Source organism: Ramlibacter sp., from assembly GCA_019635435.1.
GTDB lineage: Bacteria > Pseudomonadota > Gammaproteobacteria > Burkholderiales > Burkholderiaceae_C > JAHBZM01.
In genome coordinates this window covers 393354-844322 of record JAHBZM010000001.1, presented here as the reverse complement: position 1 = coordinate 844322, position 450969 = coordinate 393354, and the positions used below count along the sequence as shown (strand labels likewise).

The following is a 450969-nucleotide window of genomic DNA, read 5'->3' as shown; positions in this document are numbered from 1 at the left end:
AAAAGGAACTGGGCAAGCACCACACCCCCACCCTGACCGGGCGGACCGAAATGGCGATGGCCAGCGCCATCGGCCTCGTGATCGGCTTTTACGACGGCTTCTTCGGGCCGGGCACCGGCAGCTTCTTTGTATTTTTGTTCGTGCGGCTTTTGGGCTACGACTTCCTCAATGCCTCGGCATCGGCCAAGCTGCTCAATACCGCCACCAATCTCGCGGCGCTGATCCTGTTCGCGCTCAAGGGCCATGTGTGGTGGCATTTCGCACTGGCCCTGGCCGTGGCCAATGTGCTGGGCAGCGTGATCGGCACCCACATGGCACTCAAGCACGGCACGGGCTTTGTGCGGGTGGTGTTCATTGGGGTGGTGAGCGCCCTGATCCTGAAAACCGGCTACGACGCGTTCCTGCGTTAAGGTAGCCCCATGGATGACATCGTCCGCCAGGCCATCGCGAAATGGCCCAATGTGCCCGACTGCTATGGCTGGCTGGGCCTGGACGCGCGCGGCAACTGGCACATGCGCGATGACCGGACCCAGGCCGCCGGGCCATTCTCGCGCGACGACGGCGGCTCGCCTTCAAGCCGGGGCTCGCTGCTCAGGCACGACAAGCTGGTCGAGTTCATCCAGCGCAACTACGAAGGCGACGCGCAGGGCCGCTGGTTCTTCCAGAACGGTCCACAGCGGGTGTACGTGGAGCTGGAGGCAACACCGCTGATCTGGCGCATCAGCCCGGATTTGTCCGTGACGGCGCACACGGGGGCGGCGGCGCGCCCCCGGCGCTGCATCCTGGACGAACAGGGCCGCGTCTACCTGGACACCGACCTGGGCTTTGGCCTGGTCCACACCCAGGACGTCATGCATGCGGCCGACGCGGTGGAACAGGGTGTCTGGACGCCCGAGGAACAGCCAGCAGCGGAACTGCCCCAGCTGTTTGGCTATGAACGCAGCCCCATGAAAAAAGCCGGTCAGTGACCGGCTCGGGGCTTGAATGCAGGGGGCCTTACTTCTTGGCCATGGGCGCATCGGCGGCCGCCGGCGCGGATGCCGCCGCGGCGGGCCGCTGCGGCTCGGCGAACTTGGCACCGCCGGCATTGGCCATGTAGACCACGGCACGCGCCACTTCCAGATCGTCGAAGTCGCCGCCGCCCTGCGGACCCATGGCGCCCTTGCCCTTGAGCGCGGAGTGCAGCAGCGCATCCAGGCCGGTCTTGATGCGCGGGCCCCAGGCAGCGGCATCGCCGAACTTGGGCGCGCCGGCGACACCAGCGGTGTGGCAGGCCGTGCATTGCGCCTTGAAGACTTCCTCGCCGGTCTTGAGCGGGCGGTTCGCGTCGCGAATCTCGACCATGCCGATTTTCTGCAGGCGGGCGGCCACGCCCCTGGCATGGTCGTCGGCGGAGATACCGCTCAGCGACAGGCTTTCGGTGGCCGTCTGCCCCGCCGGCTTGGCCGCCGACACCACGAAGTACACGAGGCCAATGATGGCAAACACGGGAACGACGAATGAGAAAAACACCGCCAGGAGCAGTTGCTTGGGGTTCTTGATCGGGCCCGTGTGGGCTTCTTCGTGGGTGTTGTCGCTCATGGCGTCCTCAAAAAACGGGGCTTTGAAATCAACCCTCGATTATAACGACGGCCTTGCGGGGAAACCCGCAGGCCGTGCGATCAGGGCGCCGCATCCTTCCAGCCCCCCCCCAGGGACTTGTAGAGCGCCACCTGGTTCTGCAGCTGCAGCAACCGGGTCTGCACCACCGCCTGGCGCGCGGTGAACAACGCGCGCTGGGCGTCCAGCAGGTCCAGGTAGCTGGCCACGCCGTTCTGGTAGCGCAGATCAGACAGCTTGAACCGCGTGGCCTCCGCCTGCGCCTGGGCCTGCTGGGCCCGCAATTGCTCGCCCAGCGTGGCCCGCCCGGCCAATGCATCCGCCACCTCGCGGAAGGCTGTCTGGATGGCTTTTTCATACTGGGCCACGGCCATGTCGCGGCCGGCCCTGGCAGATGCCAGACCCGCCTGGTTGCGGCCCGCGTCAAAGATCGGAAGCAGGGCCTGCGGCGCCAGCGTCCAGCCCCAAGACCCGCCGCTGAAGAGGCCGGACAGGTGGTTGCTGGCGGTGCCGGCCCCCGCGGTGAGTGCGATGCGGGGGAAGAACGCCGCACGCGCGGCGCCGATGTTGGCATTGGCCGCCAGCAGTTGCTGCTCGGCCTGGCGGATGTCCGGGCGGCGCGTCAGCAGATCAGAGGGCAGACCCGCCGGGACCGGCTGCAGGCGGACTGCTTCCGTGGAGCCTGAGACCGCAAAGTCGCCCGGCAGGGGCTGGCCCAGGAGGAGCACCAGGGCATTCTCGTCCAATGCGCGCTGGCGCTGCAGCTGGGCCAGGGCCACCCGGGCCCCTTCGGTCAGGGACTCCGCCTGCCGGAAGTCCAGTTCGGAGGCGGCGCCGTTGTCAAAGCGCAGCCTGGAAAGTTTGAGCGAATCCTCGCGCGTGGCCAGCGTCTGCCGCGTGAGTGCCAGCAGTTCGTCGTCCGCGAGCAGGTTCAGGTAGCTGCCGGCCACGGCGGCGACCAGCGCGATCTGCACGCCCTTGCGGCCTTCCTCGGTGGCCAGGTACTGGGCGCGGGCCGCCTCCTTGAGGCTGGCGAGGCGGCCAAAAAAGTCGATCTCCCAGGCCGACACCGAGAGGCCCGCGGTGTAGGCGCTGGCAATGCCGCCGGTGCTGGTGGGCGTGCGCGAGCCGGTCGCCGCGAGGTTGAGGGTCGGGTAACGGTCGGCACCGCGAATCTGGTACTGGGCCCGGGCCTGCTCGATGTTGAGCACCGCCACGCGCAGGTCGCGGTTGCCCTGCAGCGCCAGGCCGATCAGGCGCTTGAGCTGCGGGTCCTGAAAGTAGGTCTGCCATTCGATGTCGGCCGCGGCCTCGCCGGCGGGCTCGGCCCCCTGCGCGCCCGGCCAGCGGGGCGCCACAGGCGCGTCTGGCCTCTGGTAGGCCGGAATCATCGTGCAACCGCCGAGGACGGCCAGTGCGGCGGCCGACAGGGCCGCGGATCTGAGAAAAGCGCAAGTCATGCCTGCTCCCCCTTGGTGGCGGCCGTGTCGCCCCCGTTGAGTTCGTGGGCGTACATGCGGCGCTGCCGCTCGCTGCCCTTGAAGATGCGGCGCACCACCACGAAGAAGATGGGCACGAAGAACACCGCCAGCGCGGTGGCCGTGATCATGCCGCCCATCACCCCGGTGCCAATGGCGCGCTGGCTCGCCGAGCCAGCACCGCTGGCCACGACCAGCGGCAACACCCCCAGGATGAACGCCAGCGAGGTCATGATGATGGGGCGAAAGCGCAGATGGCAGGCCTGGAGCACGGCTTCGACCACGCCCTTGCCCTGGGCGTGCAGGTCCTTCGCGTACTCGATGATCAGCACCGCGTTCTTGGCCGACAGGCCGATGATGGTGATGAGGCCGACCTTGAAATACACGTCGTTGGAAAACCCGCGCAGGTTGGCGCCCAGCAAGGCGCCCAGGATGCCCAGCGGCACTACGAGGATCACCGACAGCGGGATCGACCAGCTCTCGTACAGGGCGGCAAGGCAAAGGAACACCGCCAGCAGCGAAAAGCCCAGCAGGATGAAGGCCTGGGCGCCCGAGAGCTTTTCTTCGCGCGACTGCCCGGTCCACTCAAACGCGAAGCCCGGAGGCAATTGCCCGGCAAGCCGTTCCATCTCGTCCATGGCCTCGCCGGTGCTGCGGCCCGGGGCGGCATCGCCCGAAATGCGCATGGCGGGGTAACCGTTGTAGCGGATGGTCTGCATCGGGCCGTTGATCCAGCGGGTGCTCGCAAAAGCCGACAGCGGGACGGCCCCGCCCCGGCTGTTGATGGCATTGAGCTTCAGCAGGTCCTCGGGCTGCATGCGGTCCTTGGCATCGGCCTGCACAATGACCCTTTGCAGGCGGCCACGGTTGGGAAAGTCGTTGACGTAGCTGGAACCCAGCGAGGTGGACAGCGCCGCATTGATGGCGTCGAAACCCACGCCCAGTGCCTGGGCCTTGTCGCGGTCGATGTCCAGTTGCAGTTGGGGCGCGTCTTCCAGTCCGTCCGGACGGACGCCCGCGAGGATCTTGCTTTTGGAGGCCGCGCCCAGCAACTGGTTGCGCGCGGCGAGCAATGCCGCGTGGCCGTTGCCTCCGCGGTCCTGCAGGCGGAAGTTGAATCCCGAGGCGGTCCCGAGTTCGGGAATGGCTGGCGGGCTGAGCGCAAAGATGAACGCGTCACGCACGCCCGAGAGCGCACCGAACGCGCGCCCCGCGATGGCCTGCGCGGTGTGCTGTGCGCCCTTGCGCTCGGACCAGTCCTTGAGCGTGACAAAGGCCAGCGCGGCATTCTGTCCCTGCCCCGAGAAGCTGAACCCCAGAACGCCCACCATGCTCTGGACCTCGGGCTGCTTGAGGATGAAGTCCTCGACCTGCTCCATGACGCGGGTGGTCCGCGTGATGGTCGCGCCGGGAGGAAGCTGGACGTTGACCAGCATGTAGCCCTGGTCTTCGGCCGGCAGGAAGGACGAGGGCAACCGCGCGCCCAGCAGCACGACGGCGCCGATGATGGCGGCATAGACCAGCAGGTAGCGCGCGGCGCGCCGCAGCAGGCGGGCCACAAAACCCTCGTAGCTCTTGGCGGTGCGTGAGAACCCCCGGTTGAACCAGCCGAAGAAGCCCCGCTTCTCGTGGTGATGCCCGGCCTCGACGGGCTTGAGCAAGGTGGCGCACAGGGCCGGCGTCAACGACAGCGCCATAAAGGCGGAAAACAGGATGGACGCAAGCATCACCGCGGAGAACTGCCGGTAGATGTTGCCCACCGCTCCGCCGAAGAACGCCAGTGGCACAAAAACCGAGACCAGCACCACGGTCACGCCAATGATGGCCCCCGAGATCTGGCCCATGGCCTTGCGCGTTGCCTCGCGGGGAGGCAGGCCCTCCTCGCTCATGATCCGTTCCACGTTCTCGACCACGACAATCGCATCGTCCACCACGATGCCGATCACCAGCACCATGCCAAACATCGTCAGCACATTGATCGAGAAGCCCAGCGCAAGCAGTACGGCGAACGTGCCCAGCAGGGACACCGGGACCACGATGGTGGGGATGATGGTGTAGCGCAGGTTCTGCAGGAACAGGTACATGACCAGGAAGACCAGGATCATGGCCTCGATCAGCGTCTCCACGACCTGGGAGATGGAGATGTTGACGAAGCGCGAGCTGTCGTAGGGGATGTCCCATTTGACGCCCGGGGGAAAGAACTTCGACAGCTCCTCCATGCGCTTGCGGATGGCCTTGGCCGTGGCCAGCGCGTTGCCGGTGGTCGACAGCTGGACACCGATGCCGGTGGATGGCTTGCCGTTCAGGCGGGCCGAGGTGGCGTAGGTCTGCGCGCCCAGTTCGAGGCGCGCCACATCCTTGAGGCGGACGGTGGAGCCGTCGGTGTTGGCGCGCAGCACGATGTCGCCGAACTGCTCCCTGGAGCTGAGCTGGCCATTGACGACCACCGTGGCCGCAATGCCCTGCCCCGCAACGTTGGGCAGGTCGCCGATGGTGCCCGACGAGACCTGCGCGTTCTGGGCGCGAATGGCGGCCGTGATTTCAGCGGCCGACAGGTTGAAGCTGGCCACCTTGGCCGGATCGAGCCAGACCCGCATGGCCCGCTCGGTGCCAAACAGCTGGGCTTGGCCCACGCCGGGAATTCGCTGGATCTCGGGCAGCACGGTGCGCGAGGCGTAGTCGCCCAGCGCCACCGGATCGTAGGCCGGGTTGTCGGAGGACAGGATGGTGAACAGCAGGAAGTTCGATCTCGCCTTGTCCACCCGGACCCCCTGCTGGGTGACCGCCGCCGGAAGCCGCGGCGAAGCGCGCGCCAGCCGGTTCTGCACATCCACCTGGGCCAGGTCGGCGTTGGTGCCGGACTCGAAGCTCAGGGTGATCTGCCCGCCCCCGTTGGCCTGGGTGACCGACTCCATGTAGATCAGGCCAGGCGAGCCGTTCATTTCCTGCTCGATCACGCTGATCACGCTGTCTTCGAGTGTTTGGGCCGACGCGCCAGGGTAGGTGGCGGAGACCACAATCGAAGGCGGTGCGACGGAGGGGTACTGCGCGACCGGCAGCTTGGTGATGGCAACGCCGCCCAGCACGAGGATGAACAGCGCGATCACCCAGGCAAAGATCGGCCTGTCGATGAAAAATTTGGCCATGTGCGATGGCTCCTATCAGGACTTGGCCGCGGAAGCGGCGGCCGCCGGCTTGGCCTTGGCGCCCCCTGGCTGCCACGGAACTGCCTTGACCGTGGCGTTGGGTCGCAATTTCTGGAACCCATCGACCATGACCTGGTCACCGGCCTTCAGGCCATCCAGCACCACCCATTGACCCGCCTGCGCTCCGCTGACCTTGACGGGCCTTGGCTTCACACTCCCGTCCGCCTCCACCACCATCACGGTGTCGCCCTGGCCCGACCGGGTCACGGCCTGCTGGGGGAGCAGGATGGCATTGCCCGCAGTGGCCTGCTCCAGGCGAACCCTCACATACAGGCCAGGAAGCAGAGTGCCCCCCGGATTGGGGACCTCTGCGCGCAAGGTGATTTGCCCGCTGGTCGGGTCCACGGTGAGGTCCGAGAACAGCAGCCTGCCCGGCTTCTTGTATTCCGTGCCGTCTTCAAGCACCAGCCGGACGCTGGCGGCCTCGTTGCCGTTGGCCCGCTTGAACTGGCCGCTCTCCAGCGCGCGCCTGAGGTTGAGAACCTCGGCGGCGGACTGGGTGAAGTTCACGTACATCGGGTCGATCTGCTGGATGACGGCGAGCTGGGTCGCTTCGCCCTGCCCCACCAGGGCACCTTCGGTCACCAGCGCTCGGCCAATGCGCCCCGAGATGGGCGCCGTGACCGCAGCGTAGTCGAGGTTGATTTTGGCGGTCTGGACGGCGGCCTTGCTCATGGCCAGGTCGGCCTCCGCCTGTTTCTGCGCAGTCAGCGCATTGGCGTAGTCCTGCTTGCTGATGGCATTGGCTTCGACCAGGGGCTTGTAACGCTCGACCAGGCCGGTGGCCTGGGCCAGGTTGGCCTCACCCTTGGCCATCGCCGCCCGGGCACTTTCATAGGCCGCCGCATAGGGCGCCGCGTCGATGCGGAACAGGGGCTGCCCGGCCCGCACATCGCTGCCTTCCCGGAACAGGCGCTGCTGCAGGATGCCAGCCGCCCGGGCGCGCACCTGCGCCACCCGCGAAGCCTCAAGACGGCCCGGCAGCTCAGTGATCAGTCCGACATCGGCAGGCGCCACGGTGATGACGCCCACTTCGGCCGGCGGCATCGCCGGCGCGGATGGACCGCCGCCGCCGTCGGTCTTGCCGCACGCCGACAAAATCGCCGCCGCAGCCACCGCTGCGAACAGGAGGGAATTGCGCGAACGGACCATGGGAGTCACAGGCTTGATGTTGCTCAAGGCAGGCATAGCATTCCTTAGGGAGGTGAGGCAGCCGGGCCGGTGGCGGCCAGCTGTCGACGGGCAGGCCGCCAGTATAAACATACACGAATGAATGTATATTGCGTGGCGGGCCCCATGCTGACGGCCCCTGACAGGAGACAAACGAAAGCACATGGCACGCAGAACCAAGGAAGAAGCCCTGGCGACCCGCAACCGCCTGCTGGATGGCGCTGAATTGCTTTTTCAGGACCGGGGCGTGTCCCGCACCTCCCTGCACGACATTGCCCAGGCCGCCGGCACTTCACGCGGCGCCATCTACTGGCATTTCAGGGACAAGGCCGACTTGTTCAATGCCATGATGGAGCGCGTCACCCTGCCCATGGAGAACGCGCTGTTGCGCGATGATCCTGACGGCCAGGTCGATCCCCTGGTCCACATGCGGCAGGCCCTGCTGCATGCCCTGGGCAGGATTGCGGGCGACGCGCAGACGCGGCGCGTCTTCGAGGTGGTCACGCACAAAGTCGAGTATGTGGACGAACTCAGCGCGGTGCGCGAACGGCACCTGAACGTGCGCGGCGAATGCCTGACCCGGATGCAGCAGGACCTGCGCCTCGCGGCCAGGGCGCGAGGAGTCCGGTTGACGTCCCCGGCGCTGGCCGCGCGTGGACTGCACGCACTGATCGACGGGTTGATCCAGAACTGGTTGCTGGATCCGGAAGCATTTGACCTCGTCGCCACGGGCCGGCAGTCCATGGATCTGTTTCTCGCCGGGCTGGGCCTGTCGGCCAAAACAGGCACCCGGCGCGATAGGCGATAATGATGGGCTGGCCTGATTCAGGCCAATGCGGCTGTAGCTCAGTGGATAGAGTATTGGCCTCCGAAGCCAAGGGTCGTGGGTTCGATCCCCGCCAGCCGCACCAGATTCGGGCCGTCTGCCATCGCCGCGGGCTCTCGCAACGCCTGAGCTGGCTAGTCCCTGGGCAGATTCAGCCCGAGCAGGGAGAAGTACCGGTTCAGGTCACCTTCTTCTCGCACGATTTCCTGCATCAGATCGGCCAGGGACATTTGGCCCCATGTGACCGCGCGCTTCACCAGATACGGAGTCGGGCTGTGGGGCTCGGTACGCTGCAGGTACTCCGCCGCCATTTCAAGCAGCCGGTAGGCCTCGGCCCGGCTCGAAATGGGTCCTGATGGCAAAACGCCTGGCTCCTGCAGCGGGGCACCGGCGAAAGAATCCTCGGCGGGCATCATGGGCTCCTCGGGCAAAACATCGGGCACGTCGGCCATGGCGGCGGCGGACGCCGGTGCCACAACGGCCGACTGGGGGCTGCGGCCATCCATGAGGCTCACGCAGGCACGCTGCATCTTCCGCAGCACATCGCTGACCTTTCCGAGACTGGGCGCATCAAGCGCCAGCTTCTCGTCCAGTTTCCGTGCCAGCGCATCCCACTGGGGAATGGCCACTTCAAGGCGCGACCGAAGATCGTCAAGCCACTGAACGCCCTTGCCGTCAGCCGCCGCGATCAGCGATTCACGGGTGAGGGGCTGATCAGACTCCTGCGTCTCCTTGGGAGGGGCTCCCGCCACAATCTCCTCCCATTCGGCCAGGCTCAACTGGGGCGGGCGCCTGTCCGGGAGCATCAGCAGCGGGACACGCAGCTTCAGCACCATCGACAGGTTGTCATTCATCCACACGAACGGGGCGACCCGGGGGTCGGCATCGCCGTCTTCGATGAGCGGATAGACCTCGTCCCAGTATTGATCGGTCAATCCGTTCAGAACTTCGACGCCGGCAACGAAGCCGTCGATCCCGTGCTGGTGGGTCCATGCCTCGCACAACCAGGCCGCCAGCTGGACATCCTTGCTTCGGGACGCCAGGAGCGCAGCGCATTGATTGGCGATCGCGCGCCAGTCGGCCTTTTTGAGTGGCCGCTCCCATTCGCCCATGGGCAAGCTCGGGTCATCCTCCTCCCGTGCCTGGCGCAACTGGAGGAACACAGGGTCGTAGCGCAAGGACACGCCGCAGGGTGCGTTGGCGGCAATGGCCACCAGCAAAGGCGTCGTTTCGGGGACGAACCGCTCACGTTCCATCGTATTTTCCCCGGCGCTACGGCCGGGTCCATTCGGGCGCCCGGACGGGGAAAAGTCCAGGCCAGGCCACCGGAGTTTTCTTGCCCACCGCCGACAAGGTCAATCGCAGATAGACCCTGGAGCGTGCCTCGATGCCCTGCGCACGCAGGTCATTGCCCGACACATTCACCAGCGGGAAATCCATCCGCAATAGCTGTGATCGGGTATCGGCGCGCAGCGAACCATCGGGCTCCCGCTGACGCTGGATCATCGTTATCAGTGCCCAGGGATCCGTGTAGCGAAAAACCACCGCCTTGCCATCGGCAAGCAATGCAGGCTGCTGGGGATCGGGAACAGGAACCACGGGCGAATCCTTGGCCAGGCGCAGGGTCAGCGTCACAGGAGTCCCCGGCTCCCACTTGAGAACCTTCGGGCCATCACGTAGCCGAAGGACCTGCCCGCCGATTTCCAGCGTCCAGTCGATGACCTTGTTTCCGTCGATTTCCGCTTGCTGGTTGGCCCGGAATTCAACGGCGACGTCATAACCCGATGCAGCACCGTCTTCAGTCGGGTACAGAGGCAGCAGGAAGGCCTTCGCCCGTTCAAACTGATCCACAAAGCGCTTGGCAGCAAGCGCTTGCTGGCTACTGCGTACCCCGACATCGGCGGTGATGTCCTTCAGCGTGCGTGCGGCCCGGTCAAAAGACTTGATGAGCTGGCCCACCTCGTCAAAATCGGCCGGCGCAACGTCCCGGGACACGGACTGGCTGAACGGCAGCCGCCCTGCCGCAGCCCGGTTGAAGTTGCCGGCGAAGCTCGCCCATTGTTCCTGCTGGTCGCGTGCGCGCAACTCACCACACCGCGCCACAAGGCTCGTGTAGATATGCTGATAGCGCTCTGCGAAATAGTCCGCCGCCCGACTGCCAGGCCCCTTCCCCGCGAGCTTTTCGGTGCAGTTGGAACGGTCGAGCTCGGGGCCCAGAGTCAGCAAGAACTGCTCGAGAAGCACCAGGCTGCTGTTGGGATTCTTGAGCCGGTAGCGTTCGAGGTCGCGGTGAATGGCCTGCCACCGCAGCGTGATCGGCCCAGGCGCGGGCAGGTCGAGCGAGGCGATATAGCTTTCTGCCTGTTTGTCCAGGGTGTCCGCGCGGTTGAACTGCTGGGCAAGGTACTGCTGCATGCCCGCCACGTCCTGCACGCCAAACGCCTGCAGCAGCGGCCCTTTCTCGCCGTTCCAGCTCTTGAAATCCCTTCCCCGGATCGAGTAAAGCTCGGAACGGCTCAGGCTTTCATCCACGTAGCGCAAGCGGGCGATCGCATCGCGCGAAATCAGCCCCCGAAGATCGTCGGCCTTGCCACGGGCCCCCAGCTCGCCCAGCAGGGCCTGGATCTTGATCAGGCGGGACCGCGAGGCATCAAATGACGCGACATCCGCCGCGGCGCCAGGCTCAGGCCTGGCAGTCACCGAGAGGGCCTCATTGACCTGGTCACTCACCAGGCGGGCGAACTGTGCGTTTACAAAGGCTTCCACGCTGGCTCGCACCGCCGGGGGGAATTTCGGCAACCCCTCGGTCATGTACCGCTTGCGCACATCACCCAATGCCAGGGCCTGGTCAAGGCGCTGCGTATCCCAGACGATGGAGGCTTGCGAGGTCGCCACATCGGGAAGTTCGCGGTCACGGGGATTGGTCATGAACGGCTGGTTCAGCAAACCGACAAGGGCATCACGCAGTGCCAGCCTGTCACTGGACAAGGTGAAGCGCGCCTCCTTGTCCAGCCAGATGACGCCCCCTTGCGCATCACCCCCCAGGCGGGCGGAGAAGTCGGCGCTGAACCTCTGGAATGCCAGGGCAGTTTGCAGGCGCGACTGATCGGCCACGTCAGGCCCCATCAACCGGACCTGGGCAATGCGCACCATCAAACGATCGTAGGCGGCGCCAAGATTCAATGAAAGCTGCCGCATCCAGCCGCCCTTGCCGGAGGCCAGGAGCACTTCCTGCTCCTTGATGGCCGCCAAAACGTCTCGGTAGGCGTCAACGGTCTGCGCAAAACCTGTCGGGGCGCCGTCGGCCACAAACAACCTGACAGCCAGTTTGCTGAGGCGCTGTTCCGAAACCAGGAGGTCATTGTTGACAAAAAGGCGCGTTTCCAGGGCACTCATCCCCTTGCCCAGGGTGCACCTGACCGCTTGCTGGATGGGGGTCAGACTGAGGGTGGCCGGACCGCCCCGAAAGAACATGATGCTCCGGGAAATATTGCCGGGCAACTCGGCTCCCAACGCGTACTTGACGAGGAGCCGCAGGTCATTGGCTTCATTCTGGCTCGGTTTCTGGAGTCGCAGCATGGCCTGGATCGCATGGTCCAGTTGCTCCACCGACGACAGGTACTGCAGCATGGCGGAAAACTCGGGCAGATCCTCGACCGCCAGGGTCGCCCTTCGCGGGGCTCCGGCAATGGCCGCAATGCCGGAGGGCACAGCACATTCACCGCCAATAATCAGCTCCGCTGTGCTGCTGTCCTGGCTGACTCCCGTGAGATCAGCCGCGCGCGCATACAACTCCCGCCTCAAGGTATTGATGGCGATCTCACCAAACTCCCGCTCAATGCGCTCCGCGGCACGCTCCTCGAGATCGTCGAACATGCGCCACGAGCCGGGCATGAATACCGTCCAGGGTGTGTCGACGCCGAGCTTCTCGATCGCAGCCAACAGGGCCAGCGCCTTGCGGCGGTACCAGTCGGTAGGAATGACCTCGCCGCGCTCCGCCGCTTTGGCACGGAAATTTGCATCCGCCTGGAGCTGTTCAATGGCCTTGGCGAGCTCGGTATGGCGGGTGTCCAGCTGGACCGTGGCCACAACCAACCCGATGCTCCAGGTTCCCAATATGGCGATGGCAGCCCAGCGCATCGCCCGACTCAGGACGGGCCGGCTCAATTGCTGGCGCGAAGGTCTTGCCAGTCCATATTCAAGAAATATCTTTTTCTCGAAAAGATCCCTCAGGAATGCGGGCTCCCGCATGAGCTGCGACACCAGGTCTGCGCCTGATTCAGGGGGAGCCCCGCCGGCAACCGCGCCAGACTCCATCGACAGCGCTTTTTGAGCGGATTCGCTGCTGTCACCCGTAAGGTAGATTCCGCGGAAGAAGAAGGGCTCGTGATAGGCGCTGGGCCGCATCAACTCGTCCACATACAGCTGCAGTTGCGACTTGATCTTGTCAATGCGGGAGGGCAACAGGAAGAATTTGCCGGCGTCCTCTGCCGCTGTGTTGAGTGCAAACAGTTCCGCGCTGGTATCCGATACGGTGCGAACGACCGCATCGACGCCGTCACGTACCCAGGCCGATTGATACGTCGTGGACAGGTCAAAGGGAGAGGACCAGCCAAGCATGCTGGCACGCACGGCTTCCGGGACAGCGCGGGCAAACTGCACAAATCCTTCGATCTCCTCGCACTCGGACACCACCACATAAACTGCGAAGCGCATCGCGAACCGGTTTTGGGCAAGCCACAGCCGCCGATGGGCGAGCTTGGCCAGCTTCCCCAGTTCGAGCCGGGCGTCGGGGTTGTCGTCCAGCAGGAGACCAGCCGGGACCGTGATGACCACCGAATCGAAGGGGCGCTGGGGGCGGTATTTGCGGCACAACCCCAGGAATTCGTCCCACGGCTTTTCGGCTGCATCCTCGTCATCGGGCGACCCAAGGTACGCGCCCTGAATGTCAATCACGACGCCCCGGTCAAAGAAGTGCCAGGACAGGCCCTGCGCGGTTGCGGCCATGGCCGCCTCCGTGCTGAGCGCGCTGGCCACACCCGACTGCTCAATGGGCAACTGGTGCTGACTCGCCCCCTCGTTGAGGACCATCACCCAGGGGATGCTGTAGCGCTCCGATCGTGAGGCAATGTTCTGCTCGATCAGCTCGACCGCCTGCCGGAAAGAGCTGCGCAGGGAATCGAACCGTAGCCGGGCAATTTTGGGGTCGCTTGAAGCCTTGGTGGCCGAGCGTCGGACCGCGAAGTACAGCACCAGGCCCAGCACCACCAGGACCAGTGCAATGAGGACCCCGAGGGAGGCCAAGAACAGGTTATCCCGCAGCATGACGCCCTCTCCACGATCCGATGCGAATCGCCGTCATCTGGATCGCTCCGTCACGCCGGTCTGCCCGGTTTGCAACACCTGACGAACAGGCCAGGACTGCCAAAGCCAAAGCATCTCCGAGATCGCCAGCAATGCCAGCAGCCCGAGAAAAAACCCCACGGTCCAGCGACTCAGGGTAGGTAATTTTCGGGGAGCAATATGGGAAAGCGTGCTGGCATAGGCACGGTCAGACAGCACCCGGTCCCGCCCAGACAACTCGGGGGGCCGCTGGTAGACAAACTGGAACAGTTCCTCGCGATATCCGGCAAACCGCGCTGACTCACTTGCCCCGCGATACTTGCCCTGAAAGCCCAAGGCAAGCGCGAACAGATAGAGCCTGGCAATGTCGCGCCGGGAAGGCTCCCGGTTTGAAAGCACTTCCTCGATCCGCTCGAAAATTCTTTCCCCGGCAACGCTGGTCCGGAAAAGCGATGCCTCCAGCAGATGGGTGGTCCAGCTTTCTCGGCCCACCCACGCGGTGTTCAAAAGTATTTCATCAGCAAGGGCGGCCTTGAGATACCTGGCGTCAGCGATGCTTTCCAGCTCAAACCGGCTACCTTCGCGCTTGGACTCCAGTGTCTGCAATTCAATCAGGTTCTCCAGATGCCGGCTCAGGGCCTGGGCTGCGGCGTCAGGATCCGCCTCCCGCGCCTCCATGGCCCGCAACTGGGCCTTGGAGACCTCGTCAAAGAACGAACGAAACTGCTGAACCAGATGATCGTCGTCCGCCCTTTCCGATGTCTGTCGTGCCATGGTGCTTGCTGTGTCTTTCCGGCTCTCAGCCCTTGACGAACAGGACCAATTCCTGAGGTCGCTGCGCGGCAGCACTTTCCGCCGAGTTACTGATGATCAAAGGCTGCGATGGGACGGTCAGCCCCGCGCTGACCTGGATTGCAAATAGCGTGTAACCCGAACTCGCCCTGACTCCCAGTTCCTCGGCGACATCAATTCGGGAACGGGGCGCGCCGAGCACACGCCGCTCGCGCAACGAAGCGTACGCGGATTGCGAGCCGACGATGGCGCCTTCAATCCAGGCCGCGAGGTCTTTTTCGGGTTGTCCGCGCAAGCCAACCACGAGCCGCTTGTCGATCCACTCGGGAAGCAGCACAAGTTCGTAGGCGCCATGCTTGAACTCGAACTTGACCTCGCGATATTCCTGGCTGACCTCCTGCAGCGCATCCTGCAGAGCAGTGATCAGGGGCGTCATGGTCGCCAATGGATCAGCATGGTCATACGCCGGCGGAACCGGTGGCAGGGCGCCAGGCTTCAACATGCTCAAGGGGCCCAGCAGGGCACACAGGGAAACATAGAGCGCATAGGGATGCAATCCCGGCGTTCTGAGCACCGCTTCAACTTGTGGCAATCCCGTCAGGAGATTACGCAGACGTTCCTTTTGCTCGAGATAGGCCAGCCGATCCTCCGCCTTGGAGGACGGAACAGCCGTCTGCTTGGCCACAAAAGCCGCCTTGGCGCGCAGCTGACCCGCGAATTCAGCCACGCGCTCCCAGAGCTGGCCATCCTTGGGGACCTCAAGCAACGGGGGCAATGCAGCCCCCATCTTGATCAGCTCGTTGTCCTTGAAGACCGTTCCCAATCGAAAATGCACATGAAGCCCGGAGGGGACGTCACCGGCGCACAAGCTGAGATTCGGCACCAGCCGGGGGAGATCCGCGGCCATTGCCTCCGAGACCTCGTCCTCAACCGGCGGGCTGGCCACTGAGCGGAATCTGGAAGGCGCGGCACGATCACGGCTGCTGCGCATGACAGGTAGCGTGACGTAGACGTTGAGCGGGCCCAGCTCCAACTGGGGCATGAATTCGGCCAGGTCCAACTCCAGGCTTCCGTGCAAGGAGTCCTCGGACGAGAAACTGATCGCCGTGCCGTCAGGCATGATCGCGTCCAGATGGCGAACGCGAAGCAGCCCCGCTGGCAACAGTGCCGAGTCGAAAGTCAGTTTGCGGACACCCCAACCGAAAGGAGAGACGGCGAGCGTGTGCCACGCCACCAGCTCGTCAAGACGCGCTGAGGTCTGCTGGAAGTGCTGGGGCGCGAGAAGCATGCCCTCGTGCCACTCAATCCTTAACGGCACTGTGGGCAGTCTAATCATTCCCGCTCTCCGCGAGACGCAGATGAGATAGCTTCAAACGGCCTCCATCATTCGACTTTGTAAGGCGACACCGAGAACCCCAGCGGCGCCAGCGCAATCATTATCCCGTTTTGCAGGTCATCCACCCTTATTCTGTGCTCACCAGGCGCCAGGTAGTCAGCAAAAACAAACACCGTGAGAACACTGGGTGACCCAAAAGTCGCGCCCGGCAACCGCAGGGTTTGACCCGGCGTGACCTCCCAGCTCTGGAAGGAAAACTCGCCGGGAAAGGTTTTCAGCAAATCCGTGCGACTGGCGAACCACCGGGAGGCCGAAAGCGCTGACAGCTTCTCAATGGCCCCCTGCTCCATCACCAGCACGATATCGACGGCCACAGGGGTGTTCTGGTTGGCCCCTTGTGTCGCGGATATCACAACCTCCTTCCATGCCAGCCTCGTTCCTTTGAATCCCACCAGATTCATCATTTTGCCAACAACGCCGCAACCGCCCAGTGCGCCAAGGGCCACCGAGGCAAGTCCCATCCTGAGAAAAAGTGCTCGCTTCATCACCTAGTTTCGATTTGTACGGGGGCACCTGAACCACCCACCATGGAACCGCGGCTTGTGGAGTCATCACCGCGCCGCATGCCTATCCCAATGCCCAGGACGACAATCAGCAGCATCACCGCCACGGAACACACAGCGGCGATCATAAGATCGCCGCGGGTGAACACAAAGCGGATGGGCTGCGGCCCTTGTGACGGACCCGCCTCGCCGGCCGCCGCACGCTCAGAGGGCAACCCCCGGGACACCAGTGCCATCAGCAGGCAGCTGAACATCAATGTCAGCAGATTGCGAGGGGCCTCACAGATCAAGTCTATCGCCACAAATAACGCAAGCGCGGCCTCAATCGGCAATTGCAGCATTGAGAGCACCATACCGGCAAATCCGACATTGGCAAAACTGTTGTTCCCGGCTGAGGCAAAGGACGCGATACAGGCCCCCAGGCAAATGGTCATCAATTGGTCCGGCGTCAGGGCGCGCCCGTACAGGTTGGCGACAAACACGGCCAGCAAGGCATAGTAAAGCGCCGAGCCACACCGCAGGAAAACCGAAGATATGGGCGTGACCAGTTCCACGATGCCCCGGCTGAAGCCCAGCTTCGTGCTCATGGCCTCGATGGTGTCGGGGATACTGGCTGTTGTACTTGACGATGTCAGGCTGATCAACGCCGGGGCCTTCAATGCAGCGAGGACCTGCAAGCCGGACAGCCCGGCCCGCTGTCCAATGACAAGCGCGGCAAGACCGGACATGGCCAGCGACAACGGAACAAAGCAAAGCAGAAAACTTTGCATGGCGACGACTGTGCTCGATTCCGTTTCTGCCGAAAAGTAGGCTGCAGTGCCGAAGACCAGCACGGGGATGAACAGGTTGACCTTGGAAATGATGATCTCCAGCGCCCGGTAGATCGCCTCGAAGATGCCTGTCAATGCACTGTTCTGACTCTTGCTCAAGACCGCGAATGCCAGACCAAAAAGGATGGCACACAAGAGGATCCCCAGTGAACGCCCATCAACCAGAACTCGAAAGAAATTGTCCGGAAATATTGTCCTGAACCACTGCTCGGGCGACTCGGCGACAGTCGCCTCCGTGCCAATCAGGAAAATCTCCGAGTTCTCGGCCTCCCCGCCTGACGCCTGAACCATGGACCCCAGATAGGCGCGCGTTTCCTGGGGCAAATTCTGACCGGGCATGACGATTGCCCCGGCAACGGTTCCGGCAAGGGCGCAGATGGCCACAAGCGCCACGGCCCACGCCAGAATCATGACGACGCGCCCTCCCGGCTGCGGCAGACTCAGGGTCTGGCGCAGCCCGAAAAACGTGGCCACGAGCAGTAACGGCAACGCCGCCATGCTGACAATGCCAAGGTACACCTGACTCAGCGTCGTGGCATACGTGGACAACCCCGGATAGAAACGTCCCACCATGGCGCCCGCGATCAAGCACGCAAGAAGCGCCGCCGGACTGCTTGCAAAGGTCTTCAGGAATCCCATCCCACCCTGTTCCAGCCTCGTTCGAGCGCATAGTTGACGCTCGCCCGGGCAAGCTCGAGTGAGCTATCAATGAGTTGAAGAGGAGACGGCCCCGCGTATCGCGCAGCGATGGGAATTTCGGTGCATCCCATGATCACGGCGGTTGCCCCCTGATCTGCCGCCATCTGAAGGGCCCGCCGGAGACTTTTGCCTCCGGCCTCCATTTCTCCCCCCTTGATTTCCCTGATGCAGTCATCGACGCAGGGTTGCGCGATCTGCGGATCAGGGGTCAGAAATTCAATATCTCGGGCCTTGAGCGCGCGCTGATAAAAGCCGGAAGCCAGCGCACCACGAGTCGCTAGAACCGCAACTCGCGCGGTTGCCGCACCAGAATCGGGAAGGGCCGCCACGCAGGCTTCGGCAATATGAAGGATGGGTACCCGACTTCGCGCACTCATCTGCTCATACCAATGGTGGGACGAATTGCAGGGAATGGCGATCACGCCCACCGCGGAATCATTGAGGAAATCAATCCCCAACAGTAGCTGAGGAAGAGGATCGGGACCTAACCCTAGAATTGAACGGGATCGATCGTGGATATGGGGCAGGCACGCCACAATGGTCGGGATATGTTCCTGGTCACGGGCCGCCGGAGTGAGCCTGACCAACTTGTCCAGAAAGTCCACCGTCGCCGACGGCCCCATGCCACCAAAGACGCCAATGCGGGACATGGTCAACCCTCCATGCAATGTGGATGAGATGCCACGACGCCGGACAAGGTCTGCATCAGATCTTGAGTGGCTTGGGGCAGATCAGGGAGACCGCGGCGGTATTTCCGATCACCAGAACCAAGGTGCGTAGCATGTCGCAAATAGGGTCTACAGCGAGGAACAGGATAAAGGCAGCCTCGAACGGCAGGCCGAGGTAGGTGCACGTCATGCCGACGAGTGACACGGTCACCAACCCGGTCATGCCTGCCGAGGCAAATCCGGCGAGGACCGAGGCCGCCATGACAATCCCTACGTCGGATGGGCTTAAAGCCCGTCCATACAGCTGCGCGATAAAGAGTGTGGCGCAGACATAGTAAATCACAGGTCCCACCCGCAGTAGCGACACCGTGAGGGGGACCAGCAACTCTACTCTGGACCGGGCAAAGCCCAGGCGGTCTGCCAGACTCTCGATCATGATGGGCATGCATGTTGCGCTGCTTCGGGTGGCCAGAGCCAGGGCAAACGGCCCCCTCAAGGCATTCAAGGTCTGGCCGAAGGAGTTGTTGGAACGGCGCCAGATGATGACAGCGGCGATAACCAGAACAATCGCGGATGCAACGAAGAACGCCACAACAAACTGGATCATCGCCTGCAGCGGGCCCACACCTGTTTTCCCCAACTGCGCCGCACTCATGCAGAAAAGGATTAGTGGGAGCGGATAGTTCAACCAGCGCACCAGAGTCTGGCACGAGTGATAAATGGTCTCAAGCGAATGAGTCAATCCGTCTGAAATGCGGGAAGGGACATGCCCGACGGCAAGTCCGAAGAGCATGGCAAACACCAGCGCCTTGAGTGTGTCCCCATTCGCAAGTGCCGAAAAGATATTCGTGGGCACCAGGCTCAATAGCACCTCCGTGAACCCAATGGATTTCTTTACCGCATCTGTTCCCTGAAGGCTCATGACCGTGTCACTTGAGTTGAGATCATTCCCGACGATCTGCCCAAAGGTCTGCATGGTCGCGCTGGACAGGTTCTCTCCTGGACGCATGATCAACAGGGTAAGAGCGCCCAGGATGGCCACCGCGACGGAAAACGCCATGAACACCGCCAGGACGCGCCACAACAGCTTTCCCGTTCCCCCCTCGCGGAAAAGGCGCTGGAGACTGAAGATGACCGCCGAAACCATGAATGGCAGCGTGATCATTTTCAGCAGGTCTACGTAGATGTCTCCCAGAAATCCCAATTTGATTCCAACTTCGGGGGCCAGCGTCCCAAGCGCGAATCCCGCCGTGAGGCTCCCCATGACAACCCAGGGATTGAGCGCAAGCGCGTACAGCTTTTTGGAGTCCATTTGTTGATCCTCGCTCTTTATTTTTCGACGGCCGCCAGGACCTTGTTGATATTCAGCTTGTCTGTTCTTTGCACAAGGAACTCATTGATGAACGCTAGCAGGACCTGGTCGTGGATGCCAACGGCAATTCCCAGGGTATCTTCCAGGTCTTTGAAGGTCACCGTGCGAAGAACCAGCGAGGCCGTCGGATCAATCTTCAACAGCCGCTTCACCTCGAATTCGTCACGATAGGCTCCGATCACATCCCCACGCTCCAGCGCCTTCAGCACGTCATCCCAGCTCGGATATTCCATGACTTTGGCATTGGGAAAGTTCCGTTTTGCATAGTACGAGAATGAGGATTTGGCAATGACACCAATGCTACCGGTGAATCCCCGGATCACCTGAGGTAGCGCGCGGTCACGGGCAAACTGGGCGAACTTGACCCGGTTAAGGATCAAGGCGTGGTTGAGCGTCAGATACGGCTGGCTGAAGCTGATGACTTGCGCGCGAGCGAGCGTCCGGGAGAGCTTGCTCACTGCGATGTCGGCTTCTCCTCGCGCAATGATGTCCACAACCGCGTTGAAGGTCTTGGCCTCGCGGTTGAATCTCACCTTGACACCCAGCTCCTCGGCAATCAGTTTCGCCAGATCCACCTCAAGGCCAACCCACTCACCATTTTTCTCATAGAAAAAGGGAGGGGTGTTGGCACCCAGCATCGCCACAACCAATTCGCCCCGGGTGACGATTCGGGCGATATCTGGGGCCAGCAATCGGCCATCGGGCACCTTGACAAGACCAGGGGCAGGCGACATGGACAGCGCGGCTTGAACGGCCTGCGCCGCAGGCGCAGAGGCTGGTGCGAGCGGTGCGGCTGCAGGCGCCACTATCTTCGTCGAGGGAGCTTGCGCGTAGGACTGGGTGCCGCCAATAGCGATGCCCAACGTCAATAAAACCCCGCCGAGCCAAGCGAAGATTCGGCGACGGAAATCTGTCTGGAAGTAATTTGAAGGCATTGAAGATCCCAAGTTCTTTATGGTTTGACAGAAACAGGCGCCAGATCGGGCGATTGAACCGGCGGGGCGTGCACTGCCGGCACCGCCGGCGCGCTTGGCACAGCAGGCTCCGCGATGGCGGGCAGGGTTGGTCTTGGCACTCCCCATCGTTTGCCAATTTCGACGCCCAGCAAAAAAAGCAGGATGCACAAGAGGAAGAGGCAGAGCGCTGCCAGGGCCAGCATGCGAGTAGTCATTGACACGGTGTATTGCATCGAAAGCTCCAGCGTTCAAGGCACCATCACGGTGAACTGACCGGGCACAAGCATCTGAATCACCCCGCCCCAATTGCACATCAACTTGCACGAATTCTGTAACGCGGGCATGTTGCCAATCAGCACGGTCGGAGCACCCGGCACCCAAGGAGCCACGGTAACCGGAATACACGGCATGGGCGTCAGAACACCGAGCGCAGCAGCCGTGGCGGCGGCAACCATGGGATTCGAAGGAGACGTACACATGCCAAACGGCGCGACGTTCACCATCGGCTTGTTGTCCATGATGTTTCCTCCCGGTGGACCACCTGTCATGACGCGATTGAGCGGCAACACCGACAATGCTCCCGGCGCAACGCCGAAACTGCATTGCAGCATCGCCCCTGCCGCCGCCTGAATTGCCATCCTCAACCCCTCACAAGTTTCTCTAGGCGCTGCATCAGGCTCTGCTGCGCGGCCTCGTCATTCTGCTCTGCCCCCTTGCTATTGAATCTCCGCGGCTTGCTGGTGGGCTTACCCTGACGGTATTGCTGTTCCTCCATCACCTGGCCGTTTGGCCAGTACCTGCGCACCCATCCGTTCAGCAGGTTGGCCGAGTATTCCGCACTCTGAATCTTTGTCTCGTCACGATCGTAGTCGATCGTCTCCCCGTCAAGAAGCCCACGCCTGTAATTGGCTCGGCGAACAATCAATCCTTCATGGAAAAAAAGGGCTTCTCCCTCGATTTCACCGAGGACGTACTGCATTTTGCAGACAGGGAATCCCGCCTCTGCGTAAGAGGAAGTCGGTCCATGCAGAAGGCCATTCGCGAAAACCTGCTCCGACAGCAGGCGTCCTCCAGCAAAAACCCGGGTCAAGCCATGCTGCAAGCCATTGCGGTAGTTTGCCTCCTGAACCAGTTGCCCCTTGTCATCCCAGGAGCGTGAACATCCATTCAGGACGCCCCGTTGATATGTCGCTTGCATCGTCGGTCGCTGATCTGCTCCAAAGCAGGTCATTTCGCCTTCGGGCACCCCATTCATGAACTGGGTACGACTGACCAAGTTGCCATCCTCGCCACGTTGCTCAAGCACAACAATCTCGGCAACCACGGGTTGCGCAGGCACGCCTTCGCCGGCGTTGGCCGTTCGAAGGGAGTCAGATGAAACGTCCGCACTCATATCAATTGATCTTCACCAGCCCGCCTTTGAGGGTCAACATCCCGCCACCATCAACCGTCTGCATTGCAGATGCCTTGTTCGTCACCATCGCACCTTCGTTGTCAAGTGTTGTCCCGGCTTTGTTCTTGAGCCCCGTGCCGGCCTGGTTGGTCAGGTCAAGCCCCGCTTTATTGGTCAACGCCGTGCCCGCCTGGTTGGTGAGTGCCGTGCCGGCCTTGTTGGTCAATGCCGTGCCAGCCTCGGCCTGCAGAGTGGTGCCTGCTTTGATGGAGATATCTTTCGCGGATTTGATGGTGACGGAGCCCGTGACATCAATGACAAGGTTGCCAGTCACCTTGAGCTCATAGTTTCCCGTGACCTTGTGCGTGTAGTCCGCCTTGTCGGTGTGCGTCTCGTTGCCCGTCACAGTAACTTCGCGGGTTCCCTTGACGTTGTGCGTTTCCTTGCCAGTCTGCACGTCAACCGTCCGATCGCCTTTCTCGAGCGTGTGCACCTCCGCGCCAGCCTTGACTGTGGTCGTCAGCGCATTCTCAACCTCCACTTTCATATCCTTCTGCGCATGAAAGTAGAACTCCTCCGAGTCCTTCTTGTCTTCAAACCGGATTTCATTGCCTGCGCTTCCCTGCTTGGATGACCGCGACTTGATGGTGCTTTGGGTCTGCATGGAAGGCAAGGTCACAGGCGGTGTCTTCTCGGCGTTGTAGACGCTGCCCGTGATAAGCGGTCGGTCAGGATCTCCATCCACGTAACTGATGATGACCTCCTGTCCGATACGCGGCAGGAACAAGGCGCCCCATCCCTGTCCTGCCCATGTTTGGGATACGCGGACCCAACAAGAGCTGTTCTCGTCCTTCTTTCCGACGCGATCCCAAGGGAACTGGACTTTGATCCGCCCGTGCTTGTCCGTCCAGATTTCCTCTCCGCTGGGACCCACAACGGTTGCAATTTGGCTTCCGGTGACGCGGGGGCGCGGCGTCGTACGGGCGGGACGGAAAGGCACGGTGGCGACAAACGCCTCGAAAGAGTTGCTGTACCTCTGGTCGCTGGCGGAATGGGTCACAACGCGCAGAACATGCGCCACATTGAGGGAGGTGCGCGAATGCCCCGCCAAAGTGAATTTCGTACCCGCGCAGAGGGAGTAGCAGTAACTTTGGCCCCGGAGTATGGCGCTCTGCACCTGTTCGGCCTGAACGCGAACCTTGGCGCGCTGCGTTCCGTCCGCAAGAACGACATGCCCTCCTGGGTATTCGAATCGCGCGCCCTTGCCGGATGTACCAGTCTGATCTGCCAGCAGGGACGTCGTCGGCTTGAGGTAGTCGTAGTCGTTCGAGGTGTATTGCTGAGTAACAAGCCTGCTCTCAAATTCCAGCCTGTTAATCACATCCACCATTTCGCGCCCCCCTCCTGTGAGAGGCTGGTAGCGCAAGGTGCTCACGTTCGGACAGGCCATGTGAGCACTGGACGCATCGCCGAGTACCATCGTGTGCACGCCATCCGCGAATGTGAAGAAGTAGAAAATCCCCTCTTCCTCCATCAAGCGAGAGATGAACTCCAAGGCTGTTTCGTCATGCTGGACGCAATACTCCCTTGTGGGATAGGTCCCGGTGAGCTTGGCGTCAAACGTCACCCCGAATTCGCCCAGAACCGCTTTGATGATGTCTGCTGCGGTCTTGTTTTGGTAAATGACTCGATTGCGGCTCAGCGTCAACAGCCAGAGTTTTGGCACCAACTCAGCCGAATAAGCAGAAAATTCGCGATCTCCACCGGCATGCACAAATCTGGAGACGATCCCGTTGAAGTACCGAACGGGCCCATTCGCAAGAGCCAATTTCACGGTGGCAGCAGCCCCCACAATGGCGCTGGCATCCAGCCCCGCGTTCGCGGAACGCATCGCAAGGGAAAACCGGAATGGCTGGGAAATGACTTCGGTTCCGTCGAATGCATCCAGAAGCAAGGCGTCCGCACCCATAGGGGTCGTTACCGACAAAAACGCACCCGATTGAGTAAAGCCGGATCTCATGCTGAACTATCCGAGCCGGGACGGACCGAACTGGAAACAGAACATGCCGTCAGGGCTCATGCTCATGTGAACGCTGTCAAATGGATCGGCCATGGATATCCGCTCCAGCACCAGGCGCGACAATTCCGGCAAAACTGCCTGGGTCAGGATGTGATCCACATTCCGAGCACCACTGTCCACTTCAGTACATCGCGCCCCGATGGCCCCCGAAACCTCGGCATCCCACGTAAAAGTTGCTTTGTGATTCCTTAAGAAACGTTGGGCAAGCTTGCCCAACTTGAGGTTCACAATTGACTGGATTTGCTCATCCCCCAGGGGGTAGTAGGGCACCAGAACCATCCGGCCGAGGAATGCGGGCGAGAACTGGCGAAGCAAGGCTGGACGCAGGCGGTCTGCAAGATCCTGCAAATCCGGACGTCGGCCTCCTTCGCAGGCGTCGGTGATCACATCTTGGGCCGCATTGGAGGTCAGCAGGATCAAGGTGTTTTTGAAGTCAATCGATAGACCTTCGCCGTCTTCCATCGTGCCCTTGTCGAATACCTGAAAGAAGAGCTCCAGAACGTCAGGGTGCGCCTTTTCCATTTCGTCAAGCAACACCACGCTGTACGGGCGCCTGCGCACCGCCTCGGTCAGCACCCCGCCACGGCCATATCCGACATACCCGGGAGGGGCTCCCTTGAGACTGGAGACCGTGTGCGCCTCCTGGAATTCGGACATGTTGACCGTCACCATGTTGCGCTCGCCGCCATACAGAACATCTGCCAACGCAAATGCGGTCTCCGTCTTGCCCACTCCGCTTGGCCCGACCAAAAGGAAAACACCGACGGGCTTGCCAGGGTCGTCGAGATCAGCTCGAAAGGTTCGTACCCGCCGGGCAATGGCGTCGAGAGCCTGATCCTGACCCACCACACGCTCGCGCAGCCTTTCTTTGAGATTCAGAACAGTGTGCAACTCGTCCGCCAACATGCGCCCGACGGGAATGCCAGTCCAGCCCGAGATAACCTGCGCAACCACGCTTGCATCCACACAAACCGGAACCATGGGTTCGTCGCTCTGCACTGCTTCAAGGCCCTTCTCAAGCCGCTGGAGACTGGCCTTCATCCATTCATACTCGTCAGGACCATCGCCCGATTCCGGAGAACCCAGGTTATCGGCGATGCGTTTGCGTAGCGCCACGATTTCCGCAACGGCGCCTTTCTCTTCACTCAATTTGTCATGCAGGCGCTTGTATCTCTGCCGGAGTCCGTCCAAGTCCCTCGTCAGTACCTCTTGAGCGCCTTCGGACTCCCTTCCGGTGGCGGCCTCGTGGCGCAGGATTCGGAGCTTGTTTTCCGCCGTGGATATGTCACGCGCGACGTCCTGTATCTCAAGTGGTAACCCATTTTGACCAATGGCCACTCGGGCACACGCCGTGTCGAGAACGCTGATCGCCTTGTCTGGGAGTTGCCGTCCCGAAATATAGCGATGTGAAAGCTTGACGGCCTCTCTTACCGCCTCGTCCAGGATCTCAACAGCATGATGGGTCTGAAGCGTCGCAACCATGCCTCTGAGCATGTCGATTGCAACCTCCTCGGAAGGCTCCTCCACTTTCACGACCTGGAACCGGCGGGCAAGTGCGGGATCACGTTCCACATACTTCTTGTACTCTGCCCATGTGGTAGCGGCAATAGTGCGAAGTTCACCGCGCGCCAAGGCGGGCTTGAGTAAATTGGCGGCATCCCCTTGTCCTTCAGTGCCCCCGGCGCCAATGAGCTGATGGGCTTCATCGATAAACAGAATAACTGGAACAGGGGAAGCTTTCACCTCAGAGATAACGGACTTCAGCCGATTCTCGAATTCGCCTTTGACGCCCGCGCCAGCCTGGAGCAGGCCCAAATCCAACATCCTGACGGATACCTTTTGCAGAGTTGGAGGCACATCCCCCATGACGACCCTCTGCGCAAACCCCTCAACCACAGCGGTTTTTCCCACGCCCGCTTCGCCGGTAAGGATGGGATTATTTTGTCTCCGTCGAAGCAATACATCGACTATCTGCCGAATCTCGGCGTCACGCCCCCGGATGGGGTCAATTTTTCCGTCGCGTGCCAGTTGGGTCATGTCAACGGTGTACTGGTCAAGCGACGGCGTATTTCCAGATCCGCGGCGAACACTTGGCATCTGAATGGCTGAGGCTTGCACAGCTGGAGTGGACGCGTTCGGCAATGGCGGTATGGCTTGTGTTGCGCGGGTAGCGCCGCCGGCATCCTCGTTTGACGTGACCAGAAGATCGGCCAGGTCTTTCCTAAGCGTATCGCGCGGTATCTGGAGAAGACCGGGAGCGGATTCAAGCAGCAGGCCCCGCAAACTGTCGACTTCCAGCAAGGCAAGCAGTAGCGTTCCCGATCGCACCTGCTGCTCCCCAAGCAGCATGGAGCTGAGCAACCAGGCCTCCTGAAACAGCGGCGCAAGGTTGGGAGAAAATGACGGGGTTCGACCATTTCCGCGCTTGAAGCGATCCATCGCATCCTGAAGCTGCCCTTGAATGGCATCCAGCTTGAGTTCGTAGACTGGGAACAGCAAGGCGATATCCGGGGCCGGCGCGTCCAGCAATTTGAAGAGCAGATGCTCTATATCAACGTTGTAATGAGTTTGCTGGACACACAACTCGGCCGCCCGTTCCAGCGCGCGCTTGCACTCGGGATTAAGACGGCTTAGCAAGGTCCGGATGTCAATTTCCATTTTTCTCTACTTCATCAGGCATGAACGGATCGCTGGCGATCCAGGCGCAAGCGCGCAGGTGGCAATCCTTCTCCCGATCTGCCCTGTTTGCTGACCAGCCAACTAGTCCAACCAAGCAACACCGCCCCTGGACCTTCGGAATCTTTCTTCGAGTTGCCCAGGCGCAGAGGCTGGATTTGCGCAGCGTCAACATTCAGAGAAATGCTGACACCCATTTCCTGCTGAACGTATCGAGCGATCAACCATTTCAGTAACTCGTGTTCTTTCCCGCCGGGAAGCAGATGGCGGAGCCGAGGCAGGCTCAGCGACGCGACCGCCAGCGAAATACCGGCTCCCTGGTCCCAGACACGCCGCCCCAACACGGTGGACCGGCCCAGGCTCAGCGCTGAACCTGTGCGGACATTCCCCAAGCGCGATACGTCGCCCAGTTCAAGTTGGCGCCAATCGCCACAAAATTGCGTCCCACGAACTTTAACCCCAAGGCGATCCGCCAACAGCGCGAGCAGCCCTGCCATGGATCTTGGCGCACCGCCGAGAAGGCCAGAGTGGCGCAGCCATGGAGCAGCCCCTCCCGGACCCCGGATCCCAGCACGCAACCCCAGAGAACTTAACGCATCAAGGACGCCGGCCAGAGAAGACTCTTCAGGGGACCGCCAGTTCAGGCCCATGTGATGCTTCTTGCGGCTCCGGTAAAGAAAGCCCAGAAAGCGATTGTTGAAGATGTCCAGAAAGTCGGCAGTAGCATGGTCCCGAGCAGCCTTGCGCTCCAGGAGCAGTTCTGTAAATGGCAGTGGCAAGGGCCCTTGCGCCCCCGCCAATGACATAACAGGCGACAAAAGCGTGAACCTTTCGCCGGAAGCGGCTCCCTCCTTGACAACACTGACATCACTGGGCTGGAATCCCAGCGATACGACCGCGTTCAGGCGAACCGCTTCCGGCTCCCCATGCCCGCGCCCCACCGCAGGCATGTCACGTGCCGCTCTCTCCAGGAGGCTGATCGCCTGGAAGAGGTTGTATCCTTGAGGTCTCGCCAGCAGGCGGTTCGTCAAAGGACGATTTGTCGACCGCTCATTGGTTCCCATTGCTTCCAGACTTCATCGCCACGCCGGACAGCGAGGCGGACAAAAGAGTTGACCGAGGTGTACATTGCAAAAAATCTGGCGAGTACTGCGGACATCAGCAATGGGGAACCCCCAACAAACGCCTCCTCGTCATATTCCAGGAGAACCTCCGTTCCTCGGCAATAGCCACGCCAGGCATCGTTGCCTATCCTCGCGGTAATGCTTCGTGCTTCGAGGCCCCGGATACCGCGAATTTGTTCATGGTCTCGCATGGTGTCAGAGGCGAAAAGCATGAGCATCTCGCGCAACTGATTCGCTCCCGTCGTGCCATCGACCAAGGACTGGTGATTCAAAGTCAGAAGCGAAACGAGGCGCCAAAGAGTTTCACTTCCAAGAGGAGGGTCTCGCTGAGCCGTAGGCTCATAAAGACAGCGCACTTTCGTGCTCTGGGATGCCCCTTCAATCACCATTCGTGCCCCGATGGGTACCTGTTCCGCCAATCGCCGATTTGTACAGAGCAGATTCGCGTATACGACGGGCTCGGACGGAGTGTCGATAACATTGTCTTTGTCGACAAAGGTCAGGAAGACGTCGGTACCGGAAATGCTTTCCCTTAAGCTCAGTTCCCGCCTGGCAGACCAGAAGATCGCGTCCTCTGTGGACTTAATGTGGCTCATCGCCGCGAAATTCGGAACGATGACCGGGCGATCAGCATTGGGATCGGACGCCGTGACTGATAGGATGGAATGAACTTCCGTCGTCGATCCACGGTGGCGGTCGGCGGATAACAAGTACTCGTAGTGCCGATGATCAACGACGATTGGCTCGCTGGTACGCTGGAAAAGATTCACGAGGGGGACGCAGCCAAGCAGAAAGTTCTCCTCTGTGATGGCCTGGAGTCCCCTTTGAGGGCGATTCAGTGCAATTGATATGTCACATGATGTGCCCGAACCAAGTTTGCCGCGTAGATTTTTAAGTTCAAAGAAGTGGAACTTGCGCGGGAACGCAAAATATTCCTGCATCATTCCATAGGCGGGCTGCGTGTGTGGACGAAGCGGGAGGACTTCCTCATCCTCGCCATAGCCCACCTCCCGCCAGGACTCCCCGCCAAGATGGTGTGTGACGCCGTCTTCGGTTCGTATTCGGATGGCCCCAACGCCAGAAACCAGGAGATCGTATAACGGCATTGCCGTCATCCAGTCTCCTTGCAAATGAAATCGCAAAGTGTCGATCTCAAGCTCAGAGAAGTCGGCCCCGGCATCACATTGGAGTGTGATTCCAAGTGTGGAATCACCTGGCAATTGGGCGGCGCTGACGCACACAGGCCAGAGCGTGGTCTCCCAAGCTGTACGGAACCTGCATTGCTCTCCCCCGGGAGTCGCAGCATAGAGAACCGTGTGCTTTGGGATGGAGTAACCTGCCGTGACTTTACCCTGTGACGGATCCAACCTGAATTCGGCAATCGTCATGGATGGCACTGGTTGGATCAAGGACGGGCTGAGATTGTCCAATAGTGCCGCCGCAATTTGCGGGAAGTCACGATCGAGGTCCCTGTGCACACGTGCCGCCAAAAATGCGACTGACTCGATCAGTCGCTCGGTGTGCGGATCGATCGACTCAGACCCATGCAAGGCGAGCCTGGACGCGACCTTTGGATATCGGCGAGAAAAGTCCGCGCCCTGCGCGCGGAGGTATGAAAGCTCGCGCTTGTAGTATTCGAGCAGATCGTTGTGCGGGGTCTCAGTCACTGGTCAGCCAGCCTTCATTGTGAGTTCGACGATGCGTCGATCTGTAGTTCGAAAGTGACCCGTTGGGCCTTGAGCCCAATGGTGACTTCTCCTTCAATCTGCGCAACCGCCGAGCTCGCTCGATGCGGAATCGGGAAAATCTTTACCGACGCCTTCTGAAGTCGAGGCTCAAAAAAAGTGATTGCCTGAGTCAAGGCGGCCTCGAGCAGCACGACGTCGTCCGCGCGACGCGTTGACAACGCTGAAAAATCGGGAATCCCGTAATCCAGCACTGTCCCGGTTCCGTGCATGAATTCGGACGGGGGCAACCTGGCCCTCGTGTTAAAGAGCCTGGCTAACTCCCGGCCAATTGATTCCTGTAACTGTTCAGGGAGCAAGAGCCAAGAAGCCGAAGTTGACTCCGCCTCGGCACCCAGCCGGTCAAAAAGTGGGGCCGACGCACCTCGAATTAGGTCCGACAAGGCCTATACCCCTTGGTTTGGGGCAAGGCGCGCTCGAACTTCAACAGAGCCCCCGCCCCGCGCGGTTCAAGCGGCCTTGTTGGTCGCGAGATCCCACCCAAACGAGGCTGTGCCCTTCTTGGTCGAATCAGCATTCTGCTGAGTGAATTCTGATTTGATTTTGGTGAAGTTCAGCGAAAACGAGTCAGAAGGGACCCCGCCGCCGCCAGAGGTATTGATATTGGAAACCATGGCATTTGTGAGGACGTACTTCATGAGTGACATGAATTTTCCGCCTTCATTACGGCCAATGTGAATGGTCGCATCCCCCAGCTTTTTCCCTTCCGTACAGGCGGTATACAGTGCAGGTGTCGACTGGTCGGTCATCTTCGAAAAGTTCATTTCCGAAAACATCGGGCGCCCCGCTGTGCGCTCAGTGTTGGCCACGTCGGTGCTCAATGGCAACGCAACGCTATGGCTGAACGAATTGAGAATGATTTGATCGGCATGCCCATCAATGGTGCAATTGCCTTTCATATCCTTGATTTCCAGGATGATCACGTCCATGACTTGTTACTCCTTATTCGATGTTGATGTGGCAAATCAGGCAGCGGCAGGGGGAAGCTCAGCCACGAGACGGATGGAAGCTGTCAATTCTTCCATTTGAAAATGCGGGCGCAGGAAGCAGGTCGCCTGGTATGCGCCCGGCTTTCCCGGAACTTCGGTGACGTCAACCCTGGCTTGGCCCAATGGAAACCTCGCCTTGGTCGCTTGCGGAGCGGTGTCATTGATCAGCACATAGTCCGCGATCCAGTTGTTCAGGTAGGTCTCCACCTCTCCGCGAGTCTGGAAGCTACCGATCTTGTCGCGCATGATGACTTTGATGTAGTGCGCAAACCTTGAAGCCGCCAAAACATACGGCAACCGAGCGGAAAGTTGCGCGTTGGCGTTGGCCGCATCTTTGTTGTAAAGCTTCGGTTTGTTGACTGTTTGCCCGCCAAAGAAGGCCGCGAAATTCGACCCTTTGGAGTTGACGATGGCAATGAACCCGAGGTCGTTCAGTTCCTTTTCACGCCTGTCGGTGATGGTGATTTCGGTCGGGCACTTGAGAACCACATCTCCTTCATCCGTCTTATAGGCATGGGCCGTCATTCCGTCCACCTTGCCACCGCCTTCGACACCACGAATGGCCGTTGACCAACCGTATTTGGCAAACGCATCCGTGATGCGGAGTCCGAGTTGATAGCAGGAGTTCGCCCAGAGGTACTTGGAGTGATCCTTCCCATCGACGTCTTCCTCGAAATTGAAGTTATCGACAGGGATGGTTTTCGCACCATATGGCAGGCGCGCCGCATAACTCGGCAACACCAAGGACACATACCTGGAGTCTTCGGACTCCCTAAAACCGCGCCAGGTAGCGAGTTCAGCACTTTCGAAAATCTTGGACATGTCGCGCGGAACGCCAAGGTCCGTGAACGACTTCATGTCGAACAACGCGGGCGCGGCCGCCGCAATAAACGGCGCGTGAGCGGCCGCGGCGACTTTGGAAAGGCGCTCGAGCAAGGCCATATCTTGCGGGTGCCGCCCGAAGTAATAATCGCCGATCAGAAGTGAATAAGGATTCCCGCCGAAGGTTCCATATTCTTCCTCGTACACCTTCTTGAACAGGACGCTCATGTCATGGTCAACCGCCGACTCAAGATCCTTCAACAACTCCTTCTTGGTGACATTCAGCAACCGAAGCTTGAGCCGCGTGCTGGTTTCGGTTCCGAAAACCATGTCATGCAACCCGCGCCATGACGCCTCAAGCGCCTGGAAGCTCGAGTCATGCATGATTGCGTTCAGTTGATCAGTCAGGAGCTTGTCAATCTCAGCGACACGCTCGTTGATCATGGCAACCACCCCCTTGTCGGGAGCCGCCTTCATGCCTTCATCCAAAATCTGGGACGCAAATTGCCCGATCAGTTTCTTGGCATAAGGCCCTTGGGAGGGCTCAACAGCCATATTTCCCTCGTGAACGATCTTGTCCAAGAGTGTCATTTCACTGGTCGCGCTTGCGGCACCGCCTTCTGCGCTTGCTTGAGTTTCAGCCATTTCGATTCACCGTTCCAATTTGTTGAGATGCACCAACTTCAGCGCACCAGAATGGGTTATCAGGCGGCAGGAGCCGCTTCGTCGGACGGCGCTTCCGCACCAGCATTCGCTTCGGTTTGCAGCGCCTTGAGCTCTTCGGTGTTCGCGACGATGTTCTCGAGGAGTCCATCCAGTTCGTCGTTGCCATCAAGCTTGGCCAGCAAGTCACGAAGTTCCTGACGGGCCTGGAGCAACTTGGCCAAGCGAGGCACCTGCTTGACAATTGCCTCCGGATGAAAATCATCAAACTCTTTGAAATTGAGTTCAATCTTCAAATTGCCCTCACCCTTCATGGTGTCAGGCACCGAAATGTCCAATCGAGGACTGATCTTGCCCATGATTTCATTGAAGTTATCGCGGTCGATCTCAACCAAGCGGCGATCCTTCAGTTTAGGCAACGGCGTAGCGGGCTGGCCAGACAGGTCCGCCAGCAACCCCACAACCATTGGCAACTCCTTCTTCTCCACGGCGTCGCCAATTTCAACGTCGTACGTGATCTGGACTCGAGGCGGCCGATTCCGGCCTACCCATTTTTGCAGACTATCCGCCATGGTATTCCCCTACATTAAAACGAATGGACAAAGAAGAATCCCAATGACTGTTGGCGAAAACAGTCATGGGTGTGATTTCATTCTATGAAGCTTTCATATGTTGCGGCTAAATAGTAACCCTTACCTTTTCGCAGCAATTTTCACGCCGAGCTTGGCAGCATTCCGTGACAGAAGCATGGCAGCTTAGCCCGGGCACTCCGACGTGTCCAAAGGCCAACTTCACACCGAACCGGTGATGTATGCACACACAGAGACGACTCACAAACAAGGGAGGCAAAAACGAAAACGCCCACTTGTAAGTGGGCGTTTGCTATTAGCGAGAACCGCTAACTGATTGGTTGCGCGAGCAAGATTTGAACTTGCGACCTTTGGGTTATGAGCCCAACGAGCTACCAGGCTGCTCCATCGCGCGGCAATTGAAATTATAACTCAGTCTTGAGCCGCAGAAGCTCCGTCAGCATCCGAAATTTCCGGACGATCCACCAACTCGACCAGCGCCATGGGCGCATTGTCCCCCACGCGGAAACCCATTTTCAATATCCGCGTGTACCCACCCGGGCGAGCCTTGAATCGGGGGCCAAGATCCGCAAAGAGCTTCGTCACGCTGTCCCGACTGCGAAGCCGATCAAACGCCAGGCGCTTGTTGGCGAGCGTCGGCTCCTTGGCAAGGGTGATCATCGGCTCGACCACGCGGCGAAGTTCCTTCGCCTTGGGAACGGTCGTCTTGATGACTTCGTGCTCGATGAGCGAGTTCATCATGTTGCGGAGCATGGCAAGGCGGTGCTCGCTCGTGCGATTCAATTTACGAAGGCCGTGGCCGTGACGCATGGTGCTTTCCTTTACTTTATTAATCTCATGGCCGGATCAGGTACCACAAGTCCAAGACTGCTCTTCAGTCCTGTTTTCACCGTTGACTTAACGCTTGTCCAACCCGGCCGGCGGCCAGCTCTCAAGCTTCATTCCCAAGGTCAGGCCGCGTGACGCGAGCACTTCCTTGATTTCATTCAGGGATTTGCGTCCCAGATTCGGCGTTTTGAGCAGCTCGTTTTCAGTGCGCTGAATCAGATCGCCGATGTAGTAGATGTTTTCAGCCTTCAGGCAGTTGGCCGACCGCACGGTCAGCTCCAGCTCATCAACCGGACGCAGCAGAATCGGGTCGAACTGCTGGTTGGTGCGCTGCACCGGCGCATCAAACGCCGCCAACTCACTGCCTTCAAGTTGAGCAAAAACGGCCAACTGCTCGACCAGGATCTTGGCGGAAGCGCGTACGGCGTCTTCTGCCGTAATGGCCCCGTTGGTTTCGATCTCAACGACGAGCTTGTCCAGATCGGTCCGTTGCTCAACCCGTGCGCTTTCCACGGTGTAACTCACCCGCTTGACAGGGGAGAACGATGCGTCGAGAACAATCCTGCCAATGGATTTTGTGGGCTCGTCGGCATACCGGCGCATGGTACCGGGAACATAGCCACGGCCTTTTTCGACCTTGATCTGCATGTCGATCTTGCCGCCCTGAGAAAGATTGGCGATCACATGGTCTGGATTGATGATTTCAACATCATGCGGCGTCTGAATGTCCGCCGCCGTCACGATGCCATCGCCGTCCTTGCGCAGACTGAGGGTTACCTCGTCGCGGTTGTGCAGTTTGAACACCACGCCCTTCAAATTCAACAGAATGCTGACTACATCCTCCTGAACCCCGTCAATGGAGGAGTATTCGTGAAGCACGCCAGCAATCGTGACTTCGGTCGCTGCGTAACCCACCATGGACGACAGCAGTACCCGGCGCAGGGCGTTGCCCAGCGTGTGCCCATAGCCGCGCTCAAACGGTTCAAGCGTCACCTTCGCGCGGTTGGCGCCAAGGTGATCCACGTTAATGGTTTTGGGTTTCAGCAAATTGGTTTGCATTCAGACTTCCTCTCAATACCCCCGGCTCGTTACACCGGTAAGGCTGGTGAAGCGCCCAGACCGCGAAGCTTCGCGGGTGGGAACAAAAAAACAGTTCGAATCAGCGTGAGTACAGTTCGACAATCAGCGATTCATTGACATCGGCCGCGAATTCATCACGGTCAGGAACCTTCTTGAAGGTTCCTTCGGCCTTGTCGGCGTTGACTTCAACCCAGGCCGGCAAGCCAACTTGTTGAGCCAGCTGCAGCGCTTCAGCGATCCGGTTCTGCTTTTTCGATTTTTCACGAACAGCAACCACATCACCGGTCTTGACCAGATACGACGGAATATTGACCGGCTGGCCATTCACGGTGATGGCCTTGTGCGAGACCAGCTGACGTGCCTCAGCACGCGTGGAACCGAAGCCCATGCGATAGACCACATTGTCCAGACGAGACTCGAGAATGAACAAAAGATTGGCGCCCGTGTTGCCCTTGCGACGATCTGCTTCTTCGAAGTAGCGGCGGAACTGGCGCTCCAGCACGCCGTACATGCGCTTGACCTTCTGCTTTTCGCGAAGCTGCAAACCGAAATCCGAGGTGCGCTGGCCGGACGTACGGCCATGCTGGCCTGGCTTGGAGTCGAATTTCGCCTTGTCACTGATCGAGCGGCGAGCGCTCTTCAGGAAAAGATCCGTGCCTTCACGACGGGAGAGTTTGGCCTTGGGGCCGAGATAACGTGCCACTTTGTTTCCTTTACATCATCTTCCGCAACCTGATGCTGCGGGAGCCGGGAGTCTTGGTGCTTCCGGCGGTGGGCTTGAATGAAATTTAGATTCGACGACGCTTTTGGGGGCGGCAACCGTTGTGCGGCACCGGAGTCACGTCAGCGATGGAATTGATACGGATACCCAGAGCTGCGAGTGCCCGCACCGAGGATTCGCGGCCTGGTCCCGGGCCCTTGATCTCGACATCAAGGTTCTTGATACCTTGCTCAATGGCAGCACGACCTGCAACTTCGGACGCAACCTGCGCAGCGAAAGGCGTAGATTTGCGCGAGCCCTTGAAGCCTTGGCCACCCGAAGAGGCCCAGGACAATGCATTGCCCTGGCGATCAGTGATGGTGATGATCGTGTTGTTGAAGGACGCATGAACGTGCGCGACACCGTCGGACACGTTCTTGCGGACCTTCTTGCGCACACGTTGCGCAGCGTTGTTGGCGGGAGATTTTGCCATGACGTTTCTCTTTCCCGGTTATTTCTTCAGAGCCTGAGCGGCCTTGCGCGGCCCCTTGCGGGTGCGAGCGTTGGTACGCGTACGCTGACCCCGCATCGGAAGACCACGGCGATGACGGAAACCGCGGTAGCACCCGATGTCCATCAAGCGCTTGATGTTCATCGTGGTCTCGCGGCGCAAATCGCCTTCAATCGTGAATTGAGCGATCGCATCGCGGATTTTTTCAAGGTCCCCGTCCGTCAGGTCCTTGACCTTCTTGGAGTAGGCGATGCCCGTTGCTTCGCAAATCTTGCGAGCGCGAGTGCGACCAATGCCAAAAATGGCGGTCAGGCCGATTTCTGCATGTTGATGCGGCGGAATATTGATGCCAGCGATACGTGCCATGTTGATCCTCTAAAACTCTTGCAATCAGCCTTGACGCTGCTTGTGGCGCGGATCGGTACAGATCACGCGAACCACGCCCTTGCGGCGGATGATTTTGCAGTTGCGGCAAATTTTCTTGACCGAAGCCGAAACTCTCATAACTGTTCTCCTAAAACTCGCGCTTACTTGGCGCGGAACACAATACGTGCCCGCGACAAGTCGTAGGGCGTCAACTCAACGGTGACTTTGTCACCCGGAAGAATGCGGATGTAATGCATCCGCATCTTTCCTGAAATATGTCCGAGCACCACGTGCCCATTTTCAAGCTTCACGCGGAAAGTCGCGTTTGGCAGGTTTTCAACAACCTCACCCTGCATCTGGATGACATCGTCCTTGGCCATGCCGCCTCAACCACCGAGTGATGTCTTGAAATTGGCCTTCTTCAGAAGCGACTCATATTGCTGGGACATCATGTAGTTCTGCACCTGTGCCATGAAATCCATGGTCACCACCACAATGATCAGCAACGAAGTTCCACCAAAGTAGAACGGGACGTTGTATTTCAGAATCAGGAACTCCGGCAGCAAACAGACGAAGGTGATGTACACCGCGCCCGCCAAAGTCAGTCGAACCAGAATCTTGTCGATATAACGGGCGGTTTGCTCACCCGGCCTAATACCCGGAATGAAAGCGCCACTCTTTTTAAGGTTATCGGCCGTTTCACGGCTGTTGAACACCAGGGCCGTATAGAAAAAGCAGAAGAACACAATGGCACTGGCATACAGAAGAACATAGATCGGCTGGCCCGGTGTCAGCATACCCGCAAAGTCCTTGAGCCACCGCATGGCATCACCCGTGGAGAACCAGTTCACCACGGTCGCCGGCAACAAGATGATCGACGAAGCGAAGATCGGCGGAATCACACCGGCCATGTTCAGCTTCAGCGGAAGATGAGACGACTGCCCGCCATAGACCTTGTTTCCAACCTGGCGTCGGGCGTAATTGACCAGAATCTTGCGCTGCCCACGCTCCACAAACACGACGAAGTAGGTCACCAGCATCACAACCGCAACGATGAATACCGCGACGAGAATGCTCATCGCACCCGTGCGAACCAGTTCCAGCAGCCCGCCTATCGCGTTCGGCAATCCCGCGGCGATACCGGCAAAAATCAGGATGGAGATTCCATTTCCCAGCCCGCGCTCGGTGATCTGCTCCCCCAGCCACATGAGAAACATGGTCCCAGCCGTCAAGCTGACGGCCGCCGTCATCCGAAATCCAAAGCCGGGATTCAGCACAAGCCCCGCCGAACTCTCAAGTGCAACGGCAATGCTGAGGGACTGAAAAATCGCCAAGCCCAAGGTTCCGTAACGCGTGTATTGCGTGATCTTCCGGCGACCGGCTTCGCCTTCCTTTTTCAGTTGCTCAAACGTCGGAACGACATAGGTGAGCAACTGCATGATGATCGACGCCGAAATGTACGGCATGATGCCCAGCGCGAACACGGTAAAACGCGACAACGCCCCGCCCGAGAACATGTTGAACAGGCTCAGGATGCCGCCCTGCTGGCCTTTGAAAAGCTGCTGCAGCTGACCCGGGTCAATGCCAGGTACAGGAATGTGCGCGCCAACGCGGTAAACCACGAGCGCAAGCAGCAGGAAAACCAGCCGGCGACGCAGGTCGCCGAACTTGCCGGTTTTTGCCATGGAAGCGGGGCTAGTTGCCACTCGTACTGTCCTCTAATTCCTGGAGTCTCAAGCCACCGAGCCGCCAGCGGCTTCAATGGCCGCCTTGGCACCAGCCGTCGCACCAATCCCGACCAGTTTCACGGCGGTCTTGATTTCACCAGCCTTGATGACCTTGACCACCCTGGCAATCTCGCCCACCAGCCCTGCTTGCTTCAGCGCAAGCAGGTCGACTTCGGCCAGACCCAACTTGTCGAGCGCCGTCAGTGTCACCTCGGCATTGAACTTGAGCAGATGGGATTTGAAACCCCGCTTCGGCAGGCGGCGCTGCAGCGGCATTTGCCCGCCTTCGAAGCCAACCTTGTGAAAGCCGCCGGAACGGGATTTCTGACCCTTGTGGCCACGCCCGGCAGTCTTGCCCAGGCCAGACCCAATGCCGCGACCGACGCGACGCTTGGCGTGCTTGGCGCCGTCAGCCGGCTTGATAGTGTTGAGTTCCATGGGAAGCCTTTAGAGCACTTTGACCAGATAGCTGATCTTGTTGATCATGCCGCGCACGGCGGGCGTGTCCTGCAATTCGCTCACGCTGTTGAGCTTGCGCAGACCCAGGCCACGGACGGTGGCGCGGTGCGATTCCTTGGTCCCGATCGGGCTGCGAACCAGCTGGACCTTGACAGTTTGTTGGGTAGTCATCTTCGATCTCCAGTTCAGGCGAAGATTTCTTCGAGCTGCTTGCCACGCTTGGCCGCCACGTCCGAGGGAGTCGTGGAATTGCGCAGCGCGTCAAAGGTGGCGCGAACCATGTTGTAAGGATTGGACGACCCATGGCTCTTCGCCACGATGTCGGTAATGCCCATCACCTCGAAAACCGCCCGCATCGGGCCGCCCGCAATGATGCCCGTGCCCTTGGGGGCCGGCGCCATCATCACAAATGCCGCACCATGATGACCCGTCACATTGTGGTGGATCGTGCCGTTCTTCAGCGACACCTTGGTCATGTTTCGGCGAGCCTCTTCCATGGCCTTCTGCACCGCAGCCGGCACTTCCTTGGACTTGCCCTTGCCCATGCCCACGCGGCCATCACCGTCGCCAACCACGGTCAGCGCAGCGAAGCCGAGGATACGGCCACCCTTCACCACCTTGGTCACGCGGTTCACCGCGATCATTTTCTCGCGCATCCCGTCTTCGGGACCGTCACCTTGGGTTTTTGCCTGAACTCTTGCCATGATGTGTTTCCGTGTTCGTTAGAACTGCAGGCCCGCTTCGCGCGCCGCATCCGCCAGCGCCTTGACGCGGCCGTGGTACGCAAAACCTGCGCGGTCAAATGCAACCTTCTCGACGCCAGCCGCCTTGGCCTTTTCGGCAATGCGCTTGCCGATTGCCTGCGCTGCAGCCGTGTTGCCACCCTTGCCGGCGCCGCCCAGCGACTTGCGCACATCGACCTCTGCGGTCGAGGCACTGGCCAGCACCTTGGTGCCGTCGCCAGAAATCACGCTGGCATAAATATGCAGATTGGTGCGATTCACCGTCAGGCGCGCAACGCCTTGCGTGGCGATGCGGATGCGGGTCTGACGGGACCGGCGAAGACGCTGCTCTTTTTTGGTCAACATTTTGCAGCTCCTTACTTCTTCTTGGTCTCTTTGATCGTGATCTTCTCATCCGCATAGCGGATACCCTTGCCCTTGTAGGGCTCGGGCGGTCGGATCGCACGAATTTCAGCGGCCACCTGGCCCACGCGCTGACGGTCAGCACCCTTGATCACGACTTCCGTCGGAGTCGGCGTTGCCACGGTGATACCAGCCGGCATGTCCTTGTTCACGGGGTGCGAGTAGCCCACCGTGAGGTTGAGCTTGGCGCCCTGGGCCTGGGCCTTGTAACCCACGCCGATCAGGCTCAGCTTCTTCTCGAAGCCCTTGGTCACGCCCACCACCATGTTGTTGACCAGCTGGCGCATGGTGCCACTCATGGCGTTGGCTTCACGGGACTCGTTGGCCGGCTCAAAACTGAGCTTGCCATCCTTGTTCACGACCTTGACCAGTGCATTCTGGGCCAGCATCAATGTGCCACCCGAACCCTTGACACTGATCTGGTCTTCCTTGATCGACACATCCACGCCTTGCGGGACGGCGACTGGCATTTTTCCTACTCGGGACATTTTCTGCTCCTTCCCTTAGGCGACGTAGCAAAGCACTTCGCCACCGACACCGGTAGCGCGCGCCTTGCGATCAGTCATGACCCCCTTGGGGGTGGTCACGATCGCCACGCCGAGGCCATTCATGACCTGGGGAATGGCGTCATGGCCCTTGTACACGCGCAGACCGGGGCGGCTGACGCGCTCAATGCGCTCAATGACCGGACGACCAGCGTAGTACTTGAGGGCAATTTCGAGTTCGGACTTGCCGGATTCGGTCTTGACCTGAAAACCGTCGATGTAACCCTCGTCCTTCAGGACCTGGGCAATAGCCACCTTCACTTTGGAAGACGGAACCGACACCGTGGGCTTGGCCACCATCTGCGCGTTGCGGATGCGGGTCAGCAGGTCGGCAATGGGATCACTCATGCTCATGTTGTATCTCTCCTGCCTGGCTTACCAGCTGGCCTTGACGACCCCGGGGATATCCCCGGTGAAAGCCATTTCACGGATCTTGGCGCGCGCAAGGCCGAACTGACGGAAGGTGCCGCGCGGACGGCCAGTGATTTCGCAACGGTTACGCTGACGCGTGGGGTTCGCGTTGCGCGGGAGCTTTTGCAGACCCAGCCGGGCCGCAGCGCGCTCTTCGTCGCTCTTTTTCGGATCACGGGCAATCGCCTTCAGTTCCGCATGCTTCTGCGCGTACTTGGCGACCAGCTTGTCCCGCTTGAGTTCGCGCTCGATCAGAGCCATTTTTGCCATGGTTCGCCTCAGTTCTTGAACGGGAAGCGGAAACCAGCGAGGAGCGCCTTGCACTCTTCGTCGTTTTTCGCCGTGGTGGTGATGCTGATGTTCAGGCCGCGCAACGCGTCGACCTTGTCGTACTCGATCTCGGGAAAGATGATTTGCTCTTTCACGCCAACGTTGTAGTTGCCCCGACCATCAAACGCACGACCGGAAATGCCGCGGAAGTCACGAACACGCGGCAACGCCACGGTCACGAAGCGGTCCAGGAATTCGTACATCTGCACGCCACGCAGCGTGACCATGCAGCCAATGGCCTGGCCTTCACGGATCTTGAACCCGGCGATTGCCTTCTTGGCCTTGGTCACCACCGGCTTTTGCCCGGCGATCTTGGTCAGATCGGCCACCGCGTTGTCCATGACCTTCTTGTCGGCAACCGCTTCGGACACACCCATGTTCAGGGTGATCTTGGTCAGACGGGGCACTTCCATCGGAGACTTGTAGCCAAATTTGGCGGTCAGCTCGGGAGCCACCTTCTCGCGGTAATGTTGTTGCAGTCGTGCCATGGTCATGCCACCTTGATTTCTTCGCCGCTGGACTTGAAAACGCGAACGCGCTTGTCACCATCGACCTTGATGCCCACGCGGTCAGCCTTGCCGGTCGACGCGTTATAGATCGCCACGTTGGACTGGTGAATCGGCATGGCCTTTTCAACGATGCCGCCGGTGGTGCCCTTGAGGGGGTTGGGCTTGGTGTGTTTCTTCACCAGATTGATACCCTCGACCAGCACGTGGGAGTCGTCCTTGCGCAACGTGACCTTGCCACGCTTGCCCTTGTCACGGCCCGCGAGCACGATGACTTCGTCGCCTTTGCGAATCTTGTTCATGACGCGTCCTTACAGAACTTCAGGAGCCAGGGACACGATCTTCATGAACTTCTCGGTGCGCAGTTCACGCGTCACCGGGCCGAAGATGCGGGTGCCAATGGGCTCCAGCTTGTTATTGAGCAGCACGGCGGCATTGCCGTCGAACTTGACCAGCGAGCCATCGCCACGGCGGATGCCCTTGGCGGTGCGGACCACCACTGCGCTGTAGACCTCGCCCTTTTTGACGCGGCCACGCGGAGCGGCTTCCTTGATGCTCACCTTGATGATGTCGCCCACGCTGGCGTAGCGACGCTTGGAACCGCCGAGCACCTTGATGCAAAGAACGGACTTTGCACCGGTGTTGTCGGCGACTTCGAGCCGGGATTCAGTCTGGATCATTTTTCAATATTCCCAACTTGCACCAGGGGTCTTTGGCGGGCCACGAGGCCACCGCACACCACCGGTCAGTCTTGGGCCCGTCGTCCACGCCACAAACCATTCATGGCGCTTCCGCTGGGCGGAGCTGGAAGTTCAATTGAACTTTCCCCGCGCTTTTTGAGCGCAGCCCGCGATTATGGCAAACCCTGAATTGCTTGTCAAATGCCTTCAGCCTGGCAACTGTAGATAGTGCTGCGCCAGGGCGACGAAGGCTTGCGTCTGGGGATCAAGGCCGGTTTCCTCCTGCAACAGGCGCCCCACTTCTGGCGCCAGGGAGGCGGCAAGACGGGCGTCGAGAAACAGAAGGCGGGACCGCCTGGCCAGAATATCTTCTACAGTGAGCGCATACTCATACTGGGCGGCAAAGCGAACCATGGCCTCCGTCAGGCCTCCTCCCAGCGAATGGCCGCTGCCGGGCAATGCAATCACCCGCGACGATTCCGATCCGTAGGAATGCAAACCGGGCTCGTCGCAGATGCGGGGACCACCCGCCGAGGGAACCTCGGCACCGATCAGGGTCAAGTTGGTGGTCACTCCCGCCGCAGAGGCCTTGATCAGGCCCTTGTCCAGACATTTCTGCAGAACATCTTCAGCCATGGCCCGGTAAGTGGTCCATTTGCCCCCTGTGACGGTCACCAGCCCACTGCGGCTGACCAGCACCGTGTGCTCCCGGCTCAGGCCCTTGGTGTTTTCACCGTCATCATCGGGCGGCTTCACCAGCGGACGCAACCCCACCCAGACACTTCTGACGTCCTGCCGGCGCGGCGCGCGCGCCAGGTACCGCGCCGACTCCCCCAGTATGAAATCAACCTCCTCGCGAAAAGGCGAAGGCTCCCGCGCCAGATCATGCCGGGGGGTGTCGGTGGTGCCCAGGATGACCTTGCCCAGCCAGGGCACACCGAACAACACCCTGCCGTCAGCCGTTTTGGGCACCATCAGCGCGTGATCGCCCGGCAGGAACTCGCGGTCCACCACGAGGTGCACCCCCTGGCTTGGCGCCACGATGGGGCGGGCGGCGCGGCCGGTGGCGTCGCCATCCTTGCCGCGAATCTCGTCCACCCAGACGCCGGTCGCATTGACCACACACCCCGCCTGGAGATTGAAGGACTGCCCGCTGGCGCGGTCCTCGCAAACCAGCCCGGCCACCTTGCCGTCCTGGTGGATCAGCCCCGTGGCGGCACAGTAGTTCACCAGCAACGCCCCGTGCAAGGCGGCCGTGCGCGCCAGCGCCAGCGCCAGGCGCGCATCATTGAACTGGCCATCCCAGTACTTCACGCCGCCCTTGAGGCCGTCCGCCTGGGCATTGGGCAGCAGCGCCAGCGTCTTTTCGCGACCCAGGAATTCTGTCGCCCCCAGTCCGGCGGAGCCTGCCAGGGCGTCGTACATCTTGAGGCCCACCCCATAAAAGGGCGTTTCCCACAGCTTGTAGGACGGCATCACGAACGGCAGGCGTTGCGCCAGGTGAGGCGCGTTGCGCAGCAAGGTGGTGCGCTCGTGCAGGGCCTCGCGCACCAGCGCGATGTTGCCCTGGGCGAGGTAGCGCACCCCGCCGTGCACCAGCTTGGTCGCACGCGACGATGTGCCCTTGGCAAAGTCATGGGACTCGACCAGAACCACGCTCAGTCCCCGCGTGGCCGCGTCCAGCGCCACACCCAGGCCGGTGGCGCCTCCACCGATGATGGCCATGTCGTAGCGGACCGGCGCCGCCAGCCGCGCCATCAGATCCCGCCTGCTGGTGGGCCGGGGAGATGAGTCAATCGACATCAATGAGGTACTTCGACGTTAGCGACGCCGCGGCCCGTGCCCAGCGCCTGTTGCTTCGAGAATTGATGGCCGTGTGCGGGACTCGCGCACACGGCCAGGCATGAAACACGAGGTTTCATGCTCCTGCCTCAACGCACCTTGCCAGCTTTCCACGCATTCAGCAGGGTATCGTAAGCGATGGTCTCGCCCTTGGGCTTTTCGTTCGCCAACTTGGCCCACGGCGCGCCCTTGTCGCTCAACCACTTCTTGGGGTCTTCCTTCTTGTTGAGCTTGGGAGCGCACCGCGCCATGCCCGCGCGCTCAAGCCGTGCCATCACCTGGTCCATCTCCTCGGCCAGGTTGTCCATGGCAGCCTGCGGGGTCTTTTCACCCGTCACGGCAACCGCCACGTTCTTCCACCACAGTTGCGCCAGTTTCGGGTAGTCCGGCACATTGGTGCCGGTCGGCGTCCAGGCCACGCGCGCGGGGCTGCGGTAGAACTCGATCAGGCCGCCGAATTTCTTGGCGTTCTGCGTGAAGTAGTCGTGCTGGATGTCGCTTTCGCGGATGAAAGTCAGACCCACGGCCGACTTCTTGGCCGACACGGTCTTGCTGGTGACGAACTGAGCGTAGAGCCAGGCCGCGGCGGTCTTGTTGGCATCGTGGTCCTTGAAGAAGGTCCACGAGCCCACGTCCTGGTAGCCGTTTTGCATGCCCTGCTTCCAGTAGGGGCCGTTCGGACCCGGGGCCATGCGCCATTTCGGCGTGCCATCGGCGTTGACCACGGGCAGCCCCGGCTTGACCATGTCGGCTGTGAATGCGGTGTACCAGAAGATCTGCTGCGCAATCTGCCCCTGGGCGGGCACCGGGCCAGCCTCGCCAAAGGTCATGCCACTGGCTTCCTTGGGCGCGTACTTCTTCATCCAGTCCACATACTTGGTCAGCGCATACACAGCGGCCGGAGAATTGGTTGCACCACCGCGTGACACCGACGCCCCGACTGGCGTGCACTTGTCAGCGGCGACGCGAATGCCCCATTCATCCACCGGCATGCCGTTGGGGATGCCGATGTCGGCGGTTCCCGCCATGGACAGCCAGGCGTCGGTGAAGCGCCAACCCAGCGAGGGATCCTTCTTGCCGTAGTCCATGTGGCCATAGATCGGCTTGCCGTCGATGTTCTTCACGTCTTCACTGAAGAACGCGGCGATGTCCTCGTAGGCACTCCAGTTGAGCGGCACGCCAAGGTCATAGCCATACTTGGCCTTGAATTTGTCCTTGAGGTCCTGTCGCGCAAACAGGTCGGCGCGAAACCAGTACAGGTTGGCAAATTGCTGGTCGGGCAGCTGGTAGAGCTTGCCGTCCGGGGCGGTGGTGAAGCTGGTGCCAATGAAGTCCTTGACGTCCAGGCCGGGGTTGGTGAACTCCTTGCCCGCTCCCGTCATGTAGTCGGACAGGGCCATGATCTTGCCGTAGCGGTAGTGGGTCCCGATCAGGTCGGAGTCGCTGATCCAGCCGTCATAGATCGACTTGCCCGACTGCATGGAGGTCTGCAGCTTCTCCACCACGTCACCTTCCTGGATGATGTCGTGCTTGACCTTGATGCCCGTGATCTCCTCAAACGCCTTGGCCAGCGTCTTGCTCTCGTACTCATGCGTGGTGATGGTTTCTGAAACCACCGAAATTTCCTTCACGCCCTTGGCCTGCAGCTTCTTCGCCGCGTCGATGAACCATTTCATCTCGGCCATCTGCTTGTCCTTGGACAGGGTCGAGGGCTGGAATTCCGCATCGATCCACTTCTTGGCTTCCGGTTCGCCCGCCCAGGCGCCGTGTCCGGCAACCATTGCCGCGGCCAACGCCAGCGCCGTGTAACGCATCTTCATGTCTTGTCTCCTAAATGATCTCCTCCCCGGGGATACTGCAAGATTCCTCCAGCCCGGGGGAAGCAACGGGCTGGATACTCAAATCACCGCGCCTACCCTTTGCGCATGATCCAGACCAACAGCCCCATCGAGGCCACGAAGCTGATCCATACCGAGGGGTCGGTCTCCAGCCCCAGCCACTGCGCCAGCCAGCCGCTCACCCCCACAAACGCGAGATTGAGGTAGGCCGCCGCGAGCAGGCCAATGAAAAGCCGGTCGCCGCGCGTCGTCTCCAGCGGCAGGAAGCCGCGGCGCAGCGTGGTCGGCGACTTGATCTCCCAGACCGTCATCCCGACCAGCATCAGCACAATGCAGGTGAAAAACACGGCGACCGGCGTGGTCCATGCCATCCAGGTAAACATCTCAACCGCTCCTCAGACGCGACCCATCGCGAAACCCTTCGCGATGTAATGCCGCACAAACCAGATCACGATGGCGCCAGGCACGATGGTCAACACGCCCGCCGCGGCCAGCGTCGCCCAGTCCATCCCCGACGCCGACACGGTGCGCGTCATGGTGGCCACGATCGGCTTGGCATTGACGCTGGTCAGCGTGCGCGCCAGCAGCAGTTCCACCCAGCTGAACATGAAGCAGAAAAAGGCCGCCACACCCACCCCTGCCTTGATCAGGGGCAGGAAGATGGTGATGAAGAAGCGGGGGAACGAATAGCCATCGATGTAGGCCGTCTCGTCGATCTCGCGCGGGATGCCGCTCATGAAGCCTTCCAGGATCCAGACCGCCAGCGGCACGTTGAACAGCAGATGGGCCAGCGCCACGGCGATGTGCGTGTCCATCAGCCCCACCGTGGTGTAGAGCTGGAAGAAGGGCAGCAGGAACACCGCGGGCGGCGTCATCCGGTTGGTCAGCAGCCAGAAGAACACATGCTTGTCGCCCAGGAAGCTGTAGCGCGAGAACGCATAGGCCGCGGGCAACGCCACCGTGATGGAGATGACCGAGTTGATGGCCACATAAATCAGCGAGTTGATGTAGCCCGAATACCAGGATGGGTCGGTGAAGATCGTCTGGTAGTTGGCCCAGGTGAAGTGCTGGGGAAAAAACGAGAAGTGGGAAAGAATCTCCTCGTTGGTCTTGAAACTCATGTTGACCATCCAGTAGATGGGCAGCACGGCAAACAACAGGTACACGAACAGGAACAGGGTCCGCTTCTGGAAACGACGCTCATTCATGGCCCACGCCCTCCTTGCTGGCGGTGCCGACGCGCTGCATCCAGTTGTAGAGGATGAAGCACAGCAGCAGGATGATGAGGAAATAGATCAGCGAGAACGCGGCCGCCGGCCCGAGGTCGAACTGGCCCACCGCCTTCTGCGTGAGGTACTGGCTGAGAAAGGTGGTCGAATTGCCCGGACCGCCCCCGGTCAGCACGAAGGGTTCGGTGTAAATCATGAAGCTGTCCATGAACCGCAGCAGCACCGCGATCATCAGCACGCCGCGCATCTTGGGCAGCTGGATGTAGCGAAAGATCGCCAGCTTGGACGCGCCATCGATGCGGGCCGCCTGGTAATAGGCATCGGGAATGGAACGCAGGCCGGCAAAGCACAGTAGCGCGACCAGGGGCGTCCAGTGCCACACATCCATCACCAGCACCGTGACCCAGGCATGGGTGGCATTGCCGGTATAGCTGTAGTCAAACCCCATCTTCTGCAGCATCCCGCCGCCCAGACCAATGTCGGCCCGGCCAAATATCTGCCAGATGGTGCCAATCACGTTCCAGGGAATCAGCAGCGACAGCGCGACCACCACCAGCACGGCCGACGACTTCCAGCCCTGCGCCGGCATGGACAGCGCCAGCATGATGCCCAGAGGGATTTCGACCAGCAGCACCGCCAGCGAGAACGTGAGCTGGCGCAACAGGGCCGAATGGAGCTCCTCGTCGCGCATCACGGCGGCAAACCATTCGGTGCCGACAAACACGCGCCGTTCGGGCGAAATGATGTCCTGCACCGAGTAGTTCACCACGGTCATGAGCGGCAGGATGGCCGAGAACGCCACGCAGATGATGACCGGCAGGATCAGCCACCAGGCCTTCTGGTTGACCGGTTTGGTGGTGGTGCTCATGGCAGCAGCTCCTCATTCCTGTAAAAGCAGGTGTGTTCGCCCACCACCTGCAGCCAGGTGGCGGCGCCGGCGCGCGGCACTTCGGCCTCGGGCGCCAGGCGCGCCTTGAGGGTCTGACCATCAGCATTGGCGGTGAGCATGAAATGCGTCCCCACGTCCTGCACCTGCGTGACCGTCACCGGCAGCGCGCCGGGTTCCCCCTCGAGCGCCAGGGCCACGTACTCGGGCCGCACGCCGAGTTTCAGGTCGCCCTCGGGCAACGCCTTGCCCGGCAGCGTCAGCGTTTGCCCGCCTACTTCAACGCGGCCGCCGCCGACCGCCCGCGCCGCCAGGAAATTCATCCCGGGCGAGCCAATGAAGTGCCCCACAAAGGTGTGCTGGGGCCGCTCGAACAGGGCGTCGGCACTGCCCACCTGGACGGTGCGCCCCCGGGTCATCACCAGAACTTCGTCGGCAAAAGTCAGCGCCTCCACCTGGTCATGGGTCACGTAGATCAGCGTCAGCTTGAGTTCGTGGTGAATCTGCTTGAGCTTGCGCCGCAGCTGCCACTTGAGATGGGGGTCGATCACGGTCAGCGGCTCGTCGAACAGGACGGCCGAGACATCCGGGCGCACCAGGCCGCGGCCAAGCGAAATCTTCTGCTTGGCATCGGCCGCGAGCCCGGCCGCCCGCTGGTCCAGCTGGTCGCTCATTTCCAGCATCTCGGCAATTTCACCGACCCGCTTGCGGATCTGGTCCTCCGGCACGCGGCGGTTGCGTAGCGGAAACGCCAGGTTTTCGGCCACGGTCATGGTGTCGTAGATCACCGGGAACTGGAACACCTGCGCGATGTTGCGCTGCTGCGGTGTCTTGCGGGTCACCTCCTGCCCATCAAACAGCACGCGACCCTGCGAGGGCGCCAGCAGGCCCGAGATGATGTTGAGCATGGTGGTCTTGCCACAGCCGGACGGACCCAGCAGCGCGTAGGCGCCCCCGTCCTCGAAGGTCATGTGCAGCGGCAGCAGCGCGTAGTCGGCGTCCACCTGGGGAAGCGGTTTGTAGGAGTGGGCGAGGTCCAGTTCAATGCGCGCCATCTCAGGTCCTCCTCGGCCGCACGGGGGCCATCAGCAAGTCGCCCGCCGCGTCAAACACGTACACATGCGAGGGGTGCACATGCAGCGTGATGTCCGCCCCGATGTCGTAGTAGCGCACGCCGGTCAGCTGCGCCACCAGTTCGCCCGCGGCGGTCGCCACGTGCAGGAAGGTGTCGGATCCCGATATTTCGGCCAGTTCCACCTTGCCGGCCAGGGCGACATCGCCCTCGCGCGGGATGGCCCGCAGCGCGCTGGCCCGGATGCCCAGCGTCAGCTGCGGACTGGACACTGGCGGCAGGTCCAGGCGCAGAGCCGGACCGGCATTCATGCGCACCCCTTGAGGCGCCGCCACCGCGCCCACCAGGTTCATGGGCGGGTCGCTGAAGGCACGCGCCACGCGCAGCGAACGCGGTGAATGGAACACCTCGGCCGTGGGCCCGTACTGGAGCAGCTCTCCGGCATCGAGCACGGCGGTGTAGCCTCCGAGCAGCAAGGCCTCGCCAGGCTCGGTCGTCGCGTAAATCACGGTGGAGTCGCCCGTGGCAAACAGGGAGCCCAGTTCCTCCCGGAGCTCTTCACGCAGTTTGTAGTCGAGGTTGACCAGTGGCTCGTCCAGCAGCATCAGCGGCGCTCCCTTGGCCAGCGCGCGGGCCAGGGCCACCCGCTGCTGCTGGCCACCCGACAGCTCGGACGGATAGCGGTCAAGAAACATCTCGATGTGCAGCTTCTCGGCCAGTGCCACGGTGCGTTGCGCCGCGTCGGGCTCGCCGCGAAGCTTCATGGGCGACGCGATGTTGTCGCGCACCCGCATCGAGGGGTAGTTGATGAACTGCTGGTAGACCATGGCCACATTGCGTTCGCGCACCGGCACCCCGACCACATCAACGCCGTCGACGCGCACCGCGCCCCGGCTGGGCACGTCCAGCCCCGCCATGATGCGCATCAGGCTGGTCTTGCCCGCCTGGGTCGCACCCAGCAGCACGGTGACCGCGCCGGGCTGCGGCGCGAGGCTCATTTCGTAGAGCCAGTTCTGGGAACCCACCCGTTTGCTGATCCCCTCCAGGGTCAACTGCATCTCACACCCTCCGGTCCATCAAGAGTACTCACAGGAACACATGTAACTTTCGATTACGCTCGATTTTTGTTCGTTTGTGATTTTTTTTCGCCCGTAATTACCCTAAGAATGTTCTTTTTGTTTCGATTTAAAGTCGGTCACCGTCTCAAAAGTGACATCCGTGAACTCCAACCCCCGTCAACTCACCTTGCTGGACATGGTCCGCGCGCAGAACTCGGTTTCTGTTGAACAACTGGCCGACCAGCTGGGCGTCACCTTGCAAACCGTGCGGCGCGACGTGCAGCGCCTGGCCGATGCGGGGCTGCTAACCCGGTTCCATGGCGGCGTGCGGGTGCCCAGCTCGACCATCGAGAACATCGGCTACCAGCAGCGCGAATCCCTGAACCACGATGGCAAGGTGCGCATCGCGCGGGCCATCGCGGCCCGGATTCCCAACGACTGCTCGCTGATCCTGAACATCGGCACCACCATTGAAGCGGTGGCCCGCGAGCTGATGCGCCACAAGGGCCTGCACGTGATCACCAACAACCTGAACGTGGCGGCCATCCTCAGTGGCAACACCACCTGCGAGGTCATCGTGGTTGGCGGCGTCGTGCGCTCACGCGACCGCGGCATCGTGGGCGAAGCGGCGGTGGACTTCATCCGCCAGTTCAAGGTGGACATCGGCCTGATCGGCATTTCCGGCATCGAGGCCGATGGGTCCCTGCGCGACTTCGACTACCGCGAGGTCAAGGTGGCCGAAGCCATCATTGCCCACTCGCGCGAGGTCTGGCTGGCCGCCGACCACAGCAAGTTCAACCGCCCGGCGATGGTGGAACTGGCCACCCTGTCCCAGATCGACCGGTTTTTCACCGACGCGGCCCCGCCCGAGCCTTTTTCGACCTTGCTCGCCGAAGCCCAGGTCGAGTGCCAGGTGGCCTGAGGCCTGCAACCGCTCCCGACCTTTTGCCAGAATCACCGCCATGACCTACCTCCTCGCGCTTGACCAGGGTACCTCCAGCTCCCGCAGCATCGTGTTCGATGCCGGCGGGCACATCGTCGCGGTGGCCCAGCAGGAATTGCCACAGATCTACCCCCAGCCCGGGTGGGTGGAGCACGACCCCCTGGCCATCTGGCAGACCCAGCTCGCCACCGCCCGCGACGCGCTGGCCAAGGCGGGCCTGCAAGCGCGCGACATCCGCGCGATCGGCATCACCAACCAGCGCGAGACCACGGTGGTCTGGCACCGCAAGACCGGCAAGCCGGTGCACCACGCCATCGTCTGGCAGGACCGGCGCGCCGAGCCCACCTGCGCGGCGCTGCGCGAGCGCGGGCTGGCCGATACCATCCAGGCCAAGACCGGCCTGCTGATCGACGCCTACTTCTCGGGCACCAAGCTCAAATGGATTCTTGACAACGTGCCCGGCGTGCGCCAGCAGGCCGAAGCCGGCGAGCTGGCCTTTGGCACCGTGGACAGCTGGCTGATCTGGCAGCTGACCGACGGCGCCGTGCATGTCACCGACGTGAGCAACGCCTCACGCACCATGCTGTTCAACGTCCACCACAACGACTGGGACGCCGATCTGCTGCAGGCGCTGGACATTCCGGCCGCCCTGCTGCCCCGGGTCCAGGCGTCGAGTTCCCACTTCGGCGATGTGAAGGCCAGCCTGCTCGGCCACGCGATCCCGATTGGCGGCGTGGCCGGCGACCAGCAAAGCGCGCTGTTCGGCCAGGCCTGCTTTCGCGAGGGCATGGCCAAGAACACCTATGGCACCGGCTGCTTCATGCTGATGCACACCGGCAACCGGTTCCAGACCTCGCAGAACGGACTCATCACCACCTCGGCGGCCCAGACCACGGCCCGCACCGAGTTCGCGCTGGAAGGCAGCGTGTTTGTGGGGGGCGCCGTGGTGCAGTGGCTGCGCGACGGACTGCATGCGATCCAGAGCAGCGCGCAGGTACAGGCCCTGGCCGAAAGCGTGCCCGACTCGGGCGGCGTGATGATGGTCCCGGCCTTCACCGGCCTGGGCGCGCCTTACTGGATGCCCGATGCACGCGGCACCATCACCGGCCTGACCCGCGGCACCACGGTGGCCCATATCGCGCGCGCCGCGCTTGAAAGCATTGCCTACCAGAGCGCCGCGCTGCTGCAGGCCATGAGCCGCGACGCGGTGGCGGCCGGCGCTGCGCCGGTCGGCGAGCTGCGGGTCGATGGTGGCGCCTGCGTCAACGACCTGCTGATGCAGTTCCAGGCCGACCTGCTGGGCATCCCGGTGATCCGTCCCGCCGTGGTCGAAACCACGGCGCTGGGCGCGGCCTACCTGGCCGGACTGGCCACGGGCGTCTATGCCAGCACCGCCGAGCTGTCGGACCTGTGGCGTGCCGAGCGCCGCTTCTTGCCCACGCTGGACAAATCACGCGCCGGCGAATTGATGGCCACCTGGGAGCACGCGGTGCGGCAGGCCGCGCTGCCCTGAGGCGCCAGACCGGCCCCGGTCACAGCGTGGACCGGCTCGGGCGACAATACCGGCATGCGGCGCGCTGGCCGGGCCCGGCCGCCTCCTCCAACTCACCACATCGACCCAGCAGCATGGCAGACACTCATCCCCCCATCGCCTTCATCGGCGGCGGCAACATGGCCAGCGCCATCATCGGCGGCCTCATCAAGCAGGGCATGCCTGCCGCGCAGATCAAGGTGGTCGAGCCCTTTGCGCCCACCCGCGAGAAACTGCAGGCGCAGTTTGGCATTGCCGCCGAGCCAAGCCCTGGCCCGGCACTGGCGCGGACCCAGCTCGTGGTCTGGGCCGTCAAGCCCCAGACCTTCAGCGAGGCGGCTTCGCAGGCGCGCGCCCACACCGCAGGCGCCCTGCACCTGAGCGTGGCGGCCGGCATCCGCAGCGACAGCATTGCCCACTGGCTGGGCACGGGCCGCATCGTGCGGTCCATGCCCAACACCCCCGCGCTGGTGGGCAAGGGCATGACCGCGCTCTATCCGCGGCCCGATGTGACGGCCGCCGACAAGGCCCTGGTCGAGCGCGTGATCGCCACCACCGGGGAGCACCTCTGGGTCCAGGCCGAGGAGCAGCTGGACGCCGTCACCGCCCTGTCGGGCTCGGGCCCGGCCTATGTGTTTTTCTTTCTGGAGTCCATGACTGCCGCCGGCGTGGAAATGGGCCTGTCGCGCGAGCAGGCCCACCGGCTGGCCGTGGGCACGTTTGTGGGAGCCTCCGAACTGGCACGCGCCTCGGACGACCCGCCGCAATTGCTGCGCGAGCGTGTCACCTCCAAGGGCGGCACCACCTACGCCGCCATCACCTCCCTGCAGCAGGACGGCGTGGATGCCCTGTTCCGCAAGGCCATGCACGCGGCCTGCGTGCGCGCGGGCGAGCTTGGCAACGAGTTTGGCGCGGCCTGACCGCAGCGGGCAAGGCACCCTCCGCCGTCAACGCCCGGGCGGTGCAGCACGTTTCATGAACACCGGCGCCCCCAACGCCTTCCCCCCCGACCGCGAGAAACGCACCATGAAAAAACTCGTCAGCGCCCTCATCACCGCCGCCTTGCTGGCCAGCCCCCTGGTGCTGGTGCCCGCGGCGGCCTCGGCCAAATCCACGGCGCAGTCGGCGGCCCCCGCATCGCCCGCCAAGACAGCCAAGGCGAGCAAGAAGCCCGGCAAAACCCGGCACGCCAAGGCAACGGCCGGCAAGAGCAAGAAGGGCAAGGCCACCGCCAGCAAGCGCAAGGTCCACAAAACCAAGGTGGCCAAAAAAGGCAAGGCCGGCAAGACCTCGCCCGCCGCCCGGAAAAAGGCGTCGGCCAAGGCGGCCTGAACCCCGTTGCCCGAGCCGCCGCAAGGCGGCTTTTTTATCGCGCCAGGTAGTCGAGCGCGATGCCCGCGAACACCGTGAAACCGACCCAGTGGTTGAGCCGGAAGGCCTTGAAGCAGCCCTCGCGCGTGCGCTCGCGAATCAGGGTCCAGTGCCACAGAGCCTGCGCCGCGGCCACCCCAATTGCTACATAAAATATAGCGCTCAGTGGCCGCCCAGCAAGGACTACAGCCCATATTGACAGATAAACCCCATAAAAACCCATGATCGCGGGCACGTCGAGGCGGCCCAGCGTGATGGCCGAGGTTTTCATGCCGATGCGCAGGTCGTCATCGCGGTCGACCATGGCGTATTCGGTGTCGTAGGCCAGCACCCAGAACAGGTTGCCCAGCAGCAGCAGCCAGGCCAGCGCCGGCACCCGCGACTGCACCGCGGCAAAGGCCATGGGAATGCCGAAGCTGAACGCAACCCCCAGCACCGCCTGGGGCATGGCGACGAAACGCTTGGCATAGGGATAGACCAGCGCCACCGCCAGCGCGGCGAACGACCAGCCGACCGTCACCGCGTTGGTGGTCAGCACCAGGCCGAACGCCAGCAACGCGAGCACCGCGCCCAGGGCCAGCGCCTCCTTGACCGACACCTTGCCGGACGTGACCGGACGCTCGGCCGTGCGCTTGACATGCCGGTCGAACTCGCGGTCGGCCACGTCATTGATGCAGCAGCCCGCGCTGCGCATGAGGATGGTGCCCAGCGTGAACACCGCCACCAGATGCCAGCCCGGCCAGCCATGGGCGGCCACCCACAGCGCGCTCAGCGTGGGCCACAGCAGCAGCAACCACCCGGCGGGCCGGTTCCAGCGGATCAGGTCCAGGTACAGCGCGAAGCGCCCGCGCAAGTCCGGCGCCGTCACAGCCCCACGGCCCTCAGGTCCAGTTGCCCATCGCGCACCGGTGGGCACCACAGGTAGGCCCCGTTGACGGGCTGCGAAAAGCCGAACAGTGCATCGGTGATGCCGTCGTCGTGCCCGGCCATGCGCCGCATCTGGGCCTCGAACGCATCGAGCGAGCCACCAAAGGCCACGAACATCAGGCCGGCCTTGCCGCCGGCGGACCAGGGCATGGACCGGCGCAGCACGAAGGCCTCGGGCTCAAAGCTCTCCTGCGCCGTGCGTTTGACGTGGGCCGATTCGGGGGCGTCCTCAAGCTCCTCGTTGTCGGCACGGCGGCGGCCCACGGCGTTGTCCTGCGCCGCGGGCGGCAGGCGCTCGAATGCCGCGAAGTCGTGCAGCCATTGCTGCACGGCCACATAGCTCGAGCCGTCCAGGCCCTCGCCGGCTCCCTGCACCAGCGCGGCCGCCACCGCGGCCTCACCCTCAGGGTTCTCGGTGCCATCCTCGTAGCCGGTGAGGTCACGGCCATGGCCGTTGGGGCCTTCGCCATGGCGAAAGGCATCCACCACCAGCCCCGGCTGAAAGGCCGGCGCCAGCGCCAAATCCAGCCGGTGCGTCAGCAGCACCAGATCGCCGCGGTCGCTGCCGCGCAGCCAGCACCACAGCGCCACCGGCCAGGTCGGCACGGTCACGCCATGGCCCGACAGGTCGGGCATCTCGCGCAGGCCCGGCACATGGCGCCCAAGCGCCGCCACGGTGGCGGGCCCCAGGCCCACGACCACCCCGCCGTCGCCCGCTCCGGCCAGGGGCGCGAGCCGCTGAAGGGCCCCGGCCAGCGCCGATGGTTGCGAGAGCGAATAAAACAGGTACCGGCCTTCGGGCGGCACGGCTTGCAGGATGCCGGGTTGGGCGCTCTTCATCGGCAGGCAGACTCCGTGAACGATCGGAAATTGGCGGGATGGATCAGTTGGGGACCGGCGGCGGCGGACCCATGCCCGCGGCGCCCAGCATGGACGCCAGCATGGTCGGCTGGCGGCCCACCAGGATCTGGGTGCCGGCCATGGTGGCGGGCAGGCCCGAGGCATGCGTCATGGCAAAGGCCTCACGGGCCAGCCCGCTGCTGGAGACGTCCATGACTTCCACGTTGACGGCTGTCACGGCCCGCGCGTCCTGCACCGCCGCGAGGCAGTCCGGGCAATTGCTGGAGACAAACACCACCACCGACAGTCTGGCCAGAGGCAGGTTGTCGACCCGGTTCATGACATAGGGCTCAGCCACGCGCTGGCCCAGCAAGCCGGGCACCACGGCGTTGATCCGTTGCCCCGCGCTCTTGAGGCGTGCAATGAACTCGCCAAAGGCGTCTTCCACCGGACCGGCCTGCGCGGCGCTGGCCATCATCCCGAGCGCCGTAACCAGCGCCAGAAGGGGTTTGCGATTCATGGGGAACTCCGTTTCATCTCTTGGCGCCAGGCGCCGGTTTCAGGACAGCCGGGTCACGCCGGGCAGCTCGCAGGCATAAATGGCGTTGCGCAGCGCGGCAATGGCTTCGTAGCGCGTGAAGCTGCGCCGCCAGGCCAGCACCACGCGGCGCGTGGGTGGCCCGCCGCCCTGCTCGTCGTCGATGGTCAGGTACTTGACATGGGCGTCTTCGTCCTTCTTGCGCTTCTTCGGGTCCAGCGCTTCTTTGGGCACCGACAGGCGCGGCACCAGGGTCACGCCCATGCCGGCTGCCACCATGTGCTTGATGGTTTCCAGCGAAGAGCCCTCAAAGCTCTTGCGGATGCCCTCGGCGTCGCTGGAAAAGCGCGCGAACTCGGGGCAGACCTCAAGCACATGGTCGCGAAAGCAATGGCCGTTGCCCAGCAGCAGCATGGTTTCCTTCTTGAGTCCTTCGGCCGTCACGCTCTTGCGCGCGGCCAGCGGGTGGGTGCTGGGCACGGCCGCCATGAACGGCTCGTCGTACAGGGCGGCGGTGGCCAGCCCGGTATCGGGAAAGGGTTCGGCCATGATGGCGCAGTCGATCTCGCCGGTGCGCAGCATCTCCAGCAGCTTGACGGTGAAGTTCTCCTGCAGCATCAGCGGCATCTGCGGCGTGCGCGCAATCGCCTGGCGCACCAGGTCGGGCAGCAGGTAGGGGCCAATGGTGTAGATGATGCCCAGGCGCAGCGGGCCGGCCAGCGGGTCCTTGCCCCGCTTGGCGATTTCCTTGATGTTGGCGGCCTGCTCCAGCACGCTCTGGGCCTGGCGCACGATCTCCTCGCCCAGCGGCGTGACCGTGACCTCGTTGGCACTGCGCTCGAACAGCTTGACTTCGAGCTCGTCCTCGAGCTTCTTGATCGCCACCGAGAGCGTGGGCTGCGAGACAAAGCAGGCTTCGGCCGCCTTGCCAAAGTGCTTCTCGCGGGCCACGGCCACGATGTATTTGAGTTCGGTCAACGTCATGGATCAGGCTTTCAGATACTCCGATTTTCCCCCCAACCACCGGGCCACGTGTTGCCTGGCCTTTTCGGCATGCCGGTCGAGCATCTCGGGGGCCAGTGCGCGGGCCCATTCGAGCAGGTCGGTGTCGGTGGCCAGATCGGCAAAGCGCAGCAGCGGCGCGCCCGACTGGCGGGCCCCCAGAAACTCGCCCGGGCCACGGATTTCCAGGTCGCGCCGCGCGATCTCGAAGCCGTCGGGGGTCTCGGCCATGGCCTTCAGCCGGGCCCGCGCGGTCTCGCCCAGGCGCGGACTGTCGCCAGTCGAATACAGCAGCACACAGGCCGAGGCCGCCGCGCCCCGGCCCACGCGGCCGCGCAGCTGGTGCAACTGGCTCAGGCCAAAGCGCTCGGCATGTTCGATCACCATGAGCGAGGCGTTGGGCACGTCCACCCCGACTTCAATCACCGTGGTGCTGACCAGCACGCCCATCTGCCCGCCGGTGAACAGCGACATGACGGCTTTTTTCTCGGCCGCGGGCATGCGCGAATGCAACAGGCCCACCATCACCGGCGCCACGCCGTCCTGCAGCGCCGCGCTGAGGTCCGCGTGGGTCTGGGTGGCATTGGTCAGGTCCAGCGCCTCGCTTTCCTCGATCAGGGGGCAGACCCAGTACACCTGCCGGCCCTGGGCCAGCTGGGCACGGATGCGCGCGATCACCTCGTCGCGGCGGTGGTCGGAGATCACCTTGGTCACGATGGGTGTGCGGCCCGGCGGCAGCTCGTCCAGTGTCGACACGTCAAGGTCGGCGTAATAGCTCATGGCCAGGGTGCGCGGGATCGGGGTGGCGCTCATCATCAGCAGATGGGGCTCCTGGCCTTGTTCGCGCATCTTGCCGCGCAGCGCCAGGCGCTGCGCCACGCCAAAGCGGTGCTGCTCGTCGATGATGGCCAGGGCGAGGTTTTTAAACCGCACCTGGTCCTGAATGACCGCGTGCGTGCCAATCACCAGCGCGGCCTCGCCGCTTTCGACCAGCGCCAGCATGGCCGCGCGCTCCTTCTTCTTCTGGCTGCCCGTGAGCCAGGCCACCCGCAGGCCGCGCGGCGCCAGCAGGGGCTCCAGCCAGCCAATGAGCTTTCGAAAGTGCTGCTCGGCCAGGATTTCGGTGGGGGCCATCAGCGCGCACTGCCAGCCCGCGTCAATGGCAATGGCCGCGGCCAGCGCCGCCACCACGGTCTTGCCCGAGCCCACATCGCCTTGCAGCAGGCGGTGCATGGGCACCGGACGGCCCAGGTCCCGGGCGATTTCCTCGCCCACGCGGCGCTGCGCGGTGGTGAGCTGGAACGGCAGGGCCGCGAGCAACTGCTCATGCAATCCGGCCGCCCCCGCCGTCAGGGCCGGCGCCCGCAACAACGCGCGCTCGCGCTTGCTCTGCAGTTGCGACAGCTGCTGGGCCAGCAGCTCTTCGGCCTTGAGCCGTTGCCAGGCCGGGTGGCTGCGGTCCTCCAGCGTGGCGAGCGACACATCGGGCGCCGGGTGGTGCAAAAAAGAGAGCGCTTCATGCAGGCCCCACAAGGGCTGCGGGGCACTTTGGCTTGCGCCTGCGGGCAGCAGCTCGGTCAGGTCGGCCCGGGCCAGACCGCCCAGCACGGCCTTGCGCAGGTAGGCCTGCGGCAACCCGGCCACGGTGGGGTAGACCGGCGTGAGCGCGGTGGCCAGTTCACCTCCAGCGGGCCTGAACGACGGGTGCATCATGGTCCAGCCCAGAAAGCCGCCCTTGAGTTCACCGCGCACGCGCAGCCGCGTGCCCACGGCCAGCGCCTTTTGCTGCGAAGGGTAGAAGCTGAAGAAGCGCAGCACGCAGGTGTCACTGCCGTCGTCCACCGTCACCAGCAACTGGCGGCGCGGGCGAAACGCAATCTCGCTGTGGGTCACCGTCGCCTCGATCTGCACGGTGTCGCCCTCGCGCGCGTCGCGCAGCCGGACGATGCGGGTTTCGTCCTCGTAGCGCAGCGGCAGGTGCAGGGCCAGGTCAATGTCGCGCGCCAGACCCAGCTTGAGCAGGGCCTTCTGCGGGGCGGACAGTTCCTGCTTTTCGGGCATGGGACAATTCTGCCCTGTCTCCTCCCTCTCTTCTTTCACTTGGCACGGGTTCAGTCCAGCCCTCAAGCAGCATGCGCCATTTCACGCTCAGCGATTTCGACTTTCACCTGCCCGAAGACCTCGTGGCCCAGCACCCGGCCGCCGAACGCAGCGCCTCACGCCTGCTCGATGGAACGGGAAGCACCCCGGCAGACCGCATCTTCCGCGAACTCCCCACCTTGCTGAACCCCGGCGACCTGCTGGTGTTCAACGACACCCAGGTCATCAAGGCCCGGCTGTTCGGCGAAAAGCCCACCGGCGGCAAGGTGGAACTGCTGGTGGAGCGGGTGCTGCCAGGCCACGAAGTGGTGGCGCACATGAAGACCAGCAAGAAGCCCCCCGTGGGCACCGTGCTGCGCATGGGCGGGGGCCGGGCCGGCGAGTCGGGCTTTCGCGCCACGCTGCTCGGCCGCTGGCCCGATGAAGACGGTGCGCTGTTCAGGCTGGCGTTCAGCGACGAGCCGCATCAGCTGATGCAGCGGCACGGGCATGTGCCGCTGCCGCCCTACATTACCCATGCCGACTCGGCCGAGGACGAGCGCCGCTACCAGACCGTCTTTGCGCGCCACCCCGGCGCCGTGGCCGCGCCCACGGCGGCGCTGCACTTCGATGAAGCCCTGCTCGCGGCCCTGGACGCTCGCGGGGTGCAGCGCGCCAGCGTGACCCTGCACGTGGGCGCCGGCACCTTCCAGCCCGTGAAAACCGAAGACCTCGGCGCCCACCGCATGCACAGCGAGTGGTACAACCTGCCGGACGCCACGGCCACCGCGCTGGCCGCCTGCCGCGCGCGTGGCGGCAAGGTCGTGGCCGTGGGCACCACCACCGTGCGCACACTGGAGTCATGGGCCCGCAGCGGGCAGGCCACTGGCGACACCAGCATCTTCATCACGCCCGGATTCGGGTTTGCCGTGGTGGACCGGCTGATCACCAACTTCCACCTGCCCAAGTCGACCCTCATGATGCTGGTCAGTGCCCTGGCGGGCCATGAGCGGGTGATGGACCTGTACCGCCACGCCATCGCCCAGCGCTACCGCTTCTTCAGCTATGGCGACGCCATGCTGCTGGACCGCGCCGCACCGCCGGCCTGAGCCGGTGCCGCGCTCACCCCTTCTGGGACAATCCCCGCCATGCTGAAGTTCGACCTGCTCAAGACCGAGGGCCTGGCCCGCCGCGGCACGCTCACCCTCAACCACGGCGTGGTGCAAACGCCCATCTTCATGCCTGTGGGTACCTATGGCACGGTCAAGGGCGTGATGCCGCGCAGCCTGGAAGAGATGGGTGCGCAGATCATTCTGGGCAACACCTTTCACCTGTGGATGCGCCCCGGGCTGGACGTGATGGCGCAGTTCGGCGGGCTGCATGCGTTTGAAAAATGGAGCAAGCCCATCCTCACGGACAGCGGCGGCTTCCAGGTGTGGAGCCTGGGCGAGATGCGCAAGATCTCGGAGGAAGGGGTGAAGTTCGCCAGCCCCGTGAACGGTGACAAGCTGTTCCTCACGCCCGAGATCAGCATGCAGATCCAGACCACGCTGAACAGTGACATCGTCATGCAGTTTGACGAATGCACGCCTTACGAGGTCAAGGGCCACATCACCACCGAGCGCGAGGCCCGCAGTTCCATGGAACTGAGCCTGCGCTGGGCCCGGCGCTGCCAGGCTGAATTTGCGCGACTGGAGAACCCCAATGCGCTGTTCGGCATCGTGCAGGGCGGCATGTTCGAGAACCTGCGCGAAGAGTCGCTGGCCCGGCTGGTGGAGATGGACTTCCCTGGCTACGCCGTGGGCGGCGTCAGCGTGGGCGAGCCCAAGGACGAGATGCTGCGCATCATGGCTCACACACCGCACCGCCTGCCGGCCCACAAGCCACGCTACCTGATGGGTGTGGGTACCCCCGAAGACCTGGTGGCCGGGGTGGAAGCCGGCGTGGACATGTTTGACTGCGTGATGCCCACGCGCAACGCGCGCAACGGCACGCTGTTCACCCGCTACGGCGACCTGAAGATCCGCAACGCGCGCCACAAGAGCGACCCGCAGCCACTGGACCCGAGCTGCACCTGCCACGCCTGCGCAGGCACCGCCGCCCTGGCGTGGAACGATGGCGGCCGCGAAGGCTTCAGCCGCGCCTACCTGCACCACCTGGACCGCTGCGGCGAGATGCTGGGCCCCATGCTGGCCACCATCCACAACCTGCACTACTACCTGAACCTGATGCGCGAGATCCGCGAGGCGCTGGATGCGGGTACGTTTACCGCATTCGCCCACCAGTTCCGCCAGGACCGCGCGCGCGGCATCTGATCTTCCGGATGGGGCGGCTGCCCTGAAGCAAGCTTTGAACTCCCTGCTGCGCAAACTGCTGTGGCCTTTGAAATGGCTGCTGGCCCTGCTGCTCCTGTTTGAGGAGTGGGGTTGGGAGCCGCTGCAGCGCGCACTGGCGCGTCTGGGTCAATGGCCCGGTTTCCGGCAGGCCGAGGCCTGGATCGCAGCGCTGCCGCCGTATGGGGCCCTGGCCCTGTTCGCCCTGCCCAGCCTCTCGCTGATTCCGGTCAAGCTTGTTGCACTCTGGCTGATCGGCCAGGGGCATGCGGTGTGGGGCACGCTGGTGATTCTGGCGGCCAAGGTGGTGGGTACCGCCATCGTGGCCCGGCTGTTCACCCTGACCCGTCCGGCCCTCATGCAACTGGCCTGGTTCGCCCGGCTGCACGACCGCTGGGTGGCCTGGAAGGACGCCCTCATGGCCCAGGTGCGGGCGTCATGGCCCTGGCGCGTGGCCCGGGTGATCGAGCGGCGCTGGCGCGGGCGGTGACGCGCCCCGGCGCCGGGCCGCTCTGCGACTTGACTACACTGCCGCATCCACAAGACCCCGGGGGAGACCGATGAACCGCTTGCTCGCTCAAATTGCTGTCTGCTGCGCCGCCGCATCCCTGGCAGGCTGCGCAACCGACCTGAACACCGGAGCAACGCCGGGCAAGCCCGTGCTGGGCATCCAGGACAAGGCGCTCAACCCGGCCAATGGCGGGCAACTTGTGCAGGCAGCCGACCTGCGGCAGGGCGACATCATCCTCACGGCCGACAACGGCGTCAATTCAATGGGCATCCGACTGCTGACCCTGTCCCCCGTCAGCCACGCGGCCCTTTATCTGGGCGATGCCTCGGTGGTGGAAGCAGTCGGAGCAGGCATCCGCCGCCGCAAGCTCACGGATCTGGTGGCCGAGGAGGCCACCGTCGTCGCGTTCAGGCATCCCGCGGTCACCGAGGCGCACGCGGATCGGATGGAAGCCTTTGTGGCAGAGCACATCGGCCGCAAATACAACTACGTGGGCGTGATGTTGCAGGCGCCTTTCGCGGTCGAGCGCCGCGTGTGCGAGCTGCCGCTGGTGCCGGGGCTGGTGCGGGACTTCTGCATCCGGGGCATTGCGGCCGTCCAGCTGGGGCTGGGCCGCAATGACCAGTTCTTCTGTTCGCAACTGGTGCTCGAGGCCTTTCGCAACGCGGGGCTGCCCTTGACCGATGCGGACCCCCGCCTCATCACCCCGGATGACCTGCTGCACATGCGCGAGGGCGACGTGCCCTCGATCCGGATTCACCAGACACTGCAGTACGTCGGGCACCTGAAGGCGCCCCCGGTGGTGGTTGCCGCCACCGCGGCCGGAAGCTGAGCGGCAACCGCCCCGATTCAGCCACCCACGTGCATGGTGAACTGCGCGCCGTTGGACAGTCGGCATGAGCCCATTCCCAGCGTGGCGGAGTTCATCTGGTAGCGGCAGTTGATATAGCTGCCGCGGTTGCCCGAGCCGTTGGCCACGCCCTCGCGCGAGGAGCCCACGACGCGCGTGGCCTCTCCGGTGAAGCTTTCGCCGTTGATGCTGGTGCTGAAGGTGCCGCGCCCGTTCAGGTCATTGGTGACCACGGCACTGACCATGCCGTAAGCCGCCGCCGCGTCGTTGGCCGGGTACAGGCGCGCGGCAAAGGTGACCGGAGCCGGTGGCGCCGCCGGCACATGGGCCACAGGCGGGTAGCCAGGCGCGGGGTAGGTGGGCACCACATAACAGCCGGCCAACCCGGCAGTCACAGCCACCAGGGCGCCGACCCCTGCCATCTTGCGAAATGCCACGAAACGGGAAAAGTGAAATGTCATTTGATTTCCGATAACCCAAGCACATGCTTGTGGGCGCAGTGTGTCTGCGCGGTCTTCGAAAGTGGCAAATTACACCTCAAATATCAAATTCTTAGACCAATAGTCTCACCATAAGATACCAAACCTATCTCCAACACCAACTCACCCGTTGAAAAAATTCACCACCTGGGTGATGGCGCGCTGGTTGCGCGGGTGGATTTGGGCATACAGCGCCCACGCGCCGTTGGTGCGCACGCCCACGATGGTGACGTCGCTGGCGCCGGGGTTGTAGCCCAGGTTGCCGCCAAACGCGGTCAGCGAGCCGACGGCCCCGCCATTGGCCAGGGCGCCATTGGCAATGACATTGGCCTCCAGCAGGGCGGCCGTGGTGCCAGTGGGCTGCACATGGGCCATCAGCACATCATTCACCCGGGCTTCGCAGGCAAAGGTGCAGCCATTGAGCAGCGTGGTGACCATGATGTCCGGGCCGCCGACGCGGCTGACCTGCAACGACGGGATGGCAGCCACGTTGATGGCCGCGGCGCCCACCACGTCCACGTGCCACACCATGGCCGGCGCCGTCACGCCCACCACAGCCCCCTGGTTGCGCGCGAACTTGAAGTTCTTGGAGTTGTGCATGCGCCAGGTGCCCAGGATGGACCCGGGCCGGGGGGTGCGGTCAAAGACCGTCTGCCCCTGCAGGTTGACGTAGCCCAGAGCCCCCAGCCAGTACTGCGTGGGCCCGGACTGGTGCATGGCCCGTTCATTGATCAGGAAGTAATTGGCCAGAAAGCTGGCCGGGTCGTTGCGAAGCTTGGCGAGTGCGCCGGCGGCTGTGGTCACGCCTGGACTCCTTCCGTTGCAGAGGTGGATGGGGGTGGCACCAGGGCCTCGCCGGCGCTGCTGCCGCAGGCGTGGCAAAACCGCGAAAAGGCATTTTTGCGCGTGCCGCAATGGCCGCAATGGTCATGCAGGCCAATGCCGCAGTGCGGACAGAAATCGATGGCCTCGTTCTTGAGGTCCACAGGCCGCTCGCAGCCCGGGCATACGCCCTTGGCCAGCCGGGCCAGCGCCACGTCGTAGCTCAGCTCCTCGCGGCGCTGGGCATCGGGCAGCAGTTCGGCCTGCTTTTGCCGCTCCAGGTAGCGGTTGAGCGCCAGGATGGCATAGCGCCCCACCAGCGCCGTCACGCCAATGCCCACGATGTAGCGCACATAGCCGCCATAGCTGGGCAGGTAGGGCACCAGTTCCACAAAGAACGCAAACAGCGCGAAGAAGATGAAGCCCCACACAAACGGCCAGTAAGTGCCCTTGCGCTTCTTCACGAACAGCCAGCCCGCCACCGCCAGCAGCGGCAGCGTGAGCGCAAGGCGGTACAGGAACACCCGCAGCTCGGTCTTGCGCGCCTCGGCGTTGAGCCGCTGCTGCGCGTCGCGTTCCAGCTCGCCCAGGGTGCGCCGGGCCCTGGCCTCGGCCTGGCGCGCATCCAGCGCGCGCTGCTCCTGCTGCTCCACGGCCGACTGGGCCGTTCGCTCGGCCTGCTTGAGGCCGTCGAGCGCGCGGGTGCGCTCGATCAGCTCCGGGTCCTGCGCGGCCAGCTGGGTCGCGCGCCGCGTGGCCAGCCAGTTGTTGAAGGTCTCGCGGGCCGCCGCCGAATCGGAACGGGCCACCTGCAGCTTCAGCCGCGCCTGCTCCAGCGCGGAGCGCGCCTCCTCGTTGGCGCGGTTGGCGGCCTTGATGTCGGCGCGCAACTGGCTGGCCGCAGGTTGGTCGATGAAGTCATCGAGCAGCAGGCGTTTCTCGACCTTGGGCAGGTCCCCCACCACGGTGCCGCCCAGCCCGATCAGGAAACCGGCAAACACCAGCGCCACCAGCCAGAGGCCGCGGCGGAACCATTTTTCAGACAGACGCAGGGATTTGCTCAATGACTTCTCCTCAAGTTCGCTATTGATTTTGTAGCAGCTGGTGCAGGGTAGTCGCGGGCCGGGAGCATAAACAGTATACAAAACACCTACTGGACGGCCAAACGGGCCGGAACCCCTGCCAGACCCGCGCGCGGCAACCAGGCAAACACCGAGTCCACGGTCACGGTCTCGATGCGGTCGCTGAAGCGCTTGGCCGGCGGGTGGTCGTCAAACGCCACATTGGCGGCGCCCAGCCGCCCGCCCAGCCGCGTGAGCGGCCCCAGCCTGAGCGGGGTGGGCTGGTAGCCCTTGAACTTCAGCCAGGCCTGGGCGGCGTCGCGCGTGCTGATGGTCGGATCCATCGCGGCGGCCAGCGTCTCGATGGCCCACTGATTGGACTGCTGGTAACGCTGGCCCCACGCATAGCTCACGATGCTGTAAGGCTTGCGATGTAGGCGCAGCGCGCGCGGCTCATCCAGCAGCAGCGGCAGCAGCCGCGCCTGCACCGGCGGCGCGGGCACCACCCAGGCGGCCTCGTAGCGCCACAGATCATCCAGAAAGAATTCGCCCAGCCCCTGGCGGTAGATCGCGGACTCGGCCGTGCCGCACTGGTTGAGCTTGTGCAGCACACGCCACGCGCCCTCGGGCGTCCTGTAGGCAAAGCCCAGGTGTGACCAGTGCAGGCCATACTTGCCGAGGTCTTGGCCAGCCCGGGCCAGCACCACCACTTGGGTACCCGAGCGTGCGTATTCGGCGTCCAGCGCCTTCAGCGTGCGTTCGGCCAGCGTCAGGCCCTGCACGATGGTCTGCGCCGTGGGCTTTCCCGCCTCGCAGGGGCGGCCCGCGTGCGCAGCCCCCGCGAGCATCAGGGCCGCGAGCCACACCGCCACCCGTTGGATGAGCTTCATCGCCAGCCCCTCAGTCGGTCAGCCGCTCGTTGTGCAGCAGCGCGCGGCCCAGGGCATTGGGGATGAAGGCAATGGCCTCGCCAGCGGCACTGAGCACCAGGCCCGCGCCGATCACACTCACCGCAACGCCCGTGCCCACGGCCAGCGAAGCCGCAGCAACTCCACGCCCCAGCACCTCCACACTCACCCGGGCGCCATCGGACGCGCGCTCAAGCACATAGACCGTGCCGCGGGCCGACAACTCCACCGCCTTGACGGTGAACACCGCGCCCGCCGCGCTCAGCACCACGGGCGCCGCGCTGACCGCGCCCACGCCCGCCGCCGCGACCGAGGCCCCGCCCACCACCGAGGCCACAGGCAACATCGACAGCGCCACCGACGCCTCGCTCTGCGCCCGCGCCGGGCCACCCCACACCATGCTGGCAACCAGCGCCAGCACTGCGATCTGATTTTTCATCATGCTCTCCTTGATGAGTGCGTCGGTCATTCCGCGTCGGCAACGGCGCGGCTGGCACGGGACTGCAGACGGGCTTCGTTCAGGTCGGCCTCATGCCGGTCGCGCAGGGTCTTGGCCAGCGTGAAGGTGCAGGTGATCAGGTAGAGCCAGCTCACGCCGAGGAAGGCCTTGTAGGTCTCATTGACCTCCATGCGCAGCAGGCCCCAACCCGTCAGCCCCATGGCCAGGAAGAAGCCACCCCACACCACAAACTTGAACATCGGCGTGTCGGCCATGCTGCGCTCTGCGCGCGCCTTTTCGTTGTCGCGCACAAACTTGGCCAGCACAAACGCGGCAGAAAGGCAGAAGAAGTAACCCATCACCATGAAGGCGCGATCCAGGTCCTTGCCGGGCAGCCAGGCCAGCCCCACGCCGCACAGGAAGGCGGCGATGGCAAAAGACACCCACACCTGCAGTTGCCAGGCCTTGGAGTCGCGTTGAATCAGGGTTTGCATGTTGTCCTCTTGGAGGTGGTTGAACATGCGGCGGAGTGTGAGTGAGTGGACCTGAAAAAAGGGCTTCTCACTACCTATGATCCAGAATTCACCACCCAGAGTCTCATCTGGCGATACTCCAAGCCCCTTCCACCTTCGCCTTCGCGCTTTTTATCGGCACCTACATTTCAACGAAGCCGGTCATTACTAGGAAGCGCGCCCGTGGGGCGTTATGGGTGATCAGTAAGGTCAAACTTCTTCCAGTCTGGCACGTGTCCTAGAACAACGATAGCTCTGACGACCTGTGCTGCTATGCCAATACAACGAGTGGCAAGATCTTCAACAGTCAACGTGGTGTCCGAATTTATTCGTTGCTGCTTCTCCTCAATTCTTCCGGAGTGCACCATTTTGCTTCGCACCCCATAGAATTTCTTGAGCAAACTAAACGTTGCAAGCCGTTGACTCGCTGTTCCACCAAGCAGCCGCGCGGCACGAACGCTTATCTTGTGACTGAGTTCGTTGTTCTCACCATCCCCAAGTAACGCCTCTAGCGCTATGAAGACCTCGACCGCCTTATCTCCTGCGGATCGACGAGACTGTGCCTGCCTCAGACGGTTTAGACCGACATTCACACGCAATTGAACATCCAACTCCAGATCAAGGTACGCAGCGCAGATGGGTGCTGCTTCAGAAGAGATAAGCACCTTTTCCCCAATGTATGTCAATGGGGCAATCTCGAGAGCTTTCCAAGAGCGACTCCAATCATTAGATGAGGCGACTTGCAAATCGGGATCATCAAATACAAACCAAGACTCCACGATAAGCGGAAGGCTAGGCCCAAGGATCGTGAGCACTCGCGCGACGTCCTCGTGCAGTTGGTCAACCCGCAAGTAGTCTTTCCTGTTATTGGCTGGCCCGGGACCTATCGGATTCCCATCAACACCGAGGGTCCAGATGAAGGGGTCAATTGTCCTGTTTGTAAGAAGTGCCGCCTTCGGAGGGTTCCAACTCTCGAAAGACTTGTGGTCCATGAGAGCCGAATGCAGAAACCGCTCAAGTTGACGGCTATTCGGGACTTTCTCCAAAGGAGCCAAGCGCACCCCAGGGGCCACCTCAAATTCATCTTCGACGGAAACGCCGTAAAGAATAGAAACGGTGCATCCCGTAGCGCGCTCAGTTTTCAGAACTTTAGACAACCACTCCGTGGTGCTCTGGACACTTCTGCTTCTGGCGAGCTGATTCAGAACTACGTTCCTGACACTTGCCGGGTAAAAGGACATGGAACCATTGTCCGAGCACACCATGAGTCGGCCACGATCACCGAATCGCGCGTCGGAAACCAGCAACTCATCCAACCCCTTGATCAGCAGCGGAATACGACCGGCAAAAGGAAAGAAATCAGGTCTTGGCACAAGAATGACGTCAGCCAGCGACAGGCAAACCACCTGATCATTCAACTCATCAAGAATCTCTTCCAATCTTGCATCAAGCGTCGCATTTGGCAATTGGATCTCCGGTGCGGGGATTTGAGAGTCAGGCATTCGACCTCCGCGTTTCAAGAGTTCAGCTCAGGGATTCTTTCTACTAAGATTCCTCGAGGCAATGGGTCCGTCTAACCTATATCGATCTCATTGAACATGACTGGCAGTGGCTAGACTCGCCACCCGCCCCCGCAGCCCCTCCATCTCCACCTTTTCAGCCGCCACCGCCTCCCCCACATTCAGCCCCACGCGGCTGAACACGCCGCGGCGAAACGGCCGCACCATGGCATTGCCCTGTTCCACGCGGCTGAAGTAGCTGCCCCACAGGTTGGTCAGCGCCATGGGGACGACGGGTGCGCTCACGCCGTCGGCCTGGGCGCGCTCCAGGATCTTCAGCAGGCCGGCCTTGAAGGGCTGCAACTGCCCGTCCCTGGTGATGCCGCCTTCGGGGAAGATGGCCAGCAGGTCGCCGTCGCGCAGCACCTGGGCCGCGCGGTCAAAGGCGGCCTGGTACACCGCCGGGTCTTCCTTTTGCGATGCCACGGGGATGGCCTTGGCCAGCCTGAACAGCCAGCCCAGCACCGGCAGCTTGAAGATGCGGTGGTCCATCACAAAGTAGATGGGCCGGGGGCTGGCGGCCATGAGCAGCACGGCGTCGACAAAGCTCACATGGTTGCAGGCCAGGATGGCCGCGCCCTCGAGCGGGATGTGCTCATCGCCCCGCACCTTGAAGCGGTAGACAAAGCGCGACGCGACCCAGGCCACAAAGCGCAGCAGGTACTCGGGCACCAGCATGAAGATATAGAAGGCCACCACGGCATTGGCCAGGCCCACCAGCAAAAAGATCTGCGGAATGCTCAGGCCCGCGCCCAGCAGCGCCCCGGCGATCAGGCTGCTGCCAATCATGAACAGCGCGTTGAGGATGTTGTTGGCCGCGATGATGCGCGCGCGGTGCGTGGGCTGGGCGCGCAGCTGGATCAAGGCGTACATGGGCACGCTGTACAGGCCCGCAAACAGGCTCAGCAGGGCCAGGTCGGCCATCACGCGCCAGTGCCCGGGCACGGCCACGAACTGGCTCAGCGTGAAGATGGCCTGCGGCGCGGCCAGCCCGCGCGAGGCAAAGTACAGGTCGATCGCAAACACGCTCATGCCGATGGCACCCAGCGGCACCAGGCCGATTTCCACATGGCGGCGGCTCAGCACCTCGCACAGCAGCGAGCCCGTGCCAATGCCGATCGAGAACACCACCAGCAGCAGCGAGGCCACCTGCTCGTTGCCGTGCAACACCTCTTTGGCAAAGCTGGGGAACTGGCTCAGAAACACGGCGCCAAAAAACCACATCCAGCTGATGCCCAGCAGCGAGCGGAACACCACGATGTTCTGGTGCGCGAGCTTGAGGTTGCGCCAGGTTTCGGTGAACGGGTTCCAGTTGATCTTCAGGCCCGGGTCGGTCGCCGGTGACGCCGGAATGTAGTGCGACACCACGCGCCCCAGCACGGCCAGCCCCACGCAGGCAAAGCCCACGTGGTGCGCGCCGATCTCGGGCACGGCAATGATCAGCCCGCCCGCGACGTTGCCCAGCAGGATGGCCACGAAGGTGCCCATCTCGACCATGCCGTTGCCGCCGGTGAGCTCGCGCTCGCCCAGGTGGTGCGGCAGGTAGGCAAACTTGACCGGGCCAAACAGCGTGGAGTGCACGCCCATCAGGAAGGTGCAGCCCAGCAGCAGGGGCACGCTGGCGCTGAAGAAGCCAAACGCCGCCAGCGCCATGATCACGATCTCCAGCCGCTTCACAAACACGATGAGCATGCGCTTGTCGTACTTGTCAGCCAGCTGGCCGCTGGTGGCGCTGAACAGCAAAAAGGGCAGGATGAACAGCGCGCCGATCACCAGTCCCGCCATGGCCGGCGGCAGCCAGCTGATCTGCAGCTGGTAGGTCACCATCACCGTGAACGCGAACTTGAACAGGTTGTCGTTGGCCGCGCCCGAGAACTGCGTCCAGAAAAACGGCGCAAAGCGGCGTTGCCTGAGCAGGGCGAACTGGTTGGGGTGCTCGTCGCCGTGCGCCTGGGCGGTCATGTCCGTCATGGGTTGTTCCTCTTTGATTTGTTGTGTGATGCAGGTCAGGCCAGCTCCACCTGCTTCCCGCCCGTGCCGTGCCTGCCAGCGGGATTCTGCCTTGACTTGGTGACGCGCCCCAAGGCGCCGATCACGGGCAGCGCCGCCAGGCTGGCCACGAGGTGCTTGAGGCTATGGCCCGCCACCCAGCCGCCGCTGAGCTCCAGCACGGCGGGGTCGGCCAGCTCCAGCAGCTTGGCCAGCGCATACAGCGCGATCACCACGCCCCAGCACACCACCAGCGCGCCCGGCAACGGCCGCCGCGTGGCCAGCCACAGCATCAGGCCCATGCCGCCGAACTGCACCGCGGCCCAGGGCAGCACATTGCCCGAAGCGGCCCAGGCCCACACACTCAGCGGCCCGAACCCCAGCACGGCCAGCGCCATCAGCGCGCCGGCGCGCCCCGAGACCCGGCCGGCCACGGCCAGCCCCAGCAAGCCCGCAAACGGCAGCACCATGCCCAGCCGGTCCAGCACCAGGCCCGCGTCGTCGGGCTGCCAGTGGTAAACCGCAGAGCCCACGGCTGTGACCGTCAGGCCGGCAAAGAACAGCGCCGCGCAGGCCAGCTCGGTACGGCGGATGCGCGGCCGCGTCAGCAGCGCACCCAGGCCGGCCAGACCCAGCAGGGCAAAGGGCAGGTTGCTCAGCACATCCAGCGCATGCGGGATGCCCCACAGCGCACGCTGGTCGGCAAAGTGGTGGTAGCCGGCGGGCTGGGCCAGCGCCGGGCCGAGGCAGGCCAGCAGAAACAGGGCGCCGCAGGCGGCGAGCAGGGTCCATTCAGCGGGTTGGGGTCGGGTCGGCATGAGGGTCCTCCGGTTGAGTCCCCGCAGTGTCGTGAGGGCGTTTGGTGGAGCGCGCATATTCCAATACAGTTCAGCTTTTCAAGACAAAAAGTATCTCCACGGAATACTCCACACCATGAGCACCACGGCCGACCTCGTCACCACCCTCAAGAAGGAACTCAAGGCCGCACAGATGACCTATGCCGACCTGGCGCAGGCGCTGGGCATGGCCGAGAGCAGCGTCAAGCGCATGCTGGCCAAGGGCGACATGTCGCTGGCGCGGGTGGACGCCATCTGCCGCGCCCTCAAGCTGGACTTTGCCGAGCTGGCCCGCCGCGTGGCCGACGCCCAGCCGCTGCTCAAGGAGCTCACGGCCGAGCAGGAAAAAGCCGTGGTGGCCGACAAGAAGCTGCTGCTGTGCGCCATCTGCGTGCTCAGCCAGTGGACGCTGGAGCAGATCGCCACCGCCTACCGCCTGAGCGAGGCCGAGTGCATCAAGTACTTTGCCCAGCTCGATCGCATCGGCATCATCGAGCTGCGCCCGCTCAACCGCTACCGGCTCAAGCTGGCCAAGACCTTCCGCTGGCGCCCGCATGGCGCGGTGATGAATTACTTCCGCGAGAACGCCCTGCTCGACTATTTCTCGGGCGGGTTTGATGGCGCCGGCGAAGGCGTGCTGCTGGTACATGGCTCGGTCAGCCGCGCGCTGGCGCCGAGTTTTCTGGAGCGCATGCAGCGCGTGGCGCAGGACTTTGCCCAGCAGCACCAGGCCGACCAGAAGCTGGCCGAGAAGGACCGCGAGGGCTACACCCTGCTGCTGGCCATGCGCAGCTGGGAGTTCGAGGCGTTCGCGGCGCTGCGCCGGTAGGTAGAATCGGGCCCAGGCAGGAGAGCGGGCGGCGCCAGCCGCCCCACCGAAGGCGCAAACTCCCATGCACGCTCAGGTTTCGTACTGCCCTCATTGAAAAGCCGTCTGGAGAGCAGCCCGGTCACGCCGGGCTCACCGAAGGAGCAAACACACCGGGGAGCCGGGCGTGTGAATCTCTCAGGTACCAAGGACAGGGGGAGCGGCAAACCGGTCACGGCACCTGGCTCACTATCTTTTTGATAGCTGACAATGCCCGCCCGGTCTGGACTACAGCCCCAAAAGGTTCTCAACATGCGAGTTCTTGTTCTTGGCGCCGGCCTGCTCGGCGTCACCTCGGCCTATTACCTCCAGCAACTCGGCCACGAGGTCACCGTGGTCGACCGGCAGGCCACGCCGGCCGCCGAAACCAGCTTTGCCAACGGCGGGCAGATCTCGGTCAGCCACGCCGAGCCCTGGGCCAACCCCGGCGCCCCGCTCAAGGTGCTGCAGTGGCTGGGCCAGGAAGATGCGCCCCTGCTGTTCCGCGTGCGGGCCGACCTGCGCCAGTGGCTCTGGGGCCTGCAGTTCCTGCGCGAATGCACGCCCGCGCGCACGCGCCACAACATCCAGCAGATCGTGCGGCTGGGCACCTACAGCCGCGACATGCTGCAGCAGCTGCGCCGCGACACCGGCCTGGCCTATGCGCAGCGCACCCAGGGCATCCTGCACTTCTACACCTCGGCCAGGGAGTTTGACGCCGCGCTCAAGCCGGCCGAGCAGATGCGCGAGCTGGGCTGCGAGCGCCGCGTGATCTCGGCCGACGAGGCCGTGCAGATCGAACCCGCGCTGCGCGCGATGCGGCCGCGGCTGGCCGGCGCCACCTTCACGGCCGAGGACGAGTCGGGCGACGCCAACCGCTTTGCGCGCGAGCTGGTGCGGCTGTGCGAGGCCGCCGGCGTGCGCTTCCTGATGAGCCACACCATCACCGCGCTGCGCGAAGCCGGTGGCAGCATCGAGCATGTGGAGGCCACCGACCCGGAGGGCCGCTTCCAGCGCCTGCGCGCGGATGCCTATGTGCTAGCCATGGGCTCGGTCAGCCCGCTGCTGGCCGCGCCGCTGGGAGTGCGCCTGCCCATCTACCCGGCCAAGGGCTATTCGGTCACCATGCCGGTCAAGGACCCGGCCATGGCCCACCAGGTGAGCCTGACCGATGACGAATACAAGCTGGTGTTCTCGCGCCTGACGGCCGTGGACGCCCCCGGGGCCGCGGGCACCGACCGGCTGCGCATTGCAGGCACGGCCGAGCTCAACGGCTACGACCGCGACCTGAACCGCGTGCGCTGCGAGGCCATCGTGCGGCGCGTGGAAGATATTTTTCCCGGGGCGGGTGACACCACGCAGGCCCAGTTCTGGACCGGCCTGCGCCCGGCCACGCCCAGCAATGTGCCCATCATCGGGCGCAGCAAGCTGCCCAACCTGTTCCTCAACACCGGGCACGGCACACTGGGCTGGACCCATGCCTGCGGCTCGGGCAAGTCGATCGCGCGCATCGTGAGCGGCATGGCGCCCGAGGTGGACTTTGCGTTTGCCGGCTAGGGCCTGTTAACGCTATTTCTACAAGATGCGTTGCGAGTCAAAAAGGTCATGCGCAAGGCGCGAAATGCAGCCGGACTCCATGTCCGGCAAGGCTTCGCAACGCGGCGCATGGCCTTTTTGATCCGCAACCCGGAGGGAAGGTGGTTAAAAAAGCGCCACTCGTCGTTGCACTCCTGGGCAAGGCATCAGCCTTGCCGTCGTCGCGCGCCTGGATTGGCGCTGTTTTAACCACCTTCGCACTTGCAGAAATAGCGTTAACAGGCCCTAGAAAAGGCCGACCGGCGCGGAATCGAGCACGCTGGAATTCTCGTCACCCTGCTGGCGCGTGTCGTAGCCGGTAAAGCGGCCGCCCTGAAGGGTGTTGCCCTCGTTCCTGCGGGCGTGGGGGTCAGGCACCTGCAGCACATTGCGAAACTCGGCGCGCAACTGGGTACTGGTGCGCAACCAGTAGTCGGCGCGCTTGATCTGGCGTTCCCGTTTTTCCGGTGAACGCGCCGTGGCGGCCAGCCGGTCGTCGGAGTGCTGAGGCAGCACCATCCATCCCATCGGCCCGAACTGTGCGTCAAAGTGATCCCACAGCACGGTGTAGCTCTCGGCCACGCGCCGCGCAATCTCGCGGTGACGTTTGCTCAACATGTAGTCCCAGCTCTGCGCCGGGTGCCACACCGGGTCCAGGCCGATCAGGTGCAGTTCCCAGAACGTGGCCAGTTCCTGCATCACACGCAACATCAGCACGGGCGCGGTCCAGCCATGCAGCAATTGCGAGAGTTCGACCTGGCTCATCCGGATCACCGGATGGCGCTGGCCCCGCACGCCGCCGATCGCCAGGCAGGACCGGCCGTCCACCCGGAACACGCTGAAGGCCACGGTGGACACATCCAGCGGCTGCATCACCTGCACCCTTTCGTCGCGCTGCAGCGACAGGCTGAGCAACAACTCGCCTTCAGGGCTGTGGCTGGCGGCACGTCGCATCTGGATGCGCATGCACGAATAGCCGCGCGGCGGAGTCAGGTTGACCAGAACGACCGGCTTGCCCGACACGAGCTGGCGCAGCGCCACAGGCTGCAAGGCCGTCTCCTGCCAGTCCACATGGTCGATGAGCTGCACGGCGCGGTCCTGCACTGTCAGGCCCCGGTGCACATAGGGCCGCACCGCACGCAGAAACAGCGCCGGCAGGTCGTCCGCGAGCCCGCGCGAGTGCTGCTCGTAAGCCACCGCCATCCAGCGCTTGAGGACCCGGTGATAGCGCAACCAGGCCCAGGCCATGCGCATGAACAGCCTTCGCCGTGAGGTGCCGCCAGCGGGCCGGGCGGACAGCGCCCAGACCAGCCCGCGCCACACGCCGGGAACCTGGTTGGGGGAGATGGACGCCATGACGATCCGGCCCTCAGGCGGCGAACACGGTGAGCACACCGGTGTAGCCATACACATGGTGGCGAGCGATCTCGCCGCCGGCGAAGAAGCCCACCAGCGGCACGTCGCCCAGCGCGCGCCGCACGATCTGCAGCTCGGCGCTGGGCCCGCCAAAATGCGGCCCGCCGCGCCCGGCGCAGCTCACGTAGATGGCGCCGGCAATGCGCCGCGCCGGGTGCGGCAGGGCCTGCGGCTCGGGCGCGGCCAGCGCGGCGGCCACGGGCAGGCTCATTTCCTCGGGCTCGAGCTCCTCGCGGATCTCGGCGCAGATGCGGGTGAGGTCGGCGCGCGCGGCCTGCACATTGCGCTGGCAGAACGCCATGCGCATGCCGGGCTCGACCACCTCGGCCACCGCCACGCCGCGGCGCGCCGGGTCCAGCCCGATGATGTGGCGCACCCGGGTGTCGGTGCCGAAATTGCCGGTGCGCGAAACCATGTCGCTGCCCGCCAGGTCGCCCGCGTGGGTCAGGCCCACCAGCGTGGCACGCACGGCGGCCAGCGCGGCCTCGGGTTCGTCCAGCGAGATATTCAGGTCGGCCAGCAGCGCATCCAGCGCGGGCTTGCCGTCCAGCTCGTGGATGACGTTGCGCTCGGCCGCGGTGATCTCGCGCACCGCGCCCACCGGCAGGCAGCCCTGGGTCACGCGCGAGACCAGGGTCACGCCCTCGCCAAAGGCCACGCCGCTCAGGCCGCCGCGGAACACGCCGCTGGCCGCGCCCTGGCCCTTGATGTTGCCGTTGCCGCCCACGGCGAACTGCACCGCTTCGCCGCGGCTGGAGGCCAGGCCGCCAAACAGGTAGCCCGTGGTGGTGCGGGCGGCCAGCTCGGCCACCAGCTCGGCCACCTCCGGCGTGTTGCCGTCGGCGTGGATCAGCGCGGTGTGCGGCTCAAAGCCCATGCCGGGCCCGGCGCCCAGCGGCGCCACGCCCGAGAACACGCGGTACTGGTCCGCCGGCAGCGCGCACAGCATCACGGTGAGCGCGGGCTCGTCAAAATATTCGACATTGCTGGCCGCGATGCCCACGCCCACGGTGCCCGACCAGTCGGTGACCTCGGGCAGCTCGGCGCTCAGATGCTCGAGGATGTCCTGCGCCATGGGCGCGTAGTGGTCGGTGATGTAGACCAGGCCCAGCGTGGGCGCGCCCGCGTAGTCGCGCAGCGCCATCTGCGCCTTCAGCTGGGCCAGCACCAGCCCGGCCGCCATGGGCCATTGGGGGTGGGTGGCGTGCCCGCAGGGAAACAGCTTCATCGCGGCCTGGCCCTCAACGACTGCCGCGCGTCGTCTTTTTCGTGGCCTTTTTGGCTGGAGTCCCCGCCGGGCGGGCACGAGCCGCTACGCTTTTGCCAGCAGACTTGGCCACGCCGGTGGCCGTCTTGAAGGCCTCCCGGGCCAGCCCCGTGGCCATGTTGCGGGTGGTGTCGCGGGCGGTCTGGCGCGCCGCGTCCTTCATGGCGCTGGTGGCGATCTGCTGGAACTGCTGGGTCAGGGAGCCCCACCACTGCAGCGGGTCCACCACGCCGGCGGCGGCGGCGGACGCGCCCTTGCCCTTGCCGCCCGTCTTGCGCGCCGCGCGGGTGCGCGCGGCGGCCTGCGCCGCGCCCGACACGGCGCCCGCGGCGCTGCCCGCGGTTTCAGCGGCCTTCTGCACGCCGGAGACCACGCTGTCGGCAGCCTTGAGCTTGAGCGCGTTGGCCACGTCGCCCATGTTGAAGTTCATGCCCTTGAGGGTGGCCAGCGTCATCTTCTGCACTTCAAGCGCCTGCACGGTGGCGCCCAGCGCCTTGGAGTTCTGGTCGAGCCAGAAGTGCACGGCCTTGAGTTCCTCGATGCGCTTGTCCAGTTCTTCCACGTTGAGCGTGGGGGCCACCCAGTTGGCAAGGTTGGGCATCTGGGGGATGTTCTGCGAAGCCCCCTTGGCGAGGTTCTGCAGAAAGTCGAAGCCGGGGACGAATTTGCCAAAGCCGAAGTTGGTGTTGTCGCTCATGGACACTCCCAAGTGTGAATGCTGCAATTCAGCAGCTTACCCCATCGGGACCCGCGCGGCCAAAGGGTTTACGCCCGTTGGTCGGGCCTGGCCCACCGGACGGCGGGCCGGCCCGGGGCGGATGGGCGCTCAGTGCTTGTGCGCGTCCATCATCGCGGCGGCGCCCTGCGGGCCGGGCGCGCTCACGCCCACGGGCAGCTGCAGTTCCAGCCGGCTTTCCACGCCCCTGGCGTTCTTGAAGGTCAGGGTCAGCGGCACGCTGCTGCCCTTGGCCAGCGGCGCCTTCAGGTCCATCAGCATCACGTGGTAGCCGCCGGGCGTGAGGGCCACCGGCTTGCCGGCGGGCAGGTCCAGGCCCGGCAGGGCGCGCATCTTCATCACGTCGCCCTCCATCTTCATCTCGTGGACCTCGGCCACGCCGGCCACCGGGGTGCTCACGCCGACCAGCCGGGTGGCCTCTTGCGCGGTCAGGGTCATGAAGGCGCCGCTGCCGCGCTGGCCCTGCACGCTGGCGCGGGCCCAGGCGCCCTCGACCTTGATGGCCGGGGCCGCGGTCTGGGCCAGCGCGGGGGCGGCCAGCAGCGCCGTGCAAAGGGTGGCGGCCGCAAGGCGGCGCAGGGGGTTGAGTGCATTCATGGTGAGAGTCCTTTCAGGGTTGCATGATCAGTGTTGATGGGCGGCGGCGCCAGCGGCGGGCAGGATGTCCAGCTGGGCGGCAGGGGTCTTCAGGTCCGACAGCGCCTGGCCCGGCTGCGGCACCTCGGTCCAGTCGATGCGGCCTTCGGCGCAGAGCTGGCGCACCGGCCAGTAGACCGGGCCGGCCTGGGCAGGCGTCTGCGCCACCAGCACGAACTCGTCGTAGTGGGCGCTGTCCAGCATGTCGGCCGGCGTTTGGGCGGTCCAGCTGATGCGCTGCACGTCTTCGGTGATGGTGCGGCCGTGGCTCACATGGGGCTGGGCCAGTGCGCCGCGCTCGATGGCCAGCGTCCAGCCGGGCTTGGGCATGGGCCGCGCGCCGCGCATGCCGGCGGGGATGTCCACCACGACCTGCCGCGTGGGCGAGGCGCCGCAGCCATGGCCGACCTTGAACGTGGCCTTGTAGCTGCTGGCCGCGGGCGCGACCTGGTATTCGAGCACCACATGGGCGTTTGCGATGCCAAAAATGGCTGTAGTCCAGGCCCACAGGGCATGTTTAGCTACGGTTTTGATAGCGGATGGAGTCATGGTCGTCTTTCCTTGAATCAAAGGTCCACCTTCAGCTCGGCCAGGTAGGTGCGCTGCGGGTAGGGGTGGAAGTTCCAGAATTTGTAGTTATTCAGGTTGTCAATGCCCACGGCCGCGCTGAGCTGCCTGCTGATCTGATAGCGCATGCGCAGGTCGGTGGTGAAGTATTGGCTGGCGCCCTGGTAGGCAAAGCCATTGGGGTCGCTGTTGTCCAGCGTGCTGAACTGGCGGCCGCTGTAGCGCGCGGCCAGCGTGTACGACCACCGGGCGTCCGGCCGGTACGTGGCCACGGCGGTGGCGCGCCACCGCGGGATGCGCGGCTGCCACATGCCCACGCTGGCCGGGAACTTGTCGTTCTTCGTGATCTTCGAGTCGGTCCAGGTCAGGCTGCTGCCCAGCTCCAGCCCGCGCAGGCCCGCGTCGGCGGCCTGCCAGGCCAGCTCCAGCCCGCGGGTGCGGATGCGGTCCACGTTCTGCACATTGGTGACGTTGGGCGTGACCGTGACATTGGTCTGCGAGTACAGCGCGTCACGGGTGTTCTCGAAGAACGCGGTGAGGCGCAGCAGGCCGTGGCCCATGTCGCGCTCGGCCGTGAGCTCGGTGGTCCAGGATTTTTCGGGCCGCAGGCCGGGGTCGTTGTTGACCAGCGTGCCGCTGCCGTTGATGCCGCCCTGGTACAGCTCGCTGACCGTGGGCATGCGCACCGCGCGGCCAGTCGAGGCCTTGAGCACCCACTGGTCGGTGGCCTGGAAGGCAATGGCGGCCTTGGGCGAGACAAAGCTCTCGTTGCGGTTCACATGGTTGACCGTGGTGGTGGCGTTGGCGGTCTGGCCATTGCGCGCGCGCCAGTTCTCGAGCCGCGCGCCCAGCACGGCCTTCCAGCGCGGCGCGAACTTCCAGCTGTCCTGCGCCCACAGGCCCAGCAGCTGCGCGTCGCCACGGAAGGCCTGGGTGCGCGCGCCGGCGCTGCCGTTGAGCCAGTCGGCGGTGGCGTTCTCGGTGCTGCGCAGCTGGTAGCTGTCGCGTTGCAGGCCGACATCGACGATGTGCGCGCCACGCAGGCCCTGCGGGCGCCAGGTGCCCTTGAAGGCCAGCGTGTTCCAGCCCGTGCCCTTCATGTCCACGATGCGGCCCGCGCCGCCGTTGAGCGCGCCCGGCAGGGCCGTGCTGGCGGCGCGCAGCGTGTCCTGCCGGTAGTCGTAGAGGCTGGCGGCCACCTCCCAGTCCCACTCGCCCTGCGTGTGGCTCTTGACCGAGAAGCCGTGCATCAGGTGCGTGAGGTCTTCGTTGGACAGGTTGAAGCTGGTGGCGCCCAGCGTGTAGCTGCGGCCATCGATGTTGACGGTGCCGCTGTAGACCGGGTTGCCCGCCGCGTCACGCAGGTAGCTGGCGGGCCGGCCCTGCGAGGTGTTGTGCCACCAGCCCAGGGTGTAGCTGGCGCGCAGCGTGGGCGTGAGGTCGTAGGCCAGCCTGGCCTTGATGTGGTCCTGCGTGGTGCGGTACTGCGTGGCCGTGCCCAGCAGCAACCAGTCCTGGTTGCTGCGGTTGGGCGCGAGCATCGCGCCGGTCACGGGGGTGCCCGCCGTGCCAGGCACGCCAGCCGAAACCAGCGCCGTGGGAAAGGTCAGCGGCTGGCCCTCGCTGTCGTTGCGGTTGACGTTGAGGAACCACGACCAGTCGCCGCTCCTGTTGCCCACCGAGGCGCTGGCCTGCTGGCCGGTATAGCTCGCGTGGGTGTTGTACAGGTCAAACGGCTGGTGGGCGATGCCCACCTTGCCATGGGCCTCGAACCGGGTGGGCATGCGCGTCACATAGTCCACCACCGCGCCCACCGAGTTGCCGGCGTAGGCGGCCGAGAACGGGCCATACAGCACATCGACGCGCTCGATTTCCTCGGGCGTGACCAGCATCCAGCGCGGCGCATTGGTGGGGCCGTTGCCCAGGTAGTTGCTCAGCAGGATGCCATCGGCAAACACCATGGAGCGCGCCGGGTTGCCGGTGCCCGAGGCGCGGGTGGACAGCACGGCGTGGTTGTAGTCGCCGATGTAGCGCTTGCGCACCAGCAGGCTGGGCAGGTATTTGAGCGCGTCCTCGCTGTCGGTGGCGTTGATGGAATGCTCGATCTGCTCGCGCGTCACGCCCTCGATGGTGGTGGGAATCTGCGTGGGCAGCGAGGTGGGCTGGCCGCCCGTGATGGTGACCACGCCGAGGTTGCGGCTGGGGGCATCGGCGGTCTGCGCGTGCGCCGTCCATGCCAGGGGAAAGGCCAGGGTCAAGCCCAGGGCCAGGCGGGTTTGCCGCATGAAAATCTCCTGAATACAAGCCAGATCGGCCTGGAGTCCACGGCTGGCGGACTTCAGGCGCTATGAAAACGCTAGCGGATCAGGAGAAGAGCGGAGGCCCGCGCGCGGGCAGGGGCGCGGCCGTGAGCCACGCAATGTGGGCGGCCGCCACCGGCTGCAGCACATGGGCCAGCGGTTGGACCGGTTCAAAGGCAATGCGCGGAAAGGTCGACAGCGTCCCCACGCTCGCGCACAGCGGGCAGTCGAGCGTATGCGAGGAGACTTCCTTGACGCCATCAGCGGTCTTGACCAGCACCTTCATGGCGCCGGTGCCGGTGCAGATGAGCTCCATCTCCTGCGGATGCACCATGGGCGACGCAATGGCCACGCCGATGGACAGCGCAAACCACACCAGCACGAGGCGGGCAAGGTGGCGGGCGGTGCGCAGGCGATGCATGGGTGGGGATTATCGCCGGGCTTTTAAAAGACGGCACATGCCTGCGCTGACTCGGGATCAGGCGGGCAGGGCACTCTGCTGCGCTCGTGTCCTCCGGGCCGGCTACGCCGGCCCTCCCCCTTAACCTCGCTGCGCAGAGCGCCCTGCCCGCCTGATCCTGCCAACCATTTTTGCGCGCCAGGTTTTCAAGCTCTGCGCGCTACAGCGGTAGCGGGTTGGCGGCAGCGGGTGCCTGCCGCAGCGAGGTTAAGGGGGAGACAACGGCGCAGCCGTTGGCGGAGGACACGAGCGGAGGCAGGCACCCGCTGCTGACAACCCGCGGGGCCAACGCAATCAGCGCCAAAACCTAAAACTTGGGCGCCCGCCGCTCGCGCAAAGACGCCACGCCTTCATGCACATCGGGCCCGCCAAAGCCCATGAACTCGAGCGCCAGCGAGGTGTCGAACGAAGGCCCCGCCTGGCGCAGCCAGTTGTTCAGCGAGTACTTGGTCCAGCGGATGGCCGTCTGGCTGCCGCTGGCCAGCCGGTCGGCCACCTCATAGGCCTTGGGCAACAACTGGTCGTCGTCCACCGCGAGCGACACCAGCCCGATGCGCTCGGCCTCCTCGCCGCTGACCGGCTCGCACAGCATCAGGTAATACTTGGCTTTGGCCATGCCACACAGCAGGGGCCACACGATGGCGGCATGGTCGCCCGCCGCGACCCCCAGGCGCGTGTGCCCGTCCACGATCTTCGCGCTCCGGGCTGCAATCGAGATGTCGGCCAACAGGCCGGCCACCAGGCCCGCGCCCACGGCCGGGCCGTGCATGGCGCTCACGATGGGCTTGTCGCAGTTGATCACGTTGTAGACCAGGTCGCGCGCTTCCTTCCAGACCCGGGTGCGCACCGCGAAATCGCTGGCCATGTCCTGCACCAGGGCCAGGTCACCGCCGCCGGAGAACCCCAGGCCCTCGCCGCGCAGCACCGCGCAGCGCACCGACTCGTCGGCGCTCACGTCACGCCAGATTTCGCACAGATCCCAGTGGCCGTCGTGCCCGGCCGTCGGCAGCTTGCCGTTCTGCGCTTTCATCTGGATGTCGAGCACCGAGCCGTCGGGGCCGCGGCGGCTCAGGTTGAAGGTCTTGTAGCGTGAATAGTCCATGGCCTGATTGTGGCAGGCCGCGGCCTCAGCGCAGCTTGTCGAACTCGGCCTTGAGCGCCGGCGACAGCGGCAGGTTCAGGCCCTTGGGCGCGCCCGCATGCGGCTTGACGAACCACTGGGCGTACAGCGCCTCGGCCTGGCCGCTGCGCACCATCAAGGCCATGGTCTGGTCCGCCACGCGCTGCAGGCCGGCGTCACCACGCGGCAGCGCGATGGCAATGGTTTCGGTGGAAATGCTTTCGGGCAGCAGCTCCAGCGACTCCGGGTTGGCCAGCCCGGCGCGCTGGTTGAGCAGCAGGACCTCGTCACGCGCGAAGGCGGCAGCCTGGCCCAGCTGCAGCTGGCTCAGCGCCGCCTCGGGGCTGACCACGCGCGCCACCTTGATGGCCACGCCGGTGCGCTCGGCATAGGCCTTGACGGCCGACTCGGCCGTGGTGCGGCCCAGCACGGCCACGGTCTTGCCGGCCAGTTGCGCGGCGGTGGTGAGCCTGGCCTTGGCGGGCACCATGAACTTCACGCTGGAAATGAAGACCGGCTGCGAGAACGCCATGCGCTCGCGCCGTGCGGCGGTGTCGGAGGTGCCCGCGCACATCAGGTCCACGCCGCCGCTGGCCACCACGCGCTCCAGCTGGTCGGCGGCCACCGGGATCAGCTTGATGCGCAGGTTGGGCTTGCCGGTTTCCAGCCGGATGCGCTCGGCCATGGCCCGGCAGAAGTCCAGGCTGTAGCCCACGGGCTGGCGCTTGGCATCGAGGAACGAGAACGGCGGCGCGTCCTCGCGGTAGCCCAGGTTGATCTGGTCGCGCTGGGCCACGCGCTTGAACGCGTCCTGGGCCCAGCCCGCGGCCGGCAAGGCAGCGGCGGCCAGCGCCAGCAGCCAACCGAAACGAAACCCCGATGAGACTGTGGTGGCCATGTCCGGATCCTCCTGATTTGACTGCACTGCCTGCGCATTCTTGGGGATGCGGGCCCATTGCGCAAGCCTGCCGCTGCGCCGTTGTTACCGTCGGTTGCGCACTGCGTAGGGCTCCTTCAGGGGGCAAAAGCCACCGGGACCACGGTGAACCCCGCGTCGCGCAGGTGGCTGACCACGCTGGACGGGCCCACCATGTGGAGTGCGCCGATGGCGGCGAACACGCGCTGGCCCCCCGCATGCAGCGCGGCAATGCGCCGCGCCAGAGGCAGGTTGCGGTCGTCCAGCAGGCGCGCCATGCTTCGTCGTTGCGCCGGCGTGTCCATGCAGGCACACCACTGCGGGTAGCCCGCCAGGGTGGCCAGGTCACCCCGCGCCCAGATGTCTGCCACCTTGCGCAACTGTTCACGGGCATGGCCGGTGGTCAGCTCCGCCAGTTGCTCCTTGAGGGTTTCACGTTGCTCTTCCACGGTCTCCCCCAGGCTTTCCAGCAGGGCCCGCTGGGCTTGCGCCGACTCCAGCCCGAGCACAGGTATCTTGCGGGCCTCGGCCCAGCCGCGCAACACCAGGTCAATGGCCAGTTCGGGATAGAAGCCATCGGCCCGCCCGGCCAGCACCGTCAGGCTGGCGAGCTGCATCATCGGGCTTTGGCCCGCCAGCGCCGCCAGGGGCAGGCACTGCGCGCGCGCCAGATCGGCCACCTGCTGTTGCTGGTCGGCCGTCAGCACTGCGCGGCCGGCCAGTTCCTGCTCGGTGGGCGGCGCCATGAGCTCGCTCAGCGTCTGGGGATCGAGCAGGTCCAGCTCAAGGGCCAGCACGTCGCTGTTGTTCAGGGCCTGGCGCACGCGGGGGCCGGGCACCACCCACTCCGCGCGCGCCACGTGCAGGGTGCCGTACAGCCACGACCTGCGCCCGTCGCGTTCAAGCCTCCACAGAAAACCCCGGTCGGGGGCGCTGCGCAGGCCCTCGGCCACCTGCGCGGGGCCCAACGGCTGCGCCGGGGCCGGGCAGTTGTCGGGCGCGGCGGTTTGGGCGCCCAGCGGCGACAGCCCCAGGCCAGACAGGCAGAGAGCCACCAGTGCGCGCCGCACGCGCCAAGGACAGGGTATGAGCATGCCCCGCATTGTGCCCAGACGGTGAGCGGGTTTTGCCCGCACTTTATAGTCTGCGGATGACCACGCCCCGCCCCCGCAGCCTGTTCCATCTGGCCTTCAACGTGACCGACCTCGACGAGGCGCGCCGCTTCTATGGCGGCGTGCTGGGCTGCGCCGAAGGCCGCAGCACCGACACCTGGGTGGACTTTGACTTTTTCAGCCACCAGATTTCGCTGCACCTGGGCGAACCCTTCAAGACCGCGCGCACCGGCCATGTGGGCGACGTGCTGGTGCCCATGCCGCACTTTGGCCTGGTGCTGGCGCTGCCCGACTGGCAGGCCATGGCCAGGCGCCTTGAAGCGGCGGGCACCGACTTCGTGCTCAAGCCCCAGGTGCGCTACCCCGGGGAGCCCGGCGAGCAATGGACCATGTTCTTCCTGGACCCGTTTGGCAACCCGATCGAGGTCAAGGGCTTCGAGTCGCTCAACGGCCTGTACGCCACCTGAGCGCGCCGGGCCTGTAGGCTGGCGCCTACAAACGCCGGCGCCAGCGGCGTCTTGTGCAGCGCACACCGGGGCTGGTATGGTCGGGCAGATGAATTTTGTCGATCTGCTGTGCCCCTCGTGCGCGCTGTTTCTGGACTTTGACGGTTCGCTGGTGGACTTGGCGGACCGGCCCGAATCGGTGGTGGTGCCGGGCGGCCTGGGCGCCACGCTGCAGGCCCTGTCGGGCTACCTGGGCGGCGCGCTGGCCGTGGTGTCGGGCCGGCCCATCGAACAGATCGACGGGTTTCTGGCGCCATTGCAGTTGCCGGTGGCGGGAGTCCACGGCGCCGAGCGGCGCCGTGCCGACGGCTCGCTGACCTTCCTGCCGACCTTCGCGCTGGAGGTGGTGGAGCAGGCGGCGCAGGTGCTGGCGCAACAGCACCCGGGCCTGCGCGTGGAACTCAAGCGCGGCTCCGTGGCGCTGCACTACCGGCTGGCGCCCGAGCTCGCCGACACCTGCCTGGCCACGATGCAGGCAGCCGTGGAGCAGTCCCCCGGATTGACCTTGCTGCACGGCAAGATGGTGCTGGAAGCCAAGCCCGGCGGCGTGGGCAAGGGCCACGCCATCGATGCGTTCCTGATGGAGCCGCCGTTCGAGGGCCGCCAGCCGCTGTTCGTGGGCGACGATGTCACCGACGAAGTGGGCTTCAGCGCCGTGCAGGCCCGCGGCGGTCTGGGGGTGAAGGTCGGCCCGGGGCCGAGTGTGGCGTGGCACCGGCTCGACAGCCCCGAGGCCCTGCGCCGCGAGCTGGCGCAGGCCGTGGCCCTGAAGCAAAAGGTATCCGCATGAGCAACCTGAATCTCGGCATGATCGGCAATTGCGCCTACAGTGCGCTCGTGGATGCGCACGCGCGCATCGTCTGGTGCTGCCTGCCCCGTTTTGACGGCGACCCGGTCTTCAATGCGCTGCTGAACCCGGAGGAGGACGGCAGTTTCTGGGCCTTCGAGATCGAGAACTTCGCGCGCGCTGAGCAGAACTACGAAACCAACACGGCGATCCTGCGCACCCGGCTGTACGACACCGCGGGGCATGCCGTGGAGATCACCGACTTCGCGCCGCGCTTCCTCAGCCGCGACCGCACCTTCCGCCCGATCACGCTGGTGCGCCGCGTCAAGGTGCTGGCCGGCACGCCCCGCTTGCGCGTGCTGCTGCGCCCGCGCTTCGACTGGGGCCGCCAGCAGCCCACGCTGACCCAGGGCAGCCACCACATCCGGTATGTGAGCCCGTCGCAGACGCTGCGCCTGACCTGCGATGTGCCGCTGAACTACGTGCTGTCCGAAACCTTCTTCGTGGCCGACCGGCCCATGAACTTCATCCTCGGGCCCGACGAGACGCTGACCGGCGGGATCAGCGACACCGCGCAGAATTTCGAGAAGGAGACCGTGGGCTACTGGCACACCTGGTCGCGCCGGCTGGCCATTCCGCTGGAGTGGCAGGACGCGGTGATCCGCGCCGCCATCACGCTCAAGCTCTCGCTGTTCGAGGACACGGGCGCCATCGTCGCGGCCATGACCACCAGCATTCCCGAGGCGCCGTTCAGCGGGCGCAACTGGGACTACCGCTACTGCTGGCTGCGCGACGCCTTCTTCGTGGTGCGCGCGCTCAACAGCCTGTCGGAAGTGGGCACCATGGAGGACTACCTGCGCTGGCTGTCCAACGTGATCGTGCGCTCGCGCGGCGGCCACATCCAGCCGCTGTATGGCATTGGCCAGGAAGAGCAGCTGCCCGAGGCTTTCGTGGAGCACCTGCCGGGCTACCGCGGCCAGGGGCCGGTGCGCGTGGGCAACCAGGCCCAGGAGCATTTCCAGCATGACGTGTACGGCAACATCGTGCTTGGCGCGGCCCAGTCGTTCCATGACCAGCGGCTGTTCCGGCGCGCCGGGCGCGCCGAATTCGTCCACCTGGAGGCCGTGGGCGAGCAGGCTTTCCGGGTCTATGACCAGCCCGACGCCGGCATGTGGGAGCTGCGCACGCGCGCGCGCGTGCACACCTCGTCGGCGCTCATGAGCTGGGCCGCCTGCGACCGGCTGGCCAAGGTCGCGGTCACGCTGGGCCTGCCCGAGCGCATCCGCCACTGGCGCGAACGGGCCGACGTGATCCGCGAGCGCATCCTGCGCGAATCCTGGAGCGACGAGCGCCAGTCGTTCGCCGAGAGCTTTGGCGGGCGCGACCTGGACGCCAGCGCGCTGCTGATGGCCGAGGTCGGCTTCATCGACCCGCATGACCCGCGCTTCCTGGCCACGGTGGATGCGCTGGAGGCCTCGCTGTGCGACGGCCCCTACATGCGCCGCTACGAGGCGCCCGACGACTTCGGCAAGCCCGAGACCGCCTTCAACATCTGCACCTTCTGGCGCATTGACGCACTGGCGCGCATCGGCCGCAAGGCCCAGGCGCGCGAGATCTTCGAGACCATGCTGGCACGACGCAACCCGCTGGGGCTGCTGTCCGAGGACACCCACCCCGAAACCGGCGAGATGTGGGGCAACTTCCCGCAGACGTACTCCATGGTCGGCATCATCAACGCAGCCACCCGGCTGTCAGCCCCCTGGGATACCGTGATATGACAAAAAAAGAAAAGGCAGGGCGGCTCGTCGTCGTCTCCAACCGCGTCGCCGATCCGCGCAAGACCGCTGCGGGCGGCCTGGCCGTGGCTCTGGGCGAGGTGCTCAACAACACCGGCGGCGTCTGGTTCGGCTGGAGCGGCAAGATCGTTGAAACCGCCGACGGCGTCACGCCGCCCGAAAGCGCGGTGCACACCCAGCAGGCCGGCCCGGTGACCCTGGCCACGGTGGACCTGTCGCGCGAGGACCATGACGCCTACTACCTGGGTTATGCCAATGGCGTGCTGTGGCCCGTGATGCACTACCGGCTTGACCTGGCGGACTTCGACGCCGGCTACATCTCGGGCTACCGGCGCGTCAACCAGATGTTCGCGCGCAAGCTGGCGCCCATGCTGCAGCCCGACGACATCATCTGGATCCACGACTACCACCTGATCCCGCTGGCCGCCGAGCTGCGGGCCATGGGCTGTGGCCAGCGCATCGGGTTTTTCCTCCACATCCCGCTGCCGCCGCCGCTGATCATGGCCGCCATTCCGGCGCATGACTGGCTGATGCGCGCCCTGTTTGCCTACGACCTGGTGGGCTTCCAGAGCCAGGCGGACCTGCTGCACTTTGACCGCTACGTGCAGGCCGAGGCCCATGCCGAACAGCTGGGCAACGGGCGCTACCGCGCCTTCAGCCGCACGCTGGTGGCGGGCGCCTTCCCCATCGGCATCGACGTGGAGGAGTTCATCGCCCTGGGCAGGAACCCGGAAAGCGTGGAAATGTATGACCGCATGCGCCACGACTACGCCAAGCGCAAGCTGCTCATCGGCGTGGACCGGCTCGACTACTCCAAGGGCCTGCCGCACCGCATGCGCGCCTTTCGGCACCTGCTGCAGCAGTACCCCGAGAACCGCAACCTCACCACCCTGATCCAGATCGCCTCGCCCAGCCGTGAAACGGTGCTGGCCTACGGCGGCATCCTGCGCGAGCTCGAAAGCCTGTGCGGCTCCATCAATGGCGACTTTGGCGACCTGGACTGGATGCCCGTGCGCTACATGCACCGCACCGTGGCGCGCAAGCGCCTGCCCGGCCTGTACCGGGCCGGCCATGTGGCGCTGGTGACGCCGCTGCGCGACGGCATGAACCTGGTGGCCAAGGAGTTCATTGCGGCGCAGGACCCGGCCGACCCCGGCGTGCTGGTGCTGTCCCGGTTCGCCGGCGCGGCCGAGCAGCTCAAGGAAGCGATCATGGTCAACCCCTACGACACCGAGGCCACGGCCCAGGCCATCCAGCTGGCGCTGCAGATGCCGCTCAAGGAGCGGCGCAAGCGGCACGCCGCGCTGCTGGAAACCATCCGCCGCGAGGACGTGCACTGGTGGTGCCAGAACTTCCTCACGGCGCTGTCGCAAACCGAGGCGGCCGCCACCGGCGCGCCCTGGTTGCGGCTTTAGCCTTTACCCGGCGCGGGACGGCCGCCAGGCGCCACGATCTTCTGGTCGATCGCGCCGAAGATGCTCTGGCCGTCCCGGCCCTTGATCTCGATGCGGATGGTGTCGCCGTACTTCATGAACTCGGTGCTGGGCTTGCCGTCCTGGATGGTTTCGATCGCGCGCTTCTCGGCAATGCAGCTGTAGCCCTTGGGCCAGTCGGTCTTGCCGTTGGCATCGGTCACGCCCTTGTTGCTCACGGTGCCGCTGCCCACGATGCTGCCTGCGCGCACATTGCGGGTCTTGCAGATGTGGGCGATCAGCTGGCCGAAGTGGAAGGTCATTTCCGGGCCGGCCTCGCACATGCCGACCTTGCGGCCGTTCCAGGTGCTCTGGATGGTCAGGTTCAACCGGCCCTTGTCCCAGGCGCTTTCGCCGTTGACCACCACTTCGTCAAGCGTGACGGCCACCGGGCTGAAGGCCGTGGCCGGCTTGCTCTGGAAGAAGCCGAAGCCCTTGGCCAGTTCGGCCGGGATCAGGTTGCGCAGGCTCACGTCGTTGGCCAGCATCAGCAGGCGGATGCCGTCCAGCGCCTGCTCGGGCGAGCTGCTCATGGGCACGTCGCCGGTGATGACCGCGATCTCGGCTTCAAAGTCGATGCCGAAGGCCTCGCTGGGGCAGACCACGTCGTCGCAGGGGCCGATGAAGTCGTCGCTGCCACCCTGGTACATCAGCGGGTCGGTGTAGAAGCTCTCGGGCACCTCGGAGTTGCGCGCGGCCCGCACCAGCTCCACATGGTTGATGTAGGCCGAGCCGTCAGCCCATTGATAGGCGCGCGGCAGCGGGGCCATGCACTGGGCCGGGTCAAACGGGAACGCATGGCGCGCCTTGCCGTGGTTGAGCGTGGTGTACAGGTCCTGCAACTGGGGGCTGATGAAGTTCCAGTCGTCCAGCGCCTGCTGCAGCGTCTGCGCAATGCCGGTCGCATAATGCGCCGAGCTCAGGTCGCGGGAGACCACAACGAGCTGGCCATCGCGCGAGCCGTCTTTGTAGGTAGCGAGTTTCATGGTGTTTGTCCCCGGAGGATGAATGCGCTACAGTCTGCAGACATTACGCATTGTTAAATGAATTTACCTAAACGTAATTGTATAAGAATTCGTCCAAACCATGAAAGAGCGCGCAGGCATCCAGTCGGTTGAAGTCGGTTTTGCGCTGCTGGGCGTGCTGGGCCAGGCCGCGGGCCCGCTGATGCTGCGCGACCTGGCGGCGGCCGCGGGCATGAGCGCGGCCAAGGCCCACCGTTACCTTGTGAGCTTCCAGCGGCTGCAGCTGGTGGTGCAGGACAGCGCCACCACGCGCTACGACCTGGGCCCGGCCGCGCTCAAGCTGGGCCTGTCGGCGCTTGAGCGGCTGGACGCGGTGAAGCTGGCGCGTGAACGCGTGGGCGCGCTCATGGAACAGGTGGGCCACACCATTGCGCTGGCGGTCTGGGGCAACCACGGGCCCACCATCGTGCACTGGGAGGAGTCGCCCCAGTCGGTCACGGTCAACCTGCGCCTGGGCGACGTGATGCCCCTGCTGTCGTCGGCCACGGGGCGCTGCTTTGCGGCGCACGTGGCGCTGGATGCGATCACCCCGATGCTGCGCGACGAGCTGGCGCGCGCGCAGAAGTCGGGCCGCACCGACGTGCCCGCCAGCCTGGCCGAGGTCAAGCTGCTGCTCGAGGAAGTGCGCCAGCGCGGCGCGGCCCGGGTGGTGGACACCCTGCTGCCGGGCATCGTGGGCTTCTGCGTGCCGGTGTTCGACGCCGACGGCCACATGGTGCTGGGCATGGTGACGCTGGGCTCGGTCGCCACCTTCGACCCGGCCTGGGACGGCGCGGTGCTGCGGCCGCTGCGGGCCGCGGCAGCCCAGCTCTCCAGCGACCTGGGGCACCGCGGATGACCCTGGCGCCCGGGCACCGTCTGCCCTCGCGGACGCTGGCCGGCCTCACGGCCGCGGTGCTCGCCGCCCACCTGCTGGTGCTGCAAAGCCCGCCCGGACTGCTGTCGGTCCGCGCGCCGGCGCCCCTGGGCGCGCTGGCGACACGGCCGCTGATCACACGGGCCATAACCCCCGCCCCGCCGGCGCCTGCGGCGGCAGCAACCCCTCCCGGCCCCAGCCCGGCCCTGGTTCAATCGGGCGAGGCGGCTCGGCACCCGGTGCCTGCAACCGCACCTCACCCAACGCCGGCCCCAGCGCGGGTTTCTGAACCCAAAGTGCCGGGAGTCCAGGACCCTCGGCCACTGGATGCTCCTGAAACCATAGCAAAACAGCCTCCCTCACCCACCGGGGCAGCGGCCGCCCCGGCCCCGCTGGCGGGCGTGCCCCCCACCCTGCCCGCCGCATTCGCGATCCCGGGCTCGGCCCGCCTGCGTTACGAGGTGCGCGGCGAGGCCCGCCACCAGCCTTACCGCGCCGACGCTGTGCTGCACTGGCGTCATGACGGGTCGGACTACCAGGCCCGGCTGGAGATCAGCGCCTTCCTGGTGGGCAGCCGCCAGCAGACCAGCATGGGCCAGGTCACCGCGGACGGCCTGGCGCCCACGCGCTTCGCCGACAAGTCGCGCAGCGAGCAGGCGGCCCATTTCGAGCGCGACAAGGCACGCATCAGCTTCAGCAGCAACGCGCCGGCCGTGCCGCTGCAGGCCGGGGCACAGGACCGCCTGAGCGTGCTGATCCAGCTGGGCGCGATGGTGGCCGCCAACCCGGCCCATTTCCGTCCGGGCACCACCGTCAGCGTCCAGACCGCGAGCACCCGCGACGCCGACGTCTGGCAGTTCAGCTTTGTCGGCCCCGAGACCCTGGCCTTGCCCGGCGGTGAGCGCCACACGCTCAAGTTCATCCGCCACCCCCGGCACGAGTTCGACCAAAAACTAGAACTTTGGATTTCACCCGAGATGGACTACCTGCCCGCGCGGCTCAAGCTGACACAGGCCAACGGCGATTGGGCCGACCAGCAATGGCTGGCGACCGACAGGGGCTGAGCCCCGCCCCCGCCTATCCTTGGTTCAAGGCCGGTACTTTTTGGGGGAAACCCCGTCCGCCTTGAAACTGGCTCAAACGTTGCTACGTAACAAGGGCAGCAGTAAAGGAAACGCAATGCAAATGCTTTACGACTCTGATTCGTTCGTGGTGGTCCACATGCAGGCCAACGAGCCCGCCGAGGGTGAGCCCCAGTCCAACGCGCCTCAGTTGGCAAGGCACGGCTTCGAAATCGTGGACAAGCGCTCCAACAAGGAGGTCTACCTGGACGGATCCTGGGCCGAACTGTTCCAGCAGCAGATCAACGCCTGGCAGCTCAACACGCCCACCCAGGAAGAGGTCGAAACCACGCTGGACGGCTACGCGGGCCTCGCGCAGAACCCGCTGGTCATGCATTGAGAAGTGAGTCCAGGCCGGCAGGGCCTGGCGGCGTTGCTCCGAGCTCCCATAGACGAGGCCATGGGTACCTATACGCTGCGCCGATTGAATGAACCCACTCGGTCTTGCCATTGAGCAGCGAGAGGCAAGCGAGGGTCCGCGCGCCAGCGGGCATTCCCCCCACCGACCCACGCGACGAGGCCATGCCGGCCTGACCGGCTGGCACACGCAGCTCAGGACATGTCGGACGGCAGGCTCAACTGGGCGCCCAGACCGCCGCCTTCACGCGGCTGCAAGTCCAGCGTGGCGCCCAGTGCGTCGGCCAACTGGTCCGCAATGGCCAGGCCCAGCCCGCTGCCACCGGTGTCGCGGTTGCGCGAACCCTCCAGACGGTAAAACGGCAGGCGTACGGCCTGCAATTCAGCCGGCGGTATGCCCGGACCACGGTCCAGCACCCGCAGCACGACCTGCCCTGTCCTGTCGCGCTCGGCGCCGACCTCGGCCGCACCGGCAAATTTCAGCGCGTTGTCCACCAGATTGCAAAGCACACGCCGAAGGGCCTGCGGCCGCGTGCTGGAGACGCCGACCGCGCCGGGCAGCAAGGTCACGGCACGCCCGCTTTCTGCGTAGTCCTGCACAATGGTGTCCAGCAGCGCGTCCAGGTCCACGCGCCGCACGGGCTCCTGACCGGCCTGGGCAGTCCGCGCGTAAGCCAAGCCTTCCTCCACCAGCGATTGCATCTGCCCCAGATCCGACTGCAGCCTTTCGCGCAGCGTCAGGTCTTCCATCAGCTCGGTGCGCAGCCGCAGCCGCGTGATTGGCGTCTGCAGGTCATGCGAAACCGCCGCCAGAATCCGCATGCGCTCGTCCAGATGCAGCTGGATGCGCCGGCTCATGGCGTTGAACGCCGACGCGGCCTGAGCAATTTCCGCCGGCCCCTGCTCGTCCAGCACCGCTGGCGGTTGTGCGGCGCGAGTCGGGTCGAGCGCGTGCGCAGCCTGCGTCAGCCGCGCCAGCGGCCGCGTCGCCTGACGCAGCGCCCAGATCGCTGCGGCCAGCACCACAAGCAGTTGCAGCACCCAGGCCGCCGCCGCCCATGGTGACACGCGCAGGCCCGGTATCCGCACCTGCACCTGCAGGGGCGCACCGTCCGCCAGCGTCGTGGCCAGGGTGAACTCCATCGCCCCCGGCCCTCGCAATGTCTGCAGCGGCCTGCCCGGGCCGAGCGTCTGCGCCACGGCCTTAGCCATGGCGCGCGACAGCGCCGTGTCGCTGGACGGCGCAGGCGGCGCAGGTGTCAGCACGAAGCGGTAGTTGGCCTTGTCCAGCCGCGCCAGCCAGGCCGGTCGCTCTGGCGCGGGCAGCCGCTCCAGCACGGCCACGGCCGTAGCCACGTCGTCACCCAGGTAGCCGGCCATCATGCCGCGCATGGCCAGACTCCTTTCCACCAGCACGAAGACGGCGGACAGCAACTGGCCCAGCAGCATCCCCGCGGACAACACCAGAACGGTCCGCGCAACCAGGGTGTCCGGCCACAGCCTGCGATACCAGTTGTTCATGCGCTGTCCACGGCGGCGCAGAACACGTAGCCCTCATTGCGCACCGTCTTGATGTAGCGGGCGTCACGCACGCCGTCGCCCAGCCGCTGGCGCAGGCGACTGACCAGCAGGTCGACGGAACGGTCAAACACATCGGCGTCGCGCCCCTGCGTCAGACTCAGGAGCTGGTCACGCGAGAGCACGCGCTGCGGGTGGCCCAGCAGCACGCGCAGCAGGCGGTATTCGGCGGCGGACAGGGACACGGCCACGCCTGACTCGTCCAGCAGGTGCCGCTGTACCGTGTCCAGCCGCCATTGGCCAAAACGCAGCAAGCGGTCGGGTTCGGCGCGTGCCATGTTGGGGGGCAACATGCGCGCGCGCCGCAACACGGCGCGGATGCGGGCGAGCAGCTCACGGGCGGCAAAGGGCTTGGCCAGGTAGTCGTCAGCGCCCAGCTCCAGACCCAGGATGCGGTCGGCTTCGTCGCTGCGCGCCGTGAGCATCACGATAGGCAGGTAGGGGGTAGCCGGGGCGCGCAGGGCCCGGCACAGGGCAATGCCGTCCTCGCCGGGCAGCATCAGGTCCAGCACCAGCAGGTCCACGCGGTGCGTGGCCAGGTGTTCGCGCATGCGCGCGCCGTCGGGCACCGCCACCGCCGCCAGTCCCTGGCGTTGCAGGTACTGACACAGCAGCTCACGGATGCCCGCATCGTCGTCCACGATCAGCACATGGTCCACAGAGTCCATGGCCTGTTTTGTAACCGATCGCCGCCTGGGGCTTTCCCGATCTTTTGTATCCCAACTTGTCTGGCGTCCGCTTTGACATGCAGCGCGACAAAAAAGGGGGCGGCCCGACAAGCCCCGGATACATGCGCTGCTTTCAATGACAGCTTTCCACAAACCAAGGAAGCCATCATGAAACTGAAACTGCCGGCCCTGCTGGCCGCCACGGCGCTCACCACGAGCCTGGCCACGGCCCAGCCCCACCCCGCGTCCAGCGATCCGACGGGTCGCTGGATCACCGAAAGCGGCAACCTGGAGGTTGAGCTGGCCCCCTGCGGCGCCGTCCTGTGCGGCACCGTGGTGCGTGTGCTGGGCAACCGGTCCATGAGCGGCTCGGGCCAGCAGCCCATGGTCGCCGCCGACCCTCGCCCTGCGTTGGGCATGGTCATCCTGTCCAACCTCAAGGACGAAGGCGCGGGCGAGTACTTCGGCACCATCTACAACCGCGAGAACGCCAAGACTTACAAGGTCCGCGTGAACCTGGGCGCCCCGGACCGCCTGGTGGTGCATCCCTACATCGGGCTGCCGCTGTTCGGTCAGACCCAGCAATGGCGCCGCGCCGACCCGGCCCGCGCGGTGGTGCCATGAGCTCGCCCTTCCTGGCGCTGGGCGCCGGCATGCTGACCGTCGCCTCGCCCTGCGTGCTGCCCATGCTGCCGCTGGTGCTGGGCGCGTCGGTCGGCCAGCGGCACCCGCTGCGCCCGCTGTGCATTTCCGCAGGTTTTGCCATCGGGTTTTCATCGCTGGCCCTGTTGTTTGCCGGTGCCACTCGCGTGCTGGGCCTGTCCCACGAAAGCCTGCGGCTGACTGCCATCGCGCTGTTGCTCACCTTCGGCCTGCTGTCGATCTGGCCGGCCCCCTTTCACTGGCTGGCCGCACGTGCCGCGCCGCTGCTGGGCCGGCTGGCCGCGGGCGGCGACCGCGCGGGCGACGGCCCGCTGGGCGGGCTGCTGGTGGGTCTGTCGCTGGGCGCGGTGTGGACCCCGTGCGCCGGCCCTGTGCTGGGTTCGGTGCTGACGCTGATCGCGACCGAGCCCGCCACTGGCGACGCCGCGCTACTGCTGGGCAGCTATGCCCTGGGCGCGGCGCTGCCCATGCTGCTGATCGCGCACGGCGGCCAATACGTCACCACCCGGGTGCGGCGCTTTGCCCAGTACACACACCGGCTGCAGCAGGGCTTTGGCGTGCTGATCGTGGCCTTGGCGCTGGCGCTGTGGCTGGACCTGGACACGCAACTGGTGCTGTGGCTGACCAGCGGCACCCACCCTACTTTCACAGGAGCCTGACCCCATGAACAAACTCAACCCACCGGCGCTGCGGCGCCGCGAGCTGCTGGCCCTGGGCGCCGCGTCACTGCTGGCGCCGCTGCACGCGAGCCCCACCTCACCCGCGTTCTCGCTGTACGACGAGGGCCCCGCGCCGGAGTTCACCGGGATCGACCGGTGGTTCAACTCGCAGGCACTGTCCATGGCCTCGCTGCGCGGCAAGGTCGTGCTGGTGGATTTCTGGACGTTCTCGTGCGTCAACTGCATCCGCACGCTGCCTTATGTGAACCGCTGGGCGGCCGAACATGCGGCGGCCGGCCTGGTCACCGTGGGGGTGCACACGCCAGAGTTCGCGCACGAAAGATCGGCCGACCGCCTGCAGACCGCCATGCAGCGCCTGGGCGTCAAACACCCCGTGGCCCAGGACAACCGCTACGCGACCTGGAAGGCCTGGCGCAACCAGTACTGGCCCGCCAAGTACCTCGTGGACCGGCGCGGGCGCGTGCAGTTCCGCCACGTGGGTGAAGGCGACTACGAACGCATTGAAGCCACGCTGCGCCTGTTGCTGAGCCAGCCGTCCTGATCTTCCCCCGATCACCCGATCCCCCCAAACCCAAGGAGACCTCCCCATGTACCGCTCGTCGCGCCTTCCACGCCTTTCCCGCCTGGCCGCCCTGATGCTGGCCGCCCCGCTGCTGGCTGCGGCCCAGACCCTGCCCCCGCCTGCCGCTACCGACCCGGTGACGCTGGGCATGATGCAGGGCTTCCCTCCGCCCGCGGACCGCCAGGTGCGCCTGGGCACCATCCTCAAGTACCCCAACCTGCGCTGGGCCTACCACCACATGCGCGAACTGGGTCCCACGGCCCCGGTCTGGCGCGGTACCGGCCAGGCGTCCGTGCTGGACGCCGCGCCGCGCGACCTGGACAGCCTGGCCTTTGAAAACCACAAGGGCGAACGCACCACGCTGGCCGACTGGCAGCGCAACACCTACACCGACGCCCTGCTGGTGATGCACCAGGGCAAGGTGGTGTACGAGCGCTACCACGCCGGCATGACCCCGGCCAGCACCCACATGCTCGCGTCCATGAGCAAATCGCTCACGGGGCTGCTGGCCACCGAGCTGATCCAGCAGGGCCTGATCAACCCTGAGGCCACCGTGTCGAGCTACCTGCCAGAACTGAAGAACAGCGCCTGGGCCGATGCCACGGTGCAACAGACCCTGGACATGACCACCGGCGTCCAGTACAGCGAGAACTTCGCCGATCCCAAGGCCGGTGTGTTCCAGTACCTGATGGCCGCCGGGCTGGTGCCTGCGCCGGCGGCGTATGCCGGTCCGCGCACGATGACGGACTACCTGCCTACCGTGCGCAAGCAGGGCGAGCATGGCGCAGCCTTCGAGTACAAGTCGGTGGATACCGAGGTAATCGGCTGGCTGATCCAGCGCGTCACGGGGCAGCGCTACTCCGAACTGCTGTCGCAGCGGCTGTGGACGCCTTTGGGTATGCAGGAAGACGGCTATGTCTGGGTGGACCCGCAGGGCGGCCAGACCACCAGTGTCGGCGTGAGCGCGACCCTGCGCGACCTCGGGCGGCTGGGTGAAATGCTGCGCCAGCAGGGCCGCTACAACGGCCGCCAGGTGATCTCGGCCGCCAGCGTGGCGCAGATCCGCGGCGGCGCAGACCCGCAGAAGTTCCGTGCTGCCGGCATGACCATGCGTGACGGGTACTCGTACCACAACCACTGGTGGATCCCGCATGACCGCGACGGCAGCTTCGAGGCCAAGGGTCTGAACGGCCAGCACCTGCACATCAATCCGGCTGCCGGCCTGGTCGTGGTAAAGCTGTCGTCGCATCCTGTGCCCAACACCGCCTTCACCCACAACCTGGACCGCCGCGCGTTTGCCGCGCTGGCCCAGGCCCTGGCCCACTGAGGGAGGCACCGATGATCAGCTTCCCCCACCCCGGGCGGCCCCTGGCCAGTGCGTACGCGGGCAGCCGCTTTGCTGACTGGGTCAGCGTACCGAATGTTTTTGAAGCCCTGGCCTATGTGGCCACCCAGCAGCCCGCCCACATCGCGGTGAGCGCACTGGCCGGCGGTGCGGCGGGCGCGCCCCGGCGGGACGTAACCTATCCGCAGCTGCGCGATGGTGTGGCCCGCGCGGCCAATGCGTTGCGCCGCCTGGGCGTGGAGCGCGGCGATGTCGTGGCCTACCTGCTGCCCTCGCTGCTGGAGACCCAATACGTCCTGTGGGGCGCCGAAACCGCGGGCATCGCCTTTCCGGTCAATCCGCTTTTGAACGCGGAAGAGATTGCCGCGCTGGCCCGGGCTGCCGGCGTGAAAGTGCTGGTGGCCCCCGGACCCGGTCTACCCGGCGGCCTGTGGGGCAAGGCGCAACAGGTGCGGGCCCTGGCGCCGGGCATCACCACGCTGGCCGCGCTGGGGGGGTGTGGCGATGCAGCCGGCCCGGGTGAAGTGGATTTCCTGGCGGCCTGGCAAGCCGCGCCGGACCGGCTGGAATTTGATGACCGCGCGGGCCTGGACACACCGGCAGCGATCTTTCACACCGGCGGCACCACCGGCATGCCCAAGCTGGTGGTCCACACGCACGGCAACCAGCTGGCGGCGGCGTATGGCGGGGCGGCCGCCATTGAGGCGGGTCCGGCGGACACCATGGCCAACGGCCTGCCGATGTTCCATGTGGCCGCGACGATTTTTGCGGGGCTGTCCATGCTGATGGCGGGCGCGCGCGTGCTGCTGCTGGCTCCGTCGGGCTTTCGCGACCCGGAACTCGTTCAACGTTTCTGGCAGATCGTTGAGGACGAAGGCGCCACCATCGTGGGCGGCGTGCCCACGGCGCTGGCGGCCGTGGTGGCTCTGCCCCCCGGGCCGGACTGCGACCTGTCGCGTATCCGGGTCAATGTGAGCGGCGCCTCCTCCACCCCGCGCGCCGTCGCCCAGGATATGGAGCGCCTGACCTCCAGGCCCCTGCACGAGATCTACGGCATGACCGAATGCGCGGGTGTGATCTGCGTGGACCCGGCATCGGGGCCGCGCGTGCTGGGCAGCGCCGGGCTGCCCATCCCGTTTTGCGAAGTGCAGGTGCGCGCGCTGGACGCCCAGGGCCGGCCCGATGCCGTCTGCCCCCGGGGAATGCCGGGCGTGCTGGTGGTCAGGGGGCCGAACGTGTCGCCCGGCTACCGCAACCCCGCCCACAACACGGACCTGTTCACGCCTGACGGCTGGCTGGTGACCGGCGACCTGGGGTATGTGGACACGGACGGTCGGGTCTTCATCCGCGGGCGAGCCAAGGACCTGATCATTCGGGGCGGCCACAACATTGATCCGGCCGTGATCGAGGAGTGCCTCGCGCGTCACCCGGTCGTCACCGCGGCGGCGGCAGTTGGCATGCCCGACACCTATGCGGGTGAAGTCCCGGTGGCCTATGTGACCCTGCGCGCCGACGCGGGCTTGTCAGTCCCCGGCGAGGCCGAGCTGCTGGATTTCGCGGCACAGCACATTGGCGAGCCGCCCGCGGCGCCGCGCCGGGTCTTCATCACCAGGGAATTGCCCCTGACGGCGGTGGGCAAGGTGCACAAGCCCACCCTGCGCAACGACGCCGCGCGCCGCCATTTTCTGGAGGTGCTGCAAGGCACGCCGCTGGCCCGGCTGGAGGTGGACGACCATGCACAACAGGGCCGGACGGTGCGCATGGCGCTTGAATCGTGCCTGGACGAGCCCCTGCGCGTGCGCAGCGCCGTGCATGAGTCGCTGCGCGGCTACGACATCACCATCGCCTGGGAGGAGGACGCCGGGGCGCCGCCTGTCGCCCTCTAGCAGCGTTGCTCATCGCGCTGTCTGGGTGGGCACCCTCGGCATCAGTTCCACGGCATGCCCCGGAAACCTTCACAGCTAGCCCGCCCGCCGGTACAGCCACACAACCACCGGCTCCACGAGCACCAGCACGGCCACCAGCCGGCAGACCTGAAACGCCGTCACCACCGGCACCCCCAATTGCAGCACCTTGGCCGTGATGGCCATCTCGGCAATGCCGCCGGGCGAGGTGCCCAGGATCATGGTGGCCGGGTGAATCCCCGTGCCCCAGGCCAGCAGCGCGGCAAAGCCCGCGCACAGGCCCAGCATGGCCGTGGTGCCCAGTGCCACCGACGCCAGCCAGCGCGGCGCGGTGTGCAGAAAATCCGCCGTGAAGCGCACCCCCAGGCTCACCCCGATGAACAGCTGCGCCGCGTTGCTCAGCCACTGCGGAATGGCCGACAGGTGGATGCTGGCCATGGTGAAGCCCATGGCCACCACCAGCGAGCCCATGAACCACGGGTTGGCCCGGCCCAGGCGCTGCATGAGCCAGGCGCCCGCGCCCGTGGCCAGCGCCAGCAGGGCAAAGCCGGGCCAATGCGCCTCGCGCGGGCCCGGTGGCGTGAGGTCGATGCCGTGCAGTCCGCTGAAGGTGAAGGCAAAGGGCAGCACCAGCGTGACCACCAGCAGGCGCAGGCTGTGGGCGGCGGCCACCAGGTCGGTGCGCGCGCCTTCGCGCTCGGCCAGCAGCGTCATTTCGGAGGCGCCGCCAATGGCCCCGGCAAAGTAGCTGGTGGCGCGCTGCTGCTGCGGCGTGCCGCCAAAACGCGAGGCGTGGCCACGGTGCAGCCAGTGCCCGAACGCGCCGCCCAGCGCCAGGGCCCAGGCAATGCCCAGCACGATGGCCCACCACAGGCTGCCCACCAGCGCCGTGACCTGCGGCGTGAAGTACAGCCCCAGCGCCGCGCCAATCGTCCACTGGCCCGCGTTGCGCAGCGGCGTCCAGCTGGCTGTCGGCGCGCCCAGGATGGAGGCGATGGCGGTGGCCAGCAAGGGGCCAATCATCCAGGGAATGGGGGTGCGCAGCGCCACGCAGGTTTCGGCCGCGGCCAGGGCCAGCACCAGGGTCAGCGCCACGCGGGCAGGGGTTTTCAGGGGCACGAAGAGCAGGGACAACGGGCGGGAGAGCAGGCGCTAGTATCGATCCATGCGCCACCTGATCGCCCCCCTGCTTCTGCTTTTTCTGGCCGGTTGCTCATCGCCATCGGCGGGCCCCGGCATCGTCGCGCGCGTGGACTCGCTGCTGCCGGCCGACGCGGTGCTGCTGGGCGAGCAGCACGATGCGCCGGGCCACCAGCAGGCCCATCGCGACATGGTGCGCTCGCTCGCGCAGCGCGGCCTGCTGGCCGCCGTGGTGGTGGAGATGGCCGAGCAGGGCGCCAGCACCGCGGGCCTGCCCCGCGATGCAGAGGAGGCCACCGTTCAAACGGCCCTGCAGTGGAACGACAAGGCCTGGCCCTGGACGGCCTATGGCCCGGCGGTGATGGCCGCGGTGCAAGCCGGTGTGCCGGTGCTGGGCGGCAACCTGCCGCGCGCCGGGATGCGCGCGGCCATGGCCGATGCCCGGCTGGACCAGCAACTGCCCGGCCCCGCGCTCAAGGCCCAGCAGCAGGCCATCCGGCTCGGCCACTGCGGCGCGCTGCCGGAAAGCCAGATCGGCCCTATGACCCGTGTTCAGGTGGCGCGCGACCAGGCCATGGCCCGGACCGTGGCAGGCGCCGCGCGCCCGGGCCGGACCGTGCTGCTGATCGCGGGGGCCGGCCATGTCGCGCCCGACCTGGGGGTGCCGCAGCACCTGCCTTCGGGCTTCAAGTCAGTCCCGGTGGTGCTGCCACCCGTGGCCACGGGCAAGGACTACTGCAAGGACTTCAGGCGTGCTTCCTGATGCTGTCGGCCAGCGTGTTCACCAGCTGGGCTATGTGCTCTTTTTCCACGATGAAGGGCGGCGCAATCACCAGCACGTCGCCCGCCGGGCGGATCAGCGCGCCCTTGTGGAAGCAGTCCAGGAAGATGTCATAGGCGCGCTTGCCCGGTGAGCCGGCGATGGGCGCCAGTTCCACCGCCGCGGCCAGCCCGAGGCTGCGGATGCCGATCACGTTGGGCAGGCCCTTGAAGGTGCTGTGGAACGCGTCGCCGAGCACCGGGCCCATCTGGCCCGCGCGCTCGAACAGGTTTTCCTGCTTGAAAAGCTGAAGCGTGGCAATGGCGGCGGCGCAGGCCACGGGGTGGCCCGAGTAGGTGTAGCCATGGAAGAACTCCACCACATGCTCGGGCGAGCCGGTGTTCATCATGGCGTCGTAGAGCTTGTCGCGGCAGATCACGCCGCCCAGCGGGATCACGCCATTGGTGACCGCCTTGGCAAAGTTGAGCATGTCGGGCACCACGCCGTAAAAGTCCGAGCCAAAGTTGGTGCCCAGGCGGCCAAAACCGGTGATGACCTCGTCAAAAATCAGCAGGATGCCGTGCTTGTCGCAGATCTCGCGCAGGCGCTTGAGGTAGCCTTGCGGCGGCAGGTACCAGCCCGCGCTGCCCGACACCGGCTCCACGATGATGGCCGCCACATTGGACGGGTCGTGCAGCGGCAGGATGCGGTTTTCCAGCTCCAGCAGCAGGTCTTCCTGCCAGACCGGCTCCTGGTTGTGGATGTAGGCGTGGTTGACCGGATCGTGGATGAAGCGCATGTGGTCCACGCGCGGCAGCAGCGCCGTGCCGAACACCTTGCGGTTGGCCGGGATGCCGCCCACGCTCATGCCGCCAAAGCCCACGCCGTGGTAGCCCTTTTCGCGGCCGATGAACACGTTGCGGTGGCCTTCGCCCCGGGCCCGGTGGTAGGCCAGCGCCACCTTGAGCGAGGTGTCGGCCGCCTCGGAGCCCGAGTTGCAGAACAGCACCTTGTTGAGGTCGCCCGGCGCCATGGCGGCAATCATTTCGGCCGCCTTGAAAGCTTTGTCATTACTGGCCTGGAAGGCCGTGGCGTAATCCAGCGTGTCCAGCTGCGTCTTGATCGCCTCGTTGATGGGCTTGCGGTTGTGGCCCGCCCCCACGCACCAGAGGCTGGAGATGCCGTCGATGACCTTCTTGCCATCGTGCGTGGTGAAGTGCATGCCGTCGGCGCCGACGAAAACCCGGGGGTCCTTGCGGAAGCCGCGGTTGGGGGTGAAGGGCAACCAGTGGTTGTCCATGCTGAAATCGTTGTAGGCCATGGCGGTCTCCTGCGGGTCTTGGCAAGCGACGATTTTGGCACCGAACCCCGCTGGCGTGCTGGCCACCGCGGCGTCCTGCGACAATTCAGCCCGTATGAATCACGCTTATATCCTGACCCTTTCGTGCCCCGACCGGCAGGGCATCGTGCACGCGGTCTCGGGCTTTCTGCTCGAGCGCGGCGGCAACATTGAAGAGGCCGCGCAGTACAACGACCACGACACCGGCCTGTTCTTCATGCGGGTGCAGTTCGCCTGCGACCAGCACACCTTTGAGGACCTGAAACTGCAGCTGGGCCTGTTTGCCGACGCCTACCAGATGAGCTGGAAGCTGCACGCCACCACCCAGCCCATGAAGACGGTGATCATGGTCAGCAAGGAGGGGCATTGCCTGAACGACCTGCTGTTCCGCTGGAAATCGGGCCTGCTGCCGGTGCAGATCGCCGCCATCATCAGCAACCACCGCGAGTTCTACCAGCTGGCCGCGAGCTACAACGTGCCCTTCCACCACATCCCGGTGACGGCCGCCACCAAGCCGCAGGCCGAGGCCAGGCAGTTCGAGATCATCGAGGCCGAGGGCGCCGAGCTGGTGGTGCTGGCGCGCTACATGCAGGTGCTCAGCGACGACCTGTGCCGCAAGCTGGCCGGCCGCGCGATCAACATCCACCACAGCTTCCTGCCCAGCTTCAAGGGCGCCAAGCCCTACTACCAGGCGCATGACCGCGGCGTGAAGCTGATTGGCGCCACCGCCCACTACGTGACGGCCGACCTCGATGAAGGCCCGATCATCGAGCAGGACGTGGCCCGCGCCGACCACAGCAAGACCGTGGAAGACCTGACCGCCATGGGCCGCGACACCGAAAGCCAGGTGCTGGCCCGCGCCGTCAAGTGGCACAGCGAGCACCGCGTGCTGCTGAACGGGCACAAGACGGTGATCTTCAAGTAGGACTGAGCAGGGCAGCGACGTCGCTCGCGGCCCTGCTGACACGAGGAGACCGAAATAGATCTTTCTCAAGATCTTTATCGCGTACACTGCGCTGTATGACTAGAAGCCCACTCCGTCCAGAGCAAACGCCGTCACCCCTGCCCCGCATCGTCGGCGGATTTTCGACGGTGCTTGCAGATCCGCCCTGGCGATTTGCAAACCGCACGGGTAAGGTTGCGCCGGAGCATCGGCGTCTGGATCGATATTCGACCATGCCGCTTGACGCCATCAAGGCGCTACCCGTCAGTCAGGTCCTTGCGACCAACGCGCATCTGTACCTATGGGTTCCAAATGCGTTGCTGCCAGACGGACTGGATGTCATGACCGCGTGGGGCTTTCGGTACGTGAGCAACATTGTCTGGGCCAAACGACGAATCGATGGCGGACCGGATGGACGTGGAGTAGGTTTTTATTTCCGAAATGTCACGGAGCTGCTGCTGTTTGGGGTGCGGGGATCGATGCGGACTCTTGCGCCGGGACGCTCGCAAGTCAACATGATCGAAACGCGCAAGCGCGAGCACTCACGCAAGCCTGATGAGCAATATGAACTGATCGAATCCTGCTCGCCCGGGGCATATTTGGAAATGTTTGCGCGCCACAAACGCGCGGGTTGGACAGTTTGGGGAGACGAATCCTCGGATGAGATCGTGCCGCGCGGTGCCGTCCACAAGGGCTACGCCGGCGGGCCGATCTTGCCCCCGCTCCTTCCCAATGAGCACGTCGATGCAACGCGCGCCGAAGCCCTGGGAGAAAGGCTCCGCGCCATGTATCACGCGGGCAGCAGTGTACGCGAATTGGCAGACGAGACCGGTTATTCGATTCAACGCGTCCGGGCTTTGCTGCAGGCAGCCTCCACCAGCATGCGGCCACGCGGACGCGCCTCAAATGCGCATGTGCCGCAGCCCGAACTCTTTCAGGCGACTGAATAGGGGGCACCGTCCCACGTAGCCCGAGTAGCGGCAACGATCAGGAGTGGACAAGTGCCCATCACCCCGCGTCTCACCCTAAGCGCAGCTTTCTCTAGATTCGTTGTCGTAGAGGTGCTAAGGTCAATAGGCAACCGCGCAGTTCGGCTCTCTGGTGGTAGCGTCTGCAAATGACGCGCCCACAACTCTTCGGCAAGTGCCTTCATCGATAGTCGATCCTGCGTGATGAGAACAGCCGCGGAAATCACGCCGGCTTCATGCCAAGCTCGATAGGCCGATAAATCGCGATCCAGATTACCGTCCTTGGCATTCCATTCCACGTCGAGCGCGACGCGCCCTTTGAAGTTGTCAACCAAATAGCCCTCTTGGCGAACGACCGGCAGTTCTTGAAGCACTTCCTGTCTGCTCGAAAGAAGGATGCCCCGAGTCTCCAGGTCCACTCGTGTCTCGAGCCATCCCCGAGCACTAAACATCTCATCGATCTCTTTGGCGATATCTCCGCGATTACCGCCTGCCTTGAGCCACCGAGATGGGTGAAGAGCAAACGTTCTCAGAACATCGGTGATGTCACGCCATTCCTCTTGACATACTGAACGCAGGACAGCCGCAGCGGAACTCGTCTCCATAAACGTCCAGCGCTGCCTGATCGCGGGGTCAAGAACGACAGGATCATCAAAAGTGTGCGTTTCAAACATGGAGCGAAGTGTAGGACCAATTGCAACATCCCCTCCCGCGGGCAACAGGTTGCATGGAACAGCGGTGGCAAGATGTGCCAGTATTGCGAATTGACCATACCGCCCCATGACCGCGCGCATTCCGCCCATCCAGTGCCTGCTGACCTTTGAGGCGCTGGCGCGCCTGCGCAGCGTGACGCAGACGGCGGACGAGCTCAACGTCACGCCCAGCGCGGTCAGCCACCGCGTGAAGCAGCTGGAGCAGATCATCGGCACCAAGCTGTTCGGCCGGGCCGACTTTTCACTGACCACCGAGGGCAGCGAGTACCTGGCCCATGTGCGCGAGGGCCTGCAGGTGCTGGGCCGCTTTCCGGGGCGCGATGGCGGGCCGGGCAAGCGCAAGCTGCGCGTGGCCGTGACGCCCACGTTCTCGCGCTCGATCCTGATGCCGCGGCTGCGCGGCTTCATCGAGGCCTACCCCGAGATCGACCTCACGCTGCAGGTCAGCATTCCGCTGCTGGACGTGGTGGCCGAGGACGCCGACCTGATGATCCGCTTCGGCACCGGCCGCTACGCCGACGTGGAGCATGTCTGCCTGATGACCGACGAGGTCACGCCGCTGGCCTCGCCGCTGTACCTGCGCGAGAACGGGCCGTTTGACACGGTGGAGGAGCTGCTGGCGGCCAAGCTCATCAAGAGCCCGCTGGAACCCTGGCGCACCTGGTTCCTCGCGCACGGGGTGGACGCGGGCGAGCCCGGCGAGGGCTCGAGCTTCAACGACATCGGCCTGATGTGCGACGCCGCCGCGCAGGGCCTGGGCATTGCGCTGGTGCGCCTGAAGCTGGGCGCGCCCTGGCTGGACAACGGCACGCTGGAGCGCATTTCGCAGCGCAACGTGCCCAGCCCCCACGCGCACTACCTGTGCTGGCGGGCGGGCGCCATGGAGCGCTGGGAGTGCGCGGCCTTCGCCGAATGGCTCAAAAAGAGCATGGTTTGACCGGTTTTTGGATAAAACAGGGCTGGAGTCCAGGCGGGGCGGCCACTGTTCGCTATTGAATTCATAGCAATCGCGGGATTTCAGCGAAGCCTGAAAATTCCTCACGGCAGCCGCCGCGGGCTTGCCCTACAGTGAGAAGCCATGAAGATCGCCTCTTTCAGCATCCGCTGCGTCAGCGTCCCGCTGGCGCAGCCGCACCGCACGGCCTCGGGCGTGGTGGCCGCCTCGCCGCTGGTCCTGCTCACGGTCACCGCCGACAACGGGGTGCAGGGTCACAGCATCACCTTCACCTACACGCCCGCCGCGCTCAAGCCCACGGCCGACCTGATGCAGGCGATGGAACCGCTGGTGGCCGGGCAGGCCCTGGCGCCGGCGGCGGTGGGAGAGCAGCTGCAGGCGCGCTTTCGACTGCTGGGCACACAGGGGCTGGTGGGCATGGCGCTGGCGGGCATCGACATGGCGCTGTGGGACGCCCTGGCGCGTGCCCATGGCCTGCCCCTGCACGCCTTGCTGGGCGGCGCGCCCAAGCCGCTGCGGGCCTATGGCGCCATCGGCTTTGATGGCGCCGAGGGCGCGGCCAGAACAGCCGAGGACTGGGCGAAAAAGGGCTTCCCCGGCGTCAAGGCCAAGATTGGCTACCCCTCGCTGGCCGAGGACCTCGCGGTGATCCGCGCGATCCGTGCCGCCACCGGGCCGGCCATGTGCATCATGGTCGACTACAACCAGTCCCTGAGCCCCATCCAGGCCGAGATGCGCCTGCGCCACCTGGACGACGAGGGCCTGACCTGGATCGAGGAGCCGGTGCTGGCCCACGACTTCAGCGGCTTTGCCGCGCTGGCCAGCAAGACCACCACGGCACTGCAGGCCGGCGAGAACTGGTGGGGGCCGATGGACTTCCGCCACGCGTTCAATGCCGGCGTGCGCGAACTGGTCATGCCCGACGTGATGAAGTGCGGCGGCGTGACCGGCTGGCAACGCGTGGCGGCCATGGCCCAGGTGTATGGCACGCCCGTTTCGAGCCACCTGTGGCCCGAGGTGAGCGCGCAGTTGCTGCACGCCACGCCCACGGCGGGCATGGCCGGCTCCTGGCTGGAGTACGCCGACTGGTGGAACCCGATCCTGCAGGAGCCGCTGGTGGTGAACGCCGGCGTGCCCGATGTCAGCGGCGTCATCGGCAGCGGCGTGATGTTCAATGAATCTGCCGTCCAGAGGACCCTTGCATGAACGCTCCCATCGACCCCCAGCTGCTCGACCGGGCCGGCCGCCAGGCCGGGATCGTGCAGGCACTGTCCGCCGTGCTGCCCGCCCATGCCCTGCTGTGGCACGGCGAAGACACGGTGCCCTACGAATGCGATGGCCTGACCGCCTACCGCCAGCGCCCGCTGGTGGTGGCACTGCCCGAGACCGAGGGCGAGGTGCAGGCCGTGCTCAAGGCCTGCCACGCGGTGGGCGTGCCGGTGGTGGCGCGCGGCGCGGGCACGGGCCTGAGCGGCGGCGCCATGCCACATGCGCTGGGCGTCACGTTGTCGCTGGCCAAGTTCAACCGGATTCTCAAGCTCGACAAATTCAGCCGCACGGCCGTGGTCCAGTGCGGTGTGCGCAACCTCGCGATCAGTGAGGCCGCCGCGCCGCTGGGCCTGTACTACGCGCCCGACCCGTCGAGCCAGATCGCCTGCACCATTGGCGGCAATGTGGCCGAGAACTCGGGCGGCGTGCATTGCCTGAAGTACGGCATGACGCTGCACAACGTGCTCAAGGTCCGCGGCTTCACCATGGAAGGCGAGCCCGTCGAGTTCGGCGGCGACGCGCCGGATGCCCCGGGCCTGGACCTGCTGCCTCTGGTGATCGGCAGCGAGGGCATGCTGGCGGTCACCACGGAAGTCACGGTCAAGCTGGTGCCCAAGCCCCTGCTGGCGCGCTGCATCATGGCCAGCTTTGACGACGTGCGCAAGGCGGGCGACGCGGTGGCGGCCGTGATCGCGGCCGGCATCATCCCGGCCGGCCTGGAGATGATGGACAAGCCCATGACCGCCGCGGTGGAAGACTTCGTGCACGCGGGCTACGACCTCACGGCCGAGGCCATCCTGCTGTGCGAGAGCGACGGCACGCCCGAAGAGGTGGAGGAGGAAATCGGCCGCATGAGCGCCGTGCTGCGCAGCGCCGGCGCCACCGCCATTGCCGTGAGCCGCGACGAGGCCGAGCGCCTGCGCTTCTGGAGCGGCCGCAAGAACGCGTTTCCGGCCAGCGGGCGCATCAGCCCCGACTACATGTGCATGGACTCCACCATCCCGCGCAAGCGGCTGGCCGACATCCTGCTGGCGATCCAGCAGATGGAGAAAAAGTACCAGCTGCGCTGCGCCAACGTGTTCCACGCGGGCGACGGCAACCTGCACCCGCTGATCCTGTTCGATGCCAACGACGCCGACCAGCTGCACCGCTGCGAGCAGTTCGGCGCCGAGATCCTGGAGACCAGCGTGGCCATGGGCGGCACCGTGACCGGTGAGCACGGCGTGGGCATTGAGAAGCTCAACAGCATGTGCGTGCAGTTCAGCGCCGACGAGAACGAGCAGATGTTCGGCATCAAGCGCGCGTTCGATCCGAAGGGCCTGCTCAACCCGGGCAAGGTCATCCCCACGCTGAACCGCTGCGCCGAATACGGCCGCATGCTGGTGCGCGCGGGGCAGATCAAGCACCCGGACCTGCCGCGCTTCTGAGCCATGCAGGGACTGCGCGGCCTGGCCTGGCTGCTGGCCTTCCAGTCAGCCGGTGAACTGCTGTCACGCGGACTGGCGCTGCCGTTTCCGGGGCCGGTGGTGGGCATGATCCTGCTGCTGGCGGCCCTGTACTGGCCCGCGGTGCGCGAGCCGGTCGCGGCCTGCGCCGACTTCCTGCTCGCGCACCTGTCGCTGCTGTTCGTGCCGGTGGGCGTGGGCGTGATGACCCATCTGGCGCTGGTCAGCCAGTACGGCCTGCGCATGCTGCTGGTCATCGTGGTGTCCACCTGGATCGGCCTGGGGGTAGCGGCCGTCGCGCTTCACCTCAGCCGCGCAAAGCCCGATGCCGAAATTCGTTGAACTCTGGGTCTACCTGTCGGCGACCCCGCTGTTCGGGCTCACGGCCACGCTGGTGGTCTATGTGCTGGCCCAGGCCTTCTACAGCCGCATGCGCCAGGCGCCCTGGGCCAACCCGGTGCTGTGGACCGTGGTGGTGCTGGCCGCCGTGCTGCTGGCCACCGGTGTGCCGTACCCGACGTATTTTGCCGGGGCCCAGTTCATCCACTTCCTGCTCGGTCCGGCGGTGGTGGCGCTGGGCTGGCCCCTGTGGCAGCGGCGCGCCGAATTGCGCCGCCGCTGGGGCCGGCTGCTGCTGGCCGCCCTGCTGGGCGGCGCGGCCGCCAGTGGCAGCGCGTTCGCGCTGGGCTGGGCCGTGGGCCTGCCACACGACGTGGTGCTGACGCTGGTGCCCAAGTCGGTCACGGCCCCCGTGGCGATGGGGGTGGCTGAAAAGATCGGCGGCATACCGGCGCTGGCAGCGGTGTTTGCCGTGGTGACCGGCCTGGTGGGCGCACTCAGCGGCAAGTACCTGTTTGGCGCGCTGCGCGTTCCGCTCGACGGCGAGGGCTGGACGGCCCGCGGGTTTGCACTTGGCACGGCGTCTCACGGCATTGGCGCCGCCCGCGCCCTGCAGGTCAATGCCGACGCCGGCGCCTACGCCGGCCTGGCGCTGGGCCTGCAGGTGGTGCTGGCGTCCTTGCTGATGCCGCTGGTGGTGCGCTGGCTTCAGGCCTGAGCGGCCCTACTTGCACTGCTCCGGGTCCACCAGACCGATCGTCTCGCCTTCCTTCCGGGCCTTTTCGTCGGCCTGGCGGGATTCCTCGGTGACCAGCAGCGAGACAAAACGCGTCAGGGTGTTGTCGATCTCGTTGACGATGTTCTGGACTTCGGCGCGCGAGGTGTCGTTGCGCAACACCTCCACGATGCGGTCGACCACGGTCCCGGCCACAGGCGCAGGCGCCGGTGGTGGTGGTGGTGGAGGCGGCTCCGGTGCGGGCGGTGGCGGCGGCGCCGGTGGCGGCGGAGGGGGTGGAGGCTCGGGCGCCGGCGGTGGTGGCGCTGGCGGCGGTGGCGGTGGCGGCTCGGGCGCCGGTGGTGGCGGCGGCGGCGGTGGTGGTGCCGGTGGAGGGGGCGCCGGTGGCGGTGGTGCCACGGGCACCGGTGCCCCGGCCGCCTGCAGGACGCCGGCAAATCCGGCCGGCGTGAACAGCGTGGCAAAGCTGCCGGTCGGCGCAATGGCGCCCGGCAGGATGTTGAACGTGCCCGCGTTGGGTGGGGTGGGGCCGTAAGCCACGATGGACAGCACCCCGCCCAGCGCGGTGGTCCCCGCCACGTTCAACTGGTCGTATTCAGTGCCCGGGTTGGTGCCGCCAACTTCGATCTCCAGCGTTCCGCTCGCGGTCTGCGTGAAATTGGAGCCAAAGGACAGCAGCCCGGGTGAATTGCCGGGGCCAATCGTGCCGGAATTGATCAGCATGCCGGGGGTGGCCCCCTCGCCCTGGGTCAAGGACAGGAAACCATTGCCCTGGATGATGGCGCCGGGCTGGTTGGTGAGCACGGTTTCGGCGCGCTCGATGCTCAGAGTGCCATTGACCACCATGAGCCCGTAGTTGTCGGTCAGTGAATTCGCATAGACCGTCGAGCCCGCCGCCATCTTCAGGATCCCCTGGTTGGCGGCCAATCCGGACAGGCTGAGCTGGCCATCGTCGACCTGCACCAGGCCGGCGTTGTGGGAGAAAAAGTAGATTTCCTGGTAGCTGGTATTGCCGGCCGGCTTGATGACGGTCCCGTAATTCTCGAAGCCCCCACTGACATTGATCGGGTAGGAGTCACCGGCCAGCAGTTTCATCACGCCGCTGGCCTGGTTGGTGACCAGCGCCGTGCCGCCCAGGCTGCCTCCGGACGCGCCGCCGATCTCGACCAGACCGGAATTGTCCCAGCGCGCGCCATCGAGCCAGAGGGACTCCTCGATGCGCACCGCGCTGGCAGGCGCCGCGCCAATGGTGAACACGCCGCCCGTGCCGTGGCCGGGCGCCGGCGCCGCCGGTGGCCCGGGTGACGCCACGGCCGTGGGGCTGCATTCGCTGCAGGTCTCGCCGGGGTAGCCACCGCCGGCATAGAGCACGCCACCCAGGTTCAAATGGCCGCCCGTCGCCATCACGCTGACATTGCCCCCGTTGCCGCCTGCACTGTCGGCCGACGCGTCGGAATTTTTGCCGCCACCGTCGCCGCCATAGGCATGCACGTTCACACTGGACAGCCAGATATCGCCGCCCACCCCGGTCAGCGTGACGTTGCCGCCATTGCCCCCGCGACGGCTGGCGCCGGCCTGGACCGTATCGCCATAGCCGCCGGAACCGCCGCTGCTGTAGAGGTTGCCCAGGTAACTGGAGTTGCCAAAGCTCAGGTTGATCGCGCCGCCGTTGCCGCCATCGCCGCCGGCCCCTGTGTTGCTGTCGCCGCCCCAGCCGCCCGTGGTAAACACGCTGTTGCTGATGTTCAGGGCGCCACTGGTCTGCAGGGTCACATTGCCCCCCTGGCCGCCCTTGCCGCCGGGGCCGCTGCCCTCGTCGTAGCCGCCACCACCGCCACCCGCGTCAATCATGGTCACCGAAATCGCTCCGGCCCCCGACCCGATGCTCACTGCGCCGCCCGCGCCGCCCATCCCATTGCCGTAGCCCCCGTTGGCGCCGTAGGTGCTGATGTAGTTGATGGCGACGGACCCGCCTTCGGTGGACACGTTCACTGCCCCGCCGTTGAAGCCGTTGCTGGTGGATTCGTCCGAGCCCTGGCCGCTGGTGTCGATGCTGGCCAGGCTGATGGTGCCCGTGCCGCGCGCGCGCAGGGTCACGGTGCCGCTGTTCGAGGTGTAGGAGCCGGTGCAGATCAGCCCCGACCCCAGGATGCTGCCGCTGCCAACCGAGGAGCCGTCGTTGGCGCTGATCGAGACACCGCCGCCATCGCTGGCCGACAGCTGCGTGCCGGAACCCAGGTCGACGTTGCCGCCGGCCTTGATGTCGATGCCGCCCGCGCCGGCCGAAATGTAGTTGGACGACATGGCCACGTTCTGCAGCGCACTCGCCAGAACCGACATGCCGCTGGCACTGCCATTGCTGGTGAAGACGAGATCACCGGCCGCCTGGAGCTTCACCTCGGCAGAAGGCGCGCTCAGCGCGGCATCCACCGTGAGGTTGCCGCCGGAATGCACGGCCATGGCCCCGTCACTGGTCACGCCACTGACCACCTCGCCGGACAGCGGGTCGTAAATCGAGCCCACGGTCAGCGGGCCTGCGCTCTTGAAGCTGAAGCCGCCGCCATAGGCATACCCCGCGAGGGTGTTCACCAGGTTGCCGGTGCTGTTCATCACGACATTGCCGGCCTCGGCCCGGACCGTGAGCTGGTCCACGGTGATGACGCTTCCCGGGTCCTGGACGATGGCGCCACCATAGGCGCGCAGCACCAGACCCCCGTTGGGCGTGCCAAGGCTGCCCGAGGTGGCCGTGATGTTGGCGTTGATGGCAATGCCGTTGTCTGCTTCGAGCGACAGGATGTTCCCGGACGACCAGGCCACCGGATCGGCCACGGTGATCAGGCCCCCACCGGCACCCACGCTGGGGCTGGTCGCGGTGCTGATGCGCACATTGCCCGAGCCCAGCTGGGCCTGCAGGTCGCTCACGGTGAGCACGGCGTCGGCCGTGCCCGCGCTGAAATCGTAGGTGCCGGGGGGCGACGAAGGAACCGCCGGGTCCGTCGTGCCGGGGCCGCTGTTCTGGATGGTGATGTTGGCGGGATCGAGCAGCAAGGTCCCGGCGCTCCCGTGCGGTGCCCGCAGGTCGGTCCGGCCGGTGTAGCCGAGGTACTGCTTGCCAGAGACCTCGGCAAACCCGCCATTGCCGCCCGCATCGCCACCGCGCGCGAAAATCCGGCCCGCCATCCGCGTGGCCTCGTCGGACCAGACAATGACGCGCCCGCCATCGCCGGACTGGCCGGCATCGGCGCGGATGGAAACATCGCCGCCCACAAAGGTCCGGCTCGCATTGGGAACCGCTGCATTGGCACCCCGGTAGTCGCCGCCGATGCGGACCTGCCCGCCGCCCTGCGCGCCCGAGACATCGACCGACGCCGCGCCGAACAAGGCCACGCGGTCGCCAAGCACATCCACGGCGCCGCCACGGGCCCCCGAGGTGGCGACCACCTTGCCATCGACCAGCGCATCGCCTGCGGCCTTGAGGACGACCTTGCCGCCTTCGACCACCGCGGAGCTGGCCTGGATGACGCCGCTGTGGCGCAACTGGCCCGCGAAGATGGCCACGGAGTCGCCCTTGAGCGTGCCCAGGTTGAGCGCGCGGTCGTCCGGCGCCTGCAGCTCCAGGTGAATGCCTTCGAGGCCGCGGCCGGTCAGCTCCACCTTTTTGCCCGCGGCCAGGAGGGTGTCGCCGCCAACAGACTGAACCACCGCGCCACTGCCCACCTCGACCTGCGGCGCGATCAGCACCACGTCGCCACCGCGCGCCACCACCTGGCCCTGAACCGACAGCGCGCCCGCACCCTGGGCGTCACCAAAGCGCAGCCGGCCCGCCACGGCATCGGCGTCGCTCATGCGCAAGGTTGACGCGGTGAAGCCTGCCGTGTCCACCACGGCGCCCGCGCCGACGGCGATGCCAGCCGGATTGACCAGCACCAGTTTGCCGTTGGAGCCCAGCGTGCCGAAGATGGCGGAAGGGTTGTTGCCCAGCACCCGGTTGATCGAGGTGCTGGCCGCGTCGGGCTGGGCAAAATAGGTGGTGCTGCCACCGGGGATGTTGAAGCTCTGCCAGTTGATGGCCGAATGCGAGGTGCCGGCGCCGTTCTGCGTGGTCACCGTGAGCACCGCGCCATTCTGGCTGAGCACGGCACTGCCATGGATCGCTTGCGCGCCCACGGGCTGGGCACGCGCTGGCAGGCTCGCCGCGAAGCAGGCGGCCAGCGCCAGCACGAGGCCCAGGGGCCGGTGGCCGTCCACGGCGGGACTGGGCGCCGCACGCCGGCGCGACACCGGGCTTGGGGATCGGGCAGTCAGGGACATGATGCGTTCCCTTTCTTGGTCTGACGTCGGGTCACGGGAGCAGGGCTGTGTACAGGCGGACTACCCTGCATTTTGCCCCAGCCTCAGGTCGACCGGCACTGCCCGTCGGCAATGATGGGGTCTTTGGGTCGCTTCTCACCCTCTTCCTGTGACTTCTCTTCCTGAATCAACAGCTTCACGAAGCGCGTGATCTGGTTGTCCTGCTCGCTCAGCGCATCCAGCACCGCCTGCCGCGTGTCTGAATTGCGCAGCAGCGCCACGACCCGGTCAACCGGGCTGGCCGCCGGTGCAGGCGGCGGCGGACTCGGCGGCGCCGGTGGAGTGGGTGCCGGCGGCGGGGGAGGAGGGGGGGGCACGGGCTGCGGCGCCGGCGCAGGGGGTGGCGACGGCGGCGGTGCAGGCTGAGGCGCCGGTGCGGGGGGCGGCGGAGAGGGTGGCGTGGGCGCCGGTGGCGGCGCGGGCACCGGACTGGGCGCGGGGACTGGCGTGGTGGCCACGAGCCGAAGCGCGGAGCTCGGACTCGAGGCGATGGCGCTCGTGAAACCGGCCGCCGAAGGCAGCGTGCCACTGACCGACCCGGGCGACGCGCGGACCAGGTCGAAGGCATCACCCGCCACGAAGGCCGGTGACAGCGGGTTGACCATCACGCTGGCGCCGCTGGCCAGCGTCACATTGCCGCTGACCATGACCACGTCGTAGGTGCTGGTGTTGGTCACGTCGGCATACAGCACCGCCGTGCCCTGCTGGTTCAGGTCGCCCACGATGGACAGCGTGCCGATGGCGCCCAGCCCACCGGGCTTGAGCGCATTCTGGTTGTCCAGCGCGCCTGTGCCCACGTTCAGTGCGCCCGAGCCCGACACGATGCCGGTGTTGGTCAGGCTGGTGTTGGAGGTGTCGAGCGTGGCGCCAGGCGCAATGTCGATCGTGCCCGAATTGCTGGTGAACATGCCGCTGCTGAACTGCAGCGTGCCGCTGCCCGCCCGCACGGTGCCAGTGGGCGAATTGGTCAGGCTGACATTGTTGAGCAGGCTGGTGCCGGTGCCCGCGCTCTTGCGGAAGATGCCATCGTTGGCAATCGTGCCCACACCGCCAAAGCCACCATCCACCTGAATGTCCACGATGCCGCTGGCCGCATTGGAGATGGACGCCCCCACCCCCATGGTGACCTGCGCCGATCCGGACAGCGCCAGCGTGCCCGAGTTGCTGATCTGGCGCGACAGGTTCACCGGCCCGGAGATATTGGCCATCGCGCCGGCTGGCAGCACCAGTTGGCCCGGCCCGGTCAGCGATCCCGAGAGCCAGTCGAAACTGGTCGCCACCGTCAGGTTGTCGCCGCTGAGGGTGCCCCCCGCCAGCGCCACCTTGGATGCGCTGCGGTTGCCGCTCACGTCCAGCGTGCCGCCCAGCACCTTGACGATGGCGGAGCCGGTCACATCCGTGGCCAGCGTCGTGGTGCCCGAATTCTGCCGCGCGTAGCCACCACCGGCGGTGATGGCGGTCGCGCCCCCGCCATTGAGGCTCATGCCGCCGGCCGAGGCAAACAGCACGTCGCGCCCCGCGTCCAGCGTGATCACGCCGGCGCCCGCGTTCAGGCTGGCCCCCAGCGAGACATCGCTGCTGCCCCCGAACGCCTTGAGCGTGATGCCCTGACCGCTCAGGGAGGCCGGCGCCGCCGTGCTGAGGCTGCCACCACTGGTGCGGATGTCGATGGCGCCCGTGCCGGCGGTGATGGCGCCGCCCACCGCGAGGCCCAGGCTGCTGTCCACCACCGTGATTCCACCCGAGGGTGAGGCCAGCGTGCCGATGCTGCCGAAGGCGTTGCCCGAATTGCCCAGCGTGATGGCGCCCGCCGAGGTCGCCGCCGTGAGAACGCCGGCGTCGATGCTGGTGCCGGCCTGCTGGCTGATCGCCCCGCTCATGCCGTTCAGGCTCAGCGCCGTGGGCGCAGTGAGGTTGCCCAGGGTGACGGCATTCGCATTGGTCATCGACACCGAGCCCGTCGTGGTGACAGCGCCCGCGCCCAGCGCCAGCGCCGCGCCCATGCCGTCGAACGCGACGACATTCCCCGAGACGGTCTTGCCCGAGGCCAGCGTGACACCGGGCGCCGTGAACGACAGGACGCCACCGGGCGACGAGACGTTTTCGTTGAGGCTGAGCGCGCCGCCGGCCTGCAGGGTGAGCGTTCCGCCCGAGGTTCCGGTGATGCCGGAAATGATGTCCACACTGCCCACGGTCAGGGCACCGGCGTTGTTGAATACGAAGCTGCCTCCGCTGCCGTATTTGCCGGCCAGCGTGCCCACGTTGTTGGCATCGCTGAGGTCAACGCTGCCCATGCTGTCCACATTGAGCTTGCTGGTGGAGATGGTCTCGGTGCTTGCGTGTCCGATGTTGCCGTCATTGATCAGGCTCACCTGGGAGACCGACGGCAGGTTGATGTTGGTGGTCAGCTGGATGCCACCGGTGTAGCCGGAACCGCCGATCTTCAGGATGCCGGCGGTCACGGTGTTGAGTTCGGCATCGGACAGTTCCAGCCGGCCGGCGGCCACGTCGGTGGCCGAACCCAGGTCGATCACCGTGCCGTTGTTCCAGGGCTTGAGCGTGACGTTGGCGCTGCCGGCATTGGTCGCGGCCGACAGCAGCATGCGGTCCGAGGTGTAGTTCACGTCGACATTGCCGGTCGTGACGGGCGCGTTGATTTCCAGGATGCCCTGCGTGGACACCAGGGTGACGCTGCCGCCGCCGACCCCCTGCGAGATGCCGTCCCCCGCGCCGATGGCGGCCACCGTGACCCCGTTGACGCGCGTGCTCTGCACGTTGATGCTGCCCGCGCCCGAGTTGTGCAATTGCACCCGCGCCGCATTGACCGTCATGGCGCCGCTGCCGCCATCCCCCATGCCGCTGCCCGTGGACACCTTGAGGTCGTTGGCAAAAATCGTCTTGCCCGATTGCACGCCCAGCATGCTCCCGGCCATCAGCGTGACGTTGCCGGCCGTGCCGGCGCCCGTGGGGCCGGCGTCGATGTTGCCGCCGCCCAGGGTCATGAAGCCCGCGCTGTTCAGGGTGATTGCGCCGCCGTTGCCCGGTGCCGGCGGCTTGGTCACGATCTCGCGCACCACCATGTTGCCGCCCGCGCCCCCGGCCGTCAGCGCGACCGCGCCGCCACCGCTCTTGATGCCGCCGATGTTGATCTGTCCGTTGACGGTGCTGAACACCACGTCGCCGCCATTGATCTGGAAGCGGTCGTTCACGTCGGCGGTGCCGATGATGTCGCGCCCGGCGTTGATGGCAAACGTGCTGCCACCGGTCACCAGGCTCATGTTGAGCAGGTCGTCCGCGAGATTGCCCAGGATCACGTCGCGCGTGGCGCTCAGGGTCACGTTGCCCGACAGTCCTTCCAGGGTCTGCTCGGAAATGGTCACGTTCGATGTGGTGTCGGGCTCGCCCGCGCCAATCACGTTGTCGGCCAGCAGCCCGTCGTCGGTGCCGCCGGTGCCGTTGACGATGGTGATGTCCAGCGGGTCCAGCAGCAGGCTGCCCGCCCGGCCGTGCGGCGCCGAGGTGTCCACGGTGGCACGGAAAACGAGCTGGCCCTTGCCCGAGGTTTCCACCCGGCCGCCGTTGCCGCCCTGGGCGCCACCGCGGGCCTGGATATGGCTGCCCACGCGCGTGACGTCGTCCGACCACAGCACCACGGTCCCGCCATCGCCATGGTCCGTGGCGTCCGCGCGGAGGGTGCTGCCCGTCTCGGCCGTGGTCTGGCTCGCATTGGCCACGCGCGCATCCTGGCCCTGCCAGCCCCCGCCGATCAGCACCTCGCCGCCCCCGTGGGCGCCGCTGGCGTCGATCACCGCGCCGCTCCTGAGCATCACCTTGCTGGCGCTGGCCTGCACCTGCCCGCCCAGCGCGCCCTTGCTGGCCACGATCTGGCCGCTGATCTCGGCCTCCTGGCGGCCCTTGAGGATGACCTTGCCGCCCTCGGCGCTGACCGCGTTCGCGCTGATGTAGCCGCTGTGCTTCAGGGTGCCGGCGAACACGCCCACGGCGTCGCCCTTGAGGGTGCCCAGGTTCAGGGCCTGGTCTTCGGGGGCCTGCAACTCAAGCCGGATGCCTTCCAGCCCGCGCCCGGTGAGCTCGGCCTTCTGCCCGGCGGCCAGCACGGTGGCGCCGTTGGGCGATTCGACCAGGGCCTGGATGCCGGTGTTCACGCGCGGGGCGATCAGCACGATGTCGCCGCTGCGCGCCAGGATGCGGCCGTTGACGCTGAGCTCGCCGTTGGCGATGCCGTCGCCGCCAAAGACCAGTTGCCCGGCCAGCGCGTGGGCATCGCTCAGGCGCAGGGTGGAGGCGGTGAAGCCGGCGGTGTCCACGATGGCGCCGGCGCCCACGGCAATGCCCGCGGGGTTGACCAGCACCAGCTTGCCGTTGGAGCTGAGGGTGCCGAAGATGGCGCTGGGGTTGTTGCCCAGCACGCGGTTGATGCTGGTGCTGTCGGCGCCGGGCTGCAGGAAGCGGGTGGTGCTGCCCGCGGGGATGTTGAAGCTTTGCCAGTCCAGCGCGCTGTGGCTGGTGCCCGCGCCGTTGTGGGTGGTGATCAGGGTCTGGTGGCCCTGGGTGACCACGCTGGCGCTGCCGTGGATGGCTTGCAGGCCCACGGGCTGGGCCTGGGCCGCGCCGATGAAGGCCCCGGCAATCGCCAGCGCCGCCCCTGCCGGCCTGAAGCCCGCGACGGCGGGGCTGCTCGCGGTCGGGCGGGCCTCTCGCCCCGCCACCGGGCCCGCTGATCGGGCACTGGCCGGTGCATGGACAGGGTGAGCTGGTTGGCGCAAGGTGTTCTCCGCAAAACGCTTCGGGCTGGGACGTTTACACCTCAGGACCCGACACAGGCTCCGAGGCGAAAATGCTTACTTTCGAAGGTAGCACAGGGTTACACCCCCGACAACCGCGCAGCCCCCCTGAACGGGGGGCCGGGAAGACGCAAATGCGCTTATGCGTCAAATATCACAAAACAATTCCACACTCGGCGCCGACCCGTTTTTCAGGCGCCACGCAACAGTTCCCTGGCCAGGCACAGGTCCGCCCAGGCCTTGGCCTTGTCGGGCAGGTTGCGCAGGAGGTAGGCGGGGTGGTAGGTCACGACCAGGGGCACGCCCTGGTACTGGTGGGCGCGGCCACGCAGCCTGCCGATGGGTTCGGTGGTCTGCAGCAGCGACTGCACGGCAAAGCGGCCCATCGCCAGGATGATCCGCGGCTGCAGCAGCTCGACCTGACGCTGCAGGAAGGGCTGGCACTGGGCCACCTCGGCCGGGTCGGGGTTGCGGTTGCCCGGTGGCCGGCACTTGAGCACATTGGCAATGAACACCTTGTCCTGCCGGTCCAGCCCCAGGGCCTTGAGCATGTTGTCCAGCAGCTTGCCGGCCTGCCCGACAAAGGGTTCGCCCTGCAGATCCTCGTTTTCGCCCGGGGCCTCACCCACGATCAGCCAGTCGGCCCGCTCGTCGCCGGTGCCGAAGACCGTGTTGCGCCGGCCTTCACACAGGCCGCAGGCCTGGCAGCCAGCCACCGCCTCGCGCAGGGCCGCCCAGTCCATGGACGCGATGCCCTCGGGTCGGGGCAGGCGCGCCAGCGGTGCGGCCCGCGCCACGACGGGCGCAGGCACGACGACCCGGGGCGGTGCCCCCGCGGTCGAGGTGGCCGCAGGCGCCGCCAGACTCGGGCGCGCCGGAGCCGGCGCGGCATCTGGCAAGGCGGCGCTGGCCACGGCTTCGGTTTCGGCACCCAAGGGCGCCCAGGTCCGGACGCCCATTTCGGCCAGCATGGCGCGCTGGCGATCATCGAGCTCAAGACTCATAGCCGCAAGCTCATGACCACGGCATCTTCGCGCCGGCCCTGCGACGCGGGGTAATAGCCCTTGCGTTCGCCGACCCGGCGGTAGCCATGGTGCTCGTAGATGCGCAGGGCGCGCAGGTTGCTGACACGCACCTCCAGCCACAGCCACTGGGCCCCCTGGCCGCGCGACCAGATGGCCAGCGCATCCAGCATCACGCGGCCCCAGCCCTGTGCCTGGTGGGGTGGCGCGACGGTGATGTTGAGCAGGTGTACTTCGTCCACGCCCTTCATGGCCACGAAATAGCCCAGCAGGGCCCCGTCGGCCACCAGCACCTGGGCCTGGTAGCCCGAACGCAGCGAGTCGCTGAAGTTGCCGCGTGACCAGGGTTGCGGGTAGGCCGCCTGTTCGATGCGCACGACGTCGTCGAGCCACGCCTCGGTCAGCGGCTCGAACTGGGCTTCAAGGGTCTTGAATACAGCGCTCATGCAAGGGGTGAGGGCGCGGCGGCGGCAGCCCGCTCGTCCGCGCGTTCCTGGGTGGTTTTGGCGACTTTATCGCGAATGTAGCGGGGCAGGGCCTGACCCGGGGGCACGGCCTGACCGGCGGCCAGCAGCGCCGGCGCCAGCCGCAGCAGCGCCGAGGCCGTGGGCAGCACCTCGATGCGCGGCGCGCCCGCCGGCAGCCGTGGGCCATAGGCCACAAACGCGTTGCCCGCGAGCACCTGGCCCGCGGCCACCCGGACCTGCTCGGGGCGCGAGAGGCGGAAGTCGCCGCCCTGCTGCCAGCGCCCGGCGCTGAATTCGTAGCCGGCTGAATAGACCTCGTCCATGCGTGCGTCAAGCAGCGCCTGGATGCTGTGGGCGCCGCTGTGGTGGCGGGCCTCCTCGGCCACCGCGAGCAGCGTGTCCACCGGCAGCACGGGCACGCCGGCGCCATAGGCCAGCCCCTGGGCCACGGAACAGGCGGTGCGCAGCCCCGTGAACGAACCCGGCCCGCAGCCAAACACCACGGCGTCCAGGTCGCGCAGGGACAGGCCGGCCTGCGCCAGCAGCGCCAGGGCCTGCGGAATCAGCGTGGCCGAGGCCTGGGCACCGCCCGGGCCGGCATGGGTCCACGCCATGGCCTGGCCATCCACCGTGCGGCCCACGGCGAGCGACAGGGTTTCGGTGCTGGTGTCAAAGGCAAGCAGCTTCATGGTGAGATTTTCAAGGCAAATCAGCCTGTAGTCCTGGCCCCTCGGGCACTGTCAGCTATCAAATCAGTAGCAACCACGGGCCGCGCGGCACGCACGCCGAACAGGATGCCCGCCGTGACCAGCCCCAGCCCGGCGAGCAGGTTCCAGTACAGCGGCTCGCCCAGGAAAGCCACCGCGCCCAGCGCGGAAAGCCCCGGCACCAGCGCCGTGATCATGGTGGAGCGGACCGGGCCGAAGTGCCGGATCATGGTGGTAAAGGTAATGCCCGAGATCACTACCGAGCCCACGCCCTGGAACACCACCTGGAACAGCAGCTCGCTCCAGGGCGCCTCGCCCAGCCGGCTTGCCACGCTGCCGGTGGCCGCCAGCAGTGCGTAGGCCGGCACATAGGCCAGGAAGGCAAAGACGGTGATGGCAATGGTGGCCTGCACCGCGCCCAGGCCATGGCGGCGCGCCAGCACGCCGTAGACCGACCAGCACAGCGCGGCGCTCATGAACAGCAGGTCACCCTTCCAGACGTCGCCGCCCTCGAACGCGTGCAGCAGGCTGGCGCCCCCCACCAGCAGGTCGCCCGCGACGATCAGGCCCAGGCCGGCCGCGCGCAGCGGCGTGATGCGGTCGTGCAGGATCAGCGCCGCCAGCAGCGTGGTCCACAGCGGCAGGCTGCCGGGCATCAGGACCGAGGCATGGGCCGCGGGGGCGTAGAAGAAGCCGGCGTAGGCCAGCAGCGCATACAGCAGGCCGCCAAACAGGCCCATCAGCGCGGTGAGCCTGAACGGCAACGGGGACAAGCCCAGCCAGCCCGGCAGCTTGCCGCTGCGCACCAGCCACCAGCCCCAGGGCAGCAGCACGACGCTGGCGCCCAGGATGCGTGCAAAGGCAAGGTCGAACGGCCCCAGCGTGCGCTGGGCCGAGGCCCGCGCAATGACGATGAAGGAAGTCCAGATGGTGACGGTGATGACCGCGGCGGCCAGGCCCACCGCTCTGGGGGACAGGCCCGGAATGGAACGCATCGCCCGATTATCGAGGGGCCGGATAATCGCCGCATGCGACTGACCCATTGCCTTGCCGCGGCGCTGGCCATCCTGGCCACCGCGCCCGTGCAGGCCAAAGGCCTGCCGCCCGGTGTGGAGGCCGCGCTGGCCCGCGCCAAAATTCCCGCCGACGCCGTGACCCTGCTGGTGGCTGACGCCGACGGCAAGGCCCCGCCACGGCTGAGTCACCGCACCGAGGTGGCATTCAACCCCGCCTCGGTCATGAAACTGGTGACCACCTACGCGGCGCTGGACCAATTGGGCCCCGCCTTTGCCTGGCACACGCCGGTCTATGTGGATGGCCCGGTGCGCGACGGCGTGCTCACGGGCAACCTGTATGTGCGCGGCCAGGGCGACCCCACGCTGGTGGTGGAGCGGCTGTGGCTGTTGCTGCGCCGCGTCCAGGGTCTGGGCATCCGGCAGATTGCGGGTGACATCGTGCTGGACCACGGCGCGTTTGACGTGGCACCACAGGACCCGGGTCGCTTTGACGGCGAGCCGCTGCGCCCGTACAACGCCGCCCCCGACGCACTGCTGCTCAACTACAAGTCGGTGGTCATGACCTTTGTGCCCGACCGCGGCAACGCCAGCGCCGCCGTCCACGTCGAGCCACCGCTGTCGGGCGTGCAGTTCCCGCCGAGCGTGGCCACGGCGCCGGGCGAGTGCGCGGACTGGCGCGGCGCACTCAAAGCCGACTTTGCCAACCCGTCGCGCGTGCGGTTCGCGGGCGCCTACCCGGCCGCCTGCGGCGAGCGGGTCTGGCCCCTGGCCTTTGCCGACCCGGCCAGCTACGCGGCCCGCGCGGTGGCCGGCCTGTGGACCCAGCTGGGCGGCACGCTGACCGGCCAGGTCCGTGATGGCCGCGTGCCGGTCGGCTTGGCGCCGGCTTTTGAGGCGGTCTCGCCGCCGCTGGCCGAGGTGGTGCGCGACATCAACAAATACAGCAACAACGTGATGGCCCAGCAGCTGTACCTCACGCTGAGCCTGCAGCAAAAGGGGCTGGGCACGCTGGCCGGCTCGCAGGAGGTGCTGGCGCAGTGGTGGCGCGAGCGCCTGGGCGGGGCCGAACCGCCGGTGATGGACAACGGCTCCGGGCTCTCGCGCGATGCGCGGATCACGGCCCGCTCGCTGGGGCGCCTGCTGCAGCGGGCCTGGGCCTCGCCGCTGATGCCCGAGCTGGTCTCGTCGCTGCCCATCAGCGGGGTCGACGGGACCCTGCGGCGCAGCAAAAGCGCAGCCACGGCCCACCTGAAGACCGGCAGCCTGCGCGACGTGGCCGGCGTGGCCGGCTATGTGCTGGGGGCCAGTGGCAAGCGCCACGTGCTGGTGGCGCTGGTCAACCACCCCAATGCGGCGCAGGCACGGCCCGTGTTCGATGCGCTGGTGGACTGGGCTGCCAGCGATCTTTGACCCACCGGCGCCGAGCGCGCGCCGTCACAGCCGGCAAGCCTCCACGGCGCGCTGCGTCACCTTGGAGACTGCGAGGCGCGGCGGCCTCGCGTTTACCCGGTGCATCCCCCGGCGGGGCCCTCCTAGCATTCGGAAAAAAGGACACCCGTCTTTTTTCACCCAAGGAGACAAGCATGAAAAAGATTCACGCCCTGACCGCGGTCGCGGCAGCCAGCCTGTTGGTCGCCTGCGGCGGCAGCAGCGACGACGAGCGCGGCGCGCTCAAGGAAACGCCCGCCACCATGGCCTCGCTGACCGCGGCGCAGATTGACGCCGGCACCGCGAGCAGCGGCCTGCAGGCCCTGAGCGGCAAGGCCAAATGCGATGTGAAGGTGGTGCAGCTCAACTACGCCACCGTTGGCGCGGTCGGCGAAACCACCAACGCCTCGGCCGCGCTGCTGGTGCCTGGCGGCGCCTGCGCCGGGCCGTTCCCGCTCGTGGCGTACGCCAAGGGCACCGACGTGCAAAAGCCGCGCACGCTGGCCAACCCGGCCGATGGCGAAACCGCGCTGCTCGCGGCCATGTACGCGGCCCAGGGCTATGCGGTGGTGGCCACCGACTACCTGGGCTTCGCCAAATCGAGCTATGCCTATCACCCTTACCTGCATGCCGACTCGGAAGCCACCTCGGTGATCGACTCCATCCGCGCCGCGCGCGCGGCCGCCGTGATCCAGGGCTTCAGCCTGTCGGGCAAGGTCATGCTCACGGGCTACTCGCAGGGTGGCCACTCGTCCATGGCGGCCCACCGCGCGATCGAGCGCGACATCCCCAACGAGATCAACGTGGTCGCTGGCGCCCACCTGGCGGGGCCGTACAACCTGTCGGGGTCGCTCAAGGTGCCGACCGCCATTGCCGGTGTGCAGTTTTTCGTGCCCTATCTCGTGACGGCCTGGCAGAAGGTCTATGGCGGCATCTACAGCAACGTGACGCAGGCCTTCAAGCTGCCGTATTCGAACTACATCGAAACCCTGCTGCCCAGCCCGACCCTGACCTACACCACCCTGGTCACCACGGGCGCGCTGCCCGGCGCCAACGGCGAAACCCCGACCCAGGCCCGTGACGCGGTGTTCCAGTCCGCCTTCATCACCGACAGCCAGACCAGCAACACCAACGCGCTGTACCTGGCGGCCAAGAAGAACGACCTGCTCGGCTGGAATCCGAAGGCACGCACCCTGCTGTGCGGCGGCGCCGGTGACCCGACCGTTCCCCCCGCCGTGCACATGGCCGTGGCCCAGGCCGACTTCAGCAGCCGCAACCTGACCAACGTGACCTCGGTGGATGTGGACGCCCTGGTGCAGGCCACCTATGGCCCGGGCGGCAAGGCCCCGACGGACCCGGCCTCGGCGGCGTTCGCCACCTACTACGGCAGCTACCATGGCACCTACGAGCCGCCGTTCTGCCACCTGCAGGCCCGCACGGTGTTCGATTCGGTCAAGTAAGGCCCGCAGCCCTTCCCCGGGGCGGCCCGCCCAAGGAAAAAGCGCCCCGAGGGGCGCTTTTTTGATGGCCTGAAGCGGGCCTCAGAACATCATGCCGACGCCGAAGCTGATCACGCTGGGGTTGAGCTTGGTGTCGATGGTCTGCCCCGTGGACAGGGTGGTCGTGGTCTTGAGGAAGGTCTTGGCATAAGACACATCGGCAAACCACTTGTCGTTGATGCGGAAGGTCGCGCCCAGGCCGGGCGTGAGCGCAAACTTGGACTTCACGTCCAACTGCGTGCTGCCGCCCGGCGGGTTGGCCGGGTTCAGGCCGTTCAGCGTGGCGCTGCCGCGCTCGCCATAGAAGTAGGCGTAGGTCGCGCCCAGCATCACGTAGGGCCGCACCTTGGCCGCGGCCTCGCCAAAGCGGTACTGGAAGAACAGCGTCATGGGCAAGGCCCGGGTCTCGCCGATCTGGCCCGCGCCGGCAATCGCGCCAGCGCCGTACAGCTTGTGCTTGAAGGCCGGCGCCAGCGGCAGCTCCAGCGACATGTTGTCAGTGAGGCTGTAGGTGATCGCGATGCTGGGCTGGGTGTTGCTGCCCACATCGGTCTGGGTGCCGGCCGGCGACGGGGCCGACAGGTTGCCGCTGGACACATGGGGCGAGATGCGGGTGGCGCCGGCGCGCACCATCCAGGTCCCGGCCGACTGGGCGAAGGCGCTGGTGCCGAGCAAGCTGGCAATGGCCGCAACCATCAGGGTCTTTTTCATGGGGTTTCTCCTTGCGTGTTGCGTGGGATCAGAGCCAGCCGGCACGGGCCAGCGCACGGTTCACCGAGGCGGCGAGCAGCTGGTGGCCGTAGGGCGTGGGGTGGAAGCTGTCCGAGAACGCGTAGGTGTTGAACCAGTTGGTTCCGCTCACGCCGGTGGGCGGCGCAGCGTTGAGGGCGTTGGAGGTGCAGGTCTGGAAGGTGTAGGTGGGCAGGCCGCTCGAATCCACGCCCGTGGCGGGACAGGCCGGCGTCTTGGCATTGGCCAGGCCGTAGGAGGCGGGATTCTTCACCTCGTCGGTGAAGTCGGTATAGAAGTCCACCAGCGCGACGCGGCTGTCGGCACCGATATTGGCCTTGAGCTTGGCGTTGAAGGCGCTGATCCATTGCTGGATCGCGCCCTGCAGCTGGGCCGCCGCGGTGGCGCCGGCGGTGCCGCCGCCGGAGGCCGCCGCCACGCCGGTCAGCACCGCCTGGAAGCGTGGCGTGAGCGTGATGTCAGGCATGTTCAGCACGGCCACGCGGTTGGCGCCCTTGTCCAGGCTGTTGGCCTTGATGCTGGCGTAGAAGGTGTCGGCCAGCTTCTGCATGTAGGCGCCCGCGGCAATGGCGGCGCCATTGGGCTGGGTCAGCGCGCCGCCAATGGTGGCGGCATCCAGCTGCTGGGCCAAGAAGGCCTGGTAGGCGGCCACGCCGGCCGCGCCGGAGGCCGCGCCCAGGTAGGCGCCCACCAGGTCGGCGGCGTCATTGCCGCCGCCATCGATCAGCAGCAGCTCGCCTTCCACATAGTTGCCGGCCGCGGCGCGGGTCGCCAGCTGCGTGCCCACGGTTTGCGGATTGGTCGCGCCACCCTGGGCAGCCGGCGTGACGATGCGCCCGCCGCCGATGGCGTAGTTGGTGCAGCCGGCCGTGGGGTTGGCCACAAAGGTGGTGCCGTTGTACAGGAAGAAATTGCACTGCGCGCTGCCGTTCACGCCGATGGTGTTGGCCACAAGCTGCGGCCAGATCGGGAAGCCCTTGGGATTGCTGGAATCCTGGACGGTGAACTTGAAGCCGAAGGTGCCCACGTCGGCCAGGCTGTCGCCCATGACGTAGACCTTGCTGATGGACGCCTTGGGAGCGATTTCGCCCCCACCGCCGCACGCGGCGACCAAGAGGGCCGCACCCATGGCGGCCCAGGTTCTTCTGGACAGTTTCATTGTTTCTCCTGATGGCTGGATGAATGACAAAAAAAGAACGACCGTTCTTTTTTGTATCCAGATATTACGCCGGCAAGCGCGGCTTGCCCACAGGGGTTTCACCCGAGGGACAGGGTCAGGAGGAGGTCAGCGGGAATCCCGCCGGCCCGGGGCGGCCGGCGGGTCGGGGCATTGGCCTACCAGCGCGCGCGCACGCGGTTGTAGGCGTATTCACCAAACAGCTGGTGGGCCCGGGGGGTGGGGTAGATGCCGTCGGCAAAGGTGTAGAGCCCGTAGTTCAGGCCGGTGCCGATGGTGCCTGCATTGCACAGCGCCGAATTGACCTTGCCGTTGCCGGTGCCGATGCCCGGCCCCGGGTCGACCGAGGTGCAGACCACCGTGGTGGCATCGTTCAGGCTGTAGTTGGCCGGGGTCGAGGTCACCAGGTTGTAATGGAACGCCGCGTCCACATAGAGCACGTTGGCGCCCAGGTCGACGATGGACACCAGCAGTTCCTCATTGAAGCGGCTGCTGGCCTCCAGCGCCAGGTCACCCTGGCCGATCGCGGCCGCCCAGGGGGAGCGGCCCAGGTTGTAGGTGCCCGCCACCACCACGTACTTGCCACCGGCCTGCACCAGACGGCGCACCTGCGCGCCCAGATCACGGCCGGCCTGCTTGACGTTGGCGATCATCTGCGCCCCGGTCTGGGTGCCCGCGGTGACGGCGGCCATCTGGGCGACGATGTCGCTGATACCACCGTTGATGACGACCACGTCATTGGCACCCAGGGTGTTGGATGCCAGGAAGCTGTCCACCTGCTCGGTCACCGTCAGCGTGGCGGTGTTGCCCGCGGCATCGGGCTTGGCCGTGATGCGCGCGTTGCCCCGGGCATACGACAGGCCACCGGCCGAGGCGGTGGTCAGCGTCTGGCCATACAGCGATGCCATGTAGGCCGTCCAGACATTGACGGTGCCGTCGTTCACGGTGTAGCGCGAGCCGTTCTGGCCCAGGTCACTGAATCCATCACCGAAAGTGATGAAGCGCGCCGGACTCAGCGCCGATTCGATGCTGCTCGACCCGCAGGAGGCCAGCAGGCCCGCCGAGGCACACGCCAGTGCCAGCACGGCACGGCGCAACCAGTTTCTTGCCATTGAAATCTCCAAAGTACTGCGGGGTAGTTTAACGACAGAGGGTAAACAGCCGGGGCCGGGCTCAATGGCCGCCGGGCGGCCCCAAGGCCATTGCGGCCCCCTCGGGGGGCGGCGACCCACGCCCCAGTGGAGGAGCATGGGGGCCCGTCAGGCGGCGGCCGCGCGCTGCAGCCGGTCGCGCACGCCTTCCCAGTCGGGTGTGTCAGGGGGTGTTTCGACCCAGATCAGCGAGACGCCCGCCGCGTCGAATTCGCGCAGCGTGGCAAACAGCTGCTGCGCGGTGGCCACGGCATCGTCGGGCATGCGCCGGCGCAGCACCTGGCTGGAGGGGGTCCGCACGATGATCCGTGAATACACGGCGATCCGGGCCGCGTCGGCGCCCAGCAGGTCCAGCGCCGTCTGCAGCGCCCGGGCGTCCATGAGGCGCACCCGCGCCTGCGGGGCGTAGTGGGCTTCCAGCGTGCCCGGCGCGCGCGGCGCCTGCGGGGCGGCCTCTTCGGCCAGCCACTCGGCCTGGGAGCGCAGCCGCTGGCCGCACACGGCCTCGATCCGGGCCCGGGTCAGCACCCCGGGGCGCAGCAGCACGGGCACGCCGCGCGTGCAGTCCACGATGGTGGACTCGATGCCCACCTCGCAGGCCCCGCCGTCGAGCACGGGCACCGCGTCGCCAAACTCCGACTGCACGTGGCTGGCGGCGGTGGGGCTGACGCGGCCAAAGCGGTTGGCGCTGGGGCCGGCCAGGCCCCGCACCGCGGGCTGCGTGCCAGCGCAGGCGCGCAGCAGCGCCAGCGCCACGGGATGCGAGGGGCAGCGCAGCCCGATCGAGTCCTGCCCGCCCGCGGCCGCCGTGGCCACGCCGGCGCGGCGCGGCAGGATCAGCGTCAACGGGCCGGGCCAGAAGGCCTGGATCAGGGCCTGCGCAAAGCCGGGCACCGCCGAGGCAAAGTGCGTGACAGCAGCGGCGTCGGCCACATGAACGATCAGCGGGTGGTCGCTGGGCCGGCCCTTGGCGGCAAAGATGCCGGCCACGGCGGCGTCGTTGCCGGCGTCGGCGCCCAGGCCATAGACGGTTTCGGTCGGGAAGGCCACCAGGGCGCCGCGCGCCAGCAGCTGGGCCGCCTGGTCGACGTCGTGGGCGCTGCGGCCGTCCAGCAGCATCTAGAACGCCTCGATGCCCAGCAAGGCGGCGGCCTGCAGCGCCACGCGGCGCACGGCAGCGGCGTCGGGGCCGGTCACGTTGAGGTGGCCCATCTTGCGGCCACGCCGGGCCTCGGTCTTGCCGTACAGGTGCAGGTGGGTGCCGGGCAGCGCCAGCACCTGGGCCCAGGGCGGCGTGAGCGGCACCGTGGCCCCGGGCGCGAACCACAAATCACCGAGCAGGTTGAGCATGATGGCCGGGCTGTGCTGGCGCGGCGCCACCAGCGGCAGGCCGGTCATGGCGCGCACCTGCAGATCGAACTGCGACACATCGCAGGCATCCATGCTGTAGTGGCCGCTGTTGTGCGGGCGCGGCGCCATCTCGTTGACCACCAGCGACCCATCGGCCAGCACGAAGAACTCGACGCACAGCACACCCACGTAGGCCAGCCCGTTTGCTATGGATTCCGTAGCAGATACTGCCCGCGCCATCTGGACTCCAGGCATGTTTGACGCATGAACCTCGGTCACGGCGAGGATGCCGTCGCGGTGCAGGTTGAGCTGGGGCGGCAGGTGAACCATTTGCCCGCCCTGCCCGCGCGCCACGATCACCGAGATCTCGGCGGCCAGCGGCAGCATCTTTTCAAGCACGCAGGGCACCTCGCCCAGCTGCTGCCAGGCGGCGGCCAGTGCCTCGCGCGTGGCCACGCGGACCTGGCCCTTGCCGTCGTACCCCAGGCGGGCCGTCTTGAGAATCCCGGGCAGCAGGTCGTCGGCCACGGCCGCCAGTTGCGTGGCGGTCTCGATCACGGCCCAGGGCGCGCAGGCCACACCGCAGCGCGTGAAATGCGCTTTTTCAAGCGCCCGGTCCTGCGCGATGGCCACGGCATCGCCACCCGGCGCCACGGGCCGTGTGGCGGCCAGGGTGCGCAGGGCCTGAGCGGGCACGTTCTCGAATTCGGTGGTGATGGCGGCGCTGAGCTGCGCCAACCGGGCCAGCCCGGCCGCGTCTTCGTAGCCGGCCTGGATGTGGTGGTGGCTGACCCGCCCCGCCGGGCTGTCCGGGTCCGGGTCGAGCACGGCCGTGAAGTAGCCCATCTGCTGGGCCGCGTGGGCAAACATGCGCCCGAGCTGGCCACCCCCCATCACGCCCAGCGTGGCGCCCGGAAGAATCGTGCTCATGAGGATTTGGGCGTGGCGTCCACGGGCGGCAGCGTCATGGCGCGGGCGGCCTCGGTCTGCCTGGCGCGAAAGGCCTCCAGCCGGGTGCGCAACGCGGCGTCATGGCTGGCCAGCAGCGCCACCGCGAACAGCGCCGCGTTGGCGGCTCCGGCCGCGCCAATGGCAAAGGTGGCCACCGGAATGCCCTTGGGCATCTGCACGATGCTGTGCAGCGAATCCACGCCCTGCAGGTGGCGGCTGGCCACCGGCACGCCCAGCACCGGCACCACCGTCTTGGCCGCCAGCATGCCCGGCAGGTGGGCCGCGCCACCCGCCCCGGCGATGATGGCCTGCAGCCCGCGCGTGGCCGCGGACTCGGCGTAGGCGAACATGTCATCGGGCATGCGATGGGCCGAAACCACCCGGGCTTCATGGGCGATACCGAATTCCTGGAGAATCTGGACTGCGTGTTGCAGGGTGTCCCAGTCTGAACTGGACCCCATGACGACACCGATGAGGGGGGTCATTGGCTGGCTCCTAAAGATTGAATTTTACTTTTTGGCCCCGAGCTGCCCGCCATGATCGACGTCACCATTGAAAATTTCGAAGCCGAGGTCATCGCCGCCTCCATGCAAACCCCCGTGCTGGTGGACTTCTGGGCCCCCTGGTGCGGCCCCTGCAAGGTCATTGGCCCAATGCTCGAAAAGCTCGAGATCGAGTACGGCGGGCGCTTCAAGCTCGTGAAGATCGACTCCGACCAGGAGCAGCAGCTGGCCGGCGCCTTTGGCATCAAGAGCATCCCCACCTGCATCCTGCTCAAGGGCGGCCAGCCCGTGGACGGCTTCATGGGCGCCGTGCCCGAAGGCCAGCTCAAGGCCTTCCTGGACAAGCACGTGCCAGCCGCCGAGGCTCTGGAAGCCGAGGCCGCGGAGGCTGAAGCGCTGGACGCGCTGGCCGCCGGCAACACCGACGCCGCGCTGGAGATGCTGCAGCACGCCGTGGCCACCGACCCGTCCAACGACGACGCGCGCTTTGACTACGTCAAGCTGCTGCTGCAGCTGGGCCGCAGCGACGACGCCAAGGTCGCGTTCGCGCCGGTGATTGCCAAGGTCGCCCTCGAGCGCCGGTTCGAAGCCCTGCAGCACTGGATGGATGCTATGGATTCCGTAGCACCTGATGCCGATCTGGCAAGGACTACAGCCGCATTTGACGGAAAAATCGGGGCCAACAAGCGCGATTTTGACGCCCGCTTCGGCAAGGCCCAGGCCCTGATGGCCGGCCAGCAGTGGACCGACGCCATGGACGAGCTGCTGGAGATCCTGATGCGCGACAAGACCTGGCAGAACGAACTGGCCCGCAAGGTGTTTGTGTCCATCCTGGAGCTGATGACCCCGCCCAAGCCCAAGGCGGCCGCTGCGGCCGACACCAAGACCGCCAGCGGCATCGAGCTGGCCGGCAAGTCGGCCGCGCCGCTGGACCCGCAGGCCGAGCTGGTGTCGCGCTACCGGCGCCGGCTCAGCATGACGCTGAACTGAACCGCAGGGCCGCCGGCTCAGGCGGTCAGGCGCTCCATGGCCTCGCGGTACTTGGCCGCCGTTTTCTCCACCACCTCGCGCGGCAGGCGCGGCGCGGGCGGCGTCTTGTCCCAGGGCTTGCCATTGACGCGGGCCTGCTCCAGCCAGTCGCGCAAAAACTGCTTGTCGTAGCTGGGCGGGTTGGTGCCGGCGTCCAGGCTCTGCTGGTACGTCTCGGCGGGCCAGTAGCGCGACGAGTCGGGCGTGAGCACCTCGTCCATCAGCACCAGGGTGCCGCCCTGGTCCAGGCCGAACTCGAACTTGGTGTCGGCAATGATGATGCCCTTGGTGGCCGCGAACTCGCTGGCGGCCTTGTAGATCGCGATGCTGATGTCGCGGATGCGGCCCGCCAGCTCGGCGCCGACGATCTCCACCGTTTTCTCGAAGGTGATGTTCTCGTCATGCTCGCCGGCCTCGGCCTTGGCCGCGGGCGTGTAAATGGGCTCAGGCAGCTTGCTGGCGTTCTTCAGGCCCGCCGGCAGTGGCACGCCGCACACGGCCTGCCCTTGCTGGTACTCCTTCCAGCCGCTGCCGGCCAGGTAGCCGCGCACCACGGCCTCCACCGGGATCGGCTTGAGCCGCTTGACCAGCATGGCCCGGCCCTTGATCTGGGCGGCCTCGGCCGGCGACACCACGCCCAGCGGGTCCTCGCCCGTGAGGTGATGCGGGCACACATTGAGCCCGCGCGGGCCCAGGCGCTCGAACCAGAACAGCGCCATCTGCGTCAGCAGCTCGCCCTTGCCGGGGATCGGTTCGCCCATGATCACGTCGAACGCGCTGATGCGGTCGCTCGCCACCATGAGGATGCGGTCGTCGCCCACGGCATAGTTGTCGCGCACCTTGCCGCGGGCCAGCAGGGGCAGGGAGGTGAGGGCGGAGGTGTGCAGTGCAGAAGTCATGGGGGTCAGAAAGCAAAAAGGCCCGTTGAACAGTCAACGGGCCATGAACCATTCGGGCCGATTATCTCAGGCTCAGTGCACCACCTGGGCCAGCTCGCCACGCGCGTATTTGGCGGCGACCACCTGCAGGCTGTCGCCCTTGATCTTGCCGGCCTGGCCTTCGCAGCCAAACTCGATGTAGCGTGCCTTGCAGATGGCCTTGGCGGCCTCGCGCGCGGGCTTGAGCCACTCGCGGGCATCGAACTTTTCGGGGTTTTCGGCCAGGAACTTGCGCACCGCGCCGGTCATGGCCAGGCGGATGTCGGTGTCGATGTTGATCTTGCGCACGCCGAACTTGATGGCGTGCTGGATCTCTTCCACCGGCACGCCATAGGTTTCCTTCATGTTGCCGCCGTACTGGCGGATGATGGCCAGCAGTTCCTGCGGCACGCTGCTGGAGCCATGCATCACCAGGTGGGTGTTGGGAATGCGGCGGTGGATTTCCTTGATGCGGTCGATCGCCAGGATGTCGCCCGTGGGCTTGCGCGTGAACTTGTAGGCGCCGTGGCTGGTGCCAATGGCAATGGCCAGCGCGTCGAGCTGGGTGCGCTTGACGAAGTCGGCCGCCTGCTCCGGGTCGGTCAGCAGCTGCTCGCGGGTCATGGTGGCGTCGGTGCCGTGGCCGTCTTCCTTGTCGCCCTTCATGGTCTCCAGGCTGCCCAGGCAACCCAGCTCGCCCTCGACCGTGACGCCCGTGGCATGGGCCATGTCCACCACCTTGCGGGTCACCTCGACGTTGTAGTCGTAGCTGGCAATGGTCTTGCCGTCGGCCTCCAGGCTGCCGTCCATCATGACCGAGCTGAAGCCCAGGTTGATCGCGCCCTGGCACACATCGGGGTTTTGCCCGTGGTCCTGGTGCATCACCAGCGGAATCGTGGGGTACTGCTCGATGGCGGCCTGGATCAGGTGCTTGATGAAGGCCTCGCCCGCGTACTTGCGCGCGCCGGCGCTGGCCTGCAGGATCACGGGCGCGCCGGTTTCCTTGGCCGCCTCCATGACGGCCTGGACCTGTTCCAGGTTGTTGACGTTGAACGCTGGAATGCCGTAGCCGTTGGCGGCGGCGTGATCCAGCAGCTCGCGCATTGAGACGAGTGCCATGGTGAGTTTCCCGGGGAAGTTGCTGTAACTGGTTGGTAACCAGCGGCAATTTTACTTGCTTGCACGCATCTCGCGGGCAAATGCCCACTCGCCGGTGTTCATTCCACCGGCAGCTTCAGAAAGCCCAGCACCTGGGCGCGCACCGGCGCCAGGAAGCGCAGGGGCTTGCCCATGGCCCCGATGATGCTGGCGTGGCTCAGCTTGTCGAATACCTTCACGGTCACGTCCGCGCCCGCCGCCACGAGCCTCTGCCCCAAACCCACCGTGTTGCGCTGGGGATCCACCAGTGAGTCCCTGGCGCCCGCCAGCAACAGGGTGCGTGGCGCCTTGTTGCCTGCATGGAACACCGGCTGCGACGTGACGGGCGTGCGAGGCCAGTTGAAGGCCCGCTGGGTGTCCGGGTTGACGATGGGAAGGAAATCGTAGGGGCCGGCAATGCCGATAAAGCCTTTCAGCCGCTCCCGCCGCGCGCCCAGCCAGCGCGGATCCAGCGCAAGCATGGCCGCGTTGTAGGCGCCGGCGCTGTGGCCCATGACGTAGATGTTGTCGGGGTCGCCGCCCAGTTGCGGAATGTTGTCAAACACCCAGGCCATGGCACGGGCGTTGTCCTCCAGAAATTCCGGGTAGTGCACGGCCGGAACCAGCCGGTAGTCAGGAATGACAACCACGGCCCCACCAGAAGCGAGCGCTTCGCCCACAAAGCGATAGTCGCCGCGGTCGCCCGAACGCCAGTTGCCGCCATAGAAAAAGACCACCAGCGGCGGCATCCTGCCCGGCACCGGATTCAGGGGCTGGTACAGGTCGAGGCGGTCTCGCGCTCCGGGGCCGAAGGCGATGGCCTCGCGGCCCCGGTAGGTTTTTTCGGGCACCAGGGCGTTGATGACATCGGTCGCCGAGCAACCCGTGAGCAGCGCCCCCATCGCGGCAAACAGGCCCGTTCGTCGGGCCATGCCGGCGCTCCCTGGTGAAAGTTTCAAAGGCCTCATGTTCACATCCATACGGCGCGGGCTTGCTTGCGGATTCAGCGGCGCGCGGAACCAAGGCCTGAAAGACCGCGGGCGATCACCGGGCCCGCGGCTGGGCCATGATCACGCCGCCACGCAGATCTTGAGCATGTTGGTGCCGCCGGGTGCGCCCATGGGCTCGCCGCAGGTGATGGCATAGATGTCGCCGCTGGACACAATGCCGCGCTTCTTGAGGTGCGCCTCGGCCTCGGCCAGCGCGGTGTCGCGCTCCACGCTCTGGTCCATCAGCAGCGGGCGCACATTGCGGTACAGCGCCATCTTGCGCTGGGTCACCAGCTTGGGCGTGAGCGCGTAGATGGGGATGTGGATGCGGTGGCGGCTCATCCACAGCGCGGTGGAGCCCGAGTCGGTGAGCGCCACGATGGCCTTGCAGCCCAGGTGGTGCGCGGTGAACAGCGCGCCCATGGCGATGGACTGGTCAATGCGGCTGAAGGTCATGCCGGTGAAGTCGGCGTCAAGCTTGACGTCTTCGGCCTTCTCGGCTTCCGAGCAGATGTTGGCCATCTCGACGATGGTTTCCAGCGGGTACTTGCCGGCCGCGGTTTCGGCGCTGAGCATCACGGCGTCGGTGCCGTCAAGCACGGCGTTGGCCACATCGCTGACCTCGGCGCGCGTGGGCACCGGGTTGGTGATCATGCTTTCCATCATCTGGGTGGCGGTGATCACCACTTTGTCGTACTCGCGGGCCAGGCGGATCATGCGTTTTTGCAGCGCGGGCACCGTGGCGTTGCCAACCTCCACGGCCAGGTCGCCGCGCGCCACCATGATGCCGTCGCTGGCCTTGAGAATGGCTTCCAGGTGCGGTATGGCCTCGGCCCGCTCGATCTTGGCGATCAGCCCCGGCTTGTGGCGGAATTCGGCGCCCGCCACATTGCACAGCTGGCGCGCCATTTCCATGTCGGTGGCGTTCTTGGGGAAGCTCACGGCCACGTAGTCGGCCTGGAAGCTCATCGCGGTGCGGATGTCTTCCATGTCCTTGGCGGTCAGGGCCGGGGCCGTCAGGCCGCCACCCTTCTTGTTGATGCCCTTGTTGTTGGACAGCTCGCCGCCCAGCTTGACGGTGGTGTGCACCTGCTCGCCGCGCACGGCGTCCACCGTCAGCACGATCAGGCCGTCATTGAGCAGCAGCAGGTCGCCGGCCTTCACATCACGCGGCAGCTCCTTGTAGTCCAGGCCCACGCCCTGCAGGTCGCCGGGCTCGGTGCGCGAGGCATCGAGCACAAACTTCATGCCCGGTTCGAGCATGACCTTGCCATCGGCGAACTTGCCCACGCGGATCTTGGGGCCCTGCAGGTCAGCCATGATGGCCACCTCGCGGCCCGCGCGCTGGGCCGCTGCCCGCACCAGGGTGGCGCGATCGATATGGTCCTGGGCCTTGCCGTGGCTGAAATTCAGGCGCACCACATTGACCCCGGCGCGGATCATCTGCTCCAGCAAGGCAGGGTCGCTGGAGGCCGGACCGAGGGTGGCCACGATCTTGGTGGAACGGCGGGGGGTGGTTTTGTCTCTGGGCATGGCAGCTCGGCGCTTGTAATTAAGTTCCCATTCTCACATGAAACCGGTTACCGATTGGTTACCAAATCCATGCGGCTTGGGTGCTACATCGTCGGCGCCCCAGCGGGTGCGTGCTGCGGCGTGCCTCGCCGCGAACGTTACCCAGATACAGGCCCGGAAGCCGGGCCGGACGGGATTTCGTCATTTTCAGCTCAAATAATGAAAATTAGACGCAATAGTCTCGCAGTTGCGTCGGGATGAATTCGGCAATTACATTTGTTCAATTGCAAATGCGTTACAATGGCTGGTCCCTCACAACAGTCCGAGGAGACAGCCCATGTGTGGAATTGCCGGAGAAATCCGCTTCGACACCCAGGAAGCCGACGCGTCTGCCGTCGGCCGAATGGCCGAAACCCTGCGCCCGCGCGGCCCCGATGCCGGGGGCGCCTTTCAGCAAAGCCGCGTGGCCCTGGCCCACCGCCGGCTCAAGATCATCGACCTGAGCGAACGCGCCCAGCAGCCCATGGTGGCCGCCGATCTGGGCCTGACGCTGGTGTTCAACGGCTGCATCTACAACTACCGCGAACTGCGCGCCGAGCTGGAGCAGGCCGGCGCACGATTTTTTTCCGACGGCGACACCGAGGTGCTGCTGCGCGCCTACCGCCACTGGGGACCCGACTGCGTATCGCGCCTGCACGGGATGTTTGCGTTCGCGATCTGGGAGCGCGACACCGGCCGCGTGGTCATGGCGCGCGACCGGTTTGGCATCAAGCCGCTGTACCTGAGCGAATCGGCCGATGGAAAGCGCCTGCGCTTTGCCTCCAGCCTGCCGGCCTTGCTGGCCGCGGGCGACGTGGACACCCGCATTGACCCGATCGCGCTGGAACACTACCTGATGTGGCACGCGGTGGTGCCGCCGCCGCACACGCTGCTGCGCGGCGTGCGCAAGCTGCCGCCGGCCACGATTGCCGTGTTCGAGCCCGACGGCCGGCGCACCGACACCTGCTACTGGAACCCGCCCTTCACCACCGACCCGGCCCTGGCCCGCGCGCCCTACGAGGAGCGCGAGCGCCTGGTCCAGGCCGCGCTGGAAAAGGCCGTGGCGCGCCGCATGGTGGCGGACGTGCCGGTGGGCGTCCTGCTCTCGGGCGGCGTGGATTCGAGCCTGATCGTGGCGCTGCTGGCCCAGGCGGGCCAGCAGGACCTGAACACCTTCTCGATCGGCTTTGAGGCCGCCAACGGCGAACAGGGCGACGAGTTCAGGTATTCGGACCTGATCGCCCGGGAGTTCAGCACCCGCCACCACAAGATCCAGATCGATGGCGCGACCATGCTGTCACACCTGCCGGACACCATCCAGGCCATGCCCGAGCCCATGGTGAGCTACGACAACATCGGCTTCTACCTGCTGTCGCGCGAGGTATCGAAGCATGTCAAGGTCGTGCAAAGCGGCCAGGGCGCCGACGAGGTGTTTGCCGGCTACCACTGGTATCCGCCGCTGGCCCAGTCCCAGGACGCGGTGGCCGACTACGCCCGGGTTTTCTTTGACCGCGACCCGCAGGACTACCTGCGCACGGTGACTGACGGCGTGGCCGTTCCCGGCGCCAGCCTGGGTTTCATCACGCGCCACTTTGACCGCCCCGGCGCCGCCACCCCGCTGGACAAGGCGCTGCGGCTGGATGCCACGGTGATGCTGGTGGACGACCCGGTCAAGCGCGTGGACGCCATGACCATGGCCTGGGGCCTGGAGGCACGCGTGCCCTTCCTGGACCACGAACTGGTGGAACTGGCGGGCCGCCTGCCCGAGCAGGACAAGCTGTCCGACGGTGGCAAGGGCATTCTCAAGGCCATTGCGCGGCGCATGCTGCCGCGCGAGGTGATCGACCGGCCCAAGGGCTACTTCCCGGTGCCCGCGCTCAAGTATCTGTCGGGGCCCACGCTGGACTGGGTCAAGACCGCGCTGCACAGCCCGGCGGCCCGGGCCCGGGGCCTGTTCCGCGAAGACTATGTGGACGCCCTGCTCGCGGCGCCCGACCAGCACATCACGCCGCTGCGCGGCTCCAAGCTGTGGCAGATCGCGCTGCTGGAGCTGTGGCTGCAGTCGCACGGCCTCTGACGGGAGATTGCCATGACAAACACCGGAGAACGCAACCCGCTGGACCCCCGGCAGATGATGTCGCTGCGCCACTGGGAAGACCCCTCGGGCCACCCCGACCTGCTGGCCATGGACAGCGAAGCCATTGTGGACTGCGGCTGGGGCCGGCTGATCTTTGGCCAGACCTTTGCCGACCCGCGCGCACTGGCGTCGGTGGTGCGCAACGAGCGGCCCAACAAGCGTGACATCGCCCTGTACCTGCGCGACCCGCATGTGGTGGTGGCGCTTGCGCCGCAGGACCTGTTCATCGACCCGTCGCACACCTACCGGCTGGCCCTGGCCAGCCCCGAGGCGCCCGACGCCCCCAACCCGGAGGGCTGGGTGATCCGGCCGGCCCGGGCCCGCGACGCCGAGGCCGTGCGGCGCATCTACCAGACCCGCCGAATGGTGCCCCCGCCCAAATCGTTTTTTGCCACGCTGGCCCAGCGCGACGAGATCGAGGTGCTGGTGGCGCAGGACGCGGGCAGCGACACGATCCTGGGCGTGGTGACCGGGGTGGACCATGTGCGCGCCTTCAATGACACTGACGGCGGCTCAAGCCTGTGGGCGCTCGCGGTGGACCCGCAGGGCAGCCACCCGGGCATCGGCGAGGGCCTGACGCGCGCGCTGGCGGCGCTGTTCCGTGATCGGGGCCGCAGCTTCCTGGACCTGTCGGTGCTGCACGACAACCCCCAGGCCATCGCGCTGTACGAAAAGCTGGGCTTTGTGCGCGTGCCGGTCTACTGCGTGAAGAACAAGAACCCGATCAACGAGCCGCTGTTCCTGGGGCCCGACCCGGCGGCCGACCTCAACATCTATGCCGGCATCATCGTGCGCGAGGCGCGCCGTCGCGGCATCAGCATCGAGGTGCTGGATGCCGAGCATGGCTACTTCCGCCTGAGCCTGGGCGGCCGCTCGATCACCTGCCGCGAATCGCTGTCGGAGATGACCTCGGCCATTGCGATGAGCCGCTGTGACGACAAACGGCTGACCCTGCGGGTGCTGGCCCACGCCGGCATCCACGTGCCGGCCCAGATCGACGCCGACGACCTGGACGCGGTGGCCGCCTTTCTTCAGCGCTACCAGCGGGTCGTGGTGAAGCCCGCGCGTGGCGAGCAGGGCCACGGCGTGCGCGTGGACCTGACCCGATTTGATGAAGTGAGCACCGCCATCGACGCGGCACGCCACTATTGCGACCATGTGATCGTCGAGCAGATGATGCCCGGCAGCGACCTGCGCATCGTCGTGATCGACCACCAGGTGGTGGCCGCCGCCTCGCGCCGGCCGGCCACGGTGACCGGCGACGGCGTCACGGCCCTGCGCACCCTGATCGACAAGCAAAGCCGCCGCCGGCAGCTGGCCACCGCGGGCGAAAGCCGCATCCCGGTGGACGACGAGACCCTGCGCTGCCTCGCCTCCCAGGGCCACGACCTGGACACCGTGCTGGCCGCGGGCGAGCAGATCGAGGTGCGCAAGACCGCCAACCTGCACACCGGCGGAACCATCCATGACATGACCGGGGCCCTGCACCCCACGCTGCGCGAGGCCGCCGAACGCGCCTCGATGGCGCTGGAGATCCCGCTGGTCGGGTTCGACTTCATGGTGACGGCACCCGACCAGCCCGACTACGTGGTGATTGAAGCCAACGAACGGCCAGGCCTCGCCAATCATGAACCCCAGCCCACGGCGGAGCGCTTCATCGACATGCTGTTTCCGCAGACGCGCAGCACCGGGCGCGAACTCACAGAAAGGCCACCCCATGAAGCCTGACCGCAACTACCTGCAGGATGTCCTCAACCGGCTCCTGAACACGCCCAGCCCCTCGGGCATGACCGACGCCATCGTGCGGCTGCTGTGCACCGAGCTTGAGGACCTGCGCATCGCCTACGAACTCACGCGGCGCGGCGCGATCCGCGCCCGCATCCAGGGGCGCGAGCGCACCCCGGCGCGCGCCATCGTGTCGCACCTGGACACGCTGGGCGCGATGGTCAAGGGCTACAAGCGCAACGGCCGGCTGCAGGTCGTGCCCATTGGGTTCTGGTCGTCGCGCTTTGCCGAGGGCGCGCGCGTGACCGTCTACTCCGACAACGGCGTGATGCACCGCGGCACCATCCTGCCCAACAAGGCGTCGGGCCACACCTTCAACAAGGAAATCGACACCCAGCCCGTGAGCTGGGACAACGTGGAGCTGCGGCTGGATGCCCGCACCACCAATGAGGCCGAGACCCGCGCGCTGGGCATCCACGTGGGCGACACCATTGCCGTGCCCTCCAACCCCGAGTTCGGCCCCGAAGGCTTCATCAACGCACGCCACCTCGATGACAAGGCCGGCGTAGCCGCGGTGTTGACCGCGCTGCGCGCGATCCGCGAGTCGGGCCGCAAGCTGCCCGTGGACTGCTTTCCTCTGTTCACCATTTCGGAGGAAGTCGGCGTGGGTGCCTCGCATGTGCTGCACGGCGACGTGGCCGAGCTGATCTCGATTGACAACGGCACGGTGGCCGAAGGCCAGTATTCCAGCGAATACGGCGTGACCATCTCGATGCAGGACTCCAGCGGCCCGTTCGACTGGCACCTGACGCGGCGCCTGCTGGAGCTGTGCGCGAGCAAGGGCATCGAGCACACGCGCGACGTGTTCCGCTTCTACCGCAGCGACGCCGCAGCCGCGCTGGAGGCGGGCAACGACATCCGCACGGCGCTGGTCTGCTTTGGCCTGGACGCCTCGCACGGCCACGAGCGGGTGCACATGGATTCACTGGACGCGCTGTCGCGCCTGCTGATTGCCTACATGACCAGCCCGCCCCTGTTCCAGCGCGACGCCACACCCCTGGGGCCGCTGGATGACTTCCCGCCGGCCGAAGTCCAGACCCCTGACTGGCAGGACCACCTGCCTGACACCCCCAGCGAGTAAGCATGTACCGAGAACTGATTGCCCACAACACCCCCGAGGACTGGGCCTTTGCCCTGGTGGCCGCGGTCGCGGTCATCGCGCTGTTCCTCACGGTCCGCAAGATCGCGCTGTTCCGGCTGGAGCGGTTGGCCAAGAGCACGGTCAACCTGTTCGACGACTTCATCGTGGAACTGCTGTCGGTCACCCGCATCCTGCTGGCCGCCGCCATCGGCTTGTATGCGGGAGTTCACTTCCTGGAGCTGCCCGCCGCGCTGCAGAAGTTCAGTGACCGGACCTTCATTGGCCTGCTGCTGCTGCAGTGCGGCTTCTGGGCCAATTGCGGCCTGAGGTTCTGGCTCAGCAAGAAGTTCTCCAACGGCCTGCCCGAGGAAGAAGGGTCGCGCGCCATGACCCGCTCGCTGCTGTCGTTCCTGGGCCGCGTGGCGGTGTGGACGCTGGTGCTGCTGCTGGTGCTGGACAACCTGGGGCTCAATGTGACCGCGCTGGTCGCCAGCCTGGGGATTGGCGGCATCGCCGTCGCGCTGGCCGCGCAGAACATCCTGGGCGACCTGTTCGGCTCGCTGTCCATCGCCATCGACAAGCCCTTCGTGATTGGCGACTTCATCATCGTCGATGACCTCGCGGGCACCGTGGAGCATGTGGGGCTGAAGACCACGCGGGTGCGCAGCCTGGGCGGCGAGCAGCTGATTTTCTCCAACAACGACCTGCTCAAGAGCCGCATCCGCAACTACAAGCGCATGCAGGAGCGGCGGGCCGTGTTCGCAATCGGCGTGACCTACGACACGCCGGCCGAGCAACTGGAGGCGATACCCGGCATCATCCGCCGCGCCATCGAGTCGCAGGAGCAGGCGCGCTTTGACCGCGCGCATTTCAAGAGTTTCGGGGCCTCGTCACTGGACTTCGAGGCGGTCTACAACGTGCTGCAGCCTGGCTACCAGGTCTACATGGATGTGCAGCAGGCGGTGAACCTGCAGCTGGTGCGCGAGTTTGGCCAGCGCGGCATCGAGTTCGCCTTCCCGACGCAGACACTGCATGTGCAGGGCGGCCTGCAACTGGCCCGTCCCGCGCCGGCGAATGCCGCCGCGGGCGAGTCACCGCCGGCCTGAGCCTCAGCCCGCGGCGCGTTTTTCCAGAATCTCGAAGGCGGGCAGGGTCTTGCCCTCCAGCACTTCCAGAAAAGCCCCGCCGCCGGTGGAGATGTAGCCCACCTGCTGCTCGATGCCGTACTTGGCAATGGCGGCCAGTGTGTCGCCACCGCCCGCGATGCTGAACGCGGCTGACTGGGCAATGGCGCGCGCGATGGTCTCGGTGCCCTGCGCGAAGGCGTCGAACTCAAACACCCCGACCGGCCCGTTCCAGACGATGGTGCCGGCCGCCGCAAGCTGGGTGGCGAGCCGGGCAGCGGTCTTCGGCCCGATGTCGAGGATGAGGTCGTCGTCCGCCACATCGCTGGCGGACTTCACCGTGGCCGGGGCGTCGGCGGCGAAGGTCTTGGCCGTCACCACGTCGGTCGGGATGGGCACCTCGGCGCCGCGGGCCTTCATGGCCTCGATCACGGCGCGGGCGTCGGCCAGCAGGTCGGGCTCGGCCAGCGACTTGCCGATCTTCAGGCCCGCCGCCAGCATGAAGGTGTTGGCAATGCCGCCGCCCACGATGAGCTGGTCGACCTTGGCCGCGAGCGCCTGCAGGATGGTGAGCTTGGAAGACACCTTGGAGCCGCCCACAATGGCCACCAGCGGCCGTTTGGGGCTGGCCAGCGCCTGGCTGATGGCGTCGATTTCAGCCGCCAGCAAGGGGCCGGCACAGGCAATGGGCGCGTACTGGGCAATGCCGTAGGTGGAGGCTTCGGCGCGGTGGGCAGTGCCAAACGCGTCGTGCACGAAGATGTCGCACAGCGCGGCCATCTTCTTGGCGAGTTCGGGGTTGTTCTTTTTCTCGCCACGGTTGACGCGGCAGTTTTCCAGCAGCACCACGTCGCCCGGAGCCACGCTGACGCCATCCACCCAGCCGGCCACCAGCGGCACCTCGCGCCCCAGCAGCTCACCCAGCCGGCGCGCCACGGGCGCAAGGGAGTCGGCGGGTTTGAATTCGCCTTCAACGGGACGGCCCAGGTGCGAGGTGACCATGACGGCGGCACCCGCGTCCAGCGCCATGCGGATGCAGGGCACCGAGGCGCGGATGCGCGTGTCCTCAGTGATGCGGCCATCGGCGTCCTGGGGCACGTTGAGGTCGGCCCGGATGAAAACCCGTTGCCCCCGGGCTTCGCCACGGGCACAGAGATCGGAAAAGCGCAGAACGTTCATGGCGTGCAGTTCAATCAATGGACAGAACCCACGATTCTAGAAGGCAGGCCTGGCGGGGAGTTACCAACCCAGAACGATGTGCAGCGGCAGGTAAACGGCCATGCCGGCCACGATGGTGACCAGCACGTCGCGGCGCCAGAAGTAGGCGGCCGCGCCGGCGGCGGCCGAGAACAGGCGCGCGTCCTGCCAGGTGGCCACCAGGTGGCCCTGGGTCATCACCACCTCGGGCACCACCACGGCCGACAGCGCCGCGATGGGCGCGTACTGCAGGCCACGCTGGGCCCAGCGCGGCAGCGCCCAGTCCTTGCTGGAGATGAAAAAGAAGCTGCGCGCCAGCACGGTCACGCAGGCCAGGCCCAGGATCACGGCGAGCGTCCACAGGTCGGTCATGAGGCGGCTTCCTGCGCGCCGGGCGGCTGGGGTCGCTCCAGCGTCAGGCACAGGATCACGGCGACGCCGATGGCCACCACGATGTTGAGCTTCAGCGGCAGGGTCCAGGCAGCGACCGCGGCCGCACCCGCCACGGCGGCCGACACCATGCGCAGCCGCGTGCTGGCCAGCGAACAGAGGATGCCCACCAGGCACAGGATGCCGGCAAAGCCCAGGCCCCAGTGGGTGGGGATGAAGTTGGCCAGCGCAATCCCGACCACGCTGGCACCCACCCAGCTGGCCCAGTTGATGAAGCAGTTGCCGGCCAGGTAGGACTCCTGCGCCAGCCGCGCGGCCGGCTCGGCCGCCGGCTGGGGATAGCGCCGCGTGAACAGCACATAGCTCAGGTCGGCGGTGAGGTAGCCGTGCGTCAGGCGCTGCCACAGCGGCAGGTGCATGAGGTAGGGGCGCAGGTGCAGGCTGAACACCACAAAGCGCAGGTTCACGCAAAAACCGGTCGCCAGGATCACCCACAGCGGCGCGCCCGCGACGATCAGCGGGATCGAGGCCAGCTGCGAACTGCCAGCGAACACCAGCAGCGCCATCAGCAGGGACTCGAACACGCTCATGCCGGACTTGACCATGGCCACGCCGGTCATCAGGCCCCAGGCGGCGATGCCCGGCGCCTGGGGCCACATGTCGCGCGCGCCCTCGCGGAACGCGGGGTGGGTGTAATGGGTCCGCAGGAAGAACACGTCAGGAAAACGCCATGCCGGGCTTGAGATCAAAGCCGCGCAAAAAATCGGCCACGGCCAGCCGCTTGCCGCCCGCGCGCTGCAGCTCGGTCAGGCGCAGCACGCCAGCGCCGCAGGCGACCTCGATGCCATCAGGGGTTGCAGACAAAATTGTGCCAGAGTCCACGCCAGCCGGGCACTCTTTGCTCTCAATTTGGGAGCAAAACAGCTTGAAGGTCTCACCCTCCAGCTCGGTGAAGGCGCCAGGGAACGGGTTGAAGGCACGAACCCGCCGGTCAATCACGGCGGCCGGCTGCGACCAGTCGACCCGGGCCTGGGCCTTCTCGACCTTGTGTGCATAGGTCACGCCCTGATCAGGCTGCTTCACGGGAGTGAATCCGCCGCAGGCGGCCATCTCCAGCGCTTCCACCACCAGGCGGCCGCCCAGCGTGGCGAGCTTGTCGTGCAGGGAACCCGTGGTCTCATCGGGTGCCAGCGCGAGCTTTTCCACCAGCAGCATGTCGCCGGTGTCCAGCCCCGCGTCCATCTGCATGATGGTGATGCCGGTTTGCGCATCGCCCGCCTCGACGGCGCGGTGGATCGGCGCGGCGCCGCGCCAGCGCGGCAAGAGCGAGGCGTGGATGTTCAGGCAACCCAGCGGCGGGGTGTCCAGCACCCACTGCGGCAGGATCAGGCCATAGGCCGCCACCACCATCACGTCGGCCCGCGCGGCTTCAATCGCCGCTTTGGCCGCGGCGGCGTCTTCGGGGTATTTGCCGTCCAGCCGCAGGCTGCGCGGCTGGGCCAGGGAAATGTGCTGTTGCTGCGCCAGTTGCTTGACCGGCGAGGCCTGCAGCTTCAGGCCGCGGCCGGCGGGGCGGTCGGGCTGGGTCAGCACCAGCGGCACCTGGAAGCCGGCCGCCAGCAGCCGCTGCAGCGCCTCGCGCGCAAACTCGGGCGTGCCCGCGAAGATGACGCGCATCAGCCCCTACTCCCGGTCCGGTGCATTGACGAATTCCATTCCCTGCTGGGTGCGCTGGACCACGTCACGCGGGTCAAGGTAGACCCAGAAAAACATGTCGCTGCCATCGCTCCAGCGGTAGGTCAGGATGTCGCCGCGCCAGTTGCCAATGTGGTCAACGCGGGCCGACGGGCCGAACTCGCGCTCGACATCGGCGCGGCGCCACTGGCCTTCCACAATGCGGGCAAAGTCAGCCGGCGTGAGCACCTGGCGCGAAGCCACGACCTTGCCCGCGGCGTCCAGGTCCACCATGTAGGCGGCCTGCCCTGCGGGCTGCAGCGAGTACTGCAGGCGTTCGCCCGTGGCCAGGGGCACACTGCGCGTGGGCGCCCCGAGCCGGGCCAGCACGGCCTCGCGGGAGGTTCCGGGCGCCACGCCGTAGCCGGTCACGGGCGTAACGGCGCAGCCGCAGGCCAGCCAGGCCGCGCCCAGCAGGGCCGGCGCCAGGCGCCGCCGCGGCAAAGTCATCAGGAACGACAACATGGCGCTGCCCGGCGCGTCAGGCGCGCTCTGCCTCGCGCCGCGCCTTGAGCATCTTGTTCTTGATGCGGTTGCGCTTGAGCGGTGACAGGTACTCCACAAACACCTTGCCCAGCAGGTGGTCCATCTCATGCTGGATGCAGACCGCCAGCAGGCCCTCGGCCTCCAGCGTGCGCGACACGCCCTGGCCATCCAGCGCGGTGACCTTGATGGCCGAGGCACGCGCCACGCCGTCATAGATGCCGGGCACCGAGAGACAGCCCTCGTCGTTGATCTGCTTGTCGGGGCTGGCCCAGATGATGTCGGGGTTGATCAGCACCAGGGGCTCGTTGCGCCCTTCCGACACATCGATCACGATCAGGCGTTCATGCACGTCGATCTGCGTGGCCGCCAGGCCGATGCCGTTGGCGTCGTACATGGTGTCCAGCATGTCGGCGATCAGCGCCTTGATGCGGTCGTCCACCGCCTGCACGGGCTTGGCCACCGTGTGCAGCCTGGGGTCTGGGTAACAAAGAATGGGAAGAAGGGCCATGAAATCTCGCGGTCAATGTCGCTATTTTCGCTACTTTTGGCTTTCCTGGCATCGGCAAAAGGCTATAAACGTTGCCCAATCAAGGGCTTGAGCGCAAAATCGCCAGTGATTTATGAAGACTTCTGACCGACCCGCGCCTGAACAAGGCGGGCCGGTTCCCCGGGGGCATGGAATGCAGCAAGACAGGAAAAAACAGATGATGGCGCAAACCTCGGGGGCAGGATCTGCCCTGCGGCGTCTGGGCGGCTGGGCCGTGCTGGGCGCCCTGGCGGCGATCACCCCGGCCCAGGCCCAGAATTTCCCGATCACGCCCGGCCAGAAAGCCACGGCCCAGCAAGTGGCCCAGGCCGGCGTCCCGCTGAGCGAGCTGGCCGCCAACGCCCCCGACAGCTACACGGTCAAGTCCGGCGACACGCTGTGGGCCATCTCGGGCCTGTTCCTCAAAAGCCCCTGGCGCTGGCCCGAGCTGTGGGGCATGAACCTGCAGGAAATCCGCAACCCCCACCTCATCTTCCCGGGCCAACAGCTGTTCCTGGACAAGGCCAACGGGCTGGCCCGCCTGCGCATGGGGCAGGCCGGCAGCGGCTCGACCGACGGCGTGCCCCCCACCGAAACGGTGCGGGTGTCGCCGCGCACCCGCTACGAAACCCTGGCCGACAGCGCCATCCCGACCCTGCAGACCCACCTGATCGAGCCCTTCCTGGCGGAGCCGGTGATCGTCAACGAGGGCGTGCTGGAAGCCGCGCCGCGGATCGTTGCAACGCAGGAAGGCCGCGTGCTCCTGAGCCGCGGCGATCGCGCCTATGCCCGGGGCAACGCCGAGACCCCGATGATGCTGGGCAAGGGCAAGGCCAATGATTTCCGCGTGTTCCGCAACGCCACCGCGCTACGCGACCCCGTCACCAAGGCCGTGCTGGGCTACGAGGCCCAATACGTCGGCAAGGCGGTGCTGGTGCGCAGCGAAAGCACCCGCAGCGTGACCGACACGGAAGGCAAGACCCAGAGCACAGCCGTGCCCGCGACGATCGACATCGTGTCGTCCAAGGAAGAAATGCGCACCGGCGACCGGCTGCTGCCCGAGCCGCCGCGCGAGCTGGTGAGCTATGTGCCGCGCGCGCCCGAGAACAAGGTCGAGGGCGCGATCGTGTCGATGTATGGCACGGCCGTGGCCAATGCCGCGCAGAACCAGATCGTCGTGATCAACCGCGGCACCGCCGACGGCATCGAGAGCGGCCATGTGCTGGCAATCCTCAAGGACGGCCAGAGCCTGGTCGACCGGACCCAGCCCGGCAAGCCCACCGCGATCAAGCTGCCCGACGAGCGCAATGGCCTGCTGATGGTGTTCCGCCCCTTCGAGAAGCTGTCCTATGCGCTGATTCTCGAAATCTCCGATGGCGTGAAAATCGGCGACCGCGTCGCCAACCCCCGCTAAAACCCTGCATTCCTGGCTCCCGTGGACCGCGACGAACTCGCAGCCTGGCTGCGGCTGACGCTGACCGACGGGGTCGGCAACGGCAGCGCCCGCAAGCTGCTCGCCGCTTTCGGTCTGCCGGAAAGCATCTTTGACCAGCCCGCGCCGGCGCTGCGCCAGGTGGTCAGTGCGGCCCAGGCCCAGGCGCTTCAGGCCGAGCCGGAGGGCCTGACCGCCCTGCTGGACACCACGCTGGACTGGCTGCGCTCGAGCGAGGACGGCGTGCGCCGCCGCATCGCCGTGCTCGGCAGCCCCGAGTACCCCGAGCCCCTGCTGGCCCTGGAAGACCCACCGCTGGTGCTCTACCTGATGGGCGTGGACCTGGCGCCCCAGGCCGTGGCCCAGGGCATCGCCGTGGTGGGCAGCCGCAACCCCACGCCCCAGGGCGAGACCAATGCACGCCAGTTTGCCCAGGCGCTGGCCGGATCCGGCCTCACCGTGGTGTCGGGCCTCGCGCTCGGGGTGGACGGCGCCGCCCACCAGGGCGCGCTGGACGGCGCGACACCCGGCCAGCTTGCCACCATCGCCGTGGTGGGCACGGGACTGGACCGCGTCTACCCCAAGCGGCACCTGGCGCTGGCCCGGGCCATTGCGCGCCAGGGGCTGCTGCTCAGCGAGTACCCGCTGGGAACACCCCCTCTGGCGCCCAATTTTCCCAAGCGCAACCGCCTGATCTCGGGCCTGAGCCGGGGCACCCTGGTGGTGGAGGCCGCGCTGCAGTCGGGATCGCTGATCACGGCGCGGCAGGCGCTGGAGCAGGGCAAGGACGTGTTTGCCATTCCCGGCTCCATCCATTCCCCCCAGTCCCGCGGCTGCCACTCGCTGATCAAGCAGGGGGCCAAGCTGGTGGAATCGGCACAGGACATCCTGGAAGAACTGGGACCCGGCTTTGCTCCTGCTTTGATAGCAGACAGTGGCCGGCTGGCGGGGACCAGCAGCCCCAATGACCCGGAATCCCCGCTGCTGCTGGCGCTGGGCTTCGACCCTGTCAGCATCGATGCCCTGGTGGCCCGCACCGGCACAGACGCCGCCACCCTGCAGGCCCAGCTGCTGGAACTGGAACTTGACGGGGTGGTCGCGCGGCTGCCCGGCGGCCTGTTCCAGCGCATGGCCTCGGTCTGATCCCCGGGCCCCGGGCCGGGCCCGGCGGTTTCTGTGCTAGATTGGGGCCATGTTTGAAGTGCTGGTGTTCGTCTACGAAAACTACTGGCGAGGCGATGCGTGTCCCGAGCCGGAACAACTGGGACGCAAGCTGAGCGCGGTCGGGTTCGACGCCGATGAAATCCAGCAGGCCCTGACCTGGCTCAATGGCCTTCACATTGCCGCCCAGGGCACGCAGCTGCAGCCCCCCGCGACCGATGACCCCCTCGGCTACGGGCAATCGCCCGACAGCATGCGCATCTACTCCGTCGCGGAGCAGGACCACCTGGGTGCCGAGGCCCTGAGTTTTGTGACTTTTCTGGAAAGCGCCGGGGTGCTGCCCGCGCCCATGCGCGAAATCGTCATTGACCGTGCCATGGCCGCCCCGGGTGACCCGATCTCGCTGGACGACCTCAAGATCATCATCCTGATGGTTTACTGGAGTTTCGGCGAGGAGCCCGACGCGCTGGTTCTCGACGAACTCTGCGACGACACCGAGCTGCGCATCGCCCACTGAGCGCGGCTGCCACCCGGCTTTACACGGGAACCCCCTCAAACGAGGGATAGGTTTCCGCCTGAAAGCTGCCTAACCTAGGCCCAACGTCTTTGTTGTACTTTGGAGCCTGACATGACCTCTTCTTCCCGCCAACGCTTGGTTGTCCTTTTCTCCTGCGTCGCTGCCATGGGCCTGTCGGCCTGCGGCGGCAGCAGTGACAGCACGGTCGCCGCCACGCCCACGCCGTCGCCTTCTCCCTCCCCGTCGCCCTCGCCCGCGCCGGCCGCCACCGTGGTATCGGGTGCTGCGGTCAAGGGGCCGGTCGCCAATGCCACGGTCACCATCAAGAACGCCACGACGGGCGCCACGCTGGCAACCGGCGGCACCAGCGCAGACGGGACCTACAGCCTCAGCGTGCCGGCGGCATCGGGTGACGTCATCATCGAGATCACCGGCGGCAGCTATGTGGACGAGGCGACGGGTCTCACCACCTCCCTCACCACGCCGCTGCGCAACGTGGTCACCGTCAACGGGGGCACCGTGCAGGGCTATGTCACGCCGCTGACCACGCTGGCCTACACCTACGCTTTCGGCAACGTCACCACCGGGGTCACGGCCAGCGCCTACGGCGTCAAGGCGACCAGCATCGCCGCCCAGTTCCAGGTGCCCAACCTCAACACGCTGCCGGTGGTGACCGGCTCGACCAACACCTACGGCCAGGTGTTGCGCGGCCTGTCCCAATACCTGGCGACCAATGCCATCACGCTGCAGACCTTCACCAGCACCACGTTCACCGCGCAGCAGTGGACCAGCTTCACCTCCCTGTTCAACGCGGCCTACAAGACCTCCAATCCCGCCGGCACGCTCACCTTCAACTTTGACGGTTCGGGCCTGGCGGTGGGCGGCACGGGCGCGGGCGGAGGCTCGGGAACCTGCGGCGTGGCAGTCAGCGGAACCGTGGCGGCGGGCGGCATCAGCGTGCCTCTGAACCTCAACTTCTGCATTTCGGGCATCGCGGCAGGGTCCTGCACCAGTGGCAACGCAAGCCTGAGCCAGGCCATTGCGGGCCAGGGTGGCATCGCCGGCGCGGCAAACCTGCAGTACACCTACTCGCCCACCTGTGCCGCCGGCGCAACCACGGTGACTCTGCAATAAGCAAGCCCGAAGGCCTCTGGCCAACAAAAAAAGCCGCAGGACCTGCGGCTTTTTTTTGCTTCGCGTTCCGAATTCAGCTGAGCAGGCGCTCCGGGTTGGCATCGAGCTTGGCCAGCGCGTCGCGGGTGGCGCGCACGGTCAGGCCCTCTTCCTCGGCCGGCACCAGCAGGCCGGCCTGCAGGTAGGCCGCGAGCCGCCGCGCCTGGATGAGGAAGCTGCGCCCGTCGGTCGAGGCAAACAGGTGCAACTGCTTGCGGTCGCTGCACCAGGCGTACTGCACCTGGTTGGTCTTGCCGTTGTGGTCCAGCGTGAACCAGGTTCCGGTCTGCAGCTCCTGGGCCCAGCCCAGCATGGCGGCGCTGGGCTTGGAGCCGCCGTCGGCCACCACCTCGATGGTCGACGCATCGATGCCCAGCATCAACTCGATGCTCTCCGCATCCAGCGGCAAATCCCCTGACTGGTCGTCGGTGACGAAGTCCTCGAGGTTCGCGAGCCGCTTGGCCATGGCTTCGATGCGCGCCTGCGGGATCGCCTCGGTCTTGGACAGGAAGGCATCGGCCAGCGTGTCGCCGATGATCTTGATGTGGGCTTCCTGAGCGGACCCCTGCACGCCCAGCAGGGTCATGCCCTGGCGCAGGCGCTGCAGCAGCTTGGGCAGGTCCTGGATCACGCGCGCGCGGTCATTGCGGTTGGGCTTGGCGCTCGCGGCCCAGACCAGGTCGGAGGCCGATTTCTTGAGCGCGATCGTGTCTTCATGCTGGGGGCCGCTCTTGACCGCGGCCACCGCCAGCACCTCGGCCCAGACCTTGAACAGGAACTCGCGGATTTCCTCGCGCACCGGGATGTCGTTGAGCATGTTGCGCATCTCGATGGTGTACTGCACCGCCATCGTTTCCTTCTGCTCAACCTGCTGGGCCACGCTCACCAGCCGCTGCGTTGCCTCTTTCCCCGTGAGGAATTTGGAAAGGAATTTCTGGAACTCGTCATAGACGAGCTGAAAGACGCGGCGGCCGGTCTCGGGGTATTGCTCGATCACCTGGACCACGCGCTTGATCTCGGTCTCCAGCGCACTGCCACCAATGGCGCTGGCGTCAAAGCCCATGACGCAGGAGCCCATCCGGTCGATCAGCTGCCGGGCCGGGTGCTGCAGGGTGCCGAAGAACTCGGGCTCCGACAGCGCGACGCGCAGCACGGGCATCTGAAGCCGCGCAAACCAGACCCGCACCGCGGGCGGAATCCGTTCCTCGGCCAGGATGCTCTGGAACATCAGGGCCACAATTTCGATGGTCGCCTTCTCGGTCGAGGTGGCGGCCTTTTTCTTGAGCTCGCCGGTGCGCTGGCGCAGTGCGGTGGCGACCTGTTCAACGCCCACGTCATCGTAGACCATCACCTCATGGACGGTCCCGTCGGCCACCTGGGTCGCGGCTTCGTGGCTCATGGCCTCGGCCAGCGCCGGCGATGGCCGCGTCGCGTGGCCGGCATCGAAGCCCGCGACGCGCTCGGTCAGCAACCGCTTGAGCTGTCCCACCACGCCCGAGGCCCGCATGCGGGCTCGCGCCAGCGGGGTGCTGGCGGTCAGCATGCGGGTTTCATCGGCGGGGCCCTGCCTGCTTTGCGCGTAGGCGCTGGCGCCATAGCCGCCCGCGGAACCATTCCCGCCACCGCCAGCGAAAGCACCGGCGCTTCCACCCGATCCGCCCCCCTGGGCCCCGGCGCCCGAAGCGCCCGCGCCCTCCCGGCCAGAACCCATCGCGCCACCGCCACCATAGCCGGAGTAGCCGCCGCCCGAGGCTCCGGGATGGCCCGGCGCACCAACGTTGCCGCCCCCTGGGCCGCCATTGGCGCCTGACCCGCCACCCGCTCCACCGCCATAGCCGCCACCGGGCCCGGTGCCGGAGAACCCGGTGGTGCCTGCCCCGGTATCTCCGGGTTGCCCCTGTCCGGCCGCGGGGCGCTGGGACGCAGGCGCATTGGCACGCTTGACCCGTGCGGCCAGCTCGATATCCGGGAGAACGCCTTTGTCGACGAGGAATTCGTTGGTCAGCCGGTAAGCCTCGACCAGGCGCTCGACCATGTGTTTCTGGATCTCGTCCTTGGCCAGGCCCCAGGTGTCGCGCGACAGCCCGGCCGAACTCCACTGCTCCACGAGCAGTTGGGAGATCACTTCGGGGCGCAGCACATCGTGGGACGCGAGGTCGTCGCCGCCCTCGAGGTGCTGGATCCGCAGGCGCAGGTCATTGAGTTCCCAGGACACCTTGTCCAGCACCGACAGCGCGAGCCGCGACGCCAGGATCTTCTTCTCGACCACCTCGTCGCCAATCAGTTCGAGATTGGCCGCTTCCAGACGAACGCGCGCCGTGGCGGTGGGCGGGATCAGCGCGCGGCGCCAGGCCTTGGGCGCCCCCTCGATCCAGGCCTTGCACAGGCGGTCAAAATCCAGCATCGCATCCCTGCGGTCCTGCATTTCACGCGTGCTGGCACTTTGGTCAACCGACTCGATCAGCCGCGCCCGGATGGCTTCCGACATCGGCCCCATGACCGGTTCCGCGTAGGCAATGAACCGCTCCCGCGCCTGACGCGCAACTGCCGAATTGGCAAGAGAGGGCGGTGTGGCGGCCAAGAACTTTTCCTTCAGACCGTCGCACCTGCATTCGGATCGTTGGGGTCGCCTTCTTTCCTGACGGGCGCCTTGACCATGTCCTCGCGCTTGATGCCCAGCCACATGGCGATGGCGGCGGCCACGAACACCGAGGAATAGATGCCAAAGCAGATGCCAATGGTGAGCGCCAGGGCGAAATAGAACAGCGTGGGACCGCCAAACAGCAGCATTGACAACACCATGATCTGGGTGGAACCGTGGGTGATGATGGTACGGCTGATGGTGGAAGTGATGGCGTTGTCAATCACCTGGACCGTGTCCATCTTCCGGTAACGGCGGAAGTTTTCACGAATCCGGTCAAAAATGACAACAGACTCGTTGACCGAGTATCCCAGCACCGCCAGAACCGCGGCCAGCACGGCCAGCGAAAACTCCCACTGGAAGAATGCAAAAAAGCCCAGGATGATCACCACGTCGTGCAGGTTGGCGATGATGGCCGCCACGGCGAACTTCCACTCGAAGCGGAACGCCAGGTAGATCATGATGCCGACCACCACCATGCCCAGGGCCTTGAGGCCATCGGTGGCGAGTTCATCGCCCACCTGCGGGCCGACGAATTCGGTGCGGCGCAGCGTGACACCGGGGTCGGCGGCCTTGAGCGCGGCGATGACTTTGTCGCTCTGTTGCGCGGAACTCACGCCTTTTTGTGCCGGCAGCCGGATCATCACGTCACGGGCCGTCCCGAAGTTCTGGACCTGGACATCGGTGTACCCCAGTCCGGCGACCGTGCCGCGCACCTTTTCAATCTCGGCCGACTGCGCGTAGTTGACCTCCATGACCGTGCCGCCCGTGAACTCCACGGAGAGGTTCAGCCCGCGCGTGACCAGAAAGAAAACCGCGGCGGCAAAGGTCACGAAGGAGATCACGTTGAAGATCAACGCGTTCTTCATGAACGGAATGTCGCGGCGTATTTTGAAGAATTCCATTGTTTTTCTCCCCTCACTCGGCCTTGGTTATAGCGCCATTGGCCGAAGGCCGCCAGACAGTCCCGATGGACACGGTCTTGAGCTTCTTTTGCCGCCCGTACCAGAAGTTGACCAGCCCGCGCGAAAAGAAGACCGCCGAGAACATCGAGGTCAGGATGCCGATGCAGTGAACCACCGCAAAGCCGCGCACCGGCCCCGAGCCAAACGCCAGCAGGGCCAGGCCGGCGATCAGGGTGGTGATGTTGGAGTCGAGAATGGTCGCCCAGGCGCGGTCGTAGCCGGAATTGATGGCCGCCTGAGGCGAAGCGCCATTGCGCAGTTCCTCGCGCACCCGCTCATTGATCAGCACGTTGGAGTCAATGGCCATGCCCAGGGCGAGCGCCATGGCCGCCATGCCAGGCAAGGTCAGGGTGGCCTGCAGCATGGACAGCACGGCCACCAGCAACAGCAGGTTGACGGCCAGCGCCACCCCCGAGAACAGCCCGAAGAGCATGTAATAGACCGCCATGAAGGCGACGATCACGGCAAAGCCCCAGGCCACGCTGTGAAAGCCCTTGGCGATGTTCTCGGCCCCCAGGCTGGGGCCGATGGTGCGCTCCTCGATGATTTCCATCGGGGCCGCCAGCGAGCCCGCCCGCAACAGCAGGGCCAGGTCATTGGCTTCGTTCACGCTCATCGAGCCGGAAATCTGGAAGCGGTTGCCAAGTTCGCTCTGGATCACGGGCGCTGTCAGCACCTCGCCCTTGCCTTTTTCGAACAACAGGATCGCCATGCGCTTCTTGAGGTTCTCGCGGCTGGTGTCGCGCATGATGCGCCCGCCCTTGGCGTCCACCGTCAGGTCCACCTTGGGCTGCTGGCTCTGCGAGTCAAAGCCGGGTTGCGCGTCGGTCAGGCTGTCACCGCTGAGGATGACCTGCTTCTTGACGATCACGGCGCGGCCGTCGCGCTCCAGGTAACGCTCGGAGCCGAAAGGCACCGGTGCCGTGCCCTGTTCTGCCGCGCGGGCCTCGGAGCTTTCATCCACCAGGCGCATTTCCAGGGTGGCGGTGCGCCCCAGGATGTCCTTGGCCTTGGCGGTGTCCTGCACGCCCGGCAACTGCACCACGATGCGGTCCAGGCCTTGCTGCTGGATCACCGGCTCGGCCACGCCCAGCTCATTGATCCGGTTGTGCAGGGTCACCATGTTCTGCTTGAGGGCCTGCTCCTGGACACGCCGGGCCGCCTCGGGCCGGATGGTGGAGGTCAGCTTGTACTCGGTGCCATCGGGCGCATCGACGGACTGGAGGTCGGGGAACTGGTCGGCCAGCAGGCGCTTGGCGGCTTCCAGGGTCTGTGCGTCCCGGAACCGGATTTCGATGGCCTGCCCATTGCGCGCGATGCCGCCGTGCCGCACATTCTTCTCGCGCAACCCGAACCGGATGTCGCCCGCAAAGGCTTCCGCCTTCTTGGTCAGCGCAGCCTGCATGTCGACCTGGAGCATGAAATGAACGCCGCCGCGCAGGTCCAGCCCCAGGTACATCGGCGAGGCATGCAGAGCCGACAGCCAGGCCGGTGACCTAGACAGCAGGTTCAGCGCCACCACATAGCCGGGATCGGCGGGGTCCGGGATCAGGGCTTTCTGGATCGCGTCCTTGGCCTTGAGCTGGACGTCGGTGGAGTTGAACCGCACCTTGATCGAGTTGCCGTCATACGTCAGCGCATCGGGAACAATGCCTGCGGCCTTGAGGGCTTCCTCGACCCGGGTCTGGGTCGTGCTGTCCACCTTGATGAACGACTTGCCGGCGGACACTTGCACGGCAGGCGCCTCGCCAAAGAAATTGGGCAGGGTGTAAATGGCCCCCACCAGCATCGCGATCACGATGATCGCGTACTTCCAGACCGGATAACGGTTCATCTGTTTTAACCTGGTGTGCGCGCGTTCAGGCCGCGCGTCTTGTCTTACTTGATCGTGCCCTTGGGCAGCACCTGGACAACGGCGCTGCGCTGCAGCTGGACCACCACACCGGAAGCCACTTCAATGCTCAGATAGCCTTCGCTGAGCTGGGTCACCTTGCCCAGCATGCCCCCTGCCGTGGCCACCTCGTCGCCCTTGGCCAGCGCTTCGATCATGGCGCGGTGTTCCTTCTGGCGCTTCATCTGGGGGCGGATCATCACAAAGTAAAGCACCACAAACATCAGCACCAGCGGCAACATGCTGGTGAGTGACGACATCATGTCGCCGCCACCGGCGGCGGGGGCTGTCTGGGCAAAGGCGGAAGAAATGAACACGGCGACTCCAACGGGTGATCAACACAAAAAGCCCGCAAACACGCCAGCGCACCAAGGCGCGGACGGACGGGAGAGCCGCTGATTGTATTCGGCCCGGCAGCAGTAAAAAGATGTAACCAGGCCCTTGTCAGGGGGGATTTCAGGCTGCTTGCCGCGCCAGTTCGGGGTCAGCCCACTGCTGCATGAGCCCCGCCCATTTCTGGCGCACCGCCACCAGGTTGCGCTCCTTGACGTGGCCAAACCCCTTGATCTGCTCGGGCAGGCGGGCAATCTCCAGTGCCAGCCCATGATTTCCAGCGTCCAGCCCCGCGAGAACCTGCTCCACGCTGTCACGGTAGTCACTGATCAGCGCCCTTTCGGTGCGGCGCTCCTCGGTCCGGCCAAAGATGTCGAACGCGGTGCCCCGCAAGCCCTTGAGCGCAGCCAGTACCCGGAACGCGGTCAGCATGGCCGGACCAAACTTCTGCTTCTGCAGCTCACCCTTCGCATTCTTCTTCGCGATGATCGGGGGCGCCAGGTGGTAGTTGAGCTTGAAGTCGCCTTCAAACATGCCGTTGACGCGCTCCAGGAAGGCCTTGTCGGTGTGCAGGCGCGCCACTTCGTACTCGTCCTTGTAGGCCATGAGCTTGAACAGGGAGCGCGCCACCGCCTCGGTCAGCGTGGTCTTGCCCAGCGGGGCCTCCGCCAGCTGCACCTTGTCGACAAATGCGCGGTAGGTCGCTGCATAGTCCGCGTTCTGGTAATCAGTCAGGAACTCGACCCGGCGCGTCACCAGATGCGCCACGGTTTCGCGCTTCTTGAATTCGATCACCTGGGCCGGCGCCATCTGCTTTTCCACGGCCGCCCAGTCATGGGCCGCCTGCCGGCCCCAGGCAAACGCCACCTTGTTCTGCTCGACCGCGACGGCGTTGAGCTCGATGGCGCGCATCAGTGATTCGTGGCCCAGGGGGATCCAGCCCTTCTGCCAGGCATAGCCCAGCATCATCGGGTTCGTGAAGATGCTGTCGCCCATCAGGCGGGTGGCGGCGGCATCGGCGTCGAACACGGCGACGCCCTGCGCCCCCACGGCGCGCGCCACATCGGCCACGCAGGCCTGCGCCGGGTTCTGCCAGCCGGCATCCTTCACAAAGGCCGCCGTGGGCGTGCTGTGCGAGTTGAGCGCGACATGGGTGCGGCCCTCGCGCATGCGCATCACGGTTTCCTTGCCGGCCGTGACGATGGGATCGCAGCCAATGATCAGGTCGGCCCCCGCCATGCTCACGCGCGTGGTGCGGATGTCGTCGGCATGGTTGCCAATCAGCACATGGCTCCAGGTGGCGCCGCCCTTCTGGGCCAGGCCACCGGCGTCCTGCGTGACGATGCCCTTGCCTTCGATGTGCCCCGCCACGCCAAGCAGCTGGCCGATGGTGATGACGCCCGTGCCGCCCACGCCGGCGACCACGATGCCGTAGGCGCCGTGAATGGCGGGCAGGCTGGGCTCGGGCAGCTGGCCCATGGCAAACGGCGACGCCATCTGGCCCTTGGCCTTCTTCTTGAGCTGGCCACCCTCCACCGTCACAAAGCTCGGGCAGAAGCCGTTGAGGCAGCTCATGTCCTTGTTGCAGGTGCTCTGGTTGATGGTGCGCTTGCGGCCAAACTCCGTCTCCAGCGGTTCCACGCTGAGGCAGTTGGACTGCACGCCGCAGTCCCCGCAGCCTTCGCAGACCAGCTCGTTGATGACCACGCGCTTGGCCGGGTCCACCATGCTGCCGCGCTTGCGGCGGCGGCGCTTCTCGGTGGCGCAGGTCTGGTCATAGATGATGACGGTCGTGCCCTTGATTTCACGGAACTCACGCTGGATCTCGTCCAGCCGGTCGCGGTGCTCGATGGCAATGCCCGCGGGCAGCCCCGTCACGCCCTCGTACTTTTCGGGCTCGTCGGTCACGATGGTGATCCTGACCGTGCCCTCGGCGCGCATGCTCTGGGCAATCTGGACCACGGAATGCCCTTCAGGCCGTTCGCCCACCTGCTGGCCACCCGTCATGGCCACGGCGTCGTTGTAGAGGATCTTGTAGGTGATGTTGACGCCCGCCGCGATGCTCTGGCGCACCGCCAGCAGGCCGCTGTGGAAGTAGGTGCCGTCGCCCAGGTTGGCGAAGATGTGCTGGTCGGTGGTGAACGGCTGCTGCCCCACCCAGGGCACGCCCTCGCCGCCCATCTGGGTGAAGCCCACGGTGCTGCGGTCCATCCAGGTGGCCATGAAGTGGCAGCCGATGCCGGCCATTGCGCGCGAGCCTTCAGGCACCTTGGTGCTGGTGTTGTGCGGGCAGCCCGAGCAGAACCAGGGCTGGCGGTCGGCCCCTTTCACCCCGTTCAGCTCCACCACCTGCATGGCGCGTTCCTTGGCCTCCAGGATGGCCAGCTGGGCGTCGATGCGCGCCGTCATGTCGCCATCCACGCCCATCTTCTTGATGCGCTGGGCAATGGCACGCGCGATCAGCGCGGGCGACAGGTCGGCGTTGGCGCGCAGCAGCTTGTTTTCGTTGGGGTTGGGCATGGACCATTCGCCGCCTGAGTAATCGCCCTCGACCTCGTTGAACTTGCCCAGGACGTTGGGGCGCACATCGGCGCGCCAGTTGTACAGCTCTTCCTTGACCTGGTACTCGATGACCTGGCGCTTTTCCTCGATCACCAGGATTTCGCGCAGGCCGGTGGCGAATTCGCGCGTGCCCTGGGCCTCCAGCGGCCAGACCACGCCGACCTTGTGCAGGCGGATGCCCAGCTGGCGGCAGCTGTCGTCGTCCAGCCCCAGGTCCAGCAGGGCCTGGCGGGTGTCGTTGTAGGCCTTGCCGCTGGCGATCAGGCCAAGCCGGTCGTTCGGGCCTTCGATCACGTTGTAGTTCAGGCGGTTGGCGCGGATGTAGGCCAGCGCGGCATACCATTTGTAGTCGAACAGGCGGGCCTCCTGCTCCAGCGCGTGGTCGGGCCAGCGGATGTGCACGCCGCCCGGCGGCATCTGGAAGTCGGTGGGGATCTTGATCTCCACGCGCTCGGGGTCGATCATGGCGGTGGCGCTGGACTCCACGATTTCCTGGATCGTCTTCATGCCGGCCCACACGCCCGAGAAGCGGCTCATGGCAAAGGCGTGGATGCCGAGGTCAAGAATTTCCTGCACCGTGGCCGGGAAAAACACCGGCAGGCCACAGGCCTTGAAGATGTGGTCGCTCTGGTGCGCGGCGGTCGAGCTCTTGGAGACATGGTCGTCTCCGGCCACGGCAATCACGCCGCCGTATTCCGTGGTGCCCGCCATGTTGGCGTGCTTGAACACGTCCGAGCAGCGGTCCACCCCCGGGCCCTTGCCGTACCAGATGCCGAACACGCCGTCGAACCTGTTGGTGCCCGCGGGCGAGAAGCCCAGTTGCTGGGTGCCCCATAGCGCCGTGGCCGCCAGCTCCTCGTTGACCCCGGGCTGGAACACGATGTTCTGCGCCTTGAGGTATTTGCTGGCTTTCCACAACGCCTGGTCATAGCCGCCCAGCGGCGAACCGCGGTAGCCGCTGATGAAGCCTGCGGTGTTCTTGCCCTGCTGCGCGTCGCGCAGGCGCTGCAGCATGGGCAGCTTGACCAGGGCCTGCACCCCGCTCATGAAGGCCCGCCCGTAATCGAGGGCGTATTTGTCGTCGAGGGTGACGGTTTCCAGCGCTTTGCGGATGTGTTCGGGCAGCGGGGCATTCATGTTCGTGGGTCTCCTGTGGCCTGGGGGTTTGCCTCGTGGGCAATGGCATGGGCAGCCCCCGGGTAGGGCGCCGCCTCTAACTGAATGCAAAGTGTATGCCGAGTGCTCAGATAAGTCTTTGCGTTCTATGCCCAAATAACCTTAATATGAGAAAGAATCTTGCTGATTTTTGCCAATTATGGAAACACTAGACAAGTTTGACATCGCCATCCTGACCGAGTTGCAGGCCGACGCCCGCCTGACCAACGCCGAGCTGGCCCAGCGGGTGGGCCTGTCGGCGGCACCGTGCTGGCGGCGGGTGCGGGCTCTGGAAGAAAGTGGCTTCATCAAGGGCTACCGCGCCGAGATCGACCGCCACCGGATCGGCCTGGGCGTGCTGGCCTTTGTGCGGCTGGACGCCAACCGCAACACGGCGGAGCTGACCCGCGAGATGGAGGAGGCCATCCAGAAGATTCCCGAGGTGGTGTCGTGCCACTACATCAGCGGCGCGGGCACCTTCGAGCTGCAGGTCGTGAGCCGCGACCTGGACTCGTTCTCGCAGTTCGCGCGCACGGTGCTGCTGAACCTGCCCAATGTGAAGGACCTGCACACCAGCTTTTCGCTGGGCGAGGTCAAGGCCAGCAGCAGCCTGCCGCTGGGGCAGCTGTCGCGAACCACCCCGTAGAAAGCAAAAAGCCCGGCCTCCGCGGGAGGCCGGGCAACCGGCTGGACCGGATGGGTTTTGTCGTTATCAGGTCTTCGACAGCTTGGGCGCCGTGGCGTCCGCCGTGATGTAGCCGACCGCCGCGCCGAAGCGGTCCTTGTAGTTGGCCCGGATCAGGGGATCCAGCGTGGGCTTGACGATGTCATGCAGCGGCGACTCCCAGTCACCCGGGTGCTGGAAGTTGCTCATGACGTAGGTCCAGCCATTGACTTCGTCCACCGCGTGCAGGCCGGTGCTTTCCGCGCCCGCGGGGCACGACAGGATGCGCGCCAGCTCCTTGGTGTCCACGTTGTAGGCCCACAGGAAGTTGTTGACGTGCATGCCGCTGTCCTCGCCGATGAACAGCGTGCGCAGCTTCTCGGAGTACTTGAGGTTGTCGGGGTTGGCAATCTTGGCGGCGTTGGCCAGGTTGCCCAGGGCATCCGCCGTAGCCAGATCCTCACCCACCAGCGCGGCGGGCGCGGCCATGTCCACGGGCACCCACTCGCTGTCGATGGCTGCGCCGCTGGTGTCTTTCTGCGCACCCTTGAGGTTGAGCGCGTAGACCGCGCCCGACTGGATGGCCTTGTCCACGGCAATGTCCTTCGACGCCGCATTGCCCTTGACCATGGAGTCGCGGATCGCGGACATGGCGGCGTACATCACCTTGTCCTTGGCATTCACGGTGGTGCCTTCGTTCTTGGTCAGGCCCATGCTGCCGCCCATGAAGGCCGCGTAGCGGTGGGTTTCCAGGAACGCCGCGGCCTTCTCCATGCCAGGCTTGATCCTGATCCAGTTGAAGGTCTTGTTGAAGTTGATCTTGGTGTAGGTCGCATCGGCCGGATCGCTGGTCTTGATGTCCATGATGTCCGAGGACTTGATCCCCCCATCGATCAGGGCCTTGACCTCGGCGCTGGTGGCGCTGCCCAGCTTGATCCAGGTCAGCGTGGCGGCGCCGGCGCTGGCGCTGCTGGTCTGCGTCCACTTGGCCACGTACAGCGTGCCAGCCGACAGGTCGGCGGCCTTGCTGGCAATGAACATGAACAGGCCGCCGTTGGTGGCATCGTCGCCCATCATCACGGTGCGCTGGTCGGGCATGACCTGCACCAGCTCGTGGGAAATGCGGCCCATGCCGTAGTGCTTCTTGATGGAGCCCGTGCCGTCGGGGTTGACCGTCACTTCGGGCATGTGGCCGTAGTGGTAGGGGTTGGCCCGGGCGGCGTCGCCATACAGCGCCTTGCTGAAACCCTGCAGCTGGGTGTTGGTGGCCAGCGAGGCATCGGGCTCGTACTCTTCGCTGGACAGGTGCGTGTTCCAGGGCGACAGGCTGGCGCCGCAGGTGATCCACAGGCCGTTGACCGACGAGGTGTCCACGTTGTGGTACTTGACCAGGGACAGCTTGCCCGTGGCGGGGTCCTGGTCCAGCGTGAGCACGGCGATGGGGGACGGCAGCTGGCCATAGGCCGACACGCCGGCCTGGTCGCGCGTGGTGTATTCGAACTGCACCACGGCAAACACCGTGTTGCCCTTGACGCCCGAGACGGTGGGCTTGTCCAGCTTGAGCAGCGACATGCCATCGGGCGCGTCCGAGAAGAACTGGCGCTCCTTGCCCGCCACCGACTTGTCGATGATGGGCTGGTTGTTGATGTCGTAGTAGCCGCCCGCCAGCACCTTGCCGCCCTTGCCGTCGGCCACCATGTCGCCGGTGACGAAGAAGGGCTGGTAGGCCAGCTTGTAGGTCTGCGAGGTCGCGTCATTGAAGCTGACGGTCAGGCTCGAGGCCACGCTGGTGGTGGCCATGGCGGCCGGGTTGGCCAGCGTGGGCGCGGCCATGGACGAGAAGCTGGCGGACTTGTAGCTGGTGTCCGAGCTGCCGCCACAGGCGGTCAGCGATGCCACCGACAGCAGGCTGCCCGTGGTCAGGGGCAGCATGGGCACACCGGCGAACATTTTCAGGATGTCGCGGCGGGAGTTTTGAACGGGTTGGGACATGTCGTAGGGTTCCATGGTTATGGGCTCGCCATGGCCAGGCCAGGCGGAGCCGGAGTTCACTGCTTCGCACGGGCCTTGCGGCCTGTGCGACGAGCGCGATCCTACGAACGGTGTGTGACAGTTTCTTGAAGGCCCGCGGCTGCGGGGCGCGTCAGTCGCGCGCGCAGCGCGCCGCCAGCGGCAGCAGCGGGTAGCGCACGATGGCCTCGCGGCCACTGGTGCCCAGGCCAAATTCGGCGCGCATGTGGGTGTTGCTGTAGACGGTCTGACCCGGCGCGAGGCCACCAGCGTCACGGTACAGCACCTCGCGGCCCCGCACGCCATCGAGCACGGCCGAGTCATCGATGAACCTCACGGTGAACTCGATGCCATGCTCGCAGTGGTAGCGCGGCGCGGGCGGCGCCGTGGCCGGGCCGGCGCAGCCGGTCAGCCAGGCGGCGGCGACCAGCCCCAGGCTCATCCGCAGCGGGGGCAGGTGCTTCATTTGGGCCACAGCACCCACAGCTTGAGCGGCTGCTTGAGCCGCCCGGCAAGTTCACCGGCCTCGGGGCCCCAGCCCGCGAAGTAGTCGGCCCGCACGGCGCCGGTGATGGCGCTGCCCGTGTCCTGCGCCAGCACGAGGCGCTGCAGGTTCACCACCGGACCGCTGGATGCCAGCCAGACCGGTGTGCCATAGGGAATGCTCTCGCGGTCCACCGCGATGGAGCGGCCCGGCGTGAGCGCCACCCCCTGGGCCCCGCGCGGGCCAAAGGCGGCCTCGAACTCGGCCAGCGGCTCCTCGCGGAAGAACACCGTGCGCGGGTTGCTCCAGAGCATCTCGTTCACGCGCTGCGGGTTCTGCAGCGTCCAGGCCTTGATGCCCGGCCATGAGGCGTCGCGGATCGCGCCCTGCTGCAGCAGCCAGCCGCCCACGCTGCGGTAAGGCTGCTCGTTGCTCGCCGCAAAGGCCAGGCGGACCAGCCGCTGGGTGCCGTCGGCCTCGGTGATGCGCAACCGGCCCGAGCCCTGGATCTGCAGCACCAGCGCGTCCAGCGGATCGGCCAGCCAGGCGATCTCGCGCCCGCGCAGCGCGGCCCGGGCTTCGGGCAGCGTGTCGATTTCCTGGCGCGTGTACCAGGGCCGGCGCGTCGCCAGGCCGGCGGGCGGGCGGTACAGCGGCACGGTGTGGCCAGCGTCGGGCAGGCGGGTGGCCTCCAGCAGGGGCTCGTAGTAGCCAGTGAGCAGGCCGTCGCTGGTGCCCGACAGCGGGGCCACGCGGTAGGGCTGCAGGTGCGCCATCATCCAGGCCCGCTGGTCGTCGGCGCTGCCGATGCTGAGCTGGCGGATCTGCCCGCACAGCGGGGCAAAGGTCGGGCCGGGGCGCTCACAGCTTTTGAGCCAGGCGTTCCAGGCTTCGTGCAGCGCGTCGTCGGCAAAGCCGGGCAGTTCGGCCCAGCGCACGGGCGTCCAGCGGCTGCGGCCCTGTTGCAGGGGCGGCGGCAGGGGCGAGGTGTCGTCGGCCGGCAAGGCCGTTGGCGGCGCAGCAGACGTTGCCGGTGGGGGCGCCTCGGCGGGCAACGGCGGCGCGCTGCCGCAGGCGGCCAGCGTTCCTACAATCAGCAGCGTTGCAACAAGCCTGGAGAAACCGGTCATGGGTCTGATTTTGCTTGAAGCCCTGCTGGCCATGGTGGTGCTGGTCGCGATTGTGTGGTGGACCATGTTCTCGGGCCGCGACAAAGGCGAGCTGCCGCAGGCCGCTCCACCCGATTCTCCAGAGGATTCAGAGCCAAAATAGGCTGGAGTCCAGGACTGGCGGCCACTGTGCGCTATGTATTTCGTAGCAAATTGGCCAGCTCAACCGCCGACTTGACTTCCATCTTGTCGAACACGCGCGAGCGGTGGACCTCGACCGTGCGCACGCTGATGTCCAGCTGGTCGGCGATCAGTTTGTTGGGCAGGCCCTCCACCACCAGCCGCATCACGTCGCGCTCGCGGTCGGTCAACTCGCCCAGCCGCGACTGGATCTGCCGGCTTTGCCGCTGCTCGGCCAGCACCCGGGCCGACTGCTGGATGGCCTGCTCGATGCGGTCCACCAGCGCGTTGTCGGAGAACGGCTTTTCGCAGAAGTCGAAGGCGCCGCGCTTCACGGCCTCGACCGCGGTGGGCACGTCGGCATGGCCGGTCAGGAAGATCACGGGCATGACCGCGGCCAGGCCGCGTTCGATCAGGGCCTCGAACAGCGCCAGCCCGCTGATGCCGGGCATGCGCACGTCCAGCAGCAGGCAGCAGGGCTCGCGCGGCACAAAGCCGCTGTGCAGCAGGCGCTCGAAGTCCTCGCCCCCCGCGAACGATTCGCTGGGCAGGTGCCGCGAACGCAGCAGCCAGGCCAGCGCGTCGCGCACGCTGGCGTCGTCATCGACGATGTAAACAGTGGCATTCAGGACAGGCTGCATCAGGAGGTGCTGGTTGGGGCGCCCGGATCCACGGGCAGGGTGAACCGGAAAATCGTACCCTGCGGATGGTTGGGTTCGAATGCGAGGAATCCCCCATGCTGCTCCACCACGGTACGGCACAGGCTCAGGCCCAGGCCCATGCCCTCGGCCTTGGTGGTGAAGAACGGGGTGAACAGCTGCTGCCCCACTTCCTCCGAGATGCCCGGCCCCTGGTCGGCCACCGAGAACTCGAGCCAGCCCTTGGCCGCCGCGCCCGCCGCCCCGGTACGACGCACCTGGATGATGAGCTGGCGCTGCGGCACCGCGGCCTCGTCCATGGCCTGCATGGCATTGCGCGCAAGGTTGAGCAGCACCTGCTCCACCATGGTCCGGTCGCACAGCACCCGGGGCAGGTCGGGCGCGAGCCGGGTTTCCACCCACACGCCGAGCTTGCGCGCCTGCAGGCTGACCAGCGGCATGATCGCGTCCAGCAGCTCCTGCGGAACGATGGGCTCACGGGCCTGGTCGCGCCGGCGCACGAAGTCGTGCACGCTGCGGATGACCTTGCCCGCGCGCTCGGCCTGCCCGGCAATGCGGTGCATGGCCATTTCGAGGTCCGCCACGGCGTGCGGCCCATGGCGCAGCAGGTTCAGCGAGCCGCTGGCATAGCTGGCAATGGCGGCCAGCGGCTGGTTGAGCTCGTGGCTGAGCAGCGAGGCCATCTCGCCCACGGTGGCCAGCCGCGCCGTGGCCTGCAGGCGGTCCTGGCTGGCGCGCGACAGTTCCTCGACGCGGCGCTGCTCGCTGATGTCCAGGAATGCGCTCATCCAGCCGGTCTGCACGCCGCTGGCGTTGATCAGCGGCGCCTCGATGATCAGCACCGGGAAACGGGTGCCGTCCTTGCGCATGAAGACCGACTCGAAGCCCTCGCGCGGCGGCGCGTTCTCGCCGGCGCGCCGGGTCGATTGCCGCAGGAAATAGCCGTGTGCCAGCTCCGGCGGCCAGTAGGGCGCCGGGGTCGCATGACCCAGCAGTTCCTCGGGCGGGAAGCCCACCATCTGGCAGAACGCCGGGTTCACGTAGGTGATGCGCCCCTGCAGGTCGCGCGCGCGCAGCCCGGTGACCAGCGAGTCCTCCATGGCCTTGCGAAAGGCCAGTGCCTCCGCAAGATCGTGTTCGGCGCGCAGGCGCCGGCGCATGTCCTTGCCCAGCAGCACCAGCACCGACACCAGCGCGATCGACATGGCCGACACCAGCGCGGTCAGCACATTGGGAAACAGGTCGGGTGCGGCGCGCCAGGCGTCGATGCGCAGCACCAGCGTGTTGCCCGGCAGGTCCACCAGCTGCTGCGCCGTAAAGATGCGGCTGCCCCGCCGCGCCGAGCCGTGCAGCGCCAGCCGGGTGCCATCGGCCTCGGTGAAGGAGACCTCCTGGCTGCGCGTGAGCTGGCGGCTGATCAGGTCGGTCAGGATGGTCTGCAATGCGTAGGTGGCCACGATGTAGCCGGTGAGCTCACCGGCCACCACCTGCGGCATGCACAGCTCCATGACCTCCACGCCCAGCCCGTCCAGCTGGGGCACGAAGTAGCTGGTGGCATAGGCCGGCCCGCTCACGCGCCGCGCATGGGTGCAGGCCAGCGCCACGTCGGCCAGCGCATTCTGGCGGCCCAGCTTGGCAAAGACGGCCGGACGGTAGGGCGTGTCGGCCGCCAGCAGGGTGGCCAGCCGGGCATCGCGCCATTCGACGCGGACCCACTCGCGGTGCTCGCGCAGCAGGCTCGCGGCTTCGGCCTGCCAGCGCGCCGGCTCGCCCACGGCCGCGTGCAGCGCCTGCAGCGTCTGGGCGTTGCGCGACATGGCGTTGCGGATGTCGCTCACCGCGTCGGCCGTGTCACGCTCCAGCTTGGACTGCACCTGGCTGGCCTCATAGCGGCCCGCCAGCCAGACCAGCGTGATCAGCATCGCCACCACCAGCACCACCATCAGGCCCCACAGCGACCAGCGCAGCCGCACCGGGAGGCGGCGCGGGCCCGCCGCGCCGGCGGGGATCGCGGGCACCGCGCTCACAGCACCCGGTGCTCCAGCGCCGGCAGCTGCAGGCGCACCTGCGCCAGCCGGTCGCCGTCGAGCACGCCGGCCACCACGCCCGCGCCCTCGGGCCGCTGGTCGATCACCACGCCCCAGGGATCGACCAGCATCGAATGGCCCCAGGTGCGCCGCCCGTTCTCGTGGCTGCCGCCCTGGGCCGGCGCCAGCACATAGGCCAGATTCTCGATGGCCCGCGCCCGCAGCAGCAGCTCCCAGTGGGCCTGCCCGGTGACATGGGTGAAGGCACTGGGCACCAGCAGCAGGTCGGCCCGCAGGGCCCGGTACAGCTCGGGAAAGCGCAGGTCGTAGCAGACCGACAGGCCCACGCGCCAGGTCTTGCCGTCGCGCGAGGGCAGCTCGAAGCTGACGGGATCGGCGCCGCTCTCGATCACGCGCGACTCGTCGTACTGCTCGCGCCCGTTGCTGAACTTGAAGAGATGGATCTTGTCGTAGCGGGCCACGCACTGGCCGGCCGGCGAAAACACCAGGTTGGTGTTGCGCACATGGGTCTCGCTGACGGTGGCCAGGGGCAGCGTGCCGCCCACGATCCACAGCCCCAGCTCACGCGCGGCGGTGGCCAGGAACTGCTGCACGGTGCCATCGCCCCAGGTTTCGCGCGCGGCCAGCTTGTCGCTGTCCCGGTGGCCCATGAGGCAGAAGTACTCGGGCAGGACGGCCAGCTCGGCGCCATCGCGGGCGGCCTGCGCCAGCAGGACGCGCGCGGTGTGCAGGTTGGCCTCCAGCGAAACGCCCGAGACCATCTGGATGGCGGCTGCCTTCATCACTTTCTCCTTGGATTCACTGTGTGGCGCCGGGTCGCGCCGCATCGGTTGCCTCGGCCTTGCCCTCGGTCAGCGCCTTGCGGTCCACCCGCGTGACACGCGGGTCGGCCCAGGTGCCGTCAATGTGGAACTCCTGCGTCGCGGCCCGGATCAGCGGGTTGCGCAACACCATCTGCGCCAGGAAGGTCCCCAGGCCCACGACCGGGTTGATCACCGTCGCCACCAGCGACGCCGTCCCCGCGTTGATCTCGGGCACCACCACCACCTTGAGGTCCTGCGTCTCCCGGGCTATGTCGGCGCGGCCATCCATGAGCACGGCGGCGTTCACGCCCTTCATCTGCAGGTTGTTGGTCGCGGCGATGCCTTGCTGAATGGTGACGTCGCCGCGCACAAAGTCAAATGCAAAGCCCTCGCTGAACACATCACGGAAATCCAGCGTCAGGCGCCGCGGCAGCGACTGCAGGCTCAACACCCCCAGCAGCTTGGCCAACCCCGGTTCGGCCTTGAGGAACTGGCCGCCTTCCACATTGACATTGAACGCCCCGCTCAGCGAAGGATAGTCCATGGTCAGCGGCGAGCCCAGCCAGGCCACCTGTCCCTCCATGCGGCCCTTGCCGCGCCGGATCACGTCCTTCATGCCGAAGCGGGTCAGCAATTGCCCGGAGTCGGTAATGTCCAGCCGGAAATTCATCACCGTGCGCCGGACTTCGCCCGGCACGCGGGCCGGACGCGGGCCGCCCGGCGCCGTCGGCTGCGCATTCAGCGCCGCCCAGTTGCCGGTGGCGCTGAAATGCGCCTCGGCCATGGCCAGGTTGAGCTTGTTGAGCCGCCACTCACGCACCCCGCCTTCGCGCGCCACCACGCTGCCGCCGCGGTTGACGGCGTCGATCTCGGCCCGCCCGAGCTTCTTGCCGCGCAACTCGAGTTCGTCCACCACCACATCCAGCGCGGGAATGTTGGCTGGCTGCTCGTCAAGCAGCTGCTCGACTTCGCGCGCCGCCGACGCGGCGATGCTCAGCCGCGCCAGCCGGGCATAGACCCGGCCGGCCCCGGCCCCTGAAGGCTGGCGGTATTCGAGGTAGCCATTGAGTTCGTCTGCGTCCGCATTGGCACGCCAGACCAGCCCGTCGCGCGAGCCACCGACCACCACGTTGTGCAGGGTGCGCCCGTCAAACGCCAGCGCTTCGGCGCGAACCGCGAGCACGGTGGGCAGGTAATCCAGCGCGGCCCGGTTCGCCGTGCCGCCCGTTTCGGCCGGGGCCGACAGACTGGCGCCCGAGGCACCGGACAGCACCTTGTCCCAGGCATCGACATCGACGGTGCCCAGGTGGATGTTGGCCATCACGCCCTGTTCGGGCAGCGGGGCCGATTCACCCGCGGCCAGCCCCACCCCGATGGCGCCGCGCCGCACACGGGCCACCGGCTCAGACAGGTCGCGCACATAGGTCAGGGAGGCCACCCGCCCCAGCCCCACCGAGATCTGGTCGGCCAGCCGCGCGCCGGGCGCCAGCGATTCCGCCAGCAGCGCGCTGTCGTAACGCAAGGGCATCAGGGCCTCGGCGCTCTTGTTCATGGGTGGCGGCAGGGTCAGCGCCAGGCCCTGCAGGCTGCTGGCAATCGACAGTTCCGGCACGCCGCGGCGAAAGCCGAGCGCCGCAGTGTAGGTCGCGCTGCCTTGCATGCTTTGCGCCAGCCGCGACACAAAGCCCAGTTCGGTCGCCTGGCGCAGGCCTTCGGCCGTGACCGTGCCCTGGGCCCGGAACTGCACACCGCCCCGCTCGGCGGGACTGGCACCGGCCCGGCTGCCACCTTCCAGCCGCATCTCGCCGCCCAGGGTGCGCGCCTGCGCGCCCGCGAGCGAGAAGCCGCTTTCGCTGAACAGGACGCTGCCGCGCGCCCGCCCCAGCACCGGGCTGTCGGGCGTGATCTGCAGGTCATTGCCCGCCAGCGTGAGGCTGCCCTGAACGCGCGAGCGGTCGATGGTGTTCACCGGCAGGGTCAGGTGCAGCCGCACCTCGGCATTGCCATTGGCCACCGTCTGGTCCAGCGCATGCCCCATCAAGGCCGAGAGCGGCGAGGCATTGACCACCGACAGGGCTTCACTCAAGGGGCCGCGCACCTCGGCGCTGACCACCACCGTGGTCGAATGGGCCAGGTCGGGGATGAGCGCCTGCGCGTTCGTCACCTGCAACCCCGGCCCGCCCGAGAGCCGGCCGCTGGCGCCCTTGACCTGCATGGTGTTGCCGTCAAAAACCAGTTCACCAGACAACTGCGTCAGCGCGGGCCAGGGTGCCGCGCCACGCGGAGCAATGGCACGCGGCACGAAGGCGAACTCGGTGTTCTTCACGTTGGCGCTGATGTGGAACTCGCCCAGCTTGGGGTCCTTGAACGGCAGGTGGAGCAGGTCACCGCGCACGCGAAACTTCACCCCACTGGCGCTGCCCTGGACCACGGCCTCGCGCACATAGCGGCGTGCCGGCTGGGCGATGACCAGCGGCAGGTAGCGGTGCACCCGGGCGCCATCGGCGCGGCTCAGCGTGCCCTGTAGGTCGAGCACGCCCGGGAACCGCGAGTGGTTGGCAGACCGCGCGGGGTCGCTGGTCTGCCAGCTCAGCCGGGCCTGGCCGTCCAGATCGGCGTTGCTGAACTTCAGGTTGTCCAGTGACAACGACAGCTGGCGGTCCTTGATCTGCCAGCGCGCGTCGGCCGACAGTTCATCCAGGGGCAGGGTCGGCTCTTCAAACACCCCGGGCAGGTCCAGCGCGCCCTTGCTCATGCGCAGGCGGGCCGTGCCGCCGGCCTGCGTGAAATCAAAGTCCAGCGCCGCGCCGCGGATGCCCGGACTGCCGGCCGGCGCATGCGTGAGCGTGGAGCCCGCTGGCAGGCTGGCCGCGCGCGAGGCGATCTCCAGCCCCACCACGCGGCCCTTGGCCTGGTAGCTCTGCAGCGCGTCGGGCGGCCCCTGCCACCGGCCCTGGATCGTTTCCACCATGCCGCGCGGCGCGTAGGCAGTCAGCGCGGCATGGGTCACGGTGCCCAGCGGCAACCGGCTGGCCACCTGGCCCAGCGCGGCCAGGTCCAGCCGGTCGGCGCGCAGTTCACCCCGCGCCGGCTGGCCGCCGGTGGCCCCGGTCCATGTCACCGCCACGTTGCCGCCCGGCCAGACCAGGCCTTCGCGGGTCCTGAACCGCAGGTCCTGGGTGGAGAAGTCAAACCCGCCGGCCAGCCTCCGGCCGCCAACGCGCCCCGACAGGTAGGCCAGCGACAGGGGCTGCAAGCCGGGCCCCAATGTGCCGCTGACATCGGTCAGCGCCAGGTCGGCCACGCCACCGGCCAGCTCGCCCTTGCGGACATCGGCCCACAGGCGCACCGCGCCCCGGCCCTCGGTGAGGTCCAGCCCCAGGCCTGGGTAACCGCGCAACTGCGAGACATCGACCTGCGCGAAATCGGCATGAACCTGACCGTCCCACTGCGTCCACTGGCCGGCACGCGCCGACCACAGTGGCTGGCGAAAAACACCGCGCAGCGTGAAGCGCTGCCCCCAGTCGGCGGGCGGCGTGGCGTCCAGCCGCAGCGCGTGACGCCGGGCGCTGTTGCGGGCCACGAAATCCACCGCGGCCAGGGCCAGCGGTGCCTTGCCGCGCAGCTCGTCGGTCCAGCGCACCGTGCCCTGGTGAATCACGAATTCGGTCTGGCTGAAGAACCAGTCGGCGGCCCGCCCGTCGCTGCCGCCACGGGAAAAATCCAGCCCCGCCACAAAGACCCGGCCGTCGGCGGCGCGGCGCACGTCCAGCTCGGGCCGGTCGATGTAAAGCTGCTCGAAACCCAGGTTCCAGAGCGAGCGCGGTGACAGCGCCGCCACCACCCGCGGCAGGCGCAGCGCCTCGCGGCCCTGCGGGTCCAGCAGCACCACGTTGGCCAGCTCGAAGGAGGGGACCAGCCCTTCGGTGCGGGCGGTGATTTCCCCGATGCGAACGGGTATCCCCAACACCCGGGTGGCCTCGATTTCAAGGTCCGGGCGGAACTCCCCGATTCGCGGCACAATCCAGCCATGCAGCGCGCCCCAGGCGAGCGCAAACACCAGCCAGACCGCCAGCAACAACCACAAAAACCAGCGCGCAACGGCGGCATAAGTCTTCAGCAGACGCGAAGGGGACGGCGCGGAGTCGTTCATTGAACAGGTGGATGTGTCAGGAATTATGACCGGCAGCGGTTCGTTGGGTTCGATGCACAAGAGTGAAGTTTTGTTAAACGGCCAGCCCGTGGACGGGACCGGCCAGGCCGGGGGCGAAGCCGCGTCGCTGTCGTCGCATTCGCGCTTCGTGCAGCGCCTGCGCCGGCGCTATGCCGCCGAACTGGCGCTGTTGCCGCAGGGCGCTCCGGTGCATGCCAGCATCGCCGCCACCTATGAAGCGCTGAAGCGCCAGACCCCCGATGCCGGCACCGCCTTGCGCGTCCTGCGCCAGCTCGTGATGGAACGGCTGGTGCGGCTGGACTGCGACGGCCAGGCGCCGCTGGCCACCATCACGCGCGCCGTGACCGAGCTGGCCGAATTCGCCCTGGACATCGCCTGCACCGAGGCGCGCAGCGAACTGGACGCGCGCCATGGCGCGCCGCTCGCGCCCGACGGGCGGCCCGCGCAACTGTGGGTCGTGGGCATGGGCAAGCTCGGCGCGCGCGAGCTCAATGTGTCCAGCGACATCGACCTGATCTATGTCTACGACCATGATGGCGAGACCGCCGGCGATGCCGAAGGCCACCAGCGCATTTCCAACCACGAGTACTTCAGCAAGGCCGTCCGGATCATCTACGGCCTGATCGGCGACACCACCGAGCATGGCTTCGTGTTCCGCGTGGACCTGGCGCTGCGGCCCAACGGCAACTCGGGTCCGGCCGCCGTGTCGCTGGGGGCGCTGGAAGAATACTTCCAGGTCCAGGGCCGCGAATGGGAGCGTTTTGCCTGGCTCAAGAGCCGCGTGATCGCGCCGCGGGCCTGCGTTGAAAGCGGCTCGGCCCAGGAGCTGCGCGGCGCCGTTCTGCCCTTTGTGTTCCGCCGCTACCTGGACTACAACGTGTTTGACTCGCTGCGCGTGCTGCACCGGCAGATCCGCGAACATGCGGCCAAGCGCAGCGCCGGGCGGCCCGAGCGGGCCAATGACGTGAAGCTCTCGCGCGGGGGCATCCGCGAGATCGAGTTCACCGTGCAACTGCTGCAGGTGGTGCGCGGCGGCCAGTTCCCCGAGCTGCGGACCCGGCCGACACTCGCGGCGCTGCAGCGGGTGGCCCGGGCCGGGCTCATGCCACAGGCCACGGCCGACGCCATGGCCCGCGCCTACGAGTTCCTGCGCCGCGTCGAGCACCGCATCCAGTACCTTGACGACCAGCAGACCCATGTGCTGGCCACCCGTGACGACGACCTCGCCTGGATCGCCCAGACCATGGGCTTCGCCAACTGCTGCCCCTTCCTGAGCGAGCTGGACACCCACCGCGAACTGGTGGCCCAGGAGTTCGACAAGCTGCTGGGCGGCGGTGCCAGGGAGTGCAAGGGCAACTGCTCGGGCCCCAAATCCGGGCGCGCCCCGGCGCCCGACCTGGACGAGCTGCTGGCCCAGTTGCCCGAGGCCCTGGGTGAACGGCTGGCCCAGTGGCGGGGCCACCCGCGGGTGCTGGCCCTGCGCGATGACGCGCGCGACCGCCTCGCCCGCCTGATTCAGCGCACGGCCACCTGGCTGCGCGAGGGCCGGGTCACGGCCGAAGCCGCTGTGCGGCTGGCCGACTGGATCGAGCCCCTGCTGCGCCGCGAAAGCTATCTGGCGCTGCTGCTGGAGCGGCCCGCCGTGCACGAACGCCTGCTGCGCCTGCTGGGCGCCGCCCGCTGGCCGGCGCGCTACCTGCTGCAGCACCCCGGCGTGATCGACGAACTCGCCAGCGACGAGATGCTGCAGCAGCGCTTCGTGGCGGACGACTTCGAACGCGAGATGGAGCAGCGCCGCCGCTCGCTCGAGATCACCGGCGAGGACGACGACGAAGCCCTGCTCAACCTGCTGCGGCGGGCCCATCACGCCGAGGTGTTCCGCACGCTGGCGCGGGACATCGAGGGGCGGCTCACGGTCGAGCAGGTGGCCGACGACCTGAGCGCGCTGGCCGACGCCCTGCTGCGGGTGACGGCGCGCTGGTGCTGGCAGCGTCTGAAGGGGCGGCACCGCGAGGAGCCCTGCTTCGCCATCATTGGCTACGGCAAGCTGGGCGGCAAGGAGCTGGGCTACGGCAGCGACCTGGACATCGTGTTCGTCTACGAGGACGACGACGAACGCGCGCCCGAGGTCTACGCCGCCTTTGTGCGCAAGCTGATCAACTGGCTCAGCGTCAAGACCGCCGAGGGCGACCTGTTCGAGATCGATACCGCGCTGCGCCCCAATGGCAACTCCGGCCTGCTGGTGACCCGTTTCGAGGCCTATGCCCGCTACCAGCAGCAGCGCGGCAGCAACACCGCCTGGACCTGGGAGCACCAGGCCATGACACGCGCCCGGTTCGTGCTGGGCATGGGCGACACGCCCGGCCCACAGGCACTCGCGGCGCGCTTTGCCGCCGTGCGCGACGCCGTCATCACCGCGCCGCGCGACATCCCCGCGCTGCGCGACGAGATCATCGGCATGCGGGACAAGGTGCGCGCGGCCCACCCGATCCGCGGCGGCCGCTTTGACGTCAAGCACAGCACGGGCGGCATGGTCGATGTGGAGTTCGCGGTCCAGTTCCTGGTGCTGTCCCAGTCGGCCAGCCACCCGGGCCTGCGGCCCAACCTGGGCAACATCACGCTGCTGCGGCTGGCCGAAGGCGCGGGCCTGCTGCCCGCCGGCGTGGGTGAAGACGCCGCGCGCGCCTACCGCGAACTGCGGCGGGTCCAGCACCAGGCCCGGCTCAACGAAACCCCGACCCAGGTGGACCCCCCCGCCCTGCAGGCCGAGCGCGATGCCGTGCTGGCCCTCTGGGACCACGTTTTCGGCCGCTGAGCCCCCGCTGCAGGTCAGGCGCTGGTCATCTTCCGGGTGCACAATCGCGCCCGCGCCTTTACAAATCGTTTACATTTTCGGGCGCAGTCTTTGGGGATTCCTTTGTCAGACATTCTTGAGCGCCTCAAGCAGCTCATCCACGAGCAGCACCAGCTGGACACTTCGGGCATCACACCGGAAACCGGGTTGGCCGACATCGGCCTGGACTCCCTGGCCGTGGCTGAACTCCTGTTTTCGATCGAGGAAACCTTCGGGGTTGATCTTGGCGACGTGGCCCCTGATGCAGTGCCCGCCACGGTCGGCGAGCTGGTGGCCCTGATCTCGCAGCACACGCCCGCGTCGTGAGCGATACCAGCGTCTGGATCACCGGCGTCGGGGTCGTCGGGCCGCAGGGCCACGGCTGGCAGGCCCTGTGCGCGTCACTGCTGGACCCGGTTGCCTGCTTTTCGCCGCTCCCGGCCGAATGGCTGCGCCACCCGGGCGCCCCGGACGCCTTCATGGCCCCCCTTCACCCGCAGGCCGAACAGGCGGTGCAGGCGCACCAGTCGCTGAGCACCGACCGCGCCTGCGCGCTTGCGCTGTGCGCGTCGGCCGAGGCCTGGGCCCAGGCCGCACCGCAGGTGGATCCCCGGCGCGCGGGGGTGTACTGGGGCACGGGCATGGGCGGGCTGCACACCACCGAGGCCAGCTACCAGCGGCTGCTGGTCGAGCACGCCGCGCTGCGGCCAATGACGGTGGTGCGCATCATGGCCAATTCCTCGGCGGCCCAGCTCGCGATCAAATACGGCCTGAAGGGGCCCAACATGACCTACAGCGTGGCCTGCGCTTCGTCCGCGACGGCGCTGGGCGAGGCGCTGCTGGCCATCCGCGCGGGCCGGATCGACCTCGCGCTGGTCGGCGGCAGCGAGGCCATGCTGGCACCCGGGGTGCTGGCGGCCTGGGGTGCGCTGCGCGTGCTCAGCACCCGGAAGACCGTGAATGATCCGGCGCTGGCCTGCCGGCCATTCTCCAGCGAGCGCAGCGGCCTGACGATCGGCGAGGGCGCCGCGGCGTTTGTGCTGGAGAGCGCGCGCCATGCGCGCGCGCGCGGCGCACGCCCCCTGGGTGAGCTGGCTGGCTATGGCACCAGTTGCGACGCGGCCTCGCTGGTTCAGCCCCAGACCGACGGCCAGATCGAGGCCATCCGCCAGGCCCTGGACGACGCGGGGGTGCTGCCCGGCGACATCGGCGCCGTCAATGCCCATGCGACCGGCACCGATGCCGGCGATGTGGCCGAGGCGCAAGCCCTGGCCGCCGCGCTGGGTCCGGCCCGCCCCCCGGTCAGCGCCACCAAGTCCCAGCACGGCCACCTGCTGGGCGCCGCCGGCGCACTGGAGGCCGCCATCAGCCTGGCCAGCCTGCAGCTGCAACTGGTGCCCGCCACCCTGGGCGCGCTGCCGCTGGACCCGCGCTGCGCGGACCTCGACGTGAGCGACCAGCCCCGTGCCCTGCCGCTTGCGCATGTGCTGTCCAACTCCTTTGCCTTCGGGGGCTCGAATGTGTCGCTGGTATTGCGGCAGACCCCAGTTTCCGGAAAGCCCTGAACCATGCGACTCCTGTTGACCGGTGGCACCGGCTTTGTCGGCGGCGCCGTGATGGCCGAGCTGGCGCAGCGCGGCCTGCTGCGCCAGACCGTGTTCATGGTGCGCGCCGCCAGCGCCGAAGAGGGCTGCGCCCGCCTGCGCGAAACCCTGATCCGCTTTGGCGGCACGCCAGCCGATGCGCTGAGCATCACCGCGCAGCAGGTGCTTTGCGCGGACCTGCTGGGCATTGACGCGGTGGCCGGCTCCCCCCTGCTGGCCGGCCTGACCCACGTGATCCACTGCGCGGCGCTGGCCACGTTCTCCAACAACCCCCGGATCTGGGCCAGCAATGTGGACGGCACGATGGCCCTGGCGCGCGCCGTGCTGGCCCAATCGCGCCTGACCCGCTGGGTCCAGGTCGGCACGGCCATGTGCTGCGGCCCGGACATGACCTCCCCGGTCAGCGAGTCCTGGGAGGCCGGCGTGCGCGACGAAGCGCATCTGGTGCCCTACACCCGGTCCAAGGTCGCGGCGGAACATGCCTTGCGGGCGCTGCCGGGCCTGCCCCTGGTGGTGGCGCGGCCCTCCATCGTGGTCGGGCACAGCCGTCTGGGCTGCGCGCCCTCTCCGAGCATCTTCTGGGTGTTCCGCATGGCGTTCGCGCTCGAGCGTTTCACCTGCGCCCCCGACGAGCGCATCGACATCATCCCGGCCGACTGGTGCGCGCAGGCGCTGGTCGCGCTGACCCTGAAGGACCAGCTGGCCACCGACCTGTACCACCTGTCGGCGGGCCTGGCATCGAGCAACCTGTTCACCGGGATCGATGCCGCCTATGCCGCAGCCGCCGGCACGCCGCCCGTGGCGCCGCGCTACCAGCAGGTGGCGGTGGACGACCTGCGCAGCCTGGTGCCGCTGTTCGAGCAGCGGCTGGGGCGGGTCAACCGCCTGCTGATCCTGCGCGCACTGACCCTGTACGGCGCCTTTGCCGAGCTCAACTACGTGTTCGACAACAGCCGGCTGCTGGCCGAAGGCATGGCCCCGCCGCCGCCGCTGGCCAGCTACATCGGCGAGTGCGTTCGCACCAGCGAAGGCATCCCCATGACGCAGCAGATGGCGCACGACTTCAAATAGCCGGGCGGTTGCCGCCTGACACATTAACTTAATCAAATGATTGATTTAATGTGCTGTAATGGCGCCCATGCCCGCCTCCGCGCTCGACCACCCCCACCGTGCCCGCCTGCCCCGCAGTGACGGCCTGGCGGCGCGCGCGCGCCTGCTGCGAGCGGCGCTGGGCCTGTTCTCGCAGAAAGGCTTCACCAAGACCTCGACCCGCGAGATCGCGCTGGCCGCCGGGGTCAACATCGCGGCCATCAGCTACTACTTTGGCGACAAGGCGGGCCTGTACCGCGTGGTGTTCACCGAGCCCATGGGCAACCCGGCGGATGACATCGCCCTGTTCAACCAGCCGCACTTCAGCCTGCGTGAATCGCTGCAAGGCTACTTCCAGAGCTTCCTGGAGCCCATGAACCAGGGCGACCTGGTCCAGCAGTGCATGCGCCTGCATTTGCGCGAAATGCTGGAGCCCACGGGCCTGTCGGGCGACCTGGACGAGGGCATCAAGGCCTCGCACGCGGCCCTGGTGGCCGTGCTGTGCCGCCACCTGGGCCTGGCGCGGGCCGACGACGAAGTGCACCGCCTGGCCTTCGCGGTCTCCGCGCTGGCCCTGCAGCTGTTCATTGGCCGCCACCTGATCGAGGCGATCCGGCCCCGGCTGCTGTCAGCGCCGCGTGCGGTCGACCAGGCCGCCCAACGCCTGGCCGATTTTGCCGAGGCCATGGTGGCGCACGAGGCCCTTCGCCGCTCGCAAACCCCCTCACCCTCCCGGGCCAAAAGCCCTCTTCAACCCTCCCCGATCCAGGGAAGACCTTCATGACCCCCATGCGAAAAACCTGCGCCTGGCTGGCGCCCCTGCTGCTGGCGGCCTGCGCCAGCCCCACCGCGCCGCCACCGCCCGGCGCGGCCGCCGTGCCCGCGCAGTGGCAGGCCCCGCTGCCGCACCATGGCGACCTGGCCGACCTGGGCCACTGGTGGCAGAAGCTGGGTGACCCGGTGCTGGTGGAACTGGTCGAGGCCGCGCAACAGGCCAGCCCGAGCCTGGCCTCGGCACGTTCCCGCGTGGAGCAGGCCCGCGCGGCCCGCGCCACCGCCCGCGCGGCGCTGGGGCCGACGCTGGACGCCTCGGCCAGCGCCAGCCGGGGCAATGCCGACGACCCCGGCCGCTCGCCCGTGACCTTGACCCAGGTGGGCGCGCAGGCGGGCTGGGAGATCGACCTGTTTGGCGCCAACCGGCAGGCCGCCCAGGCGGCGGACGCGCGGCTGGAAGGCGCCAGCGCACTGTGGCATGACGCGCGCGTGTCGGTGGCCGCCGAAGTGGCCAACCAGTATTTCAGCCGGCGCGCCTGCGAAAGGCTGCTGGCCGTGTCGCAATCTGACAGCGGCTCGCGCCAGCAGACCGCGCGGTTGTCCGAGCTCTCGGCCAACGCCGGCTTCACGGCCCCGGGCACGGCGGCGCTGGCCCGCGCCAGCGCCGCCGAGGCCCGGGCCCGCCTGACGCAGCAGCAGGCCGCCTGCGACCTTGACCTCAAGGCCCTGGTCGCCCTGACCGCCATGGCCGAGCCCGATTTGAGGCAAAAACTGGCTGGAGTCCAGGCCAGCCGGCCACAGGACGCTCTCTTTTCCATAGCAAGCCTGCCGGCGCAGGTGGTGGCCCAGCGGCCCGACGTGTTCAACGCCGAGCGCGAGGTCATGGCCGCGGCCGCCGAGCTGGGCCAGGCCCGGGCGCTGCGCCTGCCCCGGCTGAGCCTGAACGGTTCGATCTCGGCTGGCGCGGTGCGCGTGGGCGGCAACAGCACCGACTTCCAGACCTGGTCGCTCGGGCCGCTGAGCCTGAACCTGCCGCTGTTTGACGGCGGGCGCCGGCGCGCCAATGTGGACGCGGCCCAGGCCCGCTACGAGGAGGCGGTGGCGCTGTACACCGCCCGGGTGCGCCAGGCCGTGCGCGAGGTCGAGGAGGCCCTGGTCACCCTGCAAAGCACGGCCGACCGCAGCAGCGACGCGGCCGTGGCCACCGAAGGCTACCGGGCCTCGTTCAACGCCACCGAATCGCGCTACCAGGCCGGCCTGGCCAGCCTGGTTGAACTCGAGGATGCGCGCCGCACCGCGCTGGCCGCCGAAACCGCCCTGGTGACCCTGCAGCGCGAGCGCGCCATGGCCTGGACCGCGCTGTACCGCGCCGCCGGCGGCGGCTGGACGCCCGACGCGCCAGCGCCCACCCCCGTTGCCTCTGCCCGCCCCTGAATCACGGACCTGACATCATGAAAAAATTCCAGATCAACCCGGCCGCCGCAGCCGCGATGGCCCTGGTGCTCGCCGGCGCCGGTGGCGTGGCGCTGCTGACCTCGCGCAGCCAGGCCGCCGAAGACAAACCCGCCGCCACGGCCAAGCCCGCGCTCACCGTGACCACGGTGCAGCCGCTGCAGGCCCGCCTGCCCGTCAAGCTGGCCGCCAACGGCAACATCACGGCCTGGCAGGAAGCCAGCGTGGGCGCCGAGGCCAATGGCCTGCGCCTGACTGAAGTGCGCGTCAACGTGGGTGACCGGGTCAAGCGCGGCCAGGTGCTGGCGGTGTTTTCAGCCAGCACGGTGAACGCCGAAGCGGCACAGGCCAAAGCCAGCGTGCTCGAAGCCGAGGCCAATGCGGCCGAGGCGGCCGGCAACGCCCAGCGCGCGCGCAGCCTGGAGGCCACGGGCGCGCTCAGCGCCTCGCAGATCAACCAGTACCTGACCGCCGAGCAGACCGCCAGGGCCCGGGCCGAGGCGGCGCGGGCGCTGTACCAGGCGCAGCAGGTCCGGCTGAGCCAGACCCAGGTGCTGGCGCCCGACGACGGCGTGATCTCGGTGCGCACCGCCACCGTGGGTGCGGTGGTGGGCGCCGGCACGGAGCTGTTCCGCATGATCCGCCAGGGCCGCCTGGAGTGGCGTGCCGAGGTCACCTCACTGGAGCTGGGCCGCATCACCACCGGCACGCAGGCGCTGGTCACGGCGGCCAGCGGCGCGCGGCTGGAAGGCCGGGTGCGCATGATCGCGCCCACCGTGGACCCGCAAACCCGCGCGGCGCTGGTCTACGTGGACCTCAAGCCCCTGCCCGGCAACGCGGGCGCGGCCAGGGCCGGCATGTTCGCGCGTGGCGAATTTGACCTCGGCTCCACCCCGACCCTCACCGTGCCGCAGTCGGCACTGGTGGTGCGCGACGGCTTCAGCTATGTCTACCGCGTGGGCGACGACCAGCGCGTGGCCCGGCTCAAGGTGCAGACCGGCCGGCTGGCCGGCGAGCGCGTGGAGGTCACCGAAGGCCTGGCCCCGGGCACGCGCCTGGTCGCCAGCGGCGCGGGCTTCCTCAACGACGGGGATCTGGTCCGCGTTGTGGATTCCGCGGCAAAACAGGCGCCAGCGCAAGCCCGGCCAGCACCTTCTGCTACCAAATAAAGAGCAGCCATGATCAACGTCTCCTCCTGGTCGATCAAGAACCCGATCCCCGCGGTCATGCTGTTCGTGCTGCTGAGCTTTGGCGGCCTGCTGTCCTTCAATGCCATGAAGGTCCAGAACTTCCCCGACATCGACCTGCCCACGATCACGGTCACGGCCTCGCTGCCGGGCGCCGCGCCCGGCCAGCTTGAAAACGACGTGGCCCGCAAGCTCGAGAACGCCGTGGCCACGCTGCAGGGCCTCAAGCACATCTACACCAAGGTTCAGGACGGCGTGGTCACGCTGACCGTGGAGTTCCGCCTCGAGAAGCCGGTGCAGGAGGCCGTGGACGATGTGCGCTCGGCGGTGCAGCGCGTGCGCGCCGACCTGCCGGCCGACCTGCGCGACCCCATCGTGCAGAAAATGGACCTGGCGGGCCAGCCAGTGCTGGCCTTCACCATCCGCTCGTCCCAGATGGACGACGAGGCGCTGAGCTGGTTTGTGGACAACGACGTGTCGCGCAAGCTGCTGGCGGTGCGCGGCGTGGGCGCCGTCAACCGCGTGGGCGGCGTGACGCGCGAGATCCGCGTGGCGCTGGACGCCCAGAAGCTGCAGGCGCTGGGCGCCACGGCGGCTGACATCTCGCGCCAGCTGCGCCAGGTGCAGACCGAAAGCGCCGGCGGCCGCACCGACCTGGGCGGCAGCGAGCAGCCGGTGCGCACGCTGGCCACCGTGAAGACCGCGCAGGAGATCGGCGCGCTCGACATCGCGCTGTCCAACGGCCGCTCGATCAAGCTGGACGACGTGGCCACCGTGAGCGACACCGTGGCCGAGCCGCGCGCCGCGGCCCTGCTCAACGGCAAGCCCGTGGTCGGCTTCGAGGTGGCGCGCAGCCGCGGCGAGAGCGAGGTGACCGTGGGCGCCGCCGTGCAGAAAGCGCTGGAAGAACTCAAGCTGCAGCACCCCGATGTGGAGCTGACCCAGGCCTTCGACTTCGTGACCCCGGTGCAGGAGGAATACGACGGCTCGCTGCACCTGCTGTACGAGGGCGCCATTCTCGCGGTGCTGGTGGTCTGGCTGTTCCTGCGCGACTGGCGCGCGACCTTTGTGTCGGCCGTGGCGCTGCCGATGTCGGTGATCCCGGCCTTCATCGGCATGCACCTGCTGGGCTTCTCGGTCAACGTGGTGACGCTGCTGGCGCTGTCGCTGGTGATCGGCATCCTGGTGGACGACGCGATCGTGGAAGTGGAAAACATCGTGCGCCACCTGCGCATGGGCAAGACGCCCTACCAGGCGGCCATGGAAGCGGCCGACGAGATCGGGCTGGCGGTGATCGCCACCACCTTCACGCTGATCGCGGTGTTTCTGCCCACGGCGTTCATGAGCGGCGTGGCCGGCAAGTTCTTCAAGCAGTTTGGCTGGACCGCCTCGCTCGCGGTGTTTGCCTCGCTGGTGGTGGCGCGCGTGCTCACGCCCATGATGGCGGCGTATCTCCTCAAACCCATCGTCACCGCGCACCAGGACCCGGGCTGGATGCGCGTCTACCTGCGCGCCGTGACCTGGTGCATGAAGCACCGCGTGGCCACCATGGTGATGTCCACCCTGTTCTTCTTCGGTTCGATTGCGCTGATCCCGCTGCTGCCCACGGGCTTCATCCCACCCGATGACAACTCCCAGACGCAGGTGTACCTGGAGCTGCCGCCTGGCTCCACGCTGGCGCAGACCCTGGCCAGCGCCGAGCAGGCGCGCCAGATGATCGCCCGGGTGGACCATGTGAAAAGCGTCTACACCACCATCGGCGCCGGCAGCGCGGGCGGCGACCCGTTCGCCATGACGGGCGCGGCCGAAGTCCGCAAGGCCACGCTGACCATCCTGCTGGCCGAGCGCACCGCAAGGCCGCGCAAGCAGGGCATCGAGAACCAGATCCGCGCGGCGCTGGAGCCCCTGCCCGGCGTGCGCAGCAAAGTGGGCCTGGGCGGGTCGGGTGAAAAGTACATCCTGGTGCTCACCGGCGAAGACCCGCAGGCCCTGCAGGCCGCGGCCATCGCGGTGGAGAAAGACCTGCGCACCATTCCCGGCCTGGGCCAGGTGGCCTCCACCGCCAGCCTGATCCGGCCCGAGATTGCCGTGCGCCCCGACTTTGCCCGCGCCGCCGACCAGGGCGTGACGAGTGCCGCCATGGGCGAGACATTGCGCATTGCCACCCAAGGCGACTACGACGTGTCGCTGGCCAAGCTCAACCTCTCGCAACGCCAGGTGCCCATCGTGGTCAAGCTGGCCGAGGACGCGCGCCAGGACCTGGGCGTGCTGGAACGGCTGGCCGTGCCCGGCACGCGCGGCCCGGTGATGCTGGGCCAGGTCGCCACGCTGGAGCTGACCGGCGGCCCGGCCGTGATCGACCGCTACGACCGCTCGCGCAACATCAATTTTGAAATCGAGCTGTCGGGCCTGCCGCTGGGCGACGTGGCGGCCACGGTGCAGAAACTGCCCTCGGTGGTCAACCTGCCGGCCGGCGTGCGTGTGGTCGAGATTGGCGACGCCGAGGTCATGGGCGAATTGTTTGCCAGCTTCGGGCTGGCCATGCTGACCGGGGTGCTGTGCATCTACATCGTGCTGGTGCTGCTGTTCAAGGACTTCCTGCACCCGGTCACCATCCTGTGCGCGCTGCCACTGGCGCTGGGCGGTGCCTTTGTGGGTTTGCTGATTGCGCAGAAGAGCTTTTCCATGCCCTCGCTGATCGGGCTGATCATGCTCATGGGCATCGCGACCAAGAACTCCATCCTGCTGGTGGAGTACGCCATCGTGGCGCGGCGCGACCACAACATGAGCCGCTGGGCCGCGCTGCTGGACGCCTGCCACAAGCGGGCCCGGCCCATCATCATGACCACCATTGCCATGGGCGCGGGCATGCTGCCCATTGCCATTGGCTTCGGCCAGGCCGATCCGAGCTTCCGCTCACCCATGTCGGTGGCGGTGATCGGTGGCCTGATCACCTCCACGGTGCTGAGCCTGCTGGTGGTGCCCGTGGTGTTCACCTGGCTCGACGACCTGGAACACTGGATCAAGCGCATGGCCGGCAAGCTGCGGCGCAAGCCCCGGCCAGGCACGCCACCGGCAACGCCCGTGGCGTCGCCGGAGGGTGGCTCGCCGCATTGAGCGCGGCAGGCCGGGCAGCCCCGCTCAGGCGGGCGCCAGTGCCTTCTTCGCCACCGGCAGCCGCATGGCCACGCCCAGGCGGTTCCAGGCGTTGATCTGCGCGATGCTGAAGGTGAGCTCGGCAATCTCCTTGTCGCTGAAGTGCGGGCGCAACGCGTCGAAGTGCTCCTGCGGGGCATGGCCTTCGTGCAGCAGGGTCACGCTCTCGGCCCACTGCAGCGCGGCACGCTCGCGCTCGGTGTAGAAGCCCACTTCGCGCCAGGCCGGCAGACTGTTCAGGCGCTGCAGGTCCTCGCCGCTGGCCAGCAGCTCGCGCGCATGCATGTCCAGGCAGTAGGCACAGTGGTTGAGCTGCGAGACGCGCACATGCAGCAGGGCCTGCAGGGCCGTGCCCAGGCTGGATTTGTGCAACACGCCGCTGACGCCGAGCATGGCCTTGAAGGCATCGGGCGCGAGGGTGGTGTGGGGGAGGCGGGGCTGTTCCATGGTGTTTCCTTGTGAAATGGTTGATGAAGTCGGGCTTCATCCACAAGACGTGCCGCTCAGCGGTTTTGTGACGGCGCTTGCTGAAAATGCGCCATCGCGCGCGCGAGCTTGTCGGGGTTGCGCTGGGCATGGATGGACACGATGCGCTCTCCGTTGGTCTCGAACGACTGGATCGATTCCAGCTCGCCGTCGATGAACCGCATCAGGCCGGGCACGCCGTTGACGTCCACCACCTCCATGCGCATCACGGGCGCGTGGCGCCGCGCCACCGCAAAGTACAGCTGGGCCAGCCGCTGGGCGCCGCGCAACACCTGGGTAAAGGCCTTGACCTTGCCGCCGCCATCGCTGACCAGTTCGGCGTCTTCCGCCAGCAGGTCACGCATGCTGGCCAGATCCCCCCGGCCGGCCGCGTCTGCAAAGGCCCGCAGCAGCCTCAGATGGGTTTCGCGGCTCACCGAGAAACGCGGGCGCTGCTCCTTCAGGCGCTCACCGGCGCGGTGCACCAGTTGCCGGCAGGCGGTCTCGCTCTTGCCCAGGGCCTGCGCGAGCTCGGCGTAGTCGGCGTCGAACACCTGGCGCAGCAGGAAGGCGGCGCGCTCTTCGGGCGCCAGCCGCTCCAGCACCATGAGGAACGCCACCGACACGTCGTCGGCCTGCTCGAGCATCTGCTGGGGCGAGTCGGGTGACACCTCCACCAGCGGCTCGGGCAGCCAGAAGCCCTGGTAATGCTCGCGCTCGGTGCGCGCGGCGCGCAGGCGGTCGATCGACAGCCGGGTCACCACGGTGACCAGCCAGGCCTCGGCACTGCGCAGGCTTTCGGTGTCGGATTCATTCCAGCGCAGCCAGGCGTCCTGCAGCACGTCCTCGGCGTCGGTGGCCGAGCCCAGCATGCGCCAGGCGATGCCCATCAGGCGCTTGCGGTGGGACTGGAAAAGGGCGGTACGCTGGTCCATGACGACTAGACGTGCCAGCCCGCCGGTCTGTGACAGACCGCCCTAGGACCGGATGCGCTGCACCAGCGCCGTGGTCGAGTAGCCGGCCACGAACGGGATGGCCTGCGCCCGGCCGCCATAGGCCTGAACCACCCGGGTTTCGGGCAGCGTGGCCATGTCGTAGTCACCGCCCTTGACCAGCACCTGGGGCCGGAGTTCGGTGATCAGTTCCAGCGGTGTGTCCTCGTCAAACCAGGTGACCAGGCTCACGGATTCGAGCGCGGCGAGCATGGTTGCCCGGTCCAGCTCGTTGTTGAGGGGCCGCTCGGGGCCCTTGCCCAGCCGGCGCGCCGAGGCATCGGTGTTCAGGGCCACCACCAGGCTGCCGCCCAGGGCCCGCGCCTGCGCGAGGTACGTGGCATGTCCGCGGTGCAGCACATCAAACACGCCGTTGGTGAACACCACGGGTTGGGGCAGGGCCTGCACGCGGGCGACGGCGTCTTCACGCCGGGTGATCTTGTTGAGGAACTGCAGGCCTTCGACGGGCTCAGGCCGGGCGGAGAACACTGTCAAGCTGAAACGGGGAAGGCGCTCAGGCCGCGGCCGGCGCCGGGCCGGCGCCGCTGCTGGCCAGCAGGGCGGTCACTTCCTTGCGGTAGCGGTTGAGTTCCTGCACGCTCTTGAAGCTGCGGTCCATGAGCAGGCTCATGTTGTGCAGGATGCGCTCCACCACCTTGGTTTCCCAGACGGCGTCAAAGTTGATCTGCTTGTCCAGCCACTGCTCCAGCCATTCGGGGTTGGGCAGGCGGCTCTGGATGGTGTCGCGCGGGAACAGCGCCTTGTTGACGTGCAGGTTGGTCGGGTGCAGGGCCTGCGCGGTGCGCCGGGCGCTGGCCATGAGCACGCCGACCTTGCTGAAGGCGGCCTTGGCCTCGTTGCCAAAGTTGTTGATGGCGCGCTTCATGTAGCGCAGGTAGGCCCCGCCGTGGCGGGCCTCGTCCTGGCTCAGCGTGGTGTAGATGTGCTTGATCACCGGCTCGCTGTGCCACTCGGCGGCGCGGCGGTACCAGTGGTTCAGGCGGATTTCGCCGCAAAAGTGCAGCATCAGCGTCTCCAGCGCGGGGGCCGGCTCGAACTCGAAGCGCACTTCGTGCAGTTCCTTCTCGGTGGGCGCGAGATCCGGACGGAAGCGCTTGAGGTATTCCATGAGCACCAGAGAGTGCTTCTGCTCCTCGAAGAACCAGATCGACATGAAGGCCGAGAAGTCGCTGTCGTCCTTGTTGTCGCGCAGGAACATCTCGGTGGCGGGCAGGGCCGACCACTCGGTGATGGCGTTCATCTTGATGGTCTGGGCCTGCTCGTCGGTGAGCTTGGCAGCGTCAAACGACTGCCAGGGAATGTCCTTGTCCATGTCCCAGCGGACGGACTCCAGTTGCTTGAACAGTTCGGGGTAGAGCATGGCGTTCTTTCGTTACTGCCCGTATTTTAAGCGGGGTATATGAAAAAGCCCTTACAAATCATCGAGATAGCCCCAGAAATACGCGCGATGCGGCGGCCCGGATTCACGCGCCCGGCCACCACTCGGCCACCGCTCGGCCCGCGGCCCTTGAATCCTGATGGCCACGGGCCGCGTACCCCCTCCAAGGAGAAGCCATGATCAAAGCCCTGTCCATTGCCGCGTGCCTCGCCACGCTGGTGCCGCTGCCGGCCCCCGCCGCGGCGCCCCCCGCCTGCCCGCCCCTGCTGCAGCACACGATGGCGCGGCTTCAGGACGAGAAGCCCCAGCCGCTGTGCCAGTACGCCGGGCAGGTGCTGCTGGTCGTGAACACCGCGAGCTTTTGCGGCTTCACGCCGCAGTACCAGGGCCTGGAGGCCCTCGATGCGCGCTACGCCAGCCGCGGCTTCCATGTGCTGGGCTTTCCGTCGAACGACTTTTCGCAGGAAACCGGCGACAACCGCCAGATCGCCGATTTTTGCGAAAGCACTTTCGGCGTGAAGTTTCCGATGTTCACCAAAACCCCGGTGACCGGCGTGGCGGCCCATCCCTTTTACCGGGCCCTGGCGACGCAGGCGGGCCAGGCGCCGCAATGGAATTTCCACAAATACCTGGTGGGCCGGGACGGCAAGGTCGTGGCCAGCTACCCGAGCGCGGTGACCCCCGACAGCCCTGCACTGCTGCGGGAGATCGAAAAACAATTGCTTGCCAAATAAATACCGACCAGTCACAATACGACTAACAAGTTTTTATTTTCAGTCCCCAGCCCGCCATGTTCACAAAAATTTACCTTCGCCAAGCCCCCTGTTTTGGGAACTGTGGCGCGGGCATGCGACTCCATCAGCGGGAAAGGCAGGGACTTTCCTCTATTCAGTTATTGCTGCGAAGCCTCCCGGGTGCAGTTGGCCCGGTTGAAATCCTGGAACGCTTCTTCTCCTCCTCCCTCCCTCCCTCCTTCGTTTCAGGGCGCTTCGCGGCATTTTTATTACGGGCCACCGGCCGATGGGACCTCGCGTGAAGGTCGCCATCGTCGGTTCGGGCATCTCGGGGCTCGCGGTCGCGCACACGCTGCGAGGCCGCGCCGACATCACCCTGTTCGAGGCGGGCGCCTACTTCGGCGGCCACACGCACACGGTCGACATCACCCTGCCCACGCCGCAGGGGCCGGTCACCCACGGGGTGGACACGGGTTTCCTGGTCTTCAACGAGCGCACCTACCCCAACCTGATCAACCTGCTGGGCGAACTGGGCGTGGCCACGGCCCCGTCTGACATGTCGTTTTCAGTGCAGGTGCCGGGCGCCACGGCCCAGGGGGCGCTGGAGTGGAGCGGCGCCAGCCTGAGCACCGTCTTTGCCCAGCGGGGCAACCTGCTGAACTGGCGCTTCCTGAAAATGCTGCGCGACCTGCTGCGCTTCAATGCGCTGGCCACCCGGCTGGCCGAAGCCGGCAAGGAGGCCGAGCTGCGCCAGCCGCTGGGCGAGTTCCTGCGCGCCCACCGCTTCAGCAACGAGTTCCGCGACTGGTATTTCCTGCCGATGATTGGCTGCATCTGGAGCTGCCCGACCGACCAGATGCTGCAGTTCCCGGTCAGCACCATGATCCGGTTCTGCCACAACCACGGCCTGATCCAGGTGACCGACCGGCCCCAGTGGTGGACGGTGCAGGGCGGGGCGCGCCACTATGTGGACCAGATCGTGGCCCATGTGGCCGACCGGCGGCTGAACACCCCGGTGCAGATGATCGAGCGGGGCGCCGACGGCGTGCGCGTCATCACTGACGGCCGGGCCGAGCACTTTGACCGGGTGGTGCTGGCCACCCATTCCGACCAGGCGCTGGCGCTGCTGCGCCACCCGAGCGAGCGCGAGCGCGAGCTGCTGGGCGCCATCCGCTACCACCCCAACCGCGCGGTGCTGCACACCGACGCCTCGGTGCTGCCGCAAAACCGCGCGGCCTGGGCCGCCTGGAACTATGAACGCGCCGCCGGCCACGACCGCGAATCGGCCCAGGTCTGCCTGCATTACCTGATCAACCGGCTGCAGCCGCTGCCCTGGGACCAGCCGGTGGTGGTGTCGCTCAATCCGGTGCGCGAACTGGACCCGGCCAGGGTGCTGGGCGAGTTCGAGTACGCCCACCCGGTGTTCGACCTGGCCGCGCTCAAGGCCCAAGAAGCGATGCATGAACTGCAGGGCCAGCACAACACCTGGTTCTGCGGCGCCTGGATGGGCTACGGTTTCCACGAAGACGGGCTCAAGGCCGGGCTGGGCGTGGCCCGCCAGCTGCTGGTGGAGACCGAGCGCGTGGCGGCACTGGCGGCCGAAGCGGGGTTGCCCGCATGACGCCGGCCGCGACCGCCCTGATCGGCTTTGGCGAGGTGCGCCACGCGCGGCTGCGGCCAGCCCGCCATGCCTTCGCCTACCCGACCTTTTTCCTGATGCTGCCGCTGCGCAGCCTGCACCGCGACGGAGCGGGCGCGCTGGCCCACAACCGGCGCGGCGCCCTGAGCTTCCATGACCGTGACCACGGCGACGGGCGCGACAACGCCGTGCAGTGGCTCGACGAACTGCTGGCTGCCCAGGGCATCACCGACGCCACGGGCGAGGTCTGGCTGCACTGCTACCCGCGCGTGCTGGGCTACACCTTCAAGCCCGTGAGCTTCTGGTACTGCCACCGCCACCCCGACGACGATGGGGGCTCGCTGCGCGCCATCGTGGTGGAGGTCAACAACACCTTTGGCGAACGTCACTGCTACCTGCTGGACGCGCCGCACTACGGCGCCGAACTCACGGCCAGCAAGGTGTTTCATGTCTCGCCGTTCTGCCAGGTCGAGGGAGGTTACCGCTTCCGCTTCATGCGCACGGACAGCGGCACGCCGCGCACCGTGGTGCGCATCGACTATGACGATGCCACCGGCCCGCTGCTGCAAACCAGCGTGAGCGGCGAGCTGCGCCCCCTGACGGCGCACAGCGTCCGGCACGCGCTGTGGAACTACCCCGCCATGACCCTGGGCGTGATCGCCCGCATCCACTGGCAGGCCGCCCGGCTGTGGTTCAAGCGTGTGCGCTTCATCCGCAAGCCGGCCGCGCCTGATGTTTTTGTGTCCCGCTGAACCGAGCCTTCCGCCATGAACACCACCACCGCCACCTCCCTGTCGATCCCGCAAGATGCGCCAGCCGCCGCCCGCACTGCGCTGCGGCTCATGCAGCGGCTGTCGCAGGGCACGCTCACCGTGAAGCTGCCCGACGGTTCGACCCAGTGCTTTGGCAATGGCGAACTGCCGCACGCCGCCATCACGCTGAAGAACTGGAACGCCTGCAGCGCCTCGCTCAAGTCCGGCGACATCGGCTTTGCCGAGAGCTACATCGCTGGCGACTGGACCACCCCCAGCCTCACCGAACTGCTCAAGGTTTTCATCAGCAACCGCAAGAACGTGGAAGACGTGATCTACGGCAGCTGGGCGGGGCGGCTGCTGTACCGTGCCAAGCACCTGCTGAACCGCAACACCAAGGCCAACAGCCAGAAGAACATCCACGCCCACTACGACCTGGGCAACGCGTTCTACGAGCTGTGGCTGGACGACACCATGAATTACTCGTCGGCCTGGTTCGAGGGCGACCCCTCGCGCCCCATGCGCGAGGCCCAGCACGCCAAGGTGCGCCGCGCGCTGCGCATGGCCAACGTGCAGGCCGGCGACCGGGTGCTGGAGATCGGCTGCGGCTGGGGCGCGCTGGCCGAAATGGCGGCCGTGGATTTCCAGGCCTCGGTCACCGGCGTGACGCTGTCCACCGAGCAGCTGGCCTTTGCGCGGCAACGCATGGCTCGCGCCGGGCCGGCCCCCGCCGCTGAACTGCGGCTGCAGGACTACCGCGACATTGCCGATGCGCCGTTTGACGCGATCTGCTCGATCGAAATGGTGGAGGCCGTGGGCCGCGAGTACTGGCCCACCTATTTCCAGAGCGTGAGCCGTCTGCTCAAGCCCGGGGGCCGGGCCTGCGTGCAAAGCATCGTGATCGACGACGCGCTGTTCGACCGCTACATCGCCTCGACCGACTTCATCCAGCAGTACATCTTTCCGGGGGGCTGCCTGCCCTGCCCGCGAGAGTTCAAGGCCCAGGCCCGCGCAGCGGGTCTGACCGTGATCGACGAGTTTGCGTTTGGCGCCGACTATGCCGAAACGCTGCGGCGCTGGCGCGACAGCTTCCTGGCGGCGCGCAGCCGCGTCCTCCAACTGGGTTTTGATGAAAGGTTCATCCGCATATGGGAGTTCTATCTCGCCTACTGCGAGGCGGCCTTCGCCAAGTCGAACATCGACGTGGTGCAGTACACGCTACAAAAACAGTAGCGCTCTGTGGCCTGCTGGTCTGGACTACAGGCACTTTTGAGGCCAAAGCCCAGCCCGCGGCCCTGCCGTCAGCCCAGCTGGCGGGCAGCGCCCGGCTCACGGTGTTCGGCTTTGGCATCTACAACGCCCGCCTCTGGGTGGCGCCCGGGTTCAGTGCGGCCCACTACGCGGACCATGCGTTCAGCCTGGAGCTGGCCTACCTGCGCAGCTTTGACGGCGCCGCCATTGCGCAGCGTTCGCTCAAGGAAATGCAGCGCGTGGCCGGGTTCACCCCCGAGCAGGGCAAGGCCTGGCTGGCCGAGATGACACGGCTGTTTCCCAACGTCAGGGAAGGCGACCGCCTGACCGGCATCTACCAGCCCGGCGCCGGCGTGCGCTTTCTCTTCAACGGCCAGCCGCTGGGCGAGGTGCGCGACCCGGCTTTTGCCAGCACCTTCATGGGCATCTGGCTGTCGCCGCAGACCTCGGAGCCCGCCATGCGCAGCCAGTTGCTGGCCGGAGCCAGCCCGTGACAGCACGCGCCTTCTCCGCGCGCGACGGCCTGGCCTATGGCCTGCTCGGTCTGCCGCTGGCGTTTGTGGCGTTGCCGCTGTATGTGATCCTGCCCAACCACTATGCGCGCGAGTTTGGCGTGCCCCTGGCCACGCTGGGCGCGGTGCTGCTGGGCGCGCGCCTGCTGGACGCCCTGATCGACCCGCTGATCGGCCGCGTCACCGACCGGCTGTTCTCCCATTCCACCCGGGCCGTGCTGGCGCTGGGCGCCATGGCCGCGGTGGCGCTGGCCGCCGGATTTGCGCTGCTGTTCTTCCCGCCCGCGCGCGAACCGCAGGCCCTGCTGCTGTGGGCCAGCCTGATCCTGGTCCTGACCTATGCGGCCTACAGCGTGCTGAGCGTGGCGCACCAGTCCTGGGGCGCGATGCTGGGCGGCGACGAGCTGCAGCGCAGCCGCATCGTCTCGTGGCGCGAGGGGCTGGGGCTGGTGGGCGTGCTGCTGGCCTCGGTGCTGCCCGCGCTGCTGGGGCTGGCCACCACCGCCGTCGCATTCGCCGTGCTGCTGCTGCTGGGCTGGCTGGCCTGGACCCGGGCCCGCCCGCCCGTGCCCCGGCCCGACGCGTCTTCCGCCAGCCTGTGGCTGCCGTTTTCCAGGCCCGCGTTCCGCCGCCTGCTCGCGGTGTTTGTGCTCAACGGCATCGCCAGCGCCGTGCCGGCCACGCTCGTGCTGTTCTTTGTGCAGGACCGCTTGCAGGCGCCGCGCGAGGTGGAGCCGGCCTTTTTGGGCAGCTACTTTCTCTGCGCGGCGCTGTCCATGCCGCTGTGGCTGCGCGCCGTGCGCCGCTTGGGCCTGGCGCGCTGCTGGCTGGCGGGCATGGCCCTGGCCATGGCGGTGTTCATCTGGGCCACGCAACTGGGCGCCGGCGACACCATGCCCTTCCTGGTGGTGTGCGCGCTGTCGGGCGTGGCGCTGGGCACCGACCTGGCGCTGCCCGGCGCCCTGCTGGCCGGCGTGATTGCCGACGCGGGCGACCGCGGCCAGGCCGAAGGCGCCTACTTTGGCTGGTGGAACTTTGCCACCAAGCTCAACCTGGCACTGGCCGCCGGGCTGGCGCTGCCGCTGCTGGGCCTGTTTGGCTACACGCCCGGCAGCCGCAGCGAGGGCGCGCTGCAGGTGCTGGTGCTGGCCTATTGCCTGCTGCCCTGCGCGCTGAAACTGCTGGCCGCCGGCACGCTGTACCTCACCCTGATTCGCCCTGGAGCCATCCCCTCATGAAACGACGTCTGCTGATCGCCGCGGCCGGTGCCGCCGCGCTGGCCGCCACCGGCTGCGCCGGGCCCCAGGTCAACGACTACGCCGCTGAAAAGCCGGTGCTGGACCTTCGCCAGTACTTCAACGGCACGATCGATGCGTGGGGCGTGTTCACCGACCGCTCGGGCAAGGTCGTCAAGCGCTTCACCGTGGTCATGGCCTGCAGCTGGCAGGGCGACCAGGGGGTGCTGGACGAGGACTTCAGCTATTCCGACGGCAGCCGGCAGCGCCGCGTCTGGCGGCTGACCCGGCTGGCCAACGGCCGCTATACCGGCCGCGCCGACGACGTGGTGGGCGAGGCCCGGGGTGAGTCCGCCGGCAACGCCTTCCGCTGGCAGTACACGCTCGCGCTGCCGGTCAACGGCACCACCTACGAGGTGCAGTTTGACGACTGGATGTACCTCATGACCGACCGCGTCCTGCTCAACAAGGCTGTGATGAGCAAGTTCGGGGTCCAGCTCGGGGAAGTGACGCTGTCCTTCAACAAAAGATGATCAAAACCGCCTTTAGTCCACACCAGACAGCCATGTCCAGCTATGAAAACCATAGCAAACGGCGCTGGTTCGCACCCCTGAATCCGCCGCAGCCCCCCTGGCAGGGGCGCTCGGTCTGGCTGGTGGGTGCCTCCACCGGCATCGGCCGCGCCACCGCGTCGGCCCTGCATGCCCAGGGCGCGCGCGTGTACCTGTCAGCGCGCGGCGCCGAGTCGCTCAACAGCTTTGTGGCGGCCCACCCCGGGTCCGTCGCCCTGCCGCTGGACGCCCGCGACCACGGCGCCGTGCGGGCCGCGGCGCACACGATTTTTGCGACCGGTCCGCTGGACTGCGTGGTGTACTGCGCGGGCTACTACCGCGAACAGCGCGCCACCGAGTTCGACCTGGCCGAGATGCTCAAGCACGAACAGATCAACTACGTGGGCGCGCTCAACGTGCTGGACGCGGTGCTGCCGCATTTTGTGCAGCGCCGGGCCGGGCACATCAGCCTGGTCAGCAGCGTGGCCGGCTACCGCGGCCTGCCCAAGAGCCTGGCCTACGGGCCCACCAAGGCAGCACTGATCAATCTGGGCGAGACCCTGTATGTGGACCTGCGCGATATAGGGGTTGGCGTGAGCATCATCAGCCCCGGCTTTGTGGAGACGCCACTGACCGCGCAGAACCAGTTCCGCATGCCCGCGCTGATCACGCCCGAGCAGGCGGCGCAGGAGATACTCGCGGGATGGCGGCGCGGCCGCTTTGAAATCCACTTTCCCAAACGATTCACGCGCTGGATGAAAACCCTGCAGCTGTTGCCCCACCGGCTGTACTTCGCGCTGATCCGCCGCTTCACCGGCCTATGAGGGACGCCGTTGCCCGCATCGAGGCCTTCTTCACGGCACTGACACCCGCCGACGTGGCGCGCATGGGCGACTTCTACACGCCCGACGCGAGCTTCAAGGACCCGTTCAACGAGGTCCGCGGCCTGGCCGGGATCCAGCAGGTCTTCAGCCACATGTATGTGGCGCTGGACCGCCCGCGCTTTGTCATCACCGCGCGCGTGGTGGACGGCCACCAGTGCTTTCTGGTGTGGGAGTTCAGGTTCTTTTTCCGCCGCTTCCGCCGGGGCGTGGAGCAGGTGGTGCGCGGCGGCTCGCACCTGGTGCTGGCGCCGGATGGCCGCATCAGCGCCCACCGCGACTACTGGGACGCGGCGGAAGAGCTCTATGAAAAGCTGCCGGCGGTGGGGAGCCTGATGCGCTGGCTCAGGCGCCGCGCGGCCAGTTAGGCCGGCAGGCTGTCAGCGAAGCTGGGGCGCTGCATGAGCTTTTCATGCAACTTGGCCAGACTGGGATGGGCGGTGCGCCAGTCAATCTCGGGGAACCGGAAATCCAGGTACCCCAGCGCACAGCCGACGGCGATGTCGGCCAGGCTCAGATGGATGCCAGCGCAGTAGGGCTTGTCGCCCAGACCCTTGCTCATGGCCGCCAGGCTGGTGTGAACCTTGGCCACCTGCCGGTCGATCCAGCTGGTGCTGCGCTGGGCCTTGGTGCGCCCGGGCCAGGTGGCTTCGAGGCGGGCCAGGATGAGCGCGTCCAGCACGCCGTCGGCCAGTGCTTCCCAGGTCTTGACCTCGGCACGCTCGCGGCCCATGGCCGGAATCAGCTTGCCCACGGGCGAGAGGGTGTCGAGGTACTCGACGATCACGCGGGAATCAAACAGCGCCTCGCCGCCTTCCATCACCAGGCAGGGCACCTTGCCCAGCGGATTGGACTGGCCAATGGTGGTGTCGGCCGCCCACACGTCCTCGGCGACGAATTGGTAGTCCAGCTTTTTCTCGGCCATGACGATGCGCACTTTGCGCACGTAAGGGCTGGTAACGGCACCGATCAACTTCATGGTGGCTCTCTGACTGTTCGAGTTATCTTAGACGGCCAATTTTAGGTGAAGGGCACCGCGGGCCTGTGGTGCCACGGAGACAACCGGCCGGCGGGGAGGCCCAAATGCCCAGACCTACAATCGCGGATATGACTTTTTCCACGATTTCGGCACTTTCGCCGCTGGACGGCCGCTATGCCGCCAAACTCGCCCAGTTGCGGCCCCTGATGAGCGAGCAGGGCTACATGCACCGGCGCGTGCAGGTCGAGGTCGTCTGGTTCATTGCGCTCAGCGACGCCGGATTCACCCAGTTCAAGCCCCTGAGCCCCGGAGCCCGCACTTACCTGCTCGGCCTGACCAAGAACTTCAGCGAGGCCGATGCCGCCGCCATCAAGGACATCGAAAAGACCACCAACCACGACGTGAAGGCCGTGGAGTACTGGATCAAGTCCAAGTTCGAGGCCCGCCCCGAACTCAAGGCCGCCAGCGAGTTCGTCCATTTCGCCTGCACCAGCGAGGACATCAACAACACCAGCCATGCCCTGCAGCTCAAGGCCGGGCGCGACCTCGTGATCCTGCCGGCGCTGGACGCGGTGATCGGCAAGCTGCGCGAGATGGCCCATGCCCATGCGGCGGTGTCCATGCTCAGCCGCACCCACGGCCAGACGGCCAGCCCCACCACGGTGGGCAAGGAAATCGCCAACGTGGTCATGCGGCTGGCGGCGGCGCGCGAGCGCATCGCCGGCGTGAGCATCATGGGCAAGATGAATGGCGCCGTGGGCAACTACAACGCCCACCTGTCGGCCTGGCCCGACTTTGACTGGGAGGCCTTCAGCCGCAAGGTGATCGAGACGCCCGAGCCGCTGGGCCTGGGCCTGACCTTCCAGCCCTACAGCATCCAGATCGAGCCGCACGACTACATGGCCGAGCTGTTCGACGCCGTGGCGCGCACCAACACCATCCTGGTGGATTTCTCGCGCGACGTCTGGGGCTATGTGAGCCTGGGCTATTTCAAGCAGCGCCTGAAGGCCGGCGAGATCGGCTCGTCGACCATGCCGCACAAGGTCAACCCGATCGACTTCGAAAACGCCGAGGGCAACCTGGGCCTGGCCAACGCGCTGCTGCGCCACCTGAGCGAGAAGCTGCCCATCAGCCGCTGGCAGCGCGACCTGACCGACTCCACCGTGCTGCGCAACATGGGGGTGGCGCTGGGTTACGCGGCGCTGGCCTACCAGTCATTGCTGACCGGCCTGAACAAGCTGGAGCTCAACGAAGAAGCGCTGGCTGACGACCTTGACGCCGCCTGGGAAGTGCTGGCCGAGCCGATCCAGACCGTGATGCGCCGCTACGGCGTGCAGGGCGCCTACGAGAAGCTCAAGGAAGTCACGCGCGGCAAGACCGTGCGGGCCGAAGACCTGCACGGGCTGATCCGCTCGCTGGAGATTCCCCAGGAAGAAAAAGACCGGCTGCTGGCCATGACCCCGGCCAGCTACACCGGCAAGGCGGCCGAGCTGGCCCGCCGCGTCTGAAATGGCCCCCACGGTCGTGCACTGCGTGTCGCTCCCTGCCCCCCGAGGGGGCCGCGTTCCGCCTTGGGGCGGCCCGGCGGCGAAAACGGCCCCCACGGTCGTGCACTGCGTGTCGCTCCCTGCCCCCCGAGGGGGCCGCGTTCCGCCTTGGGGCGGCCCGGCGGCGAAACCTCACTGATCGAACCCATTGGCTCTCAAATCCACCATCTTCAAGGCGAACCTGCAGGTCGCCGACATTGACCACGGCTACTACGCGGACCACACACTGACGCTGGCGCGCCACCCGAGCGAGACCGACGAGCGCATGATGATCCGGCTGGCTGCGCTGGCCATCAATGCCCACCAGCTGCAAACCGTGTGCAACGGCGACGGCACGCTGGGCTTTGGCGCGGGCCTGTCCGACCCGGACGACCCGGATGTGTTTCTACGCGACTTTACGGGGCAGACCCGGCTGTGGATCGAGGTGGGGCAACCCGAGGACAAGCCCGTGATCAAGGCCTGCGGCAAGGCCGACCAGGTGATGGTGTACTGCTTCAACCACGCCGCCGAAATCTGGTGGCGCGGCATCCAGAACAAGCTCACGCGGCCGCAGAACCTGAGCGTGTGGCGGGTGCCCACGGTGGCTTCGCAGGCGCTGGCTGCGCTGGCCCAGCGCAGCATGCAGCTGCAGGCCACGCTGCAGGAAGGGGCGCTGATGCTGGGCGATGGCGCCCGCAGCATCGACATCGAGCCGCTGCGCTGGAAGTAGGCCGGCGGGCCGCGCCGTCAGGGCATGGCGCGCCCGCAGTTCCAGCACTGCTCGAAGCCGCCCTCCACGATTTCGCCGCAGGCGCAGGCCCAGCGGCGCTGCGGCAGGTTCTGCAACGCGTGCAACAGGGCTCGGGCCGCTTCTTCCTGCTCCTCATGGTTGAGCCAGATTTCTGGCAGGCACTGGTCGGGCGGCAGATCGCCCGCGGCACTGCTGAGGAAGTAGCGCTGCAGCGATGCGGCGATGCCGGCTTCACGCAAGGTGTCGACCCAAAGTGTGGCGATCGCGATATTGGGAGCCTGGGTCAGCCGCAGCATGAGGTGTCAGTCGGCCGGCGTTGATGGCGGCGCTGGCGGCAGATCCCGCGACTCCACGGCACGCTCGGCGTACCGGTTGAAGCGCCAGGCCTCGCTTTGCTGGGTGATGCGGCGCCAGACCTGGCGTTTTTCAGCGGGACTCATCTCGGGCCAGCGCTGCACTTCTTCGAAGGTGCGTCCGCAACCCTTGCAGTCGGCATCGCCCTGGCTGGTGGAGCAGATCGCGATGCAGGGCGTGTCGGGCGTCGTGTCATACCAGGCCCGCCAGGCGGCCAGGGCCTCGGGCGGAAAGCCGGTCTCGTCGGCCTCGTCCTCATGGTAGTAAATCATCAGCGCATACACCTCGGCCAGCGCGCGCAGTTCGGGTGCGAGCGTGATGCCATCGGGCGAGGGTTTTTTCCCGCGCCAGAAATTGATGGCGGCTTCAATGTCGGTGATGTGGATTCCGGCCATGGGTGTGTGCAGGGGGAGGGGCATGATAGCGCGTGCCTCGGTTGCGGTGTGCGAAGCCCGCTGGCCGGTGGCCGGCGATGGGCCTTGCGAAATTTCGCTATCTTTTAAATAGCACAAAGTGGCCGCCAGGCAAGGACTACAGCCTCTTTTTCTTTAAATCGCGAAAAGAATTCGTGGGGTCATTGGCTTGCCAGCCGCGAAGCGTACTGCTTTAATACACCCACGAAGGGGAGTAGCTCCCCACTCTCGCTGCACAGGGAGGTGCCCCAGGGCATCGCGGCAAGGGTGATCAACAAAGTCGTCAATACGAAGTACACCTTCCGGCTTGTTGGGCACATATCCGCATGACACCATGCCGAGCAAGACCTTCGACACGGAACCTGAGCCAGGTTCGGTCGAAGCGTGATTGTGATCCACCATCACATCTCCACTGACTGAACGGGTTCCGGTTGTTGATCGGTCCTACCCGGAGTTTTGTCATGGAGTTTCTTTCAGCCCCCTGGTGGTCAGCCCTGCTGGCCATCGTCCTCATCGACCTCGTGCTGGCAGGCGACAACGCGATCGTGATCGCGCTGGCCGCGCGCGGCCTGCCACAGCACCTGCAGAAAAAAGCCATCGTCTGGGGGACGGTGGGCGCCATCGTGGTCCGCTCGGCCATGACCGTGGGCGTGGTCTGGCTGCTCAAGATCCCGGGCCTGATGCTGGTGGGCGGGCTCGCACTGCTGTGGATCGCCTACAAGCTCATCGCCAACCAGGACGGCGACAACGGGCACGGCGGCCCGGTGGTCACCACGTTCTGGGGCGCCATGAAGACCATCGTGGTCGCCGATGCGATCATGGGCATCGACAACGTGCTGGGCGTCGCGGGCGCGGCGCACGGCGCGTTCGACCTCGTGATCATCGGCCTGCTGGTGAGCATCCCCATCGTGGTGTTCGGCAGCACGCTGGTGCTTCGCCTGGTGGAGCGCTTCCCCGCGATCATCTACATCGGCGCGTCGGTGCTCGCCTTCACGGCCGGCAAGATGATCGTCAATGAAAACCTGCTGGCTGCCGTTTTCAAGGGGCCCGAGGCCGCGCACCAGTTCGCGTACTGGTCGGTCTGCGCGCTGGCCATCGTCGGCGTGCTGGCCGCCGGCTGGCTCAGAAACCGCCGGGCCCAACAGGAACCGGGCCACGCGGCCTGACCCTTCCCACTCATTTCACCAGGAGACCCTCATGGAAAAAATCATCGTGTACGTGGACGACGCGGCCCATGCGCAGCAGCAACTGGCCCCCATGCGCGGCAGCGCGCCGCAGGGCGGTCAGGCCACAGCCACCCACTGGGTGTTGGTGGCCTGCGCCCCGCGCATGACCCGGCGCATCAGCAAGTGGGTCAGCCACAGCGCGCGCGAGAACTGGCGCACCAAATGGGCCGACAAGCTGTTTGGAGAACTGGTGCCAGGCTTGCAAGGCCATGGGGATGTCGTGACCCAGGTGCTGGCCAAGGGCCCCCTGCCCGAACTCACGGACCGGCTCAAGGCGGAACACGGCACCCTGCGGGTGCTGGACGCGCGGCGTCCGCGCTTTGGCCAGGACCTGCCACCCGTCACGGCAGACCAGCCCGCCGCTCACGACGGCCGCTGGACCCTGCCCGGCGCGGCGCTCGGCATGGGCGCGATACTGGTGCTGGCGGCGGATTGAGACCGTGGCGGGGCCCGACCGCGCGGGATGACGGTTCGGCGCGCCGGTGCTATGCTCCGCGGCCATGAAACTGATTGTCAAATGGCTGCTCAGTGCCGCCTCGTTGTTGCTGGTGGCCTATGTCTATGCCGGCGTCGAGGTGAAGAGTTTCACCGCGGCGCTGATTGCCGCCTTTGTGATCGGCCTGTTCAACACCGTGGTCCGGCCCGTGCTCGTGGTGTTGACGTTGCCGGTCACGCTGGTCACGCTGGGGCTGTTCCTGTTCGTGATCAACGCGCTGATGTTCTGGGCCGCGGCCGCGGTGCTCGACGGCTTTCACGTGCAGGGCTTCGCGGCCGCGCTGCTGGGCTCGCTGATCTATTCGGTGCTGGGCATCGTGATCGAGTCAGCGCTCGAGCGCCTGTTCCCGAAGCAGTGACTCCACCTGCCGCGTCCGGGTGTCGATGATCGATGCCTCGATGTGGTCCTCGCCCAGCGTCCCCGTGCGCGCCTTCTGGCGCACCAGCTCCTGGGCGGCCTTGAAACGGTCCATGGCCGCCGCGTAGTCCAGGTGCGCGACCTGGGCCTCGGCTTCGGCGCGAATGGCCCGCACCGGTTGCCCCTGGGCCGCGTAAGCGCCGGCCAGCAATTGCCAGGCCGTGGCATCGCGCGGGTGCAGCGCGGTCCAGGTCTGCAGCGCCGATGTGGCCCGCTCGGGGTGCCCGCCGCGCGTCTCGGCCTGAGCCCGCAGCAGCAGGTCGGGCCGCCCCGCCGAGACGGCCGGCAACAGGGCGGCGGCGCCAGCCGCATCGCCCGCGTCCAGCGCGATCTCGGCCACCAGCAAGCGCGCCAGACGGGAAGCCGCCACGTCCTGTTTCACAAGGTCCTGCAGCTGAAGCGCGAACCGGCGCGCCGCCGCCGCATCCCGCAGCTTCAGGCTGGCCAGTGCGGCGGCATACAGGCTGCCAGCCTGCCTGGCCGGACTCAGCGAAGGCCAGCCCGGAACCTGGGCTTCGGTGGCCAGCGCACGCAAGCCATCGACCCCCGGGCTCGACAGCACACGGGCCCGAGCCACCACCATGGCGTGTTGCAGCGTGGGGGGCGTCGGCGTGACGCTGCGCCCGGCCAACTGCTGGCGCGCCTGCATGTCGGCCATGCGCTCGGTGGTCATGGGGTGGGTGCGCAGGTACGGGAAGGAGCCGTTTTCGTTGAGCCGGGAGGCTTGCTGGAGCTTGTCAAACATGGTCACGAAGCCCAGCGGCTCGAAGCCGGCTTGCGTCATCACGCCATAGCCGATGCGGTCGGCCTCGCGCTCCATGTCGCGCGAGAAGTTCAGCTGGTTCTGGATCGCCAGTGCCTGGCCGCCCGCGATGACGGCGTTGCCGGCGTCGGGGTTCTTGCTGGCCGCGATGGCGCCCAGGATCATCGCGCCTATCACCCAGGGCGTCTGCCGGTTCTGCTGGGTCATCAGGCGCGAGATATGGCGCTGGGTCACGTGGCTGAGCTCATGCGCGAGCACCGACGCGAGCTCGTCACGGTTGGCCACCACCGCGACCAGACCCAGCTGCAGGCCCAGGTAGCCGCCGGGCAACGCGAACGCGTTGATGGTCCGGTCCTTGCCCAGCAGGATCTGCCAGGCAAAGCGCTCGTCCAGCTCGGGTGTGACCTCGCCGCGCAGCCGCGCGGCGGCGAGCAAAGGCTCCCAGATGGCCTGCACATACTCAGCCAGGACCGGGTCATCGATGTAATCCGGGTCCCGGTACAACTCCCTGGCGATCTTCTCTCCAAGCCGCCGCTCGGCCCCCGTGGAGAGTTCACTGCCGTCGCCGAGGGTGGGGAGCTGGGCCGAGGCAGGCGCCGGGATTCCCGCAAAGATCGCTCCCAAAACAAGAGCAAGCTGTGCAAGACAGGCGCGGGCTGTGGACTTTTTTGAGGTGTACCGCGGTTTCAAAATGAATCCAGTGGCATGAAGGCCACCACGTCGGCCGTGACGGGGTCGACGAAGGCGGTCCAGAAAGCCTTTCTGCCGGTCATGGGTACGAAGGCCGTCGAGCCGGGGCGCCGGCCAGCCGCCTGGAGCACCGCGTCGATCTCGGCGGCCCGGGCAGGGAAGCGGCTCTCAAGCAAAGTCACAGGCTTGGCAGTCGCAAGCACCGAGGCCTTGGCAGATGCATAGTCTTGCCAAAGATCGGGGCGCGCGCCCAACGCAACACCCTGCAGTGCAGCGAGTGTTGTGTCCAGCTTCTCCTTGTCGTTGCGGAACGGGCGAACGGCCAGCAGCGTGGGGCCCGTCAACGGCAAGGCCCTGATGCCGGGCGGGGTCTTGCCGAGTTCCTCTTCCGGGATGTCCACCGCGTGCACGACCCGGAAACGGTCGATCTCGAAGACCAGGTGCACGGGCCGTGCCAATGCCACAGTCCAAAGCCCATAGCCCAGGCCCGCCAGCTGGATCAGGCCGACGATCGCCAGATCCCGCGTCAACTCGGCCTTGGGCTTGCGCCGATTGAAAATTGCCAGCGTGATCAGTGGCCCAAGGATGACGTCAACCGTGACCACAATGAAGAACAGCTCACGACCACCGGAAATTTCCCGGTAGGGGTAGGGGAACCAGATGCCAAAAACCAGCAGCGCGGCCAATGCCGCAATGGTCAGGCTGATGCAAAGATGAATGCCGGCGGCGCGGAATCGGTCTTTCCAGTGAATCATGATCGTATGATGCGTCAGCAGGATGAAGAGCCTGTAAACGGTTTTTACCACCACTTTTCCGAAACATGAATTCCCTGACGCACTTCGACGCACAAGGCCAGGCCCACATGGTCGACGTGGGCGGCAAAATGCCGAGTCACCGGGTGGCCGTGGCGGGTGGCCGCATTGAAATGCGGGAGGCCACGCTCGCATTGATCCAGTCAGGTACTGCGAGCAAGGGCGACGTGCTGGGAATTGCCAGGATTGCCGGCATCCAGGCGGCCAAGAAGACCAGCGACCTGATTCCCCTCTGCCATCCTCTGTCCCTGACACGCGTCGCACTGACGTTTGAAGCGGATGAGGAGAAGCCCGCCATCAACTGCACGGGTACTGTCGAAACCGTCGGCCCCACGGGCGTGGAGATGGAGGCCCTGACGGCCGTCCAGATCGCCTTGCTGACGATCTACGACATGTGCAAGGCCGTGGACCGGGGCATGACCATCACCGGCGTGAAGTTGCTGGAGAAACACGGCGGGAAATCGGGCAGCTTTACGGCGCCCTAATCCCGGGAAGCGGCGAAGGGCTTGAGTCCGCGTAACGGCGCGTCCAGCTGGCGTACTCCCTGGGGAACGCCGCACGGAATCGCATCATGTGCGCAAGGGCCTCGTCGTCTCGCCTCTGCAGGACCAGGCTTTCGACCAGGATCTCGATCACGCGAGGCTCCGGCGAAAAGTGGAGCAGGTCGAGCGCCAGGCTGCCCAGATGCTCCGCATTGGCGCGCGTTAACGGTGTGGTGGTGAGCTCGGCAAACCGCACCTGACTGCCAAAGAGCAACGAGTCACCAATCTTTTCCAGGGTGTTATCGCGGAAAGCGGCTGATCGCTGCGCCTGTGGCAGGTAGATCTGGCACACGCGGTAGTAGTCCCATGACGCATACGCGACCCCCGCCAGAACAACACCCGCGATGCCCAGCCGCAATGTCGCCGGCATTTGCCAGGGAATTCCGGAGGGTACACGCGCAGACACACGCCAGAGGATGACCATGGCCAGGCCAACAGCCATCTGGAATGGCCCGTACCACAGCGGATACTCGACCAGACTGTGAAACAGGATGAGTGCCAGAACCGCCCACGCCATCTGGCGCATGGGATCCGTTTCCCGCCACGGCGCGCCACGCCAGAGGAGCCAGATGAATGCGCAGCACGCTGCGGCGGCCACCGGGATGCCGAGCTCCACGGCCAGATGCAACGGCAGGTTATGCGCATTGTCGAGAATCTCGCAGAATCGGGGGCCTTGATAGAGGGTGTAGTAATGCGCATAGTCCAGCTCGCCCCAGCCCCATCCCAACCATGGCTTCTCACCAATGAGGTGAAGCACGTTGGACCAGAGAATCATGCGGCTCGAACAACCTGTGCTGGCGGACAACCGCCACCAGACGTGGGCGGCATCGGCATCCGACAACGTCCTCAGAAGCAGCGGAAGCCCAAGGCTGGCCACCACATAGAACCCCCATGCAACAGCGCAAAGGCGCAATGGCTTGGCCGATCGCCACCAGGACAGGCTTAAGAACGTCACGAGCGCCAACTGCAACAAGCCTGTACGAGAGACCGTTGAGGCATTGGCAATCGCCAACACAAGGACAGCGCCGTACAGGCGCCAGCCCGCAAGTCCCTTCGAGGCCCGCCACAACGCGGCGACCAGGCCAATCATCGTCAGCGTGGCCAGCTGATTCCGTTGACGGAGATTGCCAAATGCCAGTCCAGGCTCTGACGCATTCACCAAAGGTGTGAAGTAGTGCGCCCACCCAAAGTACTGCAACAGTGCAATTGCGCTGCTGATCACGGCGGCTGAAAGCCAGGCCGTGGCGATGAGATCACGCCAGCAAGCCCCTGCGAGACTTCCCTGCCCCGGTCTTGCCAGGGCACCAAGCAGCGCGGCGCAGCCGACGCTGACCAGCCACGGAACGACGCCGGGTGAAGGGCCCGGTGCAACGGCGATGAGCCATGGCAACGCCATCAACCCGACGAACGCAAACCTGCCGAAAGCGGCAGATGCGTCACCCGAGCGATTCCCGTTGCTGGGCTGGCGTACCGCTTGGAGTGACACTGGTCGCACGTGTCCTCAGGGCAAGGCCAGGGAACGCAACTCCGGGTAGCGCTCCAGGGACAGTTGCTTGATGTTGTCTTTGATCTGCCCGTAGAGCTTGTCCCCTCGCTGCGACCTCATGACTTTCAGTTGCCGGATGGCTTCGGTCTTGTCGCCATTCAGTGCGAGCGCCAGGGCATACCGGTATTGCGTGGCGCTCCATGGATATCTGAGGGCGAGGTCTCTGAGCCTTTGGATCTCACTGGGTGGCATGCCATTCCGGATTTCGATTCGGGATCCGCTGAGAAGTGCGCCGAGTTGTGTCAGCAAAACGAGGCGCGGCTCGTGATGGCTTGGCGGGGTCGTTCCAATCTTCAGAGCCTCAAACCGGACGATGCGGAAGTCCTCCTCCGCCTCCATGTACTCGACGGCAGTCGCCAGCATGAGCGCACTCAACAGCAACGAAATAGCCAGCGCCACTTTGACATCGAAATTGAAAACGGCCGGGGCACCGGCCGCGCCCTCCAGCACGCCAATTAGCAAGAAGACCGGCACCAGGAAATAGGCATAGGCATACGGATACTCCAGTAGGGAGTGAAGCACCATAGGCAATGCCACCGCAAGGCAGAACCAAGGCGTTGCGCTGGACGCTTCCCGCACCCTGCGATTCAGCCACCAGCACCCCATCGTCACCATACCGATCGCCATAGGCAAACCGAACCACAAGGTGGCATCAAGAATGAAATTGTGGCTGTAGCTATAGGGCTCGCTAACTGTGTACGCGTCCGCTACTGCGTTGTGCGCCCTGGAAACACCCATGGCACCCCAACCTGTCCATGGATGTTGCCATGCGGCCTCAAGCAGTTGAGGCCAAATCTGGAATCTCAGACTTCCGGCTGTAAATCGGTTAGCAATGCTCCCGTCCACAATCTGCAAAAACTCTAGCAGTCGTGGCCAGGCAAAGAACATCCCTGCAAACACTGCTGCACAAGCCGGCCCTGCGAGCACGGGAATGTGCGGAGCAACGGCTTTCCGCTTGATTTGCCACCAGACAAGCAACATCAACATGGATAAAGCACCTGCACGGGATTCGGTCAGCGCCAGCCCTGCCGCGAGAACCATAAACATGAGAGCCGAGGTGAGATGCGAGAGCTTTTCCGTGGCATACAGAAACAACATGCTTGCCATGCCCATGACCAGCAAGGTCGCCAATTGATTGGCCTGCCCGAGGTTGCCCCCTGGGCGACGCAAATCCGGCATCCTGACAATCCAGCCTGCGCTCTCCCATAACTCAAAAACCTGAGCGAACGCGATGACTGCAGACAGCAACGCACCTGCTGCCAAAGTCCACGCCAGCAAATTCTGGAGCGTGACATCTTCGGCGCCCGGACGATGCGACTTTGCAAGATTGGAACCCGCATTGAAACCAATCGTCAAACAGGTGATGCAGAGGGCGATGTAAACGGTGACAACGAGGGCATCTCCCCAGAAAGGGACGATGCCCAACTGCGCTTGAAACTGAACAACGCCGATCAGCGCAACAAGCGGCATCACAAAAGCGGGAATACCTACTGTGAAACTCTTGCGGCGACGCAGCACGACCGCCAACCCGGTCAGGGCAGACAGATATACGGCGACAAAAGCCGCCGCCTCCAGATGCCAACTGACCCAAGGTGGAAAATGCTCCGTGGCAAGCCAACTCACCAGCAAGAGGCTCGGCCCGCCCACAAGCGCAACCAGGGCGCCCAACGAAAAACGCCCCCAAGGGGGCGTTTCCATCACGGGCAAAAAAGCCCGAATCATCAGCTACCGCGGCAGGAACCCGGCAAGACCTTGGCAGGAACCGTCGTCACGGCGGAACCGCCGTTCAGGACTGCGCGGTTGCCACAAATCCACTGCGACAGCGGAGCGGAAGCCGTGATGGCCCCATTACCGGCGGCGGTCGGCACCAAGCTTACCGTCGCATCGTCAATGGCGGTGTCACCAAAACCAGTGGCAGTTACGATGATGCCGCCATTGGCATCAGTATCGACCTTCTTCACATATTTGGACGTGGCAGTGGAGCTCTCGCAGCCCCATTGCCCAGCAGCAGGCAAACTGGTCGCGCTGTTGGTCTGGAACACTTCGGTGATCGACGTGCGGCAAGCCGACGACGCCAGAATCACTTCAGACATCTTGGCGCGCTTGGTGTAGTCCTGGTAAGCAGGCAGGGCCACGGCGGCCAGAATACCGATGATCGCAACCACGATCATCAATTCGATCAGGGTAAAACCCTTTTGCATGGAACGCTTCATTTAAAAACTCCTCAGTGAAAAAAGTTGGGCCAAGGGAAAGAGCAGCTTCTGTGCCAAGACTTCAGCGTGTTGAAACAGGCAACAGCCCGCCGTTTTGCGCCACAGACGTCAATACGTGAAACAAGTTCTGCCATTCCTCGCAGAAAACTGACATTTTTGTGCAGTCACTTGATGCAGACCGACCGCACCTGCTTGAGGTCCGTGATTCCCATCATGATCTTCTCCATGCCGTCCATCTTCAGTGTGCGCATACCACTTTCGACTGCAGCGACAAAAATCTCTGCCACCCGGGCGCGCTCCTGGATCAGTTTCTTGATCGGGTCATCGGCGATCAGCAACTCGTGAAGTCCGATCCGGCCTTTGTAGCCGGATTTGCCGCATTTGTCGCAGCCCACGGGACGATAGAACTGGATTTTTCCACCCTCGCCATAGATTTTGACCCAGCTCTCGTAGAGTTTTCTGGCCTCGCCTGCGTAATCAGCTTTCCAAGCGGGTGTATGGCGCAGGTCTTCAGCGTATTCGGCCACAAAAGTCTTGATCTCCTCGCCATCGGGGGAGTAGCCCTCGCGGCAATCACACAGGCGCTTGGCCAGCCGCTGGGCCAGGATGCCCAGCAGGGCATCGGCAAAATTGAAGGGGTCCATGCCCATGTCCAGCAAGCGGGTGATCGACTCCGGCGCCGAGTTGGTGTGCAAGGTCGAGAAAACCAGGTGCCCCGTGAGCGAGGCCTCAACGCCCATGGACACTGTTTCCTTGTCGCGTGATTCGCCCACCATGATGATGTCCGGATCCGCCCGCAGGAAGGCGCGCATCACGAGCGCGAAGTCAATGCCGGCCTTTTTGTTGACCTGCACCTGCCGCAGCCCTTTTTGCGTGATTTCAACGGGGTCTTCAGCGGTCCATATCTTGGTGTCGGGCGTATTGAGGAATTTGAGAATCGAATGCAGTGTGGTGGTCTTGCCTGAGCCCGTGGGCCCGCACACATAGAACAAGCCGTAGGGCTTGCTGACTGTCTTTTCGACCCGGTCCCGGTTGTGGGGCGTCAAGCCGAGTTTTTCGAGCGGAATCGGCTCGCCCGCGGCCAATATGCGCATGACGATGTCTTCCACGCCGCCGGCTGACGGGATGGTGGCCACGCGCAATTCAATGTCGAGCGGACCAAATTTCTTGAACTTGATCTTGCCGTCCTGCGGTTTGCGCTTTTCCGAGATGTCCAGATCGCACATGATTTTCAGCCGGGTGATCATGGCCTGGCGAAAATGCGCGGGAACTTCAATATAGGGTTGCAAGCTGCCGTCAATGCGCAACCGGATCCCTGTCTTGGCCTTTCCCGGGAGCGGCTCAATATGGATGTCGGAGGCCTTCATGTTGTAGGCATCCACAATGACCTTGTTCACAAACTTGACGAGCTCGTTGTCTGCTGCGGCGGACTCCAGCGAAGAGTCATCGCCGCCGTCGTCATCGGCCGGGGCGCTCAGATCGGCCAACAGCTCGTCAATGCTGCCGCCTTCGACTCCCGCACCGTAGAGCTGGCTCAGGGTCTCCTCGAATTCCGTCTGCGTGGTCACCCGGTAGGCAAACTTGGTCATGCGCTGGAAAACCTGGGGCACGATGCGGGAACCCCGCACAGCCTCGGGGTCCATGCACATGACCACCAACCCCTCTGGTGTTTCCTCCACCGGAATCCAGCCCTGCTCCATCAGGAAGTCGCGCTTCAACGGCCCGTGCAGCATCTCGGAGCGGATACGCCCGCTGTTGAAGCCCTCATACGGGACTCCGAAGAATTTTGCAAGGGACGGGCCGATCTGAGCCGGGCGAATCTGGAACTGCGCCATCAGCATGTGTTCAACCGGCTTGGCTTCTTCGCGGGCGTTCTGGATGCATTGCTGCAACTCGTCGGCCGTCAGCACCCCATCCGCGACCAGTCCGTCGTATTTGGTGGCTTTGCGACGAGTTCCCTCTTCGGCCTTCTGCATTCGCTGGCGGATCGCCGTGGCCAGGGTCTTGCACAGCTGCGACGCGCCTTCGACCTCGAGCTCGCCAAAGGGTTCGTCGCTCTTGTTGTTGATGACCTGCAGGACGCCGTGCAGGTTGTCGCCATCGAGAATGGGCACCACCAGCATCTGTTTGGTGCGGTAGCCGGAGCGCTTGTCGACTTCCTTCAGAAAGCTCAACGTGGGATGAATGCGCTTGAGTGCCTCATCGTCATAGACATCGGCGATGTTCACCGGCTGCTTGGCGTAGGCAACGTAGCCCGCAATGCTTTGCGCGCTGATCGGCAATTTGAGGTCACGACTCGCGTTCAAGCCTGTCTTGACCTTGGAAACAATCGCGGTGCGATCGTCGTTGACCGCATAAAGCGTCAAACGGTCGGCATTGAGCAGTTTGCAGATGTCCTGGCTCGCCTCCAGCATGATCTGGTCAATGTTTTCCGTCTCGTGGATGCGCGTGGTGACCTGCTGCAGCTGACGGAAAAACAGCGCTTCAAACGAGACTCCCCGCTTTTCAGGCGGCAGCATCTGTGAGTCGAAGAAAGCCTGCTCAACATCTTTCTCTCCTCCTGGTGGCTTCAGCACGGCACTCATAGCTCGAACTCCTGTCCCGCGCGCAGCCAGCGGATGTCATGCGTGACATTGGGTCCAAAAGGCTGGGTTTGATCGAAGCGCTGGATTTCCGCCATGATCAGCTCCGTCTCGGCCGGCTTGGTGTGGGTGATGTAGATCGGGAAATGTTTTCCCTTGTCGATGCAATCCAGTTCCTCAGCCAAGGCATGCGGCGACAGATGGAGACTGCGTCGCGCCAAATCCTTTTCCCTGTTGCTGAAGGCGGTTTCAATAATGAGCGCCGCCACGTTCATCTGGTTGATCCTGCGCCAGAACGCGGGGTTGCGCTCGGTGTCGCCAGTGAATACCCAGCAACCGCGCCCGGAGGTAACCGCATAGCCCACGGCAGGCACCGTATGCACCGCAGGCAATACCTCGATGCGTTTGCCCGTGATGTCCAGGGTCTGGCCGACCTGGATCTCGTGAAAGCTGATGAAGGGTGCCTGCGGCGTGGGGATGCGGCTGAAATCCGGCCAGATCACATTGTTGAAGACATGGGCCTTGAGTGCCGCAATGGTGCCAGGCAGCGCATGGATCTGGACTGGTGACGTCCGTTGCGCCGCAATGGCGTCCACCATCAGCGGCAACGCCGCCACGTGATCCAGATGGGAGTGCGTCAACAGCACGTGGTTGATGCGCTTCATCTCGTCCAGCGCCAGATCGCCCACGCCGGTGCCGGCGTCGACCAGGACGTCATCGTCAATCAGAAAAGACGTGGTTCGGCAGTCCTTGGCTATCGCGCCGGAACAACCCAACACCCGCACTTTCATCAGGCCTCCTACTTCGTCTCGAAATTCGTCGCGCCATCCCATTCGGGGTCGAACGGTAGCAACCTCATCGAGGCTACACGCTGCGCGTACAGCTCGTAAAGGTATTTTTTGGCGTTCATCCGTTGCAGGTTCAACAACTGGACATCAGCCTGATCCCAATCCTGGGACCGATAGGCCTTGAGCACGGTGGCCCACGTCTTGAGCTCGTCAGTATGGGCCTTCTCCACACGGTCCGCTGGCGCCAGCGGCCAGAATATCGCGACGGCCTGCTCCTTCCCCTTGACTCTCACCCGGTCAAGCTCCTGCCAGGCGAAATCCGGTGCCAGTTTGCGGGTGGCTTCACTCACCACGATATCGACACCATAGGTCTTGGACAGGCCCTCCAGACGGGAGCCGAGATTCACGGAATCGCCGATCACGGTGTAGCTGCGCCGGATATCCGAACCCATGTCCCCGACACACATGGGGCCGGTGTTCAGGCCAATCCCGATCCCGATCTCGGGTATACCCTTGGCCCGATGCTCCTCGTTGAGCTTTCGTACGGCATTGGCCATCTCCATGGCCGTCTTGACGGCCAGATGTGCGTGGCTCGGCGTGTCCACGGGTGCCCCCCAGAACGCCATGACGCAGTCCCCCATGTACTTGTCGATCGTTCCGCGATTCGCGCGTATCAGGTCGGTCAGGCGGCTGAACACACCGTTCAGCAACTCCTGCAACTGCGTGGGTTCCATTTGTTCCGACATCTTGGTAAAGCCCCGCATGTCGCAGAACATCACCGTCAACTCCTTGCTGGCGGCCTTCATGCTGTAGCTGTCGGGGTCCTTCACCATTTCATCCACCAGCTCGGGGGGCACATAGGTGCCGAACAGGTTGGCCAATTCCCGCTTGGACCGGCTCTCCACAAAATAACCGTAGCTCATGTTCAAGGCAAATGCCGTCAGTGCCATGACCAGCGCAGAAGCCAGCGGAAGCACCAGCCCATAGCCGAGGTAAAGCCAGAAATTCAGCCCCACCAGCACCGCAATGACCGTCACGCTCGCAGCAACGGCCCGGGTCGCAGACAACAGGGGCAAGGCGAACGCCAGCGTCAAGCCGGAGAGCACCAGCACCACGACCTCAAATCCCATCGCATAGTCAGGCTTGACGAATATCTTGCCGTCCAGAAGCCCGGAAATCACATTGGCGTGCGTTTCCACCCCCGGATAGGTCTCCCCGACCGGTGTCACCCGCAAATCCAGCAGGCCGGGCGCCGTCGTGCCCAACAGCACGATCTTGTCCTTGAGCGCCGCAGCGGGAAGTCGCTTGGACAGCAAATCAGCTGCGGAAATGTATTTGAAAGACCCCCCGTTCACCCCACCCGGCCCGCGAAACGGCACCAGCGTCGCCACCCGGTCATCCACAGGCACGGCCAGCGCCTTGCCCCCTTGCTTGAGCAGAATGCTCTCGAGCCCCTGGTAGTTGCGGGCAATGAAACGGTCTTGCGGAAACCCGGGTTCAACCGATGGAAGCCCCACCAGCATCCGGAACATGGCCATGGAGAGCGACTCGTAATACTGGCCCTTGTATTCCGCAATCAGCGGGATGGACCGCACCACGCCATCGGTTTCAGTGATGGAATTGAAGAAGCCCCCCATGGGCGCGGCCTGTGCGATCTGGTCGATGTTGGACCCGTAACCGCTCCAGCTGGTGAATTTGATGGGCCGACCCTGCATTGCGTCCTTGTCCATCACCGGCGCGGGCAACCTCCCGGAGGTCCGCCCATCGCGGTCGCTGGTGAAGTAGTAGCCCATGACCACCGGCCGTTTTTCCAGCGATCTGGCAAACGCGGCGTCATAGTCCAGCGCCCCCTGGAGCTGGCCCAGGCGGTCGGCGAATCCGGGCTGATCCTTGAACTCGTTCTGCGCAAGCTGGCGCAGTCGCTTCAGCCCGGAACTCTCATCGGCCTCCGCAAACACCACATCGAAGCCGAGGAGGGCAATCTTCTGCCGGTCAAACAGGTCATCAACCAGCTCGGCCAGCTTGTTGCGGCCCCAGGGCCACCGCCCCACTTCTGCAAGGCTTTTTTCGTCGATGTCGACAATGACAATCCGGTCGTCGACGGTCTTGGGCATCGTCGCGCGCAAGCGGGCGTCGTAAATGATGTCGTCGAGGCGCTGCAATACACCGATCCGCATGACGCCGCTGGCATGCAGCAAGGCGAAGACCAGCGGAATCAGCGTGACGGCGATCCGGGACCAATGCTTGGAGAGCAATTCCATGAGGCCCCGAACTCTCCGTTAATTCGTTTCGCGCGGAAACCGGCCTCAGGCCTGGACAAACTGCATTTGCGTTCCGGCCAATTCCAGCAAATCCCCGTTTTTGAGCAGCACAGGCTCGCCACCAATCGGCGCGCCGTTCAGCGTCGGCTTGTTGGCGCCTTCCACATGGGCAACCACGAAGCCATTTTGCCGCTTGGTAATCGCCGCCACAGCCACACCGGGTTTGCCGATGGTCGTCACCACCTTGACCAAGGGGACTTCGCGGCCGGCAGCCGCCCCCGACAGGACCTTGATGTTGCCATTGGGCCCCCCACCGTCTGCCACGGCCGCTGCGGGCGCGGATGCAGCCGCGGCCGGCGCGGGCACGGCCAGACCGGCGCCACCGCTCTTGATGATCATGGTCTTTTCGAATCCGGCGCTCGCCGCTTCGTTGACATACTTGATCTTGTACTTGCCGATCTCCACAGTGTCGCCGTTCTGCAACAGCTGCTTCTTCACGGCCTTGCCGTTGACGTACGTCCCGTTGGTGCTGTTGAGGTCTTCGAGGTAGACCTCATTGCCCATCATCTGAAGTACGGCGTGCTCGCCACTGACCGCAAGGTTATCGATCACGATGTCGTTGTACGGCCGCCGACCCAACGTCGTGCGGTCTTTCGTCAACTGAACTTCCTTGATGACAACACCGTCGATCGAAACGATCATTTTCGGCATGGTCGACTCCTGTTTTTAAAACTTGTTTCGGAAAATTAGTACCAAAGACTATTTTCCCAGCAATCTGGAAATCAAGCCGCGCTTTTTGGCCCCACTTTGCGCCTGAGCCAACAAGACCGAGATATTGTCACGGCCCCCGTTGGCATTGGCTAGCTCAATCAGTTGGCCCACCTTCTGGTCCAACGGCGCCTCGGTGGCCAGGATTTGGGCGATGCCGTCGTTATCCACCATATCCGACAATCCATCCGAGCACATCAGGTAGACATCGCCAGGCTCCACGCGGTGTTCGTTGACCTCCAGCAGGACGGCGTCCTCCACACCCAGGGCCCGGGTCACCAGATTCTTGTTGGTCGAGGTGGCGGCCTGTTCGGGCGTGATCAAGCCGGCATCCATCTGCTCCTGCAACAAGGAGTGGTCCTTGGTGATCTGGACAAATTCATCGCCACGCAGACGATAGCAGCGCGAGTCACCGATGTGGCCCAGCATCAGGCGTGAATCCTGGAAAACGCCCAGCACCAGCGTGGTACCCATCCCACTGTACTGGGGGTTGGAGTTGGCGGCATTGAAAATGGAGCGATTGGCATTGTCGACACAGATCTCCATGGCGCGGCGAACTTCCTTGGAGTTCGCATGGCGGCCTGCCTGGGACAACCAGCGGCCCAATTCCGACTTGATGAATGCCGTGGCCATTCCGCTGGCGATTTCGCCTGCGTTGTAACCACCCATGCCATCGGCCAGCACTCCCAGACGGGTCGGCTCGTCAAACGTGACGGAGTCTTCATTGTTCTCGCGAGCGAGACCCGGGTCCGTGCGCGTGCAAAACTCGTAATTCATAGGTGCCTGAGGCTTAGGTCTCCGGATCGGTGGTACCACCGGCCCCTGGTTTCGGGCTCGCAGCGTCTGCCCTGCTGATGACAGCGGTCTTGGCAAAAGGGTCGGCGGCACCGGCGTCCATTTTCTGGGTCGCATCATAGCCGGGTGACGGGCTGGCTGTAACGCTGCCCGCAACGACCGTGGCATCAAAATCACCGCCGGTCTTCGCCGCAAGCACCTGGGTCTTGTCGGCCTGGGCATCGCCAGGCGTCGGTTCCGGGGCCTTGAAAGCCACGGTTTTTTCGGCACCCGCAGCGGCGGACGCGCCGTCCTGCGGGGCGCCCGCCGGTGCCGGCATGGCAGCGGCGACCGCTCCGCCCATCACGCCGCGCAGGTCCGCCGCAAACTGGTCACCATCCTGATAGCGCGCCTCGGGGCGCTTGGCGACCGACAGCGCCACGATTTGCGCCAGACGCTCCGGCAGATCCTTGCGGATGATCCGGATGTCCGGTGCTTCCTCGTTGGCAATCTTGTACATCAGCTCGGCCATCGAATCGCCACGGAACGGCAACACCCCGGCGAGCATCTGGAACAGCATCACCCCCAGGGAATACAGGTCCGAGCGGCCGTCAACCTTCTTGCCCGCAATCTGCTCCGGCGACATGAAGCTCGGGGTGCCGAGGACCAGACCCGTCTTGGTCTTGCTCGAGTCGGTGATCCGGGCAATGCCGAAGTCCGTGACCTTGACCGTGTCGCTCTCCAGCTCGTACATGATGTTGGCTGGCTTGATGTCCCGGTGCACCACGTTCTGCTTGTGCGCGTAGGCCAGAGCCTCGGCCACCCGGGCCACGATGGACAGCACCTTGGGCACCGGCAGCAGATGGCCGTCCCGGCAGAAATCCACCAGGTCCTTGCCCTTGAGGAACTCCATGGCGATGTAGGCCAGGTCATGTTCTTCGCCCGCGTCGAAGATGGTGACGATGTTCTGGTGCTGCAGACGCCCGGCGGTTTCCGCCTCGCGGAAGAAGCGCTCGCGCGCATCGGTGAGTTCTTCGCCTTCGAATTCCTGGCTCAGCGCCATGGTCTTGATGGCCACCACGCGCCCGATCTTGGGGTCCTTGCCGAGGTAAACCACACCCATGGCACCCTTGCCGAGTTCCTTCTCCACCTGGTAGCGCCCGAGCATGGGCTTTTCGACCGCGCCACCGTCCAGCAGCATGGTGCCCCCCGGATGGGCGCCGCCGCCCCCCAGGATCACGGTCTCGGAGAGGTTCTTGGCCCGGTTGAGCTTGGACTGAAGATCCTTGTAGTCCTTGTTCCAGGCCGCCATGTGCTCGTAAACCGCCTGCGCCTTGTTGAACTGGCGCTTGCGCTCGAAGTCCAGCGCCAGGTTGTACATGTTGTCCATGACCGCGTCGCTCATCGGCACGCGGCGGAAGCGGTCAAAGGCCATGTCGAGCTGACCCTGCCCCTGCAGCGCCAGGCCCATCATGCGGTTGGTTTCGGCCGACTCCTCGTCCGACTTGAGCTTGCCGGCCTCGGTCATGAGGAAACGCTTGGTGGTCAGCGCCAGATGCCCAATCACCAGCAGCGTGGCCGGGAACACCAGCTTCAACCAGAGGGAGGATCCCGCCAGCAGGCCAAACTCGGCGCCCATCAGGGTCACAAAGACCACCGCGGTGACGATGGCGGCCTTGCCAGCCGACAGCCGGGGCAGCGCGGCGATCAGGTAGGCCGCCACCAGCAGGAACACGGCAAAAGCCGCCCAGACGCCCCAGCCCGGCTGCACAATGAAATGCTCGCCAAGGATGCTGGACGTGATGTGGGCAATGACCTCGGCAGGGCTCATGCCGGTGGCCGCGGGCGTGGTGAACAGGCTGCCCACGCCATTGGCGGTGGCGCCAATGACCACGATCTTGTCGGCGTACTTGGATGCCGGGATCTTGCCGCTGATCACGTCATAGAACGAATCCACGGCGAACGCGGGTTTGCCGTCCCGCGCCTTGTAGAACTGGGGCAGCATGCGCGCGGACTCGTCGGTCTTGACCCGCAGCTTGCCGATCTGCACCGACTCGCCCACGTTCAGCTTGATGTCGGAAGGCCCCAGGTTCAGACTCTGCGCGGCCGCCAGCAGGGCCATGGAAGGCACGGCCTTGCCGTAGTAGTTGACCAGCAGGGGCTCTTCGCGGATGGCCCCGTCCACGTCGTTGATCTGGTTCAGGTGCCCGATGCCTGACGCCGCGTTCCCGATGATCTCGATCGGTTGCTGGCCCTTGATGGCGGGCACCGAGAATCCGCTGTTCTCATCGACCGCGCTCTTCAGCGCGTAAGGCGGCAGCGGCCGGTCGGGCCGGCCCTGAGGCTCCCCGAGAAAGAAGACCGACGGCACCAGGACGTTGCCGGCCTTGCTCATGCTGGTGGCCAGCTTGGCGTCCGTATCCAGCGCCTGCTCGGCCTCGGCAATCACCTTGCCCAATTGCTCCACCACGCCACCTGCGCCGGCCGCAGGGTCGGCGGCCGGCCCCAGCGCCTCTTTCATCTTGCGGATGAAAACCAGTCCCCGGTCGGTCTGCGGCTCGAAGAAAAAGGCCGTGTGGACGATGGTCTTGGCCTTGGCGGCGGCAAGCATGTCGATCAACTGGGCATGCACGTCGCGCGGCCAGGGCCAGCGCCCGATGTTGGCAATACTCTGGTCATCGATGGCGATGACGGCAATCCGGTCCGAGGGCTGGCGTGAGGTGCTGGTGCTGGCCACGTCGTAGAAGCGGCGCTCCAGGGTGCCAATGAAATCCGTGGCCTGGTGGAGGACAACCACCGCCATCACGACCAGAACGCCGACAAACCAGTCCGTGCGCCAGAACTGACTGCGTTTTGCCGATGAAGATTTGCTCACATCCCGCCCCTTTTCAGTTCGCAGATCACGCCGTCCCTTTTTATGGCGACCTGTCTCCCCGGACCTCAGAGGCCGGAGGCGGAACACCTCGAGTGTCGAAGGTAACAGACGGACCTGTGCCGGACAAGGCACTTTGTCACGGGGGTACTACGTTTTGTTGCAAATATGCGGCATTCAGCGCCCTCCGGACGCCTTCTGCGCGGGCCCCAGCGGCTATGCCTTTTTGCCGCGTTGCTGGAGCGCCTTGCCGATCACGATGACCAGGGCCGCCCCCATGGCAGCGCCTGCATAGTGCACCCAGGGGTTGCCCGCAACGAGGTCCTTGAGCACGTTGTCGCTCACGATGGTTTCGCCGCCCACCCAGCCGATCAGGGCCGCGCCCAGCATGACAATGATCGGGAAGCGCTCCATGAGCTTGATCATCAGCGTGCTGCCAAAGACCACCAGCGGGATGCTGATGGCCAGCCCCAGGATCAGCAACACCATGCTGCCCTTGGCGGCCGCGGCCACCGCGATCACGTTGTCAAGGCTCATGACCAGGTCGGCAATCAGGATGGTGCGAACCGCCGCGAACAGGTTGCCATGCTCCCTGGCATCGCCCTCATCGCCTTCTTCGTCACCCAGCAGCTGCACCCCAATCCACAGCAGCAGCAGGCCACCAACGATCTGCAGATAGGACAGCGCGAGCAGCTTGGCCGCCACCACCGTCAGGATGATCCGCAGCACCACGGCGGCACCGGAGCCGAAGAAGATCGCCTTGCGCTGCTGGTGCGGCGGCAGCGAGCGGGCCGCCAGCGCAATCACCACCGCGTTGTCACCCGACAGGATGATGTTGATCCAGATGATCTTGACGAGGCCGATCCAGAATTCCGCGCCCTGCAGCATGTCCATGGGTTGCTCCGGTGTTATGAATGAAGAGAGCGCCCCCGAACATCCGTTCCGGGGCGCTCTCTCTTTTTATGGAGCCACAGTTTAGTGGGCGCCAGCCGCCCACGCCGTTCGTAGTTCTGCTTACAGCAGGGCCTTGAGCAGCTTGGCCATCTCGGACGGGTTGCGCGTGACCTTGAAGCCGCACTCCTCCATCACCGCCAGCTTGGCGTCGGCCGTGTCGGCGCCGCCGGAAATCAGCGCGCCGGCATGGCCCATGCGCTTGCCCGGAGGGGCCGTCACACCGGCGATGAAACCGACGATGGGCTTTTTCATGTTGGCCTTGCACCAGCGGGCGGCGTCCGCCTCGTCCGGGCCGCCGATTTCGCCGATCATGATCACGGCGTCGGTGTCGGGGTCGTCGTTGAAGGCCTTCATCACGTCGATGTGCTTCAGGCCGTTGATCGGGTCGCCGCCGATGCCCACGGCGCTGGACTGGCCCAGGCCGATTTCGGTGAGCTGGGCCACGGCTTCGTAGGTCAGCGTGCCGGAGCGGCTGACCACGCCGATGCGGCCCTTGCGGTGAATGTGGCCGGGCATGATGCCGATCTTGATTTCATCGGGCGTGATCAGGCCGGGGCAGTTCGGGCCCAGCAGCAGGGTCTTCTTGCCGCCGGCGGCTTCCTTGGCCTTCATCCTGTTGCGCACTTCCAGCATGTCGCGCACGGGGATGCCCTCGGTGATGCAGATCGCCAGGTCCAGGTCGGCTTCGACAGCTTCCCAGATAGCGGCGGCGGCGCCGGCGGGCGGCACGTAGATCACGCTCACGGTGGCACCGGTCTGGCTTGCCGCTTCCTTGACGGACGCGTAGATCGGGATGTTGAAGATCGACTCGCCGGCCTTCTTGGGGTTCACACCGGCCACGAAGCAGTTCTTGCCGTTGGCGTATTCCTGGCACTTTTCCGTGTGGAACTGGCCGGTCTTGCCGGTGATGCCCTGGGTGATGACTTTGGTGTCTTTGTTGATGTAGATCGACATGGCGGTGTTCCTTAGGCGTTCTTGACGGCAGCAACCACTTTTTCAGCCGCTTCGGCCATGGTGTCGGCGCTGATGATGGGCAGGCCGGACTCGGCCAGCATCTTCTTGCCCAGCTCTTCGTTGGTGCCCTTCATGCGCACCACCAGCGGCACGTTGAGGTTGGTGGCCTTGCAGGCCGTGATCACGCCGGTGGCGATGGTGTCGCACTTCATGATGCCGCCGAAGATGTTGACCATGATGGCCTTGACCTTGGGGTTCTTGAGCATGATCTTGAAGGCTTCGGTCACCTTCTCGGGGGTGGCGCCGCCGCCCACGTCCAGGAAGTTGGCCGGCTCGGCGCCGTACAGCTTGATGGTATCCATGGTGGCCATGGCCAGGCCCGCGCCGTTGACCAGGCAGCCGATGTTGCCGTCCAGGCTGATGTAGGCCAGGTCGAACTTGCTGGCCTCGATCTCGGCCGCGTCTTCCTCGTCGAGGTCGCGCAGCGCGACGATGTCGGGGTGGCGGAACAGCGCGTTGCTGTCAAAGTTGAACTTGGCGTCCAGCGCCATCAGCTGGTTTTTGCTGTCGCGGTTCAGCGGGTTGATTTCCACCAGCGACGCGTCGGTGTCCATGTAGCACTTGTAGAGCTTCTGGAAGATGTCCACGGCCTGCGCCGTGGATTCGGCCGGCAGGCCGATGCCGTTGGCGATCTTCTGACCCTGGGCTTCGGTCAGGCCCACCAGCGGGTCGATGAACTCGGTGATGATCTTCTCGGGCGTGCTGTGCGCCACCTCCTCGATGTCCATGCCGCCTTCGCTGGACGCGATGAAGGCCAGCTTCTGCGTGGCGCGGTCGGTCACGATGGAGACGTAATACTCTTTCTGGATGTCGGCGCCGTCTTCGATGTAGAGGCGGCGGACTTTCTGGCCTTCGGGGCCGGTCTGGTGCGTCTTGAGCTGCATGCCCAGGATGTCGCCGGCGAGCTTCTTGACGTCGTCAATGCTCTTGGCCACCTTGACGCCGCCGCCCTTGCCGCGGCCGCCCGCGTGGATCTGGGCCTTGACCACCCACACCGGGCCGCCGAGTTTCTGGGCAGCCTCGACCGCCTCCTGCACCGTGAAAGCCGGAATGCCGCGGGGAACGGGCACCCCAAAATTGCGCAAGATGTCCTTGCCTTGGTACTCGTGAATCTTCATGAGGTCTCTCTCAGGAATGGATGGTTTGGTGCCCGAAAAGAGGGCCTGGGGCCTGCGAAGCAGGCGCTGCACGGAGCAGCCATCAACTGTATCATGCTGCAATGCACCAAACCTGAGCGTGGCCGAAGGCCGCGCCAGACCTTCTGACAGGACAGAAAAATGCCCAAGGTCTTCATCGACGGCGAGGCCGGCACCACCGGCCTGCAGATTCGCGAGCGGCTCGAAAAGATGCCGGCCATCGAACTGGTCAGCATCGCGCCCGACAAGCGCAAGGACCCGGCCGCCAAGCGCGACCTGATGGCGGGCGTGGACCTGGTCATCCTGTGCCTGCATGACGACGCGGCGCGCGAATCGGCGGCCATGGTGGCCGCCCTGCCGGGCCGCCAGCCCAAGCTCATCGATGCGTCCACGGCCCACCGCACGGCGCCCAACTGGGTGTTCGGCTTTCCTGAACTGGCGGCCGGCCAGCGCGACGCCGTGGCCGCGGCGCCGCGGGTGAGCAACCCGGGCTGCTATTCCACGGGCGCCATCGCGCTGATCCGCCCGCTGGTCGATGCCGGGCTGATCCCCAAGGACTTCCCGTTGTCGCTGCCAGCGGTCAGCGGTTACTCCGGCGGCGGACGCACCATGATCGAGGCCCACGAGAAGGGCGAGGCCCCGGCCTATGAAACCTATGCGCTGGGCCTGACCCACAAGCATCTGCCTGAAATCGTCAAGTACACCGGCCTGACCCGGCGGCCGATCTTCATTCCCGCCGTGGGCAGCTTCAGGCAGGGCATGCTGGTGCAACTGCCCCTGCACCTGGACCTGCTGCCCGGCCAGCCCAAGGCCGCCGCGCTGCGCGATGCGCTGGCCGCGCACTACGCGGGCAGCGAATGGGTGAGCGTGGAACCCGCCACCGACAACGGCAAGATCGAGCCCGAGGCACTCAACGACACCAACAAGATGGAACTGCGGGTGTTCGCCAACGAGGACTTCCGCCAGGCGGTTCTGGTGGCGCGGCTGGACAACCTGGGCAAGGGTGCCAGCGGCGCCGCGGTGCAAAACCTCAGGCTGATGCTGGGGCTGTGACGGCAGCGCCTTCCATTTGCTACATTTTCAGTAGCAAAGAGTGGCCGCCCCGCCTGGACTACAGGCCATTTTGATCTGAAAAACCGGACGGAACACCGCACTCATCGGGTTCGGCGCCGCCCGAGACCACGCGGTGAATGACTTCGGCGCTGAAGCCGCGCGACGCCAGAAACCGCATCTGCTTGCCCCGCTGCGCGGCGTCACGCGCAGGTTCGCCAAACTTCTTGTGCCAGACGCCGGCGGCGCGGGCCAGTTCGGTGCCGCGCAAATCGTCCAGCGCCTGCTGAACCAGTTCGGGCGCCAGCCCCTTGCCCTGCAGCTCGTGGCGGATGCGCGCGGCGCCGACCCGGGCAGCCCGCCGGTTGACCACCGACTCGACCACGCGCTGCTCGCTGATGAAGCCCTTGGCCTGCAGTTCGTCGAGCGCCCGGGCCAGCTGGCCGGGCGTTTCCTCAAAGGCGGCCAGCTTGCGTTCGAGCTCGGCGCGCGAGTGTTCACGGGCACTGAGCAGGCGCAGGGCGCGGCCCTTGAGCGAGACCTGGAACGACAGCGGCCCGCCCGACGCCATGCGGCTTACTCCGCGGCGCCGGCAACTTCGGCCGCCAGCAGCGGGATGCCCAGCGACTCGCGCACCTTGTTCTCGATCTCGACGGCCAGCGTCGGGTTTTCGCGCAGGAACTCGCGCGAGTTGTCGCGGCCCTGGCCGATTTTCTCGCCGCCGTAGGCATACCAGGCGCCCGACTTCTCGATGATGCGGGCGTTCACCCCCATGTCGATGATCTCGCCCAGCCGGCTGATGCCCTCGCCGAACAGGATGTCGAACTCGGCCGTCTTGAACGGCGGCGCCACCTTGTTCTTGACCACCTTGACCTTGGTCTCGTTGCCAATGGCTTCCTCGCCCTTCTTGATGGTGCCGGTGCGGCGGATGTCCAGGCGCACCGAGGCGTAGAACTTCAGCGCATTGCCGCCGGTGGTGGTTTCGGGCGAGCCGAACATCACGCCGATCTTCATGCGGATCTGGTTGATGAAGATCACCATGCAGTTGGTCTTCTTGATGGTGGCGGTGAGCTTGCGCAGCGCCTGGCTCATCAGGCGGGCCTGCAGGCCGGGCAGCGAGTCGCCCATTTCGCCCTCGATTTCAGCCTTGGGCGTGAGCGCGGCCACCGAGTCGATCACGATCAGGTCCACCGCGCCGGAGCGCACCAGGCTGTCCACGATCTCCAGCGCCTGCTCGCCGGTGTCGGGCTGGCTGATCAGCAGGTCGGGCAGGTTCACGCCCAGCTTCTGGGCGTATTGCACGTCCAGCGCGTGCTCGGCATCGACAAAGGCGCAGGTGCCGCCCTGCTTCTGCATTTCGGCGATGACCTGCAGGGTCAGCGTGGTCTTGCCCGAGGACTCCGGGCCGTAGATCTCGACCACCCGGCCGCGCGGCAGGCCGCCCACGCCCAGCGCCACGTCCAGCCCCAGCGAGCCCGTGGACACCACCTGGATGTCTTCAATGGCCTCGCCCTCGCCCAGACGCATGATGGTGCCCTTGCCGAACTGCTTTTCGATCTGGGCCAGCGCGGCCTGCAAGGCCTTGGCTTTTTCGCTGTCGGGTGCGTTGATGCGTGTGCCTTTGACTTGAGCGTCCATGAAAATCTCCTTGTGAATCAACAGGTTGAGTGGCCTCATCCAGTGTTTTTATTCACAGGCTGGATGCTTGACCAGTACTCTAACGCAGCCAGTCGCCAGAAGTAAACTGGATTTTTGGTCAGTTTGCCTTACCATTTCCGAATGACCGATGCCGCCGCCCCCGCGCTGCCCGACGACCGCTGGCGCCAGACCCATCTGGGCCGGCTGCTGGGCCATGCCATGCGCCGCTTCGACACGCGGGTGCTGGCCCTGATGGCCCGCGATGTGGAGGTGCCACTGGCCCTGTCCAACCTGGCCGCGCGCGACCAGGTCAGCGCGGCCCATGTCCACATCACGCGCCACCTCGCGCTCGAGGGCTCGCGGCTGACCGAGCTGGCGCAGCAGGCCGGCATGAGCAAGCAGGCCATGGGCGACCTGGTGGACCAGTGCGAGGCCTGGGGCCTGGTGACCCGCGAGGCCGACCCGCAGGATGCGCGGGCGCGCAAGGTCTGCTTCACGCCCACCGGGCTGGCCTGGCTGGCCGCGTTCCGGCGCGCGGTGGCCGCGGCCGAGGCCGAGTTCCGGGCCGAGATCGGCGCCGAGGTCGCCGCGGTGGCGATGATCGGGCTGGAAGCCTATGCGGGTCCCGCCGCCTGAGGCCGCCAGCGCCCTCCCGGGGGCATCAGGGCCTGGTAAGGCGGGCAGGCCTAGAATTTCAGCACCCCGCGGCCCCGGCCCGGCCGGCCGGGCCCACGACAACAGGAGACAGCCATGCGGATACTGATTGCCGAAGACGACCAGGTACTGGCCGACGGCCTGCTGCGCACGCTGCGCGCCTCGGGCGCGGCGGTGGACCACGTGGCCAGCGGCACCGAGGCTGACGCGGCGCTCATGACCAACAACGAGTTCGACCTGCTGATCCTCGACCTGGGGCTGCCCCGGCTGCACGGGCTGGAGGTGCTGCGCAAGCTGCGCAGCCGCGGCTCCGCGCTGCCGGTGCTGATCCTCACGGCGGCCGACAGCGTGGAAGAGCGCGTCAAGGGCCTGGACTACGGCGCCGACGACTACATGGCCAAGCCCTTCAGCCTGCAGGAGCTGGAAGCGCGCGTGCGGGCCCTGGCCCGGCGCGGCATGGGCACCCCCAGCAGCACCATCAAGCACGGCCCGCTGATCTACGACCAGGCCGGCCGCGTGGCCACCATCGACGGCAAGATGGTCGAGCTGTCGGCGCGCGAGCTGGGCCTGCTGGAAGTGCTGCTGCAGCGCGCCGGGCGCCTGGTCAGCAAGGACCAGCTGGTCGAGCGGCTGTGCGAGTGGGGCGAGGAGGTGAGCAACAACGCCATCGAGGTCTACATCCACCGCCTGCGCAAGAAAATCGAGAAGGGGCCGATCCGCATCGCCACCGTGCGCGGGCTCGGGTATTGCCTTGAGAAAATCCCCGGATGAAGGCCGCAAACGCTATGCATTTCATAGCGAATGATGGCCGCCAGTCCTGGACTCCAGCCTGATTTGACTCCAAACCGCGGCTGCGCAGCATGAAAATCTTCCAGCGTGAGCAGCGTTCGCTGTTTGGCGAGATCCTGGACTGGATGCTCACGCCGCTGATGCTGCTGCTGCCCGTGGCGCTGGCGCTGACCTGGCTGGTGGCGCAGAACATCGCCGGCAAGCCCTTTGACCGGGCGCTGGAGTACAACGTGCGGGTGCTGGCCCAGCTGATCGGCGTGCAGGGCGAGCGCGTGCAGTTCAACCTGCCGCAGCCCGCGCGCGAGATCCTGCGGGCCGACGACTCCGACCTGATCTACTACCAGGTGCTCGGGCCGCGCGGCGAGCTGCTCAGCGGCGAGCGCGAATTCCCGGCGCCCCCGCGCTACGAATCCCCGCCGCCGCTGGACCCGCAGCTGCGCGACGTGCACCTGCGCGACGCCGAGCTGCGCGGGCTGGACGTGCGGGTGGCCTACCTCTGGGTCCACCTGGACCTGCCGGGCGACCCCATGGCCCTGGTGCAGGTGGCCGAGACCCGCGAGAAGCGCTCGGTGCTGGCCACCGAAATCATCAAGGGCGTGCTGCTGCCGCAACTGGTGCTGCTGCCGCTGGCGGTGCTGCTGGTCTGGCTGGCGCTGGTGCGCGGCATCAAGCCGCTGTCGCAGCTGGAGGAGCGCATCCGCGCGCGCAAGCCCGACGACCTGAGCCCGCTGGACGACCACGCCGTGCCGCTGGAGGTCGCTCCGCTGGTGTCGTCGGTGAACGACCTGCTGACCCGGCTCAAGGACTCGATCGCCACGCAAAAGCGCTTCCTGGCCGACGCCGCGCACCAGCTCAAGACGCCGCTGGCGGGGCTGCGCATGCAGGCCGACCTGGCGCAGCGCGAGGGCGGCAGCGCCGACGAGCTCAAGCAGTCGCTGCAGCAGATCGGCCGCTCCAGCATCCGCGCCACCCACACGGTCAACCAGCTGCTGGCGCTGGCGCGCGCCGAAAGCAGCGGCGCCACGATCGCGCGCGAGCCCTGCGACCTGGCCCAGATCACCATCGACGCGGTGCATGACTCGCTGCCGCGCGCGCTGGAGGGGCACATCGACCTGGGCTACGACGGCGCCCAGCCCGGCGCGCCCGGGGTCACCATTGGCGGCAACCCGACCCTGCTCAAGGAAATGATCCGCAACCTGCTGGACAACGCCATCAACTACACGCCGTCCAGCCCCGAAGCGGCGGGCGTCATCACCGCGCGGGTGCTGGCCGACCCGTTCGGCCATGTGCTGATCCTGCAGGTCGAGGACTCGGGCCCCGGCATCCCCGAGGCCGAGCGCGAGCTGGTGTTCCAGCCCTTTTACCGCGCGCTGGGCACCAATGTGGACGGCTCGGGCCTGGGCCTGCCCATCGTGCTGGAGATCGCGCGCCAGCACGGGGCGTCGATCACGCTGGAAGACGCGCACCCGGGCCAGCCGTCGCCCGGCACCCTGATCAGCCTGCGCTTCGTGACCGAGCCTCAGGCCGCCGGCGGCACATAAAGGTTCAGCTGCAGGCGCTCGCGCGCCATGGCGCGCTGCGCCGCCGGCTGCTGCGCCACATGCTGCACATGGCGCCACAGCGCCGGGAGGCTGGCGGGGTCGATGCCGGCCATGCCACCCCAGCGCGTGAGGGTGAGCGCGTAGGCGTCCAGCGGGCCGAAATGCTCGCCGCCCAGCCAGGGCTTGCCCGCGGCCACGGCGGCGGCCACCAGCGCGTCCAGCTCGCCCAGCATGCCGCGGAACAGGTGGGTGTTCCAGGCCTTGAGGTCGGCATGCAGTTCTGGCTTGTCGGTGAACTTGTGCGGCATGAAGATGTGGGTGAACGTGGGGTGCACGGTGTTGTTCATCCAGGCCAGGGTTTCGAGCACGCGGGCCCGCGCCAGCGGCTCGTGGGGCAGGAAGTTGTGCTGCGGAAAGCGGTCGTTCAGGTAGCTCACCACGGCCACGATCTGCGTGATGACCTCGGCCCCGTCCACCAGCACCGGCACCTGGCTGCGCGGGTTCAGCGCCTTGTATTCAGGGCTGTAGTTCTCGCCCTTGTGGATCTTGACCATCACGGGCTCAAAGGGCTCGCCCGTGGCTTCGAGCAGGGTGTGCGGCACAAAGGAACAGGCGCCAGGGGCAAAGTACAGCTTGAGGCTCATGGGTCGGGTCTCCTTCAGGTCAGTGGGCCGCTGCGCGCGGCGGAATCAGCGGCAGGATCAGCGGCGAAATCAGCGACGAATCAGCGACAGGTGCGCAGCGGCTTGCCGCCCAGCGCCGCGCGAATCTCGTCCAGCCGCGGTCGCAGGGTGTCGTCGACCACGGGCAGGCGCAGCAGCTGGCCGCGCACCTCGGGGCGCTCCTGCAGCACGCGGGCCGTGCGCACACCGCGCTGCGACAGCGCGTTGAGCTGCTGCTGCGCGGCCGCCTGGGTGGTGAAGCCGCCCAGCGACAGGCCCGGCTCCAGGCTGCTGCTGGACAGGTTCTCGAATGACACGCCCAGCTGGCGCAGCTCGGACTTCTTCTTGTTCACGGCGTCGGGCGTGAGGTACTTGCCCATGTAGATGATCCAGCGCGCGGGCTCCACGGCACTCTCCAGCGACCAGCTCCCGGCCGGCAGGGCCGGCTCCAGCGCCTGGCGCACGGCCGCGGCCTGCGTCTCGTCAAACAGGCCGGCCTGCAGGCATTCCGGGGGGCGCACCGCGCCGGGGGCGGCCGTCTCGACGCGCCGGGCTTCGTCGGCACCGAGCAGGCGCACGGCCTCGGGGCGGATCTGCTGGCCAAGCCGCTGTGGCTCGGACTGCTGCACCGGCGCCGCGCCCCAGGACTGCAGCAGGCCCTGCGCCCAGGCAAAGTACACGCCGTTGGCCAGCAGCAGGAGCAGCGCCACCAGCCGCAGCATGACTCAGGCCCCCGCCGCGCCAACGGGGCGCACGCTGACTTCGGAGCTGGTGATCTGCTGCATGCCCGCGGAAGTATGCACCAGCAGGGCACCATCCTCGCCCACGCCGTGGGCGGTGCCGGTGGTGCCGTCGCTCAGCGTGACGGCCAGGTCGCGCAGCGCATCGCGGGCCTGGAAACGGGCCTGGAACGGGGCAAAGCCATCGCTCTCGAACGCTTGCAGCGCCTGCACCAGCGGCAGCAGCACGCGCTGCAGGGCCTGGGGCGCGTCCACGCCGGGCAGCAGCTCCCGCAGCCAGGCCGGCGCGGTGGACAGGCCCTGGGCGGCGCGCGGCAACAGGTTGATGCCCACGCCCACCACGGCGTAGCGCGGCGCGGCACTGCCGCTGCCAGCCCCCGCGGTTTCGATCAGGATGCCGGCCAGCTTGCGGCCGTGCAGCCACAGGTCGTTGGGCCACTTGATCCGCACCTGCGGGTCCAGGCTTTCGGCCAGGCTGGTGCCCACCGCCAGCGACAGGCCGGCCCAGTCGCGCGGCGCCAGCGGCAGGCCCAGCGAGAAGGTCAGCGCCGCCAGCGCGGGCGCACTGCCCGGGGCCGGCGCGTCCGGGCCATCGCTGAGCCAGGCCCGCCCCAGCCGGCCGCGCCCCGCGGTCTGCCGCTCGGCCACCAGCAGCACGGGCTCGGTCTGGCCGGCGCGGGCCCGGCGCATCAGCTCGGAATTGGTGGAATCAACCTCGGGAAGCACCTCGACCGTGAAACCCGGCCACAGCGGCGCCACGGCCTCCCAGAGGGCCTCGGCCTGCCAGCGCACGGGGTCGGGTGCGGCCATGGGTTCAGAGCGCGCCGTGGCCGGCCTGGGTGCTCTTCTTTTTCTTCTTCTTGTCTTTCTTGCCCTTGTGGGCCTTCTTGTCTTTCTTGTCCTTCTTGCTCTTCTTTTCCTTGCCCGCCAGCAGGGTGCCGCGGCAGCTGGCCGCGCCGCACCAGCACGGGTATTCGGCCTTGAGCTCGGGCGTGAGCGGCTCGTCAATGATCAGGCCGTAGTCGTAGTTGAGCTCCTCGCCCGCCGGGATGTTGCGCAGCGCCTTGATGAAGACCCGGCCGTCCTGCTCGTCGGCCTCGCAGTTCGGGTCGCACGAGTGGTTGATCCAGCGCGAGGAGTTGCCGCCGAACTTGGCGTCGATCACATGCTTCTCGTCGATGTGGAAATAGAACGTGTGGTTCGGGTCCTTGGGGTCGTGCGGGTGGCGGCGCAGCGCCTCCTTCCAGGAGATGACCTCGCCCACATACTCAATGAGGGTTTCACCCTCGGCCAGGTCCTGCACGGCGAACACGCCCTTGCCATGAACGCCGGAGCGGCGGGTCTGGAGGCGCCGCAGGGGGCTGGAATCGGCTTTTGCAGGCATGGGGGAAACTCTGGTAAGTTGAATATGCACACGTGCGCGCGTACGCGTACGCGCGAGGAAACCCGAGATTCTAAAGATATGAACCCTTTCACCACGAAGCCCCCTGCGGCCACTGACCTGGGCCGCCGCACCGTTCTTGCAGCAGCAGGCCTCTCGGCGCTGGGCCTGGCGCAGGCCCAGGGCAACAGCAGCACGGCGCCGGGCGATGCCCGCGCACCGGGGCTGCCGCGCGTGGGCGACGCCATGGGGTTGACCGATGTGGCCCTGCTGGACGGCAGCACATTCCGGGCCAGCGTGGCCGAGGGCCAGGTGCTCGTGGTCTACTGGTGGGCCAGCTGGTGCCCGTTCTGCGCGGTGCAGAGCCCCCATGTCGAGAAGCTGTGGCGCAAGGAGCGCGGGCGTGGATTGCAGGTGCTGGCGCTGTCGATTGACCGCCAGCCCGAAGCCGCTGCCGCCTACCTGCGGCAAAAGGGTTACACCTTCCCGGCTGGCATGTTGACCCCACAAGTCGCTACAGTGCTGCCCAAGCCCAAGGGGCTGCCCGTGGTCGTGGTGCGTGGGCGCAGCGGCAAGGTGGTGTTTGCGGAAAGCGGGGAAATGTTCCCCGAGGATGTAGAAGGATTGGCGAAGTTCCTATGACGAAGACTCTGGTGATTGCAGAAAAGCCCTCGGTGGCGCAGGACATCGTCCGCGCGCTCACGCCGGTGGCCGGCAAGTTCGAGAAGCACGACGAGTTTTTTGAAAGCGAAACCTACGTCGTGACCAGCGCGGTCGGCCACCTGGTCGAGATCCAGGCGCCCGAAGAATTTGACGTGAAGCGCGGCAAGTGGAGCTTTGCCCACCTGCCGGTGATCCCTCCGTACTTCGACCTCAAGCCCGTGGACAAGACCAAGACCCGGCTGAACGCCGTGGTCAAGCAGGCCAAGCGCAAGGACGTGACGGCCCTGGTCAATGCCTGCGACGCGGGCCGCGAGGGCGAGCTGATCTTCCGCCTGATCGAGCAGTATGCGGGCAGCACCAAGGCCGGCAAGACCGTGCCGCTGGGCAAGCCGGTCAAGCGGCTGTGGCTGCAGTCGATGACGCCGCAGGCCATCCGCGAGGGCTTTGAGAGCCTGCGCAGCGAGAAGCAGATGCAGGGCCTGGCCGACGCGGCGCGCAGCCGCTCCGAGGCCGACTGGCTGGTGGGCATCAACGGCACGCGCGCCATGACGGCGTTCAACTCGCGCGACGGCGGCTTCTTTCTGACCACCGTGGGCCGGGTGCAGACGCCCACGCTGGCCGTGGTGGTGGAGCGCGAGGAGCAGATCCGCAAGTTCATCAGCCGCGACTACTGGGAAATCCACGCGACCTTCCTGGCCGAGGCCGGCGAGTACCACGCCAAGTGGATCGACCCCAAATGGAAGAAGAACCCCGACGACGCCGAGCAGAAGGCCGACCGCGTCTGGTCACAGAAAGAGGCACAGGCCATTGCCGACGCCGTGCGCGGCAAGGCCGCCACGGTTACCGAGGAAAGCAAGCCCACCTCGCAGGCCTCGCCCGCGCTGTTCGACCTGACCAGCCTGCAGCGCGAGGCCAATGGCCGCTTCGGCTTCTCGGCCAAGACCACGCTGGCGCTGGCGCAAAGCCTGTACGAGCGCCACAAGGCCCTGACCTACCCGCGGACCGACTCGCGCGCCCTGCCCGAGGACTACCTGCCGGTGGTGAAAGAGACCTTCGGCATGCTGGCCGACAGCGGCATGAAGCACCTGGCGCCGCATGCGCGCACCGCGCTGGACAACAACTACATCAAGCCCAGCAAGCGGATTTTTGACAACGCCAAGGTCAGCGACCACTTTGCCATCATCCCCACGCTGCAGGCGCCCAGCGGCCTGAGCGATGCCGAGCAGAAGCTCTATGACCTGGTGGTGCGCCGCTTCATGGCGGTGTTTTTCCCCAGCGCCGAGTACCAGGTCACCACCCGCATCTCGCAGGCGGTGGGCCACAGCTTCAAGACCGAGGGCAAGGTGCTGGTCAAGCCCGGCTGGCTCGCCATCTACGGCAAGGAAGTGCTCGACGAGGACGACGAGAACAGCAAGATCCTGGTGGCCGTGAAGCCCGGCGAGATGGTGCGCGCCGAGGTGGTGGAGCCCAAGGGCCTGAAGACCCGGCCGCCCGCGCGCTACTCCGAAGCCACGCTGCTGGGCGCCATGGAAGGCGCGGGCAAGCTGGTGGAAGACGACGAACTGCGCGAGGCCATGCAGGAAAAAGGCCTGGGCACGCCCGCCACGCGCGCCGCCATCATCGAAGGCCTGATCAGCGAGAAATACATGCTGCGCGAAGGCCGGGAGCTGATCCCCACGGCCAAGTCGTTCCAGCTCATGACGCTGCTGCGCGGCCTGGGCGTGGAGGAGCTGTCCAAGCCCGAACTGACCGGCGACTGGGAGTACAAGCTGGCGCAGATGGAGCACGGCCGGCTCAGCCGCGACGAGTTCATGCGCGAGATTGGCGAGATGACCAAGCGCATCGTCATGAAGGCCAAGGAGTACGACCGCGACACCGTGCCCGGCGACTACGCCACGCTGGCCACGCCCTGCCCCAACTGCGGCGGCATCGTCAAGGAAAACTACCGGCGCTACACCTGCACCGGCAAAAGCGGCACCGGCGAGGACGCCTGCGGCTTTTCGTTCGGCAAGTCGCCCGCGGGCCGCACCTTCGAGCCGGCCGAGGTGGAGCAGTTCCTGCGCGACAAGAAGATCGGCCCGCTCGACGGCTTCCGCTCCAAGGCGGGCTGGCCATTCACGGCCGAGATGGCGCTCAAGTACAGCGACGAAGACAAGAACTGGAAGCTCGAGTTCGACTTTGGTGACGAGACCGACCCGGCCGAGACCGGCGAAGTGATCGACTTTTCCGCGCAGCAGCCGCTGGGCGCCTGCCCCAAATGCAGCGCCCGCGTGTTGGAATTTGGCAAGAACTACGTCTGCGAGAAGTCCGTGCCCACGGCCGCGCAGGCCACGCCCAGCTGCGACTTCAAGACCGGACAGATCATCCTGCAGCAACCCGTGGAGCGCGCGCAGATGGAAAAGCTGCTGGCCACGGGCAAGACCGACCTGCTGGACAAGTTCGTGAGCATGCGCACGCGGCGCGCCTTCAAGGCCTTCCTGATCTGGAACAAGGAAGAGGGCAAGGTCACTTTCGAGTTCGAGCCGCGCACCAGCAAGTTCCCGCCGCGCAAGACCGCCGCGGGCAAGACGCCGGCGGCCAAGGCCGCGCCCGCCGCAAAAAAGGCTGCGGCAAAGAAAGCACCCGCTGCGAAGAAAGCGGCCGCCCCCAAGGCGCCGCGCAAGCCTGCTGCCGGGCTCAAGCCCAGCGCCGCGCTGGCCGCGGTGATTGGCGACGAACCGGTGGCCCGCCCGCAGGTGGTCAAGAAGCTGTGGGACTACATCAAGGCCAACGGCCTGCAGGACGCCAAGGACAAGCGCTCCATCAACGCCGATGCCAGGCTGCTGCCGGTGTTTGGCAAGCCGCAGGTCACGATGTTCGAGCTGGCGGGGATTGTGGGCAAGCATCTGAGCTGAGTTCCTCCTGGTGGGTTGGCGCTCGCGCTTCGCGGCAGGGGCTGGGCGACGGCGGCTCACACTGGGGCGGTGGGCGCTGTGCGCCCACTTCGCTGCGATGCTCGTCGCAGGGTCGCACCGCAGAACTCGCTGCGTGCGCTTTGCGCACTCCGCTCAAACAGCTGCGGTGAGTCAGATGACGAAGCAGGCTGCGCCCGCCGACCCCGCGCCTGCGCTTCTCGCCGCCCCAGAGATCGCCTCCGCCGCCCAACCCCTGCCGCGAAGCGGGGTTCTGGTGCGCGCATCCGATTGCTACTGTTTTTGTAGCGCATGATGGCCGCCAGTCCTGGACTCCAGCCACTTTTGACCTGAAATCGTGCCCCGATCACCGGTCACGGCATGGCGCAAGGCTCCTCCGGCGGATTGCGCACCGCCCACAAGGTAAATATTGCCCTTGCCCCAGAGGCCGCCAGCGCACTACGCTTGCGCGCTGGCAGCTCCTCCGGGCTGCAAAGGAAAGGCAACCCATGGTTTCGAACCTCGCAACCCCTGGCGTGTATGTGCAGGAATTGCCGGGCAGCCCCGGCATCACGGGCGTGTCCACCTCGGTGGCGGCCTTCGTGGGCGTCACGGCATCGGGCCCGGTGCAGACCCCCGTGCTGGTCAGCAGCTGGAACGAATACCAGCAGCACTTTGGCGGCCTGGCCTGGAACGCCATGGTCTCGTGGGCCGTGTATGGTTTTTTTGCGGAGGGTGGCGGCCCCTGCCATGTGGTGCAGGCTGCTGATCTGGCCAAGGCCACGGCGGCCCGGCTGTGCACCGGGCCGCTGACCCTGAGCGCCGCCACGCCGGGTGCCTGGGGCAATGCACTGCACGTGCGCGTGAGCAACACACCTTTGCCGGCTGGCAGCGGGGCCAACCCCACCACGCCGCTCTTTGACCTGAGCGTGCTGCTGGACCCGGCCCTGCTGGCGCCACCGGGCGGGCCCGTTGCCAGGCTGCTGGCCTTTGTGCAGGCCAACACGCTGGCCTCGGTGGAGATTGACGGCAAGCGCTGGGTGGTGCTGGAGCAGTTCAGCCGCTTCACCGCCAGCAGCCTGCTCAACGGCGAGCTGGCCAGCCGCGTGAACGGCCAGTCGATCTTTGTGCGCGTGGCCGTGGCCCCGCTGACCGAGCCGCAGCGGCCCGCCAACACCGGCGCCCTGGCTCTGGCCGGCGGCAGCGAGCCGCGGCTGGACCTGTCCAGCGCGCTGACGGCGCTGGACAGCGTGCCGGACATCAGCCTGCTGGCGCTGCCCGACACCGTGAGCGCCACCGGGCCCGACGGCGAGGTCTCTGTGGCCGTGCAGGCCACGCAGATCCAGACCGGCCTGCAGTACTGCGAAACACGCACCAGCCTGTTCATGGTGGCCGACCCACCCGCGGGGCTGGACGTGCCGGGCGTGCTGTCCTTCAAAACCGGCACGGGCGAGGCACCCGGCGGCAACCCGCAGGCCCTGAACAGCGCTTATGGCGCCCTGTACTACCCCTGGGTGTTTGTGTTCCACGCCCCCTCGGCCACCCAGGTGCCCATGCCGCCCTCGGGGCCGGTGCTGGGGCGCTATGTCTACACCGACCAGTCGGCCGGCGTGTTCAAGGCCCCCGCGGGCGTGACCGACGGCGCGCTGCCATCGGTCACCCAGCTCGCCACCCCGCTGACCGACAGCGAGCAGGGCCAGCTGAACCCGCAAGGCATCAATGGCCTGCGCAACCTCATCAACTACGGCAACGTGATCTGGGGCGCGCGGACCCTGTCCGTGGACCCGCAATGGACTTATGTGAGCGTGCGCCGGCTGGTGATCTATGTGGAACAGAGCCTGCGGCAAGGGCTGCAGTGGGTGACGTTTGCGCCCGACGCCAACCCGACATGGGCCGCGGTAACCGCACAGGTCAGCCAGTTCCTCACGGGCCTGTGGCAGACCGGCGGCCTGTTTGGGGCCACCGCGGCCGAAGCCTTCTTTGTGACTTGCGATGCAAGCAACAACCCGTCCGAGGCGCAGATGCAGGGCATGCTGTACGTTACCTTGGGACTGGCGGTGACCCACCCGGCCGAGTTCATCATCCTTCAGGTTTCGCAACCCGTCGCGCAGGCGGGCAGCTAGGCGCGCGGGGATTTACAGGCCAAGGCAGAATCCACCCCATGCCCACCTCCGCCACCCTTGAACGCTTCATTGCCCGCGTGGAGCAGAACGCCCATGTGGAAGCCATCCAGGAGTTCTATACCGAGAACGCCTCGATGCAGGAAAACATGGCGCCGCCCCGCGTGGGCCGCAGCGCGCTGGTGGCCCATGAGGCCGCCGCGCTCGCGCGCGCCAGCGCGGTGCATTCCACCTGCGTGCGACCAGCCTTTTTGAATGGCGACCATGTGGTGATCCGCTGGATCTTCGAGTTCACCTGGAAAGACGGCAGCACCGGCCGCATCGAGGAACTGGCCTGGCAGCGCTGGGAGGGCGAGCGCATTGCACAGGAGCAGTTTTTCTACGACCCCAAGCAGTTTGTGCCCAGGCCTGCGGCCGCGGGACCCAGCCCGGGCGGCAAGGCAGACGCCGCTTAGCGCGGGCGGTTCGTCTTCCGCTGCTACCCCCGCGCAGCATCAGGCGCGACCACGGCACCCCACTCTGCCGGACCCGCCAGGAGTTGCTCCAGCCGCTCGATACGGTGCCGGTGCGGCGTGGTGATGGCATAAAAATTTTCCTGCAGCCGGGTTGATCGCCCCACGGTGACCAGCACGCCGGTGCGCAGTTCGTCCTGCACAACCACCTCCGGCAGCACGGTGAGCCAGCCGCTGTCGCGCGCCACCAGGCGCAGCATGGCCATGTCATCGACCTCGGCGCGCAGCCTGGGCTTGACGCCCGCGGTCACGCACAGCGCGTCGAACTGCGCCCGCAGCGCATGCCGCTGGCCGGGCAACGCCAGCTCCAGGCCATCCAGATCCTCTGGCAAGCGAAGCGTGCGGTCGCGCCAGATTGCGCCCGGGCCAACCAGCGAGATCGCCTGGCTGCCGAGGAAGCGGCAGTGCAGGGGCCGGTCCGGCGCGGCGGGCACGGCGTCGTTGGCCAGCACCACGTCCAGCTGGTGCTGCATGAGGCGGTGCAGCAGGTCCTCCAGCAACCCGGATTCCAGCGACAGCGTGACCGAGGGGTCGGCCAGCAGGGGGCGGATCCAGTTTTCCTGGTAGTTGCGAGACAGCGTGGCGACGCTGCCCACCCGCAGGCGGACCATGCCGTCGCTGTAGCCCTGAAGCCGGCCCAGCAGCTCCTGCCCGAGTCCGAAGATGTTTTCGGCATACGACAACGCGAGCCGGCCGGTGTCGGTGAGCACAAGGCGCCGCCCCCTGCGCTCAAAAAGCGCATCGCCCAGACGGTCCTCGAGCTGGCGAATCTGGCTGGACAGGGCCGATTGCGACACGTGCAGCTCGTCGGCCACGCGGGTCAGGTGCCCCACCTTCGCCACGCGCCAGAAGTAGAAGAGGTGGTGAAAGTTGAGCTGCTCGACGTCCATTCAATCTATTTTATGGATTGTTTGGTTCTTATCAATGTATTTTACAGAACCGACAGCGCCCCGCATCATCCCGCCGTCGTGATCTGAATTGCTGATGATGCCGCCCACCACTCTCTTCCCCACCCTGCCCGCGCTCCTCGCCTTGATGCCTGTCGCACTGATGCTGCTGGCGATGTGGCCGGCGCGCGGCCCTGACGGCGCCGCGGCCTGGCGGCGTTTCCGCCTCCTGGCGCCGGCCGCGCTCGGGGTGACGGCAGGAACGCTTGCCCTTCAGATCCTCGGCGTCCCCTCGTTGCTGCCACAGGGCCTGAGCGTTTCGCTGACCGGCGCATGGGTGGCGGTGCTGGTGCAACTGCTCGGCACCGTGATCGGCAGCTTTTCGTCGCGCTACCTTCAGGGCGAGCCGGGCCAGCGGCTTTATGTGAGTGCCCTTGGCGGTGTCCTGGCCGCGGTGCACCTGCTGCTCCTGGCCAACCACTGGGTGGTACTGATCGCGGCTTGGGCGGCGGTGGGCATGGCGCTGCAGCGCCTGCTGTGCTTTTACCCGGACCGGCCGTTCGCGCTGCTTGCAGCGCACAAGAAGAGGCTGGCCGACCGCCTGGCCGATCTGCTGCTGGTTGTCGCGGCGGCACTGGCCTGGAACGAGGTTGGCTCGGGCGCGTTCGGCGAGCTGTGGCACCACCTCGAGGCCGGTGCGCCGTCGCTGGCATTTCAAGCCAGCGCGGTCTGCCTAGCGCTGGCGGTAGTGCTTCGCACGGCGCTGCTGCCGGTGCATGGCTGGCTGATGCAGGTGATGGAGGCGCCGACCCCGGTGTCGGCGCTGCTGCATGCCGGGGTGGTGAACCTCGGTGGCTTTGTGCTGATTCGCTTTGCGCCCCTGCTCGAGGCGGTGCCGACCGCGCGCTGGTTGCTTTTGGGGATGGGCCTGGCCACCGCCATGCTGACCGGGCTTGTGATGCTGACGCGGGTGAGCATCAAGGTTCGGCTGGCCTGGTCGACCGCCGCGCAGATGGGCTTCATGGTGATGGAGTGCGCGCTTGGCCTGTACACGCTGGCATTGATGCACCTGATCGGCCATTCGCTCTACAAGGCCCATGCCTTTCTTGCCGCCTCCGGCGCTGTGCAGGAGGCCCGCCTGCGCATGATGCGTTTGCCAACGGCACCCTCGGCGACCAGCCTGGTGCTAGCGCCGCTCGCGGCCGCGGCGGTCCTCAGCGTGCTGGCGGGCGTTGCCGGGGTGGCGCCCTGGCCGGTGTGGTGGAGTGGCGTGCTGGCGCTGGCCTGGGCGCCGCTGCTGTGGTGGCCCGCAGCCGCGTCATCCGCCGCCCCGGGCACCGCCCGCCATGTGATGGCCGGCGCCGGCATGGTGGCTTCACTGGCGCTGGCTACCAGCCTGGGCCATGCCCTGCCCTTCGGCGTGCACGACGCACCAGACCACGCGGCAGGCCTGGTCGCGCTGACGGGGATGGCGCTGCTCTATGCCTGCCTCGCACTGCTGCAGGTGCTCCCACATGCGCTGGCCACCTGGCGGCGCTGGAGCTATGCCGGGTTCTACGTGGACGAGCTTGTGACCCGCACGGCTCTGCGCCTCTGGCCAGCGCGCTGGACACCCAGGACCACCCCCTAACCCCATCACCAGGAAGCGCCCCCATGGACACCCTGCTTACGCCCCCAGCCCCGCCCGCAGTGGCCTTGCCCTGTGCCCAACCCGCGCCGGGTCAGCCGCAACCCGTTGCCGAAGAAATCAACAGCCTGATCGAGCGCGCATGTGCCCAGGCCTGCCGGGCCATCGCACCGGCCTGGCCGCTGGACCGCGCCATTGCCGTCAATCCGCACTGGGAGCGCGTAGATCGCCCGGTGCGTGAGGTGGCCGCCCGCATGGCCGTGCTCGCGGATGTGCGCGTCTTTGCGCCCCGCGACATGGCGCGTGAGGCATGGCGTGCGGGGCGCATCGCCGAGGCGGACCTCACCGCGGCGCTTGACCGGCTCCCGGAGGCGCGCGCCGTGGGGCTCGGCACAAAGCAGGCCGTCGCCGCGCTGGACGAGACACCTGCGCTACGCCGGCTGCCGCTGCTGATCGACGTGCTGGACGACGACCCCGAGGGCCGGCACCGGCTGTCGTGGCGGCAGGCCATCACGCACCAGGTGAGCCAGGTCTGCGCCGCCTACTTCGACACTCACCAGGCCGACTGGCAGCCCGATCGCGACGCTGGCCTCTATGCCTTCTGGCGCGAGACGCTGACCCACGACCATGCCATCGGCGTGCTGATGGGCCTGCCCGACATCTCGCGTGGCCTGGCCGCGTTGCCGGCCACACGCGTCGATGCCGAGCGCTGGGTGCTGCAGCGGCTCGGCCTGCCCGAGGAATCCTGGGCGGACTACCTGGAAGCGGTGCTGCTGACGGTCAATGGCTGGGCGTCCTGGTGCGCCTACCTGGGCTGGGAGGCCCGCCTGGCCGGAGGGGAGGACTCGCACCTGCGAGACCTGCTGGCCATCCGGCTGGCGTGGGGCGCCATCCTGCTCGAATGCCGTGACGACGCCGCAGCGCGGCGCGCCTTTGCAGCGCTGCAGGTCGAGTGGGAGCGCGCCCCGGAGTTGCTGGAGCAAGCCGGCCAGACGCTGCTGGTGGATGAAGCCTGGCAGCTCGCCCTGGAGATGGGCTACCAGCGAGAGCTCGCACAGCGCCTTGCCACGGTGGGTGCGCCGCATTCCAGAGTCGGGGCAAGCGCCGTCCGTGTCCCCGAGGTGCAGGCCGCGTTCTGCATCGACGTGCGCAGCGAGCCGCTGCGCCGCGCGATTGAAAGGATCTGGCCGGCCGTGCAGACCATTGGCTTTGCCGGTTTCTTCGGCCTGCCGGTTGCCTACACGCCGCTGGCGACCAACGCGCGCCGTCCGCAGCTGCCCGGCCTGTTGGCGCCGACGGCCGAGGTGACCGAACGCATCGCAGAGGGGGAGGGCGATTTTGGCGCGCCAGGCGATGCGCTCCAGTTGGCGGCACGCCAGCAGCGGCTGCGCGCCTTTGCCCGGGTGGATCAGTGGGGCGCCGGAAGCAGGTGGCCCAACGCCGCCTTCTCGTTCGTCGAAGCCGCCGGGGCTGGCTATCTCGGCAAGCTCGCGCAGTGGGTCCGCCCGTCCATCGCCCCGCGGCGCTCGGTCGATGCCGCCGGCCTGTCGGCACGCTACCGGCCAGTGTGCCGACCGTTGCTGGCAGGGCTGGATACCCAGGCAAAAGTTGATCTGGCCCAGCGCGTGCTGCACGCAATGGGCCTGGAACGCGGCTTCGCGCCCCTGGTGCTGCTGGTCGGCCATGGCAGCCAGAGCGCAAACAACGCACAGGCCGCTGCACTGGACTGCGGTGCTTGCTGCGGGCAGACCGGCGAGGTCAACGCCCGCGTGCTGGCACGGCTGCTCAACGAGCCGGCGGTGCGCGAAGGCCTGAACGGGCGCGGGATCGTGGTGCCCCAGTCCACAGCCTTCGTGGCCGCGTTGCACAACACCACCACCGACGAGATTGAAGGCTTCGATCTTGACCTGCTCGACGCCCAGTCAGGCGAGCGGTGGAAGCGCCTTCAGCTTGAGCTGGCGCATGCCAGCGACCAGGTGCGGCGCGAGCGTGCCGGCTCGCTGGGGCTTGACCCGCGCGCGCCGCACGAGGCCCTGCTTGACCAGTATCGCCGCCGTGCCAACGATGGCGCGCAGACGAGGCCCGAATGGGGCCTTGCCAGAAATGCGGCCTTCATCATGGCCCCGCGGGACCGCAGCCGCGGTGCGCGACTGGGCGGGCGTGTCTTTCTTCACGACTACAGCGCCGGGAACGACCCCGACGGCAGCGTGCTTGAACTCCTCATGACCGCTCCGATGCTTGTCACGCACTGGATCAACTGGCAGTACCACGCGTCCACCTGCGACCCGGTGCGCCTGGGAAGCGGCAACAAGCTTTTGCACAACGTGGTGGGCGGTCGCATCGGCGTGTTCGAGGGCAACGGCGGCGACCTGCGCATCGGGTTGGGGCGCCAATCCCTGCACGACGGCCTGCGCTGGGTGCACGAGCCCCTGCGGCTGACGGTTGTGATCGACGCGCCAGCCGCCAGCATCGAGCGCGTGATCGCTGGCCACAGGGTGGTGCGCCAACTCGTCGACAACGGCTGGCTGCACCTGTGGCGCTTTGAGGGCGACGGTTTCGCGCGATACGACGGTGGCGGCTGGCGACCCACCGAGACCTGAACTGGGTGGCTTTGGGCTCGGGTTGGGAGGCGGGCTTTGGCCCGCAGCAGACATGGCGCGCCTGAATCCGGCTTCGCCTCAGGCGGCTTCTTCCATGACCTGAAGCGGCTGCGTCGAGAGGAACTGGGCCGCGTTGGTGAGCGTCAGTCCGCGCTCCTGGGCGCATAGCCGCAGCAGTTCGCGGTACAGGAGAATGAGCGCCTGCGCCGCTTCGCTGAGTTGCGCAACCTCCCACTTTCGTGAGCCCATGTCCTGCATTCCTGGCGGTGCCAGCATCAGAACGTTGCCCCACCGCAGATCCGGCGGCCAGTGCCCGTGGCGCACGGCGCGGCAAGTCGGGGCGAGCTCATGGAGCCGCACCATCCAGCGCATGAAGTCATCGCGCAGCGCCTTGTCGGTCAGGCCGTCGGCCAGGGCCAGCAATTGCGCAAGGCGCTCCTCGGCAGTCGCTTGCGTCGGTGCACGACCCTCGGCGCGCGCAATGCCATCAAGGTAGAGCTGCACCGCCAGTTCGACACTGGAGGCCCCTATCAGAATCTCGCCCAGAAGCGCAGCCACGTTGCATGGCTGCGAACCCTCGAGGTCCTTCGGATAGGTCATGATGGCTGCGCCGTGGATTTGATGAATTGAATATAGACGCCCGTTGCCGCATGCCACAAGCGTCGTGCGGCAGTTGTTCCGTGAAGTCCGCACGGTTGCGCGCAGGAGTTACGCCGGGCGTTGAAGAGGTAGGGGTCAGATCGAGGCCGAGGCTGGCCCGGACGCTTCTGACTGGAAGCCGGGGTCACACCGGCAGATCAAAATTTCTGCAGAGTCGATCCGCCAGCGCGGCGACGTCATTGCGGAAGTGATCGAAGTGGATCGCATGCATGCCGCATGCAGCAGCGGCGGCAACGTTTTTCTCATCGTTGTCGATAAAGACAGTTTTGGCAGCCAGCACCCCCGCGGTCGCCAAGGCGCGGTCGAAAAGCTCACCGGACGCTTTCGAGCATCCGTGCGCAGCCGAGACGATGATTGGGTCGAACAATTCATCGAGCCGCTGCACAGCTATCAGGCGATGCATCCGGTCCAGCTTGTTGTCGGTGATGATTGCGACGCGACACGCCGCCTTCAGTCGCTCGGCAAGTTCGAACATCAAGCGATTCACGGGCGTGCTGTCAAAAGCATCGGTGAGGGCTTGCGGCGGCAAAGCTTTCCCGACGGCAGAACAAATTTCAGGCCACACATCCTCATGAGTCATTTGGCCCAGCGTCAGCGCGCGATTGTGGCGGGCGAACGCAGACTGCACCCGCTCCAGCGGTACCCCTGTGCGAGCACTTAGATAGCGGCATGTCGTCGCCGACCCTGTCGCGTCGGTGGTCAGGACACCGTCGTAGTCGAAGAAGACGCAGTCAATATCCACTCGCACATCCTAATGACGTCTGCTTCCGACTCACAGGAGTCGTTCACGGCTTAATGAACCCGCAGCACCTCGAACTGCTGCCGGGCTAGAGCGACCTGTATCGACACCTCATCGCCCTCGCATTTGCCCAGCATGGCCCTGCCCAAAGGGGCTTCGCTGCTGATGACCTGAACGAGCTGAGTGCCGCTGACCAACTTCATGCTGCCCCCGTCCGGGCCGAGAAAGAGGTGTTGCTGTTTGTCGTCGGGATCGACCAGGCAGATCAGCGCGCCGAGCTGAATGCCTTTGCTGACGTCGTAGGGAGGCGGGCGGAATTGGCGCCAATGGGCCAGCGCCTGACGGATGGCTTCGGCGCGCCGAACTTGGCCGGTGGCCAGGTAGGCGGCTTCGAGTCCCAACGTGTCGTATTTGTTTTCGGCGATGTTTTCTTCATGGGTCGCCGTTTCATGAGCAGCCCGCACTGCCTGTTCGGCTTGCAACAGGTCGTCGGCGAGCCGATTCAGCACCTGCTGTTGCAGCAAGAATTTATCCATGACGAAAGGGGGGCATGTCAACCAAGCGGGGGGCGGGCCTTGATTATGAAGGGCTCCACCAGCCGTCGGCCCTGCAGAGCGCAGGTGACAGGAGCGAACTGGACCGGCGGCTATGATCCCGGCTCCAATCAACGGGCATCACGGAGCACCATGGATTTCGACGACGTCATACTCGGCCGCCGCAGCATCCGTGGCTACAAGCCGGATCCGGTTCCACGTGCGCTGATCGAGGAAATCATCGGGCTCGCCATGCGTGCGCCGTCGTCGATGAACACACAACCCTGGAACTTCTATGTCGTCACGGGCGAGCCGCTAGCACGCATCCGCAAAGGCAACACGGAGCGGATGGCGGCCGGAGTGCCTCAATCGCGGGAATTCCGAACGGGTGAGCCTTTTGCGAACCAGCATCGTGAGCGGCAGATCGGTGTGGCCAAGCAACTGTTCGCTGCCATGGGGATCGCGCGGGAAGACCAGCGTATGCGCCAGGACTGGGTGATGCGCGGTTTTCGCCAGTTCGATGCGCCGGTCTGCATCATCGTCACCTACGACCGTGCGCTCGATGGGAGCGACGACACACCCTTTGATTGCGGTGCGGTGGCCACGGCGCTCGTCAACGCCGCTTGGTCGCGAGGCCTGGGCTGCGTGATCAACAGCCAGGGCATCATGCAGTCACCGGTGGTGCGAGAACACGCTGGCATTGCCGATGACCAGATCATCATGAAGAGCATCGCGCTCGGATGGCCCGACGAAAGCTTCCCCGCCAATGCGGTGGTTTCCGAACGCAAGAGCGTTGCGCAAGCGGCCGTCTTTGTCGGGTTCAACGGTTAGCGCGCGGCTGCTTCTGGCCGGAAGCAGCCCTCCAGCGTAGGGTCAGGCGGCATCGCCGTCGAGCGCCTCGGCGATGAAGGTGAGGTCGTCATGCTGGAGCGGCCCGTACTGGCGACCTTCTTCTGTCCAGAAGCGTGAGAAGTTGCCTTGTTCAACATATGGCAGCGCGTGCTCTACCAGTGCGGCGAGCAGGGCGCTCGGCGCGGCCTCGACCCCAAGCTTCTTTGCCAAGCTAGCTTCGGCGGCCATCGATAGTGGAGCGTCGGCGGTCGGCCGGAACTCGATGAGGTTGTGGCGAGGCCGGTACGGGAAATCCGTTTGATACGTCGCTAGGACCACGGCAGCCATGTCATCACACCATCGCGGATAGACGACGTAGCCGTGTACCGGCTGGCGGATGATCTCTCCCAGCAGCGACCTTATCGAGGTGGCACCATTCACCTCGATGTTGGCTCTCGTCGCGCGTGCGCCGACAAGGAATGGAATCGTCAGGCCATACCGCCCGCGTGCGAGCCAACCGCTGACCAATCTGTGCCAGTCGGGGAGGTTGGTGTTCATGCCGCCTAACCTAATTTAGACCGCACTGCGAAAAGCGTTATCCCGCAACCGCGGGATAACCTGGGACAGTGAACCGCAGCTAAGCGCCTGTTGCGGTTGGGATTTTGGCGACCCGGCGGCCAAGGCTGGTCCGATAACTGGCGACCTCAAACCCCGAAAAAGCCAAGCGTGTCCGGCTGCGGGATAACTCTGCGCGATAACCTGGCCATTCTGGTCTGTTGCTGTCATCGATCCTCCTCCATGCGGCTTGCAGGCTTGCAAAGCCGGCCATGTGCCGCCCCACAGTGCCCTGTCGCCTCAGGCGCCTCGCCAGCTCGATCAACTACGAGAGAGCGCGCGCACTGTTTGCACTATAGCCTCAACACCGCGATCCGCACCCACGCGAGCTGCTCCTTCTGCCCCGAGCAAACGCGCTTCGATACAATCGCGCCCGACACGCCTACGGCCCTTGGGCCGCAGACGCGTCATCCGCTGGGGGTGTTGGCGCTGCCGCAAGGCGCGCTGGCTGAGAGAGTCCCTTTGAACCTGATTGAGGTAATCCTCGCGCAGGGAAGCACGTTGCGGGGTCTGCCGACCTTCTTTCTCGCGCCGGCAAGGGATGCCCCGAATGTTCGCCGACCTGTCATCTGCATGAGTTGCACATGGCACATCCATTGTTTTCACGTTTTCGTTGTATCGGGCATTCGCTTGTTTCGCTGTCGCTTCTGGCTGGCGGGGCGGTCTGGGCGCAGCAGGCGCCTCCAGCCACCACCACCCAGGCTGCGGGCCGGCACATGATTGCCGAGATCCAGGTCATCCCGCGGCCGGCCGGCACGGCGGATGATCGCTACAAGCATGTTGACGCCGCCATCGCCGTCATCCAGGCCTCCGGCCTGCACTACGAGGTGCACGGCATGGGGACGGTCATCGAAGGCCCGCCCGAGCGGATCTGGCCGCTGCTGCAGGCCGTCCACCAGGCCACGCTCGACGCCGGCGCCGAGCGCACCTTGAGCATCATCAAGATCTCGGGCTCGGCCGGGCCCGGCGGGCCGCGCATCGACGAGCTGGTTCAGAAGTTCCGGAAGTGAGATAGGCCGGGGCGGCGCCGCAAAGGCGCGCTCGATCACGAAGCTGGTGTGGGTTTCGGGGGGTTGGCCACGTCAGCTCTTCCTGGTTTTCTTGCCGGCCAGGTACGCGTCCAGCCGGTCAAATTGCGCGTTGAGCCGAGTCTTGTGCGCGGCCACCCATTTCTCCATGGCGGCAAAGGCGCCCGGCGCCACGCGGTAGGTGCGCACCCGCCCGGCCTTGTCGGATTCGACCAGCCCGCCACTTTCCAGCACCGCAAGATGCTTGACCACGGACGACATTGCAATGCCCAGCGGCTGGCCCAGTTCGGTCACCGACGTGGGGCCCGCGCTCAACCGTTCCAGCATGTGTCTGCGGTTTGCGTCCGAGAGGGCAAAGAACATCCGGTCCAGTTGCGCGGGGTCGGGCATGCGGCTCATCTCAAGCCGCCGCTGGCTGCAGGAAGCGAGCCGCAATCGCCTCGCTGAAGGGGTAGAAGTGAAAGTACGGCCGCGCCTCGGCCAGCGTGCGCGCCACCGAGTCGCGCTGCAGCAGGCGCTCGAAGTAGGCCGCCAGGCGGCCGTGGCTGGCCGGGAACGGCAGCAGCGTCGCCGCATAAAACAGCGCGGGCGCGGCGGTGCAGTCGGCCATGCTGAAGTGTTCGCCCGCCGCCCAGGGCCGGTGGGCCAGGCGCTGCTCCAGCAGGCCATAAGCCATGGCCAGTGTCTCGCGTGCCCTGGCCACCGTGATGGCGTCGCGGTCGGCCTCGGCGCGCAGCCGGTCGGCCACGATGGCCTGCATGGGCACCATCACATACAGGTCGAGCAAGCGGTCCATCAGGCGGACTTCAAGCGCCGCCGGCGGGTCGGCGGGCAGCAACTGCTGGCCCGCGGGGGCGTGGTGCTGCGTCAGGTACTCGATGATGATGCTGGTTTCAGGCACCACCCGCTCGCCGTCCAGCAGCAGCGGCATCTTGCCGGTGGGCCAGAGCGCCAAGAAGTGGCTGCGCTGCTCTTCATTGCCCAGGTCAAGAAAACGCGGCTCAAACGGCGTCTTGAGCTCGTACAGGGCAATCAGCACCTTGTGGCATGACGAAGACAGCGGATGGAAGTAAAGACTCAAGGCCAAGGAGCACCCCAAATAGTTTCTTATTTGGCTAAGTGTACGCAATACTTTCCGTGTTGTCTAAGCATTTGCCCGAATGCATAATGCCCAAAAAACACTGCGCAGCAGATCGGCATTCACGACTGGGAGGACGTGAGGCGCGCGACCTGCCCCTTCTTCGCCTGATCGATCCAGCCCGGAACCACCGGCATGCCGCGAGGCAGGGCGGCCCGCCGGCATCTGGCCCATCCACAGCCAACCGCAAGGGAGCCTGAGATGAAGACACAAGCGCGCGTTGCCGCTTCAGCGCTGAACCGGGAGATCATCGACAACCGCGATGACCGGCTCAGCATCCATACCCATGACATCCGCCTGACCCAGGCGCACCTGCCGTACCAGCCCGCGGCCGGCAAACGGCTGCCGTCAGAGAAGCACTTTGCGGTGTACGCCGACCGGATCATTCTGGCCGGCATGCTGCAGAACCCGGGCCGCAACATCGAGCTGAACGCGCGCGAGATTGTTGTGGAAAAACCCGCCACGCTCGACGCCGCGGGCGCCTGGGCCGACAAGGACTTTGCCCCCGGCCAGGCACCCATCCAGCAAGACGCCAACCCGGGCGCGGCGGGCACCGACGGCGCCAACGGCACCGATGGCGGCCAGGGTGGCGCCATCGTCATCAATGCACTGCGCGTGGTGAACCAGGCCACCAGCGCCCAGGCGCTGTCGGCCACCACGGTGGCGGCCATTGGCGCCCAGGTCTTTGCCGGCCACCCGCCCAAGGTCAAGGACAGCCGCCCGCTGGCGCCGTTCGAGATCGGCCGAATGAGGATGTACGGCAACGACGAGATGTCGATCCTGCTCATGGATCCGCGCATCGAGGGCCTGGCCCGCATCACGATGGAATCGGCGCACCTTGAAGGCAGCGGGCCACAGGTGGGCATGCGCCTTGATGTGCCGGCACTGACCCTCACTGGCACGACGCAGTGGTCAGGCAGCCAGCGCCTGACGAGCAGCGTGTTCAGCTGCAAGATCGATGCAACGGCCACGTTGGGCGCCGACGGCAGGATCAGCGCGCTGCAGGCCGGGCTGACATTGCTGGCCGACCCGCCGATCCGCCTCTCCGTGCCCTTCGCCGATTCCGTCCTCCCAGCCGCCATGCTGGACAAGCTGCGTGACGAGATTGCCGCGCACCTGCGGGCCAGCACCATCGAGCCGCTGTTGACCGCGTTCGGCCGCGGCTTGCGCACCGCCACCCTGACCCTGCTGGCCGGTGGCGGGCAGGGCGGCCGCGGGCAGGACGGGCACCCCGGCCTACGCGGCGAGTCGGGCCCCGACGGCGCCAAGTCGTCCAAGGCAGCCGTCAGCGACGGCCACAATATCGGCTTCCCTCAGGAAGCGTTTGGCAAGAACGGCCTGCAGGGCGGCCGTGCGGGTTCACCGGGGCTGTCTGGCAACGGTGGCCAGGGCGGGCAGGTCGTGCTCAACGTCATGGAGCCCGTCACGCTGACCCTGGTCTATGGCGTGGATGGCGGAGGCGGCGGCGCCCTGGCCGTCCCTGGCGGGCGCGGTCCGGGCGGCCACGGCGGCAAAGGCGCCCTCTGCAGTGTTTATGACCGCAAGACCGGGCGCCCGCTGGACGACATGCATGCGCCCAATGGCCGGGACGGTCCGCTGGGTCCCGAGGCCACGGGCCATGGCCGCAAGGGCCAGCCCGGTGCGGCCGGGGCGCCGCTGCAGATCAACGGGAAGCCGTTTGCCGCCGGCAGCGTGCCTGCGCTGACTTTCACCCCACTGGCGCAAGCCATGAGCCTGAGCCAGCTGCTGATCACCCAGAACGCGACGGACCTGGACTTTCTCAACGCCAGGAACGAGGCCGACCTGAACGCGGTGGCCGACGGCTATGCCTGGCTCATCCACATCAACCAGCCGTTCACCGACACCAAGGCCGTGATCGACGCCGCGCGCGTGCCATTGCTTGAACAGAAGGTGCGCGTGGGCATCCACAACAGCGCCATCGTGTCGTTGATGCGGCTGCAGCAGGGTCTGGACTACTACGGCCACAGCTACAACTGGGCGCCCATCCTGAACCTGAACAACCTGGTCACCCGCACGGGGCAGATCATCCAGCTGGGCAAGGTGGTGGAGGACCAGTACAACCGCTACCTCGACAAGGGCAGCACCGACAAGCAGCGCATGCAGGCGTTTCGCAATGCCAAGCAGGAGATCGACCGCAAGCTGGGCGACTTTCTGGCCGAGATCGACAAGCTCAGGCCGCAGATCGACAACTTCCAGACCGAGGTGGACGAGTATTCAGAAGACCTGCGCCGCCAGCGCACCCTGCTGCTCGAAGGGCAGCTCAAGTTCACGGACGAGTTGGTCAAGTATTTGCAGGAGAAGAACGGCTCGGGGTTTGACGACTTCCTGGACATGCTGGGCACGGTGATCGGCTGCGTGGGCGGCGTGGTGGGTGGGGCCGGCGGCGTCAAGACCGCGATCGATGCCGTGAAGAAGGCCGAGGAGTTCAGCAAGAAGGTCAAGGGCGTGGTCGAGATCTTCAAGAAGGCCAAGGCCACCATCGACAGCATCAGCAAGGCCTATTCCACAGTCAAGAAGTACATCGACAAGAACAACCCCAACGCGGCCAAGATTCTGGTGGACGCGGACGAGTTCAACGCCATGCTCAAGGAATACCTGGGCAAGTTTGACGCCGCCGGCGAGCTGCGCCTGGCCATGGACTACTACCTTGAGCTGGCGCAGGCGCGCAACATGGCCGCCTACAACTACAGCACCCTGGTGGCCCAGCTGCTGAGCGTGCAGGCCCAGCACGACCAGCTGTACGACAGCATCCAGCACATCAATGCCGAGATTGCCGCGAACCAGGACAACGTGCTGCCCGTGTACACCGCCTACCTCAAGGACGCGTATGAAGACGTGCAGCGCACCCTGCTGCGCAACATCTACCAGGAGAACCGCGCCTACCGCTACTGGGCCCTGAGGGACCGGCAGCTGGAGACCAACGACCTGAACATTGCCACGCAGGCCGCAGCGCATGAGCGGCTGGTGGCCGACATTGAAAGCTTCCGCGAGAACACCGAGGCCTTCTCGGACTTCAAGCAGAAGCTCACGGTGAACGCCGAGCGCTACCCCAACGAGTTTGCGGCCATGCTCAAGTCAAAGTCGCTGAACTTCACGCTGGATATCCGCGGCGAGCCGGATTTCCGCAACATGCGCTACATCATTGCGCGCTCATTCAAGATCGAGTTCCCCGACATTGCGGGCGACAGCAATGTGCTGTTTCTCAACCTCATCCACAGCGGCCAGGCCATCCTGAACAGCGACACCAACCTGGCCAAGCCTGGCGCGCTGCACTCCTTCAGCCACCGCCCCCGCACCCGCCTTTACAAGATCGACTACCGCGACCGCGACAACACCGCCGGCGGCAACCTCGGCGAGGGCGACCAGGGTTACATCGGCCTGAGCCCGTTCGCGCAGTGGCGCATCGACTTTGACCTGGAAGGCAACGACTGGCTGGACCTGAAGGCCATCAAGACGGTGTTGCTGACCTTTGAAGGAAGGACACTGGGGCCGGGGCGGAAGCTGGTGTGAGGGCGATCGCCCCGGCGATCGATGCCCCGTTACTCCGCCGTGATGTTGGCGGCCTTGATCACCTGTGCCCACTTGCGGGTCTCGCTCTTGATGAAGGCACTGAAATCTGCGGCCGAACCGCCGCGCAACTGCAGACCCACCGCATCGGCCTTCTTGCGCACCTCCGGGTCGGCAATGGCGGCGTTGGTCTCGGTGTTCAGCCGCTTGATGATGTCGGCGGGCGTTCCGGCGGGCGCCATCAACCCGTACCAGCCATACCCGACGACGCTGGAATAGCCCTGCTCCCGGATGGTCAGGGCCTTGGGATAAAGCGGCGTCCGCTCCTCGGTGGCAACCGCGAGCACCCGCAGCTTGTTCGCTTCGATGTGGGGGATGGCGGTGGAAATGGCCGTCAGTGTTGCGTCAATGCGGCCAGCCAGAAGCTCGACGTAGGCTGGCGCATCGCCACGGAACTGGACCACGACGCCCTTGGTCTTTGTTGCCCGCAGCAGCATTTCTGCGGTGAGGTGAGGCGCCGAGCCCACCCCCGGTGAGCCAAACGTCAGGCCGTCGGGCTTGCTCTTGCCGTACTTGATGAACTCGGCAAGTGTCTTGTACGGCGCGTCTGCGTTGACGATGAGGAACAGCGGCGCAATGGCCGTGCTCACGATCGGCGCAAAGTCCTTGTTGACGTCGTACGGAAGCTTGGCATAAAGCGCCTCCCCGATCGCAATCGGCGCTGCCGCATGCAGGATGGTGTACCCGTCCGGGGGAGCGTGAGTAAGGAACTCGTTCGCTATCCGTGTTCCGGCCCCCGCCTTGTTGTCAACGACGATGCTTTGCCCGAGTTTGCCCGACAGGTAGTCACCCAGCAGGCGCGTGAGGATGTCGTTGGAGCCGCCCGCGCCATAGGGTGACACCAGGCGGATCGGCCGTGAAGGCCACGCCTGCGCGAAGGACGGAAGCCCCAGCGTGGATGCGAGTGCGGTGGCGGATGCACCGAGAAGGCGTCTGCGATTCAAAGTCATGATTGTCTCCTGTGGTTGCCTGGGGTTCTGTTAAACGCGCCGCAGCGGCGGGTAGGCGTAGCGGTTATCGAGGTGGTCGGCTTCCGGCTGGTACAGCCGCAAGACGACGTAGAACAGTTCGTCCGGCGGCGCCGGCAACCAGTTGACGCCGGGCCCGGGGTCCGTGGCCTGAAGGCGGATCGCAAGACTGCCATCGGCATCGTGCTGCAGCCCGGGCGTGCGGTCGCCAATGGAGTAGCGGTTGATGGGGTTGGCCACGAAAAGGCAGTCACTGCGGCGGTACATGGTGAGCGACCAGAATGCACCGACCCTGGGGCCGGCGCCGGCCGGAAAGCGCAACTCATAAGCGTTGGCCGCGTGCAGGGGATCGCCCGCAACGTCCACCTCCGCGGTCGGGTACATCGCCTCTTCAATGCCGAGCGCGCCGATGAAGTTTCGCGCCACCCTGGCCCGCTTCAGGTAGTCAGCCCCCCAGCTCGTGCGAACCGCCAGGGGCAACGCCCATCCGCCGCCAAGGTCATGCGGCTGTTCACGCTCGCGCAGGCCGCTGAACACCGGTGGCAACGCGGCCGCAACTTCTTCAGCCGGGAAAGGCCACTGCAGCGACTCGCCAGCGGGCGCCGGATTGCGCGACAGCGCCTGATTGACAACCGACAGGTAGCGCCCGGCAGCGGGCAGGCCCACGTCGCGCCCGTCCATGCGCGCATCCACCCGCATGGCCGCATCGCTGCCATCCAGCCGCGAGATTTTCATCTGCGACTGCAGCTGGCGCACCAGGTCCCCATCGGCTTCGTCATCTTCAACCAGGAGCCGGCCAATGATCCACACATCCACGCCCGGCGCCGCAATCACCTGGCTGACGCCAGCAGGAACCGCGCCTTGCCAGTCTGGCCCATGGATGAGAGTGCGCTGCCGGCGGTTGCCGGTGACCCTTTGGCCGATGTAGGCGAACGGATTGGTCCATGCATCAAGCAGGCCAAGCGTCCAGTAGCGATCACCCATGTCGGGCGTGTCAATCAGGACCGGACCCCCTGACAGGTCAAGCCAGACATTGCTGTAGGCGGTGTCGTTGTTCGGGCTGACGACTTCCCGATCGTCCGGGCCGAGCCGGCGGTGGCGATGCGTGAACTGGTTCACCCAGCGCCAGGACGACTCGCGGTCGCCGGACGCGAAGCCCTGAACAGGGTGCCGCCTCGAAGTGGTTGCCGCGCGCATGCGCATCATCTCGAAAAGCGGCAACGTCTGGATGACGGCGCCGTGGACAGCGCTTGCGGCTTGCGGAGGCTGAAGAATTGACGTATTGCTCATGTCTTCAGGCCACCGTGCCTTCACGCCGGAGATCACGGATCTCGTCTTCGCCATAACCCGCCTCGGCAAGCACGGCATCCGTATCTTCGCCACACAGTGGTGCGGCGGGTGGCGTGGCGCGTGGCGCGTTGCCCAGCCGGTAAGGCAGCCCCAGCGCACGGTAATGGGTCCCGTCGGCTGCCTGCGCTTCGACCAGGATGTCGCTCTCGCAAATATCGGGGCTTTCGAGCACCTGCCTGTAGGTTCGGACCGCTCCCGCCACGATCTGCCGCTGCCCCAGCAGCGTCACGCATTCCTCACTGCTCATTCCGGAGAAACACTCGCGCAACACCGCCTTGAGTGCGGCGCGGTTCTCGACCCGGCGCGCATTGGTACAGAAGCGCGCATCCGCAACCAGCTCTTCCCGCCCCATCACGCGGCACAGGCGCTCCCAATGATCGTCGGCATAGGCGGACAGCACGATGTGACCATCGCGGGTGGCAATGACCTCCGCCGCCGGCGCGTTGTTTGGCTGACCGTCTCCCATGCGCGTGGGCTCCGGCGCGCCGCCCAGGTATTCGCACCAGGTGGCGGCTTGCAGATGCATGGCCACTTCGAGCAGCGACGTCTCCAGAAACTCGCCCACGCCGGTCTTTTCACGGCCATACAGCGCGGCGAGCACGGCCTGGGCGCCGAGTTGCGCCGCAGCCGCATCAATGATCGGCACGCCCACCTTCTGGGGCGGGCGGTCGGGCTCGCCGGTCACCGACATCAAGCCGCTTTCCGCCTGGGCGGCAATGTCGTAACCGGGTCGGTCGCGTGAGGGGCCTAGGCTTCCAAAGCCGGCAATGGAGAGATAGATCAACCGGGGGAACCGCTCGCGAACGATGCCGGGGCCAAGGCCCAGCTTGTCGACCACGCCCGGGCGCAAGTTCTGTATGAGGACATCACTGCGGGCGATCAGACGCCACGCGACCTGCTGCCCGGCCTCACTCTTGAGATCCAGGGCGATGGACTGCTTGCCGCGGTTGTAGGCGCGGATCATGGATTCACCGTACCGGCCAATGTGGCGGGCCTGGTCACCCGCGATCGGCTCGACCTTGATCACGCTGGCACCGAGGTCCGCCAGCGCCATGGCCGCGCCCGGGCCCGCGATGTACTGGCCGAAGTCGAGCACGCGAACCCCTTTGAGCGGCAAGGCCGGCGGTCGCGCTTCGGGGGCTTTGGGTGTGTTCATGGAGGCTGATGCTAGCCCCCGGGGCCATTCATGAAAAATCAAATATCCTGATTCATTGATCACGTTCCGTGATCGCCTGGATGCACGTCACCAGAAGCGGCGTGGACGTCGCAAAGGGGAACCTAGCTGCGCAGGTTTCCATCGGGCGAGTAGACGCCCAGCGTCACCAGCTTCATGCCCACGTAGGGCGCGCGGCTTGGAAAGCTCACGCTCAACTCGTCCATGCGGAAGTTCCTGGTGCTGGCCAGCGCGTCGCGGAGCTTTTCACGCGTCGGGTCCCGCCCCGCCCGGCGAAGCGCCTGACAAAGGACCTGCGTGTTCCACCAGCTCTCAAGAGCGGAACTGGCCTGGCTGTCCTGCTTGGCCGCTTGCATGGACGCCCAGAATCGCCGCACGATGGCGAACTGGGTGGCCCTGAAAGGCGGGAACACCAGCGTCGACGCCAGGCCCGTGGTGTTCTTGCCCAACCGCTTCCCGTCATTGAAAGTCAGTGACAGCCCGACCAGCGGCAACCCGGCTGCCTGCTGGCGGACCGCCAGCACGAAGTCGGTGGTCGCCCCCCCCGTGGTGGCCAGAATCACCGCGCCCGCCTTGCTCTTCAGAACCTGATTCGCGCACTCCTGTGCATTCTTGCCGTCGCGCGCCAGCGCGATCTCGGCGACGGCACGTGTGCTGGCCTTGGCAAATGCCGTCTTCGTGTAGCCCAGGATTTCCTTGCCAAAGGCATTGTCGAGATAGACCACCGCCAGATCGTGCATGCCCATGAACGCGAGCTGGTTCACCATGTATTCCACCTCGTTGTAATAACTCGGGCGGATGTGAAAGGTAAAGCGCTGCTCTGCATTGCGCAGCGAATCTGCTCCCGTGATGGGGCCCACCAATGGCATGCCTGCGCGCTCGACCAGCGGATTGATGGCCTGGTTGGCACCGGTGCCCACAATGGACACCAGCGCGAACGCGGTGCCGTCTTCAATCATGGGCGTCAGATTTTCGACCGAACGCTTGGGGTCGTAGCCATCGTCCTTGTAAAGAAAGCGGACCTGCCGGCCATTGATGCCCCCGGCGCTGTTGATCTCATGAAGCGCCGCCTGGATCCCCGCAACGTGTCCGGCTCCTCCGGCAGCGGTGGCGCCGCTGAGCCCCAGCGAAGAGCCTATCGTGACGGTGTCCGATGTCAGCCCCTTTGCCATGGCGCCTGCCGAAGAGAGCCACACGGGCACGCCAACCGCGGCTGTTCTTGCGATCGTCTTGAGAGCCTGTCGACGTGCATTCATGCGATAACCTCAAAGAATGAAACCTGCGGGTGCAGTACCTCCGTGTGCCACACGCTCCCTGCTTGTGGCTCAGGGTGGCCGGATAATAGGTTTCAACCATCGCGCATGAATACTCAATAATTCCGATCCCATGATTACTCGCAGTGATTGCCTCCAGCTGTTTTGCATGGCGCCACTTCACAGCAAAAGTCTGAGAGACATGGCATGAGCGGCAACGTTGACTACATGTTGCGAAGGCTTCGGCTAAGGCACATTGAATTGCTGGTGGCACTGGCCGAAACGCACACCACGCGCGGCGCCGCCGACCGGCTGCACCTGAGCCAACCCGCGATCAGCAAGATGCTCAATGAAGTGGAAGAAGCCCTGGGAACGCGGCTCTTTGAGCGCAGCCATCAGGGCGTGCAGGCCAACGCGTTCGGCGTGTCCGCGGTCCACCGGGCGCGCGTGATCCTGAGCGAACTGTCCCGGGCGCAGGACGAGATTGACGCACTGCGCGCCGGCGCCACCGCGGTGTTGCGGGTGGGAGCCCCTTCGGTGACCGCCATCGTTCCGGCGGCCGTCGTCCAGCTGCGCGCGCGCATGCCGGCAGCGGCCGTGCAGATCGTCGAGGGACGCGTGAGCGAACTGATCCAGCGCCTGCTCGACGGGGAGCTGGACTGCGTGTTTGGTGCCGTCACGCCGCAGCTTCTTTCAAGCGGCCTCTTGCCGCTGCTGCAGTCCGAGCTTCTGCTTGAAGACGAGCTTTGCGTGCTGGCCGAAGCCTCCAACGCGAATGTGCGCCGCCGCGGGTTGCGCTGGGGCGATTTGCGCGCCTCGCAATGGGTCGCCCCGCCCAAGGAAACCCTGGTGCGGGAGGCGTTCATGACCGCCTTTCTCAACGACGGCGTGGACCCGCCCGAGCCTGTGATCGAAGTGGTCTCTTCCGTCACCTTCAGCCAGCTGCTTCGCCTGGACCCGTCGCTCCTGTGCGCCGTCCGCTTCGAACACGCCCGCGACGAGGTCGCGCGAGGCAATGTCCGCCGCGTGCCTGTTTCACCCAGGATTCCGTTGCCGTCGCTGGGGCTTTTCACACGGCGTGGAACCATCGAACAACCCGCCGTGCTCCAGGAGTTCGGGCGCGCCATCCGAAAGATCGCTGCTAGCTCTGGCCCCAAGGCTTCAGCGCGGGGCGGTTGAAAGTTGTTTGCCGCGCACTTTCGGATGGATCGGTAGTCGCACTGCCGCAGCACATGGTCGCTTTCGGCCAGAAGCAGCCATCCATCCTCGTTGCTGATCTCTGCGCACACCATTAACGTAGCTACTGCCGAGACTCGGCCGATTCCGCCGCCCATTGGATGGCGTCCGCACCCGCCGGGATCTGAAGCGGGGCCGAGGGATCCGTTGCCGCGCGCCAGACGGCCTCCACGACGTCCGATGCCCGTGTACCGGGCCCCGCCATCGCTTGCATGCGGGAGATGGCGGTGCGCATGAAGTCGCCGTAGACCGGGTCATCAAGGCCCTGCAGTCGCGTCGCGGCGTTCGCCCTGAACTGCGTTTCGCCTGACGACCCAGGCAGGACAAGGTGTACGCGAATGTTGAAGGGAGCCACCTCGACGGCAAGCGATTCGGTCAGGGCGTTCACGGCGGCTTTTGCCGCGCGGTACATGCCGACGAGCGGCAACGGCTTATAGGTGACGCTGGAGGTTACGTTCACGATGACGCCTGCGTCGCGCTGCCGCATGCCAGGCAAAACTGCCTGCGTGACGGCGATCGTGCCGAAAGTGTTGGTTCCGAAAAGCGCGTGGACGGTCTCAGCAGAAGTGAGCTCAAAGGGCGCAGGTGCGCCGAAGCCAGCGTTGTTCACCAGCACGTCGATGGGCCCGGCGGCGGCCACAACTGAAGCAATGCTCACGCGGTCAGTCACATCCAGGCGAAGAACGCGCAGGTGCGGCCCTGGCGGTAGCACGTCGTCGCGGGGAGTGCGCATCGTCGCGACGACGTTCCAGTCGCGCTCCAGGAAATGGCGGGCAGTCGCCAGGCCGAAGCCAGATGAGCAGCCGGTAATCAGGACGGTTTTCATGTGTGTTCCTTGTGGTGAAGGCTTGAGGCTAAGGGCGCGCCTTCGGACTGGCTACACTGGAACGTCCGTATCTCTTTAGCGAACGTCCAAGGATGGTCGATCCTCTTGCCGAGGTGGTGGCTCTGCTCCGCCCCACTGCCCGCTTCTCGAAGCACGTCTCCGGCGCTGGCTCATGGCGCATCCGGCGCTCCGATGCAGGGCAGCCCTTTTTATTGCGCGGTCCTAGAAGGCCGCTGCAGCATCGCGCTGGACGACCAGCCGGCCGTGCTACTGCGGGCCGGCGACTTCGTGTTGGTTCCCGCCGCGCACACGGTAGGCATGGCCAGTGCCGATGCGCCTCCGGACCATATCCTGTCGACACCTGTGGCACTCGGTGAGGGGAGATTCCGCATTGGCGCGCCAGACGGCCGGCCAGATCTGCACATCCTGGCCGGACATTGCACCTTCCAGTCGCCCGACGCCCACCTTCTCGTTTCGCTGCTGCCTCTCCTGATCCACGTGCGCGACGTGCCGCGCCTCGCCACGCTGGTGCAGTTGCTGAGCGACGAGTCGCGTGAGCGCCGGCCCGCGCGCGACATCATGCTGGAGCGCCTCCTCGAGGTGCTGCTGATTGAAGTCCTGCGGTCGCCGGGCGAGCAGGCTACAGTCTCGCCAGGGCTGGCGCATGGCCTGGCTGATCCGCGACTGTCGGTTGCGATTCGCGCCCTTCATGCGGACCCGACACGGCCCTGGACCGCAGCGGCCATGGCCAAGAAAGCGGCGCTCTCCCGGTCGACGTTCTTCGCGCGCTTCCAAAGCAAGGTAGGCATGCCGCCGATGGAATACCTGCTGGCGTGGAGGATGGCCCTCGCAAAGGACCTCCTTCGGCGCCGCGAGGGCGCCATCTCGGAGATCGCCGCGCGTGTGGGCTACGGTTCGGCCAGCACTTTCAGCGTGGCGTTCACCCGGCACGTCGGGCGGTCGCCGACGCAGTTTGCGCGTGAGAACGCGGGTGCCTTCCCAGCGTGAGAGGCCCTGCGATGCTGGAGGTGACGATGGTGTGAGTTGGAGGTCTGCTTTGGGTCGGAAGCAGCCTTAGGGCATGGTTAGGAGCCAATGGAGAGAGGTTTTTGCTCAATGCGATCGCTGACGTGCTTATAGGGGTCCAAGCAGTTCCTTTAGTGGCAATTCACTCAGCCTGTAACATCCAGGAAAGAGACAACGTTTCGGGTTAACACATGCCACCACCAGCTGCAGCGGCCATTTCGGTTCGGGACACTCTGGATCTGCTGGATAGCTCCTTCCCCGCTTTCGCTGAAGGCGTTGCGAACGGTCGATATGCTTTCTGGCTGGGCTCCGGCATCTCGCTTGGTGTTGTTCCAGGCCTCTGGGGAGTCGTCGAAGCCGTCATCGAGTTCTTGCGTGCCAAAAGGGACCCGGCGGACGCGGCTTGCAAATTCAATCGCGCATTGGGAGAGGCTTTGCAGCTCGCAGGTCTCAATGCCGCTCAAGTGGCAGCGCTGGACTTGACCATTCCCTTAGATGCCTGGTCGAAGCCGGTCAGCGAGCCAATCGTTTCGGCATTGCTTAAAAATTACGGAAGGCTTCTCGCCATTCGCGTCGGAACCGAGCCCTTCGACTATCTGGTGTGGAACGTCGTCAAGGTACCCGAGACTTACGCCGCGGTCGCCCTTCAGCCCGATGTCGAACATCTGTGCCTCGCGGCTCTCAGCCTTGAAGGTATTGCGACCGACATGGTGTCGGCTAACTGGGACCCGCTGGTGGAGCGCGCCGTCACCATGCTGACCAATGGGAACGGCGCTCTCAACCCGACGGTGGTGGCCAAGCCCGATGAAGTGCAGTTGCCTCGCAACCGCGCGCGCATCATCAAGTTCCATGGATGCGCCGCGAAGGCTGCTGCCAACGAAGCCGACTACCGGCCGTGGCTGGTTGCCAGGCATGCCCAAATCAACGGCTGGTGCGGCAATCCACTCAACCTGCCTTTCATGACCGCGCTCGTCGCGCTGATCAATGAGAAGCCGACTTTCATGCTGGGCTTGTCCGCCCAAGACGGCAACATCCAGCACGTGTTCCAGACGGCCGCAAAGCAGATCGCGTGGGATATCAAGGCCACCCCTCCCGGTTATGTGTTCTCCGAGAACGAGCTTGGCCTGGACCAAAAGTCCTTGCTAGAGAACGTCTACGGCAACCAAATTACTCCAGCCAACTACGACGCGATCTGCGATGCCGCCAGGATTCAGGCTTTCGCCAAGCCCCTGCTGACGGCCCTGTTGCTGGACGTCCTCTCGAGGAAGCTGGTCGCCCTTATCGGCCTGATGCCCGGACCGCTGCCAGGTCACGAGCGCCAGCCGCTGATCGATGGGATCAAACGTCTGCGGAATGATTTGGCCTCAGCTGCCGCAACATCGGTGCCGTTCATCGTTGGCCTGCTGGAACGATGGGCACGTGCATCGCAGCTGCTGCGTGCCGGCGAGGTCGCGCAGCCCGACGTCAAGTACATGCCCATCTCCGCCGATGCTATTCCTGGAATGGCAGGAAACCAAGACCATGCCGCCTTGGGCTTGCGCGAAGCTGCGGTCGCACTCGGCCTGCTGGGTGCCGGCGTCGCTCGCGGCGACTGGACCTTGGAGTCCGAACCGGCCGCGACTGGTGCAGGCGTTGTGGCCGTCACGAGCACGCTACCAGGCGCGACTCGGACAAAGGTGTATCTCACCGCGAACGCATATTTTGCGATGCTGTTGGTGGGGCAAGGAGAACTTGATGAGGCGGAGGCGCCAATCCTGATCCAGGCCAAGCCTCTGACGCCCTCGATGTCCAGGTCACCGCGTGGGTCTTTTGGTCGCACTGGCGTGCCGCCCACACGCGAGATCAGCATCGCGTCCATGATGAACGTGTGTGTCACCTTCGATGAGCTCTACGCCGATTTCAGAAGGGAGCTAGCCATATGATCGATTCGACCCCCGTAGGCCGTGTCGCATCAGCGCTGGTCGATGCTGGTTACGTTCGTCTTCCCGATGTGCTCGTCATCGGCGGCATGAAGCTCGACTTCTCAGCTGCGTTTGTCCACCAGAAGAGCACAACCGAACTGGTATTGGTTGCCGACACGGCAGGAGCAGACGACGCGCTTCTCATCCGAAAGATGAATGGCGTGGCCCGGGCGTTGGACGTCAGCAGATCCCGCCGATCGCTGACTTTGGTCCTCGCCGGCCCCAGGCCGAAGCCGGCGACGCTGGAGGCTGTGGGCAGGGTCTGCAGGGTGCTGCCGCTGGGCAGTGCGACAGGCGCCGACGCCGACGTGGTCGTTCGCAATTGGCTGGCCGTGTTGTTACCACTCACCCTGCCGCAGGCCGACGGGGCGGCGATCAATCCGCTGACGCGGATCGGTACCCTTGCCGCGAGTCTTGACGAGCCACTACGGCGCCTCGTTGACGTGGCTTCTCAAGGCGAGTCTGCGGTCAAGCAGAGATTGCACCAGCTCATCGATGACGCGTCGAGCGCACCTGGGGGACAGAGCCCATGAGTTTCCGCATCAATTCGTTAACGGTGCGTGACTTCCGCAGCATCCGCGGTGAGGTCACCCTGCCGATGAACGCTCCGATCATCTTGGTCCATGGCAAGAACGGCGCGGGCAAAACCAGCTTGCTGTCCGGCATGGAGTTGGCGCTGACCGGCGAGCTTGCATCGCTTGACCGCATTGACTCCAATCTACGAAAGCACTTGGTCAATAAGGGTCGCGATCAAGCCTTCGTCTCGGCTTCCGTCTGCTCTGCGGATGGCGGGATGCTGACTGGCGAGTTCCGTGTCGATGGCATGGGCCCTAAGGGCCATGCCGTCCTAGATAGAAGCCTGGCCAGGCATTTTTCGGAGCGTTGCTACCTCGCGCAGGCGACGCTTGGCCGTCTGCTGGAGATTTACCAGCCCAAAGATGTCGCGGCAGCTGCGTCACCGCTGACACGCTTTGTCAAGGAGCTGCTCGGCTTGGACGCGCTCGACGCACTCATCAACGGCCTGCACGATGCGGGCGACGTACGGCGGCTCAGGGGCGGAGCCAACATGTATTGGGAGGTCCGGGACCGTCTCCCTATGGTCCAGAAGGAAGTCGACCGACTGGCGAGTGAGGTTTCCAGGGCCAAAGACCAAGCAAAGGAGTTGTTCAATAGCGCGCAAGCACTCTTCAAATCGTACTGGCCCGCTCAGGCGGAGCAGCCGGTCGCGGGCTGGCGCGACTTTCTGGCGCAACAGTCCTACGAAGCGGAACTGAAACGTGCTGTGCAATTCAGGATCGAAATTTCCGCCCAAGCCGATCAACTAATGCGCGCTCAAGGAATAGCTGCGAACACAGGTCCGATGTCGAACGCCGAGGCGGATGCCAGTGACGCAGAGGAGGCACTACAGGCATGGTTGAGCACCGTTGGGCAGGAACTGTCAAACGCCTTCCAGAGGCTTGCCGCCTATTTCCCGGATTTGCCGTCGCCACTGGCCAGTCGACCGGAATACGCGCGCGTCATGGCCAGAACGGCTGTCATTGCAGAGACGAAGCGCTGCGAGCTCGCTCTCTCCCAGGACGCGGCAGCGAGGCTAAAGGCCAACAACGCAGAAGCCGACCGAAAGCGCCAGCAGGATCGCCTAGCGCTTCTCGATGAACAAATCAGTCAGCATTCGGAGAAGGCCGGACAGTTGGCCCAGGCGCTCGCCTCGCTATTGCCCCATGTCCATTCCAACGATTGCCCGGTGTGCAATCGCAACTTCTCGGAGGTTTCCACTACCCCTCTGGTCGGGCACCTCGCTACTAACATCTCATCGTTCACCGAAGCGGCGGGCAGGCTGGCTGCCTTGTCAAAAGAACGCTCCGATACGATTGCAGCGATTTCGATGCGGGAACGGGAATTGGCTGACGAGGTGGCTCGGCTGCTGACGGACCCGTCCAAGCAAGAACTTGAGCGCCGCCTCAAAGACCTGAGCGACCTGTTGGCCACGCTCGAGGCCTTGGCTTCAGCGTCCATCAGGGGCGAGGCCCTGTTCAAGACCGCCTCCAGCGCGGGACAAGGACTGGCTTCGCTGAGAGCCAACGATCAGTTCACCGTGTCCATGCGCAGCGTTGCCGACAAGCTCGCGGTTCAGATGGCCGTGGAACCGATCGGTGTAAACGAATCGTTGAATGCCGCATTCGATCGCTTCCTCGCGAATGTGGTGAACAAAGAAAGAGAACTTTCTGAAAGAAACTCGGCGCGGCAACGTGCTGAGGACGCCTTGCGCGAGTATGACGTGAGACTTGGTGCTATCCAAGAAATTGAAAGCCTTCGCTTGGCTCTGGGAGCCGAAATTAATGAGCTCAACCAACGCAAGACGGCCGGCGACCGCGCGATCGACCAGGCCAGGGAACTCACCAAGATCGCACAGGCCGAGCGAACGGCCATCGTGAGGCGGGTCTTCAACGACTCGCTCAACACGGCCTGGAAGGATTTATTCGTGCGCCTCGCGCCGGATGAACCCTTCGTTCCGGCCTTTGCGCTGCCGGAGTCAACGAAGGGCGCCGTCGAGGCGACACTGGAGACCCTGCACCGCGATGGTGGAAAAGGCGGCAACCCGCGAGCCATGCTGAGTGCGGGCAACCTCAACACGGCGGCCCTGACGCTGTTCTTGGCGCTGCACCTCTCAGCCAAGTCACGCTTGCCGTGGCTGATCATCGACGACCCTGTGCAAAGCATGGATGAGGTTCACATCTCGCAATTCGCAGCGCTGCTGCGCACACTTGCCAAGCAGCACGACAGGCAGATCATCATCGCAGTTCACGAAAAGCCCTTGTTCGACTACTTGACGCTGGAGTTGAGCCCGTCATTCCAGAGTGACACGTTGATTACCATCGAATTGGGGAGATCGGCCAATGGCGACTCATTGGCGACCACGAGAGTCATCCCGTGGGAGCCCGACACCGCGTTAGCGGCTTAAAGTCGTGAGCAGGTGAATAGCGCAACCAGGGGCTCTGCGGCCGAAAAAAGTGTTTGCATCCGCGAAGGGGCTGTCTAGCCTTCGCCATCAGTCTGCAGCAGACTCTCACAGCTTTGGCCTGAAACTGAGCGGATGTCCGCTCTCGGCTAGAAGCGGACTCCCTCGGCTGACACTCAGTCACGCGAAGCGCATGGCTTTGATTCAAAGCGGGAACGTCTTGCCTTTGGCGAATCAACGCCGCACCACCACCTACCCCAACGAGTCGCTGAAACAGATGATGTATGGCAAGCGCGCCGCGCCCAACTGCACATCAGGCAACGCAGGAATGTTGAACTGCGAACCGCTGCCGCCATAGGTGTAGCCCAGCACGGCAAACAGCTCGGGATATTGCTGCGCCTCCAGCGCACGGCCGTCACAGTGCATCCAGCCCCAGGCTTCCAGGGGCGTAACGAATGGGGTTTGCCCCGCCCCTGGCGTGCCAGCGAAGGTGATGACAGAGCCCACCGGCAATCGGCTGGGGCGGGCATTGAGGCCGACGGGCCTCGGAAAAGGCGGCATGCCGTTGGTGGTGTTCATGGTGCGGATTGTGGCGAGGTGTTAAGCAGCCGCCACCGGCAACCCCCGCAGCTCCCGCATCGGCGACGCAAAAATCACCCAGGCCTGCACGCCAAACCCCAGCAGCGCCAGCACCAGGCAGGCCGCCTCGCCCCAGTGGGCGCCCACCAGCCCGCCCAGCGCCGCGCCCACAGGCCGCGCGCCGGCATTCACGGTGAGAAAGATCGCGCCCACGCGGCCCAGCATGGCGTTGGGCGTCACGGTCTGGCGCAGCGTGGTGGAGGTGATGGTCCACACAATCGGCCCCACGCCAAAGAAGAAGAACGACAGGCCCGCGAGCCAGCCGCTGGGCACCAGCAGCGTGGCCACCATGGTGGCCGCCGCCAGCACCGACACGGCCGGCCCCAGCTGGATGGCACGGCCAAACGGCATGGCGCGCACGATGCGGCCGGCCAGCAGCGCGCCCACCACCATGCCCGAACCGTAGCCCGCCAGCGTCACGCCCACGGCCCCGGCCGACAGGCCCAGCGCGCGCATGGCATAGGGCACATAGGCCGCCTGCAGCACAAACCACGAGATGTTCCAGGCCACGGCCGTGAGGATGATGGGGCGCAGCAGCGCGTGGCCCCAGACCATGGCGGCGCCGTCTTTCAGGTCACGCAGCGGATGGCGCGGCGGCTGCTCCGGGCGCGCGGGTTCGGCCACACCCCACACGCAGGCCACGGCGGCAGCCGACAGCATGGCCGCCAGCGTGAAGGTGGCCGTGCCCCCGGCCCACGACACCAGTGCACCGGCCAGCGCGGGCCCACCCGCGTAGGCCATGCTGCGCGCCAGCTCCAGCCGGCCGTTGGCACGGGCCAATGACGCGCGCGGCACCAGCGCCGGCACCAGGGCCGGGGCCGCCACGCTGAAGCCCACCGTGCCAATGGCACCCAGAAAGCCCAGCGTGGCCAGCAGGCCAAACGACAGGTTCCCGGTGGCCACGGCGATCAGCAGGCCCACCAGCGTGAGCGCCCGCAGGCCCTCGGCCAGCACGATCAGGCGCCGGCGCGAGGTGCGGTCAGCCAGCAGCCCAAAGGGGATGGACAGCAGCAGGAAGGGCAGTGTCTGCGCCACACCCAGCGCGCCGATCTCGCCCGCGCCCGCGCCCAGGGCCAGCACCGCCACGATGGGCACGGCCGCCAGGCTCAGCTGCTCGGCCGACTGCGCCGCCAGGTTGGACCAGGCCAGGCGGACAAAGGGGCGGGGGAGGGCATCGGCGTCGGTGGCCGCGGGCGTGGGGGTGGGTGTCATGGCAGCGTTGGGTTGGAGCGCCATGGTAGCCAGCGGCGGCAAAACCTGCTGGCCGCTTCCGGACCTGCGTCTGGCCGGGGCGCCGCGTGCGCGCCCAGGGGCATTTACCGCCCCATGCCCCCCTGCCGCGCCAGATGCACCTGGTGCAGCGTGATCTTGCGCACCTCGGCCTGGCTGGTTTCGATGTGGGCGCGCAGCAGCATGGCGGCCTGGTCGCCGCGCTTGCGCTGGATGGCCTTGAGGATCTTGCCGTGCTCGTCGTAGGTGGCGTCAATGCGCGCGGGCTTGGTGAAGTCCAGCCGGCGGATGATGCGGATGCGTTCGGTCACGTCCCGGTGCACGCGGGCCATCTCGGCGTTGCCGGCGGCGGCCACCAGGCTGCAGTGAAAGGCCTCGTCCCACTGGCCCACCTGCACGCCGTCGGTGCTGCGCTCGGCCACGGGCACCAGCCAGATGCTGATGAGCTGGTCCAGCAGGGCGCGGTCCACGCGCTCGCCATCGGCGCACAGGCGCTGGGCGGCCGTGGTCTCCAGCACCATGCGCAGGTCATACAGCTGTTCAAACTGGTCAAAGTCAAACGGCAGCACGCGCCAGCCACTGCGGAACAGCACCTCCACATAGCCCTCTTGCTGCAGGCGGAACAGCGCCTGGCGCACCGGCGTGCGCGAGACGCCCAGGCGCTCGCTCAGCTCGTTCTCGGTGAAGCGGTCGCCCGGCACGAGGTTGAACTCGGCCACGTCGCGCTTGAGCTGCTGGTAGACCTCGTCGGCGCGCGAGCGGTGGGGGGCGCTGTCGGTGGCAGCGGCGGGGCGGCGGGTGGCGGTGTGCACGCTGGAAACTCTATCAGCCCTGGGCCACCAGCGGGGCCGTGGCCCCCAGCGCCCGCAGCAGCGCGGTGCTGGGCGCGGTCCAGCCGACGATGGCGCCCTGCGCGCGCATCATCTCCACGGCGCTGGCCTTGAAGGCGGGGAAGTAGCTCTCGGTGCAGTCCTCCAGCAGCAGGCAGTCGTAGCCGCGGTCATTGGCCTCGCGCATGCTGGTCTGCACGCAGACCTCGGTGGTCACGCCCATGAACAGCAGGTGGGTGATGTGCTGCTCCTGCAGCAGGGCCTGCAGCGGCGTGGCGTAAAAGGCGCCCTTGCCGGGCTTGTCGATCACCACCTCGCCGGGCACGGGCGCCAGCTCGGCAATGATCTGGTTGCCCGGCTCGCCGGCCACCAGGATGCGGCCCATGGGCCCCGCGTCGCCAATGCGCAGGCTGGGGTTGCCGCGGTCGCGCTTGGCCGGCGGGCAGTCCGACAGGTCGGGCCGGTGCGCCTCGCGCGTGTGCACCACCAGGCCGCCGGCGCGGCGCCAGGCGGCCAGCACGGCCTGGCAGGCCGGCACGATGGCCGACAGCAGCGCCACGTTGTTGCCCAGCGTCTCGCCAAAGCCGCCGGGCTCGATGAAGTCGCGCTGCATGTCGATGATGACCAGCGCCGTGTGCGCCAGGTCAAACGGGTAGTCAAACGGCTGGGCATCAATGTGCATGGTGGCCTCCGCCCATGTGGGCGCCTATCACGTGGCGTTCGGCGCCTGCCGCCGCGGTCTCGTGGACGATGCGGCCCTCGCTCATGACCACGATGCGGTCGGCCAGCTCCAGCAGCTCGTCCAGGTCTTCGCTGATCAGCAGCACGGCGCCGCCGCGCGCGCGCACCTGCCGGATGCGGGTGTGGATTTCCTTGACGGCCGCAAAGTCCAGCCCGAACACCGGGTTGGCGGCGATCAGCACGTTGATGTCGCCGGCCAGCTCGCGCGCCAGCACCGCGCGCTGCACATTGCCGCCCGACAGGCTGCGGATGGGCGCGCCCTCGCCCTGGGTCTTGATGCCGTATTCGATGATCCAGGTGCGCGCGCGGGTGCGCCAGGCGCCAAAGTGCAGCCAGCCACCCGAGCGCGCCGGGCTGGCCAGCGGGGGCTGGTCAAAGTCGCGCAGGGCCATGTTCTCGGCCACGCTCAGGTCGCCCACGCAGGCGTTGCGCAGCGGCTCCTCGGGCAGGCTGCGCAGTTTGAGGCGGCGGTTTTCTTCGCGCCGCGCGGCATAGGGTTCGCCCATCACGCGCACCTCGCCGGCCAGTCGCGGGCGCTGGCCCACCAGTGCCTCCACCAGCTCGCGCTGGCCGTTGCCCGAGACGCCGGCCACGCCCAATATCTCGCCGGGCGCCACCTGCAGGCTCAGGTCGTGCACCGCGAGCGTGCCGCGGTCGCCCTGCACGCGCAGGCCGCTCACGGTCATCGACGGGGCCGGGCCTTGCGCCTCGTTTGCTCCGTTATTGATAGCAGATAGTGGCCGCCCCTGCTGGACTCCAGCCCCATTTGATTCAGAAACAGGCTCCAGGCTGCTGGCCAGGTCGGATTCGGCGTCGGCCATCTCGGGCGCGGCGGCCACGGCCTCGCCAATCATGGCGTGAGCCAGCAGGCCGGGGTTGGTGGCCCAGACCTCGCAGTGGTGCACGGCCTTGCCCCGGCGCAGCACGGTCACGTTGTCGGCATAGGCCATGACCTCGCGGAACTTGTGCGTGATGATGAGCACGGTGCAGCGCCCGCTGCGCGCGAACTCGCGCACATGGCCCAGCACCTCGTCGGCCTCCTGCGGCGTGAGCACCGAGGTGGGTTCGTCCAGGATCAGCAGGCGCGGGCGCAGGTACAGCTGCTTGAGCAGCTCCAGCTTCTGCTTCTCGCCCGCGGCCAGCCCGGCGGGCGTGGCGTCCAGGTCGAGCTTGAAGGGCGTGGTGGCCAGAAAGGCCTCCAGCCCCGCGCGCTCGGTCTTCCAGTTGATCACGGCCGGCGTCTTGCCGCCGGCCAGCAAGAGGTTTTCGGCCACGGTCATGCCGGGCGCCAGCGTGAAGTGCTGGTACACCATGCCAATGCCCAGCGCGCGCGCCACCACGGGGTTGGCAATGGCCTGCTCACGCCCGTCGATCAGGATGCTGCCGGCCGTGGGCCGCTGGAAGCCCGCCACGCACTTGACCAGCGTGCTCTTGCCCGCGCCGTTCTCGCCCAGCAGCGCATGCACCGTGCCGGGCGCGACCTTCATGCTCACCTGGTCCAGCGCGGTGAAGCTGCCAAAGCGCATGCTCATCTGGTAGGTGTCCAGCGCGAGGGCGCCGGTGCCCTGGGGCAGGCCGCCGATGGTCGTGCTCATCGCTCAGCCCGAACGGGGGTTGCGAGGGCCTCCAGCACGGCGCCCGAGGTGGCGTGCGCGCCAAACACCCCGCCCTGCATGGTGATCATCTTCAGGGCCGCCGCGTGGTTGCCCGCGTCGGTGGCCGCGGTGCAGTCCGACAGCAGCAGGCATTCAAAACCGCGGTCGTTGGCATCACGCATGGTGGTGTGCACGCACACATCGGTGGTGATGCCGGTGAGGATGAGGTTGCGGATGCCGCGCTGGTGCAGCACCATCTCCAGGTCGGTCGCATAGAACGAGCCTTTGCCCGGCTTGTCGATCACCACCTCGCCGGGCAGGGGCGCCAGCTCGGGGATGATCTCCCAGCCCGGCTCGCCGCGCACCAGGATGCGCCCGCAGGGCCCCACGTCGCCAATGCCCACGCCGTCGGTGCCGATCTGCCGCGAGCGCCAGCGCTTGTTGGCGGGCAGGTCGCTCAGGTCGGGCCGGTGGCCTTCGCGCGTGTGCATCACGGCGTAGCCGGCGCCACGCATGGCGGCCATCAGCGTCTTCAGCGGCGCAATGGGCGCGCGCGTGAGCGAGATGTCGTAGCCCATCTTGTCCACATAGCCGCCTTCGCCGCAGAAGTCGGTCTGCATGTCGATCACGATCAGCGCGGTGTTGCCCGGCTGCAGGTCGCCGTTCCACGGCCAGGCGTAGGGGTTGGCTTGGATGAAGCGTTGCGGGGTCATGTCTCGGGGCCCTTGTAAGTGCGGGTGGGTGGCTCGAAGCCGCAGCTCGTGCCGTCGGTCACGGCCACCTCCCAGGGCAGGCGGTAGCTGCCGGCGGCCATGTCGCGCATGTAGGTGTAGGGGCAGTCTTGCGCGCCGCCCTTCACCGCCACATAGCCGCGGTGGTAGAGCTGGTAGATGTTGTTCTCCACGCCCCAGCCCGTGCGCGCCTCGCGCACCAGGTCGGGCCGCAGCTCGGCGGTGATGATCTCGTCCACCCGGCCGCCGCCCTGGACCATCACGGTGCCGTCAAAGTGGCAGAACATGCCCTCGCCCATGGAGTCGAAGGTGCCGTCGCTGCCGCACAGGCAAACGCTGGCGGTGTAGGCCAGGTTGCAGAAGGCGTTGGCCTGGTTGGTGATCTGCCAGGCGTGGCGGATGGGCGCGGTGTAGCCGGCCGTGCGCAGGATGATGTCGGCCCCCTTGTAGGCCGCCTCGCGCGCCATCTCGGGGAACATCCCGTCGTGGCAGATGATGAGCGAGAGCTTGCTGCCATGGGGGCCGTCACAGACCGGCACGCCCAGGTTGCCGGGCTCCCAGGGCTCCACCGGCACCCAGGGGTGCAGCTTGCGGTAATACAGCTGCACGGTGCCCGCGTCGTCAATGATCAGCCCGCTGTTGTAAGGGTTGCCGCCGGGGTTGGCCTCCATGATCGAGAAGCAGCCCCAGATGCGGTTGTCGATGCAGGCCTGCTTGAAGGCGGCCACCTCGGGGCCGTCGAGCGTGCACATGATGGCGGGGTGGGTGTCCATGCTCAGGCCATGCAGGGCGTACTCGGGGAACACCACCAGGTCCATGGTGGTCTGGTTGCGCCGGGCCTTGGCCACCAGCGCGCAGATGCGCTGCGTCTGCGCGGCCAGGTCGGCCGGCGTCTTGACGTTGGGCAACTGCAGCTGCACCAGGCCCACCACCACGCCGTGGGCTGATTTGTTGAGTCCGCCGAGTCCGCTCATGGTGGGCCTTTGAAGGGTTACCGGGTGGAAGACAGCTCACCCGGGCTGCCGGCCACCACGCTGCCGGGCTTGCAGGTGAACACCAGGATCAGCAGGGTGAGCGCGTACGGAACGGTGTTGAACAGGTGGTAGCCCCAGCTCACCCCCACCGATTGCAATGCCGGGCCAATCGCCCCCGCGCCGCCAAACAGCGCCGCCGCGCCAATGCAGCGCAACGGGCTCCAGCGCGCAAAGATCACCAGCGCCACGGCAATCAGGCCCTGGCCGCTGGAGATGCCTTCGTTCCAGCTGCCGGGGTAGAACAGCGTGAGCGAGGCCCCGCCCAGCCCCGCAATGGCGCCGCCCGCGGCCGTGGCCGCGATGCGGATGCCCGACACCGAGTAACCCAGCGCGCGCGCCGCATGGGCCGAGTCGCCGGCCATGCGCACCAGCAGCCCGGCACGGGTGCGGGCAAAGCCCCACCACAGCGCCGCCGCCAGCAGCAGGCCCACGGGCAGCAGCGCGTTGATGCGCAGCGCCGAGCGCAGGGCCGGGGAACTGCTCCACTCGCCCAACGCGATGGTGGGAATCTGCGGCGCCTGCGGCTGGATCAGGCCCTTGCCAAAGTAAAACGCCAGGCCCGTGCCCAGCAGCATCAGCGCGATGCCGGTGGCCACGTCGTTCACGCGCGGCAGCGAGCACAGCACGCCATGCAGCGCAGCCAGCAGTGCCCCCGCCGCGGCCCCGGCCAGCACGCCCAGCCAGGGCGAGCCCGTGAGGTAGGCCCCGCCAAAAGCCGACATGGCCGAGAGCACCAGCACCCCCTCGAGCCCCAGGTTGATGCGGCCCGACTTTTCAGTGAGGCATTCACCCAGGCTCACAAACAGGAACGGCACGCCCACGCGCAAGGCGCCGCCGACGATGCCGGCCACAAGAGCGATCCATTGGTCGGCGGTCATGTTGTGAGCCTCGTGGTGGGTCGGGTGCCCGCGGCAAAGGCGTGTGCGCCCGGGCTGGGGCGCTTCACTCGCGCGGTCACCGCGTTGCGGTGACTCCCCTGCGCTACTCGGCGCGCCAGAGGCGCACCCCAGCCCGGGCGCACACGCCTTTGCTGAGACGATGCAGGCACGCCGACAGTTGGCACGCCCACTCCCCGCTTCGCGGCAGGCTGTGCCCGGCGGAGGCGATCTCTGGGGCGGCGAGAAGCGCAGGCGCAGGGTCGGCGGGCGCAGCCCGCTTCGTTGACTGACTCACCGCAGCTGTTTGAGCGCAGCGCGCAAAGCGCGCGTAGCGAGTTCTGCGGTGCGACCCTGCGGTAAGCATCGCAGCGAAGTGGGCGCACAGCGCCCACCGCCCCAGTGTGAGCCGCCGCCGGGCACAGCCTGCCGCGAAGCGTGAGCGCCAACAAGAGACAGCTCATAGGGCCTTCCCCCCCACAGCATCCGAAGGAGGTTCAACAGGCCCCGCACTGCGGAAAAACCGCGCGCCCAAGGCCTTCCAGTCCACATCACGCAAAGCCTCGCTCGCCAGGATCAACACAAAGGCAATGCCCTGCAGCACCAGCACCGACGCGTCGGGCAGGCCCAGGCGCCGCTGCAGCAGGCTGCCGGCCGCGCCAAAGCCGCCGAACAAGATGGCCACCGGAATCACCGCCAGCGGGTTGTGCCGCGCAATGAAGGCCACGAGGATGCCGGCGTAGCCGTAACCGGCAATGAGGGAGGCATTGGCGTTGGTGTGCACGGCCGCCACCTCCACCGCGCCGGCCAGGCCGGCGCAGGCGCCGCCGATGGCGCAGGCCGCAAGAATCAGGCGCGAGGCCGGCAGGCCCACCAGCTGCGCGGTGCGCGGGTTGCCGCCCACCACGCGCACGGCAAAGCCCGACGCCGTGCGGCGCAGCCAGATGCCCAGGCCCAGGCAGGCCAGCACCCCCAGCACAAAGCCCCAGTGCACGTCCGAGCCCCCCATGCCGCCAATGCGCAGCCCCTCGGCCAGCGAATGGGTGGAGGGCTTGTTGAGGCTGGCCGGGTCGCGCAGCGAGCCCTCGACCCAGTGCTTGAACAGGCCAATGGCCACATACGCCAGCAGCAGGCTGCTGATGGTTTCATTGATGCCGCGAAACTGGCGCAGCCAGCCCGCCAGCATGATCCACAGCGCACCGGCCACGGCGCCCGCCAGGCACACCAGCACCGTGCCCGCGAGGTTGGCCGGCAGCGGCACCGCGTAGGGCAGCGCCGCGCAGGCCAGGCCGCCGAGCACCAGCGCGCCCTCGCCACCGATGATGACCAGGCCGGCGCGCGCCGGGATGGCCACGCACAGCGCGGTTAGCATCAGCGGCGCGGCGCGCTGCAGCGTGTTCTGCCATGAGAACCAGTCACCAAAGGCGCCCTTGAACAGCAGCACCCAGACCTCGACCGGGCTGACACCCCCGAGCCAGACGAACACGCCAAACAGCCCGAGTGCCGCCGTGATGGCAAACACCGGCAGGGCCATGTCGTTGAGCGTGTCGCGCATGAGGGCGTCCTCAGATCGAGCCGTTCACGCCCTCGACCAGGTAGTTCATGCCCTCGAGCTTGAGGTCGGTCTGCTTGAGCGAGGTGCCGGCCGCGATGACCACATTGCCCTTGTTGTCCTTGAGCGGGCCCTTGAAGATGTCGAAGCTGCCCGCAACCATCTTGGCCTTGGTGGCGTCAGCCGACTTCTTGGCCGCGTCGGGCACCATGGCGCCGTAGGCCGACATCTTCACAAAGCCTTCCTTGAGACCGCCGCGCACGAAGTTGGGGTGCGGCTTGCCGCTGCGGGCGGCGTCGATGAAGGTGGTGTAGGCCGTGAGCCAGTTCCACTCGGCGCCGGTCAGGTAGGCATTGGGTGCGAGCTTGGCCTGGCTCGCGTGGTAGCCGCAGACCATCTTGCCGCGCTTGGCCGCCGTTTCGACCACCACCTTGGGGCCGTCCACGTGCATGGTGAACACGTCGCAGCCCTGGTCGGCCAGGCTGTTGGTGGCTTCGGCCTCCTTCACGGCCATGGACCAGTCGCCCGTGAAGATCACGCTGCAGGTGATGCCGGGCTTGACCGAGCGCGCGCCCATGGTGAAGGCATTGATGTTGCGCAGCACCTGCGGAATCGGCTTGGCCGCCACAAAGGCAATCTTGTTGCTCTTGGTCATGTGGCCCGCGATCACGCCGTTGAGGTACTGGCACTCATCGATGTAGCCGAAGAAGCTGGCCGTGTTCTTGGGGTGCTTGCCCTCGGTCCACATGCCGCCGCAATGCGAGAAGCGCACGTCCGGGTACTTGGCGGCCACGGCCAGCATGTGGGGGTCGAAGTAGCCGAACGAGGTGGGGAACAGCAGCGTGGCGCCGTCCTGCGCGATCATGCCGGTCATGGTTTTCTGCACGGCCGCGGTCTCGGGCACGTTTTCTTCCTCGACCACCTTGATGCCGGGCATCTTCTTGAGTTCGGCCGCGGCCTGGGCGTGGGCCTGGTTGTAGCCAAAGTCATCACGCGGGCCGACGTAGATCACGCCCACGGTCATGGGCTTTTGCGCGTGGGCAAGGCGGCTCAGGCCCCCCAGCGTGCCGGCGGCGCCCAGCGCAGCCAGTGACTTGAGGGAATCGCGGCGATTGAAGGTCTTGATGCTCATGGGGCTCTCCGTCAGGTGAGGTGGTTGGGAACTAGCAGGATTCATGCAAGCGGCGGTGGCGGCGTGAGCAGGCTCACGTGCGCGGCCACCACGCGCCAGCCCGCGGGCGTGCGCAGCCAGGTCTGGCTCTGGCGGCCGGTCTTGTCGCTGCCCTTGCGGCGGAACTCGGTGTTGGCGGTGGCAAAGTCACGGCCATAGGTGGTGATGACCGTGTTCATGAGCTCGCGCGCCAGGCCTTGGGCCGGGCGCGCGGCGCGGAAGGCGCGGATGGCGTCGTAGCCGTAAAGGTTCTCGGTGGCGCCGTAGCGCAGCGTGAGCGGGTGGTCGTGAAACAGTTCGTCGAGCACGGCCACGTCGTTGCTGACCAGGGCCTGCTCGTAGCGCGCGAACACGGCCGTGACTTCGGCCAGCACATCGGGCAGGTTGATGGCGACGGCGGGGGTCATGGGGAAACGTCCTTCAGCATCGCCAGACCCGACTGCTGCAGCACCAGCGCGGCACGCAGCGCGAGGTCTTCGCGCCAGGGCGCGGCAATCACCTGCACGCCCAGCGGCAGACCGTCGCTGCCGGAGGGCCACAGCGGCGCGGCCACCACGGGGCAGCCCGCGAACGAGATGGGCTGCGTGAGCAGGCCCATGGACGGGCGGCAGGGCTGCTGCTGGCCGTTGATGTTGAGCCACTCGGTGCCAATGACCGGCGCGCACACCGGCGTGGCCGGCGCGAGCAGCACGTCCCAGTGCTGGAACAGCGCGTTGACCTTGTCGCGGTACAGGCGGCGAAAGCGCTGGGCCCGCAGGTACCAGGCGGCGGGCTGCAGGGCGCCGGCCATGAAGCGGTCCACCGACAGCGGCTCGAAGTCCTCGGGCCGGGTGCGCAGGTCGTCCAGGTGGAGCGCGCCGCCCTCGCTGGCGCTGATGATGAAGGCCGCGGCGCGCGCCTGCGCCGGGTCGGGCCACTCGACGATCTCGATCACGTCCAGCGCGCGGGCCGCGGCCTTGACCACCTCGCGCGCCGGCGCGGTGGCGTTGTCATGAAAGTAGCCGCCCAGCAGGCCGATGCGCAGGCCGGGCAGGCCCGCCATGCCCTGGCCCAGCAGGGGCGTCACGGGCTCGATCTGCTGCGCATGGCAGCCCGGGTCCAGCGGGTCGGGCGACTGCAGTGCGTCGTAGGCCAGCGCCAGTCCTTCGAGCGAGTCGGCAAAGGGCCCCAGGTGATCAATGCTGTACACGAACGGGTAGCTGCCGCGCCGCGACAGCCGGCCAAAGGTGGGCTTGAGCCCCCAGACACCGCACAGCGACGAGGGCACGCGGATGGAACCATTGGTGTCCGAACCCAGCGTGAGCGGCACCTGGCCAGCCGCCACGGCGGCGCCCGAGCCGCCCGACGAGCCGCCCGCGATGCGGCTCAGGTCATGCGGGTTGTGGCAGGGGCCATAGTGGGAGTTCTCGGTGGTGAAGCCATAGGCGTACTCGTCCATGTTGAGCGAGCCCACCAGCACCGCGCCGGCGGCTTTCATGCGCTGCACCAGAAAGGCGTCGGCCGCCGCCGCGGGGTGGCCGCGGTTGATCTTCGAGCCGGCCAGCGTGGTCTCGCCCTCGATGTCAAACAGGTTCTTGACCGCATAGGGCACGCCGGCCAGCGGCGGCAGCGGCTCGCCGCGCGCGCGCCTGGCGTCCACGGCCGCCGCCTCGGCACGGGCCCGGGTGTAGCTTTTGCCCGTGAAGGCGTTGACGCGCGCGTCCGTCGCCTCGATGCGCGCGATGCTGGCTTCCAGCGCCTGGGCGGCGCTGAGTTCGCCGCTGGCAATGGCGCGGGCCAGTTCATGGCTGCGGGGCATGGGCTGGTTTGCTCCTGTTTTCATAGCACGTCAGGGCCGCCCGTCCTGGACTCCAGGCACTTTTGGCTTGTAAATCTCGGCCAGCTCGTCGTCCGGGGCCAGCGGCGCCTGTTCCAGCAGCGCGGCCAGTGCCGCGGTGCGCTGCAGGTGGCCTGCGACGCGCCGCGCCCGCTGCGCGTCCATGGGCACGCCCAGCGCGGCGGCGCTGGCCTGCACATAGCTCAGGGCCTGGGTGTCGTTCACCGGCGCACCTCGCGCTGGAAGATCTCCAGGCTGAGCTTCTTGGTGGCAATGAAGCCGGGCTCGGAGAGCGTGTCCACCGTGCGCGGGCGGGCGTCAGCGTAGGGCAGGATTTCGGCCACCTTGGTGGGCCGCTTGGTCAGCAGCAGCACCTGGTCGGCCAGGTACACGGCTTCTTCCAGGTCGTGCGAGACCAGCAGCATGGTGGTGCCGGTTTTCATGAACACCTCCTGCAGCTTCTCGCGGATGAACAGCGTCATCTCGAAGTCCAGCGCCGAGAACGGCTCGTCCAGGAACAGCACCTCGGGGTTGTTGGCCAGCGCCCGCATGATGGACGCCGTCTGCTGCTGGCCGCCCGACAGCTCGTAGGGGTAGCGATTGAGGTCGAACTTGACGTCGAACGAGGCCACCAGCTCGGCCATGCGCCGGTCGACCTCGGCCTTGCTCTTGCCCTCGAGCTTGAGCGGGTAGGCGATGTTGTCGATGGTGCGCATCCACGGGAACATGGCCTCGCGGTAGTTCTGGAACACGTAGCCGATCTTGGTGTCCTTCAGGCTCTTGCCATCGAACAGGATCTCGCCCTTGTCGATCGGGATCAGGCCCGCGATCATGTTGATCAGCGTGCTCTTGCCGCAGCCGTTGGGGCCGAACACCGAGACGATCTGGTGCTTGGGAATGTCCAGGTCGAAGTTCTCGTACAGCGGCCAGCCCGCGAAGTACTTGGTCAGGCCGCGGATGGTGATGTGGGTGCCGGCCGGGCCGGGCACGAAGGGCGCCACCGGCACATCGGCCACCACGGGGGCGTTGAGGACTTCAGTCATCGGCCGCTCCAGTGCACAATTTTTCTCTCAAGCAGGAGGAACAGGATGTTGAGCGCGTAGCCCAGCACGCCCGCCGCGAGGATGGAGGCGTACATGTCCTTGACGTTCATGACCTGCTGCGAGTTGATGATGCGGTTGCCCAGGCCGCTGTCGGCGCCGATGAACATCTCGGCCACGATCACGATCACCAGCGCCATGGACACGGCCGAACGCAGGCCCACAAAGCTGGGCTGCAGGCTCTCCCAGACCAGCACGTCCTTGAACACCTGCCAGCGCGAGGCGCCCATCACGCGCGCCGCCATCACCCGCTGCTTGCGCGCGTTGATCACGCCGTAGGCGCTGTTGAACACCACGATGAGCAGCGCGCCAAACGCGGCAATGGCCACCTTGTTGATGTCGGACACGCCAAAGATCATCAGGAACAGCGGAATCAGCGCCGACGATGGCGTGGAGCGGAAGAAGTCGATCAAAAACTCCACGCTGCGGTAGGCCTTCTCGGCGCTGCCCAGCACCACGCCCAGCGGCACGCCGACCACGGCGGCAATCAAAAAGGCCTCGACCGTGCGCCAGACGGTGACCAGGAAGTCCTTGAGCAGTGGCCCGCCGGCCAGGCCCTGCACCAGGGCGGTGACGGTGTCGGCCGGCGAGGGCAGCAGGATGGGCTTGATGAAACCCAGCCGCACGGCCAGGTCCCACACAATGAACAGCAGCACCGGCCCGATGAAGGGCAGCGCGCGGTCCAGCGCCGGTTTGCCGGGCGGGGGCACCGAGGTGGGCCCCGCCTGGGGGGGGCGCCAGGGTGTGGCGACCGCCGAGGTGGTGGGCTCGCTCATGCTCAGCCCTTGTAGAGCATGGAGTCCACCATGAGGCGCTTGGAGAACACGCCCTTTTCGGTGAACAGGTCAAAGAACTTCTGGAAATGCGCCACGTCGGCCGGGGTGAACTCGTTGTACATGGTGTAGGCGGCCAGTGGCACTTCGCTGGTGAGCGCGCCTTCGATGGCGGTGTAACCCTTGAGGTACTGGCGTGCCTCGGTGGACTTGCTGCGCACGTAGGCCACGCCCTTGCCGTAGGCGGTGATGAACTTCTTGGCTTCTTCAGGGTGCTGCTTGATGAAGCTGGAGGTGAGCGAGGCCGAGCCGCCAAACCAGGGCGCCATCGGGTCGCCCAGCACATAGCGCGCGATCACGCCGGCTTCCAGCGTGCGGGTGCTGCCGTTCAGGCGCCCGATGGTGCCCGTGGGCTCCAGCGTGTAGGCGCCATCGACCTGGCCCGCCGCCAGCGCGGCCACATGCTGGCCAATCGGCAGCTCCACCACGGTGGCGCCGGTGGCACCGCCGCGCTCGAGCACGGTCTTGGCCAGCGTCACGTTCTGGATGCCGGGGCCGCTGGCAATGCGCTTGCCCTTGAGGTCGGCCATGACCTTGGCGGTGCTGGCCACGGGCACGATGACTTCATCGAGCACGTTCTTGGCGTTGCTGGGGTTGGAGCAGAAGATCTTGTAGGTGCCGGGCTGCGCGATTTCGCCCACGGCAATGTTGGCCGAGCCGGTGCCGTTGGCGCTGCCGTCGCAGCGGTCGGAGAGCATGGCTTCCATGATCTGCTGGGCGCCCGCGAACTTCAGCACTTCCACGTTCAGGCCGGCTTCCTTGAAGTAGCCCAGTTCCACGGCCGAGTAGAACGGCAGGCCGGCCGCGATGGGCCAGTAGCCAATGCGGATCTTGGGGCCGGACTGGGCGCGCACGATGGCCGGTGCGCCCAGGATGCCCAGCGCCGCGGTGGCGGCACCTGCTTGCAACAGTTGGCGGCGTGAGGCGGTGGCCAGGCGCGGCTTGGAGGTGTTGGCTTGGGTCATGGAATTCTCCTGAGGGTGGTGAAAGTGAGTCGGATGGATGAAGGGTTCAGCGCTGGAGCGACGCGATGTAGGCGCGCCAGCCGCCAAGGTGGGTGATGTCCTGCGCGCCCTGGGTGGCCAGCGACTCGCAGACAAAGCCCTGCACGCTGGAGCCGTCGGCCAGCGTGAGCGTGCCAATGCCCAGCGGCGCGGGAACGAGCGCCACGAACGAGCCGTAACGGGCCGCGGGCATCTGCCAGATTTCCACGGCAATGCGGCCCCCCGTGCCTTCGGGCACACGCAGCAGGCCGGGCTTGGGCGGCACGGTGCCGGGCAGGGCAAAGAAGCGGTAGTCGGGCGCGGTTTCGGTGGCGCGCACCAGCGTGGCGCCGCGTTCGGTGAGCTGGCTGTTGAGCGGCATGCCCGCCAGGTGGGCGCCCACCACGGCGACCTGCACCATGGGCTCGGCCCGCAGCCCGGCGATGGGCTGCGGCGCGGGCAGTGGCTGGCCGGTGGCCCCCTGCGTGAGGCCGGTGGCATGGTGGTAGCGCTGGCCCAGCCCGGCCAGCTGCCAGTCGCTCCCGCAGGGGCCGATGAAGGTGATGCCAAACGGCAGGCCGTCGGGCCGGATCGCGCTGGGCACCGAAATGGCCGCGTAGTCCAGCAGGTTCACGAAGTTGGTGTAGGCGCCCAGGTTGCGGTTGAGGGCCACCGGGTCGGCCTGCATGGCCGCAATGGTGTAGTGCGTGGGGGCGGTGGGCACCAGCAGCACGTCCATCGCGTTCCACAGGGCCGCGGCCTGCTGGCCGAGCGCGCGCAGCTGCGTCTGGGCCTCGTACAGGTCGGCGGCGCTGTAGGCACGGCCGCTGGCAATGATGCTGCGCACGGGCTCCATGACCTCGGCTTCGTGGGCGTCAAAGAAGGCGCGGATCGCGGTGTAGCGCTCGGCCACCAAGGCGCTTTCATAGAGCAGGCGCGCCGCCTCGGCCAGCGGGGTGAAGTCCACGGGTACGGGCTGTGCACCAAGCTGGCGCAGCCGCGTGACGGCTTCGCCAAAGGCGGCTTCGGCCGCCGCGTCGCCACAGAAGTCCAGCACCGACGGAATGCCAACGCGCAGCGCGGACGGGAACGGCGCCCCTGCCAGCTGCAGCGGGCGTGAATACGGGTCTTGCGCGTCGTAGCCCAGGGCTGCCTCCAGCGCCTTCACGGCCACCGCCACGGTGCGCGCGAAGATGGACACACAGTCCACCCCCTGCGCGGCCGGCACCACGCCGCGCGCGCTGATGAGCCCACGCGAGGGCTTGATGCCCACGATGTTGTTCAGGCCGGCCGGCACGCGGCCCGAACCGGCCGTGTCCGTGCCCAGTGAAAAGTCCACCTGCCCCGTGGCGACCACGTAGGCCGAGCCCGAACTGGAACCGCCAGACACATAGGCGGGGTTGAAGGCGTTGGGCACCGCACCGTAAGGCGAGCGCGTGCCATTGAGCCCGCAGGCAAACTGGTCGAGGTTGGTCTTGCCGGCCAGCGCCGCACCCGCGCCGAGCAGGCGCTGCACCACGGTGGCGTGTTGGGCGGGGTCGTAGCTGAAGGCCGGGCAGGCCGCGGTGGTGGGCAGGCCGGCGGCGTCGATGTTGTCCTTGGCCGCAAACACCAGGCCCGCGAGCGGCCCGTTTGCGGCGCCCTTCAGGGGCGGATCGGCCCGTGAAATCCAGGCCTGCGGCGCCAAGCCCGTGGCGGGCTGCACCGGGCTGGGCGTTTCACTGGCAGAGATTCCGGCTTGCACCATCTTTGAGCATCCAATCTTGTATCCAAGATGAGATGCAAGGGGCGTGCCAAGCGTTGCCTGGGCGGCGCTAGCTCACAGGGTGGACAAGGTCTGGCGCGTGGCGCCAGACCGCCTCACAGATTGTCTGAAGCGCGGCAAAGACCTGCCGGAGCCAGCGCTACGGCTTCAGGCGTCGCAGCCTCGCTGATTGTGCCGACCCGAAACCGGCAAACGCTCCCCTCCTGCCAGAACACCGCCTCGTAGTCCCGCCCTTCAGCCGGCACAAAAGTCCGGCGCACAAAGCACTGATAGCTGCCATTGCCCTGACTCAGGTAGTCCAGCACAAGGGGCCGGCCTGCGGGCACATACAGTTCTGTTGAGGCAAAGTGGCTTTGTGCAACCAGCGTCTGGGCCGCGCTTTGCGGCATGCCTAGCTTGCGATTGTTCATGTTGGCGAACCCTTTGGTAGGGCTGGCCATGACGCCGGCCCCTTCCAGGCGCCAATCCACACAGGCGCTGTTGGGCACGGCGCGCACCATGCCGTCAGACAGTACACGGATGCGCGCACGCGCGCCTTGGGCCGGTTCCTGGTAAGGCGTGGAGAACGACTTGATCGTCTGGATGTTGCCGCAGGCACAGAGCGTTGCGGCCAGCGAAGCCAGAGACAGCAGGCGCATGAACCTCATTGGGCACCTCCTTCTTTCCTCAGCACGGCAAGCGGAATGGTGCGCCCATAGGGGTCACCAAGGTCATAGCGGATCAAATAGCCTTGCGCAACGGTCATGGGTTCGTATGCAGGGATCAGTGAACCTGACTTCTCAACCACGGGCCTTGTCACGCGTGAAACCGAGAAAAAAGGCTTTCTGTTCGAGTACAAGCTGCTGCCGAAGCAGGCAAGGTACATGTCCTGGGAGAAACTATTGACGACATCGCCAGCACAGTCATTTGCCTGCAGTTCGACCGCCAATTCCGCCCCGCCCTGGCGCCACAGGCGCAAAGTGGGAACACCCGCGAGCAACACAACAGCTGCAGCATCCACTCCTGCGCTGTTGATGCGCGAGTCCACCACGCGATACATCCCCAGGAATGCGGATATTGCGACATTGGCCTCTCGCGCCCGCTTGCCATCCTGCAGATCTACGCGCTTGGCAAAGGCGGTTTTTGGCGCACCGGTGTTTGGGCCCGCGCATCCTCCCATCAGGGCAGCGGTCACCAGCAGGCCAGTGATTTGGGTGAAGTTCAATCGATCCTCCTTCGTTCGTGGAATTCGCCATTTCGGCTCTGGATCGTCATGTCGGGGCCTTGTGACCCGCACACAACGAAGATGCGAATACTAAACGTTTCACATCCCAGCTTTTTGAGAGCTCGGTTGTGCTCGGTTGTAAAGGGGCCGTCGTTCCCTCAGCCTCCTGCCAACCCCCCCCGGTACCGCCCCGGATTCACCCCCACGGCCTTGCGCATCATCCGCCGCAGCGCCGTCGCGTCCTGGTAACCCACGGCCTCGGCCACCTGGTCCACCGTCATGCGGCTGCCCTCCAGCAGCGCGCGGGCGCGGCGCAGGCGCACGCTTTGCACCAGCGCGAGCGTGCCCTTGCCGGTGGCGCGGCGCACATGGCGCGCCAGCGTGCGCTCGGACATGCACAGCTCGCTGGCCAGCACGCTCACCGCGGGCGGGGCCGGCAGCGCGGCCTCCACCCGCTGCGCCAGCCGCGCCACCAGCGCGCTGCCGCTGGCCATGAGCTCGGGCACGATGAAAGGCGCCTGGGCCTGGCGCGCGTCGAGCAGCAGGATGCGGCCCAGCGACGCCACCAGCGCAGCGCCACAGCGCTCGCGCAGCAGATGCAGCATCAGGTCGGTCTGGGCCATGGCGGCGCCGGCCGTGACCACGGGCCCATCGGCGCAGACCATGCGGTCAGCGTCCACCTGGCAGGCCGGTTCCAGCTGTTGCAGCAGCGGCGCCAGCCACCAGGTGGTGGTGGCGCGCCGGCCCGCCAGCAGGCCGGCCGCCTGCAACAGGAACACCGCCGAGCACGACGCCGCCACCGCCCCGCCCTGGCGGGCGTGGCGCGCCAGCGCGGCCACCACGCCAGTGGCATCGGCTTGCGCCAGGCGCGCGTTCAGCAGCGCGGGCGTGTTTGTGGCCAGGCCGGGCAGCACCCAGGTGGAGCGGTCGCCGCGAGCGCGTTGCGGCAGCTTGAGCGTGGGCACGGCCATGCCGCCTTGCAATGCCACGGGGCCGCCGACCAGCGAGCCCACCCGCCAACGCGGCGCGGCCACGCCCGCGCGCGCGGCCAGCGCGCTGGCCGCGGCCAGCATGTCCAGCGTGACGGCCACGCTGCTGGCGTAGGCCCCTTCCAGCACCACCACGGTGAAATCATGCATGTCTGATTAAGCCCTGAAACTGTCAAAAACGACACTGCCATTCTGGCGGGGCTGGCGTTCCAATACAAGCCAGAACCCTTGATGACCACCCCCATGACCCCCGACACCCTGCGCGACGACCCGCTGGACGACTTTTCCCACCGCAGCATCACGCTGGACGGCGCGACCAAGGTCGTGCACGTGGCCGGCAGCGGCCCGGCGGTGATCGTGATGACCGAGATGCCCGGCATCAGCCCCCATGTGGCGCGCTTTGCGCGCTGGGTGCGCGACGCGGGCTTCAGCGTGTACATGCCCTCGCTGTTCGGTCGTGACGGCGCGGTGCCCGGCGTGGAAGAAGGCATTGCGGTGTTCAAACGGGCCTGCGTGAGCGCGGAGTTCCGCGCCATGGCCGCCAATGAATCGAGCCCGGTCACGCAGTGGCTGCGGGCCCTGGCGCGCCTGGCCCATGGCGAATGCGGCGGCCCGGGCGTGGGCGCCATCGGCATGTGCTTCACCGGCAACTTTGCGCTGTCGATGACGCTGGAGCCCGCGCTGCTGGCGCCGGTGATGTGCCAGCCTTCATTGCCCATGAACGACCCGGCCGGCATGGCCATGGACCCGGCCGAGCTGAGCGCCGTGCGCGAGCGCCTGGAGCGCGACGACCTGACGGTCATGGCCTACCGCTTTGAAGGCGACAGGCACTGCCGGGCCCAGCGCTTCGCGGCGTTCAGCCAGGCGCTGGGCCCGCGCTTTGTGGCCCGCGTGCTGCCCGACAGCGCCGCCAACCCGGTCACGCCGCCATTCTTTGACCAGGTGGTGGCCAGCCCGCACAGCGTGGTCACGGCGCACCTGATTGACGAGGCCGGCCAGCCCACGCGGGCAGCGCGCGACGAGATCCTGGCGTTCTTTGCCCAACGGCTCCAGGACACCCCCGGTTACTGTACGTAAATACAGTCTTTGGGTATGATTCCCCACGACAAAAACAGGGGAATCTTGATGCAGCTTTCACAGACACCGCGCCCTGGCACCCCGCGGGCGCCCGCCACCTTCCACCCCACCCGGCTGCCGGGCCAGCGCATCTGGCCCTTTCCGGCCGCCGCCGCGCACCACCCTCAGCGCGCCGACCTGATGGCCCAGGCCCGCCGCGTGATTGCCACCAGTGCACGCGCCTACCTGGAGGCCGGCGCGCACTGACGCGGCCCGCGCCGGGGTGCCAGGGTGCCGGGGCGCTCAGTCCCCCAGGTCCACGGTGGCGGCCAGCGGCACGCCGGCCGGCGCCTCATAGCCCGTCACCACCCAGGCGCGGGACGGGTGCCCCGCAGCGTCCTGCAGCCGCGCGGTCACAAACGCCACCGAGGGCCGGTCCAGCGCCGCAAACGGGTCGTCCAGCAGCGTGACTGCCGCGCCGCAGGCAAAGGCCGCGGCCAGCCAGACCTTGCGGCGGCTGCCAGTGGACAGCATGAACAGGCGCTTGTCCATGTGCGGCGCCAGTGACAGGCCTTCGATCAGGTCATCCAGTGCATCGTGCTGAAACCCGGGATGCCGCTGCGCCATCCGGGCCAGGCAGTCGCCGGGCGTGAGTTCGTCGCAGCCGTCGGCGCGCGGGTCCACCCAGAACACCTGCTGGCGCCACGCCTCGGGGTGGTCGGCCAGCCGCAGGCCGTTGAGGGTGATGTCACCCCGCTGCGGCGGCAGCACGCCCGCCAGCAGGCGCAGCAGCGTGGACTTGCCGGCGCCGTCACCCCCACAGACCAGCGTCATGCCGGGCGTGAGGCGCACAGACCAGTCGGTGAACAGCGGGCGCTGCGGGTAGCCCTGCGGGTAGCCAAAACTCAGATGCTCAACGGCAAGGACGGCGGGCGGTGGGCTCATGCCGGGTATCTTGCACCAGCGCGCGGCCGGCGCAGTGGCACACTGCAGGCAGCCCTCCACCCGCCAGGAACCCCCATGCCCCCACGCCTGCCACTGCAAAGCACCGACATTCGCGGCGCGGCGCGCCTGGCCACCGACGCCACCCTGGGCCTGACCGACCTGGTGGAGGCCATGCACGAGCGGATCGCGCGGGCGCCGGGCCTGGGCGCAGCCTCGGCGAGCCAGCGCACCAGCGGCATCACCGGGCTGGTCTACAAGACGGTGCGCGGCGTGACCCGCGTGGCCGGTGGCAGCATTGACGCGCTGCTGGGCCTGCTGACCCCGGCGCTGGCACCGGTGCTCGATGCGGGCGACTCGGGGCCGGAGCGCGAGGCCATCGTGGCCGCGCTCAACGGCGTGCTGGGCGACTACCTGGTGAGCACCGGCAACCCGCTGGCCACGCCCATGACGCTGCGCCGCGAGGGCCAGGCGCTGGAACTGAAGCGCGCCGCGCTGGCCGCGCAACTGCCGCGCGCCAACGGCCGGCTGCTGGTGCTGGTGCACGGCCTGTGCATGAACGACCGGCAGTGGCTGCGCGAGGGCCACGACCATGGCGCGGCGCTGGCGCGCGACCTGGGCTTCACGCCGCTGTACCTGCACTACAACACGGGCCTGCACATCTCGCTGAACGGCCGCGCGCTGGCCACGCAGCTGGAGCAACTGCTCGAGCAGTGGCCGCACGCGGTGCAGCGGCTGGCGCTGGTGGGCCACAGCATGGGCGGGCTGGTGCTGCGCAGCGCCTGGCACTATGGCGCGCAGGCCGGCCACCGCTGGCCGGCGCAGGTCGATGACATGGTGTTTCTGGGCTCGCCGCACCACGGCGCGCCGCTGGAGCGCGCCGGCAACTGGGTCGACATCGTGCTGGGCGCGGCGCCCTATGCCGCGCCATTTGCGCGGCTGGGCAAGGTGCGCAGCGCGGGCATCACCGACCTGCGCCACGGCAACCTGGTGGACGAGGACTGGGTGGGCCGCGACCGCTTCGAGCGCGGCCCCGACCGGCGCCAGCACCTGCCGCTGCCCCCCGGCGTGCGTTGCTACACCGCGGCTGCCAGCGTGGGCGAGGAGCGGCGCGACCTGAAGGACCGCCTGCTCGGTGATGGCCTGGTGCCGCTGGATAGCGCCCTGGGCCGCCACGCCGATGCGGCGCGCACGCTGGACTTTCCGGCCAGCCACCAGTGGGTGGGCTACGGCATCAACCACCTGAAACTGCTCAACCGGCCCGAGGTGTACGCGCCGCTGCGGCGCTGGCTCGGCGAAAACCGCTGAAACCCGCGGGTTTCAAGCCAAAAAGGGCTGGAGTCCAGGCGGGGCGGCCACTGTGCGCTATCAAAAGCGGAGCATTTCCCAGCCCGAACCGCTGGCGATGGCGGCCAGCCGGGGGTCGGCATTGACGGTCACGGGCCGCGTCACGGCCTGCAGCAGCGGCAGGTCGTTGATGGAGTCGCTGTAGGCGATGCTGCTGAATCCGGCCAGCGCATGGCCGCGCGCGGCCAGCCACTCGTGCAGCCGCGTGACCTTGCCCTCGCGCATGTTCAGCGTGCCGCGGGTGCGGCCCGTGAACACGCCGGCGCCGTCCAGCTCGGTCTCGGTGGCCAGCAGGTGCTCGATGCCCAGGTACAGCGCGGTGAGCTCGGTGATGAAGCGGTTGGTGGCCGTGGTCATGACCACGAGGTCGCCATCGTCCAGGTGCCGGTTGACCAGGTCCTGCGCCGCCGCGGGAATGCGCGGCACGATCTCGTCGGCCAGGAACGCCTGGCGCAGCGGCTCCCACTGCTGCGGCGTGCGCCCGGCCAGCGTGCCCACATAAAAGTCGGCAAAGGCCTGGGCATCGACCGTGCCGGCCTGGTAGCGGGCTTCCATGTCGGCGTTGCGGGGCGCGAACTCGGCGCGGTCCAGCACGCGCTGGCGCATGAGGAAGTCGCACCACAGCACGTCGCTGTCGCCCGCCAGCAGGGTGTGGTCCAGGTCGAACAGGGCGAGCTTCATGGGCCTGGCGGCGCCTCAGGGCTTGCGCAGGTGCCAGGCCTTGGGCCGGGTGAAGGTCTGGATGCCGTAGCTGGACAGCGTGAGGCCCACGCCCGAATCGCCCACGCCGCTCCAGGGCAGGCGCGGGCTGACGCGGTCGCAGCAGTTCCAGTAGACGCTGCCGGCGTTGACCCGGGCCAGCAGGCGGCGCGCCCGGCCTTCGTCGGGCGTGTAGACCCCGGCGGTGAGGCCGTAGCGGGTGTCGTTCATCAGCGCCACGGCCGCGTCATCGCCCGCGACTTTCTGGATGCCGATAAGGGGGCCAAAGCTCTCGTCGCGCATCAGCGCCATCTCGTGGTTGACGTGGCTGAACACCGTGGGCTCGAACCAGTGGCCGGGGCCGGCGCCGCGCTTGCCACCAGTCAGCAGGGTGGCTCCCCTGGCCTTGGCGTCGGCCACCTGGGCGTCGAGCACATCGAGCTGCGGCGCGCGCGTGATGGCGCCCACATAGGTGTCGGGGTTCATGGGGTCGCCGGTCTTGAAGCCCTTGACGGTCTCGACGAAGGCCGCCACGAAGGCGTCGTGGATTTTCTCGTGCACATAGATGCGCTCCACCGAGCAGCAGCTCTGGCCGGTGTTGTACATGGCGCCATCGGCCAGCGACTGGGCCGCCGCGACCGGGTCGGCATCGTCGCAGACATAGGTCGGGTCCTTGCCGCCCAGCTCGAGCTGCAGCTTGATGAAGCGCCCGCCCACGGCCTGCGCAATGCGCTGGCCCGTGGCCACCGAGCCGGTGAAGAAAACACCGTCCACCGGCTGGGCCAGCAGCGCGGCGCCCACCTCGCCCGCGCCCACCAGGCAGGCCATGACCTCGGGCGGCACGCCGGCCTCATGCAGCAGGCGCGTGATCGCCAGGCCGGTCATGGCCGCGTATTCCGATGGCTTGTAGAGCACCGCATTGCCCGTGAGCAGCGCGGGCAGGATCACGTTGCAGCCCACGAACCAGGGGTAGTTCCAGGCCGAGATGTTGGCCACCACGCCCAACGGGATGTGCTGGATCTGCTCCTGCAGGCTGGCGTCGCTGGCCACGGTTTCGGTGGCGACCACGGCCGCCACCTCCTGCAGGAAGAAGTCGATGCGGCCCAGCAGGCCATTGAGCTCGTTGCGCGACATGGCAATGGGCTTGCCGGTCTCGCGCGTCATGGTCTCGGCCAGGCCATCGAGCTCCCGCACAATGCCTTCGCGGAAACGGGCAATGCACTCCTCGCGTTGCGCCAGCGGCGTGGCCGCCCAGGCGGGCTGGGCGGCGCGGGCCTGCGCGGCCCGCGCCGCGACCGAGGCCGCGTCGTCGGCTGGCAGCGTTGTGACCAGCGCGCCCGTGGCGGGGTTGTGAACGGCCAGCGTGCTCATGCCGCGGCCCGGTGTTTCTTGGCGGCCGTGGCGGCGCCCAGAAAGTCGTCCAGCAGGGCCTGGTCGTTGATGGTGTTGGAGCTGGCCTGGTGGAACTCGGGGTGCCACTGCACGGCGGCGATGTAGCTCTTGTTCGGATCCTTGCGGCGGATCGCCTCGACCAGCTTGTCGTCGGCGCTGTAGGCCTCGGCCTCGAACTCGCTGGCCAGGTCCTTCACGGCCTGGTGGTGGATGCTGTTCACGCGCACGCGCTCCACGCCCGGGTACAGCGACGACAGCCGGGTGCCGGGCTTGATGTCCACGCTGTGGTAATTGTTGTCGTAGGTCTGCGCGTCGCGGTGGCGGAAGGCATTGGGGATCTGCGTCTCGATGTCCTGGTACAGCGTGCCGCCATAAGCCACGTTGAGCAGCTGCAGGCCGCGGCACACGCCGAACACCGGCTTGCCCTGGGCCTCGAACGCGGCGACGATGGATTTGTCGTAGTCGTCGCGGATGCGGTCACCCTGCCAGCGCTCGTCCAGCGGCTCCTCGCCATAGTTGCCGGGCCACACGTCCACGCCGCCGTGCAGCACCACGCCGTCAAGCCAGCTCGCGTAGTGCTCGTAGGTGACGTCGCCACGCTGCGTGCTGCCGGTGGGGCAGGGCACCATGACCACCATGGCGCCCGACGACATGAGCCAGTGCGCGATGGACTGCTCGACATATTGCAGGGTCTTGCCGGTGAACAGCGAACGCTGCGGGTCGGCGTGGGAGAAGCAGGCGGACAGTCCGATTTTCAGGCGATTGGCAGGCATGGCAGTCTCGTGGTGGCCCCCTCACAGGGCGGCTTCAAAAAGTTTCTGGAAGTCAGCGGCCGTGCAGGGCCGCGGGTTGGTCTGGTGGCAGATGTCGGCGGTGGCGATCTCCACCAGCCGGGGCAGGTGATCCGGCGTCACGCCATGGTCCTTCAGGCGGCCGGCGATGCCCACCCGGTGCTTGAGCTCGATCAGCCAGGGCACAAAGGCCTTGCCGCCACCGGGCACGCCGCACACATGGGCGAGTTCTTCAAACTTGGCCTGGGCCGCTTCGTGGTTCCAGGCCAGCACGGTGTCGATCATCAGCGCATTGGCCAGGCCGTGGTGCAGGTCGCACACGGCGCCCAGCGCATGCGCGCACGAGTGCACCGCGCCCAGGTCTTTCTGGAAGGCAATGGCGCCCATCATCGAGGCCATCATCATGTCGCTGCGCGCCTGCAGGTTGCCAGGCTCCTTCACGGCGGTGAGCAGCGCCGCCGCGGCGATGCGCGTGCCCTCCAGCGCGATGCCGTCGCACAGCGGGTGGTAGGCCGGCGACAGGTAGCTCTCGATGTTGTGGGTGAGCGCGTCCATGCCCGTGGCGGCCGTCACGTGCGGCGGCAGGCCCAGTGTGAGCTCGGGGTCGGCAAACACACAGCGGGCCAGGATCTTGGGACTGAACACCACGCGCTTGAGGTGGGTGTCGTTCTCGCTCACGACCGACGAGCGGCCCACCTCCGAGCCCGTGCCCGAGGTGGTGGGCAGGGCCACGAAGTAGGGCAGCGCATGGATGATGGGGCGCACCTGCGGGTGGTCCCAGACGTATTCAAGAATGTCGCCCTCGTGCGTGGCCGACAGGCCCACGAGCTTGGACACGTCCAGCGCAGCGCCGCCGCCAAAGCCGATCACGCAGTCGGCGTGGTGCGCCTTGAAGGCCGCGGCGCCGTCCATGACCTGGCTGCAGGTGGGGTTGCCATGCACGCCGCTGAACACGGTCACGTCCAGGCCCTCGAGGTGGGTGCGGAACTCGGCCAGCACCGGCAGCGCGGCCAGGGCCTTGTCGGTCACGATCAGCGGGCGCTTGAGGCCCTGCTTCTTGAGGTGGTCGGCCACCAGCTTGCGCGCGCCAGCGCCAAACTGGATGGGGGTGGGGAAGGAGAAGCTGTGAATGCTCATGGCGGAAAGTGGCCTGCTCTGTGGTCAGATGATTTCAAAATAGCGCTTCAGTTCCCAGTCGGTCACCCCGTCGAGCCACTGGCGCCACTCCCACTCACGGGTGGCGGCAAAGTGGTCGACAAAGGTGTCTCCGAGCATATCGCGGGCAATCTGGCTGCGGCTGAACTGGCGCGTGGTCTCGATCAGTGTGCGCGGAGCGCGCGGCACGTCCTCGGCGCCCTGGTTGGTGCCGGTGATGGGCGGCGCGGTGAGCTTGAGCCCTTTTTCCACGCCATACAGGCCCGCGGCAATGAGCGCCGCGTGCGCCAGGTAGGGGTTGACGTCGGCGCCGGGGCAGCGGGTTTCGAGCCGCGTGGCCTTGGGGCTGCCCGCGATCACGCGGAAGCTGGCGGTGCGGTTGTCAATGCCCCAGGTGGGTTTGACGGGCGCCCAGAAGCCGTCCACCAGGCGCTTGTAGCTGTTGATGGTGGGCCACATCATCGGGCCGAACTCCATGAGGCAGGCCACCTGGCCGGCCAGGTAGCTTTCAAACAGCTTGCTCATGCGGCGCTTGTTCTTGCCGTCGTAGAACAGGTTGGTCTTGCCGTCGGACAGGCTCTGGTGGATGTGGCCCGAGCAGCCCGGGTACTGCTGGCTCCACTTGGCCATGAAGCTGGGCATGATGCCAAAGCGCTTGCCGATCTCGCGCGCGCCGGTCTTGAAGAGGATGGCGCGGTCGGCCTGCTCCAGCGCTTCGCTGAAGCCGATGGCGGCTTCGTAGACGCCCGGACCGGTTTCGGTGTGAAGGCCTTCGATGGGCACGCGAAACGCCAGCATCTCGTCCATCAGCGCGTTGAAGAAGCCGCCGTTGTCGGCCATGCGCAGCAGCGAATAGCCAAACATGCCCTGGGTGATGGGCTCGGGGCTCACGCCCTTCTTGGCGGCCCAGCTTTGCGGGGACTCACGGAAGTTGAACCACTCGAACTCCATGCCGGTCATGACCTGGAACCCCAGCTTCCCGGCGCGGCGCAGCACGCGCTTGAGGGTCTGGCGCGGGCACACCGGGTAGGGGCTGCCATCGGCCGAGACGAAGTCGCCCAGGAAGAACGGAACCTGGTTGTCCCAGGGCACGTTGCGCCCGGTGTTGAGGTCGATGCGCGCCAGCGCATCCGGAAAGCCATGCTGCCAACCGGTGACGGTGGTGTTGTCGTAGCAGTTGTCGCCGCTGTCCCAGCCAAACACCACGTCGCAGAAGCCGAAGCCGCCGCCGGGCGCGGGCTCGGCCGCGCCAAGGAACTTGTCCTTGTGCAGGTACTTGCCGCGCAGGATGCCGTCGATGTCGCTCACGGCGACCTTGACCTTGGAGACGCCGGGCTTCTGCACGGCAGCCAGCGCGGGATGGACTTTGGCCATGGTCTTCCTCTCTCTGTTCAGTGACTCAGATCGCGGGCTCACCCGAGGGCAGGCCGAGGTCCTGCAGCGCGAGTTCCACCGCATGCACGGCCTGCTCCATTTCACCGGGGCCGATCGCACCGATACAGCCTACGCGAAATGTCTCCACCTGTGTGAGCTTGCCGGGGTACAGCAGGAAGCCATGGGCCCGTGCCGCCGCATAAAACGCCTTGAACTCGTAGCGCGGGTCGCCCGGCGCATGGAAGGTGACGATGATGGGCGCCTGGATGGCCGGGTCCAGGAAAGGCATGAAGCCCAGGCGCGCCATGCCATCGATCAGCGTGCGGTAGTTGGCCTGGTAGCGCGCCAGGCGCGCGGGCTGGCCGCCCTCGGCCTCGAACTGCGCGATGGCCTCGGCCAGCGCCACCACCACATGGGTGGGCGGCGTGAAGCGCCACTGGCCGGTCTTTTCCATGTACACATGCTGGTCATGCAGGTCCATGGCGAGCGACTGGCTGCGCCCGGCGCAGCCCTCCAGCACCTCCTTGCGGATGAACACAAAGCCCATGCCGGGCACCCCCTCCAGGCACTTGCCGCTGGCGGCCACCAGCGCGTCAAAGCGGACCTTGCGCGCATCGATTTCAATGGCGCCAAAGGAGCTCATGGCGTCCACGATCAGGCCGCGGCCATGGGCCGCGCACACATCGGCCACCGCCTGCAGCGGGTTCAGCACGCCGGCACCGGTTTCGCAGTGGATCATGACCACATGGGTGATGCCGGGGTCGGCTTTGAGGTGCTCGTCCAGCACGGCCGGGGACACCTGCTCGTGATCGGCAAAGTCCACCACCGTGCAGCGCCGGCCCATGAGGCTGGTGAGCCGCGCGGCGCGTTTGCAGTAGGCGCCGTTGTCCAGCACCAGCACATGGCCATCGCGCGGGACCAGCGTGGCCACGGCCGCCTCCACGCTGAAGGTGCCGCTGCCCTGCAGGGGCACGACCACGTGCGACGCCTGGCCATGCACGATGGCCAGCAGGCTTTGGCGCACGCGCGCCGTCACGGCGTTGAAATCGGCGTCCCACGAGCCCCAGTCGCGCAGCATGGCGAGCTTGGTGCGCAGCGTGGTGGTCAGCGGGCCGGGGGTCAAAAGAATCTTGTCTCTGTCCATGGTGTCTCGTTGTCAGGTAAGGTTTCGCCGCCGGGCCGCCCCAAGGCGAAATGCGGCCACCTCGGGGGGCAGGAAGCTGCACGCAGTGAGCGACCGTGGGGGCATCATTTCTTCCAGGCCTGCGTGCGGCGGTTGACCCACCAGGCCAGGCCCATGAACAGCAGCGTGGCGAGGGTGGAGGCCAGCCCGATCAGCACGGCCATGGCGGCCGCGGCGCCCATCTCGCCGGCCTCATCGAGGTTGAGGATGGCAATGGACGCGACCTTGGTCTCGGGGGAATAGAGAAACACCACGGCCGAGATGGTGGTCATGGCGTTGATGAAGAAGTAGCGTGCAATGTCCACCAGCGCCGGGGTGCAGATGGGCAGGGTCACGCGCCAGAAGGTCTTGAAGAATGGCACCTTGAGCGAGGCGCTCACGGCCTCGAACTCGCCGTCGAGCGATTTGAGCGCGGTGACGGCCGTGAGGTGGCCCGTGGTGTAGAAGTGCACGATGGTGCACAGCGTGAGCAGGGTCAGCGTGTGGTACAGGCCGCCCAGCGGATTGTGGGGCGCGTTGAAAAAGAAGATGTAGCCGAGGCCCAGCACCAGCCCCGGCACGGCCATGGGCAGCATGGCCAGCAGCCGCACCAGGCCGCGCAGAGCGTCCATGCCCTTGGTTTTTTCAAGCAGGTAGGCGCCGCAGAACACCAGGGTCGTGCCGAACACCGCCGTGCCGGCCGCCATCTTGAGGCTGTTGACAAAGCCCTCGCCCACCTCCGCATCGACCAGGCCCAGGGTGTAGTGGCGCAGGCTGGGCGTGAGGTTGTAGGGCCAGAAGCTGGCAAACGAAGCAAACACGGCCATGCTCAGCATGGCCAGCACCAGGAAGGCAATGGCGCAGCAGTACAGCGTCATCACGATGTCGTAGCCGCGCGAGGGTTTGGGCCGGTAGGGTATGGCACGCGCCGTCAGCATGGCGGTCTGGCGCCGGCTCACGTAGCTGTCCACGCCAAACGTGAGCACGGCGGGCGCGAGCAGCAGGATGGCCACCACCGCGCCCCGCGCGAAGTCCTGCTGGCCAATCACGAGCTTGAAGACATCGGTGGCCAGCACGTTGAAATTGCCGCCAATCACCTTGGGAATGCCGAAGTCGGTCATGACCAGCGTGAACGAGACCAGCGCCGCCGAGATCAGGCCGTATTTGGCGCCGGGCAGGGTGATGGTGAAGAACTTGCGCGCGGCGCGGGTGCCCATGGCGTCGGCGGCCTCGTACAGGCGCGCGTCGGAGAGGCTGAGCGCCGTGACCAGAATCATCAGAGCATGCGGGAACACCGCAAAGCACTCGGCCAGCACGATGCCCGGGGCGCCGTAAATCTGGGCAATGCCCAGCTCCTGCATCCAGTCCTTCAACACGCCCTGGTTGCCAAACCAGTAGATCAGCGAGATGGCCGAGAGCAGCGACGGCGCCAGCAGCGGAATGAGCGTGATGCCGCGAAACAGCGACTTGAACGGCATGCAGGAACGCGCCAGGGCATAGGCAAAGCCAAACGCCAGGGGAACCGTGATGGCCGTAACCAGCACCGAGACCCAGATGCTGTTCCACAGGCTGCCCAGCAGCGCCGGCGTCTGGGCGTAGGCAATGAAGTTGGTCAGTCCGGCAAACTCGCCCTGCTTGCCCTGGACCGCCTGCTGCAGGATGGCCAGCAGGGGAAAGGCCAGGAAGGCCACGAGCGCCAGCGCCACCAGCGCCAGCGCGCCATGGGCGCAGCGGTCGGTCCAGTGGGTTCGCTGCTTCAGGGGCGCGGCCGGGGTCGAATGCAGCACCGCGGACATGTCAGAACACCTTGATGCGCTCGGGCAGCAGCTTGAGCTGCAGGGTGGAGCCGATCTGAAGCGAACGCTCCGACAGGAAGTTCAGCGACAGGTAGACCGTGAGCGTATGGGGCTGGAAGGCCTCGGCCGCGACATGCACATGGCAGTACGAGCCCAGGAACTCGATCTCCTCGATGCGGGCGTCAAACACATGGGCGTCGCCCGGTGCGATGGGCCGCGCCAGAACGTCCTCGGGGCGCAGGTAGATGCGGGCCTCACGGTCGGCGCCGTCACAGGGAAAGCGCATGTCGCCCACCTGCAGTTCGCCGGCGGCCACCCGGGCCGGCAGCACATTGACCTTGCCCACGAAGTCGGCCACGAAGGGCGAGGCCGGCTCGCGGTAGATCTCATAGGGCGTGCCCACCTGCTCGATCACGCCATGGTTCATCACGACGATGCGGTCGGCCACGCTCAGCGCCTCTTCCTGGTCGTGCGTGACCATGATGGTGGTCACGCCCAGGGTCTGCTGCAGCGCCCGGATTTCAGCGCGCAGGCGCACCCGCTCCAGCGCATCAAGCGCCGACAGCGGCTCGTCAAGCAGCAACAGGGACGGGGCGGTGGCCAGTGCCCGCGCCAGCGCAATGCGCTGCTGCTGGCCACCCGACAGCTGGCTGGGAAACTTGCCCTCGCTGCCTGGCAGGCCCACGAGCTTGACGAGATCGCTCACGCGCTGGCGGATCTCGGCGCGCGGCGTCTTGCGGTTGACCAGCCCATAGGCCACGTTGTCGGCCACGCTGAGATTGGGAAACAGCGCGTAGCTCTGGAACACGATGCCATAGTCGCGCTGCGCCGGCGGCAGGCGGGAGATGTCGCGCCCGGCCTGCCAGACATCCCCCGAGGTCTGGACCTCGAGACCGGCAATGATGCGCAGCAAGGTGGTCTTGCCGCAGCCCGAGGGGCCCAGAAAGCAGACAAACTCGCCCTTGCCAATGCCCAGGTTGATCTCGTGCAGGGCCGTGAAGCTGCCGAACGTCTTGCGGATGTTTCGCAGCTCAAGAAACAGGTCTTGGGTCATGGGGGGCGAAGCCGGGAAATCCTGGGAGCTGACTGCGGCACCGGCTCGGGGCCGGGCCGCGGTGTGGCCGTTCTGGGTTGAAGTGGCGGCCCGCAGGCCGCCTCGGGCCAGATTACTTCTTCTTCTCGGATTTGCCGTCGTAGCGCCTGGTCCACTCGGCCAGCACGCGCTCGCGATTGGCTGCCGTGGTGGCGAAGTCCATCTTGACGAGGCGGGCTTCGTAGTCCTTGGGCACATTGGCCAGCGGCGAGGCGACGCCGGGTTGCGCGGTGATGGCGAAGTTCTTGCCGTACAGCAGCATGGCGTCCTTGCTCGAGGCCCAGTCAGCGAGCTTCTTGGCGGCAGCCAGGTTCTTGGTGCCCTTGTGGATGGCAAACGCTTCAAGGTCCCAGCCCAGGCCTTCCTTGGGGAACACGAGGTCAATGGGCGCGCCCTTGGCCTTGTTGCTGTTGGCACGGTACTCGAACGAGATGCCGATCATGAATTCGCCGGAGCCTGCCATGTTGCAGGGCTTGGAACCCGAGTGGGTGTACTGGGCAATGTTCTCGTGCAGTGCGTCCATGTACTTCCAGCCGCCGCCCTTGCCGTTGTCGTCACCCCAGAGCGTGAGCCAGGCCGACACGTCGAAGAAGCCCGTGCCCGACGAAGCCGGGTTGGGCATGACGATCTGGCCCTTGTAGATGGGCTTGGTCAGGTCTTTCCAGGTTTCGGGCTTGGGAACGCCCTTCTTCTTGGCCTCGACCGTGTTGAAGCAGACGGTGGCGCCCCACACGTCCATGCCAAACCAGGCGGGCGGGTTCTTCTTGTCGCGGTACTGGCTCATCAGCGCGTCAAGGTTCAGCGGCGCGTAGGGCTCGAGCATGCCGTTCTTGTCGAGCAGCGCCAGGCTGGAGGCGGCCACGCCCATCACGGCGTCGGCCTGGGGGTTGGCCTTCTCGGCCAGCAGCTTGGCCGTGATCACGCCGGTGGAGTCGCGCACCCACTTGATCTCGATGTCGGGGTTGACCTTGTTGAAGCCTTCCTGGTAGGCCTTGAGCTGGTCGGTTTCCAGCGCGGTGTAGACCAGCAGCTGGGTCTTCTGCGCGGAGGTCGCCGCCGCGAATGCGAGCAGCCCGGCCAGGGCAACGGGCTTGAAGATTCTGGACAAACGCATGAAAACTCCTCTGTGTCAAAAAGTTGCAATGCTGTGACCCGACAATGACGGCGCGATGACATCCCGCGATTCCACTCCCCCGATGTCCCGCGCCGCCCCGTGGATTTCATTTAACTTCGGCCCTTTCACCTTGTCAATTGTTTTTTGCAGATTGTTGACAATCTGGGGAATGCTGCTCTAATACGGCGCATGAACGCGGTGATGCACCCCACCATTGCGCTGCTGCAGAGCAGCTCGCTCACCAACGTGGTGCAGCAGGAAATCGAACGGGCCATCCTGGTCGGCGAGTACGCGCCCGGCAGCAAGCTCATCGAGGCGGCGCTGGCCGAGAAGCTGGGCGTTTCGCGCGGCCCGGTACGCGAGGCCTTCCGCATGCTCGAGGAAGCCGGGCTGGTGCGCAATGAAAAGAACCGCGGCGTCTACGTGCGCGACATCCCGATCGACGAGGCGGTCGAGATCTTCGACCTGCGCGCCGCCATGGATGAACTGGTGGGCCGCCAGCTGGCCAGGAACATCACGCCGGTGCAGCTCAAGGAAATGAAGGGCCTGGTCGACCAGATGGAGAAGGCGGTCAAGACCTCCGACACCTACAACTACCACCTGCTCAACCTCCGGTTCCACGACCGGCTGGTGGAAATGGCCGGCAACCGCAAGCTCACGGCCATCTACCGCAAGCTCATCAAGGAACTCTCGCTGTTCCGTCGCCTGAACCTGGCCGATGGCTGGCTGATGCCGATTTCGGCCAGCGAGCACCGCCAGATCGTCAAGGCCATTGCCAGCGGTGACGCCGACGCGGCCGGGCGCGCCATGTTCGACCACGTGATCGAGAGCAAGGAGCGCACCATCGACAACGACCTGCGCCGCCAGGCCCGCCTGCAGGCGCAGGCCACCCCCACCAAATCAGGAAAGTCCAGCCGTGCTGAACGTTAACCACCGAAGCTACAAGCTGCCCACGCTGCCCACCGTGGTGGCGTGCGTGGACGGCTGCGAACCCGACTACCTGGCCCAGGCCGTGGCGGGTGGCCACATGCCCTGGCTCAAGCGGACGCTGGCCGGCGGTGCCGGCCTGATTGCCGATTGCGTGGTGCCCAGCTTCACCAACCCGAACAACCTGTCCATCGTGACGGGCGTGCCGCCTAGCGTTCACGGCATCTGCGGCAACTACCTCTATGACACCGCCACCAACACCGAGGTCATGATGAATGACCCCAAGTGGCTGCGCGCGCCCACCCTGCTCGCGGCGCTGGCGGATGCGGGCAAGACGGTCGCCGTGGTCACGGCCAAGGACAAGCTGCGCAAGCTGCTGGGCCACCAGATGAAGGGCATCTGCTTTTCCTCCGAAAAGTCTGATCAGGTCACGGTCGAGGAGAACGGCATTGCCGACGTGCTGGGCCTGGTGGGCCGGCCCGTTCCCGACGTGTACAGCGCGCAGCTGTCGGAGTTCGTGTTTGCCGCGGGCGTCAAGCTCATGAAACGCCAGCGGCCCGACGTGATGTACCTGTCCACCACCGACTACATCCAGCACAAGCATGCGCCAGGCACCGCGGGCGCCAATGCCTTCTACGCCATGATGGACAGCTACCTGGGCCAGCTGGACGCCATGGGCTGCGTGATTGCGCTCACCGCCGACCACGGCATGAACGCCAAGGTGGGCATGGATGGCCGGCCCGATGTGATCTACCTGCAGGACTGGTTTGACGAACGCCTGGGCGCCGGCGTGGCGCGCGTGATCCTGCCCATCACCGACCCGTATGTGGTGCACCACGGCGCGCTGGGATCGTTCGCCACCATCTACCTGCCGCCCGACGCCGATGTGCGAACCCTGTGCGGGCAGCTCCAGCAGATCCACGACATGGAGAGCGTGCTCACCCGTGACGCGGCGGCGCGGCGCTTCGAGCTGCCGGCCGACCGCATCGGCGACATCGTCTGCGTGTCGGGCCGCTTCACCGTGATCGGCACCTCGGCCTCGCGCCACGACCTCTCGGGCCTGGACGCGCCGCTGCGCTCGCACGGCGGCATCAGCGAGCAGCGCGTGCCGCTGATCCTCAACCGCAAGCTGCCGGGGCTGGACGCCACGCGGCGGCTGCGCAACTTTGACGCGTTCGACCTCGCGCTCAACTACGCGCAATAGGGGCGGCCCATGATCGAGCAGTACATCCGCGACCACGCCCTGGACGCGATGCGCCTGGCCGGCCGCAAGGTCGGCGCGGGGCGCGAGCGCCACATCGCCGTCTTCAACCCCTACACCGGCGGGCAGATCGGCACCGTGCCCAAGGCCACGCTGGACGAGGTGCGCCAGACCTTTGCCACCGCCCACGCCTGCCGGCCGGTGCTCACGCGCTTCGAGCGCGCGGCCATTCTGAACAAGGCGGCGGCCCTGATCGGCCAGCGGATGGATGAAGTGGCCCACCTGATCACGGCCGAGGCAGGCCTGTGCCTCAAGGACGCCCGGTATGAAGCGGGCCGGGTCAGTGACGTGCTGCTGTTCGGTGCCAATGAGGTGCTCAAGGACGACGGCCAGATCTTCAGCTGCGACCTCACGCCCCACGGCAAGAAGCGCCGTGTCTACACCCAGCGCTCGCCGCTGCTGGGCGTGATCACGGCCATTACGCCCTTCAACCACCCCATGAACCAGGTGGCCCACAAGGTGGTGCCCAGCATTGCCACCAACAACCGCATGGTGCTCAAGCCCTCGGAGAAGGTGCCGTTCTCGGCCATCCTGTTTGCCGACATTCTTTATGAGGCCGGGCTGCCGCCGGAAATGCTCAGCGTGGTCACCGGCGATCCGCGCGAGATCGCCGACGAGCTGATCACCAACGAGCATGTGGACCTGGTCACCTTCACGGGCGGCGTGGCCATTGGCAAGTACATCGCTGGCAAGGCCGGCTACCGCCGCATGGTGCTGGAGCTGGGCGGCAACGACCCCATCATCGTGATGGAAGACGCCGACCTGGACGAAGCCTCCACGCTGGCCGTGCAGGGCAGCTACAAGAATTCGGGCCAGCGCTGCACCGCCGTCAAGCGCCTGCTGGTGCATGAAGCCGTGGCCCCGCGCTTTGTGGAGCTGGTGGTGGACAAGACCCGGGCCTGGAAACATGGCGACCCGATGGATCCGGGCAACGACATGGGGACCGTGATTGACGAAGCGGCCGCGAGCCTGTTCGAGGCCCGCGTCAGCGAGGCCGTGGCCCAGGGCGCGAAGCTGCTCGCGGGCAACCAGCGCCGGGGTGCGCTGTACGCGCCCACGGTGCTGGACAATGTGGACCCGCGCATGGCCGTGGCGCTCGAGGAAACCTTTGGCCCTGTGTCGCCCGTCATCCGCTTCAGGGACATTGACGACGCCATCCGCATTTCCAACGGCACGGCCTACGGCCTCTCCAGCTCGGTGTGCACCAACCGGCTGGACTACATCACGCGCTTCGTCAGCGAGCTGCAGGTCGGCACGGTGAATGTGCGCGAGGTGCCGGGCTACCGGCTCGAGCTGACGCCGTTTGGCGGCATCAAGGATTCGGGCCTGGGCTACAAGGAAGGCGTGCAGGAAGCCATGAAGAGTTTCACCAACCTCAAGACCTATTCGCTGCCATGGCTCTGACGCTGACGGATCTGGAGCGCCTGTTTGATGAACGCGGCACCGAGCAGTACACGGGCGAGCCGGTGACCCAGCTCGAACACGCGCTGCAGTGCGCGATGCTGGCGGAGCGCGATGGCGCCGACGATGAACTCGTGACCGCCGCCCTGCTGCACGACCTGGGCCATCTGCTGCACAACCTGGGCGCCACGCCCACGCTGCAGGGGGTGGACGACGTTCACCAGTACCGCGCGCTGCCGGTCCTGCGCAGCCTGTTTGGCGATGGCGTGGTCGACCCCATCAAGCTGCACGTGGACGCCAAGCGCTACCTCTGCGCCACCCGGCCAGATTATTTCGCGGCCCTGTCCGACGACTCCAAGCGCTCGCTGGCGCTGCAGGGCGGCATCTATTCCCCGGGGCAGGCCGAGAATTTCATCCGGATGCCGGGCGCACCGGCCGCGGTGCGCCTGCGCGTCTGGGACGACCTGGCCAAGGTGGGCGGGCTGACGACCCCTTCACTGGCGCATTTCCTGGGCCGCGCCCAACGCTGCGCGATCCCCGCATGAGCCTGACCTGGGGCGTGGTGGCGGCGGTGCTGACCGGCGCCCTGCTCCACGCCAGCTGGAACGCCCTGGTCAAGTCCAGCACCGACAAGGCGCTGGACACGGCGGTGATCCACCTGCTGGGCTCATTCATGGCGGTGCCACTGGTGCTGCTGTCTGGCTGGCCGCCGGCGGCAGCCTGGCCCTTCATTGCCGCCTCGACGGTGATCCACATCGGCTACTACACCGCGCTCACCGGTGCCTACAAGCACGGCGACCTCGGGCTGACCTATCCGCTGATGCGGGGCACGGCGCCGCTGCTGGTGGCCCTGTCGGCGTCCGTGACACTGGGCGAGACCCTGAGCCCCCTGGCCTGGGCCGGGGTGCTGGGCATCTGCTGCGGCGTGCTCGCGCTCGGCCTGAGCCGCCATGCCCTGCAGACCCCCAAGGCCGTGGGTTTTGCGCTGGCCAATGCGGTGGTCATCGCGGTCTACACCGTGGTCGACGCACTGGGCGTGCGCGCCACCGTGGCGGCGGGCGGGCAGTCCTGGCAGTACGTGATCGCGCTGTTTGTGCTGGACGGCTGGCCGTTTGCCCTGCTGGTCCTGCACCGCCGCGGCATGGCCGTGGCCTGGCCCTATGCCCGGGCCCGCGCGCCGGTGGCTGCGGGCGCGGCCATGGCGTCGTTCGGCTCCTATGGCATCGCCCTGTGGGCGATGACCCAGGCCCCGGTGGCCACCGTGGCGGCGCTGCGCGAAACCTCGGTGCTGTTTGCCTCGCTGCTGGGCACCTGGCTGCTCAAGGAGGCCTTCACGCCGCGGCGTGCCCTGGGCACCGGCGTCATAGTGGCGGGCGTGATGGCCCTGAGGCTCGGATAAGGCCATGGCACTTCCCTCGCAGGCACAGATCATCATCGTGGGCGGTGGCATTGTGGGCTGCTCGGTGGCCTACCACCTGGCACGGCTGGGCCGCACCGACGTGCTGTTGCTCGAACAGGGCAAGCTGACCAGCGGCACCACCTGGCACGCTGCGGGCCTGGTGGGGCAGATGCGCCCCAACCGCAGCATGACGGCCATGAGCCGCTATGGCATCGAGCTGTATGCGGCGCTGGAGCACGAGACCGGCCTGGCCACGGGCTGGAAGCAGTGCGGCAGCGTGAACGTGGCACGCACGCCCGAGCGCATGAAGGTGCTGCGCAAGCAGGTGGCGCTGGCCCACAGCTTTGGCGTGGAATGCCACGAGATCTCGCCGGCCGAGGCCGGCGACAAGTACCCCATCATGCGCATTGACGACCTGGCCGGCGCCATCTGGCTGCCCGGCGACGGCAAGGCCAACCCGGCCGATCTGTGCATGTCGCTGGCCAGGGGCGCGCGCCACCGCGGCGTGAAGATGGTGGAAGGCGTGGAGGTCACCGGCGTGATCACCGAAGGCGGGCACGCCGTGGGCGTGCGCACCGCCCAGGGCGAGGTGCGCTGCGAGACGCTGGTCAACTGCGCCGGCCAGTGGGCGCGCCAGTTTGGCGCGCTGGCGGGCGTGAATGTGCCGCTGTATTCGGCCGAGCATTTCTACATCGTGACCGGAAGGATTCCCGGTGTGCACCCCATGCTGCCGGTGATGCGCGACCCCGACGGCTACATCTACTACAAGGAAGAAGTCGGCGGCCTGGTCATGGGCGGCTTTGAGCCCCGGGCCAAGCCCTGGAAGATGGACCCGATCCCCAGCACCTTCCAGTTCGAGCTGCTGGGCGAGGACTGGGACCAGTTCGAGATCCTCATGACCAACGCCATGCATCGAACCCCGTGCCTGGAGACGGCCGAGATCAAGATGCTGCTCAACGGGCCCGAGAGTTTCACGCCCGACGGCAACTTCATCCTGGGCGAAGCGCCCGAGCTGCGCAATTACTTTGTCTGCGCCGGCTTCAACTCCGCCGGCATTGCCAACAGCGGCGGCGCGGGCCGGCTGATGGCCGAGTGGATCGTGGGCGGCGAGCCCAGCATGGATTTGTGGGAAGTGGACATCCGCCGCTTTGGCCGCTTCACTGGCAACCGCCGTGCCCTGTCCGAGCGCACGGGCGAGACCCTGGGCCTGCACTACGCCATGCGCTGGCCAAGGCAGGAGCTGCAAACCGCGCGGCCGCTGCGCACTTCGCCGCTGTATGACCTGCTGCTGGACAAGGGGGCCGAGTTCGGCAGCAAGAACGGCTGGGAGCGCGCCAACTACTTCAAGCCCGCGGGCGCGGCACGCCCCGACGACACGCTGGACACGCCCGGCTGGCTGCCCTGGATGGCAGCCGAGCAAAAGGCCACGCGCGAAACCGTGGCCCTCTATGACCAGACCTCGTTCAGCAAGCTGTTGCTGCAGGGCCGCGATGCACTCGCGCTGCTGCAGCGGCTGTGCGCCAATGAGATGGATGTGCCCGTGGGCAAGATGGTCTACACGCCCATGCTCAATGCGCGCGGCGGCATTGAAAGCGACCTGACGGTGATGCGCCAGGCGCCAGACCGCTTTCTCATCGTCACCGGCTCGGCCCAGACCGTGCGCGACTTTGACTGGATCAGCCGCCATCTCCAGCCCGACGACCATGCGGTGCTGACCGACGTGTCGGCGCTGTACAGCGTGCTGTCCGTCATGGGGCCCAAGGCCCGTGCGCTGATGGCACGGGTGAGCCCCGACGACCTCTCGCCCGAAGGCCTGAAGTTCTCCGGGACCCGGGAAATCGACCTGGGCCATGCCCGCGTGCGCGCCGCGCGCATGAGCTATGTGGGCGGCCCGGGCTTCGAGTTGTACGTGCCCATTGAAATGGCGCGCCATGTGTACCTGGCGCTGCAGGCGGCCGGGCAGGACCTGGGGCTCAGGGATGCCGGTTACTACGCGCTGGATGCACTGCGCATCGAGCAGGGCCGCCGCGCCTGGGGCGCCGAGCTGGGCCCCGACGAAACGCCGTGGGAGGCCGGCCTGGCCTTCAGCGTCAAGCTGGACAAGCCAGCCGACTTCATCGGCAAGGCCGCGCTGCTGGCCAGCCAGGGCCAGCCCCTGCGCAAGAAGCTCGTGACCCTGGTTTTTGAAGACGCCGCGGCCTTTGCCTGGGGTGGCGAGCCGATCCGGCTCGGGGATGACACCGTGGGCGAGATCTCATCCGTGGGCTGGAGCCCGCTGGCCGGCGCCTGCGTGGCCCTGGGCTATGTGCGAGGCGCCGGGGCCAACCAGCCCCACAACGGCACGCCGGCCCAGGTCGGCCTCTGGGGCCAGCCCGTGGCCGTGCGCCTGTTCGACCGCTGGCCGGTGCCGCCAGCCCCCTGAATCCGGGGCGCCCACGTCTCACGGCAAAATCGCGGGATGAAAATCGAAAAAGACACCGTCGTCACCCTGCGCTTCAAGGTTGCAGATGCCCTGGGCAAGCCCATCGAGGAGAGCAAGGAGCCCATGGCCTACCTGCATGGTGGCTATGACAACACCCTGCCCAAAATCGAGGCCGCGCTCGACGGTCAGGAGGCCGGCTACCAGGTCACGCTGGCGCTGCAGCCCGAAGACGCCTTTGGCCTGCGCGACGAAAAGCTGGCGCGCACCATCCCCAAGAGCGAGTTCCCGCCGGGCGTCAAGGTGGGCGGCCAGCTCGAAGGGCGCAATGACGAGGGCGCCGAACAGATCTACACCGTCATGAAGATCAAGGGCGACACGGTCTACCTCGACGGCAACCACCCGCTGGCCGGCAAGGCGCTGCGCTTCAGCCTCAAGGTGATCAGCGTGCGCGCGGCCACCGCGGAAGAAATTGCCCACCGCCACGTGCACGGCGCGCACGGCCACCACCACTGAAATCCGGAGCCCGCTTCATGAAGTTCAAGATGGCCCCGAACTCGCTGTTCGCCATCCTGCTGCGCTCGCCCTGGTGGATCAGCTTCCTGATCGCGCTGGGCCTGGCGCTGGCCGCCCGCGCCCTGCTGCCCGAGAACTACTGGGTGTTTGGCGCCATGGGGGCGTTCCCGTTCGTGGGCATTGGCACCGTGGCCTTCTGGCGCCAGATGCGCGCGCCCAGCCGCCAGCGCGTGGAGGCCCTGCAGGGCGCGCTGGCCGGCATGGCCTGGCGTGACTTTGCGCAGGCGCTGGAAGCCGCCTTCACGCGCGACGGCTATGCCGTGGCGCGCCTGGACGGCGCCGCCGATCTGGCGCTGACGCGCAACGGCAGCGTCACCCTGGTATCGGCCAAGCGCTGGAAGGCCGCGCGGCATGGCGAAGAGGCCCTGCAGGCCCTGCAGGCGGCCGTCACGGCGCGCGAGGCCAGCGGCTGCATCTACATCGCCATGGGCGTGCTGAGCGACCAGGCTCAGCGCCTCGTCAAGCAGCACGGGGTGCAACTGATGCAGGGGCCGGAGCTGGCACTGCTGCTGCGCGATCTGCCCGTGCCCGCCAAATGAAAAACGCGCCCAGGGGGCGCGTTCTCGTTTCGGGCGGTGCCGAGGCTTACTTGGACACCACGCGCGCCATCTCCAGGCACTTGTTCGAGTAGCCCCACTCGTTGTCGTACCAGCTCACGAGCTTGACGAAGGTCTTGTCCAGTGCAATGCCGGCGTCGGCATCGAAGATGCTGGTGCGGGTATCGCCCCGGAAATCGGTGGCCACCACCTTGTCTTCGGTGTAGCCCAGGATGCCCTTGAGCGCGCCTTCGCTCTGCGCCTTCATCTCGGCCTTGATCTCGTCGTAGCTGGCTTCCTTGACCAGCTCCACGGTCAGGTCAACCACCGACACGTCGCTGGTCGGCACCCGGAAGCTCATGCCCGTGAGCTTCTTGTTCAGCTCGGGGATCACCACGCCCACGGCCTTGGCCGCGCCAGTGCTGGAGGGGATGATGTTTTCCAGGATGCCGCGGCCGCCGCGCCAGTCCTTGTTGCTGGGGCCATCCACGGTCTTCTGCGTGGCGGTGGCGGCGTGCACCGTGGTCATCAGGCCGCGCTTGATGCCCCACTTGTCGTTCAGCACCTTGGCCAGCGGGGCCAGGCAGTTGGTGGTGCACGAGGCGTTGGAGATGATGGCCTCGCCCTTGTACGTCTTGTCGTTCACGCCGAACACGAACATCGGCGTGTCGTCCTTGGACGGGGCCGAGAGAATCACCTTCTTCGCGCCGGCATCGATGTGCTTCTGCCCGGTTTCCTTGGTCAGGAACAGGCCGGTGGACTCGATCACCACGTCGGCGCCGACTTCGTTCCACTTGAGGTTGGCCGGATCACGCTCCTGCGTGAGGCGGATCATCTTGCCGTTGACGACCAGGGTGTTGCCCTCGACAGAAACCTCGCCCTTGAAGCGGCCGTGCACGCTGTCGTACTGCAGCATGTAGGCGAGGTAGTCGGGCTCGAGCAGGTCGTTGATCGCCACGATCTCGATGTCGGGGAAGTTCTGCACCGCGCTGCGCAGCACGTTGCGGCCGATGCGGCCGAAGCCGTTGATGCCTACCTTGATCGTCATGATGTGAATCTCCTGAAGTACAAATCAGATCCGTTCAGCCAGAGCCCGAACGGCATTAACTTTTGCGCAGGGCAGCACGCACCGTGTCCGCCACGTTCTCGGGCGTGAAGCCGAAGTGCTTGAACAGCACCGGCGCCGGGGCCGACTCGCCATAGGTGTCGATGCCCACCACCGCGGCGCAGCCGTATTTCCACCAGCCATCGGTCACGCCCATTTCCACCGCGATGCGCGGCACGCCGGCGGGCAGCACCGAGGCCTTGTAGGCCACGGTCTGGCGGTCAAAGGCCGTGGTCGAGGGCATGGACACCACGCTCACGGCCACCTTCTGCGCGGCCAGCAGCTCCTGCGCCTTGAGCGCGAGCTGCACCTCGGAACCCGTGGCAATGATCACCGCCTGCGCCTTTTTCTTCAGGCCCAGGTCCGACGGCTCGGACAGCACATAGGCGCCGCGGCTGATCTCGCCCAGGTCGCGCTTGGGCGCATAGGGCAGGTTCTGGCGGCTCAGCAACAGCGCCGTGGGGCGGTCGGCGTTTTGCAGCGCCACGGCCCAGGCCACGGCCGTTTCGGCCGTGTCGCAGGGGCGCCAGACGTCCAGGTTGGGAATCAGGCGCAGGCTGGCCGCGTGCTCGATGCTCTGGTGCGTGGGGCCGTCTTCGCCCAGGCCGATGGAGTCGTGCGTGAAGACATGGATCACGCGCTTTTTCATGAGCGCAGCCATGCGGATGGCATTGCGGCTGTAGTCGCTGAAGGTCAGGAAGGTGCCACCATAGGGGATGTAGCCGCCATGCAGCGCAATGCCGTTCATGACCGCGGCCATGCCGAACTCGCGCACGCCGTAGTTGATGTGGCGGCCGATGCGCCCGTCTTCGCTGCGGGTGACGTCGCCCGACAGGTCCACCCGCAGCGGCGGCGTGGCCTTGGTGTTGGTCAGGTTGGAGCCGGTCAGGTCGGCGCTGCCGCCAATCATCTCGGGCAGCGCGGCGGTGAAGGCTTCCAGCGCCAGCTGGCTGGCCTTGCGCGAGGCCACGGTCTCGGCCTTGGCATGCGCGCCCACGGCGGCGTCCACCGCCACCTGGGCGAAGTTTTTCGGCAGCTCGCCCTTCATGCGGCGCATGAATTCTTTCGCCAGATCGGGGTGGGCGGCCTTGTAGGCGGCGAATGCCGCGTCCCACGCGGCTTCGGTCTTCTGGCCCTGGGCCTTGGCGTCCCAGTCGGCGTACACGCTGGCGGGCACCTCGAACGGCGCATGGTTCCAGCCCAGCGCTTCGCGCGTGAGCTTGATTTCTTCAGCACCCAGCGGCTCGCCGTGGGCCTTGGCGGTGTTGGCGCGATTGGGGCTGCCCTTGCCGATGTGGGTCTTGCAGACGATCAGCGTGGGCGCGTCGGCCTTGTTTTTGGCGTCGGCGATGGCGCGGTCCACGGCGTCCACATCGTGGCCGTCAATCGGGCCGATCACGTTCCAGCCGTAAGCCGCAAAGCGCACGGGGGTGTTGTCGATGAACCAGGGCTGGACCTGGCCGTCGATGGAAATGCCGTTGTCGTCGTACAGCGCGATCAGCTTGTTGAGCTTCCAGGCGCCGGCCAGCGCCGCGGCTTCATGGCTGATGCCTTCCATCAGGCACCCGTCACCCATGAACACATAGGTGTGGTGGTCCACGATGGCGTGGCCGTCGCGGTTGAATTCGGCGGCCAGCAGCTTCTCGGCCAGCGCCATGCCCACGGCATTGGTGATGCCCTGGCCCAGCGGGCCGGTGGTGGTTTCCACGCCGGGCGTGACGCCCACTTCGGGGTGGCCGGCGGTCTTGCTGTGCAGCTGGCGGAAGTTCCTGAGCTCACCGATGGGCAGCTTGTAGCCCGTGAGGTGCAGCAGCGCGTAGATCAGCATCGAGCCATGGCCGTTGGACAGCACGAAGCGGTCGCGGTCGGGCCAATGCGGGTTTTGCGGGTTGTGGCGCAGGTGGCGGCCCCACAGGGCCACGGCCATGTCGGCCATGCCCATGGGCGCGCCGGGGTGCCCCGAGTTGGCTTGTTGCACGGCATCCATGGCGAGCGCGCGAATCGCGTTTGCCATCTGTTGGGTATTGGCCATCGGGGAGAGCTCCGGGGGGAAAGATCGGGGGAAACCCGGGATTTTACCGGCTGCCTGCGCCGCGCCGGGTTTGTCCGGGTTTAGTACCGGCGCATCGTCTACAGTGGCACCGATGCAAGGCCTTCACCTGACCGCCGACCTGTACCAGTGCCGCTGCGAAGCCGCCTGGCTGACCGACGCCGCGCGCCTGGGCGCCTGGTGCGTGCAGGCCGTGGAACAGGCCGGGCTGCAACCTGTGAACCAGCTGTTCCACACCTTTCCGGCCACGCCACGCGGGCCGGGCGGCATCACGGCCACGGTGCTGCTGGCCGAGTCGCACCTGTGCGTGCACACCTGGCCCGAGGAGCGCGCGGTGACGCTGGACGTATACGTGTGCAACTTTGGCGCTGACCATTCCGCCAAGGCGCGGGCCCTGATGGACGCGCTGGTGGGCCGCTTTGCGCCCGAATGGACCGAGCAGCGCTCGCTGGACCGCGGAGACGCGGCTTGAGCGCCGCACCCGCCGCCCAGGCCATGGTGCTGGCCGCCGGCCGGGGCGAGCGCATGCGCCCGCTCACCGACACCTGCCCCAAGCCCTTGCTGGTGGTGCGCGGCAAACCGCTGATGCTGTGGCCCATGCAGGCACTGTCCCGCGGCGGCTTTGGCCGCCAGTTGGTCAACACCGCCTGGCTGGGCGAGCAGATTGAGCATCAAATTGGCCTGGAGTCCAATAAGGGCGGCCACAGTGCGCTACAAAAACAGGAGCAATTCACGGTCGCTTACTCGCACGAAGGCCGCGACTTTGGCGGCGCGCTGGAAACCGCGGGCGGCATCGTGCGGGCGCTGCCTCAGCTCGCCGACGGTTTCTGGGTGGTGGCCGGCGACGTGTTTGCCCCGGATTTCCGCTTCACCCGGGAGGCGCTTGACCGTTTCATGGCCAGCGGCAAGCTCGGCCACCTCTGGCTGGTGCCCAACCCGGCGCACAACCCGCGCGGCGACTTTGGCATCAGCCCCGAAGGCCTGGCGCTGAACCAGGCCCGCCAGACCTACACCTTCTCCACCATCGCCCTGTACCGGCGCGCGCTGTTCGCGCCGCCGTACTGCGACATCCCGCCCGGCAACCCGCAAGGCCTCAAAGCCCCGCTGGCCCCACTGTTGCGCGCCGCGATGGACAATCAGCAGATCACCGCCGAGCTGTACACCGGTCCGTGGACCGATGTGGGCACGCCGGAACGCCTGGCCCAACTGAACACGCCATGAACACATCCCTTTACGCCGCCCGCCGTGCCCGTGTTGCCGCCCAGCTGGGCGCCGACGGCATCGCCATCATCCCCACCGCTCTGGAGCGTCCGCGCAACCGCGACAGCGACTTCCTGTTCCGCCACGACAGTTACTTTTACTACCTGAGCGGCTTCACCGAACCCAACGCCTGGCTGGTGATCACCGGCGACGGCCACAGCACCCTGTTCTGCCAGCCGAAAGACCTGGAACGCGAGATCTGGGACGGCTTCCGGCTGGGCCCCGACGCCGCGCCCGCCGCGCTGGGCGTGGACGCCGCGCTGGCTGTGGGCGAACTCGACGCGCAGCTGCCCCGCCTGCTGGAGAACCGCGATGCCGTCTGGTACCCGTTTGCCATCCACGAGGGGCTGGAGTCGCGCGTGGGCGGCTGGCTCAACCAGGTGCGCGCGCGCGTGCGCTACGGCGCGCTGTGCCCCGAGCAGCAGCGTGACCTGTGCGGCGTGCTCGACGAGCTGCGGCTGGTCAAGGACGCGCACGAGCAGGACGTGATGCGCCGCGCCGCGCAGATCAGCGCGCGTGCCCACATCCGCGCCATGCAGCTGAGCGCCCGCATGCTGCGCGAAGGAAAGGATGTGCGCGAATACCACCTGGACGCCGAGCTGCTGCACGAGTTCCGCCTGGGTGGCTCGCAGTACCCGGCCTATGGCTCCATCGTGGCGGCCGGCGCCAACGCCTGCGTGCTGCACTACCGCGCCGACGCCGCGCCGGTGCGCGACGGCGAACTGGTGCTGATCGACGCGGGCTGCGAGCTGGACGGTTACGCCAGCGACATCACGCGCACCTTCCCGGCCAACGGCCGGTTCAGCGGGCCGCAGCGCGCGCTGTACGACCTGGTGCTGGCCTCGCAGGACGCCGCCGTGGCGGCCACGAAAGCCGGCGCGCGCTTCAACGACCCGCATGACGCCACCGTCAAGGTGCTGGCCCAGGGCATGCTCGACGTGGGCTTGCTGGACAAGAACAAGGTGGGCACGGTAGACGACGTGATCGACAGCCGCGCCTACTTCCAGTTCTACATGCACCGCACCGGCCACTGGCTGGGCATGGACGTGCACGACTGCGGCAGCTATGTGGAGCCCACGCAGGTGGGCGAGGTGAGCGAGCGACGCGACCCGCTGTCCAACGAGATCATCAAGAACCGCCCCAGCCGCGTGCTGCACCCCGGCATGGTGCTGACCATCGAGCCCGGCCTGTACGTGCGGCCGGCCGAAGGGGTGCCCGAGCCGTTCCACAACATCGGCATCCGCATCGAGGACGACGCCATCGTGACCGCCACCGGCTGCGAACTGATCAGCCGCGGCGTGCCGGTGAAGGCCGATGAGATTGAGGCGTTGATGCGGGGGTGAGGTCCACGGCTATCGAAAGCTGTTGAACCAAATTTCGCCGCCCTGCCGCCAGACCGCCAGGCCATCGCCATTGAGGGCGCTGCCAATAAACGGCGCCTCTGGATCGGCCAACGATGCATTGTTGATCTGGACGGGGGAGATCCAACTGCGCGTTGAGGCCACATAGCGTGCGACTCGCCAAGCAAAGGCCGGCGGGGTTATCGCATAGTCAGTTTTGCTCCAGAGCACCAACGCGTTGCCATATTGATCAAGTGTGACGTTGCCGGCCGTAACGTTTTTATTCGCCAGGGAAACCGCGTCATCCAGTCTCTTGGGCAAACTCCATTTGCGCGGCGTGCCCTGGAAGACGCTGACCCATATTCCCGAAATGATGCCTTGGTCGTCGTAACCTCCCCACATGGCAACGGCGTCGCCGGCCTCGTTGACGGCGATTCTGGGGGAATCTACCGCAACGATGGTGCCTTGAACATCAATGGTTTCAGGCAGGCTCCATTGCCTTGTTTGCGCTGAGTACTGGCTGACCCACAGTTGTCGCGGATTGGAAATACGACCCATAGCGATCGCGTTGCCTTGCCCATCGAAAGCGATTTCAGCTTCGCTGCTGTCGGGCGCAAAACCGCTGACTTTTACAGGGTTCTCCCAACTTTTTTGCGTCGTGTCGTAGCGGCTCACCCATGCGTTCGCGACACCCCGCTCCACCTCTTGAGTCCATTTCGCGAACAAGTTACCCTGGCCATCGGTCAAGAGCTTGAATCCGTCAATTCTGCGCGGGCCAGTCGGTACGTCAACAGGCTCGCCCCACTGTGCTGTGCTGGCGGTATAGCGAGCGACCCGAACGGTGTACGCAAGATCATCGGCCCTCCCTTCCCGGACGGACCATGCAATCCAGGCATTTCCCCCGGCGTCGACTGTTGCTTGCCCGAACTCGAGCCAGCCGTCAACGTTGAACGGTATCGGTGCAGCCCAACGGTCAGCTGCGGCATCAAAGCGATTGACCCAAAAAGTGCTGGGCGACGGGTTAGGCGAATAGCCATGCAATGCCCCGGACACAACAGTGACATTGCCATGACTGTCGCCCCCCTGTGCCAGCGTATAGATGCTCGTATAGGTCGCGGTGGTCCATGACAACGTAGAGTCATCAATGACCTTGGCAAGCCCCCAAAGCCGGGTGTTGGCGGCATAGTGACTGGCCCACAGACGGTATCGATAGTTGCCCCCTGGCGCGGTGATGTCAGTCTTCATCCAGACAGCCTGCGCGTCGCCGTTCGGCCCCAACGTCACTGTCGGGGCGGCGGCCCCTGCAACCGGAATGGCAATTTGTCTGGCAGTCTGCCAATCCCTGTCCAGGGTTGTGAAAGCGCTGGACGCGCCCATAAATCGCGCCCCATCGGTCCCCACAATCGTGTTGCTAAGCACCAACTCATATCGCGTCAGCTTGGCCAGCGGTTGGTTTGGGGCCACTCTCAGAACGGTCGCACCGCCTGTACCTGTCGGCGAGGACAGGCTTGCCGTGGCAGTGATGACGCCCTGTGGACTTCGCAGTACAACCGATGCATTGGTGATGCTCGATGCCTGCACGGGGCGCGAAAATGCAACCTCGACGGTCGGAGTAATACTGACGCCCATGGCTTCTTCGGCTGGGGTTGCGCTAGTGACGACGAGCGCCACGGGCTCCGCCACTACGTTGGAACTCGAACCACCGCCACAGGCGACTAGGCCAAGCGACCCCACCACCGTGAGCCAAAGACGGCCCATCATCCACATTGATTTCATTCAAACTCCCCAGGAATGCATCCGATCTTCGAGCATAGGGATAGATGTGCTCGCGCTACTTGAACCGGTTTTGCCTTAGCGTGTCCTGGGTGGTGTCCTTCACCTCCCAGATCACAAGGGCATCGCCGTAGCCATCGACATCAATCTGCGGCGCATTTGCCGTCACCCCCGGACTGCCCCCAGTCCCCACGATTTCAGGGTCGGCCCACGTGTTGGCGTTCGCGCGATACCTGCTGGCCCGGACAACGGAGCTACTAGGGGAACCACGCGGCGATTCACGCCATGCGGCTATGGCATTGCCTGCTTTGTCTATTGCAATCCGCGAGAACTGCGGAAACGTCGTGCCAAGAGTGGCGAGTTTCTTGGCCCCGTCCCAACGGCCACTGGCAACCATGTAACGATTGACCCAGAGATCAACACGGTTTTCCGCCGCGCTGGACAGCGCCCAAACCACCAGAGCATTGCCGGCGTCGTCGACGCCCAGTTGCGAGACGATTAGGCCGAGAGGCACGGAGCTGTCCATAGGCACCGCTGTGGCGGTGCCCCACCTTGATGTGGTGGCATCAAACTGGTTGGTCCACAAGACCCCCTCCTGATTCAGAGTTTCTGACCAGATAGCTCGGGCATTTCCGTTGGCATCAAAGCCGACACGAGGAAAATCAGCTACTGAGAGCGATGGCCGGTTGATTGCCGTGGGCGTTCCCCATTGTCCAGTCGACGCGCTAAAGGCTCGAGCCGTCACCACGCGGTCCAATGGCAACGAACCCAGTCCGACCCAAATGGCATGTACATTGCCGCCCAAGTCCATCGCAGCAACAAACCTGCTGGTTTGGCCGGTCGCTGTACCTACTTTGACCGACTGCTCCCAATGATTGGTGGCGGCTGAATAGCGGGCTGACCATAGGGCAACCGTCTGGGATTCGGGTTGTTCCCAAAGCACCATCGCATTCCCATTACCATCTACCAGGCATTCCAGTGGGCCATCGTTTAGCCACGGAACGACCGGCTGAATCGGCGTCGGGACGCGCCACAAACCCGTACCGGCGTTGTACGAATTTGACCAGAGATAGCTCGTACCGGGTGCGCTGTCCAGACCTGCGATCCACACTGTCAATGCATTCCCTGCCTTGTCCATGCCGACCCTGAGCCCCTGGATCGTGGTGGCGTTTCCAGCGACTTGAGCCGGTATCGACCATGCACCCACAGACTTGTCAAAAATGCTCGCCCACGCCGTGGCAGCTTGGCCCTGTTCTTGCCATACGGCTAACGCTTTTCCACTGGCATTCATTGCCAGGACGGGATTCGTGCCGGTAGGTGTCACCGTAGCCAGGGGCTGCGCTGTTTGCCAAGTGCCGTCGGCCGTGGTGAAACTGTTGGTACTGCCCGGAAATTTGGCCCCGCTGACGCCTGTGATTTCGCTGCTCAACGTGAGGTCATAGCGGGATAGCTTGGCGAGCGGCTGATTGGGTGTGAGGCGAAGCACCGAAGCGCCCGTTCCCACAGTCGGCACAGTCAGGCTGATGGTGCTGGAAATCAAGCCCCCCGGCCCTCGCAAAACTGCAGAGTCCCCGGTCAGGCTCGTGGGTTGAATGGCCTCCGCAAACAAAATGTCGACAGCGGCGGTCGTGCTCACGCCCGTAGCATTCGCCCCCGGACTGATGCTGGCAATAGCCAGCGGTGGGGGACTGGACGAGCCGCCCCCGCAACCGACTAAAACATACATCGACAGCACGACCGAAAGCGGGCGCACTTTCACAAGCCACGGTTCCATGGGGTTTCCCTGAGATTTTTTAAATGCTTCATCTTAGGTGCAATCTACTCGCGGACACCTGCGTGTCGCAACTAGTTACAGGCTACGGTTCGGGCAAGGCCTGATGAAGTTGAGTATGTGCTTCCATGACGCGCACCAAATTGCACAGCTCGTCGAAAAATTGACCCCCGATATCGCGCACTGTATGTATTCTCGTGGTCGGGTCACATCAAGCCTCCGCAAACCCCAGCACCTTCTCGACCCAGCGCGGCCGCAGCACGGTGTGCAGCTGCATGTGGCCGGCGACGATGGAGGCAATCAGGCGCGGGCCGCCCTGGGCAGCGTCGCAGCCATCCAGCAGCAGGGCAAGGTCGGCCATGCGCACGGCGCGGCGCAGGTGGTCCACGCAGCGCGGGTAGCGCTCCAGCACCTTGTGCGAGGGCACGGCGTGGCCGCCCTCGCGCAGCCGCTGGCTCACGCGCTCGAGCAGGCGGCGCGGCTCGTCCACGCACAGGGCGTACAGCACCACTTCATAGCCCAGCGAGCGGGCCTGCGTGATGAGCGCCAGGCGCGAGGGGTGGGACATCGCGGTCTCGGTCACAAACGAGTGGCTCGCACGCAGCAACGCCTGGCACTCGGCATCGGCCCAGGCCCGGGCGGCCTGCGCGCGCGCCTGGGGGCTGGGCAGGTGCTGCAGCTGCGCCGCTTCGTGGATCTGGGCATTGACGAAGGGCAGCGCGGGGTGGCGCGGCGCGATCAGGCAGTCGTACAGCGTGGACTTGCCGGCGCCATTGGGCCCGGCGATCAGGTGCAGAACCGGCATGCGCCGTTCAGGCTGCCTTGGGTGCCTTGGCGCGCCGGCCCTTGTTGGCCGCCACGGCCTGTTGCGCGCGGTCGGCCAGCGCGCCCGACTTGGCCAGTGCCAGCACGTGGTTGTGCAGGTCGTCGGTCTCGGGCGAGAGGCCGGGTGTCACGGTGTAGGGGGCACGCTCCTGGCGCGCGATCAGCGCATGGCTGTCATGCGTGGTCAGGCCCGCATGCTCCAGCGCCTTGCCCAGCGTGGCCCAGTACTCGACCTGGCTGGCGACCGAGCGCCGCATGGTCTGCGCGGCCTCACGGGCCTGGTTGACCAGCGCGGCCGGCAACTTGACGGAAACGAACGACGGGGCGTCGGGCATGGCATCCTCCTTTTTGGCGCATTGTGCGCCACAGGGCGCCAACTTGTCAAAGCCCGCCGGCCAGGTGCCCGCGCGTGAACGCCTCTTCAAACACCGAGTAGCCCGACCAGTCGGCGTGGGCAAAGCGCAAGCGGGCCGTGGCCGGCGTGATTTGCTCATGTTTTGATAGCGCCCGATGGCCGCCGGTATTGGACTCCCGCCTGATTTGGCTCATCAAACCCGGCGTGGGGATGGCCATGGCATGGCCATAGCGGGTGACCGTCATTCGCGTGGCCAGACTGGCCAGGTCCGGGTGCGGCACGGCCAGCTCGGCCAGCATGTCGTCGCGCCATGCCGTCCAGGGCCGCGCCAGCAGCTGCTGGCGCGCACCGGGCCCATCGCCCAGCGCGCGGTACCAGGTCAGCACCGTGGGGCCGGGGCGCGGGTCCAGCCGCTGGTGGGTGGCATCCACGTAGCCCAGGCTGGCACTGCCGTAGAGCACGTTGTCCCAGCTCGGGGCGGCGCCGGGGCGGTCGTGCAGCGGGGCGCGCAGGTGCAGGTTGGCCACCAGCCAGGGCGCGTAGCGCAGCCGCGCGGCCAGCGCCTGAAGCACCGCCGGCGGGTTCTGCACCACGCGCGCCGCCACAAAGGCCGGCAGCGCCACGACGCAGTGCCGCGCCTGCCAGCGCTCCAGCGTCTGGGTGCGGTGGTCCCACGCGTCCACCTCCACAGCGTGGCGCGCTTCGGCGATCCGCACCACGCTGCGGCCCGCCCGCAGGCGCTCGCCCAGCGGCAACGCCAGACGGCGGGTCAGCCAGGCGTTGCCCTCGGGCCAGGTGAGCACGGCCTCGCGGTCCGCGTCGCCGTCCCCGGGCGCCTGGAAGCCGTGGCGGCTCGCAAAGTAATGCACCCCGGCCCAGGCGGACACGGTGGCCAGGCCCGCACCGTAGTCATCGCGGCAGCAGTAGTCCAGGTACCAGAGCAGCTGCGGGTCGTCCAGCCCCTGCTGCGCCAGCCATTGCGCCATGCTCAGCGCGTCCAGTGCCGTGTGCGCGGGCCCGAAGGGCGAGCGCAGTGCCGGCATGCTGAAGCGCGCCTCGCGCTGCAGCGATGCCACCTTTTGCGAAAAGCGGCGGTACTGCGCCAGCGTGGGCGCACCCACGCCCTGCAGGGGCAACAGCCCTTCCTGCCAATGGCCGTTGAAGAACAGCCGCTCCTGCGGGCTGTGGCACAGGTGGCGCTCGTCGTACTGCCAGCGGCCCGCCACGCGGTGGCGCAAACCCAGTTCCTCGAGCAGGTCCTGGACTTCGCGGGCGTCCTCACCGGGCACGGGCAGGTAGTGGGCGCCCATGGGGCAGGGCAGGCCACCGAGCTCGGCGCCGCGGCTGTTGCCGCCCGCGCGGTCTTCCAGCTCCAGCAGCGCGAAGTCATCCACGCCGCGCAGCCTCAGGGCCCGGGCCGCGGCCAGGCCCGCGACGCCGCCGCCGGCAATCAGCACGCCGGTGCGCCGGGTCACGGCCGGCGCGGGCCAGCTGCGGCGTTCGCGCAGCATGTGGCCACGCTCCACCGACACACCGGCAAAGCCGCCCTCCAGCGGCGCCGGCGGCGGCTCGCAGCCCAGCAGCGGCGCCGCCGCACCGGCCAGCACCGCGCGCCGCGTGAGCGACAGGGGCGTCACTCGTGGACCTTGCCCCATTCGCGCTCGTAGGTGGTCACCAGCACCTGGTTCGACAGGCGGTTCACGCCCGCAGGCACGCGGGACATGTCCTGCGGAAAGTCAAACAGCAGCGGCAAGGTGTGCGGCGACAGGAACCGCAGCCCCGCGGGCAGGGCCTGCGGCAGGCGGTAGGGCCGGCGGCTCGCGATCACATAGCCCCACTCGCCAAAGCTGGGCACATGGGCGTGGTAGGGCGCGGTACGCAGGCCCACCGACTCCAGCGTCTGCACCACGGTCCAGAAGCTCTGGCGCGCCACCAGCGGCGAGGTGGTCTGCACCACGGCGTAGCCACTGGCCGACAGGCGCTGGTCCAGCAGCGCATAAAACGAGTTGGTGTACAGCTTGCCGATGGAGAAATTGGTCGGGTCCGGAAAGTCGACCACGATCACGTCAAAAGTCTCGGTGGTCTGGCCCAGCCAGGTGAAGGCATCGGTGTTGAGGATGTGCACCTTGGGCGACGACAGCGACCCCCCGTTGAGCCGGGTCAGTGCCTCGTGCTGGCTGAAGAGCTGCGTCATCTGCGGGTCCAGCTCGACCAGTGTGACGCTCTCGACCGAGGGGTATTTGAGAATCTCGCGCACGGCCATGCCGTCGCCGCCGCCCAGCACGGCCACCTTGCGCGGCGCGCCGTGCGCCGCCATCACCGGGTGCACCAGGGCCTCGTGGTAGCGGTATTCGTCGCGCTCGGCAAACTGCAGGTTGCCATTGAGGAACAGCCGGTGGCCGCTGCGGCCTTCACCCGGCGAACGGGTGACCACGATGCGCTGGTACGGCGAGGTGGCGCTGAAGACAATGCGGTCCTGGTAGAAGCGGTCCTCGGCCAGGCTGGAGACCTCGTCGGCGCCGGCAAAGCCCGCGATCAGCGCCCCCAGCACCAGCGCGCAGGCCAGCCCGTGCGCGCGCAGCCGCCGCAGCTCATGGCGGAACAGCCAGAGCGCCCACACCGCCACGGCCGCGTTCATCAAACCAAACAGCAACCCGGTGCGGATCAGCCCCAGCCGCGGCACCAGCAGCAGCGGAAAAGCCACCGACACCGCAAGCGCGCCGAGGTAGTCAAACGTCAGCACCTGTGACACCAGGTCGCGCAGCGCCACGTTACGCCGCAGGATGCGCATGACCAGCGGGATCTCCAGCCCCACCAGCGTGCCCACCAGCAGCACCAGCGCATACAGCAGGAAGCGGAACGCCCCGGGCGCATAGGCGTTGGCCAGGAACAGCACCGCGGGCAGCGTGCCGCCGACCAACGCCACCATGAGCTCGATGCGCAGGAAATGCGCGGGCAGCTGGCGCTCGAAAAAGCGCGACAGGTAGGAGCCCACGCCCATCGCGAACAAATAGGTGCCGATGATGGTGGAAAACTGCAGGACCGAGTCGCCCAGCACATAGGACGCGAGGGCACCGGCGGCCAGCTCGTAGACCAGGCCGCAGGCGGCCACCACGAACACGCTGGCCAGCAGCGCCACCTCGACCGGCCGGGGCGAAGAGGCTGGGCCGGTGGCGGGCACCGGTTGAAACGCCATCAGCCGTGGATCGCGGCGGCCACGATGATCGAGATGCCCAGCCCCATGGCCGCCACCACCACGCCCAGCGCGATGTTCTGCTTCTCGACCAGTTCTTCCCACAGGTTGTAGGGCGTGAGCTTGTCCAGCACCAGAAAGCTCAGCCAGAACACCACCACGCCAATCAGCGCGTAAAGGATGGAGCCGAAGACGGCCCCGGTTTTCAGCCATTCAAGACCCATGATGACCTCCAGAAATGAACTTCATTTGTGACTCCCCCCGCTTGAGAACCCGCCGAACGAGCCGCCGCTGCTGCGCCAGCTGCTGCCCGAACTGCTGCAGTTCTCGCGCTGCGGATCGCAGGACATGCAGGCCCGCAGCAGCACCAGGAACAGCAGGATCACGATGAACATGACCACCACCGTACCGCAACCCACGCCCGAGGTGCTGGTGGGCCCGGCATCGGCGCGCGCCAGGTCCGCCTTGCGGCCCTCGAGCTTGAAGGCCTTGGCGACCGCGTCGCTCTCCATCTTGCTGCCCACCGACCAGGTGATCTCGGTGGGCGTCTGCTCCATGGACAGCAGGCCGCGGCCCTTGGCAAAGTCGCGGTTGAAGGTCTTCTGGCCCCGCGACACCGGCCAGTAGAACTCGCCGGCCACGTAGGTGGTCTCGGCCTGGTAGCTGTATTGCAGTGCGTAGGTGGTGCCCAGGTAGCTGGCGCTCTTGGCGCCCGGCGACAGCACCGGCGCGCCGGTGGTCGGCTTGACCATGCTCCAGCCTTCCTCGGTATCCACCAGGAAGCTGAAGCCGCGCTTGGGGTGGTACAGCAGGTATTCGTCCCAGCCAAAGTGCTCGGCATCTTCCTCCTGCGGGTCGTGGCCCAACCGGTGCTGGAAGCCCACGACCTGCCAGTGCACGCCCTGAAGCGAGCCCACCGAGCCCAGTGCAATGAGCGGCTGCACCGGCTCGTCCTGCTGCGCATGCCGCAGTTCGGCGCCCGTGCCCGACGCGAGGTCGATCAGGCTGTGGCACGAGTTGCAGGTGATGCTCCTGCTGTTGGCCAACGCGACCGAGACCGGCGCCCCGCAGTGGGGGCAGGCAAACTCGCGGCCCCGTTCTGCCTTGACGAATTCGTCGCGCAGGCCGCTGAGCTGGAGCGACTCCAGCAGCACGGTGCGGCCCCGCGACACCGCCGGCGGCTGGGTCCCGTAATCAAAGCTGAGCACCTCGCCGTCGGCGCTGCGCAACTCCACCATGGCAAAAGGCCGGCCCAGCTCGGGCAGGCGCGGCAGCTCGCCCTCGGCGGCAATGAGGGTTACCTGGTCATTGAGCGCCACGCTGAAGGGCTTGCCACCAAAAGCCGTGGTGGCCCCCACGCGGAAGCGGTCGGCCGAGGGCACATCGCGCAGCAGCGAAGCGGGCAGCGAGAACACATAGGCGCCGTTGTCCTCGCCCAGCAGGCCGGTGCTGCCGTCGTCGAACAGCGCGTTCCACTCGGTCCAGGTGCCGGTGGGCGCGCGGTACTGCAGGCGGCCCACCAGGGTGAATTTACGCGGCCGGTCCTGCAGCGTGATGCTGCCACTGGCCTGCAGCTGCAACGGGCTGTGGTCGTCGAACAGCTCGGCCATCTTGCCCAGCCGCGACAGCACTTCGCCGCTGCGCACCACCGTGCTGCGGCAATAGGCGCAGACCGCATGGGTGGACTGGGCGCTGCGGAACTCCACCGGGGCGCCACAGCCCGGGCAGGGCGCGCGGTAGCTGCGAAGAGGGCTTGGATCAGCCACGAGGCCGCGGCGTCAGGTCAGACGAGCTTCTTGAGCAGCTCGGCCTTCTTGGCGTCGAACTCTTCCTGCGTGAGGATGCCCTTGGTCTTGAGCTCGCCCAGCTTTTCCAGCGTGGCCATGATGTCATCGGGCCTGACGGCGGCAACGCCCGGCTGTGCAGCGGCTGCCTGGCTCTGGTTAAGCCCCTGCGAAAGGTTTTGCGCCAGCACCTGGCCCAGCGCCACCCCGGCGCCCAGGCCCATGGCGTCGCCGGCCACCCCGCCACCGCCGCCGGCACCTTCGGCAAACTTGGGAATGGCCTGCGCCGTCTGGTACTGCATGAACTTGCCCATGTCGTTGCCGACCATGCCCATGCCGATCTTCTGGTCCAGGATTTTCTGCAGTTCCTCGGGCAGCGACACGTTCTGCACCGTCATGCCTTCGAGCTTGAGGCCGATCGCCGCGAACGCCGGCGTGAGCTCGGCCGACAGGGCCTTGGCAAACTCGATCTGGTTGGCCGCGAGGTCGAGGAAGGGAATGCCGCTTTGCGCAATCCCGTCCGACAGGTGCTGCAGCACCAGGCCGCGCAGCTGGCCGTCCAGGTCGGCCACTTCATAGCGCTCGCGCGTGCCCGAGATTTCGGTGTGGAACAGCTTGGGGTCGGCCACTCGGAAGCTGTAGTTGCCAAAGGCGCGCAGGCGGATGGCGCCGAAGTCCTTGTCGCGGATGGTCACGGGCTGGGGCGTGCCCCACTTCTGGTCCACCTGCTGGCGCGTGCTGAAGAAATACACGTCGCTCTTGAACGGGGACTCGAACAGCTTGTCCCAGTTCTTGAGGTAGGTCAGCACCGGGATGGTCTGGGTGGTGAGCTTGTACATGCCGGGGCCGAACACGTCGGCCACCTTGCCCTCGTTGACAAACACCGCCATCTGCGACTCGCGCACGGTCAGCGAGGCGCCGTACTGGATCTCCATGTCGCGCATCGGGAAGCGCCAGGCCAGCGTGCCATCGCCCTCCTCCGTCCACTGGATGATGTCGATGAACTGTTTCTTGATGAAATCCATCAGCGCCATGGCGTCCTCCTGTGGTCAAAAAGGTCGGCTGATGATACCCGTGCGCCGGGTCAACATGCCGGGAGTTGGGTCCGGCGCCGATCTTTGCCAAAAAGTCAAAAGCGCCCCACCCTTTACGCAGAATCCCGTACTAGGGTTTTCCCGCGCCCACGTCTACAATCGCGTTCCCTTACAAAAGCTGACGGCACGCCGATCCCGGGCGTAAGCTGTTGGTCCCAGGAGACCTGACAACATGCCCGCGACCCCCCCGGTGAACCCCGAAGACAAACGCTCTGAACTGCGCCGCGCCGCGCTCGAATACCACGAGTTCCCGACCCCCGGCAAGATCGCCATTGCGCCCACCAAGCAGCTGGTCAACCAGCACGACCTGGCCCTGGCCTACTCGCCCGGCGTCGCCGCGCCCTGCGAGGAGATCGTCAAGGACCCGGCCAACGCCTTCAAGTACACCAGCCGGGGCAACCTGGTGGCGGTGATCACCAATGGCACGGCGGTGCTGGGCCTGGGCGACATCGGCCCGCTGGCGTCCAAGCCGGTCATGGAAGGCAAGGGCGTGCTGTTCAAGAAGTTCGCCGGCGTGGACGTGTTCGACATCGAGATCAACGAGAAAGACCCGGCCCGGCTGGTCGAGGTGATTGCCGCGCTCGAGCCCACCTTCGGCGCCATCAATCTGGAAGACATCAAGGCCCCCGACTGCTTCTACGTCGAGCGCGAACTGCGCAAGCGCATGAAGATCCCCGTGTTCCATGACGACCAGCACGGCACCGCCATCACGGTGGCGGCCGCCATGGTCAATGGCCTCAAGGTGGTGGGCAAGGACATCACGCAGGTCAAGCTCGTGACCTCGGGCGCCGGCGCGGCGGCCCTGGCCTGCCTGAACCTGCTGCTCAAGGTGGGCCTGCGGCGCGAGAACGTCTATGTCACCGACCTGGCCGGCGTGGTGTACGAGGGCCGCACCGAGCTGATGGACGAGGACAAGATCCTGTTCGCGCAGAAAACCCCGGCGCGCACGCTGAGCGAAGTCATCGAAGGCGCGGACGTGTTCCTCGGCCTGTCGGCGGGCGGCGTGCTCAAGCCCGCGATGGTGGCGAAGATGGCGCCCCGTCCCGTGATCTTTGCCCTGGCCAACCCCAACCCCGAAATTTCCCCCGAGGATGCGCACGAGGTGCGCAATGACGTGGTCATGGCCACGGGCCGCACGGACTACCCCAACCAGGTCAACAACGTCCTGTGCTTCCCCTACATTTTCCGCGGCGCGCTCGACTGCGGCGCCACCACGATCACCGACGAGATGGAAATCGCGGCCGTGCACGCGATTGCCGAACTGGCGCAGGCCGAGCAGAGCGAAGTGGTGGCCGCCGCCTACCAGGGCCAGCAACTGGCGTTCGGGCCCGAGTACCTGATCCCCAAGCCGTTTGACCCCCGTCTCATGATGAAGATCGCGCCGGCGGTGGCCAAGGCCGCGGCCGACAGCGGCGTGGCCTCCCGCCCGATCGCCGACATGGACGCCTACCGCGAACGGCTGCAGAGCTTTGTCTACGCCTCGGGCACCACCATGAAGCCCATCTTCATGGCCGCCAAGGCGGCTGGCAAGAAGCGCGTGGCCTACGCCGAAGGCGAGGAAGAGCGTGTGCTGCGGGCCGCGCAGATTGTGGTGGACGAATGCCTGGCGCGCCCGACGCTGATTGGCCGGCCCGCCATCATTGCCCAGCGTGTCGAGAAGTTCGGCCTGCGCCTGCGCGAGGGCCAGGACTACGACGTGGTCAACGTCGAGCAGGACCACCGCTACCGCGACTTCTGGCAGACCTACCACCGCATGACCGAGCGCAAGGGCGTGACCGCCCAGATGGCCAAGATCGAGATGCGCCGCCGCCTCACGCTGATTGGCGCCATGCTGCTGCACAAGGGCGACGTGGACGGCATGATCTGCGGCACCTGGGGCACCACCGCGATGCACCTGCACTACATTGACCAGGTGATCGGCAAGCGCGCGGGCGGCAGCCCCAGCACGCCGCAAGACGTGCAGATCTACGCCTGCATGAACGGCCTGATGCTGCCCGGCCGCCAGGTGTTCCTGGTCGACACCCATGTCAACTACGACCCCACCCCGGCCGAGCTGGCCGAAATCACCGTGATGGCGGCCGAGGAAATGATGCGCTTCGGCCTCAAGCCCAAGGCCGCGCTGCTGAGCCATTCCAACTTCGGCAGCAGCAACCAGCCCAGCGCCATCAAGATGCGCCGCACCCTGGAGCTGCTGCGCCAGGAGGCGCCCTGGCTCGACGTGGACGGTGAAATGCACGGCGATGTGGCGCTGGACGGCGCCGCCCGGCAGGCCATCATGCCGCACAGCACCCTGTCAGGGGACGCCAACCTGCTGGTGCTCCCGAACATCGATGCAGCCAATATTTCTTACAACCTGCTCAAGACGGCGGCCGGCGGCAACATTGCCGTGGGCCCGGTCCTGCTGGGCGCCGCCAAACCGGTGCATGTGCTCACACCGAGCACCACGGTGCGTCGCATCGTCAATATGACGGCTTTGACCGTGGCCGACGCCAACGCTGCTCGGTGAGCCGGATTTAGATAGCTGGTACTAACTTATTTTTGTCAATTGCCGGTAAAGACCCCTCAGCGGCTGCTCAAAATTTGGGCAGCCGCTTGCGCTTTCAGGGCAGATCGGTCACACTACCGCTCTTGAATTTCCGGGTTTACCCGGGGTTTGATCGGCGTCCCCAGAACAACAGGTTTCCACAAGGTTCCGCCCATGGCGCGTCGTTTCGCCGCTGTCAAGTTTGCACTCACTAGCTTTTTACTGGCCACGGTTTTCACCGTCCCCAGTGTGGTGCATGCCAAGGGCCCGCGAACTGACGGACTCGCCAACAGCAGCTCAGCCACGGTCAGCCTGGCCGAGTTGCCGCGGCAGGGCCGGGAAACTTTTGAACAGATCCGCCAGGGCGGACCGTTCTCGTACGGCAAGGATGGCACGGTGTTCGGCAACCGCGAGCGCAAGCTTCCGGGCCAGCCGCGGGGTTACTACCGCGAGTACACCGTCAAAACGCCAGGTTCGCGCGACCGGGGAGCCCGGCGCATTGTGTGCGGCGGTCCGCCCCGGACGCCGGACGCGTGTTATTACACCGCCGACCATTACGCGAGCTTTCGCAGGATTGTGGAGTAGCCAATGAAGCGGGATTTGTTTTTGACTATGGAAAGAGAAGCGGAGATGGATACACCACTTCGTACCGTAAGGACCAACATCGTGCAGTCGATCCGCGCCTTCAGGGTGCAGGACCTGCAGGAAGCCGCGCAGGCGCTCGGCCAGCATTTCCTCTATGCCAACCTGGCCACGGCCCAGAGCAAGCAGGACGTGCTGGACCTGATCGCCCAGCAGTTCACCTTCCCGTCGCACTTCGGCAAGAACTTCGACGCGCTGTATGACTGCATGACCGACCCGCTGCACAAGTCGGGCCCGCAGCCGGGCTTCATCGTGGTGCTGGAGCAGATTCCGGCCAACGCCAAGTTCGACAAGGAAGCACGCGAGCAGCTGCTCGACATCTTCCGTGACACCGCGGATTACTGGGCGGACCGGAAGATACCCTTCCGATGCTTCTATTCTTTTCTGTAGCCCGTTCTGCGCAAAACAGCCAAGCAGAACGGGCGAATGAGGCTCAGAAAACCGAAGGCCAGGCCAGCGCCCCCTCCGGCATCGAACTGATCACCGAGAACGGCGAGAAGATGCCCACCGACAAGCTGGTGGACGTGTCGCCGCTGGCGCTGCGCATGAGCAGCCCTTTCAACGCCGGGTACTGGCTCGCCGCCGCCTGAACCTGGCTCGCGCCAGGCCCGACCGGGGGCGGTGCCACGGCACCCCTCTGGAATTGAGAACCCGTCCTTGCGACGGGTTTTTTATGGGGCGAGCGACTGGGCCAGCGCCACGTATTCGGCGACCGGCACTTCCTCGGCACGCCGGTGCAGGTCGAAGGTGCCAGCAAAATTCTTCTGCTCCAGCCACCGGCCCAGCGAATGCCGCAGCAGCTTGCGCCGCTGGCTGAAGGCCACCTGCACCAGCTCGCTGAGCAGCTTGACGTCCACCGCCGGCGGGTCGGCCAGCGGCACCATGCGCACCACGGCACTGTCAACGCGCGGCGGCGGATCAAACGACTCGGGCGGCACGAACAGCACGTTGTCCATCGCGTAGCGCCACTGCAGCATCACGCTCAGGCGGCTGTAGTCGCTGGTGGCGGGCGAAGCGACCATGCGGTCGATCACTTCCTTTTGCAGCATGAAGTGCTGGTCCTCGACCACGGCCACATGGCCCAGCAGGTGGAACAGGATGGGGGTGGAGATGTTGTAGGGCAGGTTGCCGGCGACCCGGATCTTCGGCGCGCCCAGGTTGGCGGCCACCTGCGCAAAGTCCACCTTGAGCACATCGGATTCAATGACGTCGAGCTGGCCATGCAGGCGCAGCCGCAACGCGAGGTCCCGGTCCAGCTCGATCACGGTCAGCCGCCCGGCCCGCTCCACCAGCGGCTGGGTCAGCGCGGCCAGCCCCGGGCCGATCTCCACCAGCGCCTGCCCCGGCTGCGGCGCGATGGCGCGCACGATGGCGTCGATGATCCCCGCGTCGGTCAGGAAATGCTGGCCGAACCGCTTGCGCGCCACGTGCTTCATGGGCTCGGCACCTCAAACGCAGCGGGCAAGCGTGGGGGCATGTTTTCCCGCCGGGCCGCCCCAAGGGACAATGCGGCCCCCTCGGGGGGCAGCGCGCCACACGCAGTGGGCAAGCGTGGGGGCGCCATCAAGTTCACAAGGGCGGTTCGCGCAGTTCGACGTAGGCGCGCCCGCGCACCTCCTGCGCCCAGTTGGCATAGGCCTCGTCGAGCTTCTTTTCGCGCACCAGGTTGCGCGCGATCTCGCGTTGCTCGCGCTGGCTCAGCGTGGTCTGGCGGCGCTCCAGCAGCTGGATCAGGTGCACGCCAAAGCGCGAGACGATGGGCTGGGAGATCTGCCCGGGCTTGAGGTCGGCCAGGGCGTCCTCGAACTCGGGCACGAACAGCCCGGGGTTGGCCCAGCCCAGGTCGCCGCCGTTGCGGGCACTGGCATCCTGCGAATTCTCGCGCGCCAGCTGGGCAAAGTCGGCCGTGCCGGCCTCGATGCGCTTGCGGAAATCCGCCAGCCGTTCACGCGCGGCCGACTCGCTGAGCTGCGCGCTGGGCCGCAGCAGGATGTGCCGCGCGTGGTTCTGGGTGACGTGCACGCCGGGCATGCCGGCCTGACGTTTTTCGACCACCTTGAGGATGTGGAAGCCCGCGCCCGAGCGCACCACGTCGCTCACGCCCCCTTCGGGCAGCGGCTGGGCCGCGTTGACAAAAATCTGCGGATAGCGGTCGGCCGGCCGCAGGCCCATCTGCCCGTCCGAGGTCGCGGCGCCCGGCGCGTCGGAAAACTCGCGGGCCAGCTTGCCAAAGTCTTCGCCGGCGCGGGCCCGCGCCTGCACGCCCGCGGCACGCGCCTGCAAGGCCGCCACCTGGGCCGGCGTGGCGTTCTCGGGCACGGCCACCAGCACCTGGGCCAGGTTCAGCTCCATGGTGGCAAGGTCGTCACTGCCCTTCTGTTCCTGGATGAACTGGTCCACCTCCAGATCGGTCACCTTCACGCGCGGCTCCACTTCGCGGTCGCGCAGGCGCGTGAGCAGCAGCTGGTTGCGCAGCTCGTCGCGGAACTGGCTGACCGGAATGCCATCGGCCGCCAGGCGGCGGTGCAGCTCGGGCACGGTGATCTGGTTCTGCCGCGCGACGTTGTCCTCGGCCTGGTCCACCGAGACCTCGTCCACCTTGACCCCGGTCTCGCGGGCCAGTTGCAGCTGCGCCTTTTCGCTGATCATCCGCTCCAGCACCTGGCGTGCGAGCACGTTGCGCGGCGGCAGGGCGCCGCCTTGCTGCGCCAGCTGCTGCTCGATGCGGACCAGGCGCGACCGCACCTCGTTGTTGGTGATCGGCTCGCTGTTGACCACTGCCACGATGTAGTCCGCCAGGCGCGGTCCCGCCGCCGGCTGGGCCGCGGCCGGCGGGCGGCTGGCGCCGATCTGCGGCGACACGCGCAGGCCCTGGGCCCCGGCGGCCGGGACGGTCAGGGCGGCAACAAGGGCCAGCGTCAGTGCGGATGCGCGTTGTTTCATGGAAGCTCACTCGTAATTGCTGTAACGGCTGGGGGCCGTGGTCTGCTCGCGCAGGTACTGGTAGCGGGGGATATTGTCCTTCAGCGTCTGCAGCGCATTGGAACCCAGCCGGGTGAAGCCAATGAATTCCAGCTGGAACAGGATGCGCTTGTTGGCTGACGAGGTGCTGCTTTGCAGCCGTTCCACCACGATGCGGCCCAGCCAGCACCCTGCATCGTACTCAAAACCGATCACCGAATCGACCAGCTTGCGGTCCTGCAGGCTGTAATTGAGCCGGCCCACGCTGTACCAGCGGCCCTCGCCGCCGGTGACATTGCCGATCGGCCACTGCCAGCCCATGTCGATCTGCTCGCTCAGGCCGCGCTGCAGGCGGTAGGCCGCGCTGATCACACGGTAGCTGCCGGGGTTGTATCGCCCGCCCAGGGTCGAGCGGATCGAGCGCCGGGTCTTGGGGTTGTACTGCACGGTGGACTCGAAGCTCCACTTCGGGTCCCAGTTGACCGAGGCGCCCAGCAGCACGTCCGACAGCCGCTCACTGACCGGCGTTCCGCCCGGCAGCGTGACCCTCTGGTCCTTGAAGCGAAGGCGCTGGGCGATGCCAAAGCGCGCCGCCTCGGCGCCGGTGGCCGGGTCGAGCAGGCGCGTGGTCGCGCCCAGGGTCAGCAGGTTGTTGTCGGAGATGCGGTCGTTGCCGCCAAAGGCGTTCTCGGTGTAGATGGTCGCGAAGTTGAAGTCGTTGGCGGCCGAGTCGTAGTTGGGCAGCAGGCTCTGGTCACGGAACGGTGTGTACACGTAGAACGCCCGCGGCTCCAGCGTCTGGCGGAAGCTGCGCCCGAAATAGCTGGCATCACGCTCGAACACCAGGCCGCTGTCCAGGCTGAAGGTGGGCAGCACGCGGCTGGCCGAGGTGGCGCCGTTGGTCAGCGGCGCGTCGAACTGGTAGTTCGTGGAGTGCAGCTGCAGCTTCGGGATGGCAAACCAGCCCGGGGCCTGCCAGGGCCGGCTGATCTGGGCCAGTGCGTAGCTGCGCTTGGCATTGGGCTGCCCGGTGAGGGTGCGCTCGGCCTTGAACTGCGTGTAGTCCACCTCGGTGGACACATCCAGCCCCCCGGCCAGGTTGGTGCGCGCATAGCGGCCCGTGAGCTGCGGCAGCCGGTCGTAAGGCGGGACGATGGGCGAGGCCACGTCCTGCAGCGTCTGCCACTTGAGCGTGCGCGCCGCCAGCGAGAAGTTGCCGCGCGACCAGTACAGGTTGGCGTCATTGGCCAGCAGGCGCTGCGTGAGCGAGGTGGTGCCGCGCGAGAAGTCGCGCCAGTAGTTGTCGTCGCTGACGCGGTTGAGGTTGAGGTTGATGCCCAGCGTGCCGATGCCCGTCAGCCCGGTGCGCACCACGCCGTCATGCTGCAGCGCATAGCCCCAGCGGTCACGCGCGCGCAGGCTGTCGTTGGGCATGAAGTTGGCGCGCAGCTTGCCGCTGTAGTCCTGCTCGAGGTAGCGGAACTCGCCGCCCAGGTCCACGCCGCGCTTGGTCATAAGCGCCGGGAAAAACGTGGCATCGCGGTTGGGCGCGATGTTCCAGTAGTACGGCAGCGTGAGCTCCACGCCGTTGAGGTTGTCCAGCCCGATGGTGGGCGGCAGCAGCCCGGACTTGCGCTTGTCCGACAGCGGAAAGCTCAGCGACGGGATCGGCAGGATGGGCACGCCCAGAAACCGCAGCGAGGCGCCCGTGGCCTGGCCGGTCTCTTCCTCGTTGTCGATGCGGATGCTGGCCGCGCGCAGCACCCAGTCGGGCATCCAGCTCGGGCCCGGGCGGCGCTGGCAGGTGGTGTAAGTGGCGTTGCGGATGATCGCGCGCTTGTCATCCAGGAAGTCCACGCGCTCGGCTTCGCCATAGGCGTCGTTGCGCAGGAAGCGGTAGTGGGGCTCGGTGAAGAAGCCCTCGAACGCGTCCACCTTGAGTTCGAGCAGCGGCCCCTCGAAGGTGTTGCCGGCCCGGTTGATGTGCACATTGCCGCGCGCCTTGGCCAGGTCGTCGGGCTGGTAGTACTCGAGCCGGTCGGCGCGGATGGACAGGTCGCCGCGCCGCAGTTCGGCGTTGCCTTCGACCAGGGTGTCCAGGTCGGGGCTGCCCGAGAGCCGGTCGCCCGTCACATAGGTGGGCAGGCCCTTGCGCTCGGTTTCCGGAATGGTCTCGCGCAGCAGCGGGCTGGACTTGAGCTGCATGCCGCTCTCGCCCGCCGTCGCCTGGGCGCGGGCCAGCGGGTGGTGCATCAGGGCACAAGCCACGAGGGCCACAGGCGTCAAGGCAAAACGGGAGCAGGAGGGCATTTGTAGAATGGATTATCCATGAGCGCCCCTTTGACACCTCCCCTCGCCGCCCCCCTGAACCCCACCGCCGTCCATTGGGATGACCCTGCGCGCGAGGCGGCCTTTGGCCCCTGGCTGCAGGGCCTGGCCGCGGTGCACGGACTGCACCCCGCGAGCCTGCGCCCGGCCTCGGCCGACGCGAGTTTCCGGCGCTACCTGCGGGTGGATGCGCACGGGCAGGGCAGCTTCATCATCATGGACGCCCCGCCCGAGCGGGAAGACAGCGCCCCCTTCGTCAAGGTGGCCGGCCTGATGGCGCAGGCCGGCCTGCATGTGCCGCGCGTGCTGGCCTGGGACGAGGCCCTGGGCTTCATGCTGCTGGACGACCTGGGCACGCAGACCCTGATCGACGTGGTGGACCGTGACAACCCGCCCGCCAACCTGCCGCTGTACCAGCGCGCCGTGGACGCCCTGGTGGCCTGGCAGCAGGCCTCGCGCCCCGGCGTGCTGCCGCCCTACGACGCCGCGCTGCTGGCGCGCGAGCTGGCGCTGTTCCCGGACTGGTACCTCGAGAAGCACAAGGGCCTGACCCTCTCGCCGCGCCAGCGCGAGACGCTGGACAGCCAGTTCAGCCTGATCATCGAACGCAACCTGGCCGTGCCCGCGGTCTACGTCCACCGCGACTTCATGCCGCGCAACCTCATGATCCCGGGGGGCGCCGATGAGCCCCGACTGGGCGTGCTGGACTTCCAGGACGCGGTGTATGGCCCCATCACCTACGACATCGCCTGCCTGATGCGCGACGCCTTCCTGAGCTGGGAGGAAGACTTTGTGCTCGACGTCACGGTGCGCTACTGGCAGCAGGCGCGCAAGGCCGGGCTGCTGGGCGCGGCCAGCCCCTCGGGCTGGGGCGAGGACTTTGGCGAGTTCTACCGCGCCGTGGAGTGGATGGGCCTGCAGCGCCACCTCAAGGTCGCGGGCATCTTTGCGCGGCTCACGCTGCGCGACGGCAAGCCGCGCTACCTGGCCGACACGCCGCGCTTCATCGGCTACATCCGCGCCACCGCCAGCCGCTACCGCGAACTCACGCCCCTGCTGCGGCTGATCGACGAGGTCGAGGGCACGCAGGCGGCCACGGGCTTCGCTTTTGGCCGCGTTTAGAGTCAAAGAGGCCTGGAGTCCACTACTGGCGGCCACCACACGCTAGTAAATTCATAGCAAATCACCCCATGCCGCGCTTTCACTGCCCGCTGCCCCTGACCCCCGGCGCCCCGCTGGACCTGCCCGCGGGCGCCGCGCGCCATGTGCAGGTGCTGCGCCTGCAACCGGGCGGCACGGTCACGCTGTTCAACGGCGAGGGCGGCGAGTTTGAAGCCACCATCGAGCACATGGGCCGCAGCGACGTGCGGGTGCGGGTGGGCGCGCACAGCGCCGTGGAGCGCGAGGCCGCGCGCGCCGTGCACCTGGCCGTGGGCCTGATGGCCAGCGAGCGCATGGACTGGCTGGTCGAAAAGGCCACCGAACTGGGCGTGGCCAGCGTGCAGCCGCTGCTGGCGCAGCGCAGCGTGCTGCGCCTGAGCGGCGAACGCGCCGAGAAAAAACGCGCGCACTGGCAGGCCGTGGCCGTGGCCGCCTGCGAGCAGTGCGGGCGCAACCGCGTGCCCGTGCTGCACCCGGTGCGCAGCGCCGACGAGTGGCTGGCACAGGGCCTGGATGCGCAGGCCGGCCGCTTCTTCGTGCTCTCGCTCGCGGCGGACGCACAGCCACTGCAAGCCACCGAAGACGCGGGCGCGCGCGGCATCACCTTGCTGTCGGGCCCTGAAGGCGGCCTGAGCCCGGCCGAAGAAGCCCAGGCCCGCCAGACCGGCTTCCAGCCCCTGACGCTGGGCCCGCGCGTGCTGCGCGCCGAGACCGCGCCGCTGGCCGCGCTCAGCCGCCTGACCTGACTCAGCCGCCTGGCCTGGGCGCGCCGCCCTTCCAGGCCCGGCCCGCGATGTCGGCCGGGTCATTGCAGGGCCACAGCAGGGTCACGCCACCATCGGACGGCAGCAACTGCGACAGCGGACGGCACTGGCCGGCCACGCACCAGTCGTAGTCGGCCGTGTAGGGCGAGCGCGTGAGGCGCAGCACCTGCAGGGGCGGCGTGGTCGGCACATAGTCGTACCAGCCGTTGTGCAGCACGGCGCCCGCCGGCGGCTCCATGCCGGCGCCCGAGCCATGGACCCGCGCGCCCACCGCGCGCAGCAGCGGCGCCGACGCGGGCGCTCCGCCGGTCACGGCGTAGTCTTCTTCCCAGCGGATTTTCTCGATGGAGTGGGTCCAGGCCAGCGTGAAGCGCTGCACCGGCACAAACACCGGGGCCGGTGGCCTGACCGCAGGCGCGGCCGGCCCGCCCGTGGCGGCCGCCAGCGCCAGGCACACGCCAGCCAGCATCGCGCTCAGGCCCCGCCCGCCGGCAGGGCGCCGCGGGCCGTGCGGGCACGCCACAGGTGCCAGGCCAGCAGCGCGGCCGCGCCGGCCAGGCCCGCCTCGTCGGTCCAGGGCAGGGCCACCACCAGCAGGCTGGCCGCCACGATGGCCCAGCAGCGCTCAAACCAGTTCAGCGGCGCGGCCATGTAGCCAATGGCCCCCATGCCCCACAGGCCAATGGCCACCAGCGCCTTGAACACCACCCAGACCGTGGCCAGCCAGGTGCCACCCTGCAGCATCAGCGCCGGGCTGTAGACCGCCATGTAGGGCACGATGAAGCCCGCAATGGCCACGCGCAGCGCCTGCATGCCGATCTTCAGCCCGGTCTCCTTGGCAATCGGCGCGGCCGCGAAGGCGGCCAGCGCCACGGGCGGCGTCAGGTCGGCCATGATGCCGAAGTAGAAGACGAACATGTGCGAGACGATCAGCGGCACACCCAGCTTGAGCAGGATGGGCGCCGCCAGCGAACTCGTGATGATGTAGTTGGGGATGGTGGGGATGCCCATGCCCAGGATCAGGCAGGTGACCATGGTCAGGAACAGCGCCAGGAACAGGCTCTTCTCGCCCAGCGAGATGATCTGGCCGCCGATCTCGGTGGCCACGCCGGTCAGGTTGATGATGCCGATGATCACCCCCACCAGCGCGCAGGCAATGGCCACGGGCAGGGCATGGCGCGCGCCATCCACCAATGCCGTGACGGCCAGCTTGCGGGCGTCGGCGCCGGTGCGGCGGATGAAGGTCAGCGCCACCAGCAAGGCCACCACCACGAAGAAGGTGCCCACGCCAAACTGGTAGAAACCGGCGCAGGCAAAGCCCAGCAGCACCCAGAACAGCACGCGCAGCGCCGTGGCCTGCACACCGGTGATGGCGGCCGCGCCAAAGATCAGCACCACCGTGAGGCCCAGGCCCACGGTGCCCGAGAACAGCGGCGTGTAGCCCGAGAACAGCAGCGCCACCAGGCCCAGCAATGGCAGCAGCAGATGCCACTGGCGCCGGATGGCGGCCCACGGGTCGGGGCACTCTTCCTTGGGCAGGCCGGTCAGGCCCTTGTGACCCGCTTCCAGGTGCACCATCCAGAAGGCGGTGATGAAGTACAGGATGGCCGGGATCAGCGCCGCCTTGCAGATCTCGATGTAAGGCACGTTGATGGTCTCGGACATGATGAACGCAACCGCGCCCATCACCGGCGGCATGATCTGCCCGCCCATGCTCGAGGTGGCCTCGACCCCGCCCGCGAAGGCACTGGAGTAGCCAAAGCGCTTCATCAGCGGAATGGTGAACTGCCCGGTGGTGACCACGTTGGCCACGCCCGAGCCGTTGATGGTGCCCATCAGGCCCGAGCTGACCACGGCCACCTTGGCCGGTCCGCCGCGCGTGTGGCCCACCGTGCCCATGGCGAAGTCGGTGAACAGGCTGATCATGCCGGCCTGCTCGAGAAACGCGCCAAACAGGATGAACAAAAAGATGTAGCTGGACGACACATAGGTCGGCGTGCCGTAGATGCCCTCGGTGCCGAACGACAGCGCGCTGACGATCTGGTCCACGCCAAAGCCGCGATGCGCCAGGCCCCCTGGCAGGTACTGGCCAAACAGGCCGTAGCCCAGGAACAGCAGGCAGATGAACGGCAGGGCCCAGCCCATCATGCGGCGCGCGGCCTCGAACACCAGCACCAGCGTGATCACGCCCACCACCCAGTCCCAGCGCGTGAGGTCGCCCGCGCGCTGCGTGAGGTCGGCCTCGAACACCCAGTGGTAGAAGCTCAGCACGAAGCCCGTGATGCCCATGGCCCAGGCCAGCGGGCGGAAGCCGCGCGTGCCGTCGCCCAGCCAGCCCGGCCTGATGGCAAACACCATGAGCAGCACGAAGCCCACGTGCACGGCGCGCACCACCTGGCTCGAGATCGGGCTGAAAGCGGCGGTGTAGATCTGGAACGACGAGAACGCCAGGGCGATCCAGAAGATGATGCCGCGCAGGCGGTCATCATGCGGCTCGGTGAGCTCGTGGGTGGCAGACGTGGTCATGGCGGGCTACCTGTGAATGAAAAAAGGGGAGAAGAGGCGAAAAAAAGGCCCGAGCAGGTCGGGCCGTCGACCGGAGGCCGGCCGCTTACTTCATCACGCCGACTTCCTTGTAGTAGCGCGCCGCGCCCGGGTGCACCGGCACCGGCATGCCCTTGACGGCGTTCTCGCGCTTGATCACCTTGGCCGCGTTGTGGGCCGCGTACAGGGTGTCGATGTGTTCATACATCTGCTTGGCCATCTGGTAGGCCAGTTCGTCGGACACGCCCGAATGGGTCACCAGGAAGTTGGGAATGGCGGCGGTGGCCACGTCGGCGGTCTGGCCGGCGTAGGTGTTGGCCGGGATCACGGCGGCCTGGTAGGCCTCGTCGCCGATCTTGGCGATCACGTCGGCGGGCACCGGCACCACCACGATCTTGACCGAGGTGGCCAGATCGCGGATCGAGGCCACACCCAGGCCGGCGGACTGCAGCGTGGCGTCGAGCTGGCGGTTCTTGATGAGCTCGACCGACTCGCCAAACGGCAGGTACTCGACCTTGGCCAGATCCGCATAGGTCAGGCCCGCGGCCTTGAACACGGCGCGTGCATTGAGTTCGGTGCCCGACTTGGCGGCACCGACCGAGATGCGCTTGCCCTTCAGGTCAGCCAGCGTCTTGATGCCCGAGTCGGCATTGGCCACGATCTGGATGTAGTTGCTGTAGGTGGCCGACAGGCCGCGCAGCTTGTCCAGCTTCTTGGGGAAGCCCGCTTCGGCGTCGCCCTGCCAGGCGTTGGAGACCGAGTCGGCCAGCGCCAGCGCCAGCTCGCCGCGGCCGGCCTGCAGCAGGTTGAGGTTTTCGGCCGAGGCCTTGGTCACCTGGGCCGTGGCCTTGGCGCCGGGAATGGCCTTGGCATAGATCTGGGACAGCGCCACGCCCATCGGGTAGTACACGCCGCTTTGGCCGCCGGTGAGGATGTTGATGAACTGCGCCTGCTGCGCTACGGCGGCGCCACTCACCACGGCGGCCCCAAGGGACAGGGCCAGTACAACGCGTCGGGTAATTTTCATGGGGTCTCCTGAGTGCAGTAAGAAAGAACGACAATTTAACCCCGTCCCCCATCCCTTGCGTCAGTAATTACCACAGCCCATGCCCTGCGCAGGGCAAACGCCGATGCCCGCCTTCAACAAGAACCTGAGCCTGCTGGCCCTGTGCCAGGGCCTCTTCCTGACCAACAACGTCACCTTCATTGCCATCAACGGACTGGTCGGGCTGGCGCTGGCGCCACTGGGCTGGATGGCCACGCTGCCGGTCATGGGCTATGTGGTCGGCGGCGCGCTGTCCACCGGCCTGGTCGCGCGCACGCAGTCACGCTACGGGCGCAAGGCCTCGTTCCAGCTCGGGCTGGTGGTGGCCCTGCTGTCGGCGCTGCTGTGCGCCTACGCGGCCTTCACGCGCAACTTCTGGCTGCTGTGCGCGGCCACCGTGGTGGCCGGCTACTACAACGCCAACGCCAGCCTGTACCGCTTTGCCGCGGCCGAGCTCGCGGGCCAGACCGCGCAGGAAAAGGCGGTGTCGCTGGTGATGGCTGGCGGCCTGATCGGCGCGGTGATCGGCCCCAACCTCGCGGCGCGCACGCGCAGCCTGTTCGAGGTGCCCTTTGCCGGCGCCTACATTGCGCTGGCCGGCGTGGCGCTGCTGGCCATGGTCGCGCTCGCGTTCATCAGGTTCCCGCCGACGCCACCGAGAAAGACCAGCCAGAGCGGCCGCCCGCTGCGTGAAATCATGGCGCAGCCGGTGTTCATCGTGGCCGCCATCGGGGGCTCGCTGGGCTTTGGCGTGATGAACCTGCTGATGGCCGCAACGCCGATTGCCATGCAGCAGTGCAGCTTGCCGTTCTCCGACGCGGCCCTGGTGCTGGAGTGGCATGTGATCGGCATGTTCGCGCCGGGCTTCTTCACCGGCCACCTGATCCGGCGCTTTGGCGTGCTGCCCATCATGGGCACGGGCGTGGTGCTGAACCTGGCCTGCATCCTGGTGGCGCTGTCGGGCGTGGACCTGCACCAGTTCCTCGTGGCGCTGTTCCTGCTGGGCGTGGGCTGGAACTTCCTGTTCACGGGCAGCACCACGCTGTCCCTTTCCGCCTACACGCCCGAGGAAAAAGACCGCGCACAGGGCGCCCTGAACTTTTTCATGTTCGCCACCCTCGCGCTGAGCTCGTTTGCCTCGGGCGTGCTGGTCACCACCCAGGGCTGGACCCTGCTCAACTACGGCTCGCTGTTCCCGGTGGCGCTGACCGGCAGTGCCCTGCTGTGGCTTGCGCTCGTCACGCGCCGCGCCCAGAATCCAGCCAACACCTGAAAGGACACGGTCATGGGATTGCTTGATTCGGTATTGGGCTCGGTGATGGGCGGGAACACGCAGGGCGCCGGCGCGCAGGGGGGGCTGGGCAGCCTGATCCACCTGGTCACCAGCAACCCGCAGCTGCTGCAGGCCATCACCGGCATGCTGGCCAACGACGGCGCGCAGGGCGGCCTGCCAGGCCTGGTCGAGAAGTTCCAGCAGGCCGGCCTGGGCAACGTGGTGGCCTCGTGGATTGGCAGCGGGCAGAACCAGCCCATTGGCGGCGACCAGCTCACCCAGGTGCTGGGCAGCGGCACCATCGGCGACATCGCCGCCCGGCTCGGCATGGGCCAGGGCGAAACCGCCGACCAGCTCGCCAACCTGTTGCCCGGCCTGGTGGACCAGCTCACGCCGCATGGCACGGCGCCGGCCAACGGCCTGGGCGACACCGGCGACCTGATGGGCATGCTGGGCGGCCTGTTGCGCCAATAAAAGCCGGCAACGCCCACCGGCCACCATGAATGGCCCGCGGCGCGCGCGAGGGCGTGCCGCCCTCGCGGCGGCCCTTGTTCTGCTTTTGTTTGCTCCTGATTTGATAGCTGAAAGTACTCACCACGCCTGTGCTAGAGTGACTTTGCTGTCTCCCCAGGGCGTTTGACCAAAACGCCTGCCTCGCCCGGGTCCCTCAGGCCCGCGTCATTCATCCCGTGTTGCAGGTTGTCTTGGGCAGTCGTGTGACGATTGCCCGAGGATTTGCCGTGCGCACCGCTTCTTCATTTTTTGCTCCGCTGTCCGTCGCCCTGTTCATGAGCCTGTCCGCCTGTGGTGGCGGTGGGGGCGGCGGTGATGCCGCCAATGGCGCAGGCGGCAATGGCGCCCCCGTGAGCTTCAACGTCGGCGGCACCCTGGCCGGCCTGGCCGCGGGCAAAACCGTGGTGCTGGCCCACAAGGACGCCAGCGGCGCCACCGCGCAAAGCAGGAGCCTGAACGCCAACGGCGCCTACAGCGTCAGCCTGCCGGCCGGCACCGCCTACCAGCTCGTGGTGCTGGTACAGCCTTCGGGCCAGACCTGCAGCGTGTCCAACGGCACCGGCACCGCCAGCGCGGACGTGAACAACGTCAGCGTCAACTGCCTGGACAACGTGGCGGCGCCCGAAGCCCGCGTGGTCAGCGGCACCGTGGCCGGCCTGGCCGCGGGCCAGACCCTGGTGCTGCAGCTCAGCGCCAATGGCCAGGTGCAGGAGACGAGCGTGCATGCCGATGGCAGCTTCCAGTTCCCCGAGGCCCTGACCGGCACTTTTGCCATCACGGTCAAGACGCCGCCCGCGGGCCAGGGCTGCAGCGTGGCCCACAGCCAGGGCACGGCCGGTGACGGCGTGGCCATCAGCGTCAGCTGCACCGCGGCGAGCCAGAGCTTTCGGGTGGGCGGCCAGTTGAGCGGCAACATCGGCGTGGTGGCGCTGCGCAACACGGCCAATGGCGACGCCCTCGTGCTGTCCGCCAACGGGGTGTTCCAGTTCCCGCAGCCGGTGCCGCAGGGCAGTGCCTACAACGTGGTTCGCGTCAACGCCGGGGGCGTTCAGACCTGCAGTGTGGGCAATGGGTCAGGCACGGCCAGTGCCCACGTGAGCAACATCAGCATCCGCTGCGCGGCCGTGGTCCCGGTATCGCCGCCGCTGGCGGTCCCTTCGGTGCCGGCGGGCCTGACCATGACCTACGACGTCAAGCGCTTCGACCTGGCCTGGGGCACGGTGACGGCGCCCTTTGGCGGGGGCACGGTCAGCTACCAGCTGTTTGAAGACCCCGACGGGGCCGGCCCTACGGCGTCGGTGCAGATCGGCGGCACGCTGACCGGCGCCACCTACACCCAGGGGGTCAGCGGCCTGCTGCACACGCGGCTGAACGCCCAGTACCGCGTGCAGGCCTGCAACACCACAGGGTGCAGCGCGCTGTCCAGCGCCATCACGCCCCACATCACGCAGGCCGTGGGCTACTTCAAGGGCAGCAACACGCAGGCCAGTGACCTGTTCGGCTCCTCAGTGGCCCTGTCAGCCGACGGCAGCACGCTGGCCGTGGGAGCCTATTGGGAAAGCAGCAACGCCACCGGCATCGACGGCGACCAGAGCAACAATGCCGCCCCGTCCTTCGGCGCGGTCTATGTCTTCATCCGCAGCGGCACCACCTGGAGCCAGCAGGCCTATGTGAAGGCGTCCAATTCGGGCGCCGGGGACCGTTTTGGGCTGGCCCTGGCCCTGTCAGCCGACGGCAACACGCTGGCCGTGGCGGCGGTCAGGGAGGACAGCGCCGCGACAGGCATCGACGGCAACCAGGCCAGCAACGGCGCCACCGATGCCGGGGCGGTGTATGTCTTTGCCCGCAGCGGCGCCACCTGGACCCAGCAGGCCTACGTGAAAGCGTCCAATGCCGAAGCGCAAGACTGGTTCGGGCTTTCGCTCGCCCTGTCCGGCGACGGCAACACACTGGCGGTGGGGGCTTCGCAGGAAAGCAGCAACGCCACGGCCATCGGTGGCAACCAGGCGGACAACAGTGCCTTTTATGCCGGGGCCGTTTATGTTTTCAGCCGCAGCGGCGTCACCTGGACCCAGCAGGCCTATGTCAAGGCGTCCAACACGGCGTCACTGGACCAGTTCGGAACTTCCGTTGCGCTGGGCAGCGACGGCAACACGCTGGCCGTGGGGGCACCGGGTGAGGACAGCAATGCGACGGGCATTGATGGCAACGAGGCGAACGACAGCACGAGCCGGTCGGGGGCGGTCTACGTCTTTGCCCGCAGCGGCGCCACCTGGACCCAGCAGGCCTATGTGAAGGCGTCCAATCCAGGGGTGAGCGACCTGTTTGGTACATCGGTCTCGCTGGCCGGCGATGGCAACACCCTGGCCGTCGGCGCCGAGCAGGAGGCGAGCAACGCCACCGGCGTCAACGGCGACCAGGCGAACAACAGCCTGAGCAACGCGGGGGCGGTCTATGTCTTTGCCCGCGGCGGCGTCACCTGGAGCCAGCAGGCCTATGTGAAGGCCTCCAATACCGGTGCAGGAGACAAGTTCGGGTCTTTGCTCACCCTGTCAGCCGATGGCAGCGCGCTGGCCGTGGGCGCGAATGCCGAAGCCAGCAATGCCACAGGTCTTGACGGCGACCAGGCGAACAACAGTGCCACCTCTGCCGGGGCCGTTTATGTTTTCAGCCGCAGCGGCGCCACCTGGAGCCAGCAGGCCTATGTGAAGGCCTCCAATGCGCAAGCCCTGGATTATTTCGGGTCATCGGTCTCGCTGGCCGGCGACGGCAACACGCTGGCCGTGGGCGCGTGGCAGGAGGACGGCAATGCCACCGGCATCGGCGGCAACCAGGGCGACAACAGCGGTTCCTCCGCAGGCGCCGCGTATGTCTATTGAAGGCTCGATCTGCTCCTGATTTGATAGCTGAAAGTGGCCGCCCGGCAAGGACTACAGGCACTTTTGGCATCAAACCGGCGGGAAGCGGGCATCCAGCCAGGCCTGCAGCATGCTGAACACCGGCTGCGCGTCCAGTTCGTTGAACAGCTCGTGGTACAGGCCGTCAAAGCAGTGCGAGCTCACCACCTCTGTCGGCGCCGCGGCGGCAAAGGCCCGGCTGCCGGCCGGGTTGACCAGCCGGTCGGCGCCCGCGTACATCAGCAGCGTGGGCACGGTCCATTGCGCGGCATGGGCCACGGTGTCGGGCCCGCCGTCGGCAATGAAGCGGGCCAGCCGGCCCGAGATGCGGTCGTGCACCAGCGGGTCGGCCCGGTAGGCCGCCACCACCGCCGGGTCGTGCGAGATGCCGCTCACGTCCAGCCCGTTGCCCAGCGTGAGGTTGGGCGCCACCTTGGGCACCACCGCCAGCAGCACTTTCTGCACCACGTTGAGCCCCGGGTCCAGCACGGGTGACGACAGGATGAGGCCGTCCACCGCGCGCCGCCTCTGGGCCACAAAGCGGCCCGCCACCAGCCCGCCCATGCTGTGGCCCAGCAGGATCAGCGGCACGCCCTCGGCCACCCGCAGGCGGGTGCTGTCCACCACGTCGGCCAGGTCTTCGAGCAGGCGGTCGTCGCTGGGCAGCCCGCCACGCACGCCACCGGACTCGCCGTGGCCATACTGGTCGTAGCCGCGCACCGCAAAGCCCCAGGCATTGAGGCGCCGCGCCACATGGTCATAGCGCCCGGCATGCTCGCCCAGGCCGTGCACCAGCACGATGGCGCCGCGCAACGCCTGGTCTTCGTCCAGCGGCCACTCCTGCAGCGCCAGGTTGTCGCCATCACTGGCGGTGAAGGTGGACAGCGTGGACTCGTTCATGCGCCCGCCTGCGCGGGTTCACCCCCCGTGGCCGGCAGGCTGGCCATGACCTGCGCCACGGCGGCCGTGAGCTTCTTGGCGTAGGGCACATGCAGGAACTCGTTGGGGCCGTGGGCGTTGCTGCGCGGGCCGAGCACACCGCACACCATCATCTGCGCCTTCGGGAAACCCTGGCTCAGCATGTTCATGAGCGGAATGGTGCCGCCCTGGCCGATGTAGCCGCAGGGCGCGCCAAAGTGCGCCTGGCTGGCCGCGTTCAGCGCCTGCTCGAACCAGGGCGCCGTGCCCGGCGCGTTCCAGCCCGTGGCGCCACCGCCGCTTTCAAAAGTGACGCGCGCCTGGTAGGGCGCGTTGTCTTCCAGCAGGGCCTTGAGGTCCTGCACGGCCTGCGCCGCGTCCACCAGCGGGGGCAGGCGCAGGCTGAGCTTGAAGGCGGTGTAGGGCCGCAGCACATTGCCCGCGTCCTTGAGCGCGGGAAAGCCCTCGGCGCCGGTCACGCTGAGCGTGGGTGTCCAGGTGCGGTTGAGCAGGGCCTGCACCGGGTCGGTGGTAGTGGGCAGCGCGAACGCGGTGGAGCCGCCGCAGTCGTAATGCGCCCAGGGGAAGCGCTTGTAGACCTCGTCGCCCAGAATCGCCGCCGTGGCCTGGGCCTGGGCCAGCCGCTCGGTGGGCACCTCGCAATGGAAACTGGCGGGCAGCAGGCGGCCCGTGGCGCTGTCTTCGAGCCGGTCCAGCACCTGGCGCATGATGCGAAAGCTGCTGGGCACCAGGCCGCTGGCGTCGCCCGAGTGCACGCCCTCGGTCAGCACCTCGACCTTGAGCGTGCCGCTGGCCATGCCGCGCAGGCTGGTGGTGAGCCACAGCTGGTCGTAGTTGCCGGCGCCGCTGTCCAGGCAGATCACCAGCGCCACGTCACCCAGCCGAGGCCGCAGCGCATCCACGTAGGGCAGCAGGTCGTAGCTGCCCGACTCCTCGCAGGTTTCCACCAGGCCCACGATGCGCGGGTGCGCCACCTTCTGCGCCTTGAGCGCCTGCACCGCGGCAATGCTGGCGTACACCGCGTAGCCATCGTCGGCGCCACCGCGGCCGTAGAGCTTGCCGTCTTCGTATTTGGGCGTCCACGGGCCCAGGTCGTTGCGCCAGCCCGTGAACTCGGGCTGCTTGTCGAGGTGGCCGTACATCAGCACCGTCTGGCTGGACTGCGGCGCGGTGGCCGCGACTTCAAAGAACAGCACCGGCGTGCGGCCCGGCAGGCGCACGATCTCCAGCGTCAGGCCCTCCACCTTCTGCGCCTCGACCCACTGCGCGGCATTGCGCATCACGGTCTCGATGTGGCCATGGGCCGCCCAGTCCTTGTCAAAGCCGGGCGACTTGGCCGGGATCTGGATGTAGTCGGTGAGCTGCCGCACGATGTCGCTGTCCCACTGGCGGGTCGCGTGCGACAGGGCGGCGGCGGCGTCCAGCGCGGCGGCGGGCATTTCCTTGTGGAGGGGGGCGTTCATGGGGAAGTCTCCAGAATCTGTCAGCAGGACAAGCCGCCACTTTACGCCGCCCCCGCCGGGCGCGCTAGAGTGCGCAATCACGCAGGAGACTGGCCATGGCGAATGCAGGAACCATCCGCGCGGGCATCGGGGGCTGGACCTACGAGCCCTGGCGCGACAACTTCTACCCCCAGGGGCTGGCCCACAGCCGCGAGCTGGCGTACGCCAGCCGCCAGCTCACGGCCATCGAGGTCAACGGCACCTACTACAGCACCTTCAAGCCCGCGACCTTCGCCAAGTGGCGCGACGAAACCCCTGACGGTTTCGTGTTCAGCCTCAAGGCCAACCGCTTTGCCACGAACCGCAAGCTGCTGGCCGAAGCGGGGCCGTCGATCGAGCGCTTCATCGACAGCGGGGTGAGTGAACTGGGCGCCAAGCTGGGCCCCATCGTCTGGCAGTTCATGCCCACCAAGCAGTTTGACCCGGCGGACTTCGAGGCCTTCTTGAAGCTGCTGCCGCGCAAGGCCGATGGCGTTGCGCTGCGCCACGCGCTGGACGTCCGGCATGCCAGCTTCATGACGCCCGCCTTTCTGGCGCTGGCACGCCAATACCAGTGCGCAACCGTGTTCACCGACAGCGACGACTACCCGAGCTTTGCCGACCTGACCGGCGAGTTTGTCTACGCCCGGCTGATGCGCACCGAATCACGCTACAAGACCGGCTACCCGCCCAAGGCCCTGGCCCGCTGGGCCGAGGCGGCGACGACCTGGGCGAAGGGCGCCGAGCCCGACGACGTGCCACGCGTGGCGGTGGCCGGCAAAAAATCGGGGCCGCGCGACGTGTTCATGTTCTTCATCAGCGGCGCCAAGGAGAAGGCACCGGCCGCCGCGATGGCGCTGATCGCACAGGTTTGAGCCGGCCGGGGCTGCTGCCCTCGGGACAGCAGCCTCGGCGACGCGCCGTCAGCCCGCCCGCGCCAGCGTCAGCCTGAAGCTCACGCCGCCCGCCTCGTTCACGGCCTCGATGGTGCCGCCCATCTTGGCCAGGTAGGTCTTGGCCACGAACAGGCCCTGGCCGCGCTGGCCCGGCGCGGCGGCCCCATCGGCCTCGCCGCCCGACACCCCGTAGTCAAAGATGCGCGCCAGCAGCGCGGCGTCAATCGGCGGGCCAAGGTTGTGCACGCTCACGCTGGCGTTGCCGGCGTGGACCTGCAGCGTCAGCGTGGTCACGGTGCCGGGCGTGCGGTGGCGGTCGGCATTGCGCAGCAGGTGGGTCACCACGTCTTCCAGCGCAAATTCGTCGGCGCGCACCTTCACCGGCTCGCCGCCCGCGTAGTGCACGCCGGCCAGCCCCGCAAAGTGCGCGTTGCCGGCCACATGGGTCAGGAACTCGTGCAGGTCCAGCACGCCCGCATGCAGCGTGGCGGCCTGCAGCGCCTCGCTGGGCGAAGCCTGGCTGTACAGCACCTTGACCGCCTGCTGCATGCGCTGCACATAGCGGTGGCTGGCGTCGTCGGCCCGCGGGTGCAGCACCATGAGCGATTGCAGCGGCGACATGATCTCGTGCCCCACCGCGTGCCACATGTCGCGCTCCTGCTGGGTGCGGATGTGCTCGCGCTTCAGGTCGTCCTGCACGCGCTGCAGCAGGTCGGCCAGCGCGCCGGCCAGAATGCCCAGCTCGTCGCGCCCGCGCAGGTCCGACACGTCCAGCGCGCCGAGGCGCTGCTCCACCTGCGCGGCGTTCACGTTGTACGACACCGCGGCCGCGCGCCGCGTGAGCACGGTCACGCGGCGCAGCAGGCCCAGCTCGATCAGCAGCCAGGCCAGCGCGATCGCGGCCAGCATGGCGCCCACATACCAGCTCATGCGCGTGGCCACCACGCTCAGCGTGCGCTCGATGCTGCGCACATTGCCGTGCAGCGTGAGCTCGTAGTTGCCCGCGGCCGTGGCAATCACCTCGCGCCCCGTCAGCGCGGGCGTGGCCACGGCCTGCACGGGCAGGAAGCTGATGAGCTGGGTCAGCCAGGGCAGGCTGCGCTCCGCGGCCTCGCCCGCGGCACCTGCCTTTTCCTGGCCGCGCACGGTGACCACATGCCCGGTGCCGGCGCCCTGGCGGCCGGCCTTGCGGATCGCCAGCGACTCGCCCGGCAGCAGGGCCTGCGCGAGGTCGTTGAGCGCCAGCGGCGAGGTGGCGCCCGCGGCGTTGCTGTCAAACAGCGGGGCCTGGCCACCGGGTGCGAGCATCTGCATGTGCACCAGGGTCTGCTGCAGATCGGCCGGCGGCCAGACCGGGCGGGTCTTGCCAAACAGCGCCAGCCGGTAGGCCTCCACCGGCAGCCGGATCGAGAAGAAGGTGCGGCGCGCGCAGCTGCCGGGCTCGCCGTCGGGATCGGCGCAACGGCTGCCCTGCCAGACCCAGCCGCGGAAGTCGCGCAGCGGGCGGGCCAGCAGGCGCAGCGTGTCGCCCTCGTCCACGAACCCCGTGAGGCGGCCCCGCAGCACCGGGCCCTCGGCCTCGCCGCGCACTTCGACCGGCGCCACCCAGCGCAGCGTCTCGCCGCCCTGGGTCAGGCTCACGCGGGCGCGGTGCACCTCGGTCAGGTCCAGCGTGCCACGCTCGCGCGCCACCAGCGCGGGCGCGCGGAAGTTGCCCACCAGGTAGATGAAACCCCCGGCATACGGGTTGTTGCCAATGGCCACGCAGATCGCGCTGCCGTCGGGGTACTGCACGCTGCAGCCCGCGGTCTCCACGGCCTGCTGGGCCTTGAAGGGGTCGTCAAAATCGATCGCCGCATAGGGCAGCAGAAGGGGCCGCAGCGGCACGGCCTGGGGCACATGGCCGGGGTTCAGCAGCGCGAGCTGGCCGGCCGGGTGGCGCAGGCGCGCCGCGATCTCGGCCTGCGTCTTGCGAAAGCCGCGCTCGTAGTTGCGGTAGCTGCGCTCCTTCTCGTCCTGCAGCAGCACCACGGCCAGCGCCAGCGTGGCCAAGGCCAGCAGCAGGAACACGCCGCGCACCAGCAGGCGCCTTCGGAACGCGGCCAGGCCAAGGCGGGGGACTTCCAGAACCGGCAGCTTCATGCGGGGCCTTGGTGCGGGCGGGCCATTCAGGCCGGGCGCCTGGGCGCCGGCGGACGCGCCACCCAGCGAAAGCCGCGCATGGGTACGTTCTCGATGCCGTCAAAGGCGGTGTCGATCTCGCGGAAGGCATCGCGGATGGTGCTCACATGCTTGCGCACGTTGTCGCGGTTGCGCCCGCTCTTGACCACCTCGAACAGGTCCTCGTAGCTGACCACCTCGCCCGCGCGCTGGTGCAGCGTGGCCAGGATGCGCTGGGCCGTGAGCGGCAGGTTGATGCGCTCGCCGCGCCAGGTCGGGGTGCGCTGCCACAGCGGATCGAGCGACAGCTCGCTGGCCGCGAGGTCGGCCTCGCCGGTGCGCGCCGCGCGGGCCACCCGCAGGATGTCCAGGAAGGTGTCGATGAAGTCGGCCTCCTCGAAGGTGGTCTTCTGCAGGTAGTCCCAGGCGTCCAGCGCCTTCATGATGCTGCGGTAGATAGCGGCCGGCATGGCGCTGACCACCAGCACCGGCGTGCCCTGGTGCCGCTTGTTGATGGCGTTGATCAGCGCCACGCCGGCATGCCGTTCGCGGCCCAGCTCGATGTCAAGCACCACCACGTCGTAGCGCTCGCGCGCCAGCGCGGCCTCGGCCTCGTCGCGGCTGAACCACTGGTCGATCCGCGCGTCCGGGCGGGCCGCGCGGATCCAGCCCGCGAGCTGGTTGCTGGTGGGCAGGTCGTCTTCAATCACCGCGACTGTGGTCATGCCGGCAATTATGGGTGCCGGCCCGCGCCGGGGCCTGTGAGTGTTTCTTCCGGGGCCGGAGGATTCGGGCCCCGCGCGTGACCGCTCGCGCCCCGCCCGCGCCTTGTTGCCTCCGCGGCCGGTGCGAAGAATGGGACTCCAGAGAAAGCGGCCTGTACGGCGCCTCTCCCCCGGTTCAGACCCCCTTTTTCTGGAGAATCCTCATGCCGCAACGCCTCGATGCCTTGACCCGCTCCCTGCGCGCCCTGCTGCCCCGCAGCCATGCCGCCCGCCATCTCATCCGCCACCTGATTGGCTGGCTCGGCGTGGTGGCCGCCAGCTCGGTGCTGGTGGGCCTGATCCTGACCCCCGCGCACGCGGTGCGCGCCGCCAGCCTTCCCGGCGCGCAGGGCCTGATGCTGCGCCCCGGCGAGTGGCGCCAGCAGGCCGGCAGCTACCTGCTGCCCACGGCACTGCGCATCGCCCCCGAGCACTGGCCCACCGACGGCTGGGTCCGCGTCACGCACAAGCCCGGCCACCTGGACGTGCGCGCGGTTGCCGCGCCGCCCCAGGGCCTGCCGGACTTCCTGCTCAGCATTGCGCTGCAGCTGGAAGACCCGCAGGGCCAGGACGGCCTGGCCGGCTACCCCGAGGCCGAAGCCGAGGCGGTGGACACCCGCTACCTGCGGGTGCCCGGGACCCGGCTGCTGCCAGGCCGGCGGCCCACGGTGGCGTTCCCGCAGGGCGTGTTGCGCCCGCGGCTGGACCATGCCTACGCCCTGAGGCTGGGTGACACGCCCTTCACGCTCACGGTGCACGACGGCCTGCGCAACCGCGCCGGCGTGCCCTATGGCGAGGGCGCGAAGTACGTGGTGCGCCGCGGCGGGCAGACCTACACCTGGCTGCTCGGCCAGTCCGGCCGGGACTCGGTGGTCGAGGCCGTGGCCGACCTGGACGGCGACGGCAAGCCCGACTTCATCGTCCGCGTCGGGGGCCGCAACGGCGACGACGAATACCTGCTGCTGTCCAGCCACGCCCGCCCTGGCGCCAACGTGCCCACCGCCGAACTGGGGTCTGTTAACGCTATTTCTACAAGATGCGTTGCGAGTCAAAAAGGTCATGCGCAAGGCGCGAAATGCAGCCGGACTCCATGTCCGGCAAGGCTTCGCAACGCGGCGCATGGCCTTTTTGATCCGCAACCCGGAGGGAAGGTGGTTAAAAAAGCGCCACTCGTCGTTGCACTCCTAGGCAAGGCATCAGCCTTGCCGTCGTCGCGCGCCTAGATTGGCGCTTTTTTAACCGCCTTCGCACTTGTAGAAATAGCGTTAACAGGCCCCAGGCTCGCAGGGCTGCTGAACCCCTTCTTCCTTTTCAACCGACTCCAAGGACTCCCCATGAACTTCCGCCGCCTCATCGTCACCTTTCACGCCCTGCGCCGCAGGCTCGGCCAGCGCCTGGCACCGGCCTGGCGCGCCCCTGAAGCTGGCGACCCCGCGCCCTTCAGTGCCCAGGGCACCCTGCACCTGCTGGCGCGCCTGCGCAACGGCCTGCTGGCCGCCGCCGTGCTGGCCGGCGCGGCCGCCCTGCTCTACCAGTTTCCGCCCGTGCGCACCGTGCCCCCGGGCGAGGTGGGCGTGCGCACCAACCTGCTGACCGGCAGCGTGAGCCAGTGGCGCGACGGCAGCGTGCTGGTGCTGCCGGGCGTGCACGCGCTGCGCACCTTCAACCTGCGCGACCAGTTCTGGCGGCCGGCCGAAGTGGCGCGTGCCAGCGGGCCCTCGCCGCTGCAGTCGCTCGAGGGCCTGTCGTTTGGCGTGGACCTCGCGGTGCGCTACGCGCTGGACCCGGCCAGCCTCGCGGGCATTGCGCGCAGCCTGCCCGACGACGTCACCGCCGAGGTGGTCGAGCCCGCGGTGCAGGGCGTGATCTACAAGGTGTTTGCGCGCTACACCGTGCGCGAGGCGTTTTCGAGCAAGCGCGCCGAGATCCAGAAGGCGATCGAGGACGAGCTGCGCCCGCGCCTGGCCAGCGACGGCCTGCTGCTGCGCGCGGTGCAGATCGGCAAGGTGGACCTGCCCGCCGACTACCGCCGCGGCATGGACGCCCTGCTGGCCGAGGAGCTGGAAACCCAGAAGATGCGCTACACGCTGGAGCTCAAGGACAAGCGCGTGAAAGAGACCGAGCTGGAGGCCAACGCCGACAAGGTGCGGCGCGAGGTGCGGGCCGAGGCCGCCGCGCGTGAACAGGTCATTGCGGCCCGGGCCCAGGAAGAGGCGATGAAGCACGTGCTGCCGTTCAAGCAGCGCCAGGTCGAGCAGCGCCGGCTCGAGGCCGAGGCCGAGAAGCAGGCCCGCGTGAAGGCCGCCGAGGGCAGCGCCGAGGCCCGGCGCATCGAGGCGCGCGGCGAGGCCGATGCGCGCCAGCGGCTGGCCGAGGCCGAGGCCTGGCGCCTGGAGCGCGTGGGCAAGGTCAATGCCGAGCAGATGGCGCGCGAGGGCCAGGTGATCACCCAGCACCCGCTGCTGATCCAGAAAGCCCTGGCCGACAAGCTCTCGGACAAGGTGCAGGTCATCGTGGCCCAGCCCTCGGCGGGCGGCAGCTTCCTGGCCGACACCCTGCTGGGCGGCCCGCGCGGCGCCCGCGGCGCACACGGCAGGGAGTAAGCCATGCTCGCCGCCGCCCTTGCCACGCTGGTGGCCAGCGCCTCGCTGGGCACCGCCATCATCACCACCGACAACGCCGCGCTGCGCGCGGCCCCGCGCGACGGCGCCCAGCAGCAGGCCCTGCTGCACCAGGGCGAAATGGTCGAGGTCCGCGGCCAGCGGCTGGACTACCTGCAGGTGTACGACCACCAGCGCGAACGCGCCGGCTATGTGCACGCCAGCCTGGTGCAGCGCACGGCGCTGGCGCCGGCCGAGGCGCCCGCGCTGCTCACGCTGCTGCGCTTCGTGCGGGACCAGCCGGGGCGCGAAGCGCTGGGCCTGGGCCTGGCAGCGGCCTGGCTGCAGGCCGCGCCGGCCGCACAGGTGCAGGGCGCCGACGGCATGGAGGCGCTGGATGCGCTGGGCACGGCGGCCGACCGGCTGGCCCGGCGCGCCACCTCGGGCCGCTACAGCGGCGCCGGGCCAGGGGCGTTCCCCGGCAAGGCCGCCGATACCGCGCTGGCCGCGCAGCTGGACGTGGCGGGGCGCTACGGCGTGCGCTTTGTGAGCTACGAGCACGACGGGCAGATGCAGGTCTGCTACGACGGCGACGTGTTCCTGCGCCTGCTGGGCATGCCGTCCAGCCCCGGCCAGCGCGCACGCGCCGCGCTGGGCCTGACCCGCCCCGAATGCGTGGACCCGGCGCTGCAGCCGCTGGCGCGGGCGCAGCTGGCCGAATGGCGGGCCGAGCTGCTGGACCGCGTGGACACCGCTGCGCTGCCGGGCTGGCTCGCCAATCAGGTGCAGATGCGCCGCGCCGGCGCGTGGAGCGAGCTGGCCTGGCACCGCGCGCGCCAGGGCCATGACGGCGCGGGTGCCATGCAGCGGGCGCTGGATGCGCTGGCCGCCGTGCAGCCGGGCGAACTGCGCGACGCCGACCGCGCCGACTACAACACCGCGGCCATGCAGACCAATGCCTCGCGCTGGGCGGCGGCGCCGGCACCGGTGGCGCCCGCAGCGGGCAAGCGGCCCTGGCTGGTGACCCAGCCCGGCGAACCCGGCCAGACCTGCGTGCTGCTGCTGGACGCGCGCCATGACGCGAGCCGGCCACTGGCCCGCCGCTGCACCTACAGCACGGTGTGGCTGGCCTCGGCCACGCTCAACCGCGAGGGCAACGCCCTGGCCCTGGCGGTGCAGCCCCTGGCGGGCTGGCGCGAACTCTGGCTGTTTCACCGCAGCGGCGAAGGCGCCCAGGCGGCGTGGGCGCTGGACGTGCTGCCGCCCGCGGCCACCGCGCCCGGCACCGGCTATGCCGAGTTCGCGGGCTGGGTGCCCGGCGGGCGCCAGCTGCTGGTGGCGCGCGAGGCCCGCGGCGAGGGCCGCTACCGCCGCAGCTTCGAGGTCATCAGCCTGGACTCGCTGGCCACCGTGCGCCGGGCCACCGAACCCGGGGCGCTCGGGCCGTTCCTGCGCTGGCAGGACCCGGCCTGGAAGCGCGACACCGTGAGCCTGCGCTGAGGCCGGCGCGCCGCGCCAGCGCGCTACCATGCGGGCAACCCCATGGCCCCGCTCAAATTCCTGGTCTGCGCCCTGTTCTATGGCGACTTTCCCGCGCTGGCGCAGCGCTGCGCGCTCACGCTGCGGGCGCTGCGCGACACCGGCGCGGTGGACATCCGCATCGGCCTGAATGAAGTGTCGGCCCGCTCGCTGGCGCTGATCGAGGCCGCGCTGCCCGGTGTGGACCAGCTGCGCGCCGACCCGCAGATCTACAAGTACCCGATGATGCGGCGCCTGGTGCACGGCTACACCGGCGATGCCACCCACCTGATGTGGTTCGACGACGACTCCTGCCTCGTGCCCGGCCTGGACGTGCCCGCCTGGCTGGCGGCCGTGGCCCGGCACGCGCGCGTGGCCCAGGGCACCCTGGGCGCGGCCTACCTGCGCGAGCAGTCCGCCGCCGAGCACGACTGGATCCGCGCCCAGCCCTGGTACCGCGGGCGGCCGCTGCCCGCCGCCACGCGCTTCAACACGGGCGGCTGGTTTGTGGCGCCGCTGGCGTTGCTGCGCCGCTTTGACTGGCCGCCGCCCGACCTGCGCCACAACGGCGGCGACGTGGCGCTGGGCGCGCTGCTGTACCAGCAAGGGCTGGAGGTGATGGATGGCCGCGGTGGCGTGGCCATCAATGCCGACGAGTCGCTGGCCGAATCATCGGCCGCGCGCCGGGGCTTCAGCGAGCCCGCGCTGGGCCTGGCCGACAGCAGCGGCCATGCCGCGCCCGGCGGCCAGGGCCCGGTGGTGGGCGTGGTGGGCCTGGGCCATGTGGGCCGGGCCCTGGCCGCGGCCCTGCAGCCGCGCCTGCACGTGCTGCGCAGCGACCCCGCGCTGCCCGGCAGCGCCACGCCGGCGCAGCTGGCCCAGGCCTGCGGCGTGATCCTGGTCTGCGTGCCCACACCGGCCGGACCGTCGGGCACGGCCGACACCAGCATCGTCGAGGCCGTGGTGGGCGAGATCGCCCAGGCGTCGGCCGGCCGCGCGAGCCCGCCCGTGGTGGTGATCCGCAGCACGGTGCCGCCGGGCACCACGCAGACCTTGGCCCAAAAACACCCGGGCCTGCCACTGGTGGCCAGCCCGGAGTTCCTGCGCCAGCACGCCGCGGCAGCCGATCTGGCGGCCGCCGCGCGCATCCTCGTGGGCCTGCCCACGCCGCCGCCGCCAGCCGCCGCGCTGCAGGTGCTGGCGCCGGTCTGGCAGGCGCTCTCGCCGCGGGCCACGGTGGTCACCACCGACGCCGCCACGGCCGAGCTGGCCAAGTACGCCACCAATGCCTTTCTGGCGCTCAAGGTGACCTACGCCAACCAGCTGGCCGATGCCTGCGCCGCGCTGGGCCTGGACTATGCCGCGCTGGCCGAAGCGCTGGCGCTGGACCCGCGCGTGGGCGCCTCGCACCTGGCGGTGCCGGGCCACGACGGCCAGCGCGGCTTTGGCGGGCCCTGCCTGCCCAAGGACCTGAGCGCGCTGCTGGCGCTGGCCGGCCCGTCGCTGCCGCTGCTGGAGGCCGCGGCGCGCTGGAACCAGGGCCGGCGCGGGCCCTGAGCGCGCGTCACACCCGGCGCGCCGCCAGCCCCGCGGCCGCGCGGCGCAGCGCATCGCCCACCGCGGCGGCGCGGATGGGCTTGCTCAGGTAGTCGTCCATGCCGGCGGCCAGGCAGTCGTCGCGGTCGCCTTCCATGGCGTTGGCGGTCATGGCCGTGATCCATGGGCGGCCGGTGGGCGGGTACTGCGCGCACAGCTGGCGGCTGGCCTCCAGCCCGTCCATGCCCGGCATCTGCACGTCCATCAGCACCACGTCAAACGGCGCGCCCTGCTGGTGCGCCACCGCCACCGCGTCCAGCGCGGCCTGGCCGTTGTCCACGATCTGGATGTCGTAACCCAGGCCGCCGAGGATCAGCGCGGCCACCCGCTGGTTGACCAGGTTGTCCTCGGCCAGCAGCAGGCGCAGCGGCACCTGCTGGGCCAGCCGGGGCTCGCCCGCGTCCGCCGGTGCTGGCGAGCCGGCCGGGCCCGCGGGCAGGGCCGCGGCCGGCCGCTCGAACAGCGCGGTCAGCGCGTCGAACAGCACCTGCGACTTGGTGGGCTTCATCAGGGTCTGCGCCACGCCCAGGCCGGCCAGCTGCTGGCCGGCATCGCCCAGCGAGGTCAGCACCAGCAGCGGCAGCCGGGCCGGCGGGAAGCGCTTGCGCAGCTCGGCCGCCAGCGCATAGCCGTCCATGCCCGGCATCTGCACATCGATCAGCGCGGCGTCAAACGTGTCGCCGGCGTCCAGCCAGTCCAGCGCCTGGCGCCCCGAGGAGGCCGCGCGTGGCAGCATGCCCCAGCGGCTGGTCTGCAGCGTGAGGATCTGGCGGTTGGTGGCGTTGTCGTCCACCAGCAAAACGCGGCGCCCGCTGAGGCTGACCGCCTTGCGGTTGACGTAGGCGCTGGGCCCCGAGGGCACGGCGTGGCAGGGGATGTCGAACTGGAAGTCGGAGCCCTGGCCCTCGACCGAATCCACCCAGATGTGCCCCCCCATCAGCGCGATCAGGCGCCGGCAGATGGCCAGGCCCAGGCCGGTGCCGCCGTACTGGCGCGTGGTGGAGGTGTCGACCTGGCTGAACACCTGGAACAGGCGGTTGAGCCGGTCCGCCGGAATGCCAATGCCCGTGTCGCGCACCGAGCCGTGCAGCAGGGCCGAGCCGTCGGCGGCCTCGCGCCGCGACAGCGTGACCACCACCTCGCCGCTCTTGGTGAACTTGACGGCGTTGTTCACCAGGTTGATCAGCACCTGGCGCAGCCGCGTCATGTCGCCGTAGATCGCGCGCGGCACGCCGTCCTCGATCCAGTACAGCAGGTCCAGGCCCTTGGCCACGGCCGGGCCGCTGGTGAGGTCCAGCGCGCTTTCCACGCACTCGGTGAGGTTGACCGGCACGCTCTCGAGCTCCAGGTGGCCCGACTCGATCTTGGAGAAGTCCAGGATGTCGTTGATCAGCGCCAGCAGCGCGTCGCCGCTGGTGCGGATGGTCTCGGCAAACTCGCGCTGGGTGCCGGTCAGCGGCGTGTCCAGCAGCAGGTCGCTCATGCCGATCACGGCATTCATGGGCGTGCGGATCTCGTGGCTCATGTTGGCCAGGAAGTCGGCCTTGGCGCGGTTGCCCGCCTCGGCCGCCTCCTTGGCCGAGATCAGCGCGGCCTCGGCCTCCTTGCGCGCCGTGATGTCGCGCGCAATGCCCAGCAGGCCGATGCACTGGCCCGACTCGTCGCGCATGGCCACCTTGACCAGTTCCACATACTGCAGCCGGCCGTCGGCCAGGCTGGTGAGCTGTTCCTCATAGACCAGCGGCTGGTCGCTGGCCATGGCCCGCTCGTCGGTGCGGCGCTGGTGTTCCGCCACCTCGTCGCCAAACAGCTCGCGCGCGGTCCGGCCGACCACGTCTTCCTCGCGCAGGCCGTAGTTGCGCCAGTGCGCGGGGTTGGACAGCTGGTACACGCCCCGCGCGTCCTTGAGCCAGACGCGGTCAGGGATGTTGCCGACCAGCGCGCGCAGCTGCGCCTCCTTGCGCGCCAGCGCCTCCTGGGCCTGCACGTAGTCGGTCATGTCGGTGAAGGTGCGCACCACGCCGCCATCGGGCAGGGGCCGGGTCCGCACCTCCAGCGTCTTGCCCTCGCGGCTCTTTCGCATGTAGGTCTCGGGCCCCTGGATGGCCGGCAGCTTGTCGCCCACGGCCACATAGCCGCGCGCCACCGCGTCCACAAAGTCAAAGTTCTTGCCGAAGTCGCCGCGGTCGATCTGGAAGCGCACCAGCTCTTCCATGGTGGGCTGCGAGGCCATCAGGCCCTCGGGCAGGTTCAGCAGCTCCTGGTGGCGCCGGTTGGACAGCACCACGCGCCCCGTGGCGTCGATGGTGGCAATGCCCTGGCTCATGCTGTCCAGCGTGATCTGCAGCATGCGGCTTTTCTGCGCCAGGTCCTGCTGGGCGTTGAAGTAGGCCGTGACGTCGGAATAGGTCCGCACGGCCCCGCCCTCGGGCAGGGCGCGGGTCTTGACCTCGAGCACCCGGCCGTCATGGGTCTTGCGGATGTAGCTGCTGGACCCGGTGATGTCGCTGGCCGTCATCACCAGGTCGAATTCGGTGCGCGCGGTCGGTGACTCCAGCAGCTGGTTGCCGTCCCCGAAATCGCCGCGCTCGGCCTGCCAGCGCGTGAGCTCCTGCAGCGTGGGGCGCCGGGCCAGCCATTCGGGCGGCAGGTTGAGCATGTCCAGCGCGCGCTGGGTGTGGAACACCACGCGCCCCTGGGCGTCAAAGCGCATCAGGCCCTGCTCGACGTTCTGCACCGTGACGCGCAGCTCGTCCTCGGCGCGCTTGCGCTCGGTGATGTCCTCGACCGTGCCCTCGTAGTAGAGGATGGCGCCGGCCTCGCTTCGCACCAGGTGCGCGTTCTCGCTGATCCAGAAGACCTCGCCGCTGCCCTCGCGGCGCATTTCCGAGACCAGGTCGCGCACCGCGCCGTCGGCCTCCAGGCGCCGGCGGAATTCCTGGCGCGCCCCCGGGTCCGCATACCAGCCACCGGCATTGACGCGCGACGAGGTCAGCATCTCGGCCTCGTTGGCAAAGCCGAAGATCCGCGCCATGGCCTGGTTGACCCGCAGCTGGCGGCCATCGGGCGCGGTCCGGTAGGCCCCGATGGGCAGCAGCTCGAACAGTGTGGAAAAGTCGTCTCCGGAAGCCATATGGCGCCCACTGTAGTACAGGTGGCGCCACGCCGTGTGTCCACTCACGCGGGGGGCTCGTGCCAGGCCAGCTTGCCCTGCCCAGCTTCGTTCAGTCGCGTCACCAGCGCGGCGGCTTCGTCGTCGGGCAGGCTGAAGGCCAGGGTCACCACGCTGCCATGGCCGGCTTCGTGCAACTGGGCGCCGGCGGCCAGCAGCTCGCGGCGCAGCCAGCCCTCCAGCGCATAGGGCACGCTGCAGGCCAGCGCCACGGTCTTGCGCAGCGGCACTTTCTGCGCATTGAGCAGGGCCTGGGCCACGGCGTCGGTGTAGGCGCGCACCAGCCCGCCCGCGCCCAGCTTGACGCCGCCAAAGTAGCGCACCACGGTGGCCAGCACGCCCTCCAGCGCCTGATGGCGCAGCACCTCGAGCATGGGGCGGCCCGCGGTGCCGCCGGGCTCGCCATCGTCATGGGCGGCCGACTGCCCGCCCGCCAGCAAGGCCCAGCACACATGGGCGGCGCCCGGGTGCTGCGCGCGCAGGCTGGCCACCACGGCCAGCGCGGCGGCGCGGTCGGGCACGGCCTGCACGCAGCCGATGAAGCGGCTTTTCCTGATGAGCAGGTCGCTGTGGACCGGTGCGGCGAGCGAAAACGGCATCAGGCAGCCCGTTTCAGAGTCAAAAGTGGCTGGAATCCAGGAGGGGCGGCCACTGTGCGCTATGAAAACAGGAGCAAATCGAGAGGGTCAGCCCTTGCGCCCAGGCAGCCAGCCCAGGCCCGCCGACGTGCCGCCCGGCTGCGCGCCGCGCGCGGGCCGGTACTCGCAACCCACCCAGCCCTGCCAGCCGCAGGCGGCCGCCACCTCGTCGATCACGTCGAACAGGTAGGGGTAGTTGACCTCGCCCAGGTCGGGCTCGTGGCGCTGCGGCACACCGGCGATCTGGAAATGACCGACGCGGCCCGTGGGCAGGTACTGGCGGATCTTCATGGCCACATCACCCTCGACGATCTGGCAGTGGTACAGGTCGAACTGCACCTTGACGTTGGGCTCGTCAATCTCGGCCAGCAGCGCATGCGCGTCGTCCTGGCGGTTGAGGAAGAAGCCCGGAATATCGCGCGTGTTGATGGGCTCGATCAGCACGTCCACGCCCTGGGCCGCGGCCAGCCGCGCCGCGCGTTTCAGGTTGGCCACATAGGTGGCGCGCAGCGCCTCGCGCGTGCGGTGGCCCGGCACCAGGCCGGCCATCACATGCAGGCGCGGGCAGCCCAGCGCGGCGGCATAGCGCAGCGCCAGGGCGATGCCTTCGGCAAACTCCGGCTCGCGGTCGGGCTGGCAGGCAATGCCCTTGTCGCCCGACGCCCAGGCGCGGTCAATGGACGTGCGGTCGGTGCCGCCGGGCGGCGCGTTGAACAGCACCTGCTGCAGGCCGTGGGCCTTGAGGCGCGCGGCCAGCTCGGCGGGCTCGTAGGCGTACGGGAACAGGTATTCGACGGCCTTGAAGCCGTCGCGCGCGGCCGCCTCGAACCGGTCCAGAAAGTCCAGCTCGGGGTAGAGCATGCTGAGGTTGGCGGCGAACTGCGGCATGGGAGGCGCTCAAAGTTGTATGACAACTTTGAGTATCGCACAGCGCCCCCTGCAAAGGTTGCGGGCCGCCTACCGGGCGGCGACCGCGTCGCCGCGCGCATCCTTGAGGATGGCCGCCACGTCGCCGCCATAGACCTTTTCGGCACGGGCATAGACGCTGGACATGGCTTTGCGAAAGGCCGCCACATCGGGCCGGATGATTTTGGCGCCGGTGGCGCGCATGGCTTCCAGATTTCGCTCGTCGGCCTCCTTGACCAGCTTGCGCGACAGGGTGGCGGCTTCGCGGGCCGCCCGCAGGAACTGCTCGCGTTCAGCGGCCGACAGCCCGGCCCACAGCTTTTCCGACGCGACAAAGGGCAGCGGGCTGTAGACATGTTGAGTGAGCACGATGTTGGGCGCCACCTCGTTGAAGCGCAGCGCGCGGATGGTGTCGATCGGGTTCTCCTGGCCCTCCACGCGGCCCTGCTGGATGGCGGCGTAGACTTCGGTCACCGGGATCACCACGGGCTCATAGCCGATCGACTCCATGATCCACTTGATCATGTCGTTGGGGAACACGCGCATCTTCTTGCCCACCGCATCGGCGGGCTTGGTCATGGGTGAGCGCGTGGTGAAGCTGCGAAAGCCCGCCTCCCAGGTGGCCAGATGGCGCACCCCCTTGCCGGCCATCTTGTCGAACTGCTTTTGCAGCCAGGGTGATTTGTCGTAGAACGCCCAGCCCTGTTCATAGCTGTCCACCAGGTAGGGCAGCGCGGTCAGGTTCAGCTCGGGCACCAGGCCGGCAAAGCTGCCGGTGGCGCTGGCCGTGAAGTCCAACTTGCCCTCGGCCACGGCCTTGATGCTCTGCGGGTCGTTGCCCAGCTGGCCTGAATGGAACACCAGCACGCGGTACTTGCCGCGGGTGAGTTCTTCCACCCGCCGGGCAAACAGCTCTGACGCCAGGTGGCGGGCGCCCGAAGGGGTGTCGGTGTGGTTGAGCTTGAGGATGCGGGGGTCGCCGGCCGGTTGGGCCACAGCCGGCACGGCCAGGGCGAGCAGGGCGCAGGCGATCCCGCTGCCCAGAAGAATGCGCGTGAGAATGCGTTTGAATGAGTTCATGGCGGTCTCCCGGGGTTACTGGCGGATGCGCCCGTCGGCACCGATGAGCGACAGGTCGACAAAGCGCGAGCCTTCGCGCTGGCCCGGACCAAAGTCCACCATGAAGCCCCCCAGGTCGGCGCGGTGCAGGCTTTCCAGCCCACGGACCAGGTCCTTGCGCTGCGGGTCCCGCCCCGCGCGGCGCAAGCCCTCGCCCACGATGCGCGCGACGATGTAGCCCTCCAGCGAGGCAAAGTTGGCACGCGCCGGGTCAATGCCCAGCGACGCGATGCGGCGCTTGAAATCCATGGCGATCGGCGCCGTGGCCTTGTAGGGATTCGGCACGCCCTGGGCCACTGCCACGCCGGCGGCTGCAGCGCCCAGCTGGGTGACCAGCTGCTCCGCATCCACTGTCGAGGTGGTGAAGATGAAGGCCGGCGAGTTCTTCGCGCGCAGGCCCTTGATCAGCGCGCCGGCCACCGGGGTGTTGGCCACCAGCAGCAGGGCCTGCGGCTCGGCGGCCGCGACCTTCTGCACCGTGGCGTCCACCTGCAGGTCGTTGCGTGCCTGCATGGCCACCACCAGGGGCTTGAGCTTGCGCCTGGCCAGCGCGGCCTCGGCGTCGGCCCAGGCCTCGCGGCCGAAATCAGTGTCTTCGTACACCACGGCAATGCGGCTGGAGCCCATGGTCTGCACCTGGTCCAGGATGCGCTGCACCTCCTCGCGGTAGCTGGCGCGCACGTGGAACAGCGCGCCCTTGCTGCGCAGCGCCGAGCTGCCCGAGCGCACGCCCACCACCGCGATGCCCGCCTTGTCGAGCAGCTCCTTTTCAAGCACCGCATCGATGTTCTCCGCGCCCCACATGCCGATCAGCGCCACCGGGTTGTCCTGGTCGATCAGGTCACCCACCAGGCGCACGGTTTCGGCGCTGCGGTAGCCGTCGTCGCGCGACACCAGCCTGAGCCGGTTGCCGCTGATGCCACCGGCCGCGTTGATCTCGTCAAAGGCGATCATGGCGCCCAGGTTGAAGTCGCGGCCCGACACCGCCAGCGGGCCGCCAAAGGGCGCGACCTGGCCAATCACGATGTCCTTGCCCCAGGCGGCCAGCGCCGCGCCGCCCAGACACGCCGCAAGGACCAGTGGACGAAAGAAGGGATGCCCGTGTTTCATGTGAAATCTCCTGATGGAAAAGGCTCCCTGAAGCCGTTGTGGTCAGGTCACGGGCGTTGAAAGCCCTGGACCTGCTTGGATTCAACCCAGGGCGCGGTGCGCTGGTTGAAGGCCTGGAAATGCGGCGTGGCCAGGTGCGCCTGAAACGCCTCGGGCGAGTCATACACCTCGTACAGGAAGACCCGGTTCGGGTCGTCCAGCGACACGCACACGTCAAACTGCTGGCAGCCGGGCTCGTCTTGCACCGACGCCAGCGCGTTGGCCTGCATGGCGGGCAGGAACGCGGCCATGTGTTCGGGCCGGATCTGGAAGGTCACGGTGATGATGTGCATGGCGGTCTTTCAGGGTTCAGCCCAGCCCGGCCAGCCAGCGCGGCAACCAGGTGGTGAGCCAGGGCACATAGGTGATGATGAGCACCATGCTGAAGGTGGCGGCCATCATCAGCCACAGATGCCGGGTGATTTCGCCGATGGTGGCGTTGGCCAGCTTGGCCGCCACAAACAGCGTGCCCCCCACCGGCGGCGTGTACAGCGCAATGGCAAGGTTGGCCGTCATGATCACGCCCATGTGCACCAGGTCCATCTTGAAGGCCATGGCCAGCGGGATGAACAGCGGCGCCGCCATCAGCAAGGCGGGCAGCGGCTCGATGAAGATGCCCAGCAGCACCAGCGCCACGTTCAGCATCAGCAGGAACACCCACTTCACGTGCGCCACCGAGCTGACCCAGTTGGCCAGCTGCTGGGCCACGCCCTCGGCCGTGATCAGCCAGGCCAGCGCACCCGTGGCGCCAATCACCAGCATCACGGTGGCGCTGGTCATGAAGGCCTTGAGCAGCAGGCCCGGGATCTGGCGCCAGGTCATGTCGCGGTACAAAAACATCGAGATCAGCAGGCCATAGACCACGGCCACGGCCGCCGCCTCGGTCGGCGTGAAATAGCCCGACCAGATGCCGCCCACGATGAAGACGGGCATCAGCAGCGCGGGGCCGGCGCTGTAGGCGGCGCTCAGGATGGCCCGGGGTGACGCGGGCCTGCCCCCCGGGTCCACCCCCGTCTTGCGGCCATGCCACATGCACACCGCCACCAGGGCCAGCGCCGAGATGATGGCCGGAAGCAGCCCCGCCATCGACAGCGTGCGCATCGACACGCCGCTGATGAAGGCATAGACCAGGAACGGGATGGACAGCGGCATCAAGAGGGCCAGCGTGCCCGCCACCGACACCAGCGCCGCCGCGAAGCCGCGCGAATAGCCCTTGGCCAGCATGGCCGGAATGACCAGCGAGCCGATGGCCGCCGTGTCGGCAATGGCAGAACCCGACACACCGCCAAACAGCAGGCAGGACATGACCGTCACCACGCCCAGGCCGCCAGGCAGCCAGCCAAACAGCACGTTGGCAAACTCGACAATGCGCTTGCCCACGCCGCCCTGCGCGAGCAGCTCGCCGGTGAACACAAACAGCGGCACGGCGATCAGGATGAACGGCTCGACGCCGCCAATGAACGAGAGAAAGACGCTTTCCAGCGGGTACTGCATGCCGTAGCCGACGACCACGCCGATGGTGGTGGCTAGCAACGACACCATCAGCGGCACGCCCGCCAGGGCCAGCGCAAAGAAGCTGCCAAAAATCACGAGGGATAGCATGACGACGTCCGGTCAGTGGGGGGTTTCAGTGGGGTAGCGCTGCTCGCGCGGCACCCCGCGCAGGATCAGCACCAGGTCCCAGCCGGTGAAAAGCAGGATCAGCGCGGCGCCGATCGGCAGCGGCATGTACTGCCAGGACATGGGCCACTCCAGCGTGGTCAGCACCGAGCCCCAGCTGCCCTGCACGATGCCCACCCCGTAATACAGCACCACCGCAAAAATCAGCACGGTGAAGGCCTGGACCGCGGCGTCGGCCCAGCGCCTGCCGGCCGGTTCGAGCTTGTCCAGGAACTCGTTGATGCTCATGTGGGCGCCCCTCTGGGCCGCGGCCGCGCCGCCCAGAAAGGTCACCCACACCATCAGGAACTCACCCAGCTCGGTGAGCCACGCCAGGTCCTTCTGCAGCGCATGAAGGACGACGTTGATGAACACCATCACCGCCATGGCGCCCCCGATCAGGATCACCAGGGCATCCACCCCCTTGCCGACCCAGCGGATCAGGGCTGGCGAGGGGGCCACCGGCACGGCGGCCGGCGATTGAGTCGTCTGTTGGTCGAGCATGGTCAAGGTCCTGGGCAACGTCCTTACTTGACGGCCTTGCGGATCGCGGCGGTCTCGGCCAGCACCGCGTCCACGTCGGCGCCGTACTTCTCGCGCGCCTTGGCATAGACCGGCTCCACCGCCTTGCGGAAGGCTTCGATGTCGGGCTTGCGGTTGACCTTGGCGCCCTTGGCGCTCATCTCGGCCAGCAGCTTCTCGTCGTTGTCCTGGATCATCTTGCGCTGGAACGGCGCGACTTCCTGGGCGGCCTTGGTCACGGCCTGCTGGTCCGCGGGCGACAGGCGCTGCCAGGTCTTCTCGGAGATGGCCAGCGGGATCGGGCTGTAGACATGGTTGGTCAGCGTGACGTTGGGCGCCACTTCGTAGAACTTGTTCGACGCAATGGTGTCGATCGGGTTTTCCTGGCCCGACACGGCGCCCTGCTGGATCGCCAGGTAGACCTCGGGCAGCGGCATGATCTGGATGCCAAAGCCCATGGCTTCGAGCTGCCAGCGCATCATTTCATTCGGGAAGGTGCGCAGCTTCTTGCCCTTGGCGTCGTCGGGCCCGTTCAGCGGGTCCTTGGTGGTCATGTTGCGAAAGCCCGCCTCCCAGGTGGCGAGGATGCGAAAGCCCTTGGACGGGCCCTTGTCAAACTGGGTCTTGAGCCACTTGGACTCGTCGTAGAACTTCCAGCCCTGCTCGTAGCTGTTGATGATGAACGGCATCATCGTGAGGTTCAGCGAGGGGATCTGCGCCGCGTAGGTGCCGGTGGCCGTCACGGTGAAGTCAATGCCGCCCAGCGCCAGCTGCTCCACGTTCTTGGGGTCGTTGCCCAGCTGGCTGCAGCAGAACACCTGCACCTTGTAGCGGCCCTGGGTGTATTCCTCCACCTTCTTGGCAAATACCTGGGCGGCCGCATGGCGCGCGCCCTGCTGCTGGTCGGTGTGGCTGAACTTCAGGACGGTCTGGGCCTGCGTGGCCGCGGCCAGCGTCATGGCGGCCACGGCAAGGCCGATCGGGCCGAGGGATTTGCGGGGGATCATGTTGTCTCCTTTTTTGGGAAGGGTGAGAAAGGGGCCGGAGCAAACTCCAGCGGGTCGAAAGCGTGAAGCGCAATGCGCCGCCCGCTGTGGTGGGAGGCATAGACCGCCTCCTGCACGCGCAGGTTCTGCAGGTAGTCCTGCGCACGGTTCTCGGGTTGGCGGCCGGCCGCCAGGCTGTCCAGCACATGGCGCTGCAGCGCCGCGCAGGCACCGCCGCCAAAGCTCAGGGCATTGCCGCGCTCATACAGGTGCTCGGCCTCGTCGCCGTGATGGGGCTTGAACCACAGGCGCGCTTCGCCGTCCAGTCGCAGCACGCCGGCGGCGCCTTCGAGCCACATCTCGCCCATGGTGCGGCGCGGGTTGGCGGCCACATGGTCGTTCAGGCGGTTGCCGTCGAACAGGCCGGCGCTACCGCCTTCAAATTCAAAGGTAATCAGGCCCGCGTCTTCGCCCTGCAGCGCCGGGTTCAGGCGGCGCAGGTGCGCGTACACGGCCTGCACCTCGCCCATGAGGTAGCGGAAGGTGTCGATCAGGTGGATCGCCGTCTCCACCACCAGCAGGCGCGGCATGGTCTGGAAGTAGGGCTGGCGGTCCAGGTAGGCGCGCGCGCCCTGGCCGTCGCCCGGCCGCAGCCGGAAGCTGATGCCATGCAACGCACCGAGCCGGCCGGCGTCGATCAGGCGCCTGGCCTCGCGAAACCAGGGCATGAAGCGGAAGTTTTCATGCACCACCAGCGCAGTGCCCTGGCGGCGAGCCTGGTCCGTCAGCGCCAAGGCCTGCGCATAGCTGGCGCCAAAGGGCTTCTGGCAAATCGCCGGCAGCTTGCGCGCGAGCACGGCGTCCAGCACCGCGCCATGGCTGGCCGGCGGCGTGACCACATCGACCAGGTCGGGCTCAAGGGCATCGAGCATCTGCGCCACGCTGGTGAAGGTGGTGGCCACGCCAAAGCGCTGCGCCAGCGCCGCCGCCCGCGCGGGGTCCGCGTCGCACAAGCCGGCGATCTCCACATCGGCCATGCCCGCCCAGCCCTCGAGATGGAACTGGCTGAAAAAGCCCGCGCCCACCACGGCAATGCGCCGGCGTTGGCCTGGGGCAAGCGCGCGCAGGCTCATCTCAGGCTCCGGCCTTCAGCGCGTCAATGACCGCGCGGGTGATGTCGGCCGTGCCATTGCTGCCGCCAAACTCACGCGGCGTGACCACGCGGTTGGCAAACACATGCTCCACCGCGCGCTCGATCCGCGCCGCGCCGTCGCCCAGGCGGGTGTCGCCCGTGCGTTCGGCCAGCCAGTCGAGCATCATCGCGGCCGACAGCAGCATGGCCGTGGGGTTGGCCTTGCCCTGGCCCGCGATGTCGGGCGCCGTGCCGTGGGCCGGCTGGAACAGGCCATGCCTGTCGCCAATGTCGCCCGACGGCGCCATGCCCATGCCGCCCACCAGCGCGGCGATCAGGTCGGACAGGATGTCGCCAAACATGTTCTCGGTGACCATCACGTCGTAGGTCCAGGGTTTCATCACCAGGTTCAGCGCCATCGCGTCCACATAGGCGCTGTCGGCGGCCACGTCGGGGTAGCGCCTCGCCGAGGCTTCAAACACCTTGCGCCAGAACGCCATGGACGAGAACACATTGGCCTTGTCCACATTGGTGACGCGGCCCGGGCGGCCCTTTTGTTGGGCTCGCCGCTGCGCGAGCTTGAAGGCGAATTCGCAGATCCGCGCGGTGCCGGCACGGGTGATCTTCATGGTGTCGTAGACCTCGGTCTCGATGCCGCCCTCGCTGCGCACATCACCGCGGCCGCGGGCATGGAACAGGCCCTCGGTGCTCTCGCGCACCAGCACAAAGTCGATGTGCTGCGCCTGGGGGTGGCTCAGCGGTGTCGGCAGGCCCTTGAAGGTGCGGATCGGCCGCACGCCGGCATACAGGTCAAAGTGAAAGCGCAGGTCCAGCTGCGGAATGATCTCGGTGCCGTCGGCGCCGCGCACATGGGGCAGGCCCATGGCACCGAACAGGATGGCGTCGGCCTGCTCGCAGACCTTGAGCGTGGACTCGGGCAGGGCCACGCCGCTGTCCAGGTAGTGCTGCGCGCCCGCGGGCAGCTCCTGCAGCGCAAACCGCGCGCCGATGCGCGGCTCCAGCGCGGCCAGCAGCTGCCGGGCGGCTTGCATGACTTCGATGCCGATGCCGTCACCGGGGAGCACGGCAATGTGATAACTGGGTTTCATGGATGGGGGGCGGGTGAAAGGAAAGGGGGGCGGGCAGGCCGCCCACGCTCACATCTGCTGCAGGCGGAAGCGTTCAAAAATGGCCAGCAGCTCGCGGCTGGCGCGCTGGCGGTGTTCGCGGTTGACGGCGGCCGCGCCGGCGGCATCACCCTCGCGCAGCCGGTCCACCAGGGCCATGTGCTCCTTGGTGGAGTTGACCGGCTTGGGCCGCAGGCGCAGCGTGAACATGCGGGCGCGGTGGGCACGGTCCCAGTGGGTGAAAACCGCCTCGGCCAGCAGCTTGTTGCCGGCCATGTTGACCAGCTGCTCATGAAAGCTTTCGTCGGCCGCGGCCCAGGCATCCAGGTCGTCGCGCGCCAGCGCTTTTTCCATGGCCTTGGTGGCGGTAATCAGCGGCTTGAGTTCAGCGTCGCTGGGCTTGCGCGCGGCCAGCATCTCGGCGGCCATGCTTTCCAGCGCGCCGAGGATTTCGTAGATCTCCTTCATGTCGGTGGGCGAGACCGGCAGCACGCGCATGCCGCGGCGCGGAATCACCTCCACCAGGCCTTCGTTGGCAAGCCGGATCAGGGCTTCACGCACCGGCGTGCGGCTCATGCCCAGCTGCAGCGCAATTTCCTGCTCCAGCGCCTGGTAGCCGGGCGCCCACACGTTGTCCAGGATGCGGCGGCGCATGTCCTGGTAGGCCGCGTCCACCAGGGAGGCGCCGTCTTGAAGGGGTGCGTTCTTGCTCATGCGTAGCTCCAGTGAATCGGGGGGTGGCCGGCGACCGGCATGCGGACGGTGGCCAGCCGGTCGCCCAGCAGGCAGCCCAGGTAGCCGGTGCGCAGGTCCGCGCCGCCAAAGGCCAGGCTGGAAATGTTGCGCAGCACACGGCTCTTGACGCCATCCAGATGGGGCCGGCCCATCTGCGACGACTCATAGGCCTGCTCGACCCAGGCCAGGTGGTCGGGCTCGCTGTCTTCGAGCCAGAGGGTCTGCACGCCGTCGGGCGCCACATGGATCACGCGGTTGCTCACGATGCTGGTGACCCAGAAGCCGCCCTCGGCGTCGGCCGTCAGGCCATCGGGGAAGGTGCCGGGGCCAAAGGTGGCCACCACCTCGCGCGCGCCGAGCGAACCGTCGGCCCGGATCGCGCAGCGCGACAGCCGGCGCGCAAAGGTTTCGTTGAAATAGAGCCACTGGCCGCTCACGTCGACCGCGCATTCGTTGGTGTAGCCCAGGCCGTCGGCCACGATGCGCGCGCCCTTGCCGTCAATCATCACGATGAAGCCGTCGGCGCAGCTGCGCCGGTAGCCCAGGGCTCGCGGCTGCTGCCGGGTGCTGACCGTGAGCCAGAAGCGGCCAGCCTCGTCTTCGACCACAAAGTTGCTCGGGGGCAGGTCCATGCCATCCACCTGTTCCAGCCAGGGGCGGGTCTGCCCGTTGCGCTGCAGATGGAACACCCCGCCGCGCTCGGCACCCAGGTGGGCCAGCAGGAAGGCGCCGTCTTTCAGCAGGGCAATGCCGTTGGGCTTGAGGGTTTCGCCATCCATGGGCTGGGCGGCGTAGAAGCTCTGGCGGCCGTCGGCATGGGTGTGCGCCACACCCCCGCGCCAGTCGGCGGTGAAGAGGTCACCGGCGGCGGTGGCCAGCACGCATTCAGGCCGGTTCAGGCCCTGGCCCACCCAGCCCAGCCCGTCCAGCCGGGCGGGGGCCAGGGGTTCGATGAGGGTGTCAGAGAAGGGCATTTTGGCTTTGGCGCATTTGATATCGCATGAGTTAATGTATACGTTGATCAGCAAAATAAAACTCAGGAGTTACCCTGAGCTGCATTTATCGGTGGTCGCGCGGGCTTGCCGGCGGCTACCAGCGCGCGCCAAAGGTCTGGCGCAAGGCCTCGATCTGCGAGGCCTCGAGGGGCGCCGGCCTGGGCTGGCTCAGCACCATCAGCTTCGCAGTTTCTTCAAGCTCTTCGAGCGTGGCCATGGCAGCCGCGGGTGTCTGGTGCCACACATTGGGCCCCAGGCGCGCGAGCATCACGGCGCGCAGCGGCGTGCCCTGCTCGCCGTAGCGCGTGATGGTCTGCACCACCTCGGCTGCGGCCTCGGGCGCGCCGGGGCGGTGGTACGCAATGACCGGCACATGGCCCACCTTCATCACGAAATACGGCGTGATAGGCGGCAGCAGCTCGGCGCCGCAGGGCTGCAAAGTGAGCGCCACGCAGTGCGTGCTGTGGGTGTGGGTCACGCAGCGGGTTTCAGGGTCAAAACGGCTTGCAGCGCTGTAAATACCGACATGCAGCGCTATGGTTTTGCTAGCGGTGGGGCCACTGGTCTGGCGCGCGCTGGCGTCCAGCCGCGCCAGTTGCGCGGGGTCGAGCTGGCCCAGGCAGGCGTCGGTGGGCGTGATCAGGAAACCATCGTCCAGCCGCACGCTGATATTGCCGGCCGTGGCGTGCACATAGCCGCGATCAAACAGGCTCTTGCCGATGCGGCAGATCTCTTCGCGGGCCTGGCTTTCCGTCATGCGGGTCATGGCAGGATTGTGAAGGCTTTGGTGAAGAAGTCGTCGGTGCCAAAGTTGCCGGACTTGAGCGTGATGTGCAGGCCTTCACCCGGCGCTGCATCAGACTGCGCGTGGCACCAGGGCACGCCCGGGTCGATCTGCGGGCCGATTTTCATCTGCGTGATGTTCAGCGCCTGCACACAGGCGCCCGAGGTTTCGCCACCCGCCACCACGAGCTGCCTCACCCCACGCTGCACCAGGCCGCGTGCAATGGCGGCAATGGTGCGCTCGACCATGGCCCCCGCCTCCTCCACCCCGAGCTTGCCCTGCACCTGCTTGACGGCGTTGGAGTCGGCCGACGAATACACCAGCACCGGGCCCGAGGCGATCAGCGGCGCGGCCCAGGCCAATGCCTCGGCCGCCACATCGACACCCGCCGCAATGCGCAACGGGTCCACCGCCAGGGCTGGCCGGCCCGACTGGATAAAGGCCAGCACCTGCCGGTTGGTGGCCAGCGAGCAGCTGCCCGACACCACGGCCTGCAGGCCCTGCGCCGGCGGCAACGCGCTGGCCTGCAACGAGGGAGCAATGCCGAAGTTGCCCGGCAGCCCAATGGCCACGCCCGAGCCCGCCGTGACCAGCGGCAACCCCTTGAGCGCGGGGCCCAGGCGCAGCAGGTCGTCGTTGGAGACCGCATCCACCACGGCCAGGCCCACGCCTTCGGCACGCAGCGCAGCCATGCGCGCGGCAATGGCCGGCCCGCCCTGCGCCACGGCCTTGTGGTCGATCAGCCCCACCTTGCGCCGGCACTGCGACTGCAGCACGCGCACGAGGTTGGGGTCGGTCATGGGCGTGAGCGGGTGGTTCTGCATGCCGCTTTCGTTGAGCAGCACCTCGCCCACAAACAGGTGCCCCTTGAACACCGTGCGGCCGTTGTCAGGGAAGGCCGGCGTGGCGATGGTGAAGTCGGTGCCCAGGGCCTCCATCAGCGCCTCGGCCACCGGGCCGATGTTGCCGCGCGCCGTGCTGTCAAAGGTGGAGCAGTATTTGAAGTAGATCTGCTGCGCACCCTGGGCCTGCAGCCACTGCAAGGCCTCCCGCGACTGGGCGATGGCATCGGCCGGCGCGATGGTGCGCGACTTGAGCGCGATCACCACCGCGTCGGCCCCGGTATCCAGCGCGCCGGTGGGCACGCCAATGGCCTGCACCACGCGCATGCCGCTGCGCACCAGGTTGTTGGCCAGGTCCGTCGCGCCCGTGAAGTCGTCGGCGATGCAGCCTAGAAGTATTTGGACCGCCATCACTTCACCGCGAGCTGGATGGCCTGCGGGTTCTCGCGCATGTAGTCGCGGATCACGGCCTCAAAGTCCGCATCCGACTGCAGGCCCATGCCGCGCGCGCGGTCCCAGGCCAGGTTGCCGGGCCAGGTGCTGACCAGCTTTTCAATGGCGGGGTCGGGCGTCCAGTCCAGCAGCGCGGTGGCGGCCGGGCCGGCCACTTTCTCAAGCGCCTGCGCCATGGCGCCCACGGTGGAGCGGAACGAGGGCAGGTTGATGGCCGTGGGCGGGCCCCATTGCGCGTCGCTGGCCTCGGCCGCGCGCACAAAGCCGGCAATGGTGTTGCCAGGCGAGGCCAGCGCCACGGGCGTTTCGGGCGGCACCGGCACCTGGGCGCGGATGCCCGCCAGCGGCTCGCGCACCATGCCGCTGAAAAAGCCCGACGCCGCGCCGTTGGGCCTGCCCGGGCGCACGCTCACCGTCATGGGCCGCACGCTGCGCCCGGCCACAAAGCCCTTGCGCGTGTAGTCGGCCACCAGCTGCTCGCAGATGAATTTCTGCACGCCGTAACTGCCCTGCGGCGTGGGCAGGGTGTCGTCGGTGATGGGCTCGGGCAACGGGCGGCCCGGCTGCTTGCCAAACACGGCCAGCGAGCTGGCAAACACCAACACGGGCTGGGTCTTGAGTGCACGGCAGGCCTCCAGCAGCTTGTGCGTGGCCTCCAGGTTGCTGCGCATGCCCAGGTCAAAGTCGGCCTCGCACTCGCCGCTGACCGCGGCCGCCAGGTGAAACACCGCGTCGGTGCCCACGGCGGGCACCTGCTTGCCGTCAATCAGGTCCAGCAGGTCGCCGGTGATGAAGGCCACGCGCGCGTCGGCGCGCAAGTCGTCTGGCGGTGCCACGCGGTCGGCCAGCGTGATGCGCTCAATGGCGCGCGCCGGTGCGCCGCGCAGGCTCAGGGTTTTCTGCGCGAGCAGCGTGCGAGCCAGCCGCGCGCCCAGAAAGCCGCTGCCGCCGGTGATGAGAATGTGCATGAATGTCTCCTGGTTTCAGTTTTTGGCGGGCAGTTCAATGCCCGGGAAGATCTTGATCACCGCGCTGTCGTCCTCGCGCGCAAAGCCCGCCGTGGACGCCTGCATGAACATCTGGTGCGCCGTGCTGGACAGCGGCAGCGGGAACTTGCTGGCGCGCGCCATGTCCAGCACCAGGCCCAGGTCTTTCACAAAGATGTCCACCGCCGACAGCGGCGTGTAGTCGCCGGCCAGCACATGGGCCATGCGGTTTTCAAACATCCAGCTGTTGCCCGCGCTGTGGGTGATCACCTCGTACAGCGCGGCCGGGTCCACGCCCTCGCGCAGGCCCAGCGCCATGGCCTCGGCCGCCGCCGCAATGTGCACGCCCGCCAGCAGCTGGTTGATGACCTTGACCTTGCTGCCCGCGCCCGCGCGGTCGCCCAGCTTGTAGACCTTGGAGGCCATGGCGTTGAGCAGGGGCTCGGCCACCGCATAGGCCTCGGGCCGGCCGGCCGTCATCATCGTCATCTCGCCGCTGGCGGCGCGCGCCGCGCCGCCCGAGATGGGCGCGTCCAGGTAGAGGACGCCCAGTGCCGCCAGCCGCGCCTCCAGCGCGACCGACCAGGCCGGGTCCACGGTGGAGCACATCACGAACACGCTGCCAGGCTTCATTGCCGCTGCGCAGCCGTGCTCACCAAACAGCACGGCCTCGGTCTGCGCCGCATTGACCACCACCGAGATCACCACATCGCAGGCGGCGGCCAGTTCGGCGGGCGAAGCGCAGGCCGTGCCGCCGTCCTGCGCAAAAGCCTGCGCCGCCTCGGGCCGGATGTCATGCACATGGGGCGCATGCCCCGCGCGGCGCAGCGAGCGGGCCATGCCCGCGCCCATGGCGCCCAGGCCGATGAGGCCAGCAATCGGAGGAGAATTCATATGGTTATCATACAACTTGGCGCGGCCGCGCCCAAGCGGGGAGCGTCTTACGCGCGTGGTTCAGGCGGTGGCCCGTCCTGGCAGCCGGCGGACTTCGCGCGGCCCCAGGGCTTGCCGGACAGCGTGGCGCTGCCAAGAACCTCGCGCTTGAGCCAGGCCAGCGCCGCGCCGATGCGGCCCAGCGGCACCTTCTCCAGGCTGACCCTGAAGCTGTGGCCCGGCCCCGGGCTGAATGCTGCGCGAGCCTCTGGCCCGAACAACGGAAGCTCAACCGTGAAGCAACCGGGCGCCCCCGCCGCGTGCCCCCGCGCCGCGACCGCGGCCGCGTCGATCGGCGGGCGGTAGGCCAGCTGCACCGTGATCGGCGCCGCCGCATCCAACAGGCCGCCCGCGCGGCGAAACGCCGACGGAGCGCGCCCGAACATGGCCAGAAACGCCTCGTTGAAGCGCCGCACGCTGCCAAAGCCCGCGGCAAAGGCGATCTCGGTCACCGGCAGCGCCGTTTCATGCAACAGCTTCTTGGCGAGCAGGACGCGGCGCGTCTGCTCCACGGCCAGCGGGCTGGCACCCACGTGCTGCGCAAACAGCCGGCGCAGCTGGCGGCCCGTCATGCCCAGGCGCGTGGCCAGCGCCTCCACGTCACCGTCGACCAGCGCGCCCTCGTCGATCAGCCGCAGGCCGCGGTTGACCGAGGCCAGCGAGCCGATCCAGGCAGGGCTGTCTGGCGCCGATTCCGGGCGGCAGCGCAGGCAGGGGCGGTAGCCGGCCTCCTGCGCCAGCACCGCCGAGCGGAAGAAAGAGGTGTTTTCGCGCCGCGGAATGCGCGCCGGGCACACCGGCCGGCAATAGATGCCGGTGGTGCGCACCGCCACAAAGAACAGCCCGTCCAGCGACGCGTCCCGCCGGCTCAGCGCCGCGTACCAGCCGTCCTCTTCGATCCGCGTCACGCCACCAGCGCGCCCGGCGTGTCGGTGCCAAAAAGCATGCCGTAGCCGCCGTGCGTGTCCATGTATTCGCGGATGCGCCGCACCCGCGGCCCCTGCATTTCAAAGATCCAGCAGTAGCGGTTGTCGTAGAGGCGGCCGTTGACGGCCCTGGCCTGCATGCGCTGCTCGAACACCACGGTGTCGCCCTCGGCAACCACCTTGGTGAATTCAAACCGGGCCCCCTCAGGGAACAGGCGGCGGAAGTAATCGACGAGGAACGAGATGATGCCCTCGCGCGTTTCCAGCATCTGCGCCGGCAGGCCCAGCGCGACCTGGGTGGCGTTGTTGGCCGGCGCGCTCCAGGTGCAGTCGTCGGTCAGCACGCTGCGGATCGACTCCGGGTTGCGCGAGGCGAAGGCTTGCCAGACCGAGTTGGCGGCGTCTTTGGGGGTGGGGGTCATGAAGTGCTCCTTGGATGAGATGCACAAATTCTTTCACCGCAACGCGCCCGGCGCTGGCGCAAATCGGACCTGACCACCTGGGGCGGCCGCTAGGTCAGCATCAGCCTTTCGATCTTCTGGTTGGCGCCCCTGAGCTTCTTGAACAGCGCCAGCAGCAGCGCCTTGTCCATGCTGACCATGGCCTGCGTGTCGGCATTGAGCGCTTCGATCATGCTCTTGCTGAACTCGGCCGCGATGATCCTGTCGTCGGCAATGACCGTGGCCGACGTGGTGAGGGTGCCGTCGGTGAAGAAGATGCCTTCGCCAAAGCAGTCGCCCGTTTCAATGGTGCCCACCAGCTTGCCGTTGCGGTACGCGTCGGCCGCGCCGTACAGGATCACATAGAAGGCCTTCATGTCGTCGTCCTGCGAGGTGATGCTCACATCGGAATGAAAGGTCTTGATCTGCGCCATGTCGGAAATGCGCTGCAGCCATTCATCGGGCACGGGCTGGAAGAAGGAGCAGTTGCGCAGGGCCTTGAGGCGGGCCGACGGGTCTTGCGTCAGCAGCCGGGCATAACTGGCGAACTGGTCGTCGATGGTGTCAAACTCGTTCATGCATGCTCCGCGGGGTGGGGGCGCTCAGGCCTTGGGCGGCGGGGGTGCCGGCGGTTCCTCCAGCGACAGATCCATCATTTGCGATGCCGCAGCCGGCGCCGGCGCCGCAGGGGGCATCACCGGTGCCGCCGCGGCGGGCTTGACGGGCTCCCGCGGCTTGACGTGGACGACCAGCGGGCCGGTCGATTCTTCTTCGGGCTCCGGCTCCACCTGCAGCGACAGCCCGCCCGTGGCGGCTTCACCGCCGGGCAGTTCTTCGCGGATGAAGCGCTTGCTGTTGAGCTTCAGGCGCAGCATCAGCTCGCTCTTGGCGTCTGAATTGACCTGCACCTCCTGCAGCGAAATGTCGCCTGCGTCATACAGCTCGTACAGGCATTGGTCGAAGGTCTTCATGCCCAGCTCGACCGACTTCTTCATGATCTCCTTGAGCTGGCCGATTTCGCCCTTGGCGATCGCGTCGCGCGAGGTGGACGTGCTCAGCAGGATCTCGATGGCGGCGGCGCGCCCGCCCGACATCTTGCGCACCAGCCGCTGCGAAATGATGGCGCGCATGTTCAGCGCCAGGTCGTTGCGCACCTGCTCGTGCTTTTCGATCGGGAAGAAATTGACGATGCGCTCAATGGCCTGGTTGGCGCTGTTGGCGTGCAGCGTGGCCATGCACAGGTGGCCCGTCTCGGCAAAGTTGAGCGCGTATTCCATGGTTTCATGGTCGCGGATCTCGCCGATCAAAATCACGTCAGGCGCCTGGCGCAACGTGTCCTTGAGCGCGTCGAACCAGCCCACCGTGTCGATGCCGACCTCGCGGTGCGTGATGATGCAGTTGCCGTGCGGGTGCACGTATTCCACCGGGTCTTCGATGGTGATGATGTGGCCGTGCGTCTCGCGGTTGCGCACGCCCAGCATGGCCGCCAGCGTGGTGGACTTGCCCGAGCCCGTGCCGCCCACCAGCAGGATCAGGCCGCGCTTTTCCTTCACCACATCCTTCAGGATGGGCGGCAGGTTCATCTTGTCGAAATCCGGGATCTCGGTGGTGATGACGCGGATCACCATGCCCGTGCGCTGCTGCTGGGTGAAGATGTTGATGCGGAAGCGGCCCAGGCCCTCCAGCGAAATGGCAAAGTTCTGGCCCTTGGTGTCGATGTAGCCCTGCCACTGCTTTTCAGACGCGATGGCGCGCGCCATCTTGCCCGTCTGCTCCGCCGTGAGCGCCGTTTCGTTCAGCTTGGTCAGCTTGCCGTTGAGCTTGATGGCGGGCGGGAAGCCGGCCGTGAGGAACAGGTCCGACCCCTTCAACTGGACCATGGCGCCGAGCATCTTGTGCACGACGGCCTGGATTTGCTGCTTTTCCTGTTGTTCCATGATTTCTCCTGGGCGGCCCTGCGCGGGAGCTGGCGGGGCTGGGCAGGTTACAAATGTAAGAGAGATTGGGTGGGGGCGGAAGGGGTGGGGCGACAGGTTGACTCATCCACCCAAAAGCGGACAGCGCCCAGCGACTTTCCGCTTGGGTAAGCCGTCTTACCGTCGCAAATGACCGGAGAGACATAAGCAGGAGAAGCCTGCCCCGATGACGTCCGTCAGAGTGCCCCGTTAAACCTCACAGCACTTCCACCCATGCTCTTGACCAGGTACCGATTACTGCTGAAGTCCCATCGTCGATGAAAGCCACATCAGAGGCAAACTCCGCCGAGACAGTCCGTTGAGGTGTAAGTCCCTCTGCAGTAAATACCAGAACCCCAGACCGGTCGACGGTACCAACCAGACGGCCGTCGGCAGACCAACGTGCCCGATATGCGGTTCCGGAAAAGGTAACGTTCGTCGACCAGCGGGCCTCCCCCGAGGCGTCGGAGATGCGTAGTTCGTCGGGGAGAAGCGTTCCATCAGACAAAGCGCGATGACGGCCACGGGTCGCGATCCACGTGCCACACGGAGAGATAGAGGCTGTACCTACCGAATGGAAATGCGGGTCAATCCTCCGAATCGGTTTTCGCAAGGGCCAGTCCCAAAGCGTCATGTAAGGTGGTTCTGGAAAATTCTCCCCATCGCGCGTTTTTGGCTGGTGTGCGAAGAGCCAGAGGCTTCCATCATCTGTCTTCGACACACTCGTGATCATCTCGTTCTCGTAAGTGAACTCTTCGACGACGTCGAGCGTATCGGCTCGCCGGACGCGAATTGCACCATTCCAGGAGCCGTCGACCAAAAAATGGTCGCACGCCGAATAGTGAATTGCCGCCCCCTCATCGTGGCCCTTCGCGTTCAAGCGAGCGATGACCTGTCCATCGGACAGATCCAAGGTAATCATGTCGCCGGATGTATTCTTCACCGCGAGGCGCGCCTCGCCGGTATTGAAGGCTGCATGTGCAGGGTGGGCCAGGGCTCTGGACGAGAAGCGCCTTTCGCGCTGCGCAAGACTCGCGACAACTACATCTCGTCCGAGTGAGGCAACGAATGCTTGCCCCGGTGAAATTGCCAGCTCATAGCAACTTGGGAACTTCAGCGCGCGCTTGGACATGAGGTTTATCGGCGGCGTTGTACGGCAGGCAGCACAGGCCGCGCAGCGGCCTTCTGTTGCTGCTTGTCCGTGACCAACAACTTGTTATCCCTCATTCACTGTACTACCGAGAAGTTGAACTTCGCGTTTGCCGTCTTTGCGGCTTCTGCAAACTTGATGGACGCTTCGAGTTCATCGATCACATCAGACAGCTCGTTCTTCAGAAAGCCAAAGCGAGGACTCTTCTCCTTCACGTACTGGAGCACGCGATCCAAAACTTCGTGGGCTTCTTTCCCGTCGATCCAGACGCCGCTCACCTTCATTACGTCGTTCGTCGACATCGCCCCGGGCGGCAGATCAGACTCGTCATTGTTGAATTTGACATCGGTGAGGTCACAAAAAGACGTCAATGGCCTCAGCTTGAGCTCTTTGCAGATCGCGTCAATGCGCTTGCCGTGCTTGTAAAGAACGTAGTAGTCCTCATTCTCACTGACGACTTCACCGTTCACTAGTTGATTTGCCCAGAGTACTGTGCTCATGATGGTTTGTGGAATAACGAGGTGGCTCTTGATGAGGGATAACGTAGAGGCCAGCGGCCGCCGCAGGCGGTCGGATGGGCCGGAATGTTAGGCATCGGAATCCTCGCGCGCAACAGCTTCCAAGACTTGGATGTGCGGCCAAACTCGTGGATGTTTCCGAACCCATTCCTGACCAAGAAATGCGGAAACGGAATCTGAACCGACAACTGACGAGATTGAGCCGGTCGACGCGGCCTGAAGAAGCGAATGCGACGTGTGCAGTACGTTTTCGCTTTCATGAGCCTCCGATTCGCCAGACTCGGCATGCCATTCGCGCTGGATAGCTGAGATCAGCTTCCCAGCGGCAACCTCTAGCGGAACACGTGTGCGTGGCATTTCCGATGTTTAACGTAATCTAGACCGCACGGTGAGAAGCGTTATCCCGCAAACGCGGGATAACCTGGGACAGCGGAACGCAGCTAAGCGCCTGTTGCGGTTGGGATTTTGGCGCCTCGACGGCCAAGGCAGGTCCGATAACTGGCGACCTCAAACCCCGCAAAAGCCAGGCTTGCCCGGCTGCGGGATAACTCTGCGCGATAACCTGGCCATTCTGGTCTGTTGATGTCATCGATCCTCCTTTATGCAGGTTGCGGGCCTGCTGCGCTCGCCACAATGACACCCCGCATTGCTCCGTCGTCCCGGGCGCTCCGTCTGCTCAATCAACCATCGGGGCGTGCGCGCTTGTTGCACTATAGCCTCAACACCAGGAGGGGCTATGTCTACCAAGCGCGGTCTTCGTCTGTTGAAGTGGATTTCAGCAACCCGCAATATAGGTTCGCCCGACGTTGAAGCCTATAAAGTCCGCGTGGCGGACGGATACACCAACGGAAACTCAGGCCTTCAACAACTTGCTCACCAACGGCTCCGCCAACCTCTCCCCCTCCTGCGACCAGAACGCCGGGTCGGCGTGCTCGATGCGGCGGATGGCGTTGTGCATGTGGCGGCCGGCGGCCTGGCGGGCCTTGGCGGGGTCGCCGGCCTCGATGGCGGCGGCAATGGCGGCGTGCTCGCCGCGCACCTGGGTGCTGAAGTCTTCGCGGCGCGCCTCGTTGGCGCGCGTCACGCTGATGGCGCCGCGCATGAACTGCGCCAGGTAGTCCAGCGTGCCCATGAGGAAGGGGTTGTGCGCGGCCTCGGCAATGCTGCGGTGAAAGCGCACGTCTTCCTCCACGCCGTCGGCGCCCATGGCCATGGCCTTGTCCAGCGCCTTGACCGCTTTCTGGATGCGCTTGATGTCTGTTGCCGTGCGGCGCTGCGCGGCCAGCATGGCGGCCTCGGCCTCCAGCGCGCGGCGCACCTCCACCATCTGCACCACGGCGCTGCGCGAGTCGGCGTGTTTGGCGTCAAAGTTCAGCGGCGAGAAGGGCTGGCTGGCGTTCACATACACGCCGCTGCCCTGGCGCGAGTCCACCAGCCCCAGCGACTTGAGGCGCGACACGGCCTCGCGCACCACGGTGCGGCTGACCTTGAACTGCTCCACCAGCCGCGCCTCGGGCGGCAGCTTGTCGCCGGGCGCCAGGCCGCCCGCCTTGATCTGCGCCGCAAGCTGCTGCGCCACCTGGTCAGACAGGCGGGCGCCACTGGTCACGGGGGTGAAGGAAGTTGTCATACAAGAAACCGGGTTGCCGCGCCGAGGATAGCGCAGCCGGCAATCAGCGGGATCACGCCCAGCTTGAAGCGGAACAGCGCCACCGTGGCCAGAACCATGAGCAACAGCGCCGGCGCGTCCACTTTCAAGCCAAAAAGGCCTGGAGTCCAGACGGGGCGGCCTACTTGCGCTACAAAAAACAGAGCAAGGCTGGCCATGACGCCCACCACCGCGGCGGTGATGGCGGTCAGCGGCGCGGTGAAGGCCGGCCGGCCGTGGGTGGATTCCACCAGCGGGCCGCCCGCCAGGATGAACACGAACGACGGCAAGAAGGTGAACCACGTGACCACCGTGGCCGCCAGCGCCGCGCCGGCCAGCAGCAGGTCGGGCCCCAGCACCTGGCGGGCCCAGCCGCCCACAAAGCCCACATAGGCCACCACCATGATGAGCGGGCCGGGCGTGGTCTCGCCCAGGGCCAGCCCGTCCATCATCTGCGGGGCGCTGAGCCACTGGAACTGCTCCACCGCGCCCTGGAACACATAGGGCAGCACGGCGTAGGCGCCGCCAAAGGTCATGAGCGCGGCCTTGGTGAAGAACCAGCCCATTTGCGTGAGCGTGTCGTGCGCGCCGCGCGTGGCCACCAGCAGCCCCATGGGCAGCAGCCACAGCGCCGCGCCCACCAGCACCACCGCGGCCAGCCGCGCGCGCGAGAAGTGTGCGTGGGGCGGCGGCGGGGTGTGGTCGTCAATCACCCACGCCTGTTCGCCCTGAGCCTGGCCAGGGGCCTGCGACGTCGCACCATGCCCGCCACCGCCCGCAAACTGCCCGGGCACCCAGCGCGCGCCCAGCCAGCCCGTGAGCGCCGCGCCCAGCACCAGCCAGGGGAAGGGCAGCTTGAACAGCACCAGCCCCACAAAGCTCAGCAGCGCCACGGCCCACAGCAGCGGTGTGCGGCGCGGCGCCTTGAGCGTGCGGCTGCCAATGCGCCAGACCGCGTGCAGCACGATGGCCGCCACGGCGGGCTTGATGCCGTAGAACAGCGCGGCCACCAGCGGCGTGTGGCCCCAGGCCACATAGACCCAGCTCAGCCCCATGAGGATGAGCAGCGAGGGCAGCACAAACAGCGCGCCCGCCGCAATGCCGCCCCAGGTGCGGTGCATGAGCCAGCCCAGGTAGGTGGCCAACTGCTGGGCCTCGGGCCCGGGCAGCAGCATGCAGTAGTTCAGCGCGTGCAGAAAGCGCCGCTCGCTGATCCAGCGGCGCTGCTCCACCAGCTCGCGGTGCATGATGGCGATCTGCCCCGCGGGCCCGCCAAAGCTGATGAAGCCGAGCTTGAGCCAGAAGCGCAGGGCCTGGCCGAGGGGCACGGCGCTCACAGGGCCGGTCACAGAGGCGCTCCGGTCATTGCGGCGGGTTGCCAGCTGTGCGTTTCGGCCACGGCGTCCAGGCACCAGGCGTGCAGCGCGTCGTACAGGGGCATGGCGGCCTCGAGCAGGGCCGTGTCATCGCGGTGCACGCGCGACAGACCCAGCGACAAGGCCAGCAGCCCGGCCGATGAGGGCGCCAGCTGCAGCTGGCCGGTGTCGGCGCCGCGGATGATGGTGGCCAGCCGCGCCAGCGCATCGTCCTGCAGGTCAAACGCCTTGAGCAGCGCGTCAAAGCTGCACCGCTCGCCCTCGTGCGTGATGGGCGCGCCGGGGATGTCATAGGCCACGGCGCCCAGGCGCTCGGCTTCGGCAAAGACCTGCGCCGTGGGCACATAGAAGAACTCGGCGCGCGGGTCAATGAAGCGGCGGATCAGCCAGGGGCAGGCCACGCGGTCGATCTTGGGCCGCTCGCGCGTGACCCAGCGCGAGGGGCGCTCGCCGCTCACCCCCAGATCGGGCCGCTTGAGCAGGGTCAGCGGCGGGCGGGCGCGCCACCGGGCAATGGCGTCGGGCGCGTCCACGCCGTCCTGCCCGCCCTCGATGCCGCCGGCCAGCGCAAAGGCCGGCCAGCCGGCCGCGCGCAGCGTGGCCGCGGCCTCTTCACTGACGTTGTGGCCGTACACGCAATAGACCACCACCTCGCGCGGCGGTTGGGTTTGCGCCAGGCGCGCCACGTCTTCAGGCGCGCAGCGCAGGGCGCCAGCGAGCAGGCGCGGGCTTTCGGCAAAGCGGGCCTCGCGCCGCACATCCAGCAGCAACGGGGCGTCGGCGCGGCCCAGGCGGGCGCGCAGATCCACAGGGGAAACAAGAGGGGAAAAGGGGGGAACGGGTCGTGCAGCGGTGTCCATGGAATGCTCCTGAGCGTTACCAGCGCTTGGACGGGACACCGTCTATCCGTGAGGATTCGGGAGGCTGAATTCCCGATGGGCGGATATTACCTCAGCCGCCTTCAAACATGAACACCGCCGTGCCGGCGCGCGCGTTGGGCAGCCAGCGCACCTCGCGCCCGTCCTGCACGCCAAAGGCGTCGAGCACGCGCAGCTCGTTCTTGTGGGCCAGCACTTCAAAGTCCTTGAAGGTGCCCACGCGGATATTGGGCGTGTCATACCACTGGTAGGGCAGGCGCCGGGTCACGGGCATGCGCCCGCGCAGCACAGCCAGCCGGTTGGGCCAGTGCGCAAAGTTGGGGAAGGCCACAATGCCGCGCTTGCCCACGCGCGCGGTTTCGCGCAGCATGGTTTCGGCGTTGCGCAGGTGCTGCAGCGTGTCGATCTGCAGCACCACGTCAAAGCTGTTGTCGTCAAACATCTGCAACCCCTCGTCGAGGTTGAGCTGGATCACGTTGACGCCGCGCTTGACGCAGGCGGCCACGTTGGCGTCGGCAATTTCCACGCCGTAGCCGCTGCAGCCGCGTTCGCGCTGCAGCAAGTCGAGCAACGCGCCGTCGCCGCAGCCCAGGTCGAGCACGCGCGAGCCGGGCGGCACCAGGGCGGCAATGTGGCGCTGGGTCTGCAGGTCGCTCATGGGCGGCTCCCGGCGGCGGCGGCCACCTTGCCTTCAAAGTACGAGCGCACCACGCCAAGGTAGCGCGCGTCGTCCAGCAGGAAGGCGTCGTGGCCGTGGGGGGCGTCGATCTCGGCGTAGCTCACGTCGCGCCGGTTGTCGAGCAGGGCCTTGACGATCTCGCGGCTGCGCCTGGGCGAGAAGCGCCAGTCGGTGGTGAAGCTCACCAGCAGGAAGCCCGCAGTGGCGCCGGCCAGCGCGCGCGTGAGGTTGCCGTCGTGGGGCAGGGCCGGGTCAAAGTAATCCAGCGCGCGGGTGATCAGCAGGTAGGTGTTGGCGTCAAAGTAGTCGCTGAACTTGTCGCCCTGGTAGCGCAGGTAGCTTTCGATCTGGAACTCGATGTCCTGCGTGGTGTATTTGTAGCCGCCGGCCACCTCTTCACGCAGCTGTCGGCCGAACTTTTCGTTCATCACGTCGTCGCTCAGGTAGGTGATGTGGCCGATCATGCGGGCGATGCGCAGGCCGCGCTTGGGCACCACGCCGTGGCGGTAGAAGTGGCCGCCGTGAAAGTCGGGGTCGGTCACGATGGCGCGGCGCGCCACCTCATTGAAGGCAATGTTCTCGGCCGTGAGGTTGGGCGCGCTGGCCACCACCACGGCGTGGCGCACGCGCTGCGGGTATTGCAGCGTCCAGGCCAGGGCCTGCATGCCGCCCAGGCTGCCGCCCATGACGGCGGCCAGCGTGTTGATGCCCAGCGCGTCGAGCAGGCGCGCCTGCGCATTCACCCAGTCCTCCACGGTGACCACGGGAAAGTCGGCGCCATAGACCTGGCCGGTGTCGGGGTGGGTGGCCATGGGCCCGGTGGAGCCAAAGCACGAGCCCAGGTTGTTGACGCCGATGACGAAGAAGCGGTCGGTGTCCACGGGCTTGCCCGGGCCGATCATGTTGTCCCACCAGCCTTCGGACTTGGGCTGGCCCTCATACACGCCGGCCACATGGTGCGAGGCGTTCAGCGCGTGGCAGACCAGCACGGCGTTGGACTTGTCGGCATTGAGCCGGCCATAGGTTTCATAGGCCAGCGTGTAGCCGCGAATCGACGCGCCGCTTTGCAGCGCCAGCGGCTCGCTGAAATCCATGAACTGGGGCGTGACGATCATCTTTGGCGAAAAGGCAGAAAGACAGGCAAAAACAAAAAACCCGGCGTCGCTAAAAAACGAGGCCGGGTGGGCAGGCTTTCGATCTTTAGCTGAATTTATTGAGCGCCCGCAAGCTGAAGCAAATCGGCGCTGAGCCCGCAGTATATCAACGCCAGCCCACCAGCGCGAGCACGCCCAGCGCCACAAAGATGGCCGCCGAGATGCGGTGCACCAGCGCAATGGGCACGCGCCGCGTGATGCGGTCGCCAAGCCAGACCACGGGCGCGTTGGCCAGCATCATGCCCAGCGTGGTGCCGGCCACCACCCAGAAGTAGGCGTCGTAGCGGGCGGCAAGCATCACGGTAGCGATCTGCGTCTTGTCGCCCATCTCGGCCAGAAAGAAAGCGACCACCGTGGTGCCAAACACGCCGAAGCGAGGCGCCGTGGTGGCTTCGTCTTCATCCAGCTTGTCAGGCACCAGCATCCACGCCGCCATGGCCAGGAACGAGCCGCCCAGCACCCAGCGCAAGACGTCCGGCCCCAGCATGGTGGTGAGCCAGGCGCCGGCCGCGCCCGCCAGCGCGTGGTTGGCCAGCGTGGCCACGAGGATGCCGAGCACGATGGGCCAGGGGCGGCGGAACCGCGCGGCCAGCACCAGGGCGAGCAGCTGGGTTTTGTCGCCCATTTCGGCCAGGGCAACGATGGAGGTGGAGACGAGAAGGGCTTCCATGAAGGACTCCGGCCGGAACGGACACACCGATGACTGCGCGGCATCCCCGGCCAAAACGGAGGCTGCGCAGTCAAAGGTCTCGCCAAGTCCGGACAACCGCTTGCGCCATGGGCCGCAGTAATGCACCCCAAGTCTGTTGACGCAAGCCCCTCTCAGAATTGAAGGGAGGCTACTCCCCAATGACAGCCGCCATTATAAATGTCGCGGCCCTCGCCGCCTGGTTGCACTCTTCTGGCGTATTTCTTGCTTGCTTATGGTGCGTTTTTGCTGAATCCACCCAAAAACGCACCAATCACAAGCAATTTATCCAAAGAGGAGCTTATGGAAGCACTAAAACAGGGCTCGGACGCGCTGTTCATTCTGCTGGGCGGCATCATGGTGCTGGCCATGCATGCCGGCTTTGCCTTTCTTGAACTGGGCACCGTGCGCAAAAAGAACCAGGTGAATGCGCTGGTGAAGATCCTGGTCGACTTTTCGGTGTCGACCGTGGTGTATTTCATGGTGGGCTATGGCGTGGCCTATGGCACGCACTTTTTTGTGGGTGCCGAGCAGCTGGCCGCGAAGAACGGCTACGAGCTGGTCAAGTTCTTCTTCCTGCTGACCTTTGCCGCGGCCATCCCGGCCATCATCTCGGGCGGCATTGCCGAGCGCGCGCGGTTCTGGCCGCAGCTGATCGCCACCGCGGTCATCGTGGGGCTGATCTACCCCTTCTTTGAAGGCATTGTCTGGAACCAGCACTTTGGCGTGCAGGCCTGGATCCTGGCCGCCACGGGCGCCGAGTTCCATGACTTTGCGGGCTCGGTGGTGGTCCACGCCGTGGGCGGCTGGCTGGCGCTGCCGGCGGTGATCCTGCTGGGCGCGCGGGCCAACCGCTACCGCAAGGACGGCGCCATCTCGGCCCACCCGCCGTCCAACATCCCGTTCCTGGCGCTGGGCGCGTGGATTCTCACGGTGGGCTGGTTCGGCTTCAACGTGATGAGCGCGCAGACCATCGACAAGATCTCGGGCCTGGTGGCCGTCAACTCGCTGATGGCCATGGTGGGCGGCACGCTGGCGGCGCTGGCGCTGGGCAAGAACGACCCGGGCTTTGTGCACAACGGCCCGCTGGCCGGCCTGGTCGCGGTGTGCGCGGGCTCCGACCTGATGCACCCGCTGGGCGCGCTGGTGGTGGGCGGCATTGCCGGCGGCATCTTCGTGGTGATGTTCACGCTCACGCAGAACAAATGGAAGATCGACGACGTGCTGGGCGTGTGGCCGCTGCACGGCCTGTGCGGCGCCTGGGGCGGGCTGGCGGCCGGCATCTTTGGCAGCCAGGCGCTGGGCGGGCTGGGTGGCGTGAGCTTTGGCGCGCAGCTGGTGGGCACGCTGATGGGTGTGGGCTGGGCGCTGGCCAGCGGCTTTGCCGTCTATGGCCTGATCAAGACCGTGACCCGCCTGCGCCTGTCGCCCGAGGAGGAATACGACGGCGCCGACCTGTCGATCCACAAGATCGGCGCCACGCCTGACCGCGAGGTCAACTGGTAGGCCGCGCCGCGGCCCGCGCGGCTCAGGCCGCCTGGCGGCCGAGCAGCCGGGGCAGCACCAGCCGCTCCAATGACCAGGCGCCGGGCCCGTAAATGGCGAGCCCCGCGAGCAGCGCGCCCCAGAACACATGCTGCTGCAGGGCCGCCGGCGCGATCTCGGCCAGCGACACCACGGCCACCGCGTTCACCAAGAACAACCCCAGCGCCGCGAAGCGGCCGCCCAGGCCCAGCACCAGCAGCACGGGCAGCACCAGTTCACCGGCGGTGCCCATGAGCGCGGCCAGCTCGGGCGGCAGCAGCGGCACCTGGTATTCATCAGTGAACAGGGCGACGGTGATGTCCCAGTCGCGCAGCTTGGTCAGGCCCGACAGAAAGAAGGCCTGGCCCACATACAGGCGCGCCGCCAGCGCGGCAACGGGCTGCAGGGCGTCCAGCCCCGCGGAGAAGCGGGCCCACAGGGCCAGGGCGCGTTGCAGCAGCGTGGGGGAGGTGGCGGGGTTCATGGGTTTCCTCGGGTGGGATGGGGGTGAACGGGGATCAGACGGCCTGCACCCCGGCCAGCAGGCCGGTGGGCGCGGCGGTGGACAGCCAGGCGGTGATGTCCAGCGCCTGGGCGTGGGCCAGGGCGGGCAGCAGCGGCTCGCCGGCCAGCAGCGCGCTGATCAGCTCGGGCTCGCCGGGCAGGGCCTCGCGCAGCCGGGGCTGCAGGCCCTCGCGCCAGACCAGCGCGGTTTCGGCGGCGCCGTCGCGCAGCCGCTGGCCAGCCTGCGCCAGCGTGGGCTCGCCCGTGCGGTGGGCCTGGACGATGCTCACCACGGGCCAGGCACTGGCCACGCAGGCCACGCCCGCCGACAGCCGCAGCCGCAGGCCGGCCGGGTCATGGGTGGTGAGCAGCGCGAGCGAGGCCAGGTCGGGCACGGTGTCGGCCGCGCTGGCGGCCTGGTGCAGGGCCCATTCCACGCGCGCCACATCGCCCAGGTAGGGCTCGTCGGCCAGTTGCGGCGCGGCGCCCACAAAGGCCGGCAGCGCGCCGCCCCATTGCGCGAGGTCGCCGCCCTGCGGCGGGTGGCTACGCCAGAAGGCGGGCGCCAGCGCGCCAAAGTTGTCTTCGCCCAGCAGCTGGGCCAAAACCGGGAAAGCCGCGTCAAGCACGCGCCCGGCCAGCGCCAGACCGTGGCTGCGGTAGGCCTGCAGCCCGCGTTTCAAGTGATTTGAGGCTGGAGTCCAGGACTGGCGGGCATGTTGCGCTACAGAATGCATAGCAGTTTCAGGGTCGCCCGCCCACAGCGCGCCCAGCAGGGCCTGCTGCTGCGCGGCGAGGCCGGCGCTCATGCCAGCGCCTCGCGCGGTTGGGCCAGCACGCCACGCGCCCGTGCCGCCTCGTCGAGCAGCACGGCCAGCGGGGGGATGCCGGTGTCCCATTCGACCAGCGTGGGCACCGCGCCAAAGCGCGCCAGCGCGTGGCGGTGCAGCTGCCAGACGGCGTCGCAGACGCGGCTGCCGTGGTCGTCGATGACGATGTCGCCAAGTTCGTCGCTGACGCGGCAATGGCCCGCCACATGCAGCTCGCCCACGGCCGCGGCCGGGATGGCGTCGAGCCAGTCGCGGCAGGCCTGCAGCGGGTCTTGCGGGCTGCCCGCAAGCTGCGCATTGAGCGCGTTCACATAGAGGTTGTTCACGTCCACCAGCAGCTGGCAGCCGGTGCGCCGCGTGAGGGCCACCAGAAAGCCGGCCTCGGGCTGGTCGCTGCCGGCCAGATCGATGTAGGCCGAGAGGTTCTCCACCAGCAGCGGGCGCTGCAAGCGGTCCTGCACGCGCTGCACGTTGGCGCTGAGCACCGCGAGGGCTTCGTCATTGAAGGGCAGGGGCAGCAGGTCGGCCGCGTGGACGGGCTGCGCGCCCAGCGTGCCGCGCGCAAAACAGGCGTGGTCGCTCACGCGCACGGGCTCGATGCGCGACACCAGGCGCTGCAGCTGCGCCAGGTGCGCTTCGTCGATGCCCGCGGCCGAGCCCAGCGCCAGGCCGACGCCGTGCAGGCTGATGGGGTAATCGGCGCGCGCCTGTTGCAGCACGGCCAGCGCCGCGCCGCCCTCGCCAAAGAAGTTCTCGGAGTGGACTTCCAGAAAGTCCAGCGCGGGCTGCTGCGCCAGCAGCTGCGCGTAATGCGGGTGCCGCCACCCGATGCCAACGCTCGCCGTGGTGGAGTTCATCGCCGGCGGGTCATCAGGGCATCGGTGGGAGGGCGGCAGGAAAGGCGCGGGCGCGTCAGGCCTTCTTGGCGGCGGCCTTGGCTTCGTCGGCGGTCAGGCCCTTCATGGTCTTGCAGGTGCCCTTGGCCACGTACTTCCACTCGCCCTTGTCGTCGCTCAGCTTGGACTGGCCGGCGCACGAATGGCTGCCCGAGAGGTTGGCGCAGTCGTTTTGCCCGGCCTTGGCGATGCCAAAGCATTTTTCCTTGTCGGCCGCGGCGGCCGGCGTGGCGACCATCAGGGTGGACAGCAGGGACACGGCGGCAGAGGCGATGAGGGCACGTTGGTTCATGAAAAGCTCCTTGGTACAGGGTTGGGGTCTACATGGGTCCGGGGCAGGCTGCCCCGGGGTCAGGTTTTTGGTCTGGCCGCAGCCGGACTTCTTACATACGCAAGCGATGCAGGATCGGACGCACGGGATTTTGCGGGCGGGTGGCCCTCACAGCAATTCGGCAACCTGGTCCCAGGCCTCGGCCGGCATGCGGCCCGCATAGCGCGCCACCACCTTGCCGGTCTTGTCGATCAGCAGCGTGGCGGGCAGCTGCCCGGGCGCGCCCAGGTTGTCGCGGTAGCCCGCCTCGCCGGCCCACAGCTGCACAAAGCGCTGCTTGAGCGGCACGGTGCGCGAGATGATCTGCTCGTAGGCATACAGGTCCTGCACGCGCCGGTCGGTGCTGACCAGCACCAGCTCGAACGGCTTGCCGGCCCAGCCCTGGTAGTTCTGGCGCAGCTCGGGCATCTTGTCGCGGCACACGGCGCAGCCGGTGGACCAGAACATCAGCAGCACCACCTTGCCGCGCTGCGAGCTGAGCGAAAACGGCTTGCCATCCACCGTCTTGCCCTCGACCACCGGATGGGTGACAGGAGCCGCGGCCGACGTGGGCGCTGGCACCGGCGTGGGCGCGGGTGTCTGGGCCTGCGCCGGGGCCCCGGCGAGCAGCGCGGGGGCCAGGAACAGGGGCGATAAAAGGGGCAGGATTCTGGACAGCATGCCGTCTGTCGTATGCGATGATTCCTTCTTACAGCCATGACCATGACCCTGGAAAGCCAACTGGTCGAACACCGGACCTACCTGCTGCGTTTTGCCCGGCTGCAGTTGCGCAACGACAGCTGGGCCGAGGACGCGGTGTCCGAGACCCTGCTTGCCGCGCTGGCCAAGCCGCAGTCGTTCGCCAACCGCTCGCAGCTCAAGACCTGGCTGGTCGGCATCCTCAAGCACAAGGTCATCGACACGCTGCGCCTGCACGCCCGCGAGGTGGCGCTGGTCACTGAAGAGGGCGACGGCAGCGAGGAGCTGGACGCGCTGACCTTCAAGGCCAACGGGCATTTCGCGGCCCGGCCCGCCGACTGGGGCAACCCCGAGCAGGACCTGAATTCACGCCAGTTCTTCGAGGTGCTGGAAGCCTGCGCCGACAAGCTGCCGCCGGCCATGGGGCGGGTCTTCCTGATGCGCGAGTGGCTGGAATTGCCGGTGGCCGACATCTGTAAGGCCTTGCAGCTCACGCCGACCAACCTGTATGTCCAGCTGCACCGCGCCCGGCTGCGCCTGCGCGAATGCCTGGAACTGAACTGGTTTGGCAACCGCCCCGCCCCATGAAGCGCCCGACGATGATCTCCTGCCGCGACGCCGCGGCCCTGATGGTGGCCCGTGAAGACCGGCCGCTGCCGCTGCACAGCCGCGTGTTGCTGCACCTGCACCTGCTGGCCTGCAAGGCCTGCCCGCCCTTCGAGCGGCAGCTGCTGACGCTGCGAAACGCCATGCGGCAATGGCGCAACTACCACGACGAATAGCGGCAAGTTTCGCGTTTCGGCCAATATCGCCGATAATCCCCGAGTACCGTGCCGCAAGGGGCGGTACAAGTTTGCGGTGAATGGTCAGTTTCGCGTCTTTGAATTTATCGGTTTGTTGATTGCGTTTTGCGGACTCCATCGCGTTTTGCGTCTTTTTCCAGGAGTCCCTTTCATGGGCAACAAACTTTACGTGGGCAACCTGCCCTATTCCTTCCGTGACAGCGACATGGAGCAGGCATTCAGCCAGTACGGCACCGTGTCCAGCGCCAAGGTCATGATGGAGCGCGACACCGGCCGCTCCAAGGGTTTCGGCTTTGTCGAAATGGGCAGCGATGCCGAAGCACAAGCCGCCATCAGCGGCATGAACGGCCAGCAAATCGGCGGCCGTGGCCTCGTGGTCAATGAAGCCCGTCCGATGGAAGCCCGTCCTCCCCGCAGCGGTGGCTACGGCGGCGGTGGTGGTGGCGGCGGTTACGGCGGTGGTGGCGGTGGCCGCGGCGGCTACTGATCGCACCCCCCCGCACCGCATCAATTCGGTGCATCAAAAGGGCCCTTTGGGGCCCTTTTTTCATGGCGTGGCGCTTGCCTGTTTTTGCTATATCTGGTTAATAATGCGATCGCGCGTGCTCGCAAAAGCTGGCGCTAGTTTGCGGTGAACCGGTCACTTTCGCGTCTCTCGTGGGTTGAATGCGTTTTCGGGACTCCATCGCTTCGGGTCAATGTTTTTTGAGGAGTCCCTTGATGGGCAACAAACTGTACGTGGGCAATCTGCCTTACTCGGTGCGCGACAGCGATCTTGAACAGGCCTTCGGCCAGTTCGGCGCGGTCACCAGCGCCAAGGTCATGATGGAGCGCGACACCGGCCGTTCCAAGGGCTTCGGTTTTGTCGAGATGGGCAGCGACGCGGAAGCGCAGGCAGCCATCAACGGCATGAACGGCCAGCCCCTGGGTGGCCGCAGCGTCGTCGTCAACGAGGCCCGTCCCATGGAAGCCCGCCCCCCCCGCAGCGGTGGTTACGGCGGTGGTGGTGGCGGCGGCTACGGTGGTGGCGGCGGAGGGGGCTATGGCGGCGGCGGTGGTGGCGGCTATGGCGGTGGTGGTGGCGGCGGCCGTCGTGAAGGCGGCGGTGGTGGCCGCAGCGGCGGCGGTGGTGGCGACGGCGGTTTCCGCAGCCCCTACGGCTCCGGCCCGCGTGGCGGTGGCGGCGGCGGCGGTAGCCGCGGCGGCTACTGACACCTCCCCGAGGCAACAAAAAAGGCTCCTTTCGGAGCCTTTTTGCTGTGGAGTCCTTGCCGGGCGGCCACTGTGCGCTATGAAAACCATAGCGCGGGGCGGTCAAGTCCTTACGCCAGATCCAGGGCCCGCGTCAGGTACAGCGCGCAGAGATCGCGCAGCAGGTCGTCGCGGTTGGCCTCCAGGTGCGTGAGCAGGTCGTTGAAGAGCCAGCCCTGGGTGCCCAGCACGCGCATCAGGCTCAGGTGGCGCGGGGCCAGCAGGCCTTCGGACACCTGCGGGAGCTGACGCAGCACCAGGGGCTGGCCCAGAAAGCTGCGGGGGAGCACCTTGTGGCTGTCAGGCCCAAAGAGCCCGAATTTCCACAACAGGTCGTCCAGCGGCAGCGAGCGGAAGCTGTCGGGCGGGGTGGCGGCACTGGAGGGGCGGGCCACAAAGCGGGCGTCGGGCAGATGGTCCTTGGTCACGCGGGGGCGCACGGCCACGCGCCAGGCCAGGGTGTCCACCACGGCCAGCAGGACGCTGCGCGACAGCCAGTGCGACACCCGCTTCTTCAGGGCACGGCGCTCGCGCCAGATCAGCCCGCCCAGCAGCACGTCCAGCTCGTCGTCCGAGGCCCACTGGGCATCGGGGATCGACAGCGGGGCTTTCTGGGTGATCTGGTCGTGCCACGGCAACTCCCCGCCGTGGGCGAGGGGGTGCAGGAGTTCCTGCAGAATTTCGACCGGTCGGGACTTACTCATCGTCGGGCTCCTGTCCAAGACGTTCCTGGCGCCGCGCGCTGCGGTCGACCATCTGGGCCAGCTCACGCGTGCCCAGATGCCAGACGGCATGGGCGTTGACGTGCTCGCGCACGTCCCGCGCCAGCGAGGTGAACTGCAACGGCGTGACCTGCCCCTGGTAGGCCATGGGATGCGCCGGGTACAGGCGGCTCGCGCCGCGGGCGTTCTGCATCATCAGCACGGGCTTGACGTGGCGCCGGTCGCGCTGCAGCCGGGTCCACAGGGCGTTGACCTCGGCCGCCGGCCCCTCCAGGAACTGCAGGTACAGGCCGCAACCGGCCAGCAGGGTGCCGCTGATCTGGCTGTGCTGGTTTTTGCGGGCCCCGTGTTCGACCAGGCTGCGCAGCTCGGTGACCGGCAAAGCCCGGGTCTTGCGGCTGCAGTACAGCAGCTGCGTCAGGGGCTCTTCGCTGGTATGGGCGTGGGATCTGCGGCGGGTCATGGGGTGGCTCCACCCCATTGTGCGCATTTACTGCAACATTTGAAACACTTTGCTACACATTGCGGCCCTTAGCGCGCCGCATGTCGCAGGCCTGTTGCGCAACGACGATCCCGCTGCGACTTATTCCCCCTGGCGCTGCTTGCGCGGCCGCCCGGCCAGCACCCGGTCAAAAAGGGCGTTGGGCAACAGCCGCAGCAGTTTGGCTACCACGCCCATCTGCCATGGGATGACGCGATAGCTAGTGCCCGCTTCAATGGCCGAAAACGCCTGATCGGCAAAGGCCTGGGGCGACATGAGAAAGGGCATGGCGTAGCGGTTGCCGCGCGTCAGCGGGGTGTCGATGTAGCCCGGGCAGAGGGTGACAACCTTCACGCCGCTGGCGCGCAGTTCGCCGCGCAGGCTTTCGCAGTAGCTGATGGCGGCGGCCTTGCTGGCGCAGTAGGCGCCGTGGCCGGGCAGGCCCCGGATGCCCGCCACGCTGCCGATGCCGACCAGCGCGCCCGAGCCGCGGCGGGCCATGCCGTCCACAAACGGGTGAAAGGTCGCGGCCATGCCGATGTTGTTGGTGGCAAAGGTCTGGGCGATCACCTCGATGTCGGCCCGCACGGCGGTGTCCACCCCGACGCTGATGCCGGCATTGGCGATCACGGCGTCGGGCAGGCCCTGGGCCGCGATGCAGGCCTGGCCGGCGGCGACGGCGCTGGCCACGTCGGCCACATCGGCGCCGTAGACCGCATAGCGCGCCGGGTCCAGGCCCTGCTCGCGGGCCCAGCGCTCGATCTCGCCGGTGCGCCGCGCCGCCAGGGCCAGGCGCCAGCCGGCCTCGTGGAAGCGCCAGGCCAGGGCCTGGCCAATCCCGCTGGAAGCGCCGGTGATGAATACCAGTTTGGACATGCTGTCTTCCTTGGGTGGGCAGGGGTCAGGGGGCGCCGGGCGGCATGAGCACGCCGCGAACCCGCCCGCGCAGCTGCATCACCCGGTCCAGGTTGTCGTAGTCCATGCTGTCGGCGGTGAACCGGTCGCCGCCGCGGATCAGCGTGACGGGCTTGTGCGACTTGATGCGCTCGGTGTCCATGAAGGCGTGCAGGAATTCCCCGCGGAACTCCATGCCCGGCACCGGCTGGCCGGCCGCGTCCCTGGCGGGCTCGCGCACCACCACCGCGTTGCCCATGAGCTGGACTTCGGAGCCGTCGGCGTTGCTGAGCGCCCGGTCGGCGGTGGCCACGGTGAACACGCCCTGGTCGTTGATCGAGCGGATCCGCGGCTGGGTGATTTCCAGCGTATCGGTGTCGGGGAAATGATGGGCCTCGACGCCGAACACCTCGCTCTTGAGGCGCCCCGCGCCGTCAAACGAGCGCACCGAGAAGCTGCGCATGAAGTAGTCCGGCTCATGGCTGGCGGCCTTTTCGGCGGCGGCGGGGCCCAGGATCGGGGTGTTGCGCACCAGCCAGTAGGTGCCCAGCGCCAGCACGCCCATGAGGATGATGGGCAGGTAGATCGAGACCCGGTCCCACAGGCGCAGCCCCATGCGGGCGGCATGGGCCGCGGAGGCGTTCACGCCAGATGGTCCTGCAGCAAGGCCGCGTAGCGGCCGCTGGCCACCAGCAGCAGGTCGCAGAACTCGCGCGCCGCGCCATGCCCGCCCGTGGCGCGCGTGACGTAGGCCGCGCGCGCGCGCACCTCGGCGTGGGCATTGGCTGGCGCCGCCGCCAGCGCGCAGCGCGTGAGGACCGGCAGGTCGGGCCAGTCGTCGCCGATGGCGGCGGCCTGGTGCCACTGCAGGCCCAGCGCCTGCAGGGTCTGCTCGGCGGCGGGACGCTTGTCCTCGGTGCCGAAATGCGCATGCGTCACGCCCAGCGCCTGCAGGCGGCCCCGCAGGGCCTTGGAGTCCCGGCCCGTGATGACCGCCGGCGTGATGCCCGCGCGTTGCAGCAGCTTGATGCCCAGGCCGTCCAGGATGTTGAAGCGCTTGAGTGTTTCGCCGTGGTCGGACATGAACAGCCCGCCGTCGGTGAACACGCCGTCAATGTCGAAGAAGGCCACGCGCACGCCCTGGGCCTGCAGCAGCAGTTCGGGCGCAAACGCCAGCGCGGGTGCGAGGTCGGGGGCCGCGGGCAGATTCATATCACCTTGGCTCGCATCAGGTCGTTGGTGTTGAGGGCGCCGCACAGCTTGCCGGCGGCGTCGGTGACCAGCACGCTGGTGATCCGGTTCAGCTCCATGAGCTCGACCGCCTCCACGGCCAGCGCGTCCTGGCGGATGGTGCGGGGGTTGGAATACATCACTTCGCGGGCCGTGACGGTGCGCAGGTCCACGCCCTTTTCGATCAGGCGGCGCAGGTCGCCGTCGGTGAAGATGCCGAGCACGGCCTGGTTGTCGTCAACCACGGCCGAGGCACCAAGGCCCTTGGCGCTCATTTCGCGCATGAGTTCGCTGAACGAGGCCTGCGGCCCCACGCGCGGCACGGCGTCGCCGCTGCGCATCAGGTCGCTCACATGGGTGAGCAGCTTGCGGCCCAGCGCCCCGCCGGGGTGGGAGCGGGCAAAGTCCTCGGCGCGAAAGCCGCGGGCATCGAGCAGGGCCACCGCGAGCGCGTCACCCAGCGCCATCTGGGCCGTGGTGCTTGCGGTGGGCGCCAGCTGCAGCGGGCAGGCTTCCTTTTCAACGCTGCTGTCCAGCACGATGTCTGCGTGCCGCGCCAGGGTGGAACCGGCATTGCCGGTGATGGCGATGAGTGCCGCGCCCAGGCGCTTGATCACGGGCAGCAGGGTGGTGACCTCGTCCACCTCGCCACTGTTGGAAATGGCCAGCACCAGGTCGATCGGCTTGATCATTCCCAGGTCGCCGTGGCTGGCCTCGGCCGGGTGCACGAACATGGCGGGCGTGCCGGTGGAGGCCAGTGTGGCGGCCACCTTGCGCGCGATGTGGCCGCTCTTGCCGATGCCCATGACCACCACCCGGCCGCGCACCCCGAGCATCCGCTGCACGGCGCGTGCGAAGGCCTCGCCGGTGCGGGCTTTGAGGCCCAGCACCGCGGCGGCCTCGATGTCGAATGTCTCCTGGGCCAGGCGCAGGGCGCGGTCGGCGTCAAATGTCATCCGGGGATTCTATCGACGGGCCGTGTTCCGCGGGATGGCCGTCACGCAACCGGGGTACGCGGCTTGCTAGCATCGGGGGATGACCTCCCTTGAGCTGACGCTGTTGTACCTGCTGGCCGCCGTGCTGGGCGTGGTCACCTGCCGCAAGCTGTTGCTGCCGCCCATGCTGGGCTACCTGGTGGTGGGGGTGGTGATTGGCCCCAACGCGCTGGCGCTGGCGCAGAACTCCGAGAGCATCAAGCACCTGGGCGAGTTTGGCGTGGTGTTCCTGATGTTCGTGATCGGGCTGGAGTTCAACCTGTCGAAGCTGCGCGCCATGCGCGGCCATGTGTTCGGCCTGGGCCTGTTCCAGGTGATGCTGACCATTGTGCTGGCCACCTTTGGCTCGCTGCTGCTGGCCGCGCTGGTGCCCGACCTGTGGCGCATGAGCTGGCAGACCGCGCTGGCGCTGTCGGGCGCGCTGGCCATGAGCAGCACCGCGATCGTGGTGAAGCTGATGGCCGAGCGGCTGGAGCTGGAGTCCGAGCATGGCAAGCGGGTGATGGGTGTGCTGCTGTTCCAGGATCTGGCGGTGGTGCCCCTGCTGGTGCTGATCCCGGCGCTGGGCACGTCGCCCGAGCATCTGCTGTCGGCGCTGGCACTGGCCGCGATCAAGGCCACGGTGCTGATTGCGGTGCTGCTGGTGGGCGGCCAGCGCGTGATGCGCTGGTGGCTGACGCTGGTGGCGCGGCGCAAGAGCGAGGAGCTGTTCGTGCTGAACCTGCTGCTGATCACGCTGGGCCTGGCCTGGCTGACCGAGCTGGCGGGGCTGAGCCTGGCGCTGGGCGCCTTCATCGCGGGCATGCTGATTTCCGAGACTGAATACAAGCACCAGGTGGAAACCGACATCCGGCCCTTCCACGACGTGCTGCTGGGCCTGTTCTTCATCACCATCGGCATGATCCTGGACTGGCGGCTGGTGCTGCAGCGCTGGCCGCTGGTGCTGCTGCTGGTGACCCTGCCGGTGCTGTTCAAGATGGTGATGGTCAGCGTGCTGGCCCGCGGCTTTGGCGCGACCATGGGCACCTCGCTTCGCACCGGGCTGTACCTGGCGCAGGCCGGGGAGTTCGGCTTCGTGCTGCTCACGCTGAGCCAGGAGCACGACCTGGTGCCCCCGGCGCTGCTGAACCCGATCCTGGCGAGCATGGTGCTGTCGATGATCGCCACGCCGTTCATCATCATGTACAGCAACCGCATCGTGATGAAGCTGGTGTCCAGCGAATGGCTGCAGCAGTCGCTGCAGATGACCACCATCGCGCGCAAGTCGATCAACGCCAACAAGCACGTCATCATCTGCGGCTATGGCCGCAGCGGCCAGAACATGGCGCGCATGCTCGAGCGCGAGGGCATTCCCTACATGGCGCTGGACCTGGACCCCGACCGGGTCCGCCAGGCCGCCGCCGCGGGCGACTCCGTGGTCTTTGGCGACGCCGCGCGCCTGCAGGCCCTGATGGCCGCGGGCCTGGCGCGGGCCAGCGCCGTGGTGGTCACCTACATCGACACCGCGGGCGCGCTGCGGGTGCTGGCCAACACGCGCGCGCACGCGCCCCAGGTGCCGGTGATCGTGCGGACCCAGGACGACCATGACCTGGAGAAGCTGCAGGCCGCCGGCGCGACCGAGGTGGTGCCCGAGGCGATCGAGGGCTCGCTGATGCTGGCCAGCCACGCGCTGGCGCTGGTGGGCGTGCCCATGCGCCGCGTGATCCGCATCGTGCAGGACCAGCGCGATGCGCGCTACAACCTGCTGCGCGGCTATTTCCATGGCGCCGATGACGACACCGTGAACGAGCGCGACCAGGAGCGGCTGGGCACCTTCACTCTGCCGCTGGGCGCCCGCTCGATCGGCAAGCCCCTGAGCAACCTGGCGCTGCACGCGCTGGGCGTGCGCACCGTCAGCCTGCGCCGCGGCAACGGCAAGACCACCCCGATCGATGCCGACCCGGTGCTGGCCGAGGGCGACACCCTGGTGCTGTCCGGCAAGCCCGAGGCACTGGCCGTGGCCGACCAGAAGCTGCTGCGCGGCTGACAAGGCCGCCGCGCGGACTGGCGGCACAATAGCCCTTCCCTGCACTCCCGCCCCTGGCCATGCAAGACACCGGTGACGCCTTCGACTTCGGCCCGTACCTGCGGCGGCACATCCGCACCGTGCCCGACTGGCCCGCGCCTGGCGTGCAGTTTCGCGACATCACGCCGCTGCTGCAGGACCCCAAGGTGTTCCGCGTGCTGATCGACGCCTTTGTCCACCGCTACATGGACCGGCGGCCCGATGTGGTGGCCGGGCTGGACGCGCGCGGCTTCATCCTGGGCGCGGTGGTGGCTTATGAACTCAATGTGGGCTTTGTGCCGATCCGCAAGAAGGGCAAGCTGCCCTTCACCACGGTGGCCGAAACCTACGAGCTGGAGTACGGCAGCGCCACGGTGGAGCTGCACACCGATGCGGTGAAGGCCGGCGACCGGGTGCTGCTCATGGACGACCTGATTGCCACCGGCGGCACGATGATGGCCGGCAAGAAGCTGCTGGAAAAGCTGGGCGCCACGGTGATGGAAGGCGCCGCCATTGTGGACCTGCCCGAGCTCGAAGGCTCACAGCGCCTGCGGGCCGCGGGCCTGCCGCTGTACACGCTGGTGGACTTTGCCGGGCACTGATCAGGCGAAATGACCGACCAGGATGGCCTCGCGCATGCGGATGGCCAGCACCGCCGCAAGCCCCTTGACCAGGTCCACCGCGAGCTTGGGCTGCTTGTGCGACAGGGACTCGAACCGGTCCCAGCTCAGCGCCCAGGCCACGCCAGGCTGCGAGGCCGACACCGTGGCGCTGCGCGGCTGGCCCGAAAAGAAGGAGCCTTCGCCCACCACGTTGCCGGGGGTGAGCCTGGCCAGCACGCTGCCCCCCAGCGTCACCAGCAATTCGCCATCGGCCAGGATGAACAGCTCGCGGTCGGTATCGCCTTCGTGCATCAGGGCATCGCCCGGTTTCAGGAACCGGATCGACAGGTAGGGTGCGAGTTTTTTCCACTCTTCAAGCGTCAGCTTGCAGGTCAGGGCATCGTTGGCGTCAAGCGTGGCGATGGCGTCGACCAGTTGCTGGATGTTCATGTCTCCTCCTCGGCGCGCACCGTGCGCCGTTTGACTTCCTGGTGGGGAGTATGCGCCCTGGGGCGCGGCCGGCCTGTCAGGTCAGCGCGCCGTACTGCGTCCCGCTGAGCGCGGGGTTGTCGTCCGGCATTTCGGTGTCTTCGTAGCCCGTGAGCAGGGTGTAGCTTTGCGGCCCATGCTTGCCCGAGCCATCGGTATAGGCCTTGGCGGAGGCGCCCATGGCCGGCGCAGCGGCTGCAGCCGGTGCCAGTGCCGGCGCCGTGCGGGCGGTCACGCCCGCGGCCAGGGCCTTTTTGAAGGCTTCCACCTCGTCGGCCTGGATCGGCTCGAAGCGGGGCGCGGCGGGGGCACGGCTGGGCGCCGTCACCGCCAGCGGCACGGGCTGGGACACCAAAGGCGCCGGCGACGATGGCAGCGCGCCGGGCTGGGAGTCCAGGGCGGCGGGCTCCGAGTCCAGCGGCATCGGCGCCGAAGGCCGGGCGGCGGGCCGCTTGTGCGGCAGGCCCACGGCCACATGCTCGTTGAGGCGCCAATAGACCGCCGTGACCACGATGTCGTGGCGGGCCTTGGCGCTCTGGGCGATCAGGGCCTCGATCTCGGCCAGGCGGCTGGTTTCGTCGCCGTATTCGCGCGCGAGGTCCATCATCACCAGAAACTGGCGGCCCCGGGCATCCAGTGACAGCACCTTGAATTTGTAGCTGGACGACAGCATGCCCGCGCGCACCATGGACTCGCGCACCACGCTGTACAGCAGTTCGCGCCGCGCCATGCGCTCGGACTTGCGGTTGCCGGGCTGGGCGTTGCTCACCGCGTTCCTGGCGGCGGAGCTGTTCTTGGTCGAGGCCACGGGCCGGGTCGCTTCCATGCGCGACAGGCCCGAACTGTCCGGTTGCAGCCCGGCCTTGGCCGCCTTTGGGGGAGGGAATAGCCAGCTGAGGATGGACATGATGGGCTTTCGGCGAATTTGGAAATGACGCCTTGCGGACTTTTGGGCGTCTCTCGCGGGACAGTGTACGGTCGAAACACCCCTGAAACGACGTCTGTCTGCTGGAAAACCCGCGGGTCCGGTGACGATGGTCGCGGGCTTCGTGAAATAGTTGTCAGCGCGGCTCAGGTGACCGCGATGCGCTTGGGCTTGTTGACCAGCCGGCGGCCCAGCAGCGACCCCAGCGCCATGGCCAGCTCCAGCGCGATATTGGGCTGGCGGTTGGTGAGTTCCGCGAAACGGATGGGCGTCAGGCTCCAGATCTTGCAGGGGCCGGCCGCCTGGACGGTGGCATTGCGCGCATGGTGGGTGAAGAAGGCCCCTTCGCCGACCACCGAGCCCGGGGCCACGATGGCCAGCCGCACCCGGCCCTTGTCGTCTTCATAGTGCACGCTCAGCGAGCCGGATTCAAGCAGGTAGATGGTGCGGTCCATCGCCCCCTGCTCGATCAGGACCTGCCCCTGGGCCAGCGCAAAAGGCTGCATGTAGCTGGCCAGCATGTCCCACTGGGTGGGGGCAAGCGAGACCGGGAAGTTGTCGTTGGTCTGGTTTTGCCCGATGGCCTGGATCAGACCTTGCACATCGAACTTGAGAGGGGTGCGCAGTGGGGCATTCATGATCCCGGCGAAGGTACCGTGGCCCCGTGCCGCGCACAAGGGGCTTTAACGCGTGCTTACACCTGATACGCCGGACCGACCTGCCGGCCGGTCAGGCCCACCGCTATTTGCCGATGCAGAAGCTGGAGAAGATCACGCCCAGCAGGTCGTCGGAGGTGAACTCGCCAGTGATCCCGTTGAGCGCGTTCTGGGCCAGCCGCAACTCCTCGGCCAGCAGGTCCAGCGACTGCGCGCGCGCCGCCAGGTGGGCCGCGGCGTCGGCCAGGCGCGCCTCCACCTCGCGCAGCGCCGCCACATGGCGGGCCCGCGCGGTGTACACGCCCTCGGGCGCGGACTGCCAGCCCGCCACCTCCAGCAGGCGCCGGCGCAGCCCGTCCAGCCCCTCCCCGGTGCGCGCGGAGAGCGCCAGGCCGGGCGGGGCGCCTGCCGGCGCCGCGGCCGCGTCGGATTTGTTCCAGACATCGATCAGGGGCACGGTTTCGGGCACTTTTCGGGCCAGAGTCCTTGCCAGGCGGGCATCTTCTGCTACATATTCTGTAGCGCTGGCGCGCGTCAGGTCGTGCAGGAACAGGACCACGTCGGCCGCGCCGATCTGGTCCCAGGCCCGCTCGATGCCGATTTTTTCGACCAGGTCGTCGCTGTCGCGCAGCCCCGCGGTGTCGATCACATGCAGGGGCACCCCCTCGATCTGGATGGTCTGCGTGACCACGTCGCGCGTGGTGCCGGCCACCGGCGTGACGATGGCCAGCTCGGCGCCCGCCAGCGCGTTGAGCAGCGAGCTCTTGCCGGCGTTGGGCTGGCCGGCGATCACCACCTTGATGCCTTCGCGCAGCAGCGCGCCCTGGCGGGCCCGGCGCATGACGCCGGCCAGCGCCTCCTGCAGCCGTTCGAGCTGGCCCACGGCATCGGCCTTCTGCAGGAAATCGATTTCTTCCTCGGGAAAATCCAGCGTGGCTTCCACCAGCATGCGCAGGTGGATCAGCGCATCGCGCAGGGCATGGATCTCGCGCGAGAACTCGCCCGACAGCGACCGGCTCGCGCTGCGCGCCGCGGTTTCGGTGCTGGCGTCGATCAGGTCGGCAATGGCCTCGGCCTGGGCCAGGTCGATCTTGTCGTTGAGGAATGCGCGCTCGGTGAACTCGCCGGGGCTGGCCAGGCGCAGGCCCATGGCCGCGCCGGCCTCCAGGCAGCGCGCCAGCAGCAGCTGCAACACCACCGGCCCGCCGTGCGCCTGCAGTTCCAGCACGTCTTCGCCGGTGAAGGAGTGGGGCGCCGGGAAGTGGATGGCCAGGCCGTGGTCAATGGCGCTGCCGTCAGCGGCGCGAAACGCGAGGTAGTTGGCTTCGCGCGGCCTGAGTGTGCGCCCGCACACTGCCTGGATGACCGGCCCAAGGCCCTGGCCTGACACCCTCACGATGCCAACCGCGCCACGCCCCGGGGCGGTGGCGATGGCGGCGATGGGCAGGTCGTTGCGGCGCATGGAAAGGGGGGCGCCGCAGGCGCTTCGGGGTTAGCTGAACTTCGGCAGGTTGAACTGCGGGGGCACGCCCATGCGGGTGTTGATGATCCACTGCTGGGCGATCGACAGCACGTTGTTGGTGATCCAGTAGAGCACCAGGCCGGCCGGGAAGAAGAAGAACATCACCGAGAAGGCGAGCGGCATGAACCACATCAGCTTGGCCTGCATCGGGTCCGGCGGCGCCGGGTTGAGCGCGGTCTGCAGCAGCGTGGTCAGCGTCATGAGCAGCGGCATGATGAAGAACGGGTCGGGCGCCGACAGGTCATGGATCCACAGCACCCAGGGCGCGTTGCGCATCTCGACGCTGGACAGCAGCACCCAGTACAGCGCAATGAACACCGGAATCTGGACCACGATGGGGAAGCAGCCGCCCATGGGGTTGACCTTTTCCTCGCGGTAGATGCGCATCATCTCCTGCTGCATCTGCTGCGGGTTGTCCTTGAGGCGCTCGCGCATCTCGGTGATCTTGGGGTTGATGGCCTTCATCTTGGCCATGCTGGAGTAGGCCTTGGCGTTGAGCCAGTAGAACGCGATCTTGAGCAGGATCACCAGCGCCACGATTGACCAGCCCCAGTTGCCGATGAAGCCGTGCAGCTTGTCGAGCAGCCAGTACAGCGGTTTGGCCAGGATGGTCAGCCAGCCGTAGTCCTTGACCAGCTCCAGGCCGGGCTCGATGGCTTCCAGGCGCTTTTCTTCCTGCGGGCCGACGAAGAAGCGGGTCTCGATGGTCTTGCGGGTGCCGGGGGCCAGGCTGTCCACCGGGGTGATCATGCCCACGGCGTACAGGTTGGCGTCGATCTTGCGCGCGAACAGGTCGCGCTTCAGGCCGTCGGGCAGGATCCAGGCGCTGGCAAAGTAATGCTGGACCATGGCCACATAGCCATTGGAGGCCTGCTTCTCGAAATCGGCCTTGTCCTTGTCGATGTCCTTGAACTCGACCTTCTGGTACTTCTTGGCTTCGGTGTAGACCGCCGGACCCGTGAAGGTGGAATAGAACGACGACTCGCCGGCCGGCTTGTTGCCGTCGCGCACCAGCTGCACATACAGCTGCGGCGAAACCGTGGCGCTGCCGGTGTTGATGACTTCCTGCCGGACCGCCATGTCGTAGGCGCCACGCTTGAGCGTGTAGGTCTTGACCAGCTTGACGCCGCCCACCTCGGGCGACTCGAACTTCAGCACCAGCTCGCTGGCGCCGTCCTTCAGCTCACGCTCGCCGGTGAAGGTCATCGGCGTCTTGTGGGTGGGGAAACTGCCGCCGATCAGGCCCGACTGGGCCACATACATGCGCCCGGCGGTCTCGTCCATCAGCACGAGGTTCTGGTCCTTGTGGTCCAGGTCCTTGAGCTTGAGGAACTCGCTGCGCACCACGGTGCCGCCTTCGGTGTCGAAGGTCAGGCGCAGCACGTCAGTGGTCACGGTGATGCGTTCGCGCGGAGCCGAGGCCACGTTGGTGGCAGGCACGCCGGTTGTGGCGGGGGTCGCAGGTGTGGCACCGGGCACGGCTGACGCGGTGGCCGGCGTGCTGCCTGTCGGCACGCCCGAGGGCACGCTGGAGGCCGGGGCGGCCGGCGCGGTGGCCTTGGCTTCAGGGCGGGCAAAACCAAAAGTGGCCTGGTGGCCGTTGTGGACCTGCCATTTGTCCCACAGCATCACCATGGCAAAACCAAAAATCACCCACAGGATGGTGCGGCGGATGTCGTTCATGAAGACTTCTTTTGTGAAAGGGGTGAGCACAGGTGGGTGAACAGGCGCGGTTTTTCAACCGGCACCGGGTCATGCCCGCCGGCGCACCAGGGGTTGCAGCGTGCGATGCGCACCACCGTGAGGTAACTGCCGGCCGCTGCGCCATGCTGCTCCAGGGCCTGCAGTGCATAGGCCGAGCAGGTGGGCGTGAAGCGGCACGACGAGCCCAGCCAGGGGCTGAGCAGCAGCCGGTAGGCGCGCACCAGGCCCATGAGCGCGGCCTTGATCATGCCGCGGCCCTTGCAAACAGCTGTTCGAGCTCGCCATGGACCGCGAGCTTGAGCTGCGGCGATGACGCGCTGATGAACTGCTTGCGGTCAAACCCGGCCCGCAGGCGCACCACATGGGCCGCGACGGGGAGGCGGGGCTCGAACGAGGCACTCACGTTGTAGATCTGGCGTTTGATGGCATTGCGGGTCACCGCGCGCTTGGCCCAGCGTTTGGGAACCAGGGCGCCCATCCAGACATCGCGCACAGCAAACAGGGCCTGCGGTCGTTCGGACCCAGGCCCTGTGGAATTATCTGCACCCGTGCCGTTCACCGGCGGGGCCATGGCATCCAGCGCCAGGCGGTGCAGCACGAAATGCGCACTGCGCGACACCGTGGAGCCCGACATGACCGCCTGGAACTGCGCCCGCGTTTTCAGCCGCTGCACGTCAATGCCATGCTGAAGCGCTGCGCGGGACCGGGGCCCTGACCAGTGGCAACGCGGCTCAGACGGCCAGGCGCTTGCGGCCCTTGGCGCGACGAGCGTTGATCACGGCGCGGCCGCCACGGGTCTTCATGCGGACCAGGAAGCCGTGGGTGCGCGCGCGGCGCGTCTTGGAGGGTTGGTAAGTTCTTTTCATGATGATCCGATGTTCATACTCAGGGAAACCCATGATTATCGTGGATTTTCTGAATCGCGGCAAGGCTTTACGTCATTTATGACGTGTGGTGCTGGAAGTCCCGGCGGTTTGGCCGGCTTTGTGGATAACGCCTTGATAAATTACAATCGACAGGCTTTGACAATGAAAAATATCCACAGAGGCGACAGCCAATAATGAGCGAGGGACTCCCCACCGGCCTGGCCTCCGGCGCAGGCAACAGCCTGTGGCAGGCCTGCATCGAGCAACTCGCCCAGGAGCTGCCCGAACAGCAGTTCAACACCTGGATCAAGCCGCTCGTGGCCCAGGTGGCTGAAGACTTCTCCAGGGTCACGGTGTTCGTGGCCAACCGCTTCAAACTGGACTGGGTCCGGGCCCAGTATTCGGGCCGGATCACCAGCCTGCTCGAGAAACTCTACGGCCAGCCCGTGCAGCTTGAGTTAGCGCTTGCACCCCGCGAACCCATTGTCAGGTCTTACTCGGTTGCCGCGTCTGCCGAGATGGGTGCGCCCCCAGAACCCAGCGACATCGGCGAGGACCCCTCCCCCACCGCCTTCAAGAACCGGCTCAACACCGCGCTGACCTTTGACACCCTGGTGGAGGGCACGGCCAACCGCATGGCACGCGCCGCCGCCATGCATGTCTCGGGCACGCCGGGCCAGCTTTACAACCCGCTTTTCATCTACGGCGGGGTCGGTCTGGGCAAGACCCACCTGGTCCATGCGGTGGGCAACAAGCTGCTGGCCGACCGGCCCAACGCCAAAGTTCTCTACATCCACGCTGAACAATTTGTTTCAGATGTGGTTAAGGCCTACCAGCGCAAGACCTTCGATGAGTTCAAGGAGCGCTACCACTCGCTGGACCTGCTGCTGATCGACGATGTGCAGTTCTTCGCCAACAAGGACCGCACCCAGGAGGAGTTCTTCAACGCCTTTGAGGCCCTGCTGGCCAAGAAGAGCCACATCGTGATGACGTCAGACACCTACCCCAAGGGTCTGGCCGACATCCACGAGCGGCTGGTTTCGCGCTTTGACTCAGGCCTCACGGTAGCCATTGAACCGCCCGAGCTTGAGATGCGCGTGGCCATCCTGATCAACAAGGCCCGCGCCGAAGCCGCTGAAATGCCCGAGGAAGTGGCCTTCTTTGTGGCCAAGAACGTGCGCTCCAACGTGCGCGAACTCGAAGGCGCGCTGCGCAAGATCCTGGCCTATTCGCGCTTCAACCAGAAGGACATCTCCATTGCGCTGGCGCGCGAGGCCCTGCGCGACCTGCTGAGCATCCAGAACCGCCAGATCAGCGTCGAGAACATCCAGAAGACGGTGGCCGACTACTACAAGATCAAGGTTGCCGACATGTACAGCAAGAAGCGCCCGGCCAGCATTGCCCGGCCGCGCCAGATTGCCATGTACCTGGCCAAGGAACTCACGCAGAAGAGCCTGCCCGAGATCGGCGAGCTGTTTGGCGGGCGCGACCACACCACCGTGCTGCACGCCGTGCGCAAGATCTCGGGCGAGCGCCAGCAGCTGACCGAACTCAACCAGCAGCTGCACGTGCTCGAACAGACCCTGAAAGGCTGAAAAATGGGCGCTCTAACAACTCTGGGGACAGTTCTGGCACAACCTGCCAGTTATCCACACCCGGGGGTCGCAAACCAAAGTTATTCATTCTGGGCCGACACCACAGAAGCAGGGGTGCCCACAGTGTTCAACACGTCGCAAGTCGTTGATAAAAAAGGCGAAAATAGGGATGTCCACAGCGCCGCGCTGCCCTTACTAGCTACTACTAATTTGAATTAAAGAAATAAAGAGGAGTTCACAGATGATCGTCCTGAAGGCAACACAAGACAAAGTGCTCTCGGTTCTGCAATCGGTCGCGGGCATCGTGGAGCGGCGCCACACGCTGCCCATCCTGGCCAATGTGCTGATCCGCAAGACCGGCAGCGCCGTGCAGCTGACCACCAGCGACCTCGAGATCCAGATCCGCACCACGGCCGAGCTTGACGGCGACGCAGGCAACTTCACCACCACGGTGGGGGCGCGCAAGCTCATCGACATCCTGCGCACCATGCCGGCCGACCAGACGGTCTCGATCGAATCAAGCCAGAGCAAGCTCATCCTCAAGGGCGGCAAGAGCAAGTTCACGCTGCAGACGCTGGCCGCCGAAGACTTCCCGCTGGTGCAGGAAGCCGCGAGCTTTGGCCCCGTGTTCAGCGTGCCGCAAAAGACGCTCAAGGACCTGCTGGACCAGGTGAGCTTTGCCATGGCCGTGCACGACATCCGCTACTACCTCAACGGCATCCTGTTCGTGGCCGAAGGCAAGCAGCTCAGCCTGGTGGCCACCGACGGGCACCGCCTGGCCTTTGCCAGCGCCATGCTCGACGTGGAAGTGCCGCGGCAAGAGGTGATCCTGCCGCGCAAGACCGTGCTTGAAATGCAGCGCCTGCTCAGCGACGCCGAAGGCGCGATCGAGATGCAATTTGCCAGCAACCAGGCCAAGTTCAGCTTTGGCGGCATGGAGTTTGTGACCAAGCTGGTCGAGGGCAAATTCCCCGACTACAACCGCGTCATCCCCAAGAACCACAAGAACAGCATCACGCTGGGCCGCGCGCCGCTGCTGGCCAGCCTGCAGCGCACTGCCATTCTCACCAGCGAAAAGTTCAAGGGCGTGCGCCTGAACATCGAGCCCGGCACGCTGCGCGTGGCCAGCAACAACGCCGAGCAGGAAGAAGCCGTGGACGAGCTGGACATCGACTACGGCGGCGACGCCATCGAGATCGGCTTCAACGTCACCTACCTGATCGACGCGCTGGCCAACATGGGCCAGGAGATGGTCAAGCTCGAGCTGGCCGACTCCAACAGCTCGGCGCTGCTGACCATCCCCGACAACGCGACTTTCAAATACGTGGTGATGCCGATGCGCATTTGACATCGCCGTTCGGGCTGAGCGCGTCGAAGCCCTTCGACAGGCTCAGAAAGAACGGAAAGTGTTCCAACCCGCCACTGTGGCGGGTTTGGTCATTCAAGAGATTGAGAAAACGAAGTTTCACCGCAGGTAAAAAGCCGATATGTCAGACGAAAACAATGTGAACACCGGTGCGGCCGGCGCGACCAGCTCCAACTTCCAGCCCACCATTGACGCCCACCAGGCTGGTGCGAGCGACGGCTATGGTGAGGGTGCGATCCAGATCCTGGAAGGCCTGGAAGCCGTGCGCAAGCGCCCTGGCATGTACATCGGCGACACATCGGACGGCACGGGCCTGCACCACCTGGTGTTCGAGGTGGTCGACAACTCGATTGATGAAGCGCTGGCCGGCCATTGCGACGACATCGTGGTCACCATCCACACCGACAACTCCATCAGCGTGGTCGACAACGGCCGGGGCATCCCCACCGGCGTGAAGATGGACGACAAGCACGAGCCCAAGCGCAGTGCGGCTGAAATTGCGCTGACCGAGCTGCATGCGGGCGGCAAGTTCAACCAGAACAGCTACAAGGTCTCGGGCGGCCTGCACGGCGTGGGCGTGAGCTGCGTGAACGCGCTGAGCAAATGGCTGCGCCTGACGGTGCGGCGCGACGGCAAGGTCCACACCATCGAGTTTGCGCGCGGCTTTGTGCAGAACCGCCTGCTGGAGATGGTGAACGGCGTTGAGGTGTCGCCCATGAAGGTGCTGGACGCCACCGACAAGCGCGGCACCGAAGTGCACTTCTTGCCCGACACCGACATCTTCAAAGAGAACAACGACTTCCACTACGAAATCCTCAGCAAGCGCCTGCGCGAGCTGAGCTTTTTGAACAACGGCGTGCGCATCCGGCTGCACGATGAGCGCAGTGGCAAGGAAGATGACTTTTCAGGCGCGGGTGGTGTTCAGGGCTTTGTGAACTTCATCAACAAGGGCAAGCAGGTGCTGCACCCCAATGTGTTCCATGCCATGGGTGACCGCCAGAGCGACCAGGGCACCAACATCGGCGTTGAAGTGGCCATGCAGTGGAACAGCGGCTACAACGAGCAGGTGCTGTGCTTCACCAACAACATTCCCCAGCGTGACGGCGGCACCCACCTGACCGGCCTGCGCGCCGCCATGACGCGCGTGATCAGCAAATACATCGACACCAACGAGCTGGCCAAGAAGGCCAAGGTGGAAGTGACCGGCGACGACATGCGTGAAGGCCTGTGCTGCGTGCTGAGCGTGAAGGTGCCCGAGCCCAAATTCAGCAGCCAGACCAAGGACAAGCTGGTGAGCAGCGAAGTGCGGGGCCCGGTGGAAGACATTGTGGGCAAGCTGCTGGCCGACTACCTGGAAGAGCGCCCCAACGACGCCAAGATCATCTGCGGCAAGATCGTCGAGGCCGCGCGGGCCCGCGAGGCCGCGCGCAAAGCGCGCGAGATGACGCGTCGCAAGGGCGTGCTGGACGGCATGGGCCTGCCCGGCAAACTGGCCGACTGCCAGGAAAAAGACCCGGCCGAGTGCGAGATCTACATCGTTGAGGGCGACTCCGCCGGCGGCTCGGCCAAGCAGGGCCGCGACCGCAAGTTCCAGGCGATCCTGCCGCTGCGCGGCAAGATTCTGAACGTGGAAAAAGCGCGCTACGAAAAGCTGCTGACCAGCAATGAGATCCTCACGCTCATCACCGCTCTGGGCACCGGCATTGGCAAGGCCACCGGCGTGGGCGGCACGGCGGGCGTGGACGACTTCAACGTGGCCAAGCTGCGCTACCACCGCATCATCATCATGACCGATGCCGACGTGGACGGCGCCCACATCCGCACGCTGCTGCTCACCTTCTTTTACCGCCAGATGCCCGAGCTGGTGGAGCGCGGCCACATCTACATTGCGCAGCCCCCGCTGTACAAGGTCAAGGCCGGCAAGGAAGAGCTCTACCTGCAGGGCGCGGCCGAGCTCGACACCTTCTTGCTGCGCATTGCGCTCAAGGACGCCGCGGTGCAGACCGGCGCCGGTGCCACCATTGCCGGCGACACACTGGCCGAGCTGGCGCGCAAGCACCAGGTGGCCGAGGCCGTGATTGCGCGGCTGGGCAACTTCATGGACGCAGAAGCCCTGCGCGCCATTGCCGACGGCGTGTCGCTCAACCTGGACACCGTGGCCGACGCCGAAGCCTCTGCCGTGGCGCTGCAGGCCAAGCTGCGCGAGATCACCGTGCAGGGCACGCCCGCCGAAGTGGCCGGCGAGTTTGACACCCGCACCGACAAACCCATCCTGCGCATCAGCCGCCGCCACCATGGCAACGTGAAGAGCAGCGTCATCACGCAGGACTTTGTGCACGGCGCCGACTACGCCGCGCTGGCCGAGGCCGCCAACACCTTCCGAGGCCTGCTCAGCGAAGGCGCGCGCGTGACACGCGGCGAGGGCGAGCGCATGAAGGAAGAAAAGGTCTCGGACTTCCGCCAGGCCATGAAGTGGCTGATTGGCGAGGCCGAGCGCGCCACAGCCCGCCAGCGCTACAAGGGCCTGGGCGAAATGAACCCCCAGCAGCTGTGGGAAACCACCATGGACCCGACCGTGCGCCGCCTGCTGCGCGTGCAGATTGAAGACGCCATTGAAGCCGACAAGGTGTTCACCATGCTCATGGGCGACGAGGTGGAGCCGCGGCGGGACTTTATTGAGACGAATGCGCTGCGGGCGGCGAATATTGACGTTTGAGGCACTCAGCGCAGAGGGGACTGCATGGCGGATGCACCGAAAGACGAATTTGTCTTTCGTCCGCGAGCAAGATTGTTGGTGCTTCTTGGTGAGCACCCGATCGGCAGTCCTCTGTTAGCTCAGTGGGAGAGTCTCTTTTTCTTGGGCTACGCATGTTATGTGCCCAAGGATCGTTGGGTTTAGTCGTAGGCACTAGCGTACGAGAAGAATGAACTCGCCGAGTCCAATTAGCCAACTTTGCTGGGATTCAGAGTAGGTCTTCTTCACGGACGGGGGGACTACTAGCTGTACGCGGTGGGCCTGCATCTCGTCGGTTTGCGATTTCGATATCGCGGTCTCGAGGGTGAAGAGGTGCTTTTCAGGAATGCGCTCTGCCTCAGCGAGTATCTGCCGCCACCGATCCTTGCATGTTGATTTCGCCGCGAGCATTCGCAAGGGAGGTGACTTCATTCTTGGGTCGGCGTAGGCCATGGCGCTGGGAAACAGAAAATCTGGGCGCGCATTGCCCTCTGTCTTCGCGCCTCGTTGGTAGAGCGTGCCTGTTGCCTTAAAGATGGCCTCCAGATGATTCTCGAGTGCATGGCCAACGCGCGATTTTCTTCGATTCTGTACCGAGAGAGAAAGGTCAATAAAAGCATCGACAGTCTCAAATGGCTCTTCAAGTTGCACAGAGACGATTGCGCGTTCCAGGCTCCGAAAGAGACGCTCCTCCTGCTTCATCCACTCTTCCAGCGCTTGGTCCGGAGAAGCTAAAGGGTCAGCATGCTTGCCGAGAGTCTCACGAGCAAATGCTGAAAACTCCTTTGTAGGTGGAAACCGCAGGCCGAATTTGTCAACCATTCGGTCCAGCATTTCGTCAGCAGCGTCAACCGCTTCTATGCCAAGAGCGTCCAAGATGCTTCGTGAAGCGATGTCCAAATCACCTGTGCTGATGCTGCTGTCAATTTCCCATTGCTGCTTTGCCTCGTCAATGTCGAATAAGTAACGTACTCGCCGCTCATCTTCGCTACCGGGTCTTGCAATGGCGATTAGTAGCTCACCGGTTGTCAGTGCGCCGACAAGACAGAAGTCACCCTCACGAAGCTGCTCTGTTACTAAGTTGTTTTTGTAGTACAGCCGATATTCGGGTGCCCGATGCGGCTGATTGAGGCGAGCGTCGTAGTAAGTCACATCGTCGCGGCAGGACTCCGGTTGTTCCGTATCGGGATTGAAGAATAAGAAAGTCGCCTTGAAGCGAAGCTTTGCGTTGCCGGGTGTTCCAAGGATCGCCGTGAACTTGTTGGAGCCGATTTCATGCTGGTTAGAGCTTGGGGTGGCATCAACGGCACTGAGATATTTGCTCGCCGTACCTTTGAAGTACGTGCTGAGAGATGTCATGGTGAACCTTTGGCAAGAATTCTTGAGACGCGGTTAACTGCCGGATTTGGCAATGTGTAGCGAGTCTTTTTCAGCTCGCACTCCCAGACTGTAAGAACACGCCAGCCTAGGCGCAAGAGCTCCTTCTTGGTGTTGGCATCCCTCAAAGCGTTGCCTTCAAGCTTGTCGCGCCAGAAGGCTTGGTTGCTCTTGGGCCATTTAAAGTACTCGCAAGTATGGCGATGCCAGAAGCAGCCATGAATGAAAACAACGGTCCGTCGTGAGGGCAGAACGAGATCTGGCTTACCAGGCAATCCCGCCCCACCGAGTCGATACCGGAATCCTTGTGCGTGAAGGGCTTTGCGAAGGAAGAGTTCTGGAGTGGTGTTTGCCCCGCGGATGCCGGACATCATCCGACTGCGCGTGGCTGCGTCTACAACGTCCGTCACTGGGGGCGAATTCCTAAGGCTTTTTGAAAATAGCGCAGACAAACGTCGTAGACTTTATCGCCGTGCATTTCAAACATTTTTTCAACAGCAGCGTCCAATTTCCGACATTCGTCAGCGGTAAACGTGGGGCGACCAGTGACAACATTGACAATGTTCTCCGCCGGTTCATCTGGGTGATAGAGCAGCCCGGCCTTTTGCATCTTGTAGAACCAGCGGTTCATTGCAAAGGCTGAAGCATTCGGCAGGTCTGGGATGCGCGGGGCGGTTTGCATGGTTAGGCTCCGGTGTTCAGGCTGCGAGCAGTTCACGATCCGGTCGAGCTGGTTCGCAAATCATTGGCTGCATGGCTCGCGCGACAGCTTCCATCACGGGAACCACCACCGAGTTGCCAAACTGCTTGTAGGCACGTGTATCTGACACCGGAATCTTGAAGCTGTCCGGAAAGCCCATGAGGCGCGCGCATTCGCGTGGTGTCAGTCGGCGAGGGTTCTTTTTGCTCCCCTGACTAAACAGGATTTCGGAGCCGTCCTTGTAGTAGCGGGCAGATAGCGTACGAGTCACACTCTTGGGCGTCACGAGTCCGAAGCCAAAGCCATTGCCTGCTGCCTGGTGCTTCTGTTTGTAGTTCTGAAGGTAGGTCCAAAGGTTGTCGGTCAGCGTGTACTTCTCCAGCACCTTGCCTTTGGTATGGTCGTAGTACTTTGACATGTCCGACTCAATATTGGGTTCGCCTGTTTTCTTGTGAAGAACTTCGCCCAGAGTGTGCAGGCCCTTGCTCGGCAGGTCCACCATGTCCCAGTCAAAGATGACCGGATCGCGGAAGCCGATGATGATGATGCGCTCGCGATGCTGCGGCACAAAATGCGCCCCGTCGATGACTTTGAAGAATACCTGGTAGCCAAGGTCTTCACGTAAAACGCGCTGTATGACGTCAAACGTGCGACCCTTGTCGTGTGATTGCAGGTTCTTCACGTTCTCCAGCAAGAAGGCACGTGGGCGCTTCTTTTCAATGATTCTCGCTACGTCAAAAAACAAGGTGCCTTGAGTTTCATCTGCGAAGCCATGCGCACGGCCCAGTGCATTTTTCTTGGACACGCCTGCGATGGAGAACGGCTGGCAAGGAAAGCCCCCTAACAATACGTCGTGGTCGGGTACGTCTTCTGCGTCAATCTTTGTAATGTCGCCATTTAGCGGATGGCCACCGGGGAAGTTCTCCATATATGTCTTCTGCGCGTATGAATCCCACTCGCTTGTGAACACGCATTCGCCGCCGATCGCCTCAAACGCAAGTCGGATACCCCCAATGCCGGCAAATAGATCAATAAACCTGAAGTCACCGCGGCGGCCCGGTAATGGGCCGAAATTGAGCAGGCGTTGCAACTCGGCCGCGACGTGAGCGGGAGGTAGCAATTCGCCCGTTTCCCATCGGCGCAGATGTCGGGCGGTTACGCCAAGGTGTCTGGCAACGGTTTCCTGGTTATGTGTTTTTCGCGCAGCAGCCAAGTAGGCGATGGTGGCGGTGTGGTCTTGGGTGGATAGTGGTTTTGTCATACGGCGGGAATAATTTCGGACATTTTGTCCGGTTTTTGTCCCCATGTAAATCCATCCAGTATTTATTTTGCGCTGGCGGGTCCGCATACCGCTACTGCGCCACCCCTCCCCCACCCACCGCGCATACCGAAAATCCCTGATCCCCTGCACCTTCCCTCCGCCAAGCGCCAGCACCACCGCATACCCCGGGCGGCCGGCGCCTTCGTCGGCTTTGGTGTCCACCCATAGCCCAGGCTGCCCTCCACGTTGATGGGCATCTCGCACAAGCCGTCAAAGTCCTTGGCGTTGACGCGCTCGGGGATCCAGAACCGCTGCGTGGAGCCGCCGGCGCAGACCAGGATCGCTCCGGTCAGGTGGTTCGACGGGCGTTGAAGGCGTGGGCACAATGGCGCGATGCTTCACATCGAAGTCCTGCGCCTTGCCCCCGGCGACGACCTGCGCGCCGCGCTGGAGCGTGCCTACGCGGCCCTTGCGCAGGCCCACGGCGTGCAGGCCGGCTGCGTGGTGTCGGCGGTGGGCAGCCTGCAGGGCGCGGTGCTGCGCTACGCGGCGCAGGACGCGGGCACGGCCATCAGCGGGCCGCTGGAGCTGCTGACGCTCTCGGGCACCTTCAGCGCCAACGGGCCGCACCTGCATGCCAGCGTGTCGCGGGCCGACGGCACGGTGCTGGGCGGCCACCTGCTGGCGGGCTGCACGGTGCGCACCACGGCCGAGGTGGTGCTGGCGCTGTTGCCGCAGTGGCAGTTCAGCCGCCAGGTGGATGCAGCCACGGGTTATGCCGAGCTGGTGGCCGCCAGAATGGCCGGTTCTGAATGAAGAAGGGCTGGAGTCCAGACGGGGCGGCCACTGCGCGCTATCAAAAACGGAGCAAATGGCGGGTCAGGCGCCGCCCTCCCAGCCGCACCACCTCCTGCCGCTAGACTCGCGGCATGACCCGCATGGCCGTGATCGACTTTGAAACCACGGGCCTGTCGCCCGCGCAGGGCGACCGGGCCACCGAGGTGGCGATTGTGTTGCTGGAGCGCGGGCAGGTGGTGGACCGCTTCCAGTCGCTGATGAACGCGGGCGTGCGTATCAATTCGTTCATCGAGTCGTACACCGGCATTAGCAACCACATGATTCTCGCCGCGCCGCCCGCGCACGAGGTCATGGCCGATGCCAGCCGCTTTGTGGGCAACGCGCCCATGGTGGCGCACAACGCCGCGTTTGACCGGCGCTTCTGGGCGGCCGAGCTGGCGCGGCTGGGGCAGGTGGCGGCGCAGCCGTTTGCCTGCACGCTGCTGCTGGCGCGCCGGCTCTACCCGCAGGCGCCCAACCACCGGCTGGGCACGCTGGCGGCCTGGCACGCGCTGCCACCGGCCGGCCGCGCGCACCGGGCGCTGGCCGATGCCGAGGTGGCGGCCCAGCTGCTGGCACGCATCCAGGCCGACCTGTGCGCGCAGTTCTCGCTGGCCGACGCGGGCCATGCGCTGCTGATGAAGCTGCAGGCCTGCCAGCGCCAGGCGCTGCCCGCCACGGTGCGGCGGCATGCGGCGCTGGCGTGAGGCCGGGGTGAGCCGCCTGTGCGCGCCAGCTACTGGCAGCGCAGCCGGTATTGCTCGTCGCGGTGCTTCTTGCGCCGCGCGGCCAGATCGTCCTGCTCCCAGGCGCTGAGCGGCTGGCGGGCCCGCGCGTCGATCCACTTGATGGCGTCGTCGTGGTAGGCACAGACCCGTTTCTTCCACTGCTCAGGCGCTTCCGCGGGTGCGGCGGGCGGGGGTGTGCCCTGGGCGATGGCTTCCGGCAGGGGCAGCGCGGCCGGTGAGGCGGGCACGCGGTCCACAACATTGACCGCAGGATTGACGTTGACCGCAACCGCCCTGGCGTTGGACGGGCAGGGCTGGTCGGTGTAGGTGGTCAATCCGTTGACGATGCACTTGGTCACCTGGGCGGGCTGCACGCTGTCGGGCTGTTCTGCGGTGGGCGGTGTGGGCGGCAGCTGGCGGCTTGCCTGGGCCGGGCTCTGGCGCGCCGCAGGCTCGGCGCGCCCGGGGGCCGAGGGTGGCGCCGCAGGCTGGGCAGACGCAGCGGGGGGCGGCGTGCGGGCCTGCTGCTGGCCTTGCTGCCACCAGGTGATGGCCCGGTAACAGGCCAGAGCCATCACGCCCCAGAAAAGAATGATCCAGAGCGTGGAGAGGGCAGAGGGCTCTGGTGCGCTGAAAACGCGCTTGCCTTCCTGCCGCGCGTGCGCGTAGTCCCGGTCTGCAAAACCCATGGCCATCCCCTTTTTTGTGGTCATCTACTTTAGCCTCCGCGCAGGTGTTTTTCACGCTGGTCATGGTGGGGCTGATCAAGCACAATCGTGCGATGAAGATGCAGCGGGTCATCCACAAGCAATCCTTGCATGCGCAAGAGGCGCATGCCATGCGTGACTTGCAGTACTGGCTGTCGCAGCCCGTGCAGGCGCGGTTGGCCGCGGTGGAAGTGTTGCGCAATCAGATGGCGGGGCAGGATGCTGAACGAAGACTTCAAAGAGTTTGCCGCATTACTTCACTCAAACAAGGTTGATTATCTGATCGTGGGTGGGTACGCGCTCGCCGCGTATGGGCATCCTCGGTACACGGGCGACCTCGATTTCTGGGTCGGCACCGACGCAGCCAATGCGCAGCGGTTGCTGGCTGCGCTCGAGGCCTTTGGGTTTGGTGCGCTGGGCGTGGGCCTGGATGACCTCACCCGACCTGAGCGTGTGATTCAACTGGGCTACCCGCCAAGGCGCATTGATCTGCTGACCAGCATCGACGGGGTCGAGTTTGCGGCGTGTTTTGCGCGACGGATGGAAGTCGCGCTGGATGGACTCACGCTGAACTTCATCGGGCTCGATGATTTCAAGAGCAACAAGCGGGCGACGGGGCGGTACAAGGATCTTGCCGACCTTGATGCGCTGGACGGGCCGGCGGAAGACGCTGCGCCACCCTCCTGACACGCCCACGCCCCCCGCGTTGCTAGCCTTGCGGCTTGTTCAACCCACAGGAGCGGCCATGTCCGAGCTTTCCCCCAGTGTGATGTCCCACGTGTCGGTGGGCACCAACGACTACCCGCGCGCCAAGGCGTTTTATGACGCGGTGCTGGCCACGCTGCAGATCCGCTGCGTGATGGATTTCCCGGGCGGGGCGGGCTATGGCCGCGCCTTCCCCGAGTTCTGGGTGCAGACGCCGCACGACGGCGGGCGCGCCAGCCTGGGCAATGGCGTGCATGTGGCGTTTCTGGCCAATTCAATGGCCGAGGTGCAGGCCTTTCACGCCCAGGCGCTGGCGCTGGGCGGCACCGATGACGGCGCGCCGGGCCTGCGGCCGGAGTACGGCGGCGACTACTACGCGGCCTTTGTGCGCGACCTGGACGGCCACAAGATCGAGGCCATGCTGCTGATCCAGCCCGCCTGAGGCCTGTTGGCGGCAGTTCATGGATCAAAAGTGGCTGGAGTCCAGGCGGGGCGGCCACTGTCAGCTATGAAAAGCGTAGCAAACCGGCGCGCATAATCGGCCCATTGAACGGAGGTCACACCATGGGCATGCTGATTCTGGGGCTGGTGATTTTTCTGGGCGTGCACTCGGTGCGCATCGTGGCCGACGACTGGCGCACCCAGGTGATGGCAAAGCGTGGCGAGGGCCTGTGGAAAGGCCTGTATGCGGCGCTGTCGGTGCTGGGCTTTGTGCTGATCTGCTGGGGCTATGGCCTGGCGCGCCAGCAGCCGGTGGTGTTGTGGAGCCCGCCGCGCGCCATGAACCATGTGGCGGCGTTGTTCACGCTGCTGGCGTTTGTGCTGCTGGCCGCCACCTATGTGCCGCGCAACCACCTCAAGGCGCGCGTGCACCACCCGATGGTGGCGGGCGTCAAGCTGTGGGCCTTGGCCCACCTGCTGGCCAATGGCAACCTGGCCGACGTGCTGCTGTTTGGCTCGTTCCTGGTGTGGGCGGTGCTGAGCTTTCGCGCTGCCCGCCAGCGCGACCGCGCCGCCGGCACCACCTATCCGCCCGGCACGGCGCAGGGCACGGTCATCACCGTGGTGGTGGGGGCGGTGGCCTGGGCCGTGTTTGCGTTCTGGGCCCATGGCGCGCTGATCGGGGTGCGGCCGCTGGGCTAGGCTTGTCGCATCCAATGTCGCAAAAAATCCCGCATAACTTCCATAAAACTGTTATGTGACATATAGTTAGCGATGGCTTCCATCTCGCAGGCTTTCGCGCTGTATGACCACCCGGCTCAGATGGAGCCGCTGCTGCCCGGCGGCGGGCCGCTGGGGCCGTTGCTGGAGCAGGCGCATGACCTGCAGCGCGCGGCAGACCGCTTGAGCGGGCTGTGCCAGCCGGGGGCGCTGGCGGGCCTGCGCGACCTGTTGCGGGCCATGAACTCCTATTACTCCAACAAGATTGAGGGGCAGCACACGCTGCCGCGCGAGCTGGAGCAGGCGCTGCGCAACGACTATTCCGCCGATGCCGACAAGGCACGGCGGCAGCGCCTGGCCCTGGCGCACATGGCCACCGAAGCCAGCCTGGAGGCCCGCTGGGGCAACTGGCCGCTCAAGCAGGTGTGGTCCAGCCAGATGGTGCAGGACATTCACCAGGACCTGTTTGCCCGGCTGCCAGAGGCAGACCGGCTGCTGCCCGAGGGCGACGTGCTGGCCCCGGGCGTCTGGCGTGACCGCGAGGTCAGTGTGGGCCGGCACGCCGCCCCGGCGCAGGCGGCGCTGAGCGCCTTTCTTGAGCGCTGGGCCTCTTTTTATGGCGAGGTACGCCGGGGTGAGTTGCAGGTGGTGGCCATGGCGACGGCCCATCACCGGCTGGCGTGGATCCATCCGTTTCGCGACGGCAATGGCCGGGTGGCCCGGCTGCATACCCACCTGGTGCTGGGCAAGCTGGGGCTGACGAACGGGCTGTGGTCGCCGCTGCGGGGCTTTGCCCGCACCCAGGACCGCTATTACGCGCTTCTGGCCGCAGCCGACGAGCCGCGTGCCGGCGACCTGGACGGCCGGGGCAACCTGTCTGAGCGTGCGCTGGCCGAATGGACGGGCTATGTGCTGGGCGCTTGCCAGGACCAGGTGGCGTTCATGACGCAGGCGCTGGACCTGGCGTCGATGAAAGACCGCATGGCGGCCTGTCTGGGCTTCGAGCAAAGCGTGGTGCAGCAGGGTGTGAGGGCCGAGTCGCTGCGGGCACTGCACTACCTTTTTGCGACGCAGGCTGAACTGGAGCGCAGCGACTTCAAGGCCATGCTGGGGCTGGGCGACCGCCTGGCCACCGCGCAGGTGGCGGCGTTGCTCAGGCGCGGGCTGGTGGCCAGCGACTCGCCCTACGGCAAGCTGCGCTTTGCCGTGCCACTGCATGCACTGCGCTTTTATTTCCCGCGCCTGTGGCCCGAAGCCGAGGCCGACGCGGGGAACGGCTAAGCTGCGGCCCCTATGAAACTCCTTTTCAAATCCCTCCTGCTGGTCCTGGCCGGCGCTTTGTTCTTTGCCGTGGTGGGCGTGGTGCTGACCTGGGCGCCCGACAAGCCGGTGAGCGAGCTCACGGCGCGCTGGGCGCAGCCCCCCTCGCGTTTTGTGGCGGTGCAGGGCATGCAGGTGCACCTGCGCGACGAAGGGCCGGGCGCGGGCGCGCCGCAGCCTGCGGGCGACGAGGCCCTGCCCATCGTGCTGCTGCACGGCACCTCGGCCAGCCTGCACACCTGGCAGGGCTGGGCCGAGGCGCTGCGCGGCCAGCGCCGGGTGATCCGGTTTGACCTGCCGGGCTTTGCCCTGACCGGGCCGCAGCCGCAGGCCGACTATTCGATCGACGCCTATGTGCGCTTTGTGATCGGCGTGATGGACCAGCTGGGCGTGCAGCGCTTTGTGCTGGCGGGCAATTCGCTGGGCGGGCAGATCGCCTGGGCCACGGCGGTGGCGCACCCGCAGCGGGTGCAGAAGCTGGTGCTGGTGGATGCGGCGGGCTATGCGTTCGTGCCCAAGTCGGTGCCCATTGGTTTCCAGATCGCGCGCATGCCCGCGCTGCGGCCGCTGATGGAGAACACGCTGCCGCGCGGGCTGATTGAAAGCAGCGTGCGCAATGTCTATGGCGACCCGGCCCGGGTCACGCCCGCGCTGGTGGACCTGTATTACGACATGACGCTGCGCGAGGGCAACCGCCACGCGCTGGGCCAGCGGCTGGCCCAGATGTCGCCCGAGGCCGTGGCGCAGCGCGCGGACCGCATCGCCACCCTCAAGCTGCCCACGCTCATCCTGTGGGGCGGGCAGGACCGCTTGATCCCGCCAGAGAACGCGCAGCGTTTTGCCAAAGACATTGGCGGCAGCCAGCTCGTGGTGTTCGACGACCTGGGCCATGTGCCGCACGAAGAAGACCCGGCACGCACGGTGGCGGCAGTGAAGAAGTTTCTGGGTTTGTAGGCGCGCGGCAGGCCTGGCCCCGTCCATTGCCCCGCCCATGAAGAAAGCCGCCCGAGGGCGGCTTTTTGCTTGCGGACGGGGGGCGGGCGCTGGGCCCGCTGCCGTTTATTGCGCGTTGTTGGCGGGCGTGCCAGCCAGCGTGAGGTTGCTGCTGGTGCGGGCCGCGGCCACGTTGTTGGCCAGGTAGGCGGCGCCGCTGTCTTCGCCGTTCAGGGCGGCGACTTCAGCGCGGTCAGCCACGTACTCGGCGCGCACCTGGGCCGCCGTTTTGGTGGACTGGAAGCCCGCCAGCTGGTTGTACTGGATGGACCAGGGGTTCACGCCGGCCTTCTTGAACTGGCTCAGTTCGGCTTGCACTTCAGCGCGGGTCTTGGTGCTGGTGAAGGGCGTGTTGTCGATGGTGATGTCGTCGGCAAAAGCGTTGCCGGCGGTCACGGCGGCCAGGGCGATGGCGAGGGTAGCGAGGTTGCGGTTCATGATGAGGTTCCTTTCAAAGTTAATAAACATCCCGGGCATGGCGGGCTTCATCGGTCCCGTCTGTCCAGCCTCGGTGAGTCGTTTGCAATTCGTTTGCGGCTCATCGATGGATGAAATGTAGTGCGGGTAAACCCTGAGATAAAGAGGCGTTCCGGTGAAAGCCTGTTTCTGCGACGGAAACAGTCGGAAGTCCAGAGCTGGCGGGCACTGTGTGCTAGCAAAACAATAGCAAAAGCCGGCAACCCTTGAAAAAAGGCGGCCGGCTTTGGGGGGTGCGGCGGGGCCGCACGGGGGTGGTTGGGGCGCTCAGTAGCGCGTGTCGGGCAACTCGATCTTGACTTCAAGCACTTCGAGGTTGTCCTGGCGGTCCATCTGCACCTTGATGTCGTCGGGGTTGATCTTGATGTACTTGCTGATCACGGCCACCAGGTCGCGCTGCAGCGCGGGCAGGTAGTCGGGCTCGGCGGCGTTGCGGCCGCTGCGCTCGTGCGCCAGGATGATCTGCAGCCGCTCCTTGGCGACGCTGGCGGTCTTCTTTTTTTCGCCCAGCAGGAATGAGAAGAATGAAGCCATGCCTTACTTCCCCCCGAACAGGCGCCGCAGCAGGCCCTGCTTCTGCGCGTCCACGAAGCGCAGGGGCTTGTCCTCGCCCAGGAAGCGGTCGATCACGTCCTTGTAGGCCTCGCTCACGTCGGTGCCCTTCAGGTGCACGGCGGGCATGCCCTGGTTGGAGGCGGTGAGCACGCTGTCGCTCTCGGGGATCACGCCAATCAGCTTGATGCGCAGGATGTCCTGGATGTCCTCGAGCGAGAGCATCTGGCCCTGGTCCACGCGGTTGGGGTTGTAGCGGGTGATCAGCAGGTGCTCCTTGATCGGGTCCTTGCCTTCAATCGCGCGTTTGGTCTTGCTGCTGAGCATGCCCAGGATGCGGTCGGAATCGCGCACGCTGGACACCTCGGGGTTGGTCACCACCAAGGCCTCGTCGGCAAAGTGCATGGCCATGAGCGCGCCGGTCTCGATGCCCGCGGGCGAGTCGCAGACGATGTACTCAAAGTCCATGGCGGCCAGGTCGGTCAGCACCTTCTCCACGCCGTCCTTGCTCAGCGCGTCCTTGTCGCGGGTCTGCGAGGCGGCCAGCACGAACAGGTTGTCGCACTGCTTGTCCTTGATCAGGGCCTGGTTGAGGTTGGCCTCGCCCTGGATGACGTTGATGAGGTCGTACACCACGCGCCGCTCGCAGCCCATGATCAGGTCCAGGTTGCGCAGGCCCACGTCGAAGTCGATGACGGCGGTCTTGTGGCCGCGCAGGGCCAGGCCGGAGGCAAAGCTGGCGCTGGTGGTGGTTTTGCCCACGCCGCCCTTGCCGGAGGTCACAACGATGATTTTTGCCATGGGTTTGTCCTTGAATAAACGGGGTGGGGTCAGGCCTTGAGGGCGGCCATGACCAGTTTGCCTTCGGCGCCGCCGTCCAGCCGCACCTGGGTGGGCTTGCCCCACACGTCGGCGGGCAGCGCCACTTCGCTGGTGCGGTAGACACCGGCGATGGAAATGAGTTCGGGCTCCAGGCACAGCGAGAAGATGCGGGCCTCGGTGTTGCCGCGCGCCCCTGCAATGGCCTTGCCGCGCAGCGGGGCGTACACATGGATGTGGCCGTCGGCGATGACTTCGGCCCCGGCGTTGACCATGCTCATGACCACGAGGTCGCGGCCGCGGGCATAGACCTGCTGGCCCGAGCGCAGCGGCTTGTCGATGACCAGGGCCGAGGGGTCGGCCAGCACCGTCGGCGCGGCCGGGGCGGGCGCCGGTGCCGGTGGGCTGGGGGCACCGTTGGCGCTGGGGGCCGCCTCAGCCGCGCTGTCCTTGCGGCGCACCGGGCCGGTGCTGGCGTCGGGCGCGGGGATCAGGCCGGCGGCCTGGGCGGCGTGCATCTGCGCGGGGCTGCCGCCACGCGCGGCCAGCGGCGCGACGCGGAAGTTGCGCAGCAGCGTGACCAGCGCGCGGAAGTCCAGCGTGGCGTCGGCGTGCGCGGCCTGCAGCGGCGTGAGGTCGAGCACCATGGGCTCGTTGTCAAAAAAGTCGGGGATGTCGCCGAACCGGGCGGTGAGTTCCTGCGCCAGCAGGGCCAGATCGGGGGACTTCAACAGCAGCGCCACCAGGGGCAGGTTGGCGCTTTTGATCTCGAACGTGGCAGGCGCACGGCCTGCGAGGGCAACGGTCATTGAGGGTGATGTGGGGGTAGGCAAAAGGCCGCGAATCTTAACAGCCGGGCATGACCGGCCTGTGAGGAGCTGCAACAGCAAATAATGAGCCAGAAATGAGGCTGTGGCGCCGCCCTTGAACCAGGCCGCCGTGCCTTGCATGTGTAAGCTCCCACTTCACCGCCGCTTGCGGCTGCCTGCCATGCCCCTTTACCTGATCTCTGCCCTGCTGCACGCCTATGTGGGCTGGCGCGTGGTGCCCGCGCTGGCGGCCTGGCCGGTGGCGCAGGCGCTGCTGCTGATGACCCTGGTGGCCTCGGCCGTGCTCATGCCCATGGGCCTGGGCGGGCGGCGCGGCGCGCGCGGGCCCTGGGCCGAGCGGCGGGTGCTGGCGGGGCTGCTGTTCATGGGCCTGTTCTCCAGCCTGTTTGTGCTCACGGTGCTGCGAGACGTGTTGCTGCTGCTGGCCGTGATCGTGTTTGCCTGGCGGCCGGCGGCGCTGCCCGTGGGGCCGCTGCGCGAATGGACGGCGGCGGCCGTGCCGCTGCTGGGCCTGCTGGCCACGGGGCTGGGCTTCTGGAACGCGCGGCGCACGGCGGCCGTGGTGCGCGTGGACGTGCCGCTGGCCAACCTGCCGGCCGGCCTGCATGGCTTCACCGTGGCGCAGATCAGCGACATCCATGTGGGCCCGACCATCAAGCACGGCTACCTGAGCGCCATCGTGGCGCGCGTCAACAGCCTGGGCGCTGACATGGTGGCCATCACCGGCGACCTGGTGGACGGCCGGGTGCCCGAGCTGGCGGCGCACGTGGCACCGCTGGCGCAGCTGCGCTCGCGCCACGGCAGCTACTTTGTGACCGGCAACCACGAGTACTACTCGGGCGCGCATGCCTGGATCGACGAGCTGCGCCGCCTGGGCGTGCAGGTGCTGATGAACGAGCATGTGGTGCTGCGCCATGGCCCGCTGGACCGCGCCGTGGACGATGCAGCGCTGCTGGTGGCCGGCGTGGCCGACTACAGCGCCCACCAGTTCGACCCGGCCCACCGCAGCGACCCGCAGGCGGCCCTGCATGGCGCGCCCGATCACGCGCGCGTGCGCCTGCTGCTGGCGCACCAGCCGCGCAGCGCCGCCGCGGCGGCCCGGGCGGGGTTTGACCTGCAGCTGTCGGGCCACACGCATGGCGGGCAGTTCTGGCCCTGGAACCTGTTTGTGCGGCTGCAGCAGCCCTTCACGGCCGGGCTGCACCGGCTGGGCAGCCTGTGGGTCTACACCAGTCGCGGCACCGGCTACTGGGGGCCGCCCAAGCGCTTTGGCGCGCCGTCGGAAATCACGCTGCTGCGCCTGGTGCCCGCGGGCTGAGCCGCCGTCCTACAGCAACTGGCGCGCCCGGCGTGCCTGCGGGGCGCGTCGGCCGCACCACACTGGAAGCTCAAGGACTCACCCCAGGAGGTGTGTGATGACAAGGCTTCAATCAACCCGTTCGATCCGCTGCCCGGGCGTGGCCGCGTTGGCCCTGGCGCTGGCCCCGTCCCTGGGTTTGGCACAAGGCACTGGCGCGGCCATCGCGGCCGAGGGCCGGCCCGCCATGTCCGGTGCGCAGGGTGGCATGGGGACCCAGCCGGGCCTGGCCCAGGGCGGGCTGGGCATGCAGGATGCGCCCAGCCAGGTCACGGTGCCGCTCAAGCGACGCGATCACAAGGACCAGCCACTGGCCACCGTTACCACCAGCCTGCCGGCCGTGACGCCCACCGTGACCCTGGCGCCCATGGACGCGCGCCGCAAGGCCGCCAAACATTGAGCGGGTGCTAGGCGGGTGGCCGGCCCACCGGCGCACGTGACTCCACCGCCAGGTAGGCCAGCGCGGCCAGCAGCAGCGGCCCCCAGTAGTACAGCGCGCGGTAGATCAGCAGCGCGGCCAGCAGTTCGGGTGCCGGGACGTTGTGCGACAGCAGGGCCACAAACACGGCCTCCTGCACGCCCAGGCCCGCGGGCACGCGGGTGGCAATGCCCGCGACCACGCCCACGAGGTAAACGCTGGCCACGGCCGCGAACGGCACGCGCTGGTCCAGCAGCACCCAGATCACGGCGGCAATCAGCAGCCAGTTGAGCGTGGAGATGGCCAGCTGCAAAAGGGCCATGCCCGGCCCGGGCAGACGGATCTCGTGGCCGCGCCAGTGCCAGTGGCGCCGCGGTGAGCCGGCGCAGGCAGCCAGGTAGGCCAGCGCCAGCAGCAGCAGCAGCCCGCCCAGCAGGCGCAAGGCCGCGGCACTCACATGCCAGGCCGGCGGCAGGGCCAGGGGCAGCATGAGGAAGGTGGCGCCGGCCAGCGCGAGGTAGCCAAACCAGTTGGTCCACATGCTCAGCGCCATCACGCGCAGTGTGGTGGCCGTGGGCAGGCCCAGCCGCGTGTACAGCCGCAGCCGCATGGCGCCGCCGCCCACGATGGCGCCAAAGTTCAGGTTGAAGGCATAGCTGATGAAGGTGACCAGCATGGCGGCGCCCGCGTGCAGGCGGTGGCCGGTGTAGCGCCGCCCCAGCAGGTCGAAGCAGCTGTACACCGCATGCCCGGCCGCGGCCACCAGCGCGGCGGCCAGCAGCACAGGGGTTGGCGTGGCCTCGGCGGCGGCCAGCACCGCCAGCCAGTCCACCTTGCCGGCCTGCCAGACCAGCAGGCCAACCACGGCACCGGCAAACAGCAGCAGCGCGCCGCGCGACAGCCAGCGCCAGTGGCTGTGGCCCTGCAGCCGCTGCCACAGCGGCGGGCGCGGCAGGAGGCTGGCGCGGGGCGTGGGGTTCATGGTCGGCGGCGGGTGCGGGTGCGGGCTTCGAGCCAAGGGTACAGGATGGCGGCCAGTGCCAGTGGCACCAGGTAATAGATCGCGCGGTAGGCCATGAGGGCGGCCAGCAGCCGGGTCTCGCCCACCTGCGCGCCCAACAGGGCGATGAACACCGCCTCGAGCACGCCCAGGCCGGCCGGCACATAGGTCACCACGCCGGCAATGGCCGCCAGCAGGTACACCGCGAGCACGGCGGTGAACGGGACCTGGCGCTCCAGCAGCACCCAGATCAGCGTGGCCACCAGCAGCCAGTTGGCGCAGGACATGGCCAGTTGCAGCCAGGCCATGCGCGCGCCGGGCAGGGGCAGCGCCTGCCCGCGCCAGGACCAGGTGCGGCCGGGCCACAGGCTGGCCAGGCCCACATAGCCGGCGGCCAACACGATCAGCACGGCGCCCAGCGCGCGCAGGGCGGCCTGGGGGACCTGCCAGGCCGCGGGCAGCGCGGGCGGGACCACGGCAAACACCAGGCCGGCCAGCAGCAGGTAGCCCAGCCAGTTGGTCAGCAGGCTGACGCCCAGCACGCGCGTGATGGTGCCGCCCTTCAGGCCGAAGCGCGAGTACAGCCGGAAGCGAAAGCCCACGCCCCCGATCAGCGAGCCCAGGTTGAGGTTGAAGGCGTAGCTGGCGAAGGTGATGCCCATCACGGTCAGCGTGGGCAGCTTGTGGCGGGTGTACTGGCGCCCCAGCAGGTCGAAGCAGCTGTACAGCGCGTGGCTGGCGGTGGCCAGCGCCAGCGCGGTCGCCAGCACGCCCACGGGCTTGCGCCAGACCGCGGCGGCCACGCCGGGCCAGTCCACCGTGCGCGCATGGTCCACCAGCAGCCAGCCGATCAGCCCGAAGAAGGCGAGCGTGAGGGCCCGGCGCGCCCAGGGCCACCAGGCGCGGCTGGTCAGGCCGGTCACGGGGGAGTCAAGGGCGGCGGCGCCCGGCTGCACGGGGCTCATGGGCGGGTGCAGTCAGGCAGGGCGTCGGGTGCGCTGGCCGGGGCCAGCTGCGGGGTGTGGGACGGCAGCAACCGGGCCCAGGCGGGGTAGTGGCGCAGCAGGTGGAACACCAGGTAGCTGCGCAGCAGGCGCCAGGCGCCCGGGGCCTTGTCGCTGTCGGCCGTGACCTGCCGGCAGCTGTGGTTCATGAGCAGGCTGAGCCGGCCGGCCAGGTGCTGGTTGAACGCGGGGTCGCGGACGATGACATTGGCCTCCAGGTTGAGCGACAGGCTCATGGGGTCGAGGTTGCTGGAACCCACGGTGGCCCAGGCGTCATCCACCACCGCCACCTTGCCGTGCAGCGGCCGGTCGGTGTATTCGTAGATGCGCACGCCGGCCTTGAGCAGGTGCTGGTAGAGCAGGCTGGCCGCGGTGCGCGCAATGGGCATGTCGGGCTGGCCCTGCAGGATCAGCCGCACATCCACGCCACGGCGCGCGGCGTGGCGCAGCGCCTTGATGAAGCGGTAGCCGGGGAAGAAATAGGCGTTGGCGATCACCACGCGCTGGCGCGCGGTGCGCAGCGCGGCGCGGTAGTGGCGCTCGATGTCGTTGGGGTGCTGGTGGTTGTCGCGCGTGACGAACAGCGCCTGCGCCTGGCCGGCCGGCGGCAGTTCGGCGGCATGGGCACGCAGCCGGGCGCGCCGGCGCCACCACTGGCGCACGCCGCGCTGGCTGCGCTGGCCGGCGGCCAGGGCGCTGTGGCAAAAGCGCTGGATCTGCGCGACCACCGGGCCGCGCACGGCCACGGCGTAGTCCTGCTTGGCCGTGGGGCCGAAGTCGGCCAGGTGGTCGGCCGAGTAGTTGATGCCGCCAACAAAGGCCAGCTCGCCATCGACCACCACGATCTTGCGGTGCATGCGGCGCAGCACGCTGGTGCGCCAGCCCAGCAGCACGGGCGTGGGGTCGAACACGTGCACGCGGGCGCCGGCAGCGGTGAGCTCGTTGACATACTCCGCCGACAGGCCGGCGCTGCCCCAGCCGTCGACCGTGACGTCGACCTGCACGCCGCGCTGCGCGGCCGCGAGCAGCGCGGCCTTGAGTTGCTGGCCGACCTTGTCCTCGAACAGGATGAAGGTTTCGAGCAGCACCTCGCGCTGCGCGCCGGCGATGGCCTCGAACACGGCGGGGAAGAAGGCCTCGCCGTTTTCCAGCAGCTCGAAGCGGTTGCCGTCGGTCCAGGACCGGCGCTCGGCGTTGGGGGCGGCTGCGGTGTTCACAGGTGGATCTCCGCGGCCAGTGGTGCATGGTCCGACAGGTGCGACCACGGCTTGCGCGGCAGCACCACGGGCAGGTGGGCCGTGGCGTTGCGCACGTAGATGCGGTCCAGCGACAGCAGCGGCCAGCGCGCGGGGAAGGTGCGCGCGGCCTCGCCGTAGGCCTGCACAAATACTTCGCGCAGGCCGGCGCCACGCGCCAGGATGTCGTGGGCGCGGCGGCGCCAGTCATTGAAGTCGCCCGCCACGATCAGCGGGGCGTCAGGCGGAATCTCGTTGCGCGCGACCTTGCACAGCAGCTCCAGCTGCTGCACGCGGTGGGATTCCTGCAAACCCAGGTGCACGCAGATCACATGCACGTCCAGATTCCGCTCGGGCAGGTGCAGCGCGCAGTGCAGCAGGCCGCGCCGCTCGGGGCCTAGCACCGAGGCGTCGTGGTTGCGGTAGTGCACGATGGGGAACTTGGACATCACCGCGTTGCCATGGTGGCCGCTGGGGTAGACCACGTTGCGGCCATAGGCGTACTGCGGCCAGATGCTGTCGGCCATGAACTCGTAGTGCGGCTCCTGCGGGAAATGCGCGAACCGGCGCTGATGGCGGATGTGGCTGCCCAGCACTTCCTGCAGGAACACCACATCGGCACCGACCTTGCGCACCGCTTCGCGCAACTCCGGCAGGATGAAGCGGCGGTTGAAGGCGTTGAAGCCCTTGTGGATGTTGACCGTCATGACGGTCAGTGGCGGATGGATGTCGGTGTCGCTCATGAGCCCCGGGGAGAGTCCTGTGGTTGGCAGGACTCTGTTGTACCCGCGGGGCGCGCGCATGGCTGTAGGACGGGGGGCAACCGGCCTGTGCGCCGGTGCTGCGAATCAGCCGCGGGGTTCGATGTTGCGCGCGGTGCCCAGCAGTGTGGCGCACAGGGTCTCGGCGCCGGCGTGGTCCACCGCATAGACCTCGCTGGCGCAGACCGTGAGCAGGCGCCCCGGGTCCACCACGCGGCCACGGGCCCGCAGCGTCACGCCACGGGCCGGGGCCACGAGCTTGAGCGTGGCATCAATGGTGGCGTTGGCCCAGCCGGGCGGCAGCAGCGAGCCGGCCGCGGCCACGGCAGCAAAGTCCGCCGCCGCAAACACGGCCGTGGCCTGCAGCTGACCGGGGCGGAAGGTGAAGCCCGGCGCGATCGGGAACTCGAGCTCCACGTCACCTGGGGCGACGCGGTTGAACTGCAGGTCCAGGGTCTGGGCCATGGGCATGGCCAGCACGTGCTGGCGAAGGGTGTCGAGAGAACTCATGGTCGGCTCCTGGGGGGGTTGGGGGATTGGTGGGCCTGGGTTTTGGCATGGCGGGCCAGGGCTTGGCCCGGGCGCGGGTCTGCTGCTGCTTTTTCTGCTGGGCCTTGAGCCAGGCGATGTGGTCCACCACCCGGGCGCGCTGGGCCTGCAGCGCGGCCACCTGCGCGTCGATGGCCCGCACGCGTTCGCCCATGGCCTGCACCATCTCGTCAAAGCCCAGTCGCCCGGCGCGGTAGGCGGGCAAGCGGGTGGCGATGTCCTTGAGCGCAAACCCGATCTGGCGCGACATGGCGATGAACACCACCTCGCGGCGCATGGACTCGGGGTAGTCGCGGTAGCCGCTGGGCCGGCGCGCGGGCGCGATCAGGCCCAGCCGTTCGTAGTGGCGCAGGGCGTGCACCGTGACGCCGGTGCGGCGGGCGAGTTCGGAGATCTGCATGACGCCACGTTAGCAAGCCTCGCGCTGCACGAAGGTTGCGCGCGCGACTCAGACAGTCGGTCAACGGTTGTTGCATCTGCCGGTCTGGCGCAGCGTCCTACAGCCGGCGGCGTGGCTGTCCGGCAGGGCCGGTGGCCGGGGCCATCTAGTCTTGCGGTGTGGGCTCATCGGGAGCCCCAACGACTTTATAAGGACGACTGAAATGAACAAGTTTTTTGCACCCCTGTTGATGGCCAGCCTGCTGGCGGGCGCGGGCTTTGCCCAGGCCCAGAACACCGGCGCTGCCGCCACCAACACGATGCCGGCCAAGGCTGGCGAGGCCAGCACCCTGACCCAGGGTGTGCCCAACGCGCCCAAGGCCGTGGATGAAAAGACCCGCACGGAAGTGAAGGCCGAAGCCCGTGCCGCCGTCAAGGCCGGCACCACGTCCAAGGGCACGGCCGGCACCACCGATGCCAAGGGCATGCAGGCAGGCATGGAGCCCAAGCCGACCGACGGCAAGTCGCGCGCCGAACTCAAGGCCGAACGCGACATGCAAAAGGCCAAGAAGCGGGCCAACCGCAACCTGGCGGCCATGAGCACGTCGGGCATGTCCACCGGCGTGCCGGCGGGCAACCCGGCGCCGACCACGGGCACGGGCACGCCCAAGTAACCAAGCCCGGCTCGTCCAGGACAAAAAGCGGGACCCCGAGGGGTCCCGCTTGGCGTGGGGCTTGCAGTGCGTGGCTTACTTGGCCTTGATGACCAGGTTCACGATGTCGGCGTACACGCCGGCGATCGCTTCCTTGTCGCCGGCAAAGCTCACCGTCAGGTTGCCCTGGCGGCCGAAGAAGGCGGCGTCACGGCTGGCGACGATTTCCTGGGCGATGGCGCCTTGGCCGTCGTCGTAGGCGGCTTCGTAGACCGTGGGCTTGGCGCCGACCGATTTGCTCAGCAACTGGCCGGCGTTGCTGGAAGTCAGGTGGACCGAATAGCCCGTGCCGGAGTTGCAGTTTTCGGTGACGGTGCCGACCAGCGTGTTCTGTTCGCCATTGATGATGTCCAGCGTGGTGGCCTTGGCCGTGGGCTTGACGTCGATGGTGCAGTTCACGGCCACCGAGCCGCGCAGCTCAAGCTGTGCGGAATCCGAGGCGGCGTGCGCGCCGAATGCGGCAGCGATGGTGGCGAGGGCGATGGTGGTCTTCAATGCGTTCATGGTGAATCTCCAGTAGGTAAAAAAACAAGGTTGAGTGGTTGGTAAAACTCGTATGGCGCTTGGCGGTGTGCTTCTGCGTCAGACGATGAATACGTTGCGAGCCTTGTGCCAAGCTGGATTGATTAAAGAAAATCCTTTTGAATCAATGGGTTAGCTGATTTCTCCCGAGGCGGCCCCCAAGCCGCTGTGGCGCATTGCAACGCCGGATCTTGCAGGTGTTGCATATTGCAAGGCTTGTGGCGACACTGGGGCCATGGTGAAGTCCGCCGTGCCCAAACAGTTTCCGGGATGCCGCGTCCTGATCGTGGAGGACGTGTTGCCGCTGTCCATCCAGTACCGCGCATTGGCCAAGCCGTTGGGTGTGGAAACCATGGTGGCGGCTTCTGCCGCTGAAGCCCGGCGACAAGTGCCTCAGGGCCCCTGGCATGCGGCGCTGGTCGACATCAATCTGCCTGACGGCTCGGGCTTTGATGTGATGGAGGACATCACGCGCCAGTGGCCCGGCTGTGCGGTGGTGGTGATCACCGGGGAAGACTCGGTGGACAACGCGGTGCGCGCGGCCCACGCGGGCGCGATGGATTTCATCGAGAAACCGGTGGAGCCCGACCGCCTGCAGATCACGCTTCGCAACGCGCTGCAGGCGTCGACCCTGGCGTCACAGGTCGAGGCGCTGGCGCCCGTGCAACGCGACCGCTTTCACAGTTTCATCGGGCAGAGCGCGGTGATGCGTTCGGTGTACCGCATGATTGAAACCGTGGCAGCCAGCCGGGCACCGGTATTCATACACGGTGAGTCCGGAACCGGCAAGGAACTGGCCGCCGATGCGATCCACCGCTGCAGTGGCCGGGCCTCCGCTGCCATGGTGGCAGTGAACTGCGCGGCCATTCCCAAGGAGCTGATCGAGAGCGAGATGTTCGGCCACGTGAAGGGCGCTTTCACAGGGGCGGCGACTGACCGCAATGGCGCCTTCATCGAGGCTGATCGGGGCACGTTGTTCCTGGACGAAATTGCCGAGCTCGACATCAATGTGCAGGCCAAGTTGCTGCGCGCGCTGCAGACTGGCGAGGTGCGCCGTGTGGGCGAAACCCGCCAGCGCATGGTGGATGTGCGCATCGTCTGCGCCTCCCACCGCGACCTGTACAAGCAAGTCCAGGCAGGCCTGTTCCGCGAGGACCTGTTCTATCGCTTGTACGTTGTGCCGGTGGACCTGCCGCCGCTGCGCGAGCGCGGTGACGACATCGTGCTGATTGCGCAGGCCATGCTGGCGCGTTATGCCAAGGAGGATGGCAAGAAGTTCATCCGCTTTTCCGAGGCCGCGCAGGCCCGCCTCATGGCCTATGAGTGGCCAGGCAATGTGCGTGAACTGATCAATGTGATCCGGGCCGCGGTGGCCATGAACGATGGCGAGGTGGTGCAGGAAACCATGCTGCCGATCAAGCCGCAGGAGGCGGCCGGCGGCGCGCCACTGCAGTTGCCGCAGATGGCGCTGCGCGCCGCACCGCAAGCCATGGCGCAGATTGCCCCGCCGCCCGCGGCCGGGCCTGCGGTGCGCCCGCTGGCCGTCGTGGAGCGCGAGGCCATTGAACATGCGCTGCAGGCCTTTGGGGGCAACATTACCCAGACAGCCAAGGCGCTATGTGTGAACCCTTCCACGATTTACCGCAAGATGGCGGCATGGTCCGGGGCATCTGGCACGGATGTTGGTATGTAAAAGCATCAGCCTAGACGGCTTCACTTTTGCGGAGACAAACCATGAGACCTTTTTCACGCTTTCTGTTGCGCGGCGCTGCTGCGCTAGCCCTGGCGCTGTCCGGCCTGTGCGCCCACGCCATTTCATTCACGCCCATTGAAATGGACTTCAGTCCGGCGGGCCGCGGAGCCACCCAGGTGTTCCGCCTGGAAAACACGACGCCCGAACCGGCCGCGGTGGAGATCACCGTCAAGGCCCGCGCCATGGCGGCCAATGGGGACGACGTCCTGACCGATGCTGAAGACCAGTTCAATGTGTTTCCTGCCCAGGTGGTGTTGCAGCCCGGGCAGGTCCAGACCGTTCGTGTTCAGTATGTGGGCACGTCGGCCATCGAGCGCGAGCAGGCCTATCGGCTGATTGCCGAGCAGTTGCCCGTGGACGTGGGCCAGGTGGCGCAGAACGGCGGGCGCATGCGCCTGCTGGTGAAGTACGTGGCCTCGGTCTATGTGGTGCCGGGCAATGTGAAAGCCGTGCTCAAAGTGGGAGAGACCCGCCTGGTGGCCGAGGGCGACAAGCGCTGGCTGCAAGTGTCGGTGACCAATGAGGGCGGGACCCGCAAGATCCTCAAGGGCGTCAAGCTCCAAGTGGCCGGCATGACGCTGAGTGGCGACCAGCTCAAGGGCATGGAAGGTGAAAACCTGCTGGCTGGTACGACGCGGGTGTTCCGCGTCGCGGCGCCGGCTGGCCTGGATGCCGTGAGCGCGCCGGCCCGCTTGATCCTTGAGTAGGACGGCGGATGCGGCTGCCTCACGCCGCGCTGTTGGCCTTGCCGGGCGTGGTGGGCATGGGGTGGTCTGTGGGCGACGCCCATGCCCAGGCGCCGGCGGCCAGCGCCGACGCGCAAAAAATATTCGAGCAGGCTTTTGGCAAACGGCGGGCGCGCGCGGCACAGCGCATGGCCCTGCCTACGACGCTCGATGGTCGCGAACTCGGCACGCTGGATGCCGAAGTCACGGCCCAGGGGGTGCGGATGGCCCGCAAGCCGCTGGCGCAGGCGCTGCGACAGGTGCTGCGCCCCGAGGTGCTGGCTCGCGTGCAGGGAGAGGCGCCCGACGGCTGGCTGGACCAGGCGCAGCTCGCAGCCATCGGAATCGAGGCCCGTTACTCCGCGCAGCGCATCGCCATGGATCTTGTGGTCCCTCTGGCCTTGCGGGCTGTGCGCGAATTGCGGCTGGATGCCCACGGCAACCCGGACGATGGTGGCGAGGAAGGCCGGGTGACAGCTGAGCGCTGGAGCCTGCTGGCCAACTGGCGCTGGGCCGCCTCGCAGCAGTCGGGCGACGGCACCGTGCTGCGCCGATCGCGCCTGTTTGCCGATGGCGCGGCCCGCGCGGGCGAGTGGGTTCTGGAGAGCAATGGCTCGGTGGCCACGGATGGCTCGGGCGGTGGGTTTGAGCGCTACGAAACCCGTGTGCTGCGCGACTGGCCGGACTCTGCTGTGCGATTCTCGCTGGGCGACGTGAGCAGCGCGGTTCGGCCGGGGCTGGGCGCGCAGGCCCTCGGCGGGCTGCGGCTGAGCCGCTACTACGGGCTGAACCCTGCGCTCAACAGCCAGTCGCAACCTTCCGAAACCCTGGGCCTGCCGAACGGTGGCAGCGTTGATGTGCAGGTCAATGGCTTTGTGGTGCGGACCCTGCGGCTGGCGCCCGGGATCTACAACCTGCGCGACATTCCCGTGTTCAACGGCGCCAATGATGTGGTGCTTCGCGTGCTGGAGCCCGGTGGCCGGGTGGAGGAGCGGCGGGTGTCGTATTTCTTTGATTCGAGCCTGCTGGCACCAGGGCTGTCGGAATGGGACCTGGCGCTGGGCGTGCCGGTGCAGCTGGGCGCTGGCAGCCGCGCTTACAGCAGCGGTGAGCGCGCACTGTCGGCGTGGTGGCGCCGTGGCTGGACGCCCGCGCTGACGGCCGGTGCAGGCCTGCAATGGCGCAACCGCGCCACGGGTGCAGCCAGGATTCTGCAGGCCGAGGCGACCTGGGCGGTGCCTGCGGGCACGTTGGCCGCTTGGGCCGCCCGTTCGCAGCAGCCCTGGGGTGGCGGGCATGCGGTGTCGCTGCAGTGGCGGGCCAGCACCGCGTCGCGCACGGGCGCCCGTTACGGCGCTTCCGTGGCGGCGCAGGTGCAGCGCACCAGCGCCGGGTTTGCCGCCGTGGACAGTGACCGGCCGTCTGCGTCGAGTACCGAGGCGGGCCTGCGCGCCGGTCTCATCTGGGGCGGCGGCTGGGGTGCGACGGTTTCCTTGGCACGGCGGCATTCGCCGCAGCTGAAAGACCGCAGCAGCAGCGAGACCCTGACGCTGCGCCGGCGCCTGGGTCGCCACTGGTCGGCGGAGTTTGCGGTGTCGCGGGCACGCTCGGGAACAGACCGAGCGCTGACCACCGGGTTTGTGTCGCTGCGTTACAGCGGCGAGACCTCGCCAGCCGGGACGTCGTTGCGCGGCGCATTGGCCTACCAGTCACAGGACCGGCGCACCCAGGCCGATCTTGAAGCCAATGGCGTGACCACACTTGGTGGTGGCGAAGCGCCCTGGCGCGTCAGCGCCACCCGCACCCGGGCCCAAAGCGCCGACGAGACCGCGCTGCGCGGGCAATTGTTCACCGGCCGCGGCGAGCTGACCTGGGCCGCCACGCAGACCCAGCAGGCCACGGGCAACACCACGCTGCAGGAGCTCACGCTCGCATCGGGCCTGGTGGTCAGCCGGGCGGGGCTGCGCCTGGCGGCGCCGGTGGTGGACTCGGCCGCCGTGCTGGTGCCGCGGCGCGGGATGGAAGGCTTGCGCCTGGTGGTGGACCCGCAGCGCGAACGGGCAGCCGCGGCCAGTGACAGCCTGGGCGCGCCCGTGCTGAGCGACCTGATCGCCTACAGCCCGCGCCAACTCCAGCTTGATGCCGAGAACCTGCCGCCGGGGCGCAGCCTGGGGATCGATCGGCCGCTGCTGCTGCCAGCCTACCGCTCGGTCCTGCTGGTGTCGGTGGGCTCGGACGCCAACACCCAGGTTCGCGGCCAACTGCTGGGAGCCCAGCAGCAGACGCTGGCGCTGCAGGCGCTGCGCCTGCAACCGGTGGGCGGCAAGGGCGAAGCGATTGATCTTTTCACCAACCGGCGTGGCGGTTTCATGAGCCCGCCGCTGCGCCCGGGCCGCTACCTCCTGGTGCGCCCGGGCGAGGCCGCGCCACTGGCCCGCGTCGAGATCGGCCCCGAGCAGTCGGGGGTGGTCGATCTCGGGGGCGTCACACTGAAGGAGGTCAAGCCGTGAAGCGCCTGGCCGCGGTGTTGAAGGGCCTGCTGCTGGCGGGCTGCGGCCTGGCGCAGGGGGTCGGCATGGCCTGCACGCTGGTGGCGCCGGGGGGCTGGTCGCTGGGCGCCTACGATCCGGGCGCGGGGCCGGCGATCGCGCAGCCGATGCAGGTGCGGGTGGTTGGCGGCAAGGGATGTCTGGCTTCGCTGCAGGTGGAGTGGCCGGGCGTGGCCGGCGAACTGCCGCTGACCGGCCCCGGCGGCATGCCGCTGCGAGTGTCGTTGAGCACCGATGCGGGCGGAAGTGCGCCCGTGGCCGCTGCGCCGCAGGACGCCGCTGCCGTGGCCCTGGACGGGGGCCGCGAATCGACGGTGTACCTCTGGGCCAGGCCCTATGCGGCCCAGTGGGTCAGTCCAGGGACTTACGTGGCTTCGCTGCGACTGCGGCTGGTGGACGGAACCGGGACGGTGGACGAGCGCGAGGTGCCGGTATCGGTCCAGGTGACGGCGGCTGTTCGCGCGGCGTTTGCGGGCAGCGCCGGCAAGGTGGCGCGGCTGGATTTTGGTGAATTGGCCCAAGGGGCGCAACGCAGCACGCAACTGGATGTCCAGGCCAACACGGGCCATCGCATCACGCTCGAGAGCGCCCATGGCGGTCGGCTGGTCAACCGCCGTTTTGTGCAGTCGGCGGTGGACTACCGGCTGCGGGTGGGTGGGGCTGTCATCAGCCCGAAAGCCTCGGGTGCGGGCATCAGCATCCCGTCAGCCGGTGTGGCGCACCACCGCATCGAGGTCGAGATCGGAACGGTCGAACGGGTCCTGGCGGGCGACTATGCCGATGACCTGCTGATCACCATCACGGCACAATGAGCCTGCCCTACCGTGCCGACCCATGACCCCGCCCCCGTCTGAGGACTCCCTCTCCCGCGCCCTGAGTGAGCTCAGCGCCGAGAAACGGCACAGCGCGCGCCTGCTGGCCAAGCTGGAGCAGCAGCAGCGCGAACTGGCGCGGCTACAGGCCTCGTACAGCCGCGAGTCCAACAGCCGCCTGCTGGCCGAGGAGGCGCTCGATGAAACCGAGGACCGCCTGAGACTGGCTGTGGAGGCGACGCAGCTTGCGCTGTGGGAGTGGGACCTCGATACCAGCCAGGTCTACCTGTCCGATCGCTGGTCCGCCATGCTGGGGAATGTGGCGGCCGAGGCCACCTGGGACATGAAGGCACTCGCGGCGTTGCTGCACCCGGAAGACCTGCCTCAGTTGCGCGAATCGGTGGTGGCAGCACTGTCTGGCCGCCAGGAGCGCTATGTTGCCGAACACCGGGTCAAGGCGCGGCAGGGCTGGATCTGGGTGGAGAGCCGGGGCATGGTGACCGGGCGCGACATGCTGGGCCGCGCCACACGGATGATCGGCACCAACGCCGACATCACCGCCCGCAAGACCGCCGAGGCCGAGATGCAGCGAGCCCAGGCGCTGGCGGAGGCGGCCAACCTGGCCAAGAGCGAATTTCTTGCCAACATGAGCCACGAGGTGCGCACGCCGCTCAATGGCATTCTGGGCCTGACGCAGCTTATGTCGGGCACGGCGTTGACCGATGAGCAGTCGCAGTACCTCAAGCTGGTCGAGAGCTCGGCCCAGGCGCTGCTGGCGCTGCTGAACGACGTGCTCGACTTTTCCAAGATCGAGGCCGGCAAGATGGCCGTGGAGGCCATTCCCTTCCAGCTGCAACCGTGGATCGAGGAAACGGCCGCGCCGCATGTGCTGGCCGGGCAGGACAAGGGCTTGCGTGTGTCGGTGCGCCAGGAGGGCCGGCTGCCTCAGATGCTCGTGGGCGATCCGGGGCGGCTGCGTCAGGTGGTGTCCAACCTGATGTCCAACGCGGTGAAGTTCACCGAACGCGGCGAGGTTGAGCTGGCAGTCCTTGGCCAGGGGGCGCAGGGCGGGCATGTGCGGTTGCGTTTCGAGGTGGCGGACACAGGCATTGGCATCCCGGCCGACAAGCAGGCCTCGATTTTCGAGGCCTTCAGCCAGGCGGACGCCACCATTACCCGCCAGTACGGTGGCACGGGGCTGGGGCTGGCCATCTGTGATCGGCTGGCCCGATTGATGGGCGGCCAGCTCACGGTGGTGAGCCTGCCAGGCAAGGGCAGTGTGTTTGCGCTGGAGCTGGAGTTGGGGGTTGCGATGGACGACACCCTGCCGCAGGCGCGCCAGTCACTGGTGCCGGCCGGGGCCTTTGCGGGCGTGCGCGTTCTGCTGGCCGAGGACCACGCTGTCAATGAGTTGCTCATGCGCCGGATGCTGGCCCAGATGGGGTGCGAGGTGTCGGTGGCTCACAACGGCGCCGAAGCTGTTGCGATGTGGAGGGAAGGCGGCGCGCAGCTGATCCTCATGGATGTGCAGATGCCTGAAGTCAGTGGTCTGGAGGCGACCGGTCAGATCCGGCAACACGAGGTGGCGGCTGGATTGGCGCCCATTCCGATCGTGGCGCTCACGGCTCATGCCATGGCCGGCGACCGCGAGCGCTGTCTGGCGGCCGGGATGGACGGGTATGTGTCCAAGCCGGTGTCGGTGCCGGCGTTGGTGGAGGCCATGGCGGCAGCGCTCAAGGCTCGGGACACCGCCAGGGCTGAGCCAGTGGCCCAGGCTGAGGGCCAGCAGGCTGGCCGCACAATGACATTGGACCCTGACAAGTTGCTGGCTCGGTTGGGCGGTGACCGCGAGGCGCTGCAAGAGATTGCCGTGGCGATGCGGGCCGATCTGGCGCACCGCGTCCGGCACCTCACGCAGGCGCTTGCCGACCGCGACAGCGCGCTCGCGCGCAGTCATGCCCATGCGCTCAAGGGTGCCCTGGCCAGCCTGACGGCGGAGCGAGCCGCCATGCTGGCCAAGGGGCTGGAGACGGCGGCGCGGCAGAACGCCTGGGAGCTGTTTGAACGGGCGTTGCCCCTGTTTTGCACCGAGGCCGGACGGGTCGACGCGGCGCTGGCTGCGCTGGAGCCGCAGGCCTGAGATGGCGACGGCGGGGGTCTTGCCTCAACTGCCGCGCTCTCATGCGCGGCGTTTGCGCGAGATGTACCGTTCGGCCGGCTGGCCCTGCCTGGATGCAATCGAGGTGGACCTGCTGGCCGCTGGCCTGCTGGAACGCGTGCCGTCGCGCGATGCCGATGGTTCGCTGCGCGAGGGACTGCGGGTGACCGACGCGGGCATGGCGCAACTGGCGACATCGCTGGCGCGCAATCGCGCGGCATTTGATGCCCATGAATCGCTGGTGACCCTGGTGGCGCGGCAGATGCAGCGCGCGGGGCGCACCGCGTTCACGGGCCTGAGCCTGCGCGCGCCGGTGGAAAGTTCCGAAGGGCGGCGCTGGGTGGTGGCAAAACCCGATGTGTTTTCGATCCGCCACACCACGGTGGCGGGCTACCTGGTGCCCACGGTGCACGAGGTCAAGGCGCGGCGGGCCGATCTGCTGGGGGAGCTGCGTGACAGCCCGCGCACCCAGGCCAAGCGCGGCGCCTACCTGGCCATGAGCAGCGAGTGCTGGTATGTGCTGGGGCGCGACGCCAGGGGCCGCGAGATTGGCGAGGCCAGCGAGATCCCGCAGGCCTTTGGCGTGATGCAGGCCGTGGCCGGCGCCGCGGGGGCCTGGCGGCTGGAGGTGGTGCGGCCCGCGCCGCGCCGGGCCTTGCCGCACGAGACCGGGCTGCCGTTTGCGGCGTGGCTTGCACTGGCGCGTGCCACGCCGCATCCGCCCGGGGAGGACGACGCGCAGGGCCGGCTGTAGGCCTGTGCGCGGGGCGGGGCTCAGCCCTTGTGGTGGTGGCCGTGCCCGCCGCGGTGGCCGCCGAACTTCAGGGTTTCGGCATCAAACACCTTTTGCTGCTCGGCGGTCAGCGCGCCATAGAAGGTCTTGGTGGCGTCGGCGCGCTTGTCCATGGTGGCCTGGCGCTCGGCCCGCATGGCGCGCATCCTGTCGATGCGTTCTGGCGTGGTGAGCTTGGCGATCTCTTCGCGGCTGGGGCGGGCATGGGGCGTGGCGGGCGGCTGCATGGTGCTGGTCCAGGCCGTCCAGGCGCTTTCCTGGGCCGGGGTGATGGCCAGTTTCTGCTTGAGCGCGGCCTGGCGCTTGGCCATGTGTTCCTTCATTTGGGCCGGGTCGTGCCGGCCCATGCGTTGGTGCATGGCGGGCTTGCCGTCGGGCGCGGCCGGCGCCGGGGTTTGCGCCACGGCGGCGGCGGCAAAGGCGGCCATCAGGCCGGTGAGCAAAAAGCGTTGGGGAGCGAATGACATGGAAACTTCCTTTCAGAGAAGAAAGCCTGTTGCCAGACAGCGGCATCAGGTTGAGGGCCAGTTTCAGCGGCCCATGTATCGCCGCGATAAGTCGGCCGTGATGCTGTGTAAAGTTGGTTGAAGAAGACGCTACCGGGCGTCTGGCTCGAAGTACTGGGGGCTGCGGGCCTGGATCGCGTCGAGGAAGCGCAGCGGGGACTGGATGTGCACCCGCATGGCTTCACTGGCGGCCGGTCCGTCCCCGGCCAGCAGGGCTTCCACGATGGCGCGGTGGTGGTCGATGGCGATCCTGTTGCTGCCCAGCTCGGGAATGGCGAGATGGCGGATGCGGTTCATGCCGGTGCGTGCCAGGCGCAGCGGGTTCCAGGCGTGGGGGTGGCCGGCCAGGGCGAGGATCTGGTGGTGAAACTCCTCGTCGGCGGCCAGGTGGGTGGCGTAGTCCTTTCTGGCGCTGGCACTGGCCTGGCGCTTGATGATGGCCGCCAGGCCGCGGCGTTGCGCCAGCGGAGCACTGGCCGCCAGCTCGGCGGCCCGGCATTCAATGACCTCGCGCACAAAAATGGCGTCGGCGATCCTGGCGCGGCTGAGCAATGACACCAGCGTGCCGCGCTGCGGGATGCTCTGGAGCAGGCCCTCGCCCACCAGCTGGCGAAAGGCTTCGCGCACCGGGGCCCGGCTGACCTGCAGCTCATCGGAAATGGCCTGCTCTGACAGTGCCGTGCCCGGCAGGAAGCTGCAGTCAAGGATGGCCTGGCGCAGGGTGTCATACACCTGGACGCTCACCTGGCCGCGCGCGCCAGCACCTGCCGCGGTCGTGGGCAGGGCGATGCCGGATCGGGGGAAGTCGGGTATTTGCGGTCGCGCTCTGGCCATGATTTTCGAATATACCGGAGCGGTTGCTGCGGGTTAGTGCGTATTTTACTGGAATACTAGAATGTTAATATTTCGCCGGCGCGGCCCCCGGTCCTTCCGCCTCATGGCCGTCTGATCCCCCTACAACCAGGAGACTTCACATGATCACCAAACGAACCCTCGTCCAGGCCCTGCTGGGCTGCGGCGCCGTCAGCCTGGCGGCGCTTCCCGTAGCCGTGCAGGCCCAATCGGACTTCCCCAGCAAGCCGATCAAGCTGGTCTCGCCCTTCCCGGCGGGCGGCACCAGCGATGTGATGGCGCGGTTGATTTCCGAGGAAATGGCCAAGACGCTCAAGCAGCCGGTGCTGGTTGAAAACATCAGCGGTGCCGGCGGCGTGGTGGGCACCGACCGCGCCCTGAAGGCGCCGGCCGATGGCTACACCCTGATCCAGACCGGCGTGGGGCAGAACGCCGTGGCCCATGGCATCAACCCCAAGATGCCGTATGACTCCATGAAGGATTTCATCCACCTGACGCAGGTGCATTCCGGCCCCAATGTGCTGGTGGCTCACCCGTCGGCCCCGTTCAACACCTTTGCCGAGTTCATTGCCTATGGCCGCGCCAACCCAGGCAAGCTCAACTACGGCTACACCCCGGCGGCGTCGGGCCACATGGCCATGGAATTGCTCAAGCAGACCGTTGGCACCTGCACCGGCGCGAAGAAGGAAAACTGCAAGCCGCTGTTCATGGTGGGCATTCCCTACCGCGGCGGCGGCCCGATGATGACGGACCTGCTGGGGGGGCAGATCCCGATCATGTTCATCAACCAGGACACGGCCTTGCAGCATGTGAAGGCCGGCAAACTCAAGGCCCTGGCGGTCAGCAGCCTGCAGCGCAACCCGCTGTACCCGGATGTGCCCACCATTCACGAGTCCGGCTTCCCCGGCTTCAGCGCGCTGTCGTGGTCAGGCCTGTCGGTGGCCAGGGGCACGCCCAAGCCCGTGGTGGACAAGCTGGAGGCCGCGGCCGTGGCCGCCATGCGCGCGCCTGCTGTCAGGGCGCGGATGGAGTCCATTGGCTTTGTGGTGCCCGAACTGGGCAGCGCGGCCTATACCCAGTTCGTGGGCAAGGAGCTGGACCGGTGGGTGCGGGTGATCAAGGTCGCCGGCATCAAGGCGGAATGAACGCATGACCGTGTTGCAAGCCGTTCGCGCCCGTACGGGCGAACCTCTGGGTGAGGCGCTGGCCGCCTCCACCCCTGATCAGATTGACGCCGCCGTACAGGCGGCGGCTGATGCCTTCGCGGGCTGGTCCGCCAGCGACGGTGCGACCCGCGCCGCCTTGCTGCGCGGCCTGGCCAGCGCGCTCGAGGCCGACCGCGAAGCGCTGGTGGCCCTGGCTGACGACGAGACCGCACTGGGCCCGGCGCGCCTGAATGGCGAACTGGACCGCACGGCGTATCAGTTGCGCCGGTTTGCCGACCTGGCCGAGGGCGGCGCGCCCTTTGGGGTGCTGGACGACCCGGCCGTGGCCGGTGCGCCCCCTGCAGGTCACCCAGCCATGGCCCGGCTGCGCGTGCCGCTGGGCCCGGTGGCCATGTTCGCGGCCAGCAACTTCCCGTTCGCGTTCTCGGTGCCTGGTGGCGATACGGCCTCGGCACTGGCGGCCGGCTGTTCGCTGGTGATCAAGGCCCATGCGGGCCACCCGCTCACTTCACTGCGGGTGCACGGTCTGATGCAGCGGGTGCTGGCGGCGCAGGGCTTGCCCGCAGGCCTGATCGGCATGGTGCAGGGCGGTGGCAACGAAGTGGGCGCCCAGCTGATTCGCCACCCCTTGATCGCCGCGGGCGCCTTTACCGGCTCGACCCGTGGCGGTGCAGCGCTGCAGGCGCTGGCCAATGCCCGCCCGCGCCCGGTTCCGTTTTATGGCGAGTTGGGCTCGGTCAACCCGGTGGTGGCCCTGCCCGCCGAGCTGGCCGCGCGTGGCAGCGAGCTGGCCGCCACCCTGGCGGGTTCCATCAGCCTGGGCTGCGGGCAGTTCTGCACCAGCCCCGGCGTGATCGTGCTGCTGGACGACCCGGCCAGCGACGCCTTTGTGCAGCAACTGACCGTGGAGCTGGCCAAACAAGCTCCGCATGCCATGCTCACGGCGGGCATGCGCCGCGCTTTTGATGCCGGCACGGCCGCCGTGTTGGCCGCAGGCGCCACCGCGTTGGTGAGCGACAAGCGCGACGGCCCCGCGCCCCATCCCTTCCTCGCGCAGGTGGATGCGGCCACGTTCATCGCCAATGCCGCGCTGCACGACGAGGTGTTTGGCCCGGCGGCGCTGGTGGTGCGCGCTGGCTCGGTGGCGCGGGCGCTGCAGGTGCTGGCCGCCGTGGGCGGCAGCCTGACCGTGACGCTGTGGGGAGTGGCGCAGGAGACTGCCGACGCGCGGGCCCTGGTGCGTGGCGCCATGGCCATCGCCGGGCGGGTGCTGTTTGCCGGTGTGCCCACGGGCGTGGCGGTGACGGCGGCCCAGCAGCATGGCGGCCCCTGGCCCTCGTCCACCCAGCCCATGAGCACCTCGGTGGGCGACGCGGCGCTGGACCGCTTTCTGCGCCCCGTTGCCTTGCAGGATGCGCCCGCCTGGCTTTTGGCTTACCGTGGCAAACCCTGTTGAAAACCAAGCTTTCCCCATGACCCGAAAACTCCCCCAGAACCTGCGCAGCGCGCGCTGGTTTGCGCCTGATGACTTCCGCTCCTTCGGTCACCGTTCGCGTGCCATGCAGATGGGCTACGACCATGCCGACTGGGCAGGCAGGCCGGTGATCGCCATCCTCAATACCTGGAGCGACATCAACAACTGCCACTCGCACTTCAAGCAGCGCGTGGAGGAAGTCAAGCGCGGCATTCTGCAGGCCGGGGGCTTCCCGATCGAGCTGCCGGCGATCTCGCTGGCCGAGAACTTCGTCAAGCCCACCACCATGCTGTACCGCAACCTGCTGGCCATCGAGGCCGAGGAGTTGCTGCGCAGCCACCCGGTGGACGGCGCGGTGCTGATGGGCGGCTGCGACAAGACCACGCCGGGGCTGGTGATGGGCGCGCTGTCCATGGGCCTGCCCTGCATCTACCTGCCCGCCGGCCCCATGCTGCGCGGCAACTGGAAGGGCAAGACCCTGGGCTCGGGCTCCGACGCCTTCAAGTACTGGGACGAGCGGCGGGCGGGCAACATCAGCCAGACGCAGTGGATGGAGATTGAAGGCGGCATTGCCCGCAGCGCCGGCACCTGCATGGTGATGGGCACGGCCGCCACGATGATGGGCATTGCCGAGGCGCTGGGCCTGACGCTGCCGGGGGCATCGAGCATCCCGGCCGTGGACGCCAACCACCAGCGCATGGCCACGCATTGCGGCCGCCGCATCGTGGACATGGTGTGGGACGACCTGACGCCCGCCAAGGTGCTGAGCCGCAAGAATTTCGAGAACGCCATCACCGTGGCCATGGCCGAGGGCTGTTCGACCAACGCCATCATTCACCTCGTGGCCATGTCGCGCCGCGCCGGCCACCCGGTGACGCTGGACGACTTTGACGCGTTCAGCCGCAAGGTGCCGGTGATCGCCAACATCCGGCCCAGCGGCGACCAGTACCTGATGGAAGATTTTTACTACGCCGGTGGCATGAAGGGGCTGATGAAGACCCTGGCCGACGGCGGCCTGCTTCACCTGGACGCCATGACCGTCACCGGCCAGACCGTGGGCGAGAACCTGCAGGGCGCCGAGGTTTACAACGACGACGTGATCCGCCCGCTGAACAACGCCATCTACAAGGAAGGCGCACTGGCCGTGCTGCGCGGCAACCTGGCGCCCGACGGCTGCGTGATCAAGCCCAGCGCCTGCAGCCCCGGGCTGCTGCACCACACCGGACCGGCCATGGTGTTTGACGACTACCCCAGCCTGAAGCTGGCGATTGACGACCCGGACCTGGACGTCACCAAAGACCATGTGCTGATCCTGCGCAACGCCGGGCCCCAGGGCGGCCCCGGCATGCCCGAGTGGGGCATGGTGCCCATCCCCACCAAGTTGGTGAAGCAGGGCGTGCGCGACATGATGCGCATCAGCGACGCGCGCATGAGCGGCACCAGCTACGGCGCCTGCGTGCTGCATGTGTCGCCCGAGGCCTACGTGGGTGGCCCGCTGGCGCTGGTGCGCAATGGTGACCTGATCACCGTGGACGTGCCCAACCGCCGCATCCACCTGGACATCACCGACGCTGAAATGGCGACGCGCCAGGCTGCCTGGGTGCCCCCGCCCAAGCGCTTCGAACGCGGCTATGGCTATATGTTCAGCCAGCACATCCTGCAGGCCGACAAGGGTTGCGACTTTGACTACCTTGAAACCTCTTTTGGCGCCCCCGTGCCCGAGCCGGTCATTTACTGATCCGTATTTATTCCTGAATCTCCCATGCCACTGAACCCCGACACCCGTGCCAAGCTCATGACCGTGAGCACCGCCACCCTGTGCACCGCGCTGTACAAGCGCGGCCTGCGCAACCAGTTCATCCAGGACGTGCGACCGCTCAACCCCAATCTGCCCAACATGGTGGGCGAGGCCTTCACGCTGCGCTACATCCCGGCGCGCGAGGACCTGAACCCCATCACCGTGTTCCAGGACCGCCACCACCCGCAGCGTGTGGCGGTGGAGCAATGCCCCGCGGGCGCCGTGATGGTGTTTGACAGCCGCAAGGATGCGCGCGCCGCGTCGGCGGGCTCGATCCTGATTTCACGCCTGATGGTCAAGGGCTGCGCGGGGGCTGTGACCGATGGTGGCTTCCGCGATTCGCCCGAGATGGCGGTGATGAACTTCCCCACCTACCACCAGCGCCCCTCTGCGCCCACCAACCTCACGTTGCACCAGGCGCTGGACATCAACGTGCCCATCGGTTGTGGCGACGTGGCCGTGTGGCCAGGTGACGTGGTGGTGGGCGACCGCGAGGGTGTATTTGTCATCCCGGCCCACCTGGCCGACGAGGTGGCCGCAGAGGCGGTGGAGATGACCGCGTTTGAAGACTTTGTGACCGAAGAGGTGCTGGGTGGCCGTAGCATCATCGGCCTGTACCCGGCGACCGACCCGCAGACCAGGGACCAGTTCGCCGCGTGGCGCCAGGCCAAGGGCCGCTGACGCGTTCAAGCGACGTCTTGCTGTTGGCGCCAGGCCCTTGGCGTTTGCCCATGGTGTGCCGCGAAAGCCCGTGACAGGGCCGAGGCACTGCTGTAGCCCAACTGCAACGCCACTTGCTTGAGTGGCTCGCCGCGCGCCAGCCGTTGCCCTGCCAATACCATGCGCCAGCGGGCCAGGTAGTCGGCCGGCGTGGCGCCGACCACGCGGTGAAAGGTGGCGGCAAAGCTGCTGCGCGACATGCCGGCTACGTCGGCCAGACGCGGCAAGTCCCACGGCATGCCCGGCTCGCCATGCATGGCATTGAAAGCGCGGGCCAGCTGGGGGTGGGCCAGCCCGGCCAGCAGGTCCTGGCTGGGAGCGCCGCTGGGGTCGTCCGGTCGGTGGTCAATCAGCCAGCGCAGCAGCTGCACCAGCAGAGCGTCGAACAGGCGGTCGCAAACCAGCTGGCGGCCACAGGCGGGAGCCGCGCTGTCCTCGGGCATGGCCTCGGCAAACAGGGCCTCCACGGTGCGGGCCAGGCCCGGCACGCTGGCCAGCGGCACCAGGCACAGGGGCGGCAGCACGGCGGCCACCGGGTGCGCCGGCCCGGCGTCGAAGCGCACGGTGGCGCACACCATGTGGGTGCTGCGGTCGGTGGGGGTGATGAAGCGGTGGGGCGCGGCGCTCGGGTAGAACAGCAGCGTGGGCTCGCTCAGCCGGGTGCTGCCCAAAGGCGACGAATCGCCGTAATGCGCCACCTGCACCGTGCCGGCGCGCAGTACATGGAGATAGCCCAGGTCCGGCCCGTCATAAAAGGCGGTGGTGCCGCACAGAGGGCCGCTGTGGAACATGCGGGTGCGCACATGGAAGTGCTGCAGCAGGGGCGAAAGACGGTCAGTGGGGGCAGTGGATGCGGACGGCATGGACGAAGTGTAGTTTTCAATGGATTAAAAGTCACTTTTCATCCAATTTGAGGGCGCAAAGTCGGGTCCACGCCAGCAAGGCGTGCGTCTTTAACCCCTAGCCTCCAGGAGCTTTCCATGACCCGTATTTCCCCCGTCACCGTCGCCAACACCCCCGCCGCCTCGGCCCCTTTGCTGGCCGCCGTCAAGTCCAAGCTGGGCATCGTCCCCGGCATGATGGCCACCTGGGCCCACGCGCCTGCCGCCCTCAAGGCCTACCTGGCCATGGCTGAAGCCCTGGGCAGCGGCGAGTTGAGCGCCGGTGAGCGTGAACTGGTGGCCCTGGCCGCCGCCGAAGCCAACCAGTGCGAGTACTGCCTGGCCGCCCACCATGTGCTGGGCAAGGGCGCGGGTTTGAGCGATGCCAGCATTGCCGCCGCCCGTGATGGCCATGGCACCACGCCGCGCGAGCAGGCCATTGCCGCCCTGGCCCGCCAGATCGTGCAGCAGCGCGGCCTGATCAGCGATGCCGAATTTGCCGCGGCGCGTGAGGTGCTGGGCGACGCTGGCGTGCTGGAAGTGATCGGCAGCGTGGCGCTGAACATCTACACGAACTACACCAACCACATTGCACAGACGGCGGTGGACTTCCCCAAGGTCGCGTTGCGCACGCCGTTGAAGCTGGCGGCGTAAGTCGCCGCCCTGGCTCGGCCCGACCCGGCTTGTCCGATCAGGCCAGCCGGCCGTTCTGGAAGTCTTCCACGGCCTGGATCAGCTCGTCACGGGTGTTCATGACGAACGGGCCGTACTGCGCGATGGGCTCGCGCAGCGGCTTGCCGGCAATGAGCAGCGCGCGGGCCGGGCCGCTGGCCGAAAGGGTGACCCCGTCGCCCTCATTGGCCAGGATGGCCATGCGCTGGCGCGCCACGGCGGTGCCGGCCACGTCCACGTCACCGCGGTACACGTAGACAAACGCGTTGTGCCCGGCGGGCAAGGCCTGGCTGAAGCGGCCACCGCCCTCGGGGAAGTGGATGTCCAGGTACAGCGGCTCGGTGTGCTCGCGTTGCATGGCACCCGTCACGCCCGCGGCCTCACCGGCGATCACGCGAACGGTGACCCCTTCGGAGGTGACGACCTCGGGGATCTCGGGGCTCTGGATGTCGCGGTACCAGGGCGCGCACATCTTTTCCTTGCCCGGCAGATTGAGCCAGAGCTGGAAACCCTCCATCACGCCGTCTTTCTGCTCGGGCATTTCGCTGTGGATCACGCCGCGCCCGGCCGTCATCCATTGCACGCCGCCATCGGTGATCAGGCCTTCATGGCCGGCGCTGTCCTTGTGGCGCATGTTGCCGGTGAGCATGTAGCTCACGGTCTCGAAGCCGCGGTGCGGGTGGCTGGGAAAGCCGGCGCCGTAGTCGTCGGGGTTGTCGCTGGCGAAGTTGTCCAGCATCAGGAAAGGGTCCAGCCGCTGCTGCAGGTCTTGCGTGAGCACGCGTGTGAGCTTGACACCCGCGCCGTCGCTGGTGGGCTGGCCGGTGACGAGCCGCTCGGCGCGGCGGGGCTGGGTGACGGGGGTGGACGTGGCGGGGGTCATGACGGTCGCTCCTTCAGCCCCATTAACTGGGGTCGGAGCAACGATTCTCAAGCATCAGGGCCCGGCCTGCAGGCCCAGTGCGGTGAGCTCGGGGGACAGATGTTCCCAGGGGATGTCGAAGCCCGGCGTGGAGCGGGGTGGCGGGGGGGTGTGGCTGCGCAGGGCCCAGCGGGCGCCGGCCAGCACGCTGTCGATCAACGGAGTGGCGATGCCGGGCTGGATGTCTGCGGCCATGCCGGCCAGGCCGGCTCCGCCCAGGATCACGGCCTGCACGTCCATCTGACGCGCCGCGTCCCGGCAGGCGTCGGCCAGAAGCGCGCGAGCGGCGGCCGGGTTGGCCGCCAGTTCGGCACCCGTGGGAATGACGGTGTGGATGCCGGCCAGCTGCGGTGCGTAGCCCAAAGCCTGCGCCAGGCGCTGCAGCATGGGGCCCCAGCGCGCACCGCCGGTCACGATGGCGAAGCGCCCGTGGCGCGCGGCTTCCACAAAGGCGGCCTCTGCCAGGCCCGTCACGGGCACCGGGCTGCTTTCGCGCAGCGCGAGCAAGCCCGGGTCGCCAAAGCAGCCGATCAGCACCGCGTCGGGGTGGGGGCGGTCAGCCGCGGCCAGCGATGTGGCCCAGGCGTCAAGCGCGGCATGGGCGGCCACCGCGTAACTGGCTTCGTCGGCGATGTAGGGCGCGCCAAATCGCGCCGTGACCGTATGCACCTGCACATGCAGCCCGGCCGCCGTTTGAATGTGGGTTTGCAGCAGCGCGCTGACCGAGGTCGAGGTGTTCGGGTTGATGACCAGCAGCTGGCGCATGGGCGCGGTCAGCGGAGGAGCGTGAGGGCCGGCATGCTCAGGCCGCGGCGCCAAACAGGCGGGAGAGGTCGGGCGCCGCATGCTCGGGCGGTGTGAAGCGCAGCTGCGACTCCAGCCGCGTGAGGTGGTCGCGCATGCGCAGGGCCGCCTCGGCCGTGTCACGCAGGCGGATGGCGTCCAGCAGGGCCAGGTGCTCGCGGCAGCCGCAGGCCGTGGCCTCCTCGCGTTCGCGCGCATGCGAGGCACTGTAGGTCATGAGGATCAGCGACGTGCGCGAGGTCAACTCGCGCAGGATGCGCCCCAGCGTCTGGTGGCCCGCGCGCTCGGCGATGAGCAGGTGGAAGTCGCCGGCCAGCCGGATGGCGCGGCGCATGTCGCCGGCCAGGCGCGCGGCCTCTTCCTCGTCGATGCAGTGCTTGAGGCGCGCCATGTCGTCGGCGCTGGCGCGCTCGATGAACAGCGTGACCAGCGTGGGCTCGATCAGGCGGCGCACCTCGAACACCTCGCGCGCTTCCTGCTCGCTGGGCTGGGCAATGGTGGCGCCGCGGTTGGGCGTGAGCGTGACCACCTGCTCATTGGCCAGACGCACCAGCACCGGGCGGATGCGGGTGCGAGACACCCCAAAGGCGGTGGCCAGCTTGTCCTCGACCAGTTTGGTGCCGGGCGGCAGCCGGTGGTCCAGGATGGCGGAGATGACCCGCTCGTAAATGTCGCTGTCGGTCAGCGGCGTGATGCTGTCGGTCATGACTGGCTGCGCCGCTGCCGCTTGCCCAGCCACATCGCCAGGCCCACGGCCAGGCCCATGACCAGAAAGGAGACGATGGTGGTGACGGTGCCCAGCGCATAGATGGCCGGGGTGGTGACGGTGGAGGTCAGGCCCTGCAGCTCCAGCGGCAGGGTGTTGACGTCGCCAATGGCCTGGGAGGTGCGTGCGATCTCATCCCATGACAGGGTGAAGCCGAACATGCCGATGCCGACCACCGAGGGCCCGATCAGCGGCAGCACCACGTGGCGGAAGGTCTGCCAGGGCGTGGCGCCAAGGTCGCGCGCGGCTTCCTCGTAGGCCGGGTTGAAGCGGTTGAAGACGGCAAACATGATCAGCAGGCCAAAGGGCAGGGTCCAGGTCAGGTGGGCGCCCAGGGCCGAGGTCATGAGGCCGAGCGCAGTGCCGTAATTCTCCAGCATGCCGGTGGCGCCCAGGGTGTTGAAGAGGGCCTTGAGGCCGGTGTCGATCAGCCGGAACTGCAGACCAATGCCCAGCGACACGATGATGGACGGCATGATCAGGCTGGCGACGGTGACATAGAACAGCGCATTGCCGCCGGCGAGCTTCTTGCGGAACGCCAGGCCCGCGAGCACGGACAGCGCGACCGTGAAGCCCATGACCACCGCTCCCAGCAACAGCGAGCGGCGGAACGCGGCGCCAATGTCCACGGTGCCCAGGCCTTCGGCGAGCTTGTGGAACCAGTGCAGCGAGAGTCCGCGCAGCGGGAAGGTGAGCCCGCCCTCGGGCCCCTGGAAGCTCAACACGAAGATGGTGAGCATGGGCCCGTAAATGAACAGCACAAAGGCCGCGAAGACCAGGGCCAGCGGCCAGAAGCCGGGGGCGCGGGGTTCGGAAGCGCGTGCGGACATCAAAGCTCCTTGCGGATGTCGACCAGGCGCGTGAGGCCCCAGATGATCATGAGCACCACGGCGAGCAGCAGCACGGCGTTGGCCGCGGCCAGCGGGAACTGCAGGTACGAGGTCTGAACCTGGATGATCTTGCCGACCGAGGCAATCTGCTGGCCGCCCATGACGCCGATGGTGACGAAGTCGCCCATGACGATGGTGATGACGAAGATCGAGCCGATGAGAATGCCGGTCTTGCTCAGCGGGATGATGACGTTCCACAGGGTCTGCCAGCCCGAGGCGCCGCTGTCGCTTGCGGCTTCCAGCAGGCTGCGGTCGATGCGCATCATGCTGTTGAAGATGGGCACGATCATGAACATGGTGTACAGGTGCACAAAGGCCAGCACCACCGAGAAATCAGAAAACAGCAGCCACTCCACGGGCTGGCTGGCAATGCCCGAACCCACCAGCCCCTGGTTGATCAGCCCGTTGCGGCCCAGCAGCGGCACCCACGAGATCATGCGGATCACGTTGCTGGTCCAGAAGGGCACGGTGCACAGCACGAACAGCGCGGTCTGCACGCCCGGCGAACGCACGTGAAACGCGAGGAAATAGGCCACGGCAAAGCCGAGCAGCAGCGTGATGCCCCAGACCAGCAGACAGAACTTGAGCGTGGACAGGTAGGTGGACAGGGTGACGCACAGGTCGCCGTTGTCGGTGAGGTGGCTGCAACCTTCAAAGATGTTGAAGTAGTTGCGCAGGGTGAAGCCCGGGATCAGCTCGTACTCGTTGAAGTTCCAGAAGCTCACCATCACCACCAGCGCCAGCGGCACCAGGAAGAACACCGCGAACACCGCCGTGAACGGCGCGGCCTGCCACCAGGCGGACACCGCCCGTTCGGGCTGGGCTTGTCGAAGCCTGGCAGGCACTTCGACAGGCTCAGTGCGAACGGTATGGGTGCTCATGCTCGTCTTTCAATCAGGCAGCCACGAACTCATTCCACTTGCGCACCATGTACTCGTTCTCGTCCATGATGGCGTTCCAGCAGGCGATGCCGCCCATGCGCTGCTCGTAGCTGCCGCCGTCGCGCACGCTGCCGGTCTTGGCGAGCACATCTCCATTGGGGCTCTTGATGTCCTGGCTGGCGGGCTTGCCTTCCATCCAGTAGGCCCATTCGTAGGCCTCCATCCTGGCCTTGGCGGTGTCCAGCACGGCGCTGTAGTAGCCCTGGCGGTTCAGGTAGGCGCCGGCCCAGCCGTCCAGGAACCAGTTGATGAACTCGTAGGCGCCGTCCAGCTTCTTGCCGCTGAGCGTGGCCGGCACGCCGAAACCGGCGGCCCAGGCGCGATAGCCTTCCTTGAGCGGCTGGAAGTTGCAGGCGATGCCCTTGGTGCGCACGGCCGTCACGGCGGGCGACCACATGGACTGGATCACCACTTCGCCCGAGGCCATGAGGTTGACCGACTCGTTGAAGTCCTTCCACAGCGCGCGGAACTGGCCGGCCTTCTTGGCCTCGATCAGGGTCTTGATCGTGAGGTCGATCTCGGCCTTGGTCATGTTGCCCTTGTCGGGATATTTGTAGAGGCCTTTGGCTTCCACCACCATGGCGGCGTCCATGATGCCGATGGACGGGATGTTGAGGATGGCGGCCTTGCCCTTGAACTCGGGGTTGAGCAACTCGGCCCAGGAGTTGATCGGGCGCTTGATCAGGTCGGGGCGGATGCCCAGCGTGTCGGCGTTGTAGACGGTGGGGATCAGCGTCATGAACTGGGTGGGCGTGGCGGAGAACTTCTTGCTCTTCTCGCCCTCAAGGTACATGACCTTCTTGGGCGCGGTGCCCTGGTCACCAACCTTCTTGCCGGCCACCTCGCCCTTGGTGAACAGCGTGGTGATCTTGTCGGCGTTCTTGATCTTTTTGGTGTCGATGCCTTTGAGGTTGGCGGTGGGCACGATCTTCTTGAGCGAGAAGTACTCGGTGTCGATCAGGTCGAAGCTGTTGGGCGCGGTGACGGCGCGCTTGGTCACGTCGTCGGTGGTCACGGCCACGTACTGGATCTTGATGCCGGTGTCCTTCTCGAACTTCTCGGCGATGGCCTTGTCCTGGTTCACGGCCGTGCCCAGGTAGCGCAGGGTGATCTTCTCCTGGCCGATGGCGGGTGCCATGCCCGTGGCGAGGATGCCGGCCATGCCGGTCAGGACGGTGCGGCGCTGCAGGCCGGATTGCGTTTCGGGGGTGTCGTCGGACATGGTGGTTCTCCTTGGTTGAAAAGATTCAGGCGCGCAACGCGTGCGCCGCGTGCCAGGACAGGTGGACGTTCTCGCCCAGTGCGTAGGGGCGCTCGGCGAAACGGGCTTCGGGCAGCATCACCGACACGCCGGTGGGGCCGGTGGCGCTCCTCGCGTCAAGCCCCAGCAGCACGTACGTGCCCTGGTACTCCACGTCGGTGATGGTGGCGCCCATGCCCCCGGCCACGCCCTCGGCGGGCGCCGTGGGATCGGCCGGCGCGATCAGCATGTGGTCGTTGCGAACGGCGATCTTGCCGGCCCCGGTGTCGATCACGTTGTGTCCGCCCATGAAGCGCGCCACGAATTCGGTGGCGGGGGTGTTGTAGACGCTGTGCGGCGGGCCGACCTGTTCGATCAGGCCATGGTTCATGACCACCATGGTGTCGGCCAGGGCCATGGCCTCTTCCTGCGAATGCGTGACATGGATGAAGGTCAGGCCCAGCTCCTTCTGCCAGCGACGC

At 66.7% G+C, this 450969-nt stretch carries 423 protein-coding genes, 2 tRNA genes, 1 pseudogene and 2 riboswitches (2 of these 428 running past the window's edge); of the genes and pseudogenes, 149 read left to right on the top strand and 277 right to left on the bottom strand.

Translation table 11 applies throughout. From position 1 onward, the window contains the following. Together KF796_03995 and KF796_03990 are read left to right on the top strand one after the other, a co-directional pair. On the top strand, window positions 1-410 hold the 3' portion of the coding sequence (locus KF796_03995; GenBank protein MBX3585784.1) for a TSUP family transporter. 349 nt of this gene lie to the left of the window's left edge; only the last 410 of its 759 coding nucleotides appear in the window; its start codon lies beyond the left edge, outside the window; the stop codon is at window positions 408-410. 9 nt (window positions 411-419) lie between these two features. Next, complete coding sequence (locus tag KF796_03990) at window positions 420-968, top strand: DUF2946 family protein (protein ID MBX3585783.1); 549 nt, start codon at window positions 420-422, stop codon at window positions 966-968. Between the two features lie 28 nt (window positions 969-996). On the opposite strand, the gene KF796_03985 is transcribed toward KF796_03990, so the two are convergent. The 4 genes from KF796_03985 to KF796_03970 form a co-directional block, all read right to left on the bottom strand. Beyond that, entirely contained in the window at window positions 997-1581 is a 585-nt protein-coding gene (locus KF796_03985; protein MBX3585782.1) for a cytochrome c5 family protein, read from the bottom strand. Window positions 1582-1661: 80 nt separating this feature from the next. Beyond that, a complete protein-coding gene (locus KF796_03980; GenBank protein ID MBX3585781.1) occupies window positions 1662-3059 on the bottom strand; it encodes an efflux transporter outer membrane subunit in 1398 nt (465 codons plus the stop codon). Continuing rightward, entirely contained in the window at window positions 3056-6223 is a 3168-nt protein-coding gene (locus KF796_03975) for an efflux RND transporter permease subunit (GenBank protein MBX3585780.1), read from the bottom strand. The genes KF796_03980 and KF796_03975 overlap by 4 nt, the downstream gene beginning before the upstream one ends. A 15-nt stretch (window positions 6224-6238) precedes the next feature. After that, complete coding sequence (locus KF796_03970; GenBank protein ID MBX3585779.1) at window positions 6239-7471, bottom strand: efflux RND transporter periplasmic adaptor subunit; 1233 nt, start codon at window positions 7469-7471, stop codon at window positions 6239-6241. A 145-nt stretch (window positions 7472-7616) separates the two neighbouring features. On the opposite strand from KF796_03970, the gene KF796_03965 reads away from it, so the two are divergent. Then, window positions 7617-8261 carry a TetR family transcriptional regulator gene (locus tag KF796_03965; GenBank protein MBX3585778.1) on the top strand — a complete coding sequence of 215 codons (645 nt, stop codon included), beginning with the start codon at window positions 7617-7619 and terminating at the stop codon, window positions 8259-8261. Between the two features lie 27 nt (window positions 8262-8288). Further along, window positions 8289-8364 (top strand) — tRNA-Arg (locus KF796_03960). Between the two features lie 49 nt (window positions 8365-8413). Here the strand turns inward: KF796_03960 and tssA are convergent. From tssA to KF796_03735, 45 genes are all read right to left on the bottom strand, one after another. Next, on the bottom strand, window positions 8414-9535 hold the full coding sequence (gene tssA / locus KF796_03955; GenBank protein ID MBX3585777.1) for a type VI secretion system protein TssA: 1122 nt from the start codon (window positions 9533-9535) through the stop codon (window positions 8414-8416). Between the two features lie 16 nt (window positions 9536-9551). Continuing rightward, window positions 9552-13604, bottom strand: a complete 4053-nt coding sequence (locus KF796_03950; protein ID MBX3585776.1) for a type VI secretion protein IcmF — start codon at window positions 13602-13604, stop codon at window positions 9552-9554. 33 nt (window positions 13605-13637) lie between these two features. Continuing rightward, entirely contained in the window at window positions 13638-14396 is a 759-nt protein-coding gene (locus tag KF796_03945; protein ID MBX3585775.1) for a DotU family type IV/VI secretion system protein, read from the bottom strand. Window positions 14397-14421: 25 nt separating this feature from the next. Next, window positions 14422-15750 (bottom strand): type VI secretion system baseplate subunit TssK, encoded by a 1329-nt coding sequence (gene tssK, locus KF796_03940; GenBank protein ID MBX3585774.1) that lies wholly within the window; start codon window positions 15748-15750, stop codon window positions 14422-14424. A gap of 47 nt (window positions 15751-15797) precedes the next feature. After that, a complete protein-coding gene (locus KF796_03935; protein MBX3585773.1) occupies window positions 15798-16295 on the bottom strand; it encodes a hypothetical protein in 498 nt (165 codons plus the stop codon). Further along, window positions 16295-17782, bottom strand: coding sequence for a cation:dicarboxylase symporter family transporter (locus KF796_03930; GenBank protein MBX3585772.1), 1488 nt, complete (start codon window positions 17780-17782; stop codon window positions 16295-16297). The genes KF796_03935 and KF796_03930 overlap by 1 nt, the downstream gene beginning before the upstream one ends. Then, complete coding sequence (locus KF796_03925) at window positions 17770-18492, bottom strand: aspartate/glutamate racemase family protein (GenBank protein MBX3585771.1); 723 nt, start codon at window positions 18490-18492, stop codon at window positions 17770-17772. The genes KF796_03930 and KF796_03925 overlap by 13 nt, the downstream gene beginning before the upstream one ends. A gap of 55 nt (window positions 18493-18547) precedes the next feature. Next, window positions 18548-19822, bottom strand: a complete 1275-nt coding sequence (locus tag KF796_03920) for a cation:dicarboxylase symporter family transporter (GenBank protein ID MBX3585770.1) — start codon at window positions 19820-19822, stop codon at window positions 18548-18550. A gap of 17 nt (window positions 19823-19839) precedes the next feature. Then, window positions 19840-20817 (bottom strand): amino acid ABC transporter substrate-binding protein, encoded by a 978-nt coding sequence (locus KF796_03915; GenBank protein ID MBX3585769.1) that lies wholly within the window; start codon window positions 20815-20817, stop codon window positions 19840-19842. A 269-nt stretch (window positions 20818-21086) separates the two neighbouring features. Next, window positions 21087-21476 carry a DUF4280 domain-containing protein gene (locus KF796_03910; GenBank protein ID MBX3585768.1) on the bottom strand — a complete coding sequence of 130 codons (390 nt, stop codon included), beginning with the start codon at window positions 21474-21476 and terminating at the stop codon, window positions 21087-21089. A 2-nt stretch (window positions 21477-21478) separates the two neighbouring features. After that, window positions 21479-22231 (bottom strand): toxin-antitoxin system YwqK family antitoxin, encoded by a 753-nt coding sequence (locus tag KF796_03905; GenBank protein MBX3585767.1) that lies wholly within the window; start codon window positions 22229-22231, stop codon window positions 21479-21481. Between the two features lies 1 nt (window position 22232). Continuing rightward, window positions 22233-24251 (bottom strand): type VI secretion system tip protein VgrG, encoded by a 2019-nt coding sequence (tssI, locus tag KF796_03900; GenBank protein MBX3585766.1) that lies wholly within the window; start codon window positions 24249-24251, stop codon window positions 22233-22235. Window positions 24252-24257: 6 nt separating this feature from the next. Next, on the bottom strand, window positions 24258-26969 hold the full coding sequence (gene tssH, locus KF796_03895; protein MBX3585765.1) for a type VI secretion system ATPase TssH: 2712 nt from the start codon (window positions 26967-26969) through the stop codon (window positions 24258-24260). Between the two features lie 14 nt (window positions 26970-26983). Beyond that, a complete protein-coding gene (tssG, locus tag KF796_03890) occupies window positions 26984-28051 on the bottom strand; it encodes a type VI secretion system baseplate subunit TssG (GenBank protein ID MBX3585764.1) in 1068 nt (355 codons plus the stop codon). Beyond that, window positions 28015-29778, bottom strand: coding sequence for a type VI secretion system baseplate subunit TssF (gene tssF, locus KF796_03885; protein ID MBX3585763.1), 1764 nt, complete (start codon window positions 29776-29778; stop codon window positions 28015-28017). Before tssF ends, tssG begins: the two co-directional genes overlap by 37 nt. Window positions 29779-29792: 14 nt before the next feature. After that, window positions 29793-30239: a type VI secretion system baseplate subunit TssE gene (gene tssE, locus KF796_03880; GenBank protein MBX3585762.1), complete on the bottom strand. Its 447-nt coding sequence runs from the start codon at window positions 30237-30239 to the stop codon at window positions 29793-29795. A gap of 66 nt (window positions 30240-30305) precedes the next feature. Further along, window positions 30306-30785 carry a type VI secretion system tube protein Hcp gene (locus KF796_03875; GenBank protein MBX3585761.1) on the bottom strand — a complete coding sequence of 160 codons (480 nt, stop codon included), beginning with the start codon at window positions 30783-30785 and terminating at the stop codon, window positions 30306-30308. Between the two features lie 36 nt (window positions 30786-30821). Next, complete coding sequence (gene tssC, locus KF796_03870; GenBank protein ID MBX3585760.1) at window positions 30822-32312, bottom strand: type VI secretion system contractile sheath large subunit; 1491 nt, start codon at window positions 32310-32312, stop codon at window positions 30822-30824. A gap of 59 nt (window positions 32313-32371) precedes the next feature. After that, entirely contained in the window at window positions 32372-32902 is a 531-nt protein-coding gene (gene tssB / locus KF796_03865) for a type VI secretion system contractile sheath small subunit (GenBank protein ID MBX3585759.1), read from the bottom strand. A gap of 335 nt (window positions 32903-33237) precedes the next feature. After that, a tRNA-Met gene (locus tag KF796_03860) sits at window positions 33238-33314 on the bottom strand. Between the two features lie 17 nt (window positions 33315-33331). Further along, window positions 33332-33730 carry a 50S ribosomal protein L17 gene (rplQ, locus tag KF796_03855; GenBank protein ID MBX3585758.1) on the bottom strand — a complete coding sequence of 133 codons (399 nt, stop codon included), beginning with the start codon at window positions 33728-33730 and terminating at the stop codon, window positions 33332-33334. Between the two features lie 87 nt (window positions 33731-33817). Further along, window positions 33818-34807: a DNA-directed RNA polymerase subunit alpha gene (gene rpoA, locus KF796_03850; protein MBX3585757.1), complete on the bottom strand. Its 990-nt coding sequence runs from the start codon at window positions 34805-34807 to the stop codon at window positions 33818-33820. Between the two features lie 100 nt (window positions 34808-34907). Then, window positions 34908-35531, bottom strand: coding sequence for a 30S ribosomal protein S4 (gene rpsD, locus KF796_03845; GenBank protein ID MBX3585756.1), 624 nt, complete (start codon window positions 35529-35531; stop codon window positions 34908-34910). Window positions 35532-35616: 85 nt separating this feature from the next. Continuing rightward, the gene (gene rpsK, locus KF796_03840) at window positions 35617-36021 is read right to left on the bottom strand and encodes a 30S ribosomal protein S11 (GenBank protein MBX3585755.1); all 405 of its coding nucleotides are present in this window, start codon (window positions 36019-36021) and stop codon (window positions 35617-35619) included. 18 nt (window positions 36022-36039) lie between these two features. Then, window positions 36040-36405, bottom strand: a complete 366-nt coding sequence (gene rpsM / locus KF796_03835) for a 30S ribosomal protein S13 (GenBank protein MBX3585754.1) — start codon at window positions 36403-36405, stop codon at window positions 36040-36042. Window positions 36406-36429: 24 nt separating this feature from the next. Beyond that, window positions 36430-36543, bottom strand: a complete 114-nt coding sequence (rpmJ, locus tag KF796_03830; GenBank protein ID MBX3585753.1) for a 50S ribosomal protein L36 — start codon at window positions 36541-36543, stop codon at window positions 36430-36432. A gap of 23 nt (window positions 36544-36566) precedes the next feature. Continuing rightward, the gene (gene infA, locus KF796_03825; protein MBX3585752.1) at window positions 36567-36785 is read right to left on the bottom strand and encodes a translation initiation factor IF-1; all 219 of its coding nucleotides are present in this window, start codon (window positions 36783-36785) and stop codon (window positions 36567-36569) included. Between the two features lie 6 nt (window positions 36786-36791). After that, the gene (secY, locus tag KF796_03820; protein ID MBX3585751.1) at window positions 36792-38111 is read right to left on the bottom strand and encodes a preprotein translocase subunit SecY; all 1320 of its coding nucleotides are present in this window, start codon (window positions 38109-38111) and stop codon (window positions 36792-36794) included. A gap of 27 nt (window positions 38112-38138) precedes the next feature. After that, window positions 38139-38570, bottom strand: a complete 432-nt coding sequence (gene rplO / locus KF796_03815) for a 50S ribosomal protein L15 (GenBank protein ID MBX3585750.1) — start codon at window positions 38568-38570, stop codon at window positions 38139-38141. 9 nt (window positions 38571-38579) lie between these two features. Continuing rightward, window positions 38580-38762, bottom strand: a complete 183-nt coding sequence (gene rpmD, locus KF796_03810) for a 50S ribosomal protein L30 (protein MBX3585749.1) — start codon at window positions 38760-38762, stop codon at window positions 38580-38582. Between the two features lie 14 nt (window positions 38763-38776). Beyond that, entirely contained in the window at window positions 38777-39295 is a 519-nt protein-coding gene (gene rpsE, locus KF796_03805) for a 30S ribosomal protein S5 (GenBank protein MBX3585748.1), read from the bottom strand. A gap of 18 nt (window positions 39296-39313) precedes the next feature. Continuing rightward, complete coding sequence (rplR, locus tag KF796_03800; GenBank protein MBX3585747.1) at window positions 39314-39679, bottom strand: 50S ribosomal protein L18; 366 nt, start codon at window positions 39677-39679, stop codon at window positions 39314-39316. Window positions 39680-39690: 11 nt separating this feature from the next. Next, window positions 39691-40224 carry a 50S ribosomal protein L6 gene (rplF, locus tag KF796_03795; protein ID MBX3585746.1) on the bottom strand — a complete coding sequence of 178 codons (534 nt, stop codon included), beginning with the start codon at window positions 40222-40224 and terminating at the stop codon, window positions 39691-39693. Between the two features lie 15 nt (window positions 40225-40239). Further along, the gene (rpsH, locus tag KF796_03790) at window positions 40240-40635 is read right to left on the bottom strand and encodes a 30S ribosomal protein S8 (GenBank protein MBX3585745.1); all 396 of its coding nucleotides are present in this window, start codon (window positions 40633-40635) and stop codon (window positions 40240-40242) included. 21 nt (window positions 40636-40656) lie between these two features. Continuing rightward, window positions 40657-40962, bottom strand: coding sequence for a 30S ribosomal protein S14 (rpsN, locus tag KF796_03785; GenBank protein MBX3585744.1), 306 nt, complete (start codon window positions 40960-40962; stop codon window positions 40657-40659). A gap of 8 nt (window positions 40963-40970) precedes the next feature. Further along, window positions 40971-41510 (bottom strand): 50S ribosomal protein L5, encoded by a 540-nt coding sequence (rplE, locus tag KF796_03780; protein MBX3585743.1) that lies wholly within the window; start codon window positions 41508-41510, stop codon window positions 40971-40973. A gap of 2 nt (window positions 41511-41512) precedes the next feature. Beyond that, entirely contained in the window at window positions 41513-41830 is a 318-nt protein-coding gene (gene rplX, locus KF796_03775; GenBank protein ID MBX3585742.1) for a 50S ribosomal protein L24, read from the bottom strand. 9 nt (window positions 41831-41839) lie between these two features. Further along, window positions 41840-42208, bottom strand: a complete 369-nt coding sequence (rplN, locus tag KF796_03770) for a 50S ribosomal protein L14 (protein MBX3585741.1) — start codon at window positions 42206-42208, stop codon at window positions 41840-41842. 207 nt (window positions 42209-42415) lie between these two features. Further along, the gene (locus KF796_03765) at window positions 42416-44011 is read right to left on the bottom strand and encodes a glycerol-3-phosphate dehydrogenase/oxidase (GenBank protein ID MBX3585740.1); all 1596 of its coding nucleotides are present in this window, start codon (window positions 44009-44011) and stop codon (window positions 42416-42418) included. Window positions 44012-44139: 128 nt separating this feature from the next. Then, window positions 44140-45870 carry a carbohydrate ABC transporter substrate-binding protein gene (locus tag KF796_03760; GenBank protein ID MBX3585739.1) on the bottom strand — a complete coding sequence of 577 codons (1731 nt, stop codon included), beginning with the start codon at window positions 45868-45870 and terminating at the stop codon, window positions 44140-44142. A gap of 92 nt (window positions 45871-45962) precedes the next feature. Then, on the bottom strand, window positions 45963-46271 hold the full coding sequence (locus KF796_03755; protein MBX3585738.1) for a DUF2160 domain-containing protein: 309 nt from the start codon (window positions 46269-46271) through the stop codon (window positions 45963-45965). Between the two features lie 12 nt (window positions 46272-46283). Continuing rightward, window positions 46284-47096, bottom strand: coding sequence for a carbohydrate ABC transporter permease (locus KF796_03750; GenBank protein MBX3585737.1), 813 nt, complete (start codon window positions 47094-47096; stop codon window positions 46284-46286). Next, window positions 47089-47985 carry a sugar ABC transporter permease gene (locus tag KF796_03745; GenBank protein ID MBX3585736.1) on the bottom strand — a complete coding sequence of 299 codons (897 nt, stop codon included), beginning with the start codon at window positions 47983-47985 and terminating at the stop codon, window positions 47089-47091. Before KF796_03745 ends, KF796_03750 begins: the two co-directional genes overlap by 8 nt. Next, entirely contained in the window at window positions 47982-49058 is a 1077-nt protein-coding gene (locus KF796_03740; GenBank protein ID MBX3585735.1) for an ABC transporter ATP-binding protein, read from the bottom strand. Before KF796_03740 ends, KF796_03745 begins: the two co-directional genes overlap by 4 nt. Before the next feature lies 1 nt (window position 49059). After that, window positions 49060-50133: an ABC transporter ATP-binding protein gene (locus tag KF796_03735; GenBank protein MBX3585734.1), complete on the bottom strand. Its 1074-nt coding sequence runs from the start codon at window positions 50131-50133 to the stop codon at window positions 49060-49062. Between the two features lie 160 nt (window positions 50134-50293). Between KF796_03735 and KF796_03730 the strand changes: the two genes are divergently transcribed. From KF796_03730 to KF796_03715, 4 genes are all read left to right on the top strand, one after another. Then, on the top strand, window positions 50294-51055 hold the full coding sequence (locus KF796_03730; GenBank protein MBX3585733.1) for a DeoR/GlpR transcriptional regulator: 762 nt from the start codon (window positions 50294-50296) through the stop codon (window positions 51053-51055). A 40-nt stretch (window positions 51056-51095) separates the two neighbouring features. Continuing rightward, on the top strand, window positions 51096-52589 hold the full coding sequence (gene glpK / locus KF796_03725) for a glycerol kinase GlpK (protein ID MBX3585732.1): 1494 nt from the start codon (window positions 51096-51098) through the stop codon (window positions 52587-52589). Window positions 52590-52702: 113 nt separating this feature from the next. Beyond that, window positions 52703-53527, top strand: coding sequence for a pyrroline-5-carboxylate reductase (locus tag KF796_03720; protein MBX3585731.1), 825 nt, complete (start codon window positions 52703-52705; stop codon window positions 53525-53527). Window positions 53528-53582: 55 nt separating this feature from the next. Continuing rightward, a complete protein-coding gene (locus tag KF796_03715; GenBank protein MBX3585730.1) occupies window positions 53583-53939 on the top strand; it encodes a hypothetical protein in 357 nt (118 codons plus the stop codon). Window positions 53940-53973: 34 nt separating this feature from the next. On the opposite strand, the gene ubiA is transcribed toward KF796_03715, so the two are convergent. From ubiA to recG, 5 genes are read right to left on the bottom strand one after another with little or no spacing between them, the layout of a single operon-like run. Continuing rightward, the gene (gene ubiA, locus KF796_03710; GenBank protein ID MBX3585729.1) at window positions 53974-54831 is read right to left on the bottom strand and encodes a 4-hydroxybenzoate octaprenyltransferase; all 858 of its coding nucleotides are present in this window, start codon (window positions 54829-54831) and stop codon (window positions 53974-53976) included. Between the two features lie 11 nt (window positions 54832-54842). After that, window positions 54843-55745, bottom strand: coding sequence for a Dyp-type peroxidase (locus KF796_03705; GenBank protein MBX3585728.1), 903 nt, complete (start codon window positions 55743-55745; stop codon window positions 54843-54845). A 43-nt stretch (window positions 55746-55788) separates the two neighbouring features. Beyond that, window positions 55789-56265 (bottom strand): hypothetical protein, encoded by a 477-nt coding sequence (locus KF796_03700; protein ID MBX3585727.1) that lies wholly within the window; start codon window positions 56263-56265, stop codon window positions 55789-55791. Window positions 56266-56304: 39 nt separating this feature from the next. After that, window positions 56305-57267: a LysR family transcriptional regulator gene (locus KF796_03695; protein MBX3585726.1), complete on the bottom strand. Its 963-nt coding sequence runs from the start codon at window positions 57265-57267 to the stop codon at window positions 56305-56307. Window positions 57268-57270: 3 nt separating this feature from the next. Beyond that, a complete protein-coding gene (gene recG, locus KF796_03690; protein MBX3585725.1) occupies window positions 57271-59346 on the bottom strand; it encodes an ATP-dependent DNA helicase RecG in 2076 nt (691 codons plus the stop codon). 71 nt (window positions 59347-59417) lie between these two features. Between recG and queA the strand changes: the two genes are divergently transcribed. The 4 genes from queA (at window position 59418) to KF796_03670 (ending at window position 63040) form a co-directional block, all read left to right on the top strand. Next, entirely contained in the window at window positions 59418-60473 is a 1056-nt protein-coding gene (gene queA / locus KF796_03685) for a tRNA preQ1(34) S-adenosylmethionine ribosyltransferase-isomerase QueA (GenBank protein ID MBX3585724.1), read from the top strand. A 39-nt stretch (window positions 60474-60512) separates the two neighbouring features. Further along, a complete protein-coding gene (gene tgt, locus KF796_03680; GenBank protein MBX3585723.1) occupies window positions 60513-61679 on the top strand; it encodes a tRNA guanosine(34) transglycosylase Tgt in 1167 nt (388 codons plus the stop codon). A 76-nt stretch (window positions 61680-61755) separates the two neighbouring features. After that, a complete protein-coding gene (locus KF796_03675; protein MBX3585722.1) occupies window positions 61756-62187 on the top strand; it encodes a hypothetical protein in 432 nt (143 codons plus the stop codon). A 70-nt stretch (window positions 62188-62257) separates the two neighbouring features. After that, on the top strand, window positions 62258-63040 hold the full coding sequence (locus KF796_03670; protein MBX3585721.1) for a distant relative of cell wall-associated hydrolase: 783 nt from the start codon (window positions 62258-62260) through the stop codon (window positions 63038-63040). A gap of 17 nt (window positions 63041-63057) precedes the next feature. On the opposite strand, the gene KF796_03665 is transcribed toward KF796_03670, so the two are convergent. From KF796_03665 to KF796_03625, 9 genes are all read right to left on the bottom strand, one after another. Further along, entirely contained in the window at window positions 63058-63480 is a 423-nt protein-coding gene (locus KF796_03665; protein ID MBX3585720.1) for a hypothetical protein, read from the bottom strand. 180 nt (window positions 63481-63660) lie between these two features. Continuing rightward, a complete protein-coding gene (locus tag KF796_03660) occupies window positions 63661-64341 on the bottom strand; it encodes a hypothetical protein (protein MBX3585719.1) in 681 nt (226 codons plus the stop codon). Then, window positions 64338-65423, bottom strand: coding sequence for a serine endopeptidase (locus KF796_03655; GenBank protein ID MBX3585718.1), 1086 nt, complete (start codon window positions 65421-65423; stop codon window positions 64338-64340). Before KF796_03655 ends, KF796_03660 begins: the two co-directional genes overlap by 4 nt. An 86-nt stretch (window positions 65424-65509) precedes the next feature. Then, window positions 65510-66310: a DUF2145 domain-containing protein gene (locus tag KF796_03650; GenBank protein ID MBX3585717.1), complete on the bottom strand. Its 801-nt coding sequence runs from the start codon at window positions 66308-66310 to the stop codon at window positions 65510-65512. A gap of 10 nt (window positions 66311-66320) precedes the next feature. Further along, window positions 66321-66767, bottom strand: coding sequence for a hypothetical protein (locus KF796_03645; protein MBX3585716.1), 447 nt, complete (start codon window positions 66765-66767; stop codon window positions 66321-66323). A gap of 26 nt (window positions 66768-66793) precedes the next feature. Then, window positions 66794-67261: a hypothetical protein gene (locus tag KF796_03640; protein MBX3585715.1), complete on the bottom strand. Its 468-nt coding sequence runs from the start codon at window positions 67259-67261 to the stop codon at window positions 66794-66796. Between the two features lie 209 nt (window positions 67262-67470). Next, window positions 67471-68781, bottom strand: coding sequence for a hypothetical protein (locus KF796_03635; protein ID MBX3585714.1), 1311 nt, complete (start codon window positions 68779-68781; stop codon window positions 67471-67473). An 87-nt stretch (window positions 68782-68868) separates the two neighbouring features. Further along, a complete protein-coding gene (locus KF796_03630; GenBank protein ID MBX3585713.1) occupies window positions 68869-70809 on the bottom strand; it encodes an MFS transporter in 1941 nt (646 codons plus the stop codon). Window positions 70810-70844: 35 nt separating this feature from the next. Beyond that, window positions 70845-71645: a hypothetical protein gene (locus KF796_03625; GenBank protein MBX3585712.1), complete on the bottom strand. Its 801-nt coding sequence runs from the start codon at window positions 71643-71645 to the stop codon at window positions 70845-70847. A 115-nt stretch (window positions 71646-71760) separates the two neighbouring features. On the opposite strand from KF796_03625, the gene KF796_03620 reads away from it, so the two are divergent. Together KF796_03620 and KF796_03615 are read left to right on the top strand one after the other, a co-directional pair. Then, complete coding sequence (locus KF796_03620) at window positions 71761-72492, top strand: helix-turn-helix transcriptional regulator (GenBank protein ID MBX3585711.1); 732 nt, start codon at window positions 71761-71763, stop codon at window positions 72490-72492. Between the two features lie 95 nt (window positions 72493-72587). Next, a riboswitch (glycine riboswitch) is annotated at window positions 72588-72696 on the top strand. 87 nt (window positions 72697-72783) lie between these two features. Beyond that, the gene (locus KF796_03615) at window positions 72784-74067 is read left to right on the top strand and encodes a D-amino acid dehydrogenase (protein ID MBX3585710.1); all 1284 of its coding nucleotides are present in this window, start codon (window positions 72784-72786) and stop codon (window positions 74065-74067) included. Between the two features lie 264 nt (window positions 74068-74331). Here KF796_03615 and KF796_03610 read toward each other — a convergent pair whose 3' ends face one another. The 10 genes from KF796_03610 to KF796_03565 all read right to left on the bottom strand — a co-directional run bounded on the left by KF796_03610 (window position 74332) and on the right by KF796_03565 (window position 84597). Then, on the bottom strand, window positions 74332-75441 hold the full coding sequence (locus KF796_03610; protein ID MBX3585709.1) for a DUF535 family protein: 1110 nt from the start codon (window positions 75439-75441) through the stop codon (window positions 74332-74334). 13 nt (window positions 75442-75454) lie between these two features. Next, window positions 75455-76729, bottom strand: coding sequence for an FIST C-terminal domain-containing protein (locus KF796_03605; protein MBX3585708.1), 1275 nt, complete (start codon window positions 76727-76729; stop codon window positions 75455-75457). 13 nt (window positions 76730-76742) lie between these two features. Beyond that, window positions 76743-77465 carry a hypothetical protein gene (locus KF796_03600; GenBank protein MBX3585707.1) on the bottom strand — a complete coding sequence of 241 codons (723 nt, stop codon included), beginning with the start codon at window positions 77463-77465 and terminating at the stop codon, window positions 76743-76745. A 129-nt stretch (window positions 77466-77594) separates the two neighbouring features. After that, window positions 77595-78101 carry a copper chaperone PCu(A)C gene (locus tag KF796_03595; protein ID MBX3585706.1) on the bottom strand — a complete coding sequence of 169 codons (507 nt, stop codon included), beginning with the start codon at window positions 78099-78101 and terminating at the stop codon, window positions 77595-77597. 27 nt (window positions 78102-78128) lie between these two features. After that, complete coding sequence (locus KF796_03590; protein ID MBX3585705.1) at window positions 78129-78689, bottom strand: YcnI family protein; 561 nt, start codon at window positions 78687-78689, stop codon at window positions 78129-78131. 17 nt (window positions 78690-78706) lie between these two features. After that, window positions 78707-80992 carry a TonB-dependent receptor gene (locus tag KF796_03585; GenBank protein ID MBX3585704.1) on the bottom strand — a complete coding sequence of 762 codons (2286 nt, stop codon included), beginning with the start codon at window positions 80990-80992 and terminating at the stop codon, window positions 78707-78709. A 79-nt stretch (window positions 80993-81071) separates the two neighbouring features. Further along, the gene (locus KF796_03580) at window positions 81072-81428 is read right to left on the bottom strand and encodes a DUF2946 domain-containing protein (protein ID MBX3585703.1); all 357 of its coding nucleotides are present in this window, start codon (window positions 81426-81428) and stop codon (window positions 81072-81074) included. A gap of 346 nt (window positions 81429-81774) precedes the next feature. Then, window positions 81775-82569, bottom strand: coding sequence for an enoyl-CoA hydratase/isomerase family protein (locus tag KF796_03575; GenBank protein ID MBX3585702.1), 795 nt, complete (start codon window positions 82567-82569; stop codon window positions 81775-81777). A 25-nt stretch (window positions 82570-82594) separates the two neighbouring features. Further along, the gene (locus KF796_03570) at window positions 82595-83485 is read right to left on the bottom strand and encodes an amino acid ABC transporter substrate-binding protein (GenBank protein ID MBX3585701.1); all 891 of its coding nucleotides are present in this window, start codon (window positions 83483-83485) and stop codon (window positions 82595-82597) included. A 116-nt stretch (window positions 83486-83601) separates the two neighbouring features. Then, entirely contained in the window at window positions 83602-84597 is a 996-nt protein-coding gene (locus KF796_03565; protein MBX3585700.1) for a TraB/GumN family protein, read from the bottom strand. A 56-nt stretch (window positions 84598-84653) separates the two neighbouring features. Between KF796_03565 and KF796_03560 the strand changes: the two genes are divergently transcribed. The 4 genes from KF796_03560 to otsA all read left to right on the top strand — a co-directional run bounded on the left by KF796_03560 (window position 84654) and on the right by otsA (window position 89119). Next, on the top strand, window positions 84654-85082 hold the full coding sequence (locus KF796_03560; GenBank protein ID MBX3585699.1) for a VOC family protein: 429 nt from the start codon (window positions 84654-84656) through the stop codon (window positions 85080-85082). An 88-nt stretch (window positions 85083-85170) separates the two neighbouring features. Beyond that, entirely contained in the window at window positions 85171-85911 is a 741-nt protein-coding gene (gene otsB / locus KF796_03555; GenBank protein ID MBX3585698.1) for a trehalose-phosphatase, read from the top strand. Further along, window positions 85908-87686: a glycoside hydrolase family 15 protein gene (locus tag KF796_03550; protein ID MBX3585697.1), complete on the top strand. Its 1779-nt coding sequence runs from the start codon at window positions 85908-85910 to the stop codon at window positions 87684-87686. Before otsB ends, KF796_03550 begins: the two co-directional genes overlap by 4 nt. Next, window positions 87683-89119: an alpha,alpha-trehalose-phosphate synthase (UDP-forming) gene (gene otsA / locus KF796_03545; GenBank protein MBX3585696.1), complete on the top strand. Its 1437-nt coding sequence runs from the start codon at window positions 87683-87685 to the stop codon at window positions 89117-89119. The genes KF796_03550 and otsA overlap by 4 nt, the downstream gene beginning before the upstream one ends. Here otsA and KF796_03540 read toward each other — a convergent pair. Next, window positions 89116-90162, bottom strand: coding sequence for a fumarylacetoacetate hydrolase family protein (locus tag KF796_03540; protein ID MBX3585695.1), 1047 nt, complete (start codon window positions 90160-90162; stop codon window positions 89116-89118). The genes otsA and KF796_03540 overlap by 4 nt on opposite strands. A gap of 100 nt (window positions 90163-90262) precedes the next feature. Here KF796_03540 and KF796_03535 point away from each other — a divergent pair, with 100 nt between their 5' ends. From KF796_03535 to KF796_03525, 3 genes are all read left to right on the top strand, one after another. Next, a complete protein-coding gene (locus KF796_03535) occupies window positions 90263-91039 on the top strand; it encodes an IclR family transcriptional regulator (protein MBX3585694.1) in 777 nt (258 codons plus the stop codon). Window positions 91040-91059: 20 nt separating this feature from the next. Next, window positions 91060-92121, top strand: a complete 1062-nt coding sequence (locus KF796_03530; protein ID MBX3585693.1) for a DUF3108 domain-containing protein — start codon at window positions 91060-91062, stop codon at window positions 92119-92121. Window positions 92122-92236: 115 nt separating this feature from the next. After that, entirely contained in the window at window positions 92237-92518 is a 282-nt protein-coding gene (locus KF796_03525; GenBank protein MBX3585692.1) for a DUF3567 domain-containing protein, read from the top strand. A 212-nt stretch (window positions 92519-92730) separates the two neighbouring features. On the opposite strand, the gene KF796_03520 is transcribed toward KF796_03525, so the two are convergent. Together KF796_03520 and KF796_03515 are read right to left on the bottom strand one after the other, a co-directional pair. Continuing rightward, complete coding sequence (locus tag KF796_03520; GenBank protein MBX3585691.1) at window positions 92731-94056, bottom strand: HAMP domain-containing protein; 1326 nt, start codon at window positions 94054-94056, stop codon at window positions 92731-92733. Continuing rightward, window positions 94053-94781 (bottom strand): response regulator, encoded by a 729-nt coding sequence (locus KF796_03515; GenBank protein MBX3585690.1) that lies wholly within the window; start codon window positions 94779-94781, stop codon window positions 94053-94055. The genes KF796_03520 and KF796_03515 overlap by 4 nt, the downstream gene beginning before the upstream one ends. 168 nt (window positions 94782-94949) lie before the next feature. Here KF796_03515 and KF796_03510 point away from each other — a divergent pair, with 168 nt between their 5' ends. The 5 genes from KF796_03510 to KF796_03490 are packed head-to-tail and all read left to right on the top strand — an operon-like array spanning window position 94950 to window position 99917. Further along, window positions 94950-95405 (top strand): DUF2147 domain-containing protein, encoded by a 456-nt coding sequence (locus tag KF796_03510; protein ID MBX3585689.1) that lies wholly within the window; start codon window positions 94950-94952, stop codon window positions 95403-95405. After that, window positions 95402-96103, top strand: a complete 702-nt coding sequence (locus KF796_03505; GenBank protein ID MBX3585688.1) for a cytochrome c biogenesis protein CcdA — start codon at window positions 95402-95404, stop codon at window positions 96101-96103. The genes KF796_03510 and KF796_03505 overlap by 4 nt, the downstream gene beginning before the upstream one ends. Window positions 96104-96107: 4 nt before the next feature. Further along, window positions 96108-96665 (top strand): thioredoxin family protein, encoded by a 558-nt coding sequence (locus KF796_03500; GenBank protein ID MBX3585687.1) that lies wholly within the window; start codon window positions 96108-96110, stop codon window positions 96663-96665. A 46-nt stretch (window positions 96666-96711) separates the two neighbouring features. Beyond that, window positions 96712-98013 carry a serine hydrolase gene (locus KF796_03495; protein MBX3585686.1) on the top strand — a complete coding sequence of 434 codons (1302 nt, stop codon included), beginning with the start codon at window positions 96712-96714 and terminating at the stop codon, window positions 98011-98013. Window positions 98014-98024: 11 nt separating this feature from the next. Continuing rightward, window positions 98025-99917, top strand: a complete 1893-nt coding sequence (locus KF796_03490; protein ID MBX3585685.1) for an AMP-binding protein — start codon at window positions 98025-98027, stop codon at window positions 99915-99917. Window positions 99918-99992: 75 nt separating this feature from the next. On the opposite strand, the gene KF796_03485 is transcribed toward KF796_03490, so the two are convergent. Continuing rightward, window positions 99993-101054, bottom strand: coding sequence for an AbrB family transcriptional regulator (locus tag KF796_03485; protein MBX3585684.1), 1062 nt, complete (start codon window positions 101052-101054; stop codon window positions 99993-99995). 46 nt (window positions 101055-101100) lie between these two features. Here KF796_03485 and KF796_03480 point away from each other — a divergent pair, with 46 nt between their 5' ends. Further along, window positions 101101-101838 carry a ChaN family lipoprotein gene (locus KF796_03480; protein MBX3585683.1) on the top strand — a complete coding sequence of 246 codons (738 nt, stop codon included), beginning with the start codon at window positions 101101-101103 and terminating at the stop codon, window positions 101836-101838. Here the strand turns inward: KF796_03480 and KF796_03475 are convergent. After that, window positions 101822-103156: an aminotransferase class III-fold pyridoxal phosphate-dependent enzyme gene (locus KF796_03475; GenBank protein MBX3585682.1), complete on the bottom strand. Its 1335-nt coding sequence runs from the start codon at window positions 103154-103156 to the stop codon at window positions 101822-101824. The genes KF796_03480 and KF796_03475 overlap by 17 nt on opposite strands. A 94-nt stretch (window positions 103157-103250) precedes the next feature. On the opposite strand from KF796_03475, the gene purU reads away from it, so the two are divergent. Together purU and KF796_03465 are read left to right on the top strand one after the other, a co-directional pair. Next, window positions 103251-104099 (top strand): formyltetrahydrofolate deformylase, encoded by an 849-nt coding sequence (gene purU, locus KF796_03470; GenBank protein ID MBX3585681.1) that lies wholly within the window; start codon window positions 103251-103253, stop codon window positions 104097-104099. 95 nt (window positions 104100-104194) lie between these two features. Continuing rightward, window positions 104195-105067: a DNA methyltransferase gene (locus tag KF796_03465; protein MBX3585680.1), complete on the top strand. Its 873-nt coding sequence runs from the start codon at window positions 104195-104197 to the stop codon at window positions 105065-105067. On the opposite strand, the gene KF796_03460 is transcribed toward KF796_03465, so the two are convergent. Beyond that, entirely contained in the window at window positions 105052-105690 is a 639-nt protein-coding gene (locus tag KF796_03460) for a restriction endonuclease (GenBank protein ID MBX3585679.1), read from the bottom strand. The two genes, KF796_03465 and KF796_03460, sit on opposite strands and share 16 nt — an antisense overlap. Window positions 105691-105865: 175 nt before the next feature. Between KF796_03460 and KF796_03455 the strand changes: the two genes are divergently transcribed. The 5 genes from KF796_03455 (at window position 105866) to KF796_03435 (ending at window position 110524) form a co-directional block, all read left to right on the top strand. Then, on the top strand, window positions 105866-106735 hold the full coding sequence (locus tag KF796_03455) for a LysR family transcriptional regulator (protein MBX3585678.1): 870 nt from the start codon (window positions 105866-105868) through the stop codon (window positions 106733-106735). 141 nt (window positions 106736-106876) lie between these two features. Then, window positions 106877-107959, top strand: a complete 1083-nt coding sequence (locus KF796_03450) for a mandelate racemase (protein ID MBX3585677.1) — start codon at window positions 106877-106879, stop codon at window positions 107957-107959. Next, window positions 107956-109449, top strand: coding sequence for an FAD-binding protein (locus KF796_03445; GenBank protein ID MBX3585676.1), 1494 nt, complete (start codon window positions 107956-107958; stop codon window positions 109447-109449). The genes KF796_03450 and KF796_03445 overlap by 4 nt, the downstream gene beginning before the upstream one ends. Before the next feature lie 3 nt (window positions 109450-109452). Then, window positions 109453-109809 (top strand): CidA/LrgA family protein, encoded by a 357-nt coding sequence (locus tag KF796_03440; GenBank protein MBX3585675.1) that lies wholly within the window; start codon window positions 109453-109455, stop codon window positions 109807-109809. Next, on the top strand, window positions 109793-110524 hold the full coding sequence (locus KF796_03435; protein ID MBX3585674.1) for an LrgB family protein: 732 nt from the start codon (window positions 109793-109795) through the stop codon (window positions 110522-110524). The genes KF796_03440 and KF796_03435 overlap by 17 nt, the downstream gene beginning before the upstream one ends. 6 nt (window positions 110525-110530) lie before the next feature. Here the strand turns inward: KF796_03435 and KF796_03430 are convergent, their stop codons facing one another. The 6 genes from KF796_03430 to KF796_03405 all read right to left on the bottom strand — a co-directional run bounded on the left by KF796_03430 (window position 110531) and on the right by KF796_03405 (window position 122888). Then, window positions 110531-114853, bottom strand: coding sequence for a filamentous hemagglutinin N-terminal domain-containing protein (locus tag KF796_03430; GenBank protein MBX3585673.1), 4323 nt, complete (start codon window positions 114851-114853; stop codon window positions 110531-110533). Between the two features lie 83 nt (window positions 114854-114936). Next, entirely contained in the window at window positions 114937-119679 is a 4743-nt protein-coding gene (locus KF796_03425) for a filamentous hemagglutinin N-terminal domain-containing protein (protein ID MBX3585672.1), read from the bottom strand. Between the two features lie 209 nt (window positions 119680-119888). Further along, a complete protein-coding gene (locus KF796_03420) occupies window positions 119889-120701 on the bottom strand; it encodes a uracil-DNA glycosylase (protein MBX3585671.1) in 813 nt (270 codons plus the stop codon). Beyond that, window positions 120698-121165 carry a ribosomal protein S18-alanine N-acetyltransferase gene (gene rimI, locus KF796_03415; GenBank protein MBX3585670.1) on the bottom strand — a complete coding sequence of 156 codons (468 nt, stop codon included), beginning with the start codon at window positions 121163-121165 and terminating at the stop codon, window positions 120698-120700. The genes KF796_03420 and rimI overlap by 4 nt, the downstream gene beginning before the upstream one ends. Continuing rightward, window positions 121162-121875, bottom strand: a complete 714-nt coding sequence (gene tsaB / locus KF796_03410) for a tRNA (adenosine(37)-N6)-threonylcarbamoyltransferase complex dimerization subunit type 1 TsaB (GenBank protein MBX3585669.1) — start codon at window positions 121873-121875, stop codon at window positions 121162-121164. The genes rimI and tsaB overlap by 4 nt, the downstream gene beginning before the upstream one ends. Before the next feature lie 20 nt (window positions 121876-121895). Then, window positions 121896-122888 (bottom strand): DMT family transporter, encoded by a 993-nt coding sequence (locus tag KF796_03405; GenBank protein MBX3585668.1) that lies wholly within the window; start codon window positions 122886-122888, stop codon window positions 121896-121898. A 33-nt stretch (window positions 122889-122921) separates the two neighbouring features. Here KF796_03405 and dacB point away from each other — a divergent pair, with 33 nt between their 5' ends. Both dacB and KF796_03395 read left to right on the top strand, forming a co-directional pair. Further along, the gene (gene dacB / locus KF796_03400) at window positions 122922-124319 is read left to right on the top strand and encodes a D-alanyl-D-alanine carboxypeptidase/D-alanyl-D-alanine-endopeptidase (protein ID MBX3585667.1); all 1398 of its coding nucleotides are present in this window, start codon (window positions 122922-122924) and stop codon (window positions 124317-124319) included. A gap of 173 nt (window positions 124320-124492) precedes the next feature. Further along, window positions 124493-125797 (top strand): esterase, encoded by a 1305-nt coding sequence (locus KF796_03395; GenBank protein MBX3585666.1) that lies wholly within the window; start codon window positions 124493-124495, stop codon window positions 125795-125797. 81 nt (window positions 125798-125878) lie between these two features. Here KF796_03395 and KF796_03390 read toward each other — a convergent pair whose 3' ends face one another. The 6 genes from KF796_03390 to purE form a co-directional block, all read right to left on the bottom strand. Beyond that, complete coding sequence (locus KF796_03390) at window positions 125879-126547, bottom strand: outer membrane beta-barrel protein (GenBank protein MBX3585665.1); 669 nt, start codon at window positions 126545-126547, stop codon at window positions 125879-125881. A 28-nt stretch (window positions 126548-126575) separates the two neighbouring features. Continuing rightward, entirely contained in the window at window positions 126576-127745 is a 1170-nt protein-coding gene (locus KF796_03385; GenBank protein MBX3585664.1) for an SGNH/GDSL hydrolase family protein, read from the bottom strand. 176 nt (window positions 127746-127921) lie between these two features. Beyond that, entirely contained in the window at window positions 127922-128875 is a 954-nt protein-coding gene (locus KF796_03380; protein MBX3585663.1) for an SGNH/GDSL hydrolase family protein, read from the bottom strand. 147 nt (window positions 128876-129022) lie between these two features. Then, the gene (locus KF796_03375) at window positions 129023-130033 is read right to left on the bottom strand and encodes a threonylcarbamoyl-AMP synthase (GenBank protein ID MBX3585662.1); all 1011 of its coding nucleotides are present in this window, start codon (window positions 130031-130033) and stop codon (window positions 129023-129025) included. Then, window positions 130034-131194 carry a 5-(carboxyamino)imidazole ribonucleotide synthase gene (locus KF796_03370; protein MBX3585661.1) on the bottom strand — a complete coding sequence of 387 codons (1161 nt, stop codon included), beginning with the start codon at window positions 131192-131194 and terminating at the stop codon, window positions 130034-130036. Further along, window positions 131191-131700 (bottom strand): 5-(carboxyamino)imidazole ribonucleotide mutase, encoded by a 510-nt coding sequence (gene purE / locus KF796_03365; protein ID MBX3585660.1) that lies wholly within the window; start codon window positions 131698-131700, stop codon window positions 131191-131193. The genes KF796_03370 and purE overlap by 4 nt, the downstream gene beginning before the upstream one ends. A gap of 51 nt (window positions 131701-131751) precedes the next feature. Between purE and trxA the strand changes: the two genes are divergently transcribed. After that, window positions 131752-132708, top strand: a complete 957-nt coding sequence (trxA, locus tag KF796_03360) for a thioredoxin (protein ID MBX3585659.1) — start codon at window positions 131752-131754, stop codon at window positions 132706-132708. A 17-nt stretch (window positions 132709-132725) separates the two neighbouring features. On the opposite strand, the gene KF796_03355 is transcribed toward trxA, so the two are convergent. The 4 genes from KF796_03355 to pyk form a co-directional block, all read right to left on the bottom strand. Continuing rightward, window positions 132726-133646 (bottom strand): phosphoribosylaminoimidazolesuccinocarboxamide synthase, encoded by a 921-nt coding sequence (locus KF796_03355; protein ID MBX3585658.1) that lies wholly within the window; start codon window positions 133644-133646, stop codon window positions 132726-132728. Window positions 133647-133718: 72 nt separating this feature from the next. Further along, window positions 133719-134783, bottom strand: a complete 1065-nt coding sequence (gene fba, locus KF796_03350; GenBank protein ID MBX3585657.1) for a fructose-bisphosphate aldolase class II — start codon at window positions 134781-134783, stop codon at window positions 133719-133721. Window positions 134784-134881: 98 nt separating this feature from the next. Continuing rightward, the gene (locus tag KF796_03345; GenBank protein MBX3585656.1) at window positions 134882-135733 is read right to left on the bottom strand and encodes an alpha/beta hydrolase; all 852 of its coding nucleotides are present in this window, start codon (window positions 135731-135733) and stop codon (window positions 134882-134884) included. A gap of 138 nt (window positions 135734-135871) precedes the next feature. Then, the gene (gene pyk / locus KF796_03340; protein ID MBX3585655.1) at window positions 135872-137323 is read right to left on the bottom strand and encodes a pyruvate kinase; all 1452 of its coding nucleotides are present in this window, start codon (window positions 137321-137323) and stop codon (window positions 135872-135874) included. Window positions 137324-137639: 316 nt separating this feature from the next. Between pyk and KF796_03335 the strand changes: the two genes are divergently transcribed. Genes KF796_03335 through KF796_03320 form a run of 4 tightly spaced genes read left to right on the top strand, consistent with a single transcriptional unit; the run spans window position 137640 to window position 143450 of the window. Beyond that, window positions 137640-139418, top strand: coding sequence for an N-acetylglutaminylglutamine amidotransferase (locus KF796_03335; GenBank protein ID MBX3585654.1), 1779 nt, complete (start codon window positions 137640-137642; stop codon window positions 139416-139418). Window positions 139419-139430: 12 nt separating this feature from the next. Continuing rightward, on the top strand, window positions 139431-141206 hold the full coding sequence (ngg, locus tag KF796_03330; GenBank protein MBX3585653.1) for an N-acetylglutaminylglutamine synthetase: 1776 nt from the start codon (window positions 139431-139433) through the stop codon (window positions 141204-141206). Further along, complete coding sequence (locus KF796_03325; GenBank protein MBX3585652.1) at window positions 141196-142344, top strand: osmoprotectant NAGGN system M42 family peptidase; 1149 nt, start codon at window positions 141196-141198, stop codon at window positions 142342-142344. The genes ngg and KF796_03325 overlap by 11 nt, the downstream gene beginning before the upstream one ends. Window positions 142345-142346: 2 nt before the next feature. After that, the gene (locus KF796_03320) at window positions 142347-143450 is read left to right on the top strand and encodes a mechanosensitive ion channel family protein (protein ID MBX3585651.1); all 1104 of its coding nucleotides are present in this window, start codon (window positions 142347-142349) and stop codon (window positions 143448-143450) included. A 3-nt stretch (window positions 143451-143453) separates the two neighbouring features. Here the strand turns inward: KF796_03320 and KF796_03315 are convergent, their stop codons facing one another. From KF796_03315 to def, 6 genes are read right to left on the bottom strand one after another with little or no spacing between them, the layout of a single operon-like run. Beyond that, window positions 143454-144647 carry a phosphoglycerate kinase gene (locus tag KF796_03315; GenBank protein ID MBX3585650.1) on the bottom strand — a complete coding sequence of 398 codons (1194 nt, stop codon included), beginning with the start codon at window positions 144645-144647 and terminating at the stop codon, window positions 143454-143456. 60 nt (window positions 144648-144707) lie between these two features. Continuing rightward, window positions 144708-145037 carry an AzlD domain-containing protein gene (locus tag KF796_03310; protein ID MBX3585649.1) on the bottom strand — a complete coding sequence of 110 codons (330 nt, stop codon included), beginning with the start codon at window positions 145035-145037 and terminating at the stop codon, window positions 144708-144710. Beyond that, complete coding sequence (locus KF796_03305; GenBank protein MBX3585648.1) at window positions 145034-145714, bottom strand: AzlC family ABC transporter permease; 681 nt, start codon at window positions 145712-145714, stop codon at window positions 145034-145036. Before KF796_03305 ends, KF796_03310 begins: the two co-directional genes overlap by 4 nt. A 58-nt stretch (window positions 145715-145772) precedes the next feature. Further along, complete coding sequence (fmt, locus tag KF796_03300; protein ID MBX3585647.1) at window positions 145773-146732, bottom strand: methionyl-tRNA formyltransferase; 960 nt, start codon at window positions 146730-146732, stop codon at window positions 145773-145775. 6 nt (window positions 146733-146738) lie between these two features. Next, the gene (locus KF796_03295; GenBank protein ID MBX3585646.1) at window positions 146739-147239 is read right to left on the bottom strand and encodes a hypothetical protein; all 501 of its coding nucleotides are present in this window, start codon (window positions 147237-147239) and stop codon (window positions 146739-146741) included. A gap of 31 nt (window positions 147240-147270) precedes the next feature. Further along, on the bottom strand, window positions 147271-147783 hold the full coding sequence (gene def / locus KF796_03290; protein MBX3585645.1) for a peptide deformylase: 513 nt from the start codon (window positions 147781-147783) through the stop codon (window positions 147271-147273). A 172-nt stretch (window positions 147784-147955) separates the two neighbouring features. On the opposite strand from def, the gene KF796_03285 reads away from it, so the two are divergent. The 4 genes from KF796_03285 (at window position 147956) to KF796_03270 (ending at window position 152045) form a co-directional block, all read left to right on the top strand. Next, window positions 147956-149215, top strand: a complete 1260-nt coding sequence (locus tag KF796_03285) for a LysM peptidoglycan-binding domain-containing protein (protein ID MBX3585644.1) — start codon at window positions 147956-147958, stop codon at window positions 149213-149215. Between the two features lie 21 nt (window positions 149216-149236). After that, window positions 149237-150376, top strand: coding sequence for a DNA-processing protein DprA (gene dprA, locus KF796_03280; GenBank protein MBX3585643.1), 1140 nt, complete (start codon window positions 149237-149239; stop codon window positions 150374-150376). Between the two features lie 49 nt (window positions 150377-150425). After that, a complete protein-coding gene (locus tag KF796_03275; GenBank protein ID MBX3585642.1) occupies window positions 150426-150911 on the top strand; it encodes a DUF494 domain-containing protein in 486 nt (161 codons plus the stop codon). Between the two features lie 111 nt (window positions 150912-151022). After that, window positions 151023-152045 (top strand): hypothetical protein, encoded by a 1023-nt coding sequence (locus KF796_03270; GenBank protein ID MBX3585641.1) that lies wholly within the window; start codon window positions 151023-151025, stop codon window positions 152043-152045. Window positions 152046-152118: 73 nt separating this feature from the next. On the opposite strand, the gene KF796_03265 is transcribed toward KF796_03270, so the two are convergent. The 5 genes from KF796_03265 to KF796_03245 form a co-directional block, all read right to left on the bottom strand. Further along, window positions 152119-154665: a DUF1631 domain-containing protein gene (locus KF796_03265; GenBank protein ID MBX3585640.1), complete on the bottom strand. Its 2547-nt coding sequence runs from the start codon at window positions 154663-154665 to the stop codon at window positions 152119-152121. An 11-nt stretch (window positions 154666-154676) separates the two neighbouring features. After that, the gene (secF, locus tag KF796_03260) at window positions 154677-155630 is read right to left on the bottom strand and encodes a protein translocase subunit SecF (GenBank protein MBX3585639.1); all 954 of its coding nucleotides are present in this window, start codon (window positions 155628-155630) and stop codon (window positions 154677-154679) included. A 13-nt stretch (window positions 155631-155643) separates the two neighbouring features. Then, complete coding sequence (gene secD, locus KF796_03255) at window positions 155644-157524, bottom strand: protein translocase subunit SecD (GenBank protein ID MBX3585638.1); 1881 nt, start codon at window positions 157522-157524, stop codon at window positions 155644-155646. Window positions 157525-157568: 44 nt separating this feature from the next. After that, window positions 157569-157898: a preprotein translocase subunit YajC gene (yajC, locus tag KF796_03250; GenBank protein MBX3585637.1), complete on the bottom strand. Its 330-nt coding sequence runs from the start codon at window positions 157896-157898 to the stop codon at window positions 157569-157571. Window positions 157899-158037: 139 nt separating this feature from the next. Next, window positions 158038-161613 carry an indolepyruvate ferredoxin oxidoreductase family protein gene (locus KF796_03245; GenBank protein ID MBX3585636.1) on the bottom strand — a complete coding sequence of 1192 codons (3576 nt, stop codon included), beginning with the start codon at window positions 161611-161613 and terminating at the stop codon, window positions 158038-158040. Window positions 161614-161791: 178 nt separating this feature from the next. Between KF796_03245 and KF796_03240 the strand changes: the two genes are divergently transcribed. Continuing rightward, complete coding sequence (locus KF796_03240; GenBank protein ID MBX3585635.1) at window positions 161792-162277, top strand: Lrp/AsnC family transcriptional regulator; 486 nt, start codon at window positions 161792-161794, stop codon at window positions 162275-162277. 66 nt (window positions 162278-162343) lie between these two features. Here the strand turns inward: KF796_03240 and KF796_03235 are convergent, their stop codons facing one another. The 3 genes from KF796_03235 to KF796_03225 form a co-directional block, all read right to left on the bottom strand. Continuing rightward, the gene (locus KF796_03235; GenBank protein MBX3585634.1) at window positions 162344-164287 is read right to left on the bottom strand and encodes a DUF839 domain-containing protein; all 1944 of its coding nucleotides are present in this window, start codon (window positions 164285-164287) and stop codon (window positions 162344-162346) included. 151 nt (window positions 164288-164438) lie between these two features. Next, on the bottom strand, window positions 164439-164747 hold the full coding sequence (locus KF796_03230; protein MBX3585633.1) for a hypothetical protein: 309 nt from the start codon (window positions 164745-164747) through the stop codon (window positions 164439-164441). 20 nt (window positions 164748-164767) lie between these two features. After that, a complete protein-coding gene (locus KF796_03225) occupies window positions 164768-165985 on the bottom strand; it encodes an MltA domain-containing protein (protein ID MBX3585632.1) in 1218 nt (405 codons plus the stop codon). On the opposite strand from KF796_03225, the gene KF796_03220 reads away from it, so the two are divergent. Beyond that, the gene (locus KF796_03220; protein MBX3585631.1) at window positions 165918-166061 is read left to right on the top strand and encodes a hypothetical protein; all 144 of its coding nucleotides are present in this window, start codon (window positions 165918-165920) and stop codon (window positions 166059-166061) included. The two genes, KF796_03225 and KF796_03220, sit on opposite strands and share 68 nt — an antisense overlap. A 31-nt stretch (window positions 166062-166092) precedes the next feature. Here the strand turns inward: KF796_03220 and KF796_03215 are convergent, their stop codons facing one another. From KF796_03215 to KF796_03200, 4 genes are all read right to left on the bottom strand, one after another. Then, a complete protein-coding gene (locus KF796_03215) occupies window positions 166093-166719 on the bottom strand; it encodes a response regulator transcription factor (GenBank protein MBX3585630.1) in 627 nt (208 codons plus the stop codon). Further along, window positions 166719-168680 carry a PAS domain S-box protein gene (locus KF796_03210; protein MBX3585629.1) on the bottom strand — a complete coding sequence of 654 codons (1962 nt, stop codon included), beginning with the start codon at window positions 168678-168680 and terminating at the stop codon, window positions 166719-166721. The genes KF796_03215 and KF796_03210 overlap by 1 nt, the downstream gene beginning before the upstream one ends. An 80-nt stretch (window positions 168681-168760) precedes the next feature. Then, window positions 168761-169567: a carbon-nitrogen hydrolase family protein gene (locus tag KF796_03205; protein MBX3585628.1), complete on the bottom strand. Its 807-nt coding sequence runs from the start codon at window positions 169565-169567 to the stop codon at window positions 168761-168763. A gap of 16 nt (window positions 169568-169583) precedes the next feature. After that, window positions 169584-173741: a TIGR02099 family protein gene (locus tag KF796_03200; protein ID MBX3585627.1), complete on the bottom strand. Its 4158-nt coding sequence runs from the start codon at window positions 173739-173741 to the stop codon at window positions 169584-169586. Between the two features lie 25 nt (window positions 173742-173766). Here KF796_03200 and glnE point away from each other — a divergent pair, with 25 nt between their 5' ends. The 8 genes from glnE to KF796_03160 all read left to right on the top strand — a co-directional run bounded on the left by glnE (window position 173767) and on the right by KF796_03160 (window position 185818). Then, entirely contained in the window at window positions 173767-176577 is a 2811-nt protein-coding gene (glnE, locus tag KF796_03195) for a bifunctional [glutamate--ammonia ligase]-adenylyl-L-tyrosine phosphorylase/[glutamate--ammonia-ligase] adenylyltransferase (protein MBX3585626.1), read from the top strand. A 102-nt stretch (window positions 176578-176679) separates the two neighbouring features. After that, window positions 176680-176922, top strand: a complete 243-nt coding sequence (locus KF796_03190; GenBank protein ID MBX3585625.1) for an acyl carrier protein — start codon at window positions 176680-176682, stop codon at window positions 176920-176922. Next, entirely contained in the window at window positions 176919-178160 is a 1242-nt protein-coding gene (locus KF796_03185) for a beta-ketoacyl-[acyl-carrier-protein] synthase family protein (protein ID MBX3585624.1), read from the top strand. Before KF796_03190 ends, KF796_03185 begins: the two co-directional genes overlap by 4 nt. A 3-nt stretch (window positions 178161-178163) precedes the next feature. Next, window positions 178164-179270: an SDR family oxidoreductase gene (locus tag KF796_03180; protein MBX3585623.1), complete on the top strand. Its 1107-nt coding sequence runs from the start codon at window positions 178164-178166 to the stop codon at window positions 179268-179270. A 67-nt stretch (window positions 179271-179337) separates the two neighbouring features. Next, window positions 179338-180072, top strand: a complete 735-nt coding sequence (locus KF796_03175) for a CerR family C-terminal domain-containing protein (GenBank protein MBX3585622.1) — start codon at window positions 179338-179340, stop codon at window positions 180070-180072. Between the two features lie 5 nt (window positions 180073-180077). Then, the gene (locus KF796_03170) at window positions 180078-181496 is read left to right on the top strand and encodes an efflux transporter outer membrane subunit (GenBank protein MBX3585621.1); all 1419 of its coding nucleotides are present in this window, start codon (window positions 180078-180080) and stop codon (window positions 181494-181496) included. A gap of 17 nt (window positions 181497-181513) precedes the next feature. Then, window positions 181514-182683, top strand: coding sequence for an efflux RND transporter periplasmic adaptor subunit (locus KF796_03165; protein MBX3585620.1), 1170 nt, complete (start codon window positions 181514-181516; stop codon window positions 182681-182683). Window positions 182684-182695: 12 nt separating this feature from the next. Then, window positions 182696-185818, top strand: a complete 3123-nt coding sequence (locus KF796_03160; protein ID MBX3585619.1) for an efflux RND transporter permease subunit — start codon at window positions 182696-182698, stop codon at window positions 185816-185818. 24 nt (window positions 185819-185842) lie between these two features. On the opposite strand, the gene KF796_03155 is transcribed toward KF796_03160, so the two are convergent. Genes KF796_03155 through KF796_03140 form a run of 4 tightly spaced genes read right to left on the bottom strand, consistent with a single transcriptional unit; the run spans window position 185843 to window position 188695 of the window. After that, window positions 185843-186304: a carboxymuconolactone decarboxylase family protein gene (locus KF796_03155; protein ID MBX3585618.1), complete on the bottom strand. Its 462-nt coding sequence runs from the start codon at window positions 186302-186304 to the stop codon at window positions 185843-185845. 56 nt (window positions 186305-186360) lie between these two features. After that, window positions 186361-187257, bottom strand: coding sequence for an RNA polymerase sigma-70 factor (locus tag KF796_03150; GenBank protein MBX3585617.1), 897 nt, complete (start codon window positions 187255-187257; stop codon window positions 186361-186363). 42 nt (window positions 187258-187299) lie between these two features. After that, window positions 187300-187770 (bottom strand): D-glycero-beta-D-manno-heptose 1-phosphate adenylyltransferase, encoded by a 471-nt coding sequence (gene rfaE2 / locus KF796_03145; protein MBX3585616.1) that lies wholly within the window; start codon window positions 187768-187770, stop codon window positions 187300-187302. Between the two features lie 58 nt (window positions 187771-187828). Then, window positions 187829-188695, bottom strand: a complete 867-nt coding sequence (locus tag KF796_03140; protein ID MBX3585615.1) for a ferritin-like domain-containing protein — start codon at window positions 188693-188695, stop codon at window positions 187829-187831. A gap of 194 nt (window positions 188696-188889) precedes the next feature. Between KF796_03140 and KF796_03135 the strand changes: the two genes are divergently transcribed. The 9 genes from KF796_03135 to KF796_03095 all read left to right on the top strand — a co-directional run bounded on the left by KF796_03135 (window position 188890) and on the right by KF796_03095 (window position 196636). Continuing rightward, entirely contained in the window at window positions 188890-189447 is a 558-nt protein-coding gene (locus tag KF796_03135; GenBank protein ID MBX3585614.1) for a glutathione peroxidase, read from the top strand. A gap of 298 nt (window positions 189448-189745) precedes the next feature. Beyond that, window positions 189746-191068, top strand: coding sequence for an FAD-dependent oxidoreductase (locus tag KF796_03130; GenBank protein MBX3585613.1), 1323 nt, complete (start codon window positions 189746-189748; stop codon window positions 191066-191068). Next, window positions 191065-191838, top strand: coding sequence for a DUF1365 domain-containing protein (locus KF796_03125; GenBank protein ID MBX3585612.1), 774 nt, complete (start codon window positions 191065-191067; stop codon window positions 191836-191838). Before KF796_03130 ends, KF796_03125 begins: the two co-directional genes overlap by 4 nt. A 15-nt stretch (window positions 191839-191853) precedes the next feature. Next, on the top strand, window positions 191854-193071 hold the full coding sequence (locus KF796_03120) for a class I SAM-dependent methyltransferase (protein ID MBX3585611.1): 1218 nt from the start codon (window positions 191854-191856) through the stop codon (window positions 193069-193071). Further along, on the top strand, window positions 192987-193583 hold the full coding sequence (locus KF796_03115) for a chalcone isomerase family protein (protein MBX3585610.1): 597 nt from the start codon (window positions 192987-192989) through the stop codon (window positions 193581-193583). The genes KF796_03120 and KF796_03115 overlap by 85 nt, the downstream gene beginning before the upstream one ends. After that, window positions 193580-194839 (top strand): MFS transporter, encoded by a 1260-nt coding sequence (locus tag KF796_03110; protein ID MBX3585609.1) that lies wholly within the window; start codon window positions 193580-193582, stop codon window positions 194837-194839. The genes KF796_03115 and KF796_03110 overlap by 4 nt, the downstream gene beginning before the upstream one ends. Continuing rightward, on the top strand, window positions 194836-195369 hold the full coding sequence (locus KF796_03105) for a DUF3833 domain-containing protein (protein ID MBX3585608.1): 534 nt from the start codon (window positions 194836-194838) through the stop codon (window positions 195367-195369). Before KF796_03110 ends, KF796_03105 begins: the two co-directional genes overlap by 4 nt. 32 nt (window positions 195370-195401) lie before the next feature. After that, window positions 195402-196211: an SDR family NAD(P)-dependent oxidoreductase gene (locus KF796_03100; GenBank protein MBX3585607.1), complete on the top strand. Its 810-nt coding sequence runs from the start codon at window positions 195402-195404 to the stop codon at window positions 196209-196211. After that, window positions 196208-196636, top strand: coding sequence for a nuclear transport factor 2 family protein (locus KF796_03095; protein ID MBX3585606.1), 429 nt, complete (start codon window positions 196208-196210; stop codon window positions 196634-196636). Before KF796_03100 ends, KF796_03095 begins: the two co-directional genes overlap by 4 nt. Here KF796_03095 and KF796_03090 read toward each other — a convergent pair. After that, the gene (locus KF796_03090) at window positions 196633-197247 is read right to left on the bottom strand and encodes a glutathione S-transferase N-terminal domain-containing protein (protein ID MBX3585605.1); all 615 of its coding nucleotides are present in this window, start codon (window positions 197245-197247) and stop codon (window positions 196633-196635) included. The genes KF796_03095 and KF796_03090 overlap by 4 nt on opposite strands. A 128-nt stretch (window positions 197248-197375) precedes the next feature. Between KF796_03090 and purB the strand changes: the two genes are divergently transcribed. Both purB and KF796_03080 read left to right on the top strand, forming a co-directional pair. Next, the gene (gene purB / locus KF796_03085) at window positions 197376-198755 is read left to right on the top strand and encodes an adenylosuccinate lyase (GenBank protein ID MBX3585604.1); all 1380 of its coding nucleotides are present in this window, start codon (window positions 197376-197378) and stop codon (window positions 198753-198755) included. Window positions 198756-198942: 187 nt separating this feature from the next. Further along, a complete protein-coding gene (locus KF796_03080; GenBank protein MBX3585603.1) occupies window positions 198943-199503 on the top strand; it encodes a YaeQ family protein in 561 nt (186 codons plus the stop codon). 17 nt (window positions 199504-199520) lie between these two features. Here KF796_03080 and KF796_03075 read toward each other — a convergent pair whose 3' ends face one another. Continuing rightward, complete coding sequence (locus KF796_03075; protein MBX3585602.1) at window positions 199521-199820, bottom strand: DUF2007 domain-containing protein; 300 nt, start codon at window positions 199818-199820, stop codon at window positions 199521-199523. Between the two features lie 6 nt (window positions 199821-199826). Further along, window positions 199827-200273, bottom strand: a complete 447-nt coding sequence (locus KF796_03070; protein MBX3585601.1) for a DUF3717 domain-containing protein — start codon at window positions 200271-200273, stop codon at window positions 199827-199829. Window positions 200274-200752: 479 nt separating this feature from the next. Between KF796_03070 and KF796_03065 the strand changes: the two genes are divergently transcribed. From KF796_03065 to KF796_03055, 3 genes are all read left to right on the top strand, one after another. After that, window positions 200753-201457, top strand: coding sequence for a TerC family protein (locus KF796_03065; protein MBX3585600.1), 705 nt, complete (start codon window positions 200753-200755; stop codon window positions 201455-201457). 31 nt (window positions 201458-201488) lie between these two features. Next, a complete protein-coding gene (locus KF796_03060; protein MBX3585599.1) occupies window positions 201489-201953 on the top strand; it encodes a hypothetical protein in 465 nt (154 codons plus the stop codon). Window positions 201954-202017: 64 nt separating this feature from the next. Next, the gene (locus KF796_03055) at window positions 202018-202371 is read left to right on the top strand and encodes a phage holin family protein (GenBank protein MBX3585598.1); all 354 of its coding nucleotides are present in this window, start codon (window positions 202018-202020) and stop codon (window positions 202369-202371) included. Here the strand turns inward: KF796_03055 and KF796_03050 are convergent. Both KF796_03050 and KF796_03045 read right to left on the bottom strand, forming a co-directional pair. Next, the gene (locus KF796_03050) at window positions 202339-203886 is read right to left on the bottom strand and encodes a M48 family metalloprotease (GenBank protein ID MBX3585597.1); all 1548 of its coding nucleotides are present in this window, start codon (window positions 203884-203886) and stop codon (window positions 202339-202341) included. The two genes, KF796_03055 and KF796_03050, sit on opposite strands and share 33 nt — an antisense overlap. Beyond that, window positions 203880-204638: a pilus assembly protein gene (locus KF796_03045; protein ID MBX3585596.1), complete on the bottom strand. Its 759-nt coding sequence runs from the start codon at window positions 204636-204638 to the stop codon at window positions 203880-203882. Before KF796_03045 ends, KF796_03050 begins: the two co-directional genes overlap by 7 nt. Before the next feature lie 65 nt (window positions 204639-204703). Between KF796_03045 and moaC the strand changes: the two genes are divergently transcribed. Next, entirely contained in the window at window positions 204704-205180 is a 477-nt protein-coding gene (moaC, locus tag KF796_03040) for a cyclic pyranopterin monophosphate synthase MoaC (protein MBX3585595.1), read from the top strand. On the opposite strand, the gene KF796_03035 is transcribed toward moaC, so the two are convergent. From KF796_03035 to sucC, 12 genes are all read right to left on the bottom strand, one after another. Next, window positions 205167-206633, bottom strand: coding sequence for an O-antigen ligase C-terminal domain-containing protein (locus KF796_03035; GenBank protein MBX3585594.1), 1467 nt, complete (start codon window positions 206631-206633; stop codon window positions 205167-205169). The genes moaC and KF796_03035 overlap by 14 nt on opposite strands. A 105-nt stretch (window positions 206634-206738) precedes the next feature. Next, on the bottom strand, window positions 206739-208505 hold the full coding sequence (locus KF796_03030) for an O-antigen ligase C-terminal domain-containing protein (protein MBX3585593.1): 1767 nt from the start codon (window positions 208503-208505) through the stop codon (window positions 206739-206741). Beyond that, window positions 208505-208996 carry a pilin gene (locus KF796_03025; protein ID MBX3585592.1) on the bottom strand — a complete coding sequence of 164 codons (492 nt, stop codon included), beginning with the start codon at window positions 208994-208996 and terminating at the stop codon, window positions 208505-208507. The genes KF796_03030 and KF796_03025 overlap by 1 nt, the downstream gene beginning before the upstream one ends. Before the next feature lie 164 nt (window positions 208997-209160). Then, window positions 209161-211581: a Flp pilus assembly complex ATPase component TadA gene (tadA, locus tag KF796_03020; protein MBX3585591.1), complete on the bottom strand. Its 2421-nt coding sequence runs from the start codon at window positions 211579-211581 to the stop codon at window positions 209161-209163. Continuing rightward, window positions 211578-212369 carry a 3',5'-cyclic-nucleotide phosphodiesterase gene (locus tag KF796_03015; GenBank protein MBX3585590.1) on the bottom strand — a complete coding sequence of 264 codons (792 nt, stop codon included), beginning with the start codon at window positions 212367-212369 and terminating at the stop codon, window positions 211578-211580. Before KF796_03015 ends, tadA begins: the two co-directional genes overlap by 4 nt. An 8-nt stretch (window positions 212370-212377) precedes the next feature. Further along, window positions 212378-214627 carry a CHASE2 domain-containing protein gene (locus KF796_03010; GenBank protein ID MBX3585589.1) on the bottom strand — a complete coding sequence of 750 codons (2250 nt, stop codon included), beginning with the start codon at window positions 214625-214627 and terminating at the stop codon, window positions 212378-212380. A gap of 45 nt (window positions 214628-214672) precedes the next feature. After that, window positions 214673-215338 (bottom strand): FHA domain-containing protein, encoded by a 666-nt coding sequence (locus KF796_03005; GenBank protein ID MBX3585588.1) that lies wholly within the window; start codon window positions 215336-215338, stop codon window positions 214673-214675. Between the two features lie 48 nt (window positions 215339-215386). Then, window positions 215387-216172 (bottom strand): Stp1/IreP family PP2C-type Ser/Thr phosphatase, encoded by a 786-nt coding sequence (locus tag KF796_03000; protein ID MBX3585587.1) that lies wholly within the window; start codon window positions 216170-216172, stop codon window positions 215387-215389. Window positions 216173-216185: 13 nt separating this feature from the next. Next, window positions 216186-218972, bottom strand: coding sequence for a CHASE2 domain-containing protein (locus KF796_02995; GenBank protein MBX3585586.1), 2787 nt, complete (start codon window positions 218970-218972; stop codon window positions 216186-216188). 285 nt (window positions 218973-219257) lie between these two features. Continuing rightward, the gene (locus KF796_02990; GenBank protein MBX3585585.1) at window positions 219258-219935 is read right to left on the bottom strand and encodes a TerC family protein; all 678 of its coding nucleotides are present in this window, start codon (window positions 219933-219935) and stop codon (window positions 219258-219260) included. A gap of 120 nt (window positions 219936-220055) precedes the next feature. Beyond that, window positions 220056-220949: a succinate--CoA ligase subunit alpha gene (sucD, locus tag KF796_02985; GenBank protein MBX3585584.1), complete on the bottom strand. Its 894-nt coding sequence runs from the start codon at window positions 220947-220949 to the stop codon at window positions 220056-220058. Window positions 220950-220960: 11 nt separating this feature from the next. Next, window positions 220961-222127 (bottom strand): ADP-forming succinate--CoA ligase subunit beta, encoded by a 1167-nt coding sequence (sucC, locus tag KF796_02980; protein ID MBX3585583.1) that lies wholly within the window; start codon window positions 222125-222127, stop codon window positions 220961-220963. Between the two features lie 159 nt (window positions 222128-222286). Between sucC and argC the strand changes: the two genes are divergently transcribed. Next, window positions 222287-223198, top strand: coding sequence for an N-acetyl-gamma-glutamyl-phosphate reductase (argC, locus tag KF796_02975; protein ID MBX3585582.1), 912 nt, complete (start codon window positions 222287-222289; stop codon window positions 223196-223198). Window positions 223199-223256: 58 nt separating this feature from the next. Here argC and recX read toward each other — a convergent pair whose 3' ends face one another. Together recX and recA are read right to left on the bottom strand one after the other, a co-directional pair. Next, window positions 223257-223766, bottom strand: coding sequence for a recombination regulator RecX (gene recX / locus KF796_02970; GenBank protein MBX3585581.1), 510 nt, complete (start codon window positions 223764-223766; stop codon window positions 223257-223259). Window positions 223767-223771: 5 nt separating this feature from the next. After that, window positions 223772-224833: a recombinase RecA gene (gene recA, locus KF796_02965; GenBank protein MBX3585580.1), complete on the bottom strand. Its 1062-nt coding sequence runs from the start codon at window positions 224831-224833 to the stop codon at window positions 223772-223774. Between the two features lie 141 nt (window positions 224834-224974). Here recA and KF796_02960 point away from each other — a divergent pair, with 141 nt between their 5' ends. The 3 genes from KF796_02960 to KF796_02950 all read left to right on the top strand — a co-directional run bounded on the left by KF796_02960 (window position 224975) and on the right by KF796_02950 (window position 227817). Continuing rightward, window positions 224975-225469: a MarR family transcriptional regulator gene (locus tag KF796_02960; protein ID MBX3585579.1), complete on the top strand. Its 495-nt coding sequence runs from the start codon at window positions 224975-224977 to the stop codon at window positions 225467-225469. 114 nt (window positions 225470-225583) lie between these two features. After that, complete coding sequence (locus KF796_02955) at window positions 225584-226258, top strand: response regulator transcription factor (GenBank protein MBX3585578.1); 675 nt, start codon at window positions 225584-225586, stop codon at window positions 226256-226258. Between the two features lie 89 nt (window positions 226259-226347). Beyond that, window positions 226348-227817 carry a sensor histidine kinase N-terminal domain-containing protein gene (locus tag KF796_02950; protein ID MBX3585577.1) on the top strand — a complete coding sequence of 490 codons (1470 nt, stop codon included), beginning with the start codon at window positions 226348-226350 and terminating at the stop codon, window positions 227815-227817. On the opposite strand, the gene KF796_02945 is transcribed toward KF796_02950, so the two are convergent. The 4 genes from KF796_02945 to KF796_02930 form a co-directional block, all read right to left on the bottom strand. Further along, window positions 227796-228461: a glutathione S-transferase family protein gene (locus KF796_02945; protein MBX3585576.1), complete on the bottom strand. Its 666-nt coding sequence runs from the start codon at window positions 228459-228461 to the stop codon at window positions 227796-227798. The genes KF796_02950 and KF796_02945 overlap by 22 nt on opposite strands. Window positions 228462-228541: 80 nt before the next feature. After that, window positions 228542-229201, bottom strand: coding sequence for an SPOR domain-containing protein (locus tag KF796_02940; GenBank protein ID MBX3585575.1), 660 nt, complete (start codon window positions 229199-229201; stop codon window positions 228542-228544). Window positions 229202-229204: 3 nt separating this feature from the next. Next, window positions 229205-230029, bottom strand: coding sequence for a biotin--[acetyl-CoA-carboxylase] ligase (locus KF796_02935; GenBank protein MBX3585574.1), 825 nt, complete (start codon window positions 230027-230029; stop codon window positions 229205-229207). A gap of 4 nt (window positions 230030-230033) precedes the next feature. Continuing rightward, window positions 230034-230603, bottom strand: coding sequence for an SET domain-containing protein-lysine N-methyltransferase (locus KF796_02930; GenBank protein ID MBX3585573.1), 570 nt, complete (start codon window positions 230601-230603; stop codon window positions 230034-230036). Between the two features lie 78 nt (window positions 230604-230681). Here KF796_02930 and KF796_02925 point away from each other — a divergent pair, with 78 nt between their 5' ends. The 4 genes from KF796_02925 (at window position 230682) to KF796_02910 (ending at window position 236729) form a co-directional block, all read left to right on the top strand. Then, window positions 230682-231242 (top strand): TlpA family protein disulfide reductase, encoded by a 561-nt coding sequence (locus KF796_02925; GenBank protein ID MBX3585572.1) that lies wholly within the window; start codon window positions 230682-230684, stop codon window positions 231240-231242. After that, window positions 231239-234157 carry a DNA topoisomerase III gene (locus KF796_02920; protein ID MBX3585571.1) on the top strand — a complete coding sequence of 973 codons (2919 nt, stop codon included), beginning with the start codon at window positions 231239-231241 and terminating at the stop codon, window positions 234155-234157. The genes KF796_02925 and KF796_02920 overlap by 4 nt, the downstream gene beginning before the upstream one ends. Window positions 234158-234663: 506 nt before the next feature. Beyond that, window positions 234664-236277, top strand: a complete 1614-nt coding sequence (locus tag KF796_02915) for a phage tail sheath family protein (protein ID MBX3585570.1) — start codon at window positions 234664-234666, stop codon at window positions 236275-236277. Window positions 236278-236315: 38 nt separating this feature from the next. After that, on the top strand, window positions 236316-236729 hold the full coding sequence (locus KF796_02910) for a nuclear transport factor 2 family protein (protein ID MBX3585569.1): 414 nt from the start codon (window positions 236316-236318) through the stop codon (window positions 236727-236729). 23 nt (window positions 236730-236752) lie between these two features. On the opposite strand, the gene KF796_02905 is transcribed toward KF796_02910, so the two are convergent. Beyond that, entirely contained in the window at window positions 236753-237676 is a 924-nt protein-coding gene (locus KF796_02905; protein MBX3585568.1) for a LysR family transcriptional regulator, read from the bottom strand. A gap of 97 nt (window positions 237677-237773) precedes the next feature. Between KF796_02905 and KF796_02900 the strand changes: the two genes are divergently transcribed. Beyond that, window positions 237774-239303, top strand: coding sequence for an NADH-quinone oxidoreductase subunit L (locus KF796_02900; GenBank protein MBX3585567.1), 1530 nt, complete (start codon window positions 237774-237776; stop codon window positions 239301-239303). Window positions 239304-239326: 23 nt separating this feature from the next. Further along, window positions 239327-241900 carry a DUF2309 domain-containing protein gene (locus KF796_02895; GenBank protein MBX3585566.1) on the top strand — a complete coding sequence of 858 codons (2574 nt, stop codon included), beginning with the start codon at window positions 239327-239329 and terminating at the stop codon, window positions 241898-241900. 78 nt (window positions 241901-241978) lie between these two features. Here the strand turns inward: KF796_02895 and KF796_02890 are convergent, their stop codons facing one another. The 3 genes from KF796_02890 to KF796_02880 all read right to left on the bottom strand — a co-directional run bounded on the left by KF796_02890 (window position 241979) and on the right by KF796_02880 (window position 243835). Then, window positions 241979-242500, bottom strand: coding sequence for a hypothetical protein (locus KF796_02890; GenBank protein ID MBX3585565.1), 522 nt, complete (start codon window positions 242498-242500; stop codon window positions 241979-241981). A gap of 184 nt (window positions 242501-242684) precedes the next feature. Continuing rightward, the gene (locus KF796_02885; GenBank protein MBX3585564.1) at window positions 242685-243302 is read right to left on the bottom strand and encodes an HAD-IA family hydrolase; all 618 of its coding nucleotides are present in this window, start codon (window positions 243300-243302) and stop codon (window positions 242685-242687) included. A gap of 50 nt (window positions 243303-243352) precedes the next feature. Further along, window positions 243353-243835, bottom strand: coding sequence for a GreA/GreB family elongation factor (locus KF796_02880; protein MBX3585563.1), 483 nt, complete (start codon window positions 243833-243835; stop codon window positions 243353-243355). A 150-nt stretch (window positions 243836-243985) separates the two neighbouring features. Between KF796_02880 and KF796_02875 the strand changes: the two genes are divergently transcribed. Beyond that, window positions 243986-244663 carry a nitroreductase gene (locus tag KF796_02875; protein ID MBX3585562.1) on the top strand — a complete coding sequence of 226 codons (678 nt, stop codon included), beginning with the start codon at window positions 243986-243988 and terminating at the stop codon, window positions 244661-244663. A gap of 42 nt (window positions 244664-244705) precedes the next feature. Here KF796_02875 and KF796_02870 read toward each other — a convergent pair whose 3' ends face one another. Beyond that, the gene (locus KF796_02870; protein ID MBX3585561.1) at window positions 244706-245221 is read right to left on the bottom strand and encodes a hypothetical protein; all 516 of its coding nucleotides are present in this window, start codon (window positions 245219-245221) and stop codon (window positions 244706-244708) included. A 463-nt stretch (window positions 245222-245684) separates the two neighbouring features. Continuing rightward, a riboswitch (TPP riboswitch) is annotated at window positions 245685-245790 on the top strand. A 72-nt stretch (window positions 245791-245862) separates the two neighbouring features. On the opposite strand from KF796_02870, the gene KF796_02865 reads away from it, so the two are divergent. After that, on the top strand, window positions 245863-246288 hold the full coding sequence (locus tag KF796_02865) for a thiamine-binding protein (protein MBX3585560.1): 426 nt from the start codon (window positions 245863-245865) through the stop codon (window positions 246286-246288). 72 nt (window positions 246289-246360) lie between these two features. Here KF796_02865 and KF796_02860 read toward each other — a convergent pair whose 3' ends face one another. Beyond that, complete coding sequence (locus KF796_02860) at window positions 246361-246705, bottom strand: helix-turn-helix transcriptional regulator (protein MBX3585559.1); 345 nt, start codon at window positions 246703-246705, stop codon at window positions 246361-246363. Between the two features lies 1 nt (window position 246706). Further along, window positions 246707-247393: a glutathione S-transferase family protein gene (locus tag KF796_02855; protein MBX3585558.1), complete on the bottom strand. Its 687-nt coding sequence runs from the start codon at window positions 247391-247393 to the stop codon at window positions 246707-246709. 252 nt (window positions 247394-247645) lie between these two features. On the opposite strand from KF796_02855, the gene KF796_02850 reads away from it, so the two are divergent. Continuing rightward, window positions 247646-250975, top strand: a complete 3330-nt coding sequence (locus KF796_02850) for a hypothetical protein (protein MBX3585557.1) — start codon at window positions 247646-247648, stop codon at window positions 250973-250975. Between the two features lie 29 nt (window positions 250976-251004). On the opposite strand, the gene KF796_02845 is transcribed toward KF796_02850, so the two are convergent. From KF796_02845 to KF796_02830, 4 genes are all read right to left on the bottom strand, one after another. Beyond that, window positions 251005-251982: a tripartite tricarboxylate transporter substrate binding protein gene (locus tag KF796_02845; GenBank protein MBX3585556.1), complete on the bottom strand. Its 978-nt coding sequence runs from the start codon at window positions 251980-251982 to the stop codon at window positions 251005-251007. 30 nt (window positions 251983-252012) lie between these two features. Further along, window positions 252013-253290, bottom strand: a complete 1278-nt coding sequence (locus KF796_02840; GenBank protein MBX3585555.1) for a DUF1254 domain-containing protein — start codon at window positions 253288-253290, stop codon at window positions 252013-252015. Between the two features lie 4 nt (window positions 253291-253294). Continuing rightward, a complete protein-coding gene (locus KF796_02835) occupies window positions 253295-254506 on the bottom strand; it encodes a CoA transferase (GenBank protein MBX3585554.1) in 1212 nt (403 codons plus the stop codon). A 122-nt stretch (window positions 254507-254628) separates the two neighbouring features. Continuing rightward, a complete protein-coding gene (locus tag KF796_02830) occupies window positions 254629-255780 on the bottom strand; it encodes an ABC transporter substrate-binding protein (protein MBX3585553.1) in 1152 nt (383 codons plus the stop codon). Window positions 255781-255984: 204 nt separating this feature from the next. On the opposite strand from KF796_02830, the gene KF796_02825 reads away from it, so the two are divergent. Next, a complete protein-coding gene (locus KF796_02825; GenBank protein MBX3585552.1) occupies window positions 255985-256956 on the top strand; it encodes a LysR family transcriptional regulator in 972 nt (323 codons plus the stop codon). 121 nt (window positions 256957-257077) lie between these two features. Here the strand turns inward: KF796_02825 and KF796_02820 are convergent, their stop codons facing one another. Continuing rightward, window positions 257078-257839, bottom strand: a complete 762-nt coding sequence (locus KF796_02820) for an SDR family oxidoreductase (protein MBX3585551.1) — start codon at window positions 257837-257839, stop codon at window positions 257078-257080. A 92-nt stretch (window positions 257840-257931) separates the two neighbouring features. On the opposite strand from KF796_02820, the pseudogene KF796_02815 reads away from it, so the two are divergent. The 4 genes and pseudogenes from KF796_02815 to KF796_02800 all read left to right on the top strand — a co-directional run bounded on the left by KF796_02815 (window position 257932) and on the right by KF796_02800 (window position 263788). Continuing rightward, window positions 257932-258847, top strand: a pseudogene (locus KF796_02815) (AraC family transcriptional regulator). 209 nt (window positions 258848-259056) lie between these two features. Beyond that, window positions 259057-260787 (top strand): SIR2 family protein, encoded by a 1731-nt coding sequence (locus KF796_02810; protein ID MBX3585550.1) that lies wholly within the window; start codon window positions 259057-259059, stop codon window positions 260785-260787. Beyond that, a complete protein-coding gene (locus KF796_02805) occupies window positions 260784-261359 on the top strand; it encodes a hypothetical protein (protein ID MBX3585549.1) in 576 nt (191 codons plus the stop codon). The genes KF796_02810 and KF796_02805 overlap by 4 nt, the downstream gene beginning before the upstream one ends. Continuing rightward, window positions 261356-263788, top strand: coding sequence for an AAA family ATPase (locus KF796_02800; GenBank protein ID MBX3585548.1), 2433 nt, complete (start codon window positions 261356-261358; stop codon window positions 263786-263788). Before KF796_02805 ends, KF796_02800 begins: the two co-directional genes overlap by 4 nt. Before the next feature lie 249 nt (window positions 263789-264037). On the opposite strand, the gene KF796_02795 is transcribed toward KF796_02800, so the two are convergent. The 20 genes from KF796_02795 to KF796_02700 all read right to left on the bottom strand — a co-directional run bounded on the left by KF796_02795 (window position 264038) and on the right by KF796_02700 (window position 283023). Then, entirely contained in the window at window positions 264038-264346 is a 309-nt protein-coding gene (locus KF796_02795) for a tail fiber protein (GenBank protein MBX3585547.1), read from the bottom strand. Window positions 264347-264385: 39 nt separating this feature from the next. Next, entirely contained in the window at window positions 264386-265636 is a 1251-nt protein-coding gene (locus KF796_02790) for an MFS transporter (GenBank protein ID MBX3585546.1), read from the bottom strand. A 104-nt stretch (window positions 265637-265740) separates the two neighbouring features. After that, window positions 265741-266466, bottom strand: coding sequence for a GntR family transcriptional regulator (locus tag KF796_02785; protein MBX3585545.1), 726 nt, complete (start codon window positions 266464-266466; stop codon window positions 265741-265743). 13 nt (window positions 266467-266479) lie between these two features. Then, window positions 266480-267166 carry a cysteine hydrolase gene (locus KF796_02780; GenBank protein ID MBX3585544.1) on the bottom strand — a complete coding sequence of 229 codons (687 nt, stop codon included), beginning with the start codon at window positions 267164-267166 and terminating at the stop codon, window positions 266480-266482. Beyond that, on the bottom strand, window positions 267156-268820 hold the full coding sequence (locus KF796_02775; GenBank protein MBX3585543.1) for an ABC transporter ATP-binding protein: 1665 nt from the start codon (window positions 268818-268820) through the stop codon (window positions 267156-267158). The genes KF796_02780 and KF796_02775 overlap by 11 nt, the downstream gene beginning before the upstream one ends. Beyond that, complete coding sequence (locus KF796_02770; GenBank protein ID MBX3585542.1) at window positions 268817-269533, bottom strand: cysteine hydrolase; 717 nt, start codon at window positions 269531-269533, stop codon at window positions 268817-268819. The genes KF796_02775 and KF796_02770 overlap by 4 nt, the downstream gene beginning before the upstream one ends. Continuing rightward, on the bottom strand, window positions 269530-270525 hold the full coding sequence (locus KF796_02765; protein MBX3585541.1) for a formamidase: 996 nt from the start codon (window positions 270523-270525) through the stop codon (window positions 269530-269532). The genes KF796_02770 and KF796_02765 overlap by 4 nt, the downstream gene beginning before the upstream one ends. A 17-nt stretch (window positions 270526-270542) precedes the next feature. After that, the gene (locus KF796_02760; GenBank protein ID MBX3585540.1) at window positions 270543-271463 is read right to left on the bottom strand and encodes an ABC transporter permease; all 921 of its coding nucleotides are present in this window, start codon (window positions 271461-271463) and stop codon (window positions 270543-270545) included. Window positions 271464-271920: 457 nt separating this feature from the next. After that, window positions 271921-273015 (bottom strand): ABC transporter permease, encoded by a 1095-nt coding sequence (locus tag KF796_02755; protein ID MBX3585539.1) that lies wholly within the window; start codon window positions 273013-273015, stop codon window positions 271921-271923. Window positions 273016-273025: 10 nt separating this feature from the next. Continuing rightward, window positions 273026-274144, bottom strand: a complete 1119-nt coding sequence (locus KF796_02750) for a BMP family ABC transporter substrate-binding protein (protein MBX3585538.1) — start codon at window positions 274142-274144, stop codon at window positions 273026-273028. Between the two features lie 41 nt (window positions 274145-274185). Then, window positions 274186-274590 (bottom strand): oxalurate catabolism protein HpxZ, encoded by a 405-nt coding sequence (gene hpxZ / locus KF796_02745; protein ID MBX3585537.1) that lies wholly within the window; start codon window positions 274588-274590, stop codon window positions 274186-274188. Then, window positions 274587-275981, bottom strand: a complete 1395-nt coding sequence (locus KF796_02740; GenBank protein MBX3585536.1) for an AtzE family amidohydrolase — start codon at window positions 275979-275981, stop codon at window positions 274587-274589. Before KF796_02740 ends, hpxZ begins: the two co-directional genes overlap by 4 nt. 30 nt (window positions 275982-276011) lie before the next feature. After that, window positions 276012-276224 (bottom strand): DUF4089 domain-containing protein, encoded by a 213-nt coding sequence (locus KF796_02735; protein ID MBX3585535.1) that lies wholly within the window; start codon window positions 276222-276224, stop codon window positions 276012-276014. Continuing rightward, a complete protein-coding gene (locus KF796_02730) occupies window positions 276221-277042 on the bottom strand; it encodes an ABC transporter ATP-binding protein (GenBank protein MBX3585534.1) in 822 nt (273 codons plus the stop codon). The genes KF796_02735 and KF796_02730 overlap by 4 nt, the downstream gene beginning before the upstream one ends. Beyond that, window positions 277039-277875, bottom strand: coding sequence for an ABC transporter permease (locus tag KF796_02725; GenBank protein ID MBX3585533.1), 837 nt, complete (start codon window positions 277873-277875; stop codon window positions 277039-277041). Before KF796_02725 ends, KF796_02730 begins: the two co-directional genes overlap by 4 nt. A gap of 2 nt (window positions 277876-277877) precedes the next feature. Further along, window positions 277878-278897: an ABC transporter substrate-binding protein gene (locus KF796_02720; GenBank protein ID MBX3585532.1), complete on the bottom strand. Its 1020-nt coding sequence runs from the start codon at window positions 278895-278897 to the stop codon at window positions 277878-277880. Window positions 278898-278943: 46 nt separating this feature from the next. Further along, a complete protein-coding gene (atzF, locus tag KF796_02715; protein ID MBX3585531.1) occupies window positions 278944-280662 on the bottom strand; it encodes an allophanate hydrolase in 1719 nt (572 codons plus the stop codon). Between the two features lie 113 nt (window positions 280663-280775). Then, window positions 280776-281327, bottom strand: coding sequence for a hypothetical protein (locus KF796_02710; protein MBX3585530.1), 552 nt, complete (start codon window positions 281325-281327; stop codon window positions 280776-280778). Continuing rightward, on the bottom strand, window positions 281324-281884 hold the full coding sequence (locus KF796_02705) for a hypothetical protein (protein ID MBX3585529.1): 561 nt from the start codon (window positions 281882-281884) through the stop codon (window positions 281324-281326). The genes KF796_02710 and KF796_02705 overlap by 4 nt, the downstream gene beginning before the upstream one ends. 158 nt (window positions 281885-282042) lie before the next feature. Next, window positions 282043-283023, bottom strand: a complete 981-nt coding sequence (locus tag KF796_02700; protein ID MBX3585528.1) for a helix-turn-helix domain-containing protein — start codon at window positions 283021-283023, stop codon at window positions 282043-282045. Between the two features lie 93 nt (window positions 283024-283116). Here KF796_02700 and KF796_02695 point away from each other — a divergent pair, with 93 nt between their 5' ends. Further along, on the top strand, window positions 283117-283950 hold the full coding sequence (locus KF796_02695) for a dienelactone hydrolase family protein (protein ID MBX3585527.1): 834 nt from the start codon (window positions 283117-283119) through the stop codon (window positions 283948-283950). Window positions 283951-283998: 48 nt separating this feature from the next. Further along, the gene (locus KF796_02690) at window positions 283999-284196 is read left to right on the top strand and encodes a hypothetical protein (GenBank protein ID MBX3585526.1); all 198 of its coding nucleotides are present in this window, start codon (window positions 283999-284001) and stop codon (window positions 284194-284196) included. Between the two features lie 36 nt (window positions 284197-284232). On the opposite strand, the gene KF796_02685 is transcribed toward KF796_02690, so the two are convergent. After that, window positions 284233-284874, bottom strand: a complete 642-nt coding sequence (locus KF796_02685) for an ATP-binding cassette domain-containing protein (protein MBX3585525.1) — start codon at window positions 284872-284874, stop codon at window positions 284233-284235. Window positions 284875-284949: 75 nt separating this feature from the next. Here KF796_02685 and KF796_02680 point away from each other — a divergent pair, with 75 nt between their 5' ends. Then, window positions 284950-286179: an alpha/beta hydrolase gene (locus KF796_02680; GenBank protein MBX3585524.1), complete on the top strand. Its 1230-nt coding sequence runs from the start codon at window positions 284950-284952 to the stop codon at window positions 286177-286179. Window positions 286180-286239: 60 nt separating this feature from the next. Here KF796_02680 and KF796_02675 read toward each other — a convergent pair whose 3' ends face one another. The 9 genes from KF796_02675 to KF796_02635 form a co-directional block, all read right to left on the bottom strand. Next, window positions 286240-286899, bottom strand: coding sequence for an HAD-IB family hydrolase (locus KF796_02675; GenBank protein ID MBX3585523.1), 660 nt, complete (start codon window positions 286897-286899; stop codon window positions 286240-286242). A 15-nt stretch (window positions 286900-286914) separates the two neighbouring features. Continuing rightward, entirely contained in the window at window positions 286915-288288 is a 1374-nt protein-coding gene (locus tag KF796_02670; protein MBX3585522.1) for an aldehyde dehydrogenase family protein, read from the bottom strand. Continuing rightward, window positions 288285-289082 carry a type 1 glutamine amidotransferase gene (locus KF796_02665; protein MBX3585521.1) on the bottom strand — a complete coding sequence of 266 codons (798 nt, stop codon included), beginning with the start codon at window positions 289080-289082 and terminating at the stop codon, window positions 288285-288287. The genes KF796_02670 and KF796_02665 overlap by 4 nt, the downstream gene beginning before the upstream one ends. Before the next feature lie 21 nt (window positions 289083-289103). Then, window positions 289104-290237, bottom strand: coding sequence for an iron-containing alcohol dehydrogenase (locus KF796_02660; protein ID MBX3585520.1), 1134 nt, complete (start codon window positions 290235-290237; stop codon window positions 289104-289106). A gap of 24 nt (window positions 290238-290261) precedes the next feature. Continuing rightward, a complete protein-coding gene (locus KF796_02655) occupies window positions 290262-291629 on the bottom strand; it encodes a glutamine synthetase (protein ID MBX3585519.1) in 1368 nt (455 codons plus the stop codon). 25 nt (window positions 291630-291654) lie between these two features. Then, the gene (locus KF796_02650) at window positions 291655-292773 is read right to left on the bottom strand and encodes a 2-aminoethylphosphonate--pyruvate transaminase (GenBank protein ID MBX3585518.1); all 1119 of its coding nucleotides are present in this window, start codon (window positions 292771-292773) and stop codon (window positions 291655-291657) included. 104 nt (window positions 292774-292877) lie between these two features. After that, on the bottom strand, window positions 292878-294587 hold the full coding sequence (locus tag KF796_02645; protein MBX3585517.1) for a putative 2-aminoethylphosphonate ABC transporter permease subunit: 1710 nt from the start codon (window positions 294585-294587) through the stop codon (window positions 292878-292880). Window position 294588: 1 nt separating this feature from the next. After that, complete coding sequence (locus KF796_02640; protein MBX3585516.1) at window positions 294589-295641, bottom strand: putative 2-aminoethylphosphonate ABC transporter ATP-binding protein; 1053 nt, start codon at window positions 295639-295641, stop codon at window positions 294589-294591. A gap of 112 nt (window positions 295642-295753) precedes the next feature. Further along, window positions 295754-296794 (bottom strand): putative 2-aminoethylphosphonate ABC transporter substrate-binding protein, encoded by a 1041-nt coding sequence (locus tag KF796_02635; GenBank protein MBX3585515.1) that lies wholly within the window; start codon window positions 296792-296794, stop codon window positions 295754-295756. Window positions 296795-296983: 189 nt separating this feature from the next. Here KF796_02635 and KF796_02630 point away from each other — a divergent pair, with 189 nt between their 5' ends. From KF796_02630 to KF796_02595, 8 genes are read left to right on the top strand one after another with little or no spacing between them, the layout of a single operon-like run. After that, window positions 296984-297724: a phosphonate utilization associated transcriptional regulator gene (locus tag KF796_02630; GenBank protein MBX3585514.1), complete on the top strand. Its 741-nt coding sequence runs from the start codon at window positions 296984-296986 to the stop codon at window positions 297722-297724. Then, window positions 297711-298925 carry a phosphonoacetate hydrolase gene (phnA, locus tag KF796_02625; GenBank protein MBX3585513.1) on the top strand — a complete coding sequence of 405 codons (1215 nt, stop codon included), beginning with the start codon at window positions 297711-297713 and terminating at the stop codon, window positions 298923-298925. The genes KF796_02630 and phnA overlap by 14 nt, the downstream gene beginning before the upstream one ends. Window positions 298926-298934: 9 nt before the next feature. Then, the gene (gene phnY / locus KF796_02620; GenBank protein MBX3585512.1) at window positions 298935-300386 is read left to right on the top strand and encodes a phosphonoacetaldehyde dehydrogenase; all 1452 of its coding nucleotides are present in this window, start codon (window positions 298935-298937) and stop codon (window positions 300384-300386) included. Next, on the top strand, window positions 300377-300928 hold the full coding sequence (locus tag KF796_02615) for a phosphohydrolase (GenBank protein ID MBX3585511.1): 552 nt from the start codon (window positions 300377-300379) through the stop codon (window positions 300926-300928). The genes phnY and KF796_02615 overlap by 10 nt, the downstream gene beginning before the upstream one ends. Beyond that, a complete protein-coding gene (locus KF796_02610; protein ID MBX3585510.1) occupies window positions 300925-301782 on the top strand; it encodes an EamA family transporter in 858 nt (285 codons plus the stop codon). Before KF796_02615 ends, KF796_02610 begins: the two co-directional genes overlap by 4 nt. 4 nt (window positions 301783-301786) lie before the next feature. Further along, window positions 301787-304204, top strand: coding sequence for an FAD-dependent oxidoreductase (locus KF796_02605; GenBank protein ID MBX3585509.1), 2418 nt, complete (start codon window positions 301787-301789; stop codon window positions 304202-304204). A gap of 36 nt (window positions 304205-304240) precedes the next feature. Continuing rightward, the gene (locus KF796_02600) at window positions 304241-304717 is read left to right on the top strand and encodes a peptidylprolyl isomerase (protein MBX3585508.1); all 477 of its coding nucleotides are present in this window, start codon (window positions 304241-304243) and stop codon (window positions 304715-304717) included. Between the two features lie 17 nt (window positions 304718-304734). Further along, window positions 304735-305316, top strand: coding sequence for a restriction endonuclease (locus KF796_02595; protein ID MBX3585507.1), 582 nt, complete (start codon window positions 304735-304737; stop codon window positions 305314-305316). A gap of 46 nt (window positions 305317-305362) precedes the next feature. On the opposite strand, the gene gap is transcribed toward KF796_02595, so the two are convergent. Both gap and tkt read right to left on the bottom strand, forming a co-directional pair. Continuing rightward, window positions 305363-306361 carry a type I glyceraldehyde-3-phosphate dehydrogenase gene (gene gap, locus KF796_02590; GenBank protein ID MBX3585506.1) on the bottom strand — a complete coding sequence of 333 codons (999 nt, stop codon included), beginning with the start codon at window positions 306359-306361 and terminating at the stop codon, window positions 305363-305365. Between the two features lie 55 nt (window positions 306362-306416). Then, entirely contained in the window at window positions 306417-308450 is a 2034-nt protein-coding gene (gene tkt / locus KF796_02585; protein ID MBX3585505.1) for a transketolase, read from the bottom strand. Window positions 308451-308562: 112 nt separating this feature from the next. Here tkt and speD point away from each other — a divergent pair, with 112 nt between their 5' ends. From speD to KF796_02570, 3 genes are read left to right on the top strand one after another with little or no spacing between them, the layout of a single operon-like run. Next, window positions 308563-308940, top strand: a complete 378-nt coding sequence (gene speD / locus KF796_02580) for an adenosylmethionine decarboxylase (GenBank protein MBX3585504.1) — start codon at window positions 308563-308565, stop codon at window positions 308938-308940. 23 nt (window positions 308941-308963) lie between these two features. Beyond that, on the top strand, window positions 308964-309689 hold the full coding sequence (locus KF796_02575; GenBank protein ID MBX3585503.1) for a nucleotidyltransferase family protein: 726 nt from the start codon (window positions 308964-308966) through the stop codon (window positions 309687-309689). Continuing rightward, window positions 309686-311071: an aminopeptidase P N-terminal domain-containing protein gene (locus KF796_02570; GenBank protein MBX3585502.1), complete on the top strand. Its 1386-nt coding sequence runs from the start codon at window positions 309686-309688 to the stop codon at window positions 311069-311071. Before KF796_02575 ends, KF796_02570 begins: the two co-directional genes overlap by 4 nt. Window positions 311072-311080: 9 nt before the next feature. Here KF796_02570 and KF796_02565 read toward each other — a convergent pair whose 3' ends face one another. The 9 genes from KF796_02565 to KF796_02525 all read right to left on the bottom strand — a co-directional run bounded on the left by KF796_02565 (window position 311081) and on the right by KF796_02525 (window position 321803). Continuing rightward, window positions 311081-312844 carry an Ig-like domain-containing protein gene (locus KF796_02565; GenBank protein ID MBX3585501.1) on the bottom strand — a complete coding sequence of 588 codons (1764 nt, stop codon included), beginning with the start codon at window positions 312842-312844 and terminating at the stop codon, window positions 311081-311083. Between the two features lie 55 nt (window positions 312845-312899). Beyond that, window positions 312900-314615: an Ig-like domain-containing protein gene (locus KF796_02560; protein ID MBX3585500.1), complete on the bottom strand. Its 1716-nt coding sequence runs from the start codon at window positions 314613-314615 to the stop codon at window positions 312900-312902. A 208-nt stretch (window positions 314616-314823) separates the two neighbouring features. Further along, window positions 314824-315417 (bottom strand): zeta toxin family protein, encoded by a 594-nt coding sequence (locus KF796_02555; GenBank protein MBX3585499.1) that lies wholly within the window; start codon window positions 315415-315417, stop codon window positions 314824-314826. Window positions 315418-315424: 7 nt separating this feature from the next. Then, window positions 315425-315772 carry a hypothetical protein gene (locus KF796_02550; protein ID MBX3585498.1) on the bottom strand — a complete coding sequence of 116 codons (348 nt, stop codon included), beginning with the start codon at window positions 315770-315772 and terminating at the stop codon, window positions 315425-315427. Between the two features lie 46 nt (window positions 315773-315818). After that, window positions 315819-317447: an FAD-dependent oxidoreductase gene (locus KF796_02545; protein MBX3585497.1), complete on the bottom strand. Its 1629-nt coding sequence runs from the start codon at window positions 317445-317447 to the stop codon at window positions 315819-315821. Further along, complete coding sequence (locus KF796_02540; GenBank protein MBX3585496.1) at window positions 317426-318988, bottom strand: polyamine aminopropyltransferase; 1563 nt, start codon at window positions 318986-318988, stop codon at window positions 317426-317428. Before KF796_02540 ends, KF796_02545 begins: the two co-directional genes overlap by 22 nt. Then, on the bottom strand, window positions 318988-319209 hold the full coding sequence (locus KF796_02535) for a DUF350 domain-containing protein (GenBank protein ID MBX3585495.1): 222 nt from the start codon (window positions 319207-319209) through the stop codon (window positions 318988-318990). The genes KF796_02540 and KF796_02535 overlap by 1 nt, the downstream gene beginning before the upstream one ends. Before the next feature lie 21 nt (window positions 319210-319230). Next, the gene (locus KF796_02530) at window positions 319231-320751 is read right to left on the bottom strand and encodes a DUF4178 domain-containing protein (protein MBX3585494.1); all 1521 of its coding nucleotides are present in this window, start codon (window positions 320749-320751) and stop codon (window positions 319231-319233) included. A gap of 17 nt (window positions 320752-320768) precedes the next feature. Continuing rightward, the gene (locus tag KF796_02525) at window positions 320769-321803 is read right to left on the bottom strand and encodes an SPFH domain-containing protein (protein ID MBX3585493.1); all 1035 of its coding nucleotides are present in this window, start codon (window positions 321801-321803) and stop codon (window positions 320769-320771) included. A gap of 232 nt (window positions 321804-322035) precedes the next feature. On the opposite strand from KF796_02525, the gene KF796_02520 reads away from it, so the two are divergent. From KF796_02520 to KF796_02505, 4 genes are all read left to right on the top strand, one after another. Next, window positions 322036-324369 (top strand): NADP-dependent malic enzyme, encoded by a 2334-nt coding sequence (locus KF796_02520; protein ID MBX3585492.1) that lies wholly within the window; start codon window positions 322036-322038, stop codon window positions 324367-324369. 192 nt (window positions 324370-324561) lie between these two features. Further along, on the top strand, window positions 324562-324972 hold the full coding sequence (locus KF796_02515) for a ribonuclease (GenBank protein MBX3585491.1): 411 nt from the start codon (window positions 324562-324564) through the stop codon (window positions 324970-324972). 3 nt (window positions 324973-324975) lie between these two features. Next, window positions 324976-325419, top strand: coding sequence for a barstar family protein (locus tag KF796_02510; protein ID MBX3585490.1), 444 nt, complete (start codon window positions 324976-324978; stop codon window positions 325417-325419). Continuing rightward, window positions 325398-325619: a hypothetical protein gene (locus KF796_02505; protein ID MBX3585489.1), complete on the top strand. Its 222-nt coding sequence runs from the start codon at window positions 325398-325400 to the stop codon at window positions 325617-325619. The genes KF796_02510 and KF796_02505 overlap by 22 nt, the downstream gene beginning before the upstream one ends. A gap of 81 nt (window positions 325620-325700) precedes the next feature. On the opposite strand, the gene rsmA is transcribed toward KF796_02505, so the two are convergent. From rsmA to KF796_02490, 3 genes are all read right to left on the bottom strand, one after another. Continuing rightward, a complete protein-coding gene (rsmA, locus tag KF796_02500) occupies window positions 325701-326465 on the bottom strand; it encodes a 16S rRNA (adenine(1518)-N(6)/adenine(1519)-N(6))-dimethyltransferase RsmA (GenBank protein ID MBX3585488.1) in 765 nt (254 codons plus the stop codon). A gap of 133 nt (window positions 326466-326598) precedes the next feature. After that, complete coding sequence (locus KF796_02495) at window positions 326599-327972, bottom strand: peptidylprolyl isomerase (protein MBX3585487.1); 1374 nt, start codon at window positions 327970-327972, stop codon at window positions 326599-326601. A 6-nt stretch (window positions 327973-327978) separates the two neighbouring features. Then, window positions 327979-330300: an LPS-assembly protein LptD gene (locus tag KF796_02490; protein ID MBX3585486.1), complete on the bottom strand. Its 2322-nt coding sequence runs from the start codon at window positions 330298-330300 to the stop codon at window positions 327979-327981. Window positions 330301-330318: 18 nt separating this feature from the next. Between KF796_02490 and KF796_02485 the strand changes: the two genes are divergently transcribed. Beyond that, on the top strand, window positions 330319-331440 hold the full coding sequence (locus tag KF796_02485) for a phosphotransferase (GenBank protein MBX3585485.1): 1122 nt from the start codon (window positions 330319-330321) through the stop codon (window positions 331438-331440). Window positions 331441-331508: 68 nt separating this feature from the next. Next, window positions 331509-332225 carry a 16S rRNA (uracil(1498)-N(3))-methyltransferase gene (locus tag KF796_02480; GenBank protein ID MBX3585484.1) on the top strand — a complete coding sequence of 239 codons (717 nt, stop codon included), beginning with the start codon at window positions 331509-331511 and terminating at the stop codon, window positions 332223-332225. Window position 332226: 1 nt separating this feature from the next. On the opposite strand, the gene KF796_02475 is transcribed toward KF796_02480, so the two are convergent. The 3 genes from KF796_02475 to KF796_02465 all read right to left on the bottom strand — a co-directional run bounded on the left by KF796_02475 (window position 332227) and on the right by KF796_02465 (window position 335814). Beyond that, on the bottom strand, window positions 332227-332712 hold the full coding sequence (locus KF796_02475; GenBank protein MBX3585483.1) for a DUF1850 domain-containing protein: 486 nt from the start codon (window positions 332710-332712) through the stop codon (window positions 332227-332229). 5 nt (window positions 332713-332717) lie between these two features. Then, entirely contained in the window at window positions 332718-334769 is a 2052-nt protein-coding gene (locus tag KF796_02470; protein MBX3585482.1) for a TRAP transporter permease, read from the bottom strand. A gap of 85 nt (window positions 334770-334854) precedes the next feature. Next, entirely contained in the window at window positions 334855-335814 is a 960-nt protein-coding gene (locus tag KF796_02465) for a TAXI family TRAP transporter solute-binding subunit (protein MBX3585481.1), read from the bottom strand. Between the two features lie 103 nt (window positions 335815-335917). Between KF796_02465 and KF796_02460 the strand changes: the two genes are divergently transcribed. From KF796_02460 to KF796_02450, 3 genes are all read left to right on the top strand, one after another. Beyond that, a complete protein-coding gene (locus tag KF796_02460; protein ID MBX3585480.1) occupies window positions 335918-337105 on the top strand; it encodes an MFS transporter in 1188 nt (395 codons plus the stop codon). Between the two features lie 12 nt (window positions 337106-337117). Further along, the gene (locus KF796_02455) at window positions 337118-337579 is read left to right on the top strand and encodes a DUF937 domain-containing protein (protein MBX3585479.1); all 462 of its coding nucleotides are present in this window, start codon (window positions 337118-337120) and stop codon (window positions 337577-337579) included. Between the two features lie 314 nt (window positions 337580-337893). Beyond that, the gene (locus KF796_02450) at window positions 337894-340497 is read left to right on the top strand and encodes a hypothetical protein (GenBank protein ID MBX3585478.1); all 2604 of its coding nucleotides are present in this window, start codon (window positions 337894-337896) and stop codon (window positions 340495-340497) included. 69 nt (window positions 340498-340566) lie between these two features. On the opposite strand, the gene KF796_02445 is transcribed toward KF796_02450, so the two are convergent. Next, window positions 340567-341415 carry a lysophospholipase gene (locus tag KF796_02445; GenBank protein MBX3585477.1) on the bottom strand — a complete coding sequence of 283 codons (849 nt, stop codon included), beginning with the start codon at window positions 341413-341415 and terminating at the stop codon, window positions 340567-340569. Continuing rightward, a complete protein-coding gene (locus tag KF796_02440) occupies window positions 341412-342917 on the bottom strand; it encodes a M20 family metallopeptidase (protein MBX3585476.1) in 1506 nt (501 codons plus the stop codon). Before KF796_02440 ends, KF796_02445 begins: the two co-directional genes overlap by 4 nt. A 95-nt stretch (window positions 342918-343012) precedes the next feature. Here KF796_02440 and KF796_02435 point away from each other — a divergent pair, with 95 nt between their 5' ends. Further along, entirely contained in the window at window positions 343013-343810 is a 798-nt protein-coding gene (locus tag KF796_02435; protein MBX3585475.1) for a DUF72 domain-containing protein, read from the top strand. A 48-nt stretch (window positions 343811-343858) separates the two neighbouring features. Here KF796_02435 and KF796_02430 read toward each other — a convergent pair whose 3' ends face one another. Together KF796_02430 and KF796_02425 are read right to left on the bottom strand one after the other, a co-directional pair. Next, window positions 343859-345973 carry a HAMP domain-containing histidine kinase gene (locus KF796_02430; GenBank protein ID MBX3585474.1) on the bottom strand — a complete coding sequence of 705 codons (2115 nt, stop codon included), beginning with the start codon at window positions 345971-345973 and terminating at the stop codon, window positions 343859-343861. A gap of 26 nt (window positions 345974-345999) precedes the next feature. Next, on the bottom strand, window positions 346000-346716 hold the full coding sequence (locus KF796_02425) for a response regulator transcription factor (protein MBX3585473.1): 717 nt from the start codon (window positions 346714-346716) through the stop codon (window positions 346000-346002). A 203-nt stretch (window positions 346717-346919) separates the two neighbouring features. On the opposite strand from KF796_02425, the gene KF796_02420 reads away from it, so the two are divergent. The 4 genes from KF796_02420 (at window position 346920) to KF796_02405 (ending at window position 352430) form a co-directional block, all read left to right on the top strand. Next, a complete protein-coding gene (locus KF796_02420) occupies window positions 346920-347978 on the top strand; it encodes an FG-GAP repeat protein (protein MBX3585472.1) in 1059 nt (352 codons plus the stop codon). A 111-nt stretch (window positions 347979-348089) separates the two neighbouring features. Next, on the top strand, window positions 348090-349358 hold the full coding sequence (locus KF796_02415; protein ID MBX3585471.1) for a prohibitin family protein: 1269 nt from the start codon (window positions 348090-348092) through the stop codon (window positions 349356-349358). Between the two features lie 3 nt (window positions 349359-349361). After that, window positions 349362-350855 carry a hypothetical protein gene (locus KF796_02410; GenBank protein MBX3585470.1) on the top strand — a complete coding sequence of 498 codons (1494 nt, stop codon included), beginning with the start codon at window positions 349362-349364 and terminating at the stop codon, window positions 350853-350855. A gap of 42 nt (window positions 350856-350897) precedes the next feature. After that, the gene (locus KF796_02405; protein MBX3585469.1) at window positions 350898-352430 is read left to right on the top strand and encodes a UDP-glucose/GDP-mannose dehydrogenase family protein; all 1533 of its coding nucleotides are present in this window, start codon (window positions 350898-350900) and stop codon (window positions 352428-352430) included. A gap of 7 nt (window positions 352431-352437) precedes the next feature. Here the strand turns inward: KF796_02405 and KF796_02400 are convergent, their stop codons facing one another. From KF796_02400 to KF796_02265, 28 genes are all read right to left on the bottom strand, one after another. Further along, the gene (locus tag KF796_02400) at window positions 352438-355602 is read right to left on the bottom strand and encodes a PAS-domain containing protein (protein MBX3585468.1); all 3165 of its coding nucleotides are present in this window, start codon (window positions 355600-355602) and stop codon (window positions 352438-352440) included. Between the two features lie 44 nt (window positions 355603-355646). Continuing rightward, window positions 355647-356240 carry a YigZ family protein gene (locus KF796_02395; protein ID MBX3585467.1) on the bottom strand — a complete coding sequence of 198 codons (594 nt, stop codon included), beginning with the start codon at window positions 356238-356240 and terminating at the stop codon, window positions 355647-355649. Between the two features lie 87 nt (window positions 356241-356327). Then, window positions 356328-357167, bottom strand: a complete 840-nt coding sequence (locus KF796_02390) for a hydroxypyruvate isomerase family protein (protein ID MBX3585466.1) — start codon at window positions 357165-357167, stop codon at window positions 356328-356330. Between the two features lie 69 nt (window positions 357168-357236). After that, window positions 357237-358265 (bottom strand): TRAP transporter substrate-binding protein, encoded by a 1029-nt coding sequence (locus tag KF796_02385; GenBank protein ID MBX3585465.1) that lies wholly within the window; start codon window positions 358263-358265, stop codon window positions 357237-357239. Window positions 358266-358280: 15 nt separating this feature from the next. Further along, window positions 358281-359414: an ABC transporter substrate-binding protein gene (locus KF796_02380; GenBank protein MBX3585464.1), complete on the bottom strand. Its 1134-nt coding sequence runs from the start codon at window positions 359412-359414 to the stop codon at window positions 358281-358283. Window positions 359415-359461: 47 nt separating this feature from the next. Further along, window positions 359462-359746, bottom strand: a complete 285-nt coding sequence (locus tag KF796_02375) for an antibiotic biosynthesis monooxygenase (protein ID MBX3585463.1) — start codon at window positions 359744-359746, stop codon at window positions 359462-359464. Window positions 359747-359762: 16 nt separating this feature from the next. Beyond that, on the bottom strand, window positions 359763-361055 hold the full coding sequence (locus KF796_02370; protein ID MBX3585462.1) for a TRAP transporter large permease: 1293 nt from the start codon (window positions 361053-361055) through the stop codon (window positions 359763-359765). Window positions 361056-361067: 12 nt separating this feature from the next. Further along, the gene (locus KF796_02365; GenBank protein ID MBX3585461.1) at window positions 361068-361616 is read right to left on the bottom strand and encodes a TRAP transporter small permease; all 549 of its coding nucleotides are present in this window, start codon (window positions 361614-361616) and stop codon (window positions 361068-361070) included. 23 nt (window positions 361617-361639) lie between these two features. Further along, a complete protein-coding gene (locus KF796_02360; GenBank protein ID MBX3585460.1) occupies window positions 361640-362641 on the bottom strand; it encodes a TRAP transporter substrate-binding protein in 1002 nt (333 codons plus the stop codon). Further along, on the bottom strand, window positions 362638-363753 hold the full coding sequence (locus KF796_02355) for a Gfo/Idh/MocA family oxidoreductase (protein ID MBX3585459.1): 1116 nt from the start codon (window positions 363751-363753) through the stop codon (window positions 362638-362640). Before KF796_02355 ends, KF796_02360 begins: the two co-directional genes overlap by 4 nt. A 1-nt stretch (window position 363754) precedes the next feature. Then, a complete protein-coding gene (locus tag KF796_02350; protein ID MBX3585458.1) occupies window positions 363755-364861 on the bottom strand; it encodes an isocitrate/isopropylmalate dehydrogenase family protein in 1107 nt (368 codons plus the stop codon). 48 nt (window positions 364862-364909) lie between these two features. Next, entirely contained in the window at window positions 364910-365593 is a 684-nt protein-coding gene (locus KF796_02345; protein MBX3585457.1) for a GntR family transcriptional regulator, read from the bottom strand. Continuing rightward, on the bottom strand, window positions 365590-366588 hold the full coding sequence (locus tag KF796_02340; GenBank protein MBX3585456.1) for an SMP-30/gluconolactonase/LRE family protein: 999 nt from the start codon (window positions 366586-366588) through the stop codon (window positions 365590-365592). The genes KF796_02345 and KF796_02340 overlap by 4 nt, the downstream gene beginning before the upstream one ends. Before the next feature lie 115 nt (window positions 366589-366703). Beyond that, a complete protein-coding gene (locus KF796_02335) occupies window positions 366704-367366 on the bottom strand; it encodes an aldolase (protein ID MBX3585455.1) in 663 nt (220 codons plus the stop codon). 5 nt (window positions 367367-367371) lie between these two features. After that, a complete protein-coding gene (locus tag KF796_02330) occupies window positions 367372-368646 on the bottom strand; it encodes a four-carbon acid sugar kinase family protein (GenBank protein ID MBX3585454.1) in 1275 nt (424 codons plus the stop codon). Then, a complete protein-coding gene (locus KF796_02325; GenBank protein ID MBX3585453.1) occupies window positions 368646-369656 on the bottom strand; it encodes an NAD-dependent epimerase/dehydratase family protein in 1011 nt (336 codons plus the stop codon). The genes KF796_02330 and KF796_02325 overlap by 1 nt, the downstream gene beginning before the upstream one ends. A 15-nt stretch (window positions 369657-369671) precedes the next feature. Continuing rightward, window positions 369672-370568 carry an NAD(P)-dependent oxidoreductase gene (locus tag KF796_02320; protein MBX3585452.1) on the bottom strand — a complete coding sequence of 299 codons (897 nt, stop codon included), beginning with the start codon at window positions 370566-370568 and terminating at the stop codon, window positions 369672-369674. Between the two features lie 47 nt (window positions 370569-370615). Further along, window positions 370616-371506 carry a methylphosphotriester-DNA--protein-cysteine methyltransferase family protein gene (locus KF796_02315; protein MBX3585451.1) on the bottom strand — a complete coding sequence of 297 codons (891 nt, stop codon included), beginning with the start codon at window positions 371504-371506 and terminating at the stop codon, window positions 370616-370618. 5 nt (window positions 371507-371511) lie between these two features. After that, complete coding sequence (locus KF796_02310) at window positions 371512-371955, bottom strand: nuclear transport factor 2 family protein (GenBank protein MBX3585450.1); 444 nt, start codon at window positions 371953-371955, stop codon at window positions 371512-371514. An 89-nt stretch (window positions 371956-372044) separates the two neighbouring features. Continuing rightward, entirely contained in the window at window positions 372045-372551 is a 507-nt protein-coding gene (locus KF796_02305; GenBank protein ID MBX3585449.1) for a cyclic nucleotide-binding domain-containing protein, read from the bottom strand. Between the two features lie 24 nt (window positions 372552-372575). Beyond that, window positions 372576-373910, bottom strand: coding sequence for a PilT/PilU family type 4a pilus ATPase (locus tag KF796_02300; GenBank protein ID MBX3585448.1), 1335 nt, complete (start codon window positions 373908-373910; stop codon window positions 372576-372578). Between the two features lie 235 nt (window positions 373911-374145). Next, entirely contained in the window at window positions 374146-375060 is a 915-nt protein-coding gene (locus KF796_02295; protein MBX3585447.1) for a hypothetical protein, read from the bottom strand. Window positions 375061-375155: 95 nt separating this feature from the next. After that, window positions 375156-375578, bottom strand: coding sequence for a hypothetical protein (locus KF796_02290; GenBank protein MBX3585446.1), 423 nt, complete (start codon window positions 375576-375578; stop codon window positions 375156-375158). An 871-nt stretch (window positions 375579-376449) separates the two neighbouring features. Further along, a complete protein-coding gene (locus KF796_02285) occupies window positions 376450-377226 on the bottom strand; it encodes a FadR family transcriptional regulator (GenBank protein ID MBX3585445.1) in 777 nt (258 codons plus the stop codon). Continuing rightward, window positions 377223-378626, bottom strand: coding sequence for a chromate efflux transporter (gene chrA, locus KF796_02280; protein ID MBX3585444.1), 1404 nt, complete (start codon window positions 378624-378626; stop codon window positions 377223-377225). The genes KF796_02285 and chrA overlap by 4 nt, the downstream gene beginning before the upstream one ends. Continuing rightward, on the bottom strand, window positions 378590-379480 hold the full coding sequence (locus KF796_02275) for a chromate resistance protein (protein ID MBX3585443.1): 891 nt from the start codon (window positions 379478-379480) through the stop codon (window positions 378590-378592). Before KF796_02275 ends, chrA begins: the two co-directional genes overlap by 37 nt. A gap of 91 nt (window positions 379481-379571) precedes the next feature. Next, window positions 379572-380156, bottom strand: a complete 585-nt coding sequence (gene metW, locus KF796_02270) for a methionine biosynthesis protein MetW (protein MBX3585442.1) — start codon at window positions 380154-380156, stop codon at window positions 379572-379574. Continuing rightward, complete coding sequence (locus tag KF796_02265) at window positions 380153-381292, bottom strand: homoserine O-acetyltransferase (GenBank protein MBX3585441.1); 1140 nt, start codon at window positions 381290-381292, stop codon at window positions 380153-380155. Before KF796_02265 ends, metW begins: the two co-directional genes overlap by 4 nt. Here KF796_02265 and KF796_02260 point away from each other — a divergent pair. Then, window positions 381282-381425 (top strand): hypothetical protein, encoded by a 144-nt coding sequence (locus KF796_02260; GenBank protein ID MBX3585440.1) that lies wholly within the window; start codon window positions 381282-381284, stop codon window positions 381423-381425. The genes KF796_02265 and KF796_02260 overlap by 11 nt on opposite strands. Window positions 381426-381437: 12 nt before the next feature. On the opposite strand, the gene KF796_02255 is transcribed toward KF796_02260, so the two are convergent. After that, window positions 381438-382001 (bottom strand): TMEM165/GDT1 family protein, encoded by a 564-nt coding sequence (locus tag KF796_02255; protein ID MBX3585439.1) that lies wholly within the window; start codon window positions 381999-382001, stop codon window positions 381438-381440. A 321-nt stretch (window positions 382002-382322) separates the two neighbouring features. On the opposite strand from KF796_02255, the gene KF796_02250 reads away from it, so the two are divergent. Further along, window positions 382323-383525, top strand: a complete 1203-nt coding sequence (locus KF796_02250; protein ID MBX3585438.1) for an ammonium transporter — start codon at window positions 382323-382325, stop codon at window positions 383523-383525. A 22-nt stretch (window positions 383526-383547) separates the two neighbouring features. Here the strand turns inward: KF796_02250 and KF796_02245 are convergent, their stop codons facing one another. The 5 genes from KF796_02245 to KF796_02225 form a co-directional block, all read right to left on the bottom strand. Further along, window positions 383548-384027, bottom strand: coding sequence for a DoxX family protein (locus KF796_02245; protein MBX3585437.1), 480 nt, complete (start codon window positions 384025-384027; stop codon window positions 383548-383550). Window positions 384028-384061: 34 nt separating this feature from the next. Continuing rightward, the gene (locus KF796_02240) at window positions 384062-384856 is read right to left on the bottom strand and encodes a putative DNA-binding domain-containing protein (protein MBX3585436.1); all 795 of its coding nucleotides are present in this window, start codon (window positions 384854-384856) and stop codon (window positions 384062-384064) included. Beyond that, on the bottom strand, window positions 384853-385734 hold the full coding sequence (locus KF796_02235; GenBank protein ID MBX3585435.1) for a DUF692 domain-containing protein: 882 nt from the start codon (window positions 385732-385734) through the stop codon (window positions 384853-384855). The genes KF796_02240 and KF796_02235 overlap by 4 nt, the downstream gene beginning before the upstream one ends. A gap of 55 nt (window positions 385735-385789) precedes the next feature. Then, window positions 385790-386065 (bottom strand): DUF2282 domain-containing protein, encoded by a 276-nt coding sequence (locus KF796_02230; protein MBX3585434.1) that lies wholly within the window; start codon window positions 386063-386065, stop codon window positions 385790-385792. A 147-nt stretch (window positions 386066-386212) separates the two neighbouring features. Beyond that, on the bottom strand, window positions 386213-386764 hold the full coding sequence (locus tag KF796_02225) for a TlpA family protein disulfide reductase (GenBank protein ID MBX3585433.1): 552 nt from the start codon (window positions 386762-386764) through the stop codon (window positions 386213-386215). 42 nt (window positions 386765-386806) lie between these two features. Between KF796_02225 and KF796_02220 the strand changes: the two genes are divergently transcribed. The 4 genes from KF796_02220 (at window position 386807) to KF796_02205 (ending at window position 388797) form a co-directional block, all read left to right on the top strand. Further along, the gene (locus tag KF796_02220) at window positions 386807-387370 is read left to right on the top strand and encodes a sigma-70 family RNA polymerase sigma factor (protein ID MBX3585432.1); all 564 of its coding nucleotides are present in this window, start codon (window positions 386807-386809) and stop codon (window positions 387368-387370) included. A gap of 11 nt (window positions 387371-387381) precedes the next feature. Further along, window positions 387382-387564 carry a zf-HC2 domain-containing protein gene (locus KF796_02215; GenBank protein MBX3585431.1) on the top strand — a complete coding sequence of 61 codons (183 nt, stop codon included), beginning with the start codon at window positions 387382-387384 and terminating at the stop codon, window positions 387562-387564. A gap of 172 nt (window positions 387565-387736) precedes the next feature. After that, entirely contained in the window at window positions 387737-388072 is a 336-nt protein-coding gene (locus KF796_02210; GenBank protein MBX3585430.1) for an RNA-binding protein, read from the top strand. A 233-nt stretch (window positions 388073-388305) separates the two neighbouring features. Further along, window positions 388306-388797, top strand: a complete 492-nt coding sequence (locus tag KF796_02205) for an RNA-binding protein (GenBank protein MBX3585429.1) — start codon at window positions 388306-388308, stop codon at window positions 388795-388797. Window positions 388798-388907: 110 nt separating this feature from the next. Here KF796_02205 and KF796_02200 read toward each other — a convergent pair whose 3' ends face one another. From KF796_02200 to KF796_02175, 6 genes are all read right to left on the bottom strand, one after another. Continuing rightward, the gene (locus tag KF796_02200; protein MBX3585428.1) at window positions 388908-389540 is read right to left on the bottom strand and encodes a hypothetical protein; all 633 of its coding nucleotides are present in this window, start codon (window positions 389538-389540) and stop codon (window positions 388908-388910) included. Next, window positions 389533-390021, bottom strand: coding sequence for a BLUF domain-containing protein (locus KF796_02195; GenBank protein MBX3585427.1), 489 nt, complete (start codon window positions 390019-390021; stop codon window positions 389533-389535). Before KF796_02195 ends, KF796_02200 begins: the two co-directional genes overlap by 8 nt. A 120-nt stretch (window positions 390022-390141) precedes the next feature. After that, window positions 390142-390915, bottom strand: coding sequence for an SDR family oxidoreductase (locus tag KF796_02190; protein ID MBX3585426.1), 774 nt, complete (start codon window positions 390913-390915; stop codon window positions 390142-390144). Window positions 390916-390940: 25 nt separating this feature from the next. After that, window positions 390941-391549, bottom strand: a complete 609-nt coding sequence (gene lptC, locus KF796_02185; protein MBX3585425.1) for an LPS export ABC transporter periplasmic protein LptC — start codon at window positions 391547-391549, stop codon at window positions 390941-390943. 26 nt (window positions 391550-391575) lie between these two features. Continuing rightward, entirely contained in the window at window positions 391576-392145 is a 570-nt protein-coding gene (locus KF796_02180; protein MBX3585424.1) for an HAD hydrolase family protein, read from the bottom strand. Further along, window positions 392142-393119, bottom strand: coding sequence for a KpsF/GutQ family sugar-phosphate isomerase (locus tag KF796_02175; GenBank protein ID MBX3585423.1), 978 nt, complete (start codon window positions 393117-393119; stop codon window positions 392142-392144). The genes KF796_02180 and KF796_02175 overlap by 4 nt, the downstream gene beginning before the upstream one ends. Window positions 393120-393198: 79 nt before the next feature. Here KF796_02175 and KF796_02170 point away from each other — a divergent pair, with 79 nt between their 5' ends. Next, entirely contained in the window at window positions 393199-395184 is a 1986-nt protein-coding gene (locus KF796_02170; GenBank protein MBX3585422.1) for a monovalent cation:proton antiporter-2 (CPA2) family protein, read from the top strand. 59 nt (window positions 395185-395243) lie between these two features. Beyond that, the gene (locus KF796_02165; GenBank protein MBX3585421.1) at window positions 395244-395804 is read left to right on the top strand and encodes an adenine phosphoribosyltransferase; all 561 of its coding nucleotides are present in this window, start codon (window positions 395244-395246) and stop codon (window positions 395802-395804) included. On the opposite strand, the gene KF796_02160 is transcribed toward KF796_02165, so the two are convergent. From KF796_02160 to rpmH, 8 genes are all read right to left on the bottom strand, one after another. Further along, complete coding sequence (locus KF796_02160; GenBank protein ID MBX3585420.1) at window positions 395805-396254, bottom strand: cyclic nucleotide-binding domain-containing protein; 450 nt, start codon at window positions 396252-396254, stop codon at window positions 395805-395807. It lies immediately after the preceding gene. A 76-nt stretch (window positions 396255-396330) separates the two neighbouring features. Next, window positions 396331-397200, bottom strand: coding sequence for a hypothetical protein (locus tag KF796_02155; GenBank protein MBX3585419.1), 870 nt, complete (start codon window positions 397198-397200; stop codon window positions 396331-396333). Window positions 397201-397364: 164 nt separating this feature from the next. After that, on the bottom strand, window positions 397365-397856 hold the full coding sequence (locus KF796_02150) for a cyclic nucleotide-binding domain-containing protein (protein ID MBX3585418.1): 492 nt from the start codon (window positions 397854-397856) through the stop codon (window positions 397365-397367). Window positions 397857-397959: 103 nt separating this feature from the next. Continuing rightward, a complete protein-coding gene (gene mnmE, locus KF796_02145) occupies window positions 397960-399336 on the bottom strand; it encodes a tRNA uridine-5-carboxymethylaminomethyl(34) synthesis GTPase MnmE (protein MBX3585417.1) in 1377 nt (458 codons plus the stop codon). 30 nt (window positions 399337-399366) lie between these two features. Then, entirely contained in the window at window positions 399367-401079 is a 1713-nt protein-coding gene (yidC, locus tag KF796_02140; protein ID MBX3585416.1) for a membrane protein insertase YidC, read from the bottom strand. Further along, a complete protein-coding gene (gene yidD, locus KF796_02135; GenBank protein ID MBX3585415.1) occupies window positions 401076-401348 on the bottom strand; it encodes a membrane protein insertion efficiency factor YidD in 273 nt (90 codons plus the stop codon). Before yidD ends, yidC begins: the two co-directional genes overlap by 4 nt. Beyond that, window positions 401345-401773 carry a ribonuclease P protein component gene (locus KF796_02130; GenBank protein MBX3585414.1) on the bottom strand — a complete coding sequence of 143 codons (429 nt, stop codon included), beginning with the start codon at window positions 401771-401773 and terminating at the stop codon, window positions 401345-401347. The genes yidD and KF796_02130 overlap by 4 nt, the downstream gene beginning before the upstream one ends. A 58-nt stretch (window positions 401774-401831) precedes the next feature. Then, window positions 401832-401966, bottom strand: a complete 135-nt coding sequence (gene rpmH, locus KF796_02125; GenBank protein MBX3585413.1) for a 50S ribosomal protein L34 — start codon at window positions 401964-401966, stop codon at window positions 401832-401834. 194 nt (window positions 401967-402160) lie between these two features. Between rpmH and dnaA the strand changes: the two genes are divergently transcribed. The 3 genes from dnaA to gyrB all read left to right on the top strand — a co-directional run bounded on the left by dnaA (window position 402161) and on the right by gyrB (window position 407643). Further along, a complete protein-coding gene (dnaA, locus tag KF796_02120; protein MBX3585412.1) occupies window positions 402161-403561 on the top strand; it encodes a chromosomal replication initiator protein DnaA in 1401 nt (466 codons plus the stop codon). A 241-nt stretch (window positions 403562-403802) separates the two neighbouring features. Continuing rightward, window positions 403803-404909 (top strand): DNA polymerase III subunit beta, encoded by a 1107-nt coding sequence (locus KF796_02115; GenBank protein MBX3585411.1) that lies wholly within the window; start codon window positions 403803-403805, stop codon window positions 404907-404909. Between the two features lie 139 nt (window positions 404910-405048). Continuing rightward, window positions 405049-407643, top strand: a complete 2595-nt coding sequence (gyrB, locus tag KF796_02110) for a DNA topoisomerase (ATP-hydrolyzing) subunit B (GenBank protein MBX3585410.1) — start codon at window positions 405049-405051, stop codon at window positions 407641-407643. A gap of 192 nt (window positions 407644-407835) precedes the next feature. On the opposite strand, the gene KF796_02105 is transcribed toward gyrB, so the two are convergent. Genes KF796_02105 through dcm form a run of 4 tightly spaced genes read right to left on the bottom strand, consistent with a single transcriptional unit; the run spans window position 407836 to window position 410999 of the window. Then, complete coding sequence (locus KF796_02105) at window positions 407836-409020, bottom strand: restriction endonuclease (GenBank protein ID MBX3585409.1); 1185 nt, start codon at window positions 409018-409020, stop codon at window positions 407836-407838. Then, on the bottom strand, window positions 409017-409412 hold the full coding sequence (vsr, locus tag KF796_02100; GenBank protein MBX3585408.1) for a DNA mismatch endonuclease Vsr: 396 nt from the start codon (window positions 409410-409412) through the stop codon (window positions 409017-409019). Before vsr ends, KF796_02105 begins: the two co-directional genes overlap by 4 nt. A 32-nt stretch (window positions 409413-409444) precedes the next feature. Continuing rightward, window positions 409445-409720 (bottom strand): hypothetical protein, encoded by a 276-nt coding sequence (locus KF796_02095; protein ID MBX3585407.1) that lies wholly within the window; start codon window positions 409718-409720, stop codon window positions 409445-409447. A 16-nt stretch (window positions 409721-409736) separates the two neighbouring features. Next, window positions 409737-410999 (bottom strand): DNA (cytosine-5-)-methyltransferase, encoded by a 1263-nt coding sequence (dcm, locus tag KF796_02090; GenBank protein ID MBX3585406.1) that lies wholly within the window; start codon window positions 410997-410999, stop codon window positions 409737-409739. Between the two features lie 393 nt (window positions 411000-411392). Here dcm and KF796_02085 point away from each other — a divergent pair, with 393 nt between their 5' ends. Together KF796_02085 and KF796_02080 are read left to right on the top strand one after the other, a co-directional pair. Next, the gene (locus KF796_02085) at window positions 411393-411815 is read left to right on the top strand and encodes a DNA-binding protein (GenBank protein MBX3585405.1); all 423 of its coding nucleotides are present in this window, start codon (window positions 411393-411395) and stop codon (window positions 411813-411815) included. Between the two features lie 113 nt (window positions 411816-411928). Continuing rightward, a complete protein-coding gene (locus KF796_02080) occupies window positions 411929-412543 on the top strand; it encodes a 3'-5' exonuclease (protein ID MBX3585404.1) in 615 nt (204 codons plus the stop codon). A gap of 29 nt (window positions 412544-412572) precedes the next feature. Here the strand turns inward: KF796_02080 and KF796_02075 are convergent, their stop codons facing one another. Next, window positions 412573-413253 carry a hypothetical protein gene (locus KF796_02075; protein MBX3585403.1) on the bottom strand — a complete coding sequence of 227 codons (681 nt, stop codon included), beginning with the start codon at window positions 413251-413253 and terminating at the stop codon, window positions 412573-412575. 44 nt (window positions 413254-413297) lie between these two features. Here KF796_02075 and KF796_02070 point away from each other — a divergent pair, with 44 nt between their 5' ends. The 6 genes from KF796_02070 (at window position 413298) to KF796_02045 (ending at window position 417411) form a co-directional block, all read left to right on the top strand. Further along, a complete protein-coding gene (locus KF796_02070; protein ID MBX3585402.1) occupies window positions 413298-413546 on the top strand; it encodes a hypothetical protein in 249 nt (82 codons plus the stop codon). Next, window positions 413491-413958 (top strand): hypothetical protein, encoded by a 468-nt coding sequence (locus KF796_02065; protein ID MBX3585401.1) that lies wholly within the window; start codon window positions 413491-413493, stop codon window positions 413956-413958. The genes KF796_02070 and KF796_02065 overlap by 56 nt, the downstream gene beginning before the upstream one ends. 58 nt (window positions 413959-414016) lie before the next feature. After that, complete coding sequence (locus KF796_02060) at window positions 414017-414418, top strand: VOC family protein (GenBank protein MBX3585400.1); 402 nt, start codon at window positions 414017-414019, stop codon at window positions 414416-414418. A 122-nt stretch (window positions 414419-414540) separates the two neighbouring features. Then, window positions 414541-415119 carry an NnrU family protein gene (locus KF796_02055; GenBank protein ID MBX3585399.1) on the top strand — a complete coding sequence of 193 codons (579 nt, stop codon included), beginning with the start codon at window positions 414541-414543 and terminating at the stop codon, window positions 415117-415119. 72 nt (window positions 415120-415191) lie between these two features. Beyond that, window positions 415192-416418, top strand: a complete 1227-nt coding sequence (locus KF796_02050; GenBank protein MBX3585398.1) for a Fic family protein — start codon at window positions 415192-415194, stop codon at window positions 416416-416418. Window positions 416419-416430: 12 nt separating this feature from the next. Then, window positions 416431-417411 carry an alpha/beta fold hydrolase gene (locus KF796_02045; protein MBX3585397.1) on the top strand — a complete coding sequence of 327 codons (981 nt, stop codon included), beginning with the start codon at window positions 416431-416433 and terminating at the stop codon, window positions 417409-417411. Between the two features lie 105 nt (window positions 417412-417516). Here KF796_02045 and KF796_02040 read toward each other — a convergent pair whose 3' ends face one another. The 4 genes from KF796_02040 to minC form a co-directional block, all read right to left on the bottom strand. Then, a complete protein-coding gene (locus tag KF796_02040) occupies window positions 417517-417888 on the bottom strand; it encodes a DUF4148 domain-containing protein (GenBank protein ID MBX3585396.1) in 372 nt (123 codons plus the stop codon). A gap of 306 nt (window positions 417889-418194) precedes the next feature. Beyond that, complete coding sequence (gene minE, locus KF796_02035; GenBank protein MBX3585395.1) at window positions 418195-418461, bottom strand: cell division topological specificity factor MinE; 267 nt, start codon at window positions 418459-418461, stop codon at window positions 418195-418197. Window positions 418462-418464: 3 nt separating this feature from the next. After that, entirely contained in the window at window positions 418465-419280 is an 816-nt protein-coding gene (gene minD / locus KF796_02030; GenBank protein ID MBX3585394.1) for a septum site-determining protein MinD, read from the bottom strand. Between the two features lie 29 nt (window positions 419281-419309). Continuing rightward, complete coding sequence (gene minC, locus KF796_02025) at window positions 419310-420107, bottom strand: septum site-determining protein MinC (protein MBX3585393.1); 798 nt, start codon at window positions 420105-420107, stop codon at window positions 419310-419312. Window positions 420108-420288: 181 nt separating this feature from the next. Here minC and KF796_02020 point away from each other — a divergent pair, with 181 nt between their 5' ends. Further along, the gene (locus tag KF796_02020; protein ID MBX3585392.1) at window positions 420289-421446 is read left to right on the top strand and encodes a metallophosphoesterase; all 1158 of its coding nucleotides are present in this window, start codon (window positions 420289-420291) and stop codon (window positions 421444-421446) included. Between the two features lie 97 nt (window positions 421447-421543). Further along, a complete protein-coding gene (locus KF796_02015) occupies window positions 421544-421885 on the top strand; it encodes a hypothetical protein (protein MBX3585391.1) in 342 nt (113 codons plus the stop codon). A gap of 7 nt (window positions 421886-421892) precedes the next feature. Here KF796_02015 and KF796_02010 read toward each other — a convergent pair whose 3' ends face one another. From KF796_02010 to KF796_01985, 6 genes are all read right to left on the bottom strand, one after another. After that, window positions 421893-422885: a UPF0104 family protein gene (locus tag KF796_02010; protein MBX3585390.1), complete on the bottom strand. Its 993-nt coding sequence runs from the start codon at window positions 422883-422885 to the stop codon at window positions 421893-421895. Beyond that, entirely contained in the window at window positions 422882-423868 is a 987-nt protein-coding gene (locus tag KF796_02005) for a UPF0104 family protein (protein ID MBX3585389.1), read from the bottom strand. Before KF796_02005 ends, KF796_02010 begins: the two co-directional genes overlap by 4 nt. Beyond that, window positions 423865-425124: a cardiolipin synthase ClsB gene (gene clsB / locus KF796_02000; protein ID MBX3585388.1), complete on the bottom strand. Its 1260-nt coding sequence runs from the start codon at window positions 425122-425124 to the stop codon at window positions 423865-423867. The genes KF796_02005 and clsB overlap by 4 nt, the downstream gene beginning before the upstream one ends. Continuing rightward, on the bottom strand, window positions 425121-425885 hold the full coding sequence (locus KF796_01995) for an endonuclease/exonuclease/phosphatase family protein (GenBank protein ID MBX3585387.1): 765 nt from the start codon (window positions 425883-425885) through the stop codon (window positions 425121-425123). The genes clsB and KF796_01995 overlap by 4 nt, the downstream gene beginning before the upstream one ends. Before the next feature lie 105 nt (window positions 425886-425990). Next, window positions 425991-426413 carry a PaaI family thioesterase gene (locus KF796_01990; GenBank protein ID MBX3585386.1) on the bottom strand — a complete coding sequence of 141 codons (423 nt, stop codon included), beginning with the start codon at window positions 426411-426413 and terminating at the stop codon, window positions 425991-425993. After that, window positions 426322-426852, bottom strand: coding sequence for a MerR family DNA-binding transcriptional regulator (locus KF796_01985; GenBank protein MBX3585385.1), 531 nt, complete (start codon window positions 426850-426852; stop codon window positions 426322-426324). The genes KF796_01990 and KF796_01985 overlap by 92 nt, the downstream gene beginning before the upstream one ends. A gap of 202 nt (window positions 426853-427054) precedes the next feature. Between KF796_01985 and KF796_01980 the strand changes: the two genes are divergently transcribed. Beyond that, window positions 427055-427504 (top strand): hypothetical protein, encoded by a 450-nt coding sequence (locus tag KF796_01980; protein MBX3585384.1) that lies wholly within the window; start codon window positions 427055-427057, stop codon window positions 427502-427504. A gap of 75 nt (window positions 427505-427579) precedes the next feature. Here KF796_01980 and KF796_01975 read toward each other — a convergent pair whose 3' ends face one another. Further along, the gene (locus tag KF796_01975) at window positions 427580-428047 is read right to left on the bottom strand and encodes a hypothetical protein (GenBank protein MBX3585383.1); all 468 of its coding nucleotides are present in this window, start codon (window positions 428045-428047) and stop codon (window positions 427580-427582) included. Window positions 428048-428300: 253 nt separating this feature from the next. Here KF796_01975 and KF796_01970 point away from each other — a divergent pair, with 253 nt between their 5' ends. Genes KF796_01970 through KF796_01945 form a run of 6 tightly spaced genes read left to right on the top strand, consistent with a single transcriptional unit; the run spans window position 428301 to window position 436816 of the window. Further along, complete coding sequence (locus KF796_01970) at window positions 428301-429758, top strand: sigma-54-dependent Fis family transcriptional regulator (GenBank protein ID MBX3585382.1); 1458 nt, start codon at window positions 428301-428303, stop codon at window positions 429756-429758. Window positions 429759-429799: 41 nt separating this feature from the next. Further along, a complete protein-coding gene (locus tag KF796_01965; GenBank protein MBX3585381.1) occupies window positions 429800-430525 on the top strand; it encodes a molecular chaperone in 726 nt (241 codons plus the stop codon). Window positions 430526-430533: 8 nt separating this feature from the next. Continuing rightward, entirely contained in the window at window positions 430534-433053 is a 2520-nt protein-coding gene (locus tag KF796_01960; protein ID MBX3585380.1) for a hypothetical protein, read from the top strand. Next, entirely contained in the window at window positions 433050-433904 is an 855-nt protein-coding gene (locus KF796_01955) for a hypothetical protein (protein MBX3585379.1), read from the top strand. Before KF796_01960 ends, KF796_01955 begins: the two co-directional genes overlap by 4 nt. 22 nt (window positions 433905-433926) lie before the next feature. Then, a complete protein-coding gene (locus KF796_01950) occupies window positions 433927-436044 on the top strand; it encodes a response regulator (protein ID MBX3585378.1) in 2118 nt (705 codons plus the stop codon). A 1-nt stretch (window position 436045) separates the two neighbouring features. Continuing rightward, the gene (locus KF796_01945) at window positions 436046-436816 is read left to right on the top strand and encodes a hypothetical protein (protein MBX3585377.1); all 771 of its coding nucleotides are present in this window, start codon (window positions 436046-436048) and stop codon (window positions 436814-436816) included. A 20-nt stretch (window positions 436817-436836) separates the two neighbouring features. Here the strand turns inward: KF796_01945 and KF796_01940 are convergent, their stop codons facing one another. Together KF796_01940 and KF796_01935 are read right to left on the bottom strand one after the other, a co-directional pair. Then, a complete protein-coding gene (locus KF796_01940) occupies window positions 436837-437322 on the bottom strand; it encodes a Spy/CpxP family protein refolding chaperone (GenBank protein ID MBX3585376.1) in 486 nt (161 codons plus the stop codon). A 129-nt stretch (window positions 437323-437451) separates the two neighbouring features. Then, window positions 437452-438195 (bottom strand): GntR family transcriptional regulator, encoded by a 744-nt coding sequence (locus KF796_01935; GenBank protein MBX3585375.1) that lies wholly within the window; start codon window positions 438193-438195, stop codon window positions 437452-437454. A 140-nt stretch (window positions 438196-438335) separates the two neighbouring features. Between KF796_01935 and KF796_01930 the strand changes: the two genes are divergently transcribed. Genes KF796_01930 through KF796_01915 form a run of 4 tightly spaced genes read left to right on the top strand, consistent with a single transcriptional unit; the run spans window position 438336 to window position 443332 of the window. Next, complete coding sequence (locus tag KF796_01930) at window positions 438336-439358, top strand: tripartite tricarboxylate transporter substrate binding protein (GenBank protein MBX3585374.1); 1023 nt, start codon at window positions 438336-438338, stop codon at window positions 439356-439358. Between the two features lie 4 nt (window positions 439359-439362). Further along, window positions 439363-440835 carry an aldehyde dehydrogenase (NADP(+)) gene (locus KF796_01925; GenBank protein ID MBX3585373.1) on the top strand — a complete coding sequence of 491 codons (1473 nt, stop codon included), beginning with the start codon at window positions 439363-439365 and terminating at the stop codon, window positions 440833-440835. Window positions 440836-440851: 16 nt separating this feature from the next. Next, window positions 440852-442591, top strand: a complete 1740-nt coding sequence (locus tag KF796_01920) for a dihydroxy-acid dehydratase (GenBank protein MBX3585372.1) — start codon at window positions 440852-440854, stop codon at window positions 442589-442591. Between the two features lie 30 nt (window positions 442592-442621). Beyond that, on the top strand, window positions 442622-443332 hold the full coding sequence (locus tag KF796_01915) for a ribonuclease activity regulator RraA (protein MBX3585371.1): 711 nt from the start codon (window positions 442622-442624) through the stop codon (window positions 443330-443332). A gap of 5 nt (window positions 443333-443337) precedes the next feature. Here the strand turns inward: KF796_01915 and KF796_01910 are convergent, their stop codons facing one another. Continuing rightward, window positions 443338-444234 (bottom strand): AraC family transcriptional regulator, encoded by an 897-nt coding sequence (locus tag KF796_01910; protein MBX3585370.1) that lies wholly within the window; start codon window positions 444232-444234, stop codon window positions 443338-443340. A 117-nt stretch (window positions 444235-444351) separates the two neighbouring features. Here KF796_01910 and KF796_01905 point away from each other — a divergent pair, with 117 nt between their 5' ends. Beyond that, entirely contained in the window at window positions 444352-444906 is a 555-nt protein-coding gene (locus tag KF796_01905; GenBank protein ID MBX3585369.1) for a carboxymuconolactone decarboxylase family protein, read from the top strand. A gap of 37 nt (window positions 444907-444943) precedes the next feature. On the opposite strand, the gene KF796_01900 is transcribed toward KF796_01905, so the two are convergent. The 7 genes in view from KF796_01900 to KF796_01870 are tightly spaced (at most 54 nt apart) and all read right to left on the bottom strand, a layout consistent with a single transcriptional unit that may run on beyond the window. Next, window positions 444944-445807, bottom strand: coding sequence for a pirin family protein (locus tag KF796_01900; protein MBX3585368.1), 864 nt, complete (start codon window positions 445805-445807; stop codon window positions 444944-444946). Between the two features lie 54 nt (window positions 445808-445861). Continuing rightward, a complete protein-coding gene (locus KF796_01895) occupies window positions 445862-446611 on the bottom strand; it encodes an aspartate/glutamate racemase family protein (protein ID MBX3585367.1) in 750 nt (249 codons plus the stop codon). A 37-nt stretch (window positions 446612-446648) separates the two neighbouring features. Further along, window positions 446649-447356, bottom strand: a complete 708-nt coding sequence (locus KF796_01890; protein MBX3585366.1) for a GntR family transcriptional regulator — start codon at window positions 447354-447356, stop codon at window positions 446649-446651. Beyond that, the gene (locus KF796_01885) at window positions 447353-448246 is read right to left on the bottom strand and encodes an ABC transporter permease (GenBank protein MBX3585365.1); all 894 of its coding nucleotides are present in this window, start codon (window positions 448244-448246) and stop codon (window positions 447353-447355) included. Before KF796_01885 ends, KF796_01890 begins: the two co-directional genes overlap by 4 nt. Further along, on the bottom strand, window positions 448246-449187 hold the full coding sequence (locus tag KF796_01880) for an ABC transporter permease (protein ID MBX3585364.1): 942 nt from the start codon (window positions 449185-449187) through the stop codon (window positions 448246-448248). Before KF796_01880 ends, KF796_01885 begins: the two co-directional genes overlap by 1 nt. Window positions 449188-449200: 13 nt before the next feature. Then, entirely contained in the window at window positions 449201-450469 is a 1269-nt protein-coding gene (locus KF796_01875; protein ID MBX3585363.1) for an extracellular solute-binding protein, read from the bottom strand. Between the two features lie 25 nt (window positions 450470-450494). Continuing rightward, window positions 450495-450969: the end of an ABC transporter ATP-binding protein gene (locus tag KF796_01870; protein MBX3585362.1), read on the bottom strand. 554 nt of this gene lie beyond the right edge of the window; 475 of the gene's 1029 nt are visible here — the last part of the coding sequence; its start codon lies off the right edge, out of view; it ends in the stop codon at window positions 450495-450497.

Excerpts from the sequence above, each read along its gene's own strand:
- KF796_02780 (MBX3585544.1), bottom strand. The coding sequence starts at position 267,166 with ATGCACATTGATGCCCAGCCGTTTGACTACCCGTTTGACCTGGCGCAC.
- KF796_02150 (MBX3585418.1), bottom strand. The coding sequence starts at position 397,856 with ATGAATGCCCCACTGCGCACCCCTCTCAAGTTCGATGTGCAAGGTCTG.
- purU (MBX3585681.1), top strand. The coding sequence starts at position 103,251 with ATGAATCACGCTTATATCCTGACCCTTTCGTGCCCCGACCGGCAGGGC.
- KF796_03590 (MBX3585705.1), bottom strand. The coding sequence starts at position 78,689 with ATGACTCCATCCGCTATCAAAACCGTAGCTAAACATGCCCTGTGGGCC.
- KF796_03175 (MBX3585622.1), top strand. The coding sequence starts at position 179,338 with ATGCCCGCCTCCGCGCTCGACCACCCCCACCGTGCCCGCCTGCCCCGC.
- KF796_02905 (MBX3585568.1), bottom strand. The coding sequence starts at position 237,676 with ATGGACGTCGAGCAGCTCAACTTTCACCACCTCTTCTACTTCTGGCGC.
- KF796_02370 (MBX3585462.1), bottom strand. The coding sequence starts at position 361,055 with ATGCTATCCCTCGTGATTTTTGGCAGCTTCTTTGCGCTGGCCCTGGCG.
- KF796_03065 (MBX3585600.1), top strand. The coding sequence starts at position 200,753 with ATGGAGTTTCTTTCAGCCCCCTGGTGGTCAGCCCTGCTGGCCATCGTC.
- rplN (MBX3585741.1), bottom strand. The coding sequence starts at position 42,208 with ATGATCCAGACTGAATCCCGGCTCGAAGTCGCCGACAACACCGGTGCA.
- recA (MBX3585580.1), bottom strand. The coding sequence starts at position 224,833 with ATGGACGCTCAAGTCAAAGGCACACGCATCAACGCACCCGACAGCGAA.
- KF796_01985 (MBX3585385.1), bottom strand. The coding sequence starts at position 426,852 with ATGCAGATCTCCGAACTCGCCCGCCGCACCGGCGTCACGGTGCACGCC.
- KF796_02310 (MBX3585450.1), bottom strand. The coding sequence starts at position 371,955 with ATGACCCCCACCCCCAAAGACGCCGCCAACTCGGTCTGGCAAGCCTTC.
- tsaB (MBX3585669.1), bottom strand. The coding sequence starts at position 121,875 with ATGAAGCTGCTTGCCTTTGACACCAGCACCGAAACCCTGTCGCTCGCC.
- KF796_03945 (MBX3585775.1), bottom strand. The coding sequence starts at position 14,396 with ATGGCACGACAGACATCGGAAAGGGCGGACGACGATCATCTGGTTCAG.
- KF796_02700 (MBX3585528.1), bottom strand. The coding sequence starts at position 283,023 with ATGCATGATTTCACCGTGGTGGTGCTGGAAGGGGCCTACGCCAGCAGC.
- KF796_02225 (MBX3585433.1), bottom strand. The coding sequence starts at position 386,764 with ATGCTGTCCAGAATCCTGCCCCTTTTATCGCCCCTGTTCCTGGCCCCC.
- KF796_02115 (MBX3585411.1), top strand. The coding sequence starts at position 403,803 with ATGATCGTCCTGAAGGCAACACAAGACAAAGTGCTCTCGGTTCTGCAA.
- KF796_02675 (MBX3585523.1), bottom strand. The coding sequence starts at position 286,899 with ATGAAGCTCGCCCTGTTCGACCTGGACCACACCCTGCTGGCGGGCGAC.
- KF796_02395 (MBX3585467.1), bottom strand. The coding sequence starts at position 356,240 with ATGCCGTTTTCGCTCGCCGCACCGGTCCACAGCGACCTGCTCATCAGG.
- tgt (MBX3585723.1), top strand. The coding sequence starts at position 60,513 with ATGCTGAAGTTCGACCTGCTCAAGACCGAGGGCCTGGCCCGCCGCGGC.
- glnE (MBX3585626.1), top strand. The coding sequence starts at position 173,767 with ATGACCGGCAGCGGTTCGTTGGGTTCGATGCACAAGAGTGAAGTTTTG.
- KF796_03455 (MBX3585678.1), top strand. The coding sequence starts at position 105,866 with ATGACCGCGCGCATTCCGCCCATCCAGTGCCTGCTGACCTTTGAGGCG.
- KF796_02960 (MBX3585579.1), top strand. The coding sequence starts at position 224,975 with ATGACCGATGCCGCCGCCCCCGCGCTGCCCGACGACCGCTGGCGCCAG.
- KF796_03950 (MBX3585776.1), bottom strand. The coding sequence starts at position 13,604 with ATGCTGCGGGATAACCTGTTCTTGGCCTCCCTCGGGGTCCTCATTGCA.
- KF796_02490 (MBX3585486.1), bottom strand. The coding sequence starts at position 330,300 with ATGCCCTCCTGCTCCCGTTTTGCCTTGACGCCTGTGGCCCTCGTGGCT.
- KF796_02935 (MBX3585574.1), bottom strand. The coding sequence starts at position 230,029 with ATGGCCGCACCCGACCCCGTGCGCTGGCAGGCCGAGGCCCTCTGGGAG.
- KF796_02400 (MBX3585468.1), bottom strand. The coding sequence starts at position 355,602 with ATGGCTTCCGGAGACGACTTTTCCACACTGTTCGAGCTGCTGCCCATC.
- KF796_03500 (MBX3585687.1), top strand. The coding sequence starts at position 96,108 with ATGAACAAACTCAACCCACCGGCGCTGCGGCGCCGCGAGCTGCTGGCC.
- KF796_02830 (MBX3585553.1), bottom strand. The coding sequence starts at position 255,780 with ATGAATGCACGTCGACAGGCTCTCAAGACGATCGCAAGAACAGCCGCG.
- dnaA (MBX3585412.1), top strand. The coding sequence starts at position 402,161 with ATGAGCGAGGGACTCCCCACCGGCCTGGCCTCCGGCGCAGGCAACAGC.
- KF796_03575 (MBX3585702.1), bottom strand. The coding sequence starts at position 82,569 with ATGGACTATTCACGCTACAAGACCTTCAACCTGAGCCGCCGCGGCCCC.
- rpsH (MBX3585745.1), bottom strand. The coding sequence starts at position 40,635 with ATGAGCATGAGTGATCCCATTGCCGACCTGCTGACCCGCATCCGCAAC.
- KF796_02940 (MBX3585575.1), bottom strand. The coding sequence starts at position 229,201 with ATGCTGCGGCTGGTGGCGCTGCTCCTGCTGCTGGCCAACGGCGTGTAC.
- KF796_03015 (MBX3585590.1), bottom strand. The coding sequence starts at position 212,369 with ATGAAAGTGCGGGTGTTGGGTTGTTCCGGCGCGATAGCCAAGGACTGC.
- KF796_03150 (MBX3585617.1), bottom strand. The coding sequence starts at position 187,257 with ATGGACCAGCGTACCGCCCTTTTCCAGTCCCACCGCAAGCGCCTGATG.
- KF796_02460 (MBX3585480.1), top strand. The coding sequence starts at position 335,918 with ATGCCCGCCTTCAACAAGAACCTGAGCCTGCTGGCCCTGTGCCAGGGC.
- KF796_03925 (MBX3585771.1), bottom strand. The coding sequence starts at position 18,492 with ATGTCCCGCATTGGCGTCTTTGGTGGCATGGGGCCGTCGGCGACGGTG.
- KF796_02800 (MBX3585548.1), top strand. The coding sequence starts at position 261,356 with ATGAGTTTCCGCATCAATTCGTTAACGGTGCGTGACTTCCGCAGCATC.
- KF796_03965 (MBX3585778.1), top strand. The coding sequence starts at position 7,617 with ATGGCACGCAGAACCAAGGAAGAAGCCCTGGCGACCCGCAACCGCCTG.
- KF796_02665 (MBX3585521.1), bottom strand. The coding sequence starts at position 289,082 with ATGCCTGCCAATCGCCTGAAAATCGGACTGTCCGCCTGCTTCTCCCAC.
- KF796_01910 (MBX3585370.1), bottom strand. The coding sequence starts at position 444,234 with ATGCCGTCCGCATCCACTGCCCCCACTGACCGTCTTTCGCCCCTGCTG.
- KF796_02650 (MBX3585518.1), bottom strand. The coding sequence starts at position 292,773 with ATGGACAGAGACAAGATTCTTTTGACCCCCGGCCCGCTGACCACCACG.
- KF796_03245 (MBX3585636.1), bottom strand. The coding sequence starts at position 161,613 with ATGAATGCCCCGCTGCCCGAACACATCCGCAAAGCGCTGGAAACCGTC.
- KF796_03375 (MBX3585662.1), bottom strand. The coding sequence starts at position 130,033 with ATGCTGCTGGACGGCCGCAGCGCCCACGACGTCGACCAGGCGGCCCAG.
- KF796_03325 (MBX3585652.1), top strand. The coding sequence starts at position 141,196 with ATGAAGCCTGACCGCAACTACCTGCAGGATGTCCTCAACCGGCTCCTG.
- fmt (MBX3585647.1), bottom strand. The coding sequence starts at position 146,732 with ATGCGCGTCATCTTCGCGGGCACGCCCGAGTTTGCGCGCGAGGCGCTG.
- KF796_02330 (MBX3585454.1), bottom strand. The coding sequence starts at position 368,646 with ATGGCGGTCCAAATACTTCTAGGCTGCATCGCCGACGACTTCACGGGC.
- KF796_03135 (MBX3585614.1), top strand. The coding sequence starts at position 188,890 with ATGATCAAAGCCCTGTCCATTGCCGCGTGCCTCGCCACGCTGGTGCCG.
- KF796_02250 (MBX3585438.1), top strand. The coding sequence starts at position 382,323 with ATGGAAGCACTAAAACAGGGCTCGGACGCGCTGTTCATTCTGCTGGGC.
- KF796_03235 (MBX3585634.1), bottom strand. The coding sequence starts at position 164,287 with ATGTCCCAACCCGTTCAAAACTCCCGCCGCGACATCCTGAAAATGTTC.
- mnmE (MBX3585417.1), bottom strand. The coding sequence starts at position 399,336 with ATGCGCCGCAACGACCTGCCCATCGCCGCCATCGCCACCGCCCCGGGG.
- KF796_01940 (MBX3585376.1), bottom strand. The coding sequence starts at position 437,322 with ATGTCATTCGCTCCCCAACGCTTTTTGCTCACCGGCCTGATGGCCGCC.
- tkt (MBX3585505.1), bottom strand. The coding sequence starts at position 308,450 with ATGGCCAATACCCAACAGATGGCAAACGCGATTCGCGCGCTCGCCATG.
- rpsN (MBX3585744.1), bottom strand. The coding sequence starts at position 40,962 with ATGGCAAAAATGGCTCTGATCGAGCGCGAACTCAAGCGGGACAAGCTG.
- KF796_02415 (MBX3585471.1), top strand. The coding sequence starts at position 348,090 with ATGAACTTCCGCCGCCTCATCGTCACCTTTCACGCCCTGCGCCGCAGG.
- KF796_02920 (MBX3585571.1), top strand. The coding sequence starts at position 231,239 with ATGACGAAGACTCTGGTGATTGCAGAAAAGCCCTCGGTGGCGCAGGAC.
- KF796_02240 (MBX3585436.1), bottom strand. The coding sequence starts at position 384,856 with ATGAGCGCCGGCCTCGCCGCGCAGCAGCAGGCCCTGCTGGGCGCGCTG.
- KF796_02305 (MBX3585449.1), bottom strand. The coding sequence starts at position 372,551 with ATGAACGAGTTTGACACCATCGACGACCAGTTCGCCAGTTATGCCCGG.
- KF796_02290 (MBX3585446.1), bottom strand. The coding sequence starts at position 375,578 with ATGAGCACAGTACTCTGGGCAAATCAACTAGTGAACGGTGAAGTCGTC.
- recG (MBX3585725.1), bottom strand. The coding sequence starts at position 59,346 with ATGCCCGAAAAGCAGGAACTGTCCGCCCCGCAGAAGGCCCTGCTCAAG.
- KF796_03695 (MBX3585726.1), bottom strand. The coding sequence starts at position 57,267 with ATGACGTTGACCGAACTCAAATACATCGTGGCCGTGGCCCGCGAGAAG.
- KF796_02155 (MBX3585419.1), bottom strand. The coding sequence starts at position 397,200 with ATGTCCATCCTCAGCTGGCTATTCCCTCCCCCAAAGGCGGCCAAGGCC.
- KF796_02845 (MBX3585556.1), bottom strand. The coding sequence starts at position 251,982 with ATGACTTTGAATCGCAGACGCCTTCTCGGTGCATCCGCCACCGCACTC.
- KF796_02955 (MBX3585578.1), top strand. The coding sequence starts at position 225,584 with ATGCGGATACTGATTGCCGAAGACGACCAGGTACTGGCCGACGGCCTG.
- KF796_03760 (MBX3585739.1), bottom strand. The coding sequence starts at position 45,870 with ATGAAGATGCGTTACACGGCGCTGGCGTTGGCCGCGGCAATGGTTGCC.
- KF796_02455 (MBX3585479.1), top strand. The coding sequence starts at position 337,118 with ATGGGATTGCTTGATTCGGTATTGGGCTCGGTGATGGGCGGGAACACG.
- KF796_02895 (MBX3585566.1), top strand. The coding sequence starts at position 239,327 with ATGGACACCCTGCTTACGCCCCCAGCCCCGCCCGCAGTGGCCTTGCCC.
- KF796_03435 (MBX3585674.1), top strand. The coding sequence starts at position 109,793 with ATGCCGAAATTCGTTGAACTCTGGGTCTACCTGTCGGCGACCCCGCTG.
- otsA (MBX3585696.1), top strand. The coding sequence starts at position 87,683 with ATGACAAAAAAAGAAAAGGCAGGGCGGCTCGTCGTCGTCTCCAACCGC.
- KF796_02945 (MBX3585576.1), bottom strand. The coding sequence starts at position 228,461 with ATGAGCCTCAAGCTGTACTTTGCCCCTGGCGCCTGTTCCTTTGTGCCG.
- KF796_03335 (MBX3585654.1), top strand. The coding sequence starts at position 137,640 with ATGTGTGGAATTGCCGGAGAAATCCGCTTCGACACCCAGGAAGCCGAC.
- KF796_03035 (MBX3585594.1), bottom strand. The coding sequence starts at position 206,633 with ATGGCGTTGCCATGGCTCATCGCCGTTGCACCGGGCCCTTCACCCGGC.
- rpsK (MBX3585755.1), bottom strand. The coding sequence starts at position 36,021 with ATGGCAAAATCTCCCGCCAACAACGCTGCGCAACGTGTGCGCAAGAAG.
- KF796_02910 (MBX3585569.1), top strand. The coding sequence starts at position 236,316 with ATGCCCACCTCCGCCACCCTTGAACGCTTCATTGCCCGCGTGGAGCAG.
- KF796_03665 (MBX3585720.1), bottom strand. The coding sequence starts at position 63,480 with ATGGCAGGGGTCGGCGCCCTGGTGGCTGTGACTGCCGGGTTGGCCGGC.
- KF796_01995 (MBX3585387.1), bottom strand. The coding sequence starts at position 425,885 with ATGAGCGACACCGACATCCATCCGCCACTGACCGTCATGACGGTCAAC.
- KF796_02775 (MBX3585543.1), bottom strand. The coding sequence starts at position 268,820 with ATGAGCACGACCATCGGCGGCCTGCCCCAGGGCACCGGCGCCCTCGCG.
- KF796_02560 (MBX3585500.1), bottom strand. The coding sequence starts at position 314,615 with ATGGAACCGTGGCTTGTGAAAGTGCGCCCGCTTTCGGTCGTGCTGTCG.
- fba (MBX3585657.1), bottom strand. The coding sequence starts at position 134,783 with ATGGCACTCGTCTCAATGCGCGAGCTGCTGGATCACGCCGCCGCCAAC.
- atzF (MBX3585531.1), bottom strand. The coding sequence starts at position 280,662 with ATGGTGCAAGCCGGAATCTCTGCCAGTGAAACGCCCAGCCCGGTGCAG.
- KF796_03650 (MBX3585717.1), bottom strand. The coding sequence starts at position 66,310 with ATGAAGCTCATCCAACGGGTGGCGGTGTGGCTCGCGGCCCTGATGCTC.
- KF796_03720 (MBX3585731.1), top strand. The coding sequence starts at position 52,703 with ATGGCAGACACTCATCCCCCCATCGCCTTCATCGGCGGCGGCAACATG.
- KF796_02420 (MBX3585472.1), top strand. The coding sequence starts at position 346,920 with ATGCCGCAACGCCTCGATGCCTTGACCCGCTCCCTGCGCGCCCTGCTG.
- KF796_03580 (MBX3585703.1), bottom strand. The coding sequence starts at position 81,428 with ATGCATCGCCTGCGCACCGCCCGCCACCTTGCCCGCCTCGTGCTGGTG.
- KF796_01945 (MBX3585377.1), top strand. The coding sequence starts at position 436,046 with ATGGCGACGGCGGGGGTCTTGCCTCAACTGCCGCGCTCTCATGCGCGG.
- dcm (MBX3585406.1), bottom strand. The coding sequence starts at position 410,999 with ATGACAAAACCACTATCCACCCAAGACCACACCGCCACCATCGCCTAC.
- KF796_01990 (MBX3585386.1), bottom strand. The coding sequence starts at position 426,413 with ATGAGTTCTCTCGACACCCTTCGCCAGCACGTGCTGGCCATGCCCATG.
- KF796_01895 (MBX3585367.1), bottom strand. The coding sequence starts at position 446,611 with ATGCGCCAGCTGCTGGTCATCAACCCGAACACCTCGACCTCGGTCAGC.
- KF796_02915 (MBX3585570.1), top strand. The coding sequence starts at position 234,664 with ATGGTTTCGAACCTCGCAACCCCTGGCGTGTATGTGCAGGAATTGCCG.
- def (MBX3585645.1), bottom strand. The coding sequence starts at position 147,783 with ATGGCCCTTCTTCCCATTCTTTGTTACCCAGACCCCAGGCTGCACACG.
- KF796_03285 (MBX3585644.1), top strand. The coding sequence starts at position 147,956 with ATGCAGCAAGACAGGAAAAAACAGATGATGGCGCAAACCTCGGGGGCA.
- KF796_02160 (MBX3585420.1), bottom strand. The coding sequence starts at position 396,254 with ATGAACATCCAGCAACTGGTCGACGCCATCGCCACGCTTGACGCCAAC.
- KF796_03200 (MBX3585627.1), bottom strand. The coding sequence starts at position 173,741 with ATGAACGACTCCGCGCCGTCCCCTTCGCGTCTGCTGAAGACTTATGCC.
- KF796_02365 (MBX3585461.1), bottom strand. The coding sequence starts at position 361,616 with ATGCTCGACCAACAGACGACTCAATCGCCGGCCGCCGTGCCGGTGGCC.
- KF796_02405 (MBX3585469.1), top strand. The coding sequence starts at position 350,898 with ATGGCCCCGCTCAAATTCCTGGTCTGCGCCCTGTTCTATGGCGACTTT.
- KF796_03440 (MBX3585675.1), top strand. The coding sequence starts at position 109,453 with ATGCAGGGACTGCGCGGCCTGGCCTGGCTGCTGGCCTTCCAGTCAGCC.
- KF796_02300 (MBX3585448.1), bottom strand. The coding sequence starts at position 373,910 with ATGGAACAACAGGAAAAGCAGCAAATCCAGGCCGTCGTGCACAAGATG.
- KF796_03420 (MBX3585671.1), bottom strand. The coding sequence starts at position 120,701 with ATGAGTCTTGAGCTCGATGATCGCCAGCGCGCCATGCTGGCCGAAATG.
- KF796_03370 (MBX3585661.1), bottom strand. The coding sequence starts at position 131,194 with ATGAGCACGATTCTTCCGGGCGCCACGCTGGGCGTGATGGGGGGTGGC.
- recX (MBX3585581.1), bottom strand. The coding sequence starts at position 223,766 with ATGGCGTCGGGCGGGCCGCTGTCGTTCCAGGTCTCGCTCAAGGGCCGC.
- KF796_02520 (MBX3585492.1), top strand. The coding sequence starts at position 322,036 with ATGCCCGCGACCCCCCCGGTGAACCCCGAAGACAAACGCTCTGAACTG.
- KF796_02655 (MBX3585519.1), bottom strand. The coding sequence starts at position 291,629 with ATGGCCAAAGTCCATCCCGCGCTGGCTGCCGTGCAGAAGCCCGGCGTC.
- KF796_03230 (MBX3585633.1), bottom strand. The coding sequence starts at position 164,747 with ATGAGCCTGGGGCTGGTCGCCGCCGCCTGGCTGACCGGCTGCGCCGGC.
- KF796_02170 (MBX3585422.1), top strand. The coding sequence starts at position 393,199 with ATGACCTCCCTTGAGCTGACGCTGTTGTACCTGCTGGCCGCCGTGCTG.
- KF796_03075 (MBX3585602.1), bottom strand. The coding sequence starts at position 199,820 with ATGCTGCGGCTGACCCAGGCTCCCAATATCGCGATCGCCACACTTTGG.
- tssB (MBX3585759.1), bottom strand. The coding sequence starts at position 32,902 with ATGGCGGATAGTCTGCAAAAATGGGTAGGCCGGAATCGGCCGCCTCGA.
- argC (MBX3585582.1), top strand. The coding sequence starts at position 222,287 with ATGCCCAAGGTCTTCATCGACGGCGAGGCCGGCACCACCGGCCTGCAG.
- KF796_02600 (MBX3585508.1), top strand. The coding sequence starts at position 304,241 with ATGAAAATCGAAAAAGACACCGTCGTCACCCTGCGCTTCAAGGTTGCA.
- KF796_03765 (MBX3585740.1), bottom strand. The coding sequence starts at position 44,011 with ATGTCGATTGACTCATCTCCCCGGCCCACCAGCAGGCGGGATCTGATG.
- KF796_03295 (MBX3585646.1), bottom strand. The coding sequence starts at position 147,239 with ATGACTTTGCCGCGGCGGCGCCTGGCGCCGGCCCTGCTGGGCGCGGCC.
- KF796_02435 (MBX3585475.1), top strand. The coding sequence starts at position 343,013 with ATGGCGAATGCAGGAACCATCCGCGCGGGCATCGGGGGCTGGACCTAC.
- KF796_02380 (MBX3585464.1), bottom strand. The coding sequence starts at position 359,414 with ATGAAACACGGGCATCCCTTCTTTCGTCCACTGGTCCTTGCGGCGTGT.
- minE (MBX3585395.1), bottom strand. The coding sequence starts at position 418,461 with ATGGCTTCATTCTTCTCATTCCTGCTGGGCGAAAAAAAGAAGACCGCC.
- KF796_03535 (MBX3585694.1), top strand. The coding sequence starts at position 90,263 with ATGAAAGAGCGCGCAGGCATCCAGTCGGTTGAAGTCGGTTTTGCGCTG.
- KF796_03915 (MBX3585769.1), bottom strand. The coding sequence starts at position 20,817 with ATGCCTTCAAATTACTTCCAGACAGATTTCCGTCGCCGAATCTTCGCT.
- KF796_01960 (MBX3585380.1), top strand. The coding sequence starts at position 430,534 with ATGCGGCTGCCTCACGCCGCGCTGTTGGCCTTGCCGGGCGTGGTGGGC.
- KF796_02020 (MBX3585392.1), top strand. The coding sequence starts at position 420,289 with ATGCCCCTTTACCTGATCTCTGCCCTGCTGCACGCCTATGTGGGCTGG.
- KF796_02045 (MBX3585397.1), top strand. The coding sequence starts at position 416,431 with ATGAAACTCCTTTTCAAATCCCTCCTGCTGGTCCTGGCCGGCGCTTTG.
- KF796_02295 (MBX3585447.1), bottom strand. The coding sequence starts at position 375,060 with ATGTCCAAGCGCGCGCTGAAGTTCCCAAGTTGCTATGAGCTGGCAATT.
- KF796_02075 (MBX3585403.1), bottom strand. The coding sequence starts at position 413,253 with ATGGGTTTTGCAGACCGGGACTACGCGCACGCGCGGCAGGAAGGCAAG.
- KF796_02740 (MBX3585536.1), bottom strand. The coding sequence starts at position 275,981 with ATGCCCCGCAGCCATGAACTGGCCCGCGCCATTGCCAGCGGCGAACTC.
- KF796_02060 (MBX3585400.1), top strand. The coding sequence starts at position 414,017 with ATGTCCGAGCTTTCCCCCAGTGTGATGTCCCACGTGTCGGTGGGCACC.
- glpK (MBX3585732.1), top strand. The coding sequence starts at position 51,096 with ATGACCTACCTCCTCGCGCTTGACCAGGGTACCTCCAGCTCCCGCAGC.
- KF796_02390 (MBX3585466.1), bottom strand. The coding sequence starts at position 357,167 with ATGCCGCAGTTCGCCGCCAACCTCAGCATGCTCTACCCCGAGCTGGAC.
- KF796_03270 (MBX3585641.1), top strand. The coding sequence starts at position 151,023 with ATGACCTCTTCTTCCCGCCAACGCTTGGTTGTCCTTTTCTCCTGCGTC.
- KF796_02210 (MBX3585430.1), top strand. The coding sequence starts at position 387,737 with ATGGGCAACAAACTTTACGTGGGCAACCTGCCCTATTCCTTCCGTGAC.
- KF796_02465 (MBX3585481.1), bottom strand. The coding sequence starts at position 335,814 with ATGAAAATTACCCGACGCGTTGTACTGGCCCTGTCCCTTGGGGCCGCC.
- KF796_02995 (MBX3585586.1), bottom strand. The coding sequence starts at position 218,972 with ATGGCGGTGGTTGTCCTCCACCAGGCCACGGATTTCATTGGCACCCTG.
- KF796_03205 (MBX3585628.1), bottom strand. The coding sequence starts at position 169,567 with ATGAAGGCAGCCGCCATCCAGATGGTCTCGGGCGTTTCGCTGGAGGCC.
- KF796_02080 (MBX3585404.1), top strand. The coding sequence starts at position 411,929 with ATGACCCGCATGGCCGTGATCGACTTTGAAACCACGGGCCTGTCGCCC.
- KF796_02595 (MBX3585507.1), top strand. The coding sequence starts at position 304,735 with ATGAAGTTCAAGATGGCCCCGAACTCGCTGTTCGCCATCCTGCTGCGC.
- KF796_03115 (MBX3585610.1), top strand. The coding sequence starts at position 192,987 with ATGGGAGTTCTATCTCGCCTACTGCGAGGCGGCCTTCGCCAAGTCGAA.
- sucD (MBX3585584.1), bottom strand. The coding sequence starts at position 220,949 with ATGTCGATCTACATCAACAAAGACACCAAAGTCATCACCCAGGGCATC.
- KF796_02870 (MBX3585561.1), bottom strand. The coding sequence starts at position 245,221 with ATGAACACCAACCTCCCCGACTGGCACAGATTGGTCAGCGGTTGGCTC.
- KF796_02175 (MBX3585423.1), bottom strand. The coding sequence starts at position 393,119 with ATGACATTTGACGCCGACCGCGCCCTGCGCCTGGCCCAGGAGACATTC.
- KF796_03240 (MBX3585635.1), top strand. The coding sequence starts at position 161,792 with ATGGAAACACTAGACAAGTTTGACATCGCCATCCTGACCGAGTTGCAG.
- KF796_03125 (MBX3585612.1), top strand. The coding sequence starts at position 191,065 with ATGACGCCGGCCGCGACCGCCCTGATCGGCTTTGGCGAGGTGCGCCAC.
- trxA (MBX3585659.1), top strand. The coding sequence starts at position 131,752 with ATGATCGACGTCACCATTGAAAATTTCGAAGCCGAGGTCATCGCCGCC.
- KF796_02340 (MBX3585456.1), bottom strand. The coding sequence starts at position 366,588 with ATGCCCTTCTCTGACACCCTCATCGAACCCCTGGCCCCCGCCCGGCTG.
- KF796_02990 (MBX3585585.1), bottom strand. The coding sequence starts at position 219,935 with ATGGACATGCTGCAGGGCGCGGAATTCTGGATCGGCCTCGTCAAGATC.
- KF796_02425 (MBX3585473.1), bottom strand. The coding sequence starts at position 346,716 with ATGACCACAGTCGCGGTGATTGAAGACGACCTGCCCACCAGCAACCAG.
- KF796_02635 (MBX3585515.1), bottom strand. The coding sequence starts at position 296,794 with ATGCGTTTGTCCAGAATCTTCAAGCCCGTTGCCCTGGCCGGGCTGCTC.
- KF796_02245 (MBX3585437.1), bottom strand. The coding sequence starts at position 384,027 with ATGAACCCCGCCACCTCCCCCACGCTGCTGCAACGCGCCCTGGCCCTG.
- KF796_03215 (MBX3585630.1), bottom strand. The coding sequence starts at position 166,719 with ATGCAGCCTGTCCTGAATGCCACTGTTTACATCGTCGATGACGACGCC.
- KF796_03155 (MBX3585618.1), bottom strand. The coding sequence starts at position 186,304 with ATGGAACAGCCCCGCCTCCCCCACACCACCCTCGCGCCCGATGCCTTC.
- KF796_02660 (MBX3585520.1), bottom strand. The coding sequence starts at position 290,237 with ATGAGCATTCACAGCTTCTCCTTCCCCACCCCCATCCAGTTTGGCGCT.
- KF796_03570 (MBX3585701.1), bottom strand. The coding sequence starts at position 83,485 with ATGGCCACCACAGTCTCATCGGGGTTTCGTTTCGGTTGGCTGCTGGCG.
- KF796_03670 (MBX3585721.1), top strand. The coding sequence starts at position 62,258 with ATGAACCGCTTGCTCGCTCAAATTGCTGTCTGCTGCGCCGCCGCATCC.
- KF796_02565 (MBX3585501.1), bottom strand. The coding sequence starts at position 312,844 with ATGAAATCAATGTGGATGATGGGCCGTCTTTGGCTCACGGTGGTGGGG.
- KF796_02445 (MBX3585477.1), bottom strand. The coding sequence starts at position 341,415 with ATGAACGAGTCCACGCTGTCCACCTTCACCGCCAGTGATGGCGACAAC.
- KF796_03105 (MBX3585608.1), top strand. The coding sequence starts at position 194,836 with ATGAAACGACGTCTGCTGATCGCCGCGGCCGGTGCCGCCGCGCTGGCC.
- KF796_02570 (MBX3585502.1), top strand. The coding sequence starts at position 309,686 with ATGAACACATCCCTTTACGCCGCCCGCCGTGCCCGTGTTGCCGCCCAG.
- KF796_02430 (MBX3585474.1), bottom strand. The coding sequence starts at position 345,973 with ATGAAGCTGCCGGTTCTGGAAGTCCCCCGCCTTGGCCTGGCCGCGTTC.
- KF796_02550 (MBX3585498.1), bottom strand. The coding sequence starts at position 315,772 with ATGCCCGACGCCCCGTCGTTCGTTTCCGTCAAGTTGCCGGCCGCGCTG.
- KF796_03645 (MBX3585716.1), bottom strand. The coding sequence starts at position 66,767 with ATGAAAAATCAGATCGCAGTGCTGGCGCTGGTTGCCAGCATGGTGTGG.
- KF796_02610 (MBX3585510.1), top strand. The coding sequence starts at position 300,925 with ATGAGCCTGACCTGGGGCGTGGTGGCGGCGGTGCTGACCGGCGCCCTG.
- KF796_03100 (MBX3585607.1), top strand. The coding sequence starts at position 195,402 with ATGTCCAGCTATGAAAACCATAGCAAACGGCGCTGGTTCGCACCCCTG.
- KF796_03515 (MBX3585690.1), bottom strand. The coding sequence starts at position 94,781 with ATGGACTCTGTGGACCATGTGCTGATCGTGGACGACGATGCGGGCATC.
- KF796_02760 (MBX3585540.1), bottom strand. The coding sequence starts at position 271,463 with ATGACCGCCGACCAATGGATCGCTCTTGTGGCCGGCATCGTCGGCGGC.
- KF796_01920 (MBX3585372.1), top strand. The coding sequence starts at position 440,852 with ATGACCCGAAAACTCCCCCAGAACCTGCGCAGCGCGCGCTGGTTTGCG.
- KF796_03385 (MBX3585664.1), bottom strand. The coding sequence starts at position 127,745 with ATGAAACTGTCCAGAAGAACCTGGGCCGCCATGGGTGCGGCCCTCTTG.
- queA (MBX3585724.1), top strand. The coding sequence starts at position 59,418 with ATGCGCCATTTCACGCTCAGCGATTTCGACTTTCACCTGCCCGAAGAC.
- KF796_02730 (MBX3585534.1), bottom strand. The coding sequence starts at position 277,042 with ATGACTGAAGTCCTCAACGCCCCCGTGGTGGCCGATGTGCCGGTGGCG.
- KF796_03745 (MBX3585736.1), bottom strand. The coding sequence starts at position 47,985 with ATGAGCACCACCACCAAACCGGTCAACCAGAAGGCCTGGTGGCTGATC.
- KF796_02750 (MBX3585538.1), bottom strand. The coding sequence starts at position 274,144 with ATGAGCATCAAGACCTTCAATCGCCGCGATTCCCTCAAGTCACTGGCT.
- rpmJ (MBX3585753.1), bottom strand. The coding sequence starts at position 36,543 with ATGAGAGTTTCGGCTTCGGTCAAGAAAATTTGCCGCAACTGCAAAATC.
- rsmA (MBX3585488.1), bottom strand. The coding sequence starts at position 326,465 with ATGAAGCACGTGGCGCGCAAGCGGTTCGGCCAGCATTTCCTGACCGAC.
- KF796_03225 (MBX3585632.1), bottom strand. The coding sequence starts at position 165,985 with ATGGTCCACCACACAATCGCGACCAGCACCACCATGGCCAGCAGGGCT.
- KF796_02680 (MBX3585524.1), top strand. The coding sequence starts at position 284,950 with ATGCCCCCACGCCTGCCACTGCAAAGCACCGACATTCGCGGCGCGGCG.
- KF796_03000 (MBX3585587.1), bottom strand. The coding sequence starts at position 216,172 with ATGAATTACGAGTTTTGCACGCGCACGGACCCGGGTCTCGCTCGCGAG.
- KF796_03450 (MBX3585677.1), top strand. The coding sequence starts at position 106,877 with ATGAAGATCGCCTCTTTCAGCATCCGCTGCGTCAGCGTCCCGCTGGCG.
- KF796_02165 (MBX3585421.1), top strand. The coding sequence starts at position 395,244 with ATGCAAGACACCGGTGACGCCTTCGACTTCGGCCCGTACCTGCGGCGG.
- KF796_02015 (MBX3585391.1), top strand. The coding sequence starts at position 421,544 with ATGACAAGGCTTCAATCAACCCGTTCGATCCGCTGCCCGGGCGTGGCC.
- KF796_03905 (MBX3585767.1), bottom strand. The coding sequence starts at position 22,231 with ATGAGTGCGGACGTTTCATCTGACTCCCTTCGAACGGCCAACGCCGGC.
- KF796_02875 (MBX3585562.1), top strand. The coding sequence starts at position 243,986 with ATGGATTTCGACGACGTCATACTCGGCCGCCGCAGCATCCGTGGCTAC.
- lptC (MBX3585425.1), bottom strand. The coding sequence starts at position 391,549 with ATGGGGCTGCGCCTGTGGGACCGGGTCTCGATCTACCTGCCCATCATC.
- KF796_03095 (MBX3585606.1), top strand. The coding sequence starts at position 196,208 with ATGAGGGACGCCGTTGCCCGCATCGAGGCCTTCTTCACGGCACTGACA.
- KF796_03935 (MBX3585773.1), bottom strand. The coding sequence starts at position 16,295 with ATGAAGCGAGCACTTTTTCTCAGGATGGGACTTGCCTCGGTGGCCCTT.
- KF796_02470 (MBX3585482.1), bottom strand. The coding sequence starts at position 334,769 with ATGACCACGTCTGCCACCCACGAGCTCACCGAGCCGCATGATGACCGC.
- KF796_02385 (MBX3585465.1), bottom strand. The coding sequence starts at position 358,265 with ATGAACTCATTCAAACGCATTCTCACGCGCATTCTTCTGGGCAGCGGG.
- KF796_01950 (MBX3585378.1), top strand. The coding sequence starts at position 433,927 with ATGACCCCGCCCCCGTCTGAGGACTCCCTCTCCCGCGCCCTGAGTGAG.
- KF796_02640 (MBX3585516.1), bottom strand. The coding sequence starts at position 295,641 with ATGACCCAAGACCTGTTTCTTGAGCTGCGAAACATCCGCAAGACGTTC.
- KF796_02195 (MBX3585427.1), bottom strand. The coding sequence starts at position 390,021 with ATGACCCGCCGCAGATCCCACGCCCATACCAGCGAAGAGCCCCTGACG.
- KF796_03610 (MBX3585709.1), bottom strand. The coding sequence starts at position 75,441 with ATGGCGTCCATCTCCCCCAACCAGGTTCCCGGCGTGTGGCGCGGGCTG.
- KF796_03345 (MBX3585656.1), bottom strand. The coding sequence starts at position 135,733 with ATGGCCCGACGAACGGGCCTGTTTGCCGCGATGGGGGCGCTGCTCACG.
- KF796_03615 (MBX3585710.1), top strand. The coding sequence starts at position 72,784 with ATGCGAGTTCTTGTTCTTGGCGCCGGCCTGCTCGGCGTCACCTCGGCC.
- KF796_02505 (MBX3585489.1), top strand. The coding sequence starts at position 325,398 with ATGCTTCTATTCTTTTCTGTAGCCCGTTCTGCGCAAAACAGCCAAGCA.
- KF796_03930 (MBX3585772.1), bottom strand. The coding sequence starts at position 17,782 with ATGGGATTCCTGAAGACCTTTGCAAGCAGTCCGGCGGCGCTTCTTGCG.
- KF796_02710 (MBX3585530.1), bottom strand. The coding sequence starts at position 281,327 with ATGAGGTTCATGCGCCTGCTGTCTCTGGCTTCGCTGGCCGCAACGCTC.
- KF796_02725 (MBX3585533.1), bottom strand. The coding sequence starts at position 277,875 with ATGAGCGAGCCCACCACCTCGGCGGTCGCCACACCCTGGCGCCCCCCC.
- KF796_02510 (MBX3585490.1), top strand. The coding sequence starts at position 324,976 with ATGAAGCGGGATTTGTTTTTGACTATGGAAAGAGAAGCGGAGATGGAT.
- KF796_02820 (MBX3585551.1), bottom strand. The coding sequence starts at position 257,839 with ATGAAAACCGTCCTGATTACCGGCTGCTCATCTGGCTTCGGCCTGGCG.
- KF796_03180 (MBX3585623.1), top strand. The coding sequence starts at position 178,164 with ATGCGACTCCTGTTGACCGGTGGCACCGGCTTTGTCGGCGGCGCCGTG.
- rpoA (MBX3585757.1), bottom strand. The coding sequence starts at position 34,807 with ATGCAAACCAATTTGCTGAAACCCAAAACCATTAACGTGGATCACCTT.
- KF796_03390 (MBX3585665.1), bottom strand. The coding sequence starts at position 126,547 with ATGAAAAAGACCCTGATGGTTGCGGCCATTGCCAGCTTGCTCGGCACC.
- KF796_02615 (MBX3585511.1), top strand. The coding sequence starts at position 300,377 with ATGGCTCTGACGCTGACGGATCTGGAGCGCCTGTTTGATGAACGCGGC.
- KF796_03480 (MBX3585683.1), top strand. The coding sequence starts at position 101,101 with ATGCGCCACCTGATCGCCCCCCTGCTTCTGCTTTTTCTGGCCGGTTGC.
- KF796_02545 (MBX3585497.1), bottom strand. The coding sequence starts at position 317,447 with ATGGGGCAAGGTCCACGAGTGACGCCCCTGTCGCTCACGCGGCGCGCG.
- KF796_02200 (MBX3585428.1), bottom strand. The coding sequence starts at position 389,540 with ATGAGTAAGTCCCGACCGGTCGAAATTCTGCAGGAACTCCTGCACCCC.
- KF796_02235 (MBX3585435.1), bottom strand. The coding sequence starts at position 385,734 with ATGAACTCCACCACGGCGAGCGTTGGCATCGGGTGGCGGCACCCGCAT.
- KF796_02360 (MBX3585460.1), bottom strand. The coding sequence starts at position 362,641 with ATGATCCCCCGCAAATCCCTCGGCCCGATCGGCCTTGCCGTGGCCGCC.
- KF796_02215 (MBX3585431.1), top strand. The coding sequence starts at position 387,382 with ATGATCTCCTGCCGCGACGCCGCGGCCCTGATGGTGGCCCGTGAAGAC.
- KF796_03980 (MBX3585781.1), bottom strand. The coding sequence starts at position 3,059 with ATGACTTGCGCTTTTCTCAGATCCGCGGCCCTGTCGGCCGCCGCACTG.
- KF796_03475 (MBX3585682.1), bottom strand. The coding sequence starts at position 103,156 with ATGGCCTACAACGATTTCAGCATGGACAACCACTGGTTGCCCTTCACC.
- KF796_03320 (MBX3585651.1), top strand. The coding sequence starts at position 142,347 with ATGTACCGAGAACTGATTGCCCACAACACCCCCGAGGACTGGGCCTTT.
- KF796_02495 (MBX3585487.1), bottom strand. The coding sequence starts at position 327,972 with ATGAAACAACGCGCATCCGCACTGACGCTGGCCCTTGTTGCCGCCCTG.
- dacB (MBX3585667.1), top strand. The coding sequence starts at position 122,922 with ATGCGACTGACCCATTGCCTTGCCGCGGCGCTGGCCATCCTGGCCACC.
- KF796_01875 (MBX3585363.1), bottom strand. The coding sequence starts at position 450,469 with ATGTCCGACGACACCCCCGAAACGCAATCCGGCCTGCAGCGCCGCACC.
- rpmH (MBX3585413.1), bottom strand. The coding sequence starts at position 401,966 with ATGAAAAGAACTTACCAACCCTCCAAGACGCGCCGCGCGCGCACCCAC.
- minD (MBX3585394.1), bottom strand. The coding sequence starts at position 419,280 with ATGGCAAAAATCATCGTTGTGACCTCCGGCAAGGGCGGCGTGGGCAAA.
- tssI (MBX3585766.1), bottom strand. The coding sequence starts at position 24,251 with ATGAGATCCGGCTTTACTCAATCGGGTGCGTTTTTGTCGGTAACGACC.
- KF796_03585 (MBX3585704.1), bottom strand. The coding sequence starts at position 80,992 with ATGCGGCAAACCCGCCTGGCCCTGGGCTTGACCCTGGCCTTTCCCCTG.
- KF796_03875 (MBX3585761.1), bottom strand. The coding sequence starts at position 30,785 with ATGGACGTGATCATCCTGGAAATCAAGGATATGAAAGGCAATTGCACC.
- phnY (MBX3585512.1), top strand. The coding sequence starts at position 298,935 with ATGATCGAGCAGTACATCCGCGACCACGCCCTGGACGCGATGCGCCTG.
- KF796_01905 (MBX3585369.1), top strand. The coding sequence starts at position 444,352 with ATGACCCGTATTTCCCCCGTCACCGTCGCCAACACCCCCGCCGCCTCG.
- KF796_03740 (MBX3585735.1), bottom strand. The coding sequence starts at position 49,058 with ATGGCGCGCATTGAACTGGACCTCGCCCACTCCTACAAACCGCTTCCC.
- KF796_03445 (MBX3585676.1), top strand. The coding sequence starts at position 107,956 with ATGAACGCTCCCATCGACCCCCAGCTGCTCGACCGGGCCGGCCGCCAG.
- KF796_03405 (MBX3585668.1), bottom strand. The coding sequence starts at position 122,888 with ATGCGTTCCATTCCGGGCCTGTCCCCCAGAGCGGTGGGCCTGGCCGCC.
- yidC (MBX3585416.1), bottom strand. The coding sequence starts at position 401,079 with ATGAACGACATCCGCCGCACCATCCTGTGGGTGATTTTTGGTTTTGCC.
- KF796_03970 (MBX3585779.1), bottom strand. The coding sequence starts at position 7,471 with ATGCCTGCCTTGAGCAACATCAAGCCTGTGACTCCCATGGTCCGTTCG.
- KF796_02890 (MBX3585565.1), bottom strand. The coding sequence starts at position 242,500 with ATGACCTATCCGAAGGACCTCGAGGGTTCGCAGCCATGCAACGTGGCT.
- rplR (MBX3585747.1), bottom strand. The coding sequence starts at position 39,679 with ATGTTGACCAAAAAAGAGCAGCGTCTTCGCCGGTCCCGTCAGACCCGC.
- KF796_03595 (MBX3585706.1), bottom strand. The coding sequence starts at position 78,101 with ATGAATGCACTCAACCCCCTGCGCCGCCTTGCGGCCGCCACCCTTTGC.
- KF796_03120 (MBX3585611.1), top strand. The coding sequence starts at position 191,854 with ATGAACACCACCACCGCCACCTCCCTGTCGATCCCGCAAGATGCGCCA.
- KF796_02605 (MBX3585509.1), top strand. The coding sequence starts at position 301,787 with ATGGCACTTCCCTCGCAGGCACAGATCATCATCGTGGGCGGTGGCATT.
- KF796_02375 (MBX3585463.1), bottom strand. The coding sequence starts at position 359,746 with ATGCACATCATCACCGTGACCTTCCAGATCCGGCCCGAACACATGGCC.
- KF796_02085 (MBX3585405.1), top strand. The coding sequence starts at position 411,393 with ATGCTTCACATCGAAGTCCTGCGCCTTGCCCCCGGCGACGACCTGCGC.
- KF796_03070 (MBX3585601.1), bottom strand. The coding sequence starts at position 200,273 with ATGGCCGGAATCCACATCACCGACATTGAAGCCGCCATCAATTTCTGG.
- KF796_02325 (MBX3585453.1), bottom strand. The coding sequence starts at position 369,656 with ATGCACATTCTCATCACCGGCGGCAGCGGCTTTCTGGGCGCGCGGCTG.
- rpsE (MBX3585748.1), bottom strand. The coding sequence starts at position 39,295 with ATGGCAAGAGTTCAGGCAAAAACCCAAGGTGACGGTCCCGAAGACGGG.
- KF796_02105 (MBX3585409.1), bottom strand. The coding sequence starts at position 409,020 with ATGACATCTCTCAGCACGTACTTCAAAGGTACGGCGAGCAAATATCTC.
- KF796_02695 (MBX3585527.1), top strand. The coding sequence starts at position 283,117 with ATGACCCCCGACACCCTGCGCGACGACCCGCTGGACGACTTTTCCCAC.
- KF796_03170 (MBX3585621.1), top strand. The coding sequence starts at position 180,078 with ATGCGAAAAACCTGCGCCTGGCTGGCGCCCCTGCTGCTGGCGGCCTGC.
- KF796_02005 (MBX3585389.1), bottom strand. The coding sequence starts at position 423,868 with ATGAGCCCCGTGCAGCCGGGCGCCGCCGCCCTTGACTCCCCCGTGACC.
- KF796_02480 (MBX3585484.1), top strand. The coding sequence starts at position 331,509 with ATGCCGCGCTTTCACTGCCCGCTGCCCCTGACCCCCGGCGCCCCGCTG.
- KF796_02285 (MBX3585445.1), bottom strand. The coding sequence starts at position 377,226 with ATGACAACTTCCTTCACCCCCGTGACCAGTGGCGCCCGCCTGTCTGAC.
- KF796_02765 (MBX3585541.1), bottom strand. The coding sequence starts at position 270,525 with ATGAGCGGACTCGGCGGACTCAACAAATCAGCCCACGGCGTGGTGGTG.
- KF796_03460 (MBX3585679.1), bottom strand. The coding sequence starts at position 105,690 with ATGGAGACGAGTTCCGCTGCGGCTGTCCTGCGTTCAGTATGTCAAGAG.
- tssA (MBX3585777.1), bottom strand. The coding sequence starts at position 9,535 with ATGGAACGTGAGCGGTTCGTCCCCGAAACGACGCCTTTGCTGGTGGCC.
- KF796_01900 (MBX3585368.1), bottom strand. The coding sequence starts at position 445,807 with ATGACCCCCGCCACGTCCACCCCCGTCACCCAGCCCCGCCGCGCCGAG.
- vsr (MBX3585408.1), bottom strand. The coding sequence starts at position 409,412 with ATGATGTCCGGCATCCGCGGGGCAAACACCACTCCAGAACTCTTCCTT.
- tadA (MBX3585591.1), bottom strand. The coding sequence starts at position 211,581 with ATGAGTGCCGTGCTGAAGCCACCAGGAGGAGAGAAAGATGTTGAGCAG.
- KF796_01965 (MBX3585381.1), top strand. The coding sequence starts at position 429,800 with ATGAGACCTTTTTCACGCTTTCTGTTGCGCGGCGCTGCTGCGCTAGCC.
- KF796_02355 (MBX3585459.1), bottom strand. The coding sequence starts at position 363,753 with ATGAGCCTGCGCGCGCTTGCCCCAGGCCAACGCCGGCGCATTGCCGTG.
- KF796_02900 (MBX3585567.1), top strand. The coding sequence starts at position 237,774 with ATGCCGCCCACCACTCTCTTCCCCACCCTGCCCGCGCTCCTCGCCTTG.
- KF796_03355 (MBX3585658.1), bottom strand. The coding sequence starts at position 133,646 with ATGACTTCTGCACTGCACACCTCCGCCCTCACCTCCCTGCCCCTGCTG.
- pyk (MBX3585655.1), bottom strand. The coding sequence starts at position 137,323 with ATGCCCAGAGACAAAACCACCCCCCGCCGTTCCACCAAGATCGTGGCC.
- rplF (MBX3585746.1), bottom strand. The coding sequence starts at position 40,224 with ATGTCCCGAGTAGGAAAAATGCCAGTCGCCGTCCCGCAAGGCGTGGAT.
- KF796_02950 (MBX3585577.1), top strand. The coding sequence starts at position 226,348 with ATGAAAATCTTCCAGCGTGAGCAGCGTTCGCTGTTTGGCGAGATCCTG.
- KF796_03310 (MBX3585649.1), bottom strand. The coding sequence starts at position 145,037 with ATGACCGACCTGTGGACGCTCGCCGTGATCCTGGGCCTGGCCTGCGTG.
- KF796_02685 (MBX3585525.1), bottom strand. The coding sequence starts at position 284,874 with ATGAGCCCACCGCCCGCCGTCCTTGCCGTTGAGCATCTGAGTTTTGGC.
- KF796_02720 (MBX3585532.1), bottom strand. The coding sequence starts at position 278,897 with ATGACCCAAGCCAACACCTCCAAGCCGCGCCTGGCCACCGCCTCACGC.
- KF796_02255 (MBX3585439.1), bottom strand. The coding sequence starts at position 382,001 with ATGGAAGCCCTTCTCGTCTCCACCTCCATCGTTGCCCTGGCCGAAATG.
- KF796_02825 (MBX3585552.1), top strand. The coding sequence starts at position 255,985 with ATGAGCGGCAACGTTGACTACATGTTGCGAAGGCTTCGGCTAAGGCAC.
- rplE (MBX3585743.1), bottom strand. The coding sequence starts at position 41,510 with ATGGCACGACTGCAACAACATTACCGCGAGAAGGTGGCTCCCGAGCTG.
- metW (MBX3585442.1), bottom strand. The coding sequence starts at position 380,156 with ATGAGCGACCTGCAGACCCAGCGCCACATTGCCGCCCTGGTGCCGCCC.
- KF796_02335 (MBX3585455.1), bottom strand. The coding sequence starts at position 367,366 with ATGACGGAAAGCCAGGCCCGCGAAGAGATCTGCCGCATCGGCAAGAGC.
- KF796_03510 (MBX3585689.1), top strand. The coding sequence starts at position 94,950 with ATGAAACTGAAACTGCCGGCCCTGCTGGCCGCCACGGCGCTCACCACG.
- KF796_02040 (MBX3585396.1), bottom strand. The coding sequence starts at position 417,888 with ATGAACCGCAACCTCGCTACCCTCGCCATCGCCCTGGCCGCCGTGACC.
- KF796_03490 (MBX3585685.1), top strand. The coding sequence starts at position 98,025 with ATGATCAGCTTCCCCCACCCCGGGCGGCCCCTGGCCAGTGCGTACGCG.
- KF796_02190 (MBX3585426.1), bottom strand. The coding sequence starts at position 390,915 with ATGTCCAAACTGGTATTCATCACCGGCGCTTCCAGCGGGATTGGCCAG.
- rpsM (MBX3585754.1), bottom strand. The coding sequence starts at position 36,405 with ATGGCACGTATCGCTGGCATCAATATTCCGCCGCATCAACATGCAGAA.
- KF796_02065 (MBX3585401.1), top strand. The coding sequence starts at position 413,491 with ATGCTGAACGAAGACTTCAAAGAGTTTGCCGCATTACTTCACTCAAAC.
- tssC (MBX3585760.1), bottom strand. The coding sequence starts at position 32,312 with ATGGCTGAAACTCAAGCAAGCGCAGAAGGCGGTGCCGCAAGCGCGACC.
- KF796_03045 (MBX3585596.1), bottom strand. The coding sequence starts at position 204,638 with ATGATTCACTGGAAAGACCGATTCCGCGCCGCCGGCATTCATCTTTGC.
- KF796_02795 (MBX3585547.1), bottom strand. The coding sequence starts at position 264,346 with ATGCCGCCTTTTCCGAGGCCCGTCGGCCTCAATGCCCGCCCCAGCCGA.
- otsB (MBX3585698.1), top strand. The coding sequence starts at position 85,171 with ATGAATTTTGTCGATCTGCTGTGCCCCTCGTGCGCGCTGTTTCTGGAC.
- rplX (MBX3585742.1), bottom strand. The coding sequence starts at position 41,830 with ATGAACAAGATTCGCAAAGGCGACGAAGTCATCGTGCTCGCGGGCCGT.
- KF796_03640 (MBX3585715.1), bottom strand. The coding sequence starts at position 67,261 with ATGCAAACCCTGATTCAACGCGACTCCAAGGCCTGGCAACTGCAGGTG.
- KF796_02475 (MBX3585483.1), bottom strand. The coding sequence starts at position 332,712 with ATGCTGGCTGGCGTGTGCCTGGCGCTGGCGGCCGCCACGGGCGGGCCG.
- gap (MBX3585506.1), bottom strand. The coding sequence starts at position 306,361 with ATGACGATCAAGGTAGGCATCAACGGCTTCGGCCGCATCGGCCGCAAC.
- KF796_03560 (MBX3585699.1), top strand. The coding sequence starts at position 84,654 with ATGACCACGCCCCGCCCCCGCAGCCTGTTCCATCTGGCCTTCAACGTG.
- KF796_02805 (MBX3585549.1), top strand. The coding sequence starts at position 260,784 with ATGATCGATTCGACCCCCGTAGGCCGTGTCGCATCAGCGCTGGTCGAT.
- KF796_02220 (MBX3585432.1), top strand. The coding sequence starts at position 386,807 with ATGACCCTGGAAAGCCAACTGGTCGAACACCGGACCTACCTGCTGCGT.
- KF796_01885 (MBX3585365.1), bottom strand. The coding sequence starts at position 448,246 with ATGTCCGCACGCGCTTCCGAACCCCGCGCCCCCGGCTTCTGGCCGCTG.
- KF796_03090 (MBX3585605.1), bottom strand. The coding sequence starts at position 197,247 with ATGAAGTTGATCGGTGCCGTTACCAGCCCTTACGTGCGCAAAGTGCGC.
- KF796_02535 (MBX3585495.1), bottom strand. The coding sequence starts at position 319,209 with ATGGGTCTTGAATGGCTGAAAACCGGGGCCGTCTTCGGCTCCATCCTT.
- KF796_02180 (MBX3585424.1), bottom strand. The coding sequence starts at position 392,145 with ATGAATCTGCCCGCGGCCCCCGACCTCGCACCCGCGCTGGCGTTTGCG.
- KF796_02010 (MBX3585390.1), bottom strand. The coding sequence starts at position 422,885 with ATGAACCCCACGCCCCGCGCCAGCCTCCTGCCGCGCCCGCCGCTGTGG.
- KF796_02690 (MBX3585526.1), top strand. The coding sequence starts at position 283,999 with ATGCAGCTTTCACAGACACCGCGCCCTGGCACCCCGCGGGCGCCCGCC.
- KF796_03630 (MBX3585713.1), bottom strand. The coding sequence starts at position 70,809 with ATGACGGACATGACCGCCCAGGCGCACGGCGACGAGCACCCCAACCAG.
- KF796_02230 (MBX3585434.1), bottom strand. The coding sequence starts at position 386,065 with ATGAACCAACGTGCCCTCATCGCCTCTGCCGCCGTGTCCCTGCTGTCC.
- KF796_03700 (MBX3585727.1), bottom strand. The coding sequence starts at position 56,265 with ATGAATCGCAAACCCCTTCTGGCGCTGGTTACGGCGCTCGGGATGATG.
- minC (MBX3585393.1), bottom strand. The coding sequence starts at position 420,107 with ATGACCGTTGCCCTCGCAGGCCGTGCGCCTGCCACGTTCGAGATCAAA.
- yidD (MBX3585415.1), bottom strand. The coding sequence starts at position 401,348 with ATGATCAAGGCCGCGCTCATGGGCCTGGTGCGCGCCTACCGGCTGCTG.
- KF796_03715 (MBX3585730.1), top strand. The coding sequence starts at position 53,583 with ATGAACACCGGCGCCCCCAACGCCTTCCCCCCCGACCGCGAGAAACGC.
- KF796_02645 (MBX3585517.1), bottom strand. The coding sequence starts at position 294,587 with ATGTCCGCGGTGCTGCATTCGACCCCGGCCGCGCCCCTGAAGCAGCGA.
- KF796_02925 (MBX3585572.1), top strand. The coding sequence starts at position 230,682 with ATGAACCCTTTCACCACGAAGCCCCCTGCGGCCACTGACCTGGGCCGC.
- KF796_03910 (MBX3585768.1), bottom strand. The coding sequence starts at position 21,476 with ATGGCAATTCAGGCGGCGGCAGGGGCGATGCTGCAATGCAGTTTCGGC.
- KF796_02865 (MBX3585560.1), top strand. The coding sequence starts at position 245,863 with ATGGCACATCCATTGTTTTCACGTTTTCGTTGTATCGGGCATTCGCTT.
- ngg (MBX3585653.1), top strand. The coding sequence starts at position 139,431 with ATGACAAACACCGGAGAACGCAACCCGCTGGACCCCCGGCAGATGATG.
- KF796_01925 (MBX3585373.1), top strand. The coding sequence starts at position 439,363 with ATGACCGTGTTGCAAGCCGTTCGCGCCCGTACGGGCGAACCTCTGGGT.
- KF796_03030 (MBX3585593.1), bottom strand. The coding sequence starts at position 208,505 with ATGATTCGGGCTTTTTTGCCCGTGATGGAAACGCCCCCTTGGGGGCGT.
- KF796_03395 (MBX3585666.1), top strand. The coding sequence starts at position 124,493 with ATGAAAAAGATTCACGCCCTGACCGCGGTCGCGGCAGCCAGCCTGTTG.
- KF796_02205 (MBX3585429.1), top strand. The coding sequence starts at position 388,306 with ATGGGCAACAAACTGTACGTGGGCAATCTGCCTTACTCGGTGCGCGAC.
- KF796_03025 (MBX3585592.1), bottom strand. The coding sequence starts at position 208,996 with ATGAAGCGTTCCATGCAAAAGGGTTTTACCCTGATCGAATTGATGATC.
- hpxZ (MBX3585537.1), bottom strand. The coding sequence starts at position 274,590 with ATGACCCCCGCCGTCGCCATCAACCTGCCCGATGTGCTGGCCGAAGTC.
- KF796_02555 (MBX3585499.1), bottom strand. The coding sequence starts at position 315,417 with ATGCCGGTTCTGCACCTGATCGCCGGGCCCAATGGCGCCGGCAAGTCC.
- purB (MBX3585604.1), top strand. The coding sequence starts at position 197,376 with ATGACTTTTTCCACGATTTCGGCACTTTCGCCGCTGGACGGCCGCTAT.
- KF796_03705 (MBX3585728.1), bottom strand. The coding sequence starts at position 55,745 with ATGAAGAGCGCCCAACCCGGCATCCTGCAAGCCGTGCCGCCCGAAGGC.
- KF796_02320 (MBX3585452.1), bottom strand. The coding sequence starts at position 370,568 with ATGAATTCTCCTCCGATTGCTGGCCTCATCGGCCTGGGCGCCATGGGC.
- sucC (MBX3585583.1), bottom strand. The coding sequence starts at position 222,127 with ATGAAGATTCACGAGTACCAAGGCAAGGACATCTTGCGCAATTTTGGG.
- KF796_03430 (MBX3585673.1), bottom strand. The coding sequence starts at position 114,853 with ATGTCCCTGACTGCCCGATCCCCAAGCCCGGTGTCGCGCCGGCGTGCG.
- KF796_03625 (MBX3585712.1), bottom strand. The coding sequence starts at position 71,645 with ATGCCGACCCGACCCCAACCCGCTGAATGGACCCTGCTCGCCGCCTGC.
- KF796_02790 (MBX3585546.1), bottom strand. The coding sequence starts at position 265,636 with ATGACACCCACCCCCACGCCCGCGGCCACCGACGCCGATGCCCTCCCC.
- KF796_03165 (MBX3585620.1), top strand. The coding sequence starts at position 181,514 with ATGAAAAAATTCCAGATCAACCCGGCCGCCGCAGCCGCGATGGCCCTG.
- KF796_01980 (MBX3585384.1), top strand. The coding sequence starts at position 427,055 with ATGAACAAGTTTTTTGCACCCCTGTTGATGGCCAGCCTGCTGGCGGGC.
- KF796_03920 (MBX3585770.1), bottom strand. The coding sequence starts at position 19,822 with ATGGACTCCAAAAAGCTGTACGCGCTTGCGCTCAATCCCTGGGTTGTC.
- KF796_02350 (MBX3585458.1), bottom strand. The coding sequence starts at position 364,861 with ATGAAACCCAGTTATCACATTGCCGTGCTCCCCGGTGACGGCATCGGC.
- KF796_03540 (MBX3585695.1), bottom strand. The coding sequence starts at position 90,162 with ATGAAACTCGCTACCTACAAAGACGGCTCGCGCGATGGCCAGCTCGTT.
- KF796_02515 (MBX3585491.1), top strand. The coding sequence starts at position 324,562 with ATGGCGCGTCGTTTCGCCGCTGTCAAGTTTGCACTCACTAGCTTTTTA.
- KF796_03990 (MBX3585783.1), top strand. The coding sequence starts at position 420 with ATGGATGACATCGTCCGCCAGGCCATCGCGAAATGGCCCAATGTGCCC.
- KF796_03975 (MBX3585780.1), bottom strand. The coding sequence starts at position 6,223 with ATGGCCAAATTTTTCATCGACAGGCCGATCTTTGCCTGGGTGATCGCG.
- KF796_03220 (MBX3585631.1), top strand. The coding sequence starts at position 165,918 with ATGGGTCTGATTTTGCTTGAAGCCCTGCTGGCCATGGTGGTGCTGGTC.
- KF796_03305 (MBX3585648.1), bottom strand. The coding sequence starts at position 145,714 with ATGTGGCCCCAGGCGCCGGGCATCGCCGCCTGGGGCCTGATGACCGGC.
- KF796_02275 (MBX3585443.1), bottom strand. The coding sequence starts at position 379,480 with ATGGACACCGCTGCACGACCCGTTCCCCCCTTTTCCCCTCTTGTTTCC.
- KF796_03605 (MBX3585708.1), bottom strand. The coding sequence starts at position 76,729 with ATGAAGCTGTTTCCCTGCGGGCACGCCACCCACCCCCAATGGCCCATG.
- rplO (MBX3585750.1), bottom strand. The coding sequence starts at position 38,570 with ATGGAACTCAACACTATCAAGCCGGCTGACGGCGCCAAGCACGCCAAG.
- KF796_03010 (MBX3585589.1), bottom strand. The coding sequence starts at position 214,627 with ATGGAATTGCTCTCCAAGCATTGGTCCCGGATCGCCGTCACGCTGATT.
- KF796_01890 (MBX3585366.1), bottom strand. The coding sequence starts at position 447,356 with ATGACCGACAGCATCACGCCGCTGACCGACAGCGACATTTACGAGCGG.
- KF796_01975 (MBX3585383.1), bottom strand. The coding sequence starts at position 428,047 with ATGAACGCATTGAAGACCACCATCGCCCTCGCCACCATCGCTGCCGCA.
- KF796_03210 (MBX3585629.1), bottom strand. The coding sequence starts at position 168,680 with ATGGTGGTGCTGGTGGTGGCGATGCTGATCACGCTGGTCTGGCTGGCG.
- KF796_03005 (MBX3585588.1), bottom strand. The coding sequence starts at position 215,338 with ATGCCGAAAATGATCGTTTCGATCGACGGTGTTGTCATCAAGGAAGTT.
- KF796_02630 (MBX3585514.1), top strand. The coding sequence starts at position 296,984 with ATGAACGCGGTGATGCACCCCACCATTGCGCTGCTGCAGAGCAGCTCG.
- KF796_03600 (MBX3585707.1), bottom strand. The coding sequence starts at position 77,465 with ATGAGCGACAACACCAACTTCGGCTTTGGCAAATTCGTCCCCGGCTTC.
- KF796_02850 (MBX3585557.1), top strand. The coding sequence starts at position 247,646 with ATGAAGACACAAGCGCGCGTTGCCGCTTCAGCGCTGAACCGGGAGATC.
- KF796_03755 (MBX3585738.1), bottom strand. The coding sequence starts at position 46,271 with ATGTTTACCTGGATGGCATGGACCACGCCGGTCGCCGTGTTTTTCACC.
- rplQ (MBX3585758.1), bottom strand. The coding sequence starts at position 33,730 with ATGCGTCACGGCCACGGCCTTCGTAAATTGAATCGCACGAGCGAGCAC.
- moaC (MBX3585595.1), top strand. The coding sequence starts at position 204,704 with ATGAATTCCCTGACGCACTTCGACGCACAAGGCCAGGCCCACATGGTC.
- KF796_03315 (MBX3585650.1), bottom strand. The coding sequence starts at position 144,647 with ATGAACGTTCTGCGCTTTTCCGATCTCTGTGCCCGTGGCGAAGCCCGG.
- KF796_03140 (MBX3585615.1), bottom strand. The coding sequence starts at position 188,695 with ATGCTCTACCCCGAACTGTTCAAGCAACTGGAGTCCGTCCGCTGGGAC.
- KF796_02770 (MBX3585542.1), bottom strand. The coding sequence starts at position 269,533 with ATGACCCCGCAACGCTTCATCCAAGCCAACCCCTACGCCTGGCCGTGG.
- KF796_03520 (MBX3585691.1), bottom strand. The coding sequence starts at position 94,056 with ATGAACAACTGGTATCGCAGGCTGTGGCCGGACACCCTGGTTGCGCGG.
- KF796_02860 (MBX3585559.1), bottom strand. The coding sequence starts at position 246,705 with ATGAGCCGCATGCCCGACCCCGCGCAACTGGACCGGATGTTCTTTGCC.
- KF796_02345 (MBX3585457.1), bottom strand. The coding sequence starts at position 365,593 with ATGAGCAAGAACGCACCCCTTCAAGACGGCGCCTCCCTGGTGGACGCG.
- KF796_03985 (MBX3585782.1), bottom strand. The coding sequence starts at position 1,581 with ATGAGCGACAACACCCACGAAGAAGCCCACACGGGCCCGATCAAGAAC.
- secD (MBX3585638.1), bottom strand. The coding sequence starts at position 157,524 with ATGAACCGTTATCCGGTCTGGAAGTACGCGATCATCGTGATCGCGATG.
- KF796_03505 (MBX3585688.1), top strand. The coding sequence starts at position 95,402 with ATGAGCTCGCCCTTCCTGGCGCTGGGCGCCGGCATGCTGACCGTCGCC.
- KF796_01880 (MBX3585364.1), bottom strand. The coding sequence starts at position 449,187 with ATGAGCACCCATACCGTTCGCACTGAGCCTGTCGAAGTGCCTGCCAGG.
- KF796_02540 (MBX3585496.1), bottom strand. The coding sequence starts at position 318,988 with ATGGCGTTTCAACCGGTGCCCGCCACCGGCCCAGCCTCTTCGCCCCGG.
- KF796_03635 (MBX3585714.1), bottom strand. The coding sequence starts at position 68,781 with ATGCCTGACTCTCAAATCCCCGCACCGGAGATCCAATTGCCAAATGCG.
- KF796_03620 (MBX3585711.1), top strand. The coding sequence starts at position 71,761 with ATGAGCACCACGGCCGACCTCGTCACCACCCTCAAGAAGGAACTCAAG.
- KF796_03495 (MBX3585686.1), top strand. The coding sequence starts at position 96,712 with ATGTACCGCTCGTCGCGCCTTCCACGCCTTTCCCGCCTGGCCGCCCTG.
- KF796_03550 (MBX3585697.1), top strand. The coding sequence starts at position 85,908 with ATGAGCAACCTGAATCTCGGCATGATCGGCAATTGCGCCTACAGTGCG.
- KF796_02880 (MBX3585563.1), bottom strand. The coding sequence starts at position 243,835 with ATGGATAAATTCTTGCTGCAACAGCAGGTGCTGAATCGGCTCGCCGAC.
- KF796_02755 (MBX3585539.1), bottom strand. The coding sequence starts at position 273,015 with ATGCGCGACACGCTCAACGACATGGCCCTGCCGGTGTTTGCCATCACG.
- KF796_02410 (MBX3585470.1), top strand. The coding sequence starts at position 349,362 with ATGCTCGCCGCCGCCCTTGCCACGCTGGTGGCCAGCGCCTCGCTGGGC.
- KF796_02835 (MBX3585554.1), bottom strand. The coding sequence starts at position 254,506 with ATGAACACACCCAAAGCCCCCGAAGCGCGACCGCCGGCCTTGCCGCTC.
- KF796_02265 (MBX3585441.1), bottom strand. The coding sequence starts at position 381,292 with ATGATCGTCACGCCCCAGTTCATGGATTTCAGCGAGCCGCTGGCGCTG.
- KF796_02930 (MBX3585573.1), bottom strand. The coding sequence starts at position 230,603 with ATGCCTGCAAAAGCCGATTCCAGCCCCCTGCGGCGCCTCCAGACCCGC.
- KF796_02840 (MBX3585555.1), bottom strand. The coding sequence starts at position 253,290 with ATGAGCAATACGTCAATTCTTCAGCCTCCGCAAGCCGCAAGCGCTGTC.
- KF796_02485 (MBX3585485.1), top strand. The coding sequence starts at position 330,319 with ATGAGCGCCCCTTTGACACCTCCCCTCGCCGCCCCCCTGAACCCCACC.
- tssK (MBX3585774.1), bottom strand. The coding sequence starts at position 15,750 with ATGATTAGACTGCCCACAGTGCCGTTAAGGATTGAGTGGCACGAGGGC.
- KF796_01935 (MBX3585375.1), bottom strand. The coding sequence starts at position 438,195 with ATGGCCAGAGCGCGACCGCAAATACCCGACTTCCCCCGATCCGGCATC.
- KF796_03750 (MBX3585737.1), bottom strand. The coding sequence starts at position 47,096 with ATGAATGAGCGTCGTTTCCAGAAGCGGACCCTGTTCCTGTTCGTGTAC.
- tssG (MBX3585764.1), bottom strand. The coding sequence starts at position 28,051 with ATGGGAACCAATGAGCGGTCGACAAATCGTCCTTTGACGAACCGCCTG.
- KF796_03525 (MBX3585692.1), top strand. The coding sequence starts at position 92,237 with ATGCAAATGCTTTACGACTCTGATTCGTTCGTGGTGGTCCACATGCAG.
- KF796_03055 (MBX3585598.1), top strand. The coding sequence starts at position 202,018 with ATGAAACTGATTGTCAAATGGCTGCTCAGTGCCGCCTCGTTGTTGCTG.
- KF796_02055 (MBX3585399.1), top strand. The coding sequence starts at position 414,541 with ATGGGCATGCTGATTCTGGGGCTGGTGATTTTTCTGGGCGTGCACTCG.
- gyrB (MBX3585410.1), top strand. The coding sequence starts at position 405,049 with ATGTCAGACGAAAACAATGTGAACACCGGTGCGGCCGGCGCGACCAGC.
- KF796_02095 (MBX3585407.1), bottom strand. The coding sequence starts at position 409,720 with ATGCAAACCGCCCCGCGCATCCCAGACCTGCCGAATGCTTCAGCCTTT.
- KF796_02440 (MBX3585476.1), bottom strand. The coding sequence starts at position 342,917 with ATGAACGCCCCCCTCCACAAGGAAATGCCCGCCGCCGCGCTGGACGCC.
- speD (MBX3585504.1), top strand. The coding sequence starts at position 308,563 with ATGCAAGGCCTTCACCTGACCGCCGACCTGTACCAGTGCCGCTGCGAA.
- KF796_02525 (MBX3585493.1), bottom strand. The coding sequence starts at position 321,803 with ATGGCGCTGATGGATTTCATCAAGAAACAGTTCATCGACATCATCCAG.
- rpmD (MBX3585749.1), bottom strand. The coding sequence starts at position 38,762 with ATGACTACCCAACAAACTGTCAAGGTCCAGCTGGTTCGCAGCCCGATC.
- KF796_03060 (MBX3585599.1), top strand. The coding sequence starts at position 201,489 with ATGGAAAAAATCATCGTGTACGTGGACGACGCGGCCCATGCGCAGCAG.
- KF796_01970 (MBX3585382.1), top strand. The coding sequence starts at position 428,301 with ATGGTGAAGTCCGCCGTGCCCAAACAGTTTCCGGGATGCCGCGTCCTG.
- KF796_02450 (MBX3585478.1), top strand. The coding sequence starts at position 337,894 with ATGAGCCTGTCCGCCTGTGGTGGCGGTGGGGGCGGCGGTGATGCCGCC.
- KF796_03735 (MBX3585734.1), bottom strand. The coding sequence starts at position 50,133 with ATGCAGTTGACCCTGGAGGGGATCAGCAAACGGGTGGGTTCCCAGAAC.
- secF (MBX3585639.1), bottom strand. The coding sequence starts at position 155,630 with ATGGAATTCTTCAAAATACGCCGCGACATTCCGTTCATGAAGAACGCG.
- KF796_03565 (MBX3585700.1), bottom strand. The coding sequence starts at position 84,597 with ATGCTCATACCCTGTCCTTGGCGCGTGCGGCGCGCACTGGTGGCTCTC.
- KF796_02670 (MBX3585522.1), bottom strand. The coding sequence starts at position 288,288 with ATGAGCACGCTGGCCGTTCACAACCCCGCCACGGGCGCGCTGGTCACA.
- rimI (MBX3585670.1), bottom strand. The coding sequence starts at position 121,165 with ATGAGCGCTGTATTCAAGACCCTTGAAGCCCAGTTCGAGCCGCTGACC.
- purE (MBX3585660.1), bottom strand. The coding sequence starts at position 131,700 with ATGACCCCCCTCATCGGTGTCGTCATGGGGTCCAGTTCAGACTGGGAC.
- KF796_02810 (MBX3585550.1), top strand. The coding sequence starts at position 259,057 with ATGCCACCACCAGCTGCAGCGGCCATTTCGGTTCGGGACACTCTGGAT.
- KF796_03380 (MBX3585663.1), bottom strand. The coding sequence starts at position 128,875 with ATGGCAAGAAACTGGTTGCGCCGTGCCGTGCTGGCACTGGCGTGTGCC.
- infA (MBX3585752.1), bottom strand. The coding sequence starts at position 36,785 with ATGGCCAAGGACGATGTCATCCAGATGCAGGGTGAGGTTGTTGAAAAC.
- KF796_03465 (MBX3585680.1), top strand. The coding sequence starts at position 104,195 with ATGACTAGAAGCCCACTCCGTCCAGAGCAAACGCCGTCACCCCTGCCC.
- KF796_03275 (MBX3585642.1), top strand. The coding sequence starts at position 150,426 with ATGTTTGAAGTGCTGGTGTTCGTCTACGAAAACTACTGGCGAGGCGAT.
- KF796_01930 (MBX3585374.1), top strand. The coding sequence starts at position 438,336 with ATGATCACCAAACGAACCCTCGTCCAGGCCCTGCTGGGCTGCGGCGCC.
- KF796_02575 (MBX3585503.1), top strand. The coding sequence starts at position 308,964 with ATGGTGCTGGCCGCCGGCCGGGGCGAGCGCATGCGCCCGCTCACCGAC.
- tssH (MBX3585765.1), bottom strand. The coding sequence starts at position 26,969 with ATGGAAATTGACATCCGGACCTTGCTAAGCCGTCTTAATCCCGAGTGC.
- KF796_02050 (MBX3585398.1), top strand. The coding sequence starts at position 415,192 with ATGGCTTCCATCTCGCAGGCTTTCGCGCTGTATGACCACCCGGCTCAG.